At 60.5% G+C, this 461,373-nt stretch carries 414 protein-coding genes, 3 tRNA genes, 2 pseudogenes and 1 riboswitch (2 of these 420 cut by a window edge); of the genes and pseudogenes, 171 read left to right on the top strand and 248 right to left on the bottom strand.

The window, feature by feature from the left end; translation table 11 throughout:
* On the top strand, positions 1-561 hold the final stretch of the coding sequence (locus GTP58_RS11590; RefSeq protein WP_161077611.1) for an MFS transporter. It extends 663 nt beyond the left edge of the window; only the last 561 of its 1,224 coding nucleotides appear in the window; its start codon lies beyond the left edge, outside the window; the stop codon is at positions 559-561.
* Here GTP58_RS11590 and GTP58_RS11595 read toward each other — a convergent pair.
* From GTP58_RS11595 to hppD, 3 genes are all read right to left on the bottom strand, one after another.
* Positions 558-3,257 carry a TonB-dependent siderophore receptor gene (locus GTP58_RS11595; RefSeq protein ID WP_161077612.1) on the bottom strand — a complete coding sequence of 900 codons (2,700 nt, stop codon included), beginning with the start codon at positions 3,255-3,257 and terminating at the stop codon, positions 558-560. The two genes, GTP58_RS11590 and GTP58_RS11595, sit on opposite strands and share 4 nt — an antisense overlap.
* 250 nt (positions 3,258-3,507) lie before the next feature.
* Positions 3,508-7,083 (bottom strand): indolepyruvate ferredoxin oxidoreductase family protein, encoded by a 3,576-nt coding sequence (locus tag GTP58_RS11600; protein WP_161077613.1) that lies wholly within the window; start codon positions 7,081-7,083, stop codon positions 3,508-3,510.
* Between the two features lie 66 nt (positions 7,084-7,149).
* On the bottom strand, positions 7,150-8,268 hold the full coding sequence (gene hppD, locus GTP58_RS11605; protein WP_161077614.1) for a 4-hydroxyphenylpyruvate dioxygenase: 1,119 nt from the start codon (positions 8,266-8,268) through the stop codon (positions 7,150-7,152).
* Between the two features lie 127 nt (positions 8,269-8,395).
* On the opposite strand from hppD, the gene GTP58_RS11610 reads away from it, so the two are divergent.
* The 3 genes from GTP58_RS11610 to GTP58_RS11620 are packed head-to-tail and all read left to right on the top strand — an operon-like array spanning position 8,396 to position 10,337.
* Positions 8,396-8,917, top strand: coding sequence for an Lrp/AsnC family transcriptional regulator (locus GTP58_RS11610; protein WP_072788191.1), 522 nt, complete (start codon positions 8,396-8,398; stop codon positions 8,915-8,917).
* 53 nt (positions 8,918-8,970) lie between these two features.
* The gene (locus tag GTP58_RS11615; RefSeq protein WP_161077615.1) at positions 8,971-9,426 is read left to right on the top strand and encodes a hypothetical protein; all 456 of its coding nucleotides are present in this window, start codon (positions 8,971-8,973) and stop codon (positions 9,424-9,426) included.
* Positions 9,423-10,337, top strand: a complete 915-nt coding sequence (locus tag GTP58_RS11620; protein ID WP_161077616.1) for a hypothetical protein — start codon at positions 9,423-9,425, stop codon at positions 10,335-10,337. Before GTP58_RS11615 ends, GTP58_RS11620 begins: the two co-directional genes overlap by 4 nt.
* A gap of 2 nt (positions 10,338-10,339) precedes the next feature.
* Here the strand turns inward: GTP58_RS11620 and GTP58_RS11625 are convergent, their stop codons facing one another.
* Together GTP58_RS11625 and GTP58_RS11630 are read right to left on the bottom strand one after the other, a co-directional pair.
* Complete coding sequence (locus GTP58_RS11625; RefSeq protein ID WP_161077617.1) at positions 10,340-11,014, bottom strand: GNAT family N-acetyltransferase; 675 nt, start codon at positions 11,012-11,014, stop codon at positions 10,340-10,342.
* Entirely contained in the window at positions 11,004-11,960 is a 957-nt protein-coding gene (locus tag GTP58_RS11630) for a LysR family transcriptional regulator (RefSeq protein ID WP_161077618.1), read from the bottom strand. Before GTP58_RS11630 ends, GTP58_RS11625 begins: the two co-directional genes overlap by 11 nt.
* Positions 11,961-12,034: 74 nt before the next feature.
* Between GTP58_RS11630 and GTP58_RS11635 the strand changes: the two genes are divergently transcribed.
* On the top strand, positions 12,035-12,586 hold the full coding sequence (locus GTP58_RS11635; protein WP_161077619.1) for a cysteine hydrolase family protein: 552 nt from the start codon (positions 12,035-12,037) through the stop codon (positions 12,584-12,586).
* On the opposite strand, the gene GTP58_RS11640 is transcribed toward GTP58_RS11635, so the two are convergent.
* Genes GTP58_RS11640 through GTP58_RS11650 form a run of 3 tightly spaced genes read right to left on the bottom strand, consistent with a single transcriptional unit; the run spans position 12,583 to position 16,552 of the window.
* On the bottom strand, positions 12,583-13,833 hold the full coding sequence (locus GTP58_RS11640; protein ID WP_161077620.1) for a multifunctional CCA addition/repair protein: 1,251 nt from the start codon (positions 13,831-13,833) through the stop codon (positions 12,583-12,585). The genes GTP58_RS11635 and GTP58_RS11640 overlap by 4 nt on opposite strands.
* A gap of 4 nt (positions 13,834-13,837) precedes the next feature.
* Entirely contained in the window at positions 13,838-14,557 is a 720-nt protein-coding gene (locus GTP58_RS11645; protein ID WP_161077621.1) for a glutathione S-transferase family protein, read from the bottom strand.
* Positions 14,558-14,584: 27 nt separating this feature from the next.
* Positions 14,585-16,552, bottom strand: coding sequence for a lytic transglycosylase domain-containing protein (locus GTP58_RS11650; RefSeq protein WP_161077622.1), 1,968 nt, complete (start codon positions 16,550-16,552; stop codon positions 14,585-14,587).
* 30 nt (positions 16,553-16,582) lie between these two features.
* Between GTP58_RS11650 and GTP58_RS11655 the strand changes: the two genes are divergently transcribed.
* On the top strand, positions 16,583-17,170 hold the full coding sequence (locus GTP58_RS11655; protein WP_161077623.1) for a 5-formyltetrahydrofolate cyclo-ligase: 588 nt from the start codon (positions 16,583-16,585) through the stop codon (positions 17,168-17,170).
* Here GTP58_RS11655 and metF read toward each other — a convergent pair.
* Genes metF through ahcY form a run of 3 tightly spaced genes read right to left on the bottom strand, consistent with a single transcriptional unit; the run spans position 17,167 to position 19,814 of the window.
* The gene (metF, locus tag GTP58_RS11660) at positions 17,167-17,994 is read right to left on the bottom strand and encodes a methylenetetrahydrofolate reductase [NAD(P)H] (RefSeq protein ID WP_072788174.1); all 828 of its coding nucleotides are present in this window, start codon (positions 17,992-17,994) and stop codon (positions 17,167-17,169) included. The genes GTP58_RS11655 and metF overlap by 4 nt on opposite strands.
* Positions 17,981-18,337 carry a phage holin family protein gene (locus GTP58_RS11665; RefSeq protein ID WP_072788172.1) on the bottom strand — a complete coding sequence of 119 codons (357 nt, stop codon included), beginning with the start codon at positions 18,335-18,337 and terminating at the stop codon, positions 17,981-17,983. The genes metF and GTP58_RS11665 overlap by 14 nt, the downstream gene beginning before the upstream one ends.
* Before the next feature lie 49 nt (positions 18,338-18,386).
* Complete coding sequence (gene ahcY, locus GTP58_RS11670; protein WP_161077624.1) at positions 18,387-19,814, bottom strand: adenosylhomocysteinase; 1,428 nt, start codon at positions 19,812-19,814, stop codon at positions 18,387-18,389.
* 28 nt (positions 19,815-19,842) lie between these two features.
* Positions 19,843-19,911: riboswitch (S-adenosyl-L-homocysteine riboswitch) on the bottom strand.
* Positions 19,912-20,024: 113 nt separating this feature from the next.
* Here ahcY and GTP58_RS11675 point away from each other — a divergent pair.
* On the top strand, positions 20,025-20,537 hold the full coding sequence (locus tag GTP58_RS11675; RefSeq protein WP_161077625.1) for a hypothetical protein: 513 nt from the start codon (positions 20,025-20,027) through the stop codon (positions 20,535-20,537).
* A gap of 149 nt (positions 20,538-20,686) precedes the next feature.
* On the opposite strand, the gene metK is transcribed toward GTP58_RS11675, so the two are convergent.
* Positions 20,687-21,853 (bottom strand): methionine adenosyltransferase, encoded by a 1,167-nt coding sequence (metK, locus tag GTP58_RS11680; RefSeq protein WP_161077626.1) that lies wholly within the window; start codon positions 21,851-21,853, stop codon positions 20,687-20,689.
* A 176-nt stretch (positions 21,854-22,029) separates the two neighbouring features.
* Between metK and GTP58_RS11685 the strand changes: the two genes are divergently transcribed.
* The 3 genes from GTP58_RS11685 to dapF are packed head-to-tail and all read left to right on the top strand — an operon-like array spanning position 22,030 to position 24,626.
* On the top strand, positions 22,030-22,881 hold the full coding sequence (locus GTP58_RS11685; protein WP_161077627.1) for a lysophospholipid acyltransferase family protein: 852 nt from the start codon (positions 22,030-22,032) through the stop codon (positions 22,879-22,881).
* Positions 22,878-23,756: a lipid A biosynthesis acyltransferase gene (locus GTP58_RS11690; protein ID WP_072788162.1), complete on the top strand. Its 879-nt coding sequence runs from the start codon at positions 22,878-22,880 to the stop codon at positions 23,754-23,756. Before GTP58_RS11685 ends, GTP58_RS11690 begins: the two co-directional genes overlap by 4 nt.
* A 6-nt stretch (positions 23,757-23,762) precedes the next feature.
* A complete protein-coding gene (gene dapF / locus GTP58_RS11695; protein WP_161077628.1) occupies positions 23,763-24,626 on the top strand; it encodes a diaminopimelate epimerase in 864 nt (287 codons plus the stop codon).
* On the opposite strand, the gene GTP58_RS11700 is transcribed toward dapF, so the two are convergent.
* Positions 24,623-26,164: an SEL1-like repeat protein gene (locus GTP58_RS11700; protein ID WP_161077629.1), complete on the bottom strand. Its 1,542-nt coding sequence runs from the start codon at positions 26,162-26,164 to the stop codon at positions 24,623-24,625. The genes dapF and GTP58_RS11700 overlap by 4 nt on opposite strands.
* A 408-nt stretch (positions 26,165-26,572) precedes the next feature.
* Between GTP58_RS11700 and GTP58_RS11705 the strand changes: the two genes are divergently transcribed.
* From GTP58_RS11705 to GTP58_RS11750, 10 genes are all read left to right on the top strand, one after another.
* Positions 26,573-27,625, top strand: coding sequence for a porin (locus GTP58_RS11705; RefSeq protein WP_161077630.1), 1,053 nt, complete (start codon positions 26,573-26,575; stop codon positions 27,623-27,625).
* 115 nt (positions 27,626-27,740) lie between these two features.
* Positions 27,741-28,409, top strand: coding sequence for a DUF484 family protein (locus tag GTP58_RS11710; RefSeq protein WP_161077631.1), 669 nt, complete (start codon positions 27,741-27,743; stop codon positions 28,407-28,409).
* An 11-nt stretch (positions 28,410-28,420) separates the two neighbouring features.
* Complete coding sequence (locus GTP58_RS11715; RefSeq protein ID WP_161077632.1) at positions 28,421-29,356, top strand: tyrosine recombinase XerC; 936 nt, start codon at positions 28,421-28,423, stop codon at positions 29,354-29,356.
* A gap of 132 nt (positions 29,357-29,488) precedes the next feature.
* The gene (locus GTP58_RS11720; protein ID WP_161077633.1) at positions 29,489-30,562 is read left to right on the top strand and encodes a GTP-binding protein; all 1,074 of its coding nucleotides are present in this window, start codon (positions 29,489-29,491) and stop codon (positions 30,560-30,562) included.
* A gap of 82 nt (positions 30,563-30,644) precedes the next feature.
* On the top strand, positions 30,645-31,091 hold the full coding sequence (dksA, locus tag GTP58_RS11725; RefSeq protein ID WP_072788156.1) for an RNA polymerase-binding protein DksA: 447 nt from the start codon (positions 30,645-30,647) through the stop codon (positions 31,089-31,091).
* 119 nt (positions 31,092-31,210) lie between these two features.
* A complete protein-coding gene (locus tag GTP58_RS11730) occupies positions 31,211-32,515 on the top strand; it encodes an STAS domain-containing protein (protein WP_161077634.1) in 1,305 nt (434 codons plus the stop codon).
* A 69-nt stretch (positions 32,516-32,584) separates the two neighbouring features.
* Positions 32,585-33,127, top strand: a complete 543-nt coding sequence (gene hslV, locus GTP58_RS11735; RefSeq protein WP_161077635.1) for an ATP-dependent protease subunit HslV — start codon at positions 32,585-32,587, stop codon at positions 33,125-33,127.
* Entirely contained in the window at positions 33,124-34,458 is a 1,335-nt protein-coding gene (gene hslU / locus GTP58_RS11740; RefSeq protein ID WP_161077636.1) for an ATP-dependent protease ATPase subunit HslU, read from the top strand. The genes hslV and hslU overlap by 4 nt, the downstream gene beginning before the upstream one ends.
* Before the next feature lie 9 nt (positions 34,459-34,467).
* Positions 34,468-34,674 (top strand): hypothetical protein, encoded by a 207-nt coding sequence (locus GTP58_RS11745; protein ID WP_161077637.1) that lies wholly within the window; start codon positions 34,468-34,470, stop codon positions 34,672-34,674.
* Positions 34,675-34,829: 155 nt separating this feature from the next.
* On the top strand, positions 34,830-35,564 hold the full coding sequence (locus GTP58_RS11750) for a helix-turn-helix transcriptional regulator (protein WP_161077638.1): 735 nt from the start codon (positions 34,830-34,832) through the stop codon (positions 35,562-35,564).
* Between the two features lie 10 nt (positions 35,565-35,574).
* On the opposite strand, the gene GTP58_RS11755 is transcribed toward GTP58_RS11750, so the two are convergent.
* From GTP58_RS11755 to gpmA, 18 genes are all read right to left on the bottom strand, one after another.
* Positions 35,575-37,815: a patatin-like phospholipase family protein gene (locus GTP58_RS11755; RefSeq protein WP_161077639.1), complete on the bottom strand. Its 2,241-nt coding sequence runs from the start codon at positions 37,813-37,815 to the stop codon at positions 35,575-35,577.
* A gap of 11 nt (positions 37,816-37,826) precedes the next feature.
* Complete coding sequence (locus tag GTP58_RS11760) at positions 37,827-38,429, bottom strand: type II secretion system protein N (RefSeq protein WP_161077640.1); 603 nt, start codon at positions 38,427-38,429, stop codon at positions 37,827-37,829.
* An 11-nt stretch (positions 38,430-38,440) separates the two neighbouring features.
* A complete protein-coding gene (gene gspF / locus GTP58_RS11765) occupies positions 38,441-39,661 on the bottom strand; it encodes a type II secretion system inner membrane protein GspF (protein WP_072788143.1) in 1,221 nt (406 codons plus the stop codon).
* Between the two features lie 11 nt (positions 39,662-39,672).
* On the bottom strand, positions 39,673-41,094 hold the full coding sequence (gene gspE, locus GTP58_RS11770; RefSeq protein WP_161077641.1) for a type II secretion system ATPase GspE: 1,422 nt from the start codon (positions 41,092-41,094) through the stop codon (positions 39,673-39,675).
* 1 nt (position 41,095) lies between these two features.
* Positions 41,096-43,312, bottom strand: a complete 2,217-nt coding sequence (gspD, locus tag GTP58_RS11775) for a type II secretion system secretin GspD (protein ID WP_072788139.1) — start codon at positions 43,310-43,312, stop codon at positions 41,096-41,098.
* Between the two features lie 14 nt (positions 43,313-43,326).
* Entirely contained in the window at positions 43,327-44,100 is a 774-nt protein-coding gene (locus GTP58_RS11780; protein ID WP_161077642.1) for a type II secretion system protein N, read from the bottom strand.
* Positions 44,097-44,600: a type II secretion system protein GspM gene (gspM, locus tag GTP58_RS11785; protein WP_072788134.1), complete on the bottom strand. Its 504-nt coding sequence runs from the start codon at positions 44,598-44,600 to the stop codon at positions 44,097-44,099. The genes GTP58_RS11780 and gspM overlap by 4 nt, the downstream gene beginning before the upstream one ends.
* Positions 44,597-45,832, bottom strand: coding sequence for a type II secretion system protein GspL (gene gspL / locus GTP58_RS11790; protein ID WP_161077643.1), 1,236 nt, complete (start codon positions 45,830-45,832; stop codon positions 44,597-44,599). Before gspL ends, gspM begins: the two co-directional genes overlap by 4 nt.
* Positions 45,833-45,859: 27 nt before the next feature.
* Positions 45,860-46,909 (bottom strand): type II secretion system minor pseudopilin GspK, encoded by a 1,050-nt coding sequence (gspK, locus tag GTP58_RS11795; RefSeq protein ID WP_161077644.1) that lies wholly within the window; start codon positions 46,907-46,909, stop codon positions 45,860-45,862.
* Positions 46,906-47,553: a type II secretion system protein J gene (locus tag GTP58_RS11800; RefSeq protein WP_161077645.1), complete on the bottom strand. Its 648-nt coding sequence runs from the start codon at positions 47,551-47,553 to the stop codon at positions 46,906-46,908. The genes gspK and GTP58_RS11800 overlap by 4 nt, the downstream gene beginning before the upstream one ends.
* Entirely contained in the window at positions 47,550-47,924 is a 375-nt protein-coding gene (gene gspI, locus GTP58_RS11805; protein WP_072788125.1) for a type II secretion system minor pseudopilin GspI, read from the bottom strand. Before gspI ends, GTP58_RS11800 begins: the two co-directional genes overlap by 4 nt.
* 1 nt (position 47,925) lies before the next feature.
* Entirely contained in the window at positions 47,926-48,396 is a 471-nt protein-coding gene (gspH, locus tag GTP58_RS11810; RefSeq protein WP_161077646.1) for a type II secretion system minor pseudopilin GspH, read from the bottom strand.
* A 21-nt stretch (positions 48,397-48,417) separates the two neighbouring features.
* Entirely contained in the window at positions 48,418-48,861 is a 444-nt protein-coding gene (gene gspG / locus GTP58_RS11815; RefSeq protein WP_072788121.1) for a type II secretion system major pseudopilin GspG, read from the bottom strand.
* A 132-nt stretch (positions 48,862-48,993) separates the two neighbouring features.
* Positions 48,994-51,126 (bottom strand): amidohydrolase family protein, encoded by a 2,133-nt coding sequence (locus tag GTP58_RS11820; protein WP_229215544.1) that lies wholly within the window; start codon positions 51,124-51,126, stop codon positions 48,994-48,996.
* A gap of 13 nt (positions 51,127-51,139) precedes the next feature.
* A complete protein-coding gene (locus tag GTP58_RS11825; protein ID WP_161077648.1) occupies positions 51,140-51,895 on the bottom strand; it encodes a HesA/MoeB/ThiF family protein in 756 nt (251 codons plus the stop codon).
* A 30-nt stretch (positions 51,896-51,925) separates the two neighbouring features.
* The gene (locus GTP58_RS11830; RefSeq protein ID WP_161077649.1) at positions 51,926-53,407 is read right to left on the bottom strand and encodes a S41 family peptidase; all 1,482 of its coding nucleotides are present in this window, start codon (positions 53,405-53,407) and stop codon (positions 51,926-51,928) included.
* A gap of 14 nt (positions 53,408-53,421) precedes the next feature.
* On the bottom strand, positions 53,422-54,858 hold the full coding sequence (locus tag GTP58_RS11835; RefSeq protein ID WP_161078129.1) for a murein hydrolase activator EnvC: 1,437 nt from the start codon (positions 54,856-54,858) through the stop codon (positions 53,422-53,424).
* Between the two features lie 49 nt (positions 54,859-54,907).
* On the bottom strand, positions 54,908-55,654 hold the full coding sequence (gene gpmA / locus GTP58_RS11840; protein ID WP_161077650.1) for a 2,3-diphosphoglycerate-dependent phosphoglycerate mutase: 747 nt from the start codon (positions 55,652-55,654) through the stop codon (positions 54,908-54,910).
* 100 nt (positions 55,655-55,754) lie between these two features.
* On the opposite strand from gpmA, the gene GTP58_RS11845 reads away from it, so the two are divergent.
* The 5 genes from GTP58_RS11845 (at position 55,755) to GTP58_RS11865 (ending at position 58,652) form a co-directional block, all read left to right on the top strand.
* Positions 55,755-56,156 carry a rhodanese-like domain-containing protein gene (locus GTP58_RS11845; protein ID WP_072788248.1) on the top strand — a complete coding sequence of 134 codons (402 nt, stop codon included), beginning with the start codon at positions 55,755-55,757 and terminating at the stop codon, positions 56,154-56,156.
* Positions 56,157-56,171: 15 nt separating this feature from the next.
* Complete coding sequence (gene grxC, locus GTP58_RS11850; protein ID WP_072788117.1) at positions 56,172-56,432, top strand: glutaredoxin 3; 261 nt, start codon at positions 56,172-56,174, stop codon at positions 56,430-56,432.
* Between the two features lie 172 nt (positions 56,433-56,604).
* A complete protein-coding gene (secB, locus tag GTP58_RS11855; protein ID WP_072788116.1) occupies positions 56,605-57,078 on the top strand; it encodes a protein-export chaperone SecB in 474 nt (157 codons plus the stop codon).
* Between the two features lie 64 nt (positions 57,079-57,142).
* Positions 57,143-57,586 (top strand): SH3 domain-containing protein, encoded by a 444-nt coding sequence (locus GTP58_RS11860; protein ID WP_072788115.1) that lies wholly within the window; start codon positions 57,143-57,145, stop codon positions 57,584-57,586.
* Between the two features lie 40 nt (positions 57,587-57,626).
* Entirely contained in the window at positions 57,627-58,652 is a 1,026-nt protein-coding gene (locus tag GTP58_RS11865; protein WP_161077651.1) for an NAD(P)H-dependent glycerol-3-phosphate dehydrogenase, read from the top strand.
* 111 nt (positions 58,653-58,763) lie between these two features.
* On the opposite strand, the gene GTP58_RS11870 is transcribed toward GTP58_RS11865, so the two are convergent.
* Genes GTP58_RS11870 through mscL form a run of 3 tightly spaced genes read right to left on the bottom strand, consistent with a single transcriptional unit; the run spans position 58,764 to position 61,098 of the window.
* Complete coding sequence (locus GTP58_RS11870; protein WP_161077652.1) at positions 58,764-59,450, bottom strand: DUF2461 domain-containing protein; 687 nt, start codon at positions 59,448-59,450, stop codon at positions 58,764-58,766.
* Positions 59,451-59,457: 7 nt separating this feature from the next.
* Positions 59,458-60,618 (bottom strand): Do family serine endopeptidase, encoded by a 1,161-nt coding sequence (locus GTP58_RS11875; RefSeq protein WP_161077653.1) that lies wholly within the window; start codon positions 60,616-60,618, stop codon positions 59,458-59,460.
* A gap of 39 nt (positions 60,619-60,657) precedes the next feature.
* Positions 60,658-61,098, bottom strand: coding sequence for a large conductance mechanosensitive channel protein MscL (gene mscL / locus GTP58_RS11880; RefSeq protein ID WP_072788109.1), 441 nt, complete (start codon positions 61,096-61,098; stop codon positions 60,658-60,660).
* Between the two features lie 347 nt (positions 61,099-61,445).
* On the opposite strand from mscL, the gene petA reads away from it, so the two are divergent.
* The 13 genes from petA (at position 61,446) to GTP58_RS11945 (ending at position 74,815) form a co-directional block, all read left to right on the top strand.
* Entirely contained in the window at positions 61,446-62,054 is a 609-nt protein-coding gene (petA, locus tag GTP58_RS11885; RefSeq protein ID WP_072788107.1) for a ubiquinol-cytochrome c reductase iron-sulfur subunit, read from the top strand.
* Position 62,055: 1 nt separating this feature from the next.
* Positions 62,056-63,468, top strand: a complete 1,413-nt coding sequence (locus GTP58_RS11890) for a cytochrome bc complex cytochrome b subunit (RefSeq protein ID WP_161077654.1) — start codon at positions 62,056-62,058, stop codon at positions 63,466-63,468.
* Positions 63,469-63,491: 23 nt separating this feature from the next.
* On the top strand, positions 63,492-64,256 hold the full coding sequence (locus GTP58_RS11895) for a cytochrome c1 (RefSeq protein WP_161077655.1): 765 nt from the start codon (positions 63,492-63,494) through the stop codon (positions 64,254-64,256).
* A 114-nt stretch (positions 64,257-64,370) separates the two neighbouring features.
* The gene (locus GTP58_RS11900) at positions 64,371-64,982 is read left to right on the top strand and encodes a glutathione S-transferase N-terminal domain-containing protein (RefSeq protein WP_072788101.1); all 612 of its coding nucleotides are present in this window, start codon (positions 64,371-64,373) and stop codon (positions 64,980-64,982) included.
* An 88-nt stretch (positions 64,983-65,070) separates the two neighbouring features.
* Positions 65,071-65,559, top strand: a complete 489-nt coding sequence (locus tag GTP58_RS11905; protein WP_161077656.1) for a ClpXP protease specificity-enhancing factor — start codon at positions 65,071-65,073, stop codon at positions 65,557-65,559.
* A gap of 26 nt (positions 65,560-65,585) precedes the next feature.
* Positions 65,586-65,661 (top strand) — tRNA-Thr (locus GTP58_RS11910).
* A 198-nt stretch (positions 65,662-65,859) separates the two neighbouring features.
* Positions 65,860-67,011: a site-specific integrase gene (locus GTP58_RS11915; RefSeq protein ID WP_161077657.1), complete on the top strand. Its 1,152-nt coding sequence runs from the start codon at positions 65,860-65,862 to the stop codon at positions 67,009-67,011.
* 162 nt (positions 67,012-67,173) lie between these two features.
* Positions 67,174-68,943: a hypothetical protein gene (locus GTP58_RS11920; protein ID WP_161077658.1), complete on the top strand. Its 1,770-nt coding sequence runs from the start codon at positions 67,174-67,176 to the stop codon at positions 68,941-68,943.
* Between the two features lie 364 nt (positions 68,944-69,307).
* Positions 69,308-69,955: a dUTP diphosphatase gene (locus tag GTP58_RS11925; protein WP_202413641.1), complete on the top strand. Its 648-nt coding sequence runs from the start codon at positions 69,308-69,310 to the stop codon at positions 69,953-69,955.
* A gap of 20 nt (positions 69,956-69,975) precedes the next feature.
* Positions 69,976-70,881 carry a hypothetical protein gene (locus GTP58_RS11930; RefSeq protein ID WP_161077659.1) on the top strand — a complete coding sequence of 302 codons (906 nt, stop codon included), beginning with the start codon at positions 69,976-69,978 and terminating at the stop codon, positions 70,879-70,881.
* 12 nt (positions 70,882-70,893) lie between these two features.
* Positions 70,894-72,759: a hypothetical protein gene (locus tag GTP58_RS11935; RefSeq protein WP_161077660.1), complete on the top strand. Its 1,866-nt coding sequence runs from the start codon at positions 70,894-70,896 to the stop codon at positions 72,757-72,759.
* Positions 72,746-73,720 carry a hypothetical protein gene (locus tag GTP58_RS31055; protein ID WP_202413643.1) on the top strand — a complete coding sequence of 325 codons (975 nt, stop codon included), beginning with the start codon at positions 72,746-72,748 and terminating at the stop codon, positions 73,718-73,720. The genes GTP58_RS11935 and GTP58_RS31055 overlap by 14 nt, the downstream gene beginning before the upstream one ends.
* A 15-nt stretch (positions 73,721-73,735) precedes the next feature.
* Positions 73,736-74,815 (top strand): N-6 DNA methylase, encoded by a 1,080-nt coding sequence (locus tag GTP58_RS11945; protein WP_161077661.1) that lies wholly within the window; start codon positions 73,736-73,738, stop codon positions 74,813-74,815.
* 167 nt (positions 74,816-74,982) lie between these two features.
* Here the strand turns inward: GTP58_RS11945 and GTP58_RS11950 are convergent, their stop codons facing one another.
* Positions 74,983-75,267, bottom strand: coding sequence for a hypothetical protein (locus tag GTP58_RS11950; RefSeq protein ID WP_161077662.1), 285 nt, complete (start codon positions 75,265-75,267; stop codon positions 74,983-74,985).
* Between the two features lie 582 nt (positions 75,268-75,849).
* On the opposite strand from GTP58_RS11950, the gene GTP58_RS11955 reads away from it, so the two are divergent.
* On the top strand, positions 75,850-76,734 hold the full coding sequence (locus GTP58_RS11955) for a dienelactone hydrolase family protein (RefSeq protein ID WP_161077663.1): 885 nt from the start codon (positions 75,850-75,852) through the stop codon (positions 76,732-76,734).
* A 3-nt stretch (positions 76,735-76,737) separates the two neighbouring features.
* Here GTP58_RS11955 and GTP58_RS11960 read toward each other — a convergent pair whose 3' ends face one another.
* The 3 genes from GTP58_RS11960 to GTP58_RS11970 form a co-directional block, all read right to left on the bottom strand.
* Positions 76,738-77,484 (bottom strand): ABC transporter substrate-binding protein, encoded by a 747-nt coding sequence (locus tag GTP58_RS11960; protein WP_161077664.1) that lies wholly within the window; start codon positions 77,482-77,484, stop codon positions 76,738-76,740.
* A gap of 123 nt (positions 77,485-77,607) precedes the next feature.
* Positions 77,608-78,588 carry an alpha/beta fold hydrolase gene (locus GTP58_RS11965; RefSeq protein WP_161077665.1) on the bottom strand — a complete coding sequence of 327 codons (981 nt, stop codon included), beginning with the start codon at positions 78,586-78,588 and terminating at the stop codon, positions 77,608-77,610.
* Between the two features lie 127 nt (positions 78,589-78,715).
* Positions 78,716-79,552 (bottom strand): alpha/beta fold hydrolase, encoded by an 837-nt coding sequence (locus tag GTP58_RS11970; protein ID WP_161077666.1) that lies wholly within the window; start codon positions 79,550-79,552, stop codon positions 78,716-78,718.
* Positions 79,553-79,704: 152 nt separating this feature from the next.
* Between GTP58_RS11970 and GTP58_RS11975 the strand changes: the two genes are divergently transcribed.
* From GTP58_RS11975 to GTP58_RS11985, 3 genes are all read left to right on the top strand, one after another.
* Positions 79,705-80,607, top strand: coding sequence for a LysR family transcriptional regulator (locus GTP58_RS11975; protein WP_161077667.1), 903 nt, complete (start codon positions 79,705-79,707; stop codon positions 80,605-80,607).
* A 113-nt stretch (positions 80,608-80,720) separates the two neighbouring features.
* Positions 80,721-80,903 carry a hypothetical protein gene (locus GTP58_RS11980; RefSeq protein ID WP_161077668.1) on the top strand — a complete coding sequence of 61 codons (183 nt, stop codon included), beginning with the start codon at positions 80,721-80,723 and terminating at the stop codon, positions 80,901-80,903.
* Positions 80,904-80,926: 23 nt separating this feature from the next.
* Positions 80,927-81,697, top strand: coding sequence for a head GIN domain-containing protein (locus GTP58_RS11985; protein WP_229215545.1), 771 nt, complete (start codon positions 80,927-80,929; stop codon positions 81,695-81,697).
* A 91-nt stretch (positions 81,698-81,788) separates the two neighbouring features.
* Here the strand turns inward: GTP58_RS11985 and GTP58_RS11990 are convergent, their stop codons facing one another.
* From GTP58_RS11990 to GTP58_RS12040, 11 genes are all read right to left on the bottom strand, one after another.
* On the bottom strand, positions 81,789-82,376 hold the full coding sequence (locus GTP58_RS11990) for a LytR C-terminal domain-containing protein (protein ID WP_161077669.1): 588 nt from the start codon (positions 82,374-82,376) through the stop codon (positions 81,789-81,791).
* 5 nt (positions 82,377-82,381) lie between these two features.
* Positions 82,382-83,299 (bottom strand): type II secretion system F family protein, encoded by a 918-nt coding sequence (locus tag GTP58_RS11995; RefSeq protein WP_161077670.1) that lies wholly within the window; start codon positions 83,297-83,299, stop codon positions 82,382-82,384.
* A gap of 11 nt (positions 83,300-83,310) precedes the next feature.
* Entirely contained in the window at positions 83,311-84,288 is a 978-nt protein-coding gene (locus GTP58_RS12000; protein WP_161077671.1) for a type II secretion system F family protein, read from the bottom strand.
* A gap of 5 nt (positions 84,289-84,293) precedes the next feature.
* Positions 84,294-85,634 (bottom strand): CpaF family protein, encoded by a 1,341-nt coding sequence (locus GTP58_RS12005; RefSeq protein ID WP_161077672.1) that lies wholly within the window; start codon positions 85,632-85,634, stop codon positions 84,294-84,296.
* Between the two features lies 1 nt (position 85,635).
* On the bottom strand, positions 85,636-86,808 hold the full coding sequence (locus tag GTP58_RS12010; protein WP_072788076.1) for a CpaE family protein: 1,173 nt from the start codon (positions 86,806-86,808) through the stop codon (positions 85,636-85,638).
* A complete protein-coding gene (locus tag GTP58_RS12015) occupies positions 86,805-87,074 on the bottom strand; it encodes a hypothetical protein (protein WP_161077673.1) in 270 nt (89 codons plus the stop codon). The genes GTP58_RS12010 and GTP58_RS12015 overlap by 4 nt, the downstream gene beginning before the upstream one ends.
* Positions 87,075-87,087: 13 nt before the next feature.
* On the bottom strand, positions 87,088-88,482 hold the full coding sequence (locus GTP58_RS12020) for a type II and III secretion system protein family protein (RefSeq protein WP_161077674.1): 1,395 nt from the start codon (positions 88,480-88,482) through the stop codon (positions 87,088-87,090).
* Positions 88,483-88,488: 6 nt separating this feature from the next.
* Positions 88,489-89,319, bottom strand: coding sequence for a Flp pilus assembly protein CpaB (gene cpaB, locus GTP58_RS12025; RefSeq protein WP_161077675.1), 831 nt, complete (start codon positions 89,317-89,319; stop codon positions 88,489-88,491).
* Complete coding sequence (locus tag GTP58_RS12030; RefSeq protein WP_161077676.1) at positions 89,316-90,638, bottom strand: ATP-binding protein; 1,323 nt, start codon at positions 90,636-90,638, stop codon at positions 89,316-89,318. Before GTP58_RS12030 ends, cpaB begins: the two co-directional genes overlap by 4 nt.
* Positions 90,639-90,723: 85 nt before the next feature.
* Positions 90,724-91,254 carry a prepilin peptidase gene (locus GTP58_RS12035; protein ID WP_072788067.1) on the bottom strand — a complete coding sequence of 177 codons (531 nt, stop codon included), beginning with the start codon at positions 91,252-91,254 and terminating at the stop codon, positions 90,724-90,726.
* A gap of 57 nt (positions 91,255-91,311) precedes the next feature.
* Positions 91,312-91,491, bottom strand: coding sequence for a Flp family type IVb pilin (locus GTP58_RS12040; RefSeq protein ID WP_072788064.1), 180 nt, complete (start codon positions 91,489-91,491; stop codon positions 91,312-91,314).
* Between the two features lie 265 nt (positions 91,492-91,756).
* On the opposite strand from GTP58_RS12040, the gene GTP58_RS12045 reads away from it, so the two are divergent.
* Positions 91,757-92,800: a GGDEF domain-containing protein gene (locus tag GTP58_RS12045; protein ID WP_072788061.1), complete on the top strand. Its 1,044-nt coding sequence runs from the start codon at positions 91,757-91,759 to the stop codon at positions 92,798-92,800.
* On the opposite strand, the gene GTP58_RS12050 is transcribed toward GTP58_RS12045, so the two are convergent.
* Positions 92,797-94,020 (bottom strand): HD-GYP domain-containing protein, encoded by a 1,224-nt coding sequence (locus tag GTP58_RS12050; protein ID WP_072788059.1) that lies wholly within the window; start codon positions 94,018-94,020, stop codon positions 92,797-92,799. The two genes, GTP58_RS12045 and GTP58_RS12050, sit on opposite strands and share 4 nt — an antisense overlap.
* 132 nt (positions 94,021-94,152) lie before the next feature.
* Here GTP58_RS12050 and GTP58_RS12055 point away from each other — a divergent pair, with 132 nt between their 5' ends.
* The 3 genes from GTP58_RS12055 to icmF all read left to right on the top strand — a co-directional run bounded on the left by GTP58_RS12055 (position 94,153) and on the right by icmF (position 102,189).
* Positions 94,153-95,082, top strand: a complete 930-nt coding sequence (locus tag GTP58_RS12055; RefSeq protein WP_072788056.1) for a LysR substrate-binding domain-containing protein — start codon at positions 94,153-94,155, stop codon at positions 95,080-95,082.
* A 164-nt stretch (positions 95,083-95,246) separates the two neighbouring features.
* Entirely contained in the window at positions 95,247-98,765 is a 3,519-nt protein-coding gene (locus GTP58_RS12060; RefSeq protein ID WP_161077677.1) for an indolepyruvate ferredoxin oxidoreductase family protein, read from the top strand.
* A 136-nt stretch (positions 98,766-98,901) separates the two neighbouring features.
* Complete coding sequence (gene icmF, locus GTP58_RS12065) at positions 98,902-102,189, top strand: fused isobutyryl-CoA mutase/GTPase IcmF (RefSeq protein ID WP_161077678.1); 3,288 nt, start codon at positions 98,902-98,904, stop codon at positions 102,187-102,189.
* Positions 102,190-102,204: 15 nt separating this feature from the next.
* Here the strand turns inward: icmF and soxR are convergent, their stop codons facing one another.
* The gene (gene soxR / locus GTP58_RS12070) at positions 102,205-102,642 is read right to left on the bottom strand and encodes a redox-sensitive transcriptional activator SoxR (RefSeq protein WP_161077679.1); all 438 of its coding nucleotides are present in this window, start codon (positions 102,640-102,642) and stop codon (positions 102,205-102,207) included.
* Positions 102,643-102,710: 68 nt separating this feature from the next.
* Between soxR and GTP58_RS12075 the strand changes: the two genes are divergently transcribed.
* Complete coding sequence (locus tag GTP58_RS12075) at positions 102,711-103,124, top strand: RidA family protein (RefSeq protein ID WP_161077680.1); 414 nt, start codon at positions 102,711-102,713, stop codon at positions 103,122-103,124.
* Here the strand turns inward: GTP58_RS12075 and GTP58_RS12080 are convergent.
* The 6 genes from GTP58_RS12080 to GTP58_RS12105 all read right to left on the bottom strand — a co-directional run bounded on the left by GTP58_RS12080 (position 103,118) and on the right by GTP58_RS12105 (position 109,979).
* On the bottom strand, positions 103,118-103,522 hold the full coding sequence (locus GTP58_RS12080) for a hypothetical protein (protein WP_161077681.1): 405 nt from the start codon (positions 103,520-103,522) through the stop codon (positions 103,118-103,120). The two genes, GTP58_RS12075 and GTP58_RS12080, sit on opposite strands and share 7 nt — an antisense overlap.
* 76 nt (positions 103,523-103,598) lie before the next feature.
* A complete protein-coding gene (locus GTP58_RS12085; RefSeq protein WP_161077682.1) occupies positions 103,599-104,612 on the bottom strand; it encodes a substrate-binding domain-containing protein in 1,014 nt (337 codons plus the stop codon).
* Positions 104,613-104,622: 10 nt separating this feature from the next.
* Positions 104,623-105,891 (bottom strand): sugar MFS transporter, encoded by a 1,269-nt coding sequence (locus tag GTP58_RS12090; protein WP_161077683.1) that lies wholly within the window; start codon positions 105,889-105,891, stop codon positions 104,623-104,625.
* 44 nt (positions 105,892-105,935) lie between these two features.
* A complete protein-coding gene (gene pgmB, locus GTP58_RS12095; protein WP_161077684.1) occupies positions 105,936-106,577 on the bottom strand; it encodes a beta-phosphoglucomutase in 642 nt (213 codons plus the stop codon).
* A complete protein-coding gene (locus tag GTP58_RS31910) occupies positions 106,574-108,895 on the bottom strand; it encodes a glycosyl hydrolase family 65 protein (RefSeq protein ID WP_161077685.1) in 2,322 nt (773 codons plus the stop codon). The genes pgmB and GTP58_RS31910 overlap by 4 nt, the downstream gene beginning before the upstream one ends.
* A gap of 88 nt (positions 108,896-108,983) precedes the next feature.
* A complete protein-coding gene (locus GTP58_RS12105) occupies positions 108,984-109,979 on the bottom strand; it encodes a LacI family DNA-binding transcriptional regulator (RefSeq protein ID WP_072788029.1) in 996 nt (331 codons plus the stop codon).
* Between the two features lie 209 nt (positions 109,980-110,188).
* Here GTP58_RS12105 and GTP58_RS12110 point away from each other — a divergent pair, with 209 nt between their 5' ends.
* Together GTP58_RS12110 and GTP58_RS12115 are read left to right on the top strand one after the other, a co-directional pair.
* Positions 110,189-112,657, top strand: a complete 2,469-nt coding sequence (locus GTP58_RS12110) for a TonB-dependent receptor (RefSeq protein ID WP_161077686.1) — start codon at positions 110,189-110,191, stop codon at positions 112,655-112,657.
* 128 nt (positions 112,658-112,785) lie between these two features.
* Positions 112,786-113,124: a hypothetical protein gene (locus GTP58_RS12115; protein WP_161077687.1), complete on the top strand. Its 339-nt coding sequence runs from the start codon at positions 112,786-112,788 to the stop codon at positions 113,122-113,124.
* Here GTP58_RS12115 and GTP58_RS12120 read toward each other — a convergent pair whose 3' ends face one another.
* Complete coding sequence (locus GTP58_RS12120; protein WP_161077688.1) at positions 113,125-114,186, bottom strand: MBL fold metallo-hydrolase; 1,062 nt, start codon at positions 114,184-114,186, stop codon at positions 113,125-113,127.
* A gap of 84 nt (positions 114,187-114,270) precedes the next feature.
* On the opposite strand from GTP58_RS12120, the gene GTP58_RS12125 reads away from it, so the two are divergent.
* A complete protein-coding gene (locus GTP58_RS12125) occupies positions 114,271-114,885 on the top strand; it encodes a TetR/AcrR family transcriptional regulator (RefSeq protein ID WP_161077689.1) in 615 nt (204 codons plus the stop codon).
* On the opposite strand, the gene GTP58_RS12130 is transcribed toward GTP58_RS12125, so the two are convergent.
* Positions 114,864-115,955, bottom strand: coding sequence for an exo-alpha-sialidase (locus GTP58_RS12130; protein WP_161077690.1), 1,092 nt, complete (start codon positions 115,953-115,955; stop codon positions 114,864-114,866). The two genes, GTP58_RS12125 and GTP58_RS12130, sit on opposite strands and share 22 nt — an antisense overlap.
* A gap of 1 nt (position 115,956) precedes the next feature.
* The gene (locus GTP58_RS12135; RefSeq protein WP_161077691.1) at positions 115,957-116,226 is read right to left on the bottom strand and encodes a MoaD/ThiS family protein; all 270 of its coding nucleotides are present in this window, start codon (positions 116,224-116,226) and stop codon (positions 115,957-115,959) included.
* Between the two features lie 60 nt (positions 116,227-116,286).
* On the opposite strand from GTP58_RS12135, the gene GTP58_RS12140 reads away from it, so the two are divergent.
* On the top strand, positions 116,287-116,592 hold the full coding sequence (locus tag GTP58_RS12140) for a hypothetical protein (protein WP_072788240.1): 306 nt from the start codon (positions 116,287-116,289) through the stop codon (positions 116,590-116,592).
* On the opposite strand, the gene GTP58_RS12145 is transcribed toward GTP58_RS12140, so the two are convergent.
* Positions 116,593-117,129, bottom strand: coding sequence for a carboxymuconolactone decarboxylase family protein (locus GTP58_RS12145; protein WP_161077692.1), 537 nt, complete (start codon positions 117,127-117,129; stop codon positions 116,593-116,595).
* 112 nt (positions 117,130-117,241) lie between these two features.
* Here GTP58_RS12145 and GTP58_RS12150 point away from each other — a divergent pair, with 112 nt between their 5' ends.
* On the top strand, positions 117,242-118,150 hold the full coding sequence (locus GTP58_RS12150) for a cupin domain-containing protein (protein WP_161077693.1): 909 nt from the start codon (positions 117,242-117,244) through the stop codon (positions 118,148-118,150).
* Here the strand turns inward: GTP58_RS12150 and GTP58_RS12155 are convergent.
* From GTP58_RS12155 to GTP58_RS12175, 5 genes are all read right to left on the bottom strand, one after another.
* Positions 118,095-118,403, bottom strand: coding sequence for a 2Fe-2S iron-sulfur cluster-binding protein (locus tag GTP58_RS12155; protein ID WP_161077694.1), 309 nt, complete (start codon positions 118,401-118,403; stop codon positions 118,095-118,097). The two genes, GTP58_RS12150 and GTP58_RS12155, sit on opposite strands and share 56 nt — an antisense overlap.
* Before the next feature lie 32 nt (positions 118,404-118,435).
* Entirely contained in the window at positions 118,436-120,088 is a 1,653-nt protein-coding gene (locus tag GTP58_RS12160; RefSeq protein WP_161077695.1) for a PAS domain-containing methyl-accepting chemotaxis protein, read from the bottom strand.
* Positions 120,089-120,190: 102 nt separating this feature from the next.
* Entirely contained in the window at positions 120,191-121,117 is a 927-nt protein-coding gene (locus GTP58_RS12165; protein ID WP_161077696.1) for an ABC transporter permease, read from the bottom strand.
* The gene (locus GTP58_RS12170; RefSeq protein ID WP_229215546.1) at positions 121,114-122,190 is read right to left on the bottom strand and encodes an ABC transporter permease; all 1,077 of its coding nucleotides are present in this window, start codon (positions 122,188-122,190) and stop codon (positions 121,114-121,116) included. The genes GTP58_RS12165 and GTP58_RS12170 overlap by 4 nt, the downstream gene beginning before the upstream one ends.
* Positions 122,177-123,721 carry an ABC transporter ATP-binding protein gene (locus tag GTP58_RS12175; protein ID WP_161077697.1) on the bottom strand — a complete coding sequence of 515 codons (1,545 nt, stop codon included), beginning with the start codon at positions 123,719-123,721 and terminating at the stop codon, positions 122,177-122,179. Before GTP58_RS12175 ends, GTP58_RS12170 begins: the two co-directional genes overlap by 14 nt.
* A 250-nt stretch (positions 123,722-123,971) precedes the next feature.
* Between GTP58_RS12175 and GTP58_RS12180 the strand changes: the two genes are divergently transcribed.
* The 7 genes from GTP58_RS12180 to GTP58_RS12210 all read left to right on the top strand — a co-directional run bounded on the left by GTP58_RS12180 (position 123,972) and on the right by GTP58_RS12210 (position 130,284).
* Positions 123,972-124,685 carry a GntR family transcriptional regulator gene (locus tag GTP58_RS12180; RefSeq protein WP_161077698.1) on the top strand — a complete coding sequence of 238 codons (714 nt, stop codon included), beginning with the start codon at positions 123,972-123,974 and terminating at the stop codon, positions 124,683-124,685.
* A gap of 115 nt (positions 124,686-124,800) precedes the next feature.
* Entirely contained in the window at positions 124,801-125,649 is an 849-nt protein-coding gene (locus GTP58_RS12185; RefSeq protein ID WP_161077699.1) for an outer envelope protein, read from the top strand.
* A gap of 24 nt (positions 125,650-125,673) precedes the next feature.
* Positions 125,674-126,750 carry a BMP family ABC transporter substrate-binding protein gene (locus GTP58_RS12190; protein WP_161077700.1) on the top strand — a complete coding sequence of 359 codons (1,077 nt, stop codon included), beginning with the start codon at positions 125,674-125,676 and terminating at the stop codon, positions 126,748-126,750.
* Between the two features lie 2 nt (positions 126,751-126,752).
* Positions 126,753-127,736, top strand: coding sequence for an aromatic ring-hydroxylating dioxygenase subunit alpha (locus GTP58_RS12195; protein WP_161077701.1), 984 nt, complete (start codon positions 126,753-126,755; stop codon positions 127,734-127,736).
* Positions 127,733-128,209 carry a nucleoside deaminase gene (locus GTP58_RS12200; protein WP_161077702.1) on the top strand — a complete coding sequence of 159 codons (477 nt, stop codon included), beginning with the start codon at positions 127,733-127,735 and terminating at the stop codon, positions 128,207-128,209. Before GTP58_RS12195 ends, GTP58_RS12200 begins: the two co-directional genes overlap by 4 nt.
* 58 nt (positions 128,210-128,267) lie before the next feature.
* A complete protein-coding gene (locus GTP58_RS12205; protein WP_161077703.1) occupies positions 128,268-129,842 on the top strand; it encodes a S10 family peptidase in 1,575 nt (524 codons plus the stop codon).
* A 31-nt stretch (positions 129,843-129,873) separates the two neighbouring features.
* The gene (locus GTP58_RS12210; protein ID WP_229215547.1) at positions 129,874-130,284 is read left to right on the top strand and encodes an EF-hand domain-containing protein; all 411 of its coding nucleotides are present in this window, start codon (positions 129,874-129,876) and stop codon (positions 130,282-130,284) included.
* On the opposite strand, the gene GTP58_RS12215 is transcribed toward GTP58_RS12210, so the two are convergent.
* From GTP58_RS12215 to GTP58_RS12230, 4 genes are read right to left on the bottom strand one after another with little or no spacing between them, the layout of a single operon-like run.
* A complete protein-coding gene (locus GTP58_RS12215) occupies positions 130,285-131,466 on the bottom strand; it encodes a hybrid sensor histidine kinase/response regulator (protein ID WP_161077704.1) in 1,182 nt (393 codons plus the stop codon).
* Positions 131,466-132,068, bottom strand: coding sequence for a chemotaxis protein CheB (locus tag GTP58_RS12220; protein WP_161077705.1), 603 nt, complete (start codon positions 132,066-132,068; stop codon positions 131,466-131,468). Before GTP58_RS12220 ends, GTP58_RS12215 begins: the two co-directional genes overlap by 1 nt.
* A gap of 2 nt (positions 132,069-132,070) precedes the next feature.
* The gene (locus GTP58_RS12225; RefSeq protein WP_161077706.1) at positions 132,071-132,889 is read right to left on the bottom strand and encodes a protein-glutamate O-methyltransferase CheR; all 819 of its coding nucleotides are present in this window, start codon (positions 132,887-132,889) and stop codon (positions 132,071-132,073) included.
* Positions 132,890-132,891: 2 nt separating this feature from the next.
* Positions 132,892-136,383 carry a response regulator gene (locus tag GTP58_RS12230; protein ID WP_161077707.1) on the bottom strand — a complete coding sequence of 1,164 codons (3,492 nt, stop codon included), beginning with the start codon at positions 136,381-136,383 and terminating at the stop codon, positions 132,892-132,894.
* Between the two features lie 264 nt (positions 136,384-136,647).
* On the opposite strand from GTP58_RS12230, the gene GTP58_RS12235 reads away from it, so the two are divergent.
* Together GTP58_RS12235 and GTP58_RS12240 are read left to right on the top strand one after the other, a co-directional pair.
* The gene (locus GTP58_RS12235; RefSeq protein WP_161077708.1) at positions 136,648-137,937 is read left to right on the top strand and encodes a type II toxin-antitoxin system HipA family toxin; all 1,290 of its coding nucleotides are present in this window, start codon (positions 136,648-136,650) and stop codon (positions 137,935-137,937) included.
* Between the two features lies 1 nt (position 137,938).
* Positions 137,939-138,289, top strand: a complete 351-nt coding sequence (locus GTP58_RS12240) for a helix-turn-helix transcriptional regulator (RefSeq protein ID WP_161077709.1) — start codon at positions 137,939-137,941, stop codon at positions 138,287-138,289.
* 2 nt (positions 138,290-138,291) lie between these two features.
* Here the strand turns inward: GTP58_RS12240 and GTP58_RS12245 are convergent, their stop codons facing one another.
* The 11 genes from GTP58_RS12245 to GTP58_RS12295 all read right to left on the bottom strand — a co-directional run bounded on the left by GTP58_RS12245 (position 138,292) and on the right by GTP58_RS12295 (position 153,800).
* Positions 138,292-140,448 carry an ATP-binding protein gene (locus tag GTP58_RS12245; protein ID WP_161077710.1) on the bottom strand — a complete coding sequence of 719 codons (2,157 nt, stop codon included), beginning with the start codon at positions 140,446-140,448 and terminating at the stop codon, positions 138,292-138,294.
* Positions 140,449-140,545: 97 nt separating this feature from the next.
* The gene (locus tag GTP58_RS12250) at positions 140,546-143,275 is read right to left on the bottom strand and encodes a TonB-dependent receptor (RefSeq protein ID WP_161077711.1); all 2,730 of its coding nucleotides are present in this window, start codon (positions 143,273-143,275) and stop codon (positions 140,546-140,548) included.
* A gap of 154 nt (positions 143,276-143,429) precedes the next feature.
* Positions 143,430-144,893, bottom strand: coding sequence for a glycoside hydrolase family 30 beta sandwich domain-containing protein (locus GTP58_RS12255; RefSeq protein WP_161077712.1), 1,464 nt, complete (start codon positions 144,891-144,893; stop codon positions 143,430-143,432).
* Between the two features lie 335 nt (positions 144,894-145,228).
* Positions 145,229-146,248: a sulfate ABC transporter substrate-binding protein gene (locus GTP58_RS12260; RefSeq protein WP_161077713.1), complete on the bottom strand. Its 1,020-nt coding sequence runs from the start codon at positions 146,246-146,248 to the stop codon at positions 145,229-145,231.
* Positions 146,248-149,415 carry an efflux RND transporter permease subunit gene (locus GTP58_RS12265; RefSeq protein ID WP_161077714.1) on the bottom strand — a complete coding sequence of 1,056 codons (3,168 nt, stop codon included), beginning with the start codon at positions 149,413-149,415 and terminating at the stop codon, positions 146,248-146,250. Before GTP58_RS12265 ends, GTP58_RS12260 begins: the two co-directional genes overlap by 1 nt.
* Positions 149,412-150,557: an efflux RND transporter periplasmic adaptor subunit gene (locus GTP58_RS12270; RefSeq protein ID WP_161077715.1), complete on the bottom strand. Its 1,146-nt coding sequence runs from the start codon at positions 150,555-150,557 to the stop codon at positions 149,412-149,414. The genes GTP58_RS12265 and GTP58_RS12270 overlap by 4 nt, the downstream gene beginning before the upstream one ends.
* Positions 150,554-150,964: a biopolymer transporter ExbD gene (locus GTP58_RS12275; RefSeq protein ID WP_072787960.1), complete on the bottom strand. Its 411-nt coding sequence runs from the start codon at positions 150,962-150,964 to the stop codon at positions 150,554-150,556. Before GTP58_RS12275 ends, GTP58_RS12270 begins: the two co-directional genes overlap by 4 nt.
* Positions 150,964-151,686 (bottom strand): MotA/TolQ/ExbB proton channel family protein, encoded by a 723-nt coding sequence (locus GTP58_RS12280; RefSeq protein WP_161077716.1) that lies wholly within the window; start codon positions 151,684-151,686, stop codon positions 150,964-150,966. Before GTP58_RS12280 ends, GTP58_RS12275 begins: the two co-directional genes overlap by 1 nt.
* Positions 151,687-151,707: 21 nt before the next feature.
* Complete coding sequence (locus tag GTP58_RS12285; RefSeq protein ID WP_161077717.1) at positions 151,708-152,484, bottom strand: energy transducer TonB; 777 nt, start codon at positions 152,482-152,484, stop codon at positions 151,708-151,710.
* A 151-nt stretch (positions 152,485-152,635) separates the two neighbouring features.
* Positions 152,636-153,334, bottom strand: coding sequence for a cytochrome b/b6 domain-containing protein (locus GTP58_RS12290; RefSeq protein WP_161077718.1), 699 nt, complete (start codon positions 153,332-153,334; stop codon positions 152,636-152,638).
* Between the two features lie 10 nt (positions 153,335-153,344).
* Positions 153,345-153,800 (bottom strand): rhodanese-like domain-containing protein, encoded by a 456-nt coding sequence (locus tag GTP58_RS12295; RefSeq protein WP_161077719.1) that lies wholly within the window; start codon positions 153,798-153,800, stop codon positions 153,345-153,347.
* Positions 153,801-154,118: 318 nt separating this feature from the next.
* Between GTP58_RS12295 and GTP58_RS12300 the strand changes: the two genes are divergently transcribed.
* The 10 genes from GTP58_RS12300 (at position 154,119) to GTP58_RS12345 (ending at position 165,202) form a co-directional block, all read left to right on the top strand.
* Positions 154,119-156,932 (top strand): TonB-dependent receptor, encoded by a 2,814-nt coding sequence (locus GTP58_RS12300; protein ID WP_161077720.1) that lies wholly within the window; start codon positions 154,119-154,121, stop codon positions 156,930-156,932.
* Between the two features lie 190 nt (positions 156,933-157,122).
* Positions 157,123-159,441 (top strand): DUF1549 and DUF1553 domain-containing protein, encoded by a 2,319-nt coding sequence (locus tag GTP58_RS12305; protein ID WP_373924737.1) that lies wholly within the window; start codon positions 157,123-157,125, stop codon positions 159,439-159,441.
* A gap of 29 nt (positions 159,442-159,470) precedes the next feature.
* On the top strand, positions 159,471-160,916 hold the full coding sequence (locus GTP58_RS12310) for a DUF1501 domain-containing protein (RefSeq protein ID WP_161077721.1): 1,446 nt from the start codon (positions 159,471-159,473) through the stop codon (positions 160,914-160,916).
* A 13-nt stretch (positions 160,917-160,929) separates the two neighbouring features.
* A complete protein-coding gene (locus tag GTP58_RS12315; protein WP_161077722.1) occupies positions 160,930-161,340 on the top strand; it encodes a CHRD domain-containing protein in 411 nt (136 codons plus the stop codon).
* Positions 161,341-161,352: 12 nt separating this feature from the next.
* A complete protein-coding gene (locus GTP58_RS12320) occupies positions 161,353-161,730 on the top strand; it encodes a hypothetical protein (protein ID WP_072787943.1) in 378 nt (125 codons plus the stop codon).
* 15 nt (positions 161,731-161,745) lie between these two features.
* Positions 161,746-162,351 carry a c-type cytochrome gene (locus GTP58_RS12325; RefSeq protein WP_161077723.1) on the top strand — a complete coding sequence of 202 codons (606 nt, stop codon included), beginning with the start codon at positions 161,746-161,748 and terminating at the stop codon, positions 162,349-162,351.
* Between the two features lie 25 nt (positions 162,352-162,376).
* Positions 162,377-162,958, top strand: coding sequence for a peroxiredoxin (locus GTP58_RS12330; protein ID WP_161077724.1), 582 nt, complete (start codon positions 162,377-162,379; stop codon positions 162,956-162,958).
* A 10-nt stretch (positions 162,959-162,968) separates the two neighbouring features.
* Entirely contained in the window at positions 162,969-163,970 is a 1,002-nt protein-coding gene (locus tag GTP58_RS12335; protein WP_161077725.1) for an SMP-30/gluconolactonase/LRE family protein, read from the top strand.
* Between the two features lie 27 nt (positions 163,971-163,997).
* Positions 163,998-164,477: a cytochrome c gene (locus tag GTP58_RS12340; protein ID WP_161077726.1), complete on the top strand. Its 480-nt coding sequence runs from the start codon at positions 163,998-164,000 to the stop codon at positions 164,475-164,477.
* Between the two features lie 2 nt (positions 164,478-164,479).
* Positions 164,480-165,202 carry a lectin gene (locus GTP58_RS12345; protein WP_161077727.1) on the top strand — a complete coding sequence of 241 codons (723 nt, stop codon included), beginning with the start codon at positions 164,480-164,482 and terminating at the stop codon, positions 165,200-165,202.
* Between the two features lie 34 nt (positions 165,203-165,236).
* Here GTP58_RS12345 and GTP58_RS12350 read toward each other — a convergent pair whose 3' ends face one another.
* On the bottom strand, positions 165,237-167,942 hold the full coding sequence (locus tag GTP58_RS12350) for a TonB-dependent receptor (RefSeq protein WP_161077728.1): 2,706 nt from the start codon (positions 167,940-167,942) through the stop codon (positions 165,237-165,239).
* Positions 167,943-168,189: 247 nt separating this feature from the next.
* Between GTP58_RS12350 and groL the strand changes: the two genes are divergently transcribed.
* On the top strand, positions 168,190-169,812 hold the full coding sequence (gene groL / locus GTP58_RS12355; RefSeq protein WP_161077729.1) for a chaperonin GroEL: 1,623 nt from the start codon (positions 168,190-168,192) through the stop codon (positions 169,810-169,812).
* Positions 169,813-169,814: 2 nt separating this feature from the next.
* Here groL and GTP58_RS12360 read toward each other — a convergent pair whose 3' ends face one another.
* From GTP58_RS12360 to GTP58_RS12405, 10 genes are read right to left on the bottom strand one after another with little or no spacing between them, the layout of a single operon-like run.
* Entirely contained in the window at positions 169,815-170,465 is a 651-nt protein-coding gene (locus GTP58_RS12360; protein WP_161077730.1) for a tetratricopeptide repeat protein, read from the bottom strand.
* Complete coding sequence (locus tag GTP58_RS12365; protein ID WP_072787926.1) at positions 170,462-170,848, bottom strand: cytochrome c-type biogenesis protein; 387 nt, start codon at positions 170,846-170,848, stop codon at positions 170,462-170,464. Before GTP58_RS12365 ends, GTP58_RS12360 begins: the two co-directional genes overlap by 4 nt.
* Entirely contained in the window at positions 170,841-171,368 is a 528-nt protein-coding gene (locus GTP58_RS12370; RefSeq protein ID WP_161077731.1) for a DsbE family thiol:disulfide interchange protein, read from the bottom strand. The genes GTP58_RS12365 and GTP58_RS12370 overlap by 8 nt, the downstream gene beginning before the upstream one ends.
* 12 nt (positions 171,369-171,380) lie before the next feature.
* Positions 171,381-173,324, bottom strand: coding sequence for a heme lyase CcmF/NrfE family subunit (locus tag GTP58_RS12375; protein WP_161077732.1), 1,944 nt, complete (start codon positions 173,322-173,324; stop codon positions 171,381-171,383).
* Positions 173,321-173,761: a cytochrome c maturation protein CcmE gene (gene ccmE / locus GTP58_RS12380; protein ID WP_161077733.1), complete on the bottom strand. Its 441-nt coding sequence runs from the start codon at positions 173,759-173,761 to the stop codon at positions 173,321-173,323. The genes GTP58_RS12375 and ccmE overlap by 4 nt, the downstream gene beginning before the upstream one ends.
* Positions 173,758-173,904 carry a heme exporter protein CcmD gene (ccmD, locus tag GTP58_RS12385; RefSeq protein ID WP_072787917.1) on the bottom strand — a complete coding sequence of 49 codons (147 nt, stop codon included), beginning with the start codon at positions 173,902-173,904 and terminating at the stop codon, positions 173,758-173,760. Before ccmD ends, ccmE begins: the two co-directional genes overlap by 4 nt.
* Positions 173,901-174,671 carry a heme ABC transporter permease CcmC gene (gene ccmC, locus GTP58_RS12390; RefSeq protein ID WP_373924743.1) on the bottom strand — a complete coding sequence of 257 codons (771 nt, stop codon included), beginning with the start codon at positions 174,669-174,671 and terminating at the stop codon, positions 173,901-173,903. The genes ccmD and ccmC overlap by 4 nt, the downstream gene beginning before the upstream one ends.
* A 26-nt stretch (positions 174,672-174,697) precedes the next feature.
* Complete coding sequence (ccmB, locus tag GTP58_RS12395; protein ID WP_161077735.1) at positions 174,698-175,366, bottom strand: heme exporter protein CcmB; 669 nt, start codon at positions 175,364-175,366, stop codon at positions 174,698-174,700.
* The gene (gene ccmA, locus GTP58_RS12400) at positions 175,360-175,995 is read right to left on the bottom strand and encodes a cytochrome c biogenesis heme-transporting ATPase CcmA (protein ID WP_229215548.1); all 636 of its coding nucleotides are present in this window, start codon (positions 175,993-175,995) and stop codon (positions 175,360-175,362) included. Before ccmA ends, ccmB begins: the two co-directional genes overlap by 7 nt.
* A gap of 14 nt (positions 175,996-176,009) precedes the next feature.
* A complete protein-coding gene (locus GTP58_RS12405; RefSeq protein ID WP_229215549.1) occupies positions 176,010-177,110 on the bottom strand; it encodes a sigma-54-dependent Fis family transcriptional regulator in 1,101 nt (366 codons plus the stop codon).
* Between the two features lie 169 nt (positions 177,111-177,279).
* Between GTP58_RS12405 and GTP58_RS12410 the strand changes: the two genes are divergently transcribed.
* The gene (locus GTP58_RS12410) at positions 177,280-177,441 is read left to right on the top strand and encodes a hypothetical protein (protein WP_161077737.1); all 162 of its coding nucleotides are present in this window, start codon (positions 177,280-177,282) and stop codon (positions 177,439-177,441) included.
* A 171-nt stretch (positions 177,442-177,612) separates the two neighbouring features.
* On the opposite strand, the gene GTP58_RS12415 is transcribed toward GTP58_RS12410, so the two are convergent.
* Positions 177,613-177,688: transfer RNA gene (locus tag GTP58_RS12415), tRNA-Arg, on the bottom strand.
* Between the two features lie 202 nt (positions 177,689-177,890).
* Between GTP58_RS12415 and GTP58_RS12420 the strand changes: the two genes are divergently transcribed.
* Positions 177,891-178,451, top strand: a complete 561-nt coding sequence (locus GTP58_RS12420; RefSeq protein WP_161077738.1) for a cytochrome c5 family protein — start codon at positions 177,891-177,893, stop codon at positions 178,449-178,451.
* Between the two features lie 49 nt (positions 178,452-178,500).
* Here the strand turns inward: GTP58_RS12420 and GTP58_RS12425 are convergent, their stop codons facing one another.
* From GTP58_RS12425 to GTP58_RS12450, 7 genes and pseudogenes are all read right to left on the bottom strand, one after another.
* Positions 178,501-178,974 carry a hypothetical protein gene (locus tag GTP58_RS12425; protein WP_229215550.1) on the bottom strand — a complete coding sequence of 158 codons (474 nt, stop codon included), beginning with the start codon at positions 178,972-178,974 and terminating at the stop codon, positions 178,501-178,503.
* 285 nt (positions 178,975-179,259) lie between these two features.
* Complete coding sequence (locus tag GTP58_RS12430; RefSeq protein WP_202413710.1) at positions 179,260-181,296, bottom strand: M13 family metallopeptidase; 2,037 nt, start codon at positions 181,294-181,296, stop codon at positions 179,260-179,262.
* A 95-nt stretch (positions 181,297-181,391) separates the two neighbouring features.
* Positions 181,392-183,389: a M13 family metallopeptidase gene (locus tag GTP58_RS12435; RefSeq protein ID WP_202413711.1), complete on the bottom strand. Its 1,998-nt coding sequence runs from the start codon at positions 183,387-183,389 to the stop codon at positions 181,392-181,394.
* Positions 183,390-183,514: 125 nt separating this feature from the next.
* On the bottom strand, positions 183,515-185,548 hold the full coding sequence (locus GTP58_RS12440; protein ID WP_161077741.1) for a M13-type metalloendopeptidase: 2,034 nt from the start codon (positions 185,546-185,548) through the stop codon (positions 183,515-183,517).
* Between the two features lie 15 nt (positions 185,549-185,563).
* The gene (locus GTP58_RS31915) at positions 185,564-186,931 is read right to left on the bottom strand and encodes a TonB-dependent receptor plug domain-containing protein (RefSeq protein WP_373924744.1); all 1,368 of its coding nucleotides are present in this window, start codon (positions 186,929-186,931) and stop codon (positions 185,564-185,566) included.
* A 384-nt stretch (positions 186,932-187,315) separates the two neighbouring features.
* Positions 187,316-187,774 (bottom strand): annotated as a pseudogene (locus GTP58_RS31920) (TonB-dependent receptor plug domain-containing protein); the annotation flags it as partial.
* A 103-nt stretch (positions 187,775-187,877) separates the two neighbouring features.
* Complete coding sequence (locus GTP58_RS12450) at positions 187,878-188,459, bottom strand: hypothetical protein (protein WP_161077743.1); 582 nt, start codon at positions 188,457-188,459, stop codon at positions 187,878-187,880.
* 344 nt (positions 188,460-188,803) lie between these two features.
* Between GTP58_RS12450 and GTP58_RS12455 the strand changes: the two genes are divergently transcribed.
* The gene (locus GTP58_RS12455; protein ID WP_072782666.1) at positions 188,804-190,249 is read left to right on the top strand and encodes a S41 family peptidase; all 1,446 of its coding nucleotides are present in this window, start codon (positions 188,804-188,806) and stop codon (positions 190,247-190,249) included.
* Positions 190,250-190,440: 191 nt separating this feature from the next.
* Positions 190,441-191,562 carry a beta-ketoacyl-ACP synthase III gene (locus GTP58_RS12460; RefSeq protein ID WP_161077744.1) on the top strand — a complete coding sequence of 374 codons (1,122 nt, stop codon included), beginning with the start codon at positions 190,441-190,443 and terminating at the stop codon, positions 191,560-191,562.
* Here GTP58_RS12460 and GTP58_RS12465 read toward each other — a convergent pair.
* Both GTP58_RS12465 and GTP58_RS12470 read right to left on the bottom strand, forming a co-directional pair.
* Positions 191,559-192,077, bottom strand: coding sequence for an FMN-dependent NADH-azoreductase (locus GTP58_RS12465; RefSeq protein ID WP_072782672.1), 519 nt, complete (start codon positions 192,075-192,077; stop codon positions 191,559-191,561). The genes GTP58_RS12460 and GTP58_RS12465 overlap by 4 nt on opposite strands.
* Positions 192,074-192,493: a GNAT family N-acetyltransferase gene (locus tag GTP58_RS12470; RefSeq protein WP_229215551.1), complete on the bottom strand. Its 420-nt coding sequence runs from the start codon at positions 192,491-192,493 to the stop codon at positions 192,074-192,076. The genes GTP58_RS12465 and GTP58_RS12470 overlap by 4 nt, the downstream gene beginning before the upstream one ends.
* Before the next feature lie 79 nt (positions 192,494-192,572).
* On the opposite strand from GTP58_RS12470, the gene GTP58_RS12475 reads away from it, so the two are divergent.
* The 4 genes from GTP58_RS12475 to GTP58_RS12490 all read left to right on the top strand — a co-directional run bounded on the left by GTP58_RS12475 (position 192,573) and on the right by GTP58_RS12490 (position 197,919).
* A complete protein-coding gene (locus tag GTP58_RS12475) occupies positions 192,573-193,979 on the top strand; it encodes a PLP-dependent aminotransferase family protein (RefSeq protein WP_161077746.1) in 1,407 nt (468 codons plus the stop codon).
* A gap of 73 nt (positions 193,980-194,052) precedes the next feature.
* The gene (locus tag GTP58_RS12480) at positions 194,053-194,502 is read left to right on the top strand and encodes a carboxymuconolactone decarboxylase family protein (protein ID WP_161077747.1); all 450 of its coding nucleotides are present in this window, start codon (positions 194,053-194,055) and stop codon (positions 194,500-194,502) included.
* 70 nt (positions 194,503-194,572) lie between these two features.
* Complete coding sequence (gene ybaL, locus GTP58_RS12485) at positions 194,573-196,285, top strand: YbaL family putative K(+) efflux transporter (protein ID WP_161077748.1); 1,713 nt, start codon at positions 194,573-194,575, stop codon at positions 196,283-196,285.
* Complete coding sequence (locus GTP58_RS12490; protein WP_161077749.1) at positions 196,282-197,919, top strand: hypothetical protein; 1,638 nt, start codon at positions 196,282-196,284, stop codon at positions 197,917-197,919. The genes ybaL and GTP58_RS12490 overlap by 4 nt, the downstream gene beginning before the upstream one ends.
* Here the strand turns inward: GTP58_RS12490 and GTP58_RS12495 are convergent.
* Positions 197,885-199,930, bottom strand: coding sequence for an NADPH-dependent 2,4-dienoyl-CoA reductase (locus tag GTP58_RS12495; protein ID WP_161077750.1), 2,046 nt, complete (start codon positions 199,928-199,930; stop codon positions 197,885-197,887). The genes GTP58_RS12490 and GTP58_RS12495 overlap by 35 nt on opposite strands.
* Before the next feature lie 111 nt (positions 199,931-200,041).
* On the opposite strand from GTP58_RS12495, the gene GTP58_RS12500 reads away from it, so the two are divergent.
* On the top strand, positions 200,042-200,632 hold the full coding sequence (locus GTP58_RS12500) for an SRPBCC family protein (protein ID WP_307188227.1): 591 nt from the start codon (positions 200,042-200,044) through the stop codon (positions 200,630-200,632).
* Here GTP58_RS12500 and GTP58_RS12505 read toward each other — a convergent pair.
* The 6 genes from GTP58_RS12505 to GTP58_RS12530 form a co-directional block, all read right to left on the bottom strand.
* Entirely contained in the window at positions 200,629-201,081 is a 453-nt protein-coding gene (locus GTP58_RS12505) for a hypothetical protein (RefSeq protein ID WP_161077751.1), read from the bottom strand. The two genes, GTP58_RS12500 and GTP58_RS12505, sit on opposite strands and share 4 nt — an antisense overlap.
* Positions 201,082-201,099: 18 nt before the next feature.
* The gene (locus GTP58_RS12510; RefSeq protein WP_072783626.1) at positions 201,100-201,540 is read right to left on the bottom strand and encodes a DUF2721 domain-containing protein; all 441 of its coding nucleotides are present in this window, start codon (positions 201,538-201,540) and stop codon (positions 201,100-201,102) included.
* Between the two features lie 70 nt (positions 201,541-201,610).
* Complete coding sequence (pip, locus tag GTP58_RS12515; protein ID WP_161077752.1) at positions 201,611-202,567, bottom strand: prolyl aminopeptidase; 957 nt, start codon at positions 202,565-202,567, stop codon at positions 201,611-201,613.
* Positions 202,568-202,657: 90 nt separating this feature from the next.
* Positions 202,658-203,398, bottom strand: coding sequence for an acetoacetyl-CoA reductase (phbB, locus tag GTP58_RS12520; RefSeq protein WP_072782696.1), 741 nt, complete (start codon positions 203,396-203,398; stop codon positions 202,658-202,660).
* A 70-nt stretch (positions 203,399-203,468) separates the two neighbouring features.
* Positions 203,469-204,647, bottom strand: coding sequence for an acetyl-CoA C-acetyltransferase (locus GTP58_RS12525; RefSeq protein WP_072782697.1), 1,179 nt, complete (start codon positions 204,645-204,647; stop codon positions 203,469-203,471).
* Positions 204,648-204,896: 249 nt separating this feature from the next.
* Entirely contained in the window at positions 204,897-205,805 is a 909-nt protein-coding gene (locus GTP58_RS12530; RefSeq protein ID WP_161077753.1) for a LysR family transcriptional regulator, read from the bottom strand.
* Between the two features lie 227 nt (positions 205,806-206,032).
* On the opposite strand from GTP58_RS12530, the gene minC reads away from it, so the two are divergent.
* The 3 genes from minC to minE are packed head-to-tail and all read left to right on the top strand — an operon-like array spanning position 206,033 to position 207,914.
* Positions 206,033-206,818 carry a septum site-determining protein MinC gene (minC, locus tag GTP58_RS12535; RefSeq protein WP_161078134.1) on the top strand — a complete coding sequence of 262 codons (786 nt, stop codon included), beginning with the start codon at positions 206,033-206,035 and terminating at the stop codon, positions 206,816-206,818.
* Between the two features lie 26 nt (positions 206,819-206,844).
* Positions 206,845-207,660 carry a septum site-determining protein MinD gene (gene minD, locus GTP58_RS12540; protein ID WP_161077754.1) on the top strand — a complete coding sequence of 272 codons (816 nt, stop codon included), beginning with the start codon at positions 206,845-206,847 and terminating at the stop codon, positions 207,658-207,660.
* A 2-nt stretch (positions 207,661-207,662) separates the two neighbouring features.
* On the top strand, positions 207,663-207,914 hold the full coding sequence (gene minE, locus GTP58_RS12545) for a cell division topological specificity factor MinE (protein ID WP_072782712.1): 252 nt from the start codon (positions 207,663-207,665) through the stop codon (positions 207,912-207,914).
* Here the strand turns inward: minE and GTP58_RS12550 are convergent, their stop codons facing one another.
* A complete protein-coding gene (locus GTP58_RS12550; protein WP_072782715.1) occupies positions 207,915-208,427 on the bottom strand; it encodes a hypothetical protein in 513 nt (170 codons plus the stop codon).
* Between the two features lie 238 nt (positions 208,428-208,665).
* Here GTP58_RS12550 and GTP58_RS12555 point away from each other — a divergent pair, with 238 nt between their 5' ends.
* The 5 genes from GTP58_RS12555 (at position 208,666) to prmC (ending at position 213,329) form a co-directional block, all read left to right on the top strand.
* Positions 208,666-209,355: a response regulator transcription factor gene (locus tag GTP58_RS12555; protein WP_072782718.1), complete on the top strand. Its 690-nt coding sequence runs from the start codon at positions 208,666-208,668 to the stop codon at positions 209,353-209,355.
* A gap of 87 nt (positions 209,356-209,442) precedes the next feature.
* On the top strand, positions 209,443-210,717 hold the full coding sequence (hemA, locus tag GTP58_RS12560; RefSeq protein WP_072782721.1) for a glutamyl-tRNA reductase: 1,275 nt from the start codon (positions 209,443-209,445) through the stop codon (positions 210,715-210,717).
* A gap of 89 nt (positions 210,718-210,806) precedes the next feature.
* Positions 210,807-211,883 carry a peptide chain release factor 1 gene (gene prfA / locus GTP58_RS12565; RefSeq protein ID WP_072782724.1) on the top strand — a complete coding sequence of 359 codons (1,077 nt, stop codon included), beginning with the start codon at positions 210,807-210,809 and terminating at the stop codon, positions 211,881-211,883.
* A gap of 136 nt (positions 211,884-212,019) precedes the next feature.
* Positions 212,020-212,490 (top strand): disulfide bond formation protein B, encoded by a 471-nt coding sequence (locus tag GTP58_RS12570; RefSeq protein ID WP_072782727.1) that lies wholly within the window; start codon positions 212,020-212,022, stop codon positions 212,488-212,490.
* The gene (gene prmC / locus GTP58_RS12575; protein WP_161077755.1) at positions 212,487-213,329 is read left to right on the top strand and encodes a peptide chain release factor N(5)-glutamine methyltransferase; all 843 of its coding nucleotides are present in this window, start codon (positions 212,487-212,489) and stop codon (positions 213,327-213,329) included. Before GTP58_RS12570 ends, prmC begins: the two co-directional genes overlap by 4 nt.
* Here the strand turns inward: prmC and GTP58_RS12580 are convergent.
* From GTP58_RS12580 to GTP58_RS12590, 3 genes are all read right to left on the bottom strand, one after another.
* Positions 213,319-214,239, bottom strand: coding sequence for a hypothetical protein (locus GTP58_RS12580; RefSeq protein WP_072782732.1), 921 nt, complete (start codon positions 214,237-214,239; stop codon positions 213,319-213,321). The genes prmC and GTP58_RS12580 overlap by 11 nt on opposite strands.
* Positions 214,236-215,036 carry a response regulator gene (locus tag GTP58_RS12585; RefSeq protein ID WP_072782734.1) on the bottom strand — a complete coding sequence of 267 codons (801 nt, stop codon included), beginning with the start codon at positions 215,034-215,036 and terminating at the stop codon, positions 214,236-214,238. The genes GTP58_RS12580 and GTP58_RS12585 overlap by 4 nt, the downstream gene beginning before the upstream one ends.
* Positions 215,037-215,142: 106 nt before the next feature.
* Positions 215,143-228,219, bottom strand: coding sequence for an Ig-like domain-containing protein (locus GTP58_RS12590; protein ID WP_161077756.1), 13,077 nt, complete (start codon positions 228,217-228,219; stop codon positions 215,143-215,145).
* Positions 228,220-228,457: 238 nt separating this feature from the next.
* On the opposite strand from GTP58_RS12590, the gene gshA reads away from it, so the two are divergent.
* Together gshA and GTP58_RS12600 are read left to right on the top strand one after the other, a co-directional pair.
* Positions 228,458-230,062, top strand: coding sequence for a glutamate--cysteine ligase (gene gshA / locus GTP58_RS12595; protein ID WP_161077757.1), 1,605 nt, complete (start codon positions 228,458-228,460; stop codon positions 230,060-230,062).
* A complete protein-coding gene (locus tag GTP58_RS12600) occupies positions 230,062-231,105 on the top strand; it encodes a histone deacetylase family protein (RefSeq protein ID WP_161077758.1) in 1,044 nt (347 codons plus the stop codon). Before gshA ends, GTP58_RS12600 begins: the two co-directional genes overlap by 1 nt.
* Before the next feature lie 14 nt (positions 231,106-231,119).
* Here the strand turns inward: GTP58_RS12600 and GTP58_RS12605 are convergent, their stop codons facing one another.
* Both GTP58_RS12605 and GTP58_RS12610 read right to left on the bottom strand, forming a co-directional pair.
* On the bottom strand, positions 231,120-233,426 hold the full coding sequence (locus GTP58_RS12605; protein WP_202413715.1) for a sulfite reductase flavoprotein subunit alpha: 2,307 nt from the start codon (positions 233,424-233,426) through the stop codon (positions 231,120-231,122).
* A gap of 56 nt (positions 233,427-233,482) precedes the next feature.
* The gene (locus GTP58_RS12610) at positions 233,483-235,567 is read right to left on the bottom strand and encodes a TonB-dependent siderophore receptor (RefSeq protein WP_161077760.1); all 2,085 of its coding nucleotides are present in this window, start codon (positions 235,565-235,567) and stop codon (positions 233,483-233,485) included.
* A 196-nt stretch (positions 235,568-235,763) separates the two neighbouring features.
* Here GTP58_RS12610 and GTP58_RS12615 point away from each other — a divergent pair, with 196 nt between their 5' ends.
* Positions 235,764-238,337: a TonB-dependent receptor gene (locus GTP58_RS12615; RefSeq protein ID WP_161077761.1), complete on the top strand. Its 2,574-nt coding sequence runs from the start codon at positions 235,764-235,766 to the stop codon at positions 238,335-238,337.
* Between the two features lie 104 nt (positions 238,338-238,441).
* Here GTP58_RS12615 and GTP58_RS12620 read toward each other — a convergent pair whose 3' ends face one another.
* Complete coding sequence (locus GTP58_RS12620; RefSeq protein ID WP_161077762.1) at positions 238,442-239,893, bottom strand: hypothetical protein; 1,452 nt, start codon at positions 239,891-239,893, stop codon at positions 238,442-238,444.
* Complete coding sequence (locus tag GTP58_RS12625) at positions 239,877-240,635, bottom strand: ABC transporter ATP-binding protein (protein ID WP_161077763.1); 759 nt, start codon at positions 240,633-240,635, stop codon at positions 239,877-239,879. Before GTP58_RS12625 ends, GTP58_RS12620 begins: the two co-directional genes overlap by 17 nt.
* A 941-nt stretch (positions 240,636-241,576) precedes the next feature.
* Here GTP58_RS12625 and GTP58_RS12630 point away from each other — a divergent pair.
* The 4 genes from GTP58_RS12630 (at position 241,577) to GTP58_RS12645 (ending at position 244,249) form a co-directional block, all read left to right on the top strand.
* Positions 241,577-242,701 (top strand): hypothetical protein, encoded by a 1,125-nt coding sequence (locus GTP58_RS12630; RefSeq protein ID WP_161077764.1) that lies wholly within the window; start codon positions 241,577-241,579, stop codon positions 242,699-242,701.
* A gap of 39 nt (positions 242,702-242,740) precedes the next feature.
* The gene (locus GTP58_RS31375; RefSeq protein ID WP_373924745.1) at positions 242,741-242,875 is read left to right on the top strand and encodes a helix-turn-helix domain-containing protein; all 135 of its coding nucleotides are present in this window, start codon (positions 242,741-242,743) and stop codon (positions 242,873-242,875) included.
* 433 nt (positions 242,876-243,308) lie between these two features.
* Complete coding sequence (locus GTP58_RS12640) at positions 243,309-243,734, top strand: organic hydroperoxide resistance protein (protein WP_072782760.1); 426 nt, start codon at positions 243,309-243,311, stop codon at positions 243,732-243,734.
* A 62-nt stretch (positions 243,735-243,796) separates the two neighbouring features.
* The gene (locus tag GTP58_RS12645; protein WP_072782763.1) at positions 243,797-244,249 is read left to right on the top strand and encodes a GNAT family N-acetyltransferase; all 453 of its coding nucleotides are present in this window, start codon (positions 243,797-243,799) and stop codon (positions 244,247-244,249) included.
* On the opposite strand, the gene GTP58_RS12650 is transcribed toward GTP58_RS12645, so the two are convergent.
* Both GTP58_RS12650 and GTP58_RS12655 read right to left on the bottom strand, forming a co-directional pair.
* On the bottom strand, positions 244,246-245,478 hold the full coding sequence (locus GTP58_RS12650) for a PAS domain-containing sensor histidine kinase (RefSeq protein ID WP_161077766.1): 1,233 nt from the start codon (positions 245,476-245,478) through the stop codon (positions 244,246-244,248). The genes GTP58_RS12645 and GTP58_RS12650 overlap by 4 nt on opposite strands.
* Positions 245,468-246,826: a sigma-54 dependent transcriptional regulator gene (locus tag GTP58_RS12655; protein ID WP_161077767.1), complete on the bottom strand. Its 1,359-nt coding sequence runs from the start codon at positions 246,824-246,826 to the stop codon at positions 245,468-245,470. Before GTP58_RS12655 ends, GTP58_RS12650 begins: the two co-directional genes overlap by 11 nt.
* Positions 246,827-246,984: 158 nt before the next feature.
* Here GTP58_RS12655 and GTP58_RS12660 point away from each other — a divergent pair, with 158 nt between their 5' ends.
* From GTP58_RS12660 to GTP58_RS12670, 3 genes are read left to right on the top strand one after another with little or no spacing between them, the layout of a single operon-like run.
* Positions 246,985-248,280, top strand: a complete 1,296-nt coding sequence (locus GTP58_RS12660; RefSeq protein ID WP_229215553.1) for an efflux RND transporter periplasmic adaptor subunit — start codon at positions 246,985-246,987, stop codon at positions 248,278-248,280.
* A gap of 32 nt (positions 248,281-248,312) precedes the next feature.
* The gene (locus tag GTP58_RS12665; RefSeq protein ID WP_161077768.1) at positions 248,313-248,993 is read left to right on the top strand and encodes an ABC transporter ATP-binding protein; all 681 of its coding nucleotides are present in this window, start codon (positions 248,313-248,315) and stop codon (positions 248,991-248,993) included.
* A complete protein-coding gene (locus GTP58_RS12670; RefSeq protein WP_161077769.1) occupies positions 248,990-251,395 on the top strand; it encodes an ABC transporter permease in 2,406 nt (801 codons plus the stop codon). Before GTP58_RS12665 ends, GTP58_RS12670 begins: the two co-directional genes overlap by 4 nt.
* 1 nt (position 251,396) lies before the next feature.
* Here GTP58_RS12670 and GTP58_RS12675 read toward each other — a convergent pair whose 3' ends face one another.
* The 4 genes from GTP58_RS12675 to GTP58_RS12690 form a co-directional block, all read right to left on the bottom strand.
* Positions 251,397-252,059 carry a hypothetical protein gene (locus GTP58_RS12675; RefSeq protein ID WP_161077770.1) on the bottom strand — a complete coding sequence of 221 codons (663 nt, stop codon included), beginning with the start codon at positions 252,057-252,059 and terminating at the stop codon, positions 251,397-251,399.
* A gap of 3 nt (positions 252,060-252,062) precedes the next feature.
* The gene (locus tag GTP58_RS12680; protein ID WP_161077771.1) at positions 252,063-252,665 is read right to left on the bottom strand and encodes a hypothetical protein; all 603 of its coding nucleotides are present in this window, start codon (positions 252,663-252,665) and stop codon (positions 252,063-252,065) included.
* 130 nt (positions 252,666-252,795) lie between these two features.
* On the bottom strand, positions 252,796-253,659 hold the full coding sequence (locus GTP58_RS12685; RefSeq protein WP_229215554.1) for an FKBP-type peptidyl-prolyl cis-trans isomerase: 864 nt from the start codon (positions 253,657-253,659) through the stop codon (positions 252,796-252,798).
* Positions 253,660-253,772: 113 nt separating this feature from the next.
* Positions 253,773-255,653 carry a potassium transporter Kup gene (locus tag GTP58_RS12690; RefSeq protein ID WP_161077773.1) on the bottom strand — a complete coding sequence of 627 codons (1,881 nt, stop codon included), beginning with the start codon at positions 255,651-255,653 and terminating at the stop codon, positions 253,773-253,775.
* Between the two features lie 204 nt (positions 255,654-255,857).
* Between GTP58_RS12690 and rarD the strand changes: the two genes are divergently transcribed.
* From rarD to GTP58_RS12705, 3 genes are all read left to right on the top strand, one after another.
* The gene (gene rarD / locus GTP58_RS12695; protein ID WP_161077774.1) at positions 255,858-256,733 is read left to right on the top strand and encodes an EamA family transporter RarD; all 876 of its coding nucleotides are present in this window, start codon (positions 255,858-255,860) and stop codon (positions 256,731-256,733) included.
* Between the two features lie 74 nt (positions 256,734-256,807).
* Positions 256,808-258,475, top strand: coding sequence for an energy-dependent translational throttle protein EttA (ettA, locus tag GTP58_RS12700; RefSeq protein ID WP_161077775.1), 1,668 nt, complete (start codon positions 256,808-256,810; stop codon positions 258,473-258,475).
* Between the two features lie 273 nt (positions 258,476-258,748).
* Positions 258,749-259,687, top strand: coding sequence for an alpha/beta fold hydrolase (locus GTP58_RS12705; protein ID WP_161077776.1), 939 nt, complete (start codon positions 258,749-258,751; stop codon positions 259,685-259,687).
* 1 nt (position 259,688) lies between these two features.
* Here GTP58_RS12705 and GTP58_RS12710 read toward each other — a convergent pair whose 3' ends face one another.
* The 3 genes from GTP58_RS12710 to GTP58_RS12720 all read right to left on the bottom strand — a co-directional run bounded on the left by GTP58_RS12710 (position 259,689) and on the right by GTP58_RS12720 (position 262,108).
* On the bottom strand, positions 259,689-260,579 hold the full coding sequence (locus tag GTP58_RS12710; protein WP_161077777.1) for a LysR substrate-binding domain-containing protein: 891 nt from the start codon (positions 260,577-260,579) through the stop codon (positions 259,689-259,691).
* Between the two features lie 100 nt (positions 260,580-260,679).
* A complete protein-coding gene (locus GTP58_RS12715; RefSeq protein WP_072782814.1) occupies positions 260,680-261,285 on the bottom strand; it encodes an outer membrane beta-barrel protein in 606 nt (201 codons plus the stop codon).
* A gap of 226 nt (positions 261,286-261,511) precedes the next feature.
* Entirely contained in the window at positions 261,512-262,108 is a 597-nt protein-coding gene (locus tag GTP58_RS12720; protein ID WP_161077778.1) for an alpha-ketoglutarate-dependent dioxygenase AlkB, read from the bottom strand.
* Between the two features lie 42 nt (positions 262,109-262,150).
* Between GTP58_RS12720 and GTP58_RS12725 the strand changes: the two genes are divergently transcribed.
* Positions 262,151-262,732: a molybdopterin-dependent oxidoreductase gene (locus GTP58_RS12725; protein ID WP_161077779.1), complete on the top strand. Its 582-nt coding sequence runs from the start codon at positions 262,151-262,153 to the stop codon at positions 262,730-262,732.
* On the opposite strand, the gene GTP58_RS12730 is transcribed toward GTP58_RS12725, so the two are convergent.
* The 7 genes from GTP58_RS12730 to GTP58_RS12760 all read right to left on the bottom strand — a co-directional run bounded on the left by GTP58_RS12730 (position 262,729) and on the right by GTP58_RS12760 (position 268,605).
* Positions 262,729-263,091 carry a hypothetical protein gene (locus GTP58_RS12730; RefSeq protein ID WP_072782820.1) on the bottom strand — a complete coding sequence of 121 codons (363 nt, stop codon included), beginning with the start codon at positions 263,089-263,091 and terminating at the stop codon, positions 262,729-262,731. The genes GTP58_RS12725 and GTP58_RS12730 overlap by 4 nt on opposite strands.
* Positions 263,092-263,323: 232 nt before the next feature.
* On the bottom strand, positions 263,324-264,148 hold the full coding sequence (locus tag GTP58_RS12735; protein WP_161077780.1) for a Rossmann-like and DUF2520 domain-containing protein: 825 nt from the start codon (positions 264,146-264,148) through the stop codon (positions 263,324-263,326).
* Complete coding sequence (locus GTP58_RS12740; protein WP_161077781.1) at positions 264,148-264,759, bottom strand: DUF924 family protein; 612 nt, start codon at positions 264,757-264,759, stop codon at positions 264,148-264,150. The genes GTP58_RS12735 and GTP58_RS12740 overlap by 1 nt, the downstream gene beginning before the upstream one ends.
* An 11-nt stretch (positions 264,760-264,770) precedes the next feature.
* Positions 264,771-265,517: an MgtC/SapB family protein gene (locus tag GTP58_RS12745; RefSeq protein ID WP_072782830.1), complete on the bottom strand. Its 747-nt coding sequence runs from the start codon at positions 265,515-265,517 to the stop codon at positions 264,771-264,773.
* 17 nt (positions 265,518-265,534) lie between these two features.
* Positions 265,535-265,786 carry a hypothetical protein gene (locus GTP58_RS12750; RefSeq protein ID WP_072782833.1) on the bottom strand — a complete coding sequence of 84 codons (252 nt, stop codon included), beginning with the start codon at positions 265,784-265,786 and terminating at the stop codon, positions 265,535-265,537.
* Positions 265,783-267,597: an aminopeptidase P family protein gene (locus GTP58_RS12755; RefSeq protein ID WP_161077782.1), complete on the bottom strand. Its 1,815-nt coding sequence runs from the start codon at positions 267,595-267,597 to the stop codon at positions 265,783-265,785. The genes GTP58_RS12750 and GTP58_RS12755 overlap by 4 nt, the downstream gene beginning before the upstream one ends.
* A 318-nt stretch (positions 267,598-267,915) precedes the next feature.
* Positions 267,916-268,605 carry a Crp/Fnr family transcriptional regulator gene (locus tag GTP58_RS12760; protein ID WP_072782839.1) on the bottom strand — a complete coding sequence of 230 codons (690 nt, stop codon included), beginning with the start codon at positions 268,603-268,605 and terminating at the stop codon, positions 267,916-267,918.
* 145 nt (positions 268,606-268,750) lie between these two features.
* Here GTP58_RS12760 and GTP58_RS12765 point away from each other — a divergent pair, with 145 nt between their 5' ends.
* From GTP58_RS12765 to GTP58_RS12805, 9 genes are read left to right on the top strand one after another with little or no spacing between them, the layout of a single operon-like run.
* Positions 268,751-270,661 (top strand): AMP-binding protein, encoded by a 1,911-nt coding sequence (locus GTP58_RS12765; RefSeq protein ID WP_202413716.1) that lies wholly within the window; start codon positions 268,751-268,753, stop codon positions 270,659-270,661.
* 14 nt (positions 270,662-270,675) lie between these two features.
* Complete coding sequence (locus tag GTP58_RS12770; protein ID WP_229215555.1) at positions 270,676-271,506, top strand: ABC transporter ATP-binding protein; 831 nt, start codon at positions 270,676-270,678, stop codon at positions 271,504-271,506.
* 5 nt (positions 271,507-271,511) lie between these two features.
* Positions 271,512-272,408, top strand: coding sequence for a branched-chain amino acid ABC transporter permease (locus GTP58_RS12775; RefSeq protein WP_208861872.1), 897 nt, complete (start codon positions 271,512-271,514; stop codon positions 272,406-272,408).
* A gap of 12 nt (positions 272,409-272,420) precedes the next feature.
* Positions 272,421-273,479 (top strand): branched-chain amino acid ABC transporter permease, encoded by a 1,059-nt coding sequence (locus GTP58_RS12780; protein WP_072782848.1) that lies wholly within the window; start codon positions 272,421-272,423, stop codon positions 273,477-273,479.
* Between the two features lie 24 nt (positions 273,480-273,503).
* Positions 273,504-274,808 (top strand): ABC transporter substrate-binding protein, encoded by a 1,305-nt coding sequence (locus GTP58_RS12785; RefSeq protein ID WP_072782851.1) that lies wholly within the window; start codon positions 273,504-273,506, stop codon positions 274,806-274,808.
* Complete coding sequence (locus GTP58_RS12790) at positions 274,808-275,647, top strand: ABC transporter ATP-binding protein (protein ID WP_161078137.1); 840 nt, start codon at positions 274,808-274,810, stop codon at positions 275,645-275,647. Before GTP58_RS12785 ends, GTP58_RS12790 begins: the two co-directional genes overlap by 1 nt.
* A gap of 8 nt (positions 275,648-275,655) precedes the next feature.
* Positions 275,656-276,006: an MmcQ/YjbR family DNA-binding protein gene (locus GTP58_RS12795; protein WP_161077784.1), complete on the top strand. Its 351-nt coding sequence runs from the start codon at positions 275,656-275,658 to the stop codon at positions 276,004-276,006.
* A 2-nt stretch (positions 276,007-276,008) separates the two neighbouring features.
* Positions 276,009-277,262 carry a phenylacetate--CoA ligase family protein gene (locus GTP58_RS12800; RefSeq protein ID WP_161077785.1) on the top strand — a complete coding sequence of 418 codons (1,254 nt, stop codon included), beginning with the start codon at positions 276,009-276,011 and terminating at the stop codon, positions 277,260-277,262.
* 46 nt (positions 277,263-277,308) lie between these two features.
* Entirely contained in the window at positions 277,309-277,878 is a 570-nt protein-coding gene (locus GTP58_RS12805; protein ID WP_072782863.1) for a hypoxanthine-guanine phosphoribosyltransferase, read from the top strand.
* Here the strand turns inward: GTP58_RS12805 and GTP58_RS12810 are convergent.
* Complete coding sequence (locus GTP58_RS12810) at positions 277,862-278,842, bottom strand: NAD(P)-dependent alcohol dehydrogenase (protein ID WP_161077786.1); 981 nt, start codon at positions 278,840-278,842, stop codon at positions 277,862-277,864. The two genes, GTP58_RS12805 and GTP58_RS12810, sit on opposite strands and share 17 nt — an antisense overlap.
* A gap of 94 nt (positions 278,843-278,936) precedes the next feature.
* Here GTP58_RS12810 and GTP58_RS12815 point away from each other — a divergent pair, with 94 nt between their 5' ends.
* Positions 278,937-279,845 (top strand): LysR family transcriptional regulator, encoded by a 909-nt coding sequence (locus tag GTP58_RS12815; RefSeq protein ID WP_229215590.1) that lies wholly within the window; start codon positions 278,937-278,939, stop codon positions 279,843-279,845.
* Here GTP58_RS12815 and GTP58_RS12820 read toward each other — a convergent pair.
* Positions 279,817-281,007, bottom strand: a complete 1,191-nt coding sequence (locus GTP58_RS12820; protein WP_161077787.1) for a tetratricopeptide repeat protein — start codon at positions 281,005-281,007, stop codon at positions 279,817-279,819. The genes GTP58_RS12815 and GTP58_RS12820 overlap by 29 nt on opposite strands.
* An 84-nt stretch (positions 281,008-281,091) precedes the next feature.
* Between GTP58_RS12820 and GTP58_RS12825 the strand changes: the two genes are divergently transcribed.
* Positions 281,092-282,183, top strand: a complete 1,092-nt coding sequence (locus tag GTP58_RS12825) for a helix-turn-helix domain-containing protein (RefSeq protein WP_161077788.1) — start codon at positions 281,092-281,094, stop codon at positions 282,181-282,183.
* A 77-nt stretch (positions 282,184-282,260) separates the two neighbouring features.
* Positions 282,261-283,730 (top strand): amidohydrolase family protein, encoded by a 1,470-nt coding sequence (locus GTP58_RS12830; RefSeq protein WP_161077789.1) that lies wholly within the window; start codon positions 282,261-282,263, stop codon positions 283,728-283,730.
* A 1-nt stretch (position 283,731) separates the two neighbouring features.
* On the opposite strand, the gene GTP58_RS12835 is transcribed toward GTP58_RS12830, so the two are convergent.
* From GTP58_RS12835 to GTP58_RS12845, 3 genes are all read right to left on the bottom strand, one after another.
* Complete coding sequence (locus GTP58_RS12835; protein WP_072782883.1) at positions 283,732-284,685, bottom strand: nitronate monooxygenase family protein; 954 nt, start codon at positions 284,683-284,685, stop codon at positions 283,732-283,734.
* Positions 284,686-284,775: 90 nt separating this feature from the next.
* A complete protein-coding gene (locus GTP58_RS12840; RefSeq protein WP_161077790.1) occupies positions 284,776-285,684 on the bottom strand; it encodes an MBL fold metallo-hydrolase in 909 nt (302 codons plus the stop codon).
* Positions 285,681-285,893, bottom strand: a complete 213-nt coding sequence (locus tag GTP58_RS12845; RefSeq protein WP_072782889.1) for a DUF1289 domain-containing protein — start codon at positions 285,891-285,893, stop codon at positions 285,681-285,683. The genes GTP58_RS12840 and GTP58_RS12845 overlap by 4 nt, the downstream gene beginning before the upstream one ends.
* A 90-nt stretch (positions 285,894-285,983) precedes the next feature.
* Between GTP58_RS12845 and GTP58_RS12850 the strand changes: the two genes are divergently transcribed.
* The gene (locus tag GTP58_RS12850) at positions 285,984-286,397 is read left to right on the top strand and encodes a CopG family transcriptional regulator (protein ID WP_161077791.1); all 414 of its coding nucleotides are present in this window, start codon (positions 285,984-285,986) and stop codon (positions 286,395-286,397) included.
* Positions 286,398-286,405: 8 nt separating this feature from the next.
* Entirely contained in the window at positions 286,406-287,557 is a 1,152-nt protein-coding gene (locus tag GTP58_RS12855; protein WP_229215556.1) for a PHB depolymerase family esterase, read from the top strand.
* Here GTP58_RS12855 and GTP58_RS12860 read toward each other — a convergent pair whose 3' ends face one another.
* Complete coding sequence (locus GTP58_RS12860; protein WP_161077792.1) at positions 287,558-287,911, bottom strand: hypothetical protein; 354 nt, start codon at positions 287,909-287,911, stop codon at positions 287,558-287,560.
* Between the two features lie 20 nt (positions 287,912-287,931).
* Complete coding sequence (locus GTP58_RS12865) at positions 287,932-288,150, bottom strand: cysteine-rich CWC family protein (RefSeq protein WP_072782898.1); 219 nt, start codon at positions 288,148-288,150, stop codon at positions 287,932-287,934.
* A 166-nt stretch (positions 288,151-288,316) separates the two neighbouring features.
* Here GTP58_RS12865 and argB point away from each other — a divergent pair, with 166 nt between their 5' ends.
* The gene (gene argB / locus GTP58_RS12870) at positions 288,317-289,210 is read left to right on the top strand and encodes an acetylglutamate kinase (protein ID WP_139260436.1); all 894 of its coding nucleotides are present in this window, start codon (positions 288,317-288,319) and stop codon (positions 289,208-289,210) included.
* Positions 289,211-289,257: 47 nt separating this feature from the next.
* Positions 289,258-289,332 (top strand) — tRNA-Thr (locus GTP58_RS12875).
* 25 nt (positions 289,333-289,357) lie between these two features.
* On the opposite strand, the gene GTP58_RS12880 is transcribed toward GTP58_RS12875, so the two are convergent.
* The gene (locus tag GTP58_RS12880; protein ID WP_229215557.1) at positions 289,358-290,173 is read right to left on the bottom strand and encodes a TraB/GumN family protein; all 816 of its coding nucleotides are present in this window, start codon (positions 290,171-290,173) and stop codon (positions 289,358-289,360) included.
* Between the two features lie 79 nt (positions 290,174-290,252).
* Here GTP58_RS12880 and GTP58_RS12885 point away from each other — a divergent pair, with 79 nt between their 5' ends.
* Genes GTP58_RS12885 through pabB form a run of 3 tightly spaced genes read left to right on the top strand, consistent with a single transcriptional unit; the run spans position 290,253 to position 293,458 of the window.
* A complete protein-coding gene (locus tag GTP58_RS12885) occupies positions 290,253-291,005 on the top strand; it encodes an HAD-IA family hydrolase (protein WP_161077794.1) in 753 nt (250 codons plus the stop codon).
* 27 nt (positions 291,006-291,032) lie between these two features.
* The gene (gene slmA, locus GTP58_RS12890; RefSeq protein ID WP_161077795.1) at positions 291,033-291,608 is read left to right on the top strand and encodes a nucleoid occlusion factor SlmA; all 576 of its coding nucleotides are present in this window, start codon (positions 291,033-291,035) and stop codon (positions 291,606-291,608) included.
* Positions 291,608-293,458, top strand: a complete 1,851-nt coding sequence (gene pabB / locus GTP58_RS12895; RefSeq protein ID WP_161077796.1) for an aminodeoxychorismate synthase component I — start codon at positions 291,608-291,610, stop codon at positions 293,456-293,458. The genes slmA and pabB overlap by 1 nt, the downstream gene beginning before the upstream one ends.
* Here pabB and GTP58_RS12900 read toward each other — a convergent pair.
* The 9 genes from GTP58_RS12900 to ftrA all read right to left on the bottom strand — a co-directional run bounded on the left by GTP58_RS12900 (position 293,449) and on the right by ftrA (position 307,618).
* Positions 293,449-295,161, bottom strand: a complete 1,713-nt coding sequence (locus GTP58_RS12900; RefSeq protein ID WP_161077797.1) for a ShlB/FhaC/HecB family hemolysin secretion/activation protein — start codon at positions 295,159-295,161, stop codon at positions 293,449-293,451. The two genes, pabB and GTP58_RS12900, sit on opposite strands and share 10 nt — an antisense overlap.
* A gap of 19 nt (positions 295,162-295,180) precedes the next feature.
* Entirely contained in the window at positions 295,181-303,655 is an 8,475-nt protein-coding gene (locus GTP58_RS12905) for an S-layer family protein (RefSeq protein WP_161077798.1), read from the bottom strand.
* A gap of 9 nt (positions 303,656-303,664) precedes the next feature.
* Positions 303,665-304,168, bottom strand: a complete 504-nt coding sequence (locus GTP58_RS12910) for a hypothetical protein (RefSeq protein WP_161077799.1) — start codon at positions 304,166-304,168, stop codon at positions 303,665-303,667.
* The gene (locus GTP58_RS12915; protein ID WP_161077800.1) at positions 304,165-304,650 is read right to left on the bottom strand and encodes a GNAT family N-acetyltransferase; all 486 of its coding nucleotides are present in this window, start codon (positions 304,648-304,650) and stop codon (positions 304,165-304,167) included. Before GTP58_RS12915 ends, GTP58_RS12910 begins: the two co-directional genes overlap by 4 nt.
* 1 nt (position 304,651) lies before the next feature.
* On the bottom strand, positions 304,652-305,170 hold the full coding sequence (locus tag GTP58_RS12920) for a phage tail protein (RefSeq protein ID WP_161077801.1): 519 nt from the start codon (positions 305,168-305,170) through the stop codon (positions 304,652-304,654).
* A 12-nt stretch (positions 305,171-305,182) separates the two neighbouring features.
* Positions 305,183-305,698, bottom strand: coding sequence for a phage tail protein (locus GTP58_RS12925; protein WP_161077802.1), 516 nt, complete (start codon positions 305,696-305,698; stop codon positions 305,183-305,185).
* A gap of 20 nt (positions 305,699-305,718) precedes the next feature.
* Complete coding sequence (locus GTP58_RS12930) at positions 305,719-306,237, bottom strand: phage tail protein (protein ID WP_161077803.1); 519 nt, start codon at positions 306,235-306,237, stop codon at positions 305,719-305,721.
* 18 nt (positions 306,238-306,255) lie between these two features.
* Positions 306,256-306,537, bottom strand: coding sequence for a hypothetical protein (locus GTP58_RS12935; RefSeq protein WP_161077804.1), 282 nt, complete (start codon positions 306,535-306,537; stop codon positions 306,256-306,258).
* 124 nt (positions 306,538-306,661) lie between these two features.
* Positions 306,662-307,618 carry a transcriptional regulator FtrA gene (gene ftrA, locus GTP58_RS12940; RefSeq protein ID WP_161077805.1) on the bottom strand — a complete coding sequence of 319 codons (957 nt, stop codon included), beginning with the start codon at positions 307,616-307,618 and terminating at the stop codon, positions 306,662-306,664.
* Between the two features lie 95 nt (positions 307,619-307,713).
* Between ftrA and GTP58_RS12945 the strand changes: the two genes are divergently transcribed.
* Positions 307,714-308,106 (top strand): rhodanese-like domain-containing protein, encoded by a 393-nt coding sequence (locus GTP58_RS12945; RefSeq protein ID WP_161077806.1) that lies wholly within the window; start codon positions 307,714-307,716, stop codon positions 308,104-308,106.
* Here GTP58_RS12945 and GTP58_RS12950 read toward each other — a convergent pair.
* Positions 308,103-308,711, bottom strand: a complete 609-nt coding sequence (locus GTP58_RS12950) for a glutathione peroxidase (RefSeq protein ID WP_072782935.1) — start codon at positions 308,709-308,711, stop codon at positions 308,103-308,105. The two genes, GTP58_RS12945 and GTP58_RS12950, sit on opposite strands and share 4 nt — an antisense overlap.
* A 129-nt stretch (positions 308,712-308,840) precedes the next feature.
* Between GTP58_RS12950 and GTP58_RS12955 the strand changes: the two genes are divergently transcribed.
* Complete coding sequence (locus GTP58_RS12955) at positions 308,841-309,869, top strand: PHB depolymerase family esterase (RefSeq protein WP_229215558.1); 1,029 nt, start codon at positions 308,841-308,843, stop codon at positions 309,867-309,869.
* Here GTP58_RS12955 and GTP58_RS12960 read toward each other — a convergent pair.
* From GTP58_RS12960 to GTP58_RS12975, 4 genes are all read right to left on the bottom strand, one after another.
* Positions 309,841-311,295 carry an NAD-dependent succinate-semialdehyde dehydrogenase gene (locus GTP58_RS12960; protein WP_161077807.1) on the bottom strand — a complete coding sequence of 485 codons (1,455 nt, stop codon included), beginning with the start codon at positions 311,293-311,295 and terminating at the stop codon, positions 309,841-309,843. The two genes, GTP58_RS12955 and GTP58_RS12960, sit on opposite strands and share 29 nt — an antisense overlap.
* 10 nt (positions 311,296-311,305) lie before the next feature.
* Positions 311,306-312,148, bottom strand: a complete 843-nt coding sequence (locus GTP58_RS12965) for a PPK2 family polyphosphate kinase (protein ID WP_161077808.1) — start codon at positions 312,146-312,148, stop codon at positions 311,306-311,308.
* A gap of 102 nt (positions 312,149-312,250) precedes the next feature.
* Positions 312,251-313,873 carry an NAD(P)/FAD-dependent oxidoreductase gene (locus tag GTP58_RS12970; protein ID WP_161077809.1) on the bottom strand — a complete coding sequence of 541 codons (1,623 nt, stop codon included), beginning with the start codon at positions 313,871-313,873 and terminating at the stop codon, positions 312,251-312,253.
* The gene (locus tag GTP58_RS12975) at positions 313,873-315,384 is read right to left on the bottom strand and encodes a polyamine aminopropyltransferase (protein WP_161077810.1); all 1,512 of its coding nucleotides are present in this window, start codon (positions 315,382-315,384) and stop codon (positions 313,873-313,875) included. Before GTP58_RS12975 ends, GTP58_RS12970 begins: the two co-directional genes overlap by 1 nt.
* Positions 315,385-315,436: 52 nt before the next feature.
* Here GTP58_RS12975 and GTP58_RS12980 point away from each other — a divergent pair, with 52 nt between their 5' ends.
* From GTP58_RS12980 to speD, 5 genes are read left to right on the top strand one after another with little or no spacing between them, the layout of a single operon-like run.
* Positions 315,437-315,823 carry a DUF350 domain-containing protein gene (locus GTP58_RS12980; protein WP_161077811.1) on the top strand — a complete coding sequence of 129 codons (387 nt, stop codon included), beginning with the start codon at positions 315,437-315,439 and terminating at the stop codon, positions 315,821-315,823.
* Positions 315,824-315,849: 26 nt separating this feature from the next.
* On the top strand, positions 315,850-316,887 hold the full coding sequence (locus GTP58_RS12985) for an SPFH domain-containing protein (RefSeq protein ID WP_161077812.1): 1,038 nt from the start codon (positions 315,850-315,852) through the stop codon (positions 316,885-316,887).
* A gap of 6 nt (positions 316,888-316,893) precedes the next feature.
* Positions 316,894-318,363: a DUF4178 domain-containing protein gene (locus tag GTP58_RS12990; RefSeq protein WP_161077813.1), complete on the top strand. Its 1,470-nt coding sequence runs from the start codon at positions 316,894-316,896 to the stop codon at positions 318,361-318,363.
* Positions 318,360-318,533 (top strand): hypothetical protein, encoded by a 174-nt coding sequence (locus tag GTP58_RS31060; protein WP_202413645.1) that lies wholly within the window; start codon positions 318,360-318,362, stop codon positions 318,531-318,533. Before GTP58_RS12990 ends, GTP58_RS31060 begins: the two co-directional genes overlap by 4 nt.
* Positions 318,530-318,922, top strand: coding sequence for an adenosylmethionine decarboxylase (gene speD, locus GTP58_RS12995; RefSeq protein WP_161077814.1), 393 nt, complete (start codon positions 318,530-318,532; stop codon positions 318,920-318,922). Before GTP58_RS31060 ends, speD begins: the two co-directional genes overlap by 4 nt.
* Here the strand turns inward: speD and GTP58_RS13000 are convergent.
* Positions 318,915-319,298 (bottom strand): hypothetical protein, encoded by a 384-nt coding sequence (locus tag GTP58_RS13000; protein WP_202413647.1) that lies wholly within the window; start codon positions 319,296-319,298, stop codon positions 318,915-318,917. The genes speD and GTP58_RS13000 overlap by 8 nt on opposite strands.
* Positions 319,299-319,490: 192 nt before the next feature.
* Between GTP58_RS13000 and GTP58_RS13005 the strand changes: the two genes are divergently transcribed.
* Complete coding sequence (locus GTP58_RS13005) at positions 319,491-319,856, top strand: VOC family protein (protein ID WP_202413649.1); 366 nt, start codon at positions 319,491-319,493, stop codon at positions 319,854-319,856.
* A 4-nt stretch (positions 319,857-319,860) separates the two neighbouring features.
* On the opposite strand, the gene GTP58_RS13010 is transcribed toward GTP58_RS13005, so the two are convergent.
* Entirely contained in the window at positions 319,861-320,487 is a 627-nt protein-coding gene (locus tag GTP58_RS13010) for a glutathione S-transferase family protein (RefSeq protein WP_161077815.1), read from the bottom strand.
* A 75-nt stretch (positions 320,488-320,562) separates the two neighbouring features.
* Here GTP58_RS13010 and GTP58_RS13015 point away from each other — a divergent pair, with 75 nt between their 5' ends.
* A complete protein-coding gene (locus tag GTP58_RS13015) occupies positions 320,563-321,381 on the top strand; it encodes a helix-turn-helix domain-containing protein (protein ID WP_308937361.1) in 819 nt (272 codons plus the stop codon).
* 7 nt (positions 321,382-321,388) lie between these two features.
* On the opposite strand, the gene GTP58_RS13020 is transcribed toward GTP58_RS13015, so the two are convergent.
* From GTP58_RS13020 to GTP58_RS13095, 16 genes are all read right to left on the bottom strand, one after another.
* Positions 321,389-322,186: a PEP-CTERM sorting domain-containing protein gene (locus GTP58_RS13020; RefSeq protein WP_161077816.1), complete on the bottom strand. Its 798-nt coding sequence runs from the start codon at positions 322,184-322,186 to the stop codon at positions 321,389-321,391.
* Positions 322,187-322,350: 164 nt separating this feature from the next.
* Positions 322,351-322,731, bottom strand: coding sequence for a hypothetical protein (locus GTP58_RS13025; protein WP_161077817.1), 381 nt, complete (start codon positions 322,729-322,731; stop codon positions 322,351-322,353).
* 67 nt (positions 322,732-322,798) lie between these two features.
* Positions 322,799-323,227 (bottom strand): F0F1 ATP synthase subunit epsilon, encoded by a 429-nt coding sequence (locus GTP58_RS13030; RefSeq protein ID WP_072782966.1) that lies wholly within the window; start codon positions 323,225-323,227, stop codon positions 322,799-322,801.
* A gap of 58 nt (positions 323,228-323,285) precedes the next feature.
* Positions 323,286-324,686: a F0F1 ATP synthase subunit beta gene (gene atpD, locus GTP58_RS13035; RefSeq protein WP_072782968.1), complete on the bottom strand. Its 1,401-nt coding sequence runs from the start codon at positions 324,684-324,686 to the stop codon at positions 323,286-323,288.
* 30 nt (positions 324,687-324,716) lie between these two features.
* Positions 324,717-325,592: a F0F1 ATP synthase subunit gamma gene (gene atpG / locus GTP58_RS13040; RefSeq protein WP_072782970.1), complete on the bottom strand. Its 876-nt coding sequence runs from the start codon at positions 325,590-325,592 to the stop codon at positions 324,717-324,719.
* 61 nt (positions 325,593-325,653) lie between these two features.
* Entirely contained in the window at positions 325,654-327,195 is a 1,542-nt protein-coding gene (gene atpA, locus GTP58_RS13045) for a F0F1 ATP synthase subunit alpha (protein ID WP_072782972.1), read from the bottom strand.
* A 75-nt stretch (positions 327,196-327,270) separates the two neighbouring features.
* Positions 327,271-327,816 (bottom strand): F0F1 ATP synthase subunit delta, encoded by a 546-nt coding sequence (locus tag GTP58_RS13050; protein WP_161077818.1) that lies wholly within the window; start codon positions 327,814-327,816, stop codon positions 327,271-327,273.
* Between the two features lie 2 nt (positions 327,817-327,818).
* Positions 327,819-328,289 (bottom strand): F0F1 ATP synthase subunit B, encoded by a 471-nt coding sequence (locus GTP58_RS13055; RefSeq protein WP_161077819.1) that lies wholly within the window; start codon positions 328,287-328,289, stop codon positions 327,819-327,821.
* 42 nt (positions 328,290-328,331) lie between these two features.
* Positions 328,332-328,598, bottom strand: coding sequence for a F0F1 ATP synthase subunit C (gene atpE / locus GTP58_RS13060; RefSeq protein ID WP_371857200.1), 267 nt, complete (start codon positions 328,596-328,598; stop codon positions 328,332-328,334).
* 73 nt (positions 328,599-328,671) lie between these two features.
* Positions 328,672-329,466 (bottom strand): F0F1 ATP synthase subunit A, encoded by a 795-nt coding sequence (gene atpB / locus GTP58_RS13065; protein WP_072782980.1) that lies wholly within the window; start codon positions 329,464-329,466, stop codon positions 328,672-328,674.
* Between the two features lie 21 nt (positions 329,467-329,487).
* A complete protein-coding gene (locus GTP58_RS13070; protein ID WP_229255636.1) occupies positions 329,488-329,853 on the bottom strand; it encodes an ATP synthase subunit I in 366 nt (121 codons plus the stop codon).
* A gap of 278 nt (positions 329,854-330,131) precedes the next feature.
* Positions 330,132-331,001: a ParB/RepB/Spo0J family partition protein gene (locus GTP58_RS13075; RefSeq protein ID WP_161077820.1), complete on the bottom strand. Its 870-nt coding sequence runs from the start codon at positions 330,999-331,001 to the stop codon at positions 330,132-330,134.
* A gap of 9 nt (positions 331,002-331,010) precedes the next feature.
* Positions 331,011-331,781, bottom strand: a complete 771-nt coding sequence (locus GTP58_RS13080; protein ID WP_072782984.1) for a ParA family protein — start codon at positions 331,779-331,781, stop codon at positions 331,011-331,013.
* Positions 331,782-331,883: 102 nt separating this feature from the next.
* On the bottom strand, positions 331,884-332,534 hold the full coding sequence (rsmG, locus tag GTP58_RS13085) for a 16S rRNA (guanine(527)-N(7))-methyltransferase RsmG (protein WP_161077821.1): 651 nt from the start codon (positions 332,532-332,534) through the stop codon (positions 331,884-331,886).
* A complete protein-coding gene (gene mnmG / locus GTP58_RS13090) occupies positions 332,531-334,456 on the bottom strand; it encodes a tRNA uridine-5-carboxymethylaminomethyl(34) synthesis enzyme MnmG (RefSeq protein ID WP_161077822.1) in 1,926 nt (641 codons plus the stop codon). Before mnmG ends, rsmG begins: the two co-directional genes overlap by 4 nt.
* Positions 334,457-334,632: 176 nt before the next feature.
* The gene (locus GTP58_RS13095; protein WP_161077823.1) at positions 334,633-335,397 is read right to left on the bottom strand and encodes a TSUP family transporter; all 765 of its coding nucleotides are present in this window, start codon (positions 335,395-335,397) and stop codon (positions 334,633-334,635) included.
* Between the two features lie 123 nt (positions 335,398-335,520).
* On the opposite strand from GTP58_RS13095, the gene GTP58_RS13100 reads away from it, so the two are divergent.
* A complete protein-coding gene (locus GTP58_RS13100) occupies positions 335,521-336,687 on the top strand; it encodes an iron-containing alcohol dehydrogenase (RefSeq protein ID WP_161077824.1) in 1,167 nt (388 codons plus the stop codon).
* Here the strand turns inward: GTP58_RS13100 and GTP58_RS13105 are convergent.
* The 8 genes from GTP58_RS13105 to GTP58_RS13140 all read right to left on the bottom strand — a co-directional run bounded on the left by GTP58_RS13105 (position 336,684) and on the right by GTP58_RS13140 (position 346,157).
* Positions 336,684-338,747, bottom strand: a complete 2,064-nt coding sequence (locus GTP58_RS13105; protein WP_161077825.1) for a 3-hydroxybutyrate oligomer hydrolase family protein — start codon at positions 338,745-338,747, stop codon at positions 336,684-336,686. The genes GTP58_RS13100 and GTP58_RS13105 overlap by 4 nt on opposite strands.
* 7 nt (positions 338,748-338,754) lie before the next feature.
* The gene (locus GTP58_RS13110) at positions 338,755-339,729 is read right to left on the bottom strand and encodes a branched-chain amino acid ABC transporter permease (RefSeq protein ID WP_161077826.1); all 975 of its coding nucleotides are present in this window, start codon (positions 339,727-339,729) and stop codon (positions 338,755-338,757) included.
* Positions 339,729-340,613: a branched-chain amino acid ABC transporter permease gene (locus GTP58_RS13115; RefSeq protein ID WP_072782998.1), complete on the bottom strand. Its 885-nt coding sequence runs from the start codon at positions 340,611-340,613 to the stop codon at positions 339,729-339,731. The genes GTP58_RS13110 and GTP58_RS13115 overlap by 1 nt, the downstream gene beginning before the upstream one ends.
* A gap of 67 nt (positions 340,614-340,680) precedes the next feature.
* Positions 340,681-341,877: an ABC transporter substrate-binding protein gene (locus GTP58_RS13120; RefSeq protein WP_161077827.1), complete on the bottom strand. Its 1,197-nt coding sequence runs from the start codon at positions 341,875-341,877 to the stop codon at positions 340,681-340,683.
* 29 nt (positions 341,878-341,906) lie between these two features.
* Positions 341,907-342,614 (bottom strand): ABC transporter ATP-binding protein, encoded by a 708-nt coding sequence (locus GTP58_RS13125; protein ID WP_161077828.1) that lies wholly within the window; start codon positions 342,612-342,614, stop codon positions 341,907-341,909.
* A complete protein-coding gene (locus tag GTP58_RS13130; protein ID WP_161077829.1) occupies positions 342,614-343,384 on the bottom strand; it encodes an ABC transporter ATP-binding protein in 771 nt (256 codons plus the stop codon). The genes GTP58_RS13125 and GTP58_RS13130 overlap by 1 nt, the downstream gene beginning before the upstream one ends.
* 106 nt (positions 343,385-343,490) lie before the next feature.
* Positions 343,491-345,101 carry a GMC family oxidoreductase gene (locus GTP58_RS13135; RefSeq protein WP_161077830.1) on the bottom strand — a complete coding sequence of 537 codons (1,611 nt, stop codon included), beginning with the start codon at positions 345,099-345,101 and terminating at the stop codon, positions 343,491-343,493.
* Between the two features lie 18 nt (positions 345,102-345,119).
* On the bottom strand, positions 345,120-346,157 hold the full coding sequence (locus tag GTP58_RS13140; RefSeq protein WP_161078143.1) for a nitronate monooxygenase family protein: 1,038 nt from the start codon (positions 346,155-346,157) through the stop codon (positions 345,120-345,122).
* Positions 346,158-346,504: 347 nt separating this feature from the next.
* Here GTP58_RS13140 and GTP58_RS13145 point away from each other — a divergent pair, with 347 nt between their 5' ends.
* Both GTP58_RS13145 and GTP58_RS13150 read left to right on the top strand, forming a co-directional pair.
* Positions 346,505-349,255: an EAL domain-containing protein gene (locus GTP58_RS13145; RefSeq protein ID WP_229215559.1), complete on the top strand. Its 2,751-nt coding sequence runs from the start codon at positions 346,505-346,507 to the stop codon at positions 349,253-349,255.
* Between the two features lie 384 nt (positions 349,256-349,639).
* The gene (locus tag GTP58_RS13150) at positions 349,640-350,326 is read left to right on the top strand and encodes a 5'-methylthioadenosine/adenosylhomocysteine nucleosidase (RefSeq protein WP_161077831.1); all 687 of its coding nucleotides are present in this window, start codon (positions 349,640-349,642) and stop codon (positions 350,324-350,326) included.
* 44 nt (positions 350,327-350,370) lie between these two features.
* On the opposite strand, the gene putA is transcribed toward GTP58_RS13150, so the two are convergent.
* Positions 350,371-354,021, bottom strand: a complete 3,651-nt coding sequence (gene putA / locus GTP58_RS13155; RefSeq protein ID WP_161077832.1) for a trifunctional transcriptional regulator/proline dehydrogenase/L-glutamate gamma-semialdehyde dehydrogenase — start codon at positions 354,019-354,021, stop codon at positions 350,371-350,373.
* A 213-nt stretch (positions 354,022-354,234) separates the two neighbouring features.
* Between putA and GTP58_RS13160 the strand changes: the two genes are divergently transcribed.
* Together GTP58_RS13160 and GTP58_RS13165 are read left to right on the top strand one after the other, a co-directional pair.
* Positions 354,235-354,690 carry an Lrp/AsnC ligand binding domain-containing protein gene (locus tag GTP58_RS13160; RefSeq protein ID WP_008443393.1) on the top strand — a complete coding sequence of 152 codons (456 nt, stop codon included), beginning with the start codon at positions 354,235-354,237 and terminating at the stop codon, positions 354,688-354,690.
* Positions 354,691-354,748: 58 nt separating this feature from the next.
* On the top strand, positions 354,749-356,308 hold the full coding sequence (locus tag GTP58_RS13165) for a methyl-accepting chemotaxis protein (RefSeq protein WP_161077833.1): 1,560 nt from the start codon (positions 354,749-354,751) through the stop codon (positions 356,306-356,308).
* On the opposite strand, the gene GTP58_RS13170 is transcribed toward GTP58_RS13165, so the two are convergent.
* Positions 356,309-357,280 carry a LysR family transcriptional regulator gene (locus GTP58_RS13170; RefSeq protein WP_072783019.1) on the bottom strand — a complete coding sequence of 324 codons (972 nt, stop codon included), beginning with the start codon at positions 357,278-357,280 and terminating at the stop codon, positions 356,309-356,311.
* A 141-nt stretch (positions 357,281-357,421) separates the two neighbouring features.
* On the opposite strand from GTP58_RS13170, the gene GTP58_RS13175 reads away from it, so the two are divergent.
* A complete protein-coding gene (locus GTP58_RS13175; protein ID WP_161077834.1) occupies positions 357,422-357,703 on the top strand; it encodes a hypothetical protein in 282 nt (93 codons plus the stop codon).
* Between the two features lie 35 nt (positions 357,704-357,738).
* Here the strand turns inward: GTP58_RS13175 and GTP58_RS13180 are convergent, their stop codons facing one another.
* The 5 genes from GTP58_RS13180 to GTP58_RS13200 form a co-directional block, all read right to left on the bottom strand.
* Positions 357,739-358,323: a chalcone isomerase family protein gene (locus GTP58_RS13180; RefSeq protein WP_072783023.1), complete on the bottom strand. Its 585-nt coding sequence runs from the start codon at positions 358,321-358,323 to the stop codon at positions 357,739-357,741.
* An 89-nt stretch (positions 358,324-358,412) separates the two neighbouring features.
* The gene (locus GTP58_RS13185) at positions 358,413-358,667 is read right to left on the bottom strand and encodes a YfhL family 4Fe-4S dicluster ferredoxin (RefSeq protein WP_072783025.1); all 255 of its coding nucleotides are present in this window, start codon (positions 358,665-358,667) and stop codon (positions 358,413-358,415) included.
* A gap of 12 nt (positions 358,668-358,679) precedes the next feature.
* The gene (gene coaD, locus GTP58_RS13190) at positions 358,680-359,171 is read right to left on the bottom strand and encodes a pantetheine-phosphate adenylyltransferase (protein WP_072783027.1); all 492 of its coding nucleotides are present in this window, start codon (positions 359,169-359,171) and stop codon (positions 358,680-358,682) included.
* 98 nt (positions 359,172-359,269) lie between these two features.
* A complete protein-coding gene (gene rsmD / locus GTP58_RS13195; protein WP_161077835.1) occupies positions 359,270-359,917 on the bottom strand; it encodes a 16S rRNA (guanine(966)-N(2))-methyltransferase RsmD in 648 nt (215 codons plus the stop codon).
* A gap of 52 nt (positions 359,918-359,969) precedes the next feature.
* Positions 359,970-360,866, bottom strand: a complete 897-nt coding sequence (locus GTP58_RS13200; RefSeq protein ID WP_229215560.1) for a DUF6279 family lipoprotein — start codon at positions 360,864-360,866, stop codon at positions 359,970-359,972.
* Between the two features lie 27 nt (positions 360,867-360,893).
* Here GTP58_RS13200 and glmU point away from each other — a divergent pair, with 27 nt between their 5' ends.
* The 3 genes from glmU (at position 360,894) to GTP58_RS13215 (ending at position 365,374) form a co-directional block, all read left to right on the top strand.
* Complete coding sequence (gene glmU, locus GTP58_RS13205) at positions 360,894-362,258, top strand: bifunctional UDP-N-acetylglucosamine diphosphorylase/glucosamine-1-phosphate N-acetyltransferase GlmU (RefSeq protein ID WP_161077836.1); 1,365 nt, start codon at positions 360,894-360,896, stop codon at positions 362,256-362,258.
* Positions 362,259-362,652: 394 nt separating this feature from the next.
* Positions 362,653-363,141, top strand: coding sequence for a sigma-70 family RNA polymerase sigma factor (locus tag GTP58_RS13210; RefSeq protein ID WP_072783649.1), 489 nt, complete (start codon positions 362,653-362,655; stop codon positions 363,139-363,141).
* Positions 363,142-363,208: 67 nt separating this feature from the next.
* Positions 363,209-365,374: a TonB-dependent siderophore receptor gene (locus GTP58_RS13215; protein WP_161077837.1), complete on the top strand. Its 2,166-nt coding sequence runs from the start codon at positions 363,209-363,211 to the stop codon at positions 365,372-365,374.
* Positions 365,375-365,532: 158 nt separating this feature from the next.
* Here GTP58_RS13215 and GTP58_RS13220 read toward each other — a convergent pair whose 3' ends face one another.
* Positions 365,533-365,985 (bottom strand): Lrp/AsnC family transcriptional regulator, encoded by a 453-nt coding sequence (locus tag GTP58_RS13220; RefSeq protein ID WP_072783033.1) that lies wholly within the window; start codon positions 365,983-365,985, stop codon positions 365,533-365,535.
* Positions 365,986-366,121: 136 nt separating this feature from the next.
* On the opposite strand from GTP58_RS13220, the gene glmS reads away from it, so the two are divergent.
* On the top strand, positions 366,122-367,951 hold the full coding sequence (gene glmS / locus GTP58_RS13225) for a glutamine--fructose-6-phosphate transaminase (isomerizing) (RefSeq protein WP_161077838.1): 1,830 nt from the start codon (positions 366,122-366,124) through the stop codon (positions 367,949-367,951).
* Between the two features lie 357 nt (positions 367,952-368,308).
* The gene (locus GTP58_RS13230; RefSeq protein ID WP_161077839.1) at positions 368,309-368,731 is read left to right on the top strand and encodes a hypothetical protein; all 423 of its coding nucleotides are present in this window, start codon (positions 368,309-368,311) and stop codon (positions 368,729-368,731) included.
* 773 nt (positions 368,732-369,504) lie between these two features.
* On the opposite strand, the gene GTP58_RS13235 is transcribed toward GTP58_RS13230, so the two are convergent.
* Together GTP58_RS13235 and GTP58_RS13240 are read right to left on the bottom strand one after the other, a co-directional pair.
* Positions 369,505-370,542: a CAP domain-containing protein gene (locus tag GTP58_RS13235; protein ID WP_161077840.1), complete on the bottom strand. Its 1,038-nt coding sequence runs from the start codon at positions 370,540-370,542 to the stop codon at positions 369,505-369,507.
* A gap of 36 nt (positions 370,543-370,578) precedes the next feature.
* The gene (locus tag GTP58_RS13240) at positions 370,579-371,115 is read right to left on the bottom strand and encodes a hypothetical protein (protein ID WP_161077841.1); all 537 of its coding nucleotides are present in this window, start codon (positions 371,113-371,115) and stop codon (positions 370,579-370,581) included.
* A gap of 137 nt (positions 371,116-371,252) precedes the next feature.
* Here GTP58_RS13240 and GTP58_RS13245 point away from each other — a divergent pair, with 137 nt between their 5' ends.
* From GTP58_RS13245 to GTP58_RS13255, 3 genes are all read left to right on the top strand, one after another.
* Positions 371,253-371,567 carry a helix-turn-helix transcriptional regulator gene (locus GTP58_RS13245; RefSeq protein WP_161077842.1) on the top strand — a complete coding sequence of 105 codons (315 nt, stop codon included), beginning with the start codon at positions 371,253-371,255 and terminating at the stop codon, positions 371,565-371,567.
* Between the two features lie 258 nt (positions 371,568-371,825).
* Positions 371,826-374,180 carry a restriction endonuclease gene (locus tag GTP58_RS13250; RefSeq protein ID WP_161077843.1) on the top strand — a complete coding sequence of 785 codons (2,355 nt, stop codon included), beginning with the start codon at positions 371,826-371,828 and terminating at the stop codon, positions 374,178-374,180.
* Positions 374,181-374,295: 115 nt separating this feature from the next.
* A complete protein-coding gene (locus tag GTP58_RS13255) occupies positions 374,296-374,583 on the top strand; it encodes an H-NS family nucleoid-associated regulatory protein (protein WP_161077844.1) in 288 nt (95 codons plus the stop codon).
* 233 nt (positions 374,584-374,816) lie between these two features.
* Here GTP58_RS13255 and GTP58_RS13260 read toward each other — a convergent pair whose 3' ends face one another.
* From GTP58_RS13260 to GTP58_RS13290, 7 genes are all read right to left on the bottom strand, one after another.
* Positions 374,817-375,668: a hypothetical protein gene (locus tag GTP58_RS13260; RefSeq protein ID WP_161077845.1), complete on the bottom strand. Its 852-nt coding sequence runs from the start codon at positions 375,666-375,668 to the stop codon at positions 374,817-374,819.
* A 149-nt stretch (positions 375,669-375,817) separates the two neighbouring features.
* A complete protein-coding gene (locus GTP58_RS13265) occupies positions 375,818-376,333 on the bottom strand; it encodes a 3'-5' exoribonuclease (RefSeq protein ID WP_161077846.1) in 516 nt (171 codons plus the stop codon).
* 1,234 nt (positions 376,334-377,567) lie between these two features.
* A complete protein-coding gene (locus GTP58_RS13270) occupies positions 377,568-378,968 on the bottom strand; it encodes an HNH endonuclease (protein WP_161077847.1) in 1,401 nt (466 codons plus the stop codon).
* Between the two features lie 150 nt (positions 378,969-379,118).
* Positions 379,119-379,967, bottom strand: coding sequence for a hypothetical protein (locus GTP58_RS13275; protein WP_161077848.1), 849 nt, complete (start codon positions 379,965-379,967; stop codon positions 379,119-379,121).
* Positions 379,968-380,063: 96 nt separating this feature from the next.
* On the bottom strand, positions 380,064-380,795 hold the full coding sequence (locus GTP58_RS13280; protein WP_161077849.1) for a DUF5677 domain-containing protein: 732 nt from the start codon (positions 380,793-380,795) through the stop codon (positions 380,064-380,066).
* A gap of 39 nt (positions 380,796-380,834) precedes the next feature.
* Entirely contained in the window at positions 380,835-383,807 is a 2,973-nt protein-coding gene (locus GTP58_RS13285) for a TrlF family AAA-like ATPase (RefSeq protein ID WP_161077850.1), read from the bottom strand.
* 146 nt (positions 383,808-383,953) lie between these two features.
* Positions 383,954-384,217: a helix-turn-helix domain-containing protein gene (locus GTP58_RS13290; protein ID WP_161077851.1), complete on the bottom strand. Its 264-nt coding sequence runs from the start codon at positions 384,215-384,217 to the stop codon at positions 383,954-383,956.
* Between the two features lie 161 nt (positions 384,218-384,378).
* Here GTP58_RS13290 and GTP58_RS13295 point away from each other — a divergent pair, with 161 nt between their 5' ends.
* Complete coding sequence (locus tag GTP58_RS13295; RefSeq protein ID WP_373924746.1) at positions 384,379-384,858, top strand: SOS response-associated peptidase family protein; 480 nt, start codon at positions 384,379-384,381, stop codon at positions 384,856-384,858.
* A 63-nt stretch (positions 384,859-384,921) separates the two neighbouring features.
* Here the strand turns inward: GTP58_RS13295 and GTP58_RS13300 are convergent, their stop codons facing one another.
* The 10 genes from GTP58_RS13300 to GTP58_RS13345 all read right to left on the bottom strand — a co-directional run bounded on the left by GTP58_RS13300 (position 384,922) and on the right by GTP58_RS13345 (position 397,358).
* The gene (locus GTP58_RS13300) at positions 384,922-385,779 is read right to left on the bottom strand and encodes an HNH endonuclease (RefSeq protein ID WP_161077853.1); all 858 of its coding nucleotides are present in this window, start codon (positions 385,777-385,779) and stop codon (positions 384,922-384,924) included.
* Complete coding sequence (locus tag GTP58_RS13305; RefSeq protein ID WP_161077854.1) at positions 385,776-387,344, bottom strand: AAA family ATPase; 1,569 nt, start codon at positions 387,342-387,344, stop codon at positions 385,776-385,778. Before GTP58_RS13305 ends, GTP58_RS13300 begins: the two co-directional genes overlap by 4 nt.
* Before the next feature lie 93 nt (positions 387,345-387,437).
* A complete protein-coding gene (locus tag GTP58_RS13310; protein ID WP_161077855.1) occupies positions 387,438-389,147 on the bottom strand; it encodes a TniQ family protein in 1,710 nt (569 codons plus the stop codon).
* Positions 389,114-390,967, bottom strand: coding sequence for a TnsD family Tn7-like transposition protein (locus GTP58_RS13315; protein ID WP_161077856.1), 1,854 nt, complete (start codon positions 390,965-390,967; stop codon positions 389,114-389,116). The genes GTP58_RS13310 and GTP58_RS13315 overlap by 34 nt, the downstream gene beginning before the upstream one ends.
* Complete coding sequence (locus GTP58_RS13320) at positions 390,964-392,262, bottom strand: ATP-binding protein (RefSeq protein WP_229215561.1); 1,299 nt, start codon at positions 392,260-392,262, stop codon at positions 390,964-390,966. Before GTP58_RS13320 ends, GTP58_RS13315 begins: the two co-directional genes overlap by 4 nt.
* A gap of 107 nt (positions 392,263-392,369) precedes the next feature.
* Positions 392,370-394,550, bottom strand: a complete 2,181-nt coding sequence (locus GTP58_RS13325) for a DDE-type integrase/transposase/recombinase (protein WP_161077857.1) — start codon at positions 394,548-394,550, stop codon at positions 392,370-392,372.
* On the bottom strand, positions 394,543-395,265 hold the full coding sequence (locus GTP58_RS13330) for a TnsA endonuclease N-terminal domain-containing protein (RefSeq protein WP_161077858.1): 723 nt from the start codon (positions 395,263-395,265) through the stop codon (positions 394,543-394,545). Before GTP58_RS13330 ends, GTP58_RS13325 begins: the two co-directional genes overlap by 8 nt.
* 284 nt (positions 395,266-395,549) lie before the next feature.
* A complete protein-coding gene (locus tag GTP58_RS13335) occupies positions 395,550-396,068 on the bottom strand; it encodes a putative quinol monooxygenase (protein ID WP_161077859.1) in 519 nt (172 codons plus the stop codon).
* Between the two features lie 211 nt (positions 396,069-396,279).
* Positions 396,280-396,894, bottom strand: coding sequence for a glutathione transferase GstA (gene gstA / locus GTP58_RS13340; RefSeq protein ID WP_161077860.1), 615 nt, complete (start codon positions 396,892-396,894; stop codon positions 396,280-396,282).
* 113 nt (positions 396,895-397,007) lie between these two features.
* On the bottom strand, positions 397,008-397,358 hold the full coding sequence (locus tag GTP58_RS13345; RefSeq protein ID WP_161077861.1) for a putative quinol monooxygenase: 351 nt from the start codon (positions 397,356-397,358) through the stop codon (positions 397,008-397,010).
* Positions 397,359-397,495: 137 nt separating this feature from the next.
* Between GTP58_RS13345 and GTP58_RS13350 the strand changes: the two genes are divergently transcribed.
* On the top strand, positions 397,496-398,434 hold the full coding sequence (locus GTP58_RS13350) for a LysR family transcriptional regulator (RefSeq protein WP_161077862.1): 939 nt from the start codon (positions 397,496-397,498) through the stop codon (positions 398,432-398,434).
* A gap of 349 nt (positions 398,435-398,783) precedes the next feature.
* Here the strand turns inward: GTP58_RS13350 and GTP58_RS13355 are convergent, their stop codons facing one another.
* Both GTP58_RS13355 and GTP58_RS13360 read right to left on the bottom strand, forming a co-directional pair.
* Positions 398,784-399,302 carry a GNAT family N-acetyltransferase gene (locus tag GTP58_RS13355; RefSeq protein WP_161077863.1) on the bottom strand — a complete coding sequence of 173 codons (519 nt, stop codon included), beginning with the start codon at positions 399,300-399,302 and terminating at the stop codon, positions 398,784-398,786.
* Positions 399,303-399,452: 150 nt separating this feature from the next.
* Positions 399,453-399,686: pseudogene (locus GTP58_RS13360) on the bottom strand (integrase core domain-containing protein); the annotation flags it as partial.
* A 190-nt stretch (positions 399,687-399,876) separates the two neighbouring features.
* Between GTP58_RS13360 and GTP58_RS13365 the strand changes: the two are divergent.
* A complete protein-coding gene (locus GTP58_RS13365) occupies positions 399,877-400,668 on the top strand; it encodes a hypothetical protein (RefSeq protein WP_161077865.1) in 792 nt (263 codons plus the stop codon).
* 31 nt (positions 400,669-400,699) lie between these two features.
* Here the strand turns inward: GTP58_RS13365 and GTP58_RS13370 are convergent, their stop codons facing one another.
* Entirely contained in the window at positions 400,700-401,632 is a 933-nt protein-coding gene (locus GTP58_RS13370) for a hypothetical protein (RefSeq protein ID WP_161077866.1), read from the bottom strand.
* A 227-nt stretch (positions 401,633-401,859) separates the two neighbouring features.
* Here GTP58_RS13370 and GTP58_RS13375 point away from each other — a divergent pair, with 227 nt between their 5' ends.
* Genes GTP58_RS13375 through GTP58_RS13385 form a run of 3 tightly spaced genes read left to right on the top strand, consistent with a single transcriptional unit; the run spans position 401,860 to position 406,105 of the window.
* Complete coding sequence (locus GTP58_RS13375) at positions 401,860-402,246, top strand: BlaI/MecI/CopY family transcriptional regulator (protein ID WP_072783044.1); 387 nt, start codon at positions 401,860-401,862, stop codon at positions 402,244-402,246.
* Positions 402,243-404,036 carry a class D beta-lactamase gene (gene blaOXA / locus GTP58_RS13380; RefSeq protein WP_161077867.1) on the top strand — a complete coding sequence of 598 codons (1,794 nt, stop codon included), beginning with the start codon at positions 402,243-402,245 and terminating at the stop codon, positions 404,034-404,036. The genes GTP58_RS13375 and blaOXA overlap by 4 nt, the downstream gene beginning before the upstream one ends.
* Positions 404,036-406,105 carry a TonB-dependent receptor gene (locus tag GTP58_RS13385; protein WP_161077868.1) on the top strand — a complete coding sequence of 690 codons (2,070 nt, stop codon included), beginning with the start codon at positions 404,036-404,038 and terminating at the stop codon, positions 406,103-406,105. Before blaOXA ends, GTP58_RS13385 begins: the two co-directional genes overlap by 1 nt.
* An 11-nt stretch (positions 406,106-406,116) precedes the next feature.
* Here the strand turns inward: GTP58_RS13385 and GTP58_RS13390 are convergent, their stop codons facing one another.
* From GTP58_RS13390 to GTP58_RS13405, 4 genes are all read right to left on the bottom strand, one after another.
* Positions 406,117-407,064 carry a hypothetical protein gene (locus tag GTP58_RS13390; RefSeq protein ID WP_161077869.1) on the bottom strand — a complete coding sequence of 316 codons (948 nt, stop codon included), beginning with the start codon at positions 407,062-407,064 and terminating at the stop codon, positions 406,117-406,119.
* A 182-nt stretch (positions 407,065-407,246) separates the two neighbouring features.
* The gene (locus tag GTP58_RS13395; protein WP_255490695.1) at positions 407,247-410,252 is read right to left on the bottom strand and encodes a chemotaxis protein CheB; all 3,006 of its coding nucleotides are present in this window, start codon (positions 410,250-410,252) and stop codon (positions 407,247-407,249) included.
* An 89-nt stretch (positions 410,253-410,341) separates the two neighbouring features.
* The gene (locus GTP58_RS13400) at positions 410,342-411,088 is read right to left on the bottom strand and encodes a LytTR family DNA-binding domain-containing protein (RefSeq protein ID WP_161077871.1); all 747 of its coding nucleotides are present in this window, start codon (positions 411,086-411,088) and stop codon (positions 410,342-410,344) included.
* Positions 411,085-412,137, bottom strand: a complete 1,053-nt coding sequence (locus GTP58_RS13405; RefSeq protein WP_161077872.1) for a sensor histidine kinase — start codon at positions 412,135-412,137, stop codon at positions 411,085-411,087. Before GTP58_RS13405 ends, GTP58_RS13400 begins: the two co-directional genes overlap by 4 nt.
* A 150-nt stretch (positions 412,138-412,287) precedes the next feature.
* On the opposite strand from GTP58_RS13405, the gene GTP58_RS13410 reads away from it, so the two are divergent.
* Entirely contained in the window at positions 412,288-413,031 is a 744-nt protein-coding gene (locus GTP58_RS13410) for a DUF2306 domain-containing protein (protein WP_161077873.1), read from the top strand.
* Position 413,032: 1 nt separating this feature from the next.
* Here the strand turns inward: GTP58_RS13410 and map are convergent, their stop codons facing one another.
* Both map and GTP58_RS13420 read right to left on the bottom strand, forming a co-directional pair.
* Positions 413,033-413,800, bottom strand: coding sequence for a type I methionyl aminopeptidase (map, locus tag GTP58_RS13415; RefSeq protein ID WP_161077874.1), 768 nt, complete (start codon positions 413,798-413,800; stop codon positions 413,033-413,035).
* Positions 413,797-414,009, bottom strand: a complete 213-nt coding sequence (locus GTP58_RS13420) for a ParD-like family protein (RefSeq protein WP_072783068.1) — start codon at positions 414,007-414,009, stop codon at positions 413,797-413,799. The genes map and GTP58_RS13420 overlap by 4 nt, the downstream gene beginning before the upstream one ends.
* Positions 414,010-414,154: 145 nt before the next feature.
* On the opposite strand from GTP58_RS13420, the gene GTP58_RS13425 reads away from it, so the two are divergent.
* The gene (locus GTP58_RS13425; protein WP_161077875.1) at positions 414,155-414,889 is read left to right on the top strand and encodes an ABC transporter substrate-binding protein; all 735 of its coding nucleotides are present in this window, start codon (positions 414,155-414,157) and stop codon (positions 414,887-414,889) included.
* A gap of 280 nt (positions 414,890-415,169) precedes the next feature.
* On the opposite strand, the gene GTP58_RS13430 is transcribed toward GTP58_RS13425, so the two are convergent.
* The 4 genes from GTP58_RS13430 to GTP58_RS13445 form a co-directional block, all read right to left on the bottom strand.
* Complete coding sequence (locus tag GTP58_RS13430) at positions 415,170-415,850, bottom strand: Fe2+-dependent dioxygenase (RefSeq protein ID WP_161077876.1); 681 nt, start codon at positions 415,848-415,850, stop codon at positions 415,170-415,172.
* A gap of 72 nt (positions 415,851-415,922) precedes the next feature.
* The gene (locus GTP58_RS13435) at positions 415,923-418,298 is read right to left on the bottom strand and encodes a catecholate siderophore receptor Fiu (RefSeq protein WP_161077877.1); all 2,376 of its coding nucleotides are present in this window, start codon (positions 418,296-418,298) and stop codon (positions 415,923-415,925) included.
* 206 nt (positions 418,299-418,504) lie between these two features.
* A complete protein-coding gene (locus GTP58_RS13440) occupies positions 418,505-422,128 on the bottom strand; it encodes a response regulator (RefSeq protein ID WP_161077878.1) in 3,624 nt (1,207 codons plus the stop codon).
* Positions 422,129-422,246: 118 nt separating this feature from the next.
* Positions 422,247-422,993: an alpha/beta fold hydrolase gene (locus tag GTP58_RS13445; protein ID WP_161077879.1), complete on the bottom strand. Its 747-nt coding sequence runs from the start codon at positions 422,991-422,993 to the stop codon at positions 422,247-422,249.
* A gap of 187 nt (positions 422,994-423,180) precedes the next feature.
* Between GTP58_RS13445 and GTP58_RS13450 the strand changes: the two genes are divergently transcribed.
* The 3 genes from GTP58_RS13450 to fnr are packed head-to-tail and all read left to right on the top strand — an operon-like array spanning position 423,181 to position 424,723.
* Positions 423,181-423,399, top strand: coding sequence for a DUF2892 domain-containing protein (locus GTP58_RS13450; protein WP_072783080.1), 219 nt, complete (start codon positions 423,181-423,183; stop codon positions 423,397-423,399).
* Complete coding sequence (locus tag GTP58_RS13455; RefSeq protein WP_161077880.1) at positions 423,399-423,917, top strand: RNA polymerase sigma factor; 519 nt, start codon at positions 423,399-423,401, stop codon at positions 423,915-423,917. The genes GTP58_RS13450 and GTP58_RS13455 overlap by 1 nt, the downstream gene beginning before the upstream one ends.
* Before the next feature lie 47 nt (positions 423,918-423,964).
* Positions 423,965-424,723: a fumarate/nitrate reduction transcriptional regulator Fnr gene (gene fnr / locus GTP58_RS13460; protein ID WP_072783659.1), complete on the top strand. Its 759-nt coding sequence runs from the start codon at positions 423,965-423,967 to the stop codon at positions 424,721-424,723.
* Here fnr and GTP58_RS13465 read toward each other — a convergent pair whose 3' ends face one another.
* From GTP58_RS13465 to GTP58_RS13525, 13 genes are all read right to left on the bottom strand, one after another.
* Positions 424,724-425,221 (bottom strand): FixH family protein, encoded by a 498-nt coding sequence (locus GTP58_RS13465; RefSeq protein ID WP_161077881.1) that lies wholly within the window; start codon positions 425,219-425,221, stop codon positions 424,724-424,726.
* Between the two features lie 11 nt (positions 425,222-425,232).
* A complete protein-coding gene (gene ccoG / locus GTP58_RS13470) occupies positions 425,233-426,618 on the bottom strand; it encodes a cytochrome c oxidase accessory protein CcoG (protein WP_161077882.1) in 1,386 nt (461 codons plus the stop codon).
* Positions 426,615-427,577: a cytochrome-c oxidase, cbb3-type subunit III gene (ccoP, locus tag GTP58_RS13475; RefSeq protein WP_161077883.1), complete on the bottom strand. Its 963-nt coding sequence runs from the start codon at positions 427,575-427,577 to the stop codon at positions 426,615-426,617. The genes ccoG and ccoP overlap by 4 nt, the downstream gene beginning before the upstream one ends.
* On the bottom strand, positions 427,570-427,737 hold the full coding sequence (locus tag GTP58_RS13480; RefSeq protein WP_072783090.1) for a cbb3-type cytochrome c oxidase subunit 3: 168 nt from the start codon (positions 427,735-427,737) through the stop codon (positions 427,570-427,572). The genes ccoP and GTP58_RS13480 overlap by 8 nt, the downstream gene beginning before the upstream one ends.
* A 1-nt stretch (position 427,738) precedes the next feature.
* Entirely contained in the window at positions 427,739-428,353 is a 615-nt protein-coding gene (gene ccoO, locus GTP58_RS13485) for a cytochrome-c oxidase, cbb3-type subunit II (protein WP_161077884.1), read from the bottom strand.
* A 13-nt stretch (positions 428,354-428,366) separates the two neighbouring features.
* Positions 428,367-429,788 (bottom strand): cytochrome-c oxidase, cbb3-type subunit I, encoded by a 1,422-nt coding sequence (gene ccoN / locus GTP58_RS13490; RefSeq protein WP_161077885.1) that lies wholly within the window; start codon positions 429,786-429,788, stop codon positions 428,367-428,369.
* Positions 429,789-429,879: 91 nt separating this feature from the next.
* Positions 429,880-430,041 carry a cbb3-type cytochrome oxidase assembly protein CcoS gene (ccoS, locus tag GTP58_RS13495; RefSeq protein ID WP_072783096.1) on the bottom strand — a complete coding sequence of 54 codons (162 nt, stop codon included), beginning with the start codon at positions 430,039-430,041 and terminating at the stop codon, positions 429,880-429,882.
* Positions 430,041-432,491 (bottom strand): heavy metal translocating P-type ATPase, encoded by a 2,451-nt coding sequence (locus GTP58_RS13500; protein ID WP_161077886.1) that lies wholly within the window; start codon positions 432,489-432,491, stop codon positions 430,041-430,043. The genes ccoS and GTP58_RS13500 overlap by 1 nt, the downstream gene beginning before the upstream one ends.
* The gene (locus tag GTP58_RS13505) at positions 432,470-433,222 is read right to left on the bottom strand and encodes a sulfite exporter TauE/SafE family protein (RefSeq protein ID WP_161077887.1); all 753 of its coding nucleotides are present in this window, start codon (positions 433,220-433,222) and stop codon (positions 432,470-432,472) included. The genes GTP58_RS13500 and GTP58_RS13505 overlap by 22 nt, the downstream gene beginning before the upstream one ends.
* Before the next feature lie 7 nt (positions 433,223-433,229).
* Positions 433,230-434,642 (bottom strand): oxygen-independent coproporphyrinogen III oxidase, encoded by a 1,413-nt coding sequence (gene hemN / locus GTP58_RS13510; RefSeq protein WP_161077888.1) that lies wholly within the window; start codon positions 434,640-434,642, stop codon positions 433,230-433,232.
* Positions 434,643-434,648: 6 nt separating this feature from the next.
* A complete protein-coding gene (locus GTP58_RS13515; RefSeq protein WP_161077889.1) occupies positions 434,649-436,286 on the bottom strand; it encodes a PAS domain-containing methyl-accepting chemotaxis protein in 1,638 nt (545 codons plus the stop codon).
* A 140-nt stretch (positions 436,287-436,426) separates the two neighbouring features.
* On the bottom strand, positions 436,427-436,852 hold the full coding sequence (gene yiaA, locus GTP58_RS13520) for an inner membrane protein YiaA (RefSeq protein WP_161077890.1): 426 nt from the start codon (positions 436,850-436,852) through the stop codon (positions 436,427-436,429).
* 43 nt (positions 436,853-436,895) lie between these two features.
* Positions 436,896-437,831, bottom strand: a complete 936-nt coding sequence (locus tag GTP58_RS13525; RefSeq protein WP_161077891.1) for a DUF808 domain-containing protein — start codon at positions 437,829-437,831, stop codon at positions 436,896-436,898.
* A gap of 106 nt (positions 437,832-437,937) precedes the next feature.
* Between GTP58_RS13525 and GTP58_RS13530 the strand changes: the two genes are divergently transcribed.
* A complete protein-coding gene (locus GTP58_RS13530; protein WP_161077892.1) occupies positions 437,938-438,576 on the top strand; it encodes a LysE family transporter in 639 nt (212 codons plus the stop codon).
* Positions 438,577-438,665: 89 nt separating this feature from the next.
* Complete coding sequence (locus GTP58_RS13535; protein WP_161077893.1) at positions 438,666-440,552, top strand: DUF6600 domain-containing protein; 1,887 nt, start codon at positions 438,666-438,668, stop codon at positions 440,550-440,552.
* Between the two features lie 7 nt (positions 440,553-440,559).
* On the opposite strand, the gene GTP58_RS13540 is transcribed toward GTP58_RS13535, so the two are convergent.
* Entirely contained in the window at positions 440,560-441,042 is a 483-nt protein-coding gene (locus tag GTP58_RS13540) for a phage regulatory CII family protein (RefSeq protein WP_161077894.1), read from the bottom strand.
* 86 nt (positions 441,043-441,128) lie between these two features.
* On the opposite strand from GTP58_RS13540, the gene GTP58_RS13545 reads away from it, so the two are divergent.
* From GTP58_RS13545 to GTP58_RS13560, 4 genes are all read left to right on the top strand, one after another.
* Complete coding sequence (locus tag GTP58_RS13545) at positions 441,129-441,887, top strand: hypothetical protein (RefSeq protein ID WP_161077895.1); 759 nt, start codon at positions 441,129-441,131, stop codon at positions 441,885-441,887.
* Position 441,888: 1 nt separating this feature from the next.
* The gene (locus tag GTP58_RS13550; protein WP_161077896.1) at positions 441,889-442,650 is read left to right on the top strand and encodes a DUF2491 family protein; all 762 of its coding nucleotides are present in this window, start codon (positions 441,889-441,891) and stop codon (positions 442,648-442,650) included.
* A gap of 28 nt (positions 442,651-442,678) precedes the next feature.
* Positions 442,679-443,470 (top strand): hypothetical protein, encoded by a 792-nt coding sequence (locus tag GTP58_RS13555; protein ID WP_161077897.1) that lies wholly within the window; start codon positions 442,679-442,681, stop codon positions 443,468-443,470.
* 66 nt (positions 443,471-443,536) lie between these two features.
* Positions 443,537-443,812: a DUF493 family protein gene (locus GTP58_RS13560; protein WP_072783121.1), complete on the top strand. Its 276-nt coding sequence runs from the start codon at positions 443,537-443,539 to the stop codon at positions 443,810-443,812.
* Here GTP58_RS13560 and gcvA read toward each other — a convergent pair whose 3' ends face one another.
* Complete coding sequence (gene gcvA / locus GTP58_RS13565) at positions 443,813-444,706, bottom strand: transcriptional regulator GcvA (RefSeq protein WP_161077898.1); 894 nt, start codon at positions 444,704-444,706, stop codon at positions 443,813-443,815.
* 110 nt (positions 444,707-444,816) lie between these two features.
* Between gcvA and yfcF the strand changes: the two genes are divergently transcribed.
* From yfcF to lipA, 3 genes are read left to right on the top strand one after another with little or no spacing between them, the layout of a single operon-like run.
* Positions 444,817-445,443 (top strand): glutathione transferase, encoded by a 627-nt coding sequence (yfcF, locus tag GTP58_RS13570; RefSeq protein WP_161077899.1) that lies wholly within the window; start codon positions 444,817-444,819, stop codon positions 445,441-445,443.
* A gap of 27 nt (positions 445,444-445,470) precedes the next feature.
* A complete protein-coding gene (gene lipB / locus GTP58_RS13575; RefSeq protein ID WP_072783124.1) occupies positions 445,471-446,130 on the top strand; it encodes a lipoyl(octanoyl) transferase LipB in 660 nt (219 codons plus the stop codon).
* 9 nt (positions 446,131-446,139) lie between these two features.
* Entirely contained in the window at positions 446,140-447,114 is a 975-nt protein-coding gene (gene lipA / locus GTP58_RS13580; protein WP_161077900.1) for a lipoyl synthase, read from the top strand.
* Positions 447,115-447,187: 73 nt separating this feature from the next.
* Here lipA and GTP58_RS13585 read toward each other — a convergent pair whose 3' ends face one another.
* Complete coding sequence (locus GTP58_RS13585; RefSeq protein ID WP_072783126.1) at positions 447,188-447,451, bottom strand: hypothetical protein; 264 nt, start codon at positions 447,449-447,451, stop codon at positions 447,188-447,190.
* A gap of 115 nt (positions 447,452-447,566) precedes the next feature.
* Here GTP58_RS13585 and GTP58_RS13590 point away from each other — a divergent pair, with 115 nt between their 5' ends.
* Entirely contained in the window at positions 447,567-448,229 is a 663-nt protein-coding gene (locus tag GTP58_RS13590; protein ID WP_161077901.1) for a uracil-DNA glycosylase, read from the top strand.
* On the opposite strand, the gene GTP58_RS13595 is transcribed toward GTP58_RS13590, so the two are convergent.
* The 5 genes from GTP58_RS13595 to GTP58_RS13615 form a co-directional block, all read right to left on the bottom strand.
* Entirely contained in the window at positions 448,205-449,317 is a 1,113-nt protein-coding gene (locus tag GTP58_RS13595; RefSeq protein ID WP_202413653.1) for a HupE/UreJ family protein, read from the bottom strand. The two genes, GTP58_RS13590 and GTP58_RS13595, sit on opposite strands and share 25 nt — an antisense overlap.
* A complete protein-coding gene (locus tag GTP58_RS13600) occupies positions 449,314-450,486 on the bottom strand; it encodes a tetratricopeptide repeat protein (protein ID WP_161077902.1) in 1,173 nt (390 codons plus the stop codon). The genes GTP58_RS13595 and GTP58_RS13600 overlap by 4 nt, the downstream gene beginning before the upstream one ends.
* A 19-nt stretch (positions 450,487-450,505) precedes the next feature.
* Complete coding sequence (locus GTP58_RS13605; RefSeq protein WP_161077903.1) at positions 450,506-450,745, bottom strand: hypothetical protein; 240 nt, start codon at positions 450,743-450,745, stop codon at positions 450,506-450,508.
* Positions 450,742-452,271: a DUF4331 domain-containing protein gene (locus GTP58_RS13610; protein WP_161077904.1), complete on the bottom strand. Its 1,530-nt coding sequence runs from the start codon at positions 452,269-452,271 to the stop codon at positions 450,742-450,744. Before GTP58_RS13610 ends, GTP58_RS13605 begins: the two co-directional genes overlap by 4 nt.
* 119 nt (positions 452,272-452,390) lie before the next feature.
* On the bottom strand, positions 452,391-454,403 hold the full coding sequence (locus tag GTP58_RS13615) for a TonB-dependent receptor (protein WP_161077905.1): 2,013 nt from the start codon (positions 454,401-454,403) through the stop codon (positions 452,391-452,393).
* A gap of 161 nt (positions 454,404-454,564) precedes the next feature.
* Here GTP58_RS13615 and GTP58_RS13620 point away from each other — a divergent pair, with 161 nt between their 5' ends.
* From GTP58_RS13620 to GTP58_RS13640, 5 genes are all read left to right on the top strand, one after another.
* Positions 454,565-455,152 carry a sigma-70 family RNA polymerase sigma factor gene (locus GTP58_RS13620; protein ID WP_161077906.1) on the top strand — a complete coding sequence of 196 codons (588 nt, stop codon included), beginning with the start codon at positions 454,565-454,567 and terminating at the stop codon, positions 455,150-455,152.
* On the top strand, positions 455,149-455,844 hold the full coding sequence (locus tag GTP58_RS13625; protein WP_161077907.1) for an anti-sigma factor domain-containing protein: 696 nt from the start codon (positions 455,149-455,151) through the stop codon (positions 455,842-455,844). Before GTP58_RS13620 ends, GTP58_RS13625 begins: the two co-directional genes overlap by 4 nt.
* A gap of 12 nt (positions 455,845-455,856) precedes the next feature.
* Positions 455,857-456,279 carry a PaaI family thioesterase gene (locus tag GTP58_RS13630; RefSeq protein ID WP_161077908.1) on the top strand — a complete coding sequence of 141 codons (423 nt, stop codon included), beginning with the start codon at positions 455,857-455,859 and terminating at the stop codon, positions 456,277-456,279.
* A 100-nt stretch (positions 456,280-456,379) separates the two neighbouring features.
* Positions 456,380-456,841, top strand: a complete 462-nt coding sequence (locus GTP58_RS13635; RefSeq protein ID WP_229215562.1) for a group 1 truncated hemoglobin — start codon at positions 456,380-456,382, stop codon at positions 456,839-456,841.
* A gap of 47 nt (positions 456,842-456,888) precedes the next feature.
* The gene (locus GTP58_RS13640) at positions 456,889-457,767 is read left to right on the top strand and encodes a DUF3034 family protein (protein WP_161077910.1); all 879 of its coding nucleotides are present in this window, start codon (positions 456,889-456,891) and stop codon (positions 457,765-457,767) included.
* Here GTP58_RS13640 and cynS read toward each other — a convergent pair.
* The 6 genes from cynS to GTP58_RS13670 form a co-directional block, all read right to left on the bottom strand.
* A complete protein-coding gene (gene cynS, locus GTP58_RS13645) occupies positions 457,764-458,207 on the bottom strand; it encodes a cyanase (protein ID WP_072783145.1) in 444 nt (147 codons plus the stop codon). The two genes, GTP58_RS13640 and cynS, sit on opposite strands and share 4 nt — an antisense overlap.
* Before the next feature lie 64 nt (positions 458,208-458,271).
* Positions 458,272-458,784, bottom strand: coding sequence for a peroxiredoxin (locus tag GTP58_RS13650; RefSeq protein WP_072783147.1), 513 nt, complete (start codon positions 458,782-458,784; stop codon positions 458,272-458,274).
* Positions 458,781-459,446: a BON domain-containing protein gene (locus GTP58_RS13655; RefSeq protein WP_072783149.1), complete on the bottom strand. Its 666-nt coding sequence runs from the start codon at positions 459,444-459,446 to the stop codon at positions 458,781-458,783. The genes GTP58_RS13650 and GTP58_RS13655 overlap by 4 nt, the downstream gene beginning before the upstream one ends.
* Positions 459,439-460,035, bottom strand: a complete 597-nt coding sequence (locus GTP58_RS13660; protein WP_072783151.1) for a phosphoheptose isomerase — start codon at positions 460,033-460,035, stop codon at positions 459,439-459,441. Before GTP58_RS13660 ends, GTP58_RS13655 begins: the two co-directional genes overlap by 8 nt.
* A gap of 57 nt (positions 460,036-460,092) precedes the next feature.
* Positions 460,093-460,443: a YraN family protein gene (locus GTP58_RS13665; protein WP_161077911.1), complete on the bottom strand. Its 351-nt coding sequence runs from the start codon at positions 460,441-460,443 to the stop codon at positions 460,093-460,095.
* 7 nt (positions 460,444-460,450) lie between these two features.
* Positions 460,451-461,373: the 3' portion of a penicillin-binding protein activator gene (locus GTP58_RS13670; protein WP_229215563.1), read on the bottom strand. The gene runs 334 nt beyond the window's last position; 923 of the gene's 1,257 nt are visible here — the last part of the coding sequence; its start codon lies beyond the right edge, outside the window — the gene reads right to left on this strand; the stop codon is at positions 460,451-460,453.

Raw genomic sequence — 461,373 nt, forward strand, 5'->3', positions numbered from 1 at the left:
GCCGGCCTGTTTGGGTCGTTCAGCCTGTTCTGGACCGTGACGCCGCTGATGCTGGCCAGCCCGGCCTTTCATTTGTCGCAGACGGGCATTGCCATCTTCGCGCTGGTCGGCATGGCGGGTGCAATCGCTTCGCCCATCGCCGGCAAGCTGGCCGACCAGGGCCACACGCTGATGGCCACCGCCGCCGCACTGGCGCTGGGCGTGATCGCGTTTGCGTTGCCGCTGCTGGTGCCAGGCTCGCGCAATGTCGCCCTGGCGATCCTGGTGATCGCGTCGATTGTGCTGGATATGGGGGTGGCAGCGAATCTGGTGCTGGGCCAGCGCGCCATCTTCTCGCTGGGTGCGGAAGTGCGCAGCCGTTTGAATGGGGTGTACTTCGCGTTGTTCTTTGCCGGTGGCGCCGTGGGTTCGGCGCTGGGTGGCTGGATGTATGCCACCCACGGCTGGCACGGCGCCCTGTTGACCGGGATGGCCTTCAATGGCGCCGCGCTGCTGTACTGGGTGACCGAGTATCTCGGCCACACCAGCGATCAGCGTAAGCCAGCGGTAGATCTGTCTTAACCGCCGAAGTGGTAGTTCAGCTCGACCCAGCCCTGGCGGCCCATCGGGCTGTAGCTACCCACCGGGTAGTACGGCCAGCCGCCGGTGTTATCCGCCTTGACCTGGTTGAACAGATTGTTCACCGCCACCGACAGGGTAACGCGCTCGTTGACGTGGTACACCACACTGCCGTTGACGCGCGTGGTCGGCGTCAGGTAAGCCGTGCCGGCGCCGTTCGGAATCTTGCTGTAGCGCTGCAGGAACAGGGTGTTCGACCATTTGCCCACGTTCCAGGTCACGCTGGCATTGAGCTTGTCACGCCAGTCGGTATTGCTCATGTCCTCCAGATCGTTTTCGAGCGGGTCGCCGGTGAACTGGCGCGAGTGCTTGTTCAGGGTCTTGGAGTAGTTGGCCTTGGTGATGAAATTGCCGTAGTCCTTGGTACGGAAAACATACTTGGCCGAGACGTCGATGCCATCCACTTTGGTCGATGCCGCATTGATCGGATTCACCAGGATCTGTTTGATCTCACCCGGACGGTTCAGCGCATTATCCGGGTAGCGGGTAATGCGTGCGATCGCATCGGCGCAAGTTGGCGAGGTCAGGTCGCCCTTCCCGCGGCACTCCGCTTCGTCACGCAGCAGCTTGTCGGAACTCAGGTTGGTGACCAGGTCGTCGATCTTGATGTTCCAATAGTCCAGCGAGACGTCGAAGTCCGCGCTTGGCGACCACACGATGCCCAGGCCGGTCGAACGGCCCTTCTCCGAACGCAGGTCCTTGCTGCCGGTCTGCACATAGTCCGCACCTGGCGAGTAGTTGGCGTAGTCGCAGCTGTCGATCGGCTGGCCCGCCTTGGCGCAGCGCCAGTAGTCGGTAGTTTGCGAATAGTAGCCAGTGCCGCGTGCCTTGTAGATGTAGTTCATGTCAGGCGCGCGGAAGCTGGTGGCGTAAGTGCCGCGCACCAGCACCTGCTGTACCGGACGCCATTCCACACCAGTGTTGTAGGCGAACTTGCCATCGTTGCGGCCAGCGAAGCTGTAACGGTCATAGCGGCCGGCCAGCGTGGCATCCACCGTTTTCACCACCGGGATATTCAGTTCCGCACCCAGCGCATAACGCTTGCGGGTACCGGCGGTAACGTCGGCGCCCGGCGTGGTGTAGAAGTAGCCCTGGTTGATGCGCGGATCCGGTTCGTTCGAGAAGCCCTGCTTGCCCACTTCCGCCACGGTTGCCACTTTCAGCGGACCGGCAGGCAGCGCGAACGCTTCGCCGTTAGCGCTCAAGCTCAGGGTATTGGTCCACGACTTGTCGTTGCTGACTGAGGCATCGGTGATGCTGTTGAATTCCTGCGGCGTCAGGCGCTTGGTCAGGCGTGCCGGATCAGGCGCGAAGATCGCTACGCCATTCTTGTCCACGCCCTGCTGTGGGCCGAGGAAGAAGCTGTCGATATTGGCCAGCGCGCGCGGGCGGTGGTCCTGGCTCTTGTACAGCGAGGCGGTATAGCCGGCTTCATAGCCCCAGGTGGTGCCAGGGATGGTGCCGCGCGCGCCAAACGACAGCGAGCTGGCCTTGTCATCCCAGAAGCGGTTGTAGCGGTCCACGCCGCCGATTTCTTCTGGCGAGATGTAGCGGGTCCAGGCCTCGTAGGCATTGGTGTTCTGGTTCCAGAAATAGCTGTCGGTCAGCGAGCGCGAGGTCCACGACGGGCCGCGCGTATTGTTGGTGCTGCGGTTCTGGCCATACAGCGCCTCGGCGTACAGCGTGATTTCCGGCGACAGCTCGTAGTTGGCGCTGCCGAACAGATTCTGGCTGCTGTTCTTGGTCTGCGTGGTCCAGTAGGTCGGCGCGACTTTCGGGCTGGCGCAGTAGCTGCCGGCTTTGGCGGTGTACTTGATGGTGCTGCCGCCGAACAGGTCGCCGATGCTGGAGCAGGTATCGCCCAGGTCCACATACTTGCCGGTGCTGACGTTCTTGCGCGCCAGGACCGTGGTCGGCGTGCCGGACCTGGTGGCCATGAATTCGCGGTCCGCGCTCCACAGCGGTTCGCGTTCCAGCAGTTCTACGCTGAACAGGGTGTTAAGCTTGTCGAAGCTCTTGCCGCCGGTGAACTGCACGCGCTTGTCGCCGCCACCGCCGCGCGAGCTGTCGCCCGCCTTCAGGTTGATATCGTAGCCTTCGACTTTTTTCTTCAGGATGATGTTGACCACACCCGCCACCGCATCCGAGCCATAGACGGCCGATGCGCCGCCGCTCAGGATTTCAACGCGGTCCACCACGCTCGATGGAATGTTGGCCAGGTTGGTGAAGTTGACCGTGCCTTCGTAGGCAATCGGGAAGTCCGCCATGCGGCGGCCGTTCAGCAGCACCAGCGTGTGGTTCGGACCCAGACCGCGCAGGCTGATGGCGTTGGCCGACGGCGTGAAGGTATTGCCGAAGTCGGCGCCCTGCACAAAGCCGCTGTTCTGCGTCTGATTGGTCAGCGCATCGAACACATTGCGGTAGCCCTGCTTCTCGATGTCATCGCCGGTGATCACGGTCACCGCCGATGGGCCTTCCGTGCCGGCGCGCGGAATGCGGGAGCCGGTGACAACAACAGCTGGCGGCGTGGTAGCCGCCGCTGACGATTCCTGTGCCTGTGCCAACGTAGGGCCGGCGACACCGCACGTCAGGGCGATTGCGCCTGCCGCCAGCGGGTTCAACTTGAATTTTGTTTTCATTGAAGTGGTCCGGGTTTTTAAAGGGTGCCACCTTAACAAGTGCAAACCGTTAAGAGAACGAATATAAATGCGCTTCTTTATGCGTTTTTCTAATTTATCAAGATATACAAAAACTTAAAACATATATCGTTATTAAATTAGGTATTTATATTGACAATGATGTCCTAATGTCACACTTTTCCACGGGCCTGAGGCAAAAAAAACGGAAGGCCGCAGCCTTCCGTCGAGGGGGGGGGGGATGAAAGCGGAATCAGGCCGCGTGTGGTGCAGTGGTGGTGTCGGCTTTCACGGCGGGTTTGCCGAAATTGGCCAGCAGCGTGGCTTCTTTCTGCTTGGCCGCCTTGAGGTGACGTTCCTTCACGTGGCCATAGCCGCGGATGTCTTCGGGAATGCTGGCGATGGCCACCGCTTGCGCCAGGTTGTCCGCATTCAGCTTGGACAGCAAGCCACCGATGGTGTTGCGGTACCCGGTAATCAGCGCACGCTCCATCTTACGCTCTTCCGTGTAGCCGAAGACGTCCAGCGCCGTGCCGCGCAGGCCTTTGAACTTGGCCAGCACGCCGAAGGCCTTCATCATCCATGGACCGTACTGCTTCTTGATCAGGTGACCTTGCGCGTCATGCTTGGCGAAGATCGGCGGCGCCAGGTGGAACTTGAGCGTGATGTCACCTTCAAACATGCCCGCCACCTTCTGCTGGAAGGCGCCGTCGGTGTACAGGCGGGCCACTTCGTATTCGTCCTTGTACGCCATCAGCTTGTAGAAGTAGCGCGCTACCGCCTCGGTCAGGCGCGTGGTCTTGCCCAGCTTGGCCTCTTCCGCACGGACCTGGTCGACAAACGATTTATACTGTTTGGCATAATCGCTGTTCTGGTAGGCGGTCAGCAGCTCCATGCGCTTGGCGATGATGTCGTCCAGCGTCTGGATGCGTTTGAACTCGATCACCTTCGCAGGCGTGGTCAGCTTGGTCACCGATGCCAGGTCATGCGCGGCAGTGCGGCCCCAGTTGAACGCGGCCTTGTTGAAGGCGACCGACACGCCATTCAGCTCGATCGCCTTGAGCAGCGCGGCTTCGCTCAGCGGCACATGGCCTTTCTGGAAGGCGTAGCCCAGCATGAACATATTGGTGGCGATGGAGTCGCCCATCAGGGCGGTCGCGATCTGGCCGGCATCGACGAAATCGACGTTGTCGCCGCCACAGGCACGGATGATTTCACCACGCGAAGAGGCATCCGGGAACTGCCAGTCCGGGTTCTTCACGAAAGCTGCCGTGGTGGCGCCGGTGGAGTTGATCATCGCATGCGTACGGCCTTCGCCCATGCGCGACAGCGCATCGCGCGACGCGGTCACGATCTGGTCGCAGCCGATCACCAGGTCGGCGCTGCCCGTGCCCACGCGGGTCGAATGCAGATCGCTCTGATGGTCCGCCAGGCGCACGTGCGACATCACCGGGCCGCCCTTCTGCGCCAGGCCGCTCATGTCCAGCACCATGGCGCCCTTGTTTTCAACGTGGGCAGCCACGGCCAGGATCTGGCCCACGGTCACCACGCCAGTGCCACCGATACCGGTGATCAGGATGCCGTACGGCTGCGCGGTGGAAGGCAGCTCCGGCGACGGCAATACCGGCATCGGCGCATCGCCCACGGCGGCTTTCTTCGGCTTCTTCAGCGCGCCGCCTTCCACCGTCACAAAGCTCGGGCAGAAACCGGTGGTGCAGGAGAAGTCCTTGTTGCACGAGGACTGATTGATCTGGCGCTTGCGGCCCAGGTCCGTTTCCAGCGGCTCCACCGACAGGCAGTTGGACTGCACCGAGCAGTCGCCGCAGCCTTCGCAGACCGCTTCGTTGATGACCGCGCGCTTGGCCGGATCTGGGTATTCGTTGCGTTTCCGGCGGCGGCGTTTCTCGGAGGCGCAGGTCTGGTCGTAAATCATGGCCGACACGCCCGGCTTGTCGCGCAGCTCGCGCTGGACGTCCATCAACTCGCTGCGATGGCGCACGGTGACGCCTGGCGCCCAGTTGTAATCGGACGGATATTTTTCCGGCTCGTCGGTGACCACGATAATCGGCGTCACGCCTTCCGCCGCGATCTGGCGCGAGATCATGCCCGGGTCGAGCGGACCATCAAAGGCCTGGCCGCCGGTCATCGCCACCGCATCGTTAAACAGGATCTTGTAGGTGATGTTGACCTTGGCCGCCACCGCCGCGCGGATCGCCAATATGCCCGAGTGGAAGTAGGTACCGTCACCCAGGTTGGTGAACACGTGCTTCTCGTTGGTGAACGGCGCCTGGCCTACCCAGGTCACGCCTTCCGCGCCCATGTGGGTGAAGGTCGAGGTCTCGCGGTCCATCCACAGCACCATGTAGTGGCAGCCGATACCGGCCAGCGCGCGCGAACCTTCCGGCACCTTGGTTGACGAGTTGTGCGGGCAGCCGGAGCAGAAGAACGGCGTGCGGTCGGTCTGCGGATTGCCTTTGGCTGGCAGGGTTTTCAGCGCCAGCTCTTTCGCCTCCAGAAACGCCACACGTTCCTGCACGCGCTTGGCGACCGGATGACCGGCACAGTAGTGCGCGATGCGCGAAGCAATGGCGCGCGCGATCTGCGCCGGGTTCAGCTCATAGGTTGCCGGCAGCAGCCAGTCGCCGTGGCCGGTCTTGCCCTTGTTGCTCCATTCGCCGGTGTCGTCGAATTTGCCGACCACGCGCGGACGCTGGCCATCCGGCAGGTTGTACAGCTCTTCCTTGAGCGCGTATTCCAGGATCTGGCGCTTCTCTTCCACCACCAGGATTTCGTCCAGGCCCTTGGCGAATTCGTGCACGCCATCCGCTTCCAGCGGCCAGGTCATGCCGATCTTGTACAGGCGAATACCGATATCGGCGGCGGCCTGTTCGTCAATGCCCAGGTCAGCCAGCGCCTGGCGCGTGTCCAGATAGGATTTGCCGGCGGTGATGATGCCGATTTTCGGCTTCGGCGAATCCCAGATGATCTTGTTCAGCTTATTCGCACGGCAGTAGGCCAGCGCGGCGTACCACTTGTAGCTGTTCATGCGGACTTCCATGTCCAGCACGGTGTCCGGCCAGCGGATATTCAGGCCGCCTTCGGGCAGATCGAAGTCGGTCGGCAGCTCGATCTTCACGCGGTCCGGATCGAAGTCCACCACGGCGCCGGATTCGATGATGTCGGTCACGCACTTCATCGACACCCACAGGCCGGTATAGCGGCTCATGGCCCACGCGTGCAGGCCGTAGTCGATGTACTCCTGCACCGACGATGGATACAGCACCGGAATGCCGCAGGCATTCAGGATATGGTCCGACTGGTGCGCCGTCGAAGACGACTTGGCCGCGTGATCGTCGCCAGCCAGTACCAGCACGCCGCCATGCTTGGCGGAGCCGGCGTTGTTGGCGTGCTTGAAGACGTCGCCGCAGCGGTCCACGCCAGGGCCTTTGCCGTACCACATGGAGAACACGCCGTCGTATTTGGCATCCTGGAACAGATTGGTTTGCTGGGTGCCCCATACGGCCGTCGCCGCCAGGTCTTCGTTCATCCCGGGATGGAATTTGACGTGGTGCGCGTCGAGATACTTCTTGGCTTTCATGGCCGTCATATCGACGCTGGTCACAGGCGAACCGCGGTAGCCGGTGATGTAGCCAGCCGTGTTCAGGCCAGCCTTGAGATCGCGCTCGCGCTGCATCATCGGCAGGCGGATCAGCGCCTGCGTACCGGTCATAAAGGCGCGGCCGCGTTCAAGCGTCCACTTGTCGTCCAGGGTAATCTCATCGCCTTTTAGCGACGGGTCTAGCTGCAAACCCTTTTGAGGTGCATTCATTTTGTCTCCAATATACTCAAACACTCCGCCGGCGCTTCGTCTGTGTGCTCTACTGCCGGCTTACTCTTATGCTGCGGTCTTGCCGGGGTCCTGCAAGACGCCGCGTTTAATCTGATCCAGTTCGATCGATTCAAACAGCGCGCGGAAGTTACCTTCGCCGAAGCCCTGGTCACCCTTGCGCTGAATGATCTCGAAGAAGATCGGCCCGATCACGTTCTGCGTGAAAATCTGCAGCAGCAGTTCGCGCTCGCTGTCATTACTGTGCCCATCGATGAGGATGCGCAGGCGGCGCAGCTCTTCCAGCTGCTCGCCGTGGTTAGGCAAGCGGCGGTTCACCAGTTCGTAATAGGTTTCGATGGTGTCCTGGAAGTCGATGCCGGCCTGCTTCATCGCTTCAATCGAGGTATAGATATCGTCAGTACCCAGCGCGATGTGCTGGATGCCTTCGCCGTGGTACTGGTCCAGGTACTCGGCGATCTGCGACTTGTCGTCCGACGATTCGTTGATCGGGATGCGTACTTTGCCGCACGGCGACGTCATGGCTTTCGACTTCAGGCCGGTCAGCTTGCCTTCGATGTCGAAATAGCGGACCTCGCGGAAGTTGAACATCTTCTCGTAGAAGTCGGCCCACTCCTTCATGCGGCCACGGTGCACATTGTTGGTCAGGTGATCGATATAGGTAAGGCCATGGCCGACCGGGTTGGCGACCGCGCCGGGGATTGCCACGAAGTCCACATCGTAGATGCTGATATCGCCAATCGCGCCCTGCTGGCCGTCGTTCTTGCCGCGCCAGCGGTCAACCAGATAAATCAGCGAATCGCCCACGCCTTTGATGGCCGGGATATTCAGCTCCATCGGACCGGTCTTGTTATCGAAGCCCCAGGCACCCTGCTCCAGCGCGCGCTGGTAGGCAAAGGCCGCGTCCTGCACGCGGATGGCGATGGCGCAGACCGAAGGGCCATGCTGGCGCGCGAAACGCTGGGCGAAAGAATCCTGTTCGGCGTTGATGATGAAATTGATGTCGCCCTGACGGTACAGGGTCACATCTTTGTGACGATGCCGGGCAATGGCGGTAAAGCCCATGCTCTCGAACAGCGCCCCCAAGGCTTTGGGGTCCGGGGCGGCGTATTCGACAAATTCGAATCCGTCCGTGCCCATCGGGTTATCCCATGGCTGGAATTTCATACACGTCTCCTTTATAGGAATACGCCAAGTATAGACCCGCCCTCGCAGCATAAAATTGCAAACAATTCCCATGCGTCGTCGTTTTGAGCAATAATATTGCCCTTAATTCCGAATTTCCGAGGTATTTATGACCAAAATAGCGCTGGACAAAACGGATCGTAAGATTCTGTCCATATTGCAGTCCGATGGCCGCCTGTCGAACCAGGACGTCGCCGAGCTGGTCGCCCTGTCGCCATCGCCCTGTCTGCGCCGTATCAAGCGCCTGGAAGAAGCGGGTGTGATCCGCCAATACGTGGCCCTGCTGGACCCCGACAAGATCGGCCTGGGCCTGCTGGCCTACGTGAACGTACGCCTGGAGAAGCACAGCGAAGCGGCCGCGCACAGCAACGCCCGTGCGCTGGGCGCCGCCAACGCACCGCCATCGCCACGCGCCGACTTCGCCGAATCCGTGGCCCAGTGGCCGGAAGTCGTGGCCTGCTACGCCATGACTGGCGAGATGGACTACCTGCTGCGCGTCCACGTCGAAGACATGGACCACTTCTCGCGCTTCATGATGGCGACGCTGCTGCGCCACCCGGCAGTGCTGGACGTGAAATCCTCGTTCGCCCTGCAACGCGTGAAAGACACCACGGCCCTGCCGCTGGTGTAAGCTATTCAAACCAAAGCCCTTCGCAGTTTGCTACTTCGCAAAATGGAGCCAATGTGAAAAAAGCTGATTTCCCTCCGCTTTTGCCGCCAGGGATTCACGAGCTCACATTAGCGGAGTTGCAAGCGATTGCGGTAACTCCATTCCTGGCAGATGCGAAGCGTGCATTGTTGTTCGCGTCGTTCCAACAATGGCTTCAAAAACTACAGTCTTTTCACGTAGAGGCTATACTTTGGATCGATGGATCTTTTCTGACGTCGAAACCAAGTCCGGCTGACATCGATTGCATCATGTGGGATCCAGAAACGTCGGTATCATTAACCTCAGCGCAATGGAATGAGGTTCGGAAGCTGACGGATCGAAACGTCGCCAGGGTCCAGTTCGGTCTGGATCTGTACATGGAAAAGCCTGCACCAGAAAAACGTCTGCACCGCCAAGCATATTTTCGTGGCCTGTTCGGTTTTCAGCACGATGAAAAGACGCCAAAGGGGTTTGTGGAGTTAAAAATATGAGCATCGACTTTCTAAAGCAGCATGCTCAAACGCTTAGCGAGTTCGCGGAGGACACTGCTGCAAGAGCTGCCCAGAATCCCCAAGATCCTTGGCTGGCAATAGCAGCGGACAACCAGCAGCAAGCGGCAAGCGATGCTCTGCAACATCTCTCGATTGCCTATGCCGAAGAAGCTGGAGAACTTGTCGATCTTCGGCTGATGGGGCCACGCGCAAACGGTTCAATTTCTCTGGATGCGTTCATCAAAATAGCAGACCCTTTGTCCAAAGCCTGGAAGGCCGCAGCGTACCGCATTCGGCATGGCATATCGGAAGGGCGGGCTGGTAAGGAAATTGCCGATGTTTTGAATCTGAAACTGGCAGGCATCGCAAGCGGATCGACTCGCGTTTTGATCACCGGTAGCAGCACTCCCGATCTGTCCGGCGAAAGCCTTCTGCAGTCGACATTACAGCAGACATTTCGACTACTGACGGCAAAGAACGAAGAATTTTACGATGCCGTGGACGCGGTAGGCGGCAAGGCCGCGCATTATCTTGGTGATGCGATTAAAGAAATTGAAGCAGCAGGGATGTCCGCAGAATTCACCTGGCACGCTCTGCACGAACAATACTCCTGGTACGGCAACTCGACTGAAATTGAACGCATCAAATCGCTCATCGCAGCAGCCACAAAGCCTGAAAGCTACGAAGAAGAAATTACCGGTGATGTTTCTGGGATAACCGATACAGGCAAGTTGGAACTACGGACTGCTACAGGAAAAGTGTTGATACGCTTCCCTTTGGATTTAATGGAAAAGGTTCAGCATCTGTCGATAGCAAAGCACGCATCTCTCCGCGTTAGCACAACAAAATATTGGGACGTCGTAGGAAGAAAAGACGTTTTTCAGCGTCTGCTGATTGATATTTTGTCATAAGCCTACTTGCGGCCGATCAGGCGCCCCAGCCATTTGACGGCGGCGCGCCTGTTGGCTTTGAGGGTGTAGTCCAGTACAGCGAATTGTTCGTCCAGCGCTTCTTGCAGCATGCTGGCCGGATTGGCGGGCGGCAGTTTGAGGTAGGCGTCCGCTTCGCCGTAATCGCGGTGGATTTCCATGCCCGCTTTTTTGGCGATGTGCATCATGGTCTTGTTGGACGACAGGCAGTGCATGTAGAGCGTGTCGACGTCGTTGTTGCGGCAGTGGATGGCGGCGCGCTCGAACAGTTTGGAGCCGATGCCCAGGCCACGCGCCGATCGGCTGACCGAAACGCCAAATTCCGCCACGCGCTCTTTCACCGTGACCGCACTTTTCGATTCGTCACGCGGCGCAAACGCCAGATGGCCCACGGCCACCAGCCGGAACACGCGGTTGTAGACGCCAAACACCATGTCGCGCGAGAAGGCGATGCGGTTGACGTAATGGGTGATCTGCTCATCCGGCAGCACGGAGCCAAAGCGCAGCAGGCGGTCGCTGTCCTCCAGATCCAGGAAGTGCCTGAGCATGCGGCGGCGGTCACGCTCGCGCAGCTCTTTCACCAGCACGGTCGGACGGCGCTTGCCGTCCTTGTGCTTGCCCCAACGGCGCAGCGGATTCTGGAACAGATCAGGGTTCATAGCGGTCCATTGTAAACGATGGTTTCAGCGCCGCGGCCAAGGCTTTTGCCAACTGCTTTCCGCTGCGGCGCACCGCATCGGCAAACGCGCTCACGGCCGCAGACGGCGGACGATGGCGCGGCAGCGCCAGCAGCACCGCATACGGAATCGCTGGTGCAAAGCGGCGTATCACCAGCCCCTGGCCTTGCGCCAGCCATGCCATGAGGGGATTGACCACGGTAACGCCGAGCCCCTGCGCCACCATCGCACAGGCAGCGGCGGAGCTATGCGTTTGCAGTATCGGCCGGTAGCTGACGCTGGCCGCTGCAAACGCCGCATCGATGCTGATGCGCTGCGGGTCGCCATCCGCCAGCCGGATGAAGGGCTGGCCGGCCAAATCGGCGGGCTTGATGACTTTGCGCCTGGCCAGCGCGTGGCCGGGCGGCAGCACGCAAACCTGTTGGCCTTCAAAGATCACGCTGTGCTCGACGCCTGCAACCGCCACGCCGCTTTCCATGACACCCAGATCGAACTGCTGCGCCGCCAGCCATTCGCCCAGCAGCGGCTGGTCCTGCGGCGTAATGCGGATGCCGGCGTCGCTGCCGTGGTCGAGGAAGGCCTTGCACACATGCGGCAGCAGCGATTGCGCCAGGCCGGGCTGGCAGATCACCGAGACCTGCACGCCGCGATGTAAACGGATCTCATCCACCGCCTGCCGCACACGCTCCATGCCGTGATACGCGCGCTGCACTTCGCCGAACAATGTGCCGGCTTCCTGCGTGGCCTGCAACCGCCCTTTGCCACGTTCGAACAAACGCATGCCGCACACATACTCCATGCGCGCCAGCTCACGGCTGACGGTCGGCTGCGATGTATTCAGCAGCGCAGCCGCCTCGGTCACGCTGCCGGTTTGCATGATGGCGCGGAACACTTCGATGTGGCGCAGCGTGAGAAGGGCTGTATCCATCGCATATCCAGAATGAATGAAATAGACAATTATATGCAATGGCGATATCCAGCGCATCCATGCACAATGACTGCATGAACTCACTACCTTTTAACGCCGTGCTGCTGCTGGTCGATCTGCAGCAAGCCGTCGACAATCCCAGCTGGGGACCGCGCAACCATCCCGACGCCGAACGTGTGGCCGGCGCGCTGCTGCAAGCGTGGCGTGCCGCAGGCCGGCCCGTCATCCATATCCGCCATGACTCGACCGAGCCGGCATCGACCTACCGGCCGGGCCAGCCCGGCCACGCGTTCAAGCCGGAGGTGCTGCCGTTGCAAGGCGAAACGCTGTTCGCCAAACAGACCAACAGCGCATTCATCGGCACGGAACTGGAAGCGCATCTGCGCGAGCGCGGCCTGGACACGCTGGTGATCGCGGGCGTCTCGACCAGCAATTCGGTGGACGCGACGGTGCGGATGGCAGGCAATCTGGGATTCACAGTCTGGCTGGTGGAAGACGCCTGCTTTACTTTCGACCGCATTGACTGGAGCGGCGAGCCGCGCACAGCACAGGAAGTGCACGACATGACGCTGGCCAATCTGCACGGTGAGTACTGCACCGTGACCAGATCGGCCACACTGATCTAGGACTCGTCTTCGTCGTCAGCTGCGTTCAACGCTGCCTTGACGGCCGACACGCGCGCGCCGTGCACGCGCTCAGGGATGCGTTGCGGATTGTCGGCACAGCTTTGCGCAATTTCGCCCGCATTGACGCCGCGTGCTGCCGCCAGCGCCATCTCCAGATGCGCCAGTTGCGGGAACGCTGCATCGGCATAGCTGGCATCCGGTCCAATCCGGCCACGCGCATCGCATTCCGTCGCCAGCAGCATCTGCGAAAAACGCGCCGGCTTGCGGAAGGCGTCGCAACGTTCGAACAAGGTGACGATGGTGTTGGAACGCAGCTGCAATGCGCGGCCGACGTTGCCGTGTTCACGCGCGGTCATCACCGCCAGGTCGCGGCACTCGGTTGGTACGCGCAGGCGTTTGCAGACTTGCTCCACCAGCTTGACGCCCATGCCTTCATGGCCGTGATGCGCCGGCCAGTTTGCGGACGGCGTGACACCCTTGCCCAGATCGTGCATCAGGCAGGCGAAGCGTGTCGGCAGGTCGCGTTCCAGTCTGGCGGCGCAGTCGATCACCTGCATCACATGGACGCCGGTGTCGATTTCCGGGTGCCATTTCTCCGGCTGCGGCACGCCCCACAAGACATCCAGTTCCGGCAGGATGCGCGCCAGTGCACCGCAATCACGCAGCACGTCGAACATGCGGGAGGGCTTTTGCTCCATGAGGCCACGCGACAGCTCCTGCCACACGCGCTCCGCCACCAGCGCATCGACTTCGCCCTGCTCCACCATCTGCTTCATCAATGCGTTGGTTTCAGGGGCGACCTGGAAATCACTGAAGCGCGCAGCAAAGCGCGCCAGACGCAGGATGCGTACCGGGTCTTCCGCAAACGCTTCCGATACGTGGCGGAAGATGCGCTGTTCAATATCGCGCTGGCCGCCGTACGGATCGGTGAGCGTGCCATCGTCTGCGCGCGCAATCGCGTTGATGGTCAGGTCACGGCGCACCAGGTCTTCTTCCAGCGTGACATCCGCCGACGTGTGGAACACAAAGCCTTTATAACCGGGCGCGGTTTTGCGCTCGGTGCGGGCCAGCGCGTATTCCTCCTGCGTTTTCGGATGCAGGAACACGGGGAAGTCTTTGCCGACCGGGCGGAAGCCTCGGGCGATCATGTCATCCGGCGTCGCGCCCACCACCACGTGGTCGTGATCCTTGACCGGCAGGCCTAGCAGCGCATCACGAACGGCGCCGCCTACTACGTAAGTCTGCATGGTCTCAGTCCGGCATTTCAGCGTCGTGCTTGGGCGCCACTTCGGTTTCGGCCAAGGCTTCGTTAATCCAGCGCGCGACGGCAGGATGGGCCAGTACGCGCTGGCAATAGGCGTCCAGCGCTGGCGCCAGCGTCACGCCGTAGGTACGGAAGCGGCACACCACCGGAGCGAAGTAGGCATCGGCAATCGAGAAGTCGCCGAACAGGAACTGGTGATGGCCAAAACGTGACAGGCACTCTTCCCAGATTTCGCTGATGCGGCCAATGTCGGCCTGCGTGCCCGGCGTGCGGCCCTTGCCCGGATAGCTGCCGCGGATATTCATGGACATCGAGTTGCGCAGATCGCTGAAGCCGGCGTGCATTTCGGCGCACACGGAACGCGCCATGGCGCGCGCCGCCACGTCCTGCGGCCACAGATGCAGCTCGGGGAACTGCTCGGCCAGATATTCGCAGATCGCCAGGCTGTCCCAGATGGTCATTTCCTCGCCGGCCAGCAGCACCGGTACGCGGCCGGAAGCCGAGTAGCTGCAGATGCGGTTGGCGGTGTCGTCCTGGTCCAGCAGCACGCGCACTTCCTGGAACGGGATGCCGAACGCGGTCATCGCCACCCATGGGCGCATGGACCACGACGAATAGTTCTTGTTGCCGATGACGAGCGTCAGGCCCGGCGAGCGCGCTGCGGCCAGCGCTTGCGACAGGCCTGGATCAAGTTGGGTAGTCTGCATGATGAGTCGTTCCTGTAGGGTGGGGAATCAGCGCGGCACGAAGCTGGTTTCCTGTTCTTCCTGTTCGGTATAGCCTTTCGGCGCCACGGTGCCCAGGCGTGCCTTCAGCGATTGCGGCCGCCCTTCAAACAGCGCCGCATAGTACGCGGTATTCGACATCACGTTCTTGACGTAAGTGCGCGTCTCGACGTAAGGAATCGATTCGATGAACACGGTGCTGTCCATCGGTTTGGTCAGCGTCGAGCGCCAGGTGCGCAGGCGCCCCGGACCCGCATTGTAAGCCGCAGTGGCCAGCACCTGCGAGCCGTCCATATTCCCCAGCACCATGTTCAGGTAGTTCGTGCCCAGCATGATGTTGTAGCGCACATCGCCCAGCATCTCCTGCGCAAAATCGGTGAGGCCGATTTTCTTGGCGATCCAGCGTCCGGTGGACGGCATCACCTGCATCAGGCCCGACGCGCCGGCATGCGACTGCGCGTCCATGATGAAGCGCGATTCCTGGCGGATCAGGCCATACACCCAGGCCTTGTCCAGGCCCAGCGTCTGCGTGGCAGGATGCATGACGTCGTTGTGCGGCGACGGGAAGCGCTGCGTGTAATCGACCTGGATGCGGGTACGCTCCGAGGTGTTGACCATGCGGTCGAGTATATTGTTCTGGCGCGCGAATTCGGCGGCGGCCAGGTGATCGCGCTCGCTCATGCCGCGCAAGCCCCAGTTCCATTCACGCGTGCCTTCAAAGCGCAGGCGCATGCTGAAGAACTTCAGCGCACGCTGGAAGTTGGGGTTGGCCGCCATCGGCGCGATCTCCGCTTGCGAAATCGGCTGGCCCGGCGTGGGAATCGTAATCAGCCGGCCGGTTTCTTCGAGCGCCAGCTGGCCGTAGTAATTCGACTGCTCCGAGATGCTGCGGAACAGCTGCAGCGCTTCGCCGCCTGGCTGGCTGCTGACGCCATCGCGCGCCATCAGGGCGCGGCCCAGCCAGTAGACCCAGGTCGGTTCATTGCGCAGCGCCGACGGCATGGCGCGGATAGTGTTCTCGACCTGGCGCCAGTCGCCGCTGCGCAGCGCGATGCGGGTCTTCCATTGCATCTGGTCGATCGACAGCGGTGCACCGTTGGCGCGCTTCCAGTAGTCGCTGGTTTCCGGCGCCAGCGTGTACGACGATTGCAGCGCAATCGCAGCCCAGGCCTGCTGCTGCTCCTGCGCCGTCATCTTCGGCGTGGCCTTGTTCAGCGCCAGCACCGCCAGCTTGACGCTGGTCTTGGCCAGGCGGCCGATGGCGACGATGTAGATCTGATGTTCGACCTTGCCATTCCCAATGCCCTTGGCCACCGCCACCGTCGGCAAATCAACCGCTTGCACGGCTTTCTTTTCCGGGCCGTCGAGCAGCGTGACGATGCGGCGCGCCTGGCCGGTGGCGTTGTATTCGCCGGACAGGCGCAATTGCGCGTACAGGTCCTCGGTGTTGAACTGGCCGTTCTGGTACAAGGTGGCGATGAGGTCAGCGCACGGCTGGCCGTAGCCGTTGGGCGCGGTCAGCAAGGCGCGTGCTTCATCGCCGACTTTCTGGCCCTTGAGGGCGCGCGAAATCAGCGCATAGCATTTGACTTGGGTATCGTCGTTGAGCACGAACAGCGGCAGCTGCTCGTCGAACGTCGCCCAGTCGCGTTTGCGGCCCAGCTCCAGCAGCCAGTCGTTGCGCAGGCGATCGACAATCGCCTGGCCTTCGTAGCGTTTGAAGAAGCTGCGGATTTCCTCCGGCGCGGCATCCTTCAAATGCGATTTCAGCCGATAATAGTCGACATACGACGGGATGGAATAGTTGGGCAGGCGCGCGGCGTAGAAATCCGCTTTGGAAGCGTCGTCCTGGCGTACGGCATCGCGCAGCAGCAGGAAGGCATCATCATCCCTGCGGCTATCGGTGTCGTCGGCGTGGGCGAACGAGGTTAAGGCAACGACGAGGGCGCCGGCAATCCATTTCGAAGCAGAAATCAATGTGCAACTCTCTTAAGACTTGAATCAATTATGACCAGCGCTCCAAGAATACCACGCAGCGATGCCAACTCACCAGTACAGAAGGCGGATTTACGGAAGCAACTGCTGACCGCACGCCGCGCCATCGACAGCGGCATGCGCGCGGCCTGGGACCATGCGATTGGCACGCAGGTGATCGCCTGGTGGAAGGCCGCGCAGCCGGCCGCGCTGGGCGTCTACTGGCCACTGCGCGACGAACCGGATCTGCATGCGGCCTACGCCGAGCTGTCACGCCTGGGCGCGAAGCTGATGCTGCCGGTGGTGGTGGAAAAACATGCGGCGCTGGAGTTTGCCGAATGGAGCATCGGCGAGGCCATGGTCAAGGATGCGATGGGAGTCGCGGTGCCGGCCGACCTGCGCTTGCAGGCGGCGTATCCACCGGCGCTGCTGGTGCCCTGCCTGGGTTTCAGCCCGCAAGGGTATCGCCTTGGATATGGCGGAGGATTCTACGACCGCACGCTGGCGCGTTACGATCCGCGCCCGCAGACACTGGGCATTGCGTATCAGTGCCTGCAGGTGCGCTTTGACAGCGACGGTCACGATGTGGCGCTGGACCGCATCGTGACCGAATCCGCTTAAACCAGGCGTTGCCACAGCGCGGTGGTCGCCGCGGCCTGGTTCATGCTGTAGAAGTGCAGGCCTGGCGCACCGCCTTTGAGCAGGCGTTCGCACAATGCCGTGACCACGTCCAGACCAAAGGCCTTGATCGAGGCCGAATCGTCGCCGAAGCTGGCTAGCTTCAAACGCACCCAGCGCGGAATCTCGGCACCGCACATATCCGAGAAGCGCATCAGCTGCGTGTAGTTCGTGATCGGCATGATGCCCGGCACGATAGGCACGTTGATGCCCAGCTTGTTGGTTTGCTCGACAAACTGGAAGTAGGCATCCGCGTTGTAGAAGTACTGCGTGATCGCCGAGTTGGCGCCCGCCTTGATCTTGCGTTCAAACGCCTGCAGGTCGTCCTGCGGCGAACGCGCCTGCGGGTGGACTTCCGGATAGGCCGCCACTTCGATGTGGAAGTGATCGCCCGTCTCCTGGCGGATGAATTCCACCAGCTCATTCGCATAACGGAACTCGCCGGCCGCGCCGTAGCCGCTCGGCAGGTCGCCGCGCAGCGCAACGATGCGCTTGATGTTATGCGATTTGAACTCGGCCAGGATGTCGCGGATCGACTCGCGCGTACCGCCCACGCAGGACAGGTGCGGCGCGGCGTCTTCACCCGCGGCCAGGATTTCCACTACGGTGTCCAGCGTGCCGCGCTGCGTGGTGCCGCCGGCGCCAAAGGTCACGGAAAAATACTTCGGTTTTAATGCGGACAGCTTGGTGCGCGTGGCGCGCAGCTTTTCCGCGCCTTCCGGCGTTTTCGGCGGGAAGAATTCGATACTGAAATTAGGATTGTCCATCTGGGTTCTTCAGAAGTAAGGTAGACAAAGCCCAGGAAATCACGCTGTACAGCAGAGCGCCACCGACGGCCGACAGGAAGCTGTCGACGTGGAAGCCATCCACCCACTGCGCCACCAGCCAGAACATGAAGCCGTTGACGATAAAGATGAACAAGCCCAGTGACAGCAGGGTCACGGGCAGCGTCAGCAACAGTAACACAGGACGTATCAGCGTATTGACCAGGCCTAGTACAAGCGCCGCGACGAGGGCCGCCTTAATGCTTATGACATCGACGGAATGCATCAGGTAAGGCACTGCCAGCAAGGCAATTGCATTGATTAACCAGGTAAGGACCAAACGCATGTAAAGTTCTCGCTGCAAAAAAAGCGGGGCCATTGGCCCCGCTTTCAGATTAATAACGGTAGTGGTCTGGCTTGTACGGACCTTCTTGCGTCACGCCGATGTAGGCCGCTTGCTCTTCGGTCAGCACGGTCAGCTGCGCATTCAGTTTTTTCAGCTGCAGGCGCGCGACTTTTTCATCCAGGTGCTTAGGCAGCACGTACACACCCACCGGGTACTTGGCAGTGTTGGCATACAGTTCGATCTGGGCGATGGTCTGGTTGGCGAACGACGACGACATCACGTACGAAGGGTGGCCAGTGCCGCAACCCAGGTTGACCAGACGGCCTTCGGCCAGCAGGATGATGCGTTTGCCCGATGGGAAGATCACGTGGTCCACTTGCGGCTTGATGTTTTCCCAGGTGTACTTCTTCAGTGCAGCAACGTCGATCTCGTTGTCGAAGTGGCCGATGTTGCAGACGATGGCCTGGTCCTTCATCTTCAGGATGTGCGCTTCGGTCAGGATGTGATAGTTGCCGGTGCAGGTGACGAAGATGTCGCCATGCTCGGCAGCGTAATCCATGGTCACCACGCGGTAGCCTTCCATCGCTGCCTGCAGCGCGCAGATCGGATCGATCTCGGTCACCCATACTTGCGCCGACAGCGCGCGCATGGCCTGGGCCGAGCCCTTGCCGACGTCACCGTAACCGGCGATCACGGCGATCTTGCCGGCGATCATGACGTCAGTCGCGCGCTTGATGCCGTCCACCAGCGATTCGCGGCAGCCGTACAGGTTGTCGAACTTCGACTTGGTGACAGAGTCGTTGACGTTGATCGCAGGGAAGGCCAGCTTGCCTTCTTTGTGCATCTGGTACAGGCGGTGCACGCCAGTGGTGGTTTCTTCGGTCACGCCCAGGATGTGCGGCAGACGCTTGGAGTACCAGGCCGGATCTTTGGCCAGGCGGGCCTTGATGGCGTTGAACAGGCAGATTTCTTCTTCCGAGCCAGGCGCGGCCAGTACCGAGATATCTTTTTCAGCGCGCGCGCCCAGGTGCAGCAGCAGCGTGGCGTCGCCGCCGTCGTCCAGGATCATGTTCGAATAGACCGGGTTGCCAGCGGCATCGTTAGGCCATTCGAAGATGCGGTGGGTGTACTCCCAGTATTCGTCCAGGGTTTCGCCCTTGATCGCGAACACCGGGGTGCCGTTGGCGGCGATGGCCGCTGCAGCGTGGTCCTGGGTCGAGTAGATATTGCACGATGCCCAGCGCACTTGCGCACCCAGTGCTTCCAGGGTCTGGATCAGCACGGCGGTCTGGATGGTCATGTGCAGCGAACCGGTGATGCGCGCGCCTTTCAGCGGCTGCGCAGCAGCGAACTCTTCGCGAATGGCCATCAGGCCAGGCATTTCGGTTTCAGCAATCTTGATTTCTTTGTTGCCCCATGGCGCCAGCGAAATATCGGCAACCAGGTAGTCTTGAGCGGATTTGAGTACGGCGTTCATCACGCCCTCCTTTCATGAGTTGAAAAAAGTAACGTGAGCGCAGTTGGGGATCTCCGAGCCTGGCGAAGCAAAGTTCGTCGCAGCGCTCCTCGGAACATGCATTTTAGCATCGTTAAACCGGGATGGCGACAACAATCCGCCCGTTTGTGGGGGCGCAAACCGCTGCCGGCAGGGCCGGCCTATATTTTATTTTTGCCCGCGAGTGCCGCCATGACCATCGATCCGCGCGACGCCATCTGGAACGAAACCCATGACCTGCTGTACCGCGCCAGCTATGCCGCCGAGCTGGAAACCGCGCTGCTGGCACGCTGGGTCTGGCTGGACAGCGTAACCAAGATTGCCGTCGCCATCGCGTCCGGCGGCGCGGCGCTCGCCGGCCTCGTATTCTGGAAAAATAGCGACTATACTTTTTTATGGCCGATGTTCACGTCAGCCAGTACGCTGCTGGCCATCATTTCCAAACAGCTGGCGGTCGCCGACAAACTCAAGATCCATACGGCCTTGGCCACCGCACTGAGCGCGATGGTGATTGATATAGGCTCGCTCATCGTCCGCATGAAAATCAATGCGGATTTTCCAGTCGCGGATTTCGAGAAGAAACTGCTGGGCTTCAGGAGCGCCTACCGTGTGGAGGTCAGCCAGTTTCCGCATGATTTGCTGCTCACGCAGGCGCTACGCATCAGCACGCAGGAAGCGGTGAATCGCACCATCGACTATCAATAAAGGACGCATGATGATTCATAAAGACGACCCCAGGCGCTACGAACCGCCCAACCCGATCCCGCCGCCGCCCAAGCGGCCAACGTAGCACGCCAGATAGCACAACGCCCCGAATCCGGGGCGTTGGTGTTTTCAGCTAAGGCTGAGCTTGATTACTTGAGGCCGGCCGCAGCGCGCAGGATGGCGGCCTTGTCGGTGCGCTCCCACGAGAACTCCGGCTCTTCGCGGCCGAAGTGGCCGTAGGCGGCGGTCTTGGCGTAGATCGGACGCAGCAGGTCCAGCATCTGCACGATGCCTTTCGGGCGCAGGTCGAAGTGCTCTTGCACCAGTTCGGCGATTTTCTCGTCCGAGATCACGCCGGTGCCTTCGGTGTACACGGTAATGTTGATCGGACGGGCCACGCCAATCGCGTACGACACCTGCACCTGGCACTGGCGCGCCAGGCCGGCGGCCACCACGTTCTTGGCGACATAGCGCGCGGCGTAGGCAGCCGAACGGTCGACCTTGGACGGGTCTTTGCCCGAGAACGCGCCGCCACCGTGTGGCGAAGCGCCGCCGTAGGTGTCAACGATGATCTTGCGGCCGGTCAGACCGCAGTCGCCTTGCGGGCCGCCAATCACGAAACGGCCGGTCGGGTTGACCAGGTACTTGGTGTCCTGCAGCCATTCTTTTGGCAGCACCGGTTTGATGATTTCTTCGATGACGGCTTCTTCAATCGCCTTGTGCTGCATCTCTGGCGCGTGCTGGGTCGACAGCACCACGGTGTCCACGGCAACCGGACGGCCGTTGACGTAGCGCAGCGTGACTTGCGATTTGGCATCTGGACGCAGCCATGGCAGGCGGCCGTCCTTGCGCAGTTGCGACTGGCGCTCCACCAGACGGTGGGCGTAGTGGATCGCGGCCGGCATCAGTTCAGCGGTTTCATCGCAAGCGTAGCCAAACATCAGGCCCTGGTCGCCCGCGCCCTGGTCCAGATCCAGGCCTGCGCCTTCGTCCACGCCCTGAGCGATGTCCGGCGATTGCTTGTCGTAGGCGACCAGCACGGCGCAACCCTTGTAGTCGATGCCGTATTCGGTGTTGTCGTAGCCGATGCGCTTGATGGTTTCGCGCGCAACTTGAATATAATCAACGTTGGCGTGGGTGGTGATTTCACCTGCCAGCACGACCAGGCCGGTATTGCACAGCGTTTCAGCGGCAACACGGGCTTTCGGGTCCTGGGCCAGAATCGCGTCGAGAATGGCATCGGAAATCTGGTCAGCGACCTTGTCTGGGTGACCTTCCGAGACGGATTCAGAGGTGAAAAGATAATCATTTGACATCGCAAGCTCCTGATATAGGGGTGTAAACGGAATTGTCGCTTACCACGATGGCTTGCGACGCTTTAGCGATATTTATATCCCGCTTCGCAAGTTGTCATTAACTCAGCGGCTACTACTCTCATGGTATTTTACGCTTTTTTGAAAAAACTTGCTTCTGACACAGGCACAAAAACGACATGCTGGTTCCCATCTTCCGTTTTCTCTCGATCTTCCCATTGCCATTTTTGCATGCCGTCGGTGCAGCACTGGGCTGGGTGGTGTACTGGACGTCGCCGTCCTACCGCCGCCGCATGCGCGACAATATGCGCCAGGCCGGCGTCAGCCAGCATCTGAGCGCCGCCGTGGCGGAGGCCGGCAAGAGCATCATCGAACTGCCCTTTATCTGGTGCGCCGACCCGGCGCGCGTGTCGCGCCATGCCACGCTGGAGAACTGGGAACTGGTGCAGACCGAGCTGGACGCCGGCCGCGGCATCGTCTTCATGACGCCGCACCTGGGCTGTTTTGAAATCGTCGCCCAGGAAATCGCCCTGCGCACCGAGCTCATGGTGATGTACCGTCCGCCTAAAAAAGCCGCACTCAAGCCGCTCATCGAAGGCGCCCGCGCGCGCAACAACCTGCTGCTGGCGCCAGCCAATATGTCCGGCGTACGCATGCTGGCCAAGTGCCTCAAGAAAGGCAAGCCAGTCGGTGTGCTGCCCGACCAGGTGCCGCAGGAAGGCGAAGGCGTGTGGGCCACTTTCTTTGGCCGCGACGCCTACACCATGACCTTGCCGGCCAAGCTGGCCCTGCTTGGCGACGCCACCATCATCGTCACGTACGCGCAGCGTCTGCCCGGCGGCAAAGGCTATGTGATACGCTTCGTGCCCTTTGACGGCACGCTGGAAGGCGATAGCGCCGACCAGGCCCAGGCGATTAACACCGCCATGGAACGCCTGATCGTGCGCGAGCCGTCGCAATATTATTGGAGTTACAACCGCTACAAGGTGCCGCATGGAATTGACGCACCATCGGCGGGAGAACAAGTATGAAATTGATGTTAGGAATAATGTGGCTGCTGCACTGGCTGCCGCTGCCGGTGCTGGGCCGCTTTGGCGACGCCATCGGCAGCCTGCTGTTTGTGCTGCTGCGCTCGCGCCGCCATATCGCGCTGACCAATCTGCGCCTGTGCATGCCGGAGCTGACTGAAGCCGAGCGCGTGGACATTGCACGCCGCCACTTCCAGGCGTATTCGCGCAGCGTGTGGGAGCGCGCCATCCTGTGGTGGGCGCCGGAGTCGCGTCTGAAAAAGCTGATCCGGATTGAGCCGGCCGGCGAGATCCCGGTGGCCCAGATGACGGAAAAGCCGACCATCCTGCTGTGCCCGCATTTCGTTTGCCTTGATGTGGCGGGCGCCTCGATCGCCATGGAAGCCAGCGCCTCGTCGATGTATGTGACGCAAAAGAACGCCGCGTTTGACCAGGTGCTGCGCGCCGGCCGCGCGCGCTTCAAGCCGGTCAAGCTGTTCACGCGCCAGGACGGCATCAAGCCCATCCTGCGCGCGCTGCGCGACAAGCTGCCCTACTTCATGCTGCCGGACATGGACTTCGGCGAGAAGGACGCCGAGTTCGTGCCCTTCTTCGGCATCCAGGCCGCCACGCTGACCGCCACCGCGCGCATTGCCGCCACCACCGGCGCGCAGGTGATGCCGGTGATCGCCACCTTCCTGCCCGATTACCAGGGCTGGCGTGTGAAATTTTATCCAGTGTGGGACAATTACCCGGGTGAGGACATGGTGGCCGCGACCCGCCGCATGAACCAGTTCATTGAAGAGCGGGTGCGCGAAGCGCCGGCAGAATACTTCTGGACCCACAAACGCTTCAAGACGCGCCCGCAAGGCGAGCCTTCGCTGTACAGCCAACACTAAAAGCCCATGAAACTGAAATTCACCAAAATGCACGGCGCCGGCAACGACTTCGTTGTCATCGACGGCGTCAACCAGCACATCGATTTCACGCCGGCGCAATGGAAGCTGCTGGGCGACCGCCGTTTCGGCGTCGGTGCCGACCAGATCCTGCTGGTGGAAAGGCCTACCGAAGCGGGCTGCGATTTCCGCTATCGCATTTTCAATGCCGACGGCGGCGAAGTGGAGCAATGCGGCAATGGCTCGCGCGCGTTCGTGAAATTCGTGTCGGAAAAAGGGCTGACCGACAAGCAATCGATTACCGTGCAGACCAAGGCCGGCGTGATCGCGCCGCGCCTGGAAATCGACGGCAGCATCACGGTCGACATGGGCGCGCCAGTGCTGGAGCCGGCTCGCGTGCCGTTTGACGCGGAAGGCCTGCATGGTGAACAGCAAGGCCAGGATACGCTGTGGCCGCTGGTGCTGGAACTGGGCGGCGCGCGCGAAAGCGTGCTGATCTCGGTGGTGTCCATGGGCAATCCGCATGCGGTGCAGGTGGTGCCGGAAGTCGATACCGCGCCGGTGGAACTGACCGGCCCGCTGATCGAGCATCACTGCCGTTTCCCGAACCGCGTCAATGCTGGCTTCATGCAGGTGGTCAGCCGCCAGCACGTCAAGCTGCGCGTGTTCGAACGCGGCGTGGGCGAGACGCTGGCGTGCGGCACAGGTTCGTGTGCGGCCGTGGTGGCCGGCATCCGTCGTGGCCTGCTGGACAGCCCGGTGCGCGTCGATGCGCGCGGCGGCCAGCTGTCGGTAGCCTGGGCCGGCGAAGGCAAGCCGGTATTCCTGACCGGCCCGGCCGTGACCGTGTTTGAGGGCGAAATCGAGATCTAGGCAGCCAGCAGGTCGTCGCCGACGGCCGGCAGCCAGGTCTTGAGCCGGTACAGGCGCTGGCGGTAGTTGCCTTCCAGCCCATCCGGCCCGCTGTCGATGGATTCAAACAAGCGCACGATGCGGTCCAGCGCCTGCCGCTCGCGCGCCGTGCGCAGCAGCACCAGCCGGCGCTTGCTGCGGCCGTAGCTGGCGCGGATGTCCACCACCAGGCAATGGCCCTGGTCAGCCGCCTTCACATCCAGCAGCAGCGCTTCCGCCCGGCTCAGACCGAACAAGGCGGCCAGCTCCAGCCGCGCCGCCAGCAAGGGCTGGCTTTCCAATAGCTCCCGCGTCAGACACGCCAACAGGCTTGCCATCCAGCCCGCTTCCTTGGGCGCGGCAGCAACCCGCGCCAGCGCCGTCTCCGCTTCCGCGCAGCCTTGCGCAGCCGCTTTTTGCAGCCAGTAGGCGGCGCGTACATCGCTGTACTCATCCGTGCGGCGGTTGCGCCACGCGTACATGCCGCACTCGAGCTGCGCGCCGCAATGGCCCATTTCGGCCGCCCGCTCCAGATAGCTTTGCGCCTCCGCCACGCAGCGCTGGGAAAACTCGGGTTTCAGATAGATGCGCGACAGCGCGTACCACGCATCCGCCAGGCCTTGCTCGCCGGCCAGCGTCAGCCAGCGGATCGCGCGCTTGAAGTTGACGGCGGCAATGCCATTGCTCTGCCGCTTGCCGTCGCCATCCATGCGGGCAAACCACAGGCCCAGCGCCAGCTGGGCGCTGCGTTCGCCCGCGTAGGCGGCCAATTCCCGGCATTGATGCAGTTCGGCGTCGAGGTCGGCCGGCGGCAGCAGGTCGGCGCAGCGGGCCAGCAAGCTGAGTTGCTGCGGCCCCGGCAGCCAGTCGGTGGCGCGCGCCGCTTCCGCATCGGCGGGCGCCTCTGCCAGCAACGGTCCCAGCAACGACCGTGCCGCTTGCAGGAATGCCGTGGGGTCTTGCTGCCACAGCTGGTCCAGCCGTTGATAGTCCGCGGCGGCAATCGCGTTGTCCGCGCGCCACATCTGCGGCGCAGGCCGGCGTACCGCGACAGGACGCACGCGGCGCGGCGCCGCTGCGGCAGGGCTGAGCGGACCGCCGCCGTGTTGCTGCGTGAGCAGCCATTGCGCTTCGGTCAGGCCGGCGCGCGCGGCCACTTCCAGCGCCTGTTGTGCCTTGCCGTGCAAGGCGGTGGCCCCGGCTTGCACCGGATGCTGCAGCACCAGCTGCGCCAGCACCAGGCCCGCGTGTTCGATGCCGGCGTCATAGGCGCGCTCATACCAGCGCAGCACATCGGGCAGGCAGTTCCGGGCAATGTCATAGGGAATGTGGCTGCCGATCAGGCGCCATGCCTCCACCAGCTCCTGCCGGGCGGCACGGCTCAGCCAGTGCAGCGCGGTTGGCATGTTGAGCGGCAGACCGGCGCCGCCAAACAAGTAGAGCTTGCCCAGCGCCAGTTGGCAGTCCGCGTCTCCGGCACGGGCGCCACGTATGATCCCTAACTCTTCTCGATTGGCCATCGTCTCTTTATGAATGCGATTCATCGAAAGCGGGGGACGCCGCTGTGTTGTCTGCGGCGCCATATGAACCTAAGTTTAGCGTGCGATTGACGCCACACACCAGCCATACGCCCAAACAATATGCGTAGCGGCTTGATCTGCCACAAGCGCCCTCCCCCGCTCCGACCTGTACGCTAGAGCTGTTTTTATGCCCTGATGCATGCAAATCGCGCTCGGAACGGGGCAAATAAGGGGACGGGCAAGCGTTTCAAAAATACAACAGGAAGCCGGGCTTACACGGCTTTCGACCAAAACAACTCGTCACAATCGACCATTCCAGCACAATTGCCGCAGCCAGCCATTAAGGTTCTAGCAACCGGCAGTCTTGCAGCAGTGGGGATGAGAACTACACTTATAAAGGAATCACAAATGAAAAAAACTCTGGTGGCTCTGGCACTGACTGGCGTATTTTCTGTCGCCTACGCGCAATCGTCCGTGGTGATTTACGGCACGCTGGATGCAGGTGTTTCGCGGCGCACCGATACCGACGTGACTGCCGTCGGCAAACGCGATAACAACAAACTTGGTTTCCGTGGCGTGGAAGACCTCGGCAGCGGCCTCAAGGCGCTGTTCCAACTGGAGATCCGCTACGAGCCGGACACCGGCGTGATTGAAAACACCACCCGTCCCCTGTTCCAGGGCCAGAGCCGTGTCGGGCTGCAGGGCGACTTCGGTACGCTGCGGATCGGCCGCGCGCTGACCGCGTTCCAGGAAACCAGCACCGCGTTTGAACCGTGGGCCGGCATGCCGGCCGTGGCCGGCTACCAGACCGACTTGCAAGTGGCGGGCTATACCTCCGATCCGCTGAGCCCGGCCGGCAACTCGGCCAACCGTTTCTCCAACGCCGTGTTCTACAACACGCCAGTGATCGGCGGCATCTTCCAGCTCAACGTTACCGTCGGCACCAAGGAGGCTGCCAACAACCCGGTCATCATTGGCCGCGGCACGGCCACCCTGCCGCAATTCCCGGCCAACACCATGGCGCCGGTCAACCCGTACTCGCTGAGCGCGACCGTGACCAACGGCCCGGGCGCGGCCTATGTGGCGTATGAACGTAACGCCGTGTCCACCAAGCTGTGGTCGATCGGCGCCTCGTTCAAGCCGATTCCCGACCTGAAGCTCATGGGCTCCTACCAGCGCCAGGACCAGGACTACAGCGTGCCGATCAATCCGATCACCAAGGCCTGGCTGATCGGCGCCAACTACAACATCGGCGCCGGCATGATACGCGCCGGCTTCGGCCAGAAAACCCCGGACAACGTGCTCAACAGCGCAGCCATCGCCAAGACCAAGCAGTTCTCGCTGGGCTATGACTACAACCTGTCGCCACGCACCTATCTGTACATCGACGGCACCCGCAAGAAGCTGACGCCGGCGGCCACTTTCAACTTCTACAGCGTGGGTATCCACCACAACTTCTAACCAGCGCAGTCGCCAAGAACTGCCAGCGTGAGTTGGGGAATGACGGGCATGGGTCCACCATGTCCGTTTTTTTTCGTTTAGAATTGCAGTTCAACCTAGCCTACCAAGTACTTCAATGACTTCCCCACTGGACTCCAACGCCGTCGCGCAATACCTGACCGACCATCCGCATTTCTTCGAAGAGCACGCTGAGCTGCTGGGAGAAATCAAGTTATCCAGTCCGCTGACCGGCCGCGCCGTATCGCTGCAGGAACGCCAGATGGAAGTGTTGCGCGACAAATACAAAGCGCTGGAACTGCGCATGCACAACCTGATGCGCCTGGCTTCCGAAAACGAAGCCATCGCCAACAAGTTCCACCGCTGGACCCAGACCCTGCTGCAATCGGAAGATGTGGGTTCCTTACCACACGCGGTGACCAGCGGCCTGAAAACCGCGTTTGAAGTGCCGCAGGCGACCGTGCGTATCTGGGGCGCCGCGCCCGACTACCGCGACGAGTGGTTCGTCAAGGGCGTGTCGGACGATGCCCGCATCTTCGCCAACAGCCTGCTGGCGCCGTACTGCGGCGCCAACAAGGACTTTGAAGCGGTGCGCTGGCTGGACGATCCGACCGCCGTGGTCTCCACCGTCATCATCCCGCTGCGCAAGCCGGGCGACAAGCAAGCGTTCGGCCTGCTCATCATGGGCTCGCAGGACGCCAACCGCTTCACTGCGCTGATGGCCACCGACTTCCTGGTCCACATCGGCGAAACCACCAGCACCGCGCTGGCCTGGCTGCTGGCCTGAGGCCCGGCGCCATGAGCGACGTTCCAGACAGCAAGCTGGCCTGGATCGACGCCTACCTGGCCCATCTGGGCGGCGTGCGGCAGCTGTCGAAGCACACCACTGCCGCCTACGCGCGCGACCTGCAGGCGCTGGCCACACTGACCGGCGCCCAGGACTGGCCGCAGATCGACCATTTCGCGATCCGCCGCCTGGCCGCCAAGCTGCACGCGCAGCAGCTCGATCCCCGTTCGATTGCGCGCAAGCTGTCCAGCTGGCGCGGCTTTTTCAACTGGCTCAGCGACAAAATGGCGCTGGCCGCCAACCCGGTCCAGGGCGTGCGTGCGCCCAAGCGCGCCAAGACGCTGCCACGCGCGCTGTCGGTTGACGATGCGGTGCAGCTGGTGGCGCCCGCGCGCCCGGCGGCCGGCACCGGCAGCGAGCCGGCCGAGCTGTGCAACCGCGCCATGTTCGAGCTGCTGTATTCCAGCGGCCTGCGCGTCTCCGAGCTGGCCAGCCTGGACCGCATGCCCAGCCGCGATGGCCTGGGCTGGGTAGAAATCGGCAACCGCGAAGTCATTGTCACCGGCAAGGGCAACAAGCGCCGCAGCGTGCCGGTCGGCAGCGCCGCCATGGAGGCGCTGCAGGCGTGGCTGGCCGTGCGGCCCGCGCCCACCGACGGCAGCGACGCCCTGTTCCTGAGCACACGCGGCACACGCGTATCGCCGCGCGTGATCCAGCAGCGCCTGCAAACCCATGGCGTCCAGCACGGCGCGCCGGTCCACGTGCATCCGCACATGCTGCGCCACTCGTTTGCCTCGCACGTGCTGCAATCCTCGGGTGACCTGCGCGCGGTGCAGGAAATGCTGGGCCACAGCAGCATCGCCTCGACCCAGGTCTACACGGCGCTGGACTTCCAGCACCTGGCCGAGGTCTACGACAAAGCCCATCCGCGCGCCAAACTGAAATAAACGCCAGCCAACGCGTACTGATATCGCTCAATCAGGCGAATTGCTGGCGCCGCAAAAATTCCGGCATAATCGGCCGGTTGTATTTTTGCATTTGATCCCCATTTAGGGTTCCCCGATCACTGATAACGCGACATGGCTATGATTCCGACCACCATCCTCACCGGCTTCCTGGGCGCCGGCAAGACCACCTTGCTCAATCGCATCCTGCAGGAAGAGCATGGCATGCGCATTGCCGTCATTGAAAACGAGTTCGGCCAGGAAAACATCGACAACGAAATCCTGGTGCAGGACAGCGGCGAACAAATCGTGGAAATGAACAACGGCTGCATCTGCTGCACCGTGCGCGGCGACCTGATCGTGGCGCTGAGCAATCTGGCGCAAAAGCGCGAAGCGGGCGAGATCCAGTTTGACCGCGTGGTCATCGAAACCACCGGCCTGGCCAATCCTGGTCCGGTAGCGCAGACTTTCTTTGTTGACGAAGAAGTGGGCGCTAACTACATGCTGGACGCCGTGGTCACCGTGGTGGACGCGCGCCACGCGATGGACCAGCTGGACCAGCACGAAGAAGCCCAGCGCCAGGTCGGTTTCGCCGACAAGCTGCTGCTGTCCAAGGCCGATCTGGTGAACGCAGACCAGCTGGCGGCGCTGACCGCCCGCCTGACCCGCATCAACCCGCGCGCGCCGATCAGCAAGTCCGACTTTGGCCGCGCACCGATTGCCGAGGTGCTGGACCTCAAAGGCTTCAACCTCAACGACAAGCTGGAGCTGGACCCCGACTTCCTGCTGACCGAGCAGACCCACGAAGACGGCCACGTCCATGACGAACACTGCGGCCATCACCATCATCATGAGCATGACCATGCGCATGGGGAGCACTGCGATCACGACCATCACCACAGCCATCACACCGATGACATCGCGGCGTTCGTGTTCAAAAGCAACCGTCCGTTTGACACCGCCAAGCTCGACGAGTTCCTCGGCGGCCTCATCAATGTCTACGGTCCTCGCATGCTGCGCTACAAAGGCGTATTGTTCATGCAGGACGCTGATCGTAAAGTAGTGTTCCAGGGCGTGCACCAGATTATGGGCAGCGATCTGGGCGCAAAATGGGGAGAAAACGACGTTCGTGGCAGCAAAATGGTATTTATCGGCAAAAATCTGCCCAAAGACATCTTTATTAGCGGTTTAGAACAATGTCTGGTATAAACTATCCCGGTTTTGTGGGTAAAACCACAATCCCGGGCTGATTAATGTGACAAACTCTGTCGTATCGAAGGTAAGCGAAGTTATGACCAAAACTAATAAATCGACCCCAGCAGCCGCCGAGCGCATCCTGACCGAAGAAGAAATTCTGAAGATGGATGACAAGGATTATATGAATCCAGCGCAGATGGCCTTTTTCAAGGCCAAGCTGCAAGCGCTGGAAAAAGAGCTGCTGAAGAACGCTGGCGAAACCACCGAGCACTTGCGCGAAACCGTGCTGGTGCCGGATCCCGCTGACCGCGCCACCATCGAGGAAGAGCACGCGCTGGAACTGCGCACCCGCGACCGCGAGCGCAAGCTGCTCAAGAAAGTCCAGCAGTCGATCGTGGCCATCGACAACAACGACTACGGCTGGTGCGAAGAAACTGGCGAACCGATCGGCATTCCCCGCCTGATCGCGCGTCCGACCGCCACGCTGTCGCTGGAAGCCCAGCAACGCCGCGAACTGAAGCAGAAGCTGTACGGCGACTGATCGTTCCATCTCAGCAAAAAGCACGCGCCTGACCCCGCGTGCTTTTTTTACGCCGTTTTGCACAGTCCGTCCGATAGGTAATGGGGCAAAGCCGCCGCTTGCGGCTACACTATGTCGCTATGGGATTGTTCTCTATCTTCAAGAAGTCCGAGACCTTGCCGCCGCTCACCGACGATGAAGCGGCGCGGCTGGCTGCCAACAGCGAAGCCGAGCGCCAGAGCCAGCAAGCGCGCCAGCGCGAAATCGCCCGCGCCACCGCCATGAAGATCGATGCGATTGAATCGGCCATGGCGGCCGACATCTTCAACCTGCCCGAACCCGCCTGGGGCAGCCAGCGTCCCGTACGGCCGCCGCGCGCCGCCGGCAACGACGCCTTCGACGCCATCGCCACCACCCTGCTGTTGGGCGACGACGCGCTGCCGCTGGCCGTGGCCGATGCCGCCACGCCCGTGGTGGAAGAAATCGCCATCCTGTACGCCAACGGCCAGCGCGCCGTCGCCGAGCAGATGCTCAGCGACGCGGTTGCCGCTACGGCCGGCCTCAACAGCGACCGCACGCCGTGGTGGATGCTGTTCGACCTGTACCAGGTCAGCGGCCAGCAGGACGCGTTTGACAGCCTGTCGATCGACTATGCGAGCACGTTTGAAACCTCGCCGCCGCCATGGAATGCGCCGGCCGCGCTGGCCACCGCCTCGCCTGGCTGGGCCGGCCTGACGCCCACCGCTGCCCTGTCCGGCGTGCTCGACCAGCACATCGCGCCACAACTGGAGCGACTGCGCCAGCAAGCTGCCAGCAGCCCGGTACTGCGCCTTGAATTCAGCCGCGTCAGCGCCGTCGATGCCGAAGGTTGCGCGCTGCTGCTGGACACGCTGCGCCAGCTGCAAGCCAGCCAGCGCGAACTGATCCTGGTCGGCGCCCCGGCCCTCGCCACGCTGCTGCGCGACGGCATCGCCACCGGCCGCCGCGAAGGCGGCGAAGCGCCGTGGCTGCTGTTGCTGGAACTGCTGCAGCTGCAACAGCGCGAAAAGGAATTCGAGCACACGGCCATGGACTACTGCGTGACGTTTGAAGTCTCGCCGCCGTCGTTCACGCCGCCACAGCAAGTGGCGATGGCGCCGGTGCAGAACATCGCCGCCTCATCCGACCGCTTCATGCTGCCGCCCGTCATAGAACATCAGCTGGGGCCTTTACTCCCGGCGATCCAGCAGTATGCTGAACAGTACCCGGCGCTGGTCTTCGACTGCTCGCGCCTGACCCGCATCGACTACGCCAGCGCACTCCAGCTGCATTCCGTGCTGCAAGCGCTGGCGGCGCAAGGCGAGGGCCGCAAAATCGCCCTGCGCGACGTGAACCATCTGGTCACGGCGCTGTTAAGATTACTCGGCTACGCCAGCCTGGCGCGCATCTACCCGCACAAGTATTAACTTGCAATTCCGTTTCCCAGCCCCATTTTCCAGTCTTGAAGCAGTCCGCATCATTACTTTGAGGTAACTATGGAACAATTTCACGGCACCACCATCCTGTGCGTGCGCCGCAGCAAGCAGGTCGCGCTGGGCGGCGATGGTCAGGTCACGCTGGGCAATATCGTCATGAAGGGCACGGCCCGCAAGGTGCGCAAGGTGTACCAGGGCAAGGTCCTGGTCGGCTTCGCTGGCGGCACCGCCGACGCGTTCACGCTGCTGGACCGCTTTGAAGGCAAGCTGGAAAAACACCAGGGCAATCTGCTGCGCGCCTCGGTCGAGCTGGCCAAGGACTGGCGCACCGACCGCGTGCTGCGCCGTCTGGAAGCCATGCTGCTGGTGGCCGATGCCGAATCGACGCTGGTCATCACCGGCAATGGCGACGTGCTGGAACCGGAAGATGGCGTGGGCGCCATCGGCTCGGGCGGCACCTACGCGCAATCGGCCGCCAAGGCCTTGGTCGAGAACACGGAACTGTCGCCGTCGGAAGTCGTCAAAAAATCACTGACCATTGCCGGTGAGCTGTGCATCTACACCAATCTGAACCACATCATTGAAACACTGGATCCAGCATGAACATGACCCCGCAGGAAATCGTCGGCGAACTCGACAAACACGTGGTTGGCCAGGGCAAGGCCAAGAAGGCGGTCGCCATCGCGCTGCGCAACCGCTGGCGCCGCCAGCAGGTGGAAGAACCGCTGCGGCATGAAATCACGCCGAAAAACATCCTCATGATCGGCCCCACCGGCGTTGGCAAGACCGAGATCGCGCGCCGCCTGGCCAAGCTGGCCGATGCGCCGTTCATCAAGATTGAAGCCACCAAGTTCACCGAAGTCGGTTACGTCGGCCGCGACGTCGACACCATCATCCGCGACCTGATCGATATTGGCGTCAAGCAGACCCGCCAGGCCGAGATGGCCAAGGTCCGCGCGCGCGCAGAAGATGCCGCGGAAGACCGCGTATTGGACATCCTGCTGCCGCCGGCGCGCGATTTCGGCTTCACGCCATCCGGCGCGGACGCCCCGAAAGACGACAGCACGCGCCAGACCTTCCGCAAGCGCCTGCGCCAGGGCGAGCTGGACGACAAGGAAATCGACATCGAGCTGGCCGAAACCGGTCCGCAAATGGAAATCATGGCGCCGCCGGGCATGGAAGAAATGACCGAGCAGATCAAGTCCATGTTCTCCGGCATCGGCGGCCAGCGCAAGAAGGCGCGCAAAATCAAGATCAAGGAAGCCATGAAAATCCTGATCGAGGAAGAAGCGGCCAAGCTGATCAACGAAGAAGAAATGAAGCAGAAGGCGATCCAGAACGTCGAACAGAACGGCATCGTCTTCCTGGACGAGATCGACAAGATCGCCTCGCGTTCGGAAGTGGGCGGCGCCGATGTCTCGCGCGCCGGCGTGCAGCGCGACCTGCTGCCGCTGGTGGAAGGCACGACCGTCAACACCAAGTACGGCATGATCAAGACCGACCACATCCTGTTCATCGCCTCGGGCGCCTTCCATCTGGCCAAGCCGTCCGACCTGATCCCCGAGCTGCAGGGCCGCTTCCCCATCCGCGTCGAGCTGGAGTCGCTGTCGATCGCCGATTTCGAACGCATCCTGACCAGCACCGACGCCTGCCTGACCAAGCAGTACGAAGCGCTGCTGTCGACCGAAGACGTCAAGCTGGAATTCGCGCAGGAAGGCATTACCCGCCTGGCGGAGATCGCCTACTCGGTCAACGAGCGCACTGAAAACATCGGCGCCCGCCGGCTGTACACGGTGATGGAAAAACTGCTGGAAGAACTGTCCTTCACGGCCAGCGAAGACAGCGGCAAGACCATTGTGATTGACGCCGCGTATGTCAACGCGCGTCTGGATGCGCTGGCGGTCAACGAAGACCTGTCGCGCTACGTGCTGTAGGGAACGGGCATGGCAAACAAGGCCCTGGCAACCCGGCAAAAGATGACGATGCGCGTTGAGCCATCGCAAAAGGCGCCGCGCAACCCGGTGGCCGTGGCAGCCAAGCTGCGGGCCGGAGGCGCCGGCCCGCACGCCAAGCCGCAATCGGCAGACCGCCAGGCCAGCAAACGCCTGCTGGCCAAAATCGATCCGAAACGGCATCTGGATGAGCAGTGACCTTCGGCGGGGGCCCGTCATGGCTCCCGCTCCCGGTCGATGTTTAGAGTGTGCGTCAGTTAGCTGCGATGTACTAATTGATTATTCCGAAGATTGGCTCTCAGACCTAAAGGTATCGTGATACGATACCTTTTTTGTTTTTAACAAGGCTGGAAATGAGTTCACCGGAATTGCTGCTGCAAGTGCTGCGGACCCAGATGCGGGCGGCGGGCGTCACCTACAAAATGCTGGCGGAGCGGATTTCGATGAGCGAGTCCAGCGTCAAACGCATGTTCGGCCAGCAGGACATGTCGCTGTCGCGGCTGGCGCAAATCTGCAAGGCCGCCGGGGTGCCGATGGAAGACGTGCTGCGCGGCGCTGCCGACGCCACGCCGCAGGCCGACCGTCTGACGCTGCCGCAGGAAAAATCCCTGCTGGCCAATCCCAACCTGCTGCTCATGGCGATCTGCTGCCTGGGGCACTGGACGCTGGAGCAGGTGCTGGAAACCTATACGCTGACCGAGCCCGAGTGCATCGTCCTGCTGGCCGAGCTGGACCGGCTGGGCGTGATCGAACTCAAGCCGATGAACCGCTACCGCCTGCGCGTCTCCAACGCGTTCCGCTGGCTGCCGGACGGCCCGGTACAACAGTTCTTCCGCGAACATGCCGTCGACGACTACTTCAGCGGCAGCTTCGACGGCGCCGGCGAAACGCTGATGTGCCTGCCAGCGCGGCTGTCGCTGCCCAGTGCGCTGGAGCTGGTCGGCCGCATCCAGCAACTGGCGGGCGAGCTGTCGCGGCTGCACCAGAGCGACCGCCGCCTGGCGCCGCAGGAACGCGACGGCTTCACGCTGCTGGTCGGCTTCCGCTCCTGGGAATTCACCGCCTTCACCGCCCTGCGCCGCAAATAAGTTCGGGGTATTACCAGATAGGGCCGAGGAACAGGTAGGCGCTGCTGTTGCCGCCCTTGGTGGTGCCGGTGCCGAAGTACAGCGGGCCGAAACGGGTGTCGACCGCGACAAACGCACTGGCCGCCTGCTTCAGCGAACCCCAGCGCAGCGGGTCCTGCGGACTGTAGGCGCCGCCCGCTTCGAGCGAGAAACCGAGCCGCACATCGCCACCCAGGGCGGCCGGCATGGCGCCGATGCTGCGCGCCATCACGATACGCCCCAGTATGGTACGGCTGCCCTGTACCGAATCAGGCGTGGTGCCGGACAGCCGCAAGAAGCCGCCCAGGTTATTCTCCGACGCGCCACCCTGGCTGCGCGCCCATTCCGCATACACGTGGCCAGCCCAGCGGCCGGCATGGAAAGCTTCCAGCCCCTGCACCCGCTGCTGCGTCGGCGCCGGCGAAGTGATGCCGCTCTTCTGTACCGCGCGCTGCCAATCCAGCGTAAACAGGGTGCCACGCGTGGGGAAGGCGATCGTGTCCAGACTATCGATGTTGAAGGTCAACGCATGCACGGTCTGCGTCTCGCGCTGTTTTTCCAGCACTTCCGGTATCGAGTAATGGCCCCTGGCCAGCTGGCGCACCAGCGAATAGCGCAAGTCGCCCCAGCGTCCCAGCTGACGCCCGAGGACCAGCGACGCCGCCTGATAATCGTAGGCCAGGCGGGCCTGGCGCAGTCCTCTGGAATCAAACAGATCGGTCGACGAGGCGCCATATTCCAGCGTCGGCGCCACATACCACTGCGAGCCCACGCCCAGCGGCTGCCAGAACTGGGTGGTCAGCGCCCGTTCGGTGCCCACACGGCCGATGGTGCGCAGCTCCGCGCCCCAGTCGTTCAGGGACGACAGCACGTGCATGACCTTGAGCTCAAACGCATTGTTATCGGTGAAGTCGCTGCTCAGCTCCAGCCCCACGCGCAGCCGGCTGTGCGCCCATTCGGCTTCGGTCGGTTTAATCAGCACGCTGCGGCCATTCTCGTCATCGCGCACTTCGGTTTCCACCCGTGCCAGGTCGCCACGGCCAAACAGCTGGTTACCCGCTTTGTTGGCCTGCTCGCTGGTCACCAGTTGCCCCAGCTTCAGGCCCGATTGTATTTCCAGTTCTTTCGGATTGATGCGGCCACTGGGCGCCACTTCCAGCTTGGTCAGCCTCACCGGCTGGTCGATCGCCACTGGCGCCGAGGAGCGCGCCAGCTCATACGACGCATACTGCGCCTCCGGCAAGGCCAGCGCCACCAGCCGGCCGCTCATGGCGCGCACTGCGGCCTCGCCCTCTTTCATCGCGCGCTCATGGCGGGCGAAATCGAGGAAGCCGATGCCGCCCAGATCCGGCTGCAGCAGGATGTCATCCGGGCGCAGTTCTTTCAGCGAGCGCTGGACGTTTTGCTCGGTCAGGATCTGCAGCATCTGCTGCGCCACGCTGACCGCGCTGACCAGTTCCTTCTCCTGCGCCAGCGGCGTGCCAACGTTGACGGCGATGATGATATCCGCGCCCATCTCGCGCGCGACGTCCACCGGCAGGTTGCGCACCAAGCCACCATCCACCAGCAGGCGCTGATTGACGCGCACCGGCGCGAACACGCCCGGCACCGCGAGCGAGGCGCGCATCGCCAGGAACAGCGGCGTGTCGTTCAGCTCCACCAGCTCACCCGTCACCAGGTCGGACGCCACGGAACGGAACGGCAGCTGCAGCAGATTGGCGGGCTTGTCGCGCGCGCCCGGCGGCAGGACGCGGCTCAGCGCCAGTTCCAGCGCTTCGTTACCGGCGGCGGCAGGCGGCAGCGAGACGCCATCCAGATGCGCGCCCAGCTCGATCCGCGACGGCAGCAGCAGGTCTTCCTCGCGGCGGCGGTACACCAGCTCATCGCGCGGCGGACGGTCCGCCACCACCGCATTCCAGTCGGTGCGGCGCACCAGCTGCTCCAGCTGTTCCACCGAGCTGCCTGCCGCATACGCGCCGCCGACCACACTGCCCATGCTGGTGCCGACCACGATGTCTACCGGAATACGCAGCTCCTGCAAGGCGCGCAGCACGCCGATGTGGGCAAAGCCACGCGCACCACCGCCCGACAGCACCAGCGCGACTTTAGGGCGCGGCTTGATGGCCGCATCCGGCGCCACCGAGGTGGCATTCGGCGGCTGCTGCGCTGCCAAGGCGCCAGATAAGAAAAAACCGCAGCATAAAGCTGCGGCCAGTGATCGGAGATAAGCCATGGGCTACCCTGCTAGTTATCGTGGGTTGGGATGGGAGGAATGCCCATCGGCGCAATGCCACGCTGCGGCGTGGTCTGTGCATTTTGTTGTGGTTGTACCGGCACCTGGGGCGGCGTTTGCTGTAACACTGGCTGCTGCACCGGCGGCGGCGCCGGCATGGCCGGCTGCTGCGGCGACATCGCCGGGCCAGGCAGACCGCTTGCGGGGCCGCTGGAGACGCCGTCACCGCTAGGCAGGTCGAGACGTTTGATCACGCCGCCTTCGGACAGGATCACATGCCTCGGGTGTACTTCCTTGACGATCACGCCCGGCACGATCTCCTTGCCGACCGCCAGCGCCTCCGCTGGTTTGTTATCGACCGAGATGATGGCAGCGCTGTCTTCGCCACGCGCCGCCACCACGCCTTTAAGCTGGTAGCTGCTGACGGCGGCAACCGTGATCTGCCCGCCAAACAGTCCCTTGGCCGCATCCATGTCGATGCCCACGGGCGGTGGTGGCGGCGGCGCGGCAATCACGCGCTGCTGCGGCTTGAACAACTGCAGTCCCCAGTAAGCCAGCGATGCCGACAGCAGCACCACAGCGAGAACAGTAACGATTAAGGGCAAACGCTTCATGGTGTCCTTTATCAGCGTACCAGCTGATTGATTTCGATAATAGGCATCAGCACGGCCAGCACGATCAGCAGCACCACCACGCCCATGGCCAGGATCAGCGCCGGTTCGAGCAGGCCGGCAATGGTCAGCGTGCGGCGTTCCAGGTCGGATTCCTGGGCGGCGGCGGCGCGGTCCAGCATGGCCGGCAATTCGCCGGTGATTTCGCCGGCACGTATCATGTGTATCAGCATCGGCGGGAAATGCTTCTGCGCCGACAGCGCGCGCGCCAGGCTCACGCCTTCGCGCACGGCATCGCTGGCCTCTTCCACCAGCTCCCGCATGGCGACGTTGTTCAGCGTGTCGCGGCTGGTTTCCAGCGCGCGCAAGATCGGCACGCCGGAACCGGTGGTGATCGCCAGCGTGCTGGCAAAGCGCGAGGTATTCAGGCTGCGTTCAAACTTGCCGTACAGGGGTGCCGTCAGCAGCCAGGTGTGCCAGCGCCGTTTCAGCGCCGGGTTCTGCAAGGCGCGGCGCCACATCACCCAGGCGCCGATCAGGGCAATCGCCACCACGATGCCGTAGTGGCGCACAAAGTCCGACACCGCCAGCATGATGACGGTCAGGATCGGCAGTTTCTGCTTGGTGTTGGCAAACACCGATACGATCTGCGGCACCACGTAGGTCAGCAGGAAGATCACAATGGAGAACGCCACCACCGTCACAATCGCCGGATAGGTGAAGGCCAGGCGCACTTTCTGCACCAGCGCGTTGCGGCGCTCGATGTAGTCGGCAAGGCGCGACAGCACGCGCGACAGCTGGCCGATCTGCTCACCGGACGCCACCAGCGCGCGGTAGATTTCCGCAAAGTCGCGCGGATGGCGGCCCAGTACCGCCGACAGCGAATCGCCGCCGATCACTTCCGACCGCACCGAGGCAATCAGGTCGCGCAGATACGGACGCTCGGCCTGCTCCAGCAAGGCGGTGAAGGCCTGCTCCAGCGGCAGTCCCGCTTCCAGCAGGCTGGCCAGCTGGCGCGTGAACAGCGCCAGCTCGGTCGCGCTGAGGCGCTCGCCGAGGCCGCGGCTGCGCGTGGCGCCCGAGGCATCCACCTGCGTGGCGATCAGATCGACCTTGAGCGGCACCAGTCCCTGCGCGCGCAGTTCCGCACGCGCCGAGCGGGCGCTGTCGGAATTCAGTACGCCTTTTTTGGTGGCGCCACCGGCATCGGCGGCTTCATAACGAAATGCGGGCATGGTGTGTCGCCTTAGTCCTTGGTCACGCGCATCAACTCGGCCTGGGTCGTCATGCCGCTGGCCAGCCAACGCTCGCCATCGTCACGCATGGTGTGCATGCCGTCGTGGATGGCCGTGGCCTTGATTTCCGCTTCCGATGCGCGGTTGTGTATCTGCGCGCGGATGTGCTCCGTGGTCTCGAGGAATTCGTAGACGCCCACACGGCCCTGATAGCCGGTGTGGCCGCAATGTTCGCAGCCGACCGCGTGCCACAGCTTGCCGTCGAAGGTCTTGCAGCTCGGGCACAGCTTGCGCACCAGGCGCTGCGCCAGCACGCCCAGCAAGGTTGACGACAGCAGGAACGGCTCGATGCCCATGTCCAGCAGACGTGTGACGGCAGCGGCGGCATCGTTGGTGTGCAGCGTGGCCAGCACCAGGTGGCCCGTCAGCGAGGCCTGCACCGCGATCTGCGCCGTTTCCAGGTCGCGGATCTCACCGATCATGATGACGTCCGGGTCCTGGCGCAGGATCGCGCGCAGCGCCTTGGCGAAGGTCATGTCGATGCGCGGATTGACCTGCGTCTGGCCAACGCCGGCCAGGTCGTATTCGATCGGGTCTTCCACCGTCATGATGTTGGTGGTGGTGGCGTTCAGCAGCGACAGCGCGGCATACAGCGTGGTGGTCTTGCCCGAGCCGGTCGGGCCGGTGACCAGCACAATGCCGTGCGGTTGATTGATCATAGTGTCGAACCTCGGCAGCATGGTTTCGCTCATGCCGAGGTGGTTCAGGTCGAGGCGGTTGGCTTCCTTGTCGAGCAGACGCAGTACGGCGCGTTCGCCGTGGCCGGTCGGCAGCGTGGAGACCCGCACATCCACCGGCTTGCCGCCGATGCGCAGCGTGATGCGGCCGTCCTGCGGCAGGCGCTTCTCGGCGATGTCCAGCTGCGCCATGATCTTGATACGCGAGATCAGCGAACCGTGGATGGCCTTGCGCGGACGGACGATGTCGCGCAGCGTGCCGTCGACGCGGAAGCGCACCACCGAAGTCTGTTCGAACGGCTCGATGTGGATATCGGATGCACCATCGCGCAGCGCCTGCGTCAGCAGCGCGTTAATCATGCGGATCACTGGTGCATCGTCGGACGATTCCAGCAGGTCTTCAATCGCCGGCACATCCTGCAGCAGCTTGGTCAGATCGAGGTCGGCGTCAAACTCCTCCGCCACCATCGAGGCGTTGCCGCCCGAGCTGGCGTAAGCCGCAGCGATCGCGGTTTCCAGATCGGCGCGCGTCATGTTCTTAAGCTGGATGCGGCCGAAACGGCGCGATACTTCCGCGATGGCGGCAGGCGCGGTGGCGCCGCACACCAGCACATCGACCGTGTGTTCCGCGTCTTCGCTGTGCTGGGCCAGCACCACGAAGTCGCGGGCAAAGGCGTAAGGGAGCAGATTACTCATATCACTGCTGCTTGACTGGTTCAGCCGCGCCAGGCGCAGCCTTGCTCGGCAGCGGCGCCGGGGTAATCGGACGGATCGACGCGCCGCCCAGCGGTGCGCCATCCTTGAGCTGCGGCAGCACCGGCTGGCCCAGGTCTTTGACCAGGATACCTTCCGGCGGCTGGATGGCTTCCTGCTGCAGACGCATGTAGTCGTAGCGGTCGGCCGCCAGCGTGCTGTTTTGCTCTTTGCTGCGCACCACGACCGGGCGCAGGAAGATCATCAGGTTGGTCTTGTTGCGGCTGCGCTTCTGGTACTTGAACAGGTTGCCCAGTATCGGGATGTCGCCCAGGCCGCGCACCTTGTCGGTGCCGTCGCCTTCCGTGTCTTCAATCAGGCCGCCCAGCACGATGATCTGGCCATCGTCGGCAATCACATTGTTTTCGATGATGCGGGTGTTCAGCGTAATGCCGCTCGGCGCCGTCAGCGTCGAGGTATCCACGCTGGACGTCTCGTGGTAAATCGCCATCTTGATGGTGCCGCCCTCGGAAATCTGCGGCCGCACTTTCAGCGTCAGGCCGACGTCCTTGCGGTCGATGGTCTGGAACGGGCTGGCGTTGTTGCCGGAGGTGGTGGTGAACTGGCCGGTCAGAATCGGCACGTTCTTGCCCACGCGGATGGTGGCCAGCTCGTTGTCCAGCGTGATCATGTTGGGCGTCGACAGGATGTTGGCGTTGCCGTCCGATTCCAGCGAGTGCGCCAGTGCGCCCAGGCCGATTGCATCGCCGACCTTCTTGAAGATGCCGATGGACAGGCCATTGGTCGGCAGGGTGGCGCCCTTGCCCGTGGCAACTGCGGTCAGCGTGTTATTGGTGCCGCCGGTGGTGAACGATTGCAGGCCGCCCACGCGGTAGGTGCTGTTCGAGTTACCGGTTGCGCCCACCCACTGCACGCCAAACTCGGAGACTTTGTCGGACGTGACTTCAACGATCAGCGACTCGATGTAGACCTGCGCGCGGCGCGCGTCCAGCTGGTCGATCACGGCACGCAGGTTGCGGTACACCGATTCCGGCGCGGTGATAATCAGGGTGTTGGTGCTGGCGTCAGCCTGGATGAAGCCTGCGGCGCCGCCGCCACCGCCCTGCTGCTGGCTGCCGGAGCCGCTCAGCAGCGGATTGCTCGGTCCCGACGAACCGCCACCCGCGTTGCCGCTGTTGTTGTTGCCGAAGCCACCGCCATTGTTGCCGCTGTTCTGCTGGCCGGTACCGCTGCCGGTGCCCGTTCCTGTGCCGCTGCTATTGTTCTGTTGCGAGACCTCGCCTGTCACCACGGAGCGCAGGGTTTGCGCCAGCTTGGTCGCTTCCGCATTCTTCAGGTAGACCACGTGCACATTGCCCAGTTCCTGGGTAGGCTGGTCCAGCTTGGCGATGAGCGACTTGGCCAGGTTGGAGCGCGCCAGCGATGGCGCGCGCAGCACCAGCGAGTTGGTGCGCGGGTCGGCCAGCACGCTGGTCTTGCCGGCGTCGCCGCTGCCGGCGGCGCCAGCATCCATGAGCTTATTGAGCATCGCTGCCAGGTCGCTGGCAATTGCGTAGCGCACCGGGATCACGTCCAGGTCCGACACTGCCGGCGCATCCAGCGCGGCGACGATTTTCGCCAGGCGCTTGACGTTGTCGGCGTAGTCGGTCACCACCACGCTGTTGTTGCCAGGGTTGGCATTGATGGTATTGTTCGGCGAGATCAGGGGACGCAGCACCGTCACCACGTTGGCGGCCGATTCATAATTCAGGCGGAAAATCTGGCTGACGATCTGGTCGCCCTTGGCCTGCGGCGCATCGACCTGGGTTGGTCCGGCCTGCAGCTTGGCGTCCGCTTCCGGCACCACCTTGGCGTAGCCGTCGCCGCTGACCACCGCATAGCCTTGCAGGCGCAGCGCGGAAGTCAGCAGGCTGAATGCCTGCGACTTGGTCACCGGTTTTTCCGACACCACCGTCAGCGTGCCTTTCACGCGCGGATCGATCACGAACGTGATGTTGGTGTAGTGGCCCACCGCCTTGATGACCGATTCAATATCGGCGCCGACAAAATTCAGCGCGGCGTCATCTGCTGCGGCATGCGCCAGGGCTGGCAGCAGCAAGGCGGCGGTAGGCGCGGCGCTGATCGCACAGCACAGCATCGCACCTGCGCTCAGGCGGCGCAGCGCAGGAAGACGGTTTTTGCTAACGGACTGTTTTTTCATAGTCGGACTTTATCTTAGTGGAACTCTAATGCGATGACGTTACGGTCGCTACCTGGCTTGCGCTGGCCCAGCAGATTCAGCAGGTTGGCCAGCGTATCCTCGTATCCCTGCGCTGCCTCGGCCTGCCCGGAAAACTGCAGGCGGCCGTTATTCAAACTTCCCTGGCCGCGCAACAGCAACGGCCCTTTGACGGAACTCAGCGTCAACTGCGCCTGCTGGCCATGCCAGTCCAGCGCCATGCTGTAGCTGCCCAGCGGCCGGATCGACGACAGGCGCGATGCCATGTCGGTCATCTCCAGCGTCGTGCGGCCGTTGACGCTGACCTGGCGGTTTTCCAGCGCCAGCTGCAGCGCCGTCCAGGTCAGCCGCATGGTACCGCTGGGCGCTACCGTATTCAGTGGCGCCCCCAGGCCGGCCAGGCCTTCGGCAGGCAGCAGCAGCGCCGATGGGCTCAACTGCCATTGCGACCAGCTGCCGTGGAAAGTCACCGGTTGTGCCAGCGCTTCCGGATTCTCCAGCTGCAGGTCAACCATGCCGACCAGCGCCAGCGGCGAAATCTTCCAGCTGAAACGGCCCGGCAGTAAGGGCGTCACGGGGCTGTTGTTGCCAGCCGCGCCGCCGATAAACGCCGAACCGCGCCACAGCGTACCTTGTGCATCTCCCAGCGTCAAACGGCCGCCGGTGCGCTGCTCGACAATGAAACCCAGCCACGCCGCCGGAAAGAACACCAGCAGCGTCAAGGCCATCGTCAGCGCGATGGTCAGCAGCCATAGCACGGCACGCTTCATCGGACTTCCTGACGCAGCGTCAGCGCGGCATTCACCACGCCCGGCGCCTCCTGCGCGGTAAAGCTGGCGTCCACCACGTTGATGCGGCTTTCGGTGCGGACCGCGTCCAGCCACGCCACCACGCCGGCATACTGGGCGCCGGTGAATTGCAGCTTGGCGTATTCGCCGGTGATGTTGAGCGATTGCGGATTCAGTCCGCGCGCCGCCAGGCTGGCGTTCAGCGCATCACGCGTCATGGGTGTCGGCGCAATGGTGTTCTGGCCTTTCAGCGCTTGCGCCTCGCGCGCCATGGACTGCATCTCGGCGGCCTGCTGATGCAGCTGCGGCAGCGATTTGTGCAGCTCGGCGCGGCCATCCAGCGCCGGTCCAACCAGCACGCCATAAAACAGGCCCAGGCCGAGCACCGCACCGCCGATGCGCAGCAGCTTGCGTTCCTGCTCGGTGCGGACTTGCCAGAATGCGTCGATACGCGCGCGCAGGTCTTGTGTCGCTTTACTCATGATTTTGCTCCTGCGGTTGCGGGCTGGATCTTCCAGGAGGAGGATGACGACTCGTCGATATGCAGCTTGCGGCCCGCCAGTGCGGAGCGCAGCTGCGCCATCATGGCCGCATCCACGGTATTCGGTTTGACTTTCACGATCAGTGCGCGGTCTTTGTATTCCAGCGCACTGATGATGTCGCGGCGCGGCAGGCTGCTCAGCGCTGCGCCAAAGCCGGCGCTCAGGGCGACAAATTCGTCGGCGCTACCTTCACCGCTATTGGCTTTGGCCAGGCGGATATTGCGGGCCATCTGGTCCATCGGCGCGGCGACCAATGGCTCGTTGGGATAGACCGACTTGAAGGTCTGCTTCATCGACAGGTCCACCGTCTTGGCTTCACCCTTGAGGCGCATCCATTCGATATTGATACCGATCACGTTGACCAGCAGCGCCAGCACGGCGATACGCGCCGGCCAGCGCCACAGCTGCCACGCACGCGACGCTGCGCCGGCCGTGCCCAGTGCCGGCGCCAGATCCAGGCCCGCGCTGCGCGAGGCCGCCACCCAGTGTGCCCAATGGTCTTCTTCCAGTGTCAGATGCGGCACCTCGGCGGCCAGCGGCGCAAATTGCGCCATCTGCGCCGGCGCCAGATACAGCGTCATCGCCTGTTCGCCGGCCAGCGCCCGCAGGGTTTGCAGCGCCATCTGCGGTTGCGCCGGCAGCGTCAGGCCCAGGCCTTCCAGCTGCGACTGGCGCAGTACCAGCTCGTAGCCCGCATCGCCCGGCAGCACGGTGGCGGAAACAGCGCCCGGCTGGAACGGCAGGCACAGTTGCGACGGCAGCGCCGATACCGCATGGGCGCCTTGCGCCAGCAAGGCTTTGACCAAGACCTCCAGCCACGCACGCTGCACCACGGCCACAGTACGCAAGCCTTCTTCATCAGCAGCGCTGGCGGCCAGCACGCAGTCAGCCGGATCGCCGAGCACCTGTTCTTCCACCAGCGCCGGCAATGCGGCCTTCAGCTTGGCGGCCGACAGCGGCGGCGCCTTGACGCGCAACAGCGTCACATCCGCAGCAGCCAGCAGCAGCACCACGCGACGCGATGAGGCAACCAGGTCCGCCAGATTCCCCAGCGGCGATGCGCCCTGCTGCAGCAGGTTGCCGCCGTCGCCCACCAGCGCGAACGGGCAGGTCTGGGCGGCGCCGCTGTCGACGCTGGCCTTGGCCGGATAGCGGATAAATAATGTAGTCAAAGGAGCTCGCTTTCGTTCATCGCTGTTCTAGTATTCCCTTATCCAGGCCACGGTAGTAGCCGGTAATCTGCCTGGCCGCACCAGCATGGACTGCGTCTCCAGCGAGGCGCGGTCCAGTCGCACCCGGCTATAGGCCAGGAAGTAGTCGCTGCGCACGTCCCAGTCCACCTTCACGCTATGGTTCGCCATCTGCGGCACGAACGTAAAGCCGGATTTGTCGCGGTAATACGCCGTCTTGCGGGCGCTGACCATGGCTGCCGCATCCGACAACGACAGTCCCGGCACCAGCGCCGACAATAGCTCGGCAGGCGCCGTATTCACATTCAACGGCGTCACCTTATCCGTCGGCAGGATAATGACATAGTCACGCAGCAGTTCAATCGCCGGCGGCGCAAAACCGCTCACCGCCAGCAGGTCCTCCACCCGCACCAATCCGATCGGCTCCGCGCTGCCCGACGACTGCGCGGCCGGTTGCTGCGGGCCGCTACCGCTTTGCGGATTGCTGGGACCACCACCACCGCCGCCGACACCGCTGGAAGGATTGCTGATGCCACCGCCACCACCACCCGTATTCGGCACCACCGCCACTGGCTGCGCGTTGGCCACCAGATCGGCGACGCCGCGCGCCATGCCGGTATCCAGCCGCAGATTCTCCAGCAAGCGCTGAAACATCTCCAGCTGGGCCGTGTTGATTTGCCGGTTGCTTGCAAGGTTGCCTAGATTGTAACGCGACTGGGCATCCGTCATGCGGCCAGATAGCGTGGCGTTAAAACTTTCGCCCTGCAGGCGTTCGCGCTCCACGTAATCATCCAGCCGGGTTTCCTCCAATGGCGTCGCCCACACACCGTTCAGCTGCGTGAAATTCGGCGAATCCATCACGTCCTGGTTCAGAATCAAGCGGCTCAGATCCAGCGCTCCGCGCAAGATCCAGCGCGTCTGCAACTGCAAGCGCTGATTTTCCATCGAACGCACCTGCACCTGCTGCAGCCAGAACAGGCTGGTCACAATCGTCACCGCCAGTGTAGTCAGCAGCAGCGCCGTGATGACTGCCACGCCTTGTTGACGCTTCAGCTTCACAGTGCCCCCAGCAGGAAAGCCTTCACCAGCGGCACCGTCTGCGCCTGCTGAACCAGCGATACTTCCAGCCCGGTCGGCAGCGTCAGGCCCGGACCGCCGGCAGTCGATACACCGTTTGCGTTGCGCCAGCCGCCCGAACCGGTGTTACTGCCAGGCGCGGCGCCCGGCGACGGCACCCACAGGCGCATGGACATATTCTGCAGCCCGGATTGCAGCGCCACTGCCGCTGACGGGTCATTGTCGCTGAGTCCCGCCTGCCACAGCACATCCAGCTGCGTCAGGTCGCGCGTGTAGCTGGACTCGCGCCGCGTCAGAACGCCGTTCGCCACGCGGTAAGACACCACCTGCAAGCGCGTCGGCTGGTTCTCGCCCAGCACCATCCGCACCAGCGTAATGCGGTTGTCTTCCGCCTGCAGGAAGGGCCGGTTGCGCAGCAGCGTGCTGCTGGCCAGGTTTTCGCAATCGCTCTGCATCTGCGCGAACGCCAGCTGCAGCCCGCGCGTCTGCTCCATATCGTTGTTCAGGGTAGCGCGCGAACGCACGATGCTATCCAGGCCGCGCCAGCCCAGCACGGCGATGATGGCCAGAATGGAAATCGCCAGCAGCAGTTCGATCAGCGTAAAGCCGCGCGCACGGGACGTCATGAATTCAATACCAGTTGGACCAGCTTGATAATGCGGCGCTCCGGATGGTCAGCGGCATACACGCTCACTTCCACCCGGCGGAAGCGCGGATTCGGACTGGCGATGACCTCCTCCTCGCACATCAGCAGCAGGTCGCCCTGCGGGCATTCGTAGGTCTGCTTGCCGATCGGCGGGAAGACTTTGGCCAGGCGCACCTGCACCAGCCGGTTTTCGGCCGACCAGGTGGCCATCATATTGGCGCGCAGGCCGTCGCTGTTGGCGGTCAGGCTGCCGACGGCGCGCAGCGAGGCGATCAGCGCCGTCGCCACGATCATCAGCGCGACCAGCACTTCCAGCATGGTGAAGCCTTGATGGGAGGAGCGGCGGCGCATGCTAGTCCACCGTGAAGTGGCCGATGCCATCGGCGCGTATGGTGACGCTGGCACCTTCGCCAGCCATCATGTTCAGTGTAAACGGCTTGTCGACCGGCTCGCGGCCGAAGACGATGCGCAGTGTGGGTTCAGGGATGGGTGGCAAAGGATCGAGCATCAGCGTGAGCGGCCCATTTTTGAAATTCCGTTCACGCAGCAGGTCATCCTGGGTCAGCGGCTCCCACTGCTTGTTGTCGTTGCGGACCAGGAAGCGGTAGCTGTCGGGCGTGGCCTCGAAAGCGATCTGGCGGTTGCGGACGATGGCCTCATCGCGCGCCAGTTGCAGCAGCAGCGCGACACGCTTGGCGTCCTGCTGCAAGGACTGCTGCCGGCCCGGTATCGCGTTCAGCGATACCAGTCCCAGCGTGATGCCCAAAATGACCATCACCACCAGCAATTCGATCAGCGTGAAGCCACGCTGGCCGGCGCGCATGATCTGCTGTCCCTTGCGAGCTTAGTTTTCCCAGGAGCCGATGTCGGCGTCGTCGCCGGTGCCGCCAGGCTGGCCATCGGCGCCATAGGAGAACACGTCGATCTCGCCCTTGATACCTGGCGACAGGTACTGGTAGGGATTACCCCACGGGTCCTTCGGCATTTTCTCCAGGTAGCCGCCCGTTTTCCAGCCATTGGCAGCCGGGCCGCTGGTAGGTTTTTCGAGCAGCGACTGCAGGCCCTGTTCGGTGGTCGGGTAGCGCTGGTTATCCAGCTTGTACAGCTTCAGCGACTGCATGATGGTGGCGATATCCACCTTGGCCGCAGCGATTTTGGACTCGCCGGTACGGCTCAGCAGCTTGGGCACCACCAGCGCGGCCAGCACGCCCATGATGACCACCACCACCATAATTTCGATCAGCGTAAAGCCGCGTTGGACGTGGCGACGGACGGAAAACTTTTTCATAATTTGATAACAAATAAAAATGAGTGCAGAGTATAAGGCGGAATCACGGCAATAGCGACTATTGCCGTGATTTATCCGTTTTGCCCCTTAAAACGCTCTTAATATGACCGTTTCTTTACCCGACCTTACGCCTTAATCGCGTTTGCGGGCGCTGGTTTCAATGCGGTTCAGGGCGCCCTCGTTACTGCCGCCGTAAACTTCGGCCACCGCTGCCGCATTTTTCGCCACTTTCGGCGCATCGCCGACGAACGGCGCGATGCCCAGCGCTGCGTCGATCTCCTGCGGGTAGATCACATAGCCACGGGTCACCACCGCCGACACCTTGCGCACGTCCTCGATGTTCTTGGTCGGATCGCCGTCCACCAGCACCAGGTCGGCCAGTTTGCCCGGTGCGATGCTGCCACGGTCATTGGTGGTGCGCGTGTAGCGGGCGCCGTTGCGGGTCGCCACCTGCAGCGCCTGCGCCGGCGTCAGGCCGGCCTTGACCAGCATCCCCAGCTCGGAATGCAAGGTAAAGCCCGGGATATCGTCCGTTCCGGCGACGATAGGCACGCCAGCCTTGTACATGATGCCGACGAATTCCACCATCTTGGCGTAGGACTTCTCATAGCGCTTGAGCTGCGCGTCGCCCTCGATCTTCATGGTGGCGACCTTGAAGCCGCGCGCCACGTCCGGCGGCATGTGCGACGCGAACGCCGCGTAAGGCTCGTTCACATCGCCGTCCTTCTGCTTGAGGAAGGCAAAGGTGGACATGGTCGGATCGATCGAAATCTGCTTCTTGGCCAGGTAAGCGACGAAGTCCTTGACCGGCTTGGAATTGAAGTCCATGTCCGCCACCTTTTCGGCCGGCAGCACGAAGCGGTTGAGGTTACGGGTTTCCGTATCCGGCTTGACCAGGAAGTTCAGCAGCACCTGGTTGATGTGCTGGATCTCGTCGTAGCCCGCGTCCAGCGCTTCCTGCGCGCGCAGGCCGGCCGGGATGTGGCCGGACACGCGCATGCCACGGCTGTGGGCATAGGCCACCGTGTCCTTCAGGATGGCTTTCGGGAAGGAGTTATAAATCTTCAGCTGCGGATAACCGCGTTCCGCATACCAGTCGATGGCATCCTTGGCGCCTTTCAGGTCCTTGATGACAAAGCCGTTGTTGGCGCTGTACGGGCTCTCGCCCTCCAGGAAGCCGGCTGGCACCACCTGCGGCGCCATCAGCTTGCCCGCCGCCGTTTCGTCCAGCATGGCTTGCAGCTGCTTGTTGTCGTTGCCCATATCGCGCACGCTGGTAACACCGGCCGACATATTCAGCGTACCGGACCAGCGGTCCACGTGGCCGTGCAGGTCGAACAGGCCAGGCAGCACAATGCGGTTGGCGGCGTCGATGGTGTTGTCGGCGTCGCGCACCGGCGAACCGGCAGGCAGCACGGCGGTGATGCGGCCGCGCAGCACATAGATATCGGAGGGCTGGCCGACGATGGCTTTCTCGCTGTCGAAGATGCGCGCATTGCGCACCACGGTCAGGCCGGTCAGCGGATGCTGCAGCTTGGCGGCGATATCGGTCAGCATCTGGCTTTCGGCAGCCTTCTGGTGCTTGGCCAGCAGCGGTGCCGCCGCTTGCCAGCCTTCTTCCAGCATATTGCCAAAGCCCGGAATCACGATGCCGAACAGGCGTGGCTTGTCGCCGGTGGTGGTCCAGTAGAACGCTGGCGACAGGCCGACGCCGGTTTGCGCGACCAGATTCACACTCTGCTTCTGACCTGTGGCGCTGGTGACTTCCACGCTATCGAGCACGCGCTGCGACAGCGTGCCCGATGGCAGCAGCGGCAGTTTGCCGTCCGGCGCCTTGGCCAGTGCGGCGATGGCCACCGAGGCCACTTCGAAAGAGCTGTTCAGCGGCAGATAGGCGGCCGGGCCGCTGACGGTTTTCTCGCCCTGCTCCGACGTCGATTTCCACTGCGCCTTGTCGCCCTTGCGCGAGAACTGCTCGTCCACCACCGCGCCAAAGGTCGAATTGCCTTTGACCGAGTATTCGGTCATGGTGCCGTCCGCGCCCAGGCGGAATTGCTCCGCCAGTTCCGGACCGCGGCCGTTGTCCTTGTAGATGAAGGCGACCTTGGTCAGGCCATCATCCAGATGCTCGACCACCTGCTGGCCGATCTGCTTGTTGGCGTTTTCCGAGATGATCAGGTATTTGGTGGTGGTGGCGGCTTGCGCGCCAAAGGCGGCGGTCAGGGCCAGGGTCAGCGGCAGTACAGCGAGACGTTTCGTCAGCAAAGTGATTCTCCCATTAGTTAGTTTTGGCGGCGCAGACCGGGCAATCGCCATTGCGGCCCACGCCAATACTCGTCCATTCCATATGCAAACCATCCAACATCATCAGGCGCCCGGCCAGCGAACCGCCCACGCCCATCAGCAGCTTGAGCGCTTCGGCCGCCTGCATGGCGCCCACCACCCCCACCAGCGGCGCAAACACGCCCATGGTGGAGCAGGCTACATCTTCAAATTTCTGATCCTGCGGGAACAAGCAAGAATAGCAAGGTTGTGCGCCGCTGCGGGGATCAAATACGCTGATCTGGCCATCAAAGCGGATCACGGCGCCCGATACCAGCGGTTTATGCGCGGCCACGCAGGCGCGGTTCACCGCATGGCGGGTGGCGAAGTTGTCGGTGCAGTCCAGTACCACGTCCGCTTGCGCCACCAGTGCATGCAGGCGGGCGTCGTCCACGCGTTCATTGAGCGCGGTGACGGCGATGTCGGGATTGATCTGCTGTAGCGTGAGGCGCGCCGATTCGGCCTTGGGCTGGCCCACGCGGCCGGTGGTATGGGCGATCTGGCGCTGCAGATTGGTCAGGTCGACCGTGTCGTTGTCGACCAGCGTGATGTGGCCGACGCCGGCCGAGGCCAGGTACATGGCGGCCGGCGAACCCAGGCCGCCGGCGCCGATCACCAGCGCGTGCGCGGCCAGCAGCTTCTGCTGGCCTTCGATGCCAATTTCGTCAAGCAGGATGTGGCGCGAGTAGCGCAGCAATTGTGAGTCGTTCATCGTCTCTATGCGGCGTTGGCGCGCATGGGTTTATTTGGTCTTGGGTTTGGGCAGCGGCTGGGTATCTGGCTTGCTATCTGGCTTAGTATCCGGCTTGGTTTCGCCAATGTCGCTGGCGGGCTTGGCGTCCGCCGTCGACAGTTTGACCGGCAGGCCCTTGAAGTGGTTGATCGCCTGCGCCAGCTGGAAGTCGTCCCGGGAGCCGAATTCCACCGGTTTGGTTTTCTTCGCCGCTGCGGCCAGGCGCTGCTCGTCTTCCAGCAGATCGCGTTTGGCGTCACCTTCCGGGTCCTTGTCGTTGCCCAGGTGTTTTTGCAGATCCGCTTCGCGCACGCGCAGACGCTCCAGGCCATCGCCGCCTTCGGTTTCGTCCACCAGCAGGTCCGGCGTGATGCCGCGCGCCTGGATGGCGCGGTTCTTCGGCGTGTAATAACGCGCGGTGGTCAGCTTGACGGCGGTATCGGCGGTCAGCTGGCGCAGCGTCTGCACCGAGCCCTTGCCGAAGGTCTGCGTGCCCATGATGGTGGCGCGCTTGTAATCCTGCAGCGCGCCAGCGACGATTTCCGACGCCGACGCGGAGCCGGCGTTCACCAGCACCACCATCGGCACATCTTTGAGGCCGGCCGGCAGCTTGGACAAGGGATCAACCTTGGCTCGCGGCGCGTAGAATTCCTGGCGGCCGTAGAACGTCTCCTTGGAGGTCGGCAGCTGGCCGTTGGTCGAGACGATGACAGAGTCCTTCGGCAGGAAGGCCGCGGAAACGCCGATCGCGCCTGGCACCACGCCGCCCGGATCGTTGCGCAGGTCCAGCACCAGGCCTTTGATGTTGGGGTCCTGGTGATACAGGGCGGTGATTTTCTTCGCCATGTCGTCCACGGTCGGTTCCTGGAACTGCGAGATGCGTACCCACGCATAGCCCGGCTCCACGATCTTGGCCTTGACGCTCTGCACGCGGATTTCTTCGCGCACGATGTTGAACACCAGCGGCTTGTCCTCGTCCTTGCGGCTGATGGTGACGCTGACTTTGGAACGCGGCTCGCCGCGCATCTTCTTGACCGATTCATCCAGCGACATGCCTTTGATGAGCGTGCCGTCGATGCGGGTAATCAGGTCGCCCGCCTTGATGCCGGCCTTGAACGCGGGCGTGTCTTCAATCGGCGAGACGACCCGGATGTAACCGTCTTCCAGGCCCACTTCCACGCCGATGCCGACGAATTTGCCGGCCACGGTCTCGCGCATTTCGCGAAACGCCTTCTTGTCGAGGTAGACCGAATGCGGGTCCAGCGAGGACACCATGCCGGAAATGGCTTCGGTGAGCAGCTTCTTGTCGTCGACGTTTTCAACGTAATCGGTCTTGATCAGGCCAAACACGTCGGACAGCTGGCGCAGTTCTTCCAGCGGCAATGGGGCGCCGGTGACTTTTTGCGCAATCGCGGAAAACTGGAAAGAGGCGGCAACACCAGCCACCATACCGAGGCCGATCAGGCCGATGCTCTTGACTTTGTTGCCCATTTTTTCCGCAAATCCTAAAACTTGACCCAGCCAGCCGGATCGAATGCCGCGCCCTGATGGCGAAGTTCAAAGTATAGCCCCGATTCCTCGTTGCCACCGCTATTACCTGCGCTGGCGATGGAGTCGCCGGCCTTGACGATGTCGCCGGCCCGTTTGAGCAGCGACTGGTTATTGCCGTAAATACTCATGTACTGGCCGCCGTGATCGATGATGATCAGGTTGCCGAAGCCGCGCAGCCAGTCGGCAAACACGACCCTCCCCCCAGCGACCACGTGCACATCGGCGCCTTCGCTGGCGCGGATGAAGACCCCTTTCCAGCTCGGACCATCGCCGCGGCGCGAGCCGAATTTGGCGGCCACCTTGCCTGCTACGGGCGAGCGCAGCTGGCCTTTCATGCTGGCGAAAGCGCCCGCAGGGGCGGCCGGCGCCAGTGCGATATCGGCGGCTTTGGCGGGCGGCGGTGTCTCCTCTTCGCGCGGCGCCGGTACCGGTGCCGGCGACGGCTTGATCGCCGCCACTTTCGGTTCGTCGGCGTCGATCGCGTCCGCCGGGTTCGGCACGGCTGGCTTGATGGTGCCGGACTTGCTGTTGTTGGCCTTGTTGGCCAGACGCTGGCGTTCCGCCTCCGCCGCCTTGGCTTTCGCCAGCGCGCGCGCTTCGGCATCCGCCTTGGCCTTGGCGGCTTTGGCGGCCGCGACCTGCTCCTGGCGTTTTTTCTCGGCTGCGGCCGCTGCGGCCTGTTCGGCGATCAGCTTGCCCAGCTTGTCGACCAGGCCCGTCATGCGCTGCTCGTCACGTTCAAGGTTGCCCGCTTCCTTGCGCTGGGCCACCAGCTTCTTCGACAAGGTGGACAGCAGGGCCGCGCGGCGGCCTTTTTCCTGCTCCAGCTTGGCTTTCTGCTGCAACTGTTCTTCGGCGATCTCTTCCAGCTCGTCCTTGGCGTTCTGCGCGGCTTCCTGGTTGACCTCGACGGCCTTCAGGTTGCTACGCAGCGACTCCAGCAGACGCGCCTGCGCCTGCGAGACGTAAGCCAGCATCTGCAAATCGCGGTTGATACGGTTGGGGTTGTCGCCGGACAGCAGCAATTTGATGCGGTCTTCATTGCCCGCCACGTACTGCTCGCGCAGCAGCTTGGCCAGCTGCTGTTTCTGCTGGGCGACCGTGGCCGCCAGCCGGTCGTGCTCGCCCGACAGCTGTTGCAGCTTGGTATTGGTATCGCCCTGCTCCTGCTGCAGGTCGCGCAGCGCGCGGTTGGCGTCCGAAATCGCCTGCTCCGACTCGGCCAGCGTGTCGGCCGCATCGTCCTTGGCGGATTCGGTCTTGCTGATGTCCTTTTTGAGCACACTGAGCTTCTGCTGCACACCGGCGCGTTCAGCCTCGGCAGCAGCCTTCTGCTTGCTGCGCTCGGTCATCTTGCCGAACGGCGCCGCATGGGCGCCGATCGACAGCATCAGCAGCAAGGCTGCTGCTGTGCTTCCACGAGGGTAAGAAGAAAACAAATTACTTGGCCTTGCCCTGGTTGGCGACAGCTGCCTGCGCAGCGGCGATGGCATCGGCGTCACCGAGGTAGTAGTGACGGATAGGCTTGAGGTTTTCGTCCAGCTCGTAGACCAGCGGGGTGCCGTTAGGAATGTTGAGGCCGACGATATCGCTGTCGCTGATGCCGTCCAGCATCTTGATCAGCGCGCGCAGGCTGTTGCCGTGGGCCGAGATGATGATGTTCTTGCCCGCCTTGATGGCCGGGGCGATTTCCTCGTCCCACACCGGCACCACGCGCGCCACGGTGTCTTTCAGGCATTCGGTCAGCGGAATCTGCTCTTTGCTCAGGCCGGCGTAGCGCGGATCGTTGAACGAGGCGCGGTCGTCAGTCGCTTCCAGCGCTGGCGGCGGCGTGTCGTAGCTGCGGCGCCAGACCAGCACCTGCTCGTCGCCGTACTTGGCAGCGGTTTCGCCCTTGTCCAGGCCTTGCAGGGCGCCGTAGTGACGCTCATTGAGGCGCCAGTCGTTCTTGATTGGCAGATACATCGCATCCATTTCGTCCAGCGCCAGCCACAGGGTCCGCACGGCACGCTTGAGCACCGAGGTGTACGCCAGGTCAAAGGTAAAGCCGCCGTCCTTGAGCAGCTTGCCGGCCTGCTTGGCCTCATTGATGCCTTTTTCGGTCAGGTCAACGTCGGTCCAGCCGGTGAAGCGGTTCGACAGGTTCCAGGTGGATTCGCCATGGCGCATGAAAACGATTTTGTACATGTGGACTATCTTTTCAGGAAAAGTTGGAAAACCGGTGCTTTGAATGCTCATACAGCTTCTATTTTATAATGCGCGGATTAAGTTCAACCATTGGATTCCTGTGAAATTCTTCATTGACAATATTTTCCTCATCGCCATCGTGCTGGTTTCGGGCGGCGCCCTGCTGTGGCCAGCGCTGACCCAACGCGGCAAACGCGGCAGCCCGCAAGACGTGACGATGTTGATTAATCGCGGTAAAGCCACCATCTTGGATGTACGCGATGCCAAGGAATTCGCTGAAGGCCACTTGCCGGAAGCCAAGAATATCCCGCTGGCTGACCTCGACAAGCGCATCAGCGAGCTGGAGAAGTTCAAAAGCCGTGCCGTGATCGTGGTCTGCAAAAGCGGCGCACGCGCCTCGGCCGCAGCAGGCAAGCTGGCCAAAGCCGGTTTTGCTGACGTGGTCAACCTGGAAGGTGGCATTGCCGCATGGCAAAAAGCCGGCCTGCCGCTGGCTAAATAACTGGGAGGAAGCATCATGACTGCCGAAGTGATCATGTATACCACCGCAGTGTGCCCCTACTGCATCCGCGCCGAACGCCTGCTGGAATCCAAGGGCGTGACAGCCCTGAAAAAAATCCGCGTCGACCTGGATCCGGAACAACGCATGACGATGATGCAAAAGACCGGCCGCCGCACCGTGCCGCAAATCTATATCGGCGACACCCATGTCGGCGGTTTTGACGATTTGTATGCGCTGGATCAAGCGGGCGGCCTGTCGCCCTTGTTAAATGGCTAATGGTCCTCAAATACAACGAGCGCCGGGTGGAAAGCCTTTAAAACCTTATCGGTTTTGATACAATTGCCCTCGCGTTTGATTTGAGCTGTCTTCTGGCCATACCAAGCAAACATCATCCGGAGTGGCCTTATTTTGATAAAGCCGCTCGTTTTCACTATAACGAAAGCGTTCCATGTCTGAAGAAAATCTGCAACCAGTATTCCAAATCCAACGCGTCTACCTGAAAGACCTGTCGCTGGAGCAACCTAATTCGCCGGCGATCTTCCTGGAACAGGAAGCCCCGACCATCGAAGTAGCCCTGGACGTTGGCGCTGAGCCGCTGGCCGATGGCATCTTCGAATCGACCGTCACCATCACCGTGACCGCCAAAGTCAAAGACAAAGTGGCGTTCCTGGTAGAAGGCAAGCAAGCTGGCATCTTCGAAGCCCGCAACATTCCTGCAGAACAACTGGACCCACTGCTGGGTATCGGCTGCCCGAACATCGTCTATCCATACCTGCGTGCGAACATCGCCGACGTGATCACCCGTGCCGGCTTCCCGCCAGTGCACCTGGCTGAGATCAACTTCGAAGTGTTCTACCAGCAGCGTCAACAAGCGATCGCTGAAGCAGCCGCTGCTGCCCCAGCCGCTGACGCGACCCACTAAGCTGTTGCTGCATACGCCGCCGGGCGCTCGTCCGGCGGCAGTTTTCCCCCTCTCAAGGTAAGCCATGACTTTTCCCCGTTTGATCGCTGCTCTGACCATGACGCTGGCCGCTGCCGGCAGCCAGGCATACGACTTCAAATCGGTAGGCGCAGCACCCGTCATCCTGTACGACGCGCCATCGACCAAAGGGGCCAAACTGTTTGTTGTGCCGCGCGGCGCCCCGCTGGAAGTGGTGGTGGCCTATGGCGAATGGCTCAAAGTCCGTGACGTCAACGGCGAACTGGCCTGGACCGAGGCCAAGGGCCTGAGCGCCAAGCGCACCCTCATCGTCAAGACGCCCAATCTGAAAGTTCGCGCCACGCCGGATGACGCCGCCAATGCTGCATTTACCGCCGACAAAGGCGTGCTGCTGGAACTGGTGGAATCGGTGGCGAGCGGCTGGATCAAGGTACGCCATCGCGACGGCCTGACCGGTTTCGTCAAGAGTTCCGAAATCTGGGGCATATAATTGCCGTAGCGGCGCCTTCCCACGCGCCGAATGAGATCCCATGCAAGAGAAGACTAAACAGGCGGACGCCGTCCGCAAGGTAAGCGTGCTTGGCGCAGGCGCCTGGGGCACGGCCGTGGCCATGGCGCTGGCACAGCGTCACGACGTCCTGCTGTGGGGCCGCAATGCGGCGGCGCTGCAGGAAATGGGCCGCGCCCGCGTGAATGCCGAATATCTGCCCGGCTATGCCTTCCCGGACCGCTTGCAAGTGGCCAGCGACTTTGACGCGGCGCTGGCCCACGTGGCCGAGCCCGGCAGCCTGCTGATTGCCGCCAGCCCGGTGGCCGGCTTGCGCCCGCTGCTGCAGCAACTCAAAGGCCGGCCGATTCCCAACGTGGTGTGGCTGTGCAAAGGCTTCGAATACGACACCGGCCTGCTGCCGCACCAGATCGTGCGCGAAGTGCTGGGCGACACGGTGGCAGGCGGCGCCCTGTCCGGTCCCTCGTTTGCGCAGGAAGTGGCCAAAGGCCTTCCGTGTGCGCTGACGATCGCCTCCGACTCCGCCGCGCTGCGCGCCTGCGTGGTCGAGACCGCCCATGGCGGCAACGTGCGCGTCTACTCGAGCGAAGACCTGGTCGGCGTGGAAGTGGGCGGCGCGGTGAAAAACGTGCTGGCGATTGCCACCGGCGCTGCAGACGGCCTGGGCTTGGGTCTGAACGCGCGCGCCGCACTGATTACGCGTGGCCTGGCCGAAATCACCCGTCTGGGCGTAGCCTTGGGCGGCCAGACCGAAACCTTCATGGGCCTGACCGGCATGGGCGACCTGATCCTGACCTGCACCGGCGACCTCTCGCGCAACCGCCGCGTCGGCATGGGGCTGGCGCAAGGCAAGCCGCTGGATCAGATCGTACAGGAGCTGGGCCACGTCGCCGAAGGCGTACCGTGCGCCAAAGCCGTACGCGAACTGGCCGCGCGCCGTGGCGTCGACATGCCAATCACCAACGCCGTCGCTGGCGTGCTATTCGATGGCGACCAGCCACAAGCGATGGTGAGCCGTTTGCTATCCCGCGACCCCCGAGACGAATAAATTCCGGGGTCAGTTCTTGCAATCCAACACGAGCTCAACCCTAGCAGCTAGCTAAGGTTGAGCTCGTGTTGGATTGCAAGAACTGACCCCGGATCTTTAGACCCCGGATTTTTATTCTTCTTCGTCGGACTTGGCTTCGCGCATCCAGGTCACCAGCGGGTAGGCGTCTTTCAAGCCGGCTGCCAGGATGGGTACCAGTTTTTCTGGTTGGTTCAGCGGCAGGTCGATCTCGGTCCACACGAAGAAGCTCTTGAGCTTGATGTATTCGATGTGCTCGTGCTCGGGGTCGAAGCCTTTCGGCGGACGCTGCAGCTTGCCTTCGTTCTGGATGTCGCCAAACGTGGCCACCAGCTTTTTGTTTTTCAGCACCTTGCGGAAACCGGCCGCGTCGTCGACCATATGGCGGCGCAGCGCTTTCAGGCGGTGCGGCGGTGGCATGTATTCGCCGGCGCCAAACAGCAGCTTGCCGTCGCCTTCGATGTGCATGTAGTAGGTCGGACCGCCGGCCTTACTTGGCCGGCGCATGTCGTTGGGCGCTACCGCCGCCGAGAAGCGCGTCTTGTACGGCCGCTTGTCATGCGCAAAGCGCACGTCGCGGTTGATGCGGAACATGGCTTTCTTGGGATTGCTGAACTTGACCTGGGGATCAAATTTGCCCAGCTCGGCAATCATCTCGGTCACCACTTGCAGGAATTCTTCGCGCAGGATGTCGTAGCGCGGCTTGTTCATGATGAACCAGGGACGGTTGTTGTTGTCCGCCAGCTCGCGCAGATATTGGGTCAGGTCTCGCAGATGCATGGTGTCCTTATTTCGCATTGGCCGGGCGCTTGCCGACCGTGATGTCCAGCGTGGTTTCGCGGTTTTTCCGCAGGACCGTCATTTTAGCTTTTCCGCCCGGCGCGAGTTGGGCGATGAGGTTGAGCATGCTGTTGGTGTCGGCCACCGGCTTGTCGTCCACCGACAGCAGGATGTCGCCCGGCTTCATGCCGCCCTTGTCAGCCGGGCCGTTGCGCACCACGCCGGCAATGATGGCGCCGCTCTGGCGCGTCAGGCCAAAGCTGGCGGCCAGCTCGGGCGTAATCTCTTGGGTCTCGACGCCGATCCAGCCGCGCACCACGTGGCCGGTCTTGATGATGGCTTCCATCACGTTCTTGGCGGTCGATACGGGGATCGCAAAGCCGATGCCGACCGAACCACCGGTCTGCGAATAAATCGCCGAGTTGATGCCCAGCAGATTGCCGTTGGCATCCACCAGCGCTCCGCCCGAATTGCCGAAGTTGATGGCGGCATCGGTCTGGATGAAATTCTCGAAATGGTTGATGTGCAGGTTGTTGCGGCCCAGCGCGGAGATGATGCCCATGGTCACCGTCTGGCCCACGCCAAACGGATTGCCAATGGCCAGCACCACGTCGCCGACCTGCGCCTGCTCGGCCTGCCCCAGTACGATCACCGGCAGCTTGTCCAGGGTGATCTTGATGACGGCCAGGTCGGTCTCGGGATCGGTGCCCACCAGCTTGGCAGCAGCCTTGCGGCCATCCGCCAGCACCACCTCGATTTCATCGGCTGCTTCCACCACGTGGTTGTTGGTCAGGATGTAGCCCTGGCCGGACACGATCACGCCCGAACCCAGGCTGGATTCGTCGTCCGAGTCCTCGTCGCGGTCGCCGAAGAATTTTTTAAAGAAGGGATCGCGCAGCAGCGGATGCTTGCCGCGCTTGGGTTTCTTGCTGGTGATGATGTTGACCACGGCCGGCATGGCACGCGCCGCCGCCGCGCGGTACGAGCCCACCGCCGATGCGGGTGGCTTGGCCGGCCCGGCCTCCAGCATTGCCGCCGGATGGTCGACGCTGCCCATCTGCTGCACGCGCACGGGCGCCGGCCGCTCGCGGCCAACCGCCATATAAACGAAATACAGTGCCAATACGACGGTCACCGTTTGCGCAAACAATAACCAGAGTCGTCGCATCGCAAGTCCAGCCTGCCGCCCCGGTGGGGCGGCTTGAAGTTATTTGTTTTTCAGGGAATCGCGGATTTCACGCAGCAGCACGATGTCTTCCGGGGTCGGCGGCGGTGGCGCAGCGGCAGCGGCGGCCTCGTCCTGCTTGTGACCCAGCGTGCGCGCCTTGTTCATCAAACGCACCATCTGGAAGATCACAAACGCCAGGATGACGAAGTTGAGCAGGATGGTGGCGAAATTGCCGTACGCGAAGACCGCGCCCAGTTTCTTGGCTTCTGCCAGGCTCAGGCTCGCGGCCTGGCCATTCAAGGGAATGTAGTAGTTCGCAAAATCCAGGCCGCCAAACAGCTTGCCGATCGGCGGCATGATGATGTCGGCCACCAGCGAATCGACAATCTTGCCGAAGGCGCCGCCGATGATCACACCGACCGCCAGATCGACCACATTCCCCTTCATCGCGAATTCTTTGAATTCCTGCATCATTGCCATTTTTTTATCCTCGCTGTGTGGTCAATTGTGAACAAAACTGCGCTTGGATCATACTATTTTTTCAATTGGATTCCAAACACGCTTGCTGTTTACGCATTTGCAAGCCGAATTACGCTATAAATTGACCTACATCAATTTCTGCTCATAGCCCAACCTCATATCATCGCAACGGGGCAGTGTATTAACTGTTTGAAACTTGGGGAAAGAGCAACGTTGGTGTGTAGAGTTGCATCATGCATACTTTATAATGTATGTTTGCTGGATTTCGTGCTGCACCAAGTTTTCAGTTTTCAGTTTTGTACACAGTTCTCAAGATTTTGTTCGCACTTTGACTGATTGGGGTTTGTATGAGTAACGAAAAGCAGGTCGATTCAGGCCGCCGCGGATTGCTGGTCGCCACGGGCGCCGCAGGTGGTGTCGTAGGTCTGTCCACCGCAGGAGCATTAGTCAGTACCTTCCAGCCGTCGGAACGCGCCAAAGCGGCCGGCGCACCCGTGGAAGTGGATATTTCCACACTCAATCCCGGTGAAATGAAAACCGTGGAATGGCGCGGCAAGCCGGTCTGGATCATCAAACGCACGCCGGAAATGGTGGCGTCGCTGAAAAAAACCGACGGCAAAGTTGCTGACGCCGAATCGAAACGCAATCCCGACGAATTTACTCCCGAATACGCCCGCAATGAATGGCGCTCGCGCAAGCCCGAGCTCATGGTGGCGGTCGGCATCTGTACCCACCTGGGCTGCTCGCCCTCGTCCAAGTTCACCCCCGGTCCGCAGCCTTCGCTGCCGGATGACTGGGAAGGTGGCTTCCTCTGCCCTTGCCATGGCTCGACTTTCGACATGGCTGGCCGTGTATTTAAGAACAAACCCGCGCCGGACAACCTGCAGGTACCGCGTTACATGTTTTTGAGCGACACCAAGCTGGTCATCGGTAAAGACGAGAAAGGCGAGGCATAAGATGGGGGCATTCAAGGAGACCAAATTCCCGGCCGACGCACCGGCCGCACAAAAAGCTCTGGGCTGGGTCGACGACCGTTTCCCGCTCACCAAGCTGTGGAATGATCAATGGGGCAAGTACTACGCCCCGAAAAACTTCAATTTCTGGTACATCTTCGGCTCGCTGGCCATGCTGGTGCTGGTGCTGCAGATCGTGACCGGTATTTTCCTGACCATGCACTACAAACCGGATGCCACCCTGGCCTTCGGTTCGGTCGAATACATCATGCGCGAAGTGCCGTGGGGCTGGCTGGTGCGCTATATGCACTCGACCGGCGCCTCGTCGTTCTTCATCATCATCTACCTGCACATGACGCGCGGCCTGCTGTACGGCTCGTACCGCAAGCCACGTGAGCTGATCTGGCTGTTCGGCTTTGCCATCTTCCTGTGCCTGATGGCCGAGGCGTTCTTCGGCTACCTGCTGCCGTGGGGCCAGATGTCGTACTGGGGCGCCCAGGTGATCGTCAACCTGTTTGGCGCGATTCCGCTGATCGGCCCCGACCTGTCGCTGTGGATCCGTGGTGATTACGTGGTGTCCGATGCGACGCTGAACCGCTTCTTCGCGTTCCACGTGATCGCGATTCCGCTGGTGCTGCTGGGTCTGGTGGCAGCCCACCTGATTGCGCTGCACGAAGTTGGTTCGAGCAACCCGGACGGCATCGAGATCAAGGAAAACCTGGGCGCGGACGGCCATCCGGTCGACGGCATCCCTTCGCACCCTTACTACACGGTGCATGACCTGTTTGGCGTCTCGGTGTTCCTGCTGATCTTCAGCGCGGTGGTGTTCTTCGCGCCGGAAATGGGCGGCTACTTCCTGGAGTACAACAACTTCCTGCCCGGCGACTCGCTGAAAACCCCGCTGCACATTGCGCCAACCTGGTACTTCACCGCGTTCTACTCGGTGCTGCGCGCCACCACGGCCGACTTCATGTGGGTGCTGATGTTCTTCGTGGCCGCCTACGTGGTGTTCATCTGGCTCAAATCGCGCCTGGCCAGCCTGACCAAGACCATCATTGCCGCAGTCGCGCTGGTGGCCATCATCGGCATGCTGCCGCAGGTGCTGGATGCGAAATTCTGGGGCGTGGTGTTCTTCGGTTCGTCGGTGGTGATCCTGGCCTTCCTGCCCTGGCTGGATAAATCGCCGGTCAAGTCGATCCGCTACCGCCCGAGCTGGCACAAATACGTGTATGCCGTATTCTTCATCTCGTTCCTGACGCTGGGCTACCTGGGTACCCTGCCGCCAACCGAGGGCCGTACCATCGTTTCGCAAGTGTGCACCCTGCTGTACTTTAGCTTCTTCCTGTTCATGCCATGGTGGAGCGCCATGGGCACGTTCAAGAAGGTTCCGGACCGCGTGGTCTACCACGGCCATTGATAAAGTACACAAAAGGACAACACATGAAATTCGCGAAACGCGCACTTGCCATTCTGGCATTATTGCCCGGCCTGGCACTGGCCAACGAGGGCGGCGTGGCCCTGGACAAGGCTCCGGACCGCTCCAATAACATGGCGGCGCTGCAGCACGGCGCCAAACTGTTCGTAAATTACTGCCTAAACTGTCATAATGCGTCCTCCATGCGCTACAACCGCCTGAAAGACCTGGGCTTGAGCGAGGAGCAGATCAAAGCCAATCTGCTGTTTACCGGTGACAAAGTCGGCGAAATGATGACCACCACCATGAAACCGGCCGATGCGAAAGCATGGTTCGGCGTGGTGCCGCCCGACCTGTCGGTGATCCAGCGCGCGAAAGCGTCTGGCGCCGGCAGTGGCAGCGACTATCTGTACACCTACTTGCGCACCTTCTACAAGGACGACACCCGCCCCACCGGCTGGAACAACCTTGTCGTGAACAATGTGGCAATGCCGCATGTGTTATGGGAATTGCAAGGTGTACAGAAAGTGAAGATGGAAGAAGTGGCCGATCCGCATGAACATGGCAAAACAATCCATCAGTTTGCTGGATTTGAGCAGGTCACTCCGGGTAAACTAGGCAAATTGGAATTTGACACCGCCGTAGCCGACCTGGTCGGTTATATGGAATGGATGGCGGAGCCTGCAGCGCAGACCCGCAAAAAACTGGGCGCCATGGTTGTGCTGTTTATGACCGTGTTTGCTCTTCTGGCATGGCGCTTGAATGCGTCGTTCTGGAAAGAAGTGAAATAGACGAGAGCGCCGGCTGGCCGGCGCTTGTTTTGCGAAGCCCGCCTTGACGGGCGATCGATCCGGGGTGATCCGTTCGCGGCCCACCCCCTTTTGTTCTTCTAAGGAACGATAAACATGATGGTTCTCTACTCGGGCACTACCTGCCCATTTTCGCAACGCTGCCGCCTGGTCCTGTTTGAAAAAGGCATGGACTTTGAAGTGCGCGATGTCGACCTGTTCAACAAACCAGAAGATATCTCGACCATGAATCCGTATGGTCAGGTGCCGATTCTGGTCGAGCGCGAATTGATCCTGTACGAATCGAACATCATCAACGAGTACATCGACGAGCGCTTCCCGCACCCGCAACTGATGCCGGCTGACCCGCTGATGCGCGCCCGTGCGCGTCTGATGCTGTTCAACTTCGAGAAAGAGCTGTTCGTCCACGTGCACACGCTGGAAAGCGAACGCGCCAAGGGCAACGACAAGAGCCACGACAAGGCCCGCGCAGAAATCCGCGACCGCCTGACCACGCTGGCGCCGCTGTTCCTGAAGAACAAGTACATGCTGGGCGACGAGTTCTCGATGCTGGACGTGGCGGTAGCACCGCTGCTGTGGCGCCTGGACCACTACGGCATCGAACTGTCGAAAACCGCCGCGCCGCTGATGAAGTATGCCGAGCGCATCTTCTCGCGTCCTGCTTACATCGAAGCACTGACGCCGTCGGAAAAGGTCATGCGCCGTTAATCGGTCTGGCTGATTTAGTTGAAGTATTGCGGCGCGTTTGCCGGCCTTCGGGGGCGGCGCGCCGTGTTTTACCGCAGTCTGGAATCCCATGTCTGAAATCTCAACCAAGCCCTACCTGCTGCGCGCCATTTATGAGTGGTGCACGGACAGCGGCTACACGCCCTACCTCGCCGTCAAAGTCGACGCCTCCACCACGGTGCCGATGGAATATGTGAAGAAGGGTGAAATCGTGCTCAACATCAGCTTTGGCGCCACCTCGGGGCTGAAGATGGACAACGACAGCATCCGCTTCCACGCCCGCTTCGGCGGCGTCTCGCGCGAAATCTACGTACCGGTCAACAACGTGATGGCGATTTACGCCAACGAAAACGGCCAGGGCATGGCGTTTGAACCGCAGCTGGGTCAGCCATCCGCACCGCCAGCACCAGCGCCCGTGGAAGAAGCGCCAGCGCCAGTCCTGTCAGCAGTGCCGCCACCGTCGGCACCAGCATCGGCAGAAGCGAAAACTGAAGCGCCAGGCGACGACACCGATCCCCCTAAAAAGGGTGGCCGCCCCACCCTTACGCGTATTAAATAGCGTATAATTCGCACCGTAAAAGTTACGCCGACTTAGCTCATTTGGTAGAGCAGTTGATTTGTAATCATCAGGTGGCCAGTTCGAAACCGGCAGTCGGCACCAGTTAGCGTTTTGAATAGCGCAGGAAAAACCCGGAAATCACCTTCTTCATAGGGGATCTCCGGGTTTTTTTACGTCTTCGTTTGCGGCAGAGTAAAGTAAAAACCGACGTTTTGGACCACAATTTGGCAAGGAATTGCCAACGATTGGCAACTGAGCCGGTCTAACACTTTTCTTGAACACAAAACAAGGAGGTGCAAGATGTCTGGTCCAGTAAAGGTCGGTACACGATGGCGACATCGCATCATGGTGAACGGTAGCCGTGTGTCAGGCACATTCGACACCAAGGCAGCAGCGCTAAAGTGGGAGGTAGAACAGCGCATGCCCTTGGGGCACGAGGAGGAAATCGCCGTAACCAAAACCTGCGCTGAAGCATTCCGGCGCTACGAGATCGAAGTCTCCCGCTCACAGCGAGGACATCGCTGGGAAGCAGGACGCCTCGCTGCCATGGCCGCCTCATCGCTCGGCCTCATCACCATGGGCAAGCTGACTTCCTCACACATCGCCGCCTGGCGTGACGAACGCTTACGGAGCGTTCAGGGCGGCACCGTCACGCGGGAAATGAATCTACTGTCTCATGTATTCTCCATCGCCCGTAAAGAGTGGCATTGGCTGAGAACCAACCCAACCAGGGATGTGGCTCGGCCGAAGGCCAAACCACACCGCGACCGCCGCATTAGTCAGGAAGAAATAGACCGCATCTGTCTCGCTTTGCGCTGGCCTAACGACGGCAGCATCACCGCGCCGGAGACGATCCAGCAACGCATTGCACTCGCCTTCCTGTTTGCCATTGAAACCGCTATGCGAGCTGGAGAAATCTGCAGTCTTCGCAAAGGTGACGTTAACAGTTGCGTTGCTCACCTCAAGATGACGAAAAACGGCTTCTCGCGCAATGTCCCGTTGTCTCAAAGGTCGATGGATATCTGGGCCATGGTCCCCAACGGCTTCGGTATTACGACGGCTACCTTAGATGCGATGTTCCGCATGGCGCGCAAACGCGCCGGCGTTGAAGGGCTGACCTTCCATGACACTCGCCATGAGGCTATCACACGCCTTGCAGCTAAGTTAGCCTGTTGCCTAACCATCAGTGTCTTCGGCTTTTACATTCATCGGGGCCCCTATGACGCTGGCTATGCAAGCGGCTACGGGCAAGTCTGCAGCGAAGCGAAAGACGAAAGGGCAGCTGCTGCTTGGGCCAACACACCGCAAGGCAAAGCGGCTTATCGCCTTGCACAGTACGGTGCCATCGATAATCTAATCAAATGCAGTCAGCCCGGCTGGAAGATAGAACAAGGTATCTGCTACGTGCACCCAGCGCCGGATGGATCGATATACGGTTGGAGAATACGCTAGGGACAGACAATACCAGTCTCCAGTACTAAATTCTCAACAGTAAGTTACATTTCGATAGAATTGACAACCAGTTCACCGTGCATACTCGACACGTATAATTACTTAAAAAATAAAATTCTTAGGTTGAGCTAACCATTGTGTTTAGAAAGAAGTGAGTAGATTATGAAGTTATTTGATGTAGTTCAGAGCCTGCTTCCCGAAGGAACAAAAATAAAATTATTGTTAAAAAAAGCAGGCACTTCGGAAGAATTTTTTCAGATCGAAAGCGAAAAACCAGACGGATATATTCAATGTCCTGCATGGCCGCCAGATCTATTTGCCGTAGTGGGAACTATAATTGAAAAATCCAGCTGCTACACTTTTGCGGGACCTGATTTAAATAACCCTGCAAACCATCAAAAATACTTAGAAGAAATCTTTTCAGCTGCGCAAGATTGGAAGTCCTTTTCCGCAGTGCCTCCGTTGATTCAGGATTTGTGGGATGCCATGTTGGGAGCAGGCAGCACAGAAATAAACGAGATATGCAATAAACCGGAACTGACCCTAACTTTGCTAAAGCTGTTTGCTATTGCCGATGAGGCTTGCAACGGCATCGGGTGGTCCGTTGATCCAACAAGTAGCGGTATTAACGAACTAGTCACTACAAGCTTCTTGGATCAATCGACTGCCGCGAATTCCTCATCTGGGAAAAACGATGTTCCTTATCTTCCATATCGCCCAGTATCTCTGTGTTCGCTCGTTCGCACTGATTTGGCAATAGTTTTGCCGAAATCGATGACCGCAAATGTTGGATGCACAATCCGATCATTGAGCCACCATTTGGCGTTACTACCTGGATCAACGCAAGTTGAACCTAGTTGGACAGTTGCAGATAAACCAGATAACTCTAATGGGTTTCTTCGGATTTTAGCTGTTCCATTTCCTTTTCACATCCCAGAAAACAGCTTTTCTCTAAAGCATGATAAAAAAAAGATCAATAAAAATGCATTCACACCAGGGTTCTTCGGTTTGAGCCAAAATTGGCTAAAGACCGGCAAAGATGACGAAGAAATTTCCGGTATCTCCTTCGTGAAGGATTTACTAATTCCTTTACTTCAAGACGCAAAGAAAGAGTCCGCAGGTGCACAGATCCACGGTATCGTTATGCCAGAGTGTGCTTTATCTGAAAAACTTGCCGATGAAGTCGCTGAAGCTTTAAAGGATCAAGGTATAGAATTTTTCATTACTGGCGTATTAACCAAACAGGTCGAAGGTGATCGCAACATTGCTCGAACCTACTTATTTTCTGAGAGCAACGGCCAGTATGCTTATATGGTAAAAGCCCAATCCAAGCACCATCGCTGGCGAATTGATGAGGCCCAGGCACGACGCTATGCGCTCAATTTTCCGGATAATTCAGTTCTTGCAGAAGAGCATCGCTCGAAGCAATGGTGGGAATCAATTGACGTATCGAAACGGACACTTCCGTTTTTCGCCATTAGAAAGGACATTTCGATCTCGGTTTTGATCTGTGAAGACCTTGCTAGAGCGGATCCAGCCATGTCCGTAATCCGGGCCGTAGGACCTAACCTGGTGTTCGCGCTCCTAATGGACGGACCGCAGCTCGCGGCTCGTTGGCCAGGCAGATACGCGACCGTACTGGCTGATGATCCAGGATCTTCCGTATTGACTCTGTCATGCATCGGCATGGTAGACCGTTCCAACTGGCTCGAAAGTAGGCCGATACGTTCGATCGGGCTGTGGAAAGATGCAGGTGGGCGCCCCCAAGAGTTGAACTTACCGCACTCGTGCCAGGGAATGCTATTGACGTTGAAATCGAAAAACATTACACAAAATACACTGGATAATAGGTCAGATCTGAATCGAACCAAAAAATTGGCGCTCGTTTCGACCGTTCCATTAAAGGTTGCTCATCTCCCTAACTGGCTATAATATGGGGACAAGAGCCCACTTCGAGCCCATACCTAGAAAGGATGGAAAATGACAACAATTCGCCTGACGTCAAGATTTATGCGCCCCGACGACGCGGATGTGATTGCATCTGTGCAAGAAAAACTTCGGGCTGCCGGCTTGGTTCCGGTACAAGACGCTGACTTAGTAAGCAGAGTACAAGCAGTCCGAAGAAGCGTAGATTCGATACGCGCTGCTGACGAAGCCCAGACTCAGGAGCCGGAGAAATTCGCCCCCTGAGTATTTTTACATACAGAAAGCCCAAAGGATGTGTTCTTTGGGCTTTTTTTTTATAAAAATAGTTATATTTTGAATTTTAAACAACAATAATACTTATGGAGCTGTGATGGATAACGTCCGCAACTCGGAAATGCTTCGGGCAATGCTGTCTCTTCAAGATGCTATAAATCAGAAAATAAATATTCATTGGCGTCAAGCACAAAATCCATGGTATCGAGCAATGTGGTCGGAATGTGCTGAGCTAATTGATCATATCGGCTGGAAATGGTGGAAGAAGAAGGCCCCAGATTTGGGACAAGTCAAGTTAGAAATCATCGACATTTGGCACTTCGGTCTAAGCGCAACGCTTGAACAGCACGAATCGGTAGATTCTGCGGCATTGGCCTTATCTGCAAAAATTGGCGGTCCAGCTAGCACTAAACCATTACCTCCAAACGAGCTTATCGAACTGGTCGAGAGATTTGCCTCCAAGGTATTAGAGACGAAAAAATTTGATATAGATGGCTTTGCAGAACTAATGAACGGCGTAGGTTTGACCCTGATAGAACTCTTCGAAAACTACGTACAAAAGAATGTGTTAAATAAATTTCGGCAAGATTATGGATATGCAGAGGGAACTTACATAAAAATCTGGGATGGTCGAGAAGATAATGAGTGGCTTGTCGATCTCGCGTCTAAAATAGATGCGAAAAATCCATTGTATGCGGATCTTCTGTACGATTCTTTATCTGAAACCTATAAAAAGTTAAAATAGATAAGGGCTGGAAGAGAAATATGAGACATAAAGAACTTCCAGTAGAGCGATGGCAGTACTTAGTTCAAGTAGGTCTATGGCCGCCCAAGCGCATCTTCGATCCCGTCGGGTGGATGGGAAATTTTGATGACGAAGAAATTAAATACGCTTTGAGGCTGTTGGAAGGATTCACATACTTCGCACCGGACCTCATGGCCCAAATGTTTAAAACAGCTTTCCTTAGCCTCTCACAAATTATTGTGACAGACAAGAGCAGCTATTCAAATGCTCAAAAACAATGGTCAGAATTTGTTGAATCTGTCTTGATAGTACGAGTAACGGGGGAAAGCCCGAACGATTCCGACAGCGGATATATTTATTCGCGACTGGCTCGAACTAAGCTAGGCATACCAGAAGAACGCATCGTTTCACATGAGGAGGCCTGCTATATTATCGCACGCGATTCCTCTCCGCATAATATTGTGTTTGTTGATGATTTCGTAGGATCAGGCAGTCAATTCATTGAAACGTGGACGCGTACTAACAACATCATAGGCTACGCAGGGAGTTTCGAGGTAATTTCAAAATTGAATGTTAAAGCCAAATTTTATTACTGTCCGGTTATTTGCACTGAAGAAGGCAAGAAAAATATTAAAGAAAGCTGCCCAAATGTGATTGTTGTTCCGGCACATTTTTATAGTTCGCGACATAGCGCGCTTTCAAGCGATTCGGTGATTTGGCGAGACGACATGCGCATAACAGGTCCAGAATTTGTAAGAAAAGCCAGTGCGAGGGCCGGGTTGCCAGACTTGGACGGTGAGCAAGGATGCTGGCAGGGTTTTCAAAAGCTTGGGTTGGCAATAGGATTCAATGAGTATGCTCCAGATGCAACCTTGCCAATTTTCACCACCACCAAAAATGGCTGGAAACCGTTAATTCGCGTTTGAGGCATTCTGACAATGAACGATAAAAATATTCAAAAAGATGCTGGAAATATGCTCGGTTTATACAAAGCCGAGTGGCTAGACGAAAAATTATATGAACTCTTTAGAGCGCCGAATTACTTTCAGGAACTAGAGACGAAAAGACCTTGCGTCCTTATCGGGGGACGAGGAACCGGGAAAACGACCGTTTTGAAAGGCCTTTCATACCAAGGACAATATGTTCTTTGTGGAAAAGATCCTCGCAAAATAACAAAGTGGGCTTTTTTTGGCTTATATTGGCGGGTTAATACTAACCGCGTTACCGCGTTTAAAGGTCCTGAATTGGTCGAACAGCGTTGGATAATGTATTTTTCGCATTATCTTAACCTTATTTTGTGCCAATTGATGCTTGACTGCGTGCGATGGGTTGGAAATATACAGAGCACGAAAGTTGAAATAAGCCCATCTAAGATGCGGGCTATTTGTGCCACTCTCAATATTCCAGTGATGGACAATGCTGAGTCGTTGTCGGAAGAAATAGAATTACTGATTTTACGCTTTGAGGCATCAATAAATAATATTGCGGACAATCCCAGTATTCCATTAAGCATGCTAGGCTCTCCACTTGATGTTTTAGCCGAAGCACTATCGAAATGTGATCAAATAAAGGGGCGCCAATTTTACTTCTTAATTGACGAGTTCGAAAATCTAGAAGACTACCAGCAACGTGTATTTAATACTATTATAAAGCATTCTAACGCCAATTATACTTTTAAGATTGGGGTGCGCGAACTTGGTTGGCGGCAACGAGCAACTTTGAATTCTAATGAGCAATTGAGGTCGCCTGCTGATTACGAACGGTTAAATATTAGTGACTATTTTACGGAATCTAAATTTTCTGAGTTTGCCGAGCGCGTAATTCAGAGTCGCATATCAAGTGATTTTTCGGCCCCTTCGGACTTACTCCCTGGCCTGACCGATTTTGAAGAAGGCGATCTTCTTTTAGAAAAAAATTATTCAGAGAGAATTTCCGAAAAAGTCGAATCGCTTTTGACCAGTAGTGATCTTAAGAAAGTGCATAAATTAAGACCTAGTGAGTTATATTTTCTTGAATATTGGTCAAGAAATCCTAAAAATGATTCGTTAGTTGAATGTATAAAGTCATACCTACAAAATAAAGAGAAATGGAAAGATCGTTTCAACAATCATTTCTATGCGTCTTTGTTTGCCATTCGAAAAGGAAAACGAGGAATTAGGAAATATTACGCAGGATGGGATGTATTCGTCACTCTATCACATGGTAATATTCGCTATTTACTAGAGCTAGTTAATGAAGCGTTTATGCGTCATAAAGCGATGTCTGGTAATTTAGGGGGGGCAATTAGTTTTGAAGCGCAGACGGAGGCGGCGGAATTCGTCGGCCGAAAAAACTTATCAGAGTTGGAGGGGCTAAGTGTGGAAGGCGGCCGTTTAACGAAATTATTACTCAGCTTAGGCAGAATTTTTCAGGTGTTTGCTGCAGATCCCAATGGACACACTCCTGAAACAAATCAATTCCACTTAAGCGAAGAAATCGTTGATCCCGAAAAAGAGCTACGCATTCAAAATACCATGCATCAGGCAGTTATGCATCTCGCCCTAATTAGATTTTCTGGAAACAAAGCTACTGAAGATACAGATACTAGAGCTTATGACTATATGATGCATCCCATCTTTGCTCCATTCTTCGTATTCAGTCATCGGAAAAAGCGCCAGCTAACCATAAATGGGAGCCAGTTGCTCGGGCTGATTGATGAGCCAAAAAGCAATATAAAGAAGATTCTGTCAAGCACGAACCGTTCAGATAGTGATTCATTGCCTGATCAATTGCAACTTTTTGAGTCTTATTATGCGGTCGACTGAATATCAACCGATTCTTACGGATAGCTATTCAAATGTGACTGAATTCAATCCGGAAGCTAATAGCCTCTATATTTTCGGCGATGGGGTTGAGGAGCGAACTTCTCATGTGACGCGCCTAAAAAAAGAGAAAGCTAGTATTACTTTCCTCCAAATAACTTCTCAATCGTTAAGTGAATTTGTTGTGGCTGGAGAAAGTGAACCTTATTACCTGAGATCGCAAGCAAGTTTTACTAAATTTTGGGAGAAAGCCAAGCTTTTTAGTAAAATTTATATCGATATGACTGGATTGACGCACCCAGTTTGGGCAGCACTTTTGCGAACAGCGATCGCACTACCAATTGAAGTACTTTTTGTTTATGTCGAACCTAACAATTACATCCGTAGCACGGCCCCAGTTGATGGACAAATCTACGAATTAAGCGCGCGCATTTCTGGAATATCACCTTTACCAGGGTTTGCCGTACTTTCTGCAAAAAGCCACGCGAATCCACTTTTCCCTTGTCTCTTAGGGTTTGAGGGTACTCGGCTTAAGCACATTATTGAGAAAAATGATCCCAATTATGAGGACATAATCCCTATAATTGGAGTTCCTGGATTTAAGCCATGGTATCTATTTGAAACTTTCTTAGGAAATCGGACAACTCTCGCCGAAAACTCTATTTGGCAATCCCTGCTTTATGTACCGGCTCACTGCCCATTCAGTTGTTTTTATACTTTAGGGAATTTGAACAGCGAATTTCCCGACAGGGCAATGAGAATAGCGCTGGTAGGTACTAAGCCGCATGCTTTAGGAGCTGTTTTATTTCATCTCGCGGACTTCTGTGCTACTGAATTAGTTTACGACCACCCTATTCGTAAACATGGTCGTACAGATGGGACCGAGAGACTGCACGTATATCATGTATCTGCAATAATGCAGCTAACAAAAAAACAAAATTATGACGTAATCACCGCGATCTGAGATCGCGACATAAATATGTTAGATGCTCACTACACACCACCAGAAATAGCTCGAAAAATGCTTCTAGAGCTCCCTTTGGATTTCTCTCCAAACACCGTTGCAGACTTTGCTTGCGGAGACGGTGCACTGCTGCTTGAAGCTGCGAATCGTTGGCCAAGTTCACAATTGATCGCTAATGACATAGATACCAAGCTTATTAAAAGACTGCAAAGAAAGCATGGGAATTGGATTACAAGTACAGCAGATTTCGTTTCCGAAACATCGTTAAAGCGCTCGAAAATTTATCCGCTGCAACGAAGCGTTGACTGTATACTTATAAACCCTCCGTTCAGTGAAAAGGGAAAAGCTAGGTTGACGTCTTCTTTTTTTGGATCTGAAGTGACAACAGGAAGTACAATGGCTTTTCTATTGCGTGCACTTCAGTTTTTAGCACCTAATGGTTATATGGTGGCGATCTTGCCAGATAGTTGCTTTATTAGTGATAGAGATAAGTTGGCTTGGTCTAATATTAAATCTCATTTTTCGGTTAGGAAAGTATTATCTAATTCACGCTCTACCTTCAAAGGTATCGCCGCGTCCACAACGGTTGCAGTGCTTCGCTATCGTCAGCATAACGACTTCCCGCTTGCGAAAGAAAAGTCTGAAGTTGCTACCGATATAGAAATAGTCCGAGGTAAGTTGCAAATGCACACCGTGGAAAAATGGAGATCCGAAAATGGGTTCCCGTTAGTTCACACTTCCAATCTAGTAAAGAACAAAATAGATTTAAAAGAAATTTGTATTGTCAACTATAAGCATGTGATAAGAGGACCAGCTGTTCTAATTCCACGTGTAGGACTAGTTACCAGAGATAAGATTGCAATATTGCCTAGGCACAAGTCTGTAGTTATGTCTGATTGCGTTCTCGCTGTTAAATGTGAGACAAATAATCATGCAAAAGTACTTACCGACGTGTTATTTGCACACTGGGATGTTTTTCGCACTGCCTACGGCGGTACTGGAGCGCCTTACACAACGCTTGAGCGGATCAATGAAGTAGTCTCCTATTGCATTAATGCCAACCTAGACAGCCAAAATCATCGTAAGGCTGCTTAGATTGGATATATTGGTTTGATGGCCAAACGGGATAATGACAACTATTTGGCAATTGCCTTTATAGGTGGTTGATTCCACGTATATTTTGATTCCGGCAGTCGGCACCAAAAAGCAGTAGTTAAAAAAGGGGTTACAAGCATGCGCTTGTAACCCCTTTTTTGTTTTACTCACGCGCAGCCCATAGCGTGCATATAAAACTGCATATCAATATGAAAAACTATTAGCGCAGTCATGCTTCCGTTTGCTTCTATAATCGCTGCAGCCCATTGAAAAATAGATGCGACCGGATGAAGCCTGTACTTAAGATTGCCTGTGTATCCGCCTGAGCGCGGCATCAAAGGCAGGCCGTTGGCGTTGGCGGCGATAGCGGCAGTGCATATGCTGTTGCTACCGTTGCTGTTTGCGGCCGGCGGCAAGCGCTCTGTATCGCCAACGGAACCGGCGCGGCGCATGCTTATCGTGCTCACCACCCGGCCTCAATAACGGCAGCCGCTTCCTGTTCCGCCAGCACACGCAAGAGTATCCTCGCCGCGCAGTCAGGTTCGGCTGCCAGCGCCGGTCCCGCTTGCGACTGTTGCGACGCAAACGCTGGAAGCGACGTATGTCATACCGGAAGCATCTGTCCCGATTGTTGGCGCCATCGATGCGGCGACTATCGCGCTGCGGTCAGCAGGCGCGATTGATCGGCAATTGCGCCAGGGGTTGCCGGGCGCGGCAGAAGGCCCGCTGACAGCGGGCGGCGACCGGTTAGCGGCTGCTATCGCATCCGCGCATGTGTATCGCGGCGGTGTACACATGGAGGAAAATCAAACTCAGCGATGGTCGTGTCGTGTCGTGACCAAGGTGGTAAGTTCGCTGGGTGTGTACTGTATGGCGATGCAGTCGAATGTAGGCGCCGCTTTCGACCCCATCAGAAATGGCGTGAAAACCGTCAAGGTGGCGTGCCCTCGTTAAGCGCTGCGGCACTCACCTTGTCCCAGGTAGCGCATGCAATAAATCACGATGTCCAATATCTCAACCAAGGAGGCCGCAACATGACACGCAAGACCGCAGCTGATTTTGACCCGGAAGTGATGAAGCTGTTCGACCAGTACGTGCACGGCCGCATCAGCCGCCGCGACTTTCTGTCCTCGGCCACGCGCTATGCGGTAGGCGGCGTTACCGCTGCCGGCCTGCTCTCCGCACTGAGCCCCAGCTTTGCAGCGCCGCTGATCACACCGGATGACAAACGTGTCAACGCGCGCTATGTGGAACTGCCTTCGCCGCAAGGCAATGGCACAGTGCGTGGCTATCTGGTGACGCAGGCCGGCGCCAAGGGCAAGCTGCCGACGGTGCTGGTGGTGCATGAGAACCGAGGTCTCAACCCACACATAGAAGATATCGCGCGCCGTCTGGCACTGGATGGTTTCCTGGCCTTCGCGCCGGATGCCTTGCACACCCTGGGCGGCTACCCCGGCGACGAGGATCAGGCCCGCACTTTGTTTGGCAAGCTGGACCAGACCAAGACGCGTGCTGACTTCATCGCGGCGGCACACTGGGTGCGCCAGCAGCCTGAGAGCAATGGCAAGCTGGGCGTGGTTGGCTTCTGCTACGGCGGCGGCATCGCCAACTATCTGGCGACACAACTGCCGGAGCTGCTGGTGGCTGTGCCCTTCTACGGCGCGCAGCCGAAAGCGGAAGAGGCCGCGCGCATCAGGGCACAGCTGCTGATACACGATGCCGAAAAAGATGAACGCATCCGCGCCGGCTGGCCGGCTTACGAAAAGGCTTTGCAGGCAGCGGGTGTGAAGTACGAGTACCACGTCTACCCGGGTACCGAACACGGCTTCAACAACGACACCACACCGCGCTACGACGCCGCTGCAGCCAAGCTGGCGTGGCAGCGCACGGTCGATTTGTTCCGTGCGCGGCTGGCCTAAGGCTTATTCGTATTTGCCAACGCTGCGCTGCCATTCGGGATCGTCCTTTAGCTTACGCAGCACGGGGGCGATCTTGTGATAGATGGCAGCTTGCGCATGCGGTATCAGAAAGCGCCGCTCGGTCGGCTGCGATGGCAGGACGTGCACCTGAAACTGCGCCTGCATCGCATGCTGTTTGAGATACCAACGGACGATGGATTCCGCCGCCAGTACGCCATCAACGCGATGCAAGCGTAGCTTTTCCAGATTGTGTTCATCGCTGCCTGCATCGTTACGGATCAGTCCCTGCCGGCGTATCCACGCATCCAGATCGGGATAGCTATAGCCGAGCACCATGCCCAGCGTGTGGCCCGCCAATGGGCCGGGCACCGTATCGCTGTATGGCTGGTTGACGGGTAGCACAACGACATAGCGGTCCAGCGCAAATGGCGCCGTCCACAGATATTTTTTCTGCGCCACATCGTCAAACCAGTGCGGCATCATGCCGATGACGATGCCGTCCAAAGCGCCATTCTCAACTTGCAGCTGCAGCCGCTTGCGTGGCAAATAGATCAGCTTGAATTGCAGGTCACCGATTTTCTGTCGGTTCAGGTAGTCAACCATATCGGCGTACATGCCGTGACCATCGTTCGATAGCAAGGGCGCCACGCGCGCGCTGGTGTAGACATTCACCACCTCGGCCGACAAACGGCCATGGAACGCGAGAGCACACAACAGTAAGAAAATGGTGACGGCGGACCTGGCTGGCATGCTTAACCCCGATGGGAGCCGATGAGTATCAGTGTCCAGAATCTCACACTTGTTCACATAATTCAACAGTGGCACCCGCACAGGCCCGCACGCAAAAAGGCCGCCCGCAGGCGGCCCTGGCGATTACGATTTGGCGAACGCCAGGAAATCATTGTTGAACTTCTCTTTGTGCGTGTCGGTCAGACCGTGGGGCGCACCTGGGTAGACGATCAGCTTTGCGCCTTTCACGATTTTGGCCGAGGCAATGCCGGCGGCCTTGATCGGCACGATCTGGTCATCGTCGCCGTGGATGATGAGGGTCGGCTTGTCGAACTTTTTCAGGTCGTCGCGGAAGTCGGTTTCCGAGAAGGCTTTGATCGAGTCGTAGGTGTTTTTGAAGCCGCCTTGCATACCTTGGGCATACCAGGCCTGGATGATGCCCTGCGATGGCTTGGCGCCTGGTCGGTTGTAGTTGTAGAACGGGCCGGACGCAATATCCAGATACAGCTGGCCGCGGTCATTGATCTGGCCTTGACGGATACCATCAAACACTTCGAGTGGCAGGCCATCCGGGTTATCGGCAGTTTTCAGCATCAACGGCGGCACAGCGGAGATCAGGCCCAGTTTGGCGATACGCTTGGTGCCGTGGCGGCCGACGTAGCGTGCCACCTCGCCGCCGCCAGTCGAGAAACCGGCCAGGATGATGTTTTTCAGGTCCAGCACCTCAATCAACTGCGCCAGATCGTCGGCGTAGTGGTCCATATCGTTGCCCTCCCAAGGCTGGCTGGAACGGCCGTGACCACGGCGGTCATGGGTAATCACGCGGAAGCCGTTATTGGCCAGGAAGAAGGCTGCCGATTCCCAGCTGTCCGAGCTCAGCGGCCAGCCGTGGCTCAGGATCACAGGCTGGCCATTGCGTGGACCCCAGTCTTTGTAATAGATCTCGACGCCGTCACGGGTGGTGATGGTGCTGGCGGTTTTGCTGACCACGCCCTTGCCTGCGGCAGTTGGCGCAGCCTGGGCGCTGCCACCCAAGGCGGCCAGCGGTACGGCGACGGCTGCGGCGGCAGCACCAACGCTATTGAACAGTGCGGAACGACGGGACAGGCTGATTTCTTTGCTCATGATAGGCTCCAAATTTAGTAGTTAGCGATTAAATTGCGTGCTGCACGTGATGAATATATATCGCACACTATTTAATAGCAAGCAATTTTTAAATATTTTTATGGGCCGCCCGAGGCGGCCCGGTGAATCAGGATTTGGCAAAGGCCAGGAAATCGTTGTTGAACTTCTCTTTGTGTGTGTCGGTCAGACCATGTGGCGCACCGGGATAGATGATCAGCTTGGCGTCTTTGACGATCTTGGCCGAGGCAATCCCGGCGGCCTTGATCGGCACGATCTGGTCATCATCGCCGTGGATGATGAGGGTCGGCTTGTCGAACTTTTTCAGGTCGTCGCGGAAGTCAGTTTCTGAGAAGGCCTTGATCGAGTCGTAAGTGTTTTTGAAGCCGCCTTGCATGCCTTGGGCATACCAGGCCTGAATGACGCCCTGCGATGGCTTGGCGCCTGGACGGTTGTAGTTGTAGAACGGGCCGGACGCAATATCCAGATACAGCTGGCCGCGGTCATTGATCTGGCCCTGGCGAATACCATCAAACACCTCGAGTGGCAGGCCGTCCGGATTATCGGCCGTTTTCAGCATCAGCGGCGGCACGGCTGAGATCAGGCCCAGTTTGGCGATGCGTTTGGTGCCGTGGCGGCCGACGTAGCGTGCCACCTCGCCGCCGCCAGTCGAGAAACCGGCCAGGATGATGTTCTTCAGGTCCAGCGCCTCAATCAGCTGCGCCAGATCGTCGGCGTAGTGGTCCATATCGTTGCCGTCCCAAGGCTGGCTCGAGCGGCCATGACCACGGCGGTCATGGGTAATCACGCGGAAGCCGTTATTGGCCAGGAAGAAGGCTGCCGATTCCCAGCTGTCCGAGCTCAGCGGCCAGCCGTGGCTCAGAATGACTGGCTGGCCGTCACGTGGTCCCCAGTCCTTGTAGTAGATTTCGACGCCGTCGCGGGTGGTGATGGTGCTTGCGTTCATGATCTTCTTCCTTATAGGCGATGTATAGACATTTAGTGTTGTGCTACAGTCGTTTCGTTCTGCAGCAGCGATGAAGTGCATCTTAGGCCGCGCCAAACGTTTGCGGAACAGACAACACTGCAAGGCCACTTTGCAAAAATGCAGACCCCACCATGGCAATGAGTAACGACTTCGACTGGAATGACATCCCGCTGATTCTCGCGCTGGCCCGCAGCGGCAGCATGAGCGCTACCGGCCGCCAGCTGGGCGTCGACGCCTCCACCATCAGCCGCCGCATTGCCGCCGCCGAGAAGGCGCTCAAGCTGCGCTTGTTCATCCGCGATAACACCGGCTACCAGCTCACCGATGCCGGCCAGGTCTTTGTCGAGCACGGCGAAGCGGTCTATGGCAATGTGCAAAGCATGTTGCAGGCCTCGTCGCAGGAGGCGGATGCGGTACTGGGGGCGGTCAACATCACCTCCATCGATTTCCTGTTCGATTACTGGCTGCTGGAGCATGTCCCTGCCCTGCACGCGCAGCACCCTCACCTGCAACTGACGCTGCAGGCGGAAAATCAAAACCTCTCCTTCACCCGCCGCGAGGCCGACTTCGCCCTGCGCCTGGGCAAACCCAGCGAAGACGCAGCGCTGGTGATGCGCAAGCTGGGCGACCTGGGTTTTGCGGTCTATGGACACGCCAGGTTCGCCGACACGCCGCGCGCCTGCTGGGGTACGCAACCGTGGATCGCCTATGACGACACGCTAGCCAACACTGCGGAGATGCAATGGCTGGCGGCGATGGAACCGCAGCCGCGCAAAGTCCTGCGCGTGAATAGCCTCAGCACCATGGTGCGCGCCTGCCGTGCTGGCGTGGGCATGGCGCTCCTGCCCTGCATCATGGGCACGCAGGAAGGCCTGCAGCGCATTGGCGCCAATGTCGAAGTCCAGCGCGATATCTGGCTGCTCAGCCATCGGGACGCTGGCTCAATCGCCCGCTTTAAAACCGTGTCCGTCTGGCTGTCGCAGCTGTACGCCGCCAACGAACAGCTGCTGTGCGGCGCCGCTTCGCACCCTTAAAACGCATTCTGCCCCCCTTTTTTTGCAGTTCGTCACATCCCCATGGATGGACGGGTAGCCCTTGTCTATAGTTCACTCAACGCAACGAACTAACCACCCACAAGGAGCTCAAAATGAACATCGCAAAAAACATGGAAGCCATCTTCGTAGCAGCTATCGTCATCGCCAGCGCTACTTCCTTCGCCACCGCCGCAGTCAGCACGCCAGTGATCGCAGTGAAAGCAGAAGCATCGGCCATGCAGACCGTGACGGTCACCGCAAAACGCCTGACCGCTACTGAAAAAGCTGCGCTGTAATTCACTCAACGTCGACGGAGCGCATGATGAAAAAATTGATGAAGGCTGCGATGCTGGCAGCGGTACTGGGCAGCGGAGCGCACACCGCGCTGGCTGCCGACGCTACCAGCGAGAGCCGCAGCATTGATGCCCGCGCCGTCAATATCGAACTCGATGGCGTCATCAGCCTGAAGGTGAAACAAGGTAGCACGGCAGCGCTGACCATCTACGGCGAACCGGAAGCACTGAAAAAAGTGGTGGTCGAACAGAGCGGCGACAAGCTGCACATCGGCACCCAGAAGATGAACTCTTTTAACTTCGGTAACAAGCGTGAACTGCGCGCCGAACTCACGCTACCTAATCTGCGCATGCTGACTTCGTCCGGCGTCGGCGCGACTGAAGTAAGCGGCTTTAACGGCGACAATCTGCGCCTGTCACTGGACGGTGCAGGCTCCGTCAAAGTCGATGCGCAATATCGGAATATGGACGTGCGCCTTGGCGGCGTAGGCGGCATGACCGTCAACGGCGGCAACAGCGACAGCGTCGATCTGTCCTTGAGTGGTGCTGGCCACATCGAAATGAGCGGCCAGACCAAACAATTGAAGGCGAGCCTTGGCGGCGTTGGTAGTCTGGATGCGCAGCAGCTGCGCGCCGATAGCATCGACGTCAACATGAGCGGTCTGGGTAGTGCACAGGTGTACGCCAGGACTAACGCCAATCTGAAATTAACGGGCATGGGTTCGGCCAAGGTATTTGGTAACCCAGCCAATCGTAACGCCAGCGCACGCGGCATGGGCAACGTGAGCTGGCAGTAAGGAACGCTCCGGCCTGCGTGGCCGGGCTATCGTAAACACATGGGTGTGTTTTTACCGTCCCAAAGGAGGCCACTCCTTTCGGACGGTTTTTTTATTTGAGATAGTGGATGTCGTGACCCAGCACGATACGCATGTCGGCGTAGGCGTTGCCCGCCGTGCGTTGATACAGCGGCAGATGCAGGCGCTGCGCCAATGCCAGCGCCATCGTCTTCTGCGCATTCTGATACTCGATACGGCTTTGCGGCACATTGAACGGCTTTACATTCGTCAGGCGCACTGTCTGCAAACCATCCACCCTGAGCTGACGGGCCAGGCGTGCTGCCGCGCCAGCGATACCATTGCCATTGCTGATCTCGAGCCGTACCGTGTCGGCATCGGTGCGTACCACCGCCACCAGCGCGGGACCGAGCTGCCGCACTTCGGTGCGCGCGAGCTTCAGCGTTTCGTAATCCTGTTGCACATCATGCTGGCGCAACGACGACGCCTGGTGATGCATGGCGCGTGCACGTTCAGGCTCGCCTTCAGCGGCCAGCGCTGTGGCCAGCTGCTCCCACCTGGACGCGTCGAGCGGATCACGCAAACAGGCTTGTTCCAGCGGCGTGACATGGTCCTGCGGCGGAGTGACAGCGCAGGCCATCAAAAACAGTCCAGCACCGGTGACGATTGCGTTCTTCATCATGGCTCCTAGTGATTAAGCTGCATCATCCGGTAAATCTGTATCCCTGCCGGGCCAATCAGCACCAGCATCAGCGTAGGGAAAATGCAGAAGATCAGCGGGAACAGCAGCTTGAGCGCGATCTTGGCGGCCGCCTCTTCGGCCAGCACGCTACGCTTGCTGCGCAGATTATCGGAATGGACGCGCAGCGAATCTCCCATGCTGGTGCCGAAGCGTTCGGACTGGATCAGCATGGCCACCAAGGTATCGACATCTTCCACGCCGCTGCGCAACGCCAGATTGCGCAAGGCGCGTTCCTTGGTGAAGCCGGCCCGCATCTCCATCAACGCCAATTGCAGTTCCTGCGCCAGTGCCATGCTTTTGATGTGAATTTCACCCGCCACCTTGGTTAGCGCACGCTCGAGGCTCAGGCCCGCTTCCACGCAGACCGTCAGCAGATCCAGCGCATCGGGGAACGTCTCAAAAATCTCGCGGCAACGCGCTGCGGCCTTGTGTGACAACACGGCATTGGGCAAGTAGTAGCCAATCGCTGCGATCAGCAGCAGCAAATACAGCGCGCCGTTGACTGAAAACGCGCCGCACATGGCCGCGATAGCAGGAAGGCCAAGCGACAGCAGCGTCTTCGCGGCAAAATACAACGACGGCGCAGAAGCGCTGCGCCATCCGGCGTTCATGAAGCGCGTCCGCAAGGGTGAACGCTCCCACCCCTCTTCCGGCACGGACAGGCGTGAAAACGGCTGCGCTGCCTGCGCCACCTTTTCCACCCAGCCACCCGCCAGCGGCTCTGGCTCGGATTCGGTCGGCTCCACCACATCATTCAACCGGTCGCGCAACGCCACCGGAGAAAGCACCAGCAGTGCCGCTACCGCGATACCGGCTGCCACCACAAACACCACCGCCAGGAATGCAATTTGCGTCGCGCCCATGCTCCTCTCCTTCACACACGTATGCGTATCAGCTTGCGCATCCACAGCACGCCGCAAGCAGCGACGATCAGCGCGTACCAGACCAGCTGCACACCGATGGGATCTGTCCACAGCACGCGCACATAGGCCGGATTGGATAACACCATCAGCGCCATCACGCCGGCCGGCAGCAGTCCCAATACCCAGGCAGACATGCGGCCTTCGGCAGACATCACCCTGACCTGCGACAGCAGCTTCAAACGCGCCCGTATCAGACGGCTGATATTGCTGAACACTTCCGCCAGATTGCCGCCGGACTCGCGCTGTATCAGCACGGCGATCACCAGATAGCGCAAGTCCGTCAGCGGCACGCGCAATGCCAGGTTGTGCAAAGCCTCATTCATTGGCACGCCATAGTTGATTTCCTCATAGGCGAATTTGAATTCGCCAGCGATAGGATCAGGCATCTCCTCGCCCACCATCTGCATCACATTGGCGAAGGAGTGCCCGGCACGCAGTGCGCGGCCAAGGAAATCCGCAGCTTCCGGCAACTGCTCCTCGAGCTTACGCAATCGCGCACTGCGTGTCCTCATCAATGCCAGCCAGGGCAGGCTCACGGAAAAGGCCAGCCCGCCAGCGGCCGGCGCAAATGGCATTTGCAGTATCTGCACCAGCACGAGCGCCACGGCGGCGGCCGACACCGAACAGCCAAGAAACTGTGCCACCGACCAGCGCACACCCGCCTGCATCAGCAAGCGGTCCAGCAACGCCAGCCTGGCGACGCGGCGCAGCAGCTTGTCCAGGGCGGGTTGCCGGCTGTAGGTGCGGCGTTTCAGGATATCCACGCGCTCGCCATTGCCATCGCCGCTGGCCGACATCAGCCGCAGACGTTTGGCGATACGCCGCGCGGCACTGCCATGCACCCCGGACCACCACAGCCACGCGCCCTCTATCATCAGGATGACCGCCGCAAACAGCAGCACCGCGAACATGGCAAACACGGTATCCATGATGGTCACTCGTAGATTTTGTCGGGATCGAATACCGCATCCGGCACCGGCACGCCAAACATGCGCAGCCGCTCGGCAAAACGCGGCCGGACGCCAGTCGCATAGAAGCGGCCCTGCACCGCGCCATGGGCATCCACACCTTTCTGCTCGAAGCGGAATATCTCATGCATCGCAATCACCTCGCCCTCCATGCCAGTGACCTCCTGCAGGCTGACCAGCTTGCGCGTGCCGTCGGTAAGGCGCGACACCTGCATCACCACCGTCACCGCAGAACAGATCTGCTGGCGCGTTGCGCGCGGCGTCAGGTTCACGCCCGCCATGCCAACCATGTTTTCCAGCCGCGTCAACGCATCGCGGGGTGTGTTCGAGTGTATGGTGGCCAGCGAGCCTTCGTGACCGGTGTTCATCGCCTGCAGCATGTCCAGCGCTTCCGGCCCGCGCACTTCGCCCAGGATGATGCGGTCCGGCCGCATCCGCAGCGCATTCCGCACCAGCGAACGCTGGTTCACTTCACCCTTGCCTTCGATATTGGGCGGGCGCGTCTCCAGACGAACTACATGCGGCTGGCGCAGTTGAAGTTCAGCCGCATCCTCAATCGTCACGATGCGTTCGTGCGCGGGCACAAAGCCCGACAGTACATTCAGCATGGTGGTCTTGCCGGATCCGGTGCCGCCGGAAATCAGAATGTTGACCTTGGCCTGGCCCAGCGCCTGCAGCACCTGCACCATCGGTGGCGTCAGGCTGCGGTAGTCCAGCAGGTTGGCGATGCTCAGTGGGTTGACGGCAAAACGCCGGATCGACAGGATCGGACCATCAATCGCCAGCGGCGGGATGATGGCGTTCACACGTGAGCCATCCGGCAAGCGCGCATCCACCATCGGACTGGATTCGTCCACACGCCGCCCCACGCGGGAAACGATCTTCTCGATGATCTTCATGAGGTGGGCGTTATCGTTGAAAGCAACCTCCGTCAGTTCCAGCTTGCCCGCGCGCTCGACATAGACTTTACTGGCCGTATTCACCAGAATGTCCGACACGCCTGGATCGGACAGCAACGGCTCCAGCGGCCCGAAGCCCAGCATCTCGTGCTGGATATCCAGCACCAGATTGTGCCGTTCGTGCTGATTCAGCACGATGCGCTCTTCCTCGATGATGCGCTGGACCAGCAGCGCCAGCTCGTGCTTGAACTGCTCCGGCGTCAGCCGCTTCAGGCGTTCCAAATCGATGCGATCCAAAATCGTTTGATGCATGGACTTCTTCAGTTCCTGATACGCCGCAGCAGCCAATCCCGGCGAGCCACTGTTACGGCCATCATCTGCATGCGACAGGCGTTCGCGTAAGCTCATCTCATCCTCCCTCATTGCGGCCAAAGATACGGTCAAACAGACCTTTGCTTTCCAGTACACGGCGCGCAGCGACCAGGTCTACCAGCTCCGCCAGGCTGCGCGCAACGGCGCTGCTGCGCGACAGCTGCAGCACCGGTATGCCCTGGTTGACCGAGTCCGTCGCCGACAGATAGTCGTTTGGTACGGTGTGCACCACATCGGCGCCCAGCGCCTGCTCCAGATCCATCAGGCGCAACTTGCCGCCCTTCTCATAGCGATTGACGATCAGGCGCGTGCGCTCGTTGGGATAGCCCAGTGAGCGGAAGATATCCAGCAGCCGCCGGCCATCGCGGATATCCGGCAGCGCCAGTTGCAGCACGGGATAGATGGTGTCCGCCTGATCCAGCGCACGCAGCGAGATGGCATCGATCTGGCGGCCGACATCCAGCACCACAAAGTCATAGTGCTGACGCGCCACGCGCAGAATGTCGTCCATATGCTCAGGCTTCATCGCGACCGTCTGGTGAGGATCGTCCGCCGCCGCCAGCACGCCGAAGTTGGATGCCACATGCACCAGGCAGGAATCAAGGAAAGCGCCGTCCATGCGGCTGATCTGCGCGCAGATATCGGACAGCGTCATGGCAGGCTTCTGGTCGGAGACATACAGCGTGGCGTCGCCGAACTGGCCATGCAGGTCGATCAGCAGCACCTTCTTGTCGGCCAGCGCCGCCAGCGCGTAACCAAAGTTGGTCGACAAAAAAGTCGCCCCGCTGCCGCCTTTGCAGGAAATGAAAGCCAGTACCTTGCCTTCACGTACAGGACTGATGCCAGCGGCGATTTCGATACGGTCCATGGCGTCATGGAAGGCGCGGTGTTCCAGCGGCAGCTGCATCACTTCGCGCATGCCGGCGCGCATGGCGCGTATCAGCAAATCCTGTTGCGGATCGCGGGTGAGCAGCATGAAGGAGGCCGATAGATATTGTTTGCTGAGGCGCTCCACCAGCTCGCCCTCCTCCGCATCGGTATCACTGGCATCCAGGATGACCAGTTCCGGCGGCTCCGGCAGCTGGCGTTCAACCGCATCACGCAAGCCATTGCGCGATGCGACCAGCTGCAACACCGGCATGCGCGCCGAGCCTTGCGCGGCGATCTCCGCGTGCAGCAGGCTGTCCTTGCTGATCATCAGTGCTTTCATTTGGCACCGCCATTCAGGACCGGGGCTTGTGCCGCCGGCTCGCCTGCATTTTTAAGATAGCGCTCATAGGCCGCGCGCGCGCTGCGGCCGTCCATGCCGGCAGCTGGATCGCTGTTGCTGCCCGCTGCGGGATACAGAATCTGCTGCGCCAGCGTGGCGCGCACATCGGCGCCAAAATGGCTATCCCATTGCGGCGTGGTCTGGACCTGGAGTGAAGCGCAGGCGGACAGTGTTACTGCCGCCAGCAGTATCAGGAGATTGCGCATAGTCGTTCCCTGGTTATTTGCGGTCTGGCCCCTGTTCCGGCGGCGGTCCTTCAAGACGGCCACCAAGGAACAGACTGGCGCGGCCTGGCGTCGTCACGCTGTCGGTCGGCAGCTTGTAGCCTGCCGTCAGCGGCCGTACCAGATGCGGAGTCACGACAAACAGCAATTCGGTGCGATCCTGCTGGAAGTCGGTGCTGCGGAACAGCGCGCCAAGTACCGGCACTTCGCCGAGAATGGGCAAGCCGTTGATGCTGGTGGTCTGGCTGTTCTTAATCAGGCCACCGATGGCGAAGCTTTGGCCATCAAACAATTCCACGGTGGTGGAAGCGCGGCGCGTGGTAATCAGCGGCAGCACGGCGTTGTTGGAAAAGCCTGCCGCCGAGATGCCTATGCCTTCACGTGAAATCTCCGAGACTTCCGGCGCCACGCGCAGGTTGATGCGGCCGCCCGCCAATACCGTGGGCGTAAACCGCAGACCGACGCCGAATTCCTTTTCTTCCAGAGTGACCTTGTTGTTGTCCTGTGCGACGGGGACAAAAATGCGGCCACCGGCAAGAAAGCTGCCCTCCTGTCCACTGATCGCCATGACCGTGGGTTCCGCCAGAACGCGCACCAGCGCATCCTCTTTATCAGCTGCGATGCTGCTGTGATTTGCTGTGGGACGGCCGATGTTGAGCAGGCTTTTGAGCGTCCCGGTGACAAAATTGGCAGACAAGGCACCGGCCCAGCTGCCGCCGCCAAAGCTGAGCGCCGTATTGGCCTCCAGCTTTTCCAGCAGGGACTTCGAGACTTCGGCGATTTTCACTTCCAGCATCACCTGCTGCGGCGCGCCGATGTTGAGGAAGTTGACGATGCGCGCATTGGACGATGTGACTGAAGATGTGGGCGCCGGGTTCTTCGCATCCAGTGGCTGCGCGGGACGGCGTACAAAAGCAGCTGCCAGCTCCAGCACCCGCGCCGCAGTAGGCGCATCATCTACCGTGCCGCTGATGACCAGCGTATCGCCGGCGGCACTGACCTGGATGTCTTTCTGATCCGGCAGCAGAGCCGCCAACGCCTGCTGCAAAGCGCCTGGATCAATGCCGACCACCACCTCCACCACGTTGCACAAACCACTGCGGCCCTGCACAATCATATTGCTGCTGCCGATATCGACACCCACCACGTACAGCGTATCCGGCGCCACCAGCATGGCTTGCAGCACGGCGGGATTGCCGACACTGCGCGCCTGCACCGCTTCCGGCATACGCATCAGCGTCGACTTCCCGAGCTGTAGCGACATATGCCCAGGCTGCGCAGCCTGGCCAGCGCAGCGCAGGCCGGCATTCTCGCCGGCTGGCGTAGCCGCCCATGCCTGGCCGATCAACGTCAGCGCAGCCCATGGCGCTGTAAGGCGGAAAAGGTTCATGGCGGCTCACAGGCATTCCTGCGTGCGCTGCACGCCGGTGATCACGCCTATGCAGGCGCGCGGCCCAGGCACGGCAGCGGCCACCTGTACACGAGGCTTGGGCGCTGGCGGCGGCACAGCCGTATCAGCCGCGGCACTGACACTCGCATCGCGCGCACCGAGCAAGGTCCCCTTGGTGGCGCCCTCCGTCGTTCCAGGCTGCGGGTCTACCTGATTGCGCAGCACCAGCGACAAGGTGCCGACACTGCGCGCCAGGTCCAGGTTCTCCGCCTGGGTGGGTGTGACCTCCAGCGTCACCGCATTGACCACGCGCGGCTTGGTCTCATCGCGGCCCACTTCCTGCGCCACGGCCAGTACCAGAATCCGCTCAAGAACGATCTTGGAAATGGCCCGTTCATTGGATTGCGTGTTGACGATGATGTCGACAAAATTCCCCGGCAGCGCAAACCCGGCCACGCCCACCACATCGTTCACGCGCACCGTGATTGCCCGCTTGCCTTCGGCAATCAGCGCCGACAGCCCTCCCAGCGTACCTGCGGGCGCCAGCTTCGCTTCGCTCAATGGCTCATCACGCAGCACACTGGTTTTCAGTACGCGGCCCACCAGCTTGCCGCCATCGCGCAGCGCGCCGTGCGGCAGGCTCTCCGCCGGCCAGTCGATCTGCTTGAGCATCTCCGGCGCCAGACGCTGACCGAGGTTCACGTCCGCCGCCGCCACGATAATTTTGCTGGATGACCCGGGCGTCTGGCGCAGCAGCCAGCGCGAAGCCAGCGACACTGCGGCCAGGCCGAACACGATGGCCAACGCCATCATCAGGAGTGCGCGGCGATTTTTCATGATGACGCACCAGCGAACATGCTGATCCAGGCCTGGTCCAGCGCGGCCACCGACAACCGCGCCGGTTCACCCATAAAGCCCGCGAAGTCGGCCACGCGACCAGCGATCTCGCCGGGATAACAGGCCAGCAGCGCCAGCCCGCTGCCCGCATGCAGTTCATCGAGCAGATACGTCATGCCCGTCTCCTCGTAAGCCACGCCGGCGCTCAGACACTGATGGCGGACCAGCGTACGGTAATTCGCCGCAGACAGCGCGCCCACCGGAATCTTGTAGCCCACACGCCGCAGTGCCGTATCGTCCAGCAGCAGCGACGGCGACACGCTGGTGGCAAACACCAGCCGCAAACGGCACGGCACCTGGAAGTGATAACCACCCGCCAGCGACAACGCACTACGCTCCATTTCCTGCGCCTGCGCGAAGCGGTTCAGCAATTCGGCAGCCGGTATGCGCTGACGTCCCAGATCGTCAACAATCAACAGTCCGTTGTTGGCCTTCAGCTGCGGCGGTGCGCGGTAGCAGCCGCTGGCAGCATCCGGCTGCAAGTCCAGCATCTCCGCGTCCAGCGACGCATCCAGCACCACCACCGGTCGCTGGCACAACACCCAGCGCGGGTCACTGCTGCGCCGCTCCGGTGCTTGGCGCACCTGGCGCGGCAAGGGCGCGCGATGCATCGCTGGGTCATATACCTGCACGATATCCTTGCCCACTACCAGTGCATGCGGCACCGCCACCAGTCCTTGCAACAGCGCCCCCAGGAGCCGCGCCAACACCGACTTGCCGCTGCCCGATGGCCCATACAGCAACATGCTGCGCCCCGCATACATGGCCGCGCCCAGCATGCGCTGAACTGCCGGTGCGAGGAAGTCGTCGGCAAATTCGGCCGCCAGTTCATCTGCGCACAGCGACGGCGCATGGGCGGCCTGGCGGTCCACCACGGCGCGATACGCTTCCAGCGTCACCGGCGCCGGCCCGGCATACGGACAGCGCTCAAGCCACGCGTTGGCGCGCTGCTTGCCGGCGCTGGTCAACTGATACTGCACATCGATATCGGACTCGCCACGCCAGGCCACTTCCACCACCTGCTCGGCCACCATAAAGTCGAGCACCTCGCGCAGCACGTTGATCGACAAATGCAGCTTGGTGGTCAGCACGGGCAGATGGCTTTTACCGCCCAGGTACAGCACCTTGGCGATCAATTCCACGATCAGCTGCTGCTGCAGGCCGCAATCGCGCACCGATTTCGGTTGCGGCGGCAGCACCGCTTCCGGTTCGGCGTCCAGCAATTGGGTGTAGGGGGATGGCGGTTCCAGGGCTAGCATTTTTATCTCCGCGAGGAATTGTTTCGTCGTGGAATCAAGTTTAGCCAGCCATGCTTTGTGGATATTGACGCGCAGCAAGCGCGGCTCAATGATGCTGCCAGGCGACCACGCCCAGCGTGCCCAGCGCGATTGCCACGCCGTAAGGGATGCCGCCCACGCTGGCCTTGGGCGCCAGCGGCACCGGCAACAGCGGCACGCCCAGCAGACGCAGCAGGAGCGGTGTGCAGATCAGCCGCAGGTTGCGCGCGCTGTCGCGCCAGCGTCCGCTCAACAACAGCATCAGCAAGGCGATCGCGCCGCCCGTCAGATAAGACAGCACGGCAATCTGCAGCGCTTGCGAAGGCCCGGTAAATCCTCCCACCATGGCCATCAGCTTGACATCGCCGGCCGCCATGCCGCGCAGCAGATACAGCGGCAGGAATAAAAAAAAGCCGGCAACCACGCCGGCCAGCCACTGCGACACGGGCGCTCCCGCCTGCCCGCTCAGCAGGTGCAATATCAGCGCCAGCAGCAGGCCGCTCAGGATCAGCACATTGGGTATCTTGCGCATGGCCAGATCCGTCAGCGCCGCTTGCGCAACCAGACAGATCAGAATGACTTCGATGGCGTTCAGCATCACCGTCTCCCAAAAGGGCTTTCCGGCCTCACCGCTGCCGGAAAGCCCGCACAACGTTTATGGCGTCGTGATCTTGTTGGCAATCGCCTGGAAGGCGGTGCTCAGCGCCGGCGTCAGCAGGCCGAAGGCAGCCACCACGGCGGCCACCATGGTTGCCGCGATCAAGCCATACTCGATGGCGGTAATGCCATCCTCGTCACGCGCAAACTCTTTCGCTAATGCAATAAGCGAGTTCATGTCGTACTCCTTTGGTTGGTCCATAAAGTCTCTGGCGCTCCATTGATTGCGCCATTGTGTTTAACTATACGGATCGCAATTTGCCGAGAGTTGACGCCACGCAAGTTTTCCGTACGGAAAATTTTTTAGTCTATGATGAACCTGGGTGCATGCGAATGTCGGAAAAAGGTCGCATTCTTCGGTAATAGAAGTTTTTTTTCGCACACAAGAATTGCCTCGATTGCAAAAAGCTATTATCCTGCTTAGCTGTTCTTTGGAAAGGCAAATGGACTCCTTACTGAAACACATGGTGGACATGACCGGTCACCGCGATCACACGATGCTCGACATCTCGGTGATTTCGGCGGTGCAGGAGCTTGCCCGCGCCGATCAGGTCCGTGTGTTGACGCTGGCCACTGTCCGAGGAAAGATCTTCGTGCGTCCGCGCGCCATCATCGCCTCCGGTGAACCGGCACGCATGGTCGATACCTCCGACCAGCACTCCCCAGGCGATTCCATCGACATTTATCCGGCGCTGGCCCAGTGCATCGACCGCCACGAATCCGGCGCCGATGTGGCCAACGAAGCGGGCGAGCACACCTTGTGGCTGCCGATCTGGCTGGGCGACAAGGCCGATACCTGCCTGGAAATCGTCAATCCGACGCCGTACACCAAGGAAACCATCCACGTCATTGGCGGCATCGTCAGCGTCTACCGCAATTTCCAGAATCTGCTGGACTACAGCGAACGCGATTCGCTGACGGGCCTGCTCAACCGCAAGACTTTCGACGACCAGCTGTCCAAGATGCTGGCCGCCAGTACCGAACAGGAATCCGTCACGCTGCCCGGCGAGCAGGAGCGCCGCGTCCATACCGACGAAGAAAAGCAATGGCTGGCCGTGGTCGATGTCGACCACTTCAAGCATGTCAACGACCGCTTCGGCCACCTGTACGGCGACGAGGTGCTGATTTTGATTGCCAACCTGCTCACCTCCTCGTTCCGCGCGCAGGACCGCGTGTTCCGTTTCGGCGGCGAAGAGTTTGTGGTGCTGCTGCGTTCAGCCACGCTGGACAATGCCAAGAAAATCATCGAACGCTTCCGCATGAACGTGGCGGCGCACGACTTCCCGCAAGTGGGCAAGGTGACCGTGAGTGTGGGCTTTGTCAGCATCAGCGCGCTAGAAGCGCCGGTCATCATCCTGGGCCATGCCGACCAGGCGCTGTACTACGCCAAGAGCCATGGCCGCAACCTGGTGTGCCACTACGACGAACTGGTCAGCGGCGGCCTGCTGCAGACCATCGAATCCAACGATACCGCTGAATTCTTCTAGGCTGCGACCGTCAGGAAGCGCATCGGATCGACATTCCATTTCGCCGGCGACTCGTGGCCGACAATCTTGTCGCCGCCACCAAAGCCCAGTCCACGCGACAGATCGACGGTTTCCGGTTTGATGTAAACGTTCTTCTTGGTGCTGAAAAATACATTGACCTTGGGCGCCAGCAAATTGGTTTCGTGTGGCTCCACCACCACACCCAGGCGTCCCGACTCCAGCAACACCATGGTGCCCACCGGATAGATGCCCACGCAACGCATGAATTCCTGCGCGTACTGCGGGTTGAAGTGGAATTTGCTCCACTCATAAATCTTGCGCAGCGCCGCCGCCGCCGACATGCCCTTGTGATAGCAGCGATCAGCGGTAATCGCGTCGTACACGTCGACAATGGCTGCCATCTGCGCCAATTCGCTGATTTCGTCATTGGCCTGTTTGCTTGGATAGCCGCTGCCGTCGCGCCGCTCGTGGTGATGCAGCGTGATATCCAGCGGAATCGGGCCGATCTCCGGCGATTGCTTCAGGATGTTGTAGCCATCTTCCGGATGCTTCTTGATGATGGCGAATTCCTCATCGGTCAGCGGCCCCGGCTTGTTCAGGATCTTGTCCGGCACCAGCGCCTTGCCCGTGTCGTGCAACAGACCGCCCAGCCCCGCCTGGTGAGTAATGTCCGCCGGAATATTACGCGAACGGCAGAACGCCACCAGCAGCGTGCACACACTCACTGAATGCAGGAAGGTGTAGTCATCCTTGGTCTTAATCCGCAGCAAACCCACCAGTGCGCCCGGGTTGCGCAAGATCGATTCGGTGATGTTCTGCACCACAGGCTGCACCTGATCCAGCTCAATGGCCTTGCCGAGACGGGCATCCTGCATCACACTGCGCACCAGGGTGGAAGCCTGATGACGGATCTGGACGGCGCGCTGCATTTCCTCGCCGAGCGACACACGGGTCTGCACGGGCGCTTTGGCAACGATTTCGACGATTTCCCGCTCAGTGGCGGCCTGGGCTTCCGCCAGCGTCGGCGCGTCCTCCACATCCAGGCCTTTGGCACTGTCGATCACCACGTCATGAATGCCGGCATTGATGATCTTGCGGATTTCGTCGGTGCTGGAGATCAGGAAACGATTGCGCACGAACGGATGGGTCATCCAGTCGCAGCTCAGGTCATGAATATACATGCCCACTTTCAGCTGAGAAGAGTCGACTTTCTTTAACATACGGATACCCATCCAAAAGATGCTGGAGCGCTGAATTACGCTAGCATAAGTATAACAAACTGTTTCCCACCGGGATTAAATTTACACTTGCAAGTGTTTGTTTGACTAGGGGTACTTTCTTACTTTTTGGATATGGAACTACGCCAGCTTCGTTATTTTGTCGCCATTGTCGACCACGGTTCGCTGTCACGCGCCGCGCTGATTTTGCACGTCGCGCAGCCCGCGCTGACCCAGCAATTGCGCCAGCTGGAAGAGGAACTGGGCGTGCAGCTGCTGCACCGTACCGCGCAAGGCGTGCTCAGCACAGACGCCGGCAAGGTCTTCTACGAACACGCCCAGGCCATCCTCAAGCAGGTGGCGGACGCCCGTTCCGCTGTGGCGCAATCGGCGGAACGGCCCAGCGGCAGCGTCACACTGGGACTGCCGCACAGCATCTCCGGCGCGCTGGCCCTGCCGCTGCTGACCGCCACCCGCAGCCAGTATCCCGAGATTACCCTGCAACTGACCGAAGAGCTGACCGGCAACCTGAGCGAGCAGCTCAAGTCCGGCCGCGTGAACCTGGCCATCCAGTTTGACGACGGTCAGCTCAACCAGTTTGCCACCACCCCGCTGGCGGAAGAAGAACTCCACTTCATCTGTCGCGCGGATGCTACTTACGCGAAAAGTGAGCAGTCACTTACACTACAACAGGCATTGAATACCACCCTCATCCTGCCCGGCCTGCAACACGGCGTACGTCCGCGCATCGAGGCTGTCGCACGCGAAGCCGGGCTCAGCCTGAGCAATGTGATTGAGATCAACTCCATCGCCATCCTCAAATCGGCGCTGCTGGCCGACATGGGCGCCACCATCCTGCCGTCCGCCCCGGTGCTGGACGAACTGCAGCGCGGCGAATTGCGCGCCCAGCGCATCCACAGTCCGTCAATTTCGCGCACCGTGGTACTGTGTGCTTCACGCAACATTCCACTGACCAATGCCGCCGCCGCCATCACCCGCCTGGTGCGCCAGATCAGCGATGGCCTGTGCGCCGAAGGGAAATGGCCCGGGGCAACACCGATATAAGAAATTCTTATACCCCCATCGGCAAACGGTATTTCCGTATACGTCAAGTAGCGCCCATACTGGTAGAAAGCCGCTAACCGCGGCTACCCGGTTTGACCCTGGCTCGCCTACCCGGCGGCACCCAGTGCAAACACGATCCTGATACCAAAAACGGAGACACCGCCATGCCAGACGGCACTAGCCTGCTCACGTCCGTGAGCCTCGACGACAAATACACTTCCACCAAAGGCACCATCTTCCTCTCAGGCATCCAGGCACTCGTGCGCCTGCCGATGATGCAGCACGTGCGCGACAAGGCCTATGGCCTGAATACGGGCGGCTTCATTTCCGGCTACCGCGGCTCGCCGCTGGGCGGCCTTGATGAAAACCTGTGGAAGGCCAAGCCGCACCTGGAACAGCATCACGTGCAGTTTGTGCCGGGAGTGAACGAAGATCTGGCGGCAACGGCAGTCTGGGGCTCGCAGCAGGTGGATCTGATCGGCGAGAGCAAGTACGACGGCGTGTTCGCCATGTGGTACGGCAAAGGCCCGGGCGTGGACCGCTGCGGCGACGTCTTCAAGCACATGAACCACGCTGGCACCTCCAAACATGGCGGCGTGCTGCTGGTGGCCGGCGATGACCACGGCGCGTATTCGTCCACGCTGCCGCACCAGTCGGACCACATCTTCTCCGCCTGCATGGTGCCTGTGCTCTACCCATGCAATGTGCAGGAATACCTGGACCTGGGCATCCATGGCTGGGCCATGTCGCGCTTCTCCGGTTGCGCCGTGGCGTTCAAGGCGCTGGCAGATACGGTGGAATCGTCAGCCTCGGTGGACGCCGACCCGTTCCGCGTGGATGTGAAGATCCCGCAGAATTTCGTCATGCCGGAAGGCGGCCTGAATGCACGCCTGTCCAGCATCCCGCTGGGCCAGCAGGCGCGCAATCAGGAAGCGCTGATGCAGGACTACAAAATCTACGCCGCGCTGGCCTATGCGCGCGAGAACAAGCTGAATCACACCACCATCGATTCCAAGGACGCCAAGCTGGGCATCATCGCCTCCGGCAAATCGTATCTGGACGTGCTGGAAGCGCTGGAAGAACTGGGCATCGACGAAGCAATGGCCGCCAAGGTGGGCCTGCGCCTGTTCAAGGTCGCCATGCCATGGCCGCTGGAACCGGACAGCGTGCGCGAATTCGCCCAAGGCCTGGACGAGATCCTGGTGGTCGAAGAAAAACGCCAGTTCGTTGAATACCAGCTCAAGGAACAGCTGTACAACTGGCGCGACGATGTACGTCCACGCGTGATCGGCAAATTCGACGACAAGGGCGAATGGGTGGCGCCACGCGGCGAATGGCTGCTGCCACCAAAGGCTGACTTCTCCGTCTCGCAAGTGGCGCGCGTCATCGCGGGTCGTGTCGCGCGCTACATCAGCGACGCCCACATTCAGGACCAGATCAAAGCCCGCCTGACCTTCCTCGATGAGAAGGACGCCGTGCTGAAGAAAGCCATCAGCACCCCGTTCCGTCCAGCGTTCTACTGCTCCGGTTGCCCGCACAACACCTCGACCAAAGTACCGGACGGTTCGTTCGCGCTGGCCGGTATCGGCTGCCACGTGATGGCCACCTCCATCTACCCTGAGTACAACAAGCTGACCACCCACATGGGCGGCGAAGGCGCGCCGTGGATCGGCCAGGCCGCGTTCTCCAAAGTGCCGCACGTGTTCCAGAACCTGGGCGACGGCACCTACTTCCACTCCGGCTACCTAGCGATCCGCGCAGCGGTTGCGGCCAAGGTCAACATCACCTACAAGATCCTGTACAACGACGCCGTCGCCATGACCGGTGGCCAGCCAGTCGATGGCCAGACCTCCGTGCCGATGATCGCGCAGCAGATGGCCGCAGAAGGCGTCAAGCGCATCGCGCTAGTGACGGAAGACCTGTCGCGCTACACCGACCGTTCGGCGCTGCCGGCCATCGTCTCGCTGCACGACCGCAAGGACATGGATGCGGTACAGCGCGAGCTGCGTGAACTGCCAGGCGCTTCGGTGCTCATCTACGACCAGACCTGCGCTGCCGAAAAACGCCGCCGCCGTAAAAAAGGCGAATTCCCTGACCTGGCCAAACGCATGGTCATCAACGAAGCCGTGTGCGAAGGCTGCGGCGACTGCGGCATCCAGTCCAACTGCGTGTCGATCCTGCCGAAGGAAACGGAATTCGGCCGCAAGCGCACCATCGACCAATCGTCGTGCAACAAGGACTATTCGTGCGTGAAGGGCTTCTGCCCGAGCTTCGTCACGGTGGAAGGCGGCGCGCTGAAGAAAACCAAAACCGGCGCGACGCAAAGCGATGACGGCTGGGATGCACTGCCTACGCCAGCATTGCCGGAATGCGAGCAGCCATACAACATCCTGATCAACGGCATTGGCGGCACCGGCGTGATTACCGTCGGCGCGCTGATGGGCATGGCCGCGCACATTGAAGGCAAAGGCGCCTCGGTGCTGGACATGACCGGCATGTCGCAGAAAAACGGCTCGGTCACCTCGCACGTGAAAGTGGCGCGCACGCCGGACCACCTGCGCGCGCAGCGCATCGCTACCGGCGAAGCAGACGTCATCCTCGGCTGCGACATGCTGACCGCCGGTGCTGCGGATGCCGTATCCAAAATGCGTCCGGGCCGCACGCTGGCCATCGTCAACCTGCACGAACAGCCGCCAGGCACCTTCGCGCAGAACGCCGACTGGCAGTACCCGACCGCAGACGTACGCGCGCTGATCGAAGAATCGGTCGGCGCAGGTGCTGCCGACTTCATCGACGCCACCAAGCTGGCCACCGCGCTGATGGGCGACTCGATTGCCGCCAACCTGTTCATGCTGGGCTACGCCTGGCAGCGCGGCCGCATCCCGCTCAAAGAAGAATCGCTGCTGCGCGCGATTGAACTGAATGGCGTCGCCGTCGCCTCGAACAAGAAGAGCTTCCTGTGGGGCCGCCGTGCCGCCGTGGACCTGAAGCGCGTCGAGCGCATCGCCACGCCAGCACAAGCCATCATCGTGCAGATGCCGCAAAGCCTGGACACCACCGTTGCCAAGCGCATGGAATTCCTGACCGCGTACCAGAACGCCGCTTACGCCAACACCTATTCGGAACTGGTGGCGCAAGTGCGCGCGAAAGAAACCTCGCTTGGCCTGGGCAACAAGCTGTCCACCGCCGTGGCCAAGTACTACTTCAAGCTGATGGCCTACAAGGACGAATACGAAGTCGCGCGCCTGTACACCGATGGCCGTTTCGTCGAACAGCTGCAGTCTCAGTTCGAAGGTAACTTCAGCGTGAAGTTCAACCTGGCGCCACCGATGTTCGCGAAGAAGGATGCCAAGGGCCACCTGGTCAAAGCGGAATTCGGCTCGTGGATGTGGAGCGCGTTCAAGCTGCTGGCCAAGCTGAAAGGCCTGCGCGGCGGTGCGCTCGACATCTTCGGCTACACCGAAGAACGCAAAATGGAGCGCGCACTGATCGTTGAGTACCGCGAGATGGTGTCCGCAATGATCGCCCAGCTGAACGCAGAAAACCACGCCACCGCAGTCGACCTGGCCTCGCTGCCGGAAAAAGTGCGCGGCTTCGGCCACGTGAAGGAAAAAGCCGTCGCCACCTTCCGTACCGAAAAAGCCCGTCTACTCAACCTGTTCAGCCAACAGCGCGCCGCATGATGATTGAGACACAAACCCGCAACCCGGACGCGGGGGTCTGACCCCGTACGGGGTCAGACCCCTGGTAGCCGCACTGCGGGTTTGACGTTAACGTAAACGTCATATAATCAACAAAAAAATACTATTAGGGACACCAATGAACGATCTCTCGACTCCCAAAATCGCGGCCGTGGATGAACAGCCGCGCGTAAAGAACAAAGTTCGCTTCGTCACCGCAGCCTCGCTGTTCGACGGCCATGACGCCTCCATCAACATCATGCGCCGCATCCTGCAGTCGAACGGCGTGGAAGTGGTCCACCTGGGCCACAACCGCTCGGTCGACGACGTCGTCACCGCCGCACTGGCCGAAGACGTGCAAGGCATCGCCATCTCCAGCTACCAGGGCGGCCACGTCGAATACTTCAAATACATGATCGACCTGCTGCGCCAGCGCGGCGGCGCCCACATCAAGGTATTCGGCGGCGGCGGCGGCGTCATCGTCCCGCAGGAAATTGAAGAACTGCACGCGTACGGCGTCACCAAAATCTTCAGCCCGGAAGATGGCCAGCGCATGGGCCTCGTCGGCATGATCCAGTGGATGGTGCAGCAGTGCGACATCGACCTGTCGCCCTACGCGCCAACCTCCCTCGCGCCGCTGCGCGAAGGCGACATCGCCACCCGTCACCGCCCACTGGCACAGCTAATCACCGCACTGGAAAACGATAAGGCCTCTGCCACGCTGCGCGCCGAACTGCTGGCTGCTGCACAAGACCTGCCCGTGCCAACGCTGGGCATCACCGGCACCGGCGGCGCCGGTAAATCCTCGCTGACCGATGAACTGATACGCCGCATCCGCCTCGACCAGGGCGACGCGCTGAACATCGCCATCATCTCCATCGATCCATCGCGCCGCAAATCCGGCGGTGCGCTGCTGGGCGACCGTATCCGCATGAACGCCATCAATCCGTGGGCCGGCCAGGCGCGCGTGTTCATGCGTTCGCTGGCCACGCGTGAAGCAGGCTCCGAGATTTCGCAAGCGCTGCCAGACGTCATCGCCGCCTGCAAGGTAGCAGGCTTCGACCTGGTGATCGTTGAAACCTCCGGTATCGGCCAGGGCGACGCCGCCATCGTGCCGCACGTGGACGTCTCGATGTACGTGATGACGCCGGAATTCGGCGCTGCCTCGCAGCTGGAAAAAATCGACATGCTCGATTTCGCCGACTTCATCGCCATCAACAAGTTTGACCGCAAAGGTGCGCAAGACGCGCTGCGCGACGTCGCCAAGCAGTACCAGCGCAACCGCGAACTGTGGAGCAAGCGTCCGGAAGAAATGCCGGTCTACGGCACCCAGGCATCGCGCTTCAATGACGACGGCGTCACCGCGCTGTACCAGGGCCTGCTGCCACGGCTGGCGCAACTCGGCCTGCGCGCACAGCAAGGCAAACTGGTGGCCACCGACGTGCGCCACTCCAGCGGAAAAAACGTCATCGTACCGCCAGCGCGCGCGCGCTATCTGGCGGAGATTGCCGACACCGTGCGCGGCTACCACCGCTTCACACGCAAGCAAGTCACGCTGGCGCGCGAACGTCAGCAACTCAGCGAAACCAAGCGCATGCTGGCCATCGCCCACAAGGCCGCAGACTTCGACGATCTGATCGCCGAGCGCGATGCCGAAATGGACGGCGGCGCCAAGAAGCTGCTGGCGCAATGGCCAGACATGCAGGCCGCCTACGCTGGCGACGACTACGTGGTCAAAATCCGTGACAAGGAAATCCGTACCCGCCTCGTGCAGCACACGCTGTCCGGCACGCGCATCCGCAAAGTCGCACTGCCGCGCTTTGAAGACCATGGCGAAATCCTGCGCTTCCTGATGCTGGAAAACGTGCCGGGCTCCTTCCCGTTCACCGCTGGCGTGTTTGCGTTCAAGCGTGAAGGCGAAGATCCTACCCGTATGTTCGCTGGCGAAGGCGACGCCTTCCGCACCAACCGCCGCTTCAAGCTGGTCTCCACCGGCATGGACGCCAAGCGCCTGTCCACCGCATTTGACTCGGTCACCCTGTACGGCGCCGATCCTGCGCTGCGCCCGGACATCTACGGCAAGGTCGGCAACTCGGGGGTCTCGATCGCCACGCTGGACGACATGAAAGTGCTGTACGACGGCTTCAACCTGTGCAGCCCGAGCACCTCGGTGTCGATGACCATCAACGGTCCTGCACCAACCATCCTGGCGATGTTCATGAACACCGCCATCGACCAGCAAGTCGACAAATTCGTTGAAGAGAACAAGCGTCAGCCTAGCGCCGATGAAGCTTCCAAGATCAAGGACTGGGTACTGCAGAACGTGCGCGGCACCGTACAGGCGGACATCCTGAAAGAAGACCAGGGCCAGAACACCTGCATTTTCTCGACCGAGTTTTCGCTGAAGGTGATGGGCGATATCCAGGAATACTTCGTCCACCACCAGGTACGCAACTTCTACTCGGTGTCGATCTCCGGCTATCACATCGCCGAAGCGGGCGCGAACCCGATTTCGCAGCTGGCCTTCACGCTGTCCAACGGCTTCACGTTCGTGGAAGCCTACCTGGCGCGCGGTATGCACATCGACGACTTCGCACCCAACCTGTCATTCTTCTTCTCGAACGGCATGGACCCTGAGTACACGGTACTGGGCCGCGTGGCACGCCGCATCTGGGCCGTGGCAATGCGCGACAAATACGGCGCCAACGACCGTTCGCAAAAACTCAAGTACCACGTGCAAACCTCGGGCCGTTCGCTGCACGCGCAGGAGATCGACTTCAACGACATCCGCACTACGCTGCAGGCGCTGATCGCGATCTACGACAACTGCAACTCGCTGCACACCAACGCCTACGACGAAGCCATCACCACGCCAACCGACGAATCAGTCCGCCGCGCGCTGGCGATCCAGCTCATCATCAACCGCGAATGGGGCCTGGCCAAGAACGAGAATCCGAACCAGGGCTCCTTCATCATGGACGAACTGACCGATATGGTGGAAGAAGCCGTGATGCAGGAATTCGAACGCATCGCCGAACGTGGTGGCGTGCTGGGTGCGATGGAAACCGGCTACCAGCGCGGCAAGATCCAGGAAGAGTCCATGCTGTACGAGCACCAGAAGCATGACGGCACGCTGCCCATCATCGGCGTCAACACCTTCCGCAATCCGAAAGGTGCGGAAGCGCCAGCGCAGATCGAACTGGCGCGTTCCACCGACGATGAAAAGCAGTCGCAGCTCAAGCGCCTGGAAGAGTTCCACACCCGGAACGCCGCAGCAGCGCCGCAAGCACTGGCCGCCCTGCAGCAAGCCGCCATCGACAACGCCAACGTGTTCGAAAAGCTGATGGACGCCGTCCGCGTCTGCTCCCTCGGCCAGATCACCACCGCGCTGTTCGAAGTCGGTGGCCAGTACCGCCGCAATATGTAACCTGTACCAGCCGCACTATCTGAAGTGCGGCCCGGCCCCCTCCCCTGCCAACGCGTCCTGCGCGTTGCGCAGCGGGCAGGCTTTTAGTGACAGGCATCCGCAGCCGATGCAGCCGTCCAGCTGATCGCGTAACTGCGTCAGCGTCTTGATCCGCTCCTCCAGCTCTTGCTTCCATGCTGCTGAAAGACGTCGCCAGTCGGTGACGGTCGGCGTTCGTCCTGAGGGCAGTGCGTCAAGCGCACGTGCAATCTCTGCGAGCGGCAGGCCCACACGCTGCGCGACTTTGATGACGGCCAGGCGGCGCAGCACCGAACGTGGGTAGCGGCGCTGGTTACCGCCGGTTCGCACGGAATGGATTAATCCCTTGGCTTCGTAGAAGTGCAGCGCGGAGACGGCGACACCAGCGCGTTCGGCCAGTTCACCCACGCCAAGTACCTTTGAAGGAATCGTCATAGAAAATCCTTGACCTCAAGTTAAGTTGAGATTTTATAGTGTCCTCACATCCACTGCTGAAGAACACCATGAAATTCATCAACCCCACCGGTCTGTACGACCCGCGTCCCAATGGTTACAGCCATGTCGTCATCGCCGAAGCGCCGGCACGCATCATCTACATCGCCGGACAAGGTGGTGAAAACGCTGAGGGCGAGCTGTCTGACGATTTCAAAACCCAGGTAGAGCAGGCGCTAAGCAATCTGCAAACCGCACTCACCGCTGCTGGTGCGCACCATACCAGCGTGAGTAAAGTCACGGCCTTGATTGTGGAGCATAGCGAAGCACGTCTCGCCATCTTCAGCAGCGCATTGCGCGCCATGTGGGGGGACAACCCTGCGCCAGCGTGCACGCTGATTCCCGTTCCGCGCCTGGCACTGGACGGCATGCTGTTTGAAATTGAAGCCACCGCAGTGCTGCAGGCAGAGGATGAGATTTATTGAGCGTGGCAGTCGGCCACGCGGTAGAAGTAATAGTTACCGAAGTTCAGAAACTCGCTTTTGTCGTTGAAGCGGTATGTGATCTCGCGCCGTTTCTCGTCAAAACTGAGCAAACCACCAGCGTGCTTGGGCAACTGTTCCCTGAAGACGTCCGAAGGGAACGGTTCACTCCCACCCAGCGTGAGTATCAACGTATCCTTATCCGTTCGGCGCCAGGCCGCAGGACTATAAAACGCAAACCCGCCGCGAAATACCAGGTTGCCGTCGGCTTGCATCAGCATGCACATGGTTGGATATTCGGTTCCCGTATTTTCCAGCACCAAGGGCGGCGCAGAGCGCTGCACATGGGCGCAGCCTCCAATCATAAACGCAACAGTGACGTAGCCCAGATACGGTTTCATACGATGAACGCGAATTGCGATGACACCATTATCATTAGCTCCCACCACCACAACCGTGCGCCAGCGCACTTTAGATTTAGGTTTCCCTGACTGGTCCGACGGTGGAGCCCTCCAGCAGCACTGGCTGCCACAACTCATGCAGCTCGCTGGCGGGCGTGCCGTCTACCAGCGACATCAGCATGGAGACCATGCGCGCGCCGGCTTTGTGCGGGTCGGGTTGGTCGATGGTGGTGACGTTTGTGCCGGCCAGCGTATCGGCCACATTGCCCCAGACGATGAGGGAGATTTCTTTGCCGATGTCGATACCCGCATCCAGCAGCGCACGCACGGCGCCCACGCCGGACAAATGGTTATCGACCACCACTGCGGTCGGCCGCGGCGAGCAGGCCAGCAACTGCTGCATGGCCTGATAACCGCTGCGGCGATCCAGCGTATTGTCGATGAGGTAGCGTGGATCGGCGCTCAGGCCCGCCGCCGACATGGCAGCGACAAAGCTGTCCTTACGCTGACGCGCGAAGTTCAACTCCAGCGGCGCGCCGATCAGCGCGATGCGCTGGTGGCCCAGTCCCAGCAAGCGCTCCATGGCCATGCGGATGCCGGCTTCGTTGTCATAGTCGAACCACGCATACGGCGCATTCAGCTCCGTACGGCCATGCGCGACAAACGGGAATTTGGCTTTGCTCAGAAACGCGATGCGCTCGTCATGCACCAGCGTGCGGCTGACCACCAGGCCATCGACACGGCGCCCGCGCACGATCTGCTGATACGACGGCTGCTCTGCGGCTGGCGACACCGGCGCAATAATCAGATTTTTGCTGACCGCTTCCAGCGCAGCCGACATACCCGCTACCACATCGAGAAACATGGGATCGCCCAGGTCCGACGCCAGCAACGGGTAAATGATGCCGAACACATTGGTACGCCCCAGCGCCAGCGAACGCGCCATCGGATTCGGCTGGTAGCCTACCTCTTTGGCAGCCTTCATTACCCGCTCGCGGGTACGTACATTCACCTCGGGGTAACCGTTTAACGCGCGACTCACCGTGGTTTTGGACATACCCAAGTGATTTGCAAGATGCGCGAGGTTCATAGCCTGATGTTCAATGTTGACTGCTAATTATAGCGTTTGCGTCGAATCCACCGCCACCGTCATCGACCGATTTTTTAAAAAAATACAACATTATCAGCACGATGGAGATGGGCACCAAGGTTAAATAAAACGCGAAGTGGCCGTTGAAGTTACCGAACACATAGCCCGTGATTAAGGAGCCAGTGGTACCACCCAGCGCTGAGAAAATCACCAGCAAGCCAGTCATGGCGGAGTGCTGGTTCTTTGGCAAAGAGCTGAGCATCACTGAATTGATGCCCGGGTAAATAGGCGCCATGAACAGGCCAATCAGCGGGAACAGGAAAGTCGCCAGCGGCGCGCTGGCCCAGGTGATATGGGGATCGGCCACCACATCATGCGTCAGCGGCAGCGCCAGCAGCACCATCGCCGCCATGCCCAGCACGCAGGCATTCATCACGGGATACCAGTGCAGCTTGCGCATCAACACGCCCGCCGACAGCCGCCCCACGGCCAGGCAGGCAGCAAAGATGCTGGTCACTTCCACGCTCATCGCTGCCGGCAGCTTGAGGATTTCGTTATTAAACGTCGGCAGCCAGGTGCCGATGCTCTGCTCAATCAGCACATACAGGAAGGCCGTGATGATGAACACGCACACCAGCGGCTTGAAGAACAGTTTGAGCATCTCGGCGAAATCCTGCGCGATGCCGCGCCCCTCCGGCAACGCCGCCTTCGATTCATTGAATGGCGTGGACAGGATCAGCAGGAAGGTCGCCGCGCACAGCACCGCCAGCACCCAGTAAGTGTGCAGCCAGCTTTGCGACAGCGGATCGTGCGAATCGATGAAGTAGCCGAACACCCAATAGGCGCTTAACACGCCCAGCATGAAGAAGCCCTCCAGCAGGTTCATGGTGCTGGCGTGCTGCTTGCGATCCTCGGCGATCAGGCCCAGTGTCGAATACACCGACACCTTCACCAGCGCGAACGACACGCCCACGCAGAAGAACAAGGCCTTGGTCGTTGCGAAGGACGGCAGCAGCGGCATGGCCACGCACGCCGCGGTGACGATCGCCAGACCGATCAGCATGGCCTTCTTGTAGCCGATGCGCGGCAGGAACGACGCCACCAGAAAGGACACCACCGCAATCGGCAGGTCTTTAAAGCCTTCCAGTACGCTGGCGGCGGATTTGCTCACGCCATAGTTGCTGATTACCTGCAGGATCACCGTGCCCACGCTGTTGAGCAGGATGGCGAATACAAAGTAGATCAGGAATAGCGCAAATAGTATTTTGTTGTTCTTCATGCTGCTGTCTCCGTTTTATTCCCGCGCTCTGCGGCGCGGTAGCGTCAATATGCGCTGAGATTAAACTGCTGCAAGCTGGTGATCACGACATCCGCTTCCGTCAGCACAAAGGGATGTCCTATCCCCAGTGCGAACATCCCCGCCGCCTTGATGGCGGCAACGCCAGCGACAGCATCTTCCACTCCCAGGCAATCGGCTGGCGCCACGCCCAGCTCCTGCGCTGCGCGCAGGAAGATCTCCGGGTCCGGCTTGCTGCGCGCGATGGTGGCCGCATCCACGACATAATCGAATTTGTCGGTAATCCCCAGGCGGCCCAGTACCGTAAAGGCATTCTTGCTGACCGACGCCAGCCCGATGCGCAAACCGGCGCGGCGCACTGCATCCAGCGCCTCCACCGCACCAGGCAACAGGTCCTTGGACGACATGGTCGAAATCAGTTCCTGATAATGCAGGTTTTTCGTGTCAGCCAGCGCCAGCTTCTCTTCCGGCGTGTAGCTGCGCGGCGCCGACGCCAGGATCAGGTCCAGGGAACCCATGCGGTCGATGCCTTTGAGGTTCTCGTTAAACGCATGATCGAAATGCACACCCTGCGATTCCGCGAGCTGCTTCCACGCCAGGTAGTGATAGTGCGCGGTGTCGGTAATCACACCGTCCAGGTCAAAGATGACTGCCTTGAAGCGGCTCATGCGAAGCTCCTCGATTGCTTGGGTTGCGACAGGGTCAGCGCAATCGCTTCGCCGCCGTGGGTAAAGTCCAGCGCCTCGCCTTGCAGCAGGCGATATTCAACACGGCCCGGTTCCACATGCACTTCCATCAGCGCGCTGCGGAAGTGCACCTTGAACGTGTAGTGCTGCCACTGCTTCGGTAGCGTCGGCGCGAAATGCAGCGCGCCGCCGATCACGCGCATGCCCGCGAAGCCGTACGCCACGCCCATCCACGTACCGGCCATCGCTGCCGTGTGCACGCCGTAATGCGTATTGCCGTGCGTGTCGTCCAGGTCGAGACGTGCAGTCTCCATGAAGTAGTCGTACGCCTTGTCCTGATAACCTACTTCCGCAGCGATGATGCTGAAGATGCAGGAGGACAGCGAAGAATCGTGCGTGGTCACCGCTTCGTAGTAGTCAAAGTCGCGGCGCTTGTCCTCCAGCGTGAACTGGTCGCTCAACAGCAGCAGCGCCAGCACCACGTCCGCCTGTTTGCAGACCTGATGGCGGTAAATCACCATCGGGTGATAGTTCAGCAGCAGCGGATAGTTTTCCTTGGGCGTGTTGGCAAAGTCCCACACTTTTTTCGACAGGAAGCTGTCGTCCTGGGCGTGGATTTGCAGCGCCGCGTCATACGGAAGATTCATCAGCGACGCCGCGCGGCGCCACTCTGCAGGCTCACCCGCATCCAGCGCCATCGCTGCGGCGATGCGTGCGAACTCGGACGGCGCCTGTGCCTGCAGCTGCTCTGCAATGGACGCCGCAAAGTTCAGGTGCATCCGCGCCATCGCGTTGGTGTAGTAGTTGTTGTTGACTAGCGCCGTGTATTCATCCGGCCCCGTCACCTGGTTGATGCAAAAGCGGCCTTCGCGGTCATACGAACCGATGCCGGTCCAGATGCGCGCCGTCTCCATCACAATCTCCGCGCCAGCCTTGACCAGATATTCCTGATCGTCCGTCGCCTCCATATAGGTCTTGATGGAGTACGCGATGTCGGCGTTGATGTGGTACTGCGCGGTGCCCGCCGGGAAGTAGGCCGAACACTCATCGCCAGCGATGGTGCGCCACGGGTACAGCGCGCCTTTGTCATGCGACATCTGGCGCGCACGCTCGCGCGCCTTCGGCAAACCGGCGTAGCGGTATTCCAGCAGCTTGCGCGCGATCTCCGGCTTGGAGTACAGGAAGAACGGGAAGATGTAGATTTCCGTGTCCCAGAAATAGTGGCCTTCGTAGCCTTCGCCCGTCACGCCTTTGGCGGAGATGTTGGTGCGGCCGTCGCGGCCCACCGATTGCAGCAGGTGGAACTGGTTGAAGTGCATGCCTTGCTGGAGCGCGTCATCGCCGGCGATCTGCACGTCGGCCTGCTGCCAGAAGTCGGCCAGGTACTGCTCCTGCGCCAGGCGCAGCTCTTCAAAGCCTGCCGCCTTGGCAGTGGCCAGCGTGTCCTTGCTGCGCCACATCAGCTCCTTGGCATCGTAGTCGCGCGAGGAGAAGTAGCTGCCGTACTTGGTCAGCGTGACCGACTGGCCAGCGCTCACTGGTATCTCCCACGCCTGCGTCAGTCGCTGGCCTTGCTGTGCGGTGACCGCAGTTGCCGGCACGCTCAGCGTTGTCTCGGTCGCGCTGATTAAAGTGAAGCCGCTGTTATGGGTTTTCTGCACCAGCGCCGAGAAGCTGTCCGACTGCTCGCTGTCGATCATGTGCAGCGTCGGGCCGGAAATCGCCGAACCCACGCGCGGATCATCGCCCGCTTCCTGGTTTTTCACGGCGCCATCCAGCGCCGACACCAGCCACAACGGACCGTCGTAGTTCAGCGAAGTTACGTCAAACGCGATAGCAAACAGGTGCTTGTTCTCGAAGCTGACCATGCGGCGGCTGCGTACGCGCACGCTGCGGCCTTGCGGCGAGGTCCATTCCACCGTGCGCGTCAGCAGACCAGTGCGGAAGTCCAGTACGCGCTCATATGATTGCACCGTGCCAGTCAGCAGATCAAAGCGCTCATCGCCAAGTCGCAGCTCGATGCCCTTTGCATTCGGCACATTCAGCATGAACTGGTTGACCTTGGCCAGGCCGTACGCCGCTTCCGGATACTGGATCGGCTCGGACTCGTAGAAGCCGTTCAGATACGTGCCATCCAGCGAGGTGCCGGCCGGGCCGCTGTAGCCCTCCTCGCCCGTGCCGCGCAGGCCGATGTAGCCGTTACCCAGCGCGAACAGCGTTTCATCAAGGAAGTGGGATGCGGTGTCAAAGCTGGTCTCGCGGATGCACCAGGCTTCAAGAGGATAGGTGTGTTGTTGCACAGCGAATTCCTTAGAGAAAGCGATTCAAAGCGGTTTGAATTTCAAAAAACACCGGTTTTTGGTCTGTTTTTGGTGCTTTTTGGGGAAACTAGGTCTGGCGTACCATCAGCGTGGTCGGCAGCATTTCAGAAGCGACCTGGTGGCCTTCGATCAGGCCCAACATCTTCTTGGCCAACAACACGCCGCCATCGCGCAGGTACTGGTGCACGCTAGTCAGCGGCGGCACAAAGCTGGCGGCGCCAGGCGTATCGTCGTAGCCGATGACGGAGACATTCTCCGGCACCCGCAAATTCTTCTCGGCCAGCGCACGGATCGCGCCCATGGCCAGCAAATCACTGGCGGCAAACACGCCGTCAAAGCTGGCGCCCTTCTTTTTCAACAGCGAGGAAATACTGTCAAAGCCCGCCTCAAACGTAAACGCCTTGGGGCGGATAATGTGCACCGTGGCCGCACCGCCCATCGCATCGATAAAACCGGCGCAGCGCTCCTGCACCTCGGCGTGATCGACGTCGCCCAGGAACACCAGCTTGTGCCGGCCCTGCGCAATGAAGCGCTCGGCCGCGCTGATGCCGCCTTTGCGGTTGTCCGATCCGATCACGATGTAATCGGTATCGGCTTCCGGCGCGCCCCACACCACCAGCGGCATGCCGGTCTGCTGCAAGGTCCGCACCGCTTCGCCATGCGAGCCCTGGCCCAGCAGGATCAAGCCGTCGGCGCCCATCACCGGCGCCGTGTTCATCAACTGCTTGGAGGTCAGCACCACGCTGTAACCGGCCGTGGTCAGCTCCTGGGTAATGCCGCCCAATAGCTCCAGCGGGTACGGGTCCGACATCGGCCGGCCGCGCACCGGTGTCATTTCCACCACAACCGCCACCGAATAACTGCGGCCCATGCGCAGATTGCGCGCGCTCACATTCAAACGGTAGCCCTGCTCCTCTGCCAGCGCGCGGATCTTCTCGCGCGTTTCCGGCGTCACCAGCGGACTGTCGCGCAAGGCGCGTGAAACCGTGATTTTGGAGACGCCCGCCAGCTTGGCCAGGTCTTCCATCGTCAGGGCTGTCGTTACAGTCTTCTTCGCGCGCATCGTTGTTCAAGAGTAAAAAAGCAGGTTTGCGGACGCATTATGACAGAAAATTTTCATTTGTCGCGGAAAATGACATCGATAACATTTCAATTGACATCGATAACATTTCTTGTTTCAATGGCCAAATCTTCACAAAAGTTCATGAAGATGGGGATGGCGGGGAGCGCCGTCCACGGAGACGATTTATCCTATAAGAAAGTACAGACACGATGAAAAACCCGTTCCTGCCATCGGCCATCGCGGCCGCCGTCCTGACGCTGCTCAACCAGACCGCCGCCCAAGCCCAGACTGCCGAAGCCCCGGCCGCTGAACCGTCCAAAGAAGTTTCCAAAGAAATCCAGCAAGTGGTGGTGACCGGCGTCGCCTCCGCCCGTGGCGTGCGCAAGGTCGATTCGGCCTTCTCGATCACCACCGCCAACGAAGAACAGCTCAAGCAAGCCGCCCCCAGCAGCACGGCCGACATCATGAAAATCGTGCCGGGCGTGTATGCGGAATCGACCGGCGGCCAGTCCGGCGCCAACATTGAGGTGCGCGGCTTCCCGTCGGGTTCCGACTCGCCTTTCGTCTCGGTGCAGATGATGGGCAACCCGATCTTCCCGCCGCCGACCCTGTCGTTCTTCGAAGGCTCGTCGGCCTTCCGCCTGGATGACACCATCGAGCGCGTGGAAGTGCTGCGCGGCGGCCCGTCCACCATCTGGTCCAACGGCCAGCCGGGCGCCACCATGAACTTCATCCTCAAAGAAGGCACCGACACGCCGGAAGGCACGGTGCGCTTCACCACCGGCACCGGCAGCATGCGCCGCGTGGATATGTACTACGGCGGCAAGATCAGCGATGGCTGGTATGGCTCGGTTGGCGGCTTCTACCGCAAGACCGACGGCGTGCGCGATGCCGGCTTCCCTGCCGACGACGGCCACCAGATCACGGCCACCCTGACCCGCAACCTGGACCAGGGCAAGCTGACCTTGTACGCGCGCAGCACCGACGACAAGAACGCCTTCTACACCGGCGTGCCACTGATTTCCAGCAATGGCGGCCACACCATTAGCGAATTCCCGGGCTTCAATCCGCTGACCGGCACCCTGATGAGCGGCGAAATGCGCAACTTCACCATCGAGGCGGCGCCAGGTAAAACCCTGACCAAGGACCTCGGCGATGGCCGTGGCCTCAAAGCCACGGTATTTGGCGCCAACTTCGATCAAAAGATCGGCGACTGGAGCGTCTCCAACAAGTTCAACCGCTTTGACGGCGACCTCAACACCATCGCCATGTTCACCGGTAACAACCCGCTATCGATGAACGACTACATCAACGCGGCGATCACCTCGGCCAACAGCAATCCGGCCACCGTGGCAGCGGCCGGCGGCAAGCTGGCGACCGCAGGCACCGCAACCTATGTGCATGGCGGCGCCGTCAACGGCAACCAGCAGGTGGTGCAAGCCGGCCTGTGGGCGGTCGAGAAGCAGCTCAAATCCTTCACCGACGAACTGCGCGTCAGCAAGGAAATCTTCAAGGGCAACACCGTCACGGTGGGCGGCTACTTTGCCGACTACTCCTCGCATGACGTCTGGTACCTGGGTAACAGCCACCTGATGACGGCCGTGCCGCAAGCCAGTCTCATCAATGTCACCCTGAACAACGGCGTCATCGTGTCGAAGAACGGCACCGACGGCAACGTGTTCTACGCGCCGGTTGCCTCGTATGACGGCCGCAACACCGCCGGTTTCGTGTCGGATGAATGGCAGGTCAACGACAAGATAAAGGTTGACTTCGGCATGCGCCATGAGCAGCAGAAGATCAGCGGCACCATCTCCAACCTGATGTCGGCCGATACCGACAACAACCCGCTGACCGTGTACAACAATGGCACCTCGATGCCGGACGGCTCCAACACCTACCTGAGCCGCACCGACAGCGCCAATTCCTTCACCATTGGCGGCAACTACAAGCTGGCCAAGGATACCTCGGTGTTCGTGCGCGCCAACCGTGGCCATACCTTTGTGTCGTTTGACGATATCCGAGGCGCCGGTACGCAAGCGGCGGCCAATGACCGCAACCTGCTGCCTACGCCTAAGGTCAGCCAGTACGAAATCGGCTTCAAAACCGCATCGCAGCTGTACACCGCGTATATCAACGCCTTCCACACGGAATTTGACGGTATCGCGTTCTCGCAAGTGCTGTCGAATGGCCAGGAACTGCATTCCGTCAGCGGCTCCAAAGGCAATGGCGTCGAGTTTGAAGTGGCCGTGCGTCCGATCGAGAACCTGCAACTGCAGCTGACTGGCGACTATCAGAAGTCGGAATACCGTGACAACCCGGCCACCGCCGGCAAGACCGTGCAGCGCCAGCCGAAGCTGCAATTCCGCTTCACGCCGACCTACCGCATTCCGTTTGGCGAAGGCAACGCCGCCAAGCTGTATGCCACCTACACCTCGATCGGCGAGCGCTGGGCCGACCAGGCCAACCAGCAATACCTGCCGTCCTACCGCACCATCGACGCCGGCGTGCTGTTCTCGCTGGGTGACAAGATTGAAGTGCGCCTGGCTGGCACCAACCTCAACAACGAGCTCGGCCTGACCGAAGGCAACTCGCGCCTGACCACCGGCAACACCGGCCCGATCAACGCCCGTCCGCTGTTCGGCCGCACCTGGGAAGCGTCGCTGCTGTACCGCTTCTAAGCCCGTACCGTCCCTCTTCAGGCAAGGCGCAGTTGGCCTTGCCTTTTTTATTTTTATAGCCTAATCTGCAATAGATCGTATGCCACGATCCTGCCTCATCTTGTCCAGAGTTTTACAACGAGGAAAGAATGGCTTCGCTACTCTCCATCAACGCACTACAAGCATCGGTTGCACTGGCTGAAAGGCAGGTGCAAAAGGATCAGGTGCGCGTCAGCCAGGATGCGGCGAAGCTGGACGCCAGCAAGGACTTGCTGGCCAAGGACAAGCAAAAGCTGGCAGACAACCAGCAGGAAAGTAATCAGGCCACGCAGGCGGCCGAAAAGCCGGCGCCCGCCGTCAACCTGAGCAGCGCGATTGAAAATCCGCCGCGTTCGGCTCAGCAACTGCCAGCGGATCTGCAAGCGCCCAAGCCGCAGGTCAACACGCTTGGGCAAACCATCGGCAAATATATCAACGTGACCGCGTAATCAGGCGCGGGCGGCCACCATCGCGGCTTCCTGCTGTGCCAGCGGTTCCCACCACTTTTCCTCTGCCACAGGCAAACGGATATCGAGCGCCTGGCCAATTTCCGGCGTGGCGATCGGCAGGCGGCGCTCGGCGGCGAGCTGGGTGATGCGGTCAAACGGATCATGCCAGGCATGCAGCGACAAATCGAAGGTACCGTTGTGAATCGGCAGCAGCACCTTGCCCTGCAAGTCGATATGCGCCTGCAAGGATTCCTCCGGCTGCATATGCACATCCGGCCATTGCGGATCGTAGGCGCCGGTTTCCACCATGGTCAGGTCGAATGGACCGTAGCGGCGACCAATTTCTTTAAAACCCTCGAAATAGCCGCTATCGCCGCTGAAGAATACCCTTACGTCGCGGTCCTCAATCACAAACGATGCCCACAAGGTCTTGTTGCGGTCGCCCAGCCCACGGCCGGAAAAGTGCTGCGCCGGCGTCGCCACCAGCTTCAAGCCGGCGACAAAGGTCGATTGCCACCAGCTCAGCTGTTGCACCTTGCTGGCTGGAATGCCCCAAGCAATCAGGCGGTCGCCCACGCCCAGCGGCGTGATGAAGTGCTGAGTCTTCTTGGCTAGCTTGAGCACAGCCGCGTGGTCCAGATGGTCGTAATGGTCGTGCGACAGAATGACGCCGGTAATTGGCGGCAGCTCTTCAATGCTGATCGGCGGCTGATGGAAGCGCTGCGGACCAGCCCATTGCACCGGCGACGCGCGCTCGGAAAACACCGGGTCGGTCAGCCAGAACTGGCCATTGAGCTTGAGCAGCACGGTCGAGTGGCCAAGACGGAACAGGCTGCGATCCGGAGCATCCATTAACTGCTGCTGCGTGATCGCGTGAACGGGAATCGGGAGTGTCGGCACCGTATCCTTGGGCTTGTCGAACGCAAAGCGCAACATGATGCCCAGGGTTTTCAGGAAACCCATCTGGTGCATCTTGACCGGATTGCGGAAACGGCCGTCGCGGGTGCGCGGCGCGCTGGGTACAGACAGGCCGTCCAGGCTATCAACAGCGGAAAAAGTCATGATGGGCACTCCCGATTGAAATGTACACTACACAGTGTAGTATCTATTTTTGAAAAAGTAAACTACCCGGTGTAAAATAAAAAGATGAACACGCCCCTCAAACTCACCGACCGCAAACGCCAGGCTATTGTCGAAGCCGCCATCGCCGAATTCCGCGCCAGCGGCTTCGAATCCACCAGCATGGACAAGATTGCGGCGACCGCCGGGGTGTCCAAACGCACCGTCTACAACCACTTCCCCAGTAAAGACGAATTGTTCGAGCAAATATTGCATGAGCTGTGGAATAGTACGGCCGCCATGGGGCCGGCGCCCTACGACCCGGCCCTGCCGCTGCGCGAGCAATTGATGGAACTGCTGAGCAAAAAGATGGCATTGCTGCAGGATGACTACTTCCTCGACCTGGCGCGCGTCGCCATCGCCGAAGCCATCCACTCGCCGCAACGGGCGCAGGAAATGGTGGCGCGGCTGAGCGTGAAGGAAGAAGCCGTCACCAGCTGGCTGCGCGCCGCCCAGGCCGACGGCAAGTTCAGCAAGGCCGATCCCTTCATCGCCTCGCAAATGCTACAAGGCCAGCTCAAGACCTTTGCGTTCTGGCCGCAGGTGACCATGGGCCAGCCAGCGCTGGACGCGGCCATGCAAAAACAGGTGGTCGAGTCGACCGTCGAGATGTTCCTGGCCTACGCAAACGCCACCGAGTAAATCGGCGGCAAGGTCGTGGAGATGGTCTGCCACTGGCCGCCGCCGTCTTCCGATAGCCAGGCGCCGCCCGTGGTCGAGCCCATCAGCAGTATCTGGCCATCGTCGCTGACCGCCAGACCGTGACGGTACACCAGGTCGTAGCAATGCTCATGCGGCAAGCCGCCGCGCCAGGCGACAAAGCTCTTGCCGCCATCCGTGGTGCGCGTGACCGCCAGCGAAGCATGCGGCGGGATGCGCTTGCTGTCCGCCTCGGCCGGCACAAACCAGGCCGTCTCGCCATCCTGCGGATGCACGGCCGTCACGAAGCCAAAGTTGGATACCGGCGCCGCCGGCCTGATCTCGCTCCAGTTGGCGCCGTTATCGACGCTGCGCCAGATGCCGTTGTGATGCTGGCACCACAGCTTGTCCGGCTCGGCCGCGCAGCGCACGATGCGGTGCGGGTCCTGAACTTCCTGCACCGCCTGCAGCTCGGGCGGCATATAGCTTGCACTCATGCCCTTGGCGCGCAGCGACCAGCTGGCGCCGCCATCGGTGGTCAGCCAGGCGCCACCGCAGGACACGCCCACCAGCACCGACCGGCTATCGCGCGGATCCACACAGATGCTATGGATACCGGGCACGTCATAGCCGCCACCCATCCACTTGGCGCGCTCCGGCACATTCCACAAGGCGTCCACCAGCTGCCAGCTGTCGCCACGGTCTGCCGAGCGGAACAGGCCACCCGGCAGCGTTCCGGCCCAGAGCACGCCCGGCTCATCCGGGCCACCGGCCGCCAGCGACCAGATCTGCCTGACCGTCCAGTCCACGGGGTCGGTACTATCGACAGGCTTGACGGGAAACGCGGGCGCGGCCACCTCCACCCAGTCCATGCTGCCGGCATCGCGCCGGTGCAGCTTGGCGCCGAAATGCCCCAGGTTCAGCGCCGCATACAGCGTGCCATCGCGCCGGTCCGGCAGCACCATCGACACCGGATCGCCCAGAAAATGCTGCTGATCGAGCAGCCAGGCCTCATGCGTGCGGTAGACCTCGAACAAACCCTTGCGCGTCGCGATATAGGCGCGATCAGACATATCAGCCTCCTGACAGTGCTTGCAGAATATAGACCTGGGATTGTGGCGCGAGCGCGTCGTCGAGCCGCTGAGGGTCACGGGCGCGCTGGCCGTCGATAAAGATCACCACGTTCTCGCGCAGACAGCCCTGCTCGTCGAGCACGTAGCCGCGCAGCCGTGGATGGTCGGCAAAGCAGGCATCAAGGGCGCTGCGCAGATCAGCCGCGCGGGTCTCCACCTGCGGCACGGGCATAAAGCGTCCTAATTGCTGTGTAAAAATCAGATGCGCCATCTGCCAGATTCTATGCCGATTGCGGCTAAAATGAAATCGCCTCAACCACTGGAGTCGCGCATGTCGATTACCCCGCAAGAGCTGGAACTGTTGATGCAGGAAGTCGAAAAAGAAGACCCCATCGATTTCGCCGACCTGCCGTTTAAAGAGGAAGAATTACGCGGACTGATCGCCAACCATCTGTGCGAGATGGCGGACGCAATGGAAAATTTCAGCGCAGAAGACAAGCATCTGACCCTGCTGGCCGTGGCGGCCAAGCTGGTACTGGAAAACCTGGTGCTGCATGTGCAGCTGCTGCGCCAGCATGAAGTCCCGCTCAATCAGGCTACGGAGGCGCTGCTGAGCCGCCTCCGCAAAAAGGATTGATTACGGTGCAGGCGGGAAGTCCAGCGCCGTCACATTCACGCGGTTGAACAGATTGGTGAACGTGATGGAGGCAACCGCCAGCAGGGCATCGGTGATCTGCGCATCGCTGTAGCCCGCCTGCTTCACCGCCAGCACCACCTCCGCCGGCACATCGCCACTGGTGCGGGCCACCGCGTGCACAAAGCTGGCCAGTGCATCGATCCGCGCATCCCCGGTCGCGCGGCCATGGCGCACGCCCTGGATGGCGTCAGCGCTGAGGCCCGCCTTGCCACCCATCAGCGTGTGCGCTGCCAGGCAGTAGTCGCACCGCGCATCCTGGCTGACCGCCAGTTTGACCACTTCGATTTCCTGCGCGCTCAAGCTGCTTTTACGCAGCGCGCCGTCCAGGTTCAGCGCAGCTTCCAGCGCCACCGGGCTGTTGCTGCCGACGGCGACATAAGCATTGGGCACTTTGCCAATCGCGCCTTTGATGGCGGTGAACAGCTGCGCTGCATGGCCGGTGGCTTCCGATACGGGTTGGGTGAACAAACGGGACATGATCTGTTTCCTTTCAAGGTAAGTTGGTATGGAAGACAGTCTAGGCCCGTCGCCTGCGATGATGAATGCCGGATCTGCTCTATAATTTGCTCCATCGTCTCATTTGCCCGCCATGGACTCGCTTAGCCACCTGCTCTCCCTCTATCCCGTGCGCACTGCGCTCGACACCCGCTGCCGCTTTGGCGCACCGTGGGTCATGGACCATGACGGCGCGCCGCACGGCGTCGCTCCTTACCACCTGATCGTGCGCGGCGAAGCGCTGGCCGAGGGCGCCGGCAGCGGCAGCCTGGCCCTGCAAACGGGCGACATCATCGTCTTCCCGCACGGCGCTGCACACCGTTTGCATATCGGCGATATCGGGCAGGCCACACCGCTGCACAGCACACCGGGCCTGTTGCGCGTCGAGAGCAATGACGGCGCCGGTCCGCAGACCGACATCCTGTGCGGCGAATTCCACTTCGATAGCAACGGCAGCGCGGGGCTGCTGGCCGCGCTGCCGCCAGTGCTGGTGGTGCACACCGCCGGCCGGCCCGATGCCCAAAGCCTGCGCCACCTGATGCGTATGCTGCAGGAAGAAACCGAGACGCCACGCGGCGGTTCGGAAGCCATCGTGCGCCAGCTGGCGTCGGCCCTGTTTGCGCTGCTGATCCGCACCTGGCTGGAGCAGGCGCTGGCCGTGCCTGGGCTGTTCGGCGTGCTGGCCGAGCGCCGCCTGCAAGCGGCCATCAACGGCATGCTGGCGGCGCCGGAAAAACCATGGACGCTGGAAGAACTGGCAGAAGCCAGTCATATGTCGCGCGCCACATTTGCGCGCCTGTTCAAGCAGGCCGCCAATGCCACGCCAGCCGATGTGCTGACGCAGCTGCGCATGGCGCGCGCCGCCCGCATGCTGGACGATGGCCGCGCCGCCGGCGAAGTCGGTGAGGCCGTCGGCTACCAGTCGGAAGCCGCCTTCAACCGCGCCTTCAAACGTCAGTACGGCGTGGGGCCGGGAGCTTACCGGCGGCGGGCGAGTCAATAGTCAGATCGGTGTCGGCAATCGCCACGCAGGGCAGGATATAGCCCTCGCGCTTTTCGTCGGCGCTGAGTCCGGGCCATTCGATCTTGTAATGCACCGTGCCGCTGCTGGCCTGGCAGATGCAGGTACGGCAGGTGCCATTGCGGCAGGAGCTGGGCAAGCGTATGCCCGCGCGTTCGGCCGCCTCCAGCACCGTTGCCGGCGCCTCCGTCTCAAAACACCATCCCTGCCCCGCCAGCGTAACCGTGTGCCCCATGATCCATGCCGCTTGTAGAAAGCGACATGATATCAATGCAGCTGCAGCGGCGCCTTTTGCGTGGCCGGAGAGCGCGGCGATGGTGCGCGCTTGCGCGGTGCGCTGACGCCATGCTGCAGCTTGAACACGGCCATCGCCTGCGACACGCAGCGCGTCTGCTGCGCCAGGTTGCCCGCAGCGGCAGCCGCCTGCTCCACCAGCGCCGCGTTCTGCTGCGTGATGTCGTCGATTTTGATGACCGCCTCATTCACCTGGCCGATGCCGCTGCTTTGCTCGCGCGTGGAATTGGAAATCTCACCCATCACTTCCGACACCCGGCACACCGATTGAATCACCTCGTTCATCGTCACGCCCGCGCTGTTGGTCAGTGTGGTGCCCACCTGTACCTTCTGTATCGAAGTATCGATGAGTTCCTTGATCTCTTTGGCGGCGGTGGCCGAACGCTGCGCCAGTCCGCGCACCTCGGTGGCGACAACGGCAAAGCCGCGTCCCTGCTCGCCAGCGCGCGCTGCCTCAACCGCCGCGTTGAGCGCCAGGATATTGGTCTGGAAGGCGATGCCGTCGATGAGCCCAATGATGTCGAGAATCTTGTTGGACGAGGCGCTGATGTCATCCATGGTGCTCACCACCTGCGACACGATGGTACCGCCCTGCGTTGCCACTTCACGTGCGCGCTCGGCCAGCTGGTTGGCACTGGCCACACTGGTCGCGCTCTGCTGCACCGTTGCCGTCAACTCCTCCATGCTGGATGCCGTCTGCTGCAGGCTGGAAGCCTGCGACTCCGTGCGGCCGGACAAATCCATATTGCCGTCCGCGATTTCGTCGGTGGCGACCGAGATCTCATCAAAGTTGGCGCGCACATCGCCAATGATGCTGTGCAGGTTGATGTTGGTCTGCCGCAGTGCCGCCAGCAACTGGCCTACTTCATCATCGCGGCGAATCTCAATCGAGGCAGTCAGGTCGCCGCCGGCCATCATGCGCGCGCAGCGCGTGGCCTGCCGCAACGGCAGCGCGACATGCACATACAGACTGCGGCCAAACGCCAGCATGCCCGCCATCGCCACCAGCGCCGCGCCGACCAGCCACTGATGCGCGCCCGCTAGCTGCGCATCGCTCATCACCAGCAATGCCAGCGCCAGTGCGGCCAGCACGCCCACCAGCAGCGTGGTAGCCAGGGCAATCTGCGTCGACAGGGAAGTACGCAGCATCTCCTTCGCGCGCGCAACCATGCCGGTGGAAACCGCACGCCCATTCACGATACGCAGATGGCGCGGATTGCCGGCCTTGATCTCGCGGTACACCGCATCCGCCTCCCGAATCTGCTCGCGCGACGGCTTGGTACGTACCGATAAATAGCCAACCGGCTTGCCGTGCTCTATCACCGGCGTGACATTGGCCAGCACCCAGTAGAAGTCACCGCTCTTGCAGCGGTTCTTCACCATGCCCGTCCACGGCATGCCGCTCTTGATGGTGCTCCACAAATCCGCAAAGGCTTCAACCGGCATATCCGGGTGGCGCACGATATTCTGCGGTGCGCCGATCAGCTCTTCCTCACTGAAACCGCTGACTTCAATGAAGTAAGGATTGGCGTAGTTGATATTGCCCTGTAAGTCAGTGCTGGAGACGATCGTCTTCCCATCCTGCATGACGTATTCGTTTTGCGTCACTGGGCTATTCAAGCGCATGGCAGCTCCTTGTGGAGGAAACGCGCTCAGAATAGAAGCATTTCTCATGCGGGAAATTCACCAATTGTCGCAATGCCGCATTTTTTGCGGCAAATACAACAATCAATCCGGCTTGAAGTGCTGCCCCAGCGACATTGGCTTATTGAGCAAAATGGTCTGCGGATTACGGCAAATAATCACCAGCACCACGATGGTCGCGAGGTAAGGCAGCATCGACAAAAACTCCGACGGTATCGCCAGCCCCATGCCCTGCCCATGAAACTGCAGCACCGTAACGCCGCCAAACAGGTATGCGCCGATCAACACGCCGCGCGGTTTCCACGTTGCGAACACTACCTGCGCCAGGGAGATCCAGCCGCAGCCTGCTGTCATGCCCTCTACCCACATCGGCGTCAGCGCCAGCGACAGGTAAGCCCCGCCCAGACCGGCCAGCGCACCACCAAATAGTACCGTGCCATAACGCAGGCCTATCACCGGGAAGCCGATCGCATGGGCGCTATGCGGCGACTCGCCCACGGCGCGGATGACAAGGCCCAGCCGCGTCCGTGCCAGCATCCAGCCAATCAGCAGCACCAGCGCTACCGAGGCATACACCATCGCATCAAAGCGGAACAGCAGCGGCCCGATAAACGGCAGGTCCGACAGCACCGGGAAACTCAGATGCGGCATCGGCTCCACCGTCTGCCCGACAAAGCCACGGCCAAGGAACGCCGAAGCGCCGATGCCGAACAAGGTTAGCGCAAGGCCCGTGGCGACCTGATTGGTTTGCAGTGTCAGCACCAGGAAGCCAAACACCAGCGACATCAGCATGCCCGCCGCTGCCGCCGCAAGCAGGCCAAGCACCATGCTGCCGGTGCCGAGCGTGACGCCAAAGCCAACCACCGCGCCCATCAGCATCATGCCTTCCAGGCCCAGATTGAGTACGCCCGAGCGCTCGGTCACCAGCTCCCCCATGGATGCCACCACCAGCGGCGTCGCCGCACCTGCGGTACTGGCAAGGAAAGCGATCAACAATTCCGTGGTCATCATGCGGTGACTCCCGCCGCACGCTTGTGCGGCTTGATGCGATAGTGAATAAACAGATCCGCCGCCAGCAGATAAAACAGCAGCAGTCCCTGGAAGATGCCGGTGACGGCCGACGGTGCGCCCAGCTCGATCTGCGCCGCCTCGCCGCCGATATACAGCAGCGACATCAGCACCGCCGACAGCACCACTCCGAGCGGATGCAGGCGTCCGACGTAGGCCACGATAATCGCCGCGAAACCGTAGCCTGGCGATACCGATGGCTGCAACTGCCCCAGCGGCCCTGCCACCTCGCCCACGCCGGCCACGCCGGCCAGTGCACCGCTGACCATGAAGGCAAGCCACACATTGCGCGGCTCGCTGAAGCCCGCATACAGCGCCGCCGCAGGCGCCATGCCGCTGACCTGCATGCGGTAGCCTGCAAATGTATGCTGGCAGAAGAACCACGCCGCACCGGCCGCCAGCAGGGACAGGATCAACGCGGCATTCACACGCAAGCCCTCCACCAGCAGCGGCAAGGTCGCCGACTCGCTGAACATCTTCGACTGCGGAAAGTTGAACCCGGCCGGGTCGCGCATCGGACCATGCACCAGATAGCTGAGCAAGTGATAGGACACATACACTAGCATCAGGCTGACCAGAATTTCGCTGGTGTTGAAGCGCGTGCGCAGCAAAGCCGGTATTGCCGCCCACAGCATGCCGCCCAGCGCGCCCGCCAGCAGCATCAAGGGCAGTACCCACCATGCTTGCACCTCATCGAAATACAGCGCGACCGCGCCGGCACAGATGGCGCCTATCGTCAGCTGGCCATCGGCGCCGATGTTGTTGACGTTGGCGCGAAAACCGATCGCCAGGCCAACGCCGCACAATATCAGCGGCGTCGCCTTCAATAGCAGCTCGCCCACACCGTACAAGGTGGTCCACGGTTTGATAAAGTAGACATAGAACGCATGCAGCGGTTCCTGCCCGAGGAAGAAGAACAGCATCGAGCCAGTCACCAGCATGGCTGCCGCCGCAATCAGCGGCGACGCCAGCATCATGCGGCGCGAGGGTTCGGGACGACGTTCAAGCCTGGACATATTCTGGCGCTCCCTGGTAATCGAAATCGCCGCTCATCCACACGCCGATCTGGTTGATGCTGGTAGCCGCTGCGGGCACGGCGCGCGACAGGCGGCCATCGGCCAGCACGGCGATGCGGTCACTCATCATGAACAGTTCGTCCAGCTCTTCGGACAACACCAGCACCGCCACGCCCTGGTCGCGCATATCGATGATGGCCTGGCGTATCAGCATGGCCGCGCCGATGTCCACGCCCCACGTCGGCTGCGCAAACACCACCACCTTCGGCGCCAGCAGAATCTCGCGGCCGACAATGAATTTTTGCAGATTGCCGCCGGAGAGCGAGGCCGCCGCCGAAGCATCGCCACCACACTTGACCTTGAAGCGTTCGATGACCTTCTGCGCAAACGCCCGCACTGCGCCACGCTGTATCAGGCCATGCCTGACCATGCCGGTGCCCGCTGCCGTAACGTAGCCAGTGAGCAGCGCGTTATCCGCCAGCGACAGGTCTGGCGCCGCACCACGCCCCAGGCGCTCTTCGGGCACGAAGCCCAGTCCCAGCTCGCGGCGCTGCGCCGCATTGAGCATGCCGGCATCACGTTCGCCGAGTTGTATGGTTCCCTGCCGCGCACGCAGCAGGCGCTCGCCGGAGATGGCCTTCAGCAGCTCCTGCTGGCCATTGCCCGAGATGCCGGCGATGCCGACGATCTCACCACTGCGCAGCGCCAGGCTCACATCCTTGAGCCGGGTGCCGAACGGATCGTCACTGTCGACGTTGAGCTGATCGAGCAGCAACCTCACCTCGCCCGGCTCGCGCGGCTTGTGCACGCAGACTGGCAGCTCGCGGCCGATCATCAGCTCCGCCAGCGACCGGGCGCTTTCCTGCTTCGGCAGCGCCGTGCCGGACACGCGCCCGCCGCGCAGCACCGTGGCCTTGTCGCAAAGCGCCTGAATCTCATCGAGCTTGTGGCTGATATACAGAATGCTGACGCCCTCCGCCGCCAGACGGCGCAAGGACTCAAACAGCTTGAGCACCGCATCCGGCGTCAGCACCGACGTCGGCTCGTCCATGATGAGCAGCTTGGGCGATTGCAGCAGGCAGCGCACAATCTCCACGCGCTGCCGCTCGCCGACCGACATGCTGTGCACCCGCCGCTGCGGATCCAGCGGCAAGCCATACTGCTCCGACACCGCCTTGATGCGCGGCGCCAGCGCCGCAGGTGACACTTTGTCATCCAGCGCCAGCGCGATGTTCTCGGCCACCGTCAGCGTCTCGAACAGGGCGAAGTGCTGGAACACCATGCCGATGCCCAGCTTGCGCGCATCGTGCGGCGAATGGATGTGGACCTGGCGGCCCTCCCACATGATCTGGCCCTCGTCCGGCTTGACCACGCCATAGATAATCTTCATCAGCGTGCTCTTGCCGGCGCCGTTCTCGCCTAGCACGGCATGGATCTCGCCCGGCATCACCGTCAGATTGATCTCGGCGTTGGCCACCACCGAGGGATACATCTTGGAGATGCCCAGCATCTGCAAGCGCGGTTCTATCATTGGCGCTTTCCCTTCATCGTATACAAATCGAATACGGCGACTGACGCAATTAACATGCCACGCACGCGCTGCCGCCAACGCGCCGCAATGGCCCGCGCCCTGCACTAAAGCGGGGTGCGGCGCTCCCCAAAAGCGTGCGGCTGCGCCTCAAACAAAGTCATTTCGTACACAATCCGCATACCGTATTTGTACACGAGTTAGCACGCTTCGTGCTTAGTATGTTCCAGCATCTCTTACATGGAGCCTACGAATGCCCGATAAGCGCAAAGCCGATCAAGCTGTCGTCAAACGCGGTACCACTGCGGTCGACATGCGCATCTACAAAGCGGTCGTCAATGCCGTGATGAGCCACCGCCTGCCGCCCGGCACCCACCTTGGCGAAGCGGATTTCTGCGAGCTGTATCAGGTCAGCCGCACCACGGTGCGCAAGGCGCTGCAAAGGCTGGCGCATGACCACATCATTGAACTGCGGCCCAATCGCGGCGCGGTAATCGCCTCGCCAACGCCGCAGGAGGCGCGCGACATCTTCGCCGCACGGCGCGCGATCGAACGCGAGATCGTGCCGCTGGTGATACAGAACGCCACGCCGGCATCCATCCAGCAGATCCGCGCCGCCATTGCGGCAGAAGACGCCGCGCGCCGCAGCGGCGACCGCGCCGGCTGGATACGCCTGGGCGGCGAGTTCCACCTGATGCTGGCCCAGCTGGCCGGCAACCACGTGCTACAGCGCTTCATGCAGGAGCTGGTGTCGCGCTGCTCGCTGATTATCGCGCTGTACGAAACGCCCGGCAGCACCATGTGCGAGAACGATGAACACCAGGACCTGGCCACGCTGATCGAACAGCGCAAGGTCAAGGAAGCCACCCACCTGATCGAACATCACCTGCAGGAAATCGAAGAGCGCCTGCGCTTGGCCGACCAGGACCGCAAAGTGAATCTGGCCGAAGCGTTGTCAGGATTCTGAAAATATGGCCCGCTTATTGCTTTAGGTGTAGACGAGATTGAATCCAATTGATAAAACGATTGGATACAAAAAAAGTGCTTTCAACACCCCACTACAACAACTTGAAGGAGCCCGTATGTCGCATCTCGTTCGCTGCACCGCCGCATTAGCCATCCTCGCCACTTGCACCGCACAAGCCGCTGACTGGAGTGACACCTCGCTCAGCTACCGTTACGGCACCAGGTTCGCCGAGCCGTTCAACAACAACGATATCACCAAGAACATCGTCAACCTGAGCCACGTTTCCGGCTACAAGTACGGCAAGAACTTCTTCAGCCTGGACTTCCTGATGTCGTCGGAACTGGACCCGTCGGCGGCCGGCTCGAACAGCGGTGCACACGAGGCTTACCTCGTCTACCGCCATACGCTGGACTTCGGCAAGATCACCGGCAAGGACCTGGCTTTCGGCCCGGTGCGCGGCGTCGGCTTCACGGCCGGCTTTGACGCCAACAGCAAGACCGACGCCGGCTACAACTCCAAGAAGCGCATGCTGGTCGCCGGCCCGACGCTGATGCTGAACGTACCGGGCTTCCTGGATGTCAGCCTGCTGGCCCTGTGGGAATCGAACGCGCCGTACAACACCTTCACCAACCAGGCCACGCCGCGCTACGCCTACAAAACCCATGCCATGCTGACCGGCGCCTGGGGCATCCCGTTCAATATCGGCATCCCGCTGTCGTTCGAGGGCTACGCCAACTTCATCACCGCCAAAGGCACCAATGAATTCGGCGGCGGCACCTCGCCGGAAACCAATATCGACATGCAGGTCATGTACGACATCAGCGAAGCGGTCGGCACGCCCAAGAACACCTTCAAGGTCGGCATCGAATACCAGTACTGGAAAAACAAATTCGGCAACCCGGACCGCAACAATCCTGGCGCGACCGCCAAGACCCCGATGGTGCGCGCGGAATACCACTTTTAATCGACTCAACGTAAAGGAAACCGTATGATGAATCGTCGCAAAGTACTGGCTACCCTGGCTGCCGCTGGCGTATTGGCCGCAGCCCCTTCGTTTGCAGCAGAGCCGCTGAAGATAGGCTTCGTCTACGTTGGCCCGGTCGGTGACGCCGGCTGGACCTACGCCCACGATCAGGCCCGCCTGGCGCTGGAGAAGGAACTGGGCGCCAAGGTGAAAACCAGCTACGTGGAAAACGTGCCGGAAGGCGCAGACGCGGAGCGCGTGATCCGCAAGCTGGTCGCCGAGGGCAACAAGCTGATTTTCACCACCTCCTTCGGCTACATGAATGCGACGGAAAAAGTGGCCAGGACCACGCCAGGCGTGACCTTCCTGCACGCCACCGGCTTCAAGAACGCCAAGAACTTCGGCACCTACGAATCGCGCCTGTACGAAGGAGCTTACCTGAACGGCATCCTGGCCGGCAAGATGACCAAGTCGAACACGCTGGGCTTCATCGCCTCCTTCCCGGTGCCTGAGGTGATCCGCAACATCAACGCCTACACGCTGGGCGCGCAAAGCGTGAACCCGAAAATCAAGACCAAAGTGATCTGGGTGAACTCGTGGTATGACCCGGCCAAGGAACGCCAGGCGGCAGAAACCCTGGTGGCGCAAGGCGCGGATGTGATGGCGCAGAACACCGACTCGCCGGCCACGCTGCAAGTGGCGCAGGAAAAAGGCGTGTACGCATTCGGCTGGGACTCGGACATGTCCAAGTTTGCGCCGAAAGCCCATCTGACCGCCGCCACCAACGACTGGTCCGGCTACTACATCGACACCGCCAAAGCCGTCCTGGCCGGCACCTGGAAAACCGGCGAGTACCGCGGCGGCCTGAAAGAAGGCATGGTCAAGATGTCGAAAGTGAACGCAGTGGTGCCGGCCGATGCGGTCAAGGCCTTTGAGGAGAAGAAGGCCGCACTGCAAGCCGGCACCTTCGCGCCGTTCACCGGTCCGATCAAGGACCAGTCGGGCGCCATCAAGTACGCGGCGGGCGTCAAGGCGCCGGACAAGGACCTGCTCGGCATGAACTTCTACGTGCAGGGTGTGGAAGGCTCCATTCCCAAGTGAGCATGGACCCGGTCCTGCTGAACGACTGGCATCCGGTCGCGTTCTCCACCCAGATCGCGGCCGGCGCCATGCTGGCGGCTGATCTGCTGGAGACGCGCGTGCTGCTGTGGCGCGATGCCAGCGGCGCGCTGCACGCATGGGAAGACCGCTGTCCGCATCGCGGTACGCGGCTTTCCATGGGTACGCTGCAGGACGATACGGTGCGCTGCCCCTACCACGGCTGGCGCTTCGGCAGCGACGGCCGCTGCCAGCACATCCCCGCCCTGCCGGACGCGCCGCTGAAGGCACAGGTCAGCGTGTACCACGCGCAGGAAAGCTACGGACTGGCGTGGGTCTGCCTCGGCACCCCGGCGCATGCCGCGCCGCCGGCGTTCCCGGAGTTTGCGGACAGCGCGCTGCGCAAGGTCTGGTGCGGTCCGTATGAGGTGCACAGCAGCGCTCCGCGCATCGTCGAAAACTTCCTCGACATGGCGCACTTCGCGTTTGTACACGAGGGCATCCTGGGCGACCGGCAGCAGCCCGTGATTCCCGCCTACACGGTCGAAGCCTTTGACGATCCGGACTACGGCAGCGGCATCTGGGCCAGACAATGCCGCGCCTTCCAGCCGCAAGCCAGCAAGGCCGCCACCAGCGGCAGCGATATCGACTACAGCTACCGCGTGGTGCGGCCGCTGACGGCCATCCTGACCAAACACCCAGCGGGGAGTATCCGCGAAGCCATCTCCCTGCTGTTGCAACCGCTCACCGAGGTCACCACGCGCGTGTGGATCGTCATGGCGCTCAACGACTTCGACGCCAGCGATGACGCATTGCGCGCATTCCAGGACACCATCTTCCTGCAGGATAAACCGATACTCGAAAGCCAGCATCCCGCGCGCCTGCCGCTGACGCCTGGCGCGGAAGTATCCGTCGCCTGCGACCGCATGTCGCTGGCCTACCGCAGCTATCTGAAACAGCAAGACCTGCATTACGGAGTACTCCGATGAACGCCACCCCGCAAGACCACGAATTCCTGACCCGCGTCCTGGCACTGGCGCAGCGCTCGCGCGACGAAGGCCATCATCCGTTTGCCGCCATGGTGGTCGCCGCCGACGGCACGGTGATTTCGCAAGCCATGAATGCTTCCAGCAGCGACCGCACCGCGCATGCGGAGATGAACGCGCTGCGCCTCGCATCGCAGCAGTACAGCCCGGAGCAGCTGGCTACCGCCACGCTGTACGCCAACGCCGAACCCTGCGCCATGTGCAGCGGCGGCACGTACTGGAGCGGCGTCGGGCGCGTGGTGTATGCCATGTCCGAAGCCAGCCTGCTGGAACTGACAAGCAGCGATCCCGAGAACCCGACGCTGTCGCTGCCCTGCCGCACGGTGTTTGCCGCCGGTCAGCGCCCGACCGAAGTCATCGGACCTCTGCGCGAGGACGAGGCACGCGCCGCGCACCGGGACTTCTGGCGCAAATAGACGATGCATTCCGCTCCCGGCAGGATCATAATGAGGACTGATCCAGACAGGGGACAACATGGCGTTTTGCACAAAATTGCAATGGCGGTTGTGGACACGGCGCGGCGCCCTGGCGGCAGCCTTTGCGGCCGCATTGGCCGCATGCGGCGGCGGGAGCGGCGGTAGCAGCAGTACACCCACCACGCCAACGACACCCGTCACGCCGCCGGTTGCCGGTTCATTTGCCGACGCCACCGTGTATTCCAGCACCGCCACCGGCTCGCTGGCTGCGCCCAATGAAAACGCCGCCGTCATCGCCAGCCACATCCTGCTGAACGGCCAGCAGCTCAATTACACCGCCACCACCGGCCACCTGACCGGCACCGACGTCAAAACCGGCAAGGCCAGCGCGTCGTTCTTCTATGTGGCCTACACCGTGGCCAGCCCCGACCTGAGCAAGCGCCCCGTGATCTTCTTCTACAACGGCGGTCCGGGCTCGGCATCGACCTATCTGCATCTCGGTTCTTTCGGCCCGCGCCGTCTGGTCACTGCCATTCCATCCACCACCATCCCGCCCGTACAGCTGGTGGACAATCAGGAAACGCTGCTGGCCGTCGCTGACCTGGTGTTTGTCGATGCGATCGGCACCGGCTACTCGCAAGCGATTTCCCCCAACGCCAACCAGGACTTCTGGGGCGTGGACCGGGATGCTGCCGCCTTCCGCGATTTTGTGCAGCGCTACGTCGCCGTCAACAAGCGCGAAGCCTCACCGAAGCTGCTGTTTGGCGAATCCTACGGCGCGCCACGCACCGCCGTGCTGGCCAACCTGCTGGAAACCGCCGGCGTGCAGATCGACGGCGTGGTGCTGCAATCGGCCATCATGGACTACAACAGCAACTGCGGCGTGCTGGATCCCGGCGCCATCAGCTGCGAAGGCTATATCCCGACCTACGCCGCCACCAGCGCCTACCACCAGCGCGCCGCAGCGGCGCCGGTCGACCAGGTGCGCAGTTTTGCGGCCGGCGCCTACCGCACCGCGATTGCCGCCTACCTGACCAACAAGGTGGCGCCGCCCGACGCCGTGATCGGCCAGCTATCAAGCTACACGGGACTGTCCACGCTGACCTGGCAGCAGAACTTCGACATGGGACCGGACTATTACCAGAAGAACGCCGTCACCGGCCAGCTGCTGGGCCGCTACGACGCGCGCGTGCTGGCGCCGAACGGCAGTGCGCTCACGCGCGACGGCGATCCCTCGCTGACCGTGGTGAACGACGCCTTTTCCAGCAGCATCGTGACCTATCTGGCGAGCGAGCTGCACTACAGTGCCGGTTCGGCCTATGCGCCGTTTATCGACATCGTCAACCGCTGGAATTTCAGCCATGACGGCAAGCAGCTGCCGGACACCATCCCGGACCTGGCCGCCGCCATGACGCTGAATCCGGCGCTGAAGATTTTGGCCATCAACGGCTACCACGACCTCGCCACGCCATTCCACCAGACCGAACTGGATCTGGCGCGCCTGGGTGAAAATCAGTCAATCATATTGAAATACTATGGGAGCGGTCATATGACGTATCTAGACGACACAGCGCGCCGCGCGCAGCAAACAGATTTGATTAATTTCCTGAACAGCGTCACAGTGTCACACTAAGCCAAGCATCTTCCGATGCGGGGAGACAACCATGAAGCTTTTGCAATTAGCCATGCTGACCGCCGCGGCAACCGGTATCGCGGCCATGACGCATGCCGGCGCCCAGACGCCGACCTCGGACCAGGCCGCGCCCGCCACCGTGCGTTCCACGCCGGCCTATCCTGAACCGTATATTCCACCAGCGCTGCGCAAGCCGCTGCGCGACGCCACCACTGGCCCCGTGTTGCTGCGCTACCAGGCCATGCAGAAACTGAAGAAGCGCTTTGATGAGGCCGACCTGGACGGCAACGGCGTGCTGAGCCGCGACGAGGCACGCAAGGCCGGGCTGGGCTTTGTCGATAAAAACTTCGAGCACATCGACACCAGCCAGCGCGGCACGGTCAGCTTTGATGATTTGAAAGCCTATCTGATCCAGCGCCGCGAAGAGGCGCGCTCGCGCTGATTATTCGGCCGGCGGTGCATCGCGGCGCGGCAGGGTCAGGCTGAACACCGATCCTTCGCCGGGCTTGCTGTGCAGCGTCAGGCTGCCCTCGTGCACCTCCGCCAGCTGGCGCGAGATGTACAAGCCCAGGCCCAGCCCCGCCGGCGCCTCGCTGCCGACGCCGCGCTCATACGGCTCAAAGATCTTCTGCTGGTTTTCCGGCGCAATGCCGGGACCGCAATCGCGCACGTCCACGCGCGCGCTATCCTGCTCCACCGTCAGGCTCACGTGCACCGGCTGCTGGCAGCCGTAGCGCAGCGCATTGGTCAACAGGTTGACGACGATCTGCTCGATGCGGAACTCGTCCCACCAGCCGCTCACGGGCGTGGCCGCATCCAGCGTAATGCTGGTGCCCGCCGTATTGGCTTGCGGCGTCAGGTCATGCACCACGCGCCGCAGCAGGCCGGACAGCTCCACCCAGCCCGGCCGCAGCGACAGCTTGCCGCTGCGGATGCGCGACACGTCCAGCATATCGTCAATGAGGCGGATGATGCTCTGGATCTGGCGGTCGTCGCGCGCCACCATGCGTTGCAGCTGGTCCGGCCCAAACGCCGCCATATTGCCGCGCTCCAGCTGCATCTTGCGCAGCTGGGTTTCCAGGTACAGCGTATTCAATGGCGTCCGCATCTCGTGCGACACCATGGACATGAATTCATCGCGCATCACCAGAGCGTGCTTGAGCTGCGCCTGGGTTGCTTCCTGCCGCTGGCGCGCCGACTCCAGCGCCTCCAGCTGGCGGCGCATCGCTTCGCGCTGCTCGTACAGCGCGACAAACACCTGCACCTTGCCCTTCACCGCGCGCGCATCGAGCGGCTTGTACAGCACATCCACCGCGCCCGCCTCATAGCCCTTGAAGGAATAGTTCAGCTCCTTGCCGGCCGCCGTTACAAACACGATCGGGATTTGCCGGGTTTTCTCGGTGCCGCGCATCAGCTCCGCCAGCTCGAAGCCGTCCATGCCCGGCATCTGCACATCGAGGATGGCTAGCGCAAAGTCGTGCTGCAGCAGCAGTGCCAGCGCCTCTTCGCCGGAACCGGCCTGATGGATTTCGCGGCCCTCGCCGCGCAGCAAGGCCTCCAGCGCTTGCAGGTTCTCGGGCAGATCGTCAACGATCAGCAGCTTGGTGGGGGATGCGTCTTGCATTAATTATTCTCCAGCATCAACAGCAGTGTATGTATCTCATCCAGCGACAAAACCAGATCCGGACGGCGCCGCCGGATCGCTTCCTGCGGCATGGTCGGGACCTCGGCCTCTGCCGGGTCCTGCACCACCGTCAAGCCGCCCGCGCGGCCGATGGCGGCCATGCCGGCCGCACCATCCTGATTGGCGCCGGTCAGCAAAATGCCCACCAGCGCCGGGCCGTAAGCGTCGGCCGCCGATTCCATCAGGTAATCAATCGCTGGACGGGCAAAATGCACCGGCGCTTCGCAACTCAGGGAAAAGCTGCGGTCGCGCTCCACCGACAGATGGTAGCCCGATCCGGCAAAGTACAGCGTTCCGCTGGACAGTTCCTGCTTGTCCATGGCTTCGTACACGGGCATGTCCATGCGCTGCTGGAACACGCCCGCGAGCTGGCTTTGCCGCCCCTCGGGCACGTGCAGCACCGCCACCACCGCGCAGCCATAATCCGCCGGCAGGCCGGGTAGCAGCCGCAGCAAGGCGCCGACGCCGCCGGCGGATGCGCCAATCACCACCGCCTCGATCTGGCGGCCGGCCAGCGCCGACTGTAGGTGCGCGTGGTCCATAGTCAGCGTTTGCGGAACACGCGTTCGCGCTTGAGCACCGGCTCGAAACACGGTGCATAAGCGGAAAAATCGATGCTTTCCTTGCTGCCCAGGCCCAGGAAGCCGCGATGGCACAGCGACTCGTGGAACAGGCCGAAGGCGCGCTCCTGCAGCTTCTTCTTAAAGTAAATCATGACGTTGCGGCAGCTGATGAGATGGGTCTCCGCAAACACCGCGTCGGTAGCCAGGCTGTGGTCGGCGAAAGTGACGTTCTCGCACAGCGACTTGTCAAACAGCGCCGCGTTATACGCCGCCGTGTAGTATTCGGAAAAGCTGCGCTTGCCGCCGGCGGCCTGGTAGTTCTCTGTGTACTCGCGCATGGCGTCGAGCGGGAACACGCCCTTGCGCGCCTTGTCGAGCGACTGCGGATTGATGTCGGTGGCGTAGATCATGCTGCGCTCCAGCAGCCCCTCTTCCTTGAGCAGAATCGCCATCGAATACACTTCCTCGCCCGTGCTGCAGCCGGCAATCCAGATCTTCAGCGACGGATAGGTGCGCAGCACCGGCATCACATGCTCGCGCAAGCCGGCAAAATAGCTGGGGTCGCGGAACATCGAGGTAACGGGGATGGTCAGGTACTGCAACAACTGGCTGAACGCGGCCGGCTCGTGGATGATGCGCGCCTGCAGCACCGAGATGCTGCTGCACTCCATTTCGCGCAGCGCGTGCAGCACGCGGCGCTTTTGCGAGGCGCCCGTGTAGTCGCGGAAATCGTAGCTGTACTTCATGTAGATGGCCTCCATCAACATTTTCAGCTCGATGTCGGTGTCGCTGTGCTGCATGTTCAACTCCGTTCAGCGTTCGGCATCCAGACTCGCAGCAGCGAGTACAAGCGCGACAGGTCGATCGGTTTGGCCAGGTAGTCGCTGGCGCCCGCCGCCAGGCATTGCTCCTGGTCGTCCTTCATGGCCTTGGCGGTAATCGCAATCACCGGCAGGCGGGCAAAGCGGGCGTCGGCGCGGATGCGGCGCGTGGCTTCCAGGCCGTCCATCCCCGGCATCATCACGTCCATCAGCACCAGGTCGATGTCCGGGATGGTATCCAGCTTGTCCAGCGCTTCGTAGCCGTTGCGGCCCACTTCCACCAGCGCGCCTTTTTGCTCCAGCGCGCTGGTCAGCGCAAAGATGTTGCGCACGTCGTCATCCACCAGCAGGATGCGGCGGCCTTCAAATACGCGGTCGCGCGCGCGCACCGTCTTCAGCATGCGCTGGCGTTCGCTGGACAGGTCGGCTTCCACCTTGTGCAGGAACAGCGTGACTTCATCCAGCAGGCGCTCCGGCGAACGTGCGCCCTTGATGATGATGGAACGCGAGTATTTGTGCAGGTCCGCCTCTTCCTCGCGCGACAGGTTGCGGCCGGTGTAGACGATTACCGGCGGGAACGCCGCCAGCGATTCGCCGGCCATGCGCTGCAGCAGCTCGTTGCCCTGCATGTCCGGCAGCTTGAGGTCGATAATCATGCAGTCGTAGACAGTGTCACGCAGCAGCGCCAGCGCTTCCTGGCCGCTGCCGACCGCGAAGATTTCCACGTCATCATCGGAAATCAGCTGCACCACGCTGTCGCGCTGGCGGTCGTCGTCTTCCACCAGCAGCACGCGCTTGATTTTCTGCGTGAGCTTGGTTTCGATGCGGCGGAATACTTCCATGAGCTGTTCGCGCGTGGTCGGCTTCAAGGCGTAGCCAATGGCGCCCAGGTGCAGCGCCGCTTCGCCATTGTCGGCGCCGGACACCACATGCACCGGGATGTGACGAGTCTGGGCATCGTCCTTGAGCAGCTGCAGCACCGACAGGCCGGAACGGTCCGGCAGGCGGATGTCCAGCAGCACCGCATCCGGCTTGTACTGGCGGGCCAGCGCCAGTCCCTCTTCCGCCTCGAAGGCGACCAGGCAATGGTACTGCTTCTCGTGCGCCAGCTCGTACAGGATGCGGGCGAACGCCGCGTCATCCTCCACCACCAGCACCAGGCGGCCACGGGGCGCGCCTTCCTCGTCCAGCAGCGCACGGTCGTCGTCAAACGCGCGCGGCACGTGGACGGCTGGCGCCGGAGTGGGCGCCGGCATGTCCGGCAGCGGCGCGCTGGTGGTTTCAATCATGGCCGGGGCATTGGCGCCGCCCACGCGTGGGCCGGCTTGCGGCGTGCTCCAGTGGGTTGGCAAGGTCAGCGTGAAGCAGCTGCCTTTGCCCGGCTCGCTGACCAGCGAGATGCCGCCGCCCAGCAGCTGCGCCAGGTCACGCGAGATCGACAGGCCCAGGCCGGTGCCGCCGTATTTGCGGCTGGTCGTGCCATCGGCCTGCTGGAAAGCGTTGAAGATGCCTTGCTGGTCTTCGGCGCGGATGCCGATACCGGTATCCTGCACCGAAAACGCCACGCTATCGCCCTGCGCCTGCACCGACAGCGTGATCTGCCCGGCGCTGGTGAACTTGAGCGCGTTCGACAGCAGATTCTTGAGGATCTGCTCCAGGCGCTGGCGGTCGGTCACCATGTGCGGCTTGACGCTGTCGGCCACCACCAGATGGAACGCCAGTTTCTTCTGCTGCGCCAGCGGCTCGAACACCATGGCCATGCCTTCCACCACATGGCGCGCCGACAGCTGCTCCGGCACCAGGTCCAGCTTGCCCGCTTCCACCTTGGAGATGTCGAGGATGTCGTTGATGAGGTTGAGCAGGTCGTTGCCAGCCGAGTAAATCGTATTGGCAAAGCGCACCTGCTCGTCGTTGAGGTTGCCCTGGGCATTTTCCGACAGCAGCTTGGCCAGGATCAGCGAACTGTTCAGCGGCGTGCGCAGCTCGTGCGACATATTCGCCAGGAACTGCGATTTGTACTGGCTGGCCCGCTCGAGGTCGCGTGCACGCTCCTCCAGGTCTTGCTGGGCTTTTTGCAATTCGGCGTTTTTCTGGTCCAGCGCGTTGCCTTGCTCGGCCAGCTGTTCGTTGGTCTGCTCCAGTTCGGCCTTCTGGTTTTCCAGGCTGGCCTGCGATTCTTCCAGCACGCGCGACTGTTCTTCCAGCTCTTCGTTGGCGGTGCGCAGTTCTTCCTGCTGCACCTGCAATTCCTCATTCAGCTGCTGGGTCTCTGCGAGCACTTCCTGCAAGCGCTGGCGCGACAGGCTGGCCGCGATGGCCGCGCCGATATTGCTCTTCACCATGGCCAGCAAATCGACATCGCGCTCGCTGATCTGGCGCAGCAGGCCCAGCTCGACCACGCCATTGATCTCGCCGTCGCTGTCCACCGGCGCCAACAGCACGCTGGCGGGTGCGCCCACGCCCAGGCCGGAACTGACCTGGATGTAATTGGCAGGCAAGGGCTCCAGGCGGATGATGCGGCGCTCCAGCGCAGCCTGCGCCACCAGGCTCTCGGTCGGCCTCAGCTGCTGATCCTGCTGTTCCCATTCTGCGCTAAAACCATACGACGCCACGCGGCGGAAGCTGCCATCCGGCGCGCGCAGGTACAGCGCGCCCACCACCACGCCCATGTAGCGGGCCAGGAATTGCAGCAAGGTCGAGGACAGCTGCGGCAGCGCCAGCTGGCCGATGCCCTGCTGCGCCAGCTCGCTCTGGCCGGTGCGCAGCCAGGCTTGCTGCTGCAACAGCTTGGCATGCTCGGCATGTTCGTTCAAGGCCTTGGTGTAGACACCTGACAGGCTGGTCAGCTCGCGGCGGCCAAACCAGGCCAGCACGCCGCCCACGCCCAGCGTCAGCAGCAGATACACCACGGCCACCCAGGTGGTGACACTGCGCGCTTCGTCATTGCGGTCCTGGCGCATGCGCAGTTCGGTATTCACGAAGGAGTCCAGCTGGCGGCGGATTTCATCAAACTGGTTTTTGCCGCGGCCGGTCTTGACCACGCCACTCACTTCACCGTTGGCGGCGCGCAGCCGTATCATTTCCTGGGCATACTGGTCCCACTGCTGCTGCTGGTATTGAATGGTACGCAGGCGGTCGACCTGAGCCGGATTGTCCTCCACCAGCTTCATCAGGCCGGCCAGGTTGGCCGCTACCTTGGGCTTGGCCGCCACATACGGCTGCAGGAAGGCTTCGTCGCCGGCCAGCAGGTAGCCGCGCAGGCCGGTTTCCATGTCCACCATCTCTTTGCCAATCTGGTTGGCGTTGCCAATCACCCGCTCGCTGTGCTCGACCCAGTTCATGGTGGTGATCAAATAGGCCAGCAACACGACAAACACGCCGGCACTGACCACGCCTGCGGCCAATGGCAATGTTACGTTACGAACAAGAATTCGCCGGAAGCCGCGGTCGTCCAGCATGGTGGAATTTGGCATGGTCTGGGCCAGAGTAACTTGAGAAGCAAGAAGTTTATCTCAAACACAAGCTTGGCAAGCCCCCAAATCCAATCGTGCGTGAAGGAAATAACATATCTCTCACGCAAGTTTGGACGGCGGCACCGCTGGCGGCGGCACGGCCGTTGAGACAAAAGGTGCTTTTAAGAGCCATATTTACAAAAAAAGATAAAAAATAGAACCTATAGGGACTATTCGTTTCCTAAAAATCGTAAAATAGATCTTATAAGTGCTACAGGGGGCGCTATGCAATGTACTTTTCAAATCTTTCTCGACGATGCGTGGGTAGACTGTGCCGCGCTCGACATACCAGACGCGGCCAGGGGCGATCCATTGACGCCCGGTTTCTTTGAATACGATATCGACTATGCATTCAAGGCAGAGGCAGCCGCCATTTCGCTGCGCTACCCGGTCAATGTCGAAATCCAGTCTCTCGAGCACTGGCCAGGCTTCCTGTTTGATCTGATTCCACAAGGCGGCGGTCGCCAGTTCCTGCTGGGTGAACTCCAGCTCCACGATGGGCCGGCGGCGGACTTTCCCTTGACGTGTGCGGGCGCATTCAACCCCATTGGACGGGTGCGCATTGCGGAAGCTGTCGCGTACTACCAGGCCCACGTGCGCAGATACCCTGCCGGCGCCATCGCGCGCGGCTTCACCTTGCAAGACATCACCGGCCGCCACGATGAATTCAATGAGCGCATGCTCATCCATAGTATGCTCGCCTCCGCCTCGCTGGGCGTACAGGGCGCGGCGCCCAAGTATCTGTTGACGACGGACCAGGAAGGCCGGTGGCACGCGGACGCGGCATTGGCCGATGCCCAGGCTGTCGCCCACTTCATCGTCAAGCGCCCACGCGGCAACACCGGCAGCGACCGCAAGGTGCTGCGCAATGAGGCAGGCTATATGCAGGTGGCGGCGGCGGTCGGCCTGCGCACCCACGGCCAGCTGCGCTTCCAGGACGATACCTTGTTTGTTCCTCGCTTCGACCGCGTTGTGGCACAGGGCAAAGTCCTGCGCCTGCATCAGGAAAGCGCGGCGTCCATCGCCGGCATCGTTGGCTTCAACGCCAATCCAAGCCAGTTCGCGCTGCTGGCCGGCATCCGCGACGTGGTCAGCAATCCGCTGGAAGAAACCATCGAATTTCTCAAACGCGATGTCTTGAACCTGGCCATGCGCAACACCGACAATCATGCCCGCAACACCGCCGTGCAACAGCACGCAGGCCAAGTACAGCTGACGCCGCTGTTTGATTTTGCGCCCATGTACCTGGACCCGGAGGGCATTCCGCGCGCAGCACGCTGGTTCGATCCCGGCACCCGCATGGAACTCGGCAACTGGTCGGATGTCCTGGCAGCACTGCCCATCGCTGATGCGGAACGTCTGCCTATCCGCCAGGCGCTGCACCGCTTTGCATCGCAGATACAGCTGCTGGACCAGCACATGCGCGACGCTGGCGTAGACGACGACATCATCGGTTTCTTACAGCCGCATATCGCCACACAAGTGCAGCAGCTGCAGGCACTGGGAGAGCAATAACATGGCCGGGAAAAACATCGACAAGGAAGCCGCGCGGGCGCTGCGCACCGAACTGTATGCAGCAGTGGCAGGCGGCGAACTGCCGCTCCAGGAGGCCGTCAAGCGCATGCGCAAGATATCCCGGCTAACGCAAGCGGAATTCGCAGCGCACCGCGGCGTCAGTATCAAAGCCATCAAGGAAATTGAAAATGGCCGGGGCAACCCTACGGTGGAGACGCTGAACAAGATCGGTAAATTTTTTGGGCTGGAAGTGGCCTTCGTGCGCACAGCAACCTTGCAGCGCCAGCCTGAAGCCGATCCCGGACTGCAAGCGCTGCCGAAAACGCATCCACCGCAAAAAAAAACCAGATAGGCTCAGCGCGGCAGCGTGACGGCAAACACTACCTGCAGCTTGTCATACCGGTAGGCGATCTGGCCGCCGTGCTGCTGCACGATTTCCTGGGCGATGTGCAAGCCCAGGCCCAGGCCGCCACGGTTGCGGACATTGCCGACCGAAGCGTGCTTGAGCGGGCTGTACAACATCGGCAGCAGCTCGGCAGGAATCGGCGGCGCCACATTGCGCACCTCCAGCAAGACCTGGCCATCCTGCTCGGCCAGTATCACTTCGATGGGCTCGCCGTGCATGCCATGATGGCGTGCATTGCTGACCAGGTTGCTTACGACCTGCATCATGCGGTCACCATCCACCAGCGCGTTCAGCGTGGCCGGCATGCGGGCATCGATACGCAAATCGGCGTGGGCCGTGCGTACCTCATCGAGCAGATCCTGCAGCAGCAGCACCAGGTCGACCTGGCTGCGTTCCAGACCCAGACCCAGGCCGCCGTTGATGCGGCTCATGTCCAGCACCTGGCTGATCAGGCGCTCCATGCGCGTGCTGGACGCCTGGATGCGCGTGCTCATGGTGCTGGCGGCGCCGCCATGCTGCAGCACCGTGGCCGCCATATTGATCGAATGCAGCGGACCGCGCAGGTCGTGGCCCAGCATGGCCAGCAGCTGCGCGCGGGCGCGGTCGGTTTCCACATGCTTGGCGACGCTGGCGCGGTGCATCTCGCCCAGCAGCTGGCTGGCCGCCAGTTTCTCGGCCGCGTCCCAGGACACGGCGCGGCCGCGCACCATCTCGCGCCATTCATCGAACGAGCCGCGCGGCGTCAGGCGCGGTCCGAGCGGGCCGGTACGCACGACTTTTTCCGGCCGTCCGGCCCAGCGGATGGTGTGGATCTGTTCGCGCCGCAAGGCCAGCAGCCAGCCGCCGGTGGCCGGGTCAAACCGCAGCGCCAGCAGGCCGGCCCACGGCGCCAGCGCCGCCTGCATCTCCAGCGGCCAGTCACCGACGGCGCTGCGCTCGACCAGGTCGGCGCCGCCTTCCGGCAGCGACGCCACCATGCGCGCGGCCAGTTCGGCATCGACCTCGCCATGCACCATCACCTTGCCGTACTGCGTCACCACCAGCGCCTCCGCCTGCAGCGACTGGCACAGCGCCGGCGCATGCAGCAGCAGCGCGCGGACCGGTTCGTCGTGGTGCAGCAGGGTCTCCATCACGCGGGTACGCACTTCGGCCGAGGCTTCGACCAGCCTGGCACGCTCGCGCGCTTCGATCGACTGCACCAGCGAAGCAATCACCTGCGCCATCACATCGGCCGCCATGCGGATCGAATACGGCACCTGCAAGGGCAGCATGTGATGGCAGGCCAGCAAGCCCCACAGGCGGCCCGCCACCACGATCGATACGCTCATCGACGCACCGACGCCCATGTTCTGCAAATACTCGATGTGGATCGGCGACACGCTGCGCAGCACGCTATGGCTGAGGTCCAGCGGCGCATCGCCGGCGCGGCCGCGCAGCGGCGATGGCGTGTAGCCGGTGTCGGCAATCAGGCGCAGCGTGTTGATGATGTACAGCCGGCGCGCCTGCGCCGGAATGTCGCTGGCCGGATAGCGCCGGCCCAGGTAGGGTTCCAGGTCCTCGCGGCGCGCCTCGGCCGTCACATCGCCGCTGTCGTCCTGGTGAAAACGGTAGGCCATCACGCGGTCGAAGCCGGTGATGGCGCGCACCTGCTCGGTCGCCAGCTGCAGCAGCGCGTCAATCGATTTCTGCCGCTTGAGACGGTCAATGGCGGCATGCGCCTTCAGCGCAAATGCAGCCACCGCATCGCTGGGCACATCGCGCAACTCGAACTCGACGATAAGACGGCCCTGGTAGGCGTGGACGATGCAGTCGAAACGCAGCGGTCCGATGGCCACTTCCAGCGCAGTGGCCGGCGCTTCGCCATCCTCCATGCTGTCCACGCAATCGGTGGCAGCCGCCTGCACTTCGGCCGGCAGCGGCAGTTGCGCCAGCGGCATGCCCAGCGCCAGCGTCAAGCCCAGCAGCTGGGCGGCGTTGTCGCTCCAGGCCAGCAGCAGGCCAGCCATATCGAATGCCAGTAAGGCGCCATGCGGCTGGATACTGCCCGGGATGTGTATCGGTTCATCCGCACAATTGTCCAGCGTTACGGAGTCGATCGCTTGCATCGTGCAGAGTCACTTTTCGGGAGGATAGAACTGACGATTCTATCACTCCTCGCCGACCATAGGCGACCCGTTGCGCCGCCTATGTTCGCTAGCGTACTTACAGCTTGTAGTTCAATCCCAGCAGGAACTGACGGCCGTAAGTGGTGTAACGCTCAGGCGCATACGAGCCGCCCGAGAACGGATCGCCCTGGCGCGTCTGGTAAGGCGAGTTGTTCAGGTTATTCACCTGGAACAGGAAGGACAGGCCTTTGTAGGTGCCTTCCTCAATCGCATAGCCCAGTTGCAGGTCAATCTGGCGTTCGGCCAGGATCTCGCTGAAGGCACGCTGGGCGAACAGGCCGGTTACCTCGCCGCGATAAGCCGAACGGTAGCGGCGGCTGGCGCGCGCCGAGTAGCCATCCTTCTCGTAGTACACGGTGAAGTTGGAGACCACGCCCGACAGACCCGGCAGCTTCTCCTTGGTGCCCGGACCATTCGGATGGATCGAGCTTTCCGTGCCGGACATGCTGCCCGTCACGCCAAAGCCTTCCAGCGGCGCCCACAGCAGGCCCGCATCCAGCGCACCCGACAGCTCCACACCCTTGACCATGCCGCCCGTGCCGTTGGCCGGACGGTTCAGTGTGCCGATGTCCTGCAGCGGTATCACTGCCGATGGATTCGGGAAGCCGGCAAAGCTGAACGCGGTCTGCTGGTTGTAGATATAGCTTTGCAGCTTCTTGTACCACAGCGCGCCCGCGATATAGCTACGCTTGCCGATGTATTTTTCCATCGACAGGTCGTACGAGTTGGCACGCCATGGTTCCAGATCCGGATTGCCGCCGCTGCCGTTCCACATGCGGGTAGTGGCGTCGACGCCGCCCGAGACGCCGGCGCGCATGTCCGACATCTGCGGCCGCGCCACCGTCTTGGCCGCGCCCAGGCGCAGATTGGTGGTGGACAGGTATTTGTCCAGGTCGAAGTTCAGGTTCAGGCTCGGCAGCCAGTCGGTGTAGTTCTTGCCGCCGGTGATGCTGCCCACTGTGCCGCCGTTGACGGTGGCGCCGCGCGATTTCTGGTCGACGTTGACCGCTTGCAGGCCCAGCGCGCCACGCACGGGAATCGGCCCCAGGTCGGTGTCGATGCCCAGCTTGCCGTAGGCGGTGGTGATCTTCTCGGTCACGCCCCAGTCCTGCAATGCCTGGTCGTTCGGACGGGCCGGCTGCATGTCGTAGTACTTGTTGAGCACGCCCAGCACGTCATAGCTCATCACTGCAGGAATGCCGGCGAAGGACAAGGAGGTGGACGGCTGCAGCAGGTCCGACGACACGGTGGCCGGCGCGCGGCCGTTTTTCAGGAACCAGTAATTGTTGGTGTCGGCGTGGGTTTTCTCGCGCTTGCTGTAGTTGATGCCGCCCTCGACATAGCGCAGGAAGCCATCCAGCTCTTTCTTGGCCGAGAACTTGGCCGAACCCAGCTTGTCCTCCACCACCGGATGGTGCATGTCCGCATCCTTGCCCCAGCCGCCAACGTCGTTGAGCTTGATGATGTTTGGATCGGCGAAATTGATGCTCGGGGTGAAGGTGGGCAAGCCGCTGGCGGTCGGGATGTGGAACTGGAAGTTGTTGTCGGTCCGGCCCGCGCCTGCTGGGCCGAGGCCGGCATAGGTTTCCAGCACTTCCTCGCGCCGCTTGGCGGTCGAGTACGATAGATCACCCACCAGGGTCCAGCCATCTTTCTTGAACGTGTTGTTCCAGCCAAGCGCACTCAGCTTGTCCTTGCGCTGGTTGTAGTCGTTCCGCACGATCGGTTCCAGGTTGGTCAGCGCGCCGCCCACCAGCAGGCGCGTGCCGCCGATGTTTTCCACTTGCGGATTGAGATAGCGGATCGGATTGTCCTGGTTCGAATTCCACATCAGGCCACGCATCGTGGTGTTTTGCTTGAACTCGGAATAATAGAGGTCCAGCGTGGTACGGAATTCCTTGGTTGGACGGTATTCAACCACCGCCATCAGGCCATCGCGTTTCTGCTCGCGCGACGAGGCCGTCACTTCGGCGCCATTCAGCGTGACCACGTTCGCCATGTCGGCCGGCAGGTTGCGGTTGGTGCCCCACCACCATGATTTGTATTCCTGCTGCTGGCCTGGCGAATCCAGGTGGGCATAGCCAATCGCCACGCCCAGCGTGTTGTTGAGGAACTGGTCCACATACGAAGCGCTCAGGCGGTTGCCGTTGGCCGAGGTATTGGAGTTGAGCTTGCCGTTGGAGTTGTGCTCGCCGCGCGCATTCAGCACGACGGTACGCTGGCGGACATCCAGCGGCCGCACGGTCTGCAGGTCCACCGTGCCCGACAGGCCGCCCGACACCAGCGACGCATCCGGCGTCTTGTACACGGTCACGCCGTTAATCAGTTCGGATGGATACTGGTCGTATTCCGCGCCACGATTATTGCTGGTCGAGACTTGCTCGCGGCCATTCAGCAGCGTGGTGGAAAAGTCCGGCGCCAGGCCGCGGATCGAGATGACTTGCGCGCGGCCTTCGACGCGCTGTGCGGTCAGGCCGGCCAGGCGCGCGATCGATTCCGCAATCGACACGTCGGGCAGCTTGCCGATGTCTTCCGCCGTCACCGCTTCGACGATGGCATCGGCATCGCGCTTGATCGCCATCGAGGTTTCGATGCTGCGGCGGATACCGGTCACCACCACCTCCTGGACTGCGGCGTCATCCGCCTTGCCAGCTTGCGGACCGCCGGCCTGTTGGGCATGGGCCGGGCCGGCGGCAAACACCAGTGCGGCGCAGGCGGCGGCGATCGGGGTCATTCTGATTGTGTAGTGCTGTGTGTTATGACTCATTTTCATCTCTCTTTTATAGTTTTCAACGGAAAGGCTGTGGTGCGGTGCTGCTGATCATGCAGTCCTGCGGTTGGTGCGCTTCATACGCCGACGTGCGGAAGCGCTTCCATGCCGACTGAAAAAAACGCCGTGGCAAAGCACGGCAGTGCAGGGGTTATTTCCAGGTGAAGGTGGCGACGCTGGCCGCCGGCAAGGTGTAATCGAAACTGCGCTGGCCGACGCGCACGGCAAAGCTGCGCGGCGCCTTGGCCGAGTTCACCACCATCAACGCGGTCGAACCATCGTCGGCATTGCGGAAGGCCACCGTGTCGAGATCGCCATAGCCGCTGGTGGACGCGATGCGGTGCGCGCCCTGGCGCACAAAGCGGCTGGCATGGGCCAGCGCGTAGTACTCTTCATTGCGGGTAATCTTGCCGTCGCGACTGTCGATGGTGACCACGCCACGGCAGTCCTTGCAGCCGCCCAGATGCGGGCCATCGTTTTCATCGAGCGCCAGGTTCCACAGCAGCACGCCCTTGGCCCAGCCGCGCGTGGTGCCGATCACCAGCGTGCGGGCGAAGTGCTGCAGATTGTCCGACCACACCGGCGCCCATCTGCCGCCCGAGCATTCAGTGAAATAGGTTTCCTTGTCCGGCCAGCGGTCATGCAGCGCCGCCTGCACGCGCACATCGCCGCCGTAGCAGTGCCAGGCCACGCCGCTCACGTATTGGTTGGCGGTGGCGTCTTTGAGCACATCGGCTGGCGACCAGGGTTCATCCCAGTTGTGATCCCAGTCCAGGATGCGGGTACCCGGATGGTCTTTGGCCAGCACCGGCCCCAGATGGCCGCCAATAAAGGCGGCGCGCTTGGCCGGATCGACGCGCATGCCGGGATAGTCTTTCGGTTCGAAGTGCGGTTCGTTCTGCAAGGTCAGCGCGTAGATCGGCACGCCTTCCTTTTCATAGGCGCTGACGTAGCGCGACAGGTAGCTGGCGAAGGGCGCGAAAGCTTCCGGCTTCAGCGTGCCCTGGATCAGGCTGTCGGTGGATTTCATCCAGCCCGGCGCGCTCCATGGCGACGCCATCACGCGCAGCCGGGGGTTGATCGCCAGCGCGGCCTTGGTGACGGGCAGCACGTCGGCGCGGTTGGCATCAATCGAGAAATGCTTGAGCTCCGGATCGGTCTGCCCGGCCGGCATATCATCGAAACTGTAGTGGTGGCGCGAGAAGTCGGATGCACCAATGGTCAGGCGCGTGAAGCTGAAACCGGCGCCAGGCGCTTTGCCGAACAGTTCATTGAGCAAGGCGCTGCGCTGCTGCTCGTTGAGCTTGTTTTGGATCAGCCAGGCGGAGGCATCGGTGATGGCGGCGCCAAAGCCGACCATCTCCTGGAAACGCTGCCTGGGGTCGACCTCGATAATCGTGGCCGCCTGCGTGCCGGGCTTGAATTGCGCATCGGCGTTGCGCTGCAAAAGCTGCGACTGATCGCCGGTGGTGACCCACGCCTGCACCGTTTGCGCGTGTGCCGCGCCAAGCGCGCACAGCAGCAGCGCGGGCACCGCAAGCAGTCTGGAGAGGGATTTCAAAGACGACGGGCGCAACGCTCCATCGCCTGTAAACACAGGGCTGGCTGTCAACATGCTGTCTCCTCGCGCAGACGGATCCTGGTCCGCCTGTCTATCGTTTATTCACTTATGAATTAAATGGAAGCGTTTCCATTTGTTGAAGAAACTATAGCACCGGCAAATCTTTTATGTCAACGAGCGCACCATCGGTGTGGTTGATAAAGCGACGTGTGTGGGATTTTTGTCGGTGCCACCAATGGACTGCAAGGCCTAAGCGCACCAGGGATGAGGCTAGCAAATACGGCACGCCTGGAAATGAAAAAGCCGCCTGACGGCGGCTTGTCGCTCAAATAGCATCGCGGCGCCCCGCCACTGCTTAAGCAAGGGCAGGACCGGCATCTCTACACGCTCTATTGCTGAGCGACTTTGCCGGACGGCTGATACAGCTGGTCAAACAGGCCGCCATCCGCAAAGTGGGTCTTGTGGGCCTGCGCCCAGTTGCCTGCCACTTCGTTGATGGTGAACAGTTTCAGTTTCGGGAACTGGTTGCCGTATTTTTTCGCTGCCGATTCCACCGTCGGGCGGTAGTAGTTCTTGGCGATGATCTCCTGGCCCGCATCCGAATACAGGTAGTCCAGGTAAGCCTGCGCGACTTTGCGGGTACCATGCTTGTCGGCGACCTTGTCGACGATGGCGACCGGCGGCTCGGCCAGCACACTGACCGACGGCACCACGATGTCCACCTTGTCCGGCCCCAGTTCCTTGATCGCCAGGAAGGCTTCATTCTCCCACGCGATCAGCACATCGCCGATGCCGCGTTCAACGAAGGTGACGGTCGAACCGCGCGCGCCGGAATCGAGCACCGGCACGTTTTTATACAGCTTGCTGATGAAGTCCTTGGCAGTGGCCTCGTTGCCGCCCTTCTGTTTCAGCGCATAGCCCCAGGCTGCGATGTAGTTCCAGCGCGCGCCGCCGGAGGTTTTCGGATTCGGCGTGATGACCGAAATGCCCGGCTTCACCAGATCATTCCAGTCCTTGATGCCTTTCGGGTTGCCTTTGCGGACCAGCAGCACGATGGTCGACGAATACGGCGTGCTATTATGCGCCAGGCGCTTCTGCCAGCTCTTGTCGAGCAAACCATGTTCGGCCACTTCATCGATATCGTAGGCCAGGCCCAGCGTCACGACGTCTGCATCCAGGCCGTCGATCACGGTGCGCGCCTGCTTGCCGGAGCCACCGTGCGATTGCTTGACGGTGACGCTATCGCCCGTCTTGGCCTTCCACTGTTTGGCGAAAGCGGCGTTGAAGTCCTGGTATAGCTCGCGCGTCGGATCGTAGGACACATTGAGCAGCGTGATATCGGCTGCATGGGCAGCGCCCGCGATGGCGCCGAACAGCAGCGCCGAGTGCATCAGTTTTTTCAACAGCATTAGTAGTTCTCCCTTTGGACAAGTTGATTATTGCCGGTTGCCGCAACAGGCGGCACCAGTGTGATACTGGCGATGCGCGCCGCCATCTGCTGGTCAGTCATCGGCCCCGTGCCGCTGTAGCGGTCCAGGACCAGATAAATCACCGGTGTGATGTACAGTGTGATCACCTGAGAAAGCAGCAGGCCGCCCACCACGGCCAGCCCGAGCGGCTGGCGCAGTTCGGCGCCCGCACCCCAGCCGAAAGCCAGCGGCAAGGCGCCCATCAGCGCTGCCAGCGTGGTCATCATGATGGGACGGAAGCGCTGGATGCAGGCCGCGCGGATCGCCTGCGCAGCAGGCATGCCCTGCGTACGCTGCGCATCGAGCGCAAAGTCGATCATCATGATGGCGTTCTTCTTGACGATCCCCACCAGCATGAGGATGCCGATGGTGGCAATCAGCGTCAGGTCCATACCGCACAGGCGCAACGTGATCAGCGCGCCCACCGCAGCGGAAGGCAGGCCGGCCAGAATCGTCAGCGGATGGATATAGCTTTCATACAGCACCACCAGCAGCACGTAGATCACCAGCAGCGCAATGGCAATCAGGATCACCTGGCTGGAGAGCGTGTCCTGGAACACGGCCGCTTCGCCGCCATATTTGGTGATGATGGTTGCCGGTAGCTGTATCTCCTTGCCGATGGCATCAATGCGCGCGGTAGCGTCGCCCAGCGCCACATCCGGCGCCAGGTTAAACGACAGCGTGATCGCCTGTAGCTGGCCCTGATGGTTGACCGCTGTCGGCCCGACCGTACGCACCACGCGCGCAAAGCTGGACAGCTGTACCAGCGCGCCGCCGCTGCCTCTCACGCTGATCTTGTCCAGCGCATGCACGTACTGGCGATCTGCCGCTTCCATGATGACCTGGTAGCTCGCGCTCGGCGCGTAGATGGTGGAGATCTGGCGGTCGCCAAACGCCAGATACAGCGCGCTGCGCACATCGGCCATCTGCACGCCCAGGCCATTGGCCTTGTCACGGTCGATGTCGAGCGTGGCCTGCAAGCCCTTGTTCTGCGTATCGCTGGTGACGTCGCGGAAAATCGGATCGGCGCGCATCGCCTGCATGATTTTTTCCGCCCAGCCGTCCAGTGCATCGGGCGTGACGCTTTGCAGCGTGTACTGGTAGCGGCTCTTGCTGGAACGGCCGCCCAGCTGCAGGTTCTGCATGGGACTCATATACACGACAATGCCCGGCACGGTGCGGGCAGCCTTGCGCATCGAATCCAGCGCTTCCTTCATGTTCGCACGTTCGCCCTTGGACTTGAGTGTGACGATCAGGCGGCCGCTGGACGCACTGGTGCCGCCGCCCGGCCCACCCGGCCCCGTAAACGACAGCACGCCCAGGACATTGGGGTCAGCCTGAATCGCACGGGCGACCTTGGCCTGCAACGCCATCAGGGCCGGCATCGACACATCTTCCGCTGCTTCGGTAATCACGCGCACGCGGCCCAGATCCTCTTCCGGGAAAAACCCTTTGGGGATGGTTTGATACAGCACGGCCGTCAGCACCAGGCTGGCCAGCGCGGCCAGCAGCACCAGTCCGCGATGGCGCAGCCCCCAGTCCAGCGTACGCTCATAAATCCGGGCCAGCCAGGTGAACCCCGTGTCAAAGACACGTACCACCACATTGCCACCGGTATGCGCCGCATCGCCATGGGTCAGCAGGCGGCTGGCCAGCATCGGCACCAGCGTCAGCGACACCAGCGCCGATACCAGAATCGACAACGACACCACCACGGCAAATTCATGGAACAGCAGTCCGATCACGCCTGGCATGAAGAAGATGGGAATGAATACTGCCACCAGCGAGACGGAAATCGAGACGATGGTGAAGCCCATCTCGCGCGAACCACGCAGTGCCGCTTTCAACGGAGGCTCGCCTTGTTCGATGTGGCGGACGATATTTTCAAGGACCACGATGGCGTCATCCACTACCAGCCCCACCGCCAGCGTAATGCCCAGCAGCGAGACGTTATTCAGGCTGTAGCCGAGCCAGTAGAACAGCACCATCGCGCCCAGCAGCGAAATCGGCAGCGTCACGGCGGGAATCAGCGTGGCAGATGCGCGACGCAGGAACAGGAAGATCACCAGCACCACCAGCACCACCGTCAACGCCAGCGTGATATTGACGTCATGGATGGCGTCGCGAATCGACAGCGAACTGTCGCCACTCAGCGTAACCGTGATCGAGGCAGGCAGTTGCTGTTGCAGCAGCGGCAGCAGGCGGCGCACGGCATCGACCACCTGCACCGTATTCGCGTTCGGCTGGCGCTGCACCTGCAGTACCACCGAGCTGGCGCTGTTGTAGTAGGCGCTGGTGCGGACCGACTGGAAGCTGTCCTCCAGCGTGGCGACATCTTTGAGCCGCACCGGCAATCCATTGCGGGTAGTGATAATCAGTTCGGAAAACTGCGCGGCCTTCATCAGGCGCGCGTCGGCCTGGATGGTCAGCGTCTGGTCCGGGCCTTCGATAATGCCCAATGGCGAATTGGAATTGGCCGACTTGACCGCGTTCGCCAGTTCGTCCAGCGTCAGATTGCGCGCGTTGAGTTTATCAAGGTCGGCGCGCACGCGCACGGCAAAACGCTTCTGGCCATTGACGTTGACCTGCGCCACGCCATCCAGCGTCGAGATGCTGGGCGCGATCAGGTTCTCCGCAAAGTCGTTCAATTCGGTCAGGCTCAATGACGGCGAATTCAGCACGATGAACAAGGTCGGTCCATCGGCGGGATTGGTCTTGCGGTAGGACGGCAGCTCGGTCACTTCCTGTGGCAGTGCGCGCTGCGCACGTAGCAACGCGGCCTGCACATCCAGCGCGGCGACATTGATATCAATGCTGGGATCAAACTCCAGCGTTAGCGAGGTGGTACCGGGCGAGCTGCTGGAAGTAATCAGATTCAGTCCGGCGATGGTGGCAAACTGCTTCTCCAGCGGCAGCGCGACCGAAGACGCCATCGTCTCCGGACTAGCGCCCGGCAGATCAGCGTTCACGTTGATCACCGGCGTGTTATAGCTGGGCAGCGCTGCTACAGGGAGACGAAAGCAGGCCAGAATGCCGGCAGCGACCAGCGCCATCGCCAGCACAAACACCAGCGCAGGGCGCCGTATGCACAGTTCAGAGATATTCAAGGGCGGCTCCCTGCATCCGCCAGCAGCGCATCCCTGCCAACATTGACTTTCACACCAGGGCGCAGGTTCTGCTTACCCTCAATCACGACACGCTCCCCCGCCTTCAAGCCATCCACTGCAGCCAGGTTGCCGAAAGCATGCAGCAGCCGTACCTTGCGCGGACGCGCCGACTGCTGCTCGTCGACTGCATAAACCAGCGCTCCGTCGCTCTGCGTGATGATGGCAGCCAGCGGCACGACAACGGCGCCGCGCAGCCTGGACAGCGTAATGCGCGTCTGCACATACTGTCCTGGCCAAAGACGGGTACCCGTATTATCAAACTGCGCCTTGACGCGGATGACGCCTGCCACGGCATCCACACTGCTATCGATAAAACTCAGGCGGCCCGTGAGCACAGCGTCCGGTAACGCTGCGCTCACGGCCACCGGGCCGGACTTCGCTGCCCCCAGCAGGGCGGCCACACCTTTTTCCGGTAGGGTGAAACTCACCGCGATCGGATCGATCTGCGTCACACTCGCCAGCACGGCATTGGCCTGCAACAGGCTACCGGTATATACGTTGACGACACCCACCCTGCCAGCAGATGGCGCACGTATTGCGGTGTAACTCAAATCGACCTGCGCAGATCGCACTGCGGCAAGATCGGCTTGCACCAGCGCACGCTGGCTCTCTACCTGGGTTTGCACGCCATCGGCAGCGCTAGCCGAGATGAACTTCTGCGATGACAGCTCACTGCTGCGCCGGTACTGGCGCTCCAGATCCGCCAGCACCGCCTGGTCGCGGGCCAGCTGCGCCTGTGCACGATCCAACGCTGCGCGCTCGACCCGGTCATCCAGTGAAAACAGCAAGGCATTCGCTGCGACGAACTGCCCTTCCTTCACATGCACCTGCGTCAGCTGGCGCGTGACGTGAGGACGTATCTCGACGCTACTCAGCGGCACGACCGTCCCATTCGCCTCCACTTCGACCGCGACGTCGCGCTGTTCAGCGGCAGCCAGCCGCACCAGCGGCACACCGCCACGCGGTGCGGCCGCTGTGGGCGCCGTCACGGCCTGTGCCGCCTGTGGACGCACCAGCAGCACGTAGCTGGCAGCCACCACGCCGGCCAACGCCAGCAACGTCAGTAAGCGCCTGGTTTTCAACCGCCCGGCTCCGTCAATACCGACAGCTTGCTGACGCCGGAGCGCTGGATGTTGGCAATCACCTTGGCCACTGCACGGTATGGCACGCCCTGGTCGGCTTGAAGGCTTAGCGCCAGCTCCGGATTCTGGTCGACCAGCTGCCGGAGTTCAGGTTCCAGCGATGCCGGCTCCACTTCACGCTTGTCGATAAAGATCTTGTTGCTGCCGTCGATACTGACCGTCACCGTCTTCGATGGATTGTTCGGTGTGGTGGTCGAGGTCTTGGGCAGGTTGATGCGCACCGCGTTGTTCAATAGCGGCGCGGTGAGAATGAACGTCACCAGCAATACCAGCATCACGTCCACCAGCGGCGTGATGTTGATTTCGCTGACAACGTCGCTGCTGTCGCGTCCAGTCGTAAAAGCCATTATGCGAACGCTCCCTGCTGCGGTGCCACCGCCGGACGCACTGTCTGCGATGCGCCCTTGGACACTGGGCGGGCGACACGGAAGCCGTTCTTCTGCGCCAGGTTGACGAAGTCGGTGGCGTAGTTATCCAGTTCGGCCGCCGTCACCTTCAGGCGTCGTACGTAGAAGTTAAACGCCAGCACTGCCGGTACTGCCACCGCGATACCGACACCGGTAGCGATCAGCGCCTCGCCAATCGGGCCCGCCACCACGTCGATACTGGCCGAACCGCTCTTGCCGATGGCGCCCAGCGCATGGATGATGCCAAACACGGTGCCGAACAGGCCGACGAAAGGCGCCGTACTGCCGATGGAGGCCAGCACCGCCAGGCCGCTTTCCAGCGACTGGTATTCCTTCTGGATTTGCTGGCGCAGGTGACGCTCCAGCAGTTCTTGCCTGTCCCAGCTATGTTCCAGATCGTTGCCGCCACCGGATTCGCTGACGTGCAGCACATCAAAGCCCACATTCGCCAGGCGCGATTTTGGACTGGCATCGCTGGCCAGCGCACTGGCCGCATCCAGCGTACTGGCGCTCCAGAACTGTTTGGTAAATTGTTTATCCCGTTTGCTGACACGGTAATGCTGTACGCCCTTCACCAGGATGAGTACCCAGGTGACGATGGAGAACAGCACCAGCGCATACAGGGAGCCTTGAACGATAAGATCTAAGTAGTAAGAAGACATGGATAAGCTCTCGCTGTAAAGTTAAGAAAGTTTGAAATTCAACGGCACTTTGACCCAGCCATCGATAGGCGTCTGGCCACGCTTGGCGGGATCGAAGGACCAGGCAGTGACTGCCTTGATGGCGGCATCGTCAAGAATCTTGTGGCCGCTGGATTTATCGACCGTCACGGCTTCCGGCTTGCCCGAGGCCAGCACGCGTACCTTCAGGATCACCTGCCCCTGCAGGCCACGGTCCTGCGCCAGCGATGGATATTCCGGCGGCGGATTGTTCTTGTAACCCGCGAAGCCGCGTGGCTCGGTCACCGGCTCCGGTGGTGGTGGCGCGGGCGCTGCAGCTACGGGAGCGGGGGGCGCTGGTGTCGCTACCTGTACCGTGTTTGCACTGGGTGGTCCATCATCCACCGGCGCCTGCTTCACCACGGGCACTTGCGGCGCGGCGCGCTGTGGCACCGGCGCCTTGGCCACCTGTGGCTGCACCTTGGGCGGTTCCGGTGGCGGCGGTGGCGGCGGTGCAAACTCAATCGCCAGCGGTTCCGGCGCCTTGGCAGGCAACGGATCGATATGTCCGCCCTGATGCAGCGAGATATAGACACCCGCATGCAGCAGCACCGCCACGCCGACCAGCGCAGCAATGCCGATCTTGTTACCCGGCTGGCCCACCGTACCAGGCCGCGCGGCAGCCACACTGGCTGGTGGCGCTACCTCGACAACCTTCAGACGCGACACCGGCAGCGCCTGACGCCGTACAGCAGCGCGGCGTGGTGAATAGTTGATGCTCTCAAAACTCAGTGCGGTCATGATGAGGCCCTTTCTCTGTTATTCCTGTTCGTCCTTGAGCAGATTCCGTGCCCGAAGCTAAGTGACTGATTTCATTGATACCGGCAATGCCGAAGACCTAAAATCTGCTGCGTGTGCAGCAGTGCCGAAGCACCGGCTAAACAGTGCCGCGTCAGTGCGGGCCGCTGGCGAAGTACACCGCTGCTGCTGCCGCTGCCACCGCAATCACCAGCGCAGGCCAGCTGCCCTGCCGCGCCGATACGCCATGGCGCACCTCTTTCCAGCCGGTGACCATGGGCTTGACCAGGTTGTCCTTCTTGAGCACCAGGTAGACTGCAATCGCCAGCACGTGCACGGCCAGCAGCGCAAACAGCAGGTAGGTCAGCTTCTGATGCCAGCCTGTGAGCCGTAGCGAGGTCGCCTCTTCCACCAGCGACGCCAGTGGGCCGCTGAAAGAGATTTCGTCCGTGCCGAACAAGCCGGTACCCACCTGCGCCGCCAGCAATAACAACAAGGCAAACACCGACAAGGCGCCCAGCGGGTTATGGCCCTGCCCTTTCCAGCGGCCGCGCAGATAAGCGCGTAATGAAGGCAGCGTCGGCGCGAAGCTGGCAAAGCGCGCATGCGTTGCGCCGATCACGCCCCATACCAGACGGAAGGTGACCAGCCCCACAATCGCCAGGCCAGCCTTGCCATGCACCGGCATCCAGTCACCGCCGATCTCGCCGGTGATGATGGCAACCGTCACCGCGGCGACCAGCGACCAGTGAAAGATCCGTGTCGGCAGATCCCACACCAATATGCGCTTGCGCGGCGGCGCGACGGCAACCGCGGGTTGCGCAAGCTCCTCGATGACGGCGCGCTTGTTCATGGCCGTGCGATCAGTTCTGGCCTGCTGCGGCGACCTGCTTGGCCGGTGCCGCAGGTGCTGGTGGCGTAATGCGGACAATCTTGCCGCCCTGCGCCTCATAGTCTTCGGAGCCGGCCGCACCTGCGACCTTGAAGCCTTTGGCCGTCAGCAGGTCTCCAATCGCACCGGCGCGGTGTGCATGGTTGGACACGGTGACGATCACGCGGTCTTTAGGGATATAGGCCAGGCGGTTTTCCACATCCTTGGCCTGGATATTCAGGAACACGGGGAAGCTGCCTTTGCTCACCACTTCATCCGGACGGCGCACATCGAGCACCACCAGCTTGTCCGGTGCCGCCAGCAAGGCGTCAACTTCCGCGCGCTCCAGTTGTTTGGTTTTGTAAGTCCAGGGTTGCGCCTGTTGCGCCCAGGCGGACACGCTGGAGACCAGCGCCAGTGCCAGAACTGCGGTTTTGATTTTCTTCATGATGTAGCTCGCTTTCCTAGTGAATGAGACAGTTCTCGTTCACCAGCGGTTGCAAGCATCGTGCCAATCAAGGAAAGCCCGTATTTGCAGGCTTTCCATGCTATCCACCACTTGCATGATGCTGGCTGGTCACCAGCTTCACCAGCAGCACTGTTGCGATTTCACCAGCTGTGAAAAACCCAGCCGCAAACGACGGCGACGCGCGAAGGCCCGGATTTGTTGAGGCATAAGCTTATGCCTTCATCTCTGCGGCACGATGGCACGCTCCTTGCGAAATAGGTGGCATTACACACACCACCATCTCAGGAGAATAAACTAATGAGCAAAACGCAGAAGGCCTTACCACGACAGCATTTCCGTGTGGCGCCGCTCACCGCCGCCGTCGCTGCCTCCCTCGGCCTGCTGGCATCGGGATCCGTGCTTGCCGCTGATCCGCCGACCGTCGCCGAACTCCAGGCCGAAATTGCGCGCGTGCTCGCCGAGAACGCCAAACTGAAACAAGCCCTTTCGGCACAAGGCGGCGTGTCAGCACCAGTGGCGTCCGAAGTGACTACGCCAGTTGCTGCTGAACCGGCTGCAGCGGAGGAACCGCAAGCCTTGGGTGAAATCACCGTGCGCGGCAAGAAGAAAATCGAACTGCTGAAAGACGTGCCGCTATCGGTCTCCGTCATCAGCGGCAATGAGCTGGAGCGAGAACTGGCGCAGGATCTCAGCGCCATCACCAGGCGCAGTGCAGGCATCCAGTTCAACCAGAACAACACGCGCGGTGCGTCGTTGTCGATACGCGGCCTGGGCAAACGCTCCTTCACCGAAACGCAAGACCCAAGCGTTGGCATGGTGGTGGACGGCGTGGCTTATGGCCTGTCGCAGCTGGCCAACTTCGATTTCTATGATGTGGACTCGGTCGATGTCACGCGCGGCCCGCAAGGTACGCTGGGCGGCAAAGGCGCCAGTTCGGGTGTCGTCAGCGTCAACACCAGACGTCCGTCGTTCTACCCGAGCGCCGACTACCAGGTCACTTACGGCCAGCGCGACACGCTGATCGCCAAGGCCAACCTCGGTGGCCCCATCATCGACGACCTGCTAGCCTGGCGCGGATCGTTTGTGGTGGACCGCAGCCGCGGCTACTACGTCAACAACTTCGACAGCAACTACAGCCTGTATAACAAGAACCGCGTCAGCGGCCGCACGCAATTCCTGTTCACGCCATCGGCCGATTTCAATGCCCGCGTGAGCTTTGACCTGGAACCGCACGCACCGCAAGTGCAAAATGGCCTGACCTTCTACAAGAACCAGCCAGACCGCTTTGCCGATGGTTCGCTGACCGATCCAAGCGGCACCACCACGCGCGCCAAGCTGGCTGGCTACACCAACGCCAGCGGCGTCTTTACACCAGGCCGCGCATGGTTCGCGGGCCGCGACTTCAACGGCACGCCCTACACTTACGATGCCAACTACATCGGCGACAATAATCTCAACTTCAACGAAAACCAGGGTCAGACCGTGCATAACAAGGGCGGCCAGATCGACCTGACCTGGAATCTCGCCAACCACACGCTGACCTCCATCACTGCTACCCGCAAGTACACCTTCGACGCCCACAACGATGAAGGCACGCCATTCGACATCAACCGCAATGGCGGCGGTGGCGTCGATTACCAGCAGTTCAGCCAGGAGTTCAAAATCAAGAACAAGCCAGGCAGCGCGGTGGACTATGTGGCTGGCCTGTTCTATCTGAAAACGGACGACGATATCGCCTCCAAGACCGGCTGGGGTTCGGATGCAGGCGCCTGGTTCGCCACCACCGCCCAGTACAACGCGCTGGACCGCAACGCTGGCACCAACCGTGGCGCGGGCCTGGCGCTGCTGAAAGACTCGCTGGACGACGCCATCGCCAAAGGCGACACCATCGTCCACACCAAGAGCTCCGCCATCTATGGCAACGCTACCTGGCCTACCACGGATGAACTCAGCGTCAACGGCGGCCTGCGCCTGACGCACGAGAACCGCAACACCACCGACATCCGCTTCCTGACTGCCAACGGCGCCGGTGCCGCACTGAATCCGGTTGCGGTACGCGGTGTCGCGCTGGGTGGCTTCAACTCCACCAGCACGGGCGCACTCGCCGCAGGCAACACTGCCGCACAGCAGGCACTGGCAGATGCAGTGGCCAGCCGCTACTTCGGCGCGGCTTCCTACAGCGCGCTGACCTCCACCCAGCTGGCGCAGGTGGCAGCCGCCAAATCGCTGCGCGCCGGCCAGATCGGCCAGCTAATCAGCGGCATCACCAGCTATTACAGCGACAACCTGTGGACCGGCACACTGGGGCCGAGCTACCGCTTCAGCAACGATGTCACCGGCTACCTCACCTGGCAATACGGCGAAAAATCCGGCTCTGCGCTTAACGTCAACGGCCTGTCCGCCAATGTGCGGCCGGAGAAGACCAACGCCTTCGAGCTGGGCCTGAAATCCAGCCTGCTGAAAAATACGCTGATCATCAATGCGGATATCTACCAGATGAATATTCGCGACTACCAGTCGACGGTGCGTGTGGTGGACGACTTCACCACCCAGACCAATATCGCCAACGGCCAGGCCAATCCGCTGGCTTACGTGACGGCGCAGGGCAACGTGCCCAAGGCGCGCGCGCGCGGACTGGAGCTGGATGCGGTCTATTCCGGCATTCCCAACCTGAGCATCCGCGTGGCGGGCGCCTATACGGATGCGCGCTACGTCAGCTTCCCGCTGGCGGCCAAGCCGGATGAACAGGCTTACCTGGCTGCCGCCTACGTTGACCAGAGCGGCCTGACGCTGCCGGGTGTGGCCAAGTGGACCGGCAACGTCGGCGCCGAGTACCGCGTGCCGGTGTGGGGCAACAAACAGTTCCACACCAGCTTCAACACCGCGTTCACCAGCCGCTATAACAATACCGATACGCTGTCTTCGTATGGCGTGGTGCCGGGGAATGCCATCACCGACTTCGCCATTGGCCTGGGTTTCAAGAGCGGCTTCGACGTCAGCCTGATCGTCAAGAACCTGACCGACAACCGCGCGCACGAACCGGCATGGAGCAGCTACTCGCCTAACCCATATCCGCGCTGGTACGGCCTGACCTTCAGCGGCAAGCTGTGAGGCTGACCGCAGCCTGCTGCATTTCCAGCAGCAGGCTGCTGCAACTGTCTGGCGCGAAGCACCCCTGCCACCGCGCCGAACCTGAATTTCCATTGAAATCAACCACATGCGCATCCGGGACTGGCTGGCACGATAGTTGCCACTTAAAGCAGCAACATCAACCGTCCATGTATGCAGAAGGAGCAAGTCCGTGAACCATCCTGTAATCAAGACGCTATCGGTCGCCGTGCTGCTGGCCCTTTCCGCCGCATTGTCGGCGGCGACCGATGACAAGCCAGCCGATACCGCCAAGCCGGCGTCCGCCCCGACCAAGGCCGCCTGGGCCTACACCACGCCGCAGCGTCCCGTCGTCCCCACCGTCAAGCAGAAAGCCTGGGTACGCACGCCGGTAGACGCCTTCGTGCTGGCCAAGCTGGAAGAGAAAGGCCTGAAGCCATCGCCGGACGCCGACCGCGCCACCTATATTCGCCGCGCCACGCTGGATACCTGGGGCCTGCTGCCAACGCCGGAGGACGTCAAAGCCTTCGTCAACGACAAATCGCCGGACGCCTATGAGAAGCTGGCCGACCGCCTGCTGTCATCGCCGCACTATGGCGAGCGGCAGGCGCGCCGCTGGCTGGACCTGGCGCGCTATGCTGACAGCGCCGGCTTCCAGCAGGACGTCACGCGTCCCAACAACTACCGCTACCGCGACTACGTCATCACCGCCTTCAATAGCGACAAGCCATTCAACCGCTTTATCCGCGAGCAGATCGCCGGTGACGAGATCTGGCCGGAAAACCAGGAAGCCCATGTGGCGACTGGCTTCCTGGCCGGCTACCCCGACAATCTTAACTCGCGCGACCTGGTGCAGCGCAAATACCAGATCGCCACCGACATGACGGACCTGGTCGGCGAAACCTTCCTGGCGTCCACCATCGGTTGCGCGCGCTGCCACAACCACAAGGCCGACAAGGTCAGCCAGAAAGAATACTTCCAGCTGCAGGCCTTCTTCGCCAATACCAGCTTTGACGAAAAGGCACCCGCCATCAAGGGCGACGCCGAACTGGCGTTCGAGAAGCAGCAGACCGCTTACCGCGAAGCGACCAAGGATATCCGCGCCAAGCAGAAAGCCATCCTCGATACGGTACGCACCGACGGCGTCAAGTACCATAAGGAGCGCTACCTGACCGACAGCCGCGATGCCATTTTCAAACCGGAAGCGGAATGGACGGCGATGGACCGCTGGGTCAACTTCCGTCTGAAATCCGTCAGCAGCGAGCAGGATGTGGTGGCCTACCTGCGCCTGACCTCCGAAGACAAGGACGCCGCAGAATACAACCCGGCCAACGTCGAGAAGTGGAAGCAGTATCAGAAACTGACCGCCGACCTACGCAAGTTCGACAAGCTGAAACCAGAGAAAGGCAGCCTGACGCTGACCACCGCAACCGAACTGGGACACGCCGATGCACCGCCAACCTTCGTCCGTTTCGGTGGCGTGCATGAACGTCCAACCGATGAAGTGCAGCCAGCATTGCCAGCGCTGTGGGCCGGAGCCAACGCCAACCTGGATATCAAGCCATCTACCAGTTCATCCGGCCGCCGCACGGCGCTGGCTGACTGGCTGGCCAGCGACAGCAATCCGCTCACGGCGCGCGTGTACGTCAACCGCGTATGGTCGCAGTACTTCGCCAACGGCATCATCGGCACCGTTGCGGACTTCGGCCGTGCAGGCCAGAAGCCGACTCACCCCGAGCTGCTGGACTACCTGGCAACGGACTTCGTGCAAAGCGGCTGGAGCGTGAAGAAGCTGCACCGCGAAATCCTGCTGTCGTCGGTGTATCGCCAGTCCTCGGCCCAGCGCGACGATGTGCTCAAAGCCGATCCGGATAACAAGCTGCTGGCGGTCTATCCACGCAAGCGCCTGGAAGCCGAAGCAATCCGCGACTCGCTGCTGGCTGCATCGGGCCAGCTGGTCGACAAGGTTGGCGGTCCAGCCGTCTTCCCTCAGGTACCGGGCAACTTCAACGCCGGCAACCTGTGGACCGCATCGACCGATCCGCAGGAACAGAACCGCCGCAGCGTCTATGTGTTTGTACGCCGCAGCGTGCCGTATCCGCTGACGCAGAGCTTCGACCCGGCCGATCCATCGCACGCCCACCACAAGCGGGACGTGACCACCACGCCATTGCAGGCACTGACCCTGTTTAACAGCGATGTGGTGTTCAGCTGGTCGCAGGCGCTGGCCGGCCGCGTGATCCGCGAAGCAGGCAAGGATGAAAACGCGCAGCTCGACCGCTTGTACGAAATCCTGTTCGCCCGTTCGCCCAACAAGTCTGAAAGAGCGGTGCTGAAGGACTTCCTGAACAAGGAAGAAAAAATCATCCAGGCCAAGAACGCTGACGGCAAGTTCGAGGTTGCCGTGCCGGTAGGCGCCAAAGAGAAGCAGCTGAATCCTATCCGCGCTGCCGCCTTTGTCGACCTGGTACACGCCGTCGCCAACTCCAACGATTTCGCTTATCGCTTCTAAACATTTTCTGAGAAAAAAAGGACAGCATCATGAGTATCAATTCACGTCGCGACTTCCTGCTTAAATCCGGCCTGGGCCTCGGCGCCGGTGCAGTCAGCGGCCTGCTGCCAGGCGGCGGCTTGCTGCACGCCGCCAGCGCTGCCGATCTGGTCGATCCGCTTGCACCCAAGCAGCCGCACTTCCCGGCCAAGGTCAAATCCGTGATCTGGCTGCATCAGAACGGCGCGCCCAGCACGCTGGACCTGTTCGACTACAAGCCTGCGCTGGTCAGCCTGGCCGGCCAGGAAGTGCCAGCCTCGTTCCTGAAAGGGATCAAGACCAGTACCCAGGGCGGCGTCGGCAAGCTGTATGCTTCCAAACGCACCTGGAAGCAGCACGGCGAAAGCGCTGCGTGGTTCTCGGACCTGGTGCCGAATATCGCCACCCAGGCCGACAAGATCGCCTTCATCAAATCCAGCGTGACCGTGGGCGCCACCCACGACATCTCGATCCTGAAGCTGAACACCGGTGACCTGAGCCCTGGCCGTCCGTCGCTGGGCGCGTGGGTCAGCTATGCGCTGGGCACGGCCAATCCGGACTTGCCGCCGTATGTTGTGCTCTACAACGGGAAGAACGAGCCTAGCGCCGGTTCGGTCAACTGGAACTCCGGCTTCCTGCCGGCGGTGTACCAGGGCACGGCCTTCCGTCCCGGCCCATCGCCGATCCTCTACCTGGAACGTCCGGAACTGCGCACCGCCGAACAGCAGCGCGCGTCGCTGGACCTGCTCAAGCGCCTCAACAACGACGGCGCGGCGCGCTATTCGGCCGACACCGAACTGAAAGCCCGCGTGCGCTCCTACGAGCTGGCCGACCGCATGCAGGTCGCAGCACCGGAAGCCGTGGACCTGGCCAAGGAGAGCGACGCCACCAAGGAGTTGTATGGCCTGAACGATGAAACCAGCGCCAGTTACGGCACCACGCTGCTGCGCGCGCGCCGCCTGGTGGAACGCGGCGTACGCTTCGTCCAGGTGGTCACGGGCGCACCGGATGGCCAGACCGAAATCACCAGCTGGGATGCCCACAGCGACCTGGAAAAAAACCACGCCGTCAATGCCAAGATGATCGACAAGCCGATTGCCGGCCTGCTGGCCGACCTGCAATCGCGCGGCCTGCTGGAAAGCACGCTGGTAGTCTGGACCTCGGAATTCGGCCGCACCTCGTATGGCCAGAGCGGCAATGGCCGCGACCACAATCCATGGGGCTACACCCAGTGGGTGGCGGGCGGCGGCATCAAGGCCGGCACCACCTACGGCGCCACCGACGAAATCGGCCTGCAGGTGGCCGACAAGGACAAGGCGGTCGACACCTACGACCTGCACGCCACCGTGCTGCAACTGCTGGGCCTCGACCACCTGAAAACCACCTTCCTCAACAACGGCCGCTCGGAACGTCCGACGGTGGTGTATGGCAAGGTCATTAAAGAACTGCTGGCTTAATCAAGGATACGCAATGAATAAACATCGTTTTGGTTTTATCGCGCTGGCACTGGCTGCAGCGCTGGCGCAGGCTGGTGAATCGCAGGTGGTGCTGAGCGGTTCGGAAGAAACGCCCGCTGTCACCACCAGTGCCAGCGGCAGTGGCGTGATCGTGGTTGGCAACGGCGCAGCGCATGCAGTCAGCGGCAGCATCGTGGTCAAGGATGTTCAGGCGACTGCTGCGCACATCCACGCGGGCGCACCAGGCAAGAGCGGTCCGCCAGTCATCACGCTGACCAAGACCGGCGACAACACCTGGTCGGTGCCGGATGGCGCGGTGCTCAACGACGACCAGTATGCGGCTTACCAGGCCGGCAACCTGTACATCAACGTGCACAGCGCCGACCACAAGCCGGGTGAAATCCGCGGCCAGCTGCGTCCTTGAGTACGGGGCTCCATGCGTAAATTGATTTTGCTCGCTGTCGCCTCATTGTTTGTATCGGCCGGCGTTCGCTCCGCAGAGGAGATGAGCGTCGACCTGATGCAAACCATCGAAGACACCAACAAGAGCCTGTCGTCCAATATCGCCCTGAGCAACAAGGCTGGCGCCACGTCCGACGCCAAGGAGCTGACGCAGATGTTTGCTGACGTAGAAACCTACTTCAACCACAAGGGCGATGCCAGCAACGCCGTCGATCTGGCGAAACAGAGCAAGGACTTGTCAAACCAGATCGTCGGCTTCGTGGCGGCCAATAATTTTGATTCGGCCACCACGGCGGCGACCACGCTGTCACGCACCTGCCGCACCTGCCATACGTTCTACAAGAAGGAGTAGCCCATTTTTAAAGCAATGAGTGCATTGCTGGTGCTGCTCCCCTTACTTGCACTTGCCGCGCCGCCGGGTGATCCGGTGGCCGGCAGGGAGAAGGCGGATACCGAACGCTGTCTGGAATGTCACGGCAGCACCGGTGACGGCCAGGGTTTCAGCACCGGCAGCGATGGCAAGTTCGCCCGCCTGGGCGGCCAGCAGTACGACTACATCGTCAAGCAGATCCAGGATTTCCGCAGCGGTCAACGCAAGCATGAATTCATGAAGATGATGGCGACCGGGATCAGCGACGCCGACCTGGCCGATATCGCCGCCTACTTTGCGGCGCTGCCGGCCATGCCTGCGGGCGCGGCGCCGAAGAACACAACGGCACAGCAGCTGTACCAGCACGGCGACGTCGCGCGTCAGCTTCCCGCCTGCACCAGCTGCCACGGCGACAGTGGCAAAGGCATCGCTGGCGTAGCGCCGGTGATCGGCGGACAAGGCAAGGCCTATCTGGAACAGCAGCTGCAGGACTGGCGCAGCGGCAGCCGTAACAACAGCGCGGGTGGCGTCATGAACCAGTTTGCCAAGCCGCTGAGCACCACCGAGATTGAAGCGCTGGCGCGCTACGTCTCTGAAATGTAGACAACCACACAGAGAGGAATACCGTATGAAACGCATGATGATCGCCGCCCTGCTGTCGGCCGCAGTGGCGCTGCCAGCCAGCGCGGCGCTGAAGGAAGGCGACAACGCTCCCGCCTTCCAGTTGCAGGCTTCGCAAAATGGCAAAGCCTTCGCCTTTTCGCTCAAGGACGCGCTGAAGAAAGGCCCGGTGGTGGTCTACTTCTATCCATCCGCCTATACCGGCGGCTGCAATATCCAGGCACATAGCTTCGCGGTGAACCACGACAAATTCAGCGCCGCCGGCGCAACGGTGGTTGGCGTATCGCTGGACAGCATCGCGCGCCTGAACGAATTCTCGGCAGACCCCAACTACTGCGCAGGCAAGTTCCCTGTCGCCGCCGATGCAAATGGCGATACCGCCAAGGCTTATGACCTGGCGATCCGCGAGATCCCCTCCGGCCGCAAGGACACGCGCGGCGTCGAGATCGACCACGCTGCGGCCGAGCGCACCACCTTCATCATCACCCCGGACGGCAAGATCGCCGCCACGGTAGGCGGACTGACGCCGGAAGCCAACGTCGAAAAGGCGCTGGCCACGGTACAGCAGCTGTCACGTAAAAAATCCTGAGGAGTACACCATGCGCCATCCACTCTGGAATCCCCTGGCCGCCGCACTGGTGGCCGCCGGCCTGACACTGGCCGCCGCCGATATCACCGCGCAGACGGCCACCGTCGCCGCTTCCATCACACCAGCGATTGCGGGCGTGGTTGCTGCTGGCACGCCGATCGAATTGATCAAGGAGGGCTTCAACGGCACGGAAGGACCGGTCGTGCTACCTGACGGGAGCCTGATCTTCACCGAGACCGTGGCCAACCGCATCACCCGCATCGCACCGGACGGTAGCACTTCCACCTTCCTCGATAACAGCAATGGATCGAATGGCCTGGGCTTCACCGCCAACGGTGATTTGTATGCGGTGCAGGTGCTCAAGCCGCGCGTCGGCATCGTCCACCCCGCTGCACATGCGCGTACGCTGGCCGAGGGCTGGGAAGGCAAACCGTTCGGACGCCCCAACGACCTGGTAGTCGACCGCAAGGGCGGCGTGTACTTCACCGACTCCGGGGCGCCACCGCGTCCTGCAGGATCGCCTGCACCCACCGATGCGCCGGTGGTGGCCAGGCCGGCCGTGTATCACATCACGCCCTCCGGCGAGCTGAAACGCCTGGCGGCCGATATCGAACGCCCCAATGGCATCCAGCTCAGTCCCGACGAGAAGACGCTGTACGTCGCCAACACGGCGGGTGAACACGTGCTGGCCTACGACATCGCCGCCGATGGCAGCGTAGGCGCGCGCCGCAATTTCGCCAAGCTGCAAGGCTGGCGCCAGACCGAAACCGGACCAAGCAGCGGCGCCGATGGCCTGGCAGTCGATGGCAGCGGCAGACTGTATGTGGCCTCCACCGCAGGCATCCAGGTCTTCTCGAACAAGGGCGAGGCGCTGGGCATCATCGCGCTGCCGAAGGCGCCGCAAAACCTGGCTTTCGCAGGGCCGGACAAGAAAACGCTGTACGTGGTCGGCCGCGGTTCGGCCTACAAGATCGCGCTTCTGGCGGAAGGATACGGCGGACGCGCCAAGTAGTTTTTTTAACCTGACGATGGGATACAGATGAAAGCACGTTTCAAGAAAATTCTCGCGCCGTCGCTGGCCGTGGTCATGCTGGCCGCTTCGGTCGGTGCGCTGGCGCAGCAGGCGCCCAAGCCTGAGAACCTGATCAAGTGGCGCCAGTCGGCATTCCAGGTCGTGGCCTGGAATACGGGCCGCATCAAGGCTTCGGTGGATGGCCAGTACAACAAGGATGAAGTGCAGCGCGCGGCCAACGCCATCGCCGCCATCGCCAACTCCGGCCTGGCCGGCCTGTTCGCGCCGGGCACGGAACAGGGCAAAGGCTGGCACGATACCAGCGCAAAACCCGAAGCCTTCAAGGATCCCAAGAAATTTGGCGAACTGAATGTCGCCTTCGGCAACGAAGCCACGGCACTGGCCAGCGTGGCCGCGGGTGGCGACCTGGCCGCCATCAAGGCCCAATTCGGCAAGCTGCAGCGCACCTGCAAATCCTGCCATGACGATTTCAAAGCCAAAGAATAATCATGACCAAAACTTCTACCCTGATTTGCGGCGCCGTCACGGCGCTGTGCGTAGCCGCCGGCGCGGCCTTTGCGCAACAGGCGCAACAAGCTCCGGCACAGCCTAATACCGCCCGCTCCACCGATCCCGCCAAGCCACTCAGCTTTTTCGTCACCAGCGAAGGCGTGGGCAAAGGCGCTGACCTGGGCGGCCTGGAAGGCGCCGATGCACACTGTCAGAAGCTGGCGGCGTCGGTCGGCGCAGGCAAGCAGACCTGGCACGCCTATCTGAGCACCCAGCCGGCCGAAGGCAAGCCCGCCGTCAATGCGCGCGACCGCATCGGCAATGGTCCCTGGTTCAACACGCGTGGCGTGCAGATCGCCCGCGACGTGGCGCAGTTGCATGGCGACACGCTGGATGCGGCACGCCTGGGCAACAACCTGTCTCGCACCACAGTGCTGACGGAGAAAAACGAGGCGGTCAAAGGCGCGGGCGACAAGCCGAACGAGCATGACATCATCACCGGTTCGACGCCTGACGGCCGCGCCTTTGCCGATGCGGCCGACCATACCTGCAAAAATTACACGTCCAGTGCCGCGGATGGTTCGGCGCAGTTGGGTCACTTCGACCGCACTGGCGGTGGTAACACCTCGTGGAACGCTGCGCACCCAAGCCGGGGCTGCGGCCAGGCCAACCTAGTGGCCACCGGCGGCGCCGGCCTGCTGTACTGCTTCGCCGCAAACTGATACATCCTCATTCCCGCGCAAGCGGGAATGAGGCTTATAGTTTTCCGCTAAATACAATCCCCACCCAGCGCCCTACTGCCGGCACATAGCTATTCCAGGTCACCACTTGCGAAGTCCTGTCATCGAACAGGTTCTTGGCCAGCAACGTGACATCAAACTTCTTGTCGAGCGTACCAAGGCCAATCCCAAAGTCGGTGATGCTATACGCAGGCACCCACGCATAACTGGACAAGGACACATCCGAGTTGTACTTGCTGCTGTACGCAGTGTTGAAATTGGCGTGGAATTCCTTGTTCCAGCCTTTGACCGGGGCACGGTACTCGCCACCCACATTGAAGGTGAACTTGGCCGCACCAGGCAGATTCTGACCGGTGACGTCGCGGTAAGGCGTCGCCAGGTTGGCCATCTCCAGTGGGTTGGACGAGTTTTTGAAGTCCTTATAGTAAGCGTCGTTGTACGCGCCCGAGAAACGCAGCACGGTATTGGGCAGGCCGCTATACACGCCGTCAAACTCCAGACCTTGGGCACGCACCTTGGCCGCATTGCCGGTGGCGGCGGTGTAGTAAAGCGTACCATCGCTCTTCTGCGCCGTGGTGTAGGCGTCATAGACCTGCACTGCCTGCTGGTAGTCCTTGATATTATTGAGGAACAGGTCAGCACTCAGCGTCAGCTTCTTGTCCAGCAGCGTGGTCTTCACGCCGATTTCGTAGGACGTGGATTTCTCAGGTCTGGCGTTGTTGGAATAACCATTGATGACCTGCGCGATACCCGCCTTTTCGCCGTACTGGAGCGAGACATAGCTCGTCACGTTGTCGTTGATCCTGTAGCTGGGGCTGAGCAGGATAGTCGGCTGGCGATCATGGATGGTGTCCGCCCTGGTGGTGTTATAGACCACGCCAATATTTGCTGCGCGTATCGCCTTGGCAGCCGCCAGCTGTTTTTTCTGGTCGGTAGTCAGCGCCGCATAGGCCACGCCAAAGTACTTCTGCGCCGCGAGGTTGGCCAGTGCCAGCTGCGCCGCCGTATTACCGTTGACGGCAAGGTTGCCATTGGCGTCGCTGTTGAAGCCACCCGTGGCGATACCGTTGACGACAGCCGGGTCCAACTCCGAACCAAAGCCTTCTTCAGCGATAAACTTGGTGGATGAATTCTTGCGGTCTTCTGCCGTGATACGCAGGCCACCAGTCACCGTCAACCGCTCCGAGACGTGCCAGTTGGCCTGGCCATACAAGGCTGCGCTCTTGCTGTGGATGTCCTGCGGCGTATTGGTCTCCAGCCGGCTCAGGGAATTCTGCAACAGGTAACGGCCAGCGCCATCCTTGTCCAGCGCCGTGTACTGCGCGCCGGTAGCGAACCATGCGCCGGCATCCGAACCAAAGCCGGTGCGCGAACTGTAGTTGTTCTTCTGCGACAGCAAATACAAACCGGTCTGATAATCGACCGCACCGCCGACGGGTGAAGTCAGGCGTAACTCCTCGCTGACCTGGGCATTCCGCGACACATAACCGCCACCGTTCTTGCTGATGTCGAATGGCGTGCCTTCGTCGTTGCGGGCCTGGAAGTAGAAGTCCTTATAGCCGCTGATCGAGGTGAGCGTGTATTCGCCCAGCTTCCAGGTGAGTGTGGCGGAGGCGCCATTGGTAGCGGTGACCAGTGGCCGCTGGTTGTCCTGATTGACCTGCGCCGCCAGATAATTACCGGCATAAGTGTAATCAGCCTGCTGCTGGAACCAGCGGCGGGTCAGACGCGTGGCGGCGTCGGTGGACAAAGGGTTGGGCAAGCCATTGGCATATTGGGTCGGCGTCGGCGTGAAGAAGGTCCAGCCGTTGTAATACTCTTCGTGACGCGGCGTGACTTCCAGCTTGAGCAGAGCACTGAAGTCGGCGGTAGGCGTCAGCAGGAATTGCACGCGGCCGGAGACATTGTCCTTGTTCTTGTAGCCGAAATCGCCGTTGTAGGCATTTGGATAAACACCTTGCCCCTTGTCGACCGTGAACGCGGCGCGCCATGCCAGCAAGTTATCGATGAGCGGGCCACCCACGGCAGCGTTGGCAATCACGCGGTTGTTTTCACCCAGCGCCAGGGAGAAGCTGCTGTCCGGTGTGAACGTAGGCTTGCGGGTAGTGATATTGATGGCGCCCATGCTGGCGTTCTTGCCGTACAGCGTACCTTGAGGGCCGCGCAGCACTTCCACGGCGTCGACATCGTAGAAGTCAAACGACGACAGCGGGTTGTAGGCGTAGCTGACGCCATCCACAGTGATGCCGACGCTGGGATCCATGGCATCAGTCTGCGCTTGCTTGCCCAGTCCTCGGATGGAAATTGCGCTGGTACGCGCATTCCCCTGGTTCCACGAGACGTTGGCCGCGCGCTGGGTGATGGAGGCAACGTCACGCGCCTGCAGGTTATCCAGCTCATTGCCGGAGACAACCGAGATCGATACCGGTACCTCTTTTAGCCGCTCCAGGCGGTTGCGCGCACGGACAGTCAATTCGCCCAGCGTTTGCGCTTCTTCTGGTTCCGGCGTTGAGGCAGGAACCGAAGTAGGTGCAACGGCAACCGGTTCGGCAACGGCGCCACCCTGTGCGGCAATGATCTGTTTGAGGCGTGCGATTTCGGCCTGCAATTCAGCGACGGTAGGATCGGCAGCATAGGCCGGTCCGCAAGCCATGAGCACCACGGTGGCGATGGAAGAAAGACGGAACGGTACGCGACCGTGACGCAAGGAGAAATCAGTCATGATGTGTCATCTGTAAAGTGAAGGCAACATCGTCTTTGCAAGTCGCATGCCACCACGCCGTCGTACGACAAGGCGGTTTTCCGCTGCCATCATTGTTGATTACGCCGCTGTTCCTGTTTGCCAGCTGCTGCATAGCCAACAGCTTTTCCCTTATACCTAAAGCCGCTATGCAAATGCGGATGTCTTACTTTGCGACCAGCGGCTACGCACCTACAATTTCCGCAACGAGCGACTTTCGAAAGAAAACATGAGTGCAAAAGATGTAGTGTTCGGTCTGAATGCGCGGGCGCGCCTGGCGTCCGGTTTCAATTTACTGGCGGATGCAGTCAAGCTCACGCTAGGGCCGCGCGGTCGCCATGCTGCAGTGGAGCGCGGCGCCGCACCGCCTGTATGGACCAAGGATGGCGTGACCGTCGCGCGCGAGATCTCGCTCGGCGATCCACTGCATAATATGGGCGTGCAACTGGCGACCGAAGTATCGGCCCGCACCGGCGACAGCGTCGGCGATGGCACCACCACTGCCATCGTACTGGCCCAGGCCATCGCCCGCGAAGGCTTGAAGCACGAGGCCAGCGGCTTCAGCCCCATCGATCTCAAACGCGGCATTGACCTGGCGGTGAACGCCATCGTCGAACAACTGGCAGCGCTGGCGCGGCCAGTTGCCACCAGTAGCGAGATCGCGCAAGTGGCCACCGTGTCAGCCAATAGCGACGCGGTCATCGGCAAACTGATTGCGGAGGCTTACGAACGCGTTGGCAAGGATGGCGTGATTACAGTCGAAGATGGACCCACGCTGGATGACGAGCTGACAGTTGCGGAAGGTTTGCAATTCGCGCGAGGTTACCTATCGCCCTACTTCATCAACGACGCCGCTCGTGGCGTCGCAGAACTGGAGCGGCCATTGATACTGCTGGCGGACCAGAAGCTGGACAAGCTGCGCGACCTGCTTCCTGTGCTTGAATTGGCAGCACAGGCAGCACGCCCGCTGCTGATTATCGCCGAGGAGATCACCGGCGATGCACTCGCGGGGCTGGTACTGAATCACAACCGTGGTGTGCTAAAGGCGCTCGCCGTCAAAGCGCCCGGCTACGGTGAGCGCCGTCGCACCAGCCTGGAAGACCTGGCAGCGCTGACCGGTGCACGTTTGCTCAGCAGCGATAGCGGCCTGACGTTGGCGACGTTGACGCTGGCCGACCTGGGCCAGGCGCGGCGGGTGGAGGCAGGCAAGGAATACACCACCATCATCGATGGCAGTGGCACCGCCGAAGCGATTGCGTCGCGCAGTGAGCAAATTCAGGCAGAAATCTCGGCCACGTCGGCAGGCTATGACCGTGACCAGTTGCAGCAGCGTCTGGCCGGGCTGGCCGGCGGCGTAGCGGTGATCCGGCTTGGCGCCGCGACCGAATCCGAAATGGCCGAGAAGAAGGCGCGCCTGGAAGATGCACTGCATGCCACCCGCGCCGCCATCGCGGAAGGGGTGGTCGCTGGTGGCGGCGTCGCCCTGTTGCGCGCACGGCAAGCGCTGCCTGTGCTGCGTGGCACCAATAGCGGCCAGGACGCCGGCATCGCCATCCTGCTGCGCGCGATAGAAGCGCCATTGCGGCAGATTGCGGTCAACGCCGGCGTCTCTCCATCCGTGGTGCTGGAACGCGTACTGCAAGAAACAGGTGACTTCGGCTACAACGCGGCGGACGACAGTTATGGCGACCTGGTAGAACTGGGCGTCCTCGATCCCGCCAGGGTCACGCGCGTGGCGCTACAAAGCGCAGCTTCTGTGGCCGGCCTGCTGTTGACCACCGCAGCCGGTATCTATGCCATACCGCAGCCACGCGATCCGCACGATGACCACCATCACGAGGAAGCAGCTTAGCGTTATCTGGCCTGGGCCTTGGCGATATTGGCCGCGATCGAGCGGCCGATATCCGAATCCGCCGGCACCAGCGCCAGTATCTTCTTCCATGCCTTGACCGCGCTGGCCGCGTCGCCGCGTTCCAGCGCCGCGCTGCCAGACAAGGCCAGTGCCTGGATATGGTTCGGATCAATCGACAGCGCTTTGGCCAGCAGCGTCTCCGGTTCACCCGCCAGCGTGCCGCTTGTGGACATACCCAGCGCCACAGCATAATCGACCAGTACATCAGGATTCTCCGGCTCCAGCACCTGCAAATGGCGATATGCGTCCGCTGCCTGCTCGAAGCGGCGTAAGGTCTCATACGAACGCGCCAGCATGCGCCAGCCGGCGGCATCATCCGGCTGCTGCGCCAGCCGTGAAGCCAGCCGCGCAACCATCTGCTCCACCTGCGCCGGGCCGATATCGCTGCTGCGTGCAGCCTCCGGTGCCGGGCGCAGGCCATTGGGATTACCCAGCACCGCATACAGCGACACCGCCAGCAAAGGCACACCCAGCGACACCGTCCACACAGGCCAACGCTGGACCGATTCGCCTGCTGACCGCCACAAAGGCGGCAATACAAATCCTAGTGCACACGTCAGCAGCAGGCTGGCAATCAGAATAAAGACTGTCATTGTTCGTGCTCTCCACTGCCGGCCCGGCGTTGTAGCTGATACAGCAGCGTTGCCACACCCGCCGCCAGCAATGCGAAGGGGCCTAGCCATAATATCCAGGTCGCGGCTTTGAACGGCGGCCGATACAACACAAAGTCGCCATAGCGCTGCACCATGAAGTCAATTACCTGCTGCTCCGACTTCCCTTGCGACAGCTGCAGCCGCGCCTCGCGCTTTAAATCCAGCGCCAGCTGGGCGTGCGAATCTGCGATGCTCTGGTTCTGGCACACCAGGCAACGCAGCTGTTCCGCCACATGGGTGACGCGGCGTTCAAGCGCCGCATCGTCCGCACTGGCGATTGCGGCCCACAACAGCAGGACGGCGACACGCCATCGGCTAACCATGGTTCAGTTCCTGGATCAGCGGCAGCAGCTGCTCCTTGATCTGCGCCGACGTCAGGCCACCTGTCAGTTTCAGGCGGATCAAGCCCTGCTTGTCGATGACAAAAGTCTCCGGCACACCGTACACACCGAATTCGATACCGGTCTTGCCGTCGCCATCAAAGGCGGTAGCCTGGTATGGATTACCAAACTCGTTCAGCCATCGCTGACTATCGCCGCGCTGATCGTTGTAATTCAGGCCAACCACCGGCACCACCTTGAGTTTTGACAGCTCCAGCAACGCCGGATGCTCCGCGCGGCAAGGGCCGCACCAGGAAGCCCATACGTTCAATACCCATACCTTGCCGCGCATGTCAGTGGAACGGAATGTTTCGCGCGCATCGCCCACCTGCGTCAGGTTGAATTCCGGTGCGCGCTTGCCCACCAGCGGCGACGGGATGTCCTGTGGTTTGAGCCGCAGGCCGATGCCCAGGAACACCAGCAACACGGCAAAGCCGCCCAGTGGCAGTATGTATCGTTTCATTCTCTGTCCTCGTTAAACAAGTACTGCGGCGCCGGTTGCCTGGGTTGCTGCTTCGCGCCGGCCCAGCCGGTATCGGCGGTCCGTTGCGGCCAACAATCCACCGGCGGCGATCATCAGACAACCGGCCCAGATCCAGCCCATGAAAGGCTTGCGCTGCATGCGTACCAGCCACGCGCCGTCCTTGCCCGGCTCGCCCAGCGACAGGTAGATATCCTGCGTGAAGCCTCGCTCGATCGCCGCTTCCGTCATCGGCATCTGCTGTACGGTGTAGTAGCGCTTCTCCGGTTGCAGGGTCACCACGTTGTTATCGGCATCGACTACCTCGAAAGTGGCGCGTGCGGCGACGTAGTTGGGACCATCCACCTTTTGCAGATTCACGAAGCTGTAGCGCAAGCCATTGCTGACCAGGCTCTCGCCCACGCGCAGGCTGGCGTCTTCGGATACCTCCCCACCTTTGACCAGCGTGACGCCAAACACAAACACGGCGATGCCCGCATGCGCAGCCAGCATGCCCCAGTAACCCAATGGCTGTTTCACCACGTTGCGGCGCTGCGCCAGGTGCAAACCGGTGCCCAGGACAATCCACAGTGACAGCATGAGTCCAGCGGCGACGGCCGGCCGGTATTTCAAACCCAGCCAGGCGGTCAACCCGAACAACAGGGCAATCTGCGCGATTTTCGACAGCCGTCCGCCAACCTTGCCCCACGCCGCACGCTTCCATTCAACGAAAGGTGCGGCCGCCATCAGCACCAGCACGGGCAGGAACAACGGCACCAGCACCGCTTCAAAATATGGCGCACCGACCGAGATTTTTCCAAGCTCCAGCGCATCCAGAAATAAAGGATACAAAGTCCCCAGCAGCACAGTGGCTGCCGCCGTCAACAACAGCACGTTGTTCAGCAACAGCAGCGACTCGCGCGAGAACACTGCAAAGCGTTCCCCGGCCCCGACCGACGGCGCGCGCCAGGCATACAGCGCCAGCGAACCACCGATCACCAATGCCAGGAAGGCCAGGATAAACAGGCCACGGCGCGGATCGGTGGCAAACGCATGCACCGATGTCAGCACGCCGGAGCGCACCAGGAAGGTTCCCAGCAACGACAGCGAGAAGGCGACGATGGCCAGCAGCACGGTCCAGTTCTTGAAGCTGCCGCGTTTCTCCGTGACCGCCAGCGAGTGGATCAGCGCCGTGCCGACCAGCCAGGGCATGAAGGAAGCGTTTTCCACCGCATCCCAGAACCACCAGCCGCCCCAGCCCAGTTCATAGTAGGCCCAGAAGCTGCCGAGGAAGATCCCCAGCGTCAGGAAGGCCCAGGCAACCAGTGTCCATGGCCGCGACCAGCGCGCCCAGGCAGCATCCAGTTCGCCGCCCAGCAGCGCGGCAATGGCAAATGCAAACGCTACCGAAAAACCGACATAGCCCATATACAGCAGCGGTGGATGGAAGATCATGCCGGGGTCCTGCAGCAAGGGATTCAGGTCGCGGCCATCGCGCGCGGCGGGCAGCAGGCGTTCAAAGGGGTTCGACGTGAACAGCATGAACAGCAGGAAGCCAACGCTGATCCACGCCATGACAGCCAGCACACGCGCTGCCAGCGCTGGCGGCAAGCGCTTGCTGAACAGCGCCACCGCCGCCGTCCAGCAAGCCAGTATCAAGACCCACAACAGCAGCGAACCTTCATGTCCGCCCCATACCGCCGCCACGCGGTAGTACCACGGCAGCATGGAATTGGAATTGGCTGCGACATAGGCGACGGAAAAGTCGTTGCCCACAAAGGCCGCTACCAGGCAGCCAAACGCCAAGGCCACAAAGGCGAACTGCCCTGCCGCCGCCGGCCGTGCCAGCGCGATCCAGCTTCGCTGTCCACGCCAGGCACCCAGCAGCGGCAAGCTGCCTTGCACCAGCGCCAGGCATAGCGCCAGCATCAGCGTGAAATTGCCAAGTTCCGCTATCATTTGTCCACCTTCGCGGCCAGTCCTTTTTTCAATGCATAGGCAGCATCGGGCGGCATGTAGTTTTCATCGTGCTTGGCCAGCACTTCCTCCGCGACGAAACGGTGGTCCGCATCCAGCCTGCCTTGTGCGACTACACCCTTGCCCTCCTTGAACAGGTCCGGCAGGATGCCACGGTAATGCACCGGCACACCGCGTGCCATATCGGTGACGATAAAGCTGACTGTGATGCCGTCTTCTGCGCGTGTCAGGCTGTTCGCTTCAACCATGCCGCCAAGGCGAAAGCTGCGGTTGTGCGGCGCCTCGCCCGCCAGGACCTGCGTCGGCGTATAGAAGAACACCAGGTTCTTCCTGAACGCCGACAGGATCAGCCAGGTGGCCAGCGCCAATGCGATCAACGTAACTACCACCAGTATCAGGCGTTGCTGGCGGCGCGTCATGAACGCTGCTCCGCTGCACGGCGACGCGCCCGCAATGCCAGCTGCTCGATCAGCAGCGCCAGCGCGGTGACTGCGAAAGCGCCCCAGACATAGCGCGCGTAGCCGCCCATCGCCAGGAAATCATTCCAGCTATCCCAGATCATGCTTGTGCTCCCAGGTAGCGCTGAACCCAGTCTGCATGGCGTTCGCGCTCCAGCACAATGGTGCGTAGCCGCTGCAATGTGGCGCCGATGGCATAGGCCCACAAGGCCAGCGTCATGAGCAGCATCCCTTGCAGCATCAGCGTCGCCATCGATGGTGCGGTGCGCAGCGATACCGATGCGCCCTGGTGCAACGTGTTCCACCACTGGACGGAGAAATAGATGATGGGCACATTCACCACCCCCACCAGCGCCACCACGGCGCCCGCGCGGTCGGCGCGGCGCGGATCGGCAATGGCCGCCTGTAGCGCCATGAAGCCGATGTACAGGAACAGCAAAATCAGCTCCGACGTCAGGCGCGCATCCCACACCCACCACGTGCCCCAGGTTGGCTTGCCCCACAGCGCACCGGTCCACAGCGCGAGAAAGGTGAACAGCGCGCCGGTCGGCGCCAATGCGCTGGCCATCATGGCCGACAGCCGGGTGTTCAGTACCAGGCCAAGCGCCGACCAGAAAGCCATGGCCAGATAAATCAGCATCGACAGCCATGCGGCGGGGACATGCACGAAGATGATGCGGTAAGCATCGCCCTGCTGGGCATCGGTTGGCGCGGCGAACAGGCCGATATACAGCCCGGCCAGCGCCAGCAGCACAGCAACGCCATGCAGCCACGGAATCAGGCGGTCTGCCAGTGGCACAAAGGCCTGCGGCGCGGCGTAGCGCAGCCAGTGGCTGGTACGCGGCGGCTGGTCTGCAATAGAAGTTCTGATACTCAGCACAACGTTATCCTTTTTATCTATTCAAGCGAAATCCGTAACGCCGATGCGGTAGCCCACGGCGCCAGTGCAGCTGCGGCGGCCAGCAGCCCGCCAAGCAGCAGCAGATTGGCTTCGACCAGCGTGCCGCCCGCATCTGCGGATGCGGCGCCCGCGCCAAAAATCAGCACCGGTGCATACAGCGGCAATACCAGCAGCGCCACCAGCACGCCGCCGCCACGCACATCCAGCGTCAGCGCCGCGCCGATGCTTCCAACCAGGCTCAATGCCGGCGTGCCAACCAGCAGGCTCAATATCAGCGCGATGGTGGCGCTGGCGTCGAGGTCGAACTGCAAGGCCAGCAAAGGTGTCAGCAGCACCAGCGGCAGGCCGCTAATCAGCCAGTGCGCGACGATCTTGCCGGCCACGATCAGCACCAGCGGCTCCGGCGACAACAGCAGCTGTTCCAGCGTGCCATCCGCATAATCCGCACCAAACAACCGGTTCAGCGCCAGTGTGCTGGCCAGCAGCGCCGCCACCCACAGCACGCCAGGCGCCAACGTTCTTAGCAACGCCGGTTGCGGTCCCAGTCCCAGCGGGAACAGGGTGCAGACGATGACGAAGAACACCAGCGTCCCCAGTACATCGGTACGGCGACGGAAGGCCAGCAGCAGATCGCGCCGTATCACCTGCAGCAGCGCGTTCACCATGGCGCCAGCTGATCGAGATCGAACTGCCCCAGCCTGCGCGCCTCCAGCGCTTGCGCCTGATGCGTGGTGTAGACCAGCATGCCGCCACCGGCCAGGTGCCGGTTCAGCGTGCGGCACAAGGTCTGCACGGCCGGCTGGTCCAGCGCGACAAAGGGTTCATCCAGCAGCAGCAAGGGAGGCAAGCGGTCGAGCGCCAATCGGGCCAGCGCAACGCGGCGACGCTGCCCTTGCGACAGTGCGCGCGCAGGCAGTTCGGCCGAACCGCCCAGCCCCACGCTGACCAGCGCCACCAGCGCCTGATCGCGGCTGCACGCCACGCCGGACAGCGTGCTGCTGACCACCACATTCTCCCAGGCCGACAAATCATCCTTGATGGCGCTGGCGTGGCCGCAGTAGATCAGCTGCCGGTGATAATCCTCGCGCAGGCGCTGAATCGGCGTACCGTTCCAGCGCACCTCCCCCAATAGCGGCCGGCCCAGGCCACACAGCAAACGCAGCAAGCTGCTCTTGCCACTGCCGTTGCGGCCCTTGAGCCATAACGCCTCGCCGCTTTGCAGTTCGAAGTTCAGATCACTGAATAGCTGGCGCTCACCGCGCGCGCACGCCAGCTGGTGTGCTTGCAGAGACATGGTCTGTACACCCATCAGTGCTGCAGCGCTTCGCCACGGCCCGTGCTTGCCGACAGATCGCCGCTGCCGCCATCGAAGCCGATCAGGCCAAAGCGCTTCAGATGGGTGCGCAGGATATTGCGGCTGATGCCCAGCGCGCGCGCCGTCTGCACCTGATTGCGGTTGCACACTTCAAACGCCGTACGCACCAGCCCCGCCTCCATGCGGTCGAACAGGTCCGGCTGATCCGATTCGATCATGCTGTTCACCAGCGCCGACAGCTGCTGCTGGAAGCCATCGGCGTCGATCGCAGCCGAGGAGGCGGTTGCGGCAGCGGGCTGGCGCACCGGCTGTTGCTGGCTGCGGTGCGCCAAGCCAGTCAGCTTCAGGTCTTCGGCCTGTATCAGGTTGTCGCGGCAGACGATGAGGGCGAAATGGATCACGTTTTCCAGCTCGCGGATATTGCCTGGCCAGCCGTACGACAGCAGCGCCATCTTGGCTTCCGACGACAGCGTCACGTGGTGCAGATTCAGCTTGCCGCCATAGACCTCGATGAAATGACGCGCCAGCGGCAGGATATCGCCAGTACGCTCGCACAGCGGCGGCAGGTTGATGGTCGCCACGCCCAGCCGGTAATACAGGTCCGAGCGGAAGCGGTCGGCCGCAATGGCCTTGTGCAGATCGACGTTGGTGGCCGCCACCAGCCGCACATTCAGCGGAATCGGCTGGCGCGCACCGAGCCGCACCACCTGGCGCTCCTGCAGCACGCGCAGCAGCTTGACTTGCAGCGCTGGCGACAGGTCGCCGATTTCGTCGAGGAACAGCGTGCCGCCGTTGGCTGCTTCGAACCAGCCGGAGCGCGCCTGGGTGGCGCCGGTGAAGGCGCCTGCCTCGTGTCCGAATAATTCCGCGTCGATCAGCGATTCGCTGAAAGCGCCGCAGTTGACGGCCACAAACGGACCACGGCGGCCGCTCTGGGTATGGATATGACGGGCAATCAGTTCTTTTCCGGTGCCCGTCTCGCCCACAATCAGGGTCGTGGCATCGCTACGCGCGATACGTTCGACCTGCTGCAGCAATTCGGACGAACGCGGATCATGGAACAACATTGCCTTGGCGCGTATCGACAATGTCATGTCGGATTGCCCCGGAAAAGTGAGTAGTTTGTCCACTGCGCATCCCATTCATTGTTATTAGTAAGTCACCCTAGACTAAGAGGAATTTGATGCAGCGCACACGAATGATTTCGATGATATAAATTCACATTTTGGATAAAGCGACAACTCTCCTATGAGGCGCAAAGAGGTGTTGAAAACACAGCAGAACATCAACAGCCCAGCAACAGCGCGGCAACAACAGATTCTGTTGTTTTTTATATTGCGGGAAGGATTTAACAGTATTTATGCTGCGGCGCAGCATATCAAATGGGAAAATGGCCGGATATTTTTGAATTTCGGAGCATTTTGATGTGAGTCAAAAAATGCGGAGAAAATTACCACGCATCTATAGCTGATAATTGCGGGAATTGACGCGCAGCGCGGCGCTTGCGGGCGCTGGAGCAGACAGGGAACTGGTCACCATGTTGCTGCGACGACAGCAACATGACCTAGTCTAACCTGTTGATTTTAAGAGAAATTATGGTGCGGCTGGCGGGGATCGAACCCACGACCCTTGGCTTCGGAGGCCAATACTCTATCCACTGAGCTACAGCCGCGACAGGGGGGATACACGAAGGTGTGCCGTAGGATACCGTTTTTATTGGCAACCGTCCATGGGGTAGTGTCGTTTTAAACAAGTTTGCGTTTCCCTCGCGGCATTCTTGTGTCTATAATCAGCCGTTTGGTGAATGTTTTACAAGGTAGCTGCTGATCCACTCTTCGCGCCACCCGGCATGAATTTAGTCTGTTAAGGAAATCATGAGCGATACACATAACGAACACGAATCCGTCATCAGAACGCCAAAGCAACTCGTGATAGCTGTTATCGGCTTCTTCGCAATAGTCATTTTCGGCATTGTTCTTCTGGTCCAGTTTGTCACGACTACCAAGCTGACGGGCGCTGGCTCCAACAGCCAGGCCCCGGAAGAAATCGCCACCCGCATCGCCCCCGTCGCTGACGACGGCTATACCCTCAAAGACGCCAACGGTCCGAAAGTGCTGCAGACCGGCGAAGCCATCTACACCTCGACGTGCGCGGCCTGCCATGGTGCTGGCGTGGCTGGTGCGCCGAAGTTCGGTGATGCCGGCGCCTGGAGCGCGCGCATCTCGCAAGGCTACGACACGGTGGTCAAGCACGCGCTGGAAGGCCTGCGCGCCATGCCAGCCAAAGGCGGCAATCCGGATCTGGATGATGTGGAAGTGGCGCGCGCTGTGGTCTGGATGGCCAACCATGCGGGCGGCAAGTTCAAGGAACCTGAAGTGCCAGCAGCACCAGCCGCTGCTGCTGCTGCGGAACCCGCCAAAGACGCTGCCAAATAAGCTGCCTCCACCACCAAATAAAAAACCGGCCTTCAGGCCGGTTTTTTTATCAGCTGCACAAACCGAAGGCTTTACGGTCGGCGAAGTAGCGGTAAGTGAAGGTACGCATCGGATACTTGTGCAGCGCAATCTCGAACGCGGGCGGCGTCAGGTCGAAGCGCTGCGGCAATTTCTCGGTCACGCGCAGGCGCACGCGCCAGATGGTTTCCTCGCCGGTGGCGCCGGCGATCAGCATGTCCGGCACTTTGGGAATCGACTCGACGATTTCGGCCGGTGAATTGGTGGTGCGCTGATAGAAGGTGACCAGCTGCGCCTTGGCCACGACCGGGCCTTTAGGCTGCGTGACCGTATAGTCGCGGGTCTGGAACAACGCGCGCTCGCCACGCGGCACCAGGTACACAAACGTGAACTCGGCGCCGCCATCCGGCAGCGTCACGGGCGGCGTGGTCGATACGCTGATCCCGCGCGGCAGCTCGAAGCGCGAGCCTTCCTGCCAGTTGCTGCACTCCGGCGTCTTGGCCATGTACACATCAACCGGTGTGAAAGATTCGCCACAGGCACTCAACAACAGCGGCAAGATAAGAGGAGCGGAGTAACGCAGGCGCATGAAATCAAACGTCTTGATCGGAAGCCGCTAGTGTAACACCGGGGTCTAACACCGGGGTCGGGTCTAACACCGGGGTCAGTTCTTGCAATCCAACACGAGCTCTGCCGTAGCGGTCGCTACGGCAGAGCTCGTGTTGGATTGCAAGAACTGACCCCGGATTAAAAAAGGCCGCATCGCTGCGGCCTTGGCTTGCTTAGATCATTACCACATGATCACGCGGTCTTTTGGTGCCAGGTACATCTTGTCGCCTGGCTTGACGCCAAAGGCGTCGTAGAAGCCTGGCTGGTTGCGCATCGGGCCGTTGGCGCGGAACTGGCCTGGCGAGTGCGGGTCGGTCTTGATCTGGACGATCTGCTGCGCTTCACGCATTTTCAGACGCCATACCTGGGCAAAGCCCATGTAGAAACGCTGGTCGCCAGTCAGACCGTCGATGACCGGGGCTTTCTTGCCTTTCAGCGACAGCTTGTAGGCTTTGTATGCAATCGCCACGCCGCTGTTGTCGGCGATGTTTTCGCCCAGGGTCAGTTCGCCGTTGACGTGGTAGCCAGGCAGCGGGCTGAACTGGTTGTACTGCTCGACCAGCATCTTGGTCTTGGCGCCAAACGCTTTGTGGTCGGCGGCGGTCCACCAGTCGCGCAGGTTGCCGTCGCCGTCGTACTGGGCGCCCTGGTCGTCGAAGCCATGGCTGATTTCGTGGCCGATCACGCCGCCGATGGCGCCGTAGTTGACCGCGTCATCCGCGTCCGCATTGAAGAACGGCGCCTGCAGGATCGCTGCCGGGAACACGATTTCGTTCATTTCCGGGTTGTAGTAGGCGTTGACGGTCTGTGGCGTCATGCCCCATTCGTCGCGGTCGATCGGTTTGCCCAGCTTGTTCAGTTCCTTGTTGTAGTCGAACTGGTGCGAACGGATCACGTTGCCGACCAGGTCGTCCTTGCTGACCACCAGCGCCGAGTAGTCGCGCCATTTGTTCGGGTAGCCGATCTTGGTGGTGAACTTGGCCAGCTTGGCTTGCGCCTGCTTCTTGGTGGCTGGGGTCATCCAGTCCAGCTTGTCGATGCTGGTCTTGTAGGCGGCCAGCAGGTTTTTCACCAGCGCTTCCATGCGGGCTTTACGTTCGGCCGGGAAGTGCTCTTCCACGTACAGCTTGCCGACTACTTCACCCAGCGCGCCTTCGGTCACGCTGACGCCGCGTTTCCAGCGTGGACGCTGTTCGGTTACGCCGCTCAGCACGGTGCCGTAGAACGCGAAGTTTTCATCCACGAAGGCTTTGCTCAGGTAAGGCGCGTTGGCGCGTACCACTTGCCATTGGAAGTAGGCTTTCAGGGTCTCCAGCGGGGTCGCTTCCAGCAGCGCGGTCATGCCTTTGAGGTAGCTAGGCTGGCTGACGATCACGTAGCTGGCTTTGCCGGCCACGCCAGCGTCGGTCAGATAGGCGTTCCAGTCGTAGCCTGGCGCCACCTCGCCCAGCTTGGCGATGTCGACCTTGTTGTAGGCCTTGATCGGGTCGCGCAGCTCGACCTTGGTCCATTGCAGCTTGGCCAGTTCTTTTTCGAACTCGACTACCGCGTGGGCGGTGGCGGCGCCGTGGGCATCGCCTGCCAGCGTCAGCATTTTGCCGACGTGCAGTTCGTACTTGGCCAGTGCGTCCGCCAGTTTGGCGTCGTCGGCTTTCAGGTAGTAGTCACGGTCCGGCAGGCCCAGGCCGTCCTGGTACAGGTCGGCCACGTATTTGGTCGAATCCTTGTTGTCCTGGTGGATGCCGTAGCCGTACGGTGCGCTCACGCCGATCTGGTTGAAGTGCGAGATCAGTGCCGGCAGCTGTTTCTTGTCGGTGATGGCGGCCACTTTGGCCAGTTCGCCGTTCAGCGGGGTGATGCCCAGCTGTTCCAGCTTGGCTTCGTCCATGAAGCTGTTGTAGAAGTCGCCGATGCGCTGGGCGTCCGGACCGCCGTTCTTGCTGGCGGCAGCGCCTTCGATAATCGCGCGCAGTTGCGGCTGGATGTCATCACGCAGCTTGGCGAAAGAGCCCCAGCTCGATTTGTCGGCCGGGATTTCGGTCGCGGCCAGCCATTTGCCGTTCATGTGGGTGAACAGGTCGTCCTGCACACGGACCGACGGGTCGATGTATTCCACGGCGATGCCGGAGGCTGGCTTGCTTGCTACTTTTGCGCTGGTAGGAGCGGCGCTTTTGGCGCTATCCGCTGCGCCTGCCAGGCCTGCGATCAGGCTCAGCATCAATGCACTTACGAGATGACGTTTCACGGGATTTTCCTTCTAAATTAAGTGAAGGCCCATTGCTCTGATGGGCCGTACGGCTTTATATCACAGCATTACCACATAATGACACGGTCTTTAGGCGGCAAATACAACTTATCTCCGGCTTTAACGCCGAAAGCCTCGTAAAAACCTGGCTGATTACGCACCGTGCCATTGGCGCGGAACTGGTCCGGCGAATGCGGGTCGACTTTGAGATAAACGATTTGCTGCGCGTCGCGGATCTTGCTGCGCCAGACCTTGCCAAAGCCCATGTAAAAACGCTGCTGGCCCGTCAAACCATCAATCACCGGCGCCGGTTGACCATTCAGCGACAGCAGGTAAGCCTTGTAGGCAATCGCCGCGCCGCTGTTGTCGGCGATGTTTTCGCCCAGAGTCAGCTCGCCGTTGACGTGGTAGCCCTTGACCGGGCTGTAGGCGTTGTACTGCTTGACCAGCATCTTGGTCTTGGCCGCGAAGTTCTTGTGGTCGGCCTTGGTCCACCAGTCGCGCAGGTTGCCGTCGCCGTCGTACTGCGCGCCCTGGTCATCGAAGCCGTGGCTGATTTCGTGGCCGATCACCGCGCCGATGGCGCCATAGTTGACCGCATCATCGGCGTCGGCATTGAAGAACGGCGGCTGCAGGATCACGGCCGGGAACACGATCTCGTTCATCTCCGGGTTGTAGTAGGCGTTCACGGTTTGCGGCGTCATGCCCCATTCATCGCGGTCGATCGGTTTGCCCAGCTTGTTGACTTCCTTGGCGTACTCAAACGCGCGCGAACGCATCCGGTTGCCCACCAGGTCGTCCTTGACCACCACCAGCGTCGAGTAATCACGCCACTTGTTCGGATAGCCGATTTTGGTGGTGAACTTGGCCAGCTTGGCTTGCGCCTGCTGCCTGGTTTCCGGCCCCATCCAGTCCAGCGTGTCGATGCTTTGCCCAAACGCGGCCAGCAGATTCTTCACCAGCGCTTCCATGCGCGCCTTGCGCTCGGCCGGGAAGTATTGCTCAACGTAGAGCTTGCCCAACGCTTCGCCCAGCGCGCTGTCGGTGGCGTTGACGGCCCGCTTCCAGCGCGGCTCCTGCTCGTCCACACCGCTCAGCACCTTGCCGTAGAAGGCGAAATTCTCTTGCGCGAAATCCTTGGACAGATAAGCGGCGTTACCGTGCAATACCTGCCATTGGAAGTACACCTTCCAGGTCGCCAGCGGCACTTTGTTGAGCACCTGGTTAAAGCCGGTGATGTAGCTCGGCTGGCTGACAATCACGTAATCGACCTTGCCGCCGATGCCGGTATCGTTGAGCCACGTGGTCCAGTCGTAACCGGGCGCCAGCCTGGACAGCTGGGCCAGCGGCACCTTGTTGTAAGCCTTGACCGGATCGCGTAACTGCACCTGCGTCCACTGCACCTTGGCCAGCTCGGTTTCCAGCGCAACGATGGCTTTCGCGTCCGCCGCCGGATTGGGGTTGCCGGCCATGCCCAGCATTTTGGCGACGTGCAGCTCGAACTTGGCCAGCGCATCAGCCAGCTTCTTGTCCGACTTCTTGAGGTAGTAATCACGGTCCGGCAGGCTCAGGCCTTCCTGCACGATGTCGGCCACGTACTTGGTCGAATCCTTGTTGTCCTGATGAATGGTAAAGGCGTACGGCGCGATGTAGTAGCGGTTGAAGTGGGCAATCAGCGCCGGGATCTGCTGTTTGTCATTGAGCGCGGCGACGCGGTCGAAGTCGGCCTTCAACGGCGCCAGGCGCAACTCCTCCAGCCTGGCTTCATCCATATAGCTGGCGAAGAAATCGCCGATGCGCTGGGCGTCCGTGCCTGGCTGCTTGTTGGGGTCGGCCGCGGCCGCTTCGATGATGGCGCGCAGCTGCGGCTTGGTGTCATCATCGAGCTTTTCAAACGAGCCCCAGCTCGACTTGTCGGACGGGATTTCCGTGCGCGCCAGCCATTTGCCGTTGAGGTTTTTAAAGAAATCGTCCTGCGGGCGGACGCTCGTGTCGATGTTGGCCACATCCACGCCCGAGGTTTTAGGTTCTGCATGTACGCCAGCCGAGGCCAGCAGCGCCAGCATCAGGGCGCTGAGCAAATGTGCTTTCAAGACTATATCTCCGATATATGTATAGGCAAGTCTTGCAACCATAACAAAAAAGCCACGCCAGGTCACCCCGGGTGGCTTTTTTTACGCGGGAAAAACGCTTACCAGATAATCACGCGCTGTTCGGGCGCAACATACAGCTTGTCGCCCTGCTTGACGCCAAACGCGTCATAGAAGCCCGGCTGGTTGACCACCGGACCATTGGTGCGGAACTGGCCCGGCGAATGCGGATCGGTCTTGATCTGCAGGATCTGCTGGTTCTCGCGCATCTTCACGCGCCAGATCTGGCCAAAGCCCATGTAGAAGCGCTGCTCGCCCGTGAAGCCATCGATCACCGGCGCCGGCTTGCCGCCCAGCGACAGCAGATAAGCCTTGTAAGCGATGGCCACGCCGCTGTTGTCGGCGATGTTTTCGCCCAGCGTCAGTTCGCCATTGACGTGGTAGCCAGGCAGCGGGCTAAAGCTGTTGTACTGCTGGACCAGCGCGTCGGCCTTGGTCTTGAAGTTGGCGCGGTCTTCCTTGCTCCACCAGTCGCGCAGGTTGCCGTCGCCATCGGACTGGCTGCCCTTGTCGTCGAAGCCATGGCTGATCTCGTGGCCGATGACGGCGCCAATCGCGCCATAGTTCACCGCATCGTCGGCGCGCGCGTCAAAGAACGGCGGTTGCAGGATCGCGGCCGGGAACACAATCTCGTTCATGGTCGAGTTGTAGTAGGCGTTGATGGTTTGCGGCGTCATGCCCCACTCTTCGCGGTCGACCGGCTTGCCCAGCTTGGTGATCATGCGCTGGTACTGGAAGTTGGACGAACGCAGCACGTTGCCCACCAGGTCGTTCTTGATGATGGTCAGCGACGAATAGTCGCGCCACTTGGTTGGATAGCCGATCTTCGGCGTGAACTTGGCCAGCTTGGCCTGCGCTTCGATCCTGGTGGCCGGGCTCATCCAGTCCAGGCTGTCGATGCTGGTCTTGTAGGCGGCCAGCAGGTTCTTCACCAGCGCATCCATGCGCGCCTTGCGCTCCGGCGGGAAGTGCTCGGCCACATACAGCTTGCCCAGCGCTTCGCCCAGGCTGCCTTCCACCAGCGACACCGCATCTTTCCAGCGCGGACGCTTGACGGCCACGCCGGTCAGCACCGTGCTGTAGAAATCAAAGTGCGCGTCGGCGAAATCGCTGGACAGGTAAGGCGAGGTTTCCTGCAGCAGCTGCCATTGGAAGTAAGCCTTCCAGGTCGGCAGGTCGGTCTTGTCCAGCACGGCATTGAAGCCGCTCAGGAACGACGGCTGGCGCACGATCACGTCGCTGATCTTGTTGCCCACGCCCGCTGCGGCCAGCGCGTGGCCCCAGTCATAGCCGGGCGCCAGTTCGGCCAGCTGCTTGACCGGCATCTTGTTGTAGGTCTTGACCGGATCGCGGTTCTCGACCTTGGTCCATTGCGCTTCCGCCAGGGCGGTTTCCAGCGCGACGATTTTTTTGGCGTTGGCAGCGGCTTCGTGGTCGCCGGCCAGGCCAAGGATCTTGGCGATGTGCAGCTCATACTTGGCCAGCGCACTGGCCATCTTCGGATCGTCTTTTTTCAGATAGTAGTCGCGGTCCGGCAGGCCGAGGCCGCTCTGGCCGATATACACCGCATACTTGGTCGACGCGCGCGCATCCTGGCGCACGCTGACGCTGTACGGCGTGGTAATGCCGATCTGGCCCAGGTGGGCGATCAGCATGGGCAGGCCTTTCTTGTCCTTGAGCGCGCGGATGCGGTTCAGCTCGCCGGTGACGGGACGGAAGCCCAGCTCATCGAGCTTCTTCTCGTCCATGAAGCTGGCGTACAGGTCGGCGATTTTCTGCGGTTCGCTGCCGGCTTTCTTGCCCTTCTCCGCTTCCGCCTTTTCGATCAGCTCGCGCAGCTGCGGCAAGGTATCGTCGCGCAGCTTGGCAAACGTGCCCCAGCTGGCTTTGTCCGATGGAATCTCGGTGGTCTTCAGCCAGCTGCCGTTCAGATAGGTGAAGAAGTCATCTTGTGGCCGCACGCTGGTGTCCATATTGGGAATTTCGATGCCGGAGACCGGTGCGGCAGGCTCCGCAGCGGTGGCAAAGGCAGTGACGAGGCTCAGGGTCAGTGCGCTCAGCAGAAGTGGTTTCACAGCTTGTCCTTATGGTTAGAACTTCATTTCATATTTGACGCTCCAGACCGTGTAAGTCTGGTTGATCGTGTTGGCCAGTTGTGTCAGGCCATTGCCGATCACCGTATTGGCGCCGATGGCGTCCTCCGCCGCCAGGTTGTTGGCGGAAATGCGCAGCTGATTGCGGGCGTTGAACTTCCACAAGGCATAGGCATCCAGTGAACGCTTGCGGCTAGTGTAAACCAGCTGCGACAGACTGCTCTGGATCAGCGTCTCCGGCGTCCAGTTCAGGCTGCCGCCCAAGGTCAGCGGCACAGCCTTCATGCGGTAGTCCAGGCCGACGTTGGCGGTCTGTTTGGGCTGCGCATCCAGGCGATTGTTCGGGCCAGGGATGTCGTCCACGCTGGACCAGAAATGGCTGTAGTTGGAGCGGAAATCAATCGCCGGCGCGTCCGCCACCAGTTCCTGCAGCTGGAACTTGGCTTCCAGTTCGATGCCCTTGGTGCGCGCGTGACCGATATTGCGCGGCGTCGATACCCAGCGCGGGCCGATGCTGGTCTGCTGCTGCGAGATATCGCGCCGTATCAGGTCATCGATGTCGCGGATGAAGCCGCTCACGCTGACAATGCCCGCGCGGCCCAGGTAGTGCTCGTAGGCGAGGTCCAGCCCCGTCGCCAGTTCCGGCTTCAGGTTGGGATTGCCGGTGCGGTCCGGACGTGACGGCGAGTTCAGCCGCGACAGCGACGGCAAGGCAATCAGGTCCTGGATATTGGCCGCTTTGTAGCTCTTGGTCAGGCTGGCGCGGATCTGGTCTTTCTGGCTGCCGGGAATGCGGTACACGGCATGCAGCAGAGGGCTCAGCACGCTGCTGGTGTTGCTGATGTCGCCGGCCGCATTGCTGCTGGTGGTGCGGATGCCTTCCCAGCGCACACCGGCATAGCCCGACCATTGCGAGGAGATATCCCACTCATCCTGCACGAACGCCGCCAGGCGGCGCGTATTGGCCGTGAGGTTGTCGCCCGAGCCGTCAAACTGAGCCTTGCCGTCCTTATCGAGCGAGGTCTTGGTTTCCTCGCGGTGACCCAGCTCGATGTCCCAGCCGGCCGCCAGCGCATGCTGCCGGCCGATCGGCGTGCTGTACTTGCCGCCGCTGTTGGCGCTGCGGTCCCGCACGCTGGCGGTATCGACGTAGCGGTTGAGGAAAACGCCTGCTGCATCGTACTGGTAGCGCACCGAGTCGTTGTCGCTGTGGCCGGCGCCGAAGCCGAACTTGACGTCCAGCTTGGATGCGCCGTCCAGTTTGTGTACCCAATTGCCGAAGCCGCGCAGGAAGGTGGATTCGGAATGCGTGCTGGTCAGTGCCAGGTTGTACTCAGGCGGTTGCAGGCCGGCATTCTGCAGCAGGTCGCTGCGCGCGTTGCCGTCGCTGCGGTTGACCATCACAAAAGGCTGGAAGTTCAGCGTGTCGCCGCTGTCAAATTTATAGGACAGGCGCGGCGTCAGATGCAGGCCGCGCGTTTCGCGCGTGGTCTGGTCGTGGACGCTCTCGTCCTCCACCGTCACGCCATCGTCGCGCGTATCGAGGTTGTGCGTTTCGCTCTGGTCGTGCTGATGGTTTTCAAACACCGAGCCGGTCAGCAGCCAGGTCAGGTTGCCGGTCTTGCCCGGCACTGTCAGCGAGAGATTCGGCGCATGGCGGCCCTGCTCGACCGTATCCGTGAGCTTGAGCTGGTTGTCGCGCTGCAGGTAGCCGTCACGCAGGATGATGTTGATGGTGCCGGCAATGGCGCGTGTGCTGTGTTCCGCCACCGGGCCGCGCATGATCTCGATGCGCTCCACCTGGTCCGGCGACAGCGACTCCATTGAGAAGCCGGCTGGCGGACGTTCGCCGTTCAGCAGGATCTGTGTATAGCCACTGCCCATGCCGCGCATCCGCACGTCGCCGCCACGGCCGGGGCGGCCGCCGATGGTCACGCCCGGCAGGCGCTTGAGCACATCGCCCAGGTTGCTGTCGCCATTGCGGTCGAGCTCCTCGCGGCCATAGACCTGCTTGCCCGCCACCGAGTTGCGGCGTTCGTCCATATCGCTGGCGCGCCCGCCGCTGATGGTGACTTGCTGGATCTGCTTGCCATCCGCAGCGGCTTTGACCGCCGGCTGCGCTGCATCCGCCGCCGCGTTGGAAGTCTGCGCGCCAGCGTCAGCCGCGCCCAGCATGGCCAGCCAGGCGAGGGGAAATAATTTGCTCATGATCGTGTGGGTGGAATTCTTGCGGGAATTCTACCGTCAGCACGGGCCGCAAATCCGCTTGCAGCCTGCTTTTTACTTTACGATACACAAGCCAGGGCTGCTGCTAGCTGCCACCGCCTGGCAGGCTGATATTGGCGCCGCCCGGCCCTTTCATGCTGGCGCCGCCGCGACGGCCACCGCTGCGATGCTCGCCGCCCTCTTCCTTGTGCTCCGGGCGGGCGCCGCCGCCATTGTCCTGCGCGCGCTGCAATTGTTCGCTGATCAGCTGCACCACCATCTGGCGCTGGCTTTCCGTCAAGGCATCGTTGACAGTCAGCCACCATTCGCGCAGCTGCCTTTCCTCGCTGGCGCCGAGTGTGGTCTCCTCATCTATCGCCTTGCTCAGATCGCGCAATTCGGCAGTGGCGCTTTGGGCGCCGGCCAAGGTGGCCTCCTGCAAGCGCTCGCGGCGCGCCTTACGTTCGCGCAGCAGGTTGCGGGTTTTGGTTTCCGTCTGCGACCACAGCGTCTGCTGGTTGGCGTTCAGGTTCAGCGACTTCTTCAGTTCGGCGGCCATCGGCAGATAATCGTCCGCGCGCATGTCCATCACCGGTGTCGCCAAGGCGGACGACAACATTGCCGACAAGGCCAGCGCAGCACTCAGGCGGCACAGGGCCAGGGAGGAGGAACGTGACAACAATCGCATGCAAGACTCCGTAGATAAAAAAAAGCCTGCGCTTGGGGCGCAGGCGAAAACCACTTCAGGGTAGAGAGAAATACGAGCTCAGTGTAGGTCGCGGTTTTTGCTGTTACAGGGCTTCTTACAATTATTTACTGTCGTGAACGTTAGGGATACACAGCGTACAAAACAGCAAACTTGGTCTTTCGCCAAGCGGGCATTGGTGCGCTTTAAAAGTCAACGGAAAGCGTTGTAAATCCTCGTAAAGGTATAAATCATTTCGTGATGGCTACTACGTTTGCTCGAAATCAGGTTTATACTCATTTCATGCAGGCTGCAAATCCGCAGCGGCTAGCTTTGACAGGTGAAACATGGGCAAGAAATTAAAGAATTCCGGTCTGGTCGGACTGGGCGTGGTAGCTGGCGTGGCCATCTCCCTGCAATTCTCCGCAATGGCGCAAAAGCCTGCGGACCCGCCGTTGCCACTGGAAGAGTTGCGCCAGCTGGCCGATGTCTTCGGCCTCATCAAGTCCGATTACGTCGAGCCGGTCGAAGACAAGAAGCTGCTGACCGAGGCCATCTCGGGCATGGTGGCCTCGCTGGATCCACACTCCGCCTACCTGGACAAGAAAGCCTACGCCGAACTGCGTGAAGGTTCGCAGGGCAAGTTCGTTGGCCTGGGCATCGAGATCGGCCAGAGCGAAGATGGCTACATCAAGATCGTCGCGCCGATTGAAGATTCGCCAGCCTGGCGTGCCGGCATCAAGCCAGGCGACCTGATCAGCCGCCTCGACAACACGCCCGTCAAAGGCCTGTCGCTGGACGACTCCATCAAGAAGATGCGCGGCGAGCCCAACAGCAGAGTCAGCCTGACCGTGCTGCGCAAGGGCGAAGCCGAGCCGCTGGTGTTCAACATCACGCGCGAAGAAATTCACCAGAAGAGCGTGAAAGGCAAGATGATCGAACCGGGCTACGCCTGGCTGCGCATCTCGCAATTCCAGGAGCCGACCGTCGATGACATGGCTGCCAAGATTGCCGAATTGTACAAACAGGATCCGAACATCAAGGGCCTGATACTGGACCTGCGCAATGATCCGGGCGGCGTGCTGCAGGGCGCGATTGGCGTCGCTGCCGCGTTCCTGCCGAAGGACTCGCCGATTGTGTCCACCAACGGCCAGTTGCCGGACCAGAAACAGATCTTCTACGGCCGTCCCGAATACTACGCCCTGCGCAACGAGACTGATGCACTGGCCAAGCTGCCAACCGCCCTCAAGCGCGTGCCGATGGTGGTGCTGGTCAACACCGGTTCCGCCTCGGCCTCCGAAATCGTCGCCGGTGCGCTGCAGGATTACAAGCGCGCCGACATCATCGGTACCCAGACCTTTGGCAAGGGCTCGGTACAAACCATCCGCCAGCTGACCGCCGACACCGCCGTCAAGCTGACCACCGCGCGCTACTACACGCCAAATGGCCGCTCGATCCAGGCCAAGGGCATCACGCCGGACGTGGCGGTGGACGAATACGCTGACGGCGATGGCCTGAACGCACTGCGCACGCGCGAAGCGGACCTGGACAAGCACCTGGTCAACGACCGCGAGGCGGAAGGCGAAAAAAGCAAACGCGATGAGCTGGAAGAACAGCTGCGCATCGTCGCGCTGGAGAAGAAACGCAAGCCACTGGATTACGGCAGCGGCGAAGACTTCCAGCTGCAGCAGGCGATCAACCACCTGAAAGGCCTGCCGGTACAAACTGCCAAGCCTGCCACCACGGTGGTTTCGGCCGACGCCGGCCTGAAAAAAGACCTGGCTAAAAAATAAAACCCGCACTGCGGCCACAGGGGTCTGACCCCGTACGGGGTCCGACCCCACGTCTCCGGTATGCGGGGTGACTGGTTAAAATTACGGCGGCGCCTCAAGGGCGCCGCTTTTATTTTCGCGTATCGTGTAGGCATTGTGTAGAATTTGCCTCATTATTGGCGACTGCCATTGCTTAATTTGAAAGTTTAATCATGAAACAAGCCGTCATCAGCGGTACCGGCCTCTACACTCCAGCACAATCGATTACCAACGAAGAGCTGGTGACCTGCTTCAATGCCTACGTCGAACAGTTCAACGCGGACAACGCCGGCGCGATCGCCGAAGGCACGGTCACGGCGCTGGAACCATCGAGCGTGGCCTTCATCGAGAAAGCGTCCGGCATCAAGTCGCGCTACGTGATGGAAAAAGCCGGCATCCTGGATCCGAAGCGCATGGTGTCGCACATCCCGGAACGCGCCGACGACGAACTGTCGCTGCAGGCAGAGATCTGCGTGGCAGCCGCCCAGCAGGCCATGGACCGCGCCGGCAAAACCGCAGCCGATATCGACATGGTGCTGGTGGCCTGCTCCAACATGCAGCGCGGCTACCCGGCCATGGCCGTGGAAGTGCAGGAAGCGCTGGGCATCGTCGGCTACGGCTTCGACATGAACGTAGCCTGCTCGTCGGCCACCTTCGGCATCCAGCAAGCCGTGGCAGCGGTGCAAAGCGGCCAGGCGCGCGCGGTGCTGGTGCTGAATCCGGAAATCACCTCGGGCCACCTGAACTGGCGCGACCGCGACAGCCACTTCATCTTTGGCGATGCCTGCACCGCCATCATCGTGGAAGCCGCCGACACCGCCAAGGGCGCACACCGCTGGGAAATCCTGGACACCAAACTCAAGACCAGCTTCTCCAACAACATCCGCAACAACTTCGGCTTCCTGAACCGCTTCGACGAAGCCGGCATCGGCCAGCCGGACAAACTGTTCCGCCAGCAGGGCCGCAAGGTATTCAAGGACGTCTGCCCGATGGCCGCAGAAATGATCAAGGACACCGTGACCAATGCCGGTCTGGAAGTACCGCAGATCAGCCGCTTCTGGCTGCATCAGGCCAACCTGAACATGAACCTGCTGATCAGCCGCATGGTGCTGGGCCGCGACGCCGAACCGCAGGAAGCCCCGGTGATCCTGGACGAATACGCCAACACCTCGTCGGCCGGCTCCATCATCGCCTTCCACAAACATTCGGAAGACATGACACCAGGCCAGCTGGGCGTGATCTGCTCCTTCGGCGCCGGCTACTCGATCGGCGCGGTAGTGGTGAAGCGCCTCTAAACGAAGCGCAGGTCTTTCAGGCCAATGGTCGGCAGGATGGCGCGCAGGTAGGGTTCGAGGAAATCTGGCTGGCGCGCACGTGCGCCGCCCATGCTGACGGCGATGTACACGGGACGGTCAGGCAGCGTGCCTACCTTGCCTTCCGACGTCGCGTTAAATGTCACGCCGATCCGCACCACGTGGTCCAGCCACGCCTTCAGTGCGGACGGCACGGTGAAGTTGTGCATCGGCGTGGCGATCACCACGGCATCCGCCGCCTTCAATTCCTCGATCAGCAAATCCGACCACGCCAGCGACGAGCGGCCTTGCGCATGCGGCGCACCGCCCGGCAGCCGCGCCAGCGTGTTGGAATACAGGCTGTCCACATGCGGCAGCGGCTCGGCGTGCAAATCGCGCAGCACCACGCGCGCATCGGGATAGCGCCCGCGCAGCTCGGCAATCGCCTGCTGCGACAGGCGGTAGCTGGACGACTCCTCACCACGCGCACTGGCGCAGATGTGCAAAATCTTCTTCATGCCAGCACCTTCCCGAATCGCATCGAACCCGGCAGCAAGCCTTCGCGGAAGTAGAAGCGCTGCGCCTGCACATTGGTGAAGGCGGTATCCAGCACCAGCCGCGCGCAGCGGGCCTCCTGCGCGAACACCGTCAGCTTCCCGAGCAGCAGCGCGCCCCAGCGATGGCTGCGATGCTGCTCCGCCGTCACCAGGTCATCCACATACAGGAAGCGCCCGTACACCGTGTTCTCCTGATAGCGGTAGCCAGCCAGCGCCACCACTGCGTCCTCCTCCCACACCGCCAGGATACGGTAGTTCTGTTCATACTGGCGCAGTACCTGCGCCACAAACGCATCTTCCGATGGCAGGTGCGGGCGCAGCTCTTTCATCACCGGATAGCAGGCGCGCAGCTCCTGTTCGGTCTCGACGATCTTCATGGCATGTCCTTTCAAAACGCTATCGTAGGCTGCCAATGGCATAATCCATAGAGCCAAGAAATGACAAATGGAGTAGACCATGGATTTCCTCCAGCTGGATACCAGCGCATCGGAACCACTGTACCGCCAGATTTATACCCGCTTCCGCGGCGCCATCGCCGAGGGCCTGCTGCAACCGGGCGACCGCATTCCCGCCGCGCGCGCACTGGCGCTGGAACTGGGCCTGGCGCGCGGCACCGTGGAATCCGCCTACGCGCTGCTGACGGCGGAAGGCTACGTCGAAGCGCGCGGCCAGGCCGGCACCGTCGTCACGCCCGCCCTGGCCCGCCACGCGCCTGTGGCGCCCACACCGCGCCCGGCCGAAGTCCGCACGAATCTGGGTGATGCCGCATCTACCACGCGGCCATTCCAGATGGGCATACCGGCGCTGGATGTTTTCCCGCGCAAGGTGTGGGCACGCCTGGCCGCACGCGCCGTGCGCGCCACCCAGCCGGAAGACATGATCTACCCGCCATGGGCCGGCCTGCCCGAGCTGCGCACCGCCATCGCCACCTATCTGCAGCTGTCGCGCGGCATCGACTGTACGCCATCGCAGGTATTCATCACCAATGGCTACCGCAACTCCATGGAGCTGATCGCGCGCGCCTTGCTCAAGCCCGGCGATGCCGTGTGGGTGGAGGACCCCGGCTATCCGCCCACCAGTGCGCTGCTGGCCGAAGCAGGCCTGTGCCCGGCCCCGGTATCGGTGGACGGCGAAGGCCTGATGGTGTCGCACGGCGTCGCCACCGCGCCCAACGCCAAAGCCGCCGTGGTCACGCCCGCGCATCAAAGCCCGCTGTGCGTCTCGCTGTCGCTGCCGCGCCGGCTGGCGTTGCTGGACTGGGCATCCCGGTCTGGCGCATGGATCGTGGAGGACGACTACGACGGCGAATACCGCTACGTCAGCCGTCCGCTGCCGGCGCTGCAAAGCCTGGACCGCGATGGCCGCGTGCTCTACTCCGGCACCTTCAGCAAGGTACTGTTCCCGGCGATACGGCTGGCCTACCTGGTGGTGCCGCCCGCGCAGGTGGAGCGCTTCGAGGAAATCACCCGCACCTTCGCGGCAGCCGGTCCGACGCTGATGCAGAAAATCGTCGCCGACTTCATGAACGAAGGCCATTTCGCCCGCCACATCCAGCGCATGCGGCGCCTGTACGCGGAGCGCCGCGAGCTGACTGCCGATGGCCTGTCGTCGGTGCTGGGCAAGCATATGCAGGTTGATCCCCAGCCTGGCGGCATGCACCTGGTGTTGCGCATGAAGGGCTATCACACCGACCGTGCGCTGGCCGCGCGCATGCGCGAAGACGGCATGTCGGCACTGGCGCTGTCCGAACGCGGCGTGCTGCCGCACGGCGCATCGGCGCTGCTGCTCGCGTTTACCAACATTGACACAAAGGCACGGGCGCAGGCGCTGGGCAGGCGCATCCTCATGGCCTACTCCAAATGACTATTCATGGCTCTTCCTGGCTAGGCCATGCAGGCGCACAATGACTCCATCGTAATCAACCGAGGAAGTCATCATGAGCAAGCGTCTGGAAGTATTCAAATTTGCGCCACAAGCCTACAAAGGTTTCGGCATGGTCAAAGAGTATGTGTCGGCAGCCCTGCCGGCCGAGCTGCTGGAACTGGTCTATCTGCGCGTCTCGCAGATCAACGGCTGCGCCTATTGCATTGATATGCACACCCGCGACCTGCTGAAGCAAGGCGTCAAGATCGACAAGGTGGCACTGGTGCCGGTGTGGGAAGAAGCGGAAGCCCTGTTCTCCGACAAGGAACGCGCCGCGCTGGCATGGGCGGAAGTCGTCACCCGTGTCGAGCAAAGCAAGGTGCCGGACGCCGACTATCAAAAAGCCCTGTCGGTACTGAGCGAGCAGGAAATGGCCGATGTCACCGTGGCGGTGGCGCTCATGAACGCCTTCAACCGCTTCGGCGTCTCCATGCGTATGCAGCCGGCCGCGTTGTCGCTTTAAGCAAGTTTAAGGTGTTGGTGTGTTACGCTGAGGGTTTCCCGTAGATTTTTTGCCAAGGAGCCCCCCACGCATGCCCCACAACATCAGCCTGATTACCACTATCGCCGCCGCTCTGGGAGCTGGTCTCCTGTTCGGCTATCTTGCAACGCGCCTGCGATTACCGGCGCTGGTGGGCTATCTGGCTGCGGGCATTATTATTGGCCCGGCCACGCCGGGCTTCGTGGCGGATACTGCACTGGCGAGCCAGCTGGCCGAAATCGGCGTGATGCTGATGATGTTCGGCGTCGGCCTGCATTTCTCTCTCGATGACTTGTGGGACGTACGCAGGGTGGCGCTACCCGGCGCCGTGCTGCAGATTGCCGTCGCCACCGCACTGGGCATGGCATTGGCCCACTTCTGGGGCTGGAGCATCGGCGGTGGACTGGTGTTTGGCCTGGCGCTGTCGGTGGCCAGCACTGTGGTGCTGCTGCGGGCGCTGGAAGAACGCGGCATCCTCGACACCTTCAACGGCCGCATCGCGGTCGGCTGGCTGGTGGTGGAAGATCTGGTTACCGTGCTGGTGCTGGTGCTGCTGCCGGCATTGGCCGGTTCGCTGGGCGGCGAAGTCGATACCTCGCACGGCGGTGGCGGCGACCTGTGGACCACGCTGGCCATCACGCTGGGCCAGGTCACGGCCTTCATCGTTCTGATGCTGGTGGTGGGCCGCAAACTGTTCCCATGGATTTTGTGGCAGGTGGCGCGTACCGGTTCGCGCGAACTGTTCACGCTGTGCGTGATCGCCGCAGCGGTAGGTATCGCTTACGCATCCACGCATTACTTCGGCGTATCGTTCGCGCTGGGCTCCTTCTTTGCCGGCATGGTGCTGCGCGAATCCGCACTGGCGCACCGTGCGGCGGAAGAATCGCTGCCGCTGCGCGATGCGTTTGCGGTGCTGTTCTTTGTCTCGGTCGGCATGCTGTTCGAGCCATCCATCCTGATCGAACAGCCATTGAAACTGCTGGCCGTGGTGGCGATCATCGTGGTCGGCAAATCGGTGGCGGCCTTCCTGCTGGTGTTGGTGCTGCGCTATCCGGCCAAGACCGCGCTGATGGTGTCCGCCAGCCTGGCGCAGATCGGCGAGTTCTCCTTCATCCTGGCCGCACTGGGCCTGTCGCTGAAACTGATGCCGGTGGAAGGCCAGAGCCTGATCCTGGCCGGCGCCATCATCTCCATCGCCTTGAATCCTGTGGTGTTCCACGTGACCAAACCGCTGGAACGCTGGCTGGGTAAAAACCAGGGACTGGCTGCAAAGTTCGACCGTCCGGCCGATCCGCTGGCCGAACTGCCAACCTCCGTGCCGCATGAACATCTGCGCGGCCAGGTGGTGCTGGTCGGTTACGGCCGCGTGGGCCGCCGCATCGCCGCTGGACTCAAAGAGAAAGGCATTTCCTTCGTGGTCGCGGAGCAGAACCGCGAGGTGGTGGACCAGCTGCGCAAGGAAGGTGTGCCCGCTGTAGCCGGCAATGCCGGCGAACCGGCAGTGCTTATCCAGGCCCACATCGCGCATGCGTCCATGCTGGTGATTGCCACGCCGGACACCTTCCACGTCCGCGCGATGATCGAAACCGCCCGCGCGCTCAATCCCAACATCAAGACCGTGGTCCGCACCCACAACGATGAAGAAGCAGACCTGTTGCGCAGCGAGCGCGCCGGAGAAATCTTCATGGGCGAGCAGGAACTGGCCAAAGGCATGACGGCTTATGTGCTCGACAGCTTTGAGAAAAAACAGGACAAACATCATTGAAATACTGGTTGCCTTTGCTGACGCTCGCCGCAGGCGCCGCGTCGGCACAAACCGTTACCGCGACGCTCAGCGTCATTGACCAGAATGCACTTGAGCTGCGCTACGATGTTCCGGCCGCGTGCCAGTCGCTGGAATTTATCAACGATGGCATACGCCCGCAGGACGCGGCCAGCATTCGCGCCGAATGGCAGCCTGCCGACGATTGCGCCACGGTGGACGGGCAGCACGTGCAGCGCAAGGCGCCCAGCTGCGGCAGCCTGCGTTTTCGCATCCCGGCCTCTACGCGCAATCTCGACCGCATCTATCCCTGGGCTTATCCGGTAGGTGAAGGCTTCTTCGCGCATACCAGCGTCTATGCGGTCGCACCGTCATGCGGGCCTGTTAACTGGAAGTTCAGCGCCCCGGGCACGGTTGTTCTCGATGGCGTAGTGGGCGGCACGCAGGCATCGGCGCCAGCGACGCAGGAAAGAGTGAATACCCTGGCGGTGGTGCTGCTGCTTAAGCAGTCCAGTGCCACCACGCACATGGGGCCAGGCTTCACAAAGGACGATGAGCGCTTTGTCACGGATACCCTGCGTGACACGACCGGCTACCTGCATCGCGCCTTGCCGGGGCTGACGATACCGTCGCCCTACGTCGTCGCCTCCGTATCGCCAAATCCTTATAGCTGGCGCGGCGATGTTGCCAACCGTACGATGATACGTCTGACCTTCCCGGTTTCGCCCAGTCCGGAAATGCAGTCCAATGTGCGGACACTGATTGCGCACGAAGCCAGCCACCTCTCGCAGCCATATGAGTGGGCGGATGCCTGGGGCGATGATGGCGCCATGTTTCATGAAGGCGGCGCCGAATTCCTGCGCTGGAGCGCAAGCGCAACCCTGGGCTGGCTGAGTAACGCAAAATTGAAGGATGAACTGGAGTCGGCATTCACCGACTGCCTGGTCGCCAGCAATGGCAAGAGCTGGAGCCGGACCGTGAACCGCCAGTGGGGCCGCACGCCGTATGCCTGCGGCCTGGCCTTCCACGCCATCGGCCTTGAAGGCCAGGGCGATGGGCAGAAGGCAGCATTGGCGCTACGCGACTACTACCGCGACGCCGCAGACAAGCATGCCGCCAGCTTTGCACAGCTGGAGTGCCGCGCAGGTGAGCAATGCAAAACGCGCTGGCTGGCACGTCTGGGCAGCGATGAACCGGTCGCCGCCATCTTCGCAGACTACGCGAAAACGCCTGGTGCTTTGATACGTCCTGCAGCTGCCTGGAGTCTGTCCTTTAGCGCATCCATCGCGAACCTGATGATGAATCAGTTCATGCGCGCCGATTGCAACGGCGGCGTAAGCTACTACAGCGAGCCTTCCGCTTTCCGCATCGCCGCCGGTCCGGCCTGCAAGGCACTGCGCGTGGACATGATCGTCACAGGCGTGGAAGGCCAACCGTTCAATGCAGGCCAGCTGGCATCGCAAGCGGCAAAAACCGCGTGCGATGCGAGACATGAAGTCACGCTGAATCTGAAGAACGGCGACACCGTCAACGTCGCCTGCAATGGGTTCGATGTTCCTGCCGAACCTTACGACGTCGATATCGATGCCGCCCTGAAGCGGCTTACAGGCGCACGGCCAGCTCCGCGCCTTCCTTGATCGCGCGCTTGGCGTCCAGCTCGGCCGCCAGCGCAGCGCCGCCGATCTTGTGGAAGCGCGGCCAGTTCGTATTGGCTTTCGCTTCCTCTTCGCTCGGCATCAACTCCGCGAGGCTGTCCTGGCCCGCGCAGATCACCACGTTATCGACCGACAGCAAACGCTGCTCGCCACCCACGGTGACGTGCAGGCCCTGATCGTCGATGCGGTCATACTGCACGCCGGAGAGCATCACCACGCCATTCCGCGCCAGCACCGCGCGGTGCACCCAGCCCGATGTCTTGCCCAGGCCTGCGCCCGGACGGGAAGTCTTGCGCTGCAACAGATACAGCTGGCGCACCGGTTCCGGCTGCGATGCCGGCACCAGGCCACCTGGCGTATCGCCCTTCATGCTGACGCCCCACTCCCTGGCCCAGACATCCAGCGCCAGCGGCAGCGGGTGGGCAGGATCGTGCAGCAGGAACTCGCCCATATCGAAGCCGATACCGCCGGCGCCGATAATCGCTACACGTTTGCCGACCGGCTTCTTGTCGCGCAGGACGTCCACGTACGACAGCACCTTCGGATGGTCGATACCGTCAATCGGCGGCTTGCGTACCTTGATGCCGGTGGCGACGATCACATCGTCATAGCCCTCGGCCAGCAGCTGCTCGCGCGTCACGCGCACGCCCAGTTTCAGCTTCACGCCGGTCAGTTCGATCTTGCGGCCGAAGTAGCGGATGGTCTCCGCAAATTCTTCCTTGCCCGGCACCTGCATGGCGATCTTGAACTGGCCACCGATGCTGTCGGATCCATCAAACAGCGTCACATCGTGGCCGCATTCCGCCGCCACCGTGGATGCCGACAAGCCGGCAGGCCCCGCGCCGACGACTGCTACACGGCGCTTCTTCACGGCCGGTGCGTACACCAGTTCCGTCTCGTGGCAGGCACGCGGGTTCACCAGGCAGCTGGCGCGCTTGCGGGAGAAGGTGTGATCCAGACAAGCCTGGTTGCAGCCGATGCAGGTGTTGATCTCGTCGCTGCGGCCCTCGGCCGCCTTGATAACGAAGTGCGAGTCGGCCAGGAAGGGACGCGCCATCGAAATCATGTCCGCCTCGCCGCGCTGCAGGATGCCTTCCGCTTCGTTCGGCATGTTGATGCGGTTGGACGCCACCACCGGGATCGTCACCTCCAGACGCAGACGGCCCGCCAGGCTGGCAAAGGCGCCGCGCGGCACCGAAGTGACGATGGTCGGCACACGCGCTTCGTGCCAGCCATAGCCGGTGTTCAGAATCGTGGCGCCGGCATGCTGCAAGGCCTTGGCAACAGTCACCACATCGTCCCAGGTATTGCCGCCTTCCACCAGATCCAGCAGCGAGTGGCGGTACATGATGATGAAGTCATTGCCCACTTCCGCGCGGATGCGTTTCACAATTTCCACTGCCAGGCGCATGCGGTTCTCGATGCTGCCGCCCCAGCGGTCGGTACGCAGATTGGTGCGCGCGCACAGGAACTGATTTAACAAATAGCCTTCGCTGCCCATCACTTCCACGCCGTCGTAGCCGGCCTCGCGCGCCAGCCTGGCGCAGCGGGCGTAATCACGGATGGTTTTCTCGATACCCGCCTCGCTCAGCGCGCGTGGCTTGAACGGCGAGATCGGCGATTTCTTGTCGGAGGCGGACACCACGAACGGCTGATAACCATAACGGCCAGAATGCAAAATTTGCATCAGGATCTTGCCGCCCTCTTCGTGCACCGCCTTGGTCACACGCCGGTGGTTGACCACATCACCCTTGAAGTTGAGCGTACCTCCAAAGGGTAGCAGCCAGCCGGACCTGTTAGGAGAGATGCCGCCGGTGACGATCAAACCCACGCCGCCACGCGCACGTTCGCGATAGAATGCGGCGAGTTTGCCGTAGTTGTAGAAGCGGTCTTCAAGGCCGGTGTGCATCGATCCCATCATGACGCGGTTGCGCAGCGTCGTGAATCCCAGGTCGAGTGGGGCCAGCAAGTGTGGGTATGGTGTAGTTTTCATAATGCCCGCATTAAATCCCAATTCTCTAGATCTGGGCTTCTAAAGTCCGCGCGTGCTGCTCTTGTATTCTGCCACCCTTTCCCGTACGCTGGTCAAATGATGCGATTCCTCTTGTTTTTGTTGTTAGGCGCCAGTTTGGCCACCGTGGCATCAGCGCAGGCGCCCAAGATTGAGCTGCCCAAGCTGGAGGTTTCCGTCAATCGCATCGACCAGGACGGGCAGCATATGTACGAAGTCGACTCCACGGGCACCGTGGCGGCGGCGTTGCCCAAGGTGTGGCGCATCCTCACCGGCTATGAACGCATGTCGGAGTTTGTGCCGGACATGGAGTCGTGCAAAGTCCTGTCCCGCAATGGCAATGAAATCATCATCGAACAATTCGGCGTGGCCCGCTTCCTGTTCATGTCCAAGACCATCCATCTGATTGTGCGCGCCGTGGAGCAGCCGATGTCCTCCATCGACATCTCGCTGATCTCGGGCGATATGAAGCACTATGAGTCGCGCTGGGAACTGGTGCCCGTGCCGGAAACGGGCGGCACCAAAATCATCTACCACGGCAAGCTGCAGCCGAACTTCTACGTGCCCGGCATCCTGGGTTCCAAGATGATACGTGGCGATATCGAGCGCATGATGAGCGCCGTGCTGGCACGCATCGACCGCCGCGATTCGCCGAAAGTCGAAGCGATTCCCCAGAAGGATTAAGCCAGGTAGGTGTCCTGCGAACGCAGTTCAGCGAAATTTTCCAGGCTGCCGATCTTGATGAGCACCGGATTCAGGCTCAATTGCGCCTGCATGGCGCGCCAGGCGAACTGCCATTCCTGTTCCTGTGCTTCGGCCGCAGTCTTGGTGAAGGCGGCGCCCAGTGCGGCACGCGTGCCGTATTCAATCGCACCATCGATGCCCGCCCAGCTAGGCAGCGTACGCTGCACGGCGCGGTGGATGCGCTCACCGAATTCTTCGCTGTTATGGATGATCAGGCAGCTGTCCGACGAGAATAGCTCGAACAGTTTGCGGTCCCACACCTGGGAGAAGCTCAGCGTCAGGCAGCTGTTGGATGGACGCAGGATGAACTGGCCCTGGGTCAGCGCCAGTTCCAGGTCTTCGCGCACGCCGTAGCGGTACAGGGTGGGCGGGCGTTGGTAGTCGTGCATGATGGTCTCACAAAAAAATTATCGCTCCCGCCGTTTATGGCGGTGCGACCGCATCGCCGCCGAGGCGATGAAAATTTCACGCAGCAGCGCGACGAAACTGCCCACCAGGCAGATCACCGCGACCACAAACATGCCGGCTATGTATTTATCGAGGCTGAAGTTGGTGATATCACCCAGGAACAGCATGGCGACAATCAGGCAGACAAACAGGCCGCAGGCCGTCGACAAAAAGATCGACATATTGATCAGGTGCGAACGGCGGTACAGCACGTCCAGCTCATTCAGATACGGGTCGCTATAGGCGACATCCAGCCGGTCTTCCAGCACGCGCGAGCGGTCGATGATGCGCGCCAGCCGGTTGGTCAGCACGATCAGATTGGTGCAGACGCCCGATAGCAGGAACACCGGCGCAATCGCCAGCTGGATGATGTGACCGATATCGCCGGTCTGAATGTTCATGATGGCCATGCGGTGTTGGTCTTATCGATTAGTCTCTAGTGTAACAGCCCGCGTCCCCTCGGGCCGTTTTTCAGGCAAAGGCGCGCTTGCGCTTGAACTGCTCGGTGGCCGCCACCAGCGCGCGCGAAATGCCTTTTTCCATGGCGCCGTGGCCCGCATCCGGGATCACGTTCAGCACCGAACCAGGCCAGGCCTGGTGCAAGCGCCACGCCGATACCGGCGGGCAGATCACGTCGTAGCGGCCCTGCACGATCGTCACCGGCAGGTGGGCGATGCGGCTGACGTTGCGCAGCAGCTGGTCTTCGCTGAAGAAACCCAGGTTGGCCATGTAGTGCGATTCCAGCCGGCCCACGCCCAGGTCCAGCGCATCCGATGGCGGATCTTCCGCCTGCGGCAGCAGGAACACACGGCGGCCTTCAAAGCGGCTCCACGCGCGCACGGCCGGCCAGTGCACGGCCGGGTCGTCGCTCATGATGCGCTTCACATACGCCTGCAGCAGGTTGTCACGCTCCTCGACTGGAATTGGCGCAATAAATTCCGCATGCACCTCGGGATGGAACCAGCGCGCACCATCGAGGAACCAGTCGATCTCCTCCTGCGTGCACAGGAACACGCCGCGCAGCACAAAGCCCAGGCAGCGCTCGGGATGCGCCTCGCCGTACGCCAGCGCCAGCGTCGAGCCCCAGGAGCCGCCAAACACCAGCCATTGTTCGATGCCGCACATCTGGCGCAGGCGTTCGATGTCCTCGATCAGCAGCTGGGTGGTGTTGTTGCGGCACTCGCCCAGCGGCGTCGATTTGCCGGCGCCGCGCTGGTCGAACAGGATCACGCGGTACTGGTCGGGATCGAAGAAGCGGCGATGCTGCGGCGACAGGCCGGCGCCCGGGCCGCCATGCAGGAAGATCACAGGGATGCCGTCAGGATTGCCGACTTCCTCCCAGTAGATGGTATGCAGGTCGTCAACCGCCAGCATGCCGTGACGGCTGGGCGCGATGGGCGGGAACAGGGCGGAAGATGGGTCGAACATGGCTATCCTTTGAGCATCGATAGCAGATTGTACGAAAAAAAACCGGGATCGCGAACGATCCCGGCTTGTGCAGCGCAGCGTGATGCCGCGTCAGGACATATGCTGGCCGCCGTTGATGGCGATATTGGCGCCCGTCACGAAAGCCGCTTCATCCGACGCCAGGTAGGCCACCAGACCGGCCACTTCTTCCGGCTTGCCCAGGCGGGCCATCGGAATTTGCGGAATGATCTTGGTGTCCAGCACGTCTTGTGGAATCTCCATCACCATCTTGGTGCCGATATAGCCTGGCGAGATGGTGTTGACGGTCACGCCCTTGCGCGCGACTTCCAGCGCCAGCGCCTTGGTGAAGCCGTGCATGCCGGCCTTGGCCGCCGAGTAGTTGGTCTGGCCGAACGCGCCCTTCTGGCCGTTGACTGACGAGATGTTGATGATGCGGCCCCAGCCACGCTCCACCATGCCATCGCACACCGGCTTGGTCATGTTGAACACGGAATCCAGATTGGTGGCCATGACGGCGTCCCAGTTCGGCTTGTCCATTTTCTTGAAGGTCATGTCGCGCGTGATGCCCGCGTTGTTGACCAGTACGTCCACCGGACCGATGTCTTTTTCGATCGCGGCGATGCAGGCCTGGGCCGAATCGTAGTCCGACACATCGCATGGATAGGCGCGGAAGTTATAGCCCTGGTCACGCGTGGTGGCCAGCCATTGTTCAACCTTGGGATTGCCAGGGGAATACGTGGTGACAACGCAATAGCCCAAGGCTGACAGTTTGTAACTAATTGCCTCGCCCAGACCACCCATGCCACCGGTTACCAATGCTACTCTTGCCATTATCGTCCCCTCTTAATGAAGCACTCAAAATCGAAGATGGCCCGGCCCCAGGCCGGACCGCAAGTTGTTTTTATTCGCGCTCGATTGCCAGCGCTACGCCCATGCCGCCGCCGATGCACAGCGAGGCCAGGCCTTTCTTGGCATCGCGACGGATCATTTCGTGGATCAGCGTCACCAGCACGCGGGCGCCGGACGCGCCGATCGGGTGGCCGATGGCGATTGCGCCGCCATTGACGTTGATCTTGCTGGTATCCCAGCCCATTTCCTTGTTGACGGCCACTGCCTGTGCAGCAAAGGCTTCGTTGATTTCCAGCAGGTCCAAATCATCCGGCGTCCAGCCGGCCTTTTTCAGGCACAGCTTGGTAGCGGACACTGGGCCCATGCCCATGTAGGCCGGGTCCAGCCCGGACGAAGCGTAGGCTTTGATCTTGGCCAGCACCGGCAGGCCCAGTTCACGCGCTTTACTGGCGGTGGTCATCATCACGGCGGCGGCGCCATCGTTGAGGCCGGAGGCGTTACCGGCCGTCACGGTACCATCCTTGGCAAACGCTGGACGCAGGCCGGCCAGGGCTTCCAGGGTCGAGCCTGGTTTGACGTATTCGTCGGTGTCGAACACGATGCTGCCCTTTTTCTGGACGATTTCCAGTGGCAGGATCTCATCCTTGAATTTGCCGGCTTTCTGCGCCGCTTCCGCCTTCAGTTGCGATTGCAGTGCGAATTCATCCTGTTCCGCGCGCGAAATCTCGTATTTCTTGGCAACGTTCTCGGCGGTCGTGCCCATGTGGTACTGGTTATAGACGTCCCACAGGCCATCCACGATCATGCTGTCCACGGCCTTGAAGTCGCCCATGCGGAAGCCGTCGCGCGAACCATTGATCACGTGCGGCGAAGCGCTCATGTTTTCCTGGCCGCCGGCAATCACGATCTGTGCATCGCCTGCCTTCAGCGCTTGCGCCGCCAGGTGGGTTGCTTTCAGGCCGGAGCCGCAAACGTGGTTGATCGTAAAGCCGGGAATGGTGTTCGGCAGGCCGGACTTGATGACGGCCTGGCGCGCCGGATTCTGGCCCACGCCAGCGGTCAGCACCTGGCCCAGGATGGCTTCGCTGATCAGGTTAGGATCGATATTGGTCTTGGCCAGCAGGCCCTTGATGACATGTGCGCCCAGTTCCGACGCCGGAACCTTGGCCAGGCTGCCGCCGAATTTACCCACACCAGTACGGCCAGCGGCCACAATAACTACATCATCCATTTGATTCTCCAATGCGCCGGCCGCAGCCAGCTAAGTTGAGCAACAACGCGAACTTTTATCATACGCCGTCCACACGGAAGCCGTGGCAGGTTTCGATGGTGCGTCGCCGCGAGGAATCGCCAGGATTATCTAGCAGCATCCGTGCCTGACGACAACCGGTCGGGCACTCATCGTATGCGCTGGTTTCAGCGCCCACTTTGATGCGCATCAAACCCCATGTGTGTATTTTGCAGAAACAGTGTCAATTTGTCACGATAATAATTTGATACCATCAAGTGCGCCAGCGCACTGCTCCCGTATCACATTGACGAAGTCCAGCACATAGGCCTTGTGTTTCTGCGCCTCGGGCACGGAGACGAACAGGTCGCTCCACAGTCCATGTTCGCCGACCGGACGGGCGATTACGTAGTCGTAATCGACATAGTTCTTGATGGCCCAGTTGGACAGCGCGGCAATGCCGCGGCGACTGGCCACCAGCTGCAACACCGCCACCGTGAGCTCGGCGCTGCGGCGCTTGAAGTGGATATGGGCCGGGTTGAGTACTTCGCGGACCAGGTCGATCCGGTGTTCCGGCACCGGATAGGTAATCAGGGTTTCGCCTTCAAAATCAGCCGCTTGCAGGCGACGCTTGGCCGCCAGGCGGTGCTTCTGCGCCATCACGATCAGGGTTTCGTAGCGGAACAGCGGGAAGGTGTTGAACTCTGGCCCATAAGAAGAGCCAATCACCAGATCGGCCTCGCCATTGCGCAGCAGCTCGGCCGGCTCGCTGTGGAAGCCCGACACCAGGTCGATTTCCACTTCCGGCCAGCGCTTGCGGAATTCGTCCATGACCGGCATCAGCCAGTCAAAACAGGTATGACATTCCAGTACCACCCGCAACTGCCCCGTATCTCCCTGCATCAGGCGCGCAACCTCACGCTCCGCCGTCTCAATTTCCGGCAACAGCATATCCGCCAGCTTGAGCAGGCGGGAACCCGTGGCAGTAAAGCCGATCGGCACCGATTTGCGCTCAAACAGCGGGCCGCCATAGCGATCTTCCAGCAATTTGATCTGGTGGGACAGGGCCGACTGCGTCAGGTTGAGCAGTTGGGCAGCACGCACCAGACTGCCGGCCGAGCGCAGTGCGCTCAGAGTGCGTAGATGGCGTATCTCTAGCATGGCCTATTAGCTATATTCATGTGTAAGCGAAAAATCTTTCATTTTAATGATAGACCGGTTGCCGCACACTTTAGCGCACCAATATGAAATGCAGATGACAAGCAAACAAGATCAAAGCCGCATATTTGCTGGCGCACACGCTAGACTGCCCTCCCCTTTCCTGATTTTCCACAGTAGAATGCTGGTGCCTGCGCATGCGCGCGAGGATAACCCTGATACTGTCGCCCATGTCCAAGAGCCTGTTTCAAAAGCCCATAGAAATTAAGATTTCCACCGTTGTCGCCGTGTCCGCCATCCTGGCCACGGCCGACCGCATCGCTCTCGACGCCGCACTGGCTGAAATGACCGGTGGCACCGCCGACTTCTTTGAAGACGATTTGACCGTGATCGACGTTGCCGCAGTGCCGGCCGGCGGCGATCCGATCGACTGGGGCGGCCTGATCGCCCTGCTCAAAAAATACCGCCTGAACCCGGTCGCCGTGCGCAATGCGCCGCCAGAAATGGCTGCCGACATCGCCGCCCACGGCCTGAGCCTGGAAACCGCCAGCGCCAAGCCGCGTGAAGAGGAGCCGGCACCGAAGCCGGTACCGGTCTCGACTGCTGCCCCGGCGCCAGTCGCCGTGGTGGCCGCCCAGGCCCAGCCGCCTGCCGCTGCAAGCCACGGCACCGACGTCATGATCATCGACACGCCGGTGCGTGCCGGCCAGCGCATTTACGCGCGCGGCTGCGACCTGGTGGTCACCGCCGTGGTCAACAACGGCGCCGAAATCATCGCTGACGGCAGCATTCACGTGTACAACACGCTCAATGGCCGCGCACTCGCCGGCGCCTCGGGCAATGCCCAGGCCCGGATATTTGCATTGAATATGTCGCCGGAACTGGTTTCCATCGCCGGCGTCTACAGTACGTTTGAAGACGGATTCCCTCAGGAATATGCACGTTCGCCCACGCAAATTCGCCTGGTCGGTGACAGAATCGATATATCATCTGTCAATACTGCAAACCGCGCTTAAGCACACCACTCTGAAAAGGATTATTCGTGGCAAGAATTATTGTTGTAACGTCCGGCAAGGGCGGTGTCGGTAAAACCACCTCCAGCGCCAGCTTCTCGACCGGCCTCGCCATGCGCGGCCACAAAACCGCTGTCATCGACTTTGACGTCGGCCTGCGTAACCTGGACCTCATCATGGGCTGCGAACGCCGCGTGGTCTACGACCTGATCAATGTGATCAACAAGGAAGCGACGCTGACCCAGGCGCTGATCAAGGACAAGCATTGCGACAACCTGTTCATCCTGCCGGCGTCCCAGACCCGCGACAAGGATGCGCTGTCGGAAGACGGCGTGGAAATCGTGCTGCACGAGCTCATCAACATGGGCTTCGAGTTCATCATCTGCGATTCGCCGGCCGGTATCGAGCATGGCGCGCTGATGGCGCTGACCTTTGCCGACGAAGCCATCATCGTGACCAACCCGGAAGTATCGTCGGTGCGTGACTCCGACCGCATTCTGGGCATCATCCAGGCCAAGTCGCGCCGCGCGCAGACTGGCGGCGAACCGGTCAAGGAGCACCTGCTGATCACCCGCTACTCGCCTAAACGCGTGGAAGCGGACGAAATGCTGTCGTACGAAGATGTGCAGGAAATCCTGCGCATTCCACTGGTGGGCATCATTCCGGAATCGGAACAGGTGCTGCATGCATCGAATCAGGGCAATCCAGCGATTCACTTCAAGGGCACCGATGTTGCGGAAGCCTACGAAGATGTGGTGTCGCGCTTCCTGGGCCAGGAACTGCCGCTGCGCTTTACCACGTATGAAAAGCCAGGCCTGCTGCAGCGTATCTTCGGGAGCAAGTAATCATGGCACTGCTTTCTTTCCTGTTTCCGCCTAAACCAAAAACCGCGACTGCGGCCAAGGAGCGGCTGCAGATCATCATTGCGCGCGAGCGCAGCGGCCGCGCCGGTCCGGACTTCCTGCCGGCGCTGCACAAGGAACTGATCGAGGTGATTTCCAAGTACACCAAGGTCAACGCCGACGACATCAAGATTTCGCTGGACCGCCAAGGCAACCTGGAAGTCCTCGATGTCAACGTGGTCCTGCCGGACGCGTAACTACGCCGGCTGGTGCACGCCAGCCGACAGCAGTTCCTGCGCCACCTTGGCGCACGCCTCCACATGCTGGTAGCCGATCTGGCGGAAGGCGAAAAAGCCGATGCTGGCCGAGGCCAGCTGGCCTGCCAGCGGCACCAGCTTGCTGGCCTGGCGCGCCACCGTCTTGAAGCCGGTTTTACGCAATAGCTGCATCACCACTTCCCGCGTTACCAGTTTTCCCACCAGCATGCCGCCGACGCCAATCGCCGCTTCATAGGCGATCAGGCGGAATTTCGGCTGCAGCCGTTCGATCTGCTGCTCGGACAAGCCAAACTCCTGATTGATGTCGTCAATCAGCAGCGCAAACAGGCGCAGGTCGGAAACAATATCCAGCCCCGGAATCGGCACCGCCGCCATGCCCGCCGACACCATCGCGCGCCGGCGCACCAGCTGGCGGCAGCGTTCCCGCACATCGGCGATGTCACGTTGCGAAGCCGGCAACAGCGTCCAATTTGTGTCTTTTTTGCTGCTCATCCGCCCTCCAGTATGGCGCTGTTCATTCTTGCCATTTTTCAACTTCTGCATTGAATTCAGCGTTTTTCCAGTGTACCGTGTAATGAATATGCGGGTGCGTACTGTGAAAACAAGTATTGTCATAAAAACATATTTGATGTTTTTAGAAAAAATAATTGGCGTTTTTGCTAACTGATTTGTAAATCTCTGTTATATTCGGAGTGACTTCTCCTTAACAATTTTTCCAGCAGGCAGCAGTATGAGAATTGCCGTACTCGACAACGACCGTAGCCAGGCGGATTTGATTTGCCAGGTCCTGACCTCCGCCGGCCATATTTGCCACAGTTTCCAGACCGCCAAAGATGTTCTGGCGCAATTGCGCAAGGACAGCTATGACATGCTGATCCTCGACTGGCAGGTAGTGGACCTGAGCGGCGCCGAAGTCATGCGCCGCGCCAAGGAAAAACTGCCGGAGAACGCGCCCGTGCTGTTCCTGACCACCAGTTCCGGCGAAGACGACATCGTGGCCGGCCTGGCCGCCGGCGCCGACGACTACATGATCAAGCCGCTGCGCCGCAGTGAAATGGTGGCCCGCGTGCAAGCCCTGCTGCGCCGCGCCTATCCGGCCCAGAACGGCGCCGAACAGCTGCAATTCGGTCAATACATCTTTGAAACCCGCCCGGGCCGCCTGCTCATGGACGGCATAGTGTTGGACGTGACCCACAAAGAGTTCTACCTGGCACTGTTATTTTTCCGCAACATCGGCCGTCCGCTGTCGCGCGCCTACATCCATGAAGCCGTGTGGATACGCGAAACCGCCGTGCCGTCGCGCACCATGGACACCCACGTTTCCCGCGTCCGCAACAAGTTGCAATTAAAGCCAGAAAATGGTTTCCGCCTGGTGCCGGTCTACAGCTACGGTTACCGCCTGGAAAAGCTGGGAGCCTGAGCAAACTGCTCGGTCTTTAAGCAGTCCGCAGGGCAACACCCAGGCAGGCACGGTATAATGTCCGCATATTTATCGCCTGGACCCGAAATGCAGCTGCTTGCCGTCGGCCTCAATCACACCACCGCTCCGGTCTCGCTACGCGAGCAGCTGGCGTTCGCCCCGGATCAGCTGGGGCAGGCGGTGATGGCGGCGCGTTCGTGGTTTGAACGCATCGACCACCGTGGTTCCGATGAAGCGGCCATCCTGTCGACCTGCAACCGCACCGAGTTGTATGCCGCCAGCACCGTGCCCGATCCGCTCGACGCCGGCGCCCATTTCCTGGCCGATTTCCACAAGCTCAATTACGCCGAACTGCGCCCGCACCTGTACATGCTGCCGCAGCACGACGCCGTGCGCCACACCTTCCGCGTCGCCTCCGGGCTGGACTCGATGGTGCTGGGCGAAACCCAGATCCTCGGCCAGATCAAGGACGCCATCCGCACCGCCGATGAAGCGGGCGGCCTGGGCACCTATCTGCACCAGCTGTTCCAGCGCTCGTTCTCGGTCGCGAAAGAAGTCCGCAGCACCACCGAAATCGGCGCCCACAGCGTGTCGATGGCCGCTGCTGCGGTGCGCCTGTCGCAGCGCATCTTCGACAAGATCTCCGAGCAGAACGTGCTGTTCATCGGCGCCGGTGAAATGATCGAACTGTGCGCCACCCACTTCGCGGCGCAGAATCCGAAATCCATCACCATCGCCAACCGCACGCTGGAACGCGGCGAAGTGCTGGCCCACCGCTTCGGCGGCCGCGCCATCCGCCTCGCCGATTTGCAGGACAAGCTGCACCAGTACGACATCGTGATTTCCTGCACCGCCTCGTCGCTGCCGCTGATTGGCCTGGGCATGGTGGAACGCGCGATCAAGGCACGCCGCCACAAGCCCATGTTCATGGTCGACCTGGCCGTGCCGCGCGATATCGAACCGGAAGTGGCGCGCCTCAACGACGCCTTCCTGTACACCGTCGACGACCTGGGCAAGGTAGTCCAGACCGGCATTGAAAACCGCCAGGCTGCCGTCGCGCAGGCCGAAGCCATCATCGAAACCCGCGTGCAGTCCTTCATGCACTGGATCGACGACCGCGCCGTGGTCCCCGTGATCCAGCACCTGCAGGAAAACGGCGAAGCGCTGCGCCAGATGGAACTGGAACGTGCCCGCAAGATGCTGGCCAAGGGCGAGGACGTCGACGCCGTGCTGGAAGCCCTGTCCAAGGGCCTGACCGCAAAATTCATGCACGGCCCGCAGCAGGCGCTGCACCGTGCGCAGGGCGAAGAACGCGCCCAGCTGGCAGAACTGCTGCCACAGATGTTCCGCGGCCGCCGTTAGCTGCAGCCGCTTGCAGGACCACCTCCTGCGTTGTATCCCTTTCCGTCGCCACCTGCGCGGCAAACGTCTCACTTTCCAAGAAATACGCTATGAAACCATCCATGCTGGCCAAGCTCGATCAACTGGCAAACCGTCTGGTCGAACTCGATGAATTGCTGATGTCCGAAGGCGCCACCGATAATATGGACAGCTACCGCAAGATGACCCGCGAGCACGCCGAAATCGGCCCGCTGGTCGCGGTCTACAAGTCCTACCAGGAAGCGCTGGGCGACATCGACGCCGCGCAGGAAATGCTGGCCGATCCGGACATGAAGGAATTCGCGCAGGAAGAAATCGAAGCCGCCAAAACCCGCACCGCCGAACTGGATCTGGAACTGCAGAAAATGCTGCTGCCAAAAGACGCCAACGACGAGCGCAACATCTTCCTGGAAATCCGCGCCGGTACTGGCGGCGATGAATCGGCGCTGTTCGCGGGCGACCTGCTGCGCATGTACACGCGCTATGCCGAACGCAATCGCTGGCAGGTGGAGATGGTGTCGGAATCCGCGTCCGACCTGGGCGGCTACCGCGAAGTCATCGTGCGCCTGGTCGGCAACGGCGTGTACTCGAAACTGAAATTTGAATCCGGCGGCCACCGCGTGCAGCGCGTGCCAGCCACCGAGACGCAAGGCCGCATCCACACCTCCGCCTGCACCGTGGCCGTGATGCCGGAAGCGGACGAAGTGGAAGACGTTAATATCAATCCGTCCGAGCTGCGCATCGACACCTACCGCGCCTCGGGCGCCGGTGGTCAGCACATCAACAAGACCGACTCCGCGGTCCGCATCACCCACCTGCCGACCGGCATCGTGGTGGAGTGCCAGGATGACCGTTCGCAGCACAAGAACAAGGCGCAGGCCATGAAGGTGCTGGCCACCCGCATCAAAGACGTGCAGCTGCGCGAACAGCAGGCCAAGGAAGCGGCTACGCGTAAGAGCCTGATCGGTTCCGGCGACCGCAGTGAACGCATCCGCACCTACAACTACCCGCAAGGCCGCATGACCGACCACCGCATCAACCTGACCTTGTACAAGCTGGACTTCATCATGGACGGCGACCTGACCGAGTTGACCAATGCCCTGACCACCGAACACCAGGCAGAACTGCTGGCAGCCCTGGGCGACTAACCCCAGATGAAGGGGTCTGACCCCGTCCGGGGTCAGACCCCCGGCAGCGGTGTGCGGGTCAAATTTAAGAGCCGCCTAAGACCTCCCTGACAACATTGTGCGAAAATTGCCGGCATTTACCCCACCGGATCACTTCATGATACATACCCGTTCCCTGCTGCTGTCCATCGCCATCGGCGCCTTTGGCCTGATCGGCGTCGCCCTGTATCTGCAGCACGGTCTGGACATGCTGCCATGCCCGCTGTGCGTGATCCAGCGCTACCTGTTCATCGCCATCGGCGTGTTCGCGCTGATCGGCGCCTACACCAGCAAGCCGAAAGCACTGGCCGGCGTCGGCCTGCTGGCGGCGCTGGGCGGCCTGTTCACGGCCGGCAAGCATCTGTGGGTGCTGGCGCATCCTGGCCTGTCCTGCGGCATCGACCCGATGGAGACCTTCCTCAACAAGATCCCGACCGCGACCTACCTGCCGTTCCTGTTCCAGGCCGATGGCCTGTGCGAAGACGCGCTGGCGCCATGGTTTGGCCTGTCGATTCCGCAGTGGTCCTTCCTGTGGTTTGGCCTGTTCACGCTGTCGCTGGGCTGGCTGCTGATCCGCCGCGTACGATGATCGACACTGTCCACGCCATCCAGGCCGGCGTCACCCTCGCCGCGCTGCAACGGCAGTCGCTGCTGGAGGCGCTGGACAACCGCGTGCTGCTGTGCCACGCGCTGGAGCTGAACCGCATCGCCCTCATCACGCAGTCCGAGCGCGCGCTGAGCGAAGACGAAGCGCAGCGCTTCGCCGCGCTGGTGCAGCGCCGCCTTGCCGGCGAACCGATTGCCTACATCGTCGGCCAGCGTGAGTTCTTTGGCCTGCCGTTTGAAGTCAGCAGCGCCGTGCTGATCCCCCGTCCCGATACCGAACTGCTGGTCGAACTGGCCATGGACCGCCTGCCCGCGCAAGGCCGCGTGCTGGACATGGGCACCGGCAGCGGCGCCATTGCCGTCTCGCTGGCCCACACACGCAAGGATGCCGACGTCACCGCGCTCGATGTCAGCGCCGACGCACTGGCCGTCGCCAGCCGCAACGCCAGCAACAACAACGCCCGCGTCACCTTCCTGCAGAGCGACTGGTACAGCGCGCTGCAAGGCGCCGCAACGTTTGACGTCATCGCCTCCAACCCGCCCTACATCGCCAGTGGCGACCGTCATCTGGCCGAAGGGGATCTGCGCTACGAACCGGTGGGCGCACTGACCGACCATGCGGACGGCCTGTCCGCGCTGCGCATCATCATTGCCGGCGCACCGCCGCATCTGAAGCCGCAAGGCTGGCTGCTGATGGAGCATGGCTACGACCAGTCGGCCGCCGTGCGCGCGCTGCTCAGCGACGCCGGCTACACGGAAGTGCAGAGCTGGTGCGACCTGGCCGGCATCGAACGCGTCACCGGCGGCCGCCTCAAAGCCTGATCTCCAGCCGGCGGCGCAAGGCCGACAGCAGCATCGCGGCCGGCGCCGGCTTGTACATCACCTCGATAAAATCCGTCGGCCGCAGCGGCGGCAGCAGCGTGTGCAGCAGCACCGGCGGCGCCTCCTCGCGCGGCCAGATGTCCCACACGCTTTCATCGGCGCACAGGATCAGCGACGGATCGCGGTCTCCGGGTTCATACTGCACATCGAATTCCGCGCTTTCCAGTATCTCGCTCAGATAGTCCTGCATCGGCTGGTGCGGCTCCAGCAGCAGGATGGCATGGCCGCTGCCGAACGGCTCGGGCCAGTCGAAATGCGGTGTCGGCGGCATCGCGTCCTGTTCCTCGGCCAGCGGCACGCGGATGGCAAACCGCAAGGCATCGCCGCTCTGCTGTAAAACGCCGCCCATGGCGCGCACCAGGTGCGCGGCCACCATTACCCCGGGCAGGATGCGATCGTCGCTCAGCGCGGCGGTAACGTCGCTCCACGGGCCATCGGCCACGCCGGCCTGGAAGGCCAGCGCCACGTCGCCCGGAAAATTCAGCGCCCGCAGCGCCATCTGGCCACCGGCATGGTCGCGCAGCCGCGCCAGCACCTGCGCCAGGCGCCGCGCATCCAGCACCGCCAGCGCCGGCAGCTCGCTGTTGTCGTGGCTTACGTGCCGCATCAGCGCATGCAGGTAGGCCGGCGCCGGCGCCAGTTCCGGCGCCTGCAATTCGAAACGCGCGCATTCCTGCAAGTCCGACAACCATTCAAGCTGGCGCCGTGCTTCATTCTCAAGCGTCAGTACATCCACCCAGCCGGTACTGGCGCTGGTGGCAATGCGCGCCAGCGGCGCGCGCAGGTCATGGTTCAGGGCCGCCAGCAAGCGCGCGCGGACGCGCACCGCGTCCAGGTCTTTGCGGCTCATGGCCGCACCGCCGGATGGCGCATCGCCTGGCGGTAGGCGGTGGGCGTGAACTCCACGCGCTCACGGAACGCAGTAGCGAAATTGGCAGCGCTGCTAAAGCCGGTCTGCTCGGCGATCTGCTGTACGCTCATATCGGTATCGGCCAGCAGATGCCGGCCACGCCGTATCCGCGCTTCGCTCAAATAGGCGAACACCGTCATCCCCACGTAATGGCGGAACACATGCGACAGCCGCTTGTCGTAGGTCCCCAGGGCGCGCGCGATACCGGCCAGCGTCAGCGGCGCGGCCAGGTTGTCTTCGATCAGGCGCATGGCCGCAGTGGCCACCACCTCGTCAGGATCATGCAACGCCGGCATCGCGGCCGGCGTCAGCGCGGTAGGCTGGGCGGCCCTGCGCAAGCCGGACAGCTCCAGGTGAATGCGTACCCGCGCAAACACCTCGGCCGGGTGGTAGGGCTTGGCGACGAAGTCCACGCCGCCCATCGCCAGGCCGGCGACGCGTTCATCCGGCTCATCCAGCGCGCTGAGGAAAATTATCGGAATCGAATGGGTGACGGGATTGGCCTTGAGCAGGCGGCAGGCGGCAAAGCCATCCAGCCCCGGCATGCGGACATCCAGCAAAATCAGGTCGGGTGGCGAGGCCAGTGCGGCCTGGTAGCCAGCCATGCCATCGGAGGCACTGCGTACGTGATACAGCTGGCGGCGCAGCAAATCGGTCAGGAAGCGCAGCTCCTCCCGTTCGTCATCGACGATCAGGATGCCGGGCCTTGCTTGCTCGGTGGTAGTCAGGGCTAGGATGGCGTGCTCCCGTTCAGAAACTACGCGCCGATTATGCCTTCATTTTTTCGCGTTGGTGCAGTTCCTCCTCCAGCAAAACAGTTTTCGCTTGCGCCAGAATGGCAATCTACAAGCTACCGATCAAACTCAAGCCATTGGCGCCGAACTGGCTGCCGACCAGCGTGACGTCGTTGGCCAGCAAGGCCACCAGGTCGGCACGGCTATGGTTGTCCAGGTAAGCGTCCCATTGCGCCAGCACGTTGGCGCCCGGAGCCTGGTGCACGGTGTTCTGGTACAGCAGTGTGATAAAGGTGTTGTCGTCCATCGCGCCGAAGCGCTGCACGAATTCCGGCGACTGTACAAAACCGTTGGCCAGCGCACTGCCATGCAAACCACCGGCGGCCCAGAACTGGAAGCCGACGAAGTCACCGGCACGGCCCAGGGTCAGGTGGTACAACATGCCGATTTCCTGCAGCGTGGCAGCGCCGATCTGGGTGAAGCCCAGGTCCAGCGTGGTGCCATTGAATTCGCCTCGTTCGATTTGCAGGATGGTGTCCTGCCCGCCATCCTGCTCGCCGATCGTCACCTCGCCGCCGCTGGTCAGCGACAGCGAGTAGTTGGCCGCCGCACCGCTGTAGACCACCGTATCGATGCCGTCGCCCCCCACCAGCCGGTCGGAGCCGGCGCCGCCAGTCAGCCGGTCGTCGCCGGAATTGGCGATCCAGCCCTGCTCCTGCGTCAGCAACTGGCTGCCCAGCGCCATGCCGTCATTGCTGAGCCATGCGGCGCGGTGATCGCTGCTCAGGGCAATATCGGCCAGCACACTGGCGCGCACGCTGGTATCGCCCGGCGCCTCGTCCAGGCGGGACAGCCACGGCGCCAGCGCCGCTTCGGCGGGCTTGGCGCCCAGCGCGTTTTCCAGCAGGCGCGCCACGTAATCGTGATTGTTCAGCGCATTCAGGTTTTGCTGCGCTTCGACCGGCATCAGGAAGCCTTCCGCCAGTTGCTGCGTGCTGAGTTCCGGATGGGTAAGCCAGAAGTTCAAGCCCACCAGGTCCGGTTCGCGATGGAAGGCCGCGTGATACAGCAGCGACAAGGTCTCCAGCCGCGCCGCATCGGCATTCGCGAAGTGCAGCAGCGCGACGCCGCCGTTCAGTTCCGCCGCAGTCACCGTCTCCACTTGCGTGGCGCCGGTTATCGCCATCTGATGCTGACCTACCACCTTGCCATCCTTGAGGAAGAAGTGCCACTGGCCAGCATCGCTACGGCCGCCTTGCAGCACATCGTTGCCGGCGCCGCCCACCAGCGTATCGTTGCCCTTGCCGCCGGCCAGCACGTCATCGCCGTCGCCGCCATCGAGATAGTCGTTGCCGGCAGCGGTGGCCAGGATGTCATTGCCGCCATTGCCATACAGGGTGTCGTTGTCGACGCCTGCCGACAGCACGATGCGCTGCGCCTCGCCATCACCGATGAAGAAGTTCTTGCCGGCCCCGCCCTGTACATTGGCAGCGCCGATGATGGCGGCAAAATCCACATCATCCAGCTGCAGGCCTATGCCCTGCGGCAGCGCGCGCGCATCGACCACCAGCGCAATCGCCGTGTTGTCTGCCGCCGCTGCGGCTGGCGCTGCGCTATGCAGGGCGTGGGCGCCGCCGCTGGTCACCGCGTCGCCGCCGGTAATCATCAGTACCGCGTCGGCGGCCGCCGCGGTGGCGTTCATGGTCAGCGTCGCATGCTGCAATTGCACGGCAGGGTCCAGGCTATTGAGGAACTGCTGCGCCTGGGATTCCATGGCCGCGCGCGTCGCCTGGCCGGCAGCGGTGTGGTCATCGATACGGCCAATCAGGTCCGTCAGCGCTGCACCGCCGCTGAGCAGCACCGATGGGCCTTGCGCTTCAAAGCCCACTCCGATTGGCACGCTGACCACCAGCGTGGTGCCGGGGTTCTGGCCATTGGGCGCCAGTCCGATCGGAATGTCGGCCAGATTGGCGTGGCTGGTGGTGGTGTCTTCGGGACGGCTGGACGTGATGATCGGCACCGTGACGGTACGCGTCGGCAGGCCACTGACCGGATCAGTGCCATCCAGCGTATGAATCACCACCCCATCCACGGTGGACGGCGTGCCGGGCACCTCCGGCGTGTTGGTATCCACCGGTACCAGCAGGAAGGTGAATGCAGAATTCACGTTGCCGGCGGCGTCCGTGACGACACCCGTGTTGACCGCCACCGTCAACGGCACCGTGCTGTTGGGCGGCGGCGTAATCACCACCTGATAGCTGGTGCCGCTACCGGTGAAGCTGGTCACCGTGCCGCCCACCACAATCAGATCCGCCAGCGTCAGTGCCGCCGGGTCGCTCAGCGTCAGCGTAATGACTGCGCTCTGGCCTTGCGCCACTGTGGCGAGATTGCTGGCCAGCGCCACCGTCGGGTCCACTGTATCGACCGTGTAGGGCGCCGCATAGGCGGTGCTGAAATTGCCGGCGGCGTCGATCACGCGCACGATCAGCGTGCTGCTGCCGGACAGCGTCTGGTTGCTGGTCCAGCTGCTGGCCCCCACTGCGATGCTGAGATTCTGCCAGCTGACGCCATTGTCGAGCGAAATCTGCACCACATCGCCGGCCGCCAATGGTGCGCTCAGGTTACCGCTCAAGGTTTGCACCGGCTGGTTGGTAATCAGATCGCCGCCGGTGCCGCTATCGGCCGAGAACTGCACTCCACCGGCAGTGGCGGACGGCGCCAGCGTATCGATCTGCAGTGCGGGAATGGCGCCGGCCGCCCCCGCATTGCCGGCGGCATCCTGGTAAGCGCCACCGACCGAGATGGTGGCGTTGCCGGCTGCCACCCCGGAATTCGGCGTAAAGGTCGCCGTGTACACCAGCGGATTGCTGGTGGCGGTCAGCGGACCAAGCGTACCGCCAGTGACACTGATGTCGCTGGCACTGAAGCCCACCGGCGCTTCGGAGAAGGTGAAGGTGATCACGGCCGGCGTTACATTATTGGCAGTGGCGACGTCGCTGCTGATCGTCACCGTAGGCACCGACTGGTCCAGCGCATAGGGCGTGATGGTTTCGGCGCTGTGGTTGCCGGCGGTATCCGCCACGCGCACGCGCATCACACCGCTGGCGGTCAGCATGTGCGCCAGGCTCCAGCTGGTGCCGGTCACGGTGGCGACATCCCAGGTGACGCCATTGTCAAACGACACCTGCACCATTTCCCCGGCCCCCAGCGCTGCCGACAGCACGCCGCTCACCACCTGCGAAGGATTCGAGGTCACCAGGTCGGTATTGCTGCTGCCGGTATCGTTGGAGAACAGCGGCCGGCCGACGGAAGCGGAGAACGGCGCCAGCGTATCCATGCTGATGCCCGCCGACGCGCCACCCAGGCCAAGGTTGCCAGCGAGGTCGCTGTACACGTTCGGCGCCACACTGATGCTCGCCGTGCCAGCGTTGACACCCGGTGTCGGCGTGAACAGCGCGGTGTACACCAGCGGGTTGGCCGTCGCGCCAAAGCCGCTCAAGGTTCCGCCCACCGCCGTGATATCGCCGACGGCAAAGCCCTGCGGCGTCTCGCTGAAGGTGAACGTAATCAGCGCCGTCTCGCCCGCCTTCAGTGACGCTGCGCTGCTGCTGATGACGACCGAAGGCGGCTGCGCATCGACATTCGCCACCGTCACCACACCGCTGCCCGCACCGGGATTGCCGGCCGCATCGGTATAACTGGTGGCGCCGATCGCCACCGTGGCCGGGCCGTTGTAATTGGCCAGCGGCGTGAACGAGGCCGTGTACACCAGCGGATTGGCAGTGGCGGCCAGACCCGTCACACTGATGCCGGCGACGGTCAGATCGCCCGCAGTAAAGCCATGCGGCGCTTCGGTAAAGGTAATCGTGAGCGTGCCCGTATCGCCCGCCTTGACGTTGACGACGTTGGAGGAAATGCTGACGCCGGGTGGCGTCATATCCAGCACATAGGCCGACGAACTGGCCGGGCCATGGTTGCCCGCGCCGTCCGTCACGCGCACTTGCAGCACATTGCTGGCCGTCAGAATCACCGGTGTCGGCAGCGCCCATGCCGTGCTGCCGATAGCGGAAGTTGCGGGCACCCAGGTAGCGCCATTGTCCAGCGAGACTTCGACGCTTTCGCCGGTCTGCAGGCTGGCGGTCAGCGTGCCGCTCACGGATTGCAGAGGATTGCTGGTAATCAGATCGGCGTTGCTGATGCCGTTATCGTTGGAGAAAATGACCGAAGCGCCCGTGGTGCCTGGCGCCATGGTGCTGTAGTTGATGGTCGGCGTGGCCGCCACCACGCCGGCATTGCCAGCGGCATCGAGGAAACTGCCCGCGCCGACCGACACCGTGCCGCTGCCGGAGGACACGCCGGCGGTCGGTGTGAATAAGGCGGTGTACACCAGCGGATTGGCGGTCTGGCCAAAGCCGCTCAGCGTACCGCCGCTGACGCTGATGTCGCCCAGCGTGAAGCCGACCGGCAGCTCGTTGAAGGTGAAGGTGATGGTGGCCGATTCGCCTATCCGCAGATTGGTGCTGCTGCTGGTGATATTCAGCGATGGCGGACTGGTATCGACCGAGATCAACGGCGAAGCCGCCGCCCCGCCGTTGTTACCGGCGGCATCCATGTACATGCCTGGCGCCAGCGTCACGCCGGACGTACCACCGGACAGGCCGGCCGCTGGCGTCAGCACCACCGTGAACACCGACGCGCTCACTGCGGTAAAGCCGCTCAGCGTGCCGTTGAGCGGCACCAGGTCGCTCAAGGTAAAGCCGACCGGCGCTTCGCTGAACGTAAAAGTCAGCGTGGCGGAATCGCCCGCCTTGAGTGCCGTGGCGCTGCTGGTGACGGTCATGGTCGGCGCCACCAGGTCCAGCACATAGGCGGCCGAGAACGCAGGCCCGGTATTGCCCGCATTATCGGCAACGCGCACCTGCAAGGTGCCACTGCCGGTCAGCGATTGCGGTGTCAACGCCCAGGCACTAGGCCCCGTGGCCAGGGCATTCAGCCAGGTGACGCCGTTATCCAGCGAGACCTGCACCTGTTCGCCCGCCATCAGCGGCGCACTGAGCGTGCCGCTGATGATCTGCGCTGCGGCATTGGTAATCAGATCGCTGTTACTGACACCGTTATCCGCCGAGAAGCTGACCGAGGCGCCGCTGGTGGTGGGCGCCAGCGTATCAATCGAGATCGGTGCACCGGCCACATTGGACCCGACATTGCCGGCAGCATCCGTATAGACGCTGCCGGCCACGCTGATGACGCCATTGGCGGCGGCGACGCCCGCATTCGGCGTATAGGTGGCGGTGTACACCAGCGGATCGCTGGTGGCGGTCAGTCCGCTCAGCGTGCCGTTGGTGGCGCTGATATTCCCCAGCGTGAAGCCGGCAGGCGCATCGCTGAAGGTGAAGGTAATGGTGGCGGTATCGCCGATCTTGAGCGCACTGGCGCTGCTGGTGATGGCTAGCGTGGGCGCCTGCGTATCAACGCTGATGGCAGGCGAGCTGCCGCCGCTGCCGTTATTACCGGCGGTGTCGGTGTACAGATTGTTCCCCAGCGTGACGCTCGCATTGCCGGTGAGGCCAGCCGTCGGCGTCAGCACCACCGTGTACACCAGCGGGTTGGCGGTGGCGGTGAAGCCGCTCAGCGCGCCGCCCGTGGCGATCAGATCGCCCAGCGTAAAGCCGGCTGGCTGCTCGCTGAACGTGAAGGTAATGGTGGCGCTCTGGCCAATCTTGAGCGTGCTGGTGTCGCTGGTGATGTTGACGGTCGGTGGCGTGTTGTCCAGCAGGTAGTTGAAGGTGCTGACCGTGCCGTGGTTGCCATTGCTGTCGCTGACGCGCACTTGCACCGTGCCGGTGCTGGTCAGCGTCTGTCCGGTCAGCGCCCAGGAGTTGCCGCCTGCCGTAGCATTGGCGGTGGTCCAGGTGGTGCCGTTGTTGAGCGAGACCTCGACGATATCGCCCAGGCTCAGCACACCGCCGCCCAGCGTACCGGCGATGGTTTGCGCTGCCACATTGGTAATCAGGTCGGTGCTGCTGCTGCCCGTATCCGCTGAGAACAGCACGGTGCTGCCGACCAGTCCCGGCGCCAGCGTGTCGATGCTGATTGGCGACGACGAACTGGAACTGCCCGCATTGCCGGCGATGTCCGCATACGCGCCGTTGGCCACGCTGACCACTGCATTGGCGCTGGCCACATTGGCAGCCGGCGTGAAGACTGCCGTGTACACCAGCGGATTGGCCGTCTGCACCAGATTGCTGATCGTGCCGTTGGTGGCACTGATGTCACCCAGCGTGAACTGCGCCGGCGTCTCGCTGAACGTAAAGGTGATGACCGCCGTGCCTGTGCTGTTCAGTGAAGCGGCGCTGCTGCTGATGTTCAAGGTTGGCGCCAGCGTATCGACACTGATGGCGCTCATCACACCGCCCACGCCGAGATTGCCGAGGCTATCGCTGAAGGTGCCGCTGGCAATGCTGATATTGCCCGTGCCGTTGGCGACACCGGCATTGGCCGTGAACACCGCCGTGTACACCAGCGGATCGGCGGTGGCGGTAAAGCCGCTCAGCGTGCCGCCATTGACGCTCACATCGCCCAGCACGAAACCGACCGGCGCGGTACTGAATTTGAAACTGATGTTGGCGGTATCCCCGGCCTTGAGGGCCGTGACATCGCTGAGGATGGCCACCCCTGGCGCCACCGTGGCGTAGCTGATGGTTGGTACGGCCGCAGCCTGGCCATTATTCCCGGCCAGGTCAGTATATGTACCTGACGCCACCGAAATCGCACCGACACCCGAGGCCTGGCCTGCAGTCGGCGTGAAGACAGCGGTGTATACCAGCGGATTGGCGGTGGCCGTAAAGCCGCTCAGCGTCCCGCCGCTGACCGTGATGCTGCCGGCGCCAAAGCCCACGGGCGCTTCGCTGAAAGTGAACGTGATCAGCGGCGTATCGGCGCTGTTGAGTACTAGCTTGCTGGAGCTGATGGCCAGCGTAGGCGGCGTCTGGTCCAGCGTGTAGGCGGCCGTATAAGCCGTACCGTGATTGCCGGCGGCGTCGCTGACGCGCACCTGCACGTTGTGGCCCGCGCCGGTGGTGATGGTCTGTCCCGCCAGCGACCAGGCATTGCTGCCGGTGTTGCTGGTGGCGGTCACCCAGGTGCTGCCATTATTGAGCGAAATCTCCACCACCTCGCCGCCCTGCAGATTCGCGCTCAGCGTGCCGCTCAGGTTTTGTGCGGCGACATTGGTGACCAGATCACCAGCCGCACCGCTATCGCTGGAGAACACCACGCTGGCCCCGGTCGTGGTCGGCGCCACCGTGTCTACCGCAATCGCCGGCGATGCCGCGCCGATACCGGCATTGCCAGCTTTGTCGGTATAGCTGCCAGCCGTGACCGCGACGCTGTCATTGGCGCCGTTGACGCCGGCGTTCGGTGTGTAGACTGCGGTGTAGACCAGCGGATTGGAGGTCTGCACCAGGTTGCTGAGCGCCCCGCTGCCGGCCGTAATGTCGCTCAGGCTGAAGCCATCGACTGCCTCGCTGAAAGTAAAGGTGATGGTGGCCGTCTCGCCGGCCTTGACCGCACTGGCGCTGCTGCTGATGCTGACCGTGGGCGGCGTGGTGTCCAGCACATAGTTGACCGAGTACGAGGTGCCATGATTGCCTGCGGCGTCGCTGACACGCACTTTCAGCGTATCGCTGGCTGTCAGCGTCTGACCGGTGAGGCTCCACGCGCTGCCGGCGCCCGTCGCCGTGGTCCACGTGGCGCCATTGTCCAGCGAGACTTCCACATACTCGCCCGTTCCCAGCGGGGCCGCCAGCGTGCCGCTGATGGTCTGGCCGCTGGCATTGGTAATCAGGTCAGTCGCGCTGCTGCCATTGTCGACCGAGAACACCACCGTGTTGGCGACTGCGGCCGGCGGCAATGTATCGATGCTGATGGGCGGCGTCAGCGCTGCGCTGGCCGCATTGCCCGCCGTATCGGTAAACGCGCCGCTGGCGATGGTGATGCTGGCCGAGGTGCCCTGGATGCCTGCGGTCGGCGTAAACACCGCCGTGTACACCAGCGGGTTGGCCGTCACCATCAATCCGCTCAGCGTGCCGCCCGTGGTAACGACGTCGCCGGCGGTAAAGTCCACCGGCAGTTCGCTGAAGGTGAAGGTCACGGTCGCCGTTTCCCCTGCCTTCACCGCAGCGACGTTGCTGGTGATGGCAACGGTGGGCGCCAGCGTATCGATGTTGATGACCGGTCCATTGGCGCCACCGCCGCTATTGCCGAAGGCATCGGTGTAAGTCCCCGCGCCCACGCTGATGTTGGCCACGCCGGTAGCCAGGTTGGCATTCGGCGTGAATACCGCCGTGTAGACCAGCGGGTTCGCGGTAGCCGCAAAGCCGCTCAGCGTGCCGTTGCTGTAGCTGATGTCCGCCGCCGTGAAGCCGGTCGGCGGTGTGCTGAAGGTGAAGGTCAGCGTCGCTGCCTCGCCCGACTTGAGCGCCACATCGTTGCTGGTGATGAGCAAGGACGGCAGCGTGGTGTTGATGGTGATTGGCACCGTCGCACTGGCCTGGCCATTGTTACCTGCCGTATCCGTGTAACCGTTGGCGATGACCTGCGCGGTGGCGGTCACGCCGGACTGCCCGGCGCTGGGTGTGAAGACTGCCGTGTACACCAGCGGATTCGCGGTCGCCGTGATGCTGCCCAAGGTGCCGCCACTGACCGCCACCGACGATGCGCTGAAATTGCTGGGCGCCTCGGTGAAGGTGAAGGTCAGCGTCGCCGTCTGGCCGGCGCGCAGCACCGCCAGGTCGCTGCTCACCGCCACCGATGGCGGCGTGGTGTCCAGCACATAGGCCGCGCTGTAGGCGGCGCCATGGTTGCCGGCGGCGTCATTGACGCGCACCTGCAAGGTGTCGCTGCCGGTCAGCGTGCGGCCGCTCAGCGACCAGCTGCTGGAGCCCGCGCTGGCGGTGGCATTGATCCAGGTCGCGCCATTGTCCAGCGATACCTGCACCACTTCGCCCGAGACCAGTGCGGCGCTCAGCGTACCGCTGATATTCTGCGCAGCGGTTTTGGTAATCAGGTCGGTACTGCTGCTGCCCGTATCGGCAGAGAACACCACGCTGGCGCCGGTGGTGGTTGGCGCCAGCGTATCGATGCTGACCGACGGCGAGGTGCCGGCCGTGCCGCTGTTGCCGATCAGGTCGGTGTAGGAACCGCTGGCCACGGTGACGCTGGCGGCGCCGCTGGCCACATTGGCATCTGGCGTGAACACCGCTGTGTACACCAGCGGATTGGCGGTGACCGTAAAGCCGCTCAGGGTGCCGCCGCTGACCGCGACATCGCCGGCCGTGAAGCCCAGCGGCGTCTCGCTGAAGGTAAAGGTGATGGTGGCCGTATCGCCGATGTGGACCGCCGACAGGTTGCTGGTGATGGCCAGCGTTGGCGCGCGGGTATCGACCAGCACCACCGGCGTGGCGCCGCCGCCGCCCTGGTTGCCGAAGCTGTCGGTGTAACTGCCGCCCGTGACGGTAATCGACGCGTTGGCGCTGACGTTGGCGCCCGGCGTGAACACTGCCGTGTACACGCCGCCGCCCACATTGGTCAGGCTGCCCAGCGTACCGCCGCTGACCACGATATCATCCGAGGCAAAGCCGGTCGGCGGACTGCTGAAGGTAAAGGTGATGGTGGCGGTCTGGCCGGTTTTCAGCGTGGCCGCATCGCTGGTAATCACCACGCCCGGTCCCAGCGTGTTGATGGAAATGGCGGCCGATGACGCACCAGCGCCATTATTGCCGGCCAGGTCGATATAGCTGTTGGCCGCCAGCGATACGCTGCCCAGCAAGCCGCTCAAGCCACTGTTCGGCGTGAACTCCACCGTGTAGACATTGGGATTGGCCGTGGCCACCAGGTTGGCCAGCGTGCCGCCAACGGCGCTCAGGCTGGCCAGGCTCAAGCCGCTGGGCGTTTCGCTGAAGGTCAGCGTAATCAGCGCACTCTCGCCGCTCTTCAGCACACTGACATTGGAACTCAGCGAGGCGGTTGGCCCGGTGGTGTCCAGCACATATGCCGAGCTGCTGGCGGCGCCGAGGTTGCCCGCCGCATCCACCACGCGCACCTGCAACGTATTGCTGCCGCTGAGCGTCTGGCCCGCCAGCGTCCAGGCCGTGCTGCCGGTGCTGCTGCTGGCCGTGACCCAGGTGCTGCCGTTGTTGAGCGAGACTTCCACGTGTTCGCCCGATGCCAGCCCGCTGCTCAGGATACCGCTGATGGTCTGGGCTGCTGTTTTCGTAATCAGGTCGGTGGAGCTGGCGCCGGTATCGGCGGAGAACGAGACCGACGCCGAGGTGTTGGTTGGCGCGGTGGTATCCAGCACATAGCTTGCGCTCAATGGCGTGCTGCTGCCGCCGGGATTGGTCACACGCACCTGCAAGGTGCCGGAGCCGGTCAGCGTCTGGCCGGCGAGCTGCCAGGTGGTGCTGCCCGTACTGGCCGTGGCGGTGGTCCAGGTGGCGCCGTTGTCCAGCGATACCTGCACCGACTCGGTGCTGCCCAGTCCTGCGCTCAGGGTGCCGCTGATGGTCTGCGCGGCTGTCTTGGTAATCAGGTCGGTGTTGCTGATGCCGGTGTCGGCCGAGAAGGCGACCGACAGCGCCGTGGTGCTGCTTGGCGTCGCCGAGACCACCGTGGTGGCATTGTTGCTGACGATGACGCTGCCGTCGTTGATGGCCACCGTAAACGTCGTGGTGGCGTTCATGCCGGTGGTGCTCTTGAACACCAGCGCCTGCAACGCGGCCTGTGCGGCGCTGGGCGCCACTGAGGACAGCGTGTACGTCACGCCGCCGTCCGTGGTCACGAAACCGGAAGCGCTCAGCGAGCTGGCCGTGAATGCGCCCTTGGCAGCGCTATCCGGCGTGATGGTAACGATGACCTGCGCCCCCACATCCGGGTCGGTCAGCGTGACACTGGCGAACGGATGCAGCGTGCCGCCCGCCGTCACCGCCTGCGATGCAGCCGTGCCGCCCAGCGTCGGTGCATCATTAACCGACGTCGCCGTGACCACCGTGGAGGTATTGGCCGCACTTGCTGCCCCATTGCTGTCGGTAGCGGTGATGGTAAAGGTGGTAGAGATGCCCACGCCAACCGCCGCCTGGTTGGCGGTCGGCGTAAACACCAGCGCCTTCAGCTGCGCGGTCAGCGCGGCGGGCGTGGTGGCGCTCAGCGTGTAACTGCCATTGCTGCCGCTCAGTCCCGTACCGCTCAGGGTGCCGTTGGCGCCATTGAAGCTGATGGTCATGCTGACGTTATCGCCGTTGACATCGGCCACCGTCACATTGCTGAACGGGCTGAGGGTGGCATTGTCGTTGACCGCGCCTGCCACGGCGCCGGTGATGGTGGGCGGACTGTTGCTGGTGTTGGTGACCGCGATGCCGACGCCGGTGACCGCCGTGTTGGCATTGCCGATCACGCTGTTCCAGTCATCGCCGGCCGACAGCACATACGTCGTGCCGCCCGCCGAGGCAGTACCGTTCTTGTTGAGCAGCGCCTCCACTGCAGCGATATCGGCGCCGGACAGCGTGACGGCGAACGAGGTCGCGCTGGTCACATCCACATTGCCGGTGGTGCTCAGCGTGCGCGTGACGCCGCCCTCGCCCTTGAACGTCAGCTTGGCCACGGTGACGTCGTTGGCCGCGCCCGTGATGCCGACCAGGTTATTGCCCGTGACCGTCAGCACATGGGTGGCGGCGTTGTAGCTAGCCGAGGTAATCGTCGGCAGCTGCACGTTGTTGACCGTGATGGCATTGCCGGTCATGTCAATGCCGTTACTGAGATTGCTGTCCCAGTTGGCGGCCGCCGCAATGTTGAAACTGGTGCCATCCACGCTGGCAGTGCCGTTGTTATTCAGCAGGCCGTTAATCGCCAGCTTGTCGGCCGCATTCAGCGTAATCGATGCGGCGGTGGTGCTGGAGGCGCTCACCACGGGCGAAGTCAGCGTGTAGGTCTGGCCATTGGCGCCAGTGATGGTCAGCTTGCTCGGGTCGATGGCGTCGCCGGCGCGGATGCCCACCGCCGCCAGCGTCAGCACGCCGGTGTCGGCGCTGTAGGAAGCGGAACTGATGCTGTTGGCGGCGCGCGCATTGGCGATGGCGATATCGTCAATATCCACCTCAAAGCCCAGCGGGTTCACGATGCGGATGCCGTAGATGCCCTTGAAATTCGCCATCGAGGCAAAGTTCAGCAAGCCGTATTCATTGATGAGCAAACTGGTCAGCGAAACGCCAACGCCAGTCGGCTGGTAATTGGCATCCAGCGCATACACGGTAAAGATCACGGTGCCGAGCAGGTTGCCCACCAGGCTGCCGCTGCCCAGATTGATGCTGAGGACGTCAAACACGCCGCTGTTGGCGCGCAGGTCCACATAACTCACGGGCGACAGCAGCGAACCGTTGACCACCAGGCGGTCATCGCTGAGCGGTATGCCAATCACATTGGTGCCATTGACGTTGACCACCGAGACGCCACCGCCATTGCTGCTTTGCGTGTACAGATCCAGCCCGAGGCCGAGGATGTTATCGCTATGTACCACCGCGCCCGCCGCCAGGCCAGTGGTGTTGAGCAGCGTGACATTGGCATTGGTGCTGAACGTGATGGTGCCGTTGCTGCCGCCATTCACCAGGCCCAGCGTGTGGGCATAGTCGAGCTCCGCCTGCGGGTTCAATGCGCTGGCCGTCTCGATGCTGCCGGTGCTGCGCTCAAGCGTCCAGTTGGCGCCCAGCAGGCTGCTGCCGGTGATGTCGGTGGAAGCGGCCACGTCGGCACTGGTGGCCTGCGCCAGGCCGTCGATAAACGCCAGCCCGCTGTCGCCTGCGGCAACGTCGCAGCCATACAGCAGCAGATCGCCGCCCGCGCGCAGCGCGCCGCCCCATTCCAGCAGGGCGTCGTGATACGCCTCCAGGTGGGCGCTATCCAGTACGGATTTCCCCAGTTGCAGCTGACCGGCAGCGCCATGGGAAACAATCTGGATGCTATCGAGGCCTGTGTGCTGGCGCAACACGGTGGCGATCTGCTCCACGCCATCGCGCCATGAAACCAGTTTAACCACAAGTACATCATCGGCCACACCGGCAGCCAATGCGGCCGCGTCAGCGACGCCCGCATCGATGAATAATACTGAGTGGTACGTACGGTTCTGGTCCCTCATCTTGCTTCTCCGCATCATTCAGGCCGATGACTGATTATGAGTAGCTTCAAAGCGAACACAAAATTTTCCCGTTTGCCAAACGTTCTGTCCGCGATGGCAAAAGTACGGGACGCTGACTAACCAAGAGTTATCCCGGCTTTTGTTAAAATGCTCTTTTTGCCGCCTGCCGGCGAGTTCGGCCAATTTCGGTTACTCTCAGCACCAATAATTTATTTGCTGCACCAGAAAGGATTTCAAATTGCCAACTCTTTTGACACGTCGCCTGGCCTTGTTGGCCGATGAAAAACACCGCGCCGTGCTGGCTGGCGGCCTGCGCGGCATCGAACGGGAGACTTTGCGCGTGGACCGCGCGGGTCATCTGGCGCGCACGCGGCATCCGGTGGCCATGGGGGCGGCACTGACGCATCCGCAGATCACCACGGACTACGCTGAAACCCTGCTGGAATTCATTACCCCGGCCGAAAAAGACATTGCCGACACCATCGCCAAACTGGATGGCATCCACCGCTACGCCTACAGCAAACTTGGCGACGAGCTGCTGTGGAGCCAGTCCATGCCATGCCAGCTGCCGCCGGAAGAAGAGATTGAAATTGCCTGGTACGGCAGCTCCAACCTGGGCACGCTCAAGCATGTGTACCGCCGCGGCCTGGCGCTACGCTATGGCAAGGCCATGCAATGCATCGCCGGCATCCACTATAACTACTCGCTCGACGAGCGCCTGTGGCGCGTGCTGGCCGAGCATGAAGAAACCGTCGGCAAGCCGCTGACGCCGCGCTCCTTCCAGTCGGAAGCCTATCTGGCCGCCATCCGCAACTTCCGCCGCTACAGCTGGCTGCTGATGTACCTGTTCGGCGCCTCGCCGGTGCTGTCGGCCGGCTTCCTGCGCGGCCGCCCGCACAAGCTGGAAGCGCTGTCCGCCGATACGCTGTATCTGCCGTACGCCACCAGCCTGCGCATGAGCGACCTCGGTTATCAGAACGATGCGCAGTCGGGCCTGAGCCCGCACGAGAACTGCCTGGACAGCTACGTGGCGGCGATGACCAAGGCTGTCAACCAGCCGTACGAGCCGTACGCCAAACTCGGCACCAAACGCGATGGCGAATGGATACAGCTGAACACCAATGTGCTGCAGATCGAGAATGAGTACTACTCGACCATCCGTCCCAAGCGCGTGATCCAGACCGGCGAGCGTCCGATCCAGGCGCTGTGTGCGCGTGGCGTGCAGTACATCGAAGTGCGCTGCATGGACGTCGATCCGTTCGAGCCGGTCGGCATCAACGTCGCCACCGGCCGCTTCCTCGACGCCTTCCTGCTGTTCTGCGCGCTGGAGGAAAGCCCGACCACCACGCCGGAGCAAAGCGCGCGCTACACCGAGAACTTCGCGCGTACCGTGAAGGAAGGCCGTCGTCCGGGCCTGACGCTGCACAACGGTGTCGAAGAAGTACCACTGCCGGTATGGGGCGCGGAGCTGCTGGAGCGTATCCGCCCGGTGGCGGCCCTGCTCGATACGCTGCGCGGCGACAGCGTGCATGTCGACACGCTGAAGGCGCAGGCAGCCAAGCTGCAAGATCCGGAACTGACGCCATCGGCGAAGGTGCTGGCCGCACTGCGCGCCAACGGCAAATCGTTCAGCGCCTTCGCGCTGGCGCAAAGCGAAAAGCACGCGGCCTACTTCCGCAGCCATCCGCCCAGCGCCGAGGAAGCGGCCTACTTCGACAACCTGGCCGCCATCTCGCTGGCCGAACAGGCCGAGATGGAAGCTGCACCGCAAACCGACTTTGACGATTACGTCGCCGCCTACCGCGCCAGCAACCTGTGCCAGTCGCGCCTGGACTGTGATTAATGCTCACTTTCTACAACGAACAGCACGCGCAGCACCGTGGCCGCTACGAGATTTTTCGTGGCGAGATGGTGCCGTGTTTTGAAAAGCCGGAACGCGCGGATGCCGTGCTGGCGGAGCTGGGTCGTCGCGGCCTGGGCCGCATCGTTACACCGCATGGCGTGCCCTTGATGTCGCTGGAGCGCATCCACACGCCGCGCTACCTGCACTTCCTGCGCAACGCCTGGAGCGAATGGGTGGCGCTGGACCCGGCCAATGCCGGCAAGGACGCCTTCCCCGCCGTGTGGCCGGTCCGCACGCTGCGCGACGATATCGAGCCGGACAACTTCTGCGCCAAAATGGGCCTGTATTCAATCGACAGCGGCACACCGCTGACCGCCGGCACCTGGACCGCCGCCAAGACCGGCGCCGATTGCGCGGTCAACGCGGCGCATGCGCTGCGTCTCGGTGAACGCGCCGCGTTTGTGCTGAGCCGTCCGCCGGGCCACCATGCAGGCGCCGATTTCTTCGGCGGTTACTGCTTCCTGAACAATGCCGCGCTGGCGGCGCAGCACATGCTGGACGACGGCGCACGCAAGGTCGCCATCATCGATATCGACTACCACCACGGCAATGGCACACAGAGCATCTTCTACAACCGCGATGATGTGCTGTTCATTTCCCTGCATGCCGATCCGCGCAATGAGTACCCGTTCTATCTCGGCCACGCCGACGAACGCGGCGAAGGTGCTGGCCTCGGCTACAACCTGAACATCCCGCTACCGGCAGGCACCAGCGCCAAGGCGTGGCTGGCGGCGCTGGAAACCGCCTGCATCCGCATCGGCAGCTTTGCACCGGATGCGCTGGTGGTGTCGCTGGGCGTGGACACGTTCGCGGGCGATCCGCTGTCGCGCTTCACGCTGCAGAGTGCCGACTATCTCAAAATCGGCGAACGCCTGGCGTGGCTCAACCTGCCGACCGCCTTCATCTTTGAAGGCGGCTATGCCGTCAAAGAACTGGGCATCAACGTGGTCAACGTGCTGGAAGGCTACGAGACCGCTCTGTAATCAGTGAGGCCGGATCAATAGACATCGCGGCGGTAGCGTCCCTGCTCCGCCAGCTGCGCCAGTTGTTCGCGGCCGATGATGGCGGCCAGTGCTTCATCTACACCACCAGCCATGCCTTGCAGGCTGCCGCAGACAAAAATCACGGCACCGTCGTTGAGCCAGGCATGCACGGCATCGGCGCGCTCGCGCAGGCGGTTCTGCACATAGCCGCCGCCCTCTGCGTCGCGCGAATACACCAGGTCCAGCTCCGGCAGGAAGCCGTTGCTGCGCCAGCCGTGGATTTCTTCCGCGCAGATGGCATCGTGTTCGCGTTGACGTTCGCCGAAGATCAGCCAGTTGCGCGTTGCACCTTCCAGCACACGGGCGCGCAGATGCGAACGCAGGCCGGCAATGCCGGAGCCATTGCCGATGTAGATGGCCGGCGCCGTTTGCGCAGCCGCGTCAAAAGAAGGATTGGCGATCAGGCGGACACGGACCGCGTCACCGATCGCCGCTTGCGCGGTCAGCCAGCCGGAAGCCAGGCCAACCTGGCGCACCACCAGCTGCATGCTGCCATCCTGCGGAATGGACGCCAGCGAGTAGCGGCGCGGCGTAGCGTCCTTGCCGTAATGACCCGGCCAGATATCGACCAGCGCACCGGGACGCCAGCCAGCGCCGATATCGCCGGTCAGCGTAATTTCGTACAGCGGGAAGCCGACGCTGCCGGGATTGAGCAGCTTGCGGCCGGCCAGATGCCAGGTGGCGTAATCACTGTCGTCGGCAGCGGCCGACAGTGTGACATCAGCGGTACCGCCCATCATTTCACGCAGCGCGCTGCCCCAGCGCGCCAGTGCGCCTGCATCGCCGTTATCGACTTCGATCATCGGATGCAGCGGCTGCGCGCCAAGCAAAGCCAGACGCTGGTCGAGCGTACGGCCAAAGCCGCAGAACTCAGCATAGTTGCGGTCGCCCAGCGCCAGCACGGCGTACTGCATATGCTTCAATTCTTCCTTCGCGCCTTGCAGCAGACGGCTGAAGCGGCGCGCACTGTCCGGCGGTTCGCCCTCGCCAAAGCTGCTGGCGACGAACAGCGCACGGCGGTATTGGCCCAGCTGCGGCGGCGTCAGTTGTTCCAGCGATTGCACATGCACCGCCACCCCGGCCTTTTGCAGCGCGGCGGCGCTTTGCAGCGCCAGACGTTCGGCCTGGCCGGTCTGGCTGGCATACGCCATCAGTACCGGGTCATCCTGTGTCGCGGCCGAGGCGGAGGCGGCAAACTGCGCGCGCTCGGCGCGGGCAATACGCTTCTGCTTGCGCCGGTTCAGATACAGCATCCAGCCGGTGATGCCAAAGCCCGGCAGCGCCAGCGCCGCAATGAACACAATGATTTGCCCCGTGATGCCAAAGTAGGTACCGAGGTGCAGCGGATAAATCACCGACTGGAAGCGCGCGCCGGCCGGCTTGTCGGCATACAGCTCGCTCTTCAGCAGCGCGCCGGTCTGCAGATTGAGCGACATGCTGCTGCGCGCACGCACGTGGGGCGCATCCTTGGCGACCCACAGAATCTGCATCGGCTGGCTGGCGCGCTCCGGCGGCCGCAGGAAAGCCATATGCCAGTTGGGCGCGTTCTTCTGGAACGTTTCCCAGCTCGGGTTCAGATCGGCCGCTTCGGCTTTCGGCGGCTTGGGCGCCTTGGGCTTGGCAGCAGCCGCCTCGCGCGGCGGACGCAATGTGCCCATCCAGCCATCCGCCATGTCGCGGATAGGGTCGAAAGCCCAGTACACGCCCGACACGGTGAACACCAGGAACACCACCATCACCCAGGTGCCTGCCACCGAGTGCAGCCCCCACAGGAAAGAGCGTCCCTTCATGCGTACATCAAACGTCAGCCAGGTGCGCCAGTCCCACACACGGCGCGGCCAGCGCAGATACAGGCCGCTCAGCGCAAGGCCCATCAGGCAAAACGCCAGCGTGCCGCTGACAACTTTTCCCGGATCACGCGGCAGCAGCAGGAAGCGGTGCAGCTGCTCCACCCATTCAAAGAAATCTTCACCAGCCAGTTCCGGCAGCAAGGCGGCGTTGTAGGGATTGAGGTAAATCGTTTCGCCCTTGCGCACGCCCGGCGCTGGCGCGAGGCCGATGCGCGCACTGGAACCCGGCGTGTCGTACAGGATGATGCTGGTCACGCGCTCGTGCGGCTTCAGGGCGCGGGCGGCGGTCATGAATTCCTGCGGTGTCAGCACCGGCGTGTTCTGCACCGCGACATTGCGCACGCCGGGATTCAGCGCGTCGAGGATCTGTTCACGAAAAGCGAGGACAGCGCCGCTCAGGCCTATCACCATCAATACCGTGCCGGCCGTTATGCCGACAAACCAATGCAGCTGAAACCAGAGCTTTTTCACAGGTCGACCTTCACACTGAGTTTAATCAGGCGCGGTGCGCCGGAAGCCAGCCGCGTGCCCGCGCCAGCCCAATACTGCTTGTCGGCCGCGTTATCGACGTTGGCCTGCAACACGGTGTGCTTGCCCATGATGGCGGTGGCGTAACGCACGCCTGCGCTGAACAGGGTCACGCCGCCCAGGAAGGCCTGGTTCAAATCGTTGACCGGACGGCGGCCGGTGTAATACGCGCCGCCGTTGAAGGACAAACCAGGCAGCGACGCCAGTTCATACGACAGGAAAGCGCTGCCGGTCTGCTTCGATGCGTTTTCCGGCAGTTTGCCGTTGTAGTCTGCATTGATATGGCGGAATTCAGGATCGATCCACTGCGCCGACGTCTGCCACGACAGCTGGCGCGTCAGCCTGCCCTGCGCCGACAGTTCAAGGCCGCGATAACGCTGTTCGCCATCCGCCGTGAACACATTGGCGGTGTTGGTGTAGTAGCCCGGACGGCTGATATCAAACACCGCCGCCTGCACCAGCGTGCCGCCCGGCACGCGCCAGCGCGCGCCCAGTTCCTTCTGGCGGCTGACTCCTGGCGCCATGCGCTCGCCGACGTTGCTGCTGCCGGTCGGCGCCGTCTCGCCCTCTTCCAGCCCTTGCGACGACGACAGGTAGAACGACAGGTCGCGATTCAGCTTGTAGATCAGCGCCGCCATCGGCGTGGTCTTGCTGACGTCATAGTGATTCGCACCCTGGTCGCTGCGGTACTGCACATTGCGCAGGCCCGCCACCGCCTGCCAGTCCGGCGAGAGCGTCAGGCGGTCGATCGCGTACACGCCCTCGTCGCGCGAGTCCAGCGCCGCGGTGGTAGGCGCCGTCGGATATGGGCTGATGGTGTAGCTGGTAATCGGCACCGGCTTGTACAGGTTCTGCGCGGCGATAGTGTAGTTGGCCTGATAGATCGGGTCCTGACCCTTGTCGGTGCGGGTAGCGCCAACCGTCACATCATGCTGCACCGCGCCGGTCATGACCGTCCCTGCCACTTCGGCGCGCAGCATGTCGGAATCGACCACGCTGTGCTGCAGATTGCCGGTGATGCGGCCAGCACCAGTCACCAGCGCGGCAGCATTGGTCAGGCGGAAGATGGCCAGGCCGCGGTCCCGCGCGGTTTCGGAGTGGCCGGCTTCGACGGTCAGCGCCCAGTTGTCGCTCAGGGCATAGTCGGCGCGCAGCAGCAGGTTCTTGGTCTCGGCTTCAAATGTGGCCCAGTCCGGACCGATCAGGCGTTTGGGATCGACCGCCGGTGGCAGCGCGATCGCGCCGCCCACCGCTGCAGGCAGGGCAATGCCGGCCTGCTCGGTGACGCGGCGCTTGTCGTATTCCAGGTCCGCTTTCAGCAGCAGGCGCGCGTTCACGCGCCAGTCCAGCGCCGCCGAGGCGAACTTGCGGTTGCCGTTGCCGACGTTGTCCAGGTAGGAACCCAGCGTGCCGCCAGCGGCGTTGATGCGTACGCCGACCTGCTGCGCTTCGCCAAAGCGGCGCGCCACATCGGCGGTCGCGACGGCGCTGCCGTTCTGATCCACCATCATCCCGACCGTGCTCACCGGCGTGGCGCCGGCGCGCTTGGTGACGAAGTTCACCACGCCGGCCGGCGAGGTAAAGCCGTAGTACAGGGCGGTGGCGCCTTTCAGCACTTCCACGCGCTCCTTGTCCTCCATCGGCACCTGCGAGAAGTTCATGATCGGCAGCGTGCCATTGAGGCGGTAGTTGGTGCGGTTTTCCACCGCGATGCCGCGGATGACCAGCTGATCCCACGTGTCGCCGCCGTTCTGCTGGCGGCTGACGCCAGCGGTATTGCGCAAGGCGTCGTACAAGCCGCCAGCGGCCTGCAATTCCAGCACCTCGCGCGTGACCACGTTGACGGTCGACGGCACATCCATGATGTCCGCGCCCCGGAAGCTGCCCGCCTCCACGGTTTTGGGCGCAAAACCATCGGCGCGCGCGGCCGTGACTTTGACCGCATGCAGCACCTGCTCATCCGCCTCCTGGGCAAATGCGGGGAATACGGCGGACAGGGCGAGGTACAGGGGCAGCAGACGCATGGGAAGGCGGGAAAGTAGGGAAATGAAGCTGCACATTCTATAAGTAATACGAATGATTATCAATTACGTTGTCGTACAACTTTGTAAAACTATGCAAAATCCATATAAGCAAACAGTAAATGATTCGTTCCAGATAGAAAGATGCACCGGTATAGTGCATATACCCCTCTACCTGTCTATACAACTTACTTAATTCATGAAATATCGTACCTCCCCCCTGCTCTTTGCGCTGGCCGCCGCCTTCCCCGGCTACGCCAGTGCCGAAGACGCCGCCGCCCCTGAGCTGGAGCGCGTCGTCATTACCGGTTCTAACATCCGCGTCACCCAGAAAGAAGGCCCGAGCGCGGTCCAGGTGATTACCGCCAAGGATCTCGAAGGCACCGGCAAGACCTCGGTCGCCGACGTGCTGCGCGCGATCTCGGCCAACAGCGGCAACAGCTACAACGAACAATATACGGGCAGCTTCTCGGCCGGTACCGCCGGCCTGTCGCTGCGCGGCCTGGGCCAGCAAAACACGCTGATCCTGGTGAACGGCAAGCGCGTGTCCAGCTTCGCCACCGCGCAAGACCTGCAACAGACCTTTGTCGACCTGAATAGCCTGCCGATGGAAGCGGTGCAGCGCATTGAGGTATTGAAGGATGGCGCATCGTCCGTGTACGGTTCGGACGCGGTGGCTGGCGTGGTCAACATCATCCTGTATCAGCAATTCACCGGCACCGAAATCAAGGCACAGGTGGGCAGCTCCACCGAAGGCACCGGCCAGACCGAAAAGAACGTGGCGCTGAAAACCGGCTTTGGCGACCTGGCCACCGATGGCTACAGCGTGGTGTTCTCGGCCGACGCCATGGAGCGCGACAAGCTGCAGCAAAGCGATGTGGCCTGGCTGGCTGGCAACGACTTCCGTGGCTACAAAAACGGCTCGCTGTCGTGGACCCCGACCAACTACTACGGCACCGATCCCACCAAGCTGCTGGGCGGCGTGCAAGGTCCGCTGCAGCTGGTGCCTTACGGCGACATCACCCCGGGCAAGACCGGCAATGTGCTGGCCTACAATCCGGCGCCGTACAAAACCCTGATCCCGGGCGTAAAGCGCGTACACACCTCGCTGGTGGGCACCCTGCGCCTCAATGAGGACACCGATCTCTACGCCGACCTGATGTACGGCTACTCGAGCGCGGAACAGACCTTTGGTCCGCCGCTGTCGGTCGGCACCGGCCTGCGCGCGTGGAATAACGCCACCCAGTCGCTGGATAACATCGCTGTCACGCTGCCGGTAGGCCACCCGAACAATCCAGGCAGCACCCCTGTCGGCATCAACGCCACGCTGTTCGACCTCGGCCCGCGCCTGAAGGTCGGCCGCGTAGATTTCTACCGCGCACTGACCGGCATCAAAGGCACGGCGGCCGGCTGGACCTACGACGCATCGATCGGCCGCTCCGGCAGCAAGCTCAAGGAAACGGTCGATAACTTCGTCAACCGCTACGTGTTCCAGGACGTGCTGGCCAAGGGCACGTATAACTTCGCCGACCAGTCGAAGAACAGCGAAGCCCTGCGCCAGAGCCTGCGTCTTGCCACGCTGCGCCCGGCCGAATCGACCTTGACCACGCTGGACTTCTCGGCCTCGAAAGATCTGTTCGCGCTGCCGGCCGGCGATGTCGGCTTCGCGTTTGGCGGCCAGTGGCGCCGTGAGGAAATGGACTCCAACACCTCGACCGCCGTGTTGAGCGGTACCGAACTGCGCCCGGCCATCAACATCATCAAGGGCAAGCGCGATGTCTCGGCAGCCTTTGCTGAATTCAACGTCCCGGTACGCAAGGACCTGAGTCTGAACGTGGCCGGCCGCGCCGACCACTACGACGACTTCGGCAGCGCCTTCTCGCCCAAGGCCAGCCTGCGCTACGAGCCGTACCAGTGGCTGCTGCTGCGTGGTACCGCCTCGCGCGGCTTCCGCGCCCCATCGCTGCCGGAGATTACCAACAGTACCGCCGTCAGCTACGGCAGCGTGCTCGATCCGCGCGATCCGGTCTCGCCGACCCAGGCGCGCGGCATCACCAACATCACGCGCGCCAATCCGGAACTGAAGCCTGAGCGCTCCAACAACCTGAACCTGGGGCTGGTGGTTGCGCCGACCAAGGACACCAGCGTCGGCATGGACTACTACCGCATCCGCCAGCAGGGCGTGATCGGCACCGAAAGCGCCGACACCATCATCGCCAACGAAGCAAGCGCACCGCAGAACATCGTGCGCGGCGCCGACGGCCGCATCCTGACGCTGTACCGCCAGTACGCCAACCAGGGCGAGCGCCGCGTATCCGGTGTCGACCTCGACCTGCGCCACCGCATCGTCGGCCAGCAATGGGGCAATGTGACGCTGAACGGCCAGTTGAGCCGCGTGCTCACGTTTGAAGCGCCGCTGTCCACCGGCGAGCCGCTGACCAATGGCGCCGGCACCAACTACTTCGGCTCGATTCCGAAATGGCGCGGCGTGACCTCCGCCACCTGGGACCTGGGCAAGTGGTCCAACACGCTGACCTGGACCTATGTGGACGGTTACGAGCAAACCACGCGCAAGGGCGACACCGTGGCGCCGTTTGCCACGCTGGACCTGAACCTGGCGTATCAGGTGACCAAACAGACTGCGGTTGGCCTGACGGTACTCAACCTCGGCAACAAGCGTCCGTCGTGGGATTCGTCGACCGCCTTCTTCGACTTTACCCAGGCTGATCCGCGCGGACGCTTTGCCTCGCTCAAGCTGACGCACAAGTTCTAAGCTGTCTCTGCTTGTCTCTTCTTTAGGCCCGCCTCTGTGCGGGCTTTTTTTATGCGCGCAGACAGAACGGATAACGCTGTCGATCTGGTGTGAGCAGAGATGGCTTATCCAAGGATCGCATAGGCGATCAGCAGCAACAGCACCCAGACGCCATTGCTCAGCACTTCCCGCACGGACGTCACCATTTGCGCAGCGGGAAGATGGCGCCGCGCCAGGTTGAGGCGATGGGCCGAACCGCACGCGCCTGCGACGGTAATCGCTGTCAGTATGCCCAGCGTCGGATTGGCGATACCCAGCCACAGCGGTGTAGGCACGCCCAGCAACAGGGCCGGGATCAGCGCCGCCCGGCGCTTGGCGGTGCTGATCGTGGCGGGCGCCAGCGGCGACGATGACAGCAAGTCCCACGCCGCTTCGCCCGCTTCAATCAGGCGCGTCAGAATGCCGGCCAGTCCCGCAGTGGCATAGACGGCGATGGCCGCAATCACCAGCGGTCGCAAGCTGTCGGTGCCGGCAGCGGCAAAGGCCACCACCAGCCAGACGAACCTGGCGGCGATCTGGCCCAGGAACATGGGCTGACGCACAAGCAGCAGCCATTCCTTGTAGATCAGCAGCCACCGCAGGTCGTGACCGAAGTGTAAGCGCATCCCCAACGCGAGACGCGCTATGCCGCGCGGCGAATTGCGCCCCTGCTGCAACAGGCGCAGGAAGCTGTGCTGCAGCAGCGCAGCGGCCAGTTGTGCAGAGCCCAACGCCGCCAGACAAAACAGCAGCAGCGGAAGCGGACTGCCCTGCAGCGCCTGTACCGGCAGCCAGAGCGGGCTGGCCGGTCCCAGCACGGCGCCATCGTCCAGCAGGTGGGACAAGCTAGTCTTGATGGCAACCGGGATGGCTTGCTGTACCTGCGGCATATAGCACAGCCACACGATGACAACGGTGCCTAGCATTTGCGCAAACAGCGAGGTATAGCGTGACCCGATCAGCCGCGCGAGCTGGATCACGAACGTCATCCCCAGGCTTGCTGCAATCATGGCCATGGCCACCAGCCCCGGATACAACGCCAATAACCGTGGCCGGTCAGTGAGTATGCCTACATGGATGACAGGGGTGACCAGGAACAGCGCCAACAGCAACGTTCCCAGCACCACACCGCCCAGGCGCGCACGCAGGATGGTACTGCCCGGCACGGGAGAACACAGCAGCAGATCGAGGTCGCTGCGGCTGTACATCACATGGACGCAGCGTATCATCGCGGCCGACAGCATCAGGATGAACAGCACGGCAACGACTGCGCCGTCGAGATGGCGTTGGCTGATACTTTCCGTTGGCCGCCAGAAGGGCAAGGTGGGCAGGACGTTCCACGCGGCCAGGTGCAGCACCACATAGACCGCGACCATCCACCCCAGTACCGCCGCAGGCATGGCGCGCTGGTTGGGCGCGCGTTGCAGGGCGCGGCTAACGGCCGCCGCCGAGTCGGCGGCGAACAGACGCAGTTCGTGGCGCATCAGCCAGGGAGCGCCGCCAGGACGTAGCGACAGTAACTCAGCCAGCGGTTTCATGGTCACGCTCCGTCAGACGCAGGAAGACATCTTCCAGTGAGGCATCGCGCTGCTGCGCCCGCGCCCGCAATTGCTCCAGACTGCCCTGGCCGATCAGCCGTCCCTGTTGCAGGATGCCGATGCGATCAGCCATGCGCTCCGCGACGTCGAGAATGTGGGTGGTCATGAGCACGGTACCGCCCACGGCAGTATGGCGTTGCAACAGATCTTTGACCTGCCGCGCCGCATGGGCGTCGAGTCCCGTGAGCGGTTCGTCCAGCACAATCAGCGAAGGCTGATGGATCAAGGCGCCGGCCAGCGCCAGTTTCTGCTTCATACCGCGCGAATAGGTTTCGGTCAGCTGCTGCGCGTGGGCAGCAAGACCCAGCAATGCCAGGAGTTCCGCCGCGCTGGCGGCGGCCTGGTCGGAAGGCACGCTCCAGAGGCCCGCCATGAAAACCAGATACTCCAGCGCCGTGAGTTTGCCGTACAGCAGCGGCTCATCGGGCAAATAGGCCAGCGCCTGTTTCGCGGCCTGCGGCCGGGCGTGCAAATCGATGCCGAAGATGCGTACGCTGCCAGCGTCAGGCAACAGCAGGCCGGTCGCCATGCGCAACGTGGTGGTCTTGCCAGCGCCGTTTGGGCCCAGCAGCGCGTAGATTTCTCCGCGCTGCACAGTGAGGTCCAGCCCATTCACTGCGGGCTGTTCAAATTTTTTGCTGAGTCCACAGAGTTCAAGAGCGTGATTGTTAGGGACAGACATGTTTTCTCAAAAAAGGAAATGGTTATTCGATGCTTTTATTTAGATTACCTAATGGACCATTTTCCAAAGTCAAATATATAAATCTCACCCCAGTATTCATTAAATAATATTTTTATCACTATTTCCTGAATATTAATTACGTCACTACCCTATAACAAGTTACTTTTTTTCATAAGAATATGATTTTTGTTAGCCCCGATTAAGATGCGCTCACAGACCATCATTTGGATTAAAATATTAGCAATATTGAACAGATTGAATTGATAGCCACTGCCGATTTATGCTTCAGCCCCTAGCGAGCCTTTGGCGTCATCCGGCGCTATCTGCGATCGGAAACGACGGAGCCCTCCTATGCGGAGCGGCGATCAACTAGTGGCTTGGATAAATACTCGGTACAGCTATCAGGCTGGCTCAAGGCCGAGACCACAAAACCTTGTAAGCAACGGCGCAATTTGAAACAGCTCCATCTGGATCTCAAAGAGCTCGGCTATGAAGGATCATATGATCGCGTGGCGGCATTCACCAGGCAGTGGAAGGCGGGTCAGTTGGAGTGGGTCAATTCTGCGAGCAACCGAACACACGCCATATCCTGCGCGATCTCCGTCACCGTCTTCACTACGCGCACCGCCTCCAGACCAACCTTGGCCTTGAACTCCGCCGTGTGCACCCTGCGTTTTTTTCTTCACTCATGCGCTATCATCCTCTCACGGACGACAGCTTAAACTACCGTCTCAGATTCGGGGTCCACTACAGCCTCAGGCAATTCATGGAAATTTGCCGCAATGTTTTAAAATATTTGTGGTAAATAATTTTATTTTTCCTTCCGAAAGGAAATCATGGTGACATGTGTTACATGCGGGACGAACGTAGCCGGTGATGCATTTGGACGCCCAGTTGCCCATCTTTGTGTTCCGATTCCTCCGCAACCACCAGTTTTTGTAGTGGCTCCGGTGCTGGCGGTAAATCCTGAATTGCAGAGGCTGCGCTCAAGATACCAAGTACAAGCTTTACCCAACCTCTACTGTGGAGCGCCGCAGTTCAGGGCTACAGTCGATGCTATTTTGACTAGCGATTTTTCGACGGATCTGGAGTGCATCCATTTACTCCTTAGAAATATCGTGCGTGTCACTGAGTTGCTGAAGTATCTGACCGGCGCACCGGCTGCGCGGATATCACACTTGGTTCGCCTCAATGCGAGGCTTTCCGGAAACCAAAAGGTATGGTTCCTGTCAGTCAAACGGCCAGTGATTGCATTAGATGATGAATTCGTTGACACCATCTGCAATTTGCCTGACCTTGACAAGAACGCGCTTTTCAATTTCTTGAACGCCAAACCCGAGGCTCACACAGCAATCGCCCATCTGCGAGATACCGTTTTCTCCAATGGGGCCGAGTATCGGGCTATGCATCTGACCAATGTCTTGAAACTCGTAGGCTTGGTAGGTACGCTGCGCAGGGATGGTGTGTCGAAAGACCTCATGAAGATCTGGACCAAAGCCCATACGGAATGCGTTCCCCTCTCAGGCGTTTATCCGGCTGCCCAGATGGATGGCCCCAACCTCAAGGACCACTACGAGAAGCATTGTTGCAACCAGCACGGAAACAACCGTCCTGCCGAGGCCGCTTGGTGGGCCGCGCACCTGCGCTACAGCATCTCCCGGGCGGACCTTTTAGGCTGCGGGATTGCGGACACGGCCATGATGCGTAGCGAAATTTTCCCCCACGGCGATGTGGTCAATGGAGCGTCTCGTTTCGAGAAGCTCTTTGCGACTGGGAGTCCCTACTGCAATGCCGCACTTGTCGATTTATTGTGGCAACGACATGGCGTAACCTACAAGAATCAGATCGAGCAACAATTCCAAACAGCTAATAAAGCATTCATCATGTTTCATGGCGGAAAAGTTCAGCTCGCCGCAAGAAAAGGTTTGCAGTTCCTCATTGCAACCTATAATCCCGATCCGCCCCACGGACATCGGCTGGTGCTGATGTCCTCTTATTTTCCGGACAATCTGGATACTCACTGGCAAACACTTCGCAATGACCTGATTTGGGAGTTAAGGACATGAAGCAAGGCCTCGATACGGCAGGAGATCGGAGTGATCGCCGTGATATGGCTAGGAATAATTCGACGCTGGCACCTTCGTGACCAGATCCCCATACGAGACATAGCCAGACGGCTCGACATCTCACGTAACACCGTCCGACGCTATCTGCGATCGGAAACGACGGAGCCCTCCTAGGCGGAGCGGCGATCAACTAGTGGCGTGGATAAATAATCGGTACAGCTATCAGGCTGGCTCAAGGCCGAGACCACAAAGCCTCGTAAGCAACGGCGCAATTTGAGACAGCTCCATCTGGATCTCAAAGAGCTAGGCTATGAAGGATCATATGAAACAGCCCGGCGATGTGTTTGCAACTATTTTGCTTCATTTGCGACTTTATTTACCTGTTTGCGACCTTTTGTACGGATCATCAAGGGTCGAGCGCCCAGCCACATCAAAATTACATAAAAAATAGCTTGCTATTAGATCGCACGCTATGTATAGTGGGTACATGGGCGCTGCGAACGGCGTCAGTTGTAGTAGATTAGCAAGCTGTTATACCTGAAGGTAGATAGCAAGCGATTAAATTGGCAACTAACTTAATGCGTTTCACTCACTGAAAGGAACTATCATGTCGATCGAAAAAGTACTGTACACCGCACACGCTAAAACCACCGGCGGCCGCGAAGGCCAATCCGCTTCGACGGACGGCAAACTGAGCGTCAAGCTGAGCACCCCGAAAGAACTGGGCGGCGCCGGCGGCGATGGCACCAATCCGGAACAGCTGTTTGCCTCGGGCTACGCAGCCTGCTTCATCGGCGCCATGAAATTCGTTGGCGGCCGCGACAAGATCGCCGTACCAGCGGACCTGTCGGTGGAAACCTCGGTCGGCATCGGCCCTATCCCGACCGGCTTCGGCATCCAGGTTGAGCACAAAATCTCGCTGCCAGGCCTGGACCGCGAAACCGCACAAAAACTGGTCGACGCAGCGCACATCGTCTGCCCATACTCGAACGCCACCCGTGGCAACATCGACGTTACCCTGACCATCGTCTAAGCAGGTACCCGAGTCAGCCTTTTCACATACAATCATTGCTTTGATCCCTGACGAGAGAAGCAATGATTGAGTGGCATTGGCTGGCTTTTGACGATATCCCCCGCAGCGACTGGTACGAAGTGCTGTACCAGCGCCAGCAAGTTTTCATCCTCGAACAAACCTGTCTGTATCCCGACATCGACGGCGTTGATCCGCTCTGCCATCACCTGATGGGCTGGCGCGAGATCGACGGCAAGCGCACGCTGCTGGCCTACCTGCGCTGCGTGCCCCCTGGCGTGAAGTACACCGAGATGTCGCTGGGCCGCGTGCTGACCACGCAGGCCGGCCGTGGCACCGGCGTGGGCCGCGAGCTGCTGGCCAAGGCCATCCCGCTGGCTGAGAAACTGCATCCGGGCCATGCCTTCCGCATCGGCGCGCAAGCGCACCTGGAAAAATTCTACGGTAGCTATGGCTTCAAGACCGTGACAGCGCCGTATGACGAAGACGGCATCATGCACGTTGATATGGTGCGTTAAAAAGTCAGGATGAAGCGCGCACCGGTGCCGACCGTGCGCGCATAACGCACGGTGCCGCCGTTGCCGTGCACCAGATGGCGTACCATCGCCAGGCCGATGCCCCGGCCCTGTTTCTTCGTCGAGAAGAATGGGGTGAAGATGTGCGCCGCCAGCGCTTCCGGCACGCCTGGGCCATTGTCCGCCACTTCGATACGCAGTCTTCCACCACGGCTCAAACGGGCGCTGACCTGGGCCTGTGCATTCACGCCCGCTGCTTCCGCGGCATTCTTGAGCAGATTAATCAGGGCCTGTTCCAGCTGGCCGGGATCTATCATCACCTCCAGCGACGCCGGCTCCACCGAGAAAGCCAGCCTGCCGCCCTGCGCCTGCCATTGCGGCTGCAGCAGCGCTTCCAGACGTTCAAACAACGCCCGTAGCGGAATACGTTGCGGCTGCGCCTGCGGCACCGTGGACAGGCTGCGGTAACTGCCAACGAAATCCACCAGGCTGGCGGCACGCCGCGCGATGGCGTCCAGCGCGGTGTCCAGATCGGCATGGATGTCAGCGGCGAGGCTGTCCCGCACTTCATCGAGCAGGCCGCAGGCTGTGCGCGACAGCGATGCCACCGGCGTCAGCGAATTCATGATTTCATGCGTCAGCACCTGTACCAGTTCGCGCCAGGCGTTCAGGGCTTCGGCTTCCAGCTGGCTTTCCACCGGCATCAAGGCAGCGAGGCGATGGGCGCCGCCCTGCAAGGTCAGCGCGGCGACGGCGACCAGTGCGCGTTCGGCGCCACGTTCGGTGTCGAAGCTGACCAGCTGGCGATGGCCCGCCGGCTGCGCCGCCAGTAGCTGCTGCAGCGCTTGCGGCGTGCTCGCGCGGCCAGGCGCCAGTACGCGGCGCGCGCTGGCGTTGAGCGGCGCGACCGCACCAGCGCCGCTGGCGTTCTCAATCCGGAATAAGGCGATGGGCGCGTGTTCCAGCCGCGCTTCCAGTGCCAGGACGGTGTCGGCCAGCCCGCGCGGCGTTTCAACCCCGGCCGCGGCGTCGTTTTCCATGCGCGGCATGCGTGGCGCAAGGCGGCGCAGGCATTGCCATACCAGGCTGACGGGAACGATGGCCAGCAGGCCACACAGCACGATGCGGCGCGGTTCCGGCGCGGCGGACAGCAGGTCCGCCGTGGCAGTCAACGCCATCAAGCCGGCCGCACCGGCCGCCACGCCCCACTTGAGCGCCGCTTCAGATGCCATGCTTGCCCAGCTTGCGGTACAGGGCCGCACGGCTGATCCCCAGCGTCTTGGCCGCGTGGCTGATATTGCCGTTGAACTGGGCCAGCGTGGCGGCAATCGCCGTCCGCTCGATGGCGTCCAGCGTCATGTCGCCGCCTGCCGTGGCAGCCGTAACCATCACCACTGGCTCCGCAGCGGACGCAGACACCGGCACGGCGGCGGCGAGACCAAAATCTGCCACGCTGTATTCGCCGTGCTGCCCGAGAATCACGGCACGTTCGCAGGCGTGCCGCAAGGCCCGCACATTGCCCGGCCAATCGTGCCGCACCAGCATATCCATCGCTGCTGCGGAGATGCTGCGCGCCGGCCGGTCATACTGCTGCTGGTACAAGGTCAGATAGTGCCGCAACAACAGCGGCACGTCCTCACGCCGCTCGCGCAACGGCGGCACGCGCAGCACAATCGTATTCAGACGGAACAGCAAGTCCGCGCGGAATGCCGATGGATCAAACAGGCGCGCCTCGTCCAGATTGGTGGCGCTGATGATGCGCACATCGATGGCCTCCGGCTTGTCGGCGCCAATTGGCGTCACTTCACGCCGCTCCAGCGCTGTCAGCAACTTGGCCTGCGCCGCCAATGGCATATTGCCTATCTCGTCCAGGAACAGCGATCCGCCACGCGCCGCCTGAAAGCGCCCCGCCCTGTCGGCCTTCGCATCCGTGAACGATCCTTTGCGATGGCCGAACAATTCACTTTCAAAGGTGGACTCGGGCAGCGCCCCCATATCCACCGCCAGCAGCGTGCCGACGGCACGGCGCGACGCGGCATGAATGGCGCGCGCCACCAGTTCCTTGCCGACGCCATTCTCACCCAGCACCATCACATTGGCTTCGGTTGGCGCCACGCTGGCAATCAAGGCCTTCAACTCGCGCATGGCACGCGACTCGCCCATGAGCTCCGGTGCTCCGACCGCACCGCCACGCACGGCATCGCGGCGTGCCAGCGCCTGGTCCACTGCCGCGATCAGACGGGTGTTATCCCAGGGCTTGGTGATGAAATCGCCGGCGCCACGCTTGAGCGCTTCCACCGCCAGCGGCACATCAGCATACGCAGTCATGGCAATCACCGCAGGCGGGCGGGCCTGGGAGCGCAACAGGTCCAGCAGGGCCAGGCCTTCCGCACCGTTGATGCGGCCCGGCGTGAAGTTCAGATCCAGCAGCACCACATCCGGCACGCCGCGTGCCAGCAGCGCCGGCAATCCAGCCGGATCGCACAGCGTCGCTACCTGCGTGTAGCGGCGGCGCAGCAGCAATTGCGCGGCAGTCGCCACATCGGCATCATCATCAAGAATCAGGACATAAGAGGACATGCGGCCATTCTAGCAGCCGTGAGAACGCTGTAAACCGCCGCTTTGGACGTCTGTTCACTTGCGAACAGCACGCACTGTCCGGAAATGAACACCTGCTGGCCGGCATGGCCATAAACCCGCGTTTTCCAGGGTGGCACGGCGTTTGCAGTAAGCCCTGCATGCACATTAAAAAAAAATTCATCGACTTGCCGCCGCACAGTGGTTCGACCATGGATACCGTGGTGCCACGCCGTCGCGGCAGGCGTGCCGCCATCGTGACTGCGGTGATCGCGGCACTACTGTGCGCCGCTGCCGCGCTGTGGTACTGGACGCCGCACGGCCTGCAAATCGACGGCGCCGATCTGCGCATCGGCCAGGCCGCGCGTGGTGTGTTCCTCGATGAAGTGATCGTGCGCGCCAATGCCGAACCGCTCAACTCCGTGATACTGGACGCGGTGGAATCCGGCCGCGTGGAAGAAGTCCTGGCCACCGATGGCGCGCTGGTGAAACAAGGCCAGCTGCTGTTCCGCATCTCCAACCCGCAGCGCAACCTGGAACTGCTGGCGCGCCAGTCGGAACATGCGGTCAGCATCTTCAACCTGTCCAATCTGCGTGTATCGCAGCAGGCCAGCGCCAGCGAGCACCAGCGGCGCCTGGATGACCTGCAGTTTGCGCTCGACCAGGCCAGCAAGCAGCATGCGCGCAATGCACGGCTGGCGGCGCAGGGTTTTATCTCCAGTGTGGCACTGGAGGAGTCGGCAGACCGTCTCGCGCAGCAGCAGCGCGCGCTCCGCCAGGAGCAGCAATCGTCTGTTGCCGAATCCAGCGTACGCGACGCCGCCGAACAACAACTGGAAAGCGCCATACAGGGCCTGAGCTCCGGCCTCAAACTGGTTTCCGCTACCGTCGATGCACTGGCAGTGCGTGCGCCGGTGGCAGGTCGCCTGACCAATTTCCGGCTGCAGGTGGGCGAGTCCATCGCCACCGGTAAAAACATCGGCCGTATCGACGATCCCGAACGCTTCAAGCTGTCCGCCAATGTGGACGAGTATTACCTGAACCGCATGGCCGTCGGCCGCCACGCCAGCGTGCAGCAGGATGGCCACAGTTACGCCGCCGATATCCGCACCATCTACCCGCAGATCAAGGACGGCCGCTTCACCGTTGAACTGGTGTTCACGCGCGGCCAGCCGCCCATACTCAATCCCGGCCAGAGCCTGGACGCGCGCATCACGCTGGGCGAACCTGCGCCGGCGCTGCTGCTGCCGAATGGGGCTTTCATCAGCGACAGCGGCGGCGCCTGGGTGTATGTGCTGGATGCAGCGGGCCGTCACGCCGAACGCCGCGCCATTCGCACCGGCCGCCGCAACAACCGCCAGGTCGAAATACTGGCGGGCCTGAACGCTGGCGACAAGGTCATCCTGTCCAGCTATGCGGCCTACGGAAATTCACCACGGTTGCACATTACGCAGTAACCTCTCACTACATCACCATAGGGCACATGCACATGCTTAAACTCGTCGGCGTCAGCAAAATCCATCAAGCGGGAGAAATCCAGACCACAGCGCTGGACCGTGTCGATCTGGAGATCGAAGCCGGCGAATATGTCGCCATCACCGGTCCTTCCGGCTGCGGCAAATCGACCATGCTGGGCATCCTCGGTTTGCTGGACGTCCCGACGCACGGCGAGTACTGGTTCGAAGGCCAGAATGTGGCGGGATGGGGCGAGGCGCAACTCAACAAGCTGCGGCGCGGCCGCATCGGCTTCATCTTCCAGAGCTTTAACCTGATCGAAGAACTGACCGTTTTTGAAAACGTCGAACTGGCACTGGAGTACAACGGTACGCCTGCGCGTGAACGCCGCGAGCGCGTGACGGCCATGCTGAACAAGCTGGGCGTGGGCCATCGTGCCGGCCACCGGCCGTCGCAACTGTCCGGCGGCCAGCAGCAGCGCGTGGCGATCGCACGCGCACTGGTGTCGGGTCCCGCCGTGCTGCTGGCCGACGAACCCACCGGTAACCTGGACAGCGCCCATGGCGATGAAGTCATGCGTCTGCTGCGCGACATCAACGGCGAGGGCACGACTGTCGTCATGGTCACCCACTCGCCCGACCATGCAGCACAGGCATCACGCACCCTGAACCTGCTGGACGGCCGGGTGATGGTCGATGCGCTGCAAGCAGCATGATGCTGCGCGACTTCCGCCTCAGCTGGCGCCTGCTGCTGCGTTATCCTGTCAATACTGCGGTGGAGCTGCTGGGGCTCGCCGCAGGGTTTGCCGTGTGCTTTGTGCTGCTGGCGTTTGTGCAGTATTCCTTCAGCTACGACAGCGATATTCCACAGCGTGACCAGGTCTTCCTCATCAAGCACCGCTTGAACTTCATCCCGCTGCCGCAATGGATGGAGTACACCCCCTTTGCCATACGCGAGGTCGCGCAGCAAAGCGGGCTGCCGCTGCAAGTGAGCGCGTGGTGGCCGCGCAAGGCCGTGCTGGAACAGAACGGCAGTCCACGTGAGATCGAGGTCACCGCCGTCGATCCGGCTTTCGAAAACATCATCGGACTGCGCACACTCGAAGGCAACCTGCAACAGGCCTTGACGCAGCCGGACGGCATGGCGTTGACACAGCAGGCGGCATGGCAGCTATTCGGCAGCACGCAGGTGCTGGGCCGCACCGTCATCCTCAATCGCCAGTCGCTGCAAGTGCGCGCGATACTGCCAGACCGTCCAGGCAACAGTACCATCCAGTTCGGTGTGCTGGTCGGCGTCAACAGCGCGCTATGGCCGGAGCGGGAACGCCAGCAGGCTTTATCCAACTGGATGGGTATTTCCGGCCGGGTCTACGTCAAGACCAGCGCCAATCCTCAGGCGCTGCAGACCGTGCTGCAAAACACGTTGGACAAGGCGCCATGGGCCAGCCTGGCCACCGCGGAAATGAAAGCGGCGCTGGGTGGACGCAAGATGGTCGATGTGGCGCTTGGCCCGCTGTCGGAGGCCTACTTCGACCGCAGCGTCGCCAATACCATGGGCACCGGTCCGCGCGGCGACATGCGCGTGGTACTGGCGCTCGGTGCGGCGGGGCTGCTAATACTGCTGCTGGCCATGGTCAACTACATCAACCTGGCAACCGTACGCACCTTGCGCCGCCAGCGTGAAATCGCCGTGCGCCGGACCATGGGCGCCTCGACGTATCAACTGCTGGTGCAGTTCATGTCGGAAGCGATGTTCCTGGCAGTGAGCGCTGCGGCACTCGGCATTCTGCTGGCGTGGCTGCTGCTACCGCTGGCGTCCGATCTGCTCCAGCGGCAGCTGGAGAGTGTCTGCACGCCGTTATCGGTCGCTGCCTGTCTGGGTTTCGGTGCACTGGTGGGGGCGGCGGCGGGGCTGTATCCCGGCTGGCTGGCGCGTGGCATGGACATGCGCGCCACGCTGGCCCAGCGCAGTGGCGAGACAACTGGCGGTGCGTGGTTGCGGCGCGTACTGAGCGCGGTGCAGTTCAGCGCCGCGATGGGCATGGGCAGCCTGGCGCTGGCGATGCTGTGGCAAACGCAGTTTGCGACCGCCATCCCGCCCGGCTTCGACCCTGCGCCGTTGCTGGTGGCGGAGCTGCCGCAAGATGCGGAAGAGGCTTCAATGCGCGCGTTCCAGGACGCCTTGAAGCAGTTGCATGGCATCGCCGCCATCGCCAACAGCAATGCCATTCCCGGACGCGACGACCATACCGGCACGCGTGGCAGCACCACGCTGCAGCGGGCCGACGGCAGCAGCGTTTTCATGCCGATGCAATTTGTCGGCGCGGATTTCTTCAAGGCCTACAACCTGCAAGCGCTGGCCGGACGCTTATTCGACGCGCGCATCGACCATGCCAAGGCCGATGGCGAACACCATGTCGTCATCAACCAGGCGGCGGCACGCGCGCTGGGCTGGCTGTCGGCCTCGGACGCCGTCGGCCAATATATACACGGCAGCCAGGCGCGCATCGTCGGCGTCGCACCGGACCTGCGCTGGCATACGCTGCGTGAACCCATCGGGCCGGTGATGTATGAGCTGGTCGATACCAGTCCCCTGCTGACACTGCGCCTGAACGGTAGGCACGAGGATGTCGCCAGCGCGGTTGCCGCCACATGGCAGCGCTACTTCCCCGCGCATCCGCTGGCGCTGCACCCTGCCGCCAGCTACTACGCGCAAGCCTATGCGGACGATGTGCGTCTGGCGCAGCTGCTGGCCTGCGCCACTGCGGTGATACTGGTGCTGGCGGCCTGCGGTATCTACGTGCTGGCCGCGCACAGCGTACAACGGCGCGCGCGCGAAATCGTACTGCGCAAGTTGCACGGCGCCGGCCGTGCGGCGATTGCGGCGCTGATAGGCCGCGAATTTGCCATGCTGACGGCCGTCGCCGCGCTGATCGCGTTGCCGCTGGCATGGCTGGCGATCGCGCGCTATCTGGCGCCGTTCGCGGAGCGCTCGCCGCTGGTCGGCTGGGCGCCGGTGGCGGCACTGGGCTTGGCGTTGCTGATCGTGACAGCGGCCACGGCACGCCATACGCTCAGTGCCATGCGCATGGCGCCTGTGGCGGCGCTACGCGATTAAATCAATTGGGAGAAGGTGTGGCGTTGCTGGTGAACTCAGCATATTTTTTATCGCTGCTGGCCATGGCAGCCTCCAGCTCCCGTTCAGTCAGGCGCGCACGCAATTGGGCGACCAGTTCCGGTGCGCCTTGCAGTTGCAGCTTCTCGGCGAAGGTCGCCCACGCATAGGATTCCACCGGATCGCTTGCCGAGAGCTTGCTGGCCAAGGTTAATGCCGGTTGTGTGGCGCCGCTCATCACGGCCTGGGTGAAATAGGCTTCTGCCTGGCGCGCCGCTGGCACGCCGTTGTCCAGCCCATGCTGGCTGGCGATGGTGTCGGGTTCGTCCCAATACTGCTGGCCCAGTTGCAGCAGCGCGTAAATATCGCCGCGCGCGCCCATTTCCCGCAGCTTGGCCAGCGGCAGGTAAAAATATTCCTGCGGCGTGCCGTAGCCGCCTTGCGCCATGCGCTGCTCACGCAACTCGATGCGTTGCTGCGCGGCGCTATGCACTGCGTCTGCGGTGCCGGTAAATGGCAGCGCGCGCGGGCTGCCATCGGCCACGGTACCTGCCGTACCGGCGCCGGGAGCGGGCTGCATTGCAGTAGGCGGCGATGGCGTCAGCCACCACCAGCCTGCCGCAAACAGCGCGCTCGCCAGCGCAATGGCACGGTAGGTAAAGCGCATTGCTTAGAACGTGCAGGCGCCGAAACGCCAGCCGTTGCGGCTGGCGATGGTGGCTGCTTCGCTCTGCGAGCAGGCGGTCACGGTACCGCTCATGCCACGACCCACACCGGTCGGAATGCAGACAGGGTAAGGCAGGTAAGGACGGCCGTTGCATGGGCCAGGCGGTTGAGGCGGCTTCGGATCAGGATTGGCGGTGTCCACGCCAACAATCAGCGTGCTCCAGGTGACCGCCAGCGGTGGGAAAGCGCCGATTTCCAGCGTGCCGGTGTCGCACATGCGGATCGAATAGTTAGGCGAGCTTTCATGGCCGCCCGTGTTCGATGCCCACACCGGCTGGTTGGCGGCGTTGTATTGCACGAAGTTGCCATCGGTCTGAATCGCGGTGTACTGGCCATTTTTGTAGGTGGCCCAGCGTGGGGTCGAACCATCGCGATACAGCACCAGGTTGCCGTCATGCTGCTGGACCAATGTGTATTTACCATTTGGCGACGAGAAACTGTCGCCTTGCTGCATGAGGCTCACGCCCTTGCTTTGGCACGCGGCGGATGCCGACGCGCTCATTACCACCGGCAGCAGGAAGGCCATCGCCTTCAAAAGCTTTTTCATAATGCACCTTTAAAAGTTAGTACAATCCTCATTTTATATAAAATACATTATTGAATAATCACTAATTCTAACCGTGCGCGAATAAAAAAAGGCAGCCCGAAAGGCTGCCTTTGTTCTGGAAACAACGCGCTTAGTTGGTGATGCTGATGAGCGTGACATCGAATACCAGGGTGGAGTTGGCTGGAATGCCGACCCCATACTTGCCAGCCGCCTGGGCAGCTGCGCCATAGCCCTGGCCAGGCGGAATAATCAGCGTCCGCGTGCCACCTGGTTTCATGCCGATAATGCCCATGTTAAAGCCGGTGATGGTGCCCGTGCCGCCCACATTGACCGGCAATGGCTGATCGGTCGTGGCCTGGTTGTCGTCGAAGCGCATGCCCTTGAAGTTGGCGCGCGTGCCGTCATACAGCCAGCCCGTGTAGCGTACCGTCACGGTATTGCCCTTGACGACCGCCGTGCCGGTGCCCGGCACGATGTCGTTCACGGTCAGGTCCGGTGGCGGCGCCTGATTAGGAATGATCACGGCCTTGCTGACGTAGGACAGCTGAATGTCGTACACCATCGGTGCATTGACCGGGATGGCCGGGAAGGTCAGGCCGTTCACTTTCAGTTCGTCGCGGGCATTGCCGCCATAGGGGGTCATATTGGCCGGCATCACGACGGTACGCTTGCCGCCCGTCTGCATGCCCAGCACGGTCTGGTCCCAGCCCGTGGCCATGGCGCCCACGCCCACTGCGCCGGTGTAGCTGGTGTTGACGTCCACCGAGCTATCCACCTTGGTGCCGCGCGGATCGCTCTTGGTGGAGTCATACAGATAGCCGACGTAGGTAAACGTGACCAGGTCGCCCGTGGCGGCCGTGGTGCCCGTACCCGGGGTGTCGGTGATGATTTTGTACGCTGGTTGCGGCGTGACGACGGCAGTCGGGGCTTTAGCGCCGCCGCCGCAGGCGGTCAAAGCCACTGCGCAGCTGGCAACGGCGATAAATTGCAACATCGATTTCATAATTACCTTTGATAAGTATTCGTATTCGGTAGTCCCGGCGCAGAAGTGTAGCAGACCACGCCCCTTCCGCTCCCGGCACTACATTCAGTTACATCTTTTTGTGCTCAAATTTCCACCTGGGTGCCGAGTTCAATCACGCGGTTGGGTGGAATCTGGTAGTAGTCGGCGGCGCCGCGCGCATTGCGTGACATGGCCACAAACAAGTGCTCGCGCCAGGTCGCCATGCCCGAGCCCGGGGCGGAAATCACGGTCTGGCGGGCGATGAAGAAGGAGGTCTCCATCATCTCGAACGGCAGGCCCAGACATTCGCACAGGTGCAGCACGCGCGGAATATCCGGTTCATCCTTGAAGCCGTAGTAGATGTTGAGCTGGTAGCACTGGTGTCCCAGGTCGGTGACCTTGACCTGCTCCGCCTCGGTCACATACGGCTCCTCGATGATGTGCACGGTCAGGAACACCACACGCTCGTGCAGCACCTTGTTGTGCGACAGATTGTGCAGCAGCGCGTGCGGCACGCCGTCGCTCTCGCCGCGCATGAAGATGGCGGTACCGTAGACGCGCGTTGGCGGCGCCACAAACAGCGAGGACAGGAATTCTTCGAGGGGAATCGCGTGCTTCTGCAGGTTTTCAAACACCAGCTCGCGGCCGCGCTTCCAGGTCAGCATCACCGTGAACAGCACGGTGCCCAGCAGCAGCGGGAACCAGCCGCCGTGGAACAGCTTCAGGGTGCTGGCCGAGAACAGCGAAATGTCGATGACGATGAAGAAACCGGTGGCGCCAAAGCACAGCGCCAGCGGCAGGTGCCAGCGGTAGCGGATCACGAAGAAGGTCAGGAAGGTGGTGGCCAGCATGGTGGCCGTGACCGCGATGCCGTAGGCGCCGGCCAGCTTGTCGGACGAGCCGAAGCCGATCACGGCCAGCAGCACCACGATCATCTGCAGCCAGTTCACGGCCGGGATGTAGATCTGGCCGATCTCGCTGACCGAGGTGTGCAGAATACGCATGCGCGGCAGCAGGCCCAGCGCAATCGCCTGCTTGGTCATCGAGAAGGTGCCGGAAATGGTGGCCTGCGAGGCGATCACCGCCGCCAGCGTCGACAGCACCACCAGCGGGTACACGCTCCACGCGCCCAGCTGCTGGAAGAAGGGGTTGGAAATCGCGTCGGGACGCTGCAGCAGCAGCGCGCCCTGGCCCAGGTAATTGATCGCCAGCGCCGGGAACACGATCAGGAACCACGCCGCACGGATCGGTTTCTTGCCGAAGTGGCCCATGTCCGCGTACAGCGCCTCGGCACCCGTCAGTGCCAGCACCACCGCGCCCAAGGCGACAAACGCGATCTTCTGGTTTTCGTACATGAAGCGCAGCGCATGATAAGGGTTCAGCGCCGCCAGCACGCGCGGCGCTTCGACGATATTCACCACGCCCATCGCTGCCAGCGCGATAAACCATACCACCATCACCGGTCCGAAGAACTTGCCGATGCCGGCCGTGCCATGGCGCTGCAAGGCATACAGCGAGATCAGCACGATGATGGTCAGCGGTACGATGTATTGTTCCAGCCCGGGCGCGGCCACTTCCAGGCCTTCAATCGCGCCCAGCACCGAGATGGCCGGCGTAATCACGCTGTCGCCATAGAACATGGTGGCGCCGAACACGCCCAGCAGCATCAGCGGGTAATGCCATTTCGGCGCGGCCTTGGTGACCGAATTCAGCGCCAGCGCCATCAGCGCCATGATGCCGCCTTCGCCGCGGTTATCGGCGCGCAGCACCAGGCTCACGTATTTGAGGGAAACGATCAGTGTCAGTCCCCAGAAAATCAGGGAGATGATGCCCAGCAGATTGCCCTCGCTCAGGGCCAGGCCATGCTCAGGATCGAAGACGGTTTTGAGAGTGTAGAGAGGGCTGGTACCGATGTCGCCATAGACGATGCCGACAGCCGCCAGCGTAAGTGCCGCGAGACTGCTTTTCTTGTGTTGCTCGGTCAAGATTGCACCTGTTGTTGTTTTGGTGCATTGCACAATAGGCCAACTATATGCAAAAGGCAAGGAGATTTTGGCATACGCAGACGTTCCAAATGATCAATAACGAGAGTGTACGCCGCCGCTGCCCAGAGCGCGAGAGGCAGGCCTGCGTAGCGGGCACAGATGAGCGATAATGGCAGACCTACTCCCTTATTCTGTTCCCGCCCCATGAACACAGGTATCTTGTACGCCACGCTGGCGTTCCTTTGCTGGGGTCTGTTCCCGCTGTACTTTCACGCCATCGGTGAAGTACCGCCCATGGAAATCCTCGCACACCGCATGCTGTGGTCGCTGTTGTTTCTGGTGCTGGTCCTGAGCGCGCGCCAGCAATGGAAATGGTTCCCCAAAGTGCTGCAGCAGCCCAAGGTGCTGCTGAGCTTTGTGGCCAGCTCGCTGCTGCTGTCGGCCAACTGGGGCGTCTACATCTGGTCGGTCAACAATGGCCACGTCATCGACGCCAGCCTGGGCTACTTCATCAATCCGCTGGTCAACGTGCTGCTGGGGCAGCTGGTGCTCAAGGAATACCTGCGCCGCGGCCAGTGGATGGCGATTGCGGTGGCGGCCGGCGGCGTCGCCTGGCTGACCTGGCAATCGGGCCAGCTGCCATGGATTGCCTTAATTTTGGGCATCACCTTCGGCGCTTACGGCCTGCTGCGCAAAACCGCCGCGCTGGCCGCACTGGAAGGCCTGTCGCTGGAAACCATGATGCTGTTCCCGCCGGCGCTGATCTATGTGCTGTGGCTCAGCTATCATGGCGACAATGCCTTCATCAACACGCCGCACGACAGCACACGCTGGCTGCTGGTGGCCGCCGGGCCGATTACCGCGATTCCGCTGCTGCTGTTTGCGGCCGGCGCGCGCCGGATTCCGATGGCCGTACTGGGATTGCTGCAATACATGTCGCCCACCATGCAGGCGCTGCTGGGCGTGTGGGTGTTCCATGAAGCGTTCACGGCAGACCGGCTGATCGGCTTCCTGATTATCTGGGCAGCGCTGGCGCTGTATGTGGTCGAAGGGCTGTGGACCGGCAGGCGCGCCAAATAGTGGGAAGATGACGGGATTTAGCGTATCCTGTCGTCCTTCCCTGCATTTCTACCAACATACATCGAGACCTCTCAATGGCAAATTACGTCTATACCATGAACCGCGTGGGCAAAATCGTCCCACCGAAGCGCCAGATCCTGAAAGATATTTCGCTGTCCTTCTTCCCGGGCGCAAAGATCGGCGTGCTGGGCCTGAACGGCTCCGGTAAGTCGACCTTGCTGAAAATCATGGCAGGCATCGATACCGACATCCAGGGCGAAGCACGCCCGATGCCAGGCCTGAACATCGGTTACCTGCCGCAGGAACCGCAGCTGGACCCGGAAAAAACCGTGCGCCAGGAAGTGGAATCGGGCCTGGGCGAAGCATTTGAAGCGCAAGCCAAACTGGACGCGGTGTACGCCGCATATGCCGAAGAAGATGCCGACTTCGACGCGCTGGCCGCCGAACAGGCGCGCCTGGAAGCGATCATCTCGTCGTCGGATGGCGGCAACCTGAACCTGCAGCTGGAAATGGCCGCCGATGCGCTGCGCCTGCCGCCATGGGACGCCAAGATCGGCGTGCTGTCCGGTGGTGAAAAACGCCGCGTGGCGCTGTGCAAGCTGCTGCTGTCCAAGCCGGACATGCTGCTGCTGGACGAACCAACCAATCACCTGGATGCCGAGTCGGTCGAATGGCTGGAGCAGTTCCTGCTGCGCTTCCCGGGCACCGTGGTCGGCATCACCCACGATCGCTACTTCCTGGACAACGCTGCCGAGTGGATTCTGGAACTGGACCGTGGCCATGGCATTCCATGGAAGGGCAACTACTCGTCGTGGCTGGACCAGAAGCAGGACCGCCTGAAACAGGAAGAGGCTACCGAGTCGGCCCGCCAGCGCGCACTGCAAAAAGAACTGGAATGGTCGCGTCAGAATCCGAAAGCGCGCCAGGCCAAATCCAAAGCCCGTCTGGCCCGCTTCAATGAACTGAGCGAATACGAATACCAGAAACGTAACGAAACCCAGGAGATCTTCATTCCTGTGGCCGAACGTCTGGGTAACGAAGTTATCGAATTCAAGAACGTGTCGAAAGGCTTTGGCGACCGCCTGCTGCTGGACAATGTGTCCTTCACGATTCCGCCGGGCGCGATCGTCGGCATCATCGGCCCGAACGGCGCCGGTAAATCGACGCTGTTCAAGATGATTGCCGGCATCGACCAGCCGGACAGCGGTGAAGTGGTGATCGGCCAGACCGCGCGCATTTCGCTGGTGGACCAGAGCCGCGACAAGCTGGGCGATAGCAAGACCGTGTTTGAAGACGTATCGGGCGGCGCCGACGTACTGAGCGTGGGCCGCTTTGAAATGCCATCGCGCGCCTATCTGGGCCGCTTCAACTTCAAAGGCGGCGACCAGCAGAAGATCGTTGGCAACCTGTCCGGCGGTGAGCGCGGCCGCCTGCACCTGGCCAAGACCCTGCTCAAGGGCGGCAACGTGCTGCTGCTCGATGAACCGTCGAACGATCTGGACGTGGAAACCCTGCGCGCGCTGGAAGATGCGCTGCTGGAGTTCGCCGGTTCGGTGATGGTGATCTCCCACGATCGCTGGTTCCTGGACCGTATCGCCACCCACATCCTGGCCTTCGAAGGCAACTCGCAAGTCACCTTCTTCGACGGTAACTACCAGGAATATGAAGCCGACAAGAAGAAACGTCTGGGTGAAGAAGGCGCCAAGCCGAAGCGTATCCGCTACAAGCCGCTGACCAACTAAACCAACTAATCGCGGGTTCTCCTGACAAAACCCTGAAAGCTTTCAACCAGCTTTCAGGGTTTTTTATTGCCTAAAATTTCAGGCGCAATTATTTATCGGAGTCCACTGAAAATAGACCTGCCGGATTGTCTCTCAATGCTTGCGCCATCATTCCTGATTCGGGAAAAGTGCATTGCTGGAAATGGTCATTCTCCATTGCGGTGTTTTCCGCAACACTGACGCTGTCGCTTCGATCAAGTCACGAAGCCATCCCATGGTCACAAGGAGAACATCATGAACGCTCAACGCATCGCCGCAGGCGCAGCACTTGCCATCACCATCGCTACCGCCGCCAACGCCGCGCCGGTGGCTTACCGCCATGTGAATATCGATGGCGTCAACATCGCCTATCGCGAAGCAGGCTCGCCGGACAAACCTACGCTGCTGCTGCTGCACGGCGTGCCCAGTTCGTCGCGCATGTACGATGGCTTGATGAACAAGCTGGGCGACCGCTATCACCTGATCGCTCCGGACTATCCCGGCTTCGGCAATAGCGATGCACCATCGCCGGCGGAATTCACTTACACCTTCGAGCATTTGTCGGACGTGATGCAAAAATTTACCGATGCGGTCGGCGTGCAGCGCTACGTGCTGTTCATGCAGGATTACGGTGCGCCTGTCGGCATGCGGATGGCAGTAAAGCGGCCGGATGCCATTCAGGGCACCATTTTTCAGAACGGGAATGTGTATGAGGATGGTCTTGGCGCGATGTGGGCGACCCGCAAGCCATTCTGGAGCGATCGCTCCGCGCATGAGGACAAGGTAGGTGCAGCGCATGCCTCACTGGCGGTCACGAAGAACCGCCATCTCGGCAGCGATCCCAATGTGGAGGCTTATGATCCTGACTTGTGGATGGACGAGTATGCTTATCTCAACCGCCCCGGGCAGGCAGCGATACAGTCGGCGCTGATTTACGATTATCAGCACAACCTGGCGGCTTATCCGCAATGGCAGCAATGGCTGGCTGCGCACCGGCCGCCTACGCTGGTGGTATGGGGCAAGTACGACCTGGCCTTTACCGTACCGGGTGCTCAGGCCTTCAAGCGTGATCTGCCGGAAGCACGCGTCGAGATTCTCGACGCCGGCCACTTTGCCATGGATACCAGGCTGGAAGAAGTCGCGGTACTGACCGATCAATACATGCAGGCGCACCGCAAAACCTTCGCGCGCTAAGCTACTGCAGGCTGGGGTCCTGCCGCAGTGCTTGCACCGTCATATCGATGAAGGAACGGACCTTGCGCGACGCACCGCGTCCCTCGCGGTGCACGACATGGATCGGCACCGAGGGCCGTTCGAAATCTTCCAGCACCAGCAGCAATTCGCCACGCTGCAACGCTGGCGCAATCTGATACAGCGGCAAGCGCGTGATACCAAAACCGGCAACCGCCATTGCTGCAGCCGACTCGTTGGTGCTGGTACTCATGCGCGGTTGCAGGCGTACCTTCACATCATTGCGGAAGCGGAATTCCGGTGTCGGCGTCAGGCCGGTGGCCGTCACAATCGTATGCTGCACGAGATCCTCGGGGCGCTGCGGCACACCGTGCCGCGCCAGATAGGACGGCGCTGCGCACAGCACTTGCCGCACCCGCCCGACCGGGATCGCATGCAGCGACGAATCCGGCAGTTCTCCAATGCGCACGGCGACATCGACATCTTCCTCCAACAGATTGACGTTGCGGTCGATGAACCAGCAATGGATAGCGACTTCAGGATACTGCACCAGGTACGCATGCACGACCGGCGCTACATACATGCTGCCAAAATTGACGGTCGCGGTAATCGTGAGTTGTCCGCGCGGCGCGGCATGCGTGCCGGCCGCCGTGCTATCGGCCTCTTCCAGGTCGTTCAGGATGCGGCGGCAGTTTTCCGCATAGACGCGGCCGGTCTCGGTGAGGCGTACAAAGCGCGTGCTACGTGCCAGCAGGCGCGTGCCCAGCCGCTCTTCCAGCTCGGTCACGGCTCTTGTAATCACGGACGGCGACACGCCAAGCCGGCGCGCCGCGGCCGAAAACCCTTCCGTGTCCACCACTGCAAGAAAGGCCGTCATGGCCTGTATCCTATCCATACGCCGCCTGTGCTGAAGTTTGCCATGCATTCTACACAAAGCAAAAGGCCGGATTCTGCATGCAGCAGAACCCGGCCTTCGGAACTAAACAGCAGCTGGCTTAGAAGTTGTAGCGCAGGCCAGCAGTGATGGCGCCGGCTTTACGGCCAACATCGGTACCGCTCTTGCCGTAGTTTTCATACTCCAGCGAGACCTTGACGTTTTTGTTGATGGCGTACTCGCCACCCACCGATGCGTACAGCTTGGTTTTGTTCTCGTCGCCGAGACCATTGGCAGCGGCGATGCCGGTCTGCGTCACTTCATTGTGGTTACGCGCCACACCCAGCTTGCCGAACACGGAGAAGTCCTGCGCCACTGGCCAGGTGCCTTTACCGGCCAGGTAGTACGAGTGTGCATCAGTGCTCACGCCGCCAGGCAGGCCGCCTGCGGTGTAGTTGTAGCTGCGCTTGCCGAAGTCGGTGTAGCCAGCTTCCACTGCCCAGGTGCTGTCGATGTTGTAGCCACCGTAGATTTTGCCAGCGGCCTTGGTACCGGTACGGCTGTCGCTGCTGACGGAACCGCCAGCGCCCATGTCGTAACGGCTGCCCACGACACCCACACCAACGTAACCGGTGCCGGCTGCATCCTGGGTATTGCTTTGTGCGAAGGCGGAAGTACCACTCAGAGCGGCGGCGGAAGCGACTAATGCAAACAGAATTTTTTTCATGATGTTGATCTTTCAGCAAAAAGTTGTTCAGGACTTGCTTGGGATCGCAGTTGCTTTGAATTGCGATGTGTCCAAGATAGCACTCCAACCAACATCTGTGGCCACCGAATTAGTAATAAGTGTGACGAGATGTAAGCCAAACGATCATTGGCAAATTTCAAGATGCGCCAAACTTAAAGTAAGCTTAAAAGAACACCTGTTCCGTTAACGGTTTGCCAATCCTGAGTTATAAAATCAGGCGGAAGGTCAGGTTGATGCGCGGCCCGCGTGGCGTGCGCTCCTTGTTAATCCCGTGCAGCCAGTGCTTTTGTAACGCGCCAGCCATCAGCAACAGGCAGCCATCGCCAAGCGCCAGCTGCACTTTCTTCGGCAAGTGACGGTGTTTGAGGATGAAGGTCCGCGGTGCGCCAAAGCTGACCGACGCAATCGCCGGTTCGGGACCCAGTTCGCGCTCGTCGTCGGCGTGGAAGCCCATGCTGTCGCGCTCATCGCGGTAATAATTGAGCAGCACGCTGTTAAAGCGCCGGCCCGTGGCGCGTTCGACCGTCTGTTTGATATGCAATTGCAGCGCCGTGAATGGCTGCGGGTGAAAGGTTTTGCCCGAGTAGCGGTAACTGGCCTCGCCATGCCAGGCCGACAGGCGCGGCTGCTTGTGCAGCTTGCCCCAGACCTGGATTTCCTCCTCGCGCCAGCCGGTTTCGGCCAGCAGACGACGCATTACCTCGTCCGGCGCCAGGTCCAGCGGCAGGCGCTGCTGGAACCACAGTTCGCCATCGTCAATCGGCATGGGCGTGAGGCGGGTGTCGTCGGCAAATAAGTCCATGCGCGGTATGATAACGGCACTACGATTTCAGGAGTACTTCGCATGAAAAAACGCCAGTTCCTGGGTACGGCTGCACTGGCCGGCCTGTCCGCAGCAGCCTTGCCGTCGCGTGCCGCAGCCACCGCCGCCGGTCCGACCCTGCTGACCATCACTGGCGCCATCAGCAAACCCAATCGCGGCAAGCTCGATCCGACGCGCGACGTGATGATGGCCAAGCAGAAGATCAGCTTCGACAAGGCACATGCGTTTGACTATGCCGCGCTGACGGCCCTGCCGGCCATCAGCATCAAGCCGACGCTGGAATACGACGCCAAACCGCATACGCTGCATGGCCCCTTATTGCTGGACGTGGTGCAGGCAGCCGGCGCCCAGCTCAAGGACGACAGCAAGCTGATTTTGCGTGCGGTGGATGGTTATGCGGCAGCCGTGACGGTAGCGCAAGCGCGCGCGCAACGCTGGATCGTCGCCACCCAGATGGATGGCGCACCAATGGCGCTGGGCGGACTCGGCCCGTTATGGGCGCTGTGCGACGCGGATAAAGTACCCGAGCTGGCCGCTATCCCGCTGGCGGGACGTTTCGGCGGCGCACCCTGGGCGCTCTATCACATTGAAGTGCAGGCTTAAGCGTAGGCTTCGGCCAGACTCATGACACGTGGAGTGATGGTGATGCCGATGCCGCCGAACAGGGCAGTCAGCGCAGCCATATTGGCTTCCATCTCTTCGGTTTTCCAGCCTTCGAACAGGTCGGTGCCGGCTTTCTGGAAGTGCAGGTCCAGCACTTTGCCGCGGTCCTTGTGGGTGTAAGGGCCGCTATAAGTTTGCTTGAAGCCCAGCGCGGTCAGTTGCGCCAGCACTTCATTCGGTGGATTGTCCGGATCGGTTGCCATAAACACGCCGAAGGTTTTACCTGGCGGTTTGGCGGCGACGTCGACGTCGTAAATTCCAGGCGCTTTGGTGACGGTTGTACTTTTCAGAAATAACATGTTCTTACCCCTACTATTCAGTTGCGCCGGTTTAAGCTTGCAGCTTGATTCTTGTAGAAAACATTCTAAGAATCAAGCTTATTGCTAATTCGGAGGTTTGTCGACTGATCCCGGTACTTATTTGTGAATTCGTACCAATAAAACTGCAACCAGCTTACTCCGCACAAAGGCTACACCTACTTAAAATATAGTTGTTAAGTAGTAATTTGCAAGGAGTTACGCACAGAAGCGCTTATTTCTGCTGCTTACGGTGCGCCAGCGCTTGTGTCGGCGGCACGAGAGCGGCATACAACGCTCCCGTGGCCGCATCCCACGCGGACACCGCCTGCTGCTGGCGCGCCACAGTGGCAAGATCGCCACGCGCAATCGGACCGCTCAGCGCTGGCGCTGCGCCCAGCCGGAATACATTGGCCATCGACTCGGTTGCCAGTGGTTGCGCCAGCTGGCGCGCGACCGGTTCTGGAATCCCCGCCGCCTGGTAAGCGCGCAAGGCGGCGTCCAGCACGGTGACCAGGTAATTACTCGCAAATACCGCCGCCGCGTGATACACCGTCTTGGCCTCGGCGTTGATCGGCACCACTTGCGCGCCGATCGCTTGCAGCGCAGGCGTAAGCACGGCCAGCGCACCATCATCACCCTCCACGCCGCAGAACGTGCCTGCAAATTGTGCAGCAACCGCCGCCGGATCGGCAAAGCTGCGGATCGGATGCACGCTGGCGACCAGCGCGCCGGCATCGCGCGCGCGCTGCAAACGGTCCGAGGCCAGCGCGCCGCTGCAATGAAAAACGATGCTGCCATCGAGCGCTACGGCCTGCGCCAGCGCTGCGCATGCGGGGACGATCTGGTCGTCACCAACCGCCAGCACATGCACGCCAGCAGACCGCAGCTGGGCATAATCCGCCGCCACGCTGCCGGCGCCGATGAAGTCCACTGCCTGCTGCGCCGATGCCGCCGAACGCGTCAGCACTTGCTGGATCTGATATCCACGCTCAGCCAGCAGCCGCCCCAGCACGCGGCCGACATGGCCGGCGCCGATCAGATTGAACGTAACAGGCATCAGAATCCCGATCCCGGCTGCTTGAGGAATGCCACTTCTTCGGGTGTCGATTCGCGGCCCAGTATGTCATTACGATGCGGGAAGCGGCCGAAGCGCCGTATCACTTCGCGGTGGCGCTGGGCGTAATCCAGCATGCCGGCAATGCCCTGGCTGGTGGCGGCGGAAGCCGTGTTGCGCTCCGCATCCGCCATCCGCATGAACAAGGCTACCGACTGCTCCTGCATCGCCATGTTTTCCGCATGTTCCAGCGGCAGATAGACAAAGGCCCGCTGCAAAGGCGGCAGCGCCTTGTCCTCACCGGCATCGATCATGTCCAGTGCGGCCTGCAGGGCCTGATGGTCGCCAGCAAACGACAGCGGTGTGCCGCGGTACACATTGCGGCAGAACTGGTCCAGCACCAGGATGCGCGCGAGCGCCGCTTGCGGGCCTTCCGCATCCCATTGATGCAGGCCGCCTTCCAGCGCCTGCTCTATCTGCGCGCCGAAACGCTGGGCGATCTCGCGGTCAAACGCTTCGTCCTTCTGAAACCACTCGCGGCGTGGCGCGTCAGCGGCCTGTCCTTGCGCCGGCTGAAACCAGAAATCAAATACTGCCTGGGCTTGTGCATTCATATAGGTATCGGTCAGTTGCGGGCGTGCGTAATCTGGAAGCTATGGATGCCTTCGAAGTCGACCAGTTCCGCCGACAGCACCGACATCGGCGAACCACTGCGCTTGCTGAGTGCAATCGCCACAAAGCGCCATTCCTGCATTCCGTTTTCGCTACCTATCATCATAGACCCACCGGCGATTTCATAGCCGCGCTGTAGGGCCATCGCGCGCAATGCCGGTTCCTGCGGCTTGTAGCCAGTTTTGAAACGCATGGTGATCGCAATGGCGTGGCGCGACGGCAGCCAGGCTTCCACCCGGGTCAGGAAAATCATCGAGCCGGCGCACAGTATCGCCAGGCCGATGGCGCCCATATAAAAGCCCACGCCCACCATCACGCCGATCACCGAGGAGGCCCAGATCGACGCAGCCGTGGTCAAGCCGCTGATGTTAAAGCCTTCACGCATGATGACGCCGGCGCCCAGGAAGCCAATACCGGTCACGATGCCTTGCACGATGCGGGTCGGATCGGAGTTCACCAGATAGGTCGACACATGGCCGCCAAACCAGTGCCCCGGATAGCCGCCGATCACCGTCAGCGCGGCGGAGGCCATGCACACCAGGCCATAGGTCCGCATGCCTGCCGCCCGGCCGTGATACGAACGCTCGTAGCCCACCAGCAGGCCAAGCAGCAGCGCGCCCAGCAAATTCAACAAAATCACCGCATTGGTGGCCAGTTCGGATTGCGACCAATAGGCCTGCAGGAATTCGATGGCGGGCATGGTAAGCCTCTACTTTCTTATTTTTTGACGAGCTGCTTTTCGAAGGCGACATCCAGTTTGCTGAGGCGCTTGGGCGCAGCCGGCGCGATGCTGTTGACGAAGGCGACAAAATCATCCAGCTCCATGGGTGCACACAGCGGCGGATTGCCGGCGCCATCGGACAGGAAGAAGTGGCCGCTGCCGGTGACCGACATCGAGTATTTATCATTGCCGCTACGGCGTTTCAGGCGGTCTACCGCCGATGTAGCTCTGGTTGCGCGTCCGCTCATAAGGTCTCCGTTCGGTTTTTCAGCCACGCCAGCGCATCGCCGGACAGCAGCGGTGACAGGCGCTTGCGCACCGTGGCGTGGTAATCGTTGAGCCACTGGCGCTCATCATCGCGCAGCAGCGCGGGAAGGATACAACGGGTGTCGATCGGGCACAGTGTCAATGTTTCAAAGTTGAGGAATTCGCCAAATTCGGTCTGGCCCGCCGCGCGGTTCAGCACCAGGTTCTCGATGCGGATGCCCCAGCGGCCCGGCCGGTAGAGGCCAGGTTCAATCGAGGTAATCATACCTGGCTCCATCGCAGTCTGCGGTTCCGGCATGGCTGATGGCGAAATCGATTGCGGGCCTTCGTGCACATTCAGGAAGTAGCCGACGCCGTGACCGGTGCCATGGCCAAAGTCCATGCCTTCGGCCCACAGCGGCGCGCGGGCGATGGCATCCAGCATCGGCGACTTGGCGCCGCGCGGGAAGCGGGTGGCGGACAAGGCGATCATCCCCCTCAGCACTAGCGTGAAATCACGGCGGTGTTCATCAGTGATGCTGCCGACGGCCACCACGCGCGTGATGTCGGTGGTGCCGCCCAGGTACTGGCCGCCGGAGTCGATGAGCAGCAGGCCATCGCCTTCGATTACGGCGTGGCGGGCCTCGGTGGCGCGATAGTGCATGATCGCGCCGTTCGGGCCAAAACCGGCGATGGTCGCAAAACTCGGGCTGATGAAGCCGGGACGGCGCGCCCGCGCGGCCGTGATCTGTTTGTCGATTTCCACCTCGGTCAGCGGCACGCGGACGGTGTTGGCCAGGGTCTGTTCCAGCCAGGCGAAGAATTCGCACAGGGCGGCGCCATCCTGCTCCATGGTGGCGCGCACGTGGATGGCGTCCTGCTCGCTCTTGCGGGACTTGGCCAGGGTGGTCGGATTGATCGCCTCCAGCACTTTGACCTTGGCCGGTATCCACTGGCGGGTGCCGTAGGTGATGCGGCGCGGGTCGACCAGCAGCGTGGTATCGGCAGGTAATCCTGCCAGGGCCGCAGCGGCCGATGCGTACGGCGCGACATCGACGCCCTCGTCCGCCAGCGCAGTGCGCAGTTCCGGCGCAATCTTGCCATCGGCGACATAGATCGTCGCGCGGCTGGGCGTAATCAGCGCGTGCGCCAGGAAAATCGGATTGAAATTGACATCGGCGCCGCGCAAGTTGAACAAATAGGCAATATCGTCCAGCGTCGAGATCAGGTGGCGATTGGCGCCGGCGCCTTGCATCGCGCTGCGCAAATCGGCCAGTTTACCGCTGCGGCTTTTCGACGCATAAGGCGGCAGGTGTTCATAAACCGGTGCGTCCGGCAGCGCTGGACGGTCAGCCCAGACCTGCTCCAGCAGGTCCAGATCGGTGCGCAGTTTGACGTCTTTGGCGTCCAGCGCGGTCTGCAGCAGGCGGGCGATGGCCAGGCCAAGTACGGCGCCATCCACCGCCAGCGTCTGGCCGGATTTCAAATTCGCTGCCAGCCAATCAATATATTGCACGCTGGCGCCTGAGGTCAGTTTCATGAGCTGGATACCGGTGCCGTTTAATTGCTGTTCGGCCTGGGTCCAGTAACGGGCATCGGTCCAGACGCCCGCAGATTCCGGCGTAATGATTAAGGTGCCGACCGAGCCGGTAAAACCAGAAGCCCATTCGCGCCCTTGCCAGCGTTCGGGCAAATATTCAGACAAATGGGGATCGGCGGATGGAATCATCAGCGCATCGATTTGATGCTGACGCATTGCCGCCCGCAACTGCGCGATGCGCTCAACGACTTGGGAGGGATCTGGAGTATGCATATAAGAAACTCAAAATAGCTTGTCGCTATGATACTCTGATTGTGTGATCTTCCGCTAAATGTCTGTGTCTACAGAATGTCGAAGTGGCTTGGTTTGTTGTATTAACGGTGCCGGCTATATTTTTAATTTCTTGAAGCCGGCAGCATGGTCCGAATAAATATCGCTCAACAATATATTTCATCGTCTGCCATAAATCGATTTGACAGTGTCTAATCCCGGTTCATGCCTGCGGCCGGCCACGCCGTGCAATGGGAGTTTATGCCGAAAATTAGCGAGTTCATGCCAATAATTAGCACGTTCTGGGCGCAAAAAAAGGCGCTAAGCCTCATAACGCCGTAAGCCCTCCAGATCCAGGATGCGGATACCGCCATAATCCAGACTCAGCAGTCCTTCCTTTTCCAACAGCTGCAACGCCTGATTCGCACGCTGGCGGGACGAGCCGGATAATAGTCCCAATTCCTCCTGCGATATTTGTACGATTTTCTCCAGCCCCGGATATAAATGCGAATGAAACATCGATGCCAGGCAACGCGCCACGCGTGTATCCGGATTTAATAAACGGTCATTCTCAACCGTGCCAATAAACTGACCGAGACGCTCATTTAATTGCATCAGCAGGAAACGCGTAAATGGCAGGCTATTATCCAGCAACCACATAAACGTCGCAGCTGGCATGCGGGCGATCCGGCTATCGCGTAATGCAATCGCGTCATATTTGAGTTTTTCATTTTTTAAAACCGTTCCTTCACCAAACCAGCCGCCTTGTGGCACACCGGTAAAGGCCACGCTTTTTCCGCTGGCAGAAAAATTCGTCATTTTAATCATGCCGTCGATAATCCCCAGCCAGTGTTCCACCATATCGCCTTTACGGCAGACATAACCCCCCTTGGGAACAAAAGTTTCAACCGTATCGGCCTCCACCCGCGCCATTTGTTCAGGCGTTAACCCTTTGGCCCAGATCGCGGCACGCAACGCTTCCTTCAAAGTAATTTGGTCTCGATCAGACATTTTTGCAATGCACCATAGAAAAGTCGGTCAATTGTCGTCGAAAAGACAACTCGCCTTCTCGCAGCACGTTAATATCATCACACAAAAATAAGCAGCAACAGGAGACAAACTGGTGCAAACAGAATACGAGACATTTCCTCGCCGCATGCTCGCGCACGGCCAGGTCAGGCCGGGAAAACCCGCATTTCGCGAAAAGTATCTGGGCATCTGGCAAAGCTGGAGCTGGGCTCAGGTCAACGACGAAGTACGCGCCCTCGCCTGTGGTTTGGCCGCCCTTGGTTTCGGCCGCGGCATGAATCTGGCCATCATCGGCGACAACCGTCCGCGCCTGTACTGGGCAATGCTGGCCGCGCAATGCCTGGGCGGCGTGCCCGTGCCCCTGTACCAGGACGCTCCCGCAGCCGACATGGCTTATGTGCTGGAAAACGCTGAAATCCACTACGCCATTGTCGAAGACCAGGAGCAAGTCGATAAGTTGCTTGAATTACAATCTCTATATCCACACATCCGCCATATCGCCTACGACGACGAACGCGGCATGCGTCACTACAAGCAGCAAGGTCTACTGTCCTTTGCCAAGCTGCAAGAACTGGGGCGCTCCTGGGACCAGTCCCATCCCGGATTCTTCGACGCGGCAGTCGCCGCAGGCCAAGGCAGCGACAACGCCATCATCCTGTACACCTCCGGCACCACCGGCAAGCCCAAAGGTGTATGCCAGACCCACGCCGCACTGACGGCGGCCGGCACCGGCGGCGTCGGCTTCGAAAAACTCACCGACGCTGAAGACATCCTGTCTTACCTGCCGATGGCATGGGTGGGCGACTGCCTATTTTCCTTCGCCCAGGCGATGACAGCCGGTTTCACCGTCAACTGCCCGGAATCCGGTGAAACCGTCATGACCGACATGCGCGAAATCGGCCCAACCTATTACTTCGCACCGCCCCGCGTGTTCGAAAACATGCTGACCACGGTAATGATACGCATGGAAGATGCAGGCGCGATCAAACGCGGCATGTTCCATTACTTTATGGCTGTCGCGCGCCGCTGTGGTGCTCAAATTTTAGACAAGCAGCCGGTGCCCTTGGGCGACCGCCTGCGCTACGCCGTCGGTAAAATGCTGGTCTACGGCCCGCTAAAAAACGTGCTGGGGATGTCACGCATCCGCGTCGCTTACACGGCCGGCGCAGCGATCGGCCCTGATCTGTTCCGCTTCTATCGCTCAATTGGCGTCAATTTGAAGCAATTCTACGGATCGACCGAAACCTGCGCCTACATCTGCCTGCAACCGGACGGCCAGATCAAATTCGATAGCGTCGGCTTGCCAGCTCCCGGCGTCGAGGTCAAACTGGCCGAAAACGGCGAAGTTCTCGTCAAATCGCCGACGTTGATGGACTGTTACTACAAACGCCCGGATGCTACCAGCGAAGCCATCGACGCCCAAGGCTATTTTCACACCGGCGATGCCGGCCTGTTTGATGGTGACGGCCATCTGAAGATCATCGACCGCGCCGCCGACGTCGGCCGCATGACCGGTGGCGCCATCTTCGCGCCCAACTACATCGAAAACAAGCTCAAATTCTTCCCCTTCATCAAGGAAGCCGTGGTGTTTGGCCACCAGCGCGATGCGGTATGCGCTTTCATCAATATTGACATGGAAGCAGTGGGCAACTGGGCCGAGCGCCGCAGCATCGCCTACTCCGGCTACACCGACCTGGCGGCCCATCCCGCCGTGTACGGCCTGGTGCGGGACTGCATCGAACAAGTGAATGCTGACCTGGCCGCAGAAACCGCAATGGGCGACACGCAGATCCACCGCTACCTGGTACTGCACAAGGAACTGGACCCCGACGACGACGAACTGACGCGCACCCGCAAAGTGCGCCGCAAGTTCATCGCCGAGAAATATGCGGTGCTGATCGACGCGCTGTACAGCGGCAAGACCTCGCAATACATCGAAACACAGGTCAAATTTGAAGATGGCCGCACCGGCGTCGTCAAGGCGGATCTGAAGATAGAACCTTGCAAGACCTACCCTGCCGTGCAGGCAGCCGCATGACGGAGGAAGCGCACATGCAGATGAATGAACCAGAAGTCCACTTCGGCGCCGACGCCAGCGCCGCCCGCCGCGCGACCGGGCCGGTAATACTCGACCTGAAAAACATCTCGCTGTCCTTTGGCGGTGTGAAGGCGCTGACCGACATCTCCTTCGACGTACGCCAGCACGAAATCCGCGCCATCATTGGTCCGAACGGTGCGGGCAAAAGTTCCATGCTCAACGTAATCAACGGCGTGTACCGCCCGCAGCAGGGTCAGATCGTCTATCGCGGCGAAGTACGCAAGAATATGGACTGCTACGCCGCCGCCAAATCCGGCATCGCGCGCACCTTCCAGAACATCGCGCTGTTCAAGGGCATGACGGTCCTCGACAACATCATGACCGGCCGTAACCTCAAGATGAAATCCAATTTCCTGATGCAGGCCTTGTACTGGGGACCGGCGCGGCGCGAAGAAATCGCCCACCGCATCAAGGCCGAGGAAATCATCGACTTCCTGGAGATACAGGCGATCCGTAAAACCCCGGTAGGCCGCCTGCCCTACGGCCTGCAAAAGCGCGTGGAGCTGGGCCGCGCACTGGCGGCCGAACCGGAGATCCTGCTGCTGGACGAACCCATGGCCGGCATGAACGTGGAAGAGAAACAGGATATGTGCCGCTTCATCCTCGACGTCAACGACCAATTCGGCACCACCATCGTGTTGATCGAGCATGACATGGGCGTGGTCATGGATATCTCCGACCGCGTGGTAGTGCTCGACTACGGTAAAAAAATCGGCGACGGCACGCCGGACGAGGTGCGCAGCAACCAGGATGTGATTAACGCTTATCTCGGCGTGGGGTGCTAATGAACATCAACTTCTTCTTTGAAGTGCTGATCGGCGGCCTGCTGTCCGGCGTGATGTACGCCTTGGTGGCCATTGGCTTTGTGCTGATTTACAAAGCCTCCGGCGTATTCAATTTTGCACAGGGTGCGATGGTGTATTTTGCCGCGCTGACCTGCGTCGGCGTGGTGGACAAATTTGGCGTTTCGCTGTGGGTCGCCGTGCCGGTAACGATGGTCGTGATGATACTGCTCGGCCTTGCCGTCGAGCGCGTGGTGCTGCGGCCACTCGTCAATCAGCCGGAGATCGCGCTATTCATGGCCACCATCGGCATGGCCTTCTTCATTGAAGGCCTGGCGCAGCTGATGTGGGGCGCGCAGGTGCGCAAGCTGGAACTGCCGATAGAAGATGTGCCATCGCAGTACCTCATGGACAACTACAACATCCTCGTCTCGCAGTTCGACATCATGGCGGCGGCGGTGTGCGGCATGCTGGTCATCGCGCTGGCCCTGCTGTTCTCGAAAACCAAGGTAGGCCGTGCATTGCGCGCGGTCGCGGACGATCACCAGGCCGCACTGGCCGTGGGCATTCCGCTGAAACGCATCTGGGCCGTGCTGTGGGCGGTGGCGGGCCTGGTCGCGCTGGTGGCGGGCATGCTGTGGGGTGCGCGCAATGGTGTGCAGTTCGCGCTGACCTTTGTGGCGTTGAAGGCCTTGCCGGTGCTGATCCTCGGCGGCTTCACCTCCATGCCGGGCGCCATCGTCGGCGGATTGATTATCGGCGCGTCTGAAAAAATGGCTGAAGTGTTTATCGGCCCGCTGGTCGGCGGCGGCATCGAGGGCTGGTTCCCTTATGTGCTGGCCTTGTTGTTCCTGCTGGTGCGGCCGGAAGGCCTGTTCGGCGAAAAAATCATCCGCAGAATTTAAGAGAGGCCGCCGATGCTCTACCGCGAAGCAGGACAATTCAAAACCAGCTATCAGGCCGATGGCCAGATTTTTCCGATTCTGCAGGACCGCATCGCACTGCTTGCGCTGCTGGTCTTCGCCATTGTGGCGGTGCCGCTGGCCGCATCGCCGTATGCGCTTTCCGCCATCCTGATACCGTTCCTGATTTTTTCACTGGCGGCCATCGGCCTGAATATCCTGACCGGCTATGCGGGCCAGCTGTCGCTCGGCACCGCGGCCTTCATGGCGGTTGGCGCTTTCGCCTCGTATAACTTCATCCTGCGGATTCCGGGCCTGCCGGTGCTGCTGGGCTTTGTGCTGGGCGGCTTGAGCGCCGCCCTGGTCGGCATCGCGTTTGGCCTGCCATCGCTACGCATCCGTGGTTTTTATCTGGCCGCCGCAACGCTGGCTACGCAGTTCTTCGTGGTCTGGTGTCTGACCAAGATCCCCTACCTGACCAACTACAGCAGCTCCGGTGTGATTACCGCCCAGCCTATCGTCATCCTCGGCTACGCTTTCGATACGCCAGGCCGCAAATACCTGCTGGTGCTGGGCGTGGTTGCTGTCATGGCGCTGCTGGCGAAGAACATGATCCGCTCCAACGTCGGCCGCTCGTGGATGGCGGTGCGCGACATGGACGTCGCTGCGGAAGTCATTGGTTTTCGCCTGATGCGTACCAAGCTGCTGGCGTTTGCCGTCAGCTCGTTCTACTGCGGTGTGGCTGGCGCGCTGTATGCCTATGCCTATCTTGGCACGGTGGAGCCGGAAGCGTATAACCTTGACCTGTCATTCCGCATCCTGTTCATGATTATCATTGGCGGCGTAGGCTCCGTGCTTGGTTCCTTCCTGGGCGCGGCCTTCATCGTGCTGCTGCCAGTGCTATTGAACGTGGTCGCACACAGCCTGTCGCTGCCAACCAGCGTCGCCTCCAACCTGGAACTCATGGTATTCGGCGCGCTGATTATATTTTTCCTCATCGTCGAGCCGCATGGCTTGGCGCGCTTGTGGCAAATCGGTAAAGAGAAGTTACGTTTGTGGCCTTTCCCTCACTAATATAAAACCAGAGGAGACAACAAGATGAAACGCTTTGCATCCATCGTAGCCGGACTCACACTCATCGCCAGCGGCGCGGCGATCGCGCAGCCTGCGGAACAATATGTCGCCCTGCCCTCGTACCGCGTAGGCCCTTATGCAGCGGGCGGTTCCGGCTTTTACGGCGGCATCATCGACTACTTCAACCTGGTGAACCTATCGGGCGGCGTGAATGGCGTAAAGATCTCGTGGGAAGAGTGCGAAACCGAATACAACCCGTCACGCGGCGTGGAATGTTACGAACGTCTCAAGACCAAAAACGGCGGCGCCACCCTCGTTGAACCCTTGTCCACGGGCGTGGCCTACGGCGTTCTGGACCGTCTGGCCATCGATAAAATCCCGATGACGATGATAGGCTATGGCCGCTCCGACGCCGCCAACGGCAAGGTCTTCCCGTATGTCTTCCCGCTGATTACCAGCTACTGGAACCAGGCTGCCGCCATGATCAAGTACATCGGCGACAAGGAAGGCGGCATGAACAAGCTCAAAGGCAAGAAGATCGTCCACCTTTACCATGACTCGGCTTTTGGCAAGGAACCCTTGCCAGTGCTGGAAGCCTTGTCCAAGCAATACGGCTTTGAACTCATCAAGATTCCCGTCACGCCGCCAGGCAGCGAACAGCAATCGCAGTGGCTGCAAATCCGCCAGGCCCGTCCTGACCATGTGATCCTGTGGGGCTGGGGTTCGATGAATGCGGTGGCCATCAAGACCGCACAGCGCAACGGCTTCCCACGCGAGAAAATCCTCGGCGTGTGGTGGGCCGGTTCGGAAGAAGATACCGTACCTACAGGCGATGCAGCCAAAGGCTACAGCGCCATGACCTTCAACACGCCAGGTAACTATCCCGTGCTGGACGAGATCCGCAAAAAACTCTACGACGCCGGCAAAGGCAACCTGGCTGATCCTGCCCGCATCGGCAGCGTGTACCACATGCGTGGCGTCAGCGCCGCCATACTGTGGGTGGAAGCGATGCGTACCGCACAGGAAAAATTCGGCAAGGGCAAACGCGTGACAGGCGAACAGCTGCGCTGGGGCCTGGAGAATCTCAATGTGGACGAAGCGCGCCAGAAAGCCATCGGCGCCTACGGCATGCTGCCCGTCGTGAAGACCAGCTGCGATGACCACGAAGGTTCCGGCGCCGTCAAGGTGCAGCAGTGGGATGGCAAGAAGTGGAACGCCGTCACGCCAAACTGGATCGTCGGCGACAAGGCGCTGACGCGCAAGCTGCTGGAAGAAAGCTCCGCTGCATACGCGGCAGAGAAGAAAATTACGCCAGCGTGCCTCAAATGATGACGGCACCTGCCAGCACCGCAGCCACGCCAGCGGCTGCGCCGTATCTGTCTGTGAATAACGTCGAAGTTATCTACGACCACGTTATCCTGGTGCTCAAAGGCGTTTCGCTGCAAGTCCCGCAGGGCAAAATCGTCGCCCTGCTGGGCGCGAATGGCGCAGGCAAATCCACCACGCTGAAAACCATCTCCACGCTGCTGCGCGGTGAACGGGGCGACGTCACCAAAGGCGAAGTCCAGTTCAAGGGAGAACGTATCGACCAGCTCACGCCCAATGAACTGGTCAAGCGCGGCCTGTCGCAGGTGATGGAAGGCCGCCACTGCTTCGGCCACCTGACCATCGAAGAAAACCTGCTCACAGGCGCCTACACGCGCAACGACTCGCGTGCGGAGCTCAAGGAATCGCTGGAAAAAGTGTATCGCTACTTCCCGCGCCTGAAGGAACGCCGCAACAGCCAGGCCGGCTACACCTCGGGCGGCGAACAGCAGATGTGCGCCATAGGCCGTGCCCTGATGGCCAAGCCTTCCATGATTTTGCTCGATGAACCGTCGATGGGCATTGCGCCGCAAATCGTGGAAGAGATCTTTGGCATCGTCAAAGACCTCAATACCAAGGAAAACGTCTCCTTCCTGCTGGCCGAGCAAAACACCAGCATCGCGCTGCGCTATGCGGACTTCGGCTACATCCTGGAGAACGGCCGCGTGGTGATGGAAGGCGCGGCCGAAGAACTGGCCTGCAATGAAGACGTGAAGGAGTTCTACCTCGGCGTTTCCGGCGCTGGACGCAAGAGCTTCCGCGACATGAAATTTTACCGGCGCCGCAAGCGCTGGCTGGCATAAGGAACAGAATGAATCTCAACAAGGCCAAGGCGTATTGCCGCAAGCTTCCCGGCGCAACGGAAGACATCAAATGGGAGAGCAACCTGGTGTTCTCCGTCGGCGAAAAAATGTTTGCCGTGATGGGCGCGGAGGGCAGTGATCGCGGCATCAGCTTCAAAGTCGATGGCGACCGCTTCCTGGAACTCACCGACCGTCCCGGCATCATTCCCGCACCGTACCTGGCGCGCGCCAAATGGGTCTACATCGAAGACAAGAAAGCCGTCAGCGATGCCGAAATGGCCGAGCTGCTGCAACGCTCCTACGAACTGGTGTTCGCCAAACTGACTAAAAAGCTGCAACGCGAAATACAAGGATCATGAACATGGCCGACACTTTGGACAGCCTGGAAACCCGACCGCCCGAACAACGTGAACGCGAACTGATGGCCCGCCTGCCGCAGCTGATCGCGCGTGCCAAAGCCGCAGCAGGATGGTCGCGCATTCTCAAGGACGTCAACGCCAGCGACATCAACAGCCGTGCGGCACTGGCCACGCTGCCCGTCACGCGCAAGTCCGACCTGCATGAACTGCAATCGCAGCAAACGCCGTTTGGCGGCTTGAACACCACGCCGGTAGGCCAGCTGGCGCGCGTGTATATGTCGCCAGGGCCGATCTTCGATCCCGAAGGCCGCAGCGGCGACTGGTGGCGTTTCGCGCGGCCCTTGTACGCGGCCGGTGTACGTGCGGGAGGCTTGCTGCAAAACTGCTTTTCCTATCACTTCACACCTGCCGCTTTCATGGTCGAAGGCGGCGCCGCACGGCTGGGCTGCGCCCTGATCCCGGCCGGCAGCGGCCAGACGGAGATGCAGGTGCAGGCCATCAGCACACTGCGGCCCGACACCTACGTTGGCACGCCGTCCTTTTTGAAAATCATTATCGAAAAAGCGCAGGAGATGGACGCGGATGTCAGCAGCATCAAGCGCGCCCTGGTCAGTGCGGAAGCGCTGCCGGAATCGCTGCGCGCGTGGTTTGCCGACCACGGTGTGCCATGCGTTCTGCAAGCGTATGCCTCCGCCGATATCGGCAGCATCGCGTATGAAACCCGCACCGGCGATGTGCGCGATCCCGGCATGGTGCTGGACGAGGAGGTGATCCTGGAAATCGTCCGCCCCGGCAGCGGCGAGCCCGTACCTGCGGGCGAAGTGGGTGAAGTGGTGCTCACCGTGTTCAATCCCGACTATCCGCTGATCCGTTTTGCCACCGGCGATCTGTCGGCAATATTGACGGATACACCATCTTCACCGGGCGGCCGCACCAACACGCGCATCAAAGGCTGGCTGGGGCGCGCCGACCAGACCACCAAAGTGCGCGGCATGTTCGTCCATCCGTCGCAAGTACACGACATCGCCCGCCGCCATCCGGAGATTCTTAAAGCGCGCCTTGTGGTATCAGGCCAGGTTGCACAAGAGGCAATGACGCTGCATTGCGAGGTCGCCGATCCCGCCAGCGCCAGCAACGACGCCATCATTGAATCCATCCGCAAGCTGACCAAGTTGCGCGGTGAGGTGGAGTTTGTCCCGGTAGGCAGCCTGCCCAACGACGGCAAGGTGATTGCGGACGTGCGCGACTACCGGTAATTGAGGGATAATAGCGGTCTTCACGTTAGTTTTTAACAAAAATATCATGCAAGACTTCCACCACAACCGCGCCCGCTCCCTGATGAAGAGCGCCGAAGAACTCTACACCAAGCAGGACGTCGACAACGCCGTCACCGCGATGGCCGACACGCTGAACACCCGCTTCAATCATCCGGACAGCGAAGAGTTCCCGCTGGTGCTGGGCGTGATGGGTGGCGCCGTGGTCTTCACCGGCAACCTGCTTCCGCAGCTGACCTTCCCGCTCGAATTCGACTACATCCACGTCAGCCGCTACGGCGACGAAGATAAAGGTGGTGAAGTCGTGTGGAAGGTCGTGCCGCGCTCGAACGTCAGCGGCCGCACCGTCATCGTGCTGGACGATATCCTGGACGAGGGCGAAACGCTGGCCCACGTCAAACAACGCCTGCTGGACATGGGCGCCAAGGAAGTCATCCTGGCCGTGTTTGCGGACAAAGCCATCGGCAAGACCAAGCCCGTGAAAGCGGACATCGTCGGCATCACGATTCCCAACCGCTTCGTCGTTGGTTTCGGCATGGATGCTTACGGCTACTGGCGCAACCTGCCAGGCCTGTGGGCCATCAATACCGAAGGCTGAGCACCACCTTGCCATAAGGGCTGGACGCAAGACGGTCCAGCCCCGCATCCACATCGTCGTACACCGCATCGATGTGCGGATGCAGATTGTGCTGCGCCATGAAGCGGTTCATGCGTTCAAACATGGCGCGTGAACCGGTTTCCACACCGCGCACATTGAGGTTCTTGTTCATCACCGTGTAGATGTCGAGCGGGTTGGTCTGCTCCTGCACCACGCCGATGATGGCAACCGTCCCTTCATACGCCGCCGCGCGCGCCGAACGGCGCAGCGAATCGTTCAGCCCCATGTCCAGCACCAGCCGCGCACCTTCGCCCTGGGTGAGCGCCAGCACTTGCTGGTCCCATTCGGGATAGACCTCGGTATTGATGGTGGCCCAGGCGCCGCTGCGGCGCAGCTTTTCTTCCGAGCGTGAGACAGCAATCACGCGCGCGCCCATCGCAGCGGCAAACTGCATCGCAAACACGGCAACGCCGCCGGTGGTTTGCACCACCACCGTATCGCCCTCGCCCAGCACGCCCAGCTCGGCGACGGCATGCCATGCCGTCAGTGCGGCGACGGGCAGCGTGGCCGCTTCTTCATCGCTCAGATGCGGCGGCGCGGCCACCAGATCGTTTTCTCCTGCATCGAAGTATTCGGCCAGCACGGCGGTGGAACGCGCCATGCCGTGTGCGCTCAGCGGACCGTCTATCCAGTTCGGCAGCACCGTCGAGCAAACGCGGTCGCCCACCTTGAAGCGCGTGACCGCGCTGCCCACTGCCGCCACCACGCCGGCGGCGTCGGTCATGGGAATGGCGTCTTTCAGCGGTGCGCGATAGCGGTTACCGCGGATCACGTAGCTGTCGCGGAAATTCAGCCCAACAGCGCGCACGGCGACACGCACGCCATCGGGCGGCAACGGTGCGGCGCTGACCTGTTCACGGCGCAAGCCACCCTGGCCATCGGTACGAAAAACGGTGTAATCCATAGGTCCTCCTGAAAATCCCAGTATCGATCTGTGCCAAGAAATCCACAATCCGCTTAAAATGCAAAGGCTTGTTAACCTGAGCGCAACGAAGGAGATGGCAGTGGACATGCTGAAGGAAATGGCGATCTTTGCGCAGGTGGTGGACAGCGGCGGCTTTTCGGCGGCGGCACGGCATTTGGACATCACCACCTCTGCGGTGAGCCGCCATGTGGCGCGGCTGGAGGCGCATCTCGGCGGACGCCTGCTGTTGCGCACCACGCGTGCCTTGTCATTGACGGAACTGGGTCAGCAGGTCCATGCGGCGTGCGCGCGGATGCTGAGCACCGCACGCGAAGTGCACGCCATGGCCGGCAGCTACAGCGCGCGGCCAAATGGCGTGATCCGCGTCAGCGCGCCGATCGTGTTTGGCCAGAACTGGCTGGCGCCGCGCCTGCCCGGCTTTATCGACCTGTATCCCGAAGTGGATGTACGTCTCACCCTCATCGACCGTACCGTGGACCTGGCCGAAGACGGCGTCGATCTCGCCATCCGCATCGCGCGTGAGCTGGCGCCCGGCCTCGCGGCGCGGCCTTTGTGTGCGATGCGTTATGTGCTGGTGGCGTCGCCGGCCTATATCCGGCAGCACGGCGAGCCTGCAGCACCGGGCGATCTGCCAGCGCATCGCTGCTGCTACCTCGGCTACGGCCGTTTTGGTCCTGACTGGACGCTGCGGCGTGGCCAGGAATGCGCTGCAGTGACGGTGGCGTCACGGCTCACCATCAACAACAGCGCAGCCATCGTCGCGCTGGCGGAATCTGGCGGCGCGATAGGCCTGGTACCGGATTTTGCGGCCGCCGCTGCGCTGGCGGCAGGCCGCTTGCAACAGGTGCTGCCCGACTGGGAGTTCGATGAACCCTACACCGGCAGCGTCCATGCGGTGTACACGCCGGGCCGCCATGTCGCCCTCAAGGTACGGGCCTTGATCGACTATCTGCTTACGGCCGCACCTGATACGTATCGATGAAGCGCCGGATACCGTCCGGATGCGCGGTCTTCCACGTCTCAAACTCGGCGCGCCACGATTCCTTGTACTGCAACAGCAGCAGCGCTGCTTCCAGCTGATCGGCCCTGGCCAGCATCTGCATGGTCTTGAGCGCTGGGTCTTGCAGCTCGCCGCCGCCCTTTGCCGACGCTTCCCCTGACGCCGCCAGCGCCGTGCGCCACGCAGCCGCCTCGGTGGCAAACGGTGTGGCGCTGGCCTTGCCTTCGCGTCCGGCCTTGTCTTCGATCGCCTGCTGGGTCGCCAGCGCCAGCCACAGTACGGCGTCCGGTTGCGTGTGCGGGTCCAGCGACTTGAGCGACGGATCGATCGAGAGGTTCAGCGTTTTCGTGTTCGTATCCAGTTCGCCCTTCGCCTTGCGCACCAGGTTCAACGGCGCCAGCGGAAAACCGCTGCCCGTGCGCAGCTGGTTGAGCTTGACCCAGTTCGGCAACTGGCTCGGTTGCGCGGCAATGCCGCTCATCAGCGCGCCTTCCGCCAGGCCGATTTTTTCCTGCGCCACCAGCGCATCGGCCAGGAAGCGCCAGCCCTGGGAATTCAGCGGTTCCACTTCCACGCCTTTACGGAAACGGTTCTCCGCCTCGGTGTAGTTTTTCTGGAAGTAGAAGCAGTCGCCGGCATAAATCCATGCGGTGGAGTATCTCGGGTCCAGCGCAGCCGCGCGCTCGTACTGCACCCGCGCCTCGTCCAGTTTGCGCTGATTGAACAGCAGCTCTCCTTCGTGCAAGGCCGCAGCGGCTTCGGCATTCGGCTGGTGCAAAGGCAGGGGCTTGCCGTCCGTCAGGCCGCGCAGGACCTCCAGCGCGATCGGATCGTTGGGATGTTTTTGCAAGGCCTGCTGTGCCGCCGCCTCTGCCTGCTCGCGCACCTTGGCCACATCACCGCCCTTCATGAGCTCGGACATGCCCATCAACAGGGAGGCAAGGCTGGACAGTGGCAGCGATGACGATGGATCAGCCTTGGCGGCATCGGAAAATTTGTCGAACGCTTCCTTGTACTTGCCCTGCGTCTGGAACAGATGCCCTTGATCGATCAACGCTTTTGCTTCCGCAGTGATCGGGATATATCCTTGCGCGCTGCATACCGTGCATGCCAGCGCCAGCATCAGCGCAACCATCTTTTTCATTTCTGCCCGTCCTGTGTTTTCAGATACCACATATTATCTGAAAGGCAATTGCCTTGGGCAGGGGATGATGGCAGGATTTGCACCATGCTGACTTCCATTCTCTCCTGGCTGTTTTTGGCCGCCATTGCCCAGGCACTCTGCCTCAGTGCAGCGCTGCTGACCCCGCGCCAATCGGAAATGCGCAAGGCCAATCGGCTGCTGTCCGCGCTGCTGCTGATTTTTTCAGCAATCATCGGCCATGCATGGCTGGGACTGAACCATCTGTACCGCGACTATCCGCATAGCGCGCTGGCGATTGTCACGCTGGGGCTGGCGGTGGGGCCGCTGCTGTATCTTTATCTGCATGCGATGCTGTCCGACCAGCCGCTGGGCCGCCGCGCACTGCTGCATTTTGTTCCGTTCGGGGTCGCCACGCTGGCAATGGTGCCCTTCTATCTGCGTAGCGCGGAAGAAAAACTGGCCTGGATGCGCGCCTGGGATGGCTGGCCCTGGTATCTGGCGCTCGCTGCCGTGGCCAAGCTGCTGATACTGATGGTGTATTTACGCGCGAGTTACCAGCTGATCCAGCGTGTGCCCGCCGGCTCGGACCTGGTGCACGACCTGCGCCGTCTGATGCGCGTCTGGCTGTTCAGCGCGGCGCTCAGCGTGGTAGCGGTGGCCATGGCAGCCATCAATGTCGAACGACCGGGCGCCATCGAAGCGGTCGATGGCGGCGCGCTGATCCTGTTCGTGTTTGCTACCGCCTATACCGCCATGCGGCTACCGCTGGGCTACCGTCCACAAACGCTGCCGCCGCCAAAGCCTCGCTACGCTGACAAGCAGCTGTCAACAGCGGAGCGTGACGCCTTCCTCGCGCGCCTGACGACTTGCATGGAACAGGATCAGCCCTACCGTAACGGTGAACTGAAGCTCGAAGACCTGGCAGCTCAGGTGGCCATGACGCCGCACGAGCTGTCACAGCTTATCAACCAGCACTGCGGTGCCAATTTCGCGGATTTCCTGAATCGCTACCGGATTGAAGCGCTCAAGACCGCCCTGCACGATCCTCAGCAAGCCAGCACCAGCATTCTGGACCTGGCGATGATTGCAGGATTTAACAGCAAAAGCGCGATGAACCGGGCATTTAAAAAATCCACTGGCCTGACACCCGGAGAATTCCGCAACCAGGCCGCGTAGCGCGTGCCAGATCATCATTTGCGACGCAAACCCGCAGCCGCGCCATCACACTGGGCCATCACAACAAGGAGCCCAGTATGAAATATGCAACGATCTTCACCAGCTTGTCCCTGTTCGCCATCCAGGCCGTCGCCGCGCCGCAAACCTGGCTCACCAACGTCAAGCTGGTCTCGCCGGAAAAGCTGGACCGCATTGAAACCGGCAGCGTGCTGATTGACGGCGAGCGCATCGTCCGCGTGGAACGCGGCGCCAACCACAAGCCGCCGGCCGGTGCGCGCCGCGTCGATGGCCATGGCTATTACCTCACACCCGGCCTGATCGACTCCCACGTTCATCTGATTTCCGTGCCCGGCATGAGCTTCCAGCAGTCCGAACGCATGCAAGCCATGGCTGACGCCTACTTCGCGCAAATGCCGCAGTCTTACCTCTACTACGGCTATACCACTGTGATCGACCTTGCCGCTGGCAGCCGGGAATTCATTAACCGCGTCAAAGCCATGCCACAACACCCGGACATACAGGACTGCGGCGCCCCGCTGGTCTATGCCAACGGCTATCCAATGTCATTTGCGCCGCCGGCAATCCGCTTCAAGATGTTTGCCAACTTCATCTACGACCCGGCGCAGAAAGATCTCATCCCGGCCGAATACAAACCGGAGGACTACACGCCAGCCAAGGGCGTGGCGCGCGTCAAGGCCGACGGCGCCATCTGCGTCAAAACCCACTTCGAGCGGGGCTTCGGCGGCCAGCGCAACCTGCCGGTCATGAGCGCCGCGACCTATGCCGAAGTGCGCGAACAGGCCAGCAAGGATCAGCTGGTGCTGGTCACCCACGGCAATTCACTGGAAGCGCAAACCTTTGCCGTCAACGGAGACGTGGATGTCCTGGCGCACGGCATGTGGCACTGGGGCGAACTGGACCAGTCGGCCGAATTGCCGGAACCGGTTAAACAGCTGCTGGACACAATTGTGGCGCGCAAAATCGGCTACCAGGCAACCATGCAGGTCCTGTACGGCCTGCGTGCCTATGTCGATCCGGAGTATCTGAACACGCCGGCACTGGCCAAACTCTTGCCGCCTGCCATGCTGGCATGGCTGAAGACGCCCGAAGGCAACTGGTTCAAAGAGGAAATCGCCGAGCCGGAAGAAAGCGACGAGGCCGTGCGCAAGGGACTGGAAGCGCCGCTGCGCCGCCAGCGCCAGGTGGTTGCCTATTTAGCGAGCAAGGACGCGAACTTCCTGTTTGGCACGGACACGCCCTCCTCGCCGACCTACGGCAATGTACCGGGGCTGAACGGTTATCTGGAGATGCAAAACCTGCACAACGCCGGTCTGACGCTGGCGCAACTGTTCAAGGCGGCCACCATCAACAACGCCCGCGCCTTCCATCTGGAGGCCGACGTCGGCAGCATCGAGCCGGGCAAGCTGGCCAATCTGGTGCTGATGAAAAACTCACCGTTGCAGGACATCCGTGCCTACGACAGCGTCGACACAGTGTGGGTGCGGGGAAAACCGGCAGCGCGCGACAGCCTGGCCGCCGGCGATTGAATTACAGTGCCAGACGGGCGCGGGCAGCGTCGTACTCGCGCTTGAGGCGTTCGACCATTTCGCCAGCCGATGGGATATCGTCCATCAGGCCGACGCCCTGGCCGGCGCCCCAGATGTCGCGCCAGGCTTTGGCGCTGCTGGAACCGAAGTTCATCGCGGTCTTGTCTGCGGTTGGCAATGCATCCGGGTCCAGGCCAGCGGCAACAATCGACTTCTTCAGGTAATTACCGTGAACGCCGGTGAACAGGTTGGAGTAAATGATGTCCGCAGCGGTCGATTCGACAATCGCCTCGCGGTAGCCGTCACTGACATTCGATTCCTTGGTCGCCAGCCAGCGCGAACCGATATACGCAAAGTCCGCGCCCATGGCCTGGGCCGCCAGAATCGCATCGCCGGTGGCGATGGAGCCGGACAGCGCAATCGGGCCTTTGAAGAACTTGCGCACTTCGCCGACCAGCGCAAATGGCGACAGCGTACCGGCGTGGCCGCCAGCCCCGCTGGCCACCAAAATCAGGCCATCGACGCCCGCTTCCAGCGCTTTTTCAGCGTGACGAATCGAGACGATGTCATGCAGCACGATGCCGCCGTAGCTGTGGATGGCGTCCAGCATCTCTTTCGGCGGCGCGCGCAGCGAGGAGATGATGATAGGAATTTGATGCTTCACGCACACTTCCACGTCATGGGCGAGGCGGTCATTGGACTGGTGCACGATCTGGTTGACGGCGATCGGGCCGACGCGCTTGTCCGGATTGGCGGCCTGGAATTCGGCCAGCTCTTTTTGCAGATCCGTCAGCCACACATCCAGCAACTCGGCCGGGCGCGCATTCAACGCCGGGAAGGAGCCGACGATGCCGGCCTTGCACTGTGCCGCCACCAGCGCAGGGCCGCTGGCAATGAACATCGGGGAAGCGATGACAGGAAGGGTGAGGTTTTGCAAGACTGCAGGCAGGGTCATGACGGGCTCGCTGACGTGAGTTAATCGGTGCGAACGATTATAGATCGAAAATAGTACGATCGTTCCTAAAACTGGAGAATATCCTCTAGTTTAGACGTTAAGTAAGTACTCACCCTCAACCTGTGCCGCACCAGCACGCACCAACTGGCCAGCAGCCCACTTGCCCAAGTCATCTGGCGATTGCTTGAGGTAGTTGGCATTGGCGGTGGCAAACACCGGCATGGAGGTCAGCAACACCGGCACCTCAGCCAGCGGAATGCGCTGGCGTTCCAGCAGCAGGAACTTGAGCAGCACTTTCAAAGCGTTCTGCGCATTGCGTACCGGATCGGCAGCGAGGTAGTCCACCCGCGAGCGGGCTCGCGCCAGCGCACCGGCCACATCGGCGAACGGTGCGCCATGGCCGGGAATGACGATACGCACGTCCAGGCTCTCGATCAGGTCCAGCGTGGCGCGCTCCTCGGCAAAGCCGGACTTGCCGTCCAGCTCGGGGAAGATGATGCCAAAGCCGTTTTCCCACAGCGCATCGGCCGACACCAGCACTTTTTCCTGTGGACAGTAGAAAATCAGGGAATGAGGATCATGGCCAGGCGCGGCCAGCGCCTGCCATTCCATATCCGCCAAGGTCAGCACGTCGCCCGGCGAGATGGTGGCGTCAAACGTAAAACGGTCGCAGCGCTGGCCTGTGGCCTTGAAACTCAGGGCTTCCACGTCCCAGTGCCGCACCTTGTCGGCTTCCGCCACCGGAATCGAGGTCTTGCAGCCGTAATGGGCCTGCAAAATGGCATTGCCGCCGCAATGGTCGGAATGCAGATGGGTGTTGATGATCTGGTCCAGGTGGCGGCCATGCAGCGCATGGCGCACCAGCTCCAGCGTTTGTTGCGCATGAGTCAAATAACCGGTATCGATAATTGCTGTGTCGTGCTTGCCTAACAGTAGGATGTTGTTGGATGACAGCCAACCCCGTTCAAACACCTGTATCGAATCCGGTAATGTACTCATTGATCCTCGTCGAAATGGACAGTGTCGCGCCGCTGTGCGATTTCGGCCCACACGGCGCGTTTGTAGTCGTCATCTGCCTTGCTCCACGCCACGATTTCGGGAATGGTGCGCAGGCAGCCCATGCAGTAGCGTCGCTCGGCGTCCATCTTGCACAGGCTGACGCAAGGGGACGGTACTGGCGACGGCAATATGTTGGTTACTTCACTCATAGCGTCATTATGCCGTGAAGCCGCTTGACTTGGGGGCTTTCCGGCGTAGACTACCATCCATATAGATGGCAAACAGATGGTAGGAGACCCATGGCCAAGCAAGAAATCAAGCTGAAGACCGCCGACTCAGAAAAAATCACCATCAATCTCGGCCCCGTCGATTTGGGGCAGATTGATCTGCTGGTGCAGGAAGGGTTTTATTCCAACCGCACCGATCTGATACGCACGGCGATCCGCAATCAGCTGAACCAGCACACCGAGGTGGTCAAGCAGACCGTGGCGCGCAAAAGCCTGGTACTGGGCATGCAGCATTACTCGCGCGCCGATCTGGAAGCGATCCAGGCGGCGGGACAGCGGCTGCAAATTCAGGTACTGGGACTTGCCAGTATTGCCAGCGACGTTTCAGTCGAACTGGCATTGGCAACCATCGAATCCATTTTTGTACTCGGTTCGCTGCACGCCAGCGCTGTCCTCAAGACGGCACTGGCGCCACGCATCCATTAGGGAGTGCCATGAAGCTCAATTTTCTGACCCATATGCGTGAAACTGCGCAACAGTTACTCGGCAAGGGCGCCCCGCTGCAGCGCTGGAACCAACGGCCGCAGCCCGCCATGCGTGATATTAACCCGCCACCGGCGGACGCCGCGCCCCCCACGCCGCCGCAATCGCCAGCGTCCACACCGAACCCGGCCACGCATCCGGCCGAGTTCGCGCAGGACATGCTGGACCGCATGGGCATCAAGATCGACCTGCAGGCCAATCTGGACCGCGCCATTGACGTGGGGTCGCTGCTTCATCCGACGCCGGCACAGCCGCTGCCGGAAGGCGCACAGTTCATTAGCGGCAGTTACACCAATCACGCCGGCAGCCGCAACTACAAGCTATACATTCCGGCCAGCTACCACGGCCAGGCGATGCCGCTGCTGGTCATGCTGCACGGCTGTACCCAGAATCCAGACGACTTTGCCGCAGGCACGCAAATGAATCAGCTGGCGGAAGAAATCGGCTGCTTTGTGGTGTATCCGGAACAAACCGCCGGCGCCAATCATTCCAAGTGCTGGAACTGGTTCAACGCCATCGACCAGCAGCGCGGACAAGGCGAGCCGTCCATCATTGCCGGCATTGCGCAGCAGATCATCGAGGAGTATCCGGTCAATGAGCGGCAAGTGTATGTCGCAGGCCTGTCGGCCGGCGGCGCGATGGCGGTGATTGCCGGGACCTTGTATCCGGAACTGTTTGCTGCGGTAGGCGTGCATTCCGGCCTGCCGTTTGCTTCGGCGCAGGATTTGCCGTCCGCGCTCACGGCAATGAAGCGCGGCGTCAATAAAGCGGACAAGGCCGGCAATGGCGCGCAGCGCATTATCGTCTTCCATGGCGACAGCGATACCACGGTCAATCCGCGCAATGGCGAGCAGGTGATGGCGCAACGTCTGCATCATCACCGCGGCGCGCGGCCCAAGGTGCGGTCAGGGGCGGTGCCGAATGGCCACCGCTACACGCAAACCACCCACGTCAAACCGGATGGCTCGCCTTGGGGAGAACACTGGGTAGTCCACGGGGCCGGCCACGCCTGGTCGGGCGGCAGTGCCTCGGGCAGCTACACGGATGCCAAAGGCCCGGACGCCAGCCGCGAAATGCTGCGTTTCTTCCGCACGGTGAATTGATCAGGTGACAGCCAGGCGGACGACAATACCAAGTACGGCGATCAGATTGCTCACAGTGAATCCGATCATCCAGAATGTCAGCTTGTCGATCCGTTCGGTTGTGCGGGCATCGAGCCGATCCAGCCGGTCCATGGTGTACTGCTGAACGGCATCGATCCTGTCCCTCAGCGCGACAAACTGCGCCATCATGGCTTGCTGGTTTTGCTCCTGCGTACGCTGCAGGGCTTCCTGTCCACGCTGCAAGGACGAAAGAACGCTGGTGACATTTCCCATTTGCGTCTCCAGCCGCACGATGCGGGCGATGTGGTCATCGTCCGCCGCGCCACTTTGCTTGTCAAGCGAGGTCGGGTTCATCTGCGCACTCCCAATGAGGGTCATGCGCCATTGTCAGACGGGGTAATGGTGGACGTTTGAGACTGCTCAATGATGTGCTGCCTGAGGCATGCCGGACACCAGCAGCTCGAGCCTGGCGCGGACGGCACCGGCACTGCGGGCGGCAGGTAGGTACACCAGCAAGGCTGCGCCGGCGCCGCGGGATCCGCGTCCTTCATGGCGCAGGAAAACTGCGCGCCGCAGCGGGAACAGGTACTCATGTTATTTCCAAAACAATCATCAAAAACCAGCGTACAGGAGCTTCCAGGAAAATACCACCAGATGGCCCTATAATGCGTACTTGATTGCGCCAACTGGCTGTAAAATTGCGCCCAAAATCTTTCTACCGGACTTGCCATGACCCAACTGACCAACCTGAACCTAGGCATGAATGACGATTTGACTGCGGTCTCTCCGCAGATCAAGGCGCAGATTTTGGCCGAGGCTCTCCCTTACATCCGTAATTATCACGGCAAAACCATCGTCATCAAATACGGCGGCAACGCCATGACGGACGAGCGCCTGAAACATGGCTTCGCCCGTGATGTCATTTTGCTCAAACTGGTCGGCATGAACCCGGTGGTGGTGCACGGCGGCGGTCCGCAAATCGACAACGCCCTGAAAAAAATCGGCAAGCAAGGCACCTTCGTGCAAGGCATGCGCATCACCGACGAAGAAACCATGGAAGTGGTGGAGTGGGTGCTGGGCGGCGAAGTGCAGCAGGACATCGTGATGTTGATTAATCACTACGGTGGCCAGGCAGTCGGCCTGACCGGCAAGGACGGCGGCCTGATCCGCGCCCGTAAAATGGCCATGCCGGACAAGGAAAATCCAGGCCAGACCCTGGACATCGGCTTCGTCGGCGAAATCGAAGCGATCAACCCAGCCGTGGTCAAAGCGCTGCAGGACGACGCCTTCATTCCGATCATCTCGCCGATCGGCTTCGGCCAGGATGGCCAGGCATACAACATCAACGCTGACGTCGTCGCCGGCAAGATCGCTGAAATCCTGAAAGCCGAAAAGCTCATCATGATGACCAACATCGCCGGCGTGCAGGACAAGCAGGGCAACCTGGTGACCGACCTGTCGGCGCGCGAGATCGACGAGATGTTCGCTGACGGTACGATTTCGGGCGGCATGCTGCCTAAAATTTCATCAGCCCTGGATGCTGCCAAGTCCGGCGTGAACACGGTTCACATCATTGATGGCCGAATTGAGCATTCTTTGTTGCTCGAAGTCTTGACCGAACAGGCTTTTGGCACTATGATCCGGTCTCACTGAAAAAAAGGCGGTCTCGCCTGACATAGGTGAAACCGCCACATTTGTATGCCCTTTTAGCTCAGTGGTAGAGCACTCCCTTGGTAAGGGAGAGGCCACGTGTTCAATCCACGTAAAGGGCACCACTCTTCTGCAGTACCCTTCCCCCGCTTAATAAATCCGTTCCACAGTCAGCCCGCGTTTGCGCAGCAGCTCCGGCACGCTCGTTTTGCCGAACAGGTGCAGGATGCCAATAGCCGCCACACTGTTGTTTTCGCGCGCCATCAGCTTGACCATGCCATCGGCCAGCGCCGGATTGCGGCCCTCCAGCAGCACGTTCTGCACAAAGCGGCCGGAGTAGGTATCGTCCATCTCCGCTTTCAGCGCCAGCGCCTCCAGCGCTTTGCTATCGGCATGACGCCACGCATCGGCGATCTCGCGCGCCTGGTTGGCCTGCTCCTTGTCCTCGATGCCCGCGATCGCCTCCTGCAGGAACAGCAACTGCTCGGCCGCCGTCATCGTGTCGAACAGCGCCATCTGGCTTTCTGCCGATTCCAGTTCAACGATTTTTTTGCCGCTGGCGTGCGCCTGTTTCGACAAATGCGCGTCCACCGCCAGCGACGCTTCATAGCCCTGTGCGGCAAACTCGCTCACCGTCAGCAGGCTGGCCAGCAGCCAGGGCTTCATGGTGGCCACGGTTTCAGGTTCAATCCGGTACTGCTGCAGCAGGCGGTCCAGCCGCTGGCGCCAGTCCGGCGTCAGCGTGATGCCCTTGGGGTTGAGGCCATGCTGCTGCACGGCGCGCGCCAGTTTTTGCGGATCACCGAGCGGATCGATTTCCAGCGCCAGCACCGGCGCCTTCTTGAGCAGACCGCTCAGGCGCGGCTCCAGCGGATAGAAATTCCGGGCGCCCACGTGAATGGTGCCAAACAGGTACAGCGTATGCCCGCCCTGCTGCACCTTGAACAGCGCGCCGCGATTCGGCATCGCGTCCTGCTCTGCAGCCCCGCTGGAACCGAGGGCAAAAAAGAACAAACTGCAGAACAACACTATAATCTGGCGGCGCATGGTTTCCTTTATTGATAGAGCTGATGTGAATATTACCCGCTCCTCGCCTGTATGGCTGTTTGATCTCGATAACACGCTGCACAATGCCTCACACGCCATCTTCCCCGCGATCATGGCCGGCATGAACAGCTATCTCGCCCATCTGCTGGGAGACGGCGTCACGCCCGCCAGCGATGACGTGGTGAACGCCACCCGCACCCTGTACTGGCAGCGCTACGGCGCCACCACGCTCGGTGTGGTCAAGCACCACGGCGTCAAGGCCGAGCACTTTCTCGATGCAACCCATCACTTCGATGACCTGCAGACGATGATCCGCCACGAGCGCGGCTTGCGCCACCTGCTGCGCCGCCTGCCCGGCCGCAAAATTTTGCTGACCAATGCACCGCACCGTTATTCAGCGCAGGTGCTGCGCCATCTGGGACTGCACCGCCAGTTCAGCCAGCACATCGCGGTGGAAGCGATGACGGTGCACCGGCAGATGCGGCCCAAGCCCTCCAAGCTCCTGCTGCGCAAGCTGATGCGCCATCACAAACTGACGCCGCGCCGCTGCATCCTGGTGGAAGACACGCTGGCCAATCTGCGCAGTGCGCGCGAGCTGGGCATGCGTACCGCCTGGGTCACGCAGTACCTGACCATCAACGACTTGGCCGGCCTGGCGCATCCGCAGAAAAGGTTAATTCGCCCCGCTTATGTCGATGTCAAAGTAAAATCTGTCAGGAACCTGCCGGCGCGTCTGCATCGCCTGCGCTGAACAACCTTCACCAACCCACGAGACCATATGGCAAGCACACCGCCAGGCCAGCGCCGTTTGCAAATCCTGCAGGCGCTGGCGGAGATGCTGGAACAGCCCAAGGGCGACAAGATCACCACCGCTGCGCTGGCGCGCAAGCTGGCGTTTTCTGAAGCCGCGCTGTACCGGCACTTCGCCAGCAAGGCGCAGATGTTCGAGGGACTGATCGAGTTCATCGAGCAGACCGTGTTTGGCCTCATCAACCAGATCGCCGAGCGCCAGAACGACGGCCTGGCGCAGGCGCGCGATATCGTCGCCATGCTGCTCAATTTCGCCGCGCAGAATCCCGGCATGACGCGCGTGCTGATCGGCGATGCGCTGCTCAACGAGGACGAACGTCTGCAGGCGCGCATGAACCAGTTCTACGACCGCGTGGAGCTGGCGCTGAAACAGGCACTGCGCCTTGCCGCCAGCGAAGGCCAGGCGCACGAAGCCGATGTGCCGGCGCGCGCCGGCATGCTGGCCAGTTTTGTCATCGGCCGCTGGCACCGTTATGCCAAGAGCGGCTTCAAACATAATCCGTCGCAGGACGCGGCGGTACAAATCACCCTGCTTTTATCCTGATGAACTCTGAAGTATTCGCCCTGCTGGACGACGCCAGCCCGGAAGGCAGTCAAGCCGGCAGCCGTTCGCGCCTCTACACCGGCCACACCGGCACGCTGCGCTGCGACGATATCGCGCAATGGCCGCAACTGCTGGAACAGATGCAGGCAGCGCTCGCGCGCGGCGCATACGCCGTCACCGTGTGCGCCTATGAGCTGGGCGAAGCACTACTGGCGCTGACCGACGCCGGCGCCGGCGCCAACGCCGATAAGGCGCCACTGGCGCAGATCCTGCTGTTCCGCGACTGCACGCTGCTGTCCGCGTCCGAAGTCGGCGAATGGCTGGCCGCCCGCTCCTTCCCCATCGAACGTCCGGCCGGCATCGCCAACATCCGTCCGAACATCGGCCAGGAAGCGTTTAGCGGGGCGCTAGCGCGCATACACGACTACATCGCTGCCGGCGACACCTACCAGGTCAATTACACCTACAGGCTGCGTTTTGACGCGTTTGGCGGCATCCATGCCTTGTACGCGCGTTTGCGCGGCCGCCAGCCTGTCCCGTATGGTGCGCTGATCGCGCTGGACGATGGCACGGCGGTGCTGTCGCTGTCGCCGGAACTGTTTGTGCGCCACACTGGCGGCACGCTCACCGCGCGCCCCATGAAAGGCACGGCGCCGGCCGCACCGCCACAACAGCAAGCCGAAAACACCCTGCGCGCCACCAGCCTCGCCGCCGACCCTAAAAACCGCGCCGAAAACCTGATGATCGTCGACCTGCTGCGCAACGACATCGCCCGCGTCGCCACCACTGGCAGCGTGGAAGTCCCGGCACTGTTCGAGGTGCACCGCTACGCCAGCGTGCTGCAAATGACCTCGACCATCACCGCCCAGCTGCGCGATGACGTCACACTGGCCGGCATCTTCGACGCACTCTACCCCTGCGGCTCCATCACCGGCGCACCGAAACGCCGCACCATGGAAATCATCCGCGAGCTGGAACCGGATGCACGCGGCATCTACACCGGCGCCATCGGCTGGTTCGATCCGCGCGACGATGGCAAGGTCGGAGACTTCTGCATGTCGGTTCCCATCCGCACGCTGACCTTGCAGCCGCAAGGCGCGGATGGCGTGCGTCATGGCGAAATGGGCGTCGGCGCCGGCATTGTGTTCGACAGCGACGCGCAGGAGGAATACGCCGAGTGCAAACTCAAGGCACGCTTCCTCACCGGCCTGCAAAACGATTTCGATATTTTCGAGACCATGTACGCCACACCAGCGCAAGGCATACGCCACCGCGAACGCCATCTGGCGCGGCTGCAGGCATCGGCGCTCTATTTCGGCTTCCCGTGGGATGTGAACGCAGCCAATGCCTACCTGGACACGGCCAGCAAAATGCTGGAACCGGAACACGCTGCCTATCGCCTGCGGCTGGCGATCAACGCCGCCGGCGCCTTCGCCGTGCAGCACGCGCCATTGGCGCCGTTGACTGAACCGGTGCGCGTACTGCTGGCCGCAGACAGCACCAGCACCAGCGACCTGTTCCTGCGTCACAAAACCAGCATCCGCTCGCGTTACGACGCCGCCTGGCGCGACGCCGAAGCGCAAGGCGCTTTCGATACGCTGTTCTTCAATGAGCGCGGCGAGTTGACGGAAGGTGGACGCAGCAGCGTGTTTGTGCGCGTCGATGGCCGCTGGCTTACGCCGCCGCTCAGCAGCGGCCTGCTGCCCGGCGTGATGCGCGGCGTACTACTGGACGACCCGCAATGGAACGCCAGCGAAGCCGTCATCACACGCGCCATGCTGGAAGCCGCGGACGACATCGTCATCTGCAACGCCCTGCGCGGCGCACTCAGGGCCGTGCTTCAGAAATAGGTCGACACGTTAAACCAGGCGCGCTTGCGTGCCGAACTGCCATCCGCATCATTGCCCTTGAGGTTGCGGCCCGGGTTGTCACCCAGCTTGGCCGCCACCTGCAACTGCACCACGGTGCGCTCCAGCGCGCGCCAGCTCCAGCCGATGCCCACGCCTTTCAGGCTATAGCTGTTGCCCGGACCACCGGCCGTCAGCGCGCCCGGATAGACAGCGTGATTCAGCGTGATGTGACCATAGTCGAAGAACACCGACACGTCCGACTTCAGTGCCCGCAGGTCGCAATGGCTTTCCAGCGTCAGCACGTAACCTTCATCGCCACTGGCCTCACCGGCAGGATAAGCACGCACACGTCCCGGACCGCCAAGCGACATCTTTTCACCCGATTCCAGATTCGCCGTGGCCAGCTGACCGCTCAGGCTCACCAGGCCAGTCACACTGGCGCCGAGACGCTGGTAACGGTTCAGCTGATAATTCGTGTGGGCGAAATGGCCCTGCGTGCCCGCGACATCGGCCGCCAGCGAAGCGGCGTTGGCCGACAAGTCCACCTTGCCCGGCGTGACATCCAGCGAGGCGCTGGTAAAACCGCCGCCCAGCCACTGGTCCTGGCGCGTGTAGCTGATCCCCAACGGCACCGTCTCCACGCGCTTGTCGCTGGTGCGGATGCCATTGGCGTCATTGGTGTAATGCTTGTTGTCGTAACCGGCGCGCAGCTGGATATTGACATCGCCGGAACGCAGCAGCGGGTGCGTCACCAGCAGCTGCGCCACCTGCGCGCCGCCAAAGCCATTCAACGATTCAAACTCCGCGCCCAGGTGATAGCGCAGCGCCGAATACGCCGCGCCGACACGCGTGCCATGGCTCCCCACCGGCATCACATAACCCGCGCGGGCGTAGTTGAAATCGGACCCCGTGGTCGATCCCAGCAGCGAGGCTTGCCCACCCATGCCGGCGATATCATTGAAATTCAGGCCGCCTTGCACCCGCACACGTCCCGTGTAGCGGTTGGAGGAATTGTCGATGCCCAGTGTGCCGTTCACCAGCGGCGCTTCGCTCAGGCCGATATCCAGTTCCGTCTCGCCCTGTCTGGCGCCAGGCGCCAGCTCGGCACGCGCCGTCACGCCAGGAAAGTCATCGGTCAACAACAGTGCGCGCTCCAGTGCAGTATCTCGCAGTGGCTGGCCTGCCGGCGTCAGTGCATCGAAATAGCGGCGCGCCTGCTCCGGCTTGAGACGCACGCTGGCATCCGGCACCAGTTTGATCTCGCCCACGCGGCCTTCCAGCACCGTGATGCGTACCTCGCCCTGCCCCAGTTCCTGCGGCTGCAAGGTCGCATAGGCAACCAGGTAGCCTTGCTGACGGTAGTAAGCGGTGACGGCATTGGTCGCTGCACTCAGTTCTTCGAAGCTCAGTTCACGGCCCGCGTAAGGCTTGAGCAGATCCTGCAACGCCGCTTCCGGCACCACGCTGACGCCGTCGAACACAAAGCGGCGCACCATCACGCGCTGTGCGCCCGACAGCTGCACACCTTTGACGGCACGGGTATCCGGCAGCACCGGTCCATTGGCTTTCGGCGTCTGGATCAGCGCCGGTGCGCGATTGGTTTCCAGCAGACGGCCAGCGTCCGGCGTGGCTTGCGCATAGACCAGCGCGGGAGTGAGCAGGATAACGAGCGCCAGTGCGCCTGCGGTTCGGGTTTGATGCACAAAATTCCTTCGTATCAGGTTATTCCGCAGTGCGGATGCCGCCGTTACGCGATGCGATCTGCGTACCGCCGGGCAGCGAGGTAGTCGTCACCTCGTCCTGCTGCCCACCGTTCGCGCCACCGCTACCGCCATTGTTGTTGGCACTGAAGGCCGGACCGCCATTGCGGCTAGCGGTATTATTGGCGTTACCGCCAGCCGTGCTGCCATTGCCATTGCCACCGCCACCGCCACTGCTGATGCTACCGGCGCCGGCAAAGGCCTGCTGCAGCGGCGTATCCGGTGCGGATGGCACGCCGAGACCGCCGCCCTGCGCCACTGGCAGTACCGGCTTGACGATCGAGCCGATCGTATTGTTGACCGGAGCAGCTGGCGCCAGCACCGTCAGCGAACCGTTGACGTAGTTGACTTTGTAGTTCGGCAGATCCGTGCCCGCCAGCGTGATGGCGTAATCGCCGGCCGCCGATTGCGCATTCGCGCTGGTGGCCACCGTCATCTGGCCCACACTGTCGCCAGCCACCAGGCCACTGGTGCGATAGCTCAGCGCCGGATTAACTGCACCAAATGCGCGCGTCTGGTTATCCGCAGTGACGACCAGATCTTTCTGCGCGATGTTGGCGGTGGTAGTAGCAGCGGACGAAGCCAGCGTATAGTTGCGCGCATCAGCACCGCCCAGCGAGATGCCGCTGACCGTCACCGTCTTGCCGCTGCCCGCATTCTTGTCGCTGAATGCGGCACTGCCGCCAATCTCCAGCGCATCGCCAGCGAGACGGTTGTCGGCCACAGTGAACTGTACCGCCGTCGTGCCGTCGTAGACTTTGTCGCTGGCCGTCACGCTGGCGGTCAGGCTGCGGGGCGTAATGGAAGCGTGTGCCTGCAGACTACCGGTATTCATGGTGTAGTTACGCGCATCCGCGCCGGTCAGCTGGACGCCGCTGACATTCACCACCTTGCCGCTGCCGGCATTTTTGTCAGCAAAGACGCCGCTGCCGCTGATCTGCACAGCGTCGCCATTCAGCGCATTGACGCTGAGCGCAATGCTGGCGGCGGTGCTGCCATCGTAAACCTTGTCTGCCGCCGTGACATTGGCCGTCAGCGCACGCGGCGTAATGGTGGCCGTACCGGAGCTGCTGACCGACAGTGTGTAGTTGCCGGCGTCACCGCCAGACAGGCTCACATCGCTGAGGATCAGCTTTTGCACGCCGGCGTTTTTGCTGGCGAAGCTGCCGCCGCCGCTGATCTCCAGTGCATCGCCGCCGATGCGGTCATCGCTCAGATTGACGACAGCAGCAGTCGTGCCATCGTAAACCTTGTCCGCACCAGTCACCATGACGTTCAGCGCACGTGGCGAAATCGATCCCGTGGTGGTCGCGCTGTTCGACGTCAGATGGTAGTTGCCCGCATCCTCGCCGCTCAACGTCACGCCGCTGACGCTGACCGCCTTGCCGCTACCGGCGTTTTTATCCGAGTAATTGGCCGCTGCGGACAGGCTGAAGCGGTCACCGGCCACGCGGTTGTCACTGAAGTTGACGCTCGCACTGGCGCTACCGTCATAGGTCTTGTCCTGGCCAGCGGCCGTAAAGGACAGGTCGCGCTGCGTGATATCCGCGCTGCCAGCCGCACTACCCGATGCCAGCATGTAGTTGCCCGCATCCGCGCCAGCCAGACGAATATCGCTCACCGTCAGCGCCTTGTGGCTGCCTGCATTTTTATTGACGAAGGCCGCAGCGCCCCCCGTCACCGTCAGCACATCGCCCTGGATGCGGTCATCGCCCAGCGTCGCAACAGCGTTGACGCTACCATCGTAGACTTTGTTGCTACCGGTAGCCGTCACCACCAGTGCGCGCGGCGTAATGCTGGCCTGCGTGGTGGCGCTATTGGCGAACAACACGTAGTTGCCGCCATCCGCGCCGCCCAGTGTCATCCCGCTCACGCTAATGCTCTTGTTGGCGGCCGCATTCTTGTCGCCGAAGACAGCATTGGCCGTGTAGCTCAGCATATCGCCGGCCACACGGTTGTCGCTGTAGTTGATCCCGGCATTGACCGTGCCGTCATAGACCTTGTCAATGCCCGTGGCGCTGACATTCAGCATGCGCGCCGTGATGGCGCCGGTACCGCTATTGCTGCTCAGGTCCAGCGTATAGTTGGCGGCATCAGCGCCGGACAAGCTGGCGTTGCTGAAGACCAGTGCCTTGTTGGCGCCGACATTCTTGTCCGCATAGCTGGCACTGCCGACACCCACCGCCAGCGCGTCGCCATTCACGCGGTTATCGGTAAACGTGACCTGGGCACTGGTAGTGCCGTCATACACTTTGCTGACGCCAGTACCCGTGACCACCAGCGCGCGCTGCGCGATGGTGGCGGTGGTCGTCGCACTGCTGTTGGACAGCACATAGTTGCGGGCATCCGGGCCGCTTAGCGTAATGCCGCTGACGCTGACGGTCTTGCCGACACCGGCATTCTTGTCCGCATAGCTGCCGGTATTGCTGGTGTAGTACAGCATATCGCCGCTGACGCTGTCATCGCCAAAAGTCAGCATCGCGCCGGTATTGCCGTCATAGACCTTGCCCGCACTGGCGATGGTGGCCGTCAGCGCGCGTTGCGTAATGCTGGCCGTGGTGCTGGCGGAAGTCGATGCCACGGCATAATTGCCCGCATCGGCACCGCCCAGCGCGATGTCGCGCACAGTGATGCTCTTGCCAGTGCCGGCGTTCTTGTCGGCGAAACTGGCGTTGCCGCTGATGGTCAGCACGTCACCGGCGACGTGATCGTTCTCGCTGTAGCTGACCGTCGCTGCCGTGCTGCCATCGTACACCTTGTCACCACCGGCGACGCTGACATTCACCGTCTTCTGCGTGATCGTACCGGTGCCGTGCGCTGTCGTGGAAGCCAGCACATAGTTACGCGCATCCGCGCCGCTCAACGCAACGCCATCCACCGAGATAGCCTTGGCGGCGCCCGCGTTCCTGTCGGCGTAGACGGCGCTGCCGGTCGCGCTCAGCGTCAGCTGGTCGCCGTGGATACGGTCATCACCGAACGTGGCGCTGCCATTGGCCGAACCGTCATATACCTTGCTGAGGCCATTCGCGGTGGCCGTCAGCGTGCGCTGGCCGATATTAGCGCTGGCGGTCACGCGGGCGCTATCCAGGATGTAGTTGCCTGCATCCGCGCCATTCAGCACCACATTGCCGATGTCGATGCCTTTGTTGCTGCCGGCATCCTTGCTGCCAAAGGCGGCGCTGGCGCTGAAGCCCACGTTATCGCCGCTCAAATGGTTGTCGGTATAGTTGACGGTAGCGGCAGTGGTGCCGTCATAGACTTTGTCCACACCAGTGGCGCTGATCACCAGCGAGCGTGGCGTGATGTTGCCGCTGCCGGTCGCGCCAGCAGACGCCAGCGTATAGTTGCCCGCATCCGCGCCCGACAGGGACAGGCCTCCCACCGTAATCGTCTTGCCGTTGCCGACGTTCTTGTCGCCATAGCTGGCGCCGGCCGATGCCAAAGCCAGGTGGTCGCCCGCGACACGATTGTCGGCCAGCGTCACGCTGGCCGTCGCCAGGCCGTCATACACCTTGCTGCCACCGGAAACGCTGACGTCCAGCGTACGCACCGTGATGTTGCCACTGGTGTGCGCAGCCGTCGATGCCAGCACGTAGTTGCCGGCCGATGCACCACTCAGGCTGATGCTGCTGATGGCGATGTCCTTGCCCACACCGACATTCTTGTCCGCGTAAACGGCATTGCCGGCATAGGACAGCATATCGCCGGCGATGCGGTCATCCTGCCAGCTGACCACCGCGTTGCTGCTGCCGTCATACACCTTGCCATTGCTGCTGGCAGTCGCGGTCAGCAGACGTGGCGTGATGGCGCCGGTCGTGGTTGCAGCCACTGGCTGCAACGCATAGTTCATCGCATCGATGCCGCTTAGCGTCACGCCGCCGATGGTGATGGTCTTGTTGCTGCCAACATTCCTGTCCGCGTAGTAGGCGCTGCCAGCCGCCACCACCAGGTTGTCGCCGCTGATGCGGTTGTCACTCCAGGTCACACTGGCATCCGTCTGGCCGTCGTACACCTTGCTGGCGCCGGTCGCGCTGGCCGTCAGCGTACGCGTGTTGATGCTGCCGGTGGTCATCGCAGTCGCCGATGTCAGCTTGTAGTTGCCGGCGTCCGTGCCGGACATGGACAAGCCGCTCACCGTGATGTTTTTGCCGGTACCGGCATTTTTGTCGGCATAGGCGGCGCCGCTGCTGCTCAAGGTCACCGCGTCGCCACTCAGGTGGTCATCATTCAGGGTCACCGCGGCAGTGGTGCGGCCATCGTAGGTCTTGTCGCTGCCAGCCGCGCTCACGGTCAGCGTGCGCTGCGTGATGTTGGCCGTGGTGCTGACCGTGTTCGACGACAACGTGTAGTTGGACGCATCGGCACCCGTCAGCGTCATGCCGGTCACGCTGATCTGCTTGCCGCTGCCCGCGTTCTTGTCCGCATAGCTGGCGGTGCCGCTCAGGTTCAATGCATCGCCGGCGACCGCGTTGCTGAGGTAGTTGACCACCGCGCTCGCATTGCCGTCGTAAACCTTGCCGCTGCTGCTGACACTCACGGTCAGCGCGGCCGGGGTCACGGTCTGCTTGGCATTGTTGGCGCTGAAGACCAGGTTATAGCCCATGCCGTCAGCCAGCGTGCCCTGGTTGATGTTGTACACCCCGACGTTCTTCGAACCGTTGACCAGGCCCAGTGCCCCAGTCAGGGCATTGCCCGCAGTGTCGCCATCGATGTAGCCGGTGGCAGTGTAGTTGATGCCGCCGATCACACCGTCATACACCTTGCTCGAGCTGCTGGCAGTAACCGTCAAGGTTGGCGCGACCGAATACAGGAACCAGTTGCCGCTGGCCGCATATTGCGGCGTGGCGCCGGTGTAGGACTGTGCGTAGTGCTTGCTGTAGCCAAGCAGGTTTTCCGTGGTCTGGCCGGGCGTACTGGAATACACCAGATAGCGGCCGCTACCCGCCAGCACCAGTCCCTGCAAGGCGTTATTGGTGAAAGTGCCATTGCCTTTGGTGACAGCCACAATCGCATCGCCGCTGCCGCCCGCAATGAGCTGGCCAGCGGCGCCGATCACCACATCATTGCCGCTGTTTCCACCCAGGTTTTGCACGTTGATCGTATCGGCGCGCACCACGCTGTTGACAGTCAGCGCACCGGATGCGCTATTGGTTTTGTAAGCGCCTGCGGCATCGAGTTTCAGGTTCAGCGTTCTGGCGTTGATGCCACCGTTAATCGTCAACACCGCGCTGCCCGGATCGCGGTCCTTGTCGACCGGTCCGGTACTGGCGTCAGGCTTGGCGGCGTTCGCCGTGATCGTCACCGTGCCGAGGGGAAGTCCGATATCGCCGTTAATCACGATGCTGCGGCCAGCGGACAACGTCAACGAGCCCAGACCGGAAAGGCTGCTACCGGCATCCATCGTGATGTCGTTACTGGCCTGCAGCGTGACCGTGGTCTGCGCATCGATGAGCAGATTATTCAGCGAGGCGGTGGAGAACATCGTGGTGCCGCCGCTGGCGCCAGTCGCGCTGTAGCCGAGGTCTTTCACCGCGTTGCTGCCGTTTTGAATCGAGAATGCATACACGCCGCCACTGGCTGGCGCATTGCCTGCCTGATCGGCGTAGGGCGCGCCGACCACCAGGCGATCACCGCTACCATTCATCGCCACCGCGAAGCCAAAGTTGTCATACTCGTTGGAGCTGACCTTGCCGTCCGGTGCGTAGGTATAGCCGTTGCCTACCGTGCTGACCAGCTTGGGCGAACCATAGCTGCTATCGGCAAAATCATAGATGCGTACGGATCCCGAACCCAGCGTGGTGCCGCCGTATTTGGGCGCATTGGGCGCGCCCACCGCCAGACGGGTACCCGACGCATTGAAGGCGAGCGCGGAACCAAAGTATTCGCCATCCAGCAAGCTCACCTGGGTATTGCTGCCACCGGTGACGCCGCTGCTCAACGTAGCGGTCTGGCTGGCGGTGCTGTAGCCGGCCGTGTACAGATACACCTTGCCGCGTCCATTGTCGGCATTGATGGCGCCCACCGCCAGGCGATCGCCCGTGCCGTTCAGGGCAACCGCAGTGCCAAACAGACTGTCAGCAGCGCCGCCGATGCGATAGGCAAAGGCGGGCACAAAGGACTGCGCACCCTGGGTATCGTTGTTGAACATGTACACCGCACCGGCGCTACCGCCTTCGTACAATGCCCCGATGGCCAGGCGGCTACCATTGCTGTTCAGTGCCAGCGATGACCCGAAGCCAATCGCACCGCCGTTCACGCCCTGCGTAGCGTAGCTACTGCCCAGATCCACCGTATCGTTGGCGAGCAGATTCTGGAAACCGCTCGTGGCAAAGCGGAATGCATGAACCGCGCCGGCGCCGCCAGCCTGTCCCGGCGCGCCAATCGCCAGCGTCTTGCCGTCGCCGCTGAGCGCCACGGCGGAGCCGAACAACGCGTCCGCATTCAGGCTGACATTGACGTTGCCGTTGCCGGTATATCCAGAGCCGATGGTGCCCTTGAGCGCCGCGCCGGCGAAGGTATTGTTGACAAAGGTGTACAGCCGGACCGCGCCCGCATTCTGCGTCGCATTGGTGGCGCCACGGTCAAATGGCGCGCCGACGGCCAGCTGCGTGCTGTCCGCGCTGAGCGCCACGCCAAAGCCCGAGCCGTCGCCGGCTTCCAGCGCGCTGTCGCCCTTGAGTATTTCGGAATACGTCCACTGGCTCGCGCTATTGCTAATGATGATGTTCTTCGGGTCCAGCAGCAGGCTGCCGCCGTGGCCCAGCGTCAGCTTGTCCAGGTTCACATAGCGCAGCGCGTCGGCCGAAGAGACTTCCACCGCACCGCCGCGCGCGACGCCATCGGCCTTGATCCCGCCCAGCAGCGTGGTCTGCTGCTGCGACCAGACGACGGCCGTGCCGCCTTGGCCCGTCTGGCCGCGTGCCGAGACGTCGATATTGCTGCTGTCATTGAGGAACACGCTGTCGGCATTGCCAATCGCGGCGGTCTGTCCCCAGCGCGCAAGGAAGCGCTCCGTGTCTGGCGGACTGCCATGCGGCGTGCCGCCCTGGAAGGCGCCGCCTACGCGCACCAGTCCACCTTGGGTAGCGCCGCTGGCGTCCAGCGTGCCGCTGAACAGCGACACTTGCTGGCCGCTTACGTCGATGCGTCCGCCCACGCCGCTGCCGCCCCGCGCGCTGTGCGTGCCGGACGAGGTCAGGCCGGCGCCCGCGCTCAGCGTGGTGCTGCCGCCATCGGTGGCGCCATCGGCGCTGCTGACGGAAGACGTATTTTCAACCAGCGCATTGCCCGCTACATAGCTGACCGCACCACCCGCAGCGCTGCGGCCATTAGCGCTGACCGCCGCGGCGGCAGACAGGTTGCCGCTGGCGTGGATGGCAATGCTGCCGCCGCTGGCGCCATCGGCATGCAGCGCGCCATCCACCGCTACGATCTGGCCCTCAACGACTATGGCGCCACCCTTGCCGGCGCTGCTGGAGACATCCAGCGCGCCCGTGTGCACCTCGTCCGCCACCAGGCGGATGCTGCCGCCATCGCTGACGATGCCGCGCGCCTGCACGATGCCGGTATTGTTGACAGTGGCCCGGGTCAGCGCATCCGCCGCCGCTGCGCTAAGCAACACCTGGCCGCCGTCGGCGCTGATCGCACCACTGTTTTGTGCCAGCGCCTGCAAGGCGCCGCGCGTGGTCCGCACGCCGATCAAGCCATCGCCGCGCAAATCGACGCTAACCTGTTCACCCGCCGCCAGCGCCACACTGCCTTGCGGCGCGCTGATGCTGCCGCTATTGCTGACCGATGGCGCAACCAGCGCCACATAACCGCCGCTGGCGGTGCGGATGCGGCCAGCATTGCTGACGGCGCCCGCGCTGCCGCTGCCGGTATAGTCGTACTGCGCGTTGAGGAAGGCACGGTCGGAAATATTCAACGACGACGCGGTCAGCGCGCCCACATCCACCTGTGCGCTGGCGCCAAACAGCACGCCTTGCGGGTTAATCAGGAACACGCTGCCGTTGGACGACAGCTTGCCGTAGATCTGCGAAGCATCGCTGCCGATTACGCGGTTCAGCGCCACCGCCGATGCCGATGGCTGGTCGAAGCGCACCGCCGCATCCGCGCCGATGTCGAAACGCTGCCAGTTGACGATGGCCTGGCTGGAACTCTGGGTGACCGTCATCTGGTTGCCGCTGGTGGCAATGCTGGCCTGGCCTGCGGCCAGTTGCGCGCCGCTCGGCAACGCATTGACGGCAGGTGGCGGCGTCGCCAGCGCGCTACCCGCCAGCGCGGCCCCGGCCAACACCGCGCCAAGGCGGCGTGCTGCACGTACCGTGGAGTTGCTCTTGCCACGGCCGCGCGCAGTTTCAGCGACAACGATCCAGCAGGCATGGACATGACTCCAGACGAGACGATAAAAGCGGTTGGCAGAGGCGTGTTTGTGCATGGTAGTTCCTTAAACCAGCAGGCTGAATTCAGCGCGATAAGTCGTGGCGCCGGTGCGCTTGGCGTCCGGCGCGAGATACAGGGCGAAATGGCCGACCACCTCGTTATCCATTTCGTAGGTGTCGGCCGCAACACCGGCGCCGGCCGGGCCGGTGAACAGCAGCGTGAACTGCTCCAGCTTTGGCGTGTGTGCAGCAGCGGCGGCCAGCTTCAATGCGGCAGCACTGGTGGCATCCGCAGCACTGGCGGCCGGCGCAGCAGACGGCTCGGCCGTGACCGCGTCCAGCGTCAGGCCTATCGCGCCCTGCTGCGGGTGGTTCAGCCAGAACTGCTGCCCCTGCAGCCCGCGTGCGCCCTCCAGCGACCAGCGATAGGCGTTGCCGGACGCCGCCTCCACCCCGGCCTGCGCGTCCGCCGCGCGCGCCGGTGTACCCAGCCCCAAGCCCAGACCCAGGCCCACTCCGGCCAGGGAGCCGCCGCCCATTTTTTTCAAAAGATCGCGCCGATTCATCATGCTGGTTCTCCGTAGTGTTGAGCGGTGGCGCTGGCGCGCCACTCCATCAGCCGGTACAGGCCGGACGTGCTGATTTCTTTAAAGCCCAGGCGCTGGTACAGGGACTGGGCCGGGTTGCTGACTTCGACATGGATGCTCACGGCAGGCCCCTGCTGCTGCAAGGCTTGCAGCAGCTGCGTGCCTAGCCCGCGGCCGCGCCACGCCGGCAGAAGCGCGATGTCGATGACGTGAATACGCTGCGCACCGCGCTGCACATACAGGCGCCCCACCGGTTCGCTATCGACCTCGATCACATCGAAGTCCGCCTCCGGGTTGTGCTGGTGATAGTGCTGATGCTGGGCGTCGAACTGCATGCGCAGAAAAGCGTCGGCCTGTTCCGCGCTCCATGCGATCATCGCCATTTCCTCCGCGCGCACGGCGGCATACACGCGCCGTAAAAAGGCCTCGTCCTGCGGCTGGCAAGCGCGTAGCGTGTAATGCATATCAGCTGCGTACCGGATACACGCCTTGCAGCGCGATGCAGAAATTGAGCGTCAGGTAAGGCGGCATATTGTTGTGCGGCTGGTTGTTGCCAAATGGCGCCAGCTGCGCGCGCGCCACCGGCGTTCCGGCCGTGTTGCTGTAGACCGGCACGCTGCCGCTATTCCCTTGCAGCACGCTGACGCCCGGCGTGCTGGCCGTCGCTGCGGCATTACTGGCCGACAGCTTGTGGGTGTGACCCGGTATCTGGGCCGGTGTCAGCGTCACGCTGGCTTCGCCGCCCTGTTCGCCGAGGTAGTGCACGCTCAGGCCCGGTCCTTGGCCAGGATGCATGGGCGCGCGCGAACTCAGGTCGGGCAAGGCGAAGGTGGATCGGCCATCACCGCCATAGTTCGTTCCCAGCAGCGAGAACAGCGCCGTATTCTGCGATATCGGCATCAATCTGCCATTGCACATCGCCCAGCCTTTGGGCGCGAAGTTCCACGGCAACATGCGGATTTCCGCGACAAATGGATCGCTCATCGATGGGACTCCTTAGGTTTGCGCCGGATAGACGCCGAACAGGCTGATGATGAAATTGACGCACAGATACGGCGCCATATTGTTGTGCGGCTGGTTCTGGCCGTTGCTGTAAGCAATCGCCTCCGACGCCATATCGACCGTGCCGCCGCCGCTCAGCGTATAGACCGCAGTGCCGCCGGTATTGGCCAGCGCGCCACTGCCGCTGACGCCGGAAGCCGGGTCGCCGCGCTGGCCGGTTGCCTGCACGCCGTGGGTGTGGGCCGGAATTTGCTGCATGGTCAGGGTTACCTGCTCCACCCCGCCGGATTGGGCCAGCGTATAACTGCTGCCCATGTGCACTGGCACGCGGCCGCGCAGGTCAGGCAGGCAGAAGGTCGTCACGCCGTCGCCGCCGTAGCTGGTGCCCAGCAGCGTGAACAGGGTGTCGTTTTCAGAAATCGGCAACAACTGGCCCTCGCAAAACATCCAGCCCGCAGGCGCGAAGTTACCGGCAAATAGACGTATCTCGCCTACATAGGGATTACTCATGGTTTATCCTGCGAAGTGAGTTAGTTTTGGCTAGGGAAAATGCCGGTCAGGGCAATGGCGAAATTCAGCGCCAGGAAGGGTTGGCGGTTTTCATGCGACTGCGAACCGCCGACGGTGCTCACCGAGTTCGGCGCCAGTGTCTTGCCGTCCGCCACGCCCAGCATGTCGCGGCCAAAGCGGCCTTTGGCGCCCAGCAGGGCGCCGGTCGGATCGCCGGTATTGGCAAGCGACGCGCGGCCATACAGCGTGTGGCTGTGCTGCGGCATCTCATTGGCGGACACGGTGTGCGCCGGTTCGCCGCCCGCCTGCCCCAGTGCCAGGCTACCGGCACTGCCGTTGCCCATGCTAAACGGCACGCGGTCGCGCAGGTCCGGCAGCGCAAATGTGGTGCGGCCATCGCCGCCGTAGACGGTGCCCAGCAGCGCGAACAGCGCCTGGTTTTGATTGATCGGCAGCAGCCGGCCATTGCAGAACGCCCAGTTCTTGGGTGCAAAGTTAAACGCAAAAATGCGGATTTCACCTATAAAAGGATCGCTCATGTCCGTGGCCTGTGGGTATCAGTTGAAGATTGCCTGGTAGTGGATGGCATCGCCTTCGCGGGCAACCGGAACCAGAAACAGGTCCAGCTCGCCATGGGCGGGGGCGTCGAGGGTGTAGATGTCTTGTGGCAATGCTGGCAGCGGGCCACTGAACAGCAGCGTAAACGCCTGGTGTCCGGGCAGGCTGGCGGCGACTTGCTCGGCTTCCAGCAGTTGCAGCTCGACGCCGGCATGGGCCGTCACGCGGAAACGCTGCTGTATGCGGTCAGCAAAGAAGGAATAGGACAATGGCAAGGCCATAATATTTTGATAACAAAAAAATTATGACGTATTATATATTAGATATTCTTGTTAAGAAATATCACCTTGTAGCACGAATATGCTACAAGCCGCACCAATACTGGTTTTCAGCGCAGGCCGGCATTTAGTCTGCGCGCGCAAAACGCCGCCGGTAAGCTCCCGGCGTGGTCGCTGCGAGACGGCGGAAATGGTGGCGCAGCGACTCCTCGGAACCAAAGCCGGCGCGCTCGGCAATCTGCGTCAGCGGCACATCGGGCTCTTCCAGCATCTCCTTGACGATGGCCACGCGTTCGCGGATCAGCCACTCCACCGGTCCAAAGCCGGTGGCCTGTTGAAACTGGCGCTGCAAGGTGCGGGGACTCATGGCCGCGCGCTCGGCCATGCTGTTGACCGTATGCGGCTGCGCCGGATGGCTGCGCAGCCAGTCCATCAGCCTGGACAACCTGCCCTGCTCGCCGTGCGCCATGGGACGTGGCAGAAACTGCGCCTGCCCGCCCTCGCGATGCGGCGCCACCACCAGCCGCTGCGCCACCAGATTGCCGACCTTGGCGCCATGGTCGCGCCGCACCACGTGCAGCAGCATGTCCAGCCCCGCAGCCGAACCAGCGGCGGTGATCACCTGGCCGTTATCCACATACAAATCGTCGGGCTGCACCACGATTTGCGGGTAGCGCCGCGCCAGCCTTTCCGCATAGCGCCAGTGCGTGGTGGCGCGCTGGCCATCCAGCACGCCGGCCGCTGCCAGCACAAACACGCCCGAACAGATCGAGCACAGCCGCGCGCCGCGTGCGTGGGCGGCGCGTATCCAGGCCAGCAACTGCGGCGGCGGCGATTCATCGGCATCGCGCCAGCCGGGAATGATGATGGTGTCGGCGCGCTCCAGCAGCTCGGGCGCGTAAGGCGCCTGCACGGTGATGCCGCCAGCGGCGCGGATCGGCCCCTGCTCCACTGCGCACACGGCAAAGTCGTACCAGTCCACGCCCAGCTCCGGACGTTCCAGTGCAAACAGTTCGACCGTGCAGCCGAACTCGAAAGTACACAGCCGGTCGTACGCCAGCGCCACCACGAGATGTTTTTTCATGGCGCAATCTTACCGTAGATTGGCCTACGCGCCACTTCTGGCTGTAACGAAGGCAACGCACAATGACGTCACTGCCAACCAATCAGGAGAAAACCATGTCCTACGTTACCGAAGTAACCGCCGCCGACAGCGCCGCCGCCCTGGCGCACTTTGAAGCCAGCTTCCGCTACGAAACCGATTGCTGGGACGTGCATAACGCCATCAGCACTGGCCAGCAGGATTTTGTATTGCTGGACGTGCGCGGCAGCGAGAAATATGAGGCCGGCCACGTGCCAGGCGCGCTGGATCTGGCGCACCGCAAGATCATCGGCTCCAAACTGGCCGAGTTCCCGGCCGATACGCTGTTTGTGGTGTATTGCGCCGGACCGCACTGCAATGGCGCGGCCCGTGCCGCGATCCGGCTGGCCAAACTGGGCCGCCCGGTCAAGGTGATGCCGGGCGGGATAACGGGCTGGGTAGATGAAGGGTTTGAACTGGCGAGGTCTTAAGAACCCAGCGCCTTTTCAACCGCGCTCACCAGCTGCTTGTCGCTCGGCGTGATCTTGCTGCCGAAGTTGTTGACCACGTTGCCGTGGCGGTCGATCAGGTATTTGTGGAAGTTCCAGGCCGGCGCCTTGCCGGTCGCCTTGATCAGGTTGGCGAACAGCGGGTTAGGTTCTTTGCCCGAGACCACCGACTTGGCAAACATCGGGAACTTCACGCCATAGGTGTTGTAGCAGAAATCGGCGATTTCCTTGCTGCTGCCTGGCTCCTGCTGGCCAAAGTCGTTCGACGGGAAGCCCAGCACCACCAGGCCTTTGCTGCCATATTTGGCATACAGGCCTTCCAGCCCCTCGTACTGGTTGGTGAAGCCGCAGTAGCTGGCGGTGTTCACCACCAGGATCACCTTGCCGGCGTACTGGCACAGATCCTGCGGCGAATCGTCCTGCAGGCGCTTGAAGGTCTGCTTGAGGATGACCGGGCAGCTGCCCACCGGCACTGTTGCCGCAGCGGGAGCGGCCGGCGCTGCGGCCGGGGCTTGCGCCAACGCGGCGGCGCTGGCCGCCACGGTCAGCGAGGAAACGAGGCATAGCTGGGCGAGTGTCTTGGACATAATGGTCGGCAGGAGAGAATGAGGAACGGATCATTCTAGTCCAAATTAGTGCCCCTCGCACGATTGACCCAGATTAAGCAATGACTGCTTTCATGACGCTAATGTCATTCCATATGACACGGAGGCGGTATGCGTATTTTGCTCCTCATGCTGCTATGGATCAGTACTGCGCACGCGCAGCTGGTGTCCCTGCCTGCCATGCGCGCCGGCCAGGTCAGCGTCTCCGGCCTGTCGTCCGGCGCGTATATGGCGGTGCAGTTCGAGGTAGCGTTCTCGCGCAGTGTGATCGGCGCCGGCATCATCGCGGGCGGTCCGTATTTCTGCGCGCAAGGCAGCGTGCTCACCGCCACCACCAGCTGCAGCTGCACCAATGACCTGCTCCCCTGCCGCGTGCGCGCGGGCGGCACGCGCGTGCCGGACCTGATCGCCATGACCGACTGGTTCGCCGCCGCGCAAACCATCGATCCCACCAGCGCCATGGCCAGCCACCGCATCTGGATGTTCTCCGGCAGCGCCGATTCCATCGTACCGCCGGTGGTGATGAACGACCTGCAAACCTATTACCGCCATTACATCAGTGCCGGCCACATCAGCTACAAGCGCAACCTCAACGCAGAACACGCGATACCCACCAATAGCTACGGCAACAGTTGCCTGACGCTGGGTACGCCCTACATCAACAACTGCAACTACGATGCTGCGGGCGAGCTGCTGAACTGGATCTACGGGCCGCTCAACGCGCGCAATGAGGGCGCGCTCAGCGGCCAGTTCATCGCCTTCGACCAATCGGAATTCATCGCCGTGCCCAGCTGGCACGGCATGGCGGATTTCGGCTACCTGTACGTGCCCGCCGCCTGCAACAGCGACAGCGCAGGCTGCAAATTGCACATCGTCTTCCACGGCTGCCTGCAGGATCCGGACACCATCGGCGCCACCTTTGTACGCTATGCCGGCTACAACGCCTGGGCGGACAGCAACCGCATGCTGGTGCTGTATCCCCAGGCCACCGCCACCTATGCCAATCCCAACGCATGCTGGGACTGGTTCGCCTACGACGACACGCGCTACGCGCAGAAAAGCGGCCGCCAGATGGCAGCCGTCAAACGCATGGTGGACCGTCTGACCGGACTTATATGCCGCCCAGGCAGATGTACTTAACCACCAGGAATTCGTCGATGCCGAGGTGCGAACCTTCGCGTCCCAGGCCGGATTGCTTGACGCCGCCAAACGGCGCCACCTCGTTCGAGATCAGGCCCGTATTCACGCCGACCATGCCGCTTTCCAGCCCTTCCGCCACGCGCCAGATACGGCCGACGTCGCGCGAATAAAAATAGCTGGCCAGGCCAAACTCGGTATTGTTCGCCAGCGCCAGCGCTTCCTGATCGGTGGAGAAACGGAACAGCGGCGCCAGCGGCCCGAAGGTTTCTTCTTTGGCGACCAGCATCTCGGCGTTGACATTGGCAATCACGGTCGGCTGGAAGAAGCTGTGTCCCAGCGCGTGACGCTGGCCGCCCAGCAGCAGACGGCCGCCCTTGGCCAGGGCGTCGGCCACGTGCTGCTCGATCTTCTGCACGGCTTTTTCATCAATGAGCGGGCCTTGCGTCACGCCCTGCTCGACGCCGTTGCCGACCTTGAGCTTATCCACAGCCGCCACCAGCTTCTGCGCAAACGCTTCGTACACGCCATCCTGCACATAGATGCGGTTGGCGCACACGCAGGTCTGGCCCGAGTTGCGGTACTTGGAGGCGATGGCGCCCTCCACCGCCGCATCCAGGTCGGCATCGTCAAACACGATGAACGGCGCATTGCCGCCCAGTTCCAGCGACAGCTTCTTGATGCTGGCGGCGCTCTGTTCCATGAGCAGCTTGCCAATCGCGGTCGAGCCGGTGAAGGTCAGCTTGCGCACAATAGGATTGGCGGTCATCTCGCCGCCGATTTCCTTGGCCGCACCCGTCACCACGCTGAATACACCAGCAGGCACGCCGGCCCGCTCCGCCAATACCGCCAGCGCCAGCGCGCAGTACGGCGTGGCTTCGGCCGGCTTGAGCACCATGGGGCAGCCCGCCGCCAGCGCGGGGCCGGCCTTGCGGGTAATCATCGCAATCGGGAAGTTCCACGGCGTGATGGCGGCGCACACGCCGATCGGTTCCCGGGTCACCAGGATGCGGCGGTCCGGCCATGGCGACGCCAGCGTCTCGCCCGCCACACGCTTGGCCTCCTCGCCAAACCACTCGATGAACGATGCGCCATACGCCACTTCGCCGCGCGACTCGGCCAAGGGCTTGCCCTGCTCGGCGGTCATGAGCAGTGCCAGGTCGTCGGTGTTTTCCAGGATCAGGTCATTCCACTTGCGCAGGATGGCGGCGCGTTCCTTGGCCGTCTGCTTGCGCCACGCCGGCCAGGCAGCGTTGGCGGCATCGATCGCGCGCCTGGTTTCGGCAGCGCCCATCAAGGGAACGGTGCCGATCTGTGCGCCGGTGGCGGGATTGGTGATGGCCAGCGTGGTGCCGTTGTCGGCATCCACCCACTCGCCATTCAGGTAGGCCTGCTGACGCAGCAGGCCGGGGTCTTTCAGTTGCAGCATAAGGAGCTCCTTATTCCACGGTGAAGGACGACAGGTCGGGATGCGGTGGCGGATACTGCAGGTCCATGCCTTCCAGCGTCTCCAGCAGCAGGCTGGCAATCACCAGGTTGCGATGGGTCTTGGAGTTGGCCGGCACGATGTACCACGGCGCATGCGGCGCATCCGTTTCGCGGATCGCCTTTTCATAAGCGCGCTGGTAGTCGTCCCATTTGGCGCGCTGCTTGATGTCTTCCGGATTGAACTTCCACTGCTTGTCCGGATCGTCGAGACGCTCTTGCAGGCGCTCGCGCTGCTCTTCCTTCGAGATGTGCAGGAATACCTTGACGATCACCGTGCCGGTTTCCGCCAGCATGCGTTCGAAATCGCGGATCTGCGCGTAGCGGCGCTTGCACTCCTCGTCATCGATCATGCCCTGCACCCTGGTGATGAGCACATCCTCATAATGACTGCGGTTGAAAATCGCAATCTCACCCTGGACCGGCACATGCTGATGCACGCGCCACAGGTAGTCGTGCGCCAGTTCGCTGTCGGTAGGCGCCTTGAACGCCACGGCACGCAAGCCCATGGGACTGATGCGGCTAAACAAAGCGCGCACCGTGCCATCCTTGCCTGCGGTGTCGGTCCCCTGCAGCACCAGCAGCACCTTCTGCCCGCGCTGGGCGTACAGCTTGTCCTGCAGGGCGGCGATGCGGTCGATCAGCGCGGCGGTGCGTTCGAGGTCCAGCGCCTTGGCGCGCGACTTGCCAAGTTTGGGATTGGCGGCGCGCGTCGAGAACGTGCTGTCGTCCGCGTCCTTGTCACGCAGCTTGAATTTGGGTGGCGCGCGGAAGCGCTGGCGGGCATTGTGTGTCATCGGATGAGCATATCACTTCGCGTCTGACTCTGCCGCGCTGTTACCCCGCACGGCAGCAGCAGGGGTCTGACCCCGAGGGGTCAGACCCCATCCGGCTGGGGGTTACTTCGCTGCCAGCTCTGCCGCGCGGTATCCCCACCATGCGGCTTCTTCGAACACCGAAAAGCCCGACAGGTCGGCGTGGGCAAACAGGATCGGCCCGTCCACCTCGCGCAGCGCCTTCATGCCGGCATTGCTGCGGAAGTGAGGCCACGGCACGGCCATCGCATGGCCGCGCAAGGTGATGTCAACGCGTTCGACGCAGGATGCGAACTGCGCGCCATACGCGGTTTTCAGGTCGGCGCTGGCCAGCGCCAGCAGTTCTTCCGGCCTGGCCGACGCCATCCAGTGCCGCGCCGTGGAGGCCTTGCGATCCGATAGCGCCACGTAAGCACTGAACACGGTTTTCTGCGGCGGCTGCTGGCGAATATCCTGATGCGTGGAGACCACAAAGCCCAGCCCCGGCTCGCTGTACACCACGTTGTCCCAGCACAGCGGCGGTGGATTGGCGCCACCTTGCAGCTCTTCCGGAAAACGCTTGAGCAGGAAATTCGCCACCATCCACGGCGCATATTCCGGCGCATGCTTGCTGGCGTCAAAACCGTAATCGCCGATGTTTTCCACCACGCGCGCCGCCACATAGGTCGGCATGGCGCAGATGGCTTTGCGCGCGCGCACCAGATAGCTGGTGGCTTTGCCGTTTTCCAGCTTGAAGCACAGCGCTTCCACGCCCTCGGCGGTTCTTTTAAGCGACACCGCCGTCCCGGCCATGCGCCGGATCGCCGCCGCGCGCTCCATGCCGGCCGCCAGCGGCTGCAAGCCGCCCGGCCATGTCAGCCAGGCGCCATTGCCGGCATTGGCGGCCTGGCCCCAGCGGCTGCAGTAGTAATGCAGCCCGGCCCATGCCGATACCTGGTCGTAGCGCGTGCCGTAATCGTCACGGCAGCAGTAGTTGAGATACCAGTGCAGCGTCGGCGACTTGTAGCCATTCCGATCCATCCACTGCTTGAGCGAGATATCGTCCAGCGCCTGCCACTGCGGGTCTTCCGACGACATCACGGTCGGGAACACAAACACGCGGCGGCCATCCGCACCGCGCAGCTGGCGCAGGCGCTGCACTTCGTCGAAGAAGCGCTTGTGCTCATCCAGTTCCCATTGCGGCACGCCCTCGGTGGGAATAAAGCCGTCCTGCCAGTGGCCGTTGAACAGCAGCCGCTCTTCCGGCGCGTGCAGGATGAAACGCTCGTCGTAATACGGCTTCTCCGCAAAGGCATCCTTCTGGATGATGCCCAGGTCTGCCAGGATTTCGCGCACATGCACGGACTCCGGCGACGGCAGCGGCAAGTAATGCGCGCCGGTCGGATACTCATATTCGCCAAACGCACCGCCTGCCGCATTACCGTAAGGCTGCGGACCATCGATCATCAGCACATCCGTCTTGCCCAGCTTTTTCAGCTTCCATGCGGCGGTGAGGCCGGCAACGCCGGAGCCGAGAATCGCAATATCGGTGTGGATAACTTGCGATGGCGGCGGCAGCGCATGGCGGTCGCGCAGGAAGTGGCCTTCGTCGCGGCCGACGTAATGCACGGCCGGCGTAATCTCCTGCCAGCGCTGGAACGCCAGGCCGCTGCCGGCGGCGGCCAGCCCGGAAGCGCCCGCCCAGACCAGAAAGGAACGGCGCAGCATCAGCGTATCACCCGGCGCCAGTCCTGCTCGAATTCATGCACGAGCGACTGGGTGTTGAGGCGGTTGGGCTCCATCGCCATCGGCTTCATGTCCGGCGGGAAGTTGAACATTTCGCGCGTGGTGTCGGCGTTCAGATAGCGCATCGGCAAGCGGTAGCTGGTTGGCGGCGTGTAGCTGGCCTGCGGCGTCGCCAGGATAAAGCCCCACTCGCCAAACGACGGCACATAGGCGTGATATGGATAGGTCTTCATGCCCACCTCGCGCAGCGTGGCGTCGATGGTCCAGTAAGCATGCGGCGCAAAGAACGGCGACGTGGACTGCACCACCATCAGGCCATTGGCCGCCAGGTGCTTGCGCACCATGCCGTAGAACGGCACCGAATACAGCTTGCCCAGCGCGAAACTGGATGGATCGGGGAAGTCCACAATCGCGGCGTCAAACATATCGTCATTGTGCTGCAGCCAGATCGCCGCATCGGCATTCACCACGCGCACGCGCTTGTCGCTGAAGGAGCTGTGATTCAGCCTGGTCAGCTCCTCGCGCCGGGTGAAAGCGCCCGTCATTGCCGGGTCCAGGTCCACCAGCGTGACATGTTCGATGTTCGGATAACGCAGGATTTCACGCAGCGCCAGGCCATCGCCGCCGCCCAGCACCAGCACGCGCCTGGCCCAGGGCATGGGCTGCAGCACCGGATGCACCAGCGCTTCGTGATAGCGGTACTCGTCGCGCGAGGAGAACTGCAGATTGCCATTGATGTACAGGCGCAGATCGTCCTTCCACTTGGTAATCACCAGGCGCTGGTAGGGCGTGGTGGTGGCAAACACGATCTCGTCGCCGAACAGGCCATGCTCGCCCCAGTAGGTCAGCTTGTCGGCAAACGCAAAACCGAACACCAGCGCGCACAGCACCGTGCAGGCACGCAGCAAACGGCCCGTGACATTTTTGAGCTCTGTGGAAAAAGCCTTGATTGTCCACAGGGCCACGCCGACATTGAGCATCCCGAACAGGAAGCCGGTCCGCACCAGCCCCAGATGCGGGGCCAGCACCAGCGGGAACAGCAGCGACACGGCCAGCGCCCCCAGATAATCAAACGTCAGCACCTTGCTGACCAGTTCATTGAACGCTGTCTGCCGCGCATTCAGCGCGCGCATCACGAGCGGCACCTCCATGCCGACAAAGGCGCCAATCAGGAACACCATCACATACAGCAGGGTGCGGAACGGCGCCGCCATCCAGGAAAAGGTCAGGAACAGCACTGCCGCCGACACGCCGCCCACCAGGCCGACCGCCAGCTCGATGTCCACAAAGCGCGCCAGCACATCCTCGTCCTTCACGTACTTGGAGAAGTGCGCGCCAACCCCCATCGCAAACAAGTAGCATCCAATAATCGTGGAGAACTGCAGCACCGAGTCGCCCAGCAGATAGCTGGACAACGCCCCGGCGATCAGCTCATACGCCAGCCCGCAGGAGGCGACGACGAAGACGGACAGTATGAGAATCTTTTTGGTCATTTACACTCGTTTGCATTATTATCAAGTTAACTACTTTACCTGAAGGTACACCGTGCCTGCCATCCTAAATTATCTGATTCACCTCGCGCTAGCGGCTTTGCTGCTGGCCGTGTTCTTCAAAGCCTACACCTGGATGACGCCGTTCGACGAGGTGCTGCTGATCCGCCAGGGCAACCAGGCCGCAGCGCTATCGCTGGGCGGGGCGCTGATAGGTTTTTCCATCACCATCGGTTCGGCGCTCATGCATACTGCCGATTACCGCGAATTTTTCGCCTGGGCTTTCGGCGCCATGGTGGTGCAGATGCTGGCCTATGCAATCGCCACCAGTGCGCTGAAGATGTCCAAGGACCAGATTGAAGCCAACAACACGGCGTTTGGCGGTCTGCTGGGCGCGATCTCCATTTCCATCGGCGTCATCAACGGCGCCTGCATTTCCTAACGAATTAACGCAAAGCGAGGACCATCATGGGTATCGGCAGCTTTATCAAGAAGCAGTTTATCGACGTACTGCAGTGGAACGAGGATACCGATGGCGTACTGGCCTGGCGCTATCCGATGGCGGACCAGGAGATCCAGAACGGCGGCGTGCTGGTGGTGCGCGAGTCGCAGGTCGCGGTGTTCGTCAACGAAGGCCAGGTGGCCGACATATTCGGCCCCGGCACCCACAAGCTCACCACGCAAACCCTGCCGGTGCTGACCAACCTGAAAAACTGGGACAAGCTGTTCGCATCGCCGTTCAAATCGGATGTGTACTTCTTCAGCACCCGCGTGCAGACCGGCCGCAAATGGGGCACGCCGCAACCCATCACCATCCGCGACAAGGACTTCGACATGGTGCGCGTACGCGCCTTCGGCATGTACTCGTACCGCGTGACCAATGCCCACGCCTTCTTCACGGAGATCAGCGGCACCCGCGAGACGTACACCCGCGACGAGGTGGAAGAACAGCTGCGCGGCATCCTGCTGGCCACCATGGCCAACTCGCTGGGTGCGTCGCAGGTGCCGTTCCTTGACATGGCGGCCAACCAGGCGCTGATGGCGCAGCAGGTCAAGGGCGACCTGACCACCGCGTTCGCGCGCTACGGCATCGCGCTGGATGAATTCAACGTGGCCAGCGTGAGCCTGCCGGAAGAACTGCAGGCGGCGCTGGACGAACGTATCTCGGCCGGCATGAAAGGCGGTATGAGCGCCGACAAGCTGGCCGGCTTCACCAAATACCAGGTGGCCAGCGCGATTCCGCTGGCAGCGCAGAATGAAGGCGGCCTGGCCGGCATCGGCGCCGGACTGGGTGCCGGACTGACGGTAGGCCAGACTATCGGCCAGGCCCTGGGCGCGACGCTGGCGCCGCAAGCCGCACCCGCCGCTGCAGCACCGGCCGCACCAGCGGAAGACTCCATCGAAGCGCGCCTGGAAAAACTCAAGGGCCTGCTGGACAAGGGCCTGATCTCGGCCACCGACTACGACAGCAGCAAGGCTGAACTACTGAAAAAACTGATCGGCTAACACTGCATGCAAATCGTTTCCTGTCCCAGCTGCGGTGCGGAAGTCACCTTCCGCTCGCATGCCTCGGTCATGGCTGTCTGTGAATATTGCAGCACGCGTGTGCTCAAGGATGCAGACTCGGTCAAGGACCTGGGCAAGATGTCGTCCGTGCTGGAGGACTATTCGCCGATCCAGATAGGCACCGCCGGTGTGCTTGGCGGGCGGCCATTTACGGTGGTCGGCCGCATTCAGCTGCGCTATGCGGCCGGCATGTGGAACGAGTGGTATTTGCTGTTCGATGACGGCAAAACCTCGTGGCTGGGCGACTCGTCCGGCCTGTACACCATCACTGCCGAATACCAGGGCAATGTGCAGCTGCCCGCATTTGAAGCGCTGGTGCCGGGCCAGAGCTACCCGATCAACGGCTCTCCTTACATCGCCGCAGAAATCCGCACTGCCGATTGCATCGGTGGCCAGGGCGAGCTGCCGTTCAAGGTCGGCGATGGCTACCAGGCGCGCGTGACGGACTTCCGCCGTGGTACGGAATTCATCACGCTCGATTATTCGGACGGTCCGCAGCCGGTGATCTATACCGGCCTGTCGGTCACGCTGGACAGCCTGCAATGCCAGCTGCTGCGCGACGATGACACCATCCAGCGTGCGGCCGGCCGTTATCGCGGCAAACTCTCCGCGCTGGACTGCCCTGCGTGCGGCAGCCCGATCAAATACCTGCCCGGCGTGACGGCCAACCTGGTGTGCCCGTCCTGCGCCACCCAGATCGATGCCGCCAGCCCGAAAGCGGAAGTGATCGCCGCCGGCGAGCGCGTGGCCGCCGTGCCGCTGGCGCTGGAACTGGGCGCCACCGCCAAAATCAATAATCAGGAATTCACCATCATGGGCATGATGCGCCGCTCCGACGAGGAAGGCACAGAGTGGAGCGAATACCTGATGTACGGCCCGCGCTCCGGCTTCTCCTGGCTGGTGGAGACGGATGACGGCTGGTCCGGCGCCAATGTGCTGTCGGCGTGGCCCATGCAGTACCAGCCGGGCGCGCCAGCAGTGACTGTGGATAAGGTGCAGTTTTCCCGCCTCTACGACTACGAGGCGGCAGTGACGTACGCGGTTGGCGCCTTCAACTGGCGCGTGTCCGTGGGCGATGTCACGCAGGTGGAGGAATTCCAGGCCGGCCAGCTGCGGCTAGCGTCCGAAGCGACGCAACAGGAGCTGACCTGGTCGCGCTCCTCGCCGGTATCGGCCGACCAGCTCAAGGCATGGTTTGGCGACGCCTTCAAAGGCCGGGCAAAGGGGCCGTCCAACAGCCAGCCATTTGCCAGCAACAGCCACCGCAAAACCGCCAAGTACATCATCTGGTTCATGCTGGCCGTGAACGCGGTTCCGCTGCTGGCCAACTTCTCCGGCACCTGGTACCTGAGCGCGATTGGCGCACTGGCGATCTACCTGCCGGCGATCTTCCTGGATAACAACGACCAGACATGAGTAAATTTTTTATCTACGCAATCATCGTCGTGCTGTTCAGCTCCGGCAGCAGCTGGTTGCGCCTGGGTGGCGGCAGCACCAGTAGCGCTCGCGGCAGTGGCTGGAGTTCGCACACGGGCGGTGGTGGTGGCAGCTGGGGCGGCGGCTCGGGTGGCGGAGGCCATAAATGAAGCGCGAAGCACTACCCGCGCATGCGGCTCCGGCCATACATGCGCCGACCGGCACCCACGTGCTGGCCGACCTGAGCGGCATCGCTGCTGAAAAATTGTGCGACTGCGCAGCGCTGGAAACCCTGCTGCGCAACGCCGCCGACGCCGCGCAGGCCCGCGTGCTGTTCAGTCACTTCCACGCATTTGGCGAAGGCCAGGGCGTGACCGGCGTGGTGCTGCTGGCCGAATCCCACATCACCATCCACACCTGGCCAGAATACGGCTTTGCCGCCGCCGACATCTTCATGTGCGGCAGCGCTCAGCCGGAGTTAGCGCTTGCTCTCATCGAACAGGCCTTGCGTCCTGGTGGTACCAGGATCACCAGGACACAACGGGCGCCTGTCAGTTAGCTTTCGGGACGCTGTCCCCGGCTGCCGGTTTCAACGGCGCATTGGCAGGAATGCCGGCGGTATCCACCTGGCGCAGGGCCACCACAATCGTCGGCGGGTAGTCGAAACCCGCACCGGTATTACGGTCAACGATATAGCCGATGCCGCCGCCTAGCAGGATATTGCCCCACACCGCGCCATTCGATTTCGACTCGGCAGTGGCGTTGCCGGCATACGCGTCCCGCTTGCAGTCGATCGCCAGATTGCCCGTGCTCTTATGCACCGTCACGCTGCCCGGGCTGGTCAGGAACCAGCTGCCAGCGTCGTTCGTCAACGTGCAGCCCAGGCCGGCAACTTCCTTGTTATCGAAAACCGTGGTGACCGAGATCGGCTGCATCTTCTCACCTGCTATCGATGCGCAGCCGGTTAACGCTACCGCCCCCAATAAAGCGAGTATTCTTTTCATATCTATCCCTGTAGTTTTGTTTTTAAAATGCCTATACAAAAAGGCGCGGGCACAATACCCGATTATTGCCTCAACAAAACTATCAGATTGTTTCACTCAAGCAAATAAACCGCGAGGATCTGCATGACGCTCTCCATCCTGGGCCAAATCGCTTTACCCGTGACCAGCACCGACCGTGCCGAGCAGTTTTACGGCGACATGCTGGGCCTGCCCAAACTGTTCCGCTACGGCGACCTGGCCTTCTTCAACTGCGGCGGCGTGCGGCTGATGCTGGACGGCGGCCGGGACAAGGTCGATGCCGGCACGGGCGTCTGCCACTATTTCAAGGTGGAACACATCGACACCGTGGCGGCCACACTGCAAGCCCGGGGCGTGGCCTTCGAGCGTGAACCGCACCTGGTCGCGAAAATGCCTGACCACGCATTGTGGATGGCCTTCTTCCGCGACCCGGACGGCCATCTGCTGGCGCTGATGGAAGAAAAACGCTGATCGATCAGGCGGCCTGTTGCGCGGCAATCGCCGCATCTTTTTCGCGGGCAGCGACGGCAGCCGGACGGCCGTTGACCCGCGCGACGTAATGTTCGATGACGGGCAGCTTGGGCAGCAGGTCGAAATACCCCATCCACTCGAACGCGGTTGCCCACAGCACGTCAAGCGCCGTGAACTGCTCGCCCAGCAGGTAGGGGCCTGGCGAGAGCTGCGCGATCAGCGTGTTGAACATGGTGTCGTAATCGCCGTAGTGGCAAGCGGTTTTGTCGATCGGCTTGTTCTTCATCCACTGGTCCAGCATGGCCGGCTCGAAGCAGCTGCCGTAGAACGCCATCCAGCGCAGGTAGGGGCCGCGCTGCGGGTCGCCCAGCGGCGGCGCCAGTTTCGCGTTCGGGAACAGGTCGGCGAGGTAAAGGTAGATGGCCACTTGTTCGGTGACCACCGCGTCGCCGTGGCGGATCGCAGGTACCTTGCCCATCGGGTTGACGGCCAAGTAGTCGGCCGCGCGGTTCTCGCCTTTTTTCATGTTCATCACGTGCAGCTCGTAGGGAGCGTGCAGTTCTTCCAGCAAGGTCAGCACGCCGGTGGAGCGGGAGTGCGGGCAGTGGTACAAGGTCAGTTGCGGTGCCATGAATTTCTCCTGAAGATGGGTGAAAAACGCACGATAACTCTTGCTAAGATGACGGTCTTGTAAAAACGCGAACGCATGATGACAACGCTCCAAAGTGTACCTCGTCCGACCCGCGGTGTGGTCAATCCGATGGCTGGCGAAAAGGTCTTCCGTCTGGAGCGCTACCTGCCAGCTGAGGATCTGGCGCCGTTTGTGGAGCACTTCTGGCTGGTGGCCTGGTCGCTGCCGGACGGTGTGACGCACGTGCAGCGCACGCTGCCCCGGCATGCCATCCACGTGGTGTTCGATGAGGGCCGCACCGCCGTGTTTGGCGTGATGACGGGCGGCTTTGAATACACGCTGCGCGGTACCGGCCGCGTGCTGGGCGCCAGCTTCCGTCCGGGCGCGTTTCGCGGTTTCCTGAAGACCGAGGTGCAATCGATCACCGACCGCGAGCTGCCGCTATCGGCCGTATTTGCATGCGATGACGCGGCCGCCGAACGCAGCGTGCTGGACGCGCCGGACGACGCCGGCATGGTCGCCGCCGCCAGCGCCATCCTGCGCACTGCCCTACCCGCCGTCGATCCTGAAACCGCGCGCATCACGTCGATACTGGAAGCGATCCAGCACCATCGCGAAATTACGCAGGTACGGCAGCTGGCCGAGCATGTGGACCTCAGCGTGCGCCGCCTGCAGCTGCTATTCAAGGACTACATCGGCGCCAGTCCCAAGTGGGTGATCCGCCGCAACCGCCTTCTGGACGCTGCCGACCTGCTCGCCAAAGGCAAGCTGATCGACTTGGCCGCACTAGCCCAGCAGCTCGGCTACTACGACCAATCCCACTTCACCACCGACTTCGAAAAACTCATCGGCAAGCCCCCCGCCGACTACCGCCGCAGCTGCAAAGAATCCTGAGCGATCCTCAGCCCCGCTTGCGGCCACGCTGGCGCCAGCCCAGCAACAACAGCCCGGCAGCCATCATGGCGTAGCTGGAAGGCTCAGGTACCGGCAGCGGCACGGTGGAAGTGTTGCTGAGGTCGAGTGAGATGCCACTGCTGAACGTGGGCATATAGGTGTAGTCGGTGTTGTTGGTGTAGATCAGCGTGAAATCCTCCGAAATGACAAAGTGAGAGGTATCCGCGTCATCGTGATAGCCCCAGTAGCTGAAATTATTCTGGTAACCGAAACCGGCATGAAAATCCAGGTAGGCATGGCCTTCCATGTCTTTTTGAGGCTGAAACAGCAAGTCCGCCGCCGCATGGCCGGTAATGACCAGCTGGCTGTGCGGAGCGACAAAGAATTCGGCGGCATAGCTGCTGCCGGCTGAGGCGGAGACCTCCCTTGCGTTGCCGGCCTCGGGGAGCAGTGCGGTGTTGCGGTTGTCGGCCAAGTTGCTCAGTGCCTGAGGGGTCATCGTCGCGCTGGCGTAGCCGCCCTGCAAGCTCGCATAAGCAGGCGGCGCGAGAACGCCGAGACGAACATGATCGTTGACGTCAGCGTCAAGCAGCTGATCGACGCGAGCATAGGCTCGCGATTGCGTCCAGCTCATTCCCCAATAGGTGACTGAGGCAGCCACGCCATCGTCGGGAGTCAGGTCAACGACATGATATTGCAGGTTGGTGATACTGGCGCTACCGGAAACGGCAGCAGCCTGGGCGCCGGCGCCCGCCAACAGCAAGGTGGCCAGCATGGTGCTGCGGACGATGAATGGAGAGAGCATGTGATCCTCAGGGTCGGTGATTGAAGGAAGTGCCGAAAGCTAAATTATTACACATATACTAATTTTTATAAAAATAAGCTTTTGTTTTTAATAATAGTCGTACACAATCCATCATCACCAACTTCCCCGCAGCGGCAAGGAGCGTCAAGCGCTTGCAGCCGGCTTTAGTGCGTCTTCACTTCGTGCCTCAGCAGTTTCCCCTGCGCGTCGAAATAGAAGTCCACGGTGTCGGGATCGATGTCGGTTTGGCAGTAGTCGAGATAGTATGCGACGGGATTGTCCCCGTCCCTGCCGGATGGGCCGAGCAAGGCGAGGAGTTCGCCTTTGCTCATGCCCAGGCGGACGTGCCGCTTGAGCAGGTCACCAGTCATGGCGCAGCGCTGTTCCGGATGGTCTGCCGCCGCCAGCCAGCGCTGGCGGTCGAAATCTGCCCGCGATAGCGGCGTCATCATCACCCACGCCAGGCGCGCGATCACGCACAGCGCAGCGATGATGCAAACAAGTTCGGCCTTTTTATAGACCTTGGCGACGGTAGAGTTTTCCATCCCGGTATGATGCAATAAAAAAAGGCAGCCGAGGCTGCCTTTTTGGAGGTGTTGCTTGTAGCGTTGCTTAGTGCTTGGCGACCGAGCGCAGTTTGGCGATCGCGGCCAGTTGGCCGATTGCCGCTGCCAGCTCGGCTTGCGCTTTCGCGTAGTCGATGCCGGAGCTGTTGTTGGCCAGCGCTTCTTCGGCACGTTTCTTGGCTGCGGCCGCTTTGGCCTCGTCCAGATCCTTGCCGCGAATCGCGGTATCCGCCAGCACCGTCACGGCGTTCGGTTGCACTTCCAGCAGACCGCCGGCGACGAAGACGAACTCTTCTTCAGCCTGGCCTGGAACCTGGATGCGCACCGCGCCCGGACGGATGCGGGTAATCAGCGGCGTATGCTTCGGGTAGATACCCAGCTCGCCCTGCTCACCCGGCAACGCGACGAATTCGGCTTCGCCAGAGTAGATCAACTCCTCGGCGGAAACCACGTCAACGTGAATAGTGTTTGCCATGTGTGTCCTATCGGGTAGAACGGTCCCGCCTCACAGCGGGACCGGACAACTCAACTGATTAGTTGAGCTTTTTGGCTTTTTCGATGGCTTCTTCGATCGTGCCAACCATGTAGAACGCTTGCTCTGGCAGGTGATCCAGTTCGCCCGAGGCGATCATCTTGAAGCCCTTGATGGTGTCTTTCAGCGACACGTATTTACCAGGCGCGCCGGTGAACACTTCAGCAACGTGGAACGGCTGCGACAGGAAACGCTGCATCTTACGTGCGCGTGCTACCAGCAGTTTGTCTTCCGGTGCCAGCTCGTCCATACCCAGAATCGCGATGATGTCACGCAGTTCTTTGTAGCGCTGCAGGGTGCCCTGTACGGCACGTGCGGTGTCGTAGTGGTCCTGGCCAACAACCAGCGGATCCAGCTGACGCGAGGTCGAATCCAGTGGGTCCACCGCAGGGTAGATACCCAGCGAGGCGATGTCACGCGACAGAACCACGGTCGAATCCAGGTGACCGAAGGTAGTCGCAGGCGACGGGTCGGTCAAGTCATCCGCTGGAACGTACACGGCCTGGATCGAGGTGATCGAACCGGTCTTGGTCGAGGTGATACGCTCTTGCAGACGGCCCATTTCTTCGGCCAGGGTAGGCTGGTAACCCACTGCGGAAGGCATACGGCCCAGCAGTGCGGAAACTTCGGTACCGGCCAGCGTGAAGCGGTAGATGTTGTCCACGAAGAACAGAACGTCTTTACCTTCGTCACGGAATGCTTCTGCCATGGTCAGACCGGTCAGCGCTACGCGCAGACGGTTACCTGGTGGTTCATTCATCTGGCCGTAGACCATCGCGACTTTCGAGTTGGCCGGGTTTTCCAGGTCAACCACTTTCGCGTCAGCCATTTCGTGGTAGAAGTCGTTACCTTCACGGGTACGCTCACCCACACCAGCAAACACGGACAGACCCGAGTGTGCTTTAGCGATGTTGTTGATCAGTTCCATCATGTTGACGGTCTTGCCCACACCTGCACCGCCGAACAGACCCACTTTACCGCCTTTGGCGAACGGGCAAACCAGGTCAATCACCTTGATGCCGGTTTCCAGCAGATCCTGCGATGGCGACAGTTCGTCGTAGGCAGGAGGCGCGCGGTGGATCGACGCGATCTGGTCGTGAGCGACCGGGCCGCATTCGTCGATCGGGTTACCCAGCACGTCCATGATACGGCCCAGGGTGGCTTTACCCACTGGTACCATGATCGGCTTGCCGGTGTTCTGGATTTGCATGCCGCGACGCAGACCGTCCGACGAACCCAGAGCAATGGTACGGACGATGCCGTCACCCAATTGTTGTTGTACTTCCAGCGTCAGCTCGGAGCCTTCCATCTTCAAGGCATCAAATACCTTAGGCATTGCGTTGCGTGGAAACTCAACGTCAACCACCGCGCCGATACACTGAACGATTTTGCCATCAGCCATGTTCGTTCCTTCAAATATAGTTAAATTCGTTTAAACCGCTGCCGCACCGGCGACGATTTCGGAGAGTTCTTTGGTAATCGCAGCTTGGCGGGTTTTGTTGTAGATCAGTTTCAGTTCGCCGATCACACTACCTGCGTTGTCGCTTGCCGCCTTCATCGCCACCATCCGCGCCGATTGCTCGGACGCCAGGTTTTCCGCTACCGACTGGTACACCAGCGCTTCTACATAGCGCTCCAGCAGTTCATCGATCACGGTGGCTGCGTCTGGCTCGTAAATGTAATCCCAGTTGTGATTACCTTCGTCAGCCTGCTTCTTCGCAGCTGGCAGTGGCAGCAGTTGTTCAACCACTGGCTCCTGCTTCATCGTGTTAATGAACTTGGTGTAGCACAGGTAAACCGCATCGACTTCGCCGTTCTGGAACTTTTCCAGCATCACTTTGACGGGGCCAATCAGTTTTTCCAGGTGCGGGGTGTCGCCGATCTGGGTCACTTGCGCAACCACCGGCACGCCAACGCGATTCAGGAAACCCAAACCTTTATTACCAATCGCCACTGCAGCAATCTTGTTGCCAGCGGCTTCCAGCTCACGCGTTTTATTCGTCACCAGACGCAGCACGTTGGTGTTCATACCGCCGCACAGACCCTTGTCGGTCGTGACCACGATGAAACCAACTGCTTTTGCCGATTCCTTGGCTTCATCAGCCAGGAAGGCGTGCGTATATTCTGGATTTGCGTTAGCCAGATTAGCAGCGATATTACGAATCTTCTCACTGTAGGGACGGGCGGCGCGCATGCGATCTTGCGCTTTGCGCATTTTCGATGCGGCGACCATTTCCATCGCCTTGGTGATCTTTTTCGTATTTTCTACGCTTTTGATCTTGCCACGTATCTCTTTGCCTACTGCCATGAGTCCTTACTCCTTCTGCGCTGAAGGCGCTCCGGGTTGTAACCCGGAGCGCCAAGCTAACTTAAAATGCGCCGGATTTCTTGAAGTCGGCGATGGCAGCGGACAGGGCGGCTTCGCCGTCTTTGTCCAGTTGCTTCGACGATTCAATCTTCGACAGCAGGTCAGCTTGTTTGGTCTTCAGGTACGCATGCAGGCCGGCTTCGAACGACAGTACTTTCTTGACTTCGACGTCGTCCAGGTAGCCCTTGTTCACTGCGAACAGCGAAGCGGCCATCAGGGAAATCGACAGTGGCGAGTACTGCTTCTGTTTCAGCAGTTCGGTCACACGGGCACCGCGGTCCAGCTGCTTACGGGTCGATTCGTCCAGGTCCGAAGCGAACTGCGCGAACGCAGCCAGTTCACGGTACTGGGCCAAGTCGGTACGGATACCGCCCGACAGGTTTTTGATGACCTTGGTCTGCGCTGCACCACCCACGCGCGATACCGAGATACCCGCGTTAATCGCAGGACGCACGCCAGCGTTGAACAGCGAGGTTTCCAGGAAGATCTGGCCATCGGTAATCGAAATCACGTTGGTTGGTACGAACGCCGAAACGTCGCCAGCCTGGGTTTCAATGATCGGCAGCGCGGTCAGCGAACCGGTCTTGCCGGTTACGGCGCCGTTGGTGAAGGCCGACACGTAGTCAGCGTTCACGCGCGCTGCGCGTTCCAGCAGACGCGAGTGCAGGTAGAACACGTCGCCTGGGTAAGCTTCGCGGCCTGGTGGACGGCGCAGCAGCAGCGAGATCTGACGGTAAGCAACAGCTTGCTTCGACAGGTCATCGTAGACGATCAGCGCATCTTCACCGCGGTCACGGAAGTATTCGCCCATGGTGCAGCCCGAGTAGGCCGAAATGTACTGCATGGCAGCCGATTCCGATGCCGAGGCGGCCACAACAATGGTGTACTCCAGCGCGCCGTGCTCTTCCAGCGAGCGCACGATGTTCTTGATGGTCGAGGCTTTTTGGCCGATGGCAACGTAGATACACGTCATGCCCTGGCCTTTTTGGTTGATGATCGCATCAACCGCAACGGCCGATTTACCGGTTTGACGGTCGCCAATGATCAGCTCACGCTGGCCACGGCCAATTGGTACCATCGCATCGATCGATTTCAGGCCGGTCTGCATTGGCTGCGAGACGGACTCACGGGCGATCACGCCTGGCGCGATCTTTTCGATCGGCGAGGTCAGCTTGGCATCAATCGCGCCTTTGCCGTCGATCGGCTGGCCCAGTGCGTTGACCACACGGCCACGCAGTTCAGGACCGACTGGCACTTCCAGAATACGGCCGGTGGTTTTCACCGTGTCGCCTTCGGAGATGTGCTCGTAAGCACCCAGAATCACGGCGCCAACGGAGTCACGCTCCAGGTTCATCGCCAGACCAAAGGTGTTACCTGGGAATTCCAACATCTCGCCCTGCATCACGTCCGACAGACCGTGAATGCGGACGATACCGTCAGCAACGGAAATCACCGTGCCTTGGTTACGTACTTCAGCGCCACCATCAAGGCCTTCGATACGGCTCTTGATCAGCTCGCTGATTTCAGATGGGTTGAGTTGCATACTAACTCCTAAAAGTGTTTCTCTCAGCTTGCGCGAGATGAAGAATCTGTTCTAAGCCGGTGGCCGAGGGTGAACTCAGGCTACCAGTGCAACACGCATTTGCTGCAGCTTGGCGCGCACCGAAGTGTCCAGCACTTCGTCGCCGACCACCACGCGCACACCACCGATCAGGGCTGGGTCCACGGTCACGACCGGGTTCAGCTTGCGGCTGAATTTCTTTTCCAGCGTGGCGATCAGCGTGCTCACTTGCGCAGCGTCGAGCTCAAAGGCGCTGGTGATTTCCGCGTCTGCCGCACCTTCCGCAGCGTTTTTCAACGCCAGGAACTGCGCGCCGATTTCCGGCAGCAGACTGATACGGCCATTTTCCACCAGCATGGTCAGGAAGTTATTGGCTTCCGTGCTGACCGGGGTTTTCACCAGGGCCTTGAAGGCGGCGACGATATCGCTGGCCGACGCTTTCGGGTTGCGGGCAAATGCTTGCACCTCGGGGTGGGCACCGATCTGGGCCAGTTCGGCCACCAGTTCGGACCACGCCGCGAGGTTGAACGATTCCTTACCTGCTTGGGCTACGCGGAACAAAGCTTCCGCGTAGGGACGGGCGACGGTTGCGTTTTCTGCCATGATTACAGCTCGACAGCCAGGCGCGACAACAGATCGGCGTGGGCCGAGGCGTTGACTTCGCGCTTGAGGATTTGCTCGGCGCCCTTCACAGCCAGGTCAGCCACCTGAGCGCGCAGCGCTTCACGCGCCTTGGCCAGTTGCTGCTCGGCTTCGGCTTTAGCTTGCGCAATAATGCGGTCCGCTTCAGCTTGTGCATTCGCTTTGATTTCTTCGGCGACCAGTTGCGCGCGCTTTTCAGCGTCAGCAACACGTTGCGAAGCTTCTTCGCGTGCACCGGCCAGTGCTTCAGTGGCGCGCTTTTCAGCGACAACCATTGCTTGCTGGCCCTGGTCGGCCGCAGCCAGACCATCAGCGATACGCTTGGCACGCTCATCCAACGCTGCGTTCAGCGATGGAAATACGAACTTCATCGACACCCAGACCAGCACCGCGAAGGTGATCATCTGACCGATGAGAGACATATTGATGTCCATACCTTTGCTCCTAACTAAAAGTTTCTCCTAGGGTGGAGCAGATTACTGAGCAGCGGACAGAACAGCAGCCAGGAATGGGTTGCTGAAGGTGTACAGCAGAGCAACACCAACGCCGATCATCGAGATTGCATCCAGCAGACCAGCGATCACGAACAGTTTGGTTTGCAGTTGTGGCATCAGTTCTGGTTGACGAGCCGAAGCTTCCAGGAATTTACCGCCCAGAATGGCGAAACCCAGAGCGGTACCGATAGCGGCCAGGCCGATGATGATAGCGGCTGCCAGAACGGTCATGCTTTGTACTTGTGCGATCAGAGCTTGCATTGAAATTTCTCCTAAGATTTAAAAAAGACTACAGATACTAAAAAGTTAAAACGAAAGTTGCTTAGTGCTTCTCAACCGCAATGGCCAGATACACCACCGTCAACGCCATAAACACAAACGCTTGCAGCGTCACCACCAGGATGTGGAAGATAACCCATGGGCCACCGAGCAGCCACTGCGCCCACCATGGCAGCAGAGCGATCAGAATGAACAGCAGTTCGCCGGCGTACATATTGCCGAACAAACGCAGCGACAGCGACAGTGGCTTAGCCAGCAACTCGATCAGTTGGAAAGCCAGGTTGATCGGCGCCAGGATGATGGCCATGAAGCCATGCGCATGGAACGGCGCGGTCAGCAGCTCTTTACCCCAGCCGCCGAGACCTTTGGCTTTGATCGAGAAACCAATAATGCACAGCATGACGCCAAACGACATGCCGAAAGTGTGGTTGACGTCAGCGGTCGGCACGACACGCAGCTTGTGGACGCCAGCAAAGCTCAGGAGTTTAGGCAGCAGGTCGACTGGCAGGAAGTCCATGGCGTTCATCAGCCAGACCCAGCAGAAGATGGTGATGGCCAGTGGCGCAATCACCTTGCTCTTGGCGTGGAAAGCCGAATTGACCACGTCGTTGACCAGTTCCATCACGGCTTCAACGAAGTTTTGCAGCTTGCCTGGCACGCCAGCGGTGGCGCGGCGGCTGGCCATATAGAAGACACCGAGGAAAATCAGGCCCAGAATGGCCGAAACCCAGAACGTGTCCAGGTTAAACATGCCGTCAGCCGATTTCAGGTGGCTTAAGTGGTGCTGAATGTACTCAATATTAGTGGGCGCTTCATGCCCTACGTGTTCAGTGGTCATAAAAATATAAGATTTTGGTGATTAAATTGCGAGCAATGCCAACCAATACGCCATAGTTGCCACCGCGAAACCCAAGATCAGCCATAACCATGAGGCCGACTGAAACAACGCTAGTGCCAACGCAAACAGCACTACCGTGATAAATATCTTTGTCACTTCTGCACGCACATGCGCGCGAAAAGCTTGTTTGGCGTCATTTGTTCCGCGCGCAACAATCATCGCGTACATCAGGCTCCCGATGACTGCGATTGCTCCGCCATAAGCGGCCGACCAAGCTTTGAGTACTCCACCCAAGTTCCAGGTGAGCAAGGCGAATCCAGTAGCGATGGCGAACTGGAGGGCGACGATGCGGAACACCGGTTGCGAGATGCTCGTGGAATTACTCACTACCGAGCTCCTTAAAAACCGATTAAACCCCAAAAGACGCGTGATTATATGTGTCTTTCATGTATCACGTCAAACATGCTGCACCGCAGCAGAGCATTTAGTGCACGAATGAGACGCTTTTAGAAACATTTCCTGCGTGGTTGCACCAAGTTGGAACCAGTTAGACGTTTACCCCAATCTGGGGTCAGGTCCGTCATTTCTACACAAGCTCGACCGTAGCGGACGTAACAGCCCAGTTCGTGTAGAAATGACGGACCTGACCCCGGAGGGGGAAAAAATTAGGTGCGCAGGCGGGCGAGCACGCCTTCGAGGATGTCGAGGTCGGCGAAGTCGATAATCATTTGACCACGGCCTTTGCTGCCCATCTTGAACACCACTGGCGTGGCCAGGGTGTCGGACAGCTCTTCTTCCAGCCGGACGATGTCGCCGGACTTTTCTTTGGCGCGCGCTTCTTTCGGCGATGCTTTCAGTTCTTCCAGCGTTTTTGTCACCAGTTTCTCGGTTTCGCGTACCGATAGCCTTTTGGCAATCACCATATTGGCGAGGTTGATCTGGGTTGCCGCATCCACCGCCAGCAGCGCGCGCGCGTGGCCCATGTCGATATCGCCCGCCATCAGCATGGTTTGTACCGGACTGGCCAGATTCATCAGGCGCAACAGGTTCGACACGGCGCTGCGCGAACGGCCGACCGCCGTGGCCGCCTGCTCGTGCGTAAAGCTGAAGTCGGTAATCAGGCGATGAATGCCCTGCGCCTCTTCCAGCGGATTCAGGTCCTCGCGCTGCATGTTCTCGATCAGCGCCATCGCGGCGGCGGCCTGGTCGTCAACATCGCGCACCAAAACAGGGAGCATTTCCAGGCCAGCCAGTTGCGCAGCGCGGAAGCGGCGTTCACCTGCAATGATTTCATACTTGTCCTTGCCGATCGGACGCACCAGGATCGGCTGCATGATCCCCTGGGTCTTGATCGACGCGGCCAGCTCCTGCAGACCGCCCTCGTCCATGCGCGTACGCGGCTGGTACTTGCCCGCCTGCATTTGCGTCACGTTGAGCTCGGACGGCGTGTTGGCGTCCGCCGTGGTGATGTCGCCGTCGCCGCCCAGCAGCGCGTCCAGGCCGCGACCCAGGCCTTTGAGTTTTTTGGTTGCCATGTGCTTGCCTTACATTTTCTTGATGCGCTTGACCATCTCGGCGCCGAAGGCGATGTACGCCTGCGCGCCCTTGGAGCTCGGATCAAACGTGACGCCCGGCACGCCATACGACGGCGCTTCCGCCAGACGCACGTTGCGCGGGATGATGGTCTTGAAGACTTTGTCGCCGAAATGCTGCTCCAGCTGGGCCGACACCTGTTGCGACAGCGTCATGCGCGGATCGAACATCACGCGCAGCAGGCCGATGATCTTCAGGTCCGGATTCAGATTGGCGTGCACCTTCTTGATGGTGTTGACCAGGTCGGACAGCCCTTCCAGCGCGTAGTACTCGCACTGCATTGGAATGATCACGCCGTGCGCGGCGCACAGGCCGTTCAGCGTCAGCATCGACAGTGCCGGCGGGCAGTCGATCAGGATGAAGTCGTACTCTTTGTCCACCAGCGCCAGCGCATCCTTCAGACGGCGCTCGCGGTTGTCCAGTTCCACCATCTCGACTTCGGCGCCAGCCAGCTCGCGGTTGGATGGCAGCACATCGAAGTGGCCTGGCTCGGAACGCTGGCGCGCCGTTGCCACATCCGCCGTGCCCAGCATGACCTCATAGGTCGATGCTTTCAGTCCTGCCTTGTTGATGCCAGCGCCCATGGTGGCATTGCCCTGTGGGTCCAGGTCGACCAGCAGTACGCGCTGGTCCAGTTTTGCCAGACCGGCAGCGAGGTTAACTGTGGTGGTAGTTTTACCTACGCCGCCTTTTTGATTTGCTACGCAAAAAATTTTTGCCATGTAATTCTTATGAGTGTTGTTGCTTTTGATTTATACGGTATAAACGATATAAACGATTTATACTATTTATATGATATAAACCATTTATACCGTATAAACCGTTTATACTGTTTCTGCCTGAATGAAAACCAGATGACGTTCCGCGTCCAGCCCCGGTACTGCCAAAGGCTCTAATTTCTGCACTTTCCATGGTGCTGGCAGCCGCTCCCGCTCCTCTGCTGGCGCCGTGCCTTTCAAGGCGATGTATTGCCCGCCCTCTGCCAGCAGGTGCCCTGACCAGTTGACGAAGTCCGACAGGTCCGCGAATGCCCTGGAGGTGATGACGTCGAATTTCGTCTTCACTTCCAGCTCCTGCACCTTCTTGGTGTACACCGTGACGTTGCCCAGTCCCAGCTCTGCCTTCACCTGGTTGAGGAAGGCAGTCTTCTTATGCACCGTGTCGATCATCGACACTTTCATGTCCGGGCGGCTGATAGCCAGCACCATGCCCGGCAGCCCGCCCCCTGCCCCCACGTCCAGCACGTTTTTCGCATCCTTGAATGCGGACACGGCTGTCAGCGAGTCCAGCAGATGCAGCTTCACCATTTCCATGGGATCGCGCACCGAGGTCAGGTTGTACACCGCATTCCATTTGTTCAGCAGGGCCAGGTAGTCCAGCAGCTGTTCCACCTGCACCTCGTTCAATGCCAATTGCAGCTGGTTGATACCTTGCTTCAAAACTTCCGCGACTGCGTTGCGGTCAAACACCTTCATGCTGCCTCATCTTTCTGTACGAATCCACCGAAACCGGCCTTTTTCAGGTGCACCAGCAGCAGCGAAATCGCCGCTGGCGTGACGCCCGAAATACGCGATGCCTGGCCCAGCGTTTCAGGACGCTGCGCGTGCAACTTCTGGCGCACTTCCACCGACAGCGCGGTGATGTCCAGATAGTTGTAGTTTTCCGGCAGTTTCAGGTTTTCGTAGTGCTCGTGGCGCTCCACTTCGCGCGTCTGGCGGTCGATATAGCCCGAATATTTGAGCTGGATTTCGATTTGTTCCTTGACCGCTGGGTCAGTCTCGCCAGGGCCGGCCAGCTCGCGGCCGTCCGCACCTTTCAGCGTCATGAGCTTGTCGTACTCGACACCCGGACGGCGCAGCAGGTCGGCCAGCGAATACTCGCGCTCAATCGCCTGGCCAATCACACGCTCGGATTCAGCCGCTTCCAGGATGCGTGGATGCACCCACGTGGAACGCAGGCGCTCCAGCTCCTTCGCCACGGACTCGCGCTTGCGGTCGAAGGCTTCCCATTGCGCGTCGCCAATCACGCCCAGCTTGCGGCCGATCTCGGTCAAGCGCATGTCGGCATTGTCTTCGCGCAGGCTCAGGCGGTACTCGGCGCGACTGGTGAACATGCGGTATGGCTCCATCACGCCCTGCGTGACGAGGTCATCCACCATCACGCCCAGATATGCTTCCGACCGCGCTGGCGTCCAGGCTTCCTTGCCCTGGGTTTGCAGCGCGGCGTTGACGCCGGCCAGCAGACCTTGTGCCGCCGCTTCTTCGTAACCGGTGGTGCCATTGATCTGGCCAGCAAAGAACAGACCGTTGATGGCTTTGGTTTCGAGCGAGGCCTTGAGGCCGCGCGGGTCGAAATAATCGTATTCAATGGCGTAGCCAGGACGCAGGATGTGGGCGTTTTCCAGCCCTTTCATCGACCGCACCAAGGCGATCTGGACGTCGAATGGCAGGCTGGTGGAGATGCCGTTTGGATAGAATTCGTGGGTCGTCAGGCCCTCCGGTTCCAGGAAGATCTGGTGCGATTCCTTGGACGAGAAGCGGTGAATCTTGTCTTCAATCGACGGGCAATAGCGCGGGCCGACACCTTCGATCACGCCGGTGTACATCGGGCTACGATCCAGGCCGCCACGGATGATGTCGTGGGTTTGCTGGTTGGTGTGGGTGATCCAGCATGGCATCTGCTCAGGGTGCATGGCCGTATTGCCCATCACCGAGAACACTGGGACGGGGTCCAGATCGCCCGGTTGCTCAGTCATTTGCGTGAAGTCGATGCTGCGGCCATCGATGCGTGGCGGCGTGCCGGTCTTGAGGCGGCCTTGCGGCAGCTTCAATTCTTTCAGGCGCGCGGACAGCGAGACGGCTGGCGGATCACCCGCACGGCCACCCGAGTAGTTATTCAGACCGACGTGGATTTTCCCGTCAAGGAAAGTACCGGCGGTCAGCACCACCGCAGGCGCCAGGAACTTCAGGCCGATTTGGGTGACGGCGCCAACCACGCGGTCGCCCTCCACCATCAGGTCGTCCACAGCCTGCTGGAACAGCCACAGGTTGGGCTGATTTTCCAGGCGCGAACGGATCGCGGCCTTGTACAGGATACGGTCGGCCTGGGCGCGGGTCGCGCGCACGGCAGGGCCTTTGGAGGAATTCAGGATGCGGAACTGAATGCCGGATTCGTCGGTGGCGATCGCCATGGCGCCGCCCAGCGCATCGACTTCCTTGACCAGATGGCCTTTGCCGATACCGCCGATAGAGGGATTGCACGACATCTGCCCCAGCGTCTCAATGTTGTGAGTGAGCAGCAGGGTCTTCTGTCCCATGCGGGCAGAAGCGAGGGCAGCTTCGGTGCCGGCGTGACCACCGCCGACAACGATGACGTCGAATTTCGTAGGGAATAGCATGTGTGGAATAGTTAAAGCGAAGGGATCAAGGTCAAATTATAGAGTTTTTTTGGTGCTGCGACTTTTTTAGGCAAAAATATTCTTGATTTGTTCCACGTGAAACAATGCAAAAGGGACACCGAAGTGTCCCTTTGAAGTGCTTTTCGCTCGTCAATTTTGTTCCACGTGAAACAGTATCACCATCGCAACCATGCATCGTAGCCGGTCTTGACGATAAGCACGGACACCACCACCAGGAACAATTTCCGCACAAAGCCGCTGCCATGCTTCATCGCCATGCGCGAGCCGATCAGCGAACCGGCGATCTGGCACACGGCCATGGTCAGGCCCAACTGCCAGATCAGGTGGCCGCTGTAGCCGAACCACACCAGTGCGGCAAAGTTGCACGCCACGTTGACCACCTTGGCTACCGCCGACGCGCCGAGAAAATCAAAGCCAAAGATGCGGACGAACAGGAACACCAGGAAGCTGCCCGTGCCCGGGCCGAAGAAGCCGTCGTAGAAACCAATGCTGGCACCGGTCACCAGCGCCAGCGACTGTTCCCTGGCGCCCGAGTGGATGGGCGCATGCACGCTGCCAAAATCCTTCCTGGCAAAGGTGTAGATCGCCACCACCAACAGCACCAGCGGCAGGACGATCCGCATGAAGTCGGCCGATACCTTGGTCACGGTGTACGCGCCAAGAAAGGCAAACACCAGCGCCGCCATGGCGGCCGGCGTGGCCACGGACCAGGCGATTGCCACACGGCGTGCATAGCTGACTGCCGCCACACTGGTGCCAAAGATGCTGGCCAGTTTATTGGTGCCGATCAGTGTGGCCGGCGCCATGCTGGGGAAGACCGTGAACATGGTGGGCAACTGTATCAGCCCGCCTCCCCCGACCACCGCGTCGACCAGACCCGCGCCAAACGCGGCGACACCTAACACCAGAAAATCCACCATGACCGCGACATCCCTTACGTGCAAAGGCTCTATTGTACGGAAGAAATCTCTGCGGCTTGATGCGTATGCGGCATGGCTTGGGGTAAGCTAAGCGCTGAAATCCACCACTGAACGGATGCCGTCATGACCGATTTCCCTGCCTTTAGTTTCAGTACCGTGCCCCATATCGTTTCCGAATCTGGTGCCGCCGGGCGGTTGGGCGAGCACATCGCCCAGCGCTTTCCGGATGCCCGGCGCGCCCTGCTCGTCACCGATCCCGGCTTCCTGCGCACGGGGCTGGTAGATGCTCCCGCAGCGAGCTTGCGTACTGCGGGATTGACAGTGGAAGTCTATGCACAGGTGATGGCTGACCCGCCCGAGACGGTGGTGCTGGAAGCGGTGGCGGCTGCCCGCAAATTTCGTTGCGACATCGTGATCGGTCTCGGCGGTGGCAGTTCGATGGATGTGGCCAAGCTGATCGCGGTCCTGGCAAACAGCGGGCAGCCCATCAGCACCATTTACGGCATCGGCAATGTGAAGGGGAGCCGGCTACCGCTGGTGCAGATTCCCACCACTGCGGGCACCGGATCTGAAGTGACCAACATCGCCATCGTGACGACCGGCGCTACCACAAAGATGGGCGTGGTCGCGCCGCAACTCTATGCCGATTTGGCATTGCTGGACGCGGAACTAACGCTGGGTCTGCCGTCCGCCGTCACCGCCGCCACCGGGATCGACGCCATGGTGCATGCGATCGAAGCCTACACCAGCAAGCATAAAAAGAATCCGCTGTCCGACCTGCTGGCGCGCCAGGCGCTGGCCCTGCTGTCCGCCAACCTGATTCCGGTGTGTGAGAATGGCCGCAATCTGGCTGCACGCCAGGCCATGCTGCTGGGCGCGCTATTGGCCGGACAGGCGTTTTCGAATGCGCCGGTGGCAGCCGTGCATGCGCTGGCCTATCCGATCGGCGGCATATTTCACGTGCCACATGGACTGTCGAATTCGCTGGTATTGCCGCACGTGCTGCGCTTCAACGCCCCCGAAGCGGCGCCGCTATATGCCGAGTTGGCGGAGATTGTCGTGCCCGCAGCCAGCGGCAGCCTCGAGGCCAGGGCAGAGGCGCTGGCTGTTGCGATGCAACAAATCGCTACGGTCACGGGAATAGAGCGGACGCTACAACAGGTGGGCATCCAGGCAAGCGATCTGGACCGGTTGGCCGATGAGGCCATGCTGCAAACCCGCTTGCTGGGGAATAACCCCCGCACCGTCACCCGGACAGATGCGAGGGCGATTTACGCGGCAGCGTTTTAGTCCGGCACGGAAACCGTGGTGCCGTTGATGATGATAGCGTTGCCGCCGGTCGGCGTGGTGGCGATAGGCGGGACATTGGCTACCGTGATCGGCGTCGAGTTGTCGGCCCGTGTCACCGTCCTTACCACTTGCGATGGCGGCAGTGGCGTGGCTGACGCCCGCAGATTGGCCAGCATCGCATCCAGCGCGCGGAACAGATACACATGCAATGGCACCACATTGGCCGGCAGTACATTGGTGAAGGAATCAAAGTGGTTGGCATTGGTCACCTCGATGTAGCGCAGCTTGCTGTTGCTGCCCTCCGCCACCGCATTCAGCCCCAGGTACGCACGTGAAGCAAAGTTGACCGGAATCAGGGTATCGCTACGACCCTGCACGATGATGGCCGGCTTGCCCTTCAGGTTGCCGGTTGCCGCCACCTCCGCCATGCCCGAACGCACGCGGGTGCTTTGCGCCGCCAGCGTGCCGGACAATGCTGCCCCGGTCACCGCATCCACGCCCGTCGCCAGCGAGCGCAGGCACAGGAAACCATCGAGCGACTGGTCCTGCGCCGCCGTGCTCGGCGAGACGCCGAAGTTGTAGGCCTTGGCGCCACCCATCGAATTCTCATACACCACGCTGCCGATAATGCCGTTCTGTGCGGCAAAGCTCGACACTTTCTGTGCGCCTGTCAAAGCCAGCGGTACGCCATTCACATCGGTCTGGGCAAATGTGAAACCGCATACCTTGTCCGTCACAGAAAATTTGCCGTACGCGTAAGCATAGGTGACCGCGACCAGGATGTTGGTGCCGGCGTGGGCCGCCTGCAGCACGTCCGAATCGGCCAGCCAGCCGTAGGATTTCAGGCGTGCCTTGGCGTCGTTCTGCTGCGATGCCAGATCGCCGCCATTCAGCAGGCCTTTGGCCACCAGCGATGCGCAACGTCCCGGCGCGGCAGCCGTGGCAGCGATGCAGGGCTGATACAGCGCGGCATAGGTCGAGTAATCAAACAGTGCCTTGCCCTGCCCCGTTGCCACGCCCGCGCCCTGCCGGATGGTGTAGCCGGTGGCGGTCTTAGGCTGGATCTGCGGCTCGGTCGCGGCCACGCCAGAGATCAGGCCCTTGGTATCCTGCTCCGCTGCCAGCAGGGCCGAACCGGCGCCGTTGGAAATGCTGGAAGCAATCGCAATCGTGTTCTTGGGTGTGAACATCACCACGTGGCTCTTGTTGTCCTTGGCCAGCGTGCCGTACTTTTCGTTGAGCACGTAGTAGGCAAACTCGACGGCCTGCAGCGTGAACTTGCCCCAGTCTTTTTCCGGGTTCTGCTGCGAGTGCGCGTGCTTGAAGGCGACGCGTGCGGGCGACGAGGACGCAAACGCAGCGCGGTCCGCATCGCTCAGCACCGGCGCAAAGATGGCGTTCTTGCCGGCGGCCGAACGCCCCGCGCGCAAGCCGGTTTGCAGATTCACGCTGTCATCGTCAAACGTGTACAGGCCGGTGCCGCTGCCCTTGTCGCTATAGGCCACCGCGCAATTATTCTTCAAGCCCCATTCGCCAGCGCTGCCGATGGCGCCATAGATGCCGCGCGAGCCGCTCGACGTGCCCGTGACGATGCAGGGATTTTTCACGTCAAACCCAACCGGAACCTGCACCATCAGCGTAACGTTCTGGTTGCCGCTGCCGTCGTCGCTGTAGGCAATATATTCCGTGCCGCCTATCCTGCCCTCGCCCGTGCCCACGCCACCTTTGGCGTCGACGTTGGGGCCATACAGCGTGCCGTAACCGCTGTTGGCGGAGATATCCAGCACCGCGCGGTAATTGGCGTAAATCGCGTTACGGCGCAATTCCGCCGCCGTGGGATTGTTGGCATCGACATAGGCCGGCGTGGCGCCGGCCAGGCCGCTCCTGCCCAGGCCGGCTGTCAGCAGGTCGTCAATGACGCCGTCATAGGTTTTATTGCTGATATCGCCGAGGTAGCTCGGCTTGACGTTTAAAATTTCAGCGTCATCCTTATGCTCGTTTGAGCCGCAGGCGGTGACGATGATGCTGGCCAGCGCCAGCACGATGGTTTTGATTTGCATACGCTCCTCACACTGTTTTCTTTTTTCCGGACAAGGCAATGAACTCGCCGATGATGCCGCGCCGGAACAACAGCACACAAATAATGAAGATCAGGCCAACCACCATGTTGACCGCTTCGCCGATGGTGTTAAACCACTCAATGCCGGTGATCCGGGCCAGCAAGCTGCCCCAGTCACCCAGCTTGTTTTCCAGTGCGATGATGATGATGGCGCCCAGCATCGGCCCCGCCAGCGTGCCCATGCCGCCGACCAGCGTCATCAGGATGACCAGGCCGGACATGGTCCAGTGCACGTCGGTCAGCGTTTCAAAGCCCAGCACCAGCGTCTTGCTGGCGCCTGCCAATCCCGCCAGCGCGGCCGACAGCACAAAGGCCAGCAGCTTGTATTTGTCGACGTCGTAGCCCAGCGAGATAGCGCGCGGCTCGTTTTCCTTGATCGCTTTGAGCACCTGGCCAAACGGCGAATGCACGGTACGCACAATCAGCGCGAAAGCCAGCGCGCAGATGCCGAGGATGACGAAGTACAGCGTGGTGTCATTGGCCAGATCGACCATGCCCAGGAATTTTCCACGTGGAACGCCTTGCAGCCCATCCTCGCCGCCGGTGAACTCCCCTGCCCGCAGCGCGCCGAAGTACACCATCTGCGCCAGCGCCAGCGTAATCATCGAAAAATAAATGCCCTGGCGGCGTATCGCCAGCGCGCCCATCACCAGGCCGATCGCGGCGCCGGCCGCCACGCCGGCCAGCAGGCCCAGCTCCATCGGCCAGCCCCAGTTCTTGATTGCATTGCCGGCGACATAACCAGCCATGCCAAAGAATGCCGCATGGCCAAACGACAGCAAGCCAGTAAATCCGATCAGCAGATTGAACGCGCACGCAAACAGCGCAAAGCACAGCAGCTTGGACAGGAACACCGGATAGCCGACAAACGGCGCCGCCACAGCGATGGCAAAGGCAATGAGATAGCCGATTTTCTTGTTCATTATTTTTCCTTGCCAAACAGGCCGGCCGGGCGCAGCAGCAGCACCACCACCATCACCAGAAACACCACCGTCGATGAAAACTCCGGGTAGAACACCTTGGTCAGCCCTTCGATCACGCCCAGTCCGAGGCCGGTCAGGATGGAGCCCATGATCGACCCCATGCCGCCGATCACCACAACGGCGAATACGACGATAATCAGGTTCTGCCCCATCAGGGGCTGCACCTGGATGATTGGGGCCGCCAGAACGCCTGCAAAGCCCGCCAAAGCGACGCCGAAGCCATAGGTCAGCGTCACCATCAGCGGCACGTTGATGCCGAAGGCTTCCACCAGCTTGGGATTCTCGGTACCGGCGCGCAGGTAGGCGCCCAGTTTGGTCTTCTCGATCACGAACCAGGTGGACAGGCAGACCACCAGCGACGCCACCACCACCCAGGCGCGGTAATTCGGCATCACCATGAAGCCGAGGTCGGTCGCGCCGGCCAGTGCCTCGGGCACCTGGAACGGCTGGCCGGAGACGCCGTAGAACGAGCGGAACACGCCTTCCACCAGCAGCGTGATGCCAAACGTCAGCAGCAGGCCGTACAGGTGGTCCAGCTTGTACAGATGGCGCAGCATGGTCTTCTCGATGAGGACGCCAAACACGCCGACCAGCAGCGGCGCCAGGACCAGCATGAGCCAGTAGCTGAGGCCGAGGTACTCAATGCCCATCCATGCCAGGAACGCGCCCATCATGTACAGCGCGCCGTGGGAAAAGTTGATCACATTGAGCAGGCCGAAGATCACCGCCAGGCCGAGCGACAGCATTGCGTAGAACGAGCCGTTGACCAAACCCAGCAGCAGCTGGCTCAGCATCGCGGGCAAAGGAACGCCGAAGATTTCCATGGGAATCCACAATCTTTCGTATCAGGGATAAGCAGACGCGGCCGCGTCTGCCTGTGCGCAACTCAGCTTATTTCCACAAGCTGCACTTGGTCTCCGCCTTGGTGGCGTAGGCCTGGTCGCCCGGGATGGTGGCGACCACTTTGTAGTAATCCCATGGGTACTTCGATTCCGATGGCTTCTTCACTTCCATCAGGTACATATCGTGCACCATGCGGCCGTCCGGACGGATCACGCCATTCTTGGCGAAGATATCGTTGATCTTGTTGGCCTTCAGGTAAGCCATGACCTTGTCGGAATCGTCGGTGCCCACGGCCTTGACCGCTTTCAGGTAATTGCCAGCCGCAGAGAAATCGGCCGCCTGCAGCATCGATGGCTCCTTCTTCATTTTTTCAAAGTAGCGCTTCGACCAGGCGCGGGTTTCCGGATTGGCGTCCCAGTACCAGCCATCGGTCAGATACATGCCCTGGGTCAGGTTCAAGCCCAGCGAGTGCACATCGTTGATGAAGATCAGCAGGCCGGCCAGTTTCATCTTCTTGGTGATGCCAAACTCGTTGGCCGCCTTGATCGAATTGATCGCATCGCCGCCCGCATTGGCCAGGCCCAGGATCTGCGCGCCCGACGACTGCGCCTGCAGCAGGAAGGACGAGAAGTCGGACGCCGACAGCGGGTGCTTGACCGAGCCCAGCACCTTGCCGCCGGCCGATTTCACCAGCTCGGCCGTATCCTTTTCCAGCGACTGGCCGAAGGCGTAGTCGGCGGTCATGAAATACCAGCTCTTGCCGCCCTGCTTCACGATGGCGCCGCCGGTGCCGCGCGCCAGCGCGATGGTGTCGTAAGCGTAGTGCACGGTGTAGGGCGTGCACTCTTCGTTGGTCAGGCGGGCCGAGCCGGCGCCAATCGAAATGAAGATTTTTTTCTTCTCGGCCGCCACCTTGGCCATGGCCAGATTGGCGCCCGAGTTGGTGCCGCCGATCAGCATGTCAACGCCCTGCTGGTCGAACCATTCGCGCGCCTTGGAGGCGGCGATATCGGCCTTGTTCTGGTGGTCGGCGGAAATGAATTCGATCTTCTTGCCGTTGATGTTGCCGCCGGCATCAGCGATCGCCATTTTCACGGCCTCGGCGCCGCCGGCGCCATCGATGTCTGTGTACAAGCCGGACATGTCGGTAATCATGCCGATCTTGATGGTGTCTCCGGAAAACTGCGCTTGAGCGGAGAAGGATGCGCAAGCAGCTACTGCAAGGGTGATGGCTTTGATTTTCATTGTTCGTCTCCCTACCAAGGTTATCGTTCTCAAACTCCCAATAGCTCGGTCAATACCGGCATCTTGGCGCTCAACTCGGATGCAACAAAAGTCTCTACGATCTGACCGTGTTCCATCACATAAAACCGGTCCGCCAGCGGCGCGGCAAACCGGAAATTCTGTTCCACCATGACGATGGTGTAGCCCTTGGATTTGAGCGTGGTAATCATGCGCGCCAGCCCCTGCACAATCACCGGCGCCAGGCCTTCCGAGATTTCATCCAGCAACAGCAAGCGCGCGCCGGTGCGCAGGATGCGGGCGACGGCCAGCATCTGCTGCTCGCCACCGGACAGGCGTGTGCCCTGGCTGTGTTTACGCTCCTCCAGATTCGGGAACATCGCGTAGATTTCCGCCACCGGCATGCCCTGGTCCGCGCCATTCAGATGTGGCGGCAGCATCAGGTTTTCTTCGGTCGACAGCGACGAAAAAATACCGCGCTCTTCCGGGCAGTAACCGATGCCGAGGTGAGCGATGCGGTGCGTCGGCAAGCCGATTGCCTCTTCACCGTTGACCTTGATCGAGCCTTTGCGTGCGCCGGTCAGGCCCATGATGGCGCGCAGCGTGGTGGTGCGGCCGGCGCCATTGCGGCCCAGCAGCGTCACCACTTCGCCCGGCTGCACCGTCATGTTGACGTTGTGCAGAATATGCGACTCGCCGTACCACGCTTGCAGATTCGAAATCTCCAGTGCGGCCGCCATCAATGGGCTCCTTCCAGCACGCTGGCTTCCGTGCCCATATAGGCTTCCATCACCTGGGAATTGGTCGAGACCTCGGCGTACGAGCCTTCGGCCAGCATGGCGCCGCGCTGCAGCACGGAGATCTTGTCGCAGATGCCGGACACCACCTTCATATTGTGTTCGACCATCAGGATGGTGCGGCCGGCCGAGACTTTTTTGATGAGTTCAGTGACACGGTGAACATCCTCGTGGCCCATGCCCTGGGTCGGTTCATCGAGCAGCATCAGCTCCGGCTCCATCGCCAGGGTGGTGGCGATTTCCAGTGCGCGCTTGCGGCCGTAAGGCATATCAACGGTGATGGTGTCGGCAAACTCGGTCAGATCGACTTCGGCCAGCAGCTGCATGGCGCGGTCGTTGAGCTGATTCAGCGCGCGTTCGCTTTGCCAGAAAAAGAAACTGGTGCCGAGCTGGCGCTGCAAGCCTATGCGGACATTCTGCAACACCGTCAGGTGCGGAAAGACGGCGGAAATCTGAAAGGAACGGATCACGCCCATGCGCGCAATCTGCGCCGGGCGGGCGGGGGTGATGTCTTTGCCGTTGAACAGAATCTGGCCCGAGGTCGGCACCAGAAACTTTGTGAGCAAATTAAAACATGTGGTTTTACCGGCGCCGTTTGGGCCGATCAGCGCGTGGATGTGGCCGCGCTGTACTCTGAGATTGACGTCGTTGACCGCGATGAAGCCCTTAAATTCCTTGGTCAAATGCTTTGTTTCCAAGATAACGTCGGACATCCTATCTCCTTGTTATTCTTTTCAAAGTATAAATTTTTTTTAGATCATACACAGTAACAAATTCGCTAACAATACAGTATAACTACGGTTAAATTTTGATCTATGCCTATACGGAACGGATTAATTGCGCAGCCTTTTCGGCAATCATGATGGTCGGCGAATTGGTGTTTCCCGAGGTGATGAAGGGCATGACGGAGGCGTCCACCACACGTAATCCAGCCACGCCTTTCACGCGCAACTGCGCGTCAACCACAGCGCTGGCGTCCTCTGCACGCCCCATTTTGCATGTGCCGACAGGATGGAAAATTGTGGTGCCGATGCTACCAGCAGCAGCCGCCAGTTCTTCCTCGGTACGGTAATGCGCGCCGGGCTTGTATTCTTCAGGACTGTATTTTTGCAGCGCCGGCGCCGCCACGATTTTGCGTGTCAGCGTCAGCGCTTCGGCAGCCACTTTGCGGTCTTCGGGCGTGCTTAAGTACATTGGTGAAATTTTTGGCGGCGCATAAGGATCGGCGCTGGCAATCCGCACGTGGCCGCGCGAGGTCGGACGCAGATTGCACACGCTGGCCGTAAACGCAGGAAAGGAGTGCAAAGGATCGCCAAACTTTTCCAGCGACAGCGGCTGTACGTGATATTGCAGATTCGGCGTCTGCTCGCCCGCATTGGAACGCGCAAACGCGCCCAGCTGCGAAGGCGCCATCGACATCGGCCCGCTCTGGAATATCGCATACTCGAGGCCGATGCGTAATTTGCCGAACCAGCTGGACGCCATCGTATTCAAGGTACGCGCGCTTGGATGCAGCTTGTAGACCATGCGCAATTGCAAATGGTCTTGCAGGTTTTCGCCGACGCCAGGCAGGTCGACGACAGGCGTGATGCCAAGCTCGTGCAATCGCGCCGCATGGCCGATACCGGAGCATTGCAAAATGTGCGGACTGCCAACCGCGCCTGCTGCCAGCAGGGTTTCTTTGCGCGCGGTGGCGATAAATTGCGTGCCGCCGCCAGTGAAAATCACGCCTTTGCAAACGCCCTCTTCAATCTGCAAACGTTCCACGTGACACCCGGTCATGATGGTCAGATTCGGCCGGCGCGCAGCCGGTTTTAAAAACGCCTTGGCCGTATTCCAGCGGATACCGCGCTTTTGATTCACCTCGAAATAACCACAGCCGGCATTATCGCCGCGGTTGAAATCATCCACTTTCCGGATGCCGGTCTGCTCAGCGGCATCGCGGAAGGCGTCCAGTATCTGCCAGGACAAGCGCTGTTTTTCAACCCGCCATAAACCATCAGCGCCGTGAAATTCGGAAGCGCCGCCGTGATAGTCCTCGCTCTTTTTAAACAGCGGCAGCACCGACTCCCAGCGCCAGCTATCGTCGCCGGTGAGTTCGGCCCAACGGTCGTAGTCGCCGGACTGTCCACGCATGTAAATCATGCCGTTGATGGAGGAGCTGCCGCCGAGCACCTTGCCGCGCGGATAAAGCAGGCTGCGGCCGCCGAGGCCAGGATCCGCTTCGGTACGGAACTTCCAGTCGGTTCGGGGATTGTCGATGCAATGCAGATAGCCGACGGGAATGTGTATCCACACGTAGTCGTCACGTCCGCCTGCTTCGATGAGCAGGACTTCCTTGTTCTTGTCGGCACTGAGCCGGTTTGCCAATACGCAGCCAGCCGAGCCTGCGCCTATGATGATGTAATCGTAGCTGCCTGCTGATTCCAACAATGGTCTCCTTCAAGTCTACGCTGCGCTGATCTCCGCCAGCAAAGTCTCCACCAGTTTCGCCGCCGCCATCGGCCGTGCACGTGCCACGCCCGTGCCGCACCACAGCGACATCAGTTCCGTCTCGCCACGCTTGATGGCTTCCGCACGGATAGATGACGTTAATGAATTTTGCACAGGATATAACGGCAGTTGGGGTTCTTTTGACGACATTTCCTGCATAAAGCGATTTTCCAGACCGCGTGCATAACGGCCAGAAAAAGTACGGGTCAACCGGGTCGGATGGTTGCCGGCGGTCAGCAGCCGCTGCTTGTACGGGGCATTGATGGAGGATTCGTCGGTGACCAAAAATGCCGTACCCATCTGCACTGCCTGCGCGCCGCCGTTCAAAGCGCGCTTGATATCCGCGCCATCCATGATGCCGCCGGCGGCAATCACGGGAATATTTACGGCCGCCACGACAGCTGGCAGTAATTCAAACGTGGTCAGTTTGGCGTCTTCCTGCGCGCCGATGAAGGTACCGCGGTGTCCGCCCGACTCTGTACCGGAAGCAATCACTGCATCAGCCCCCCGGCTTTCCCAGGCAAGCGCTTCATCGGCATGCGTAATCGTGCCAATCACAAAAATGCCGGCCTCGTGCAAGCGGCGGATCTGTTCCACGCTGAGGATGCCAAAAGTAAAACTGGCCACGGCCGGACGCAGCTCGATCAGCGTTTCAAACTGCGCGGAGAAATCTTCGCACCACTTGGCTGGCGTCGGCAATTCCGTCCAGCCCAGCGAAGACCAGACCGGTTTCAGCCATTCCTTGGCCTGCTCCACTTCAGCGGCGGACGGTTTTGGCGTGTCCTGGACGAAAAAATTCAGGCAAAACGGCTTGTCCGTAAGGGCACGAATCTGGCTGGTCTGCTCGCGAATGACATCCGGCGACAACAAAGAACACGCCAGGCAACCCAGCGCGCCAGCATTGGACACCGCAGCAACTTGCGCCGGCGTATTAAAGCCACCGGCCGTCGGTCCCTGAATAATGGGATGCGGAAAAACAGACGCTAAAGTCATCGATTCCCCCTTGTTTGAGCTGTGGATAACGCTATGGATATCCACAGGTGCCAAATGTGAGTAAACAAAAAACTTTTGGGGAGGTCATTTTTTATCCCAAAACAGTTCTTCGTTCATACAGGGTTTACGCGCCGTCTTATGCAGCCCGTAAACGCCTGATTCTAATTCAAAATGCCCACTTATCCACAGAAAAGTGTCGATGTTAACAACTATCACTATTCTTATATCTACATCTTTAGAGTAAACCATAAACCCAAAAACCACAGGCTCAGGCGCCTGGAAGCTCGTTCCTCGCTGAAACCACGATATACTGCATTGCCAAACAAACAGCCTCAGCCGGAGCCGTTTTGTCTTCATCAAACAAAAAACCCCGGTCGCCTGCATATCTGCGGTTTCGGCGACGTTTGATCACCGGCCTTTTTTTGATGGCATCCCTCGCCATTGCCGTCGTCGTCAGTCAATTCCATGCTTCCTACGTAGAACGCGAACTTGCCGTCCAGTCTCAGACCGAGCACTACGTGAAGGCCATGGAAGCGCATGTAATTTACTCGATTCAATCCGTGGACTTGTCGTTGATTGGTTTTGCCAACGCCATCAAAGTGCTGCCTGCCAGGCAAAGCCGTTCACCGGACACCATGTCGGACCTGCTGTCTTCACGCGGTTCCAATTTCAACGGCGATTACTGGATTTCCTTCATCGATCCAAAAGGTAATGCCGTCGCCTCCTCCACTGGCGCCAACATTCTTGGTACCTCGTATGCCGATCGCGACTACTTCCAGGCACACGTCAACAATTCCATCAAAGGCAAGCTCTTCATTGGAGAGCCCGCCATGGGGAAAAACAGCAAAAAACGGCTGTTTTTTCTGAGTCGCCGTGTGGAGACGGCCAAAGGCGAGTTTCTGGGGGTTGTGGTTGCCCCCATCAATGTCGACCGCTACGTCAAGGTGTTTGAAAATTCGCGTTTTACTTCGGATGTCTCGATCACGCTGGTTCATGGTGGCGGCAAAGTCATCGCCCGCGTGCCCAATTTTGAACAGGCATTTGCCCGTGATCTCGGCCCCACTGCCTTGTTCGACAATGTCCGCAATGCCAGTTCCGGCACCTACAAAACCGTCAGCATCATCGATGGATTGACGCGGATTTTCAGCTACCGCGTGATCGATGAGCTGTCGCTTATCATCGTGGTTGGCAGCAATGACAGCGAATCGACACGTTTATTGCAGCAAAATTACCTCACCGCCGGTGGCGGACTGGCGGTGTTGCTGCTGTTGATGGCTGGCGCCGGTCATTTTTTCCTTCGCACCTACAGCAAACAGGAAGAGCGCGAACATCGCTACCGCACCTTGTACAACGCCAGCCGTGAAATGGAACAGCAGTTGCTGGCCAACGAAGAAGAGCGCAAGAAAAACGAAGAATCCATGAAGCTGGCCACGCTGCTGTTCCAGAATAGCGGCGAGTGCATGATGGTGACCGACGCTGCCGGTCAAATCCTGACCGTGAATCCGGCGTTTTCCGTGCTCAGTGGCTACACGGAAAAAGAACTGGTGGGCCATCGCGCCTACGAACTTGCTTCCGGTCGCAACGATCAGGAATTTTTCGACCGCATCTTCGAATGCGTCACCCGCAGCGGCCACTGGAAGGGCGAATTGTGGCAACGAAGCAAGGATGGCGAGGAATACCTGGTCTCAATGGTGATCAACACCGTCTACGATGAGCAGGCCAATCCGTTCCGCTATGTCGCTTTGCTCAGCGATATCACCAAAAAGAAGGCATCCGAAGAGCTGATCTGGCGCCAGGCCAACTTCGATGCGCTCACCGGACTGCCTAACCGGCGCATGTTCCATGAGCATTTGCGCCAGGAGATGAAAAAAACCGACCGTTCGCACTTGCCGATGGCGCTGGTGTTTGTCGATCTGGACTACTTCAAGGAAATCAATGACACACTTGGCCACGACAAGGGCGATTTATTGCTCAAAGAAGTGGCAGCCCGGCTATCCAGTTGCGTGCGCAGCACCGATACCGTGGCCCGTTTAGGCGGCGATGAATTTACCGTCATCCTCAGCGAGCTACGCAATGCCAGCGACGTGGTGAGGACAGCGCAGGAAATCCTCAAGAAAATGAGCACGCCGTTCGATCTCGGCGAGAACGTTGCCCAAATTTCGAGCAGCATCGGCATCACCCTGTATCCCGAAGACGCTGCGGATGCGGAAACTTTAATCAAAAACGCCGACCAGGCCATGTACGCGGCCAAGCAGCAGGGCCGCAACCGCTTCAATTATTTTGCGCCCTTCATGCAGGAAGCCACCCATGTGCGGATGAACCTGGTCAGTGAATTACGCGAAGCCGTCGCCCGCGACCAGCTGCGCATCCTGTACCAGCCGATTATCGCGCTGGCCAGTGGCGCGATTGTGAAAGCGGAGGCACTGGTGCGCTGGCAACATCCGGTGCGCGGACTGCTGAATCCGGCCGAGTTCATCACCGTGGCGGAAAGCAGCGGCATGATAATCGGCATCGGCGACTGGGTTTTCCGCCAGGCGGCGCGGGAAGCGCAGAAATTACAGGCGATCAGCACGCCGGCATTCCAGGTCAGCGTGAACAAGTCGGCCTGGCAATTCCGCGATGACGGCAGCAACTATCAGGAATGGCTGGATTTTCTGCAGGAACTCCAGCTCAACCCCAACAGCATCATCATCGAGGTCACGGAAAACCTGCTGTTGGAGACGGCCAGCAACAATTCCGACCGCACACTGGCCTTCCAGCATGCCCACATGCAGATTTCGCTCGATGATTTTGGTTCCGGCCACTGCTCGATCGCGTTTTTAAAGCGATTTGATGTGGACTATCTCAAAATCGACCCGGTTTTCGTCTCCAATCTCATCGAAGGTGGCGATGGACTGCTGATTTGTGAGGCAATTATTGCGATGGCACACAAGTTAGGCATCAAAGTGATCGCCGAAGGCATCGAAACACCGCAACAACTGGCCATTCTGACGGCCGCCGGCTGCGATTTTGGCCAGGGATACCTGCTTTCAAAGCCCATTTCAGGCGAAGAATTGGAAAAACAACTACAAAAACAGTGTGTCCCTGTGTATAAGTGACTGGATATCCACAGGATGAGATGTGACCAAGCATTACTTTGATCACAGGCACTTATTTTATCCAGAAATTGTTCCCGAACTGATACAGCGTTTATGCAGCAGGTTGTTTACGCCGTAAACAAATGATTTGTAAACGTATACATGACTTATCCACAGTTATTTGCACGTTTACTATTACCACTATGTTTATATAAAACTCTTGTAAACAACTAAAGCGCGAATTCTGTGGAATCCTGCGAAACGCAGGTGAAATAGGACGTCTGTTCGTCATCTGAAAGCCATCCACACATCAAAAAACGCCTTAAAATTCACTTTTTTTCGCTACGCGTTGTGGAAAAGGCGTTGCTTAACCACAGGCTGCATCACCAAAATTGAAGGAAAAGTATGCGTTTAGGCATCATCAGCGCGTTGGCTGAAGAACAGCAGGGGCTGATAGAGGCCCTTCAGAGCCCCGCCAGGCACTTTCACGGCATGCGTGAGTACACGGCCGGGAAACTCTGGGAAATCGACGCTGTGTGCGTTTTATCGCGTATAGGCAAGGTTGCCGCTGCCATGACAGCGACGACCCTTGTGGAAAAATTCGGAGTTACCCACATCATTTTTACCGGCGTCGCCGGAAGTGGGGATAAAAACGTCCAGGTTGGGGACATGGTGGTCGCGGAATCGCTGATACAGCACGACTTTGATGCCAGCCCGCTGTTTCCGCAGTTCGAAATCCCGCTGACCGGCCTTTCAAGCTTCGCGACAGACGTGGCGCTGACCGAAAGACTGGCTGCCGCTGCGGCGCCCATTGCGCGCGTACACCGTGGACTGATCGCGAGTGGTGATCAATTTATCGGCAAACTGACGCAGATTCAGGCCCTGAAAGCCGCTTTACCCGATGTTTTGGCCGTGGAAATGGAAGGCGCAGCGGTGGCGCAAGTGTGTTTTGAGCTGGGAATACCGTTTGCGGTCATCAGAACCATTTCCGACAACGCCAACGACGATGCTGCCGTCGATTTCATGCATTTCATCAAAACCGTGGCCTCGCGCTACGCTTTTGCTGTGATCGAGAACTTCTGCAAAGCATAAAAAAAGGCCGGGACTAGCCCGGCCTAAGGTGCAACAGGTATTTTTTACGCTTGCAGCGTCATCAGGCTGGCGTTGCCGCCGGCTGCGGTCGTATTCACGCACAGGGCGCGCTCAGCGAGCAAACGCCACAGTGGGATGGCCCCATCCTCATTGGTGCCGATCAGGCCCACCAGCGCGCCGCTACGGGCTGCCAGAGAGGCATGCAGGCTTCCCGCCAGCATCGATTCCACCAGGGCGATCTGGAATTCGCAGTTTTCCAGGCTGGAAACGGTCTGAATGCGGTCTTTTACCGCTGCCGGCAGGTCGTTTGGCAGCAATGTCGCCGTTTCGCCGGTCACGATGACGAGGTTGCCAGTCGCCAGCGTGGCGGCGATCTGGTTCAGCAGGCCATCCAGCGTGCCGGCCGCGCACACAATCGCCCCACGGGATACCAGCGCCAGCGTGTTGCGCTCGCCGGTCGGGCCTGGCAAGGTGGTCAGGCTGCCCAGCAGCGTCGAACGGCTGTATTGCTCGGCCAGGCCGGCGACACGCTCGTGACCATGCATTTTCGACCAGACCACCAGTGCATCCAGTGCCGGCGTCGCCTGACGTTCGTGCGCCGGCGCGGTGACGGCGCCGCGTTGCAGACGTTTCAGGTACAGCGGACCACCGGCTTTCGGGCCAGTGCCGGATTTGCCTTCGCCGCCGAACGGCTGCACGCCAACCACCGCGCCAACGATGTTGCGGTTGACGTAAATGTTGCCGACATGCGCGCGTTCGGTGATGAAATCGATGGTTTCATCGATGCGCGAGTGCACGCCCAGGGTCAGGCCAAAGCCGCTGGCGTTGATTTGCTCCACCACTTTCGGCAGTTCGGCACGCTTGTAGCGGATCACGTGCATGACCGGGCCAAACACTTCCTGCGTCAGCTCGGCCAGCGAGCGGATTTCCAGCACCGTCGGCGGCACGAAGGTACCGGCGCTGGTCACGCTGGCAGGCAGATCCAGCGAGAAGTAGTCCACCGCCGTGGCTTTCAGCTTGTTGATGTGGCCCAGCAGGTTTTGCTGCGCTTCCGCATCGATCACGGGGCCGATATCGGTGACCAGGCGGTCTGGCGAACCCACATTCAGCTCGAGCATCGCGCCTTTCAGCATTTTGATGGTCTTGTCGGCGATATCTTCCTGCAGGAACAGTACGCGCAGCGCCGAGCAGCGCTGGCCGGCGCTGTCGAAGGCCGACGAAATCGCATCCTGCACCACTTGTTCCGGCAGCGCCGACGAATCGACGATCATGGCGTTCTGACCGCCGGTTTCAGCGATCAGCGGAATGTCGGCGTTTTCCGCCACGGCGCGCTTGGCCAGCGTACGGTTGATGAGCTGCGCGACTTCGGTCGAACCGGTGAAGATCACGCCTTTGACGCGGCTGTCCGAGGTCAGCGCAGCGCCCACCACTTCGCCGCGGCCCGGCAGGAATTGCAGCGCGGCGCGCGGAACGCCCGCCTCATGCAGCAGCTCGACCGCGCGGTGGGCGATCAGCGGGGTCTGCTCGGCCGGCTTGGCCAGCACCACGTTGCCGGCGGCCAGCGACGCCGCCACTTGGCCGGTAAAGATCGCCAGCGGGAAGTTCCATGGGCTGATGCAGGTCACGGGACCCAGCGCCAGCGTGTTGGTGGCGCCGCCCACTTCCGCCGCGTAGTAGCGCAGGAAGTCGACCGCTTCGCGCAGTTCGGCAATCGCGTTCGGCAGCGATTTGCCCGCTTCGCGGATCGCCAGCGTCATCAGTTCCATGGCGTTGCTTTCGAACAGATCGGCGGCCTTGGTCAGTGCGGCAGCGCGCACCGAAGGTTCGGTGGTTTGCCAGTCCATGGCGAAGCTGCTGGCGCTGGTCAGCGCGGTTTCGACGTCGGTGGCGCTGGCTTCCACCAGTTTGCCGACGACGTCGCTGCGTTGCGCCGGATTGGTGACGTCCAGCACCGGCTGACCAGCGCTCAGGCCGCCCGCCAGCAGTGGTGCCGCATGCCAGGTGCGCGGCGTGGCCAGCGCGGCCGCAATCTCGCGCAGCACGTTTTCATTGGCCAGGTCGAAACCGGCCGAGTTCTTGCGCTCGGCGCCAAACATGTCCAGTGGCAGCGCGATGCCGCCATGGGGCTTGCCGCCCAGCTCGCGCGCGGTGGCAACCGGATCTTTCAGCAGCGACTCAATCGGGATGGCTTCATCGACGATCTGGTTCACGAACGAGGAGTTGGCGCCGTTTTCCAGCAGGCGGCGCACCAGGTAGGCCAGCAGCGTTTCGTGGGTACCGACCGGCGCATAAATACGGCAGGCCTTGCCCAGATTGTCCTTGCCGACAACCTGGTCGTACAGCGATTCGCCCATGCCGTGCAGGCACTGGAATTCGTAGTCGCTGACGCCGTCGCGCTTGGCCCAGGTGTAAATCGTCGACAGGGTGTGCGCGTTGTGGGTGGCAAATTGTGGATAGATCAGGCCTTGTGCACCGAGCAGTTTTTGCGCGCACACCAGGTAGGACACATCGGTGTAGACCTTGCGCGTGTAGACCGGATAGCCGCTCATGCCGTCCACCTGGGCGCGCTTGATTTCCGCATCCCAGTAAGCGCCTTTGACCAGACGCACCATGAATTTGCGGCCGCTGCGTTTGGCCAGGTCGATCAGGTAATCGATCACGAACGGGCAGCGTTTCTGGTAAGCCTGCACCACGAAGCCGATGCCATCGAAACCGGCCAGCTCAGGATCGGCGGCCAGCGCCTCCATCAGATCCAGCGACAGTTCCAGGCGGTCCGCCTCTTCCGCATCGATATTCAGGCCGATATTGTATTGCTTGGCCAGCAGCACCAGCGAGCGTACGCGCGGCAGCAGCTCCTGCATCACACGCGCGTGCTGGGCACGGCTGTAGCGTGGGTGCAGCGCCGACAGTTTCACCGAAATGCCCGGGCCGTCCTTGATGCCGCGGCCGTTCGAGGCCTTGCCGATCGCATGGATCGCGGTTTCGTAGGAAGCGTAGTAATTTTTGGCATCCGCTTCGGTCAGCGCTGCCTCGCCCAGCATGTCGTAGGAATAGCGGTAGCCGCGCGCTTCGTTGGCCTGGCCGTTCTTGATCGCTTCATCGATGGTCTGGCCGGTCACGAACTGGTTGCCCAGCATACGCATCGCCAGGTCCACGCCTTTGCGGATCAGCGGCTCGCCGCCTTTGGAAATCAGTTTGGTCAGCGCCGAGCCCAGGCCCGCTTCGCTGTTGGTCGATACCAGCTTGCCGGTGATCAGCAGGCCCCAGGTGGCCGCGTTCACAAACAGCGATGGCGATTCGCCCAGGTGCTTGCGCCAGTCGCCTTTGCTGATTTTGTCGGCAATCAGGCGATCGGCCGTGGCATTGTCGGGAATACGCAACAGTGCTTCCGCCAGACACATCAATGCCACACCCTCATCCGACGACAGCGAAAACTCGTGCATCAGGGCATCTACACCGGATGCGCGGGTACGTTGCGTGCGGACCTGGCTGACCAGTTTGTAGGCCAGTTGCCCGGCCTGGTCGATGCTGCTGTCGTCGTGGTTTTTCAGCTGGTCGAGCAGCCACAGCACGGCGCTGACTTCGTTCTTGCGGTAGGCCGCCGTCACTGCTGCGCGCAGGGGAATCGGGTCACGCAGGACTTCCGCCTGGAGCGCGGCGAACGGGGTAAAACCGGTAGTGGTTGCTGCTTGCATTGAGAACTTTCAGAGAGAAATTTTGGAGCCGGCCCACCTACAAAAACACGCCCGGTCAGCATGGCTGGCGAGGCGTGAAATGAGGTGAACTGCTAATGATTCGATTGTAGTGGGATTTCTTCTGGATTAATTCTGGTAATGCGAGGGGCTAGCAATAGATAGTTTTTGATGAGACAATTTAACCAAATAATATTTATTTGGGAGTTCCAGGAAATGTTAGACAAGATCAGCAAAAAAATCTTGATGGAATTGCAGAGCGATGGCCGTATCTCCAATGTGGAGCTGGCCGCGCGGGTGAATCTGTCACCCGCCGCTTGCCTGGAACGTGTGCGCAAGTTGCACGAGTCCGGGTATATCATGGGTTACACGGCGCAACTGAATCCACAGCTGCTGGACGTGTCCTTGCTCGTCTTTATCGAGGTTGTGCTGGATCGCACCACGCCCGAAGTCTTCGACGCCTTCAAACACAGCGTCCAGGTAATCCCGGAAGTGCTGGAGTGCCATATGGTTGCCGGCGGTTTTGACTATCTCGTCAAAGCCCGCGTCAAGGACATGGCTGCCTACCGCGAATTCCTGGGTAAAACCCTGTTGCAGAAAGGCGTGCGCGAGACGCACACCTACGCCGTGATGGAAGAAGTGAAGAATACCACCAAGTTGCCCATAAAATAGCATCAAAGAAATAAATTAGTGGGGCCGCCCTAGGCGCCTGTTGTCAGACGGGGGACAGATGAAGCTTTTGCAGCACAAGATGGTGCAACGTGGATTGTGGATTTTGGCAGCGACAGCAGGCGGCACGGGCCTCGCCTATTTATGCAGGCTGATGGGCGCCGGGCCGGTCACGGCAGCGGTGCCGGCCGCGCTGGGCGGGGCGGCGCTGGCCTGGTGGGCGGCGCGGCAGGACCATGACGAAGGCGGCGTACGCCACTTTGCCCACACCGTCGGCGAGGAAATTGACGCCATCATGATCGGCGCGGCGGAAACCTCGTATTTTGTCGACTCCGTAAAGAAGAAAATCGAGCTCGACGTCAGCACCGCTGGCAATATTGTCCACAGCTCCAGCCAGAACGCCGATACCACCGAACGCATTGCCGCCAACGCCGAGCGCGCCGCCAGAATTGCAGCCCAGGTGCGGGGCGAAACCGAGGCCGGCCGCAGCGAGGCCGACAGTGGCCTGCAACGCATCCGCACCGCGCGCCAGGACGCGCAAACGGCCGCCGATGTGATGGCGGCGCTGCAAATCAACTCCCGCAAAATTTACGGCTTTACCGAGGCCATCAGCGAAATTTCCGCGCGCACCAACCTGCTGGCGCTGAATGCCGCGATTGAGGCGGCGCGCGCCGGCGAACAAGGCCGCGGCTTTGCCGTGGTGGCCAGCGAGGTGCGCCAGCTGGCACTGCGCACCAAGGAAGCGACCGACGAAATCAGCACCATGGTGCGTGAAATCAACCAGCAGGCGGAGCAAGCCGCCAGCGGCATGACCTCGCTCGCGGCCAAGGTCAGCGAGGCGGCCGGCAATGTGGAAACCGTGCACGGTCTGCTGGGCAATATCGAGCGCTCCTCGGGCGTGTCGGAAGAAGAGATTGGCGAGATTGCGCGCGCCTCGCGCGAGCATGTGACGACGACCGAAGACATCGCCGACGCCATCGCCCGCATCCGCGACAGTCTGTTATCCACCGAGAAGGAGTTGCCGCGCGCCGCCAGCTCGGCCATGGCGCTGGCGGAACGGGCGGAAATCATCACCGGTGCGCTGGGCGAGTCGGCGATTGCCACTTCGCACGATGAGATCCGCGAGGCGGCGCAGCGCGCGGCGGCGGACGTGGGCCGGATCTTTGAGCAAGCCATCGCCAGCGGCAAGATTTCGCGCGAAGCGCTGTGGGACCGCACATACACGCCGATCCCGAACACCGATCCGCCCAAGCACAAAACCCGGTTTGACGATTTCACCGACCGCGTGCTGCCGCCACTGCAGGAAGGCTTGCTGGCGACCATGCCGCAGCTGGCCTATGCCGGCGCGGTGGATAACAACGGCTATTTCCCCACCCACAACAAGAAGTTTTCCCAGCCGTTGACGGGCAACTACGATATCGACATCGTCAACAACCGCACCAAGCGGATTTTCAGCGACCGTACGGGCAAGCGCTGCGGCGCGAATACCAAACCGTTCCTGCTGCAGACGTACAAGCGCGATACCGGCGAGGTTATGCATGACCTGTCGGCGCCGATTTATGTGCATGGCAAGCACTGGGGCGGTTTCCGTATCGGCTACCGCTCCAGCAGCAAGCATTGATCAGCGGGTAGACGCCGGCGGCGTTGGCGGATTGCTGACGCGGTTCTGGGTGACCGTGTTCATCTTTTCCAGATGCACGCGCAGCCATTTGTGGGCCGGGCTGCGGGCATCGCGTTCGTGCCACAGCATGTCCAGGTGGACCGCCGGCAGCTGGAATGGCAATTCTTTGTGGATCAGCGCGTCGGTCATGCCGGTGGCGGCAATCAGGTGGCGCGGCAGCACGGTAATCAGGTCCGAGTTGGCCACCACGCGGCCAGCGGTAAAGAACTGGTTCACCGTCAGCAGGATGCGGCGCTCGCGTTGCAGCTGGGCCAGCGCCTCGTCAACCAGGCCGTGGGCACGGCCGGAGAAGCTCACCAGCAGATGGTTGGCGGCGCAGTAATTCTCCAGGTTCAGCTCGACCTTGGACAGCGGATGGTCGCGGCGCATCACGCACACATACTTGCCCGAATACAGGCGTTCATGGCGGATCGGCGAACCGGTCTCGTAGGACAGCTGGGCCGCCACGCCCGGGAAGAAACCCACCGCCAGGTCGATATCGCCGCGCAGCAGCATCGGCCGCGGCTCACGCGTGGTCAGCGGCACCATGCGGACATTCACGCCGGGCGCTTCGCTTTCAATCGAGCGCATCAGCGACGGCAGCCACATGGCGGCGGTGGCGTCGGCCATGGCCATGCGGAAGGTGGCGTGGGCGGCGGAGACGTCAAAGGTTTCCGGCGCCACCGCCGCTTCCAGGCTGGCCAGCGCGCTGCGCACCGACGGCCACAGCGCTTCGGCGCGCGGCGTCGGCTTGACGCCGTAGGCGGTGCGGATCAGCAGTTCGTCACCGAGGCTCTCGCGCAGCCGCTTGATGGCGTTGGACACTGCCGGCTGGGTCATGGCCAGATGGCCAGCGGCCCGGGTCAGATTTTGCTCTGTCATCACAGCGTCAAACACGCGCAGCAAGTTCAGGTCCAGCGTCAGAAAGCTCATAGCGGCTCAAGGTTAGGTGTCAGAGAAATAACGATAGCACAGACCATTCACCAAACGAATAATTGTTATCGAGAAAGTAAATTGGTAACTTATGTTGCGCCGCACTATAGTTACGTCAGATTCTAAAGCTACGGCTACACCATGTCCATCATCATTTCCGCAGTACAAGATTTTTCATTGATCGCCGCGATCAAGCTGGCGCTGCTGGTCGCTGTGAGCGGCGGCATGCTGGTGCTGTTCAAACCCCTGCTGGTGGGCTGCGTGCGCGCCGCCGTGCTGGTGGTTAAGCCGAAGATGAGCAAGGAGCAGCGTTTGCAGCGTCGCCAGATGCGCGACGCCATGCTGCTCAAGCGCATGATGAACCGCAGTGAATGCGATCCGAGCCATGCCGCAGAACTGCGCGCACTGGCCGCGCGCGCTTAAATATCAGGCGCGGCAAGGTCTGCCGCGCCGCAACATCACTTCTCTCCCAGCAGCGCCGGTTTCAAGGAACTGTCGACCGGCTTATCACCCAGCCAGATACGCAGCACCGCGTTGTAAAACGCCTGATCCGGCATCAGCTCGCCCAATTTCTTGCCATTCAGATAGCACTGGGTGCCCTCGTTCGGGGTCCAGTCCAGCGACAGCTGGTCGCCTTTCTTGAGCGCCGGCGTCTGCGCAAATACCTCACCGAACTTTTTGATTTGCGGCAGGATCTTGCTGAGTTCTTCCTTGCTGGTGTTGGCGTTGAGGCCGTCCATGAAGGCTTTGCCGAAGTCGTCCGAGCTGACTTCGCGCAGCATGGTGATGGCAACGCGGCGCGGACCAGGCACGGCCAGCACTTCCGGCACCGTGGTTTTCTTGTCGGTCAGGTACAGGCCGGCGGCATACACCTTGAAAATGACCTTGGTACGCAGGCCGGCGCCGTTCAGCTTGAGCTGCTGGCCCGCCAGCGTGATGGTGTCGTCGAATTTGGCGCCGGCCACCTCAACAGCGGCAAACGCAGGCAGGCAGGCCAGCAGGGCGCCGGCCATCAGGGTGTGCAGGATAGTTCTACGGTTCATGGGTGTCTCCGGGGTGGTATGTGATCGGACTATACCATCGTGGAGACGCGGCGGCGTGTTTTGCCGCACGGTCATGCTTTTTTGGCCTCTCAGGCCTTGGCGGCCTGCAGGCGCTCGAACTTGGCGAACAGCTGGTCTTTGGTTTCGCGGTGCTCGGGATGGAAGGGAATGCAGCTCACCGGGCACACTTGCTGGCACTGCGGCTCATCGAAGTGGCCGACGCACTCAGTGCACTTGTCCGGATTGATTTCGTAAATTTCCGCGCCCATGTAGATGGCGTCGTTCGGGCACTCGGGCTCGCAAACGTCGCAATTGATACAGTCGTCGGTAATGATTAAGGCCATGGCAGAACTCGCTTACTCGGTCTGGGTGGCAGCAATCTTCTTTTGCAGCCAGCGGTCGACCGATGGGAACACAAACTTGGACACATCCCCGCCCAGCATGGCGATTTCGCGCACGATGGTGCCGGAGATAAATTGATACTGGTCGGACGGCGTCAGGAACATGGTTTCGACGTCCGGCAGCAAATAGCGGTTCATGCCCGCCATCTGGAACTCGTACTCAAAGTCGGACACGGCGCGCAGGCCGCGCACGATCACGCGCGCATCGTTGTCGCGCACAAAATCCTTGAGCAGGCCGGAGAAACTCTCCACGCGCACATTGGGATAGTGGCCCAGGACTTCATTGGCAATTTCCAGCCGTTCATCGAGCGAGAAGAACGGCTTTTTGTTCTTGCTGTCTGCGACGCCGACCACCAGCGTGTCGAACAGACCCGATGCGCGGCGCACCAGATCTTCGTGACCACGGGTCAGCGGATCGAAAGTTCCCGGATAAACAGCTACTACCATTGCGGCTCCCTGCAGTGCACCAATATAGAACGCGCATTATGCCTGAAAAACGGGTTTTGGCTTAAAGTTGCCTTAAATTGGTGATGTTTTAACGGCAATTAGGCTTTGCGTTTTAATAAATGGTAGAACACCATTCCGGCCTTGTCGGCCCGGATGATTTCCCAGTCCGCCAGCCATTCCGGCGCCTCGCCTTCGGCGAACTCCAGCGCCAGCCCGGACTCGGCGTACACCAGGCCGCCCTCCTTGAGCAGTGTTGTGCACAGCGGCAGAGTGCGTTCCAAAAAGCTTTGCTGATAAGGCGGATCGAGGAAAATCAGGTCGTAGCGCTGGCCGCGCGTCACGGCGGACTGAAGCACCGCCAGCGCGTCGCCGCGCATGATGCTGACGTTGTCGGCCTTCAGCTTGGTCTTGATGTCGTCAAGCTGGCGCGTGACTTGGGTATTGCTGTCGATCATGGTGACCGATTGCGCACCGCGGCTGGCCGCTTCAAAGCCCAGCGCGCCGCTGCCGGCAAACAGGTCCAGTACCTGGGCACTGGCCCAGTCGCCGTCGCGCTGGTGGTTGATCCAGTTGAACGCGGTCTCGCGCACGCGGTCCGGCGTTGGCCGCAGGCCCAGCGCGGTCAGCACCGGCAGCGGCGTGCGCTTCCATTGGCCGCCAATGATACGCACCTGGTTGGCGTGCTGGGGACCGTGAACCGGAACTTTGGCGGGTTTGGCAGGCTTGCTGGCGGGCTTCTTTGGCATGAGGGCGTGTTCTAAGTCATTGATTCAACAGGCCATCATACCATACGGCAGCTTATTTCTGGTCGGTCGCCAGAGTCCGGAAGTCGTCGATCCAGCCCTGCATGCGCTTTTGCGCGTGGGCTTTCTGGGCTGGCGTGGCCAGCTTGATGACGGTCAGCACCAGTTGCAGATTGGCTTGCTCGTAACTGTCAAAGAAGGTTTTGCGTTCGGAGTTTTCCAGGCGTTCGAAGCCGTCCTTGATGAGCTCCTGAATCGCCGCCACGGTCGCTTCCTTGCCCAGCTTTTCACTCTGCACCCGGCGTGCCAGCGCCACGATATTTTTCTGGCGGCGCACGCGTTCATCAAGCCAGATCTCGTTATTCAGCGGCCGCGCATCGGAGGCCTGGCGGATCGCGGCTTCCTGCTCGGAGGTAAAGCTGCCGAACCACAGCTCAAACTGCTCCATGGATTTTTTATAGCGGAACTTTTGCTGCGCCTCGCGGTCGCCGCGCATATTCTTTTTACGGAAATCAGCATTGTTGGCGGCGAACTTGCGTTCCAGCGTGGCGATCTGGTCTGCTTGCAGCGAGCGCGTCAGGTCGGCCAGTTCCGGCGCTGCTTTCAACAGCAGCGACTCGGTGCGCTTCTTGATGTCGTCGAAATCGGTTTGCAGGTCGGCCTGGGTCGGGCCGGCAGTCAGCTGGCGCTGCGCGGTTTGCAGGATCTGCACATAATCCTGCAGCTGGGTCTTGCGGTGCCAGTGGAACAGCTTGTCGATATCTTCCCGCACCCATTCCTTCTGGTCGGAATTCAGGTCCACATAGCCGTCGATCCACCAGTACAGCAGCGTATCGCCATGGTTGTAGGCCAGGCGCAGCGAGCTGCATGCTGCAAGCAGCACCATCAATGTGAGCAGAAACAGTTGATACAGGGTCCGGACACCGGACAGGGGCATGGTAGACTTGTGCATTTATACACTCTCTCTGATTTGGCACCTATGAACGTCGTTATCCTCGCTGCTGGCATGGGCAAGCGCATGCAATCCGCGCTGCCGAAAGTGTTACACCCTCTGGCCGGCAAGCCGCTGCTGCAGCACGTGCTCGATACCGCGCGCAGCCTGTCCGCCGGCCGATTATGCGTGATTTACGGGCACGGAGGCGCAGCCGTGCAGGCGTTGCTTGCCAAACAGCCCGAGCAGGTCGCCACCGCGCTGCAGGAAAAGCAGCTGGGCACCGGCCATGCCGTGATGCAAGGTTTGTCTGAGCTCGACGACCAGGTCCCGACCCTGATCCTGTACGGCGACGTGCCGCTCACCACCACCGCCTCGCTGCAGGCGCTGATCGCCGCGGCTGGTAACGACAAGCTGGGCATTCTGACGGTCGAACAGGATGATCCTACCGGTTTAGGCCGGATCGTGCGTGAGAATGGCCACATAGTGCGTATTGTCGAGCAAAAAGATGCCACCGAGGCCGAGCGCGCCATCAAGGAAATCAACAGCGGCATCATGGTGGTGCCGACCCTGCGCCTGAAACAGTGGCTGGGCGCGATCAAGAACGACAACGCCCAGGGCGAGTACTACCTCACCGATATCGTCGCGCTGGCCGTGGCGGACGATGTGCCGGTGGTGTCGGCCCAGCCGTCGGCGCAGTGGGAAGTTGCCGGCGTCAACAGCAAGGTGCAGCTGGCCGAGCTGGAGCGCATTCACCAACGCAATATCGCCAACCAGCTGCTGGAACGCGGCGTTACGCTGCTGGACCCGGCCCGCATCGATGTGCGCGGCGAGCTGATCTGCGGCCGCGACGTCACCATTGACGTCGGCTGCGTGTTTGAAGGCAAGGTCGAACTGGCGGATGGCGTGCATATCGGCGCCCACAGCGTGATCGTCAACGCCCGCATCCTGGCGGGCGCGCAGATCAAACCGTTCTGCCATATCGAAGAAGCCGTGGTGGGCGATGCGTCCATCATCGGCCCGTACGCCCGGCTGCGTCCCGGCACCGTGCTGGCGGAGGATGTGCATGTGGGTAACTTCGTTGAAATCAAAAACGGCCAGGTGGCCGCGCACAGCAAGGCCAACCACCTGGCCTACATCGGCGACGCCACCATCGGTTCGCGCGTCAATATCGGCGCCGGCACCATTACCTGCAATTACGACGGCGCCAACAAGTTCCGCACCGTGATCGAAGACGACGCCTTCATCGGCAGCGACAGCCAGCTGGTGGCGCCGGTTACCGTGGGCAAGGGCGCGACGCTGGGCGCGGGCACCACGCTGACCAAGGATGCGCCGGCCGGCAAGCTGACGGTGTCGCGGCCACGCCAGGTGACCATCGAAAACTGGACCCGTCCGGTCAAGATCAAAAAATAAGCGCGGACTCCGCAGCAAACACCACGGCGCCTGCGGGCGCCGTTTTTTATGTGTGGATAAATCTGTGGGTAAGCCCTGAGCAAGCACGGGAAAACAGGTGGGCAAGCAGGTCCTGTCAGGCAAGCAGCGGTTTACAGTACTGGCGTTGTGTCGGCAAGCCCAAAACCGCCCACATTTTCAGCAAATGTGCATAACTCTGTGTGTAAGCGCGTGGGTAAGTGCTGAATAATGCCCTGATAACCCAGGAATAACTTTACAGGCCTGTGCATAAAGCTGTGGACAGGCCCGGGAAAGTGCGGGGATAAGCAATTGCCTCGCCGAGGTCATTGCATATTTGATACAATGAGAATAATTCTCATTCCGAATTTGCTGACCTGTGCATCAAACCGTGCCTATTTCCGACGTTGGACAGTTGTACGTCGCCCATCACCGCTGGCTGCTCGGCTGGCTGCGCCGCAAGGCCAATGGCGCCGACCATGCCGCCGACGTTGCCCAGGAGACTTTTGTACGTATCCTGTGCCAGCCGGAGCGCTGCTGCCGCGAAATGCGCGAGCCGCGCGCCTACCTGGCCACGGTGGCGCATCGCCTGCTCATCAATTACGCCGAACGGCAGTCGCTGGAGCGCGCCTATCTGGAAGTGCTGGCGCAACTGCCGCCCTGCCATGTGCCGTCGCCGGAAGAGCGCCTCATCATTCTCGAATCCCTGCACGACATCGACCGCATGCTGGATGGCCTGCCGCCCAAGGCGCGTGAAGCCTTTCTGCTGTCGCAGCTGGAAGGCCTGGGCTACAGCGATATCGGGGTACGCCTGGGGGTCACCGTACGCACGGTCAAGCGCTATATGGCCTCGGCATTTACCCAGTGTCTGATGGCCCTGGCATAAACCGCTGTCCCCTTTTCCGCAGTCGCCGGTCTTACTTAGTACCAATCACAACACAGGGAAAAGTAAGATGGTTCACAAGTTGCACATCACGGCATTGGCGCTGGCGCTGAGCGCCGCCTACCCGGCCTGCGCCGCCGACGAAGAACAGATCACCAAGGTGGAAGTCAAAGGCCAGAACCAGAGCGACGACAGCTATCTGGCTGGTTCGGCCCACACCTCGACCCGCATGGAAATGTCGATCCGCGACACCCCGCAATCGGTCAGCGTGGTCACGCGCGCGCTCATGGACGACCTCGGCCTGCACCGCCTGGACGAAGCGCTGGCGCTCAGCACCGGCATCATGATCGGCCAGCAGGATAGCGAACGCACCAGCTTTTATGCGCGCGGCTTCAGCATCAGCAATATCCAGGTGGATGGCATGCCGCAGGGCTCCAACTCGCCGCTGTCGGACACCATCCTGTACGACCGCATCGAAATCGTGCGCGGCGCCAGCGGCCTGATGGGCGGCACGGGCGATCCGTCGGCCGCCATCAACATGGTGCGCAAGCGCCCGGGCCGGACATTGCAGGGTAGCGCCAGCCTCATCTTCAGCCGCTGGAATGACCGCCGCCAGGAACTGGACCTGAGCGTGCCGCTGAGCGCTGACGGCAAGATCCGCAGCCGCGTCGCGCTGGCGCACCAGACACGCGATTCCTACATGGACATGTACCACGAGCGCAAAACCGTGGGCATGGCCATCGTTGAAGCCGATCTGACGCCCGCCACGCTGCTGACCGCCGGCATCGACTTCCAGCGCAACAAACCGACCGGCTCGACCTGGGGCGCGGTGCCGTACTGGAGTGCCGACGGCTCGCTGGCCAATCTGCCGCGCAACTTCTCGCTGAGCGCGCCATGGAGCACCTGGGCCAACAAGCAGCAAACCGTGTTCACGTCGATCGACCAGCGCCTGGGCAGCGGCTGGAAACTGCATCTGGGCTACGCCCGCACGGACAGCCGCAACAACACCACCGTGGTCAACGGCGGCGCCGGCTATCCGGATCCCGCCACCGGCAAAGGCATGAGCTTGTGGACCGGCGCCTGGGGCGAAGGCAAAGGCATCAACGACAACTACGATCTGTACGCGACCGGCCCGTTCACCCTGTTTGGCCGCCAGCACACGCTGATCGCAGGCTGGAATGGCGGCAAGCTGGTCAGCAGCAGCCAGGGCGGCGAAGCGCATCACGACTATCCTGATGCGATTCCAGACTACCGCAACTGGACCGGCAATATTCCGCGCCCGGTATTCGTGCCGGACGGCTCGCATACCGAAACCGAAACCAAGCTGGGCGGCGCCTACCTGGCCGGCCGTTTCAACCTGGCGGAACCGCTGACGCTGGTGCTGGGCGCACGCGTGAGCAACCACCGCACGGAGGATTCGGCGTTTGACACCCGCGGCAAATTCACTGGCAGCAGCAACCTGCAGGAGACCAAAAACGAAGTCACGCCGTATGCGGGCGTGGTCTACGACCTCAACCATCAGCTGTCGGCGTATGCCAGTTACACCACGCTGTTCAATCCGCAAACTTCCAAGGACAAGGACAACCACCTGCTGTCGCCGGAAACCGGCACCAATGCCGAGCTGGGCATCAAGGGCGAGTTTCTGGACAAGCGCCTCAATGCCTCGGCCGCTGTGTTCCGCACGCTGAAAAAGAATCTGGCCGTGCTGGACCGCTCCGTCCCGGCTGGCTTCAAACTGCCGGACGGCAGCCTGGCCTACGTGGCGGATGGCAACGGGTTGACCGCGCGCGGCATCGAGTTTGATGTTTCCGGCCAGATCACGCGCGACTGGAACGTCAGCGGCGGCTACACCATCCTCGACATCGCCACTGCCGATGGCAAGCGCGGCGAGCCGACCCAGCCGCGCCAGCTGCTGCGCCTGTCCAGCTCCTACCGCCTGAACCATGTGCTGCAAGGCCTGAAAGTAGGCGGCAGCCTGACCGCGCAAAGTGCCACCTATGGCGAATCCTGGTACGGCCGGCCCAAGGCCCCGGCCGGTGAGGCATCGCGCCTGACGCAAGGCAGCTATGCTTTGCTGGGTGTGATGGCGGGGTACGAGATCAACCGCAACCTGAGTGCCCAATTAAACGTCAGCAACCTGCTGGACAAGCAGTACTACCGCAACGTTGGCTTCTACGACAGCGTCTTCTGGGGCGAGCCACGCAATATCAGCCTCACCATGACGGCCAGGTTCTAACGCCGGCTGTGGATATCCCTGTGGTTAAGCAGGTGAAAACCACAGGGATAAGCACCGGGATAAGCTGAGGAAAAGCCCTGTATAAGCCAGTGCATAGCCTGTGCTTATGCAGGGATTAAGTCTGTATAACGTTGTTCAAGAGTTGCCAACAGCTTTATTCACAGGCTGATGCGGGTCTCGAATTTGCTGCGGAAAGTAGAGAAGTAAGCCTTCACATTCCGCACGTTGGCGTGGCTGGTGAACAGGCGGTGCGCCAGCGCGTTATAGGCCGGCATGTCGGCAACCTGCACCACCAGCACAAAGTCCGGCCCGGGCGCCACGCGGTAGCATTGCAGCACCGCCGCCTCGTTGGCGACCAGCGCTTCAAACGCCGTCATGCGCTCGGCGGCCTGGATATCGAGCGAGATTTCCACCAGCGCCGTCAGGCTGGGGCCGACTTTTTCCGGCGCCACGATGGCCACCTCACGCTGAATCACGCCGCTTTCGCGCAACTGCTTGACCCGCCGCAGGCAGGTTGGCGGCGAAATGTGCACCGCAGCAGCCAATTCCGCATTGGTTTGAGATGCATCAACTTGGAGCGCATTGAGAATGCGACGATCTATTTCATCCATGAGTCAAAATTGAAAGAATATTTCATGTGGTCAGTATGGTGAAATTTTATGTCATTTTCAATAGGAATTAGAAAGCATATTTCACGGCCACTACTCTACGATTGCGGCTAACCTAATCCACTCACCGAGGTATTCTATGTGCGGCATCGTCGGCGCAGTAGCGCAACGCAATATCACTCCCATTTTGCTGGAAGGTCTGAAACGCCTGGAATACCGCGGTTACGACTCCTGCGGCGTGGCCCTGCACGTGGACGGCCAGCTGCAGCGCTCACGCAGCACCTCGCGTGTGGCTGACCTGGAACAGCAAATCAAGGAAGCCCGGCTGGAAGGCTACACCGGCATTGCCCACACCCGCTGGGCCACGCACGGCGCGCCGGCGTCGCACAACGCCCACCCGCACTTTTCGCCCTCGACCGAGCAGGCGCGCATTGCGCTGGTCCACAACGGCATCATTGAAAACCACGACGAACTGCGCGCCGAACTGACCGCGCTCGGCTATGTGTTCCAGAGCCAGACCGACACCGAGGTGATCGCCCACCTGGTCGAGCATATGTACAACGGCGACCTGTTCGACACCGTGCAGCAAGCCGTCAAACGCCTCGATGGTGCGTACGCGATTGCCGTGTTCTGCCGCGAAGAACCGCACCGCGTGGTTGCCGCTCGCCAGGGCTCGCCGCTGATCGTCGGCCTGGGCCAGGGCGAAAACTTCGTGGCCTCGGACGCCATGGCGCTGGCCGGCACCACCGACCAGATCATCTATCTGGAAGAAGGCGACGTGGTTGACCTGCAACTGGGCCGCGTATGGATCGTCGACAGCAACGGCAAGCAAGTCGAGCGTGACGTGAAAACCGTGCAGGCCCACACTGGTGCCGCCGAACTGGGGCCGTACCGCCACTACATGCAGAAAGAAATCTTCGAACAGCCCCGCGTGATCGGCGATACGCTGGAAGGCGTCACCGGCATCATGCCCGAACTGTTTGGCGATGGCGCCTACAACGTCTTCAAGCAGATCGACCGCGTGCTGATCCTAGCCTGCGGCACCAGCTACTACTCCGGCCTGACCGCCAAGTACTGGATCGAATCGGTGGCCAAGATTCCCGTCAACGTTGAAATCGCCTCCGAATACCGCTACCGCGACAGCGTGCCGCATCCGAACACGCTGGTGGTCACCATCTCGCAAAGCGGCGAAACCGCCGATACCCTGGCCGCGCTGAAACACGCACGCAGCCTGGGCATGGAACACACGCTGACCATCTGCAACGTCGGCCACAGCGCCATGGTGCGCGAATGCAAACTGGCCTACATCACCCGCGCCGGCGTCGAAGTGGGCGTGGCATCGACCAAAGCCTTCACCACCCAGCTGGCGGCGCTGTTCCTGCTGACGCTGGCGCTGGCGCAAGTCAACGGCCACCTGACGGAAGCAGAGGAAGTCGAACACCTGAAAGCCATGCGCCACCTGCCCGTCGCCATTTCGGCCGTGCTGGCGCTGGAGCCACAGATCATCGCCTGGGCCGAAGATTTCGCGCGCAAGGAAAACGCCCTGTTCCTGGGCCGCGGCATGCACTACCCGATCGCGCTCGAAGGCGCGCTGAAACTCAAGGAAATCTCGTACATCCACGCGGAAGCCTATCCGGCGGGCGAGCTGAAGCACGGCCCGCTGGCGCTGGTGACCGAAGAAATGCCGGTGGTCACGGTTGCGCCTAACGACGCGCTGATCGAGAAGCTCAAGTCGAACATGCAGGAAGTGCGCGCGCGCGGCGGCCAGCTGTACGTGTTTGCCGACGTCGACTCGCGCATCACCTCGGGCGAAGGCGTGCACGTGATCCGTCTGCCGGAACACTACGGTCTGCTGTCGCCGATCCTGCACGTGGTTTCCCTGCAGCTGCTGGCTTACCACGCCGCCGTCGCTCGCGGCACCGATGTGGACAAGCCGCGCAACCTGGCCAAGTCGGTCACGGTGGAATAACCATCCTGGATCTCCGGCCAGTGTCTTTGATCGACAATTATCGTGGGAAATTTCCCCCTCTAAGCCACCCCCCGATCGACAATTAAAGTCGGTTCGTGGGAAATTTCGACAATCACGAGGGAGGTGTGCTTAGATTGACTAATATTGCGGGGCCTTTCGCCCTCTAAGAACCCATAGATTGACTAAAAAAGTAAGTTATGGGACTTTTTGACTAAGCCAATTATCATGCTTACCTTCCCGGTCTATTCTCTAACTGCGGCACATCTGTCTCTAATGGCGGCACCAAACTTTGATTGACCATGTTCTCGAATGGTGTCATCGTCACCGAGCTTAGATACGGACTCAGAGTTTGTGACGATGGATAAAAATGAAGACGATGCGCGCCAACGAACTATCCAAAAGCTGCGCCAGGGAATGGTTTGGTACTCGCACGAGGAATTGGCTCAACTGGTTACCACCGCAGGAACTCACGGTACTGAGGTGATCTCACATTGGCTGCGTGAGAGGAGAATATTTTGTGTGCCTGGACAGATTGTCCTATACCCACAGTTTCAGTTTGACGCGAAGCATTTGCCACATCCAATAATCAAGGATGTCCTCGCCTGCTTTACGGCTAAAGAAGCGTGGGCGATTGCGGCTTGGTTCTTTTTTCCGAACGGGTGGATCGCGAGAGTACAAGAAGGAGCGGAAGTTGCGGTCCCCCCAATGCAGATATTAGACAACACCGAGGAGTTGCTAAACGCAGCGAGGAAGGAGCGGGACGGGACTCACTTTGCGTGAAAGGACATCTAATATTCGGCTCCCTTCACTTGAAATACTCTCGTCTCTAACAAAACTACTGCGCAGATTTAATATGGGACGCGTGACATGAGCAATCGTGGATTGAAGCGACGGCATATCCTTCAGCGGCGGCGTACTTTCTTGCTCAACAAGCCTAGAACACTCGGTGAACTACTGGAAAGGTGGAGGAAGGAACCCCCACTTTCTTCAGAAGATCAGTTCCCATTTATTGACGATGTGCCTAGTCATCCAGAAAACCTGTTCTGAGGAAATGCAAGGTTAGCGCTTTTTCAGGACTCTGGATCATCCGGTAGTTCGTGTCATATCAAGTCAGCACTGTTAAGCGAACTCCAAGCCAAATGATTATGTCGGGGCCAGATTTTCACCGGCTCCGCCGAGGTCTCAGCGTCATCATTGATTCCGATGGCGATACGCTCGCCGTCGCATTCGCACAGGAATGATTGGAAGTTCTTGCGATGACCAATTGCATATATAGCCGCGACATTCCGCATTTGGTACGGTTCGTCGTCGGAGTATCTGCTTTGCATCGTCACGCGCTTCTCGGTTGGGTACTGCGTTGTGAGTAAATCTACGATCGACGACAGACTCCGCGAAATATAGCGCTGCGTCTTCTGGTCTTTTGAGAATCGAGCGGGTAGGACAACATCCAGGTGGAATAGGACATCGTCAATGCCTATCTCTATCATTTCTTGCGTCATTGCTTTCTACCTCTTAGAAATCGATCGGGCCTATGTTGTGAGGCCCACCCTAATCTACTTGGTTTTGAAGGACCATTCTTTGGTGAAGGCTACGCCGTTATTGGTGCCAGCGAACTTCACGTTGTAAGTGGTGCCCGACTTGAAGGGGGCCTTGGCGATCAGGAACGCCACATTACTCGCCAGGTATGCGTTCGGATCGTTCGAGCGGGTCATCAACCGGGCATCCATCGGTGCTGATTGGCCTGCTTCGGTCACCGCGAAAGTGGTCACAGCGATGGTGTTGTTGGTCACGACAGAAACGCTGATTGGGTAGCTAGTCTTCGTCGGGAAATCATCATTGGCCGTGGACAGGTCTGGGAACGGATTAGGCGCTTCCACATACGCATGCAGCGCCACGCCGGTCTGACCGTTCGCAGGATACACGCCAACATAGTCCGAAGCGACCGACTGGTTGGTTTTCAGGCCCATTTCCATGACCACAGTTTGCGACTTGTCTGTGCCCACGGCTACGCCGATTTCACGCACGTTTTGGAGCATCAAACCGGCACGGTGGTACACGGTTTGTGCCAGCGTACCGAAGGCCGTAGCGCCACCTTGATTGCCGCCGAAGGTGACTTCTTCGCCAGTGTACGAACCATCGTAGCCAGCGAATTTGGCACGATCACCTTCTTGAATGCCAGTGAACTTAGCCAGAGCACCGTTTTCGATGTGCAGCATTGAGCGGCCACTCACGGGATCGTAGCTGTTGAAGTTGACGGTGCCGCCGTTGTTGACGTCGTTCACCAGCAGATAGGCCAGATGGTTAGCCGAGGCTGCGTCCAACTTCGGGTTCTGCGCCAGCAAACCCAGACCGACTTTGCTACGGAAGTCATTCAGTGCTGACACGAAGGCGTATTCTTGGCTGGTGGATGCGTAGGTCAGCGCCGGAACTGTGGTCTGAGTATCGCCTGGTGTAACAACAGGGCCGGTTGGGTTTGTCGGACCGGTCGGGGATGTAGGTGCGGTCGCCACACTATTACTGCCGCCACCACCGCAAGCGCTAATCAAACTAGCGACCACAACTGCTGACAACAGATTTGCTGATTTGAGCATTTGTTTTTTCAATTTGAGAGTTAAATTCTGCGGTAGTCAATCCAATGCGAAGCGAGCCTGATTGATCGCTTTGAGGCGCATTCGAGGTGAGAAGCGCTTCGAGTAAAAGAGGAACCAAGTGAGTTGGATCGCCCAGAGAGCGAAGAAGAGAGCGAACATAATTGGGGCGAAGATCTTCTCGTCATCAGGAAGGATGGCCCGCATCGGATATAGCGCAATGCCAAGCAGGATCGGCCCTCCTAGAGCGGTCGTGATTAGGGCTACCAGACCCCATACAACAGCACCAACGAGTGTTTCGCCAAGCATGAAGCCCTTCGGATCTGGCAGACGAAGGATTTTCCGGCCCTCTGTTTTTATAGCTGCGAGGTGGTATCCACTACCTCTGATCTTACAAAGGGATAGTTCGACATCTTCACCTGCACACTCAATCAAGGAGGCGTCGAGATATACGTCGACCGTAACGTTGTCAATTCGGTGATCTCCTACGTCAAGGTAAGCAAATCTTGTGTATCCCTTTTCCCAAACGCCACTGGGAATGTTACCCAGTTTTCCACGGACAATAAAAGTTGTCATATAGGCTACAATAAGGTTGTGGATCTACTACAAAGTTATAAACATTCAAAGACGTGAAATTTCCCATTGAAAATTTTACTGAATTATATCCCATATCCGAATATAGGAACTTTTTTGATTGCGCTTAGCCTCTTGCTATGGCCGATCCATTACACGACAAAAGTTACGAAATATTCCGTCTGATGCTCATTGACGCTCGGATAGCGAGGGACTTACAGCAAGTGGAGTTGGCTGAGCTGCTCAAGAAACCCCAGTCCTACGTATCGAAATCTGAGAGCGGGGTTCGACGCGTCGACTTCGCCGAATTCATGAGCTTCGCCGCCGCGTTAGATATCGATATTGGGGAGTTCTCGAACCAATATCGGCTGAAGGTCGCAAATATTTCCCCTGATCAAATTCAATCGGCGACTATCCCCAGACCGCGCAAAGTGATGAAAAAGAGAGTCGAATAGTTGCGCTGCGACTATACCCTGCTAACACGTTCACTTCCGATCATCGTCCATGCAACTCATGGCCAGGCGAAGGGATACGAGCCTTCCAGTACCGACTTGAAATAGATGATCGGAACGAGGGAAACCCATTTTTCCAGCTACGTCTAAAAGGTGCATGTGCCACCTAATATGATAGATGCTGCCTAAGCCTCTGCACTGGCCTGCTTGACAGTAAGCTGTTAGATTGGAGGCTTCTCATATAAACCTTGCAATCAATTCATGGCCTACGATTTTTCGTCTCTTTCGCCTACGGACTTTGAGCAACTGGTCGCTGACCTTCTTTTTCACGAATGGGGTACTAGACTTGAATCTTTCAAAGAAGGAAAGGATGGAGGAATCGACCTCCTCAATAGCCGGAGTCCAGAGAATGAGCCAACGACGATCATACAGTGCAAAAGATATGCTGCGGATAAACTATCGGCCTTGAAAAGCTCGTTGAAGGAAGAGGTAAAAAAGCTAAAGAAATTGAAGTTTGATCGCTACGTTTTGGTTACTTCAGTTCCGCTTTCGAAAGTAAACAAAGAAGATATTATCAAAATCCTTTCGCCATATTGCGATTCCACTGATGACATCTATGGCGGAACCGAAGTTAATGCTTTAATACGAAATTATCCTACTGTTGAGCGCGCTCATTTTAAACTATGGGTTGGCAGCACTGCTATATTAGAGCGCGTTTTAAATTCAAAAATCTTTACCATCACCGAAGCGACGATAGCATCTACCCTTCAAGAAATACGAAAATTAGTACCACATCCCGGTTTACAGAGATCTTTGGAAATCCTGAACCAGAATGGTCATGTTCTTATTGTTGGAAATCCTGGCATTGGCAAAACCACGCTTGCTCGTATGCTTTTATGCCATTACTTAAAGGATGATTACAGCCCCGTATGGGTTGTAGGCAACATCGATGAAGCATGGAGCTTGGTTCACGGCGCTATCACAGGCCACCAAAAGATGGTTTTAGTGTATGACGATTTTTTGGGGCAAGCGAAATTCGAGACTGATAAACTCGATAAGAATGAGGACAAATCTTTATTTCATCTCATCGACGAGTGTTCCAAGTCACCTCATATTCGTCTTATCCTCACTACTCGTGAGTACATCCTTGAGGATGCAAAGAATCAACACGGTACTCTTTGGGACCGAGCTGGAGATTTGAAGAAATGTACTGTTTCTGTCGAGGATTACGGCACAGGAACAAGGGGGCAGATACTTTTTAATCATTTGTATTTTTCAGATCTTCCCGACAGTAAATTATCTAAGGTATTGAAAACCAAAATTTATTCTAAAATACTTTCTCATCGTAATTTTAATCCACGAGTGATCGAAACAATTTCTAAAAATGCTAATAGTCGTCAGCTCGAAGATGATAAATTCGTAGAATATATTGAAAAAGAATTTAATAACCCTTCTAAACTTTGGGCGCACCCGTTTGATCGGGAAATTAGCCCCTATTCTCGGCAGTTGCTCGTCGTGCTTTGGAGTTTTGGGCGAGCGGCCACGTTCGATGAACTAATGAATGGACTAATCGCTCTTAATCCGGCAGTCGCGCCTGAAGTTATAGAGAAAGAGTTCGAGGATTCATTGCGCCAGTTAGATGGGAATTTTGTATATACCTTTAGGCTACCTGCGGCCTGGCATCCAGAAACTTACAAGTACCGCGTTGTTCGGTTCCAAAATCCGTCTGTTCGTGAATTTATTGCAAGCCAAGTCCAGCGGTCATCGTCTTGGATTTTGCGGTTAGCGGAAACGCTCCAGAATATTGATCAGCTGGACGAATTGCTTGAGGTCGCCGAGGACGCGGATAGTGGTAAAGTTTCTCAGAGTGTTTGGCGCACTCTACGTGAATCGTCTCTCCGTGTCGAAGATGAAAAACGTAAATATCAGATGAATTGCGGCACGCACGATGGCATGGCATCGTATCCGGCACTGCACGTAGTACCTCAATTTAAGGCTCACACCAGTTTGCAACTCCTCAAGATAGAAAAGAACATCATTGCGAAAGATGCGTGCAGTGGTGATATTTTAGATAGGATCAAAAAATCAGAGGACTGGTTGAGCGTTTTATTCGACATGCAGCGTTCCTATGATGCCCACCGGCCAATTGACAGATTAGTGGAGTGGATATCAGTTCAAAACTGGGACCATGTAACGATAAATAAAATCCGAGAATCCATCAAGACGGCACTAGTTGAATACGCATCAGATAGGAACGTGGGGGATATGTGGAATATCACAACAGTGTTCAATTGTATTTCATTATTAAGTATTCCAATCACAAGTGGTGAGAAAAAATTTCTATTGTCAGGGCTATCTGAGGCAATAGACGATATTGTAAGAAATGATGATGTCGGAACTTTTCACGAACAGTTAGACTTGTTAAAGGATCTGGAGAAAAAAATCGACGAAGATTTCGAACAGTACAAAGATTTACTTGAACGTGCAATTGAAGACCATGATAGCGGTTATGAACCCGAACTCGCTTCTGAGCAAAATGATTTCGTTTCAAGCTATACAGAAAAAGAAATGGATATCGATCAGCTTTTCAGTGGACTAATGGACAGAAATATTTAAATGTTGAGCAGCGAACGTGCGCGCTGTGCGTTCGTTTTAGCTAGCGACACGGCTGTGAAGTTTTGAATCAATGAGGGTACAATTCGTATCCAAATTAAATTTTAGGATTACTTATATGACTACCAGCTACGCAGAATTGAAAGCGCAAATCGCCGAACTCGAAAAGCAAGCTTCTCAGGCCCGTGAGGCTGAGATTGCGAATGCGAAAAATCAAATTCGCGAAATTATGCAGGCATATTCCTTGACTATTGCTGACCTAGCTGGTCCAGCAAAAGTGTCAAAGCCGCGCAAAGCGGTTCCTGCTAAGTACAGAGATACGTCGACTGGTGAAGAGTGGACTGGTCGCGGTCGTGCTCCTAAATGGCTGGATGGAAAAAACAGAGCGGACTATTTGATCAAATAATATGTACTAGCTCAAACTTAATCGGGCACGAACCGTCGCCCGATTATCTCAGCCTCGGCGATTCAATATATGCGGTCAAGTTTAAGTTCGTACGTTTCAGCGCTTACTCGTGGCGGCAGAATAAAGGGTTCGGGCGCACTGAGACGCGCAAGTTGTAATAACTCAGACTTGTTCTGACATCGCGTGTCAGTTGCTTACTTGCCAGATGTCATCGTGCGTATCTACACTACGCATTAGAATTTCCGAGAATGTCCACTGGGGGGCGGTGGTAGCGCCTCGTTCTTCAGGAGATTTTCTGCTTCCAACTGTTGAGCGGCTAAAAAATTCTCCATAGTGGTCACAATTTCCACCCCCTCACTTGATAAGCCAATCACCACTGAAAGATCCTGAAGGCTGCTGCCTTTTCCGTCTTCGCCTTCTTTAACGGAAAACACACCAGATTTGGCTAGCTTGACACATCCCGCATAACAGACGAACTCTTCGTAGACGGCGCTCAATTCAGGAATTTTTGCGACATCAACGGGGACATCCTTCAATGATTTTTGCGTCCACGGTTGTTCCTCAGTCGCCCATGCTCCCCAATATCGCTTGGCGGCCAAATCTTTGAAACTGGTGAGATTCTGGCTTTTGGGGGGACCGAAAACTAGGAAGTGCGGCTCCCGCGACACAGAACCTTCAGGATTGTTCTGTTGTGCTTGAGCGGCTTGAGCCGACTCTATTTCGTTGATAAAGGACTCGAACATTTCCAGTTCGTACGATTCTTTTATTTTTGACCGTTCTGCGTTGCCATTATATTTCTTGGGATTCGTACGCAGATATTTATCGCGTTCGCTGCTACACGCTTTTTCTTCGATCTTGAATTCGATCAACGCCCATCGCATATTACGGAATGAAGCGAGCAGATCGCCATAAGCTTCCTGTTTATTTACCAGTGGTGCTACGAACGCTGGGTCGGCTGCTCTCATATACAGCGCTTCCACCGTTTTCTCCCAACGCTTTTCAGCTGGCTCCTCTAGCTTTGATACGGCGACTTTAAGGTGGTTGTTGTGGCAGTTTTTATAGGTTTCGTAGAGCTTGGCTAACATTTTTCCCTCTATGGAGTTTGTCAGAGACACAGTATAGGGTTGTCATTGAATGAATTGTTGATAGCACCATGAGCGGTTATCGCTGAAGCGGAAACGGTACTATAGAGTGCTGTGTTGCTCACCACACATTTTCCACAGATTTGGAGCCTTTACATTATCTTGTAGTGCCAGCCGTGCCTGATCGCGAACATTACTCCCCGCCGAAGTGCATGTGCGTCGTTCAGGGCATTGTGCGCTGGCCGGGTGTGAATATAGTAGCTCGACATGCATTCGTGTAGTGCGGGCTGCATATCGTCGCCTAATGCCCATGTAGTAAAGAGGATCGGATCAACTGCCAAGTTTTTAGGCCATTCGGGTAGTAGCCACCGCAATAATCGAAAGTCGGCATCGGGGCAGTCGTTGAGGATCACGGTGTGGTCGTCAATGTTCGATATCCAGGTCATCAGTTGAGATCGAATTTCATCAACAGTAAGAATATGATCTCCGCCCATCAGGTGCGGCAGCACATTAAAGTGCACCCACTCATTACACTGCACCGCATAATGGCTTGGGGGGAGTTCTGCATAGAACTCTCGACCATCACTGTCTACGAGCGCAATCGAAATAAGATCAGGCTTCTCCTGATCTTGCCCGGTGAACTCCGTATCAAGAAAAAGCATTTTCATTCTTTACCTCTTGATGCATGACTAGAGAACTGCACAGTAAAAATTTCTAAGTATTTGATTTTTATGAATTTTCACAAGAAAAAGCATTTACGTGATGTTCTTTGTGAAAACGCATACAAATCAAGAACATAGCTCAATATCAGTCATTCGACTGTTCGTGCAACCTGAGGCGATGAAAAATCGCTACCTTGTGTCCTGACAGCGGCGCTCGGTCAGCATCCTGGTGCCAATCTACCATTGTGACGTCGGAGGATGTGACGTTGCTTTCCCAAAGCAAATCGGCCAAGGAAACTGCGTCGGCATGAGATAGGTGTGTGTCGTTATCCAGCTGCGCAACAAGCAGGCCATCAATAAATTGGATGTGAGCTTTCACACTCTTCCTTTCACGGGCAAATAGCTCAGACATTCTAAACGTGTACGGCGATGGCCGTCCGGCATGCGCCGCTGAGTTGGTCACTGTACGGCAGCGGCCTGAGACCGCTAGTGGTGTCGTGTTTATCACGCTGAAGGACGAGAGCGGAAAAGAGAGTTAATAATTGGTTTTCAAGAAATTAACATCTCTATTAAATAAAAATCAGCGGGGCTCTCGCTTGAACAGCGTAAACTTATGTGGATTTTCGTAAGTTTCCTCATACGAGGCAAATGCCTTCGAAACTGACCCCCTAGTTCCGAAGAGTCGATGATAATAAACGTGAGAGAAGAGTGCCGAATTGTGGAATCGAGGAGATCCAATCGGCGCGATGTAATACTTGCTTCCCCAAACATTTGTTACATATTCGGCAAAACCCTTTGAGCCGGACAGGCAGGCAGTGCTTACCAAAGACGTACAAGATAATTTCACACTATGTTTCTTAACAACGCTCTTTGATCCTTGACCTTTGGGTGTCCACCAGCCTTTAAACTTGTCGTCGTCCGTTACAACACCGTGAGTCGTGATATGAATATGTTGAAACTCGTTATCAGAAAGCGCCCCTAGCAGTCGATCGATTGAACTAACCCGGATGAGCTTAGATTCTACTTCCATTAAGTTAAAAACCTCGCGTAAAACTCGGCCCTCGGAACCAGGATCAGCATCATCTAGGCATTCAACGATATACACTCCCCGTTTCATTTTTATTTTCCCATCAATATTTATTTTGCAAAATCTTAAATCATAAAAAATGGTAACGAAGTGCCTAGTGAGGGTTGCCCTACCTGCAACGCCGAAAATCAACTAGAAACCGAAAACAACCAATCAAGTTTTAAATTTATCGTTTATGTTTTTCTTCTGAATATAGTCACAGAGATCATACACTTTTTCGTGCCCATACTCTTTTTTTGCCTTGCGTCCAGCATCTGTTTCATAGAAACGAATGATAGATTCTACGCTATCATATTTTTTTTCATTATGATAATAAACTCTTCGATAGGTGGAGGAATTGAATATTTCCTCATCATTATGCACATTGTAAAATAGTCGCATATTGCCCATTATATCTGATACATCATTCAAACACGTTGAATCAGACGTAAACTTATCAGTGCATTTAGACAATGCGAAATCAATGGCTGACTTAACTTCCTCATCAAAAGAAACTTTATATTTCTGTTCGTTATGTTTCTTTTCAACTATTTCAATTTCGATGTCGTGTGTTGTTTTACTGCCGGGATGATCTTTTTGCCTTTCGTACGCTTTTTCTATTTCTTTCTGGGTGATATTCAATGATGATAATATCATTTCCCGCTCTTTGTAGTATCTTCTACCTGGCTCGAATACATAGTCTTCCACTTTATCGACCCGCTGGGTATAGCCTTGATAGATCGGAGGACCATCGTAGCTATTACTCAAAATAACGTACCATTGAAAAGTAGAAAGCAATTCAATATAGCAAATTAAAATATTACTATTGCTTGGAGATGTAAATAAAATAAGTGTGTGCGCAGGAAAATAGCGGATTTCACTCTTATGTTTCTCAACGATTTTATCAAAAGCTCCCAGTGGATAAAACTGAACTAGAGGGCATTTATCTTTTATCTTATTTGAATTTATATCTAAAGCAAGATCAAAATATCTACGATCGACCCCTGCCCTGGCGGCAAAACCAATGGCGATTTTCGCCATTCCTTTTACGAAATGCTCATTAACAATCTCAAGCGGATAAATTATTAAGCCCGTGATATCATCGCAGGTTATCAGATCAGGCTTGGAATCCGCAGGAAATGTCTTTTCAATATCCAAACGCACTTTTTTGAGGTAATTAACTAGCTGCTTTTTTTCTCCGTACACAATAATCTTATTGGACTCACTTATGTGTATATGAAAAGGTTTGACCGGAGCAACTTTGCCATCCCTCCAGAGAATTTCTATTCCGCTTAAATTATTGCCATATTGATCTTTTGTGCTATGTATCACTCCTTTTGCAGGCTTTGAGCGATTATTTCCTCTATGAGTTCTAATATCTAAGCGAATGCAAATGCTATCGAAAATTTTATTAAATGGAACATCAATTTCGTCGCCAAGAGTCTTTCCGCACTCTTCACACAGAACATCATTCGCAATTAGTGTTCCGCCAATGGCTTGCTGAATAATGTGCTCTCCATGTTTAACCACTTCAATTCCGTCGAATTTTTTACCACACAAATAACAATTATCCATCTTAATTTTGAAATAAAATTAATAAAATCGGTTAGATTGCGCGGCTCATTAGTTAGACGCGGCAAAAGAACCCTAATTTAACTGGCAGTTTTCGCAACAGGCTGAATTGCACTATCGAACGCTTGATTCTCCAGCGTCAGTTAGACTAAATCATCTTGCTTCCTTTTTCTCTAAAAGCGAGGTCAGAAATTTCGGCCCTTCTACACGTTGACCACCCCATCTCAGCACTTTTCCATTGTGCAGAGTGACCGACCACGGGGCAGGATTTTCAACAAAAGTTGGAAGGACAATTTTTGCCCATTCAGTAGATTGGGCTTGCTCATGAGATAAAGCTTGTTTTGTAAACCGATGCGGCAGACGTTTCATCACTATTTGCTCAATAAGAGCCTCTAGGACCAGCTGAAATGATTGTGTGATCCGTTCGATGTCTGAAAGAAGGGTTTTGAAAGCATCGCTATGATTTTCTCGATCAATCGATGTCATTACAGCACTATTAATAACACTATCCGCAAATCCATAGAATGTATTGGCCGATTTTTCATCAAAATATATATCTAGCGTCATTCGTGGATCAAGCTTCATTAGCCCAACATCTACCTGCTCAGGATCATAGTGAAATGCATGGAGGTTTCGAATAGCCGTGATTGCAGCTTTATTTCCTTTGTTAAAATAGCGCCTCAAGTTCTTAAGCGTAGCTTTTACCTCATCACTAAGCCCATTCCCTACCATCATTGAAACCTTTGATTTGTAATAAGTTTTCTCAAACAACGAAGAGGTTTCATGAAGCTTTCCTGCTAGCAGTCGCAAAAATACCTGACTTTGCCCAACCATAATTTGTCGCTCAGCCTCACCTCTTCTTATCGGCATAGAAAATACCACCATGCGAGATAAGATATTTAGTTCGTTCAAGGCATGGCCTGCATAAATGAGAAATACTCGCTCGTTTGCAGGAACAGATAATATATCTTCTCGCGTAAGTTCAATCTTTGAGATTTTCACATCGCCGCCAATCTAAAGCCAATGGTTCCGCCAGCTGTACCGTTTTGGTAGGTCGAATCACTAATCAAGAAAAAATGGTTCGGTAGCGCAAAGTTTTCATGCTGCCAATAGCGGGTCAAAAATAGTAGATCCGTGCTGTAGACATGTATCGATCAAGCCGACACTAAATTCTAATCCCTTTTCCGATGGGCCAAAGGTTAAGCCAAACCCATCTCCTCTTTCCTCAAAAAAAGCGTTAGTTGACGCAAGCGTCGGGTGAGAAGAAATAAATGACATTCCCCGATAGACTGTGGAATATAAATATGTCAATCCGGCCATACGAGCAGCCTGAAATGCGTCGATCGCTCGCTTTCCGCCCAAATTTTCCTTGGCCAAATCTTCCAATTCTTTTATCTGTTCCTCGCTCAGCTCATGTTTTCCATTGGCCTTCATGCATTCTGCTTGAATCTTTCTCGCATGTTTGTCCCCCTCTTTTAGGCTTTCAAACACTTCTGGATTGCCCAAACCTGCAACGCTATAGAATAGAAATTCATAAGCAGTTCTTATTAATGTTTGAGCCTCGGGAATCATTCCTTTTTCAATCAATATCAACGCGGCCTGGCAAGAGGAAATACATCTCATCCATAAAGCAATCGAAGCTACAACAGGTAAACTTTCGGTCGAGTTGAACACGGACATATCAGTTTTGAAAAGAATCTGTGTTGCCGCATCAGATTTAGCCTCGCAAATCGAAAACACATTTTTGTAACGTTCTCGATATTCCTTACTATAGTTTTCAATCTCATGTGACAGAAAGCCTCGGCGTTTAATACTATCAGTGTCACTCATGTTTTTTTCTACGCTCACGTACCAAAATTTGGCAACATGTTATCTACTCAAATGAACCCGCAACCTACGAGCGCGATCTTTAAACGCGTCTTCGCCACCTTCTAGAATATTACAGACGGCCTTTCGTATCGGTTCCTCTTCTAGACCGCCACAGGTGTAGGTAATGTCTGGGAGTGCGCCCGCTGAACTAACACCCGACTCGGCAATGATAATTTCATCGGCGTCTGTATTGATCACCAGGTTTGCATTGTGAGTTACGATAATAATTTGTCGCCGACTTTTTGCGCTTAAGAATAGGCCCACCAAGTCATCATAGATAGACTTGGGATCTAAATTTTCCTCTGGCTGGTCGATGATAAGCGGACGGGTATCAGTATCGTCTAACGATAAGTAAAGCAGCAATAACACGATACCCCGTGTGCCTGGAGAGAGTTTGCGGATATCGATTCCATCGTAGTTGACGTGATACCGAACTGTAATGTGAGCAGTGCTGTATAACCACTGCGCAAATTTTTTAGTCCACTGGCGATAGTCGGATTGATCCGTTTTCAAAACCAAAGCATGCTCAAGCAATTGAGCCGAGTATTCCTCTCGAAAAGATTTCATTGCGGCGTCGACGTCCTCGGCGCTGCCGTGCTCCCAAGGGGTCTTCAACCGAGTGCGAGCGGCCTCTATCAAAGACCCTCTTCCTTTGAACGGCCCCTGGCGTCTTAGGTCAAGTAACTCCTCACCGCTCTCAGCCCATTTTTCGATGTCGGCTACGCGGTCAATCGAAAACGAAAGACGATTTAATGTGCCAGTCGCGGCGTCAAGCTTTCTACGAATCGGAGCATAGAGGTCCGACAACACTTCCTGTTCAGAGATCAGCGCTTGGAAAACACGACGATAGGTACTCTCACGTTCTAACGACAGACGGTCTAGGCGCTCTTTCGCACCCTTCGCGTCTGCCAATTTTTCATTGAGTCCTTTAAGCAGCTCGCTTTCCGTCGCAATTTTTGAAGACAAGGTTCGAAACCGCTGAGTCATGTCCTTGTCGATATTCACAAGCTGTTCGATACGCGAGGACTCTGCCTCTAGTGTTCGCAGAGGCAACCTTTCAAGCTGCGCATCGGCGTCGATCAATGAAACGTTCAGATCCGTGATCTCACCGAGAGGCTGTCCACGCCACCCCGCTGCGTTGCGTTCAGCATCAGCTAACAGACGTTTCAACACGCTGTCGACGTCGCCTTTGTACTCAAGCAGAAACGCGTCCCAATCACTTACTGCCAGTCCTGATTTCGAATAGCTATCCCTTAATACACGAAGGTCTTCCGCAGCTCCACTTTCTCTAAAGTTGGCGACTTCATCTTGCATCATAATGAGTTGCTGATGCTGTGCATTGTAGTAGCGGACATTTTCGCGGACTATCTCCGCTGCCGCGGTTAGTGCTGTGAGCCTGGCGACACGTTCTTCACTGCCCTTGGAGACAAGCTTTAGCCGATCCGCCTCAAGACGTCTTACAAGTGCTTCCTTCTCTTGGGTTTGGGTAGTAAGTCCGGCGACAGACTTGTTTTTTTCGATCTCTGTTCCGATCCGTTCGGATAGGCTTGCGAGCGATAATTCCTCGCGGTCTCGCATAGCTCGATGTCTGGCCGAACGTAGATCTCTAAGGTCGTTGAAATTGATGGTTCCGTCTCGATCAGATATAGGATGGGAGTCGAAAATAACTCGTTCCACTTCAGACAGTAGGCCGTCGGTTATTCCGTCCGAAGCGCACAGCTCTTCTACAAACTGCTGTGAGAGGTAGCGCGCACGACCGTAACTGTCTGATGCCGCTACACCGGTTCCGTCCAGCATTCTGGGATCGCTTTCACCGGTCTTCCATTTCAGGTCTACGCTACTCCCCGAAAGGTGTTCCTTGGCGCGCAGCAAAAATGCCTGTTCCGGCATATGCCGTGAGTGTGCGTCACATCCTGCCGCGATGATGTCTGCGAGAGCTGTTTTACCGGAGCCACGCGCTCCGATAATGGCGACAAGACCTGGGTTAAGCGCCACAGTTGGAGTTTTTGCCCACGGAGCATTTTGAATCGTAACGCTAGCGATAACTTCTGACGGAGCTGCCATAGGCGGGGGATCTTCACCCACGAAAGCGCGCCCGACTGGATCGATTGCGGCCTGCCTCAATGTGTCGAACGTTAAGGCACCTTTTAGCCAAGTGTAGCGGTTTCCCTGCGGGTTGCCGGTCTTTGCAACAGAGTGAGCATCGCTACCGTGAAGGCACGGCTTCAAACCGCCGTAAAGCGTCCTTATCTGCTCCGGCGGTAGGTTCTTCCGGCCTAACCAAAATTCGCGTTGGTTTGCGTTTGAAGAGAAAATTATGTGAGCGAATCGCTCGACCTCTTGCCTGAGAATCTGATCCGCACCATTCTGTAAGGCCGAAGTACCATCGGTCTGTCCGCCTGAAACTGCAATCAAAATGTTCTTCCGTGCCCAAGCATTTATCTGGTACTCCGAACGAATTTGATTAAACGACACCTTGAATTTTTCAGCTCCTAAGCGCAAAGCAGCGATGTCCGCAGAGATACTAGGATCGGCTTTGCGTCCTAGCCGCGTTAGGTCAGAAACGCTGCATACGAATGTATCGTCGTAAGCTTGGAACGAAAGCCGAGAAAGGAATCGCAAAAGCTCTTCAATATGGTTATCGTCCTCTGGGCTGACTAGCAGATGGAAGTTAATCCATGACTTGGCAGTCCCGACGTCTAACCTTAGCTCGACATTGGGAAAAATAAGGTCGCAATCTGGGAGGCGACCTTTATCTTTCTCAGCGCGGACCATGCGATAGGTGTCGAGGAGATAATAGTCGGTGACCGCAATTGCGCGTATCGGAGGATCGGCGACTTCTAAGGCTTCAAGATAACTAGCCCAATCCCCCTTGAATTGATCGTTGAAGATCGTACCAGGCGCATGCACATGCGGTTCCCAGCGTAGCCAGTTGGACCCTGAGTTGAGTGGCTGAGCGCTAGAAGCCGTCATGCATTTCTCCTTATGTTGCCATCGATAAAGCGATGAAGACAGAATACAATAAATTAAATGTTTAAAGTATAACTATCTGCCCTAGACTTGGCACTATATTTAGGCAAGTACGAAATGCTGTGTTCTGCCGGAGAGCAGTCAGCTTCTCACCACTCTACCGAGCTGGCTGCGGCGGACGCATCTCTCACTCCCAGCCTTAGCTCTAGTTCAAGTGCGGCACACCAACTCAGGAGCTGTTGGTAGCTGATTTCATCGGCATGCCTTTCCAGATGTGAAATGCGATTTTGGCTCAATCCCACGCGGATACCTACTTCGGCTTGGGTCATCTTCTTCCACTTTCGCGTTGAAACGAGCAATTGGCCAAGTTGTAGCGCCGAATACAGAGGTTGAAAGCGAGTTGACTGGGACATGGTCTGATTATCCGAATTTCAGATAAAACAATTTTATCTGAAATTCGGATATGGCTGTTTGAGGAAACCCATCGTGCCCATTGCCTCGCACTGGGGTGTCGACCAAACGGGCCGCAGGCGCGGCTTAGTGGGTTCGTACGGCATGAGACCCAAAGGCAAAGATCAAAGAAGGGCAAGAAGACTATGACACGATGAATGCGAGGGATGATTTCCTTACGCAGCGCATCAACTACAAAAATTTTTGGGCGAAAGGCAACCTCTGCCTTGTGCCTATGACCTGGTTCTTCGAACCAAACTACGAGAAGAGCCACCATGAGCGGTGGAGGATTGGGATGGCAGATCAAAGCCCGTTCGCAGTCGCTGGTCTTTGGCGTGAATGGGATGAAAAAGATGGCACTAAGTCCTTCAGCTTTACTCAGATTACGGTCAACGCTGACGAGCACCCTTTGATGAAACGTTTTCACCGCCCAGGGAAAGAGAAGCGCAGTTTAGTGATCGTGCCTCCGGCAGAATACGATGACTGGTTGAGCTGCAAAGATCCTGAGCGAGCGAGAGCGTTCCTCCAGTTGTATCCACCTGAGTTGATGTACGCCGAGCCAGCGCCCAAGCAAGAAACCACCTTGCAAGGGGAGCTGTTTTAGGCGGATACATCTAGGTATAAGGGGGAACTGAAATTCTTAAAACTATAATTGAGCGGATACTATTTAACCTAAGTAACCAGATAAGGCTTGAAACATTCCATGTACCCAGTGATTTATAAAAGGAGCATTGTTCATTCCTGGATCAATTATTGCAGTACGTATTAATTCATTAGGGATATTAGCTTTCCGAAGCGCAGTGATTGTATCTACGTGTGTTTGAAGATGCACAGATGCTTGGAGGGCGTAATTATTCGCAAGCCCAAAACTATCAAAATGTTTTTTAACTCTGTCCTTATCTACTTGGTTCCACCCATTTGGTGGCGAGACAAAGTAAAAGACGCTGGACGGTAGGTTGTTGTTGTCAAGGATGCACTTCGCTTGAATCCACTGCTGCTTAAAAAATTTATCATCATCAACGTAAGGATGAATAATCAGATCGCTGGCGGTTTTTGCAAACTCCTCGGCCTTGCCCTCCATGTTGCAATCCCGGCAAGATGGGACAAGGTTTTGTGGAAGCACGGAGAATTGAGGAAAGCGCGACTTCGGCAAAAAATGATCAAGGTTACGTGGTTTTCCAATACCGCCGCAGAAGGGGCACTCTTCCCCGGCACAACTTAGCAATTTCGAGTAAATTTTACGTGCTTCGACCTTTTCTTTATTTCTGAAATAATATTCATACAAATTAACGAGTTCGCTTTTGCGAAGCGATCCAATGACCACAGGGTCAGCATCCGCAGGATCAGTCGGATGGATGTCGGTTAGCGTTCCTGCCTTCCCAGCGGTAATATAATCTTTGCCAGCTTGTATAAGAACAGGTTTGTCGAGTTCAATTTTGTCTTTAAACGCTTTTCTCAACACACCACTAATACAAGTAGTAAGAGTATCATCGTACCCGGAAGTTGGATCGTCCAGACGCATCATTTGCTCTGACCTCCAGCGGTATTAGCGATAAGAGCTAGTAGGATCGCCCTACCTTCTATACCCAATTGATCTCTATATTTCAAAATTACTTCATCAAACGATGCCCCATTTTTTACCTCCGACGCTAGCATATCGTGAAACCCAGATCTAGCGACCTCCAGGCCGAAAACTTCGCTGGTAAGCATTCCGACATTTTCTGCAAATGTTTCAAGTTTCGGCCTCTTGAAAGTGACTTCCTTCTCGACTCGATGTGCTTTCCAAACGCAAAGCATTGGAATTTCTTGTAAAACGACTGGCGAGTGGGTGGCGACCAAGGCAACCGCATTTTGATGTAACAATAGATCTGCAAGCGCACGGACAAATGCAGAAAGAAGAGGAGGATGAAGATGACTTTCAGGTTCATCTAATAATACCAATGTCTTTTCTTGCACTGTATCTACTAAGCGAGTAATCGTGAGCAAAACGATTGCATGGCCTGAACTCATTCGAGATAAGTATTTATCAATTTCTGAATAATATTCCGAGAAAAACTCGTCCGAATCTGATTGAAATGCGCTTCGTGCGAGCATCGCCGAAAAGACGTCTTGTAGTTGCGTCAATTTCATGCGATCAAAATGCTCGTCAGAACCCAGTTTCATTATTGCATCTTGCCAACGCTTACTCTTACCTTCGTTGCGGAAACAGCCGATAAGAGCCCTTGTACAATCTGCTCTGAGTTCAGGAATCGTGCGATGCCGGTGTTGTTGAGCGGGGTCTTTTAGTCCGATGTAAAAATAACACGTCCCTTTAGATGGATCGGATTGCTCTTTGGGCGGGTCAAAGGGATCAAAAGCGCTGAATGAGACGGATACTAGACTGCTGAAATAATTAGGGTGAATGGGGATGGGCTGAAATGACTGCAAATTAAAGAATTTAGATTCGTTGCCTTTCTCAGTAATTGCTCTAATCATGCCATTCAAGAGCGTAGTTTTTCCTACGCCATTTCGTCCTATAATCGCATGAATATTTGTACTTGGAGTCGAGTCAACCTTTATCGAGAAGTCGATTGAAACAGCCCCAAGTTCTTCTGTCTCTGATCTGGTAAACCGAAAATTAAAGTCTGTCCGATCAGGAGCGCCAGTCAAAGTGCGGTGGTATTGCCCCAAAACCACACCGAGAGAAATATCTCGGAGTAGCGATATTCGTAAGGTTTTCTCATCTTTAATATCTTTAATAATACCCGGATCAAGAACTATGTCGCATAAAGCTTTCGCAATATCAATCCCTTTTCCGTTAGGAAGTTCACTTAGTCGGCGATAAAATTTAATGTCTTGGCCGAGTGAAAAATAGTTATCTCCTAGATAGGGAAATTCCTTATCTAAAACTTCATAGGTAGCTTTTTCTTCGGTTTGACCCTTAAATCCAATTTTTATGGCACCAATATCATTCCGCTCACCATTAATACCAATGTACACCAGTCGAAACATTGTTATAATGGAATAGTCATTCCAATGATCTATTTCTAAAAATGCTGTGTCTGGCTCTGGTGTAATGGCATTAGACCTGCCAATAACTTTAAATTTCATAAACTATTTCTCCAAGTGAAAATCTAGAATGGAATTCAGCGAGAATCTATAATTTTCTAGCACTGTGTTAAATTATTATCGGTTACGTCTAAATTAAATCTGGGCGTCGCTACTCAAGATCTCTTTAAGTTTTTCAAGAAGCGTTATTCCTACTGAGTGATTTACTTTTAAAGATAACGATATACTCGTATGTGTTACCGGTTCGCCTTTGTCGGAGATGTCGCGTAACGCCCAAATTAAACGTAAGTTAATAAAATTTTCCCGATATGCTTGCAATGATGCTAGTATTTCCGGCGACCTGGAGATAGTCGAACGAACTGTTTCATGTGAGAGTCCAATTTTTTCTGCAATGCGGCGCGCATCTATGTGTTGAGGTGGCCCAGGCTCAGCGAGCAATACCTGTACAGCGTTGAACACGATTTTTTTTCGCTCCTCAAAGATATCCGACTTTGGTTCAAACTCACTCGGCTTGTTCACAATCTCAAATAGTCCGCAGATCCTGTTTTGCCAAAGCTTGTCCCTTATCTCTGCTCTTGTGAACGGACCTTTCTGTTTTCCAGTAAGCACGGATGATCCAGAGGCAATTTCTGATAGGATGTTTTTAGCGATTGTGGCGCGATCTTCAAGAATACTTGGCACAGGCTTAAGTCCCGGATAGCGCGATTTTAGCCACTCGTGATCGTATAGCGCTAGATACCAGTAAGCTTTAAACGGAGCGCCTCGCTGGCCCAGACTGAGATCCGTATCGTTGATAGCAGATCTGGCGGAGTCGATATTGAGATCGATGTCGTGTACACGTCTTGGGCTATGGTTTCTAGGTGGAGTAAGTGGTGCGTCTGTGAAATGCGAATCAAGCGAGGACCAATCACATTCCAGAGCAAGCAAGACCGCATACATCCACGGAACGGTCGCTTGTGCATCTCTCTTTTTCAATAAAAAAAATGCGCTGTAGTCCAGGTCAGCGGGATTATGAACCTCCACATAGTCCTTATAGATTTGCGAACGGTCGGCTCGGTAAAAGCTACAAAGCAGAGTGGATATAGATGGAGATCTTGCGTTCTGATTACGAATTCTGAGTAAACCGTGTACTAGATCCAATACTTCAGGTTTCTTGTAGCTGCGAGTCGGTTCAGCTAGGCTCTGTACGCTGAATTTGGACAGCGAATACAGAGTGTGATCTACTTCAGATTCGGCGGAGGATCTTTGAAGAGAGTGACCGTTTACGCAAAATTCGCGGAGCCTTTTATTTTGATCTACACCGGATACTGAAACATTGCATGTCCCACACGTTGCTTTTAGGAGCTGCCGATGCGTCACGCAATAGAAAACATTCGGAAGCTGATGCTCTCGATGCCAAAATGGTTCGCCAACTTCCGTAATATCGGACGCGATGCAACATGGGCAGTATCGCGGCATGCTCGATGCGTTAGGGATGCGGCTCACTCCTAACTTAGACATCAGTTTCGTGTCATGTATGGCGTATCTTGTAGTACCGGGGACCAAGTCCACACCGGCACCTAACGCTTCAAAGTACGGGTACGTGGTCAGATTTTTTAGAACCCAACCCAGATTCGTTCCTAAGGCTTCAAACAGCCTTTGGTGTCTTGCGTGGTTATCAGGAATATCGAAACAGCCTAGCCATCTGTCAGTAAGCCCGCAATCTAATTTTAATTGATCCCACGCGCCAGCTTGATTCAGATGCCTGATTCTTCCAAGCCAAGAGCCAAAAATTTCATTCGGATACGGGGCGGGAATGAATGGGAGTCGTATCACAGGATTATCTCTAAGTGACGATTTAGACATGCATCCAGTTCGGGCGTCCAGTTTTTGATTCCTGCCGTGCGCTGCACGGCCGACTTCGAAAATTTCGAGCCGGAGTTTCGGAGTGCATTGACGGCATTTCGAACACGAAACCTGCTGTATGCTGGTTTGGACTCGACGTATGCCTGCAACAAGATATTCAACCTTGGCATCTTATGAAGGTTGTTTCTGACAGTTGCTTCAGGCAATTGATTGAGCATCAGGGCATATGTGAGCTGCCCACGATTTTTGTTGCGTAAAAATTCGAGTACAAATTTGTCCAAGATTCCGCAAAACTTATCGTCTCTCAAAGCCCAGTTAGCACGGTCTGAGCTTACATATGCCTTGCGGCGGGGCATAATTTCCTGCATCCATTCACGGTCATTTCGATAGATGCGGGCATATAGCGCCGGGTTCATTGAGCGAATTTCGTTAATGCTCAGCTCACGATTTGTACCTATGAGCGAACGGAGTGCATCTCGATCTTTTTGAACTTTGGCATTTGGCTCGGTCGCTCGTTCTAACTCGTCGGCGAATTCGGATCGAATGCGATACACAGTGCTCACTGACGTTGAGAGCGCGACCGCAACTTCCGCTACGGGCGTTCCAAGACTAAGCGATTGTTTAATACGTTCAATATCATCGATTGAAACGGTCTTCCGTCGACTCGATATAGGAAGACGCAATTGCCTTCGTCGAGAAACAACGGTCGTGATAGAGAGTTGAAGCCGTTTGGCCACCTCGCGACAAGACAGCGAAAGGTCTTTCAGCAATGCCTGCTCCAGCTCCTCCATCTCAGTTAGTAGGCTGTCCCCCACCGTTGGCGTATAACTGGCGGTGCTACTTGTACGTATCCCCGCTACTTTTTCCATGAAGTTAGCGACTGACGTAAACAGGAATCCAATCATCAACAAATGGCATATTGGGTGCTGAGATTTCGCCGAACGCGTGAACATCGCATGTACCCAGGCAAGCGGCATCGATCTACTGGATAGTAGCCGTTCACGGAATGCTAAGCCGGAGAAATTGTCATAGTGATGAAGGAGCGCGTTAGCTAAAGCCGCCTTATCGACATTTCCGTTGCGGTTTATGTAGCCCTTGATTTTCGCTTCATCCGCGTATGCCCGAATCCGAGTAGGCACATCTATAGGCGTTAGGTTAGCCGACAGCAACTCGTTGTTAAGGCGTGCAAACCGCATTTGCATTTGCGTGACCGATGCTGAGGGCGAATTGCACATCCATGACGCTTCAACTGGCGGATAGAGGAATTCTCCGACAGCTCGCGGTGTCGCCAACGTTTGCAGTGGGCGATGATGCTTTACGCAGACTTTCACGCCAGGCATCTGGTGTTGTCTACACCAATAACTATGGCCGTTGGTTTTGATCTGCTCCGAGACGCACTCGGTACAGTAGTTTAAATTTGGATTCGCACCGAAACCATTTGCGACTCGACCTAGCAATGTCTTCAATCCCGTGCAATCGCCGTGAAGCAGTTTTTCCTGTACTTCCGCGTGTCGTTCAGGCGAAAGAAATGACCGATGGTACGGATACATCGTTCCTAAATCGATCAGCTGCTGGACCGATGAATATGGAGAGTCATCCGAAAGCCAGTTCATCAAGTTGAGCAGGTCTGTCGGCAGATCTGGAATGATCGAGCCGCTGCGCAAAGTCTCTCCCCAGGAATTGGGGGATAGGAGTGGAATGCAATTCGTCTTAGCGACCCGGCCCAACCAAGAATGTAGAAGCTCATCTGGTTGGATTTCAGGCACATAGGCAAGCCTGATACCGTTCCGTCTTCCAAGACGTGCAGCATTTTTTCTCATCTTACAAATGGATCTTCAATACTAGAATCGACGAGATAAGCAGCATCATTGCTGGGTTTATTTTTCTTGGCCTTCGGCGGGGCACGGCGCGCTTCCGCTTCGACCTCGTCAAAGTCCGGCTGGGCAGGCTCAACTAATTTTGGAGCCTCGTCGTATTTTGCTAAGCCCATCTTACTTTGAAGAACTTTGAATTCCTCCGTGAAGACGAGATCGTCAAACATTGCTAAAGCTGTGTCACTTCCACTTAGCAAAGCGTTTATGGCGGGTTTGAGAAACCCCATGTCTTTGGCAATCACACGCTCAAACGATTCCTTGTCGATGACTTCTCGCCCACCGATTTCGTGCTTTTGCGCCAGCATAAAGGCGAGTGCAGCGAACGCAGTGTTACCACCACAAGCGTTAAACCAAGCTCTCCTCACAGTATCGGAAAGTGGCATATGATGGGTCACGTAACTATATCGCCAGAGACTACTCGTGAAATTTATCCACTCGTCACTGTTTGGATCCATCGGATTAAGTATAGTCCAACCGTCGCTGCCGAGCTTGCGAATGTTACGAACGCTTCGAGCCATGACTTTTTGAACGGCGGGGGTTCCCACTACGATGAGACTAATGCCGAGCCGTTCGATGATGTCACTGAACAAGTTGAGCAATGCTTCTGCGCCAGCGGCTTTAGCTGCACGCAAATTCTGCAATTCGTCTACAACGATCAGGCCAATAGAACAAGTCGTTGCTACCTGATGCATTAGGTTCACCATAGGTGCGATCGAGCGTAAACTTTTTGCTTGGCGCGTATAGTTCGTGCCTAGGATTGCATCGATCCTCTGGAAAAACTGATCGCACAGACTTCTAATCGTGCCATCGAACGGAACGACCAACTTTATATAAACAATCTGATGGCAGCGCAGGTGCTCCCCGTTGTACTCGGTGTGCGCGATCACCTGATCATAGCGGGCTAATGCTGCATTGATCAGCGTGGACTTTCCCATACCAGTCATGGCAAGAATCATATGCCCTTGCGCGGAACTTTTCCAATTACTGGGTAACGCTAGAGAGCCGGTGGATGACGCAATGGAATGGCGTCGATGTTTGTCATCGCGACTTATGGGATTCCGGCTGACATATGACTCCCGAAGAATCGTGTCGATTGCCTTGCACGCTTTTGCGTAAGCTAGAAATGGATACACGAAATCAGACATGGTCGATAGCTCAGTGCTACGGATAACGTCACCACGTTTACGGAGTTCCGCATCCGGTACTGGCGGACGATTTGAAACCATCGTCACATATTCCATGCTGTGTTCCGGTAGCGGGGGCAACGCTTCGATAAAAGGGTTTTCAGCATATCGAAGGCCGCCTACAGCTTTGTAGACGGCCTCCGTGATCGACACTTGACTGCGCATCATTCCAATCCCATAAATTTTTTGATCAACTCAGAGTCTCGTCGATTCCTATCGTCGTCGTTTGCTTCCCATGTTCTAGTCCGATGCTCTGACGCTTGAGGTTGTGGTTCTGATTTCGTCGAGCTTGGACTCCACAAACGGTTTTTCATTTGAGTGGTCTCTGCGTCACTTGCCTTGTTTGTCTCTTGCTTTCCAACCTGCTGAATTTCCGCACGTTTTCCTGCCAGAAGAGGACGCTTCATTGGCATCGATTTCTTTTCCAACCTCGTTATCCTACTATCGGCTTCTGCTTCGGCATTAAGCAATGCCGTTGATTCTGAAAAGGCGTCAATTTCGTCTAACGTAGTGCCTTTTATATCGACACCTGAGCCAGAAATAATTTGAAACAAAGCAGGTTCTCCCCGTACCGTTGGAACTAATAATTCGAACGGTGCGTGCTTATCGAGTCGTATGTCAAACTGTTTACGCCCGTTCCCGACCTTCCTCACGAGTGACTTCGCCGCATCGTTATACGGCTCATATGCCATCCCGCGATATCGAAGCGTGCCGCTTGATAGGCTTGCGCGATCAAAGGACAGCAAGATACGACGGTAATATTCGTCAGGATAGGTATTGGACTTACCGGTGATATTTTTCAGCCCCCATTGATAAGCTGCTGAAGGTGTTGGCGGAACGCCAGCATGAGCAAGCTCATTATATTTTTTGAGGGTCCGATGTGGACGATTGTTGTGGTCGACCACGATATCTACTAGTTCTCGGTAAGCCTCTTGTAAGGTGTTGATGGCCGCAGCCTGAGCCTTATTGGCGGCTTGTTCAGTCTTGTGATCGGAAATTCGATCAGAAAAAGTTCCCTTAAGGCCGGACTTCGCCATCCGTTGCTTAAGTACCCTGATAAAGCGCTCAACGATCGCTTTGCCGTCAGGAGTACCCGGTGGTAAATGCAGGAGATCAATTTTCATATCATTAGCGACGGCTTGTGCAAAGCTTACGGACATGAATTCGCTTCCGCGATCGGTCACTAACAAAAACGGGATTCTGCCAACTGGCCAGCGCCGATCATCGATATTCACGCCGAGATTCGTGAACCTTGCTTCCCGTGAGGTGAGCGCAATCAACATCGCCTGACGCAGTTCCTCGTAAGACGGCGGGCTTACTGAGATGTAGGCAGAAACAATATATCTGCTCCAACGATCTATTACTAAATAGATCGTTGGAGCTCTTAGAATGACTGGTCTTGGACCTGAGGACACTAGGTATAGTCGTCCGCCCGTCGCATCCGCCTCATACACCCCTGGCCCTGAAGCGTGAAGTGAGCCGGATTCCGGCGCGGAAGACTTATTTCGTAGATTTTCCGCAAGTTCGCTTTCAAGCTCCGCGTATTTCCGCACGTAATAGCAGTATTGTCGATATGAGACTGGAAGCTCCCGATCTTTCGCGAGATGTTCTGCATAAATCTGCGGGTGCCGCTTCGCAAAAGCTCCCGCTAAATAGCTTTCGTGAGCGTCGGTGTAGTGCGTTGGCCCTTTGCGCAATTCGAAACGCAGCGCCGAGACCATGTCATTGATGTCGTCTTCGCCCACCACAAAGCCATTCTTACCAAATTTTTTCTTGGCCAATATGGAGGATGGGCCACGTCGCTTTGAATCTTGCGCCTCGGCTTGCGTTAGCGGATCGGACTTCGGCGTCTGCCCACCGATCAATGGCAACAAGGCCAGCTTGGAGCGACCAAAATAGTAGTATCGAATCAGCAATCGTCGTACTGTCGTGGTCGTGCAATTCGACGACTCCGCACGTGCTGTAATCAGCTGTTGAAAATTCGTTCTATCAAGATTTGCTTCTCGTTCCATAGCGGTCACGAGAGGACCGACGATATTCCAAGCTGAATCTAACGATGCCGCAAGCTCTGTGTCAGGAGCCGGAGAATTTGCAAACACGTCTGGCATCGATAGGCGTCCCCACTCTGCACCGTGCTGAATCAAATTTTCCACCTCCGGGTAGGACATTTTGACGGGACGTCGTGCTTCCCTAGCCGCTTGTGGCGTCGAAACTCGAATTACGTAGACTGCCTGAGGGAAGACATGTGTGATTCGGAGATAGCAAGCGGGGCTGGCACTTATACGGACCACCAAGCCCGGTGCCTCGACGGCGTTGTCGATCTTTTCAAATACGAAATTAGTCATTTTCTATTAGGCAGACGGGCCTATTTAAGGCGAGTGCTTTCTCAATGTCCACATTTATGGCCTTGCTCCAGGCGCAAAATCGAAAGATGGTTTGCGCTTCGAAGGTCGGCAACCGAAGAAGTCGCGACACAACGTTGATAAGCTCTGAAAGCGTGCTGTTAGGGCGATAGGCCATCCGAAATGCGTCGACAAATCGGGCTTCTAATGTTGCGTTGGTGGCGTATCCGGCTTGATACCAACGCCGGATGAACCGGAGACTATCTAACAATGTTCTGGTAAATCGAGTCGTATCAACCAGATACCAGTCGATATCGTGCTCCCGGCACCATAGAAGCTCGATAGCTAAGCGCTCTTTGATCTCGGCTTTTTTAGCATCCTCGGCAGTCTTGATACTTGCTGCTCTCACGACTTCCGATCCGTTAATCCGTTCCGTGATCAGGAAGTCAATGGTGAATGGCTCAGGATACCCATTTTTTCGAATAGGCCGAACGTTTCGTGCCGCACACAGAGCTTCGGTCTTCGCGAGATGGAAGATTGGGAACTGTTCACGTATATCGACAACTGCCTTCTGCCGTTCAAGCATAAAGAAGTAAGTCGCTTCAAGACTGGAAAAAAACGTGAAAAGGCGGGGGATCAGTATGCCTTTTACGTGAATCGTGTCACCTTGGGAAGGCACTTCGTTCTTCGCGAGCCAGGGGCGATAGTCTTTGCCCATGCCAACTCCCTTACCTTTTTTTATACGGCTCTGAAGGTAGCGAGGGTAAAGAGAGGGATCAGGACTCCAATGCATGGTCGCATTCTAAACATTGCCCATAGGCAAGTCCATTGTTTTTTTTGGATTTTTCCCGCCAAGTCACGTTTTGTCCAAATTTCCCGCGATAATTGTCGATCCACGAGTGTTGGGACATGCAATTAAAGTCTGGGACACCTGCTGGCGGGAGAGCAATTAGAATCGCGGCCGGTTGCAGTCGCAACCGGGTTCTCACAAATCATGCTGTGTTATTTTGAGCGGAGGAGAGCGAGCGGTTCGACTGTCGGAGGGCCATCCAGTAGTTCAGCAAGATTGCTGCGGAGCTTCTTCAGGTAGTCACTCTCGGCATGCTTATTAGCCGAGTAGGCGTCTTTGTAGCGCTCCATGATCACATATGTTTGAGGATCTGCCACATGCGTTTCATCGCTTGAGAGGTGGAACAGGTCACAATAGACGTTACCTGGCTCATGCTTGCGAACTGCGGCAAGCACTTCGCCTATCGCCTGCTCGAAATCGGCATTCCTGCCTAGCTTGATCTTGAATTTGATGATAAATCCAGTTTCAGCGGCCACACTCGCAGCCGTCGTACCGACCGGCAGCGTGCTTGGCGTTTGAGCATAGATTGCCGTCGTCATCGACAAACTAGCAAGGAGGCAAGCAGCGCGCGTCAGCAAGGACTTTTGTTCGCCTGTTGCGATGGGGGCGCGGTGAGAAAAAATGAAACGACCGAGACAAGGGACAGCTTGGGCTTGGAATAATTTAGGCATAGTCAGTCTTATTAAGAATTGTGATGTGCTGATGTTTGAGCGAAATGCGCCCGGAATTCCCGAGTATTTATAGAACCTTGTGAACGGCGATATTGATGCTCAACCGGATTTTTTGCTGATCAGCGACGAAACGCTGTACTATCGAAGTCGCTTCGTTTGATTGCACCCTTAGCGCGGACACTATTGGTGTCGTGGAACTTACGCCATCCTGCTACTCAAACTTCGCCTTTTCTGCTTCTAACGCGGCTAGCACCGTGGGTCTTGTCGCCACTTTTATTGCAAAAGCCATGATGTGCGACATGGAAGTTATGTCGACGCCTAGCATCGGGGCCCAACTCTGAACAACGAAAAAATAGGCGTCGGCGATAGTGAAGTTTTGCCCCGTCAGATAAGCCCCCGATTTTGCTAGCACTTGATCAATAAGGGCGAACTTGCGAATCTGATTCGCTGTCACTGTCGCGCGCGCTTCTGCGGTAATCGAAGGATTAAATAGCGGGCTAAATCCCTTGTGCAACTCAGTTCCAATAAATGTTAGATGAGCGTTGAGTCGAGCGCGTTCGACCGATCCGGATGCCGCTGCGAGTTTACCTGGGGCATATTTATCTGCGAGAAACTGGGTGATGGAAGGCCCCTCTGTGAGAATCTCACCATCATCGAGCTGTAGTGCGGGCACATAACCTTTCGGGTTGATTGAAAAAAAATCTGCACCCGAAGACGTTTTTTTGGTTTTGAGGTCGACGTGTTCGAGGACAAACGGTAGATCGAGTTCGCGAAGAACGATGTGCGGCGCCAGCGAGCACGCACCTGGAGTGAAAAAGAGTTTCATTTGCAGTCCTAGTTAATTACAAGAAATTTGCGGATCATCGGCATATTTATCGCCAAAGTGAGCTTCGATAACTTTATGTTTGTTGCAACGCTGTGTTTGCGATTCATCCATCGCTATTCCGGCTGAATGTAGGTCAATTCCTGGATTTCGGGAGCGCCCTCCAGCACATCGCGTTGTTGGAAAATATCGCCCAGTTTTTTGATGTATGAACTCTCGGCGTGCCTTTTGACTGCCTCGGAATCCAGGAAGCGTTCCATAATCGAATAGGTCTGTGCGTCTCGGGACGAACGTAGCAGGTCGCAATAAATATTGCCGGGCTCTTGTTTGCGAACTTCTGCAATCATGTCTTCCATCGCCCTTTCGAAATCAGCATTCCTCCCAAGCTTGACTTTGAATTTGATGAAAAACGCGTTCGCGTCGGGTGTTGACGGGGAGGCTGGGGCATTTGTGGATTGTTCTGTCATGTCTGTTCCTATCTAGTTAATCAATGGACGCAGATGCGTGGGCTGTTGCCAGAGCTTGCATGATGCCGACTTGTGATGGATCTGAAAAGCCAGTATATTGAGATCTAATCTATCTGTTTTTGAGATGAAGGAAGCCCATGCTCGATGGTGTCTCGTTAGATCAACTTCGAACTTTCATCGCTGCCGTCGATGAAGGAAGCTTCTCCGCAGCGGCCCGAAAACTCGGGCGCGTCCAATCCGCCGTCAGCGGATGGGTAGGCGGTCTGGAAGACCAGATTGGGGTGGTGCTCTTCGATCGCTCAAACCGATACCCGAAGCTCACACCGGAAGGTATTCTGTTGCTCGCGGACGCGCGCCACATTGTCGCCGGTGTGGATACGATGAAGGCACGTGCGAAGCTTATGTCATCGGGCGTCGAGGCAGAACTATCAGTGGTGATTGACGTTTTCTTTCCCACGGCCGCCATCAGCGCCGTCGCCAAAACCTTCTCAACTCAGTTCCCGTTGACTCCCTTGCGCCTGTTCGTAGAGGCCATGGGGGCAGCCCACCAACCTGTCCTCGACGGCCGATGCAGCATAGGCATTCTCACGCCGATACCGCAGACATTTCTTTCATTGGTCAACGAGCGGCTGGGTGAGTTGCCGTTGATTGCCGTCGCAGCACCCGATCATCCGCTTGCGGGCTTCGATCATCGGATTCCCAAGGAGGAGTTGGCGAAACACATTCAACTCGTGCTCACCGACCGGTCGGAGCTCACTGCGGGACGGGATTTCGGAGTCGCGTCGTCGACTACTTGGCGTATGGGCGATTTGTCGACCAAGCTCGCGTTCCTGAAGGACGGCGTCGGATGGGGAGGCATGCCAGCGCATCTGATCGAGAAAGAATTGGCCGAGGGAGCATTGGTTGTTTTGGATGTGGACGACATGCCGCGAACGGGCCATATGTTGACGATGTCCGCTTGTCATTTGCCTTCTCAACCTCCGGGGCCTGCAGGGAGGTGGTTTGTCGATCAGCTGAAGTCCGTTTGGCAGGGAGGCATCCAGAGCGACATTTTAAATGCGCCACCCACCATTTAGACTGGTAGTCGTCAACGGTCGAAAAAGACCGACGCCGCTAAGTCACGCAAGCAACGTCACACGCTAAAGCGATTGATTTTTCATCGAAACGGCCGCACTTGGCCGCATAATTTGCATCGAAAATGGCTAATCTCTAGCCGCCCTCCGCTCGGCCGAGTCGAGGAATAAAGTCACGGTGCTGAGCTGTTGATGGCGGATTTGAGGTTACTATTCGGCACGTGCATTTTGTGTACCAAGTATGAGCTAGTACAGCTTATCGAGCATATGTCATGCACGAATTTCTTGTGCTTGCCGTTGTTCGTCTAACGGTTTGCGTTGGATCTAGGCTCGTCAGCATTATTTTGCCTTCCTAAAGGAAGGTCCTGTACCAAAGCTCCCCCGGAACACTACCCTCCTCCTTGAAGGCAAGTCCCACATTCTCTAAAATTTTGCGCGACGCTCCGTTCTCACGCTGCACCCGCGCCCACAGTTCTTCGAAGCCGGCGGCCTTCGCAGCGCGCACGCTGTTGTCGGACAACTCCGATGCATATCCCTTTCCCCAGGCACTGACGAGCATGCCGTAACCGAGGTTCAGACGTTCGCGCTGGCCGAAGAAACGCAATCCAATTCCGCCAAAGCCGATGATCAGAGATGGATCGTCACCATGACACACAGTCCAGATGTCGAAGCCGCGTTTATCCCAATTACCAATATGGAACGCTATTGCGTCCACGGCCGCAGCATGATCGTGACAAAATCCTCGCTGATTGGTGGCGTTTGCCTTGGCATCCCCAAACACATCGAAATAGGCATCTACATCAGTGACCACTGGGCGCCGCAACACTAAACGTGCTGTATGTACCGTTGAAGGAAAAGCGTTAATAATCATGATCCGTACGCAGTGGCTCAAGGTGCGAATTTCTATTCACTCATAAACTTTATCCGGTCACTGTCCACCTGGCAACTTAAATAAATTTATACCTGACATTAGCTCTGTTCATAAAGTGGACCCGTCAGTCAAGACACTCTGCCAGTTAATTTACGCTGTGCCCATTTCCGCTTCTTCAGCTGCTCGGCGCTGTACCGGACTACTCTTTTCCTGCGGCGTCTCGTCTTCCTCGCCGAACCTGTCGACGATCAACTCACCTCCTCCAACCCCGGCGCTGTAGACCAGGCGCGGCGTCTGGTAGTCCAGCGACTGATGCGGCCGATCAGCGTTGTAAAACGCAAAATACTGCGCCAGGCCGGCTATCAATTCCGTCATGCTGGCGTAGTCCATCACATCAATTAAGTTTTGAAATGGAAAATATAGATTATAAAAAAACCCGCAAATATTTTTCACGATTAATGATCGGTAGGAAATTATGCTGTTAATAATTCAATCGTGACAATCCGATATGTTTTAGAAATAACGCTGTGCTACCATGATATTTCTCCATTGAAACACATCGTCGGGAGACAAGATGATTATCAGTTCCGCTACTACCAATCGCTTAACGGGCATAGGCGATAAGCAGGTTTCCGCCGATACCAATGCTGGCAAAACAAACGCCGCAGCATCCGCCAGTGTGTCATCTGAAACCCCGGCAAATTCATCCGTATCCAGCCTGGCGACGCAATTAGCCACCGCAGCGGCATATTCGGCTGCGAAGAATAAAGGATTGTCGGCTGGCCAGTTAGGCGATAAGGCGCGGGCAATGGTGGATCAGATCGTCGGCCAGGGCTACCAGCAATGGAAAGTCCGTAATGACCTTGAAATCCCGAAGGCAAGCGATGCGGAATCGCTTGCGCGCGCCAAGGCAGCGACGGCCTTTGTCAACGGCTCTTTCAAAGACAATGTGGGGAGCGAGCCTAATCCGTTTGCGGACTTGTCATCCGATCAGCTGGCAACTATTGCGTATGACGAATCCGGAACCTTCACGATTAACGAACGCCAGGCAGCCTGGCATGAATCTTATCGGCGAGAAGAGAATTTCCGTATTCAGACCGTCGCAAAAATGGGCCAGGAATACAAGACGACCGGAAAATTAACCAATTATTTCCAGGACATTTTGGATAATTATGAACAGCTGCCATTAATGGAACAAGTTCAATATCCCAAAAATTATGTCACCGAATTAAAAGAAAAGATCAAACGCGATTTTAACTATCGTGACACCGTTGCTCTGGGAGGTTCAGAACAAGATTGGATCACGGCAGCCAAGTCGTTTTTGCGTCCAGTGCTGGATTCCTCCAGCATGTCAAAGCAGTTATGACATCGCGCCGCAATGCCAATTAATCTCACGCTTATGACGATTTGTTCGTCGTGGAGGAATTTAACCAGTCCGCGACGATGGTTTTTACTTTGTCGGGTAGTTGGCTCACGCCGTTGTTTTGTTTCGTTTGGCGATCCAGCAGGGACAGCAGATCCTGAATATCCGGCTGTCCGTTTGCTGATGGTGGCTTTTGGTTGGCCGCCGCCAATTCAGGTGTACGCCAGTGTCCGACGCCATTGACGCTGACATAGTCCGCCTCCGGAACCACGAGTTGCACGTCGTCTGAAACGGTGGTTACCAACTTATTGGCATCCGCATTGTAGGCGGCAAGCGGCGCGGCGGAGCTGGCTCCTGCGGTAGCCGCGCCCTGAGGCGATTGCGTCGAGAAGACATTGACCATGCGTTCCAGGAAAGCATAGTTCGCGGCATGACCGCCGGTGACCATCTCGGACTGGATAAAACCCTGGTCGATCGTGGTTTGGGACAATGCAGCGCTGGCCTTGATTCTGTCGATAATCTGCTGGTTATCTGCGGACTGCGACACGGTACGGGCATGTCCCTCCAGATCGTACTGTCCCGAAGATCCTGTTGCGGTGCCAAATTTTCGATAGCCGCCCAAGTCGCCAGCCAATGCATCGACATGCTTGAGATCTATGCCATTGTTCTGGGCATATTCATACATGTTTGCCAGCATTTCCCGGTCATCTGTCGTGAGATACCGGTTGAGGGAAGTAACATTACTCTCCTTCGCTTCGACCCGCCCGGTGTAAGTGGACGCATCCTCCCCAAACAAACGCGAGAGCATCAAGGCCTGGCCACTGAGCGTAACGCTATCGGAACGCGTGGCGGTGGCTTTTGCTGCTGCTGACGTATCGACCGCGTTTTCGCCGGTTTTAGGCGTCGTCTTCGTGGAAATCTTTCCTTCGTTGATGAAGTTTGCCGAAAGAGAATTAACCGAATTCATTTTTTTTCACCTGCTTTTAGTAAAGGCACAGCTGTATGTAACGATAACTTTATCCTAAGTCAGAGGAGGTGTGTACGGGCTGTGACTAGGGTGATATCTGCGCTCTCTTGGTGAAGCTGTTGGGGGCGCTGGAGAAACCGGCGGCTTCAACTTATTTTCTCCCGCCATATTGACTCTGTGTGACTGCTGTCGCATCATTGCTAGTATAGTCACATACCGAGTCATCCATGTCCGTCCCTTCCATTACCGAACTGAGCCTGTTGAAGGCTTTATGGCGCCAGCAGCCGCTGAGTGCGCGCGAAATCCACCAGCAAGTCGAGGCTGAACTCGGCTGGTCGTACTCATCGACGCGCAAGACGCTGGAACGCATGCTGGAAAAAGGCATGGTGAACCAGCACCTGGTGCATGGCGTCCAGGTCTACCAGGCCGTGCTGGAAAAGGTCGACACGCTGGCCGCGTTTGCGCGCGACTTCGGCAAGCGCGTGATGGAGATGGATACGCCGCTGCCAGTCACCATGTTCACCGGCAGCAAGCTGGTGGACGAGCAGGAACTGACCCAGCTCGAGCAATTGCTGCAGAACTGGCCCGACGACGCGGACGAATCTCAGCAATGACCGGCTTCGATATCATCCTGGTCCGCCTGCTGCTCGCTGCTGCGGGTTCGCTGGCGGCCGGCGGTGCGGTCTGGGGTGTGGCCCTGCTGTGCCGCAGATATCTGCCGGCACTGGCCCAGCAGCGTTCGCTGTGGCTGCTGGGCCAGATCGCGGTCGCGGTGGTGTTTGCCGCCATGCTGCTGCCGACCACGCAACGGTTGCGGGTAGTGCCCGTGATCGAGATGAACGAGGAGGCGCCGTCGCCTATGCCGGCGGCGTCCGCATCGCCGCAAGCCAATACCACCGTGACGCCAGCGGCGGACCTGACGCCCGCCGCGCCGGCCTTCTCCTGGCATACCTGGCTGCGCGATGCTGCGCGCGCCTGGCTGCTGCTTTACCTGCTCGGCCTTGGCCATGCCGTGTGGCGCTGGCGCCGTGCCCAGCGCTGGCTGGAGGCGCTGGCCGCCAGCGGCAGTCCGTTGGATGCCGCGGCGCATGTGCCGCTGCCTGATGTGATTGAAGTCGCCGCGCCGATTTCGCCCATGCTGCAAGGCTTGCGCAAGCCGCGCCTGCTGCTGCCGCGCCATCTGCGCACGTTCGATCCCCTGCAACAGCAGTTAATCGTCGAACACGAGCTGACCCACTGGCGCCGTCATGACCTGTGCTGGAGCGTGGCCGCATTCGCTTTGCAAAGCCTGTTCTGGTTCAATCCCTTCATGCGCCTGCTGCGTGCGCGCCTGGGCTGGGCGCAGGAATTTGGTTGTGACCGCGATGTGCTGCGCGGCCGTCCGCCCGCCGAGCGCAAAGCCTATGCGGCGGCCCTGGTGGCGCAATTCAAACTGCAACTGCGCCCCGCCGATATGGCGCTGGCCTTTGGCGCCAGCGATGCAGGCGCCCACGCACCGACGCTGGCGGCACGCATCAGCCTGATTCGCACGCCAACTACGGAGCGTCGCCGCTGGCCGCGCTGGCTGGCGTTGGCCAGCCTGACGGCGGTCGCCGTGATTAGCGTGGCGTTGCAACCGGCGCTGGGCTGGCGCAGCGCCGAGGTGCAGGACGCGTCTGCCGGCGCGGCGCTGGCGCTGGATTGCACGGTGATGGTGGATGCCGCCAACGGCGCTTCGCTGGTGCGCGAGGGAACGTGCGGCGAGCGCGTCACGCCGGCCTCGACATTCAAAATCGCCATCAGCCTCATGGGCTTCGACAGCGGCGTGCTGCGCGATGAGCATGCGCCCTACCTTCCCTACCAGGAAAGCTATGCGTCCAGCAATCCATCCTGGCGCCATGGCACCGATCCGGCCGGCTGGTTGCGCGAATCCATCGTCTGGTACTCGCAGCAGGTGACGTCGCAGCTGGGCGCCGGCAGCGTGCGCAACTATGTGCAGTCGTTTGAATACGGCAACCGCGACATCGCCAGCGTGGCGGGCGTGGACGATGCGGTGGCGTTCTCCGAACTCAGCCCGACGCTGCGGATTTCCGCGCTGGAACAGGCAGCCTTCCTGCGCAAGGTGGTGAACCGCAGTCTGCCCCTGTCGGCGCACGCATACGAGATGACGGCGCGCCTGCTCAAGCTCGATCAGCCGGTGAATGGCTGGGAGGTCTACGGTAAAACCGGCACGGCCGCCGTGCGCCTGCCGGATGGCAGTGAGGATCAGGCACAGGATATCGGCTGGTTCGTCGGCTGGGCCGTCAAAGATGGCCGCACGGTGGTGTTTGCCCGGCTGTTGCAGCATCCGGTCGAGGCTGACCTCTATGCCGGCCGGCAGACGCGTGACGCCTTCCTGCGCGAACTGGCGCAACGCGTATTGTGATGCGTGCGCGGCTGGCGTTGTGCGGCCTGGTCGTGCTGCCAGCGGCGGTCCATGCCGGAGACGATCCGGTAACGACCAGCGTGACGGTCGCGGCAAAAAAACCGCTGGTCGTCAAACTGCCGGATAAAACGGTGTATGACGTCTCCAACATGCCGCGCGCGGAAAACGGCACCGCCCAGGACGTTCTGCAATCCACGCCGGAAGTGTCGGTGACTGCCGATGGCAGCATTGCCGTCAAAGGCAATTCCCAGGTCACGGTGCTGGTGAATGGCAAGCCAACCGCCATCACGTCCGGCGCGGGCGACGAGCGGGCGCTGGCGCTACAGACCATGAGCGGCGCCGACATCGCCAGCATTGAAGTCATCACCAATCCCTCCGCCGCCTACAACGCCAATGGCGGTGCGATTTTGAATATCGTCATGAAGCGCAACCGCAAGCCTGGCGCGCACGCCCGGTGGCGGGCAAGCACAAGCAGCCAGGGACTGTGGAATGCGGGCGCGGACGGCGACCTGACCCGGGACCGGCTGAGCGTGCATGGCAGCGCCGCCCTGCGCCATGACGGTACGCTGAAAATCCGCCAGTCCGCAGTGGACTGGCATAACCCTGTCAGCGGTCAATCCGGACAAACGCGGCAGGCATCGGAAGTGTTTGTCCATCGTGTCGTCGCCAGCGCCGCATTGGGCGCCGACTATGTGTTGAGTGAGACTGACGGCCTCAGCCTGTCAGCGCGGCGCAATACACGCCGCTCACGTCCGGTTTTCGACGTGCTCAACGACAATCTCACGGAAGCGGCTGAAACCGTTTATCACCGCATCTCCAATGGCCCCAACGAGCAAAGCGATCACAGCGCCAGCCTCAGCTACAACCACCAGGACAGCGGCGCCGCGCTCAAGGCCATGCTTCAGCACAGCGATACCACGGGCCTCATCGACAAGTCCTACCGCGACGTCTTTATCGCACCGCTGCGCGCCACCGACTACAGCCGTGGCACGACCAGGTCGGCGCGCCGTCTCAATCAGGCCACGCTTGACTGGAGCCGTGCTGGCGAACACGGCCAGTCGGGCCTGGGGCTGGATATCCAGGACAAGATTGACGATCTGTCCAACTATCAGGCCGCAGTCGATCCGCTCACCGGCGCCGAAACGCCCGATCCCAACACCACCAATGGCTACACGGTGGACACCCGCCTCGGTGCGGCATATCTGACACAACAGATCCGCCAGGGAAAATGGGAAGTGCTGCTCGGCGGGCGTGCCGAGTTGATGCGGCTGCAAGTCCATCCGGCGCAGCGCCAGATGCAGACGCAGCACTGGCGGGCATTCAATCCCAGCCTGCACCTGCAATATGCGTACAGCGAAAAAACCGATGTGACACTGAGCTACCGCCGCAGCCTGCAAATGCCGGATGCGCTGGATCTCAGTCCCTACACGACCTATGTCGATGCGCAAAATCTGAGCCGTGGCAATCCTCTGCTGAGGCCGCAGCGCCTGTCGTCACTGGAGATAAGTGCGGATACGGCAGGGCCGCAAGTCAGCAGCAACTTCGGCGCCTTCTACCGCGCCAGCAGCGATACGGTGACGGACGCCCGCAGCTTTGCCGACAACGTGCTGATGACCACCCGGCAGAATGGCGGCCGGGCGCGCTCTGCGGGTGTCACCGGTTCGCTTGACTGGAAGCCCGGCGGGGCGCTGAGTGCGGGTGTGGACGGCGGCGTCTACCGCGTGATGTTGTCCACACCCGACCTGGCCGGCATGGTGCGGCAGAGCGGCCTTGCCGCGTACGGCAATGTCCGGGCCGGCTATCAGCTTGGTTCGGATAAGCTGGCGCTCGATGCCCATGTGCAGTCGGCCGGCATCACGCCGCTAGGCCGGTATGGCGCCAGCAGCAGCGTGAACCTGAGCTGGCAACGGCAGTTGAGCAAGACGCTGAGTCTGACCGTCAACGCCAACGATCTTTTCGACGGCAGCAAACGCAGCTATCGCACCCATGCCAGCACCTTCCGCCAGGCTGGCTACGACCATTTCGTCGCCCGCCGTCTCTACGTGGGCGTCACCCAAAAGCTGGAGTGACGCGCGCTGGATTACTGAGGCACAGCGAAGAAAGAGATGTTGGTCGTTGGCGTGCCCATGACCGCTACCGCTTGCACCAGATTGCTGCTGTTATTCAGCTGACTGGCGTTATCCAGTACAAACGCAGTTGCGCCAGAGCCGGTATACAAACGGTCATTGGCGGTGTCGATCGTGAGGACCGGGATGCCCCTCGCCGTCGGCAGGGCAAGCGATGTGACAGCTGGGCTGCCGACGGCAGTGCTTGCGCTGTTCAGGATATGGACTTTGCCATCGCCAACCAGATAAAGACGATCGCGGCTGCTATCCAGCGCAAGGTTGTTGACATAAGTTGGGACCGCGAACCTACGCGTGATCGGGGTTTCGCCCCTGGCGGTATCAATGTGCTCCATCACGCCGATCTCGGTGGGGCTGCTGCAGCATAAAGGCAGGGCATACAGCACATTGCGTTTAAAATCCAGCGTAATGCTGTTGCCAAAGATGGGGCCGGAAATGATGCGCGACGGCGTGACGGTGCCGTTGATTTTGCTGGCTTGCTCAAACACGGCAACGGCGCCATTGAGTCTGGCCTTCATGCCGATGTAGAGACGGTCGTTGGCCTTGTCCAGGAATACACGCTGCACAAAAATCAGGCCGCTGACATCGGGATTGATGGTGCGTGCAGGTTTGATTGTTCCATCCAGTTTGCTTGCGTTGGCGTACACGTCGATTTTGTTCAGCGCGGCCACATATAACTCATCACGGGCGCCGTCAAACGCGCCGTCCAGCCACTGGGTGGTATCACTGGTGAAAATTTTGGCGCTCAACGCGCCAGGCTTGGGCGTTAGCGTATCGATGGCGGCCAGTTTGTAATTGCCGGTATCGCCGACGAATACCATATTGCCGGAGACGACAGGCCCCGGCCCCACACCGGCATTGTTGCCGCCAGCGCTACCACCACCACCACCGCCGCAGGCGGACAAAGCGAGAAGACCAAGAGAAAGCAGAGCAGATTTCAGACGCATAAAAATTAAAGTATTAGGAATAATAATTATTATATATTAAGTTTCCTTGTGGAATTAATTTTTAGCTCACCACCCTAAGCGGCTGGCAACTATGGACCGCCGAGCTTCAAACCGTCAGTGCTGCACCTGCCGGCTGCCGATCAGGTCAGTTGCTGGTCCTTGTGTTCGCGCACCGCGTCCCACAGGGCGGTTTCGGCGCGGGCGCGCTGGGCCGCTTCCCAGGTGCGTTCGACGGTCTCGCGCTGGAGCGCGGTTTCGCGTGCGGTCCAGATGCGCGGCGTTGCCGACGCCACCACCAGCGACCAGTACGATTCGTCATCTTTCTGTAGCGGGATCGCGATGACTGAGGCAATGTCCATCGCCGCAAAGGCGGCCTTGCTGCGCGCGCACAGCAGGTCCGACAGCGCCACATCGGCTACGCTGTAGGTCAGGCCCGCTTCCAGCATCAGGATGGCCTCGTTGAAATCAGCGTAGCTGTACATACCCGCATTGCTGTGGCCGCCACTGCGGATGTATTCGGAACGGATGATGCCGATGCCTTCCTGGCGGCGCAGCTCGTCAAAATACACACGGTCCGCGCCTAGCTCTTCGCCCAGGATGCGGGCCGCGGCGACTTGGATTTCCACCGCATCGCTGAGCGGCCGCAGGCCGTCCGCCAGCTTGAGCAGAAAGGTTTGCCGCTCCGCGCTTTCCAGCAAGTCATCGACCGCGCGGCGCTGTACGGTGATGTCGCTGGCAGCGCCGAACCATTTGACGATTTCGCCCTGGTCGTCGCACAGTGGAATGGCGCGCGTGAATACCCAGCCGCTGGTGCCGTCGAGACGGACGATGCGGTGTTTCAGTTCAAACGGCGCACGCGTGGCAATCGCTGCATGGATCGCGGCCCACAACTGCGCCTGTTCGTCCTGCGGAATATAGGCTTCCATCCAGTTGCTGCGCGGGGTGTCCGTGCTGACGATAAAATCCTTGCCTTTGAGCGAACGCATGACCAGCCAGTCGGCGCTCATTTCATACACCATCTCAGAGGTGGCGCTGATGAAGGTGCGCAGTTTTTCCTCCGATGACAGCAGCGCCGCTTCCGAACGCTTGCGTTCCGTGATGTCAAAGAAAGTCAGCACCACGCCCACCAGCTGCTGCTGCTGGGTGTGATACGGCAGGACACGCGCCACCAGCCACAAACCTGATTGGGTGCGGATTTCCCGTTCGATCGCGTCACTGCCGTTCAACAGCTGCTGGACGTCGTCCTGCAGCGCGGGATACACCAGATCATTGCGCAGATCGCTCAGCGCGCGTCCGACGTCGGCTGGAATCAGCCGGAACAGGTCCAGCGCGCGCGGCGTGTAGCGCATGATTCTCAGCTCGCGGTTCAGAAACACCATCGGAATCGCGGCTGCATTCATCAGGTTGCTGAGGTCGGTATTGCTCTGCTCCAGCTCGTCGATTTTCCCGCTCAGCTCCAGATTGACGGCCGACAGTTCCGCGTTCATCGAGCGCAGCTCCTGGCGGTTGATTTCCAGCTCTTCCAGCGTGGCATGCAGTTCCTGGGTGATGCGCTGCAGCGGCTGCTGCGGCTCCGTGCCGTGCAGGCGTTGCTGCAGCAGTGCCAGCTGTGCCTGCAGCTGATGCAGCCGGGCTTCCTCTTTCACGCGCAAGGCCTGGCCGTGTACGTTTTGCTCCATGAGTAGCGAACGTTGGATATGGTTGGTTCTTGACGGCTGTGGTTGCTGTGGCGCGTTGCGGCGGTAGATGCGGTATTTGCGGTCCAGCGGCTGGAAGGTGCTGCTGACGCCCAGCAGACCTTCGGCCAGTCCGAGGAACAGCAGGCCGTGCTGTTCCAGCGAAAAATTAAACACCTCGATCATGTGTCGTTGCGCGTCGCGGTTGAGATAGATGAACAGATTGCGGCAGCAGATCAGGTCAATGTGGCTGAACGGTGGATCGCGCACCACATCATGTTCGGCAAACAGCACGATCTGGCGCAGCTCACGCTGCACGCGGTAGCAGTTGACTTCCTGGTGAAAGAAGCGGTTCAGGCGCTGCACGCCCACGGTCTCGGCGACGCTGGCCCGGTAGCATCCGCTGCGCGCTGTTTCAATCGCGGCCGTATCCAGGTCGCTGCCAAATACCTGAATGCCGGGCGGGTGCGGCAAGGTCTGTGCGTATTCCAGTAGCAGGATAGCGATGGAATACGCTTCTTCGCCGGTGGCGCAGGCGGGCACCCAGACGCGCAGAAAATCCATTTCGCCCTTGCCCTCGAACAGCTGGGGCAGATGGCTGGCCAGTGCCGCAAAGGCGTCGGCGTCGCGGAAAAATCCGGTCACCGACACCAGCAGTTCGCGCACCAGCGCCGCCGGTTCGGCCGCGTCCGCCGCCATCAGGGCCAGGTAGCTGGCGTCGTTTTTCATGTCGGTCAGCGCGATCCGCCGGCGCAGGTGCCGCAGCACGATGTTCTGTCGAAAACAGGAAAAATCATGGCCGGTGCGCTGGTGCAGGCACTGGACCACGTCGCGCACCAGTGCCGCCTCCCTGGTGGTCAGCCTGGCCGTGTGGTTGCCTTCCAGCGCGAGCGGCGGCGATGGTTGGCGCAGTACCGCACTGAGCTGGAAGTGGGCGAACAGCCGTGCCGGCATCTCTGCCACGCGCAACACGGCGTGCACACAACCGGTGGCGATGGCCGCGCACGGCATGGTGCTTTGCGTGGCTTCTTCCGGGTCTTGCACCAGCACCAGGCCGCCGGCATCGCTGATCTGCTGCAGTCCGGCAGCGCCGTCGGCATCCGCACCGGACAGCAAAATACCGGCGATGGGGCCTTGCGCCGACACTGAGATTGAAGCAAACAGCATATCAATCACGGCCACGCGGTCATGTTGCGAGGTGACCTGCAGCCGGCTGCCGCGCTGGGTCAGCTTGCGTCCAGGCGTAATCACATACACATGGTTGGGTTCGATAAGCTGGCGGTTCTTTGCGCGCATCACGGGCAAGCCGCAGCGCCGCTGCAGCAATTCCGGCAGCAGGCTTTCCTCCTTGGCAGCCAGATGCACCACCACAATGAACGCCATGCCGCTATCGTGCGGCAGCAGTTCAAAGAATTGCATGAGCGCGTCCAGACTTCCGGCGGAGCCGCCGAGCGCAACCAGTGGAGGCATAGCGGGCTTCCGTGAAGGGGTAAGCTATCCATCATGCGCGCTAAATGGGCAACTGGCAAATTTGATTTGCCGCCTCACACCGGGGGAACTTACATCTGGCGGAAATGGTGCAGGTAGTTGCGGCTGACGGGCAGGGTTTCCGCTCGTCCACGCAGATGCAGCTCGGCGGTTTCGTTGAGGCCGCGTACCACCTCGCGCACGCAGGCCAGGTTGACGATGACCGCGCGGTGGGTTTGCACAAAGCGCGCTGGGTCGAGTTCCTCGCTGAGTTCGCGGATGGTTTTGCGTATCAGCGCTTCACCCTCCTCCCAGGCGACCAGCGTGTATTTTTCTTCGGCGCGCAGGAAGTGCACCTGATCGACGGGAATCAGGCGTACGCTGTTGCCGACCGAGGCCTTGATCCACTGCAGCCAGGCGCGGGGCGGCACGTGCTGTGCCAGCTGCTGCAGCACCGCGTCCAATGCACCGCTGGCCTGGTTGCGGGTGCGCAGGCGCTGCACCGTGTCGGCCAGGCGCGCGCTGTCGATGGGCTTGATGAGGTAGTCGATGGCGCCCTGCTCGAACGCCTGCACGGCGTACTGCTCGTAGGCCGTGACGAACACGATGTGCGCACGCCGCCCCATGGCGCGCGCGGCGTCGATGCCGTTCATGCCCGGCATGTGGATGTCGAGGAAGACGATGTCGGGCTGGTGCTGGTCGAACAGTTCCAGGGTTTCCGGGCCGTTGCGCGCATCGGCGACCAGCTGTAGTTCCGGCCACAATTGTGCGAGGTGGCTGCGCAGGCGTTCGCGCAGCAGCGGCTCGTCGTCGGCGATCAGTGCAGTGACAGGTTTCATGCGGTTTTTTCCGGAGTAAAGTGCAGTTCGACGCGCACCCCATGGGGCGTTTGTTCATGCAGATCGAGGTGGGCGTCGGCGCCGTAAAACCCTTGCAGCCGCAGGCGCAGATTGGACAGGCCGGTGCCGGGCTGCGCGGTTTCCGCCATGCCGGCGCCGGTGTCGCTGACCCACAGCACGACCTTGCCGTCGATGCCGCGCCTGCCGTTGACCTCGATGCTGCCGCCCGTCATGCTGGGATCAATGCCATGCTTGACGGCGTTTTCCACCAGCGTCAGCAGCGCCATCGCGGGGAAGCGCATGGTGGCCAGCTCAGGCAGGCTGGCGACGTTGAAGTGCAGCCGGTCCGGCATCCGCAAGTGCATCAGTTCCAGGTAGGTGCGTACCAGTTGCAGCTCGGTTTGCAGTGTGGCGTCGCTGTCGTTGAGGCGTGGCATGGCCGCGCGCAGGTAGGCGATCAGATGCCGCAGCACCGGCCCGGCGTTGCTGGAACCCGAGGCCACCAGTGCCTCGACGTTGGCCAGCGTGTTGAACAGAAAATGCGGTTCGATCTGCGATTGCAGCAGGCGCAGGCGGGCATCCAGCAGCTCGCGTTCCAGCCGGTTTTTTTCCAGTTCCGCTTGCAGACGGTCGGCGCGCTCGGCGTGCCTGCGTTCGCTGCGCATGGCAACCAGCGACATCACCAGGCCAAACACCAGCCCGACGATGGCCATGAAGATATGGCCGGTCAGCGTCTGGGTTTCGCTCAGGTAGTTGAGTACGTTGGCGCCCTGTGCCAGGAAGGCCGTGGTCAGCGATGCCAGCGGTGCCATCAGTGCGATGGCCAGCAGGCGGGCCGCGCTGCGCGACAGCCACGCCGGACGCAAGGGCGCGGCGGCGGAATACGCCAGCAGCAGGCAAATGCCGACAAACCCGACGCGGCTGATGACGATGGAAAACGGCGTGCGCGTCAGCAGATGCAGCAGCCATGACAGCAGCAGCACGACCGTCGCGACGATCAGCGCCTGTCGTTTGGTGGGCAGCAAGGTAGTGAGGGATGCGGAACTCATGCGGCCACGATAACCGCAATGCGACCGTCGTTCAAGCCCCGAAAACCGTGCTTCGTCGCACCGCTGGCGGCGCTGTCTTGCAGACAGCGGCCACGGCTCGCTATCGTGGTGTCAGCACAACTCCAGCACAACCACACCAAGGAAAACAACATGACTTACGCGGTACGACTCTGGTTCCTCGCCACCATCGCGGGGCAGCTGATGTTTGGCATGTACGTGGCAGCCCTGTACGGCGGCGCGGCGCTGCATGGCGACCTCAACGGCTGGAATGCGGTAATGACGCATGGCTATGTCGATGGTCAGCGCCTCGGCAATGCGGCCACGGGCGCCCACCTGCTGATGTCGGCCATCATCATGCTGGGCGGCGCCCTGCAGCTGATACCGCAGCTGCGCAGCATGGCGCCCGTGTTCCACCGCTGGAATGGCCGGCTGTATGTGGCTTGCGCGGTCGCGGCCGGCCTCAGCGGCTTGTACATGCTATGGTTCCGTGGCACGGTGGGCGACACGGTGCAGCATCTGGGCACCAGCCTGAATAGCGTGCTGATCCTGGTGTGCGCGTTTCTGGCGGTGCGCCATGCGCTGGCCCGGGATTTTGCCGCACACCGCCGCTGGGCCTTGCGGCTGTTTCTGTGCGTGAGCGGGGTCTGGTATTTCCGCATCGGCCTGATGTTCTGGCTGGCGGTGAACGGCGGCCCGGCCGGCTTCGATATCAAGACGTTTACGGGACCATTCCTGAGCTTCCTGTCCTATGCCCAGTACCTGCTGCCGCTGGCCGTGCTGGAGCTGTATCTGCGGCGCGTGCGCGGCACGGCGGTACTGGTGGCATTGTCGGCCGTGGTGACGGGCGTGGGCGGCGTGGTTGCCACCATGGGCATGTGGCTGCCGCGCATGTAGCTCAGTGCAGCGGAGCTTCTTCGGGCCGCAGCGTCAGCACGCGCACGCCGTTGTGGGTGACGGCGACGGTGTGCTCGAACTGCGCCGACAGCTTGCCGTCGCTGGTCACCACGGTCCAGCCGTCGTCTTCCGTGTGGACGGCGTGGCGGCCCTGGTTCAGCATGGGCTCGATGGTGAATACCATGCCTTCGCGCAGGATCAGCCCGGTTTTCGGGCGGCCCCAGTGCAGCACCTGCGGCGGCTCGTGCATTTCACGGCCGATGCCGTGGCCGCAAAAATCCCGCACCACCGAGTAGCCGTTGCGCTGTGCGTGGCGCTGGATCGCGTAGCCGACGTCGCCAAGCTGGGCGCCGGGACGCACGGCGTTGATGCCCTTCCACATGGCTTCGTACGTGGTCTGCACCAGGTGGCGGGCCGGGGCCGAGACGTCGCCGACCAGGTAGGTCTTGCTGGAATCGGCAATGAAGCCGTGCTTTTCCAGCGTGATGTCGAAATTGACGATGTCGCCGTCCTGCAGGATATCGGTGGCGCACGGCACGCCGTGGCACACCACGTTGTTGCGCGAGGAATTCAGCGCATAGGCGTAGCCATACTGCCCCTTGCTGGCCGGACGCGCGCTGAGCTGGTGGACGATGAAGCTGTCCACCATGTCGTTGACCTGCAGGGTGGACATGCCGGCCAGGCTGAACTGGTCCAGATAGCTGAACACGCTGGCCAGCAGCTTGCCCGCCTCGGCCATCAGCGCGATTTCTTCCGGCCGCTTGGTCATGCCGCCAGCCCCCGCAGCGCCTGTGCCTCCACGCCGGCCGCCTGCAATTCGCGCGCGATGATTTCGTTGAAACTCAGCGTGGGGCTGATTTCCGCCAGCATGCCAATCTTGATCCAGAACGCCGCCTGCGCATTGATGGAGCGGCAAGCCACGGCGCTGGCCTTGCGGATCTGGTCGTGCAGTTCGTCGTCGATGTTTACGATGCCCATGTTTTATCCTGTATATGAAACGTATACGAATCATATATGGATTGACTGCACACTGCAAGCTGAGGCGAAACAGCAAGACCTCGCGTTTCGCGGCGCTGGCCTGAGCGCGAGCGGTGTGCTGTCCCGCTGCGCTTACAATATGCGCATGGTAGACAGACGACAAATTCTTACGCTCGCGGCGGCCTACAGCCTGGCGCCTAACGCTCAGGCGGCAGCGCCCCGGCAGCTGCACATGGTGACTGCGCATCTGCCGCCGCTGGTGCTGGAAAACAGCAGCCGGCCGGGAGCGCTGATGGAAATGGTGCGCGAGCTGTGCCGGCGCTTGAAACTGGCGCCGAAGACGCAATTCATGCCGTGGCGGCGCGCGCTGTTTTTGACCACGACAATGCAGGCCACGGCGATTTTTCCGCTCACGCGCCTGGCAGAACGCGAAGCGCAGTTCCGCTGGCTGGCGCCGCTGTACGAAGAACATTTCGGCTTTCTCGCGCTGCGTCAGGGCAGTTTCGATCTGGCCCATGTGCAGGACATGAAGGCCAAGCGCATTGCCCTGCTGCGCGGCGCCGGGCAGGCCGCCATCCTGTCCGAGCTCGGGTATCACAACTTGGTGGAAGCGGCCTCGGTGGACGAGGTGCACCGCTTCCTGCTGGGCGGCATGGCGGACGCCGCTTTTGGCGAGCGCAACATCATCCGCGCCTCGCTGAAAAGCCATGGCGGTGGCGAACAATTCGACGTCAGCGCGCCGGTGCGCAACACCACTGCCTGGCTGGCCGGTTCGCTGGATTTCACCGAAGATGAAGCCCGCGCGTTCCAGCGCGCCATGGACGCGATGGCGGCCGACGGCAGCAAGCGCCGCATCCTCAGCCGCTATGGCCTGGCTTAGCAAATTTTATTACAAAAAATAACAAATTAACTTCCTGTTAAGATAGCATTAATGCAATCATGCAATGTTATCTTTTTGAAAGGAAGTGCGATGTTGAAGCCAGTATTGTTTGCCTTGTTTGTTGCCTGTGGTTTGGCCGGTTGTGCGGACATGGGGACGACGGAAACCACCCAGCCGGCGCCGATGCAGTCGGCTTCTGCCGAGCAGGGGCAACGCTGCTCCGTGGAAGAACCATCGACCGGGCAACGGGTCGGTAAGAGAACCTGCCGCTAAGGTTGCGTCAGACCTCGCTCCACTGCCGCAGCAGGTTGTGGTAGTGGCCCGTGAGGCCGACCATTTCGGGGCAATCGCCCAGCCTGGCGCGCAGGCTCTGGATGTTCTGGTCCAGCTCCAGCAGCATGCTGCGGCGCATGTCGTCGCGCACCATGCTCTGGGTCCAGAAGAACGAACAGATGCGGGCGCCGCGCGTGACCGGCTCGACGCGGTGGATGCTGGTTGAGGGATACAGGATCAGATCGCCGGCCGGCAGCTTGACCTCATGCTCGCCATACTGGTCGGTGACGATCAGTTCGCCGCCGTCATATTCCTCCGGGTCGCATAAAAACAGCGTGGACGAGACATCGGTGCGTACCCACTGCCCCGTGGCCGGAATGCGGCGCATCGAGCCATCGATGTGGGCGCCGTAGTGCTCGCCGCCGGCATAGCAGTTGAACAGCGGCGGGATGGTGCGCAGCGGCAGCGCGGCCGAGAAGAACAGCGGATTGCCAGCCAGCGCAGTGAGGATGATCTGGCCCAGCTCCAGGCCCAGCGGCGAGGTTTCCGGCAGCTGGCGGTTCTGCTTGACCTTGGCGCCCTGCGTGCCCACGGTCGCGCGGCCATCCACCCAGTGCGATTCGTCCAGGCGGCGGCGCATGTCGGCGACCTGTTCGCGGCTCAGTACGCCAGGGATATGCAACATCATGGTGAAACTCCTTAAAGCAAAAAAGCCCCGCCGGTGAGGGCGGGGCCAGCAGCCGGAATCGGGGACCGGTGCTTAGAACTTGAAGTTCGCGGTCAGGCTGCCCGAACGCGGGGCGCCTGGGGTGTAGCGGTAACCGGACTTGTTGATCGCTTGCACGTAGTTCTTGTCGCCCAGATTGTACACGTTGAGACGCAGGTCAATGTGCTTGTTGATCGGGTACGACGCCATGGCGTCAAACACCCAGTACGAATCGGCGTAGGCCGGGGTGCCGACGGCGCCGTCGGTGCCGCGTGCCAGCTTGTCGCTGAAGCGCGCGCCGCCGCCGATCTGCAGGCCGAACGGCAGGGTGTACGAGCTCCACGCGGTGAACGACTGCTTAGGCGTGTAGGTCAGCTGGTTGTCGCCGCCGGCGGTGACGATCTTGCCCGACTCGACGCTGGTCGACTGGTGCACATAGCCGGCGCTGATCAGCCACTTCGGCAGGATCTCGCCGGTGATGCTCAGCTCGATACCTTGTACGCGCTTCTTGCCGGTCTGGTAGTACTTGGAATCCACCGGATCCTGTTCCACCTCGTTTTTCACTTCCGTGCGGAACAGCGCGCCGGCCAGCGACAGCTTCTGGCCCAGCAGGTCCCACTTGCTGCCCACTTCGTAGTTGGTGGTCACTTGCGGATCGAAGTTCGGGTTGGCGGCGCTGCTAGGCGAGGTGCTCAGCGCAAAGTTGGCGCTGCCTGGCGGCGCTTTCGACGAGGCCACCAGCGCGTACACGCTGCTGTCCTTGGTTGGCTTGTACAGCGCCGACAGTTTGCCGTTGATCAGGTTGTCCGAGGCTTCGATGTTGCTGCCCACCAGGGTGCCGAGTGGAATGGTTTGCGGCGTGGTAGCGGCCTGTACGGTGATCGCGTTGTAGCTGGTGTTGTAATGGTCGACCCGCACGCCGCCATTGAAGATCCACTGCTCGCCGAATTTGACGGTGTCAAACGCGTACACGCTCTGGGTATTGGTGGTCCCTTCGCTGCGGCCGCCGTTGCGCTGCAGGTTGACCTGGGCCGCGCTGATCGGCGTGTTCGGGTTCGGATGGTAGATGCTGGTCGCTGGCAGGCCGATGGTGGCCGCTGGCGCGATGTTGGCATAGGTGTAGTTGACCTGCTTCTCGTTGGTCAGTTCCAGGCCGCTGACCACGGTGTGCTTGAACGCGCCAGTGGTGAAGTCGGCGGTCAGCGTGGTCTGGTTGGTCAGGATTTCGTTGAGCTGATCCTTGGTGGTCAGGTTGGTGCGCGCCATGGTCCAGTTGTCCGGATTGGTGCTGGCAACGTTGGCGTTGAGGTTGGTGTTGGTGGCCATGAACGAGGTCAGCAGGTAGTCCTGCTTGGTCTTGCCATAGCGCGTGGTGTTGACCAGCTTGGCGCCACTGGCGAAGTCGTGCTCAACCTTGACGGTAGCCATGTCAGCCTTGACGTTGTCGTGGTCCAGCACCGAGCCGTAGAAGTTCTTTGGATCGACCGGCTTGGCGCCTGCCATGAACGCGAAGCTCTTGGCCGGAACGGCTGGACGGGTCGGCGTGGCCGCAACCGCTGCGATGTCCGGCGGTGGGGTCCAGCCTGGCAGGCCGATGGTCAGCACGCCACCGTCAGGAATATTGTCCTGCTTGACGTGGAACAGGTTCAGGTAGACGCGGGTGGTCGAGTTCAGGCCGAACGCCAGCGACGGTGCGATGCCCCAGCGCTTGGCCTTGATGAAGTCGCGGCCCGGGTTTTCGCTGTCCTGGTCCAGCAGGTTCAGGCGGAAGGCGGTGCCGGAATCGGCGTCGATCACGGTGTTGATGTCGGCGGTGGCGCGGCGCTGTTTGCCGCTGCCCACGGTGGCCGAACCCGAATAGGCGTTTTCCAGCTGTGGCTGTTTGCTGACCAGGTTGATCGAGCCCGTTGGCGAGGAGCGGCCGTTGTCGGTGCCGGCCGGGCCTTTGAGCACGTCGATCTGTTCGATGTTGAAGGTGTCGCGCGAGATCGAGCCGATGTCGCGCACGCCGTCAACGTAAATGCTGCTCGAGGCGTCGAAGCCGCGCATGTAGATCGCGTCGCCGGTGTTGGTGGAGCCGTTCTCGCCCAGGAAGAAGGCGCCCACGCCCGGGGTGTTGCGCAGCGCTTCGGTCAGGGTGGTGGCGCCCTGCTGCTCGATCAGTTCTTTCTTGAGCACGGTCAGGGTCTGGGCGGTGTCCACCAGCTTTTCGGTGTACTTGGCGGAAGCAGCATGGTCGGCCTTGAAGTCGTTTTCGCGGCTGCCGCTGACTTTCACTTCCTGCAGCGTCTGTGGCTTGGCCTGGTCGACCGCTTCCGGTGCGGCTTCTGCCGCATGGGCCGCCACCGGCAGCAACATGGCAGCCAGCGCTGCGCTCATGTGTTGGTTAAAGCGCGTTTGCGCATGTTTGCGACTCTTGATCATTGCCATGTGCTTCTTTCCGTTGGACGAGAGTATCGGGCTGGCTGCGCTGAAACTGCGTGCAGTTGCGCGTCTGGCTGGCCAAAGTGTGGGTGTGAAAATGGGTGAGATTGTAACAATAAAACGCAAATACGTAAATGCGAATTATTATCAATATGATTCAGATACGCGCTTCCAGAGGGGAAAGTGTTGCGTAAACGCCTAGGCGGGAAGCCTCAGGATTGCTCGCGTTCCAGCCAGGCGCGGGCCTGGGCCAGGGTTTGTTCGAGCTCGCTGCGGACGGTTTGGTAGCGCTCGGTCAACTCGTCGTCGCGCTGGTCGTGGATGGCTTCTTCGGCGGCCAGGGTGGCCTGGATCAGTCGCTTGGCGCCCAGCACGCCGACGGCGCCGCGCAGGCTGTGGAACAGTTTGGCGGCGTCGCGCAGCCGCCCTTCCTGCAGGGCGAGGTGGGCCTGGTTCAGCGGTTCCATGCCGCTGTCGATGGCGCCGCGCACCATCTTGAACACGGTGGCGCGGCCCTTGGCGTCCTTGCCCATCACGCGCATCAGGCCATCCATATTGAACACGGCTGCCTCGCCGCTGGGCATGGGCGAGGACACCAGCTTGGGCAGCACTTCCGGTGCCGCAAAAACCGGGGCCGGCGGTACTGCTGGTGTGGTCGATGTGATTACTGAGGCGGCCGCGGCCATGGCGGCCAGCAGGTCGTCCTGGTCGGCCAGTGGTGTTGGTGCCAGGGCCGGTGCCGATGCCGGAACTGGCGCCGGCGTAGGCGTCAGCGCCATTGGCGCGGCAGGCTGGGGCAGGTGACGGCGCAGCACGGCCAGCATTTCATCGACTTCGATCGGCTTGGGAATGAAGTCGGTAATGCCGGCCTCGCGGCTGCGCTCGCGTTCGGATTCCAGCACGCCGGCAGTCATCGCAATGATCGGCAGGCCCAGCTTGAGTTCCTGGCGCAGGATGCGGGTGGCGGTAAAGCCGTCCATCACCGGCATTTGCATGTCCATCAGCACCATGTCGTACTCGGCGGCGCGGTCACGCATCAGGTCGACCGCCTGGCGGCCGTCGCCGGCGATGTCCAGCGTGGCGCCCGCATGTTCCAGGATGCCGCGCGCCACGGCCTGGTTCAGCAGATTATCTTCCACCAGCAGGAAATGGTTGTCGGCCAGCGTGCCGACGATGCTGTGGTCGCCGCTGGCCGGCTGGTCGATGTCACTTTGCGTGGCCAGCGCCTGATGCAGGGCGTCAAACAGGCTGGAACTGGTGATCGGCTTGACCAGCACCACGTCCGCCTCCGGCGCGCTGGAGATTTCTTCGATGCGGTCGCGCGCAAACGCATTCAGCATCACCACGATGGGCTGCGGCTTGCCGTTGGCGGCAGCGCGGATGCTCTTGGCCGTGGCCAGGCCATCCATGCCCGGCATGTGCCAGTCGGCCAGCACCACGTCGTAGGGCTGCTGGCGGTCCAGGCTCTGGCGGTAGCGGCGCAGCGCGGCTTCGCCGGAATCGACTTCGTCCGCCTGCCAGCCCCAGGCGCGGATCAGGCGCGCAATCAGTTCGCGGCTGGTGCGGTTGTCATCCGCCACCAGCAGGCGCAACTGGCCCAGCGCCGGCTTGCGCCGCTCGTCGCTCTGGTCGGCCTGGATCTCAAATGGCAGGCTGAACCAGAAGGTCGAGCCCTGCCCTGGCCGGCTGCTGACGGCGATCTGTCCGCCCATCAGTTCGATCAGGCGCTTGGTGATGGCCAGCCCCAGGCCGGTGCCGCCAAAGCGGCGCGTAATGCTCTGGTCGCCCTGAGAAAAGGCGTTGAACAGCTGGCCGATCTGCGCATCGGTCATGCCCATGCCGGTGTCGCGCACCTCAAAGCGCAGCAAGGCGCTGTGGTTGTCGCGCGCGGTCAGCTGCACGCTGACCACCACCTCGCCCTGCTCGGTGAACTTGATCGCATTGCCGGCCAGGTTGACCAGCACTTGCTGCAGGCGCATGGAGTCGCCGTGCAGGCGGTTGGGGATGTTGCCGTCCACGCTGATCGCCAGTTCCAGTTCTTTGTCGCCCGCATTCATGGTCATCATGGTGGCCAGCGAATCCATGGTGTCGTTGAGCGCGAAGTCGACCGGCGACAGCTCCAGCTTGCGCGCCTCGATCTTGGAATAGTCCAGCACGTCGTTGAGGATGCCCAGCAGCGACTGGCCAGACACCCGCACCATGTTGAGGTATTTGCGCTGCTGCGGCGTCAGCTGGGTATTGCCGAGCAGGTAGACCATGCCCAGCACGGCGTTCATCGGCGTGCGGATTTCATGGCTCATGTTGGCGACAAAATCGCTTTTGGCGCGGTTGGCCGCCTGCGCGCGGTCGCGTTCGCGCTCAAGCTCGAGCGCGCGCGTTTCCACTTCCTGTTGCAGGCGGTGGCGCTCGGTGATGTCGGAAATCACCGCCAGCACCTTGGTGCCCTGGTCGGTACGTACCGCGCTCAGATTGACTTCGACCGGGAATTCGCTGCCATCGCGGCGGCGGCCATACGTCGTGCTGCCGGCGCCCATGCGGACCGGCTCGGCGCTGAGGCGGTCGGCAAAGAAGCGGTGGCGGTGCGCCGCGTGCTGCGGGCGCAGCCGTTCCGGCACCAGGATTTCCAGCGACTGCCCCAGCACCTCGTCGCGGTCATAGCCGAAGCAGCGCTCGCCTTCGCGGTTGAAGGTCTCGATGCGGCCGTCCACGCCGACCACGACAATGGCATTCGGTGCGAATTCCACCAGGCTTTGCAGCCGGGCGTCAGCCGCCAGCCGTTCATGCATCAAATCGTTGAAGGCCGAGGTCAGCTGGCCGACCTCGTCGCGCGCGTGCACCGGCAGCGGGGTAAAGCGGCCCGGATTGGCGCGCAAGGCAACAATGGCGTTGCGCAGTTTGATCAGCGGCGCCATGAGCCGCAAGATCAGCACGCTGATCAGCATGGCCGTGAGGGCGGCGGCAATGCCGCTCCAGACCAGGACGCGTTTGAGCACGCCTTCAAACGGCTCGAACGCCTCTTCGGCGGGCAGCGAGGTGGCCAGCAGCCAGTCGACCGACTTCAGCATTTTGTAGCTGTTGAGCGTGGCATGGCCCTCGCCCATGCCCATGATGGTGCCCTCGAAGCCTTCTTCCAGCGCACGCGTGGTGGCCGGGTTGGCGTTGGGCGCGCGCGGCTTGAGCAGGCGGGTAATGTCGGGATGCAGTACGTAGACCGACGGTTCGCTGCGCGTCAGCGCGAAGTAGTAGCCGCTGCGGCCGACCTTGGCGGTGCGCAGGTGGCCCAGCAGGCTGTCCTTGTACAGGCGCAGCACGCCGATCAGCACGCACACCACCTCGCCTTTGTTGTTGAGTACCGGCGCCACCAGCTGCACCACCGGCTGCTTGTTGGCGCGGCCGATGAGCGGTTCGGTAATCATCGGCTTGTGGGTCCGCATCACCGTTTTGAAATAGGCGCGGTCGGAGGCGTCGATGCCGACCCGGCCCGGCACCAGCGGCAGGTCGGAAATCACCTTGCCTTGCGGGCTCAGGACAAGCAGGTCGTCAAACAGCGCCAGGACGGCGCGGTTCTGGTAATACTCGCGCAGCTTTTCTTCGGAATGGCCCAGTTCGGGCGGCTGGTAGCGCGCGGATAGCGAGATGATATCGAGCAGCATGGCCAGCTTGTCGTCGAGCTCCTGCGCCGTGCGGTTAATCAGGGCCGTCTGTTGCGTGAACATCACCCGCGTGTAGTCTTCCTTCATGCGCTGGGTTTGCACCAGCGTCACCAGGCCTATCATCAGGACCGAGGTAATGCTGGTGGCGAGTGCGACTTTAGCCTTGATGCCCAATGGCTTCATATCATCCTTGATGTACGCGATGGCTGAACCGATTCTCCTATCAAAGCTTAAAGTTGGCAAGAAACAAAAAAACGGTGTGCAACGGTGCGCACCGTTCTGACACGGCCGTGAAGCGGGATTAACGCTGGGCGGCGGCCAGGATCACTTCCGCCACTTTGGCCGGCTGCGACACCATCGGCACGTGGCTGGTAGGCAGCGTGGTGGTCACCGCATTGATTTTTTTGGCAAACGCCTGTTCCAGTTCCGGCGCGATCATGCGGTCTTTCGAGGCCACGATGTAGTAGTTGGCCTTGTTTTTCCAGGCCGCCACGGTGGTGGTGTCGCCAAAGGCCTTGGCGGCAATCGGCCCCTGGGTGGCGGCGATCAGCGCAGCGGTGGCCGGCGGGACGTCTTGCGCAAAGTTCTTGGCCACCGAGTCAGTGGGCAGCCACAGGTAGCCGCCGGCGTCTGCTTTCAGCGTGGCGATGCCTGGTGGCACGGCGTAGTCCTTGCCCAGGTTGGCGGTGGCTTCACCTTCCGATGGCGCAAACGCGGCCACGTAAACCAGCGCCTTGATCTTGTCGCTGGTGCCAGCCTGGGTAATCACGGTGCCGCCCCAGGAGTGGCCGACCAGCACCACCTTGCCGGTTTGCGCATCCACCACGCGCTGGGTGGCGGCGACGTCGTCCGCCAGCGAGCTCAGTGGGTTCTGCACGGCCACTACCTTGTAGCCTTTGGCTTGCAGCAGCGGGATGACTTTGTCCCAGCTCGAACCATCGGCAAAGGCGCCGTGCACCAGCACGATGGTGGTGTCATTGGCTGGGGTGGCGGCGTGGGCGAAAGCGGTGGCGGCCAGCAGGGCGGAAGCGATCAGAGTACGTTTCATGGTTGATTCTCCTTTGATAGTTAGCGATTAAGTCGTGTTCGATGTGTTGATGAATGAACTGTAGCGCACAATTCAATCGTATGCAACAGGAATTTTCTAACTATTTTTTGAAACCTGCGCATCCAGATCCGTGTTAGCCGCCTCTTAGCTGGCGAGGGACTTCCTCGGCAACCATTAGGAGAGCAAAATGTTTTACGTTAAAAATGTACCGGGCTGGGAGCGCGTGCTGCGCGTGGTGCTTGGTCTGATCGTTGCCGCCGGCGCGCTGGCGCTGCTGGGCGGCGTCTGGGGCACGTTGCTGGCGCTGTCGGCCGCCGGCATCGTCGCGTCCGGCCTGGTGGGCTTTTGCCCGATGTGCGCCATGGTGGGCCGCCGTCTCGATAAAGCAGCAAAACAGGGAAAATAATGAGTCTTGCGCAACAACATCTGCCAGTGCTGGATGCAGCCCATCGCGGCGATCCGGCGGCGCTGGCGCAGCTGCTGCGGCTGTGCCAGCCTGACATCCGCCGCTATGCGCAGCGCAATTGCCTGATCGGCGATGTCGATGACGCCGTGCAGGAAGCCTTGCTGGTGCTATCGCGCAAGCTGTCGTCGGTACGCCTGCTGGCGGCGTTTTCGGGCTGGCTGTTTCAGATCGTCAAGCGCGAATGCCACCGGCTGGCGCGCACGGCGCTGGGCCACGATCCGTGGGACGACGAGCGTGCCGAGCAATGGCTGGCCAGCCAGGATACGGCGGGCTTGCGCGTGGAGCTGATCCGCGCGCTGGAATCGCTGCCGGCCGATTATCTGAACGTGGTGCTGCTGCGCGACTTTGCCGAGTTGTCGATCGCGGAAATCGCCGCCGAGACCGGTGACACCGTGGCAGCTGTGAAGAGCCGATTGCATCGCGCAAGACAGCTGGCGCGTGAATACCTGATTGGATGACTGCGGAATAGCCGCCAAAATCACACCCGATGGGCTACACTAGCCGCATGATACGAGAACTTCCTTCGCTGGTGATCCCCGGCGCAACGATAGAGGTCCTGAAGGCCAGCTGCGCATCGTGCAGCATGCACCAACTGTGCCTGCCTATGGGACTGGACAACAACGATATGGAACGGCTGGACCAGATCATCGGCCGCCGCCGCAAGGTTGCGCGCGGCAGCACGCTGTTCCGCATTGGCGATCCGTTCCAGAATCTGTACGCGATCCGCCTTGGCCACTTCAAGACCTACCAGGTCAACCGTGAGGGCGCGGAACAGATCACCGGCTTCCAGATGGCCGGCGAGCTGCTGGGCATGGATGCGATCAGTGCTGACCAGCACCATTGCACCGCCGTCGCGCTGGAAGACAGCGAGGTTTGCGAAATTCCATTCGCCACCCTGCAGCAGTTGCTGGCGGAAATGCCGACCCTGCTGCGCCACTTCCACCGCATGATGAGCCAGGAAATCACGCGCGAACAAAGCGTGATGCTGTTGCTGGGGAATATGCAGGCGACCCAGCGTTTTGCTGCCTTCCTGGTCAACCTGTCGTCGCGCTACGAGGCGCGCGGCTATGCGGCCAATATCTTCCAGCTGCGCATGTCGCGCGAAGAGATCGGCAACTACCTGGGGCTGACGATTGAAAGCATCAGCCGCCTGCTGTCGAAGTTCAAGAAGGAAGGCCTGGTGCGCGTCAGCAACCGCGAAATCGAGTTGCTGGACCCGCGCATGCTCAAGGCAATTACCGCCGGCACGGCGACCTGCGGTTAATCAGTCCGGCAGCAGCGCGACGCCCTGCTGCACCGGATATTTCCAGGCGCCTGCGAGGCGCCAGTCGCGCTTCGGTCCTTCCACCAGCACAATCCAGCGGCTGCGCTCCAGCATGGGCAGCGCCACGCTGAAGGCGCCGTTCTCATCCGGCACCAGCACCATGCGGATATCCTTTTCCGGCAGCGTGGCGTGCGACAGATGCAGCATCAGCGGGCCGGTGTCCTTGCGGTTGATGCGGCCGGTCAGCAGGCCGTTGGCGGCGTCGTAGCCGAGCGCCACCGACAGGCCCATCTGCGCCGCGACGCGGTCGCGGCGCAAGTCCTGATTGATGGCCTTGCCTTCCTTGTAGTAATCGCCCACCACCAGCGGATCGGCCGACGAGGTGGCCAGCCAGGCCGTGTAGGTACCGGCCACCACCACGATGGCCGGGCCGGCCATGAGCAGCCAGGGCCAGCGTTGTTTCCACCACGGGGTGACGGGCATGGCAAGTGTATTCATGACGAAGCTCCTTAGCGCGGCACGATGAAGACCGCGGATTCTTTCACATGCAGCGATGGGTCATCGACTGCGGTCAGGGTGACCTGGATCTTGTTCGAGCCGGTCTGGCCGGTGCCATGCGCCACGCGCAGGCGTACCGGATAGGCTTTGGTCTCGGTGGCCTCGACCATCACGTGGTCGGCGGTGGCTTGCGCCAGCGTTGGCAGGCCGCCCACTTCAATCTTGTACAGATGCGCTTTTTCCGAGGTGTTCATGATCTGCAGGCGGTAGACGTTTTCTATCATGCCGTCTTCCACTTCGCGTCCCATCGAGCCGCGGTCGCGGATCACGTCCAGCTTGAGCGGTGTACGCAGGAACAGCGCGCTACAGGTGGCCAGCACAATCAGGCCCAGCACGGCGGTGTAGATCTTCACGCGCGGCCGCATGGCGCGGCGGCGGATCTCGGTTGGCGTCATGTGGTCTTCCATGGCGCGTTCCGTGCTGTAGCGGATCAGGCCGCGTGCCTGGCCGGTCTTGTCCATCACGTTGTTGCAGGCGTCGACGCAGGCGGCGCAGCCGATGCACTCGTATTGCAGGCCGTGGCGGATGTCGATACCGGTCGGGCAGACCTGGACGCACAGCGAGCAGTCGATGCATGAGCCGCCGTTGCCGTGGGTGTTTTTCGACAGCGGACCGCGTGGCTCGCCGCGCTGGCTGTCGTAGGTGATGATCAGGGTGTCGCGGTCAAACATCGAGCTCTGGAAGCGGGCGTAGGGGCACATGTATTTGCACACCTGCTCGCGCATCCAGCCGGCGTTGCCGTAGGTGGCAAAGCCGTAGAACAGCACCCAGAACCATTCCCATGGGCCAAAGTTCAGCGTTACCACTTCGCCCATGAGTTCGGTGATCGGCGTGAAGTAGCCGACAAAGGTAAAGCCGGTCCACAGTGCGACCGCGCCCCAGGCCAGGTGCTTGGCGCTTTTCTTGGCGTACTTGCGCAGCGACGGCGGCTGGCGGTCCAGCGCAATGCGGGCGCTGCGCTGGCCTTCGATCTTACGTTCTATCCACAGGAAGATTTCGGTGTAGACCGTCTGTGGACAGGCGAAACCACACCATACCCGGCCGGCGATGGCGGTGGCCAGGAACAGCAGGTAGGCACTGATGATGAGCAGTGCGGCCAGATAAATAAAGTCTTGCGGCCACAGGACAAGTCCGAAGATGTAGAACTTGCGGGTGGTCAGATCGAACAGCAGCGCCTGTCGGCCATTCCACTGCAGCCAGGGTGTGCAGTAGAAGGCTAGTTGCGTCAGCCATACAAACAGCCAGCGCAGACGGGCATAACGGCCGTCGATCTCGCGAGGATAGATCTCCTCGCGCTTTGCATACATCTTGATGACTTGTTCCTGTGGGGCGTTCATTTTGTATCTGCTACGGGTGGGTCGGCCGGTATGGCTGGCGCGGGTTGTTTGGGATCGTTCGACAGGCTCCAGACGTAGGCTGCCAGCACGTGGACCTTGGCCTCGCCCAGGAAGTCGGCAAACGCCGGCATGGTGGTGGTGCGGCCTTTGTTGATGGTTTCCTTGATGGTCTCCGCGCTACCGCCGAACAGCCAGATCTTGTCGGTCAGGTTGGGCGCGCCGAGCATCTGGTTGCCCTTGCCGTCCGCACCGTGGCAAGCCATGCAGGCGCCGAACTTGTCTTTGCCGAACACCGCCTTGATCGGGTCGTGGGTCGAATTCGACAGGCTCAGCACGTAGTGCGCCACGGCTTCCACGTCCTTGTCGCCCCCCACCGCAGCGCCCATCGGCGGCATGGCGCCAACGCGGCCGTGCATGATGGTTTCCTTGATGGTTTGCGGGGCGCCGCCAAACAGCCAGTCCTTGTCGGTCAGGTTAGGGAAGCCTTTGTTGCCGCGTGCATCCGAACCGTGGCACTGGGCGCAGTAGGTCAGGAACAGGCGCTCGCCGATCGCGTGGGCCTGTGGATCGGCGGCCACGGCCTGCAGGTCCTGCTTCTGGTACTTGGCAAACAGCGGACCGAAGTCGGCGTCGGCCTTTTGCAGCTCGCCCTCGTACTGGCCGGTCGATTTCCAGCCCAGCGTGCCGGCGTAGGTGCCGAGGCCGGGATAGAGCACGAAGTAGGCCAGGCCGAAGATGATGGTGATGTAGAACATCCACATCCACCAGCGCGGCATCGGCGTGTTCAGCTCGGTCAGGTCTTCGTCCCAGACGTGGCCGGTGGTGTCGATCTTGCCTTCGGCGGTCTTGGCGACCTTGACCTTGGACTGCGAATACAGCAGCACGCCGCAGCCGATCACGCCCAGCAGCGTCAATGTCACGATGTACCAGTCCCAGAAGCCATTGGTGAAATCAGCCATGATGCAGGTCCTCCTCGTCGGCAAACGGCAGGCGGGCGGCGCTGGCGAAATCGCTTTCCTTGTGGCTCACATAGGCCCACCACAGGATGCCGGCAAAGGTGATGAACGAGATGACCGTCATCACGCTGCTGGCGTGGTCGAACAGGTTTTGGAGTGCCATGTTAGTTCCTCGTCTTGATCAGGGTGCCCAGGCCTTGCAGGTAGGCGACCAGGGCGTCTTCTTCGGTCTTGTCCTTGAGTTCTTCCGGTGCGGCGGCGATCTCGGCGTCGCTGTAGGGCACGCCGGTGATGCGCAGCGCCTTCATCTTCGGCACGATCTCGGCTGGGACCAGCGCGGTCCTGGCCAGCCATGGGTAGTTCGGCATATTCGATTCCGGCACCACGTCACGCGGATTGTTCAGGTGGGTGCGGTGCCATTCGTCGGAATAGCGGCCGCCCACGCGCGCCAGGTCGGGACCGGTACGCTTGGAGCCCCACTGGAACGGATGGTCGTAGACGAACTCGCCGGCCACCGAGTAGTGGCCATAGCGCTCGGTCTCGGCGCGGAACGGCCGTACCATCTGCGAGTGGCAGTTGTAGCAGCCTTCGCGGATGTAGATGTCGCGGCCGGCCAGGCGCAGCGGCGAGTACGGCTTCAGGCCCGCCACCGGCTCGGTAGTCGATTTCTGGAAGAACAGCGGGGCAATCTCAACCGCACCGCCGATGCTGACCACCAGCGTCACCAGGGCGATCATGAGCCAGGGATTTTTCTCAATCCATTCATGTGAAAATTTCATACGAACTCCGATATCAGGCGTGGGCAGGGTTGACGGCCGGGATCACGGCAACGGCGGTATCGCGGTTGCGCAAGGTCATCCAGGTGTTGTAAGCCATCACGCACATGCCGCTCAGGTACAGCAAGCCGCCGGTGAAGCGCACCACGTAGTACGGATAGGTGGCTTTGACGCTTTCTGCAAAGGTGTAGGTCAGCGTGCCGTCGGCATTCACTGCGCGCCACATCAGGCCCTGCATCACGCCGGCAATCCACATCGCGGCGATGTACAGCACGATGCCGATGGTGGCGACCCAGAAGTGCAGGTCGATCAGCCGGGTCGAGTACATCTTCTGTTCGCCGGCCAGGCGTGGCAGCAGGTAGTAGATCGAACCCATGGTGATGAAGCCGACCCAGCCCAGGGCGCCGCCGTGGACGTGAGCGATGGTCCAGTCGGTGTAGTGCGACAGCGCGTTGATGGTCTTGATCGACATCATCGGGCCTTCGAACGTGGCGATACCGTAGAACGACAGCGAGACGATCATGAACTTCAGGATCGGATCGGTGCGCAGCTTGTGCCAGGCGCCCGACAGGGTCATCATGCCGTTGATCATGCCGCCCCAGCTAGGCGCCAGCAGCACCAGCGAGAACACCATGCCGATCGACTGGGTCCAGTCCGGCAGCGCGGTGTAGTGCAGGTGGTGCGGACCGGCCCACATATAGGTGAAGATCAGCGCCCAGAAGTGCACGATCGACAGGCGGTACGAGTACACCGGACGTTCGGCCTGCTTCGGAATGAAGTAGTAGACCATGCCCAGGTAGCCCGCGGTCAGGATGAAGCCCACCGCATTGTGGCCGTACCACCACTGGATCATCGCGTCCTGTACACCGGCGTAGACCGAGTACGATTTGAACAGCGATGCCGGCATGCTGGCGCCGTTCACCACGTGCAGTATGGTCACGGCGATGATGTAGGCGGCAAAGAACCAGTTGGCGACGTAGATGTGTTTGACGCGGCGCTTGATGATGGTGCCGAAGAACACGATCGCATACGAGATCCATACAATCGCGATCAGAATGGAGATGGGCCATTCCAGTTCAGCGTATTCCTTGCCGCGGGTCAGGCCCATGGGCAGGGTAACGACAGCGCTCAGTATCACCGCCTGCCAACCCCAGAAGGTAAAGGCGGCAAGCTTGTCCGAGAATAAACGCACCTGGCAGGTGCGCTGTACCACGTAGTACGAGGTAGCAAACAGACCGCAGATGCCGAACGCAAAAATAACCGCGTTAGTATGCAGCGGACGTAAACGGCCATAGGTCAGCCATGGTATGTCCAGATTCAGCGCCGGCCAGGCCAGCTGGGCGGCAATGATCACGCCGACCAGCATGCCTACGACGCCCCAGACTACGGTCGCAACAGCGAACTGTTTGACGACCTTGTAGTTGTAGTGTTGTTCCAATTTTGTTCTCCCCAGAACACTTTGATGATGTAGGTCAAAGGTTACTTAGGGGAACCTTAAAAATCCTTGATATGGATCAAAAACCGCCGGATCACTTGTGATCTGGCGGTGGCAAGTCGTCGTCTTGCAGGATGCGCAGCGCCGGGCCGACCAGATCGTCGAACTGGCCGTCGTCGGACGCGCGGAAGAACACCCACAGCGCGGCAAACACCAGCACCACGCTGAGCGGGATGAGCAGGTAGAGGGCTTCCATCAGCGCAGCTTTCTCAGGCGCAGCGCGTTCAGCACCACCACGGCGGAACTGATGGCCATGCCGACCCCGGACAGCCACGGATTGAGCAGGCCGATGGCGGCGGCAGGAATCGCGGTGACGTTGTAGACGGTGGCCCAGCCCAGGTTCTGGCGGATTACCTGCATGGTGCGTGCAGCCGTGCGCGCGCTGTCCGCGACCGCGCCCAGGCGGCCGTTGAGCAGTACCGCATCGGCATGCGCCTGCGCCAGCGCGGCGCCGCTGCCCATGGCAAACGACACATCGGCCGCGCCCATGACGGCGGCGTCGTTGATGCCATCGCCAATCATCGCCACCACGCAGCCGCGTCGCTGCAGCTGCTGGACAAAGCTGAGCTTATCGGCCGGCAGGTAGCCGCCGACCGTGGTTTCGATGCCCAGCTGGTCGCCGACGCGGCGTGCCAGCGCGTCGTCGTCGCCGCTGACCAGCACCACTGTCTTGCCGTGCCTGCGGAAGTAATCGACCGTGTCCTGGGCGTCGGGACGCAGGCCGTCGTGCAGGTGGAAGCAGGCCAGCCACTGGCCTTCCGCGCCCAGGTAGACTGGCGTGACGCCGTCCGGCACAGCGCGTGAAGGCGGCAGGCCGCTGATGCCGCTGACGAACTGCATGCTGCCCAGCCGGTAGCGGCGGTTGTGCACCATGCCTTCCAGGCCGCAGCCGGCAACCTCCTGGAGTTCGGCGGCGCTCCAGTTTTGCGATCCCGCTTCCACGGCGGCGTTGACGATGGCGCGCGCCAGCGGATGGGCGCTGCCGGTTTCCATCGCCGCCGCGACTTGCAGGCAGAAGTCGGTCCGCATCGCGGCCAGCTGCTGCGTCTTTTGCAGCACCGGACGGCCCCAGGTCAGCGTGCCGGTTTTATCGAGCACGATGTGGGTGGCGCGGTGCAGCGTCTCTAGCGTTTGCGGACCGGTGACCAGCACGCCCTGGCGCAGCAGCTGGTCGGTGGCGGCGGCCAGCGCGGTCGGCGTGGCCAGTGACAGCGCGCACGGACAGGACACCACCAGCACCGCAATCGCAATCGGCCACGCGCGCACCGCGCTGCCGTCGAGCCAGAACCAGGCGCAGAATGCGGCCAGCGCAAACACCAGCAGGCCGGTGACAAACCAGGCGGCCACGCGGTCGGCCCATTGCGCGATGCGCGGCTTTTCGCCGCCGGCGCGGTTAATCAGTTTAATCAGGTCGGACAGGGTGCTGTCCGCCGCGCGCCGGGTGACGCGCGCGATGACCATGCTGCCGGCATTGATGGCGCCACCGGGAATGGCATCGCCCTTCTGCTTCGGCACGGGCGCGCTTTCGCCGCTGAGCAGCGACAGATCGAGCGAGGTGCGGCCTTCCACAATGACGCTGTCGGCGGCGACCGCCTCACCCGGCTTGATCAGTATCAGGTTATCCACCGCCAGCGCCGCTGCATGCACGATGGTGATGGCCTGGTTGGCCGGGTAGTTCTCCAGCAGCGAGGCCGATGCCGGCAGTGCGTGCTGCAGGCGTTCCAGCGCCGCACCGGCCTTGCGCCGTGCGCGCAGTTCCAGGTAGCGGCTGCACAGCAGCAGGAAGATGAACATGGTGACCGAGTCGTACCATACCTCGCCCTGGCCGCTGAAGGTGGCCAGCACGCTGGCGCCAAATGCGGCGGCGATGCCCAGTGCAACCGGCACGTCCATGCCCAGCGAACGCGCGCGCAGGCTGGCGAAGGCGCCGCGCCAGAACGGCAGCGCCGAGTAGCAGATCGCCGGAAGCGTCAGCAGCAGGCTGGCCCAGCGCATCAGGGACGCCATGCTGGCGTCGAGCGTGCCGTCTTCCGCGAGGTAGGCCGGGGCGACATACATCATCACCTGCATCATCGACAGGCCGGCCACGAACAGCTGGCGGCCCAGCGTTCTGGCGGCGCGGCGTTGCTGGTCGGCGTGGCGGCTGGCGTCGTAAGGATAGGCGGCGTAACCGATACCGTGCAGCGCGCCGAGGATGTCGCCCGGTTTGCAGTTGTCCGTGTGCCAGCGGACGTAGAGTTTTTCGGTGGCGACGTTGAGCTGTGCGCTGTCCACGCCGGGCAGGCGCGCCAGGCATTTTTCGATGAGCCACACGCAGGCCGCGCAGCGTATGCCTTCCACGGTGAAGGTGGATTCGCGGCTGTCTTCATCGAGCGCGAAGCGTGGATCGGCGTTGTCGTACAGTTGCAGTTCCGGCGGCAGCTGCTGCGCGCCTTCCGCGCTGGCGGCGTAGGCGGTGCGGTCGCGGTAGTAGCTTTCCTGTCCCAGATCGACAATGGTTTGCGCCACTGCCGCGCAGCCGGGGCAGCACATCGTGTGCTCGACGCTGGCGATGCGTACCTTCCATGGCGCGTCATCCGGTACGGACTGGCCGCAGTGGTAGCAGAGCGCCGGTGCGTTGCTGTTTAAGGGTGTGGTGTCAGGCATAACATATTCATCCATTCGGGCGTGACGCCACCCGCTGCGCGGGCAAGCCCGATCACGCCAAATGCCAGTACCAGCAATCCGCAGGCGATACGCACAGGACGGCGCTGCATGGCGTGCTGCAGGCGCGCGCCCAGCAAGCCGAGACCCGTCAGCATGGGCAGCGTGCCCAGGCCGAAGGCCAGCATCATGGCCGCACCATCGGCGGCCGAACCGCTCAGCATTGCGGTGGTCAGTGCGCTGTACACCATGCCGCAAGGGAGCCAGCCCCACAGCGCGCCCAGGGCGAAGGACTTGGGTGCGGTATCGGCGGGCATCAGCGGTTTCATGGCGGGCGAGATGCGGCGCCACAGTACGCGGCCGCCCTGCTCCAGCACAGCCAGGCCGCGCCAGGCGTTCATCAGATGCAGGCCAAGCGCCACCAGCATGGCGTTGGCCAGCCAGTAGAAGCTGAGCTGCACGCCGGCCACTGCGGCCATGTTGCGGGCGCCGCCAGCGAGGCCGCCTGCCAGTGCGCCGGCCATCATGTAGCTGCCGATGCGGCCAGCGTTGTAGGACAGGATGTGCGGCAGCACGCTGGCGCGCGCGCTGGTGATGGGGATGACGGCGCTGGCCGGGACGCGCGGCTTTGCCGTGGTGGACATCGCCGTCACAATGCCGCCGCACATGCCTGCGCAGTGGATGCTGCCGGCAAGGCCGACCACAAACACTGGCAAGAGCTGTGCGGCATTCATGTCATCCTCAGATCGTTTTCGAGTAGCGCATCGGTTGCGGTGCGATGTCGTGGGCCAGACCCAGGTAGCGGTCGAACACCATGCAGATATTGCGGATCAGCAGGCGGCCTTTGGGCGTCACCGAAATCCATTCATCATCGATGGTCAGCAGGCCGTCGTCGGCAAAGGCTGCCAGCTTGTCCAGTTCCACCGCAAAATACTGGCGGAACTTGATCGGGAAGCCCTGCTCGATCGACGACATCGACAGTTCGAAATTGCACATGAGTTTTTGAATCACGATACGGCGCAGCAGGTCATCGTTATCCAGCTTGATGCCGCGCGTGACGGGCAGGACGCCGCTCTCGAGTTTTTCGTAGTACGCGTCCAGCGTTTTTTCGTTCTGGCTGTAGGTCGCACCGACCGCGCTGATGGCCGACACGCCGCACGAAATCAGCTCGGCTTCCGCGCGCGTCGAGTAGCCCTGGAAGTTGCGCTGCAAACGGCCCTGGCGCTGGGCGATCGCCAGCTCGTCTTCCGGCTTGGCGAAATGGTCCATGCCGATGTAGATGTAGCCGGCGTCGCACAGGCGCTTGATGCACATGGCCAGCAGCTCCAGCTTGACCGCTGGCGTCGGCAAGTCGGCTTCCGCAATGCGGCGCTGCGGCTTGAAGATGTGCGGCAGGTGGGCGTAGTTGTACAGCGCGATGCGGTCCGGACTGGCGGCGACCACCTTCTCCAGTGTTTGCGCCATGCTGGCCATGGTCTGCTTGGGCAGGCCGTAAATCAGGTCGATGCTGATGGAGCGGAAGCCGGCTTCACGCGCTGCATCCATCACGGCGCGCGTTTCCGCTTCCGGCTGGATGCGGTTGACGGCTTTCTGCACGTCCGGATCGAAGTCCTGCACGCCCAGGCTGATGCGGTTGAAGCCTTGCGCGCGCAGGCTGCGCACGCGTTCCACGCTGACCGTGCGCGGATCGATTTCGATCGAATACTCGCCTTGCGCGTCCGAGGCGAAATCGAAATTCGCGTGCAGGTGCGTCATCAGGTCGCCCATCTGCTTGTCGCTCAGATAGGTCGGCGTGCCACCGCCAAAGTGCAGCTGCTCGATCTGGCCCATGCCGTCGAACAGCCGGCCCTGCATATCGATTTCCTGCTTCAGGTAGCCGAGGTAAGTGGCCGCCTTGCTGTGATCCTTGGTGACGATCTTGTTGCAGCCGCAGTAGTAGCAGATGGTGTCGCAGAACGGGATGTGAATGTACAGCGACAGCGGCCGGCGGCTGCGGCGCATGCGCAGGCTGGCCACCGCCTCCAGGAACTGGCCGTAGCCAAAGTCGTTCTGGAAGCGGTCCGCAGTGGGATAGGACGTATAGCGTGGTCCCGACTGACTCAGTTTGCCGATGACGCGCGCATCAAATTCAACGGGTGGGAAAGGCGTATTCATGATCTCTTAGGCGGCCAGGCGTTTCACGGAAGTGGATGGCGTTGATGCTGCGGCACGGGCCGCGCGCGAGACGCGGGCCGGGCCAAATTTGAACAGGCTTACGGCTTGTGTCAGGCCGCCCGCTTCCAGCGCCAGGCTGGCGGTGGCGGCGGCGGCTTCTTCCACCAGTGCGGCGTTCTGCTGCGTGACCTGGTCCATGTGGGCGATGGCCGAATTGACCTGGTCCACACCGATGCTTTGCTCGTGCGAGGCGACCGAGATTTCCTTCATGATCGCGGTCACTTGCTGTACCGAGGCCACCACTTCCTTCATGGTGGCGCCAGCGCGGTCAACCTGCGCCATGCCGGCGCTGACCTTGCCGACCGAGACGTCGATGAGGTTCTTGATGTCCTTGGCGGCCGTGGCGCTGCGTTGCGCCAGGTTGCGCACCTCACCGGCGACGACGGCGAAGCCGCGGCCCTGTTCACCGGCGCGCGCCGCTTCCACCGCAGCGTTCAGCGCCAGGATGTTGGTCTGGAACGCGATGCCTTCGATCAGGCCGATGATATCGACGATCTTGCGCGAGGAGTTGTTGATCTCGTCCATGGTGGCGATGACGTCCGCCACAATCTCGCCGCCTTGCAGCGCCACGCTGGAGGCGTTCTGCGCCAGCCTGTTGGCCTGTTCGGAGTTGTCGGCGTTCTGCTTCACGGTCGACGAGAACTGTTCCACGCTGGACGCGGTTTCTTCCAGGCTGGCCGCCTGCGCTTCGGTGCGGCCCGACAGGTCGGCGTTGCCGGCGGCGATCTGGCGCGTGGCCACCGCCATGGTTTCGACGTTGACGCGCACGTCGCGGATGGTGGCGATCAGGTTGCTGTTCATCTGCTCCAGTGCGCGCAGCAGCTGGCCGACTTCGTCGGTGGCTTCGGTTTCAAAGGTGCCGGACAGGTCGCCGGCGGCAATCGCGCGGGCGCCTTGCAGCGCGCGGCCCAGCGGCTGCAGCACCGAGACCCGCAGCGTGTACCACAGGAAGACGTTGATCATCAGGCCGACGAAGGTGGCGGCAAAGATGCCGTAGTTGTTGGCGCTGGTGCCGTTCAGCAGTGCGGCGCCGCAGACGATGATCTGCAGCACGTTGACCACGCTGGTGGCGGCCCAGATTCGGAAGCCTAGCGAGACATGGCTCAGGCGCGACAGCAGCGTGCCGACGCCAGGACGGATCACCTGGCCGTTCTTGATGCGGATGCCGTGATTGGCTTGGGTGCGGATCGCGCGGTAGGCTTCTTCTGCGCCCGCGATCTGGTGGCGTTCCGCCCGGGTGCGTACCGACATATAGCCGATGGTGCGGCCATTTTCGCGGATCGGCGTGATGTTGGCGCGCACCCAGTAGTGGTCGCCGTTCTTGCAGCGGTTTTTTACGATGCCGGTCCACGGTGTGCCGGCCTTGATCGAGGACCACAGGTCGGCAAACGCTTCGGCCGGCATGTCCGGATGGCGTACGATGTTTTGCGGCGCGCCCAGCAGCTCATCTTCACTGAAACCGCTGATCTGGGTGAAATACGGATTCACATACGTGATTTTGCCGTCCAGGTCAGTTTTCGAGACGATGGCCTGGTCTTCCAGGACTTCTACTTCGCGGTTGGTAACAGGTTGATTGTTGCGCATAACGTAACTCCGGCTTAGTTTATTGCTTTATCGCAATAGATATGGCCAGTTTACGTAGTCCGCCGGTCGAATTTATTGATTTAGATCAAATTTGCCCGGATTGGACCAGTGCAGCGTTCGCCTGAGATGAAACAAGGTGATTAATTGGATTGTTCAGGGTTGACGGCCTTCAGCGCGGCCACATCGCGCACGTTTTTTTGCACGGTGACGGCTGCGAACAGGCTTAACAAAAATGCCATGGCGTAGAAACCTTTTTCGCTGGGCGCCAGCGTGGCATTCCACAGGCCGACCACCAGCAGCAGGATCGACAGCAGCACCGAGAACCAGCACAGGCCGAAGTACATGCCTGTCACCGGAATGCCGTCGTTACGGTCGCGCACCGATTTTTGCAGCGAGATGGCGGCAAACAGGCCGTACATCAGGATGGTGAAGTAATAGCCTTTTTCGTTGAGCTGCATGCTGGCGTTCCACAGACCGATCAGATAGGTCGCGGTACCGGCCAGCAGCGCAAGCCAGGCGGCGCCGATGAAGGCGGCAGTTGGGCCTTGTTGGGTTTTGGTCGTCATTTTTACTCCTTGTGATGGGTGAACGCGTATCGAAGCAGAACAGTTAGCCAGGCTTTTTGACCATGCGCAAGATTTTGCCGCCCGCGCTGACCACCGCCAGCGTCAGCGCACCGGCAATCAGGCCCGCGACTGCATCCAGCAGGCTTGGGACCACGGCGCCGAGCAGCGGGCCGACGCTCGGCACCTGCGTCACCGCTTCGGTGGCATGGTGGATCAGGTCATGGGCAAACGGCAGGCCGTGGGTCAGGATGCCGCCGCCGACCATGAACATGGCGACGGTGCCGACCACGCCCAGCAGCTTCATGAGCTTGGGCGCGGCGCTCAGCAGCACGCGGCCCAGCGCCCGCACGGCGGCGCCGCCGCGCTGGCTCAGGTACAGGCCGGCGTCATCCATTTTGACAATGGCGGCGACCAGACCATACACACCTACCGTCATCAGCAGCGCGATGCCGACCACCACGGTTACCTGCTGCAAAAACGGCGCTGCCGCCACGGTGCCCAGCGCGATCACGATGATCTCGGCCGAGAGGATGAAGTCGGTGCGTACGGCGCCTTTGATCTTGTCTTGTTCCAGCGCGACCAGGTCCACGTCCGGGTTGGCCAGCGCTTCTTGCAACTGGTGCTGGTGGCCGTCGTCGTCCTTGTGCAGCAGGCTGTGGGCGATTTTTTCAAAACCTTCAAAGCACAGGTAGAGACCGCCGAGCATGAGCAGCGGCGTGATGGCCCACGGCGCAAACGCGCTGATGGCCAGCGCGGCCGGCACCAGGATGGCCTTGTTCTTCAGCGAGCCGACGCCCACCGCCCACACCACGGGCAGCTCGCGTTCGGCGCGTACGCCCGCCACTTGCTGCGCATTCAGGGCCAGATCGTCGCCGAGCACGCCGGCGGTCTTCTTGGCTGCCATTTTGCTCATCAAGGCGACATCGTCGAGGATGGTGGCAATGTCATCGATGAGTGCGAGCAGGCTGGAACCGGCCATCTTGAAAGTCTCCCTGAAAAGGTATGGTTGGAAGGGCAATATTAACCCATGCAAGCGGCGCGCCGATACCGCTACAATGTGGATTACCTATTTGACTGGACCGACCATGAGCTTTGCTACCTGGATTACCTTTTTCGTTGCCGCCTGCATTATTGCCGTGTCGCCCGGTTCGGGGGCGGTGTTGTCGATGTCCCATGGTCTGTCGTATGGCGTGCGCCGTACCAGCGCCACCATTTTCGGCTTGCAGAGCGGTCTGATGCTGGTGTTCTTCATTGCGGGCGCCGGCGTGGGCTCGCTGCTGCTGGCGTCCGAGGTCGCGTTCAATATCGTCAAGACGGTGGGCGCGCTGTACCTGATCTACCTGGGCCTGAGCCAGTGGCGCGCCAAGGTCAGCATCGGCGAGCAAAAGCATGCGGAGGTGGTGGTGCCGACGGTGAAAAAACGCTTCATGACCGGCTTTCTGACCAATGCCACGAATCCGAAAGGCATCATCTTCATGGTGGCCGTGCTGCCGCAATTCATTACCCACGACGCGCCGTTGCTGCCGCAGTTGCTGATCCTGGCGGTGACCATGTGCTGCATCGATCTGGTGGTGATGCATAGCTATGCCTTCCTGGCGTCGTCGATGCAGCGCTTTTTCCGCGATGCGGGCGCGGTCCAGAAGCAAAACCGGGTATTCGGCGGCCTGCTGATGGCGGTGGGTGCGGCGCTGTTCTTCGTCAAGCGCGGCGGCGCCACTGCTTAATTGCAACACATTTTGTAACCTCGTGTAACCCGTGTAGTCGAACCCGAACGTGCGGCGTTAAATCAGGCATAACCACAGGAGACGCTGCCATGGGCCGCAAACTGATCCACACCGTCGTGCTGGCCGCTTTGGCCGGCTTTAGTGCGTTGGCGCTGGCCGACGACCCGCCTGCGATTGTCGGACGCATCTCCAGCGTGCAGGGCCAGGTGACGCTGGTGGGCGACGGCGATCCGGTCGGCGCCTCGCTGAACTGGCCGGTGACGGCGTTCAATCACATCAACACCGCCAGCGGTGCGCGCACGGAATTCCGCGTCGGCTCGACGGCGGTGCGGGTCGACAGCGATTCGGACCTGGAAATCAGCGCCATGGATGACGACTTGCTGCGCCTGCGCCTGAACTACGGCAGCGTCAGCATCCGCGTGCGCAGCCCCGAGCTGCTGCGGGATTTCGAACTCAGCACGCCACAGGCGCGCATTACCATGATCGAGCCGGGCGTGCTGCGCGTGGATGTCGACCGCACGCCCGATACCAGCCAGATCAGCGTGCTGGCCGGCAGCGCGCGTGTGGATGGCGCCGGTTCGTCAGTCGTGGTGAGTAACGGCCGCCATGTGGATATCAGCGCGGAAGACGTCCGCACCAGCGTGGCGCGGCGTGATGGCTTCGACATCTGGGCCGAAGACCGCGACCGCCTGGACAGCACTACCACGACCACCCGTTTTGTCTCGAGCGGCATCACCGGCTACGAAGAGCTGGACCGCAATGGCACCTGGGTCGACAATAACGAGTACGGTCCGCTGTGGACCCCGCGGAACGTGGCGCTGGACTGGGCGCCATACCGCGACGGCCGCTGGATCTGGCTGGCGCCATGGGGCTGGACCTGGGTCGACAATGCGCCGTGGGGCTATGCGCCGTCGCACTATGGGCGCTGGGTGATCGTCAACCGCCGCTGGTGCTGGGCGCCGGGTCGGCCGGTGGGACGGCCGGTGTGGGCGCCGGCGCTGGTTGGCTGGGTGGGCGGCAATGGCGGTCCGCACCATCCGGGGCCGGGGCTGGGCTGGTATCCGCTGTCGCCGCGCGACCGCTTTGTGCCGACCTACCGCGTGTCCACGGATTACGAGCGCCGGGTCACATGGACCCACAACGGCAAACCGTTCACCCCGCGTCCGGACTGGAATGGCCAACGCGATGGCCTGACCGTGCTGCCGCGCGACCAGTTTGAAGGCCGGCGCTACGTGCCGGTCAACCGTGGCGCCTCCGTGATCCCGCCAGCGACGTTTGTAAAAGGCGTGGCGCCGGTGGCGCCGCCGCAGCCGGCTGGCCAGCCGCGCACCCTGACCACCAACCGCGGTGGCTGGGGCGATCGCGACCATGATGGCGTGCCGGACCGCTTTGAGCGCAACGACCGTCCGGGGCGGGTGATTACCACCGCACCATCGCAGCCGGTGCCGGCACCGGCGCAGCAGCCGCCAGGGCGCATCAGCACGTTGGCGCCAAACCAGTTTGGCGAGCGCGATTCGCGGCCGCAGACCATCAACCCTAACGATGTGCGGATTGAGCTGCGCCCGCGTTTCAATCCGCCGCAGCAGCCAGGCGCTGGCCAGACGCAAGTGTCGCAGCAGCAGTCGGTGGCACCGGTGTTGCAAGTATCGCCGCCGGCCCAGCAGCAACCGGCGCGCGACCGCTTTGACCGCGGTGGTGATGACAGCCATCGTCGGTTCCGGCCGGCGGACGAGCAGCGTCCCGATCCTCGTCCGCAACAGCTTCAGCCGCAGGCTCAACCGCAGCAGCAGCAGCCGGCAGCTCAACCGCCGCGTCAATTCAACCCGCCACCACAGCAACAGGCGCAACCGCAGCAATCAGCGCAACAGCCGCAGCCAGCGCAACAGCCGCAGCGTGAAAATCGCAGCGAACAGCGGCGGGAACCGGAACGTCAGCGTGACGAAAACCGTGACCGCCGCAAGCAAAACCAGCAATAACTTCGGTTTATTCTTGCGCCTTGAGGCGCAGGCGGGCGCGCCATTCACCCAGGGCGGATAGCGCGCCCTGGAATTCGCGTTCGATCAGATCGGCTTCCGCTGCCGTGACTTTGCCGTCCATGAGTGCGCTGGAGACGGCTTCCGCGACCGCACCTACCTGACTCATCACCTTGCACACCGTCTGCGACAGGTCGTCTTCGCCGATGGTTTCCGGCGTCGGCACCACAAACGCCGCCATGCCATGGCGGACCAGCAGCGCGTGCAGCGGCAGGTGCGCGTCCGCCACGCCCGCCTTGTGGCACAAGTGCACCACGGTTGACACCTCCTCAAACGAGGGATAGTGCGACGCGATCGTCGGCGCCAGCTTGTTGCGCAGGACGTTGACGGAAATCCCCATTGCCTGCGCCAAAGCGTCGATGCCGCCGGGATAGGCGCGCGCCACCTTGTAAAGCGCGTCGTGCTGATTCATGTCCAGGTATTTGCGAGTCATGGTGAAGCGTGCCTTTTATTACCGATGCAACCGCCAACGCGCGGCGCTATGCTGTTTTTCATACAACTTCCTTGTGAAAAGACATCATGAAGTCTCTTCGATCTGCGCTGCTTTTGATGGTTTGCATAGTCTTTGCCAGCAATGTCCCGGCGTTAGCGCGGCCGGCTTCACATTCTGGCACATCGTCGTCGTATAAAAGTGGATTTTCTTCACAAAAGAGCAACTCCGCCGCGCACAGCCGCCCGGCGCCGCCTGCCGCCAACCGCCAGAGCGGTCCCGGCGCGTTCGGCCAGCAGGCCGGTTCGCCGGCGCAGCCGCAGCGCGCTACGTCGGCCATGTCGCGCGACGTCGACCACAGCGCGGCCCGCGCCAACGCGCTGAAGACGCTGGATGAGCGCCGCGCCGCTGCCAATGCGCCACCACCGCTGCCGCCGCTGAACGATAGCTTGCGCCAGCCGCAGCAGGCACCGGCGCCGGTCTACCAGCCGCCGCCACCGGTGTACGCACCGCCCGCCTCGGGCAGCAATGCGCTGATGCATGGCGTGCTGGGCTTCATGCTGGGCCGGGCGATGAGCCAGAGCCATCAGCCGGTAGCGTATCCGACCACGCAGGGCAGCCAGCCGGTGCCGCAAGCCGGCGCCGCCACGGACAGCGCGGGCACGGTGACTGGCATGCCGGGACTGGGCGCTCCTGCGCCTACGCCGCAGCCGTCTTTCGGGGCAAGCGTGCTGCGCTGGTTTGTGTGGCTGATGGTGTTGAGTGCCCTGGTCTGGCTGGTGGTGTATTTCGTTCGCAAGCTGCGCCGTCTGCGTGCTGCGCCAAATTATTCGTTTGAAAGGAATTGAGATGGGATGGTCGGATGCTTACAACTATCTGCGCGGCAGCGTGGCGGCCAAACCGGCGGATGACGCCCTACCGTTGGGCGCGCGCATCGGCAGCCTGGTCGGCATACAGCAGTCGCCGCTGCTGCGCGCGGTGGCGGACGGTTCGCTGATCGGGCTGCCGGAGGCGGCGGATACGCGCATTGTGGCGGTGTCGCAGCTCAGGCTGAAGCAGTCGGGCGGCTTGTACCGCTACTACCTCGACACCGGCGACCGCGACGACCAGGAGAAGTTCCTTCAGGTCTACCAGAACGCCAGCGGCGAAGTCAGCGAGATCATGTACTGCACCCAGCTGGCGCGCGTGATTCCGCAGACGGTGGAAGACCAGGACGCTTACACGGGCCAGTCCGGCGCCGGCCTGGGCGACCGCAGCTACACGCTGTGGCGCCAGCAGCTGGAAGATGATCCGGGCCTGGACCTGGACCTGATCTTCGGCGCCAGCGATGGGCTGGACTACTGGCGCGACGCCGGCGATCCGGAAGCGGGCTTCATGCCGCCGTTCACGGGCACCGAAGTCCGTCTCGACGACGCCAGCGGCCGTACCGGCTTGCGCCAGGAAATGTATTTCATGCCGTACGTGCGCCAGCTGCGCGGCGGCGGCCACGAATATCTGCTGATCACGACGGAAATCATCCACAGCGTGAACGGCGATACCAGCAAATGCGGAATCCATGTCGACTTTGTCATTGGGATTCCGGTGGAGCAGCAACGCATCGTTATCCAATGATGCGCAACTTTGAATGAGGAAGACTGACATGAGCAACTTGAATGGCTGGGGCCTGACGGCACGACTGATTTCCAAGCACTTCGGCGCGCTGGGCAATCGCGTCTCCGAGGCCATCGCCAATTTCGATCCGGAAACCGCCACCGAGGCCGACCGCGACCGCCTGGCCGACAATCTGCGCAGCGCCGCCCAGAAGCTGGCCGCCGCCCGTGCCGCGTTCGACAAGGAGGCTGGCGACGTGGTCAAGCTGCGCCAGTTGATCGCCACTGACGAGCAGGCGGCAGGCACGCTGGCCGAACGCCTGGCCAGCGGCAAGATCGCGGAATCCACCATCACGCTGTTCTGCGACGAGCTGGAGGCCAACAAGGCCCGCCTGCCGCAGGAGCTGCAGGAAGAAGCGGACGCCAGGCAGTATATGAACGAGCTGCAAACCATTGTCGATGCCTTGTCGAAGCAGCTGTCGGAGTTCGACGCGCAGGCCAAAAAGGCGATGCAGGCGCTGGCGTCTGCCCGCGCCCAGCAGGATTTGCAGCAGCTGCGTGCCGACCGTCAGGCCCAGCTGGCCGGGCTGCAAGGCATGCGCGGCCAGTCCAGCGCATTGGCGGCGCTGACCCGCCGCGCCGACACCATCCGCAACGATGCCGAAGGCTTGCGCATCGTGACGGACATCGGCCAGAAGCCGCTGGCGCAGGCCGCCGAATTGGAGGCGATCCGTAAATCGGTGAGCCAGCCGGCGCTGGGGAATGAGTCGGAGTCGGCGCTGGCCCGTTTGCAGCGCCTGTCCGGCCAGCCGGCTGAGCCTTTGGCGCTTGCAAAGTCCTGATCCAGCTACAATATAGGCCGTAGACGCCATTTGGCGTCTGCGGTTTTTTATTGAATGGAAAAGAACATGAAAGCGATCCCACCCTCCGAGTCCCTCATCGAGTACCCGAGCGACTTCCCGATCAAGGTCATGGGGCCGACTCATAACGATTTCGCCCCTACCATCGTGCTGGTGGTGCAGAAGCACGACCAGGATTTCCACGAAGGCAAGATGGAAGTGCGTCCTTCGGCCCAGGGCAATTACACCGGTCTGACCTGCGTGGTGCGCGCCGTTAGCCGCGAACAGCTGGATGCGCTGTACAGCGAGCTGTCGGCGCACCCGATGGTCAAGATTGTCATGTAATCAAGCGTGCTGGCGCTGGAAGGCGGCAATTTCTTCCAGCAGCCAGTCGCGGAACGCCTGCACCTGCGGTTTGCTGACCGCACCGGGCGGCGTGACGAAGTAGTACTCGTCCGGGCTGGGCGTGGCGATATCGAATAGCCGCAGCAGCTGCCCGGAGTTGATCTCCTGCATCGCCACCACGTGGCGTACCAGCGCGACGCCGTTGCCGTCGGCAGCGGAACGCACCAGCATCGACAAATCCTCAAACAGCAGCCCGCCCGACGGTTCCGGCAGGTCGACTGCGGCTGCGCGCAGCCACGGCGTCCACAGCTCCACCGAGCGCAGCAGCGTGTGCTTGGCCAGATCTTCTGGCGTTGCTGGCAGCTGCCCACCGCGATAGTGGGGACTCACTACCGGGTAGTACACATCCCCCATCAGCCGCAACACCACCATGCCCGGGTAATTGCCGCGTCCGAAGCGGATGCCGACGTCGATGCCCTCGCGCGCCAGATCCTGCAGCACACCGCTGGACTGCAGCACCACTTCAATATCCGGATGCAGCTCGATGAACTTGCCCAGCCTTGGCGCCAGCCAGCGCGCGGCAAACGAGGGTATCGAGGTAATCGTCAGCCGCTGGCTGATGCTGGCCGCGCGCATGGCGTCGGTGGCGGCGGCGATATCGGCAAAGGCCTTGCCTAAAAATTGGGCAAATTTTAGCCCGTCGCTCGTTATTTTCACCTGGCGGCCATGGCGCACGAAAAGTGGCCGTCCCAGCTCTTCTTCCAATCCTCGAACCTGATGACTAATCGCACCGTGCGTCAGGTGCAGTTCTTCCGCCGCGCGCGAGAAATTCTCGTGGCGGGCCGCCGCCTCGAAGGCGCGCAATGCGGAAAAATTGGGCAGCCGTCGCGCCATGCTGTGGATAACTATGTGAATAGAACTAACAAGAATTGCGAAAATATACCGTTATACAGGCACTTAGACAAGGTTTACCATGTGAATAAATCTACCTAAGCGGAGCTGCCATGCCCTTCCAACTGTACGTCGATAGCCTTTACACCAGCCCTTACGCCCTGTCGGCCTTCGTGGCGCTGACCGAGAAGGGCTTGCCTTTCAGCGTGAAGACGGTGGATCTGGGCAGCGGCGAGCAGCGTCTGGCCGGCTATGCCGACCGCGCGTTGACGGGCCGCGTACCGGCGCTGGTCGAGGGCGATTTTGTGCTGACGGAGTCGTCGGCCATCACGGAATACTTGGAAGAGTCGTTCCCGGCGCCGGAATATGTGCGCCTGTACCCAGCTGACCGCCGCCAGCGCGCGCAGGCACGGCAGATTCAGGCCTGGGTGCGCAGCGACCTGGTGCCCGTGCGCCTGGAGCGCGATACGGAAACCGTGTTCTTCAAAAAGCCGTGCGCGCCGCTGACCGACACCGCGCAGCAGGCGGCCGCCAAGCTGGTGCATGTGGCCGGTCACCTGGTCCAAGGTCCGCAGAATCTGTTCGGCGACTGGTCGCTGGCCGATACCGACCTGGCCATCATGCTGAGCCGCCTGGTGCGCAACGGCGATGCGGTGCCGCAGAAGCTGCAGGAATACGTCGATTTCCAATGGCAGCGCCCCTCGTTGCAGGCCTGGCTGGCCAGGCACCAGCCGGGCTGAAAGTAGCGCTCGGGGTATAATGCCGGGATGACGTCTCCAACTTCTCCTGAGATCAGGCATCTCGGCAAAGCCGATTACGACAGCACGTTTGCCGCCATGCGGGCCTTCACCGACGCCCGCACGCCGGACACCCGCGACGAACTGTGGATCGTGGAACATGCGCCGGTCTACACGCTGGGCCTGGGCGCCGACCGTGGCCACCTGCTGGCCGGCGCATCCGGGATCCCCGTGGTGCAGACTGATCGCGGCGGCGAAGTCACCTATCACGGCCCTGGCCAGGTGGTGATTTACCTGCTCATGGACCTGCGCCGCAACAAGCCGGGCGGCAAGCTGTATGCGCGCCAGTTTGTGCATAAAATCGAGCAAGCCATCATCAATGTGTTGCAGGCGTATAATCTCGACGGTGAGCGCGTTGAAGGCGCGCCGGGCATCTACATGGCCGGCGGCGATCACAAAGGCGCCAAAATCGCCGCGCTGGGCTTGAAGGTGCGCGGCAACGGCTGCACCTACCACGGCCTGTCGCTCAATGTGGCGATGGACCTGGCGCCGTTTTCCTGGATTAATCCATGCGGCTATGCCGGACTGGAAACGGTCGATATGCGTACTGTTGGCGCGCAGGCAATGCTGTCCGATGTACAACAGCAACTCGCCGACGAACTGATCCGCGTACTGGCACCAAACGAATAAGACTTGATTATGACCACCGAAACCACGACTGCTTACAACCCCAGCGAAAAGCAAAAAGGCGCCAGCAAGACTTCGCGCATTCCGATCAAGATTGTGCCGGTTGAGCAGGTCGAGCGCTTGAAGAAGCCGGACTGGATTCGCGTCAAAGCCGGTTCGCCGAATACCCGTTTCTACGAAATCAAGGAAACGCTGCGCGAGAACAAGCTGGTCACCGTGTGCGAAGAAGCCAGCTGCCCGAACATCGGCGAATGCTTCGGCAAGGGCACGGCCACCTTCATGATCATGGGCGACAAGTGCACCCGCCGCTGCCCGTTCTGCGACGTCGGCCACGGCCGTCCGGATCCGCTGGACAAGGATGAGCCGACCAACCTGTCGCACACCATCGCCAAGCTGCGTTTGAGCTACGTCGTGATCACCTCGGTGGACCGCGACGACCTGCGTGACGGCGGCGCCGCCCACTTTGTCGAGTGCATCTCCAATACCCGCGCGCTGTCGCCGAAGACCCAGATTGAAGTGCTGGTGCCGGACTTCCGCGGCCGTCTGGAAAAAGCGCTGGCGATCTTCGCCGACGGCCTGCCGGACGTGATGAACCACAACCTGGAAACCGTGCCGCGCCTGTACAAGGAAGCGCGTCCGGGTTCGGACTATATGCATTCGCTGAAGCTGCTGAAAGACTTCAAAGCCATGTACCCGAACGTGAAAACCAAGTCCGGCATCATGGTGGGCCTGGGCGAAACCGACGAAGAAATCCTGCAAGTGATGCGCGACATGCGCGAGCACGACATCGACATGCTGACCATCGGCCAATACCTGGCGCCATCGAACAGCCACCTGCCGGTGCGCCGCTATGTGCACCCGGACGTGTTCAAGATGTTTGAAGCAGAAGCCTATAAAATGGGCTTCAAGCACGCCGCCGTGGGCGCCATGGTGCGCTCCTCGTACCATGCGGACGAGCAGGCCCACAACGTACTGGCCGCAGGCTAAAACAAAAGGCTCCGCAAGGAGCTTTTTTTTCGTCCCGATACCAGGCCAGGCCTGATTTGCAAAACTAGATGGTTTAAGCGTCGAGGCCTTTGAGCAGGACTTCGGCGACGGTCTGGTTCATGTCGAGGCCGCGCTCAGTCGCCAAGGCGTGCAGGCGTTTGACCAGTTCGTCATTGAGTTTGACGGCGAATGGCACCAGGCCCAACGCCTGGTCGCGTTTGCGTTGTTCGCGTTTGTCGATGACGGTATTGTCTGCCTTGCCGAAGCCTGCAGCACCCGGTGCCATCTTGCCCATCAGCTTTTTGGCATCGGCTTTGGCCAGATCTGTTTTCTTCATATTGCGCTCCGTTATAAAGACGCCATTCTACGCGTTAAAAACGATTGACCACGGACTGCGTTTTATCGGACTATTTCGAGTTGTTGGAATAGCCAGGAATAACCAGGAACAGCAGATGAGTGTACGCATTGAAGAATCGTGGAAGCAGCAGTTGCAAGCTGAGTTTGAACAGCCCTACTGGGAATCCCTGACCGCTTTCGTGCGTGCCGAATATGCGGCCACGCAGTGCTGCCCGGCCGGCAAAAACATCTTCCGCGCGTTCGACCTTACGCCGTTCAATGACGTGAAGGTGGTGATACTTGGGCAGGACCCGTATCACACGCCCGGTGCGGCGATGGGCTTCTGCTTCTCGGTCCCGGACGGCAATCGCCCGCAACCGAGCTTGCAGAACATCTTCCAGGAACTGCATAACGACCTTGGCCTCGACCGCCGCCAGACGGATCTCAGCGACTGGGCGCAGCAAGGCGTGTTCCTGTTGAACAGCGTACTGACGGTGCGTGCGCGTGAAGCCGGTTCGCACGCCAACAAGGGCTGGGAGACTTTTACCGACAGCGCTATCCGCCACCTGTCGCAGCAGCGCGAGAACATCGTCTTCATTTTGTGGGGCAGCTACGCCATCGCCAAACGCGCGCTGATCGACAGCCGCAAGCATCTGGTGATTACGTCGCCTCACCCATCGCCATTCTCCGCGCACAAAGGCTTCTTTGGCAGCAAACCGTTTTCACGCGCGAATGATTACCTCGCTGCGAACGGTCAAAGTCCGATCCACTGGGCCTGAACATCAAACGCGCGTTCGACGAACCACACTACCGCCACCAACGCAATCAGGGTTGATCCAGCGGTCAGCAAGCGGCGGTAGAACCAGGTGTGCCGCAGCCAGAACGCCAATGGCAGAAACGCGGCCACGATGCATAGCTGGCCGATCTCCACACCCAGATTGAAGCCGAACAGGCTGGCCAGCAGCGCCCCTTTCGGCAGCCCGAGGTCAATGAGCACACTGGCAAAGCCGAAACCGTGGATCAGGCCAAAGCCGAATGCCGCCCATGGCCGCCGTCCGCGAAACAGCGGGTAGAGGTTATTCACCGCAGCCAGGATCACCGAGGCGGCAATCGCCGATTCCACCAGCCGCGACGGCAGCGATATCAGCGACAGGCTAGCCAGCGTCAGTGTCAGCGAGTGCGCCAGCGTGAAGGCAGTCACCACTTTCAGCACGTCGATGAAGGCGCCGCGCAGATTATCGGCCGGCGCCGCCAGCATGACCGCTGGCAGCAGCAAGGACAGCAGGAACAGGATGTGGTCATAGCCGATCCAGATGTGCCACACGCCGTCTTTGACGTAGGCGCTGAATTGCTGCAATTGGTCGGGCGCCGCCAGGCGCAGGCGTTGCTGCGCATGGGCGGGTTCGAAGATCGCTGTGGAGGTAAGGCCGTCATGCGTCAGCCGCAGCAAGCCTTTGTGCTGGGGATCGAGGTCCGCAAACAGGTGGTAGCGGATGTCCAGCGTCGTCAACGGCGCCGGGCAGATTGCCTGGAAGCGCAGCACGCTGTAAGCGCCATCGGTATGGTCATCGATCAGCTGCTGGCCGGGGATGATGCGGCAAGGGCCGGCGTCAGCGGCAATCTGCAAGTGCTCCAGCGCGTAGGCCGCAATCGCTGCATGGCGGGCCTGGATTTCGCGCCATGTCAGTTGGCCATCGTCGTCCTGATCGAGACCGATGGCGTAGTCCAGGTCACGCAGTGCGATGTCCCATTGGCCTGTAATGCGTTCACCTTGCACATCGAGCGACAGGTAGCTGTCGCTGGGTTTGTGTGCCTGTGCGGGCAGCATGGCGCAGCACAGCAGCAGAAGCAGCATCAGACGTTTCATGATGTCCCCACTTTCAGCTGGCGGATCAGGCGTGCGGTCATTGCGTCTTCGGTGTGATGCTGGTTGACCCAGTCGAGCACTGGCTTGGCTGCGGCGGCGTCGCGTGCCTGTGCTGCGGCTTCAAGATAGATGCGGATGTCGGCCGGCTCCTTTTGCACAGCCCAGTTTTTGCGCGCGAGTGCCAGTGCTGCGGTGGCGTCGTGCCTTAGCAGCAGTTCAAAGCGTGCCTGCTCGCGCTGGTGCACGGTATCGCCACGTTGTGCTGCCGCGTCGAAGCGTGCTGCCAGTTCCTTGATGTCGGCTTGCAGGGCGCTGCTTTGGCCGGCCTGCTGCAAGGCCAGCGCGCGGCGCAGCAGCAGTGCGTCGATACGGCTTTGGTCGCGCAGCAGTGTCAATACTTCAGCGGCGCGGCCTTGCTCGAGCAGGAAGTCGGCGTAAGCGCCTTGCAGGTAGCTGTCGCGTGGATGGAGCGACAATGCTCGCCGGTAGCGCGTCTCCGCCGTGGCGCTGTCGCCGCGCCGTTGTGCCATTTCGGCCAGCAAGGTCGTGGCCCATACCTGCAGCTCCACAGGCGCATTCGGGCTACGTTCGGTGGTCAGGTCCAGCAGTTGTTCGCTGCGCTCCGCCTTGCCCGTTACCGTGCCGATGTTGGCGATACAGGTGATGGCGACCAGTTCGATCGACAAGCTGGACACCCGCGCGCAACTGGCCGTGGCGCCTGTGTAGTCGCCTTGGACCGTTTGTACTGTCGCCTGCGTCAGCCAGGCCTGCACATTGCGTGGCTCGGCTTCCAGTACGGCTTTCAAGTCGGCCAGCGCCGGTGTGAACTGGTGTGTGCTTTGCAGTAGCGTGGCGCGCAGCAGACGCACCGCTGGCGGTGGTGCTGTCTGGTTCCACCATGGCGCCAGCGCCGCCTGTGCATAGCCGAGATAGCGTGGGTCGGTTTCACTGCGGGCCAGTGCGATGTAGCGGCGGGCGATGGTGGTGGCCAGCGTGATGTCGTTCGGGCTGGCGTGCAGTTCGCTGCGCAGGCGCCGTAGCTCCTGCTGCACCGGGTCGCCCCGGCGCGGCACGGTTTCGACTATCTGCTGGCCGTTCGTGGGAATGTAGGGCGCCGCCTGTGCCGCTGCAGTGATGCAGCAGGCCAGCGCAAGGATAAATTGATGCATGATGGCGCCCTCCTGGTGCTTACTTCACTGCGACCGGTTCAGTGTCGTCGGGTGTGGTGACAGCCACCGCGTCCGTCGCTTGCGGTTCGGCGCTGGTCTCGCTGCCATCGCCGATGATCGCCACCACGGCAGTGACAAATGCATCAACCATGGCGACCGGTGGTTGTGGTGTGGTGGGCGTGTCTGGTGCGGACCAGTCATGGCTGCTGCCACCGCACGCGCTCAACACCAGCAGCATAATGAGGCCGAGGTATCTCATGGCGCCCTCCGCATCGCCTGTGCCACGGCGGCGCTTTGCGGCGAACCTGGCAGGGGCGTTTTCAGATACGGGAAGGCGGCCGTGAAGAAGCTGTCGTCAAGGTAGGCGCCATCGGTGAAGTGCAGGCCACCCGCCGGTGCATCGGTAGGCGCGCAGCCCAGGTTCAGCGTACACAGATTGCCCATCACCACACGCAGTGCGATATCCACCACGTCATCGCCAGGACGGCGGCCGTTGGGGAAACCGGCATTGTCGCCGCCGATGACGCCGAGGCGGTTTTGCTTGCCCATCGCGACCGTCGCCGTGCTGGTATTCAGGCGCAGCATTTCAGACGCGGTGACCGTGGCTGGCTGGTTCAGGCCTTTGACACCGGTGAGGAAGGTGGCCACCAGGTCGTTGCGCGGGAAGTTGGTAGGCGCCTTGGCGCCAGCGCTGCCGTACAGAATTTCAATCAGCGCGGGCAGCGTTGGATTGGTCACGTAGGTGGCAAACTGGGCGTCGCCCGATGGCTTGCTGGCGTTGAAGGTATCTTTGTCTTTGAGGCCGATCACCACTTCATTCACCAGCGGCATGCCGAGGCGCGAGACCTGCGTCCAGGCGCCGCCCTCTTTCGATGGCGTGCTGCTGTTCGGCGTTGGGTTCAGCAGACGGCCCTGGCGCACGCTGGCCGTGGTCCAGCCGCCGATGACCGGATCGCTGCTGCCGGACGCGGTCAGGCAGGACGCTGCGACTTCCATCTCTATCGCCGTGACGTTCTTGTCGGCCAGGTCGTCGTGTGCGGCCTTCTCGGCATTGGCGGCAAATTCCGTGGCTGGCGCTTTGATGTTCACCAGGTCAAACGTCTCGCCCAGGTTGACGACAAACGGATCCTTGCGCTGGCCGACAAACACGCGCGCCGGTGTGCTGCAACCGGGAATATTGACGCTGTAGACGTGCGCCGCCGCATACGCCGGGTAGTTCGGTATCGATTTATTGCCGATATTGTCGAGCGGCTTGTCGAAGGTGGTGCTGCCATCGGCAGCGTTGGTGACAGCGGCCCTGGTGCCGGTGCGGCGGTCGCCGCGCACCACGTTGATGGTGTAGGTTTCGCGCACATTGGCGCCCGGTGCATTAGGCGCGGCGATGGCGCCGCCGTTGATCACCAGCGGAATCGACACCTGCTTGCCCCCCACGGTCAGCTTGGTGTCCTTGTTGGTATTGGTGAAGCGGAACTGAAAGGTCAGGTCTTCCTTGGCGTCGCCGTTGTTGTCGATGTGGATTTCGTACAGTGCGTTGGGATCCATGGCAAAGTAGTTGGGACCACCGTAGGCATCCTGTAGCGGTACGTAGTCGGCGATGAGCGTGATGAAGTTGGCGCGGCCCGCTTCGTAGCTGCGGAACATATAGAAATCGGTACCGTCGATCTTGGGGCTTTGCGTGACGAATGGTGCTTCGCGATGGCTGGACGCCAGCGCTGCCGGTAAGCAGGCGCCGGCCAGCAAGCCTGCAATGGCAAGGCGTGCTGTGTGGTGGGTAATGGTTTGCATCTCGCTTCCTCCGAATGGGTGAACCTTCTGTGGGTACTGCAAGGCTGATATACGCGGCGCGTGGTGCGTCAGATTCAGATTCGATAAGATTTATTTTTTGGACTGATTTTCAGAAGAGTTCAGAAGTTGTGGCTGAGCGTTAAACGCAGCGTGCGTGGCTCAACAGGATGGAAGTGCACGTCGCTCACACCTTCCGCCGACTCGCCTGCCAGCCGCGAGGTGTAGAGGTAGTCGATATCGCTGGCGCGGCGGTTAAACAGATTGAAGCCGTCCAGCGTGAGCCGCGTGCGGTGGCTGAGCTGATAACCGATGCGGCCATATGCCAGCGTGGTCGCGGCCGAGCGTATGCTGTTGTCTTCAATCAGTGGCCGCTGGCCGAAGTAGCGCAGCTCAAGGCCGCCAAACCAGCGGCCGATGTCCTTTACGGTCACGCCAAATGACGCCACCTTGTTGAGGGCTTCCGGCACGTAGTTGCCGGCCGGGTCGCTGTCGCGATAGCGCGCACGCGAGGCGGACAGGTCGAGATCAAACAGCAGCCATGGTGCGGCAATATAGTGATTGCTCCATTCCACACCGGTGCGGCGGCTGGCACGGCTGGCTTCCGTCTGGCCGCTGTCGCCCGCATAGACCAGTTCCGAATCGATATCCAGCGTCCACAATGAGAACGAACTTTGCAGGCCGGGCAGCCAGCTGCTACGCACGCCCAGTTCAGCGCCGCGTGTGCCGACCAGCGGCGGTGCGGGCGCCGGCCCGGTGACGCCGCGCGCATCGTTGCTGTGGAAGCCTGCGCCGTAGTTGATGAAGTATTCGGTGTCGCGCCATGGCCCGAGTATCAGCGAGAGTTTGGGTGAAAATTTGTGCGCGCTGGCGCGGTCGTCGTTGACCTTGAAGCGGTAGGCGTCATAGCGCAAGCCGGCGATGCTGCGCAGCGATGGCGTCCAGTAGCTGGTGTTTTCCGCATACAGGCCAAGGCTGGCTTCATCGACGCGGTCTTCGCGCACGGTGCTGAGGCGCTGGCGCGCTGCGGTCGCATACAGGCCGATGGGCGCGATATGGTCGTAGCGTGTTTCGACACCCAGCTTGTTGCGCATGTCGATGCCGCCGATCTGGCTGAGCCACGCCTGGCTGGCGCTGGCGCCGCCCACGGTACGGCGTTCGCTTTGCTGGAACTGGTCGCCGTTGACCGGATCGTTGAGCAGGTAGGTAAAGTTGCTATACAGGTCCAGGCTCGAATGCAGCAGATAGGCGGAAGCTTCGGTGATGCGGTCGCTGTCGCGGCGGTGCATGTTCCAGGCCAGGCTGGTGCGCGCGGTGTTGCCACCATCGCTGGGATCAATGCCGCCAAAGCGGTTGATCAGGCCTGACTGCACGGCGCGCAGCGGCACCTGGTCGGTGGCGTTCCAGCGGTTGCGGTAGGCCATGGCGGTGATGCTGTAGCCGTCCTGCGCATCGCCGTGGCTGTAGCGCAGCGTGGCGCTGTATTTGCGGACCTGCTCCGGCGTCTGCCACGGGCCGTTGTTGCGGCTGAGTTCCAGACCATATAGCAGCGTGCCGTCGGCGGCGGCAAAAGAGTCGGCCAGCACGCCGCGCTGGTAGCCGTAGCTGCCCATGGTCAGGCTGGCGATACCCTGCTTTAGCTGGTCGCTGAGGCGGATGTGCGCCGCGCCGGCCGAGGAGAAATCGCCTTCGTCGGCAAAGTAACTGCCTTTTTTGTAGTCGATGCGCTGCACCAGTTCCGGTATCAGAAAATTGAGATCGGAATAGCCCTGGCCATGGGCGTTGCTGCGCATGTTGACGGGGACGCCGTCGACCCAGGTCGCAAAGTCGGTGCCGTGGTCCAGGTTGAAACCGCGCAGGAAGTACTGGTTGGCCTTGCCGTCACCACTGTGCTGGGTGACGATCATGCCGGGTACGAATTCCAGCAGCTCGCCGGTGCGCAGCGCCGGACGGTTGGCAATCAGGTTGGCAGTGACCGTGCCCTGGCTGGCCGCGTCGGTGGTGCCGATGGCATTGTCGTAATGGCCCAACACTGTCACGCTGGCCAGCGCAGCATCGCCTTCGGCTGCCGTGGCAGCGTCGAGCAGCGCGCAGCCCAGGGCCAGCATGGCGCCCGCTCTGTATTTGCAGATCATGTCATCCTCGCGTAGGTCTTGCTGATTGCTTCATGTTGTCAGCCATATACGCGTGCGGACCGGCGCCGGATTCAGAATTCTTTCGTGCTTCAGCGGTAATATGGTAATTTGCACACGCTTGAGGTTTCTCCCATTACGCAGCTCTACCGACAAGGCAAGCAGTGTCCGACGCCCATACCCTCGATCCGCAACAACTCCGCACCTGGCTGAATGGCGCTGCCCATCGCGATGCGGCAGCCTTCCGTTCCCTTTACGAAGCGACGTCAGCGAAACTGTTTGGCTTCGCGCTGCGTATATTGGTTAAGCGCGAACTGGCCGAGGAGGTACTACAGGAGAGTTTCGTCGCGATCTGGCATAACGCCGGCAGCTATCAAAGCCATCTGGCTGCACCGATGACGTGGATGACCACCATCGTGCGCAACAAGGCTTACGATCTGCTCCGCCGCAGCGATGATGCCGCCGAAATCGACAGCGACCAGTTTGACGCCGAAGTGATGAATGCTCTCCAAGACCCTGCTGCTACGCCCATCGAGGCACTGACCATGAGCCGTGACGCCAAGGCGCTGGCTTATTGCATGTCCGCGCTGGAAGGCATGCATCGCCAGGTGCTGGGGCTGGCCTTCTTCCATGATTTGTCGCACAGCGAAGTGGCGCAGCAGATGGCGCTGCCGATTGGCACGGTCAAGACCTGGATACGGCGTAGCCTGGAACGATTGAAGACCTGCCTGGCGAAAGGAGACCGCGCATGAATATCCGCGACAACGCTCCTTTGCGTGACAAGCTGGCGGCCGAATATGTGCTTGGCACGCTGAAGGGCGGCGCACGCCGCCGCTTTGAAGGCCATCTGCATAATGATGCCGCGCTGCGCCAGCTCACCGCTGAATGGCAGGACCGTCTGGTACCGATGGCGCAATTCGCCACCGCGCAGCAGCCGCGCAAGCAGGTGTGGACCGAGATTGAACGCCGCCTGAATCTGCGCCCTGCGCAGCGGGCGTCGTGGTTTGAGTCGCTCAACTTCTGGCGTTCGCTGGGTCTGGCGTCGACGGCGGTGGCGGCCTTGCTGGTCATGGTTATCGGCACGCGCGTGTTGCAGGCGCCGCAGCTGGATTATGTCGCTACGCTGACTGACGACAAGGCGCAAACCGCACTGCTGCTGACGGGCGACAGCAGCCATAAGGCGCTGACGGTGCGCCTGGTCGGCAATGCGCCGGTGGCCAGCGACAAGACGCTGCAGCTGTGGGCCGTGCCTAAGCAGGGCAATCCACGTTCGCTGGGCCTGCTGGCGGATCGCGGAGAGGTTAAACTGGCGTTGACCAGCAGTGCCATCAGCGACGACGTCGCGGTGCTGGCTGTTTCGCTGGAGCCGAAAGGCGGCTCTCCTGATCCGAATGGTCCTACCGGCCCTATCCTCTACAAGGGCGCGTGGGTCCGCGTAATGTAAAGAGAATTGAATATGGATGCTAGCAAATTCACCGTCGATTATTTCAACCAGTTCGGCAAGGGCACGCTGCCGGATTATCTGGGCATCATCATCACGTCCGTCAAGGAAGGCGAGATCGTGGCGGAGTTCACCGTCACGGGCAATCATCTTGCACCCAATGGTTTTCTGCATGCAGGCAGCGTGGTCACGCTGGCTGATACGGCTTGTGGCTATGCGTGCTTCTCGCATCTGCCGGACGGCGCGCAGAACTTCACTACCATCGAGCTGAAATCCAATCACCTCGGCACCGCGCGTGAAGGCACGGTGGTGGCGACGGCCAGCCTGGTGCACCAGGGCCGCACGACGCAGGTGTGGGATGCGACGGTGACCAACAAGGCCACTGGCAAAACAATAGCGTTGTTCCGCTGCACCCAAATGATTTTGTATCCCAAGTAAAATGACGGAGTTTTAAACTGATCTGATAAATTGCAGTAAAGCCTAGCCCCCGCTGAATTCTCTTTATCGTTTTTTCACAAGGACTGATATGAAAAAATTCATGAAGCTGGTTAGCTGCAGCATGTTGCTGGCGTCCTCGCTGGCAATGGCGCAAACGCCTTACACCGAGGACTCTACTTATCAAGGACTGGGGGGCAAGGAAGGGATCAGGAAGATTACCGATACCTTCGTCACCCTGATCACCACCGATCCCCGCATCAAGGACAGCTTCACTGACTTCGACATGAAGCAGCTGAATGTGCGCTTGCAGGAGCAGTTCTGCGAGTTCGCTGGCGGGCCATGCAAATACACTGGCAAATACCACGACAAGGCCATGGAAGGCGTCGGGCCGGTGCGCGATATGAAGACCGTGCACCAGGATCTGCAAATCACCAATGCCATGTTCAACGCCCTGGCTGAAGACTTACAAATCGCGATGGAGCAGCACAATGTTCCAAGTAGCGTCGCGCTCAAGCTGATCGCCAAACTCGCGCCGATGCAGCGCGACATCGTGACCAAGTAAGTGTGACCAAATAAGCGTGACCAAATAAGTCCGTCAGGAGTAGAACAATGAAAAAAATTATCCCAGCATTGATCGCTGTATTGGCCTGCGGCGCTGCTGCCGCAGCAAGCCCGGACATGGGCAAACTGCTTGCCACCGGTGGTGTCTCGCAAGTGGAAGGCGCCGGTGGTGGTGGCATCACGCCGTGGGCGCTGATCAGCGGCTATGGCACGCGTGACAGCTGGGGCGCCAATGCGCACTACACTTACGTCGGCACGCAAGACTACAAACTGAATAGCTATGGTGTGGCGGTCGGCATCGCAGACCGGCTGGAGCTGTCGCTGGCGAATCAGGAATTCAAGGGCAGCCTGGCGCCGCTGGACCAGCTGAACATCAAGCAGGACATCCTCGGCCTCAAACTCAAGGTGGCTGGCGATGCGGTGTATGAGCAGGACAGCTGGATGCCGCAAGTCGCCATCGGCATCATGTACAAGCGGAACAAGGGCATCGGCGGCCTTGGTGCGCTGGGCGTTACCAACGTCAAGCAGCTGGGCGCGAAGGACGATCATGGCTATGACTACTACGTCTCCGCCACCAAGATCTATCTGGAACAAAGCCTGCTGCTGAATGCCACGCTGCGCGCCACGCGTGCCAACCAGATGGGCATACTGGGCTTCGGTGGCGACAAGAATGATAGTACGCGCCTGATGCCGGAAGTCTCGGCCGCGTATCTCATCAACCGCAAGCTGGCGCTGGGCGCCGAGTACCGCCGCAAGCCGCACAACCTTGGCGTGGATAACGAGAAGGCGTATTACGACGTCTTCGTCGCCTGGTTCCCGACACGGAATTTCTCCGTGACGGCTGCTTATGCGGATCTGGGAGACATCACGATCTTCAATCCGAAGAAGCAGCACGGCCTGTACCTGTCGCTGCAAGCGGGCTTCTAGTAGGATTTGTAGGGCAGGAATTTACCGCTCAGGACCACCTGCACGCGGTCGCCCTTGGGATCGGCTTCCCGTTGAATATCCATCGAGAAGTCGATCGCACTCATGATGCCATCGCCGAATTCTTCGTGGATCAATTCCTTGATGGTGGTGCCGTAGACGCTGACGATTTCGTACCAGCGGTAGATCAGCGGGTCGGTCGGCACGGCGGTGGGCAGCGAGCCTTTGTAGGGCACGATCTGCAGCCATGCGGCTTCTTCATCGGTAAGCCCGAACAGTTGCTGCGCCTGGTCGGCCTGCGCGCGGCTGAAGGTCATCTGGCCGAGCAGCGCGGCGGTCGTCCATTCCTTGCTCTGGCCAAAGTGCGTGGCGATTTCCGTCCAGCGCATATTGCGCGCGACTTTGGCGGACAGGATTTTTTGCGTGACTTGGTTGCGGTCCATGGTGGCTTCCCTGGTTGGTTGAGGAAGCCATCAGCGATGCAAGCGGCGTGCCAAGGGTGGCTGATTAGCCGTTCAAGGACTCCGCCAGCAGCTTATGCAGTGCTGCGAAATCCGGTTCGCCCAGATAGCGCTTGAGGATTTTGCCGTCCTTGCCGATGACGAAGGTGGTTGGCGTCATGGCGACGTTGCCGTAAGCCTTGGCCGCCGAACCATCCGTATCCAATGCCACCTTGAACGGCAGCTGGCGCGTTTCCGCGTAGTTGAGCACGTAGTTAGGCGGATCGTAGTTCATCGCCACGGCGACAAACTCCATGCCCTGGCCTTTGAACTTGTTGTAGGTATCGACCATCTTGGGCATTTCGGCCACGCACGTGGTGCAGGAGGTGGCCCAGAAATTGACCATCACCACCTTGCCCTTGAGGCTCTCCGGCGTGATCTTGTCGCCCTTGATACTGAGGAAGGTCAGTTGTGGTGCCACCTCGCGCTTGGATACCGTGGCGTAAGCGCCAAATCCGATGGCGGCGATCGCTACGGCAGCGATCACCGGTTTAACCCAGGCGCGAGATGAGGTACTCATGATTGGTTGCTTTGCGTGTTGGTGGAGGACGATTTAGGCTGGTAGGACTTCCACTCTTCCTCGGTGATGTATTCAAACACCTTGACCACCTTGGTCACGCCGCTGACGCCGCGTGCGATGTCGGCGCCGATCTGGCCTTCGCGCTGGGTCACACGGCCCTGCAGGTAGACCACGCCGCGCTCGGTGACGACCTGATACGAGTTGGCGGAAATATCCTTGGCATCCACCAGGCTGGCTTTGACCTTGGTGGTGATGATGGTGTCGCTGGAGCGCGAGGTGTAGCTCGACGGGCCGGCGATTTCCAGTTCGTTGATGACGTCAACCACGCCTTCGATGGCGCGGATTTCGCGTTCGATGGAGGCTTTCATGGCTTCATCGCGGACTTCGCCGGTCAGCAGCGCGCGGCGGTTGAAGCTGTTGATGTTGACGTGTGCAGCACTGCCACCGACATTGTTGACCTTGACGCTGGACTTGACCTCAATCGCACGGTCTTCCGTCTGCGCGCCAAAAGTGCGGCGGTCGGTGGCCGCCAGCGTACCGGAAATTGCACCGCCCGCGACCACAGCCACGCAGCCCGAGAGCGACGCCAGCATGGCGCCGCACAGCACGCTCATGGCCAGCGGACGTTGTACTTTTTTCCAGATAGCGCTGGCATTACTCATTCACATCTCCTCCGAACAGGGCGACGTCGATGCCGTCGCAAATGCAGTGTATGGTGACCAGGTGGACTTCCTGGATGCGGGCAGTACGGTCATGCGGTACACAGATATGGACATCGGCATCGGTCAGCATCTTGCCAATGGCGCCGCCGCCCTTGCCGGTCAGCGCCACGACGCGCATCTCGCGCTCCAGCGCGGCCTCGATGGCGGCCATGACGTTGCCCGAGTTGCCCGAGGTGGAGAACGCCAGCAGGATGTCACCGGCCTGGCCGAACGCCTGCACCTGCTTGGAGAAGATCTCGCGGTAGCTATAGTCGTTGGCCACGGCCGTCAGGATCGACGTGTCGGTGGTCAGCGCGATGGCTGGCAGCGGGAAGCGCTCACGCTCGAAGCGGCCGACCAGCTCGGCAGCAAAGTGCTGGGCGTCAGCAGCGGAACCACCATTGCCGCACACCAGAATCTTATTGCCGTTGGACAACGCCAAGAACATCATCTCGATCGCCTGCGCAATGTGCGGGGCGAGGACGGTGGCGGATTGGATTTTGAGTTCAGCACTTTCGTGGAAGTGCGAGAGGATGCGTTGATTATTCATAGTGTGCTGATTATAGTGCAGTCGCCCGGCTGACCGGACAAGCGCTGTTAAAAATGCTTACATCTCGAGGACGTTTTGTACCCATGATAACTTTTCTTCGTCGATAGCAATCAGGTCGAAGCGGCACGGCGGCGGAATTTTGTGGCGTAAAAGATAATATTGTGCCGCGCGGAGCAGGCGCTGCTGCTTGGCCGGCGTCACGCTGTAGACCGCGCCGCCGAATCTGGCGCTGGCGCGCTGGCGGACTTCCACAAACACCAGCACCGGCCCTTCCAGCATGATGAGGTCGATTTCTCCGGCCTTGCACAGGAAATTGCGCTCTAGCAGCGTCAGTCCCTGGTCCTGGAGGTGGGCCAGCGCGCGGTCCTCGCCCTGCCGGCCCAGCCGCTGCTGTGGGGTGCGCGGCATGCCATCCTCATGGCTGCGTGACTGGCAGCGGCGCGCCGTTCTGGTACACGGCTGACTGCTCGATGCGCTCGAAGCTGGACGGCCCCTGGCCAAAATCAATCGTCAGCTTGCCGGTGACGCCGTCCAGATGGAAGCGGCCCGCCGGCTGGCGGCCGATTTCACGCGCCACGCGGAAAGCATCGATGCCCAGCGCATACAACCGCGCCATGTCGGCGCTGCCGACGCCGGTTTGCAGCTGGCGCGGGTAGACCATCACGGCCGGATGGTCGCGCTGCACCTGCCATGGCAGATCCAGCAGGCGCACGCCGTCCAGGTCCTGGGTCGGGAAATTGTTCACGCGGCCTGGATTCAGGGCCGAGGTGCCGTAAATCGGCAGGCTGCTGAACTGGTCGGTGGCGGCTGGCGGTGGCGCCGGCAAGGCGTCGGCCGTGCTGAAAATCGGATTGGTGGGTTCGGTGGTCATGACGCTGGCCAGCGCCAGACGCAGCTGGCGGGTCTGGTCGGCGCCCATGGCGGAAAACAGCAGTGCTGGCGGCGCCTGGCGCAGGCGCGCCCGTAACTGCACCAGTTCGTGATCGCTGAGATAGCCGTCGGGCGCGCTCAGTTCGATGGTCTGGACGGGCCGGCTCAGGCGTTGCCACTGACCGGCAAACGCGGCCGCAACGCGGCGCTGCCAGGCGGTGCTGGTGGTGAGCACCAGCGCGGCGCCGTCCGGCTGTTCGGCGGCGGCCCACTGGGCGGCCTGGCGTGCCTCTTCCTCAATCGACAGGCCGATCGCCACCATCTGCGGCGGCAGCGATGCCGCACCCTGCTGGCCATAGCCTTCCGGATAGTTCAGGGCGATGGTGGGCTTGCTGACCAGCGGGCTGGCCGCGACCGTGGCCACGGCCGCGCGCGACAGCGGACCGACCACGATGTCCTGATTCTGCA

It is taken from the genome of Duganella sp. CY15W, from assembly GCF_009857555.1.
In the GTDB taxonomy this organism is placed as follows: domain Bacteria; phylum Pseudomonadota; class Gammaproteobacteria; order Burkholderiales; family Burkholderiaceae_D; genus Rugamonas; species Rugamonas sacchari.

Bases quoted from the DNA above. Each gene is read 5' to 3' on its own strand.
- GTP58_RS11755 (WP_161077639.1), bottom strand. From the start codon at position 37,815: ATGGCTTATCTCCGATCACTGGCCGCAGCTTTATGCTGCGGTTTTTTC.
- GTP58_RS12770 (WP_229215555.1), top strand. From the start codon at position 270,676: ATGCAGATGAATGAACCAGAAGTCCACTTCGGCGCCGACGCCAGCGCC.
- GTP58_RS12475 (WP_161077746.1), top strand. From the start codon at position 192,573: ATGGATTTCCTCCAGCTGGATACCAGCGCATCGGAACCACTGTACCGC.
- GTP58_RS13215 (WP_161077837.1), top strand. From the start codon at position 363,209: ATGGTTCACAAGTTGCACATCACGGCATTGGCGCTGGCGCTGAGCGCC.
- GTP58_RS12525 (WP_072782697.1), bottom strand. From the start codon at position 204,647: ATGGATGATGTAGTTATTGTGGCCGCTGGCCGTACTGGTGTGGGTAAA.
- gspE (WP_161077641.1), bottom strand. From the start codon at position 41,094: ATGAGTAATCTGCTCCCTTACGCCTTTGCCCGCGACTTCGTGGTGCTG.
- atpA (WP_072782972.1), bottom strand. From the start codon at position 327,195: ATGCAACTCAACCCATCTGAAATCAGCGAGCTGATCAAGAGCCGTATC.
- GTP58_RS12960 (WP_161077807.1), bottom strand. From the start codon at position 311,295: ATGCTGCAACTGAAAGACCCCGGCCTGCTGCGTCAGCAGGCCTACCTG.
- GTP58_RS13350 (WP_161077862.1), top strand. From the start codon at position 397,496: ATGCTCGATGGTGTCTCGTTAGATCAACTTCGAACTTTCATCGCTGCC.
- GTP58_RS12735 (WP_161077780.1), bottom strand. From the start codon at position 264,148: ATGCCTGTTACGTTCAATCTGATCGGCGCCGGCCATGTCGGCCGCGTG.
- GTP58_RS13015 (WP_308937361.1), top strand. From the start codon at position 320,563: ATGATGACAACGCTCCAAAGTGTACCTCGTCCGACCCGCGGTGTGGTC.
- GTP58_RS11715 (WP_161077632.1), top strand. From the start codon at position 28,421: ATGAGCGACGTTCCAGACAGCAAGCTGGCCTGGATCGACGCCTACCTG.
- GTP58_RS12705 (WP_161077776.1), top strand. From the start codon at position 258,749: ATGAACGCTCAACGCATCGCCGCAGGCGCAGCACTTGCCATCACCATC.
- GTP58_RS13180 (WP_072783023.1), bottom strand. From the start codon at position 358,323: ATGAACCGTAGAACTATCCTGCACACCCTGATGGCCGGCGCCCTGCTG.
- GTP58_RS12830 (WP_161077789.1), top strand. From the start codon at position 282,261: ATGAAATATGCAACGATCTTCACCAGCTTGTCCCTGTTCGCCATCCAG.
- GTP58_RS11745 (WP_161077637.1), top strand. From the start codon at position 34,468: ATGGCAAACAAGGCCCTGGCAACCCGGCAAAAGATGACGATGCGCGTT.
- metK (WP_161077626.1), bottom strand. From the start codon at position 21,853: ATGTCAAATGATTATCTTTTCACCTCTGAATCCGTCTCGGAAGGTCAC.
- GTP58_RS12325 (WP_161077723.1), top strand. From the start codon at position 161,746: ATGAGTGCATTGCTGGTGCTGCTCCCCTTACTTGCACTTGCCGCGCCG.
- GTP58_RS12085 (WP_161077682.1), bottom strand. From the start codon at position 104,612: ATGAACCTCGCGCATCTTGCAAATCACTTGGGTATGTCCAAAACCACG.
- icmF (WP_161077678.1), top strand. From the start codon at position 98,902: ATGAACGATCTCTCGACTCCCAAAATCGCGGCCGTGGATGAACAGCCG.
- gspM (WP_072788134.1), bottom strand. From the start codon at position 44,600: ATGAGTAAAGCGACACAAGACCTGCGCGCGCGTATCGACGCATTCTGG.
- GTP58_RS12460 (WP_161077744.1), top strand. From the start codon at position 190,441: ATGAAACAAGCCGTCATCAGCGGTACCGGCCTCTACACTCCAGCACAA.
- GTP58_RS12625 (WP_161077763.1), bottom strand. From the start codon at position 240,635: ATGTCTGTCCCTAACAATCACGCTCTTGAACTCTGTGGACTCAGCAAA.
- GTP58_RS11920 (WP_161077658.1), top strand. From the start codon at position 67,174: ATGAAGTTATTTGATGTAGTTCAGAGCCTGCTTCCCGAAGGAACAAAA.
- GTP58_RS13185 (WP_072783025.1), bottom strand. From the start codon at position 358,667: ATGGCCTTAATCATTACCGACGACTGTATCAATTGCGACGTTTGCGAG.
- GTP58_RS11870 (WP_161077652.1), bottom strand. From the start codon at position 59,450: ATGCATCTGCGAGACCTGACCCAATATCTGCGCGAGCTGGCGGACAAC.
- GTP58_RS13615 (WP_161077905.1), bottom strand. From the start codon at position 454,403: ATGATCTGCAAATACAGAGCGGGCGCCATGCTGGCCCTGGGCTGCGCG.
- GTP58_RS12170 (WP_229215546.1), bottom strand. From the start codon at position 122,190: ATGTCCAGGCTTGAACGTCGTCCCGAACCCTCGCGCCGCATGATGCTG.
- GTP58_RS12160 (WP_161077695.1), bottom strand. From the start codon at position 120,088: ATGCGCTTGAATAGCCCAGTGACGCAAAACGAATACGTCATGCAGGAT.
- GTP58_RS11835 (WP_161078129.1), bottom strand. From the start codon at position 54,858: ATGCTGTCGATCGGCGCCCATGCGGCGCCGTTCGGCAAGATGACCGAG.
- GTP58_RS12165 (WP_161077696.1), bottom strand. From the start codon at position 121,117: ATGATGACCACGGAATTGTTGATCGCTTTCCTTGCCAGTACCGCAGGT.
- GTP58_RS13005 (WP_202413649.1), top strand. From the start codon at position 319,491: ATGACGCTCTCCATCCTGGGCCAAATCGCTTTACCCGTGACCAGCACC.
- GTP58_RS12505 (WP_161077751.1), bottom strand. From the start codon at position 201,081: ATGCACGACTACCAACGCCCGCCCACCCTGTACCGCTACGGCGTGCGC.
- GTP58_RS13280 (WP_161077849.1), bottom strand. From the start codon at position 380,795: ATGAGTGACACTGATAGTATTAAACGCCGAGGCTTTCTGTCACATGAG.
- GTP58_RS13640 (WP_161077910.1), top strand. From the start codon at position 456,889: ATGAAAAAAATTATCCCAGCATTGATCGCTGTATTGGCCTGCGGCGCT.
- GTP58_RS12600 (WP_161077758.1), top strand. From the start codon at position 230,062: ATGCTCACTTTCTACAACGAACAGCACGCGCAGCACCGTGGCCGCTAC.
- GTP58_RS12780 (WP_072782848.1), top strand. From the start codon at position 272,421: ATGCTCTACCGCGAAGCAGGACAATTCAAAACCAGCTATCAGGCCGAT.
- GTP58_RS12605 (WP_202413715.1), bottom strand. From the start codon at position 233,426: ATGGTGATAGGCCTGAGCGGCGCTGTCCTCGCTTTTCGTGAACAGATC.
- GTP58_RS12275 (WP_072787960.1), bottom strand. From the start codon at position 150,964: ATGGCTTTTACGACTGGACGCGACAGCAGCGACGTTGTCAGCGAAATC.
- GTP58_RS11705 (WP_161077630.1), top strand. From the start codon at position 26,573: ATGAAAAAAACTCTGGTGGCTCTGGCACTGACTGGCGTATTTTCTGTC.
- hemA (WP_072782721.1), top strand. From the start codon at position 209,443: ATGCAGCTGCTTGCCGTCGGCCTCAATCACACCACCGCTCCGGTCTCG.
- GTP58_RS12990 (WP_161077813.1), top strand. From the start codon at position 316,894: ATGCAAATCGTTTCCTGTCCCAGCTGCGGTGCGGAAGTCACCTTCCGC.
- GTP58_RS11955 (WP_161077663.1), top strand. From the start codon at position 75,850: ATGACACGCAAGACCGCAGCTGATTTTGACCCGGAAGTGATGAAGCTG.
- GTP58_RS13385 (WP_161077868.1), top strand. From the start codon at position 404,036: ATGCGTGCGCGGCTGGCGTTGTGCGGCCTGGTCGTGCTGCCAGCGGCG.
- GTP58_RS12970 (WP_161077809.1), bottom strand. From the start codon at position 313,873: ATGCTGCGCCGTTCCTTTCTGGTCTGGGCGGGCGCTTCCGGGCTGGCC.
- GTP58_RS13310 (WP_161077855.1), bottom strand. From the start codon at position 389,147: ATGTCTAAATCGTCACTTAGAGATAATCCTGTGATACGACTCCCATTC.
- GTP58_RS12280 (WP_161077716.1), bottom strand. From the start codon at position 151,686: ATGTCTTCTTACTACTTAGATCTTATCGTTCAAGGCTCCCTGTATGCG.
- GTP58_RS11710 (WP_161077631.1), top strand. From the start codon at position 27,741: ATGACTTCCCCACTGGACTCCAACGCCGTCGCGCAATACCTGACCGAC.
- GTP58_RS12205 (WP_161077703.1), top strand. From the start codon at position 128,268: ATGGCGTTTTGCACAAAATTGCAATGGCGGTTGTGGACACGGCGCGGC.
- gcvA (WP_161077898.1), bottom strand. From the start codon at position 444,706: ATGGCGCGACGGCTGCCCAATTTTTCCGCATTGCGCGCCTTCGAGGCG.
- GTP58_RS12935 (WP_161077804.1), bottom strand. From the start codon at position 306,537: ATGGCCTTGCCATTGTCCTATTCCTTCTTTGCTGACCGCATACAGCAG.
- pabB (WP_161077796.1), top strand. From the start codon at position 291,608: ATGAACTCTGAAGTATTCGCCCTGCTGGACGACGCCAGCCCGGAAGGC.
- GTP58_RS13300 (WP_161077853.1), bottom strand. From the start codon at position 385,779: ATGATGCGTCTGGACGATCCAACTTCCGGGTACGATGATACTCTTACT.
- GTP58_RS11830 (WP_161077649.1), bottom strand. From the start codon at position 53,407: ATGGGCAACAAAGTCAAGAGCATCGGCCTGATCGGCCTCGGTATGGTG.
- GTP58_RS13095 (WP_161077823.1), bottom strand. From the start codon at position 335,397: ATGGTGGATTTTCTGGTGTTAGGTGTCGCCGCGTTTGGCGCGGGTCTG.
- GTP58_RS13165 (WP_161077833.1), top strand. From the start codon at position 354,749: ATGAAGCTTTTGCAGCACAAGATGGTGCAACGTGGATTGTGGATTTTG.
- GTP58_RS12435 (WP_202413711.1), bottom strand. From the start codon at position 183,389: ATGCTGGCGCTGCTGGCCTCGGCTGGCGTACATGCAGAACCTAAAACC.
- GTP58_RS12175 (WP_161077697.1), bottom strand. From the start codon at position 123,721: ATGATAGAACCGCGCTTGCAGATGCTGGGCATCTCCAAGATGTATCCC.
- GTP58_RS12465 (WP_072782672.1), bottom strand. From the start codon at position 192,077: ATGAAGAAGATTTTGCACATCTGCGCCAGTGCGCGTGGTGAGGAGTCG.
- slmA (WP_161077795.1), top strand. From the start codon at position 291,033: ATGGCAAGCACACCGCCAGGCCAGCGCCGTTTGCAAATCCTGCAGGCG.
- GTP58_RS13375 (WP_072783044.1), top strand. From the start codon at position 401,860: ATGTCCGTCCCTTCCATTACCGAACTGAGCCTGTTGAAGGCTTTATGG.
- blaOXA (WP_161077867.1), top strand. From the start codon at position 402,243: ATGACCGGCTTCGATATCATCCTGGTCCGCCTGCTGCTCGCTGCTGCG.
- GTP58_RS11995 (WP_161077670.1), bottom strand. From the start codon at position 83,299: ATGGGCGCGACGCAAATTGCATTCCTGGCGGTGGTGTTTGTGGTGGCA.
- GTP58_RS12185 (WP_161077699.1), top strand. From the start codon at position 124,801: ATGTCGCATCTCGTTCGCTGCACCGCCGCATTAGCCATCCTCGCCACT.
- GTP58_RS12075 (WP_161077680.1), top strand. From the start codon at position 102,711: ATGAAATTCATCAACCCCACCGGTCTGTACGACCCGCGTCCCAATGGT.
- GTP58_RS12000 (WP_161077671.1), bottom strand. From the start codon at position 84,288: ATGGATACCGTGTTTGCCATGTTCGCGGTGCTGCTGTTTGCGGCGGTC.
- GTP58_RS12110 (WP_161077686.1), top strand. From the start codon at position 110,189: ATGAAAAACCCGTTCCTGCCATCGGCCATCGCGGCCGCCGTCCTGACG.
- GTP58_RS11690 (WP_072788162.1), top strand. From the start codon at position 22,878: ATGAAATTGATGTTAGGAATAATGTGGCTGCTGCACTGGCTGCCGCTG.
- GTP58_RS13430 (WP_161077876.1), bottom strand. From the start codon at position 415,850: ATGATGTTGCATATCCCTGGCGTACTGAGCCGCGAACAGGTCGCCGAC.
- GTP58_RS31060 (WP_202413645.1), top strand. From the start codon at position 318,360: ATGAGTAAATTTTTTATCTACGCAATCATCGTCGTGCTGTTCAGCTCC.
- GTP58_RS11875 (WP_161077653.1), bottom strand. From the start codon at position 60,618: ATGCGACGACTCTGGTTATTGTTTGCGCAAACGGTGACCGTCGTATTG.
- metF (WP_072788174.1), bottom strand. From the start codon at position 17,994: ATGGACAATCCTAATTTCAGTATCGAATTCTTCCCGCCGAAAACGCCG.
- GTP58_RS13115 (WP_072782998.1), bottom strand. From the start codon at position 340,613: ATGGAAATCTTCGGCGTTCCTTTGCCCGCGATGCTGAGCCAGCTGCTG.
- GTP58_RS12080 (WP_161077681.1), bottom strand. From the start codon at position 103,522: ATGAAACCGTATCTGGGCTACGTCACTGTTGCGTTTATGATTGGAGGC.
- GTP58_RS11930 (WP_161077659.1), top strand. From the start codon at position 69,976: ATGAGACATAAAGAACTTCCAGTAGAGCGATGGCAGTACTTAGTTCAA.
- GTP58_RS12420 (WP_161077738.1), top strand. From the start codon at position 177,891: ATGAGCGATACACATAACGAACACGAATCCGTCATCAGAACGCCAAAG.
- GTP58_RS13000 (WP_202413647.1), bottom strand. From the start codon at position 319,298: ATGCAGCCGATCTCGGTCACCACGGTTTTCGATAACAAGGAAGTTGCC.
- GTP58_RS12455 (WP_072782666.1), top strand. From the start codon at position 188,804: ATGGGCAAGAAATTAAAGAATTCCGGTCTGGTCGGACTGGGCGTGGTA.
- ccmA (WP_229215548.1), bottom strand. From the start codon at position 175,995: ATGTCTCTGCAAGCACACCAGCTGGCGTGCGCGCGCGGTGAGCGCCAG.
- GTP58_RS11685 (WP_161077627.1), top strand. From the start codon at position 22,030: ATGCTGGTTCCCATCTTCCGTTTTCTCTCGATCTTCCCATTGCCATTT.
- GTP58_RS12010 (WP_072788076.1), bottom strand. From the start codon at position 86,808: ATGAAAGCACTGATGATCAGCAAGGACAGCCTGCTGCACGCGGAGATC.
- GTP58_RS12430 (WP_202413710.1), bottom strand. From the start codon at position 181,296: ATGCTGAGCCTGATCGCAGGCCTGGCAGGCGCAGCGGATAGCGCCAAA.
- GTP58_RS12255 (WP_161077712.1), bottom strand. From the start codon at position 144,893: ATGTTGACAGCCAGCCCTGTGTTTACAGGCGATGGAGCGTTGCGCCCG.
- GTP58_RS11665 (WP_072788172.1), bottom strand. From the start codon at position 18,337: ATGCGTTTGGTCCTTACCTGGTTAATCAATGCAATTGCCTTGCTGGCA.
- GTP58_RS11825 (WP_161077648.1), bottom strand. From the start codon at position 51,895: ATGAACGACTCACAATTGCTGCGCTACTCGCGCCACATCCTGCTTGAC.
- glmU (WP_161077836.1), top strand. From the start codon at position 360,894: ATGAACGTCGTTATCCTCGCTGCTGGCATGGGCAAGCGCATGCAATCC.
- ccoO (WP_161077884.1), bottom strand. From the start codon at position 428,353: ATGAAATTTTCACATGAATGGATTGAGAAAAATCCCTGGCTCATGATC.
- putA (WP_161077832.1), bottom strand. From the start codon at position 354,021: ATGCAAGCAGCAACCACTACCGGTTTTACCCCGTTCGCCGCGCTCCAG.
- GTP58_RS12845 (WP_072782889.1), bottom strand. From the start codon at position 285,893: ATGAGTGAAGTAACCAACATATTGCCGTCGCCAGTACCGTCCCCTTGC.
- GTP58_RS12555 (WP_072782718.1), top strand. From the start codon at position 208,666: ATGAGAATTGCCGTACTCGACAACGACCGTAGCCAGGCGGATTTGATT.
- GTP58_RS13025 (WP_161077817.1), bottom strand. From the start codon at position 322,731: ATGGAAAACTCTACCGTCGCCAAGGTCTATAAAAAGGCCGAACTTGTT.
- GTP58_RS12125 (WP_161077689.1), top strand. From the start codon at position 114,271: ATGAACACGCCCCTCAAACTCACCGACCGCAAACGCCAGGCTATTGTC.
- GTP58_RS11800 (WP_161077645.1), bottom strand. From the start codon at position 47,553: ATGACGTCCCGTGCGCGCGGCTTTACGCTGATCGAACTGCTGCTGGCG.
- hemN (WP_161077888.1), bottom strand. From the start codon at position 434,642: ATGAATACGCCTTTCCCACCCGTTGAATTTGATGCGCGCGTCATCGGC.
- GTP58_RS12235 (WP_161077708.1), top strand. From the start codon at position 136,648: ATGCAATGTACTTTTCAAATCTTTCTCGACGATGCGTGGGTAGACTGT.
- gstA (WP_161077860.1), bottom strand. From the start codon at position 396,894: ATGAAACTCTTTTTCACTCCAGGTGCGTGCTCGCTGGCGCCGCACATC.
- GTP58_RS12760 (WP_072782839.1), bottom strand. From the start codon at position 268,605: ATGTCTGATCGAGACCAAATTACTTTGAAGGAAGCGTTGCGTGCCGCG.
- GTP58_RS13625 (WP_161077907.1), top strand. From the start codon at position 455,149: ATGAATATCCGCGACAACGCTCCTTTGCGTGACAAGCTGGCGGCCGAA.
- GTP58_RS12920 (WP_161077801.1), bottom strand. From the start codon at position 305,170: ATGAGCGATCCATTTGTCGCGGAAATCCGCATGTTGCCGTGGAACTTC.
- GTP58_RS12710 (WP_161077777.1), bottom strand. From the start codon at position 260,579: ATGGATAGGATACAGGCCATGACGGCCTTTCTTGCAGTGGTGGACACG.
- GTP58_RS12800 (WP_161077785.1), top strand. From the start codon at position 276,009: ATGGCCGACACTTTGGACAGCCTGGAAACCCGACCGCCCGAACAACGT.
- minC (WP_161078134.1), top strand. From the start codon at position 206,033: ATGTCCAAGAGCCTGTTTCAAAAGCCCATAGAAATTAAGATTTCCACC.
- GTP58_RS13405 (WP_161077872.1), bottom strand. From the start codon at position 412,137: ATGAGTTCCGCATCCCTCACTACCTTGCTGCCCACCAAACGACAGGCG.
- GTP58_RS12240 (WP_161077709.1), top strand. From the start codon at position 137,939: ATGGCCGGGAAAAACATCGACAAGGAAGCCGCGCGGGCGCTGCGCACC.
- GTP58_RS13525 (WP_161077891.1), bottom strand. From the start codon at position 437,831: ATGGCCGGTTCCAGCCTGCTCGCACTCATCGATGACATTGCCACCATC.
- GTP58_RS12300 (WP_161077720.1), top strand. From the start codon at position 154,119: ATGAGCAAAACGCAGAAGGCCTTACCACGACAGCATTTCCGTGTGGCG.
- GTP58_RS13170 (WP_072783019.1), bottom strand. From the start codon at position 357,280: ATGAGCTTTCTGACGCTGGACCTGAACTTGCTGCGCGTGTTTGACGCT.
- GTP58_RS12915 (WP_161077800.1), bottom strand. From the start codon at position 304,650: ATGCATTACACGCTACGCGCTTGCCAGCCGCAGGACGAGGCCTTTTTA.
- ccmB (WP_161077735.1), bottom strand. From the start codon at position 175,366: ATGGTGAACGCGCTGCTGCAGGTGATACGGCGCGATCTGCTGCTGGCC.
- GTP58_RS12550 (WP_072782715.1), bottom strand. From the start codon at position 208,427: ATGAGCAGCAAAAAAGACACAAATTGGACGCTGTTGCCGGCTTCGCAA.
- rarD (WP_161077774.1), top strand. From the start codon at position 255,858: ATGAACACAGGTATCTTGTACGCCACGCTGGCGTTCCTTTGCTGGGGT.
- GTP58_RS12155 (WP_161077694.1), bottom strand. From the start codon at position 118,403: ATGGGGCACACGGTTACGCTGGCGGGGCAGGGATGGTGTTTTGAGACG.
- GTP58_RS11975 (WP_161077667.1), top strand. From the start codon at position 79,705: ATGGCAATGAGTAACGACTTCGACTGGAATGACATCCCGCTGATTCTC.
- GTP58_RS11990 (WP_161077669.1), bottom strand. From the start codon at position 82,376: ATGATGAAGAACGCAATCGTCACCGGTGCTGGACTGTTTTTGATGGCC.
- GTP58_RS13290 (WP_161077851.1), bottom strand. From the start codon at position 384,217: ATGTCCCAGTCAACTCGCTTTCAACCTCTGTATTCGGCGCTACAACTT.
- GTP58_RS31055 (WP_202413643.1), top strand. From the start codon at position 72,746: ATGCGGTCGACTGAATATCAACCGATTCTTACGGATAGCTATTCAAAT.
- grxC (WP_072788117.1), top strand. From the start codon at position 56,172: ATGACTGCCGAAGTGATCATGTATACCACCGCAGTGTGCCCCTACTGC.
- GTP58_RS12955 (WP_229215558.1), top strand. From the start codon at position 308,841: ATGCGTATTTTGCTCCTCATGCTGCTATGGATCAGTACTGCGCACGCG.
- GTP58_RS11965 (WP_161077665.1), bottom strand. From the start codon at position 78,588: ATGAGCAAAGAAATCAGCCTGTCCCGTCGTTCCGCACTGTTCAATAGC.
- GTP58_RS12250 (WP_161077711.1), bottom strand. From the start codon at position 143,275: ATGAGTCATAACACACAGCACTACACAATCAGAATGACCCCGATCGCC.
- GTP58_RS12885 (WP_161077794.1), top strand. From the start codon at position 290,253: ATGGTTTCCTTTATTGATAGAGCTGATGTGAATATTACCCGCTCCTCG.
- GTP58_RS12510 (WP_072783626.1), bottom strand. From the start codon at position 201,540: ATGAACATTCAGACCGGCGATATCGGTCACATCATCCAGCTGGCGATT.
- GTP58_RS13125 (WP_161077828.1), bottom strand. From the start codon at position 342,614: ATGGCGGCCGCACTGGAGATTTCGAATCTGCAAGCGTGGTACGGCGAG.
- GTP58_RS12310 (WP_161077721.1), top strand. From the start codon at position 159,471: ATGAGTATCAATTCACGTCGCGACTTCCTGCTTAAATCCGGCCTGGGC.
- mscL (WP_072788109.1), bottom strand. From the start codon at position 61,098: ATGGCAATGATGCAGGAATTCAAAGAATTCGCGATGAAGGGGAATGTG.
- groL (WP_161077729.1), top strand. From the start codon at position 168,190: ATGAGTGCAAAAGATGTAGTGTTCGGTCTGAATGCGCGGGCGCGCCTG.
- GTP58_RS12730 (WP_072782820.1), bottom strand. From the start codon at position 263,091: ATGTTATTTCTGAAAAGTACAACCGTCACCAAAGCGCCTGGAATTTAC.
- GTP58_RS11640 (WP_161077620.1), bottom strand. From the start codon at position 13,833: ATGCAGACTTACGTAGTAGGCGGCGCCGTTCGTGATGCGCTGCTAGGC.
- GTP58_RS13600 (WP_161077902.1), bottom strand. From the start codon at position 450,486: ATGCATCAATTTATCCTTGCGCTGGCCTGCTGCATCACTGCAGCGGCA.
- GTP58_RS12060 (WP_161077677.1), top strand. From the start codon at position 95,247: ATGCCAGACGGCACTAGCCTGCTCACGTCCGTGAGCCTCGACGACAAA.
- GTP58_RS12865 (WP_072782898.1), bottom strand. From the start codon at position 288,150: ATGAGTACCTGTTCCCGCTGCGGCGCGCAGTTTTCCTGCGCCATGAAG.
- GTP58_RS12930 (WP_161077803.1), bottom strand. From the start codon at position 306,237: ATGAGCGATCCTTTTATAGGTGAAATCCGCATTTTTGCGTTTAACTTT.
- GTP58_RS12005 (WP_161077672.1), bottom strand. From the start codon at position 85,634: ATGAGCTTACGCGAACGCCTGTCGCATGCAGATGATGGCCGTAACAGT.
- GTP58_RS12040 (WP_072788064.1), bottom strand. From the start codon at position 91,491: ATGAACTCGCTTATTGCATTAGCGAAAGAGTTTGCGCGTGACGAGGAT.
- secB (WP_072788116.1), top strand. From the start codon at position 56,605: ATGTCTGAAGAAAATCTGCAACCAGTATTCCAAATCCAACGCGTCTAC.
- GTP58_RS13080 (WP_072782984.1), bottom strand. From the start codon at position 331,781: ATGGCAAAAATTTTTTGCGTAGCAAATCAAAAAGGCGGCGTAGGTAAA.
- ccoS (WP_072783096.1), bottom strand. From the start codon at position 430,041: ATGGAAGCCCTCTACCTGCTCATCCCGCTCAGCGTGGTGCTGGTGTTT.
- pgmB (WP_161077684.1), bottom strand. From the start codon at position 106,577: ATGAGCCGCTTCAAGGCAGTCATCTTTGACCTGGACGGTGTGATTACC.
- GTP58_RS13235 (WP_161077840.1), bottom strand. From the start codon at position 370,542: ATGCTCAAATCAGCAAATCTGTTGTCAGCAGTTGTGGTCGCTAGTTTG.
- GTP58_RS12570 (WP_072782727.1), top strand. From the start codon at position 212,020: ATGATACATACCCGTTCCCTGCTGCTGTCCATCGCCATCGGCGCCTTT.
- GTP58_RS12805 (WP_072782863.1), top strand. From the start codon at position 277,309: ATGCAAGACTTCCACCACAACCGCGCCCGCTCCCTGATGAAGAGCGCC.
- GTP58_RS12825 (WP_161077788.1), top strand. From the start codon at position 281,092: ATGCTGACTTCCATTCTCTCCTGGCTGTTTTTGGCCGCCATTGCCCAG.
- GTP58_RS12835 (WP_072782883.1), bottom strand. From the start codon at position 284,685: ATGACCCTGCCTGCAGTCTTGCAAAACCTCACCCTTCCTGTCATCGCT.
- GTP58_RS11720 (WP_161077633.1), top strand. From the start codon at position 29,489: ATGGCTATGATTCCGACCACCATCCTCACCGGCTTCCTGGGCGCCGGC.
- GTP58_RS13020 (WP_161077816.1), bottom strand. From the start codon at position 322,186: ATGCTCTCTCCATTCATCGTCCGCAGCACCATGCTGGCCACCTTGCTG.
- GTP58_RS12365 (WP_072787926.1), bottom strand. From the start codon at position 170,848: ATGGTTAGCCGATGGCGTGTCGCCGTCCTGCTGTTGTGGGCCGCAATC.
- GTP58_RS12035 (WP_072788067.1), bottom strand. From the start codon at position 91,254: ATGCTGAACGCCATCGAAGTCATTCTGATCTGTCTGGTTGCGCAAGCG.
- GTP58_RS13260 (WP_161077845.1), bottom strand. From the start codon at position 375,668: ATGTTAGCCAAGCTCTACGAAACCTATAAAAACTGCCACAACAACCAC.
- GTP58_RS12180 (WP_161077698.1), top strand. From the start codon at position 123,972: ATGCCCGATAAGCGCAAAGCCGATCAAGCTGTCGTCAAACGCGGTACC.
- GTP58_RS12260 (WP_161077713.1), bottom strand. From the start codon at position 146,248: ATGCTGTTGAAAAAACTGATGCACTCGGCGCTGCTGTTCGGCGCCATC.
- GTP58_RS12670 (WP_161077769.1), top strand. From the start codon at position 248,990: ATGATGCTGCGCGACTTCCGCCTCAGCTGGCGCCTGCTGCTGCGTTAT.
- ccoG (WP_161077882.1), bottom strand. From the start codon at position 426,618: ATGAACGCCCCACAGGAACAAGTCATCAAGATGTATGCAAAGCGCGAG.
- GTP58_RS12370 (WP_161077731.1), bottom strand. From the start codon at position 171,368: ATGAAACGATACATACTGCCACTGGGCGGCTTTGCCGTGTTGCTGGTG.
- GTP58_RS12975 (WP_161077810.1), bottom strand. From the start codon at position 315,384: ATGACCAAAAAGATTCTCATACTGTCCGTCTTCGTCGTCGCCTCCTGC.
- GTP58_RS12765 (WP_202413716.1), top strand. From the start codon at position 268,751: ATGCTCGCGCACGGCCAGGTCAGGCCGGGAAAACCCGCATTTCGCGAA.
- GTP58_RS12785 (WP_072782851.1), top strand. From the start codon at position 273,504: ATGAAACGCTTTGCATCCATCGTAGCCGGACTCACACTCATCGCCAGC.
- GTP58_RS12720 (WP_161077778.1), bottom strand. From the start codon at position 262,108: ATGGACTTATTTGCCGACGACACCCGCCTCACGCCCATGCCGATTGAC.
- GTP58_RS13010 (WP_161077815.1), bottom strand. From the start codon at position 320,487: ATGGCACCGCAACTGACCTTGTACCACTGCCCGCACTCCCGCTCCACC.
- GTP58_RS13500 (WP_161077886.1), bottom strand. From the start codon at position 432,491: ATGCCTGACACCACACCCTTAAACAGCAACGCACCGGCGCTCTGCTAC.
- GTP58_RS13320 (WP_229215561.1), bottom strand. From the start codon at position 392,262: ATGGAATATGTGACGATGGTTTCAAATCGTCCGCCAGTACCGGATGCG.
- GTP58_RS13160 (WP_008443393.1), top strand. From the start codon at position 354,235: ATGTTAGACAAGATCAGCAAAAAAATCTTGATGGAATTGCAGAGCGAT.
- GTP58_RS13110 (WP_161077826.1), bottom strand. From the start codon at position 339,729: ATGAACAAGAAAATCGGCTATCTCATTGCCTTTGCCATCGCTGTGGCG.
- rsmG (WP_161077821.1), bottom strand. From the start codon at position 332,534: ATGAAGGTGTTTGACCGCAACGCAGTCGCGGAAGTTTTGAAGCAAGGT.
- GTP58_RS12045 (WP_072788061.1), top strand. From the start codon at position 91,757: ATGGACTCCTTACTGAAACACATGGTGGACATGACCGGTCACCGCGAT.
- GTP58_RS12245 (WP_161077710.1), bottom strand. From the start codon at position 140,448: ATGCAAGCGATCGACTCCGTAACGCTGGACAATTGTGCGGATGAACCG.
- GTP58_RS13245 (WP_161077842.1), top strand. From the start codon at position 371,253: ATGGCCGATCCATTACACGACAAAAGTTACGAAATATTCCGTCTGATG.
- GTP58_RS13335 (WP_161077859.1), bottom strand. From the start codon at position 396,068: ATGCCTAAATTATTCCAAGCCCAAGCTGTCCCTTGTCTCGGTCGTTTC.
- GTP58_RS12580 (WP_072782732.1), bottom strand. From the start codon at position 214,239: ATGAGCCGCAAAGACCTGGACGCGGTGCGCGTCCGCGCGCGCTTGCTG.
- atpB (WP_072782980.1), bottom strand. From the start codon at position 329,466: ATGACCACTGAACACGTAGGGCATGAAGCGCCCACTAATATTGAGTAC.
- GTP58_RS12810 (WP_161077786.1), bottom strand. From the start codon at position 278,842: ATGGATTACACCGTTTTTCGTACCGATGGCCAGGGTGGCTTGCGCCGT.
- GTP58_RS12680 (WP_161077771.1), bottom strand. From the start codon at position 252,665: ATGAAAAAGCTTTTGAAGGCGATGGCCTTCCTGCTGCCGGTGGTAATG.
- GTP58_RS11595 (WP_161077612.1), bottom strand. From the start codon at position 3,257: ATGAAAACAAAATTCAAGTTGAACCCGCTGGCGGCAGGCGCAATCGCC.
- GTP58_RS12910 (WP_161077799.1), bottom strand. From the start codon at position 304,168: ATGATGAATCGGCGCGATCTTTTGAAAAAAATGGGCGGCGGCTCCCTG.
- GTP58_RS11655 (WP_161077623.1), top strand. From the start codon at position 16,583: ATGACCAGCGCTCCAAGAATACCACGCAGCGATGCCAACTCACCAGTA.
- GTP58_RS13650 (WP_072783147.1), bottom strand. From the start codon at position 458,784: ATGAGTACCTCATCTCGCGCCTGGGTTAAACCGGTGATCGCTGCCGTA.
- GTP58_RS12135 (WP_161077691.1), bottom strand. From the start codon at position 116,226: ATGGCGCATCTGATTTTTACACAGCAATTAGGACGCTTTATGCCCGTG.
- map (WP_161077874.1), bottom strand. From the start codon at position 413,800: ATGACCAAGCGGCCGGAAGAAATCGCGCTGATGGCCGAGGCGGGCAAG.
- GTP58_RS13420 (WP_072783068.1), bottom strand. From the start codon at position 414,009: ATGGGCATCGTAAACATCGACGACGAACTGCACGACCAGATCCGCAAG.
- GTP58_RS12320 (WP_072787943.1), top strand. From the start codon at position 161,353: ATGCGTAAATTGATTTTGCTCGCTGTCGCCTCATTGTTTGTATCGGCC.
- GTP58_RS11675 (WP_161077625.1), top strand. From the start codon at position 20,025: ATGACCATCGATCCGCGCGACGCCATCTGGAACGAAACCCATGACCTG.
- GTP58_RS13255 (WP_161077844.1), top strand. From the start codon at position 374,296: ATGACTACCAGCTACGCAGAATTGAAAGCGCAAATCGCCGAACTCGAA.
- hslU (WP_161077636.1), top strand. From the start codon at position 33,124: ATGAACATGACCCCGCAGGAAATCGTCGGCGAACTCGACAAACACGTG.
- GTP58_RS13130 (WP_161077829.1), bottom strand. From the start codon at position 343,384: ATGTCCGACGTTATCTTGGAAACAAAGCATTTGACCAAGGAATTTAAG.
- GTP58_RS12590 (WP_161077756.1), bottom strand. From the start codon at position 228,219: ATGAGGGACCAGAACCGTACGTACCACTCAGTATTATTCATCGATGCG.
- GTP58_RS12350 (WP_161077728.1), bottom strand. From the start codon at position 167,942: ATGACTGATTTCTCCTTGCGTCACGGTCGCGTACCGTTCCGTCTTTCT.
- GTP58_RS12340 (WP_161077726.1), top strand. From the start codon at position 163,998: ATGAAAGCACGTTTCAAGAAAATTCTCGCGCCGTCGCTGGCCGTGGTC.
- fnr (WP_072783659.1), top strand. From the start codon at position 423,965: ATGATACGAGAACTTCCTTCGCTGGTGATCCCCGGCGCAACGATAGAG.
- GTP58_RS12715 (WP_072782814.1), bottom strand. From the start codon at position 261,285: ATGAAAAAAATTCTGTTTGCATTAGTCGCTTCCGCCGCCGCTCTGAGT.
- GTP58_RS12140 (WP_072788240.1), top strand. From the start codon at position 116,287: ATGTCGATTACCCCGCAAGAGCTGGAACTGTTGATGCAGGAAGTCGAA.
- GTP58_RS12925 (WP_161077802.1), bottom strand. From the start codon at position 305,698: ATGAGTAATCCCTATGTAGGCGAGATACGTCTATTTGCCGGTAACTTC.
- GTP58_RS12200 (WP_161077702.1), top strand. From the start codon at position 127,733: ATGAACGCCACCCCGCAAGACCACGAATTCCTGACCCGCGTCCTGGCA.
- GTP58_RS12950 (WP_072782935.1), bottom strand. From the start codon at position 308,711: ATGTCCAAGACACTCGCCCAGCTATGCCTCGTTTCCTCGCTGACCGTG.
- GTP58_RS12405 (WP_229215549.1), bottom strand. From the start codon at position 177,110: ATGACATTGTCGATACGCGCCAAGGCAATGTTGTTCCATGATCCGCGT.
- GTP58_RS13250 (WP_161077843.1), top strand. From the start codon at position 371,826: ATGGCCTACGATTTTTCGTCTCTTTCGCCTACGGACTTTGAGCAACTG.
- GTP58_RS13425 (WP_161077875.1), top strand. From the start codon at position 414,155: ATGGTAGACAGACGACAAATTCTTACGCTCGCGGCGGCCTACAGCCTG.
- ccoP (WP_161077883.1), bottom strand. From the start codon at position 427,577: ATGGCTGATTTCACCAATGGCTTCTGGGACTGGTACATCGTGACATTG.
- GTP58_RS11630 (WP_161077618.1), bottom strand. From the start codon at position 11,960: ATGGATACAGCCCTTCTCACGCTGCGCCACATCGAAGTGTTCCGCGCC.
- GTP58_RS12655 (WP_161077767.1), bottom strand. From the start codon at position 246,826: ATGTCCTCTTATGTCCTGATTCTTGATGATGATGCCGATGTGGCGACT.
- GTP58_RS13530 (WP_161077892.1), top strand. From the start codon at position 437,938: ATGAGCTTTGCTACCTGGATTACCTTTTTCGTTGCCGCCTGCATTATT.
- GTP58_RS11925 (WP_202413641.1), top strand. From the start codon at position 69,308: ATGGATAACGTCCGCAACTCGGAAATGCTTCGGGCAATGCTGTCTCTT.
- minE (WP_072782712.1), top strand. From the start codon at position 207,663: ATGGCACTGCTTTCTTTCCTGTTTCCGCCTAAACCAAAAACCGCGACT.
- speD (WP_161077814.1), top strand. From the start codon at position 318,530: ATGAAGCGCGAAGCACTACCCGCGCATGCGGCTCCGGCCATACATGCG.
- yiaA (WP_161077890.1), bottom strand. From the start codon at position 436,852: ATGACGACCAAAACCCAACAAGGCCCAACTGCCGCCTTCATCGGCGCC.
- GTP58_RS11635 (WP_161077619.1), top strand. From the start codon at position 12,035: ATGAACTCACTACCTTTTAACGCCGTGCTGCTGCTGGTCGATCTGCAG.
- GTP58_RS12285 (WP_161077717.1), bottom strand. From the start codon at position 152,484: ATGACCGCACTGAGTTTTGAGAGCATCAACTATTCACCACGCCGCGCT.
- ahcY (WP_161077624.1), bottom strand. From the start codon at position 19,814: ATGAACGCCGTACTCAAATCCGCTCAAGACTACCTGGTTGCCGATATT.
- GTP58_RS11890 (WP_161077654.1), top strand. From the start codon at position 62,056: ATGGGGGCATTCAAGGAGACCAAATTCCCGGCCGACGCACCGGCCGCA.
- GTP58_RS11700 (WP_161077629.1), bottom strand. From the start codon at position 26,164: ATGGCCAATCGAGAAGAGTTAGGGATCATACGTGGCGCCCGTGCCGGA.
- GTP58_RS13610 (WP_161077904.1), bottom strand. From the start codon at position 452,271: ATGCAAACCATTACCCACCACACAGCACGCCTTGCCATTGCAGGCTTG.
- GTP58_RS12290 (WP_161077718.1), bottom strand. From the start codon at position 153,334: ATGAACAAGCGCGCCGTCATCGAGGAGCTTGCGCAACCCGCGGTTGCC.
- pip (WP_161077752.1), bottom strand. From the start codon at position 202,567: ATGTTCGACCCATCTTCCGCCCTGTTCCCGCCCATCGCGCCCAGCCGT.
- ybaL (WP_161077748.1), top strand. From the start codon at position 194,573: ATGCCCCACAACATCAGCCTGATTACCACTATCGCCGCCGCTCTGGGA.
- GTP58_RS12620 (WP_161077762.1), bottom strand. From the start codon at position 239,893: ATGAAACCGCTGGCTGAGTTACTGTCGCTACGTCCTGGCGGCGCTCCC.
- GTP58_RS12685 (WP_229215554.1), bottom strand. From the start codon at position 253,659: ATGTTGCAATTTATCGCCGTTGCCAGCTGCGCAGTGGCTTTGACCGCC.
- GTP58_RS13450 (WP_072783080.1), top strand. From the start codon at position 423,181: ATGTTTTACGTTAAAAATGTACCGGGCTGGGAGCGCGTGCTGCGCGTG.
- GTP58_RS12190 (WP_161077700.1), top strand. From the start codon at position 125,674: ATGATGAATCGTCGCAAAGTACTGGCTACCCTGGCTGCCGCTGGCGTA.
- GTP58_RS13305 (WP_161077854.1), bottom strand. From the start codon at position 387,344: ATGAAATTTAAAGTTATTGGCAGGTCTAATGCCATTACACCAGAGCCA.
- gspD (WP_072788139.1), bottom strand. From the start codon at position 43,312: ATGAAAAAACAGTCCGTTAGCAAAAACCGTCTTCCTGCGCTGCGCCGC.
- prmC (WP_161077755.1), top strand. From the start codon at position 212,487: ATGATCGACACTGTCCACGCCATCCAGGCCGGCGTCACCCTCGCCGCG.
- GTP58_RS12020 (WP_161077674.1), bottom strand. From the start codon at position 88,482: ATGAACCTTTTCCGCCTTACAGCGCCATGGGCTGCGCTGACGTTGATC.
- GTP58_RS11750 (WP_161077638.1), top strand. From the start codon at position 34,830: ATGAGTTCACCGGAATTGCTGCTGCAAGTGCTGCGGACCCAGATGCGG.
- prfA (WP_072782724.1), top strand. From the start codon at position 210,807: ATGAAACCATCCATGCTGGCCAAGCTCGATCAACTGGCAAACCGTCTG.
- GTP58_RS13055 (WP_161077819.1), bottom strand. From the start codon at position 328,289: ATGGACATCAATATGTCTCTCATCGGTCAGATGATCACCTTCGCGGTG.
- GTP58_RS12150 (WP_161077693.1), top strand. From the start codon at position 117,242: ATGGACTCGCTTAGCCACCTGCTCTCCCTCTATCCCGTGCGCACTGCG.
- GTP58_RS12530 (WP_161077753.1), bottom strand. From the start codon at position 205,805: ATGCTAGAGATACGCCATCTACGCACTCTGAGCGCACTGCGCTCGGCC.
- GTP58_RS13410 (WP_161077873.1), top strand. From the start codon at position 412,288: ATGACTTACGCGGTACGACTCTGGTTCCTCGCCACCATCGCGGGGCAG.
- petA (WP_072788107.1), top strand. From the start codon at position 61,446: ATGAGTAACGAAAAGCAGGTCGATTCAGGCCGCCGCGGATTGCTGGTC.
- GTP58_RS12985 (WP_161077812.1), top strand. From the start codon at position 315,850: ATGGGTATCGGCAGCTTTATCAAGAAGCAGTTTATCGACGTACTGCAG.
- GTP58_RS12050 (WP_072788059.1), bottom strand. From the start codon at position 94,020: ATGTTAAAGAAAGTCGACTCTTCTCAGCTGAAAGTGGGCATGTATATT.
- GTP58_RS13535 (WP_161077893.1), top strand. From the start codon at position 438,666: ATGGGCCGCAAACTGATCCACACCGTCGTGCTGGCCGCTTTGGCCGGC.
- GTP58_RS13550 (WP_161077896.1), top strand. From the start codon at position 441,889: ATGGGATGGTCGGATGCTTACAACTATCTGCGCGGCAGCGTGGCGGCC.
- GTP58_RS12640 (WP_072782760.1), top strand. From the start codon at position 243,309: ATGTCGATCGAAAAAGTACTGTACACCGCACACGCTAAAACCACCGGC.
- GTP58_RS13365 (WP_161077865.1), top strand. From the start codon at position 399,877: ATGATTATCAGTTCCGCTACTACCAATCGCTTAACGGGCATAGGCGAT.
- GTP58_RS11970 (WP_161077666.1), bottom strand. From the start codon at position 79,552: ATGAACGCAAGCACCATCACCACCCGCGACGGCGTCGAAATCTACTAC.
- GTP58_RS11865 (WP_161077651.1), top strand. From the start codon at position 57,627: ATGCAAGAGAAGACTAAACAGGCGGACGCCGTCCGCAAGGTAAGCGTG.
- GTP58_RS12115 (WP_161077687.1), top strand. From the start codon at position 112,786: ATGGCTTCGCTACTCTCCATCAACGCACTACAAGCATCGGTTGCACTG.
- yfcF (WP_161077899.1), top strand. From the start codon at position 444,817: ATGCCCTTCCAACTGTACGTCGATAGCCTTTACACCAGCCCTTACGCC.
- GTP58_RS12840 (WP_161077790.1), bottom strand. From the start codon at position 285,684: ATGAGTACATTACCGGATTCGATACAGGTGTTTGAACGGGGTTGGCTG.
- GTP58_RS13050 (WP_161077818.1), bottom strand. From the start codon at position 327,816: ATGGCAGAAAACGCAACCGTCGCCCGTCCCTACGCGGAAGCTTTGTTC.
- mnmG (WP_161077822.1), bottom strand. From the start codon at position 334,456: ATGCTATTCCCTACGAAATTCGACGTCATCGTTGTCGGCGGTGGTCAC.
- GTP58_RS11860 (WP_072788115.1), top strand. From the start codon at position 57,143: ATGACTTTTCCCCGTTTGATCGCTGCTCTGACCATGACGCTGGCCGCT.
- lipB (WP_072783124.1), top strand. From the start codon at position 445,471: ATGACGTCTCCAACTTCTCCTGAGATCAGGCATCTCGGCAAAGCCGAT.
- GTP58_RS12145 (WP_161077692.1), bottom strand. From the start codon at position 117,129: ATGTCCCGTTTGTTCACCCAACCCGTATCGGAAGCCACCGGCCATGCA.
- GTP58_RS12965 (WP_161077808.1), bottom strand. From the start codon at position 312,148: ATGACACACAATGCCCGCCAGCGCTTCCGCGCGCCACCCAAATTCAAG.
- GTP58_RS12480 (WP_161077747.1), top strand. From the start codon at position 194,053: ATGAGCAAGCGTCTGGAAGTATTCAAATTTGCGCCACAAGCCTACAAA.
- GTP58_RS11985 (WP_229215545.1), top strand. From the start codon at position 80,927: ATGATGAAAAAATTGATGAAGGCTGCGATGCTGGCAGCGGTACTGGGC.
- GTP58_RS12855 (WP_229215556.1), top strand. From the start codon at position 286,406: ATGAAGCTCAATTTTCTGACCCATATGCGTGAAACTGCGCAACAGTTA.
- GTP58_RS13030 (WP_072782966.1), bottom strand. From the start codon at position 323,227: ATGGCAAACACTATTCACGTTGACGTGGTTTCCGCCGAGGAGTTGATC.
- GTP58_RS13540 (WP_161077894.1), bottom strand. From the start codon at position 441,042: ATGACTCGCAAATACCTGGACATGAATCAGCACGACGCGCTTTACAAG.
- cynS (WP_072783145.1), bottom strand. From the start codon at position 458,207: ATGGACCGCAACCAAGTCACGCAAAAAATCCTGTCCGCCAAAGTCGCG.
- GTP58_RS12650 (WP_161077766.1), bottom strand. From the start codon at position 245,478: ATGGCATCTGAAGCGGCGCTCAAGTGGGGCGTGGCGGCCGGTGCGGCC.
- GTP58_RS13265 (WP_161077846.1), bottom strand. From the start codon at position 376,333: ATGAAAATGCTTTTTCTTGATACGGAGTTCACCGGGCAAGATCAGGAG.
- hslV (WP_161077635.1), top strand. From the start codon at position 32,585: ATGGAACAATTTCACGGCACCACCATCCTGTGCGTGCGCCGCAGCAAG.
- GTP58_RS11900 (WP_072788101.1), top strand. From the start codon at position 64,371: ATGATGGTTCTCTACTCGGGCACTACCTGCCCATTTTCGCAACGCTGC.
- GTP58_RS12905 (WP_161077798.1), bottom strand. From the start codon at position 303,655: ATGCACAAACACGCCTCTGCCAACCGCTTTTATCGTCTCGTCTGGAGT.
- GTP58_RS13315 (WP_161077856.1), bottom strand. From the start codon at position 390,967: ATGAGAAAAAATGCTGCACGTCTTGGAAGACGGAACGGTATCAGGCTT.
- GTP58_RS12860 (WP_161077792.1), bottom strand. From the start codon at position 287,911: ATGAACCCGACCTCGCTTGACAAGCAAAGTGGCGCGGCGGACGATGAC.
- GTP58_RS11760 (WP_161077640.1), bottom strand. From the start codon at position 38,429: ATGAAGCGTTTGCCCTTAATCGTTACTGTTCTCGCTGTGGTGCTGCTG.
- gpmA (WP_161077650.1), bottom strand. From the start codon at position 55,654: ATGTACAAAATCGTTTTCATGCGCCATGGCGAATCCACCTGGAACCTG.
- GTP58_RS12665 (WP_161077768.1), top strand. From the start codon at position 248,313: ATGCTTAAACTCGTCGGCGTCAGCAAAATCCATCAAGCGGGAGAAATC.
- GTP58_RS11915 (WP_161077657.1), top strand. From the start codon at position 65,860: ATGTCTGGTCCAGTAAAGGTCGGTACACGATGGCGACATCGCATCATG.
- GTP58_RS12225 (WP_161077706.1), bottom strand. From the start codon at position 132,889: ATGCAGCACAGCGACACCGACATCGAGCTGAAAATGTTGATGGAGGCC.
- GTP58_RS13660 (WP_072783151.1), bottom strand. From the start codon at position 460,035: ATGAATAATCAACGCATCCTCTCGCACTTCCACGAAAGTGCTGAACTC.
- cpaB (WP_161077675.1), bottom strand. From the start codon at position 89,319: ATGAAAAATCGCCGCGCACTCCTGATGATGGCGTTGGCCATCGTGTTC.
- GTP58_RS11620 (WP_161077616.1), top strand. From the start codon at position 9,423: ATGAGCATCGACTTTCTAAAGCAGCATGCTCAAACGCTTAGCGAGTTC.
- GTP58_RS13345 (WP_161077861.1), bottom strand. From the start codon at position 397,358: ATGACAGAACAATCCACAAATGCCCCAGCCTCCCCGTCAACACCCGAC.
- soxR (WP_161077679.1), bottom strand. From the start codon at position 102,642: ATGACGATTCCTTCAAAGGTACTTGGCGTGGGTGAACTGGCCGAACGC.
- gspI (WP_072788125.1), bottom strand. From the start codon at position 47,924: ATGCGCCGCCGCTCCTCCCATCAAGGCTTCACCATGCTGGAAGTGCTG.
- GTP58_RS12360 (WP_161077730.1), bottom strand. From the start codon at position 170,465: ATGACAGTCTTTATTCTGATTGCCAGCCTGCTGCTGACGTGTGCACTA.
- GTP58_RS13480 (WP_072783090.1), bottom strand. From the start codon at position 427,737: ATGGCACTCCAAAACCTGTTCGACCACGCCAGCAGCGTGATGACGGTC.
- lipA (WP_161077900.1), top strand. From the start codon at position 446,140: ATGACCACCGAAACCACGACTGCTTACAACCCCAGCGAAAAGCAAAAA.
- GTP58_RS12675 (WP_161077770.1), bottom strand. From the start codon at position 252,059: ATGCGCTTTACCTACCGTGCCATTGCGCTGGCGAGCGCGCTGTTTGCG.
- GTP58_RS13400 (WP_161077871.1), bottom strand. From the start codon at position 411,088: ATGAAACCTGTCACTGCACTGATCGCCGACGACGAGCCGCTGCTGCGC.
- GTP58_RS12220 (WP_161077705.1), bottom strand. From the start codon at position 132,068: ATGGACCACGCGCACCTACAGTCGGCGCTGGCCGGCCGCCAGATCGAG.
- GTP58_RS12425 (WP_229215550.1), bottom strand. From the start codon at position 178,974: ATGGCCAAGACGCCGGAGTGCAGCAACTGGCAGGAAGGCTCGCGCTTC.
- GTP58_RS13435 (WP_161077877.1), bottom strand. From the start codon at position 418,298: ATGGCAATGATCAAGAGTCGCAAACATGCGCAAACGCGCTTTAACCAA.
- GTP58_RS13515 (WP_161077889.1), bottom strand. From the start codon at position 436,286: ATGCGCAACAATCAACCTGTTACCAACCGCGAAGTAGAAGTCCTGGAA.
- GTP58_RS13100 (WP_161077824.1), top strand. From the start codon at position 335,521: ATGACCGATTTCCCTGCCTTTAGTTTCAGTACCGTGCCCCATATCGTT.
- GTP58_RS13665 (WP_161077911.1), bottom strand. From the start codon at position 460,443: ATGCCGCGCACCCCACAGCAGCGGCTGGGCCGGCAGGGCGAGGACCGC.
- GTP58_RS11895 (WP_161077655.1), top strand. From the start codon at position 63,492: ATGAAATTCGCGAAACGCGCACTTGCCATTCTGGCATTATTGCCCGGC.
- GTP58_RS13455 (WP_161077880.1), top strand. From the start codon at position 423,399: ATGAGTCTTGCGCAACAACATCTGCCAGTGCTGGATGCAGCCCATCGC.
- rsmD (WP_161077835.1), bottom strand. From the start codon at position 359,917: ATGCCAAAGAAGCCCGCCAGCAAGCCTGCCAAACCCGCCAAAGTTCCG.
- GTP58_RS12295 (WP_161077719.1), bottom strand. From the start codon at position 153,800: ATGAAGAAAATCAAAACCGCAGTTCTGGCACTGGCGCTGGTCTCCAGC.
- GTP58_RS12615 (WP_161077761.1), top strand. From the start codon at position 235,764: ATGAAATATCGTACCTCCCCCCTGCTCTTTGCGCTGGCCGCCGCCTTC.
- GTP58_RS12015 (WP_161077673.1), bottom strand. From the start codon at position 87,074: ATGCGCAATCTCCTGATACTGCTGGCGGCAGTAACACTGTCCGCCTGC.
- GTP58_RS12315 (WP_161077722.1), top strand. From the start codon at position 160,930: ATGAATAAACATCGTTTTGGTTTTATCGCGCTGGCACTGGCTGCAGCG.
- GTP58_RS12790 (WP_161078137.1), top strand. From the start codon at position 274,808: ATGACGGCACCTGCCAGCACCGCAGCCACGCCAGCGGCTGCGCCGTAT.
- GTP58_RS13200 (WP_229215560.1), bottom strand. From the start codon at position 360,866: ATGCACAAGTCTACCATGCCCCTGTCCGGTGTCCGGACCCTGTATCAA.
- GTP58_RS11980 (WP_161077668.1), top strand. From the start codon at position 80,721: ATGAACATCGCAAAAAACATGGAAGCCATCTTCGTAGCAGCTATCGTC.
- GTP58_RS12725 (WP_161077779.1), top strand. From the start codon at position 262,151: ATGAAAAAACGCCAGTTCCTGGGTACGGCTGCACTGGCCGGCCTGTCC.
- GTP58_RS12755 (WP_161077782.1), bottom strand. From the start codon at position 267,597: ATGCATACTCCAGATCCCTCCCAAGTCGTTGAGCGCATCGCGCAGTTG.
- GTP58_RS13655 (WP_072783149.1), bottom strand. From the start codon at position 459,446: ATGAGTAATGCCAGCGCTATCTGGAAAAAAGTACAACGTCCGCTGGCC.
- ftrA (WP_161077805.1), bottom strand. From the start codon at position 307,618: ATGAAAAAACATCTCGTGGTGGCGCTGGCGTACGACCGGCTGTGTACT.
- ccmD (WP_072787917.1), bottom strand. From the start codon at position 173,904: ATGATCTGGGATAGCTGGAATGATTTCCTGGCGATGGGCGGCTACGCG.
- GTP58_RS13440 (WP_161077878.1), bottom strand. From the start codon at position 422,128: ATGAAGCCATTGGGCATCAAGGCTAAAGTCGCACTCGCCACCAGCATT.
- GTP58_RS12740 (WP_161077781.1), bottom strand. From the start codon at position 264,759: ATGAATGCACAAGCCCAGGCAGTATTTGATTTCTGGTTTCAGCCGGCG.
- GTP58_RS12330 (WP_161077724.1), top strand. From the start codon at position 162,377: ATGAAACGCATGATGATCGCCGCCCTGCTGTCGGCCGCAGTGGCGCTG.
- GTP58_RS12795 (WP_161077784.1), top strand. From the start codon at position 275,656: ATGAATCTCAACAAGGCCAAGGCGTATTGCCGCAAGCTTCCCGGCGCA.
- GTP58_RS13465 (WP_161077881.1), bottom strand. From the start codon at position 425,221: ATGAATACACTTGCCATGCCCGTCACCCCGTGGTGGAAACAACGCTGG.
- GTP58_RS11950 (WP_161077662.1), bottom strand. From the start codon at position 75,267: ATGCGCCGCGCCGGTTCCGTTGGCGATACAGAGCGCTTGCCGCCGGCC.
- GTP58_RS13635 (WP_229215562.1), top strand. From the start codon at position 456,380: ATGAAGCTGGTTAGCTGCAGCATGTTGCTGGCGTCCTCGCTGGCAATG.
- GTP58_RS12820 (WP_161077787.1), bottom strand. From the start codon at position 281,007: ATGAAAAAGATGGTTGCGCTGATGCTGGCGCTGGCATGCACGGTATGC.
- GTP58_RS13105 (WP_161077825.1), bottom strand. From the start codon at position 338,747: ATGCAAATCAAAACCATCGTGCTGGCGCTGGCCAGCATCATCGTCACC.
- GTP58_RS13370 (WP_161077866.1), bottom strand. From the start codon at position 401,632: ATGAATTCGGTTAATTCTCTTTCGGCAAACTTCATCAACGAAGGAAAG.
- GTP58_RS13230 (WP_161077839.1), top strand. From the start codon at position 368,309: ATGGATAAAAATGAAGACGATGCGCGCCAACGAACTATCCAAAAGCTG.
- GTP58_RS11945 (WP_161077661.1), top strand. From the start codon at position 73,736: ATGTTAGATGCTCACTACACACCACCAGAAATAGCTCGAAAAATGCTT.
- GTP58_RS13270 (WP_161077847.1), bottom strand. From the start codon at position 378,968: ATGGATAATTGTTATTTGTGTGGTAAAAAATTCGACGGAATTGAAGTG.
- GTP58_RS12375 (WP_161077732.1), bottom strand. From the start codon at position 173,324: ATGATAGCGGAACTTGGCAATTTCACGCTGATGCTGGCGCTATGCCTG.
- GTP58_RS13120 (WP_161077827.1), bottom strand. From the start codon at position 341,877: ATGAAAATCAAAGCCATCACCCTTGCAGTAGCTGCTTGCGCATCCTTC.
- GTP58_RS11625 (WP_161077617.1), bottom strand. From the start codon at position 11,014: ATGAACCCTGATCTGTTCCAGAATCCGCTGCGCCGTTGGGGCAAGCAC.
- GTP58_RS12195 (WP_161077701.1), top strand. From the start codon at position 126,753: ATGGACCCGGTCCTGCTGAACGACTGGCATCCGGTCGCGTTCTCCACC.
- gspF (WP_072788143.1), bottom strand. From the start codon at position 39,661: ATGCCCGCATTTCGTTATGAAGCCGCCGATGCCGGTGGCGCCACCAAA.
- dksA (WP_072788156.1), top strand. From the start codon at position 30,645: ATGACCAAAACTAATAAATCGACCCCAGCAGCCGCCGAGCGCATCCTG.
- GTP58_RS13150 (WP_161077831.1), top strand. From the start codon at position 349,640: ATGCGTTTAGGCATCATCAGCGCGTTGGCTGAAGAACAGCAGGGGCTG.
- GTP58_RS13445 (WP_161077879.1), bottom strand. From the start codon at position 422,993: ATGAAACGTACTCTGATCGCTTCCGCCCTGCTGGCCGCCACCGCTTTC.
- phbB (WP_072782696.1), bottom strand. From the start codon at position 203,398: ATGGCAAGAGTAGCATTGGTAACCGGTGGCATGGGTGGTCTGGGCGAG.
- GTP58_RS12090 (WP_161077683.1), bottom strand. From the start codon at position 105,891: ATGAAGAACAACAAAATACTATTTGCGCTATTCCTGATCTACTTTGTA.
- GTP58_RS12335 (WP_161077725.1), top strand. From the start codon at position 162,969: ATGCGCCATCCACTCTGGAATCCCCTGGCCGCCGCACTGGTGGCCGCC.
- GTP58_RS11610 (WP_072788191.1), top strand. From the start codon at position 8,396: ATGACCAAAATAGCGCTGGACAAAACGGATCGTAAGATTCTGTCCATA.
- GTP58_RS13240 (WP_161077841.1), bottom strand. From the start codon at position 371,115: ATGACAACTTTTATTGTCCGTGGAAAACTGGGTAACATTCCCAGTGGC.
- gspG (WP_072788121.1), bottom strand. From the start codon at position 48,861: ATGAAAAAGTTTTCCGTCCGTCGCCACGTCCAACGCGGCTTTACGCTG.
- GTP58_RS12345 (WP_161077727.1), top strand. From the start codon at position 164,480: ATGACCAAAACTTCTACCCTGATTTGCGGCGCCGTCACGGCGCTGTGC.
- GTP58_RS12450 (WP_161077743.1), bottom strand. From the start codon at position 188,459: ATGCGATTGTTGTCACGTTCCTCCTCCCTGGCCCTGTGCCGCCTGAGT.
- GTP58_RS12210 (WP_229215547.1), top strand. From the start codon at position 129,874: ATGAAGCTTTTGCAATTAGCCATGCTGACCGCCGCGGCAACCGGTATC.
- GTP58_RS12215 (WP_161077704.1), bottom strand. From the start codon at position 131,466: ATGCAAGACGCATCCCCCACCAAGCTGCTGATCGTTGACGATCTGCCC.
- GTP58_RS12030 (WP_161077676.1), bottom strand. From the start codon at position 90,638: ATGCTAGCCCTGGAACCGCCATCCCCCTACACCCAATTGCTGGACGCC.
- atpG (WP_072782970.1), bottom strand. From the start codon at position 325,592: ATGGCAGTAGGCAAAGAGATACGTGGCAAGATCAAAAGCGTAGAAAAT.
- GTP58_RS12230 (WP_161077707.1), bottom strand. From the start codon at position 136,383: ATGCCAAATTCCACCATGCTGGACGACCGCGGCTTCCGGCGAATTCTT.
- GTP58_RS13505 (WP_161077887.1), bottom strand. From the start codon at position 433,222: ATGAATGCCGCACAGCTCTTGCCAGTGTTTGTGGTCGGCCTTGCCGGC.
- GTP58_RS12120 (WP_161077688.1), bottom strand. From the start codon at position 114,186: ATGACTTTTTCCGCTGTTGATAGCCTGGACGGCCTGTCTGTACCCAGC.
- GTP58_RS13560 (WP_072783121.1), top strand. From the start codon at position 443,537: ATGAAAGCGATCCCACCCTCCGAGTCCCTCATCGAGTACCCGAGCGAC.
- GTP58_RS12750 (WP_072782833.1), bottom strand. From the start codon at position 265,786: ATGAGCGGACGCGCAACCAGAGCTACATCGGCGGTAGACCGCCTGAAA.
- argB (WP_139260436.1), top strand. From the start codon at position 288,317: ATGAATGACGATTTGACTGCGGTCTCTCCGCAGATCAAGGCGCAGATT.
- hppD (WP_161077614.1), bottom strand. From the start codon at position 8,268: ATGAAATTCCAGCCATGGGATAACCCGATGGGCACGGACGGATTCGAA.
- GTP58_RS11645 (WP_161077621.1), bottom strand. From the start codon at position 14,557: ATGCAGACTACCCAACTTGATCCAGGCCTGTCGCAAGCGCTGGCCGCA.
- GTP58_RS12105 (WP_072788029.1), bottom strand. From the start codon at position 109,979: ATGCGCGCGAAGAAGACTGTAACGACAGCCCTGACGATGGAAGACCTG.
- ccmE (WP_161077733.1), bottom strand. From the start codon at position 173,761: ATGACGCGCCGCCAGCAACGCCTGATACTGGTGGTAGTTACGTTGATC.
- GTP58_RS12055 (WP_072788056.1), top strand. From the start codon at position 94,153: ATGGAACTACGCCAGCTTCGTTATTTTGTCGCCATTGTCGACCACGGT.
- GTP58_RS12470 (WP_229215551.1), bottom strand. From the start codon at position 192,493: ATGAAGATCGTCGAGACCGAACAGGAGCTGCGCGCCTGCTATCCGGTG.
- GTP58_RS13595 (WP_202413653.1), bottom strand. From the start codon at position 449,317: ATGAAACGTCTGATGCTGCTTCTGCTGCTGTGCTGCGCCATGCTGCCC.
- GTP58_RS13325 (WP_161077857.1), bottom strand. From the start codon at position 394,550: ATGACTAATTTCGTATTTGAAAAGATCGACAACGCCGTCGAGGCACCG.
- GTP58_RS13605 (WP_161077903.1), bottom strand. From the start codon at position 450,745: ATGAGATACCTCGGCCTCATTATGCTGCTGGTGTTGAGCGCGTGCGGT.
- GTP58_RS12610 (WP_161077760.1), bottom strand. From the start codon at position 235,567: ATGCGTCTGCTGCCCCTGTACCTCGCCCTGTCCGCCGTATTCCCCGCA.
- GTP58_RS12130 (WP_161077690.1), bottom strand. From the start codon at position 115,955: ATGTCTGATCGCGCCTATATCGCGACGCGCAAGGGTTTGTTCGAGGTC.
- GTP58_RS13330 (WP_161077858.1), bottom strand. From the start codon at position 395,265: ATGGGCAAAGACTATCGCCCCTGGCTCGCGAAGAACGAAGTGCCTTCC.
- GTP58_RS11730 (WP_161077634.1), top strand. From the start codon at position 31,211: ATGGGATTGTTCTCTATCTTCAAGAAGTCCGAGACCTTGCCGCCGCTC.
- dapF (WP_161077628.1), top strand. From the start codon at position 23,763: ATGAAACTGAAATTCACCAAAATGCACGGCGCCGGCAACGACTTCGTT.
- GTP58_RS13555 (WP_161077897.1), top strand. From the start codon at position 442,679: ATGAGCAACTTGAATGGCTGGGGCCTGACGGCACGACTGATTTCCAAG.
- gspH (WP_161077646.1), bottom strand. From the start codon at position 48,396: ATGCGCGCCGGCCAGCGTGGCTTCACGCTGATCGAATTGCTGGTGGTG.
- GTP58_RS11960 (WP_161077664.1), bottom strand. From the start codon at position 77,484: ATGCCAGCCAGGTCCGCCGTCACCATTTTCTTACTGTTGTGTGCTCTC.
- GTP58_RS13355 (WP_161077863.1), bottom strand. From the start codon at position 399,302: ATGATTATTAACGCTTTTCCTTCAACGGTACATACAGCACGTTTAGTG.
- ettA (WP_161077775.1), top strand. From the start codon at position 256,808: ATGGCAAATTACGTCTATACCATGAACCGCGTGGGCAAAATCGTCCCA.
- GTP58_RS12660 (WP_229215553.1), top strand. From the start codon at position 246,985: ATGCACATTAAAAAAAAATTCATCGACTTGCCGCCGCACAGTGGTTCG.
- GTP58_RS13585 (WP_072783126.1), bottom strand. From the start codon at position 447,451: ATGAAGAAAACAGATCTGGCCAAAGCCGATGCCAAAAAGCTGATGGGC.
- GTP58_RS11935 (WP_161077660.1), top strand. From the start codon at position 70,894: ATGAACGATAAAAATATTCAAAAAGATGCTGGAAATATGCTCGGTTTA.
- GTP58_RS13545 (WP_161077895.1), top strand. From the start codon at position 441,129: ATGAAGTCTCTTCGATCTGCGCTGCTTTTGATGGTTTGCATAGTCTTT.
- GTP58_RS12880 (WP_229215557.1), bottom strand. From the start codon at position 290,173: ATGCCGAATCGCGGCGCGCTGTTCAAGGTGCAGCAGGGCGGGCATACG.
- coaD (WP_072783027.1), bottom strand. From the start codon at position 359,171: ATGGTAGTAGCTGTTTATCCGGGAACTTTCGATCCGCTGACCCGTGGT.
- atpD (WP_072782968.1), bottom strand. From the start codon at position 324,686: ATGGCTGATGGCAAAATCGTTCAGTGTATCGGCGCGGTGGTTGACGTT.
- glmS (WP_161077838.1), top strand. From the start codon at position 366,122: ATGTGCGGCATCGTCGGCGCAGTAGCGCAACGCAATATCACTCCCATT.
- GTP58_RS13175 (WP_161077834.1), top strand. From the start codon at position 357,422: ATGTCCATCATCATTTCCGCAGTACAAGATTTTTCATTGATCGCCGCG.
- GTP58_RS13075 (WP_161077820.1), bottom strand. From the start codon at position 331,001: ATGGCAACCAAAAAACTCAAAGGCCTGGGTCGCGGCCTGGACGCGCTG.
- GTP58_RS12495 (WP_161077750.1), bottom strand. From the start codon at position 199,930: ATGAAAACTACACCATACCCACACTTGCTGGCCCCACTCGACCTGGGA.
- GTP58_RS13590 (WP_161077901.1), top strand. From the start codon at position 447,567: ATGAGTGTACGCATTGAAGAATCGTGGAAGCAGCAGTTGCAAGCTGAG.
- GTP58_RS12815 (WP_229215590.1), top strand. From the start codon at position 278,937: ATGGCAGTGGACATGCTGAAGGAAATGGCGATCTTTGCGCAGGTGGTG.
- GTP58_RS11600 (WP_161077613.1), bottom strand. From the start codon at position 7,083: ATGAATGCACCTCAAAAGGGTTTGCAGCTAGACCCGTCGCTAAAAGGC.
- GTP58_RS12945 (WP_161077806.1), top strand. From the start codon at position 307,714: ATGTCCTACGTTACCGAAGTAACCGCCGCCGACAGCGCCGCCGCCCTG.
- GTP58_RS11780 (WP_161077642.1), bottom strand. From the start codon at position 44,100: ATGAAGCGTGCCGTGCTATGGCTGCTGACCATCGCGCTGACGATGGCC.
- GTP58_RS13140 (WP_161078143.1), bottom strand. From the start codon at position 346,157: ATGACTTTAGCGTCTGTTTTTCCGCATCCCATTATTCAGGGACCGACG.
- GTP58_RS13220 (WP_072783033.1), bottom strand. From the start codon at position 365,985: ATGGATGAAATAGATCGTCGCATTCTCAATGCGCTCCAAGTTGATGCA.
- GTP58_RS13630 (WP_161077908.1), top strand. From the start codon at position 455,857: ATGGATGCTAGCAAATTCACCGTCGATTATTTCAACCAGTTCGGCAAG.
- GTP58_RS13285 (WP_161077850.1), bottom strand. From the start codon at position 383,807: ATGACGGCTTCTAGCGCTCAGCCACTCAACTCAGGGTCCAACTGGCTA.
- GTP58_RS11905 (WP_161077656.1), top strand. From the start codon at position 65,071: ATGTCTGAAATCTCAACCAAGCCCTACCTGCTGCGCGCCATTTATGAG.
- GTP58_RS12645 (WP_072782763.1), top strand. From the start codon at position 243,797: ATGATTGAGTGGCATTGGCTGGCTTTTGACGATATCCCCCGCAGCGAC.
- GTP58_RS13395 (WP_255490695.1), bottom strand. From the start codon at position 410,252: ATGCCTCCACTGGTTGCGCTCGGCGGCTCCGCCGGAAGTCTGGACGCG.
- GTP58_RS12850 (WP_161077791.1), top strand. From the start codon at position 285,984: ATGGCCAAGCAAGAAATCAAGCTGAAGACCGCCGACTCAGAAAAAATC.
- GTP58_RS12745 (WP_072782830.1), bottom strand. From the start codon at position 265,517: ATGCCCGCCATCGAATTCCTGCAGGCCTATTGGTCGCAATCCGAACTG.